Annotated in this window: 439 protein-coding genes, 17 tRNA genes and 4 pseudogenes (1 of these 460 running past the window's edge); 167 read left to right on the plus strand and 293 right to left on the minus strand. The window is 59.3% G+C overall.

What is annotated here, in order from left to right; genetic code table 11:
• Positions 1-171 precede the first annotated feature (171 nt).
• A pseudogene (locus tag FHT92_RS00005) lies at positions 172-312 on the plus strand (helix-turn-helix domain-containing protein); the annotation flags it as partial.
• 124 nt (positions 313-436) lie between these two features.
• The gene (locus tag FHT92_RS00010) at positions 437-2,047 is read left to right on the plus strand and encodes a winged helix-turn-helix domain-containing protein (RefSeq protein ID WP_183821758.1); all 1,611 of its coding nucleotides are present in this window, start codon (positions 437-439) and stop codon (positions 2,045-2,047) included.
• Here FHT92_RS00010 and FHT92_RS00015 read toward each other — a convergent pair.
• Positions 2,044-2,298, minus strand: a complete 255-nt coding sequence (locus FHT92_RS00015) for a hypothetical protein (protein ID WP_183821760.1) — start codon at positions 2,296-2,298, stop codon at positions 2,044-2,046. The two genes, FHT92_RS00010 and FHT92_RS00015, sit on opposite strands and share 4 nt — an antisense overlap.
• Positions 2,299-3,066: 768 nt before the next feature.
• Between FHT92_RS00015 and FHT92_RS00020 the strand changes: the two genes are divergently transcribed.
• The 7 genes and pseudogenes from FHT92_RS00020 (at position 3,067) to FHT92_RS00050 (ending at position 12,896) form a co-directional block, all read left to right on the plus strand.
• The gene (locus tag FHT92_RS00020; RefSeq protein WP_246735105.1) at positions 3,067-5,847 is read left to right on the plus strand and encodes a M16 family metallopeptidase; all 2,781 of its coding nucleotides are present in this window, start codon (positions 3,067-3,069) and stop codon (positions 5,845-5,847) included.
• A 166-nt stretch (positions 5,848-6,013) separates the two neighbouring features.
• Complete coding sequence (gene fdhA, locus FHT92_RS00025; RefSeq protein ID WP_183747216.1) at positions 6,014-7,204, plus strand: formaldehyde dehydrogenase, glutathione-independent; 1,191 nt, start codon at positions 6,014-6,016, stop codon at positions 7,202-7,204.
• 497 nt (positions 7,205-7,701) lie between these two features.
• A complete protein-coding gene (locus FHT92_RS00030) occupies positions 7,702-10,050 on the plus strand; it encodes a calcium-binding protein (protein ID WP_183821764.1) in 2,349 nt (782 codons plus the stop codon).
• Between the two features lie 125 nt (positions 10,051-10,175).
• Positions 10,176-10,465 (plus strand): annotated as a pseudogene (locus tag FHT92_RS00035) (hypothetical protein); the annotation flags it as partial.
• Between the two features lie 60 nt (positions 10,466-10,525).
• The gene (locus tag FHT92_RS00040; RefSeq protein WP_183747607.1) at positions 10,526-11,032 is read left to right on the plus strand and encodes a winged helix-turn-helix transcriptional regulator; all 507 of its coding nucleotides are present in this window, start codon (positions 10,526-10,528) and stop codon (positions 11,030-11,032) included.
• A gap of 95 nt (positions 11,033-11,127) precedes the next feature.
• The gene (fabF, locus tag FHT92_RS00045) at positions 11,128-12,393 is read left to right on the plus strand and encodes a beta-ketoacyl-ACP synthase II (RefSeq protein WP_183821766.1); all 1,266 of its coding nucleotides are present in this window, start codon (positions 11,128-11,130) and stop codon (positions 12,391-12,393) included.
• A 74-nt stretch (positions 12,394-12,467) separates the two neighbouring features.
• Positions 12,468-12,896, plus strand: a complete 429-nt coding sequence (locus tag FHT92_RS00050) for a DUF4864 domain-containing protein (protein ID WP_183821768.1) — start codon at positions 12,468-12,470, stop codon at positions 12,894-12,896.
• Here the strand turns inward: FHT92_RS00050 and tgt are convergent, their stop codons facing one another.
• From tgt to coaD, 5 genes are all read right to left on the minus strand, one after another.
• On the minus strand, positions 12,897-14,030 hold the full coding sequence (gene tgt / locus FHT92_RS00055) for a tRNA guanosine(34) transglycosylase Tgt (RefSeq protein ID WP_183821770.1): 1,134 nt from the start codon (positions 14,028-14,030) through the stop codon (positions 12,897-12,899).
• A complete protein-coding gene (gene queA, locus FHT92_RS00060; RefSeq protein ID WP_183821772.1) occupies positions 14,027-15,112 on the minus strand; it encodes a tRNA preQ1(34) S-adenosylmethionine ribosyltransferase-isomerase QueA in 1,086 nt (361 codons plus the stop codon). The genes tgt and queA overlap by 4 nt, the downstream gene beginning before the upstream one ends.
• 72 nt (positions 15,113-15,184) lie before the next feature.
• Complete coding sequence (locus FHT92_RS00065) at positions 15,185-15,694, minus strand: peptidylprolyl isomerase (RefSeq protein ID WP_037106039.1); 510 nt, start codon at positions 15,692-15,694, stop codon at positions 15,185-15,187.
• 25 nt (positions 15,695-15,719) lie between these two features.
• Positions 15,720-16,292, minus strand: a complete 573-nt coding sequence (locus FHT92_RS00070) for a peptidylprolyl isomerase (protein ID WP_183747237.1) — start codon at positions 16,290-16,292, stop codon at positions 15,720-15,722.
• 26 nt (positions 16,293-16,318) lie between these two features.
• A complete protein-coding gene (gene coaD / locus FHT92_RS00075; RefSeq protein ID WP_183821774.1) occupies positions 16,319-16,813 on the minus strand; it encodes a pantetheine-phosphate adenylyltransferase in 495 nt (164 codons plus the stop codon).
• Positions 16,814-16,904: 91 nt separating this feature from the next.
• Here coaD and FHT92_RS00080 point away from each other — a divergent pair, with 91 nt between their 5' ends.
• The 3 genes from FHT92_RS00080 (at position 16,905) to FHT92_RS29585 (ending at position 17,659) form a co-directional block, all read left to right on the plus strand.
• Entirely contained in the window at positions 16,905-17,180 is a 276-nt protein-coding gene (locus FHT92_RS00080) for a hypothetical protein (protein ID WP_183821776.1), read from the plus strand.
• A 97-nt stretch (positions 17,181-17,277) separates the two neighbouring features.
• Complete coding sequence (locus FHT92_RS00085) at positions 17,278-17,487, plus strand: hypothetical protein (protein ID WP_183747620.1); 210 nt, start codon at positions 17,278-17,280, stop codon at positions 17,485-17,487.
• Positions 17,488-17,524: 37 nt separating this feature from the next.
• Positions 17,525-17,659 (plus strand): hypothetical protein, encoded by a 135-nt coding sequence (locus FHT92_RS29585; protein ID WP_281413008.1) that lies wholly within the window; start codon positions 17,525-17,527, stop codon positions 17,657-17,659.
• A gap of 58 nt (positions 17,660-17,717) precedes the next feature.
• On the opposite strand, the gene FHT92_RS00090 is transcribed toward FHT92_RS29585, so the two are convergent.
• From FHT92_RS00090 to gyrA, 5 genes are all read right to left on the minus strand, one after another.
• Positions 17,718-18,011 carry a hypothetical protein gene (locus FHT92_RS00090; RefSeq protein WP_246735107.1) on the minus strand — a complete coding sequence of 98 codons (294 nt, stop codon included), beginning with the start codon at positions 18,009-18,011 and terminating at the stop codon, positions 17,718-17,720.
• 32 nt (positions 18,012-18,043) lie between these two features.
• Entirely contained in the window at positions 18,044-19,117 is a 1,074-nt protein-coding gene (locus FHT92_RS00095; protein ID WP_183821780.1) for a hypothetical protein, read from the minus strand.
• Positions 19,117-19,524, minus strand: coding sequence for a hypothetical protein (locus FHT92_RS00100; RefSeq protein ID WP_183821782.1), 408 nt, complete (start codon positions 19,522-19,524; stop codon positions 19,117-19,119). Before FHT92_RS00100 ends, FHT92_RS00095 begins: the two co-directional genes overlap by 1 nt.
• A 10-nt stretch (positions 19,525-19,534) precedes the next feature.
• Positions 19,535-21,028, minus strand: a complete 1,494-nt coding sequence (locus tag FHT92_RS00105) for an FAD-binding oxidoreductase (RefSeq protein ID WP_183821784.1) — start codon at positions 21,026-21,028, stop codon at positions 19,535-19,537.
• A gap of 95 nt (positions 21,029-21,123) precedes the next feature.
• Entirely contained in the window at positions 21,124-23,922 is a 2,799-nt protein-coding gene (gene gyrA, locus FHT92_RS00110; RefSeq protein WP_183821786.1) for a DNA gyrase subunit A, read from the minus strand.
• Positions 23,923-24,147: 225 nt separating this feature from the next.
• On the opposite strand from gyrA, the gene FHT92_RS00115 reads away from it, so the two are divergent.
• Complete coding sequence (locus FHT92_RS00115; RefSeq protein WP_183821788.1) at positions 24,148-24,795, plus strand: MarC family protein; 648 nt, start codon at positions 24,148-24,150, stop codon at positions 24,793-24,795.
• A 103-nt stretch (positions 24,796-24,898) separates the two neighbouring features.
• Here FHT92_RS00115 and FHT92_RS00120 read toward each other — a convergent pair whose 3' ends face one another.
• A complete protein-coding gene (locus FHT92_RS00120) occupies positions 24,899-25,429 on the minus strand; it encodes a single-stranded DNA-binding protein (RefSeq protein WP_183821790.1) in 531 nt (176 codons plus the stop codon).
• A gap of 254 nt (positions 25,430-25,683) precedes the next feature.
• On the opposite strand from FHT92_RS00120, the gene uvrA reads away from it, so the two are divergent.
• The 3 genes and pseudogenes from uvrA (at position 25,684) to FHT92_RS00135 (ending at position 29,912) form a co-directional block, all read left to right on the plus strand.
• Positions 25,684-28,608: an excinuclease ABC subunit UvrA gene (gene uvrA, locus FHT92_RS00125; protein WP_183821792.1), complete on the plus strand. Its 2,925-nt coding sequence runs from the start codon at positions 25,684-25,686 to the stop codon at positions 28,606-28,608.
• Positions 28,605-29,083 (plus strand): annotated as a pseudogene (locus tag FHT92_RS00130) (N-acetyltransferase family protein). The gene uvrA and the pseudogene FHT92_RS00130 overlap by 4 nt, the downstream one beginning before the upstream one ends.
• A 22-nt stretch (positions 29,084-29,105) precedes the next feature.
• Entirely contained in the window at positions 29,106-29,912 is an 807-nt protein-coding gene (locus FHT92_RS00135) for a DUF72 domain-containing protein (RefSeq protein WP_183747268.1), read from the plus strand.
• 4 nt (positions 29,913-29,916) lie between these two features.
• Here the strand turns inward: FHT92_RS00135 and FHT92_RS00140 are convergent, their stop codons facing one another.
• Positions 29,917-31,389, minus strand: coding sequence for an NAD(P)H-hydrate dehydratase (locus tag FHT92_RS00140; RefSeq protein ID WP_183821794.1), 1,473 nt, complete (start codon positions 31,387-31,389; stop codon positions 29,917-29,919).
• 345 nt (positions 31,390-31,734) lie between these two features.
• Here FHT92_RS00140 and FHT92_RS00145 point away from each other — a divergent pair, with 345 nt between their 5' ends.
• The 3 genes from FHT92_RS00145 (at position 31,735) to hspQ (ending at position 34,047) form a co-directional block, all read left to right on the plus strand.
• Positions 31,735-32,073 (plus strand): P-II family nitrogen regulator, encoded by a 339-nt coding sequence (locus tag FHT92_RS00145; protein WP_003539626.1) that lies wholly within the window; start codon positions 31,735-31,737, stop codon positions 32,071-32,073.
• Between the two features lie 79 nt (positions 32,074-32,152).
• Complete coding sequence (glnA, locus tag FHT92_RS00150) at positions 32,153-33,562, plus strand: type I glutamate--ammonia ligase (RefSeq protein ID WP_183747274.1); 1,410 nt, start codon at positions 32,153-32,155, stop codon at positions 33,560-33,562.
• A 155-nt stretch (positions 33,563-33,717) separates the two neighbouring features.
• Positions 33,718-34,047: a heat shock protein HspQ gene (gene hspQ, locus FHT92_RS00155; protein ID WP_183747279.1), complete on the plus strand. Its 330-nt coding sequence runs from the start codon at positions 33,718-33,720 to the stop codon at positions 34,045-34,047.
• A 109-nt stretch (positions 34,048-34,156) separates the two neighbouring features.
• Here hspQ and FHT92_RS00160 read toward each other — a convergent pair whose 3' ends face one another.
• Complete coding sequence (locus FHT92_RS00160; protein WP_183747281.1) at positions 34,157-34,828, minus strand: invasion associated locus B family protein; 672 nt, start codon at positions 34,826-34,828, stop codon at positions 34,157-34,159.
• Between the two features lie 284 nt (positions 34,829-35,112).
• Between FHT92_RS00160 and FHT92_RS00165 the strand changes: the two genes are divergently transcribed.
• Together FHT92_RS00165 and FHT92_RS00170 are read left to right on the plus strand one after the other, a co-directional pair.
• Positions 35,113-36,915 (plus strand): extracellular solute-binding protein, encoded by a 1,803-nt coding sequence (locus FHT92_RS00165; RefSeq protein ID WP_183747284.1) that lies wholly within the window; start codon positions 35,113-35,115, stop codon positions 36,913-36,915.
• A 125-nt stretch (positions 36,916-37,040) separates the two neighbouring features.
• Positions 37,041-37,712 (plus strand): DsbA family oxidoreductase, encoded by a 672-nt coding sequence (locus FHT92_RS00170; protein ID WP_183747287.1) that lies wholly within the window; start codon positions 37,041-37,043, stop codon positions 37,710-37,712.
• A gap of 65 nt (positions 37,713-37,777) precedes the next feature.
• Here the strand turns inward: FHT92_RS00170 and mfd are convergent, their stop codons facing one another.
• Both mfd and FHT92_RS00180 read right to left on the minus strand, forming a co-directional pair.
• Positions 37,778-41,284, minus strand: a complete 3,507-nt coding sequence (mfd, locus tag FHT92_RS00175; protein ID WP_183821797.1) for a transcription-repair coupling factor — start codon at positions 41,282-41,284, stop codon at positions 37,778-37,780.
• Positions 41,281-41,583 carry a succinate dehydrogenase assembly factor 2 gene (locus tag FHT92_RS00180; protein ID WP_112547208.1) on the minus strand — a complete coding sequence of 101 codons (303 nt, stop codon included), beginning with the start codon at positions 41,581-41,583 and terminating at the stop codon, positions 41,281-41,283. The genes mfd and FHT92_RS00180 overlap by 4 nt, the downstream gene beginning before the upstream one ends.
• Before the next feature lie 95 nt (positions 41,584-41,678).
• Between FHT92_RS00180 and recG the strand changes: the two genes are divergently transcribed.
• Complete coding sequence (gene recG, locus FHT92_RS00185; protein ID WP_183821799.1) at positions 41,679-43,784, plus strand: ATP-dependent DNA helicase RecG; 2,106 nt, start codon at positions 41,679-41,681, stop codon at positions 43,782-43,784.
• On the opposite strand, the gene FHT92_RS00190 is transcribed toward recG, so the two are convergent.
• The 14 genes from FHT92_RS00190 to pcsA form a co-directional block, all read right to left on the minus strand.
• Positions 43,781-44,467 carry a DUF502 domain-containing protein gene (locus FHT92_RS00190; RefSeq protein WP_183821801.1) on the minus strand — a complete coding sequence of 229 codons (687 nt, stop codon included), beginning with the start codon at positions 44,465-44,467 and terminating at the stop codon, positions 43,781-43,783. The two genes, recG and FHT92_RS00190, sit on opposite strands and share 4 nt — an antisense overlap.
• Before the next feature lie 124 nt (positions 44,468-44,591).
• The gene (glmS, locus tag FHT92_RS00195; RefSeq protein ID WP_183821803.1) at positions 44,592-46,418 is read right to left on the minus strand and encodes a glutamine--fructose-6-phosphate transaminase (isomerizing); all 1,827 of its coding nucleotides are present in this window, start codon (positions 46,416-46,418) and stop codon (positions 44,592-44,594) included.
• Positions 46,419-46,526: 108 nt separating this feature from the next.
• A complete protein-coding gene (gene glmU, locus FHT92_RS00200) occupies positions 46,527-47,888 on the minus strand; it encodes a bifunctional UDP-N-acetylglucosamine diphosphorylase/glucosamine-1-phosphate N-acetyltransferase GlmU (RefSeq protein ID WP_183821804.1) in 1,362 nt (453 codons plus the stop codon).
• A gap of 63 nt (positions 47,889-47,951) precedes the next feature.
• Positions 47,952-48,725 carry a FadR/GntR family transcriptional regulator gene (locus FHT92_RS00205; RefSeq protein ID WP_183821806.1) on the minus strand — a complete coding sequence of 258 codons (774 nt, stop codon included), beginning with the start codon at positions 48,723-48,725 and terminating at the stop codon, positions 47,952-47,954.
• 13 nt (positions 48,726-48,738) lie between these two features.
• Positions 48,739-49,707, minus strand: coding sequence for a galactofuranose ABC transporter, permease protein YjfF (gene yjfF / locus FHT92_RS00210; protein ID WP_183747311.1), 969 nt, complete (start codon positions 49,705-49,707; stop codon positions 48,739-48,741).
• Entirely contained in the window at positions 49,704-50,714 is a 1,011-nt protein-coding gene (locus FHT92_RS00215) for an ABC transporter permease (protein WP_183747314.1), read from the minus strand. Before FHT92_RS00215 ends, yjfF begins: the two co-directional genes overlap by 4 nt.
• Entirely contained in the window at positions 50,711-52,234 is a 1,524-nt protein-coding gene (ytfR, locus tag FHT92_RS00220; protein ID WP_183821808.1) for a galactofuranose ABC transporter, ATP-binding protein YtfR, read from the minus strand. Before ytfR ends, FHT92_RS00215 begins: the two co-directional genes overlap by 4 nt.
• 120 nt (positions 52,235-52,354) lie before the next feature.
• Positions 52,355-53,317, minus strand: coding sequence for a galactofuranose ABC transporter, galactofuranose-binding protein YtfQ (gene ytfQ, locus FHT92_RS00225; RefSeq protein WP_183747320.1), 963 nt, complete (start codon positions 53,315-53,317; stop codon positions 52,355-52,357).
• Between the two features lie 148 nt (positions 53,318-53,465).
• Complete coding sequence (locus tag FHT92_RS00230) at positions 53,466-54,542, minus strand: BMP family ABC transporter substrate-binding protein (RefSeq protein WP_183747323.1); 1,077 nt, start codon at positions 54,540-54,542, stop codon at positions 53,466-53,468.
• Positions 54,543-54,596: 54 nt separating this feature from the next.
• Entirely contained in the window at positions 54,597-55,517 is a 921-nt protein-coding gene (locus tag FHT92_RS00235) for an ABC transporter permease (protein ID WP_183821810.1), read from the minus strand.
• Positions 55,514-56,599, minus strand: a complete 1,086-nt coding sequence (locus FHT92_RS00240) for an ABC transporter permease (RefSeq protein WP_183821812.1) — start codon at positions 56,597-56,599, stop codon at positions 55,514-55,516. The genes FHT92_RS00235 and FHT92_RS00240 overlap by 4 nt, the downstream gene beginning before the upstream one ends.
• Positions 56,589-58,157: an ABC transporter ATP-binding protein gene (locus FHT92_RS00245; protein WP_183821814.1), complete on the minus strand. Its 1,569-nt coding sequence runs from the start codon at positions 58,155-58,157 to the stop codon at positions 56,589-56,591. The genes FHT92_RS00240 and FHT92_RS00245 overlap by 11 nt, the downstream gene beginning before the upstream one ends.
• A 39-nt stretch (positions 58,158-58,196) precedes the next feature.
• Positions 58,197-59,177, minus strand: a complete 981-nt coding sequence (locus FHT92_RS00250) for a quinone oxidoreductase family protein (RefSeq protein WP_183821816.1) — start codon at positions 59,175-59,177, stop codon at positions 58,197-58,199.
• An 11-nt stretch (positions 59,178-59,188) separates the two neighbouring features.
• Positions 59,189-59,914 carry a phosphatidylcholine synthase gene (pcsA, locus tag FHT92_RS00255; protein ID WP_183821818.1) on the minus strand — a complete coding sequence of 242 codons (726 nt, stop codon included), beginning with the start codon at positions 59,912-59,914 and terminating at the stop codon, positions 59,189-59,191.
• Positions 59,915-60,160: 246 nt separating this feature from the next.
• Here pcsA and FHT92_RS00260 point away from each other — a divergent pair, with 246 nt between their 5' ends.
• A complete protein-coding gene (locus FHT92_RS00260; RefSeq protein ID WP_183821820.1) occupies positions 60,161-60,973 on the plus strand; it encodes a ferredoxin--NADP reductase in 813 nt (270 codons plus the stop codon).
• A 48-nt stretch (positions 60,974-61,021) separates the two neighbouring features.
• Here the strand turns inward: FHT92_RS00260 and FHT92_RS00265 are convergent, their stop codons facing one another.
• From FHT92_RS00265 to FHT92_RS00280, 4 genes are all read right to left on the minus strand, one after another.
• Positions 61,022-61,636, minus strand: coding sequence for a GntR family transcriptional regulator (locus FHT92_RS00265; protein ID WP_183747345.1), 615 nt, complete (start codon positions 61,634-61,636; stop codon positions 61,022-61,024).
• A 102-nt stretch (positions 61,637-61,738) separates the two neighbouring features.
• On the minus strand, positions 61,739-62,941 hold the full coding sequence (locus tag FHT92_RS00270; RefSeq protein ID WP_183821822.1) for an ABC transporter permease: 1,203 nt from the start codon (positions 62,939-62,941) through the stop codon (positions 61,739-61,741).
• Complete coding sequence (locus FHT92_RS00275) at positions 62,931-63,647, minus strand: ABC transporter ATP-binding protein (protein WP_183821834.1); 717 nt, start codon at positions 63,645-63,647, stop codon at positions 62,931-62,933. The genes FHT92_RS00270 and FHT92_RS00275 overlap by 11 nt, the downstream gene beginning before the upstream one ends.
• A gap of 12 nt (positions 63,648-63,659) precedes the next feature.
• A complete protein-coding gene (locus FHT92_RS00280; protein ID WP_183821836.1) occupies positions 63,660-64,955 on the minus strand; it encodes an efflux RND transporter periplasmic adaptor subunit in 1,296 nt (431 codons plus the stop codon).
• 562 nt (positions 64,956-65,517) lie between these two features.
• On the opposite strand from FHT92_RS00280, the gene FHT92_RS00285 reads away from it, so the two are divergent.
• Positions 65,518-65,593 (plus strand) — tRNA-Lys (locus tag FHT92_RS00285).
• Between the two features lie 45 nt (positions 65,594-65,638).
• On the plus strand, positions 65,639-65,908 hold the full coding sequence (locus FHT92_RS00290) for a hypothetical protein (protein ID WP_183821838.1): 270 nt from the start codon (positions 65,639-65,641) through the stop codon (positions 65,906-65,908).
• Positions 65,909-65,949: 41 nt separating this feature from the next.
• Here FHT92_RS00290 and FHT92_RS29140 read toward each other — a convergent pair whose 3' ends face one another.
• On the minus strand, positions 65,950-66,129 hold the full coding sequence (locus tag FHT92_RS29140; protein WP_246715354.1) for a hypothetical protein: 180 nt from the start codon (positions 66,127-66,129) through the stop codon (positions 65,950-65,952).
• A 465-nt stretch (positions 66,130-66,594) separates the two neighbouring features.
• On the opposite strand from FHT92_RS29140, the gene FHT92_RS00295 reads away from it, so the two are divergent.
• Positions 66,595-67,344: a cytochrome c biogenesis CcdA family protein gene (locus tag FHT92_RS00295; protein WP_183821840.1), complete on the plus strand. Its 750-nt coding sequence runs from the start codon at positions 66,595-66,597 to the stop codon at positions 67,342-67,344.
• A gap of 30 nt (positions 67,345-67,374) precedes the next feature.
• Here the strand turns inward: FHT92_RS00295 and FHT92_RS00300 are convergent, their stop codons facing one another.
• From FHT92_RS00300 to cysG, 5 genes are read right to left on the minus strand one after another with little or no spacing between them, the layout of a single operon-like run.
• Positions 67,375-68,586, minus strand: a complete 1,212-nt coding sequence (locus FHT92_RS00300) for a UbiH/UbiF family hydroxylase (protein ID WP_183821842.1) — start codon at positions 68,584-68,586, stop codon at positions 67,375-67,377.
• 40 nt (positions 68,587-68,626) lie between these two features.
• Positions 68,627-69,139, minus strand: coding sequence for a DUF934 domain-containing protein (locus tag FHT92_RS00305; protein WP_183747362.1), 513 nt, complete (start codon positions 69,137-69,139; stop codon positions 68,627-68,629).
• Between the two features lie 10 nt (positions 69,140-69,149).
• The gene (locus FHT92_RS00310) at positions 69,150-70,820 is read right to left on the minus strand and encodes a nitrite/sulfite reductase (protein WP_183821844.1); all 1,671 of its coding nucleotides are present in this window, start codon (positions 70,818-70,820) and stop codon (positions 69,150-69,152) included.
• An 8-nt stretch (positions 70,821-70,828) separates the two neighbouring features.
• The gene (locus FHT92_RS00315) at positions 70,829-71,143 is read right to left on the minus strand and encodes a DUF2849 domain-containing protein (RefSeq protein WP_183821846.1); all 315 of its coding nucleotides are present in this window, start codon (positions 71,141-71,143) and stop codon (positions 70,829-70,831) included.
• Between the two features lies 1 nt (position 71,144).
• Positions 71,145-72,581, minus strand: coding sequence for a siroheme synthase CysG (cysG, locus tag FHT92_RS00320; RefSeq protein WP_183821848.1), 1,437 nt, complete (start codon positions 72,579-72,581; stop codon positions 71,145-71,147).
• A 280-nt stretch (positions 72,582-72,861) separates the two neighbouring features.
• On the opposite strand from cysG, the gene FHT92_RS00325 reads away from it, so the two are divergent.
• Together FHT92_RS00325 and mazG are read left to right on the plus strand one after the other, a co-directional pair.
• On the plus strand, positions 72,862-73,449 hold the full coding sequence (locus FHT92_RS00325) for a nucleoside deaminase (RefSeq protein ID WP_183747374.1): 588 nt from the start codon (positions 72,862-72,864) through the stop codon (positions 73,447-73,449).
• 6 nt (positions 73,450-73,455) lie between these two features.
• Positions 73,456-74,292 carry a nucleoside triphosphate pyrophosphohydrolase gene (gene mazG, locus FHT92_RS00330; RefSeq protein WP_183821850.1) on the plus strand — a complete coding sequence of 279 codons (837 nt, stop codon included), beginning with the start codon at positions 73,456-73,458 and terminating at the stop codon, positions 74,290-74,292.
• Positions 74,293-74,312: 20 nt separating this feature from the next.
• Here mazG and hflX read toward each other — a convergent pair whose 3' ends face one another.
• The 8 genes from hflX to dusB all read right to left on the minus strand — a co-directional run bounded on the left by hflX (position 74,313) and on the right by dusB (position 84,416).
• Positions 74,313-75,638: a GTPase HflX gene (gene hflX, locus FHT92_RS00335; protein WP_183821852.1), complete on the minus strand. Its 1,326-nt coding sequence runs from the start codon at positions 75,636-75,638 to the stop codon at positions 74,313-74,315.
• A gap of 78 nt (positions 75,639-75,716) precedes the next feature.
• Entirely contained in the window at positions 75,717-75,959 is a 243-nt protein-coding gene (hfq, locus tag FHT92_RS00340; RefSeq protein ID WP_003539403.1) for an RNA chaperone Hfq, read from the minus strand.
• A 110-nt stretch (positions 75,960-76,069) separates the two neighbouring features.
• Positions 76,070-76,933 (minus strand): D-amino-acid transaminase, encoded by an 864-nt coding sequence (locus tag FHT92_RS00345; protein ID WP_183821854.1) that lies wholly within the window; start codon positions 76,931-76,933, stop codon positions 76,070-76,072.
• A 61-nt stretch (positions 76,934-76,994) separates the two neighbouring features.
• Positions 76,995-78,359, minus strand: coding sequence for a sigma-54 dependent transcriptional regulator (locus FHT92_RS00350; protein ID WP_183747387.1), 1,365 nt, complete (start codon positions 78,357-78,359; stop codon positions 76,995-76,997).
• On the minus strand, positions 78,349-80,616 hold the full coding sequence (locus FHT92_RS00355) for a sensor histidine kinase NtrY-like (RefSeq protein ID WP_183821856.1): 2,268 nt from the start codon (positions 80,614-80,616) through the stop codon (positions 78,349-78,351). Before FHT92_RS00355 ends, FHT92_RS00350 begins: the two co-directional genes overlap by 11 nt.
• 181 nt (positions 80,617-80,797) lie before the next feature.
• Entirely contained in the window at positions 80,798-82,249 is a 1,452-nt protein-coding gene (gene ntrC, locus FHT92_RS00360) for a nitrogen regulation protein NR(I) (protein WP_183821858.1), read from the minus strand.
• On the minus strand, positions 82,246-83,400 hold the full coding sequence (locus FHT92_RS00365; protein ID WP_183821860.1) for a two-component system sensor histidine kinase NtrB: 1,155 nt from the start codon (positions 83,398-83,400) through the stop codon (positions 82,246-82,248). The genes ntrC and FHT92_RS00365 overlap by 4 nt, the downstream gene beginning before the upstream one ends.
• Positions 83,397-84,416 (minus strand): tRNA dihydrouridine synthase DusB, encoded by a 1,020-nt coding sequence (gene dusB, locus FHT92_RS00370; RefSeq protein ID WP_183821862.1) that lies wholly within the window; start codon positions 84,414-84,416, stop codon positions 83,397-83,399. The genes FHT92_RS00365 and dusB overlap by 4 nt, the downstream gene beginning before the upstream one ends.
• Positions 84,417-84,557: 141 nt before the next feature.
• Here dusB and FHT92_RS00375 point away from each other — a divergent pair, with 141 nt between their 5' ends.
• From FHT92_RS00375 to FHT92_RS00385, 3 genes are all read left to right on the plus strand, one after another.
• Complete coding sequence (locus FHT92_RS00375; RefSeq protein ID WP_183821864.1) at positions 84,558-85,778, plus strand: bifunctional 2-C-methyl-D-erythritol 4-phosphate cytidylyltransferase/2-C-methyl-D-erythritol 2,4-cyclodiphosphate synthase; 1,221 nt, start codon at positions 84,558-84,560, stop codon at positions 85,776-85,778.
• A complete protein-coding gene (locus FHT92_RS00380; RefSeq protein WP_183821866.1) occupies positions 85,775-86,269 on the plus strand; it encodes a CinA family protein in 495 nt (164 codons plus the stop codon). The genes FHT92_RS00375 and FHT92_RS00380 overlap by 4 nt, the downstream gene beginning before the upstream one ends.
• A 79-nt stretch (positions 86,270-86,348) precedes the next feature.
• Entirely contained in the window at positions 86,349-86,654 is a 306-nt protein-coding gene (locus FHT92_RS00385) for a hypothetical protein (RefSeq protein ID WP_183821868.1), read from the plus strand.
• A 3-nt stretch (positions 86,655-86,657) separates the two neighbouring features.
• On the opposite strand, the gene FHT92_RS00390 is transcribed toward FHT92_RS00385, so the two are convergent.
• From FHT92_RS00390 to FHT92_RS00460, 15 genes are all read right to left on the minus strand, one after another.
• Positions 86,658-87,104, minus strand: coding sequence for a type II toxin-antitoxin system RatA family toxin (locus FHT92_RS00390; RefSeq protein WP_183821870.1), 447 nt, complete (start codon positions 87,102-87,104; stop codon positions 86,658-86,660).
• Between the two features lie 9 nt (positions 87,105-87,113).
• Positions 87,114-87,701, minus strand: coding sequence for an AAA family ATPase (locus tag FHT92_RS00395; protein WP_183821872.1), 588 nt, complete (start codon positions 87,699-87,701; stop codon positions 87,114-87,116).
• Positions 87,702-87,852: 151 nt separating this feature from the next.
• Positions 87,853-88,824, minus strand: coding sequence for a lipoyl synthase (lipA, locus tag FHT92_RS00400; RefSeq protein WP_183821874.1), 972 nt, complete (start codon positions 88,822-88,824; stop codon positions 87,853-87,855).
• A gap of 104 nt (positions 88,825-88,928) precedes the next feature.
• On the minus strand, positions 88,929-89,177 hold the full coding sequence (locus FHT92_RS00405; RefSeq protein ID WP_183747421.1) for a GlsB/YeaQ/YmgE family stress response membrane protein: 249 nt from the start codon (positions 89,175-89,177) through the stop codon (positions 88,929-88,931).
• 12 nt (positions 89,178-89,189) lie between these two features.
• Positions 89,190-89,444, minus strand: a complete 255-nt coding sequence (locus FHT92_RS00410) for a GlsB/YeaQ/YmgE family stress response membrane protein (protein WP_007822459.1) — start codon at positions 89,442-89,444, stop codon at positions 89,190-89,192.
• Positions 89,445-89,544: 100 nt separating this feature from the next.
• The gene (gene lpdA / locus FHT92_RS00415; protein ID WP_183821876.1) at positions 89,545-90,990 is read right to left on the minus strand and encodes a dihydrolipoyl dehydrogenase; all 1,446 of its coding nucleotides are present in this window, start codon (positions 90,988-90,990) and stop codon (positions 89,545-89,547) included.
• Positions 90,991-91,006: 16 nt separating this feature from the next.
• Complete coding sequence (locus tag FHT92_RS00420; protein ID WP_183821878.1) at positions 91,007-91,585, minus strand: GNAT family N-acetyltransferase; 579 nt, start codon at positions 91,583-91,585, stop codon at positions 91,007-91,009.
• 2 nt (positions 91,586-91,587) lie between these two features.
• Positions 91,588-92,229, minus strand: coding sequence for an SGNH/GDSL hydrolase family protein (locus FHT92_RS00425; protein WP_183747429.1), 642 nt, complete (start codon positions 92,227-92,229; stop codon positions 91,588-91,590).
• Between the two features lie 21 nt (positions 92,230-92,250).
• Positions 92,251-93,606: a pyruvate dehydrogenase complex dihydrolipoamide acetyltransferase gene (locus FHT92_RS00430; RefSeq protein WP_183747433.1), complete on the minus strand. Its 1,356-nt coding sequence runs from the start codon at positions 93,604-93,606 to the stop codon at positions 92,251-92,253.
• Positions 93,607-93,621: 15 nt separating this feature from the next.
• The gene (locus FHT92_RS00435) at positions 93,622-95,019 is read right to left on the minus strand and encodes a pyruvate dehydrogenase complex E1 component subunit beta (protein WP_183821880.1); all 1,398 of its coding nucleotides are present in this window, start codon (positions 95,017-95,019) and stop codon (positions 93,622-93,624) included.
• Positions 95,020-95,034: 15 nt separating this feature from the next.
• Positions 95,035-96,081: a pyruvate dehydrogenase (acetyl-transferring) E1 component subunit alpha gene (pdhA, locus tag FHT92_RS00440; protein WP_183821882.1), complete on the minus strand. Its 1,047-nt coding sequence runs from the start codon at positions 96,079-96,081 to the stop codon at positions 95,035-95,037.
• 146 nt (positions 96,082-96,227) lie between these two features.
• The gene (locus FHT92_RS00445; protein WP_112547821.1) at positions 96,228-96,548 is read right to left on the minus strand and encodes an FtsB family cell division protein; all 321 of its coding nucleotides are present in this window, start codon (positions 96,546-96,548) and stop codon (positions 96,228-96,230) included.
• 145 nt (positions 96,549-96,693) lie between these two features.
• Entirely contained in the window at positions 96,694-97,968 is a 1,275-nt protein-coding gene (gene eno, locus FHT92_RS00450; protein WP_183747445.1) for a phosphopyruvate hydratase, read from the minus strand.
• A 141-nt stretch (positions 97,969-98,109) separates the two neighbouring features.
• Positions 98,110-98,955: a 3-deoxy-8-phosphooctulonate synthase gene (kdsA, locus tag FHT92_RS00455; protein WP_183821884.1), complete on the minus strand. Its 846-nt coding sequence runs from the start codon at positions 98,953-98,955 to the stop codon at positions 98,110-98,112.
• Positions 98,952-99,839: a VOC family protein gene (locus FHT92_RS00460; protein ID WP_183821885.1), complete on the minus strand. Its 888-nt coding sequence runs from the start codon at positions 99,837-99,839 to the stop codon at positions 98,952-98,954. The genes kdsA and FHT92_RS00460 overlap by 4 nt, the downstream gene beginning before the upstream one ends.
• 195 nt (positions 99,840-100,034) lie before the next feature.
• Here FHT92_RS00460 and lexA point away from each other — a divergent pair, with 195 nt between their 5' ends.
• Positions 100,035-100,760, plus strand: a complete 726-nt coding sequence (lexA, locus tag FHT92_RS00465; protein WP_183747453.1) for a transcriptional repressor LexA — start codon at positions 100,035-100,037, stop codon at positions 100,758-100,760.
• Here the strand turns inward: lexA and FHT92_RS00470 are convergent.
• On the minus strand, positions 100,741-103,170 hold the full coding sequence (locus FHT92_RS00470; RefSeq protein ID WP_409527126.1) for a ComEC/Rec2 family competence protein: 2,430 nt from the start codon (positions 103,168-103,170) through the stop codon (positions 100,741-100,743). The genes lexA and FHT92_RS00470 overlap by 20 nt on opposite strands.
• 288 nt (positions 103,171-103,458) lie before the next feature.
• On the opposite strand from FHT92_RS00470, the gene gltA reads away from it, so the two are divergent.
• The gene (gltA, locus tag FHT92_RS00475; RefSeq protein WP_183821889.1) at positions 103,459-104,748 is read left to right on the plus strand and encodes a citrate synthase; all 1,290 of its coding nucleotides are present in this window, start codon (positions 103,459-103,461) and stop codon (positions 104,746-104,748) included.
• A 30-nt stretch (positions 104,749-104,778) separates the two neighbouring features.
• Here gltA and lpxB read toward each other — a convergent pair whose 3' ends face one another.
• From lpxB to FHT92_RS00565, 18 genes are all read right to left on the minus strand, one after another.
• On the minus strand, positions 104,779-105,948 hold the full coding sequence (gene lpxB / locus FHT92_RS00480; RefSeq protein WP_183821891.1) for a lipid-A-disaccharide synthase: 1,170 nt from the start codon (positions 105,946-105,948) through the stop codon (positions 104,779-104,781).
• Positions 105,945-106,826: an LpxI family protein gene (locus tag FHT92_RS00485; RefSeq protein ID WP_183821893.1), complete on the minus strand. Its 882-nt coding sequence runs from the start codon at positions 106,824-106,826 to the stop codon at positions 105,945-105,947. Before FHT92_RS00485 ends, lpxB begins: the two co-directional genes overlap by 4 nt.
• Positions 106,827-106,829: 3 nt before the next feature.
• Complete coding sequence (gene lpxA, locus FHT92_RS00490; protein ID WP_183747465.1) at positions 106,830-107,648, minus strand: acyl-ACP--UDP-N-acetylglucosamine O-acyltransferase; 819 nt, start codon at positions 107,646-107,648, stop codon at positions 106,830-106,832.
• Positions 107,645-108,112, minus strand: a complete 468-nt coding sequence (gene fabZ / locus FHT92_RS00495; protein WP_183821896.1) for a 3-hydroxyacyl-ACP dehydratase FabZ — start codon at positions 108,110-108,112, stop codon at positions 107,645-107,647. The genes lpxA and fabZ overlap by 4 nt, the downstream gene beginning before the upstream one ends.
• A complete protein-coding gene (lpxD, locus tag FHT92_RS00500) occupies positions 108,105-109,166 on the minus strand; it encodes a UDP-3-O-(3-hydroxymyristoyl)glucosamine N-acyltransferase (RefSeq protein ID WP_183747471.1) in 1,062 nt (353 codons plus the stop codon). Before lpxD ends, fabZ begins: the two co-directional genes overlap by 8 nt.
• A 50-nt stretch (positions 109,167-109,216) precedes the next feature.
• Positions 109,217-111,547 carry an outer membrane protein assembly factor BamA gene (gene bamA, locus FHT92_RS00505; protein WP_183747614.1) on the minus strand — a complete coding sequence of 777 codons (2,331 nt, stop codon included), beginning with the start codon at positions 111,545-111,547 and terminating at the stop codon, positions 109,217-109,219.
• Positions 111,548-111,746: 199 nt separating this feature from the next.
• The gene (gene rseP, locus FHT92_RS00510) at positions 111,747-112,880 is read right to left on the minus strand and encodes an RIP metalloprotease RseP (protein WP_183821898.1); all 1,134 of its coding nucleotides are present in this window, start codon (positions 112,878-112,880) and stop codon (positions 111,747-111,749) included.
• A 29-nt stretch (positions 112,881-112,909) separates the two neighbouring features.
• Positions 112,910-113,740 carry a phosphatidate cytidylyltransferase gene (locus FHT92_RS00515; protein WP_183821899.1) on the minus strand — a complete coding sequence of 277 codons (831 nt, stop codon included), beginning with the start codon at positions 113,738-113,740 and terminating at the stop codon, positions 112,910-112,912.
• Complete coding sequence (locus FHT92_RS00520) at positions 113,740-114,483, minus strand: isoprenyl transferase (protein WP_183821900.1); 744 nt, start codon at positions 114,481-114,483, stop codon at positions 113,740-113,742. The genes FHT92_RS00515 and FHT92_RS00520 overlap by 1 nt, the downstream gene beginning before the upstream one ends.
• A gap of 37 nt (positions 114,484-114,520) precedes the next feature.
• A complete protein-coding gene (gene frr, locus FHT92_RS00525) occupies positions 114,521-115,081 on the minus strand; it encodes a ribosome recycling factor (protein WP_113322813.1) in 561 nt (186 codons plus the stop codon).
• Between the two features lie 51 nt (positions 115,082-115,132).
• A complete protein-coding gene (gene pyrH, locus FHT92_RS00530) occupies positions 115,133-115,855 on the minus strand; it encodes a UMP kinase (protein ID WP_183747484.1) in 723 nt (240 codons plus the stop codon).
• Positions 115,856-115,950: 95 nt separating this feature from the next.
• Positions 115,951-116,877: a translation elongation factor Ts gene (tsf, locus tag FHT92_RS00535; protein ID WP_183747487.1), complete on the minus strand. Its 927-nt coding sequence runs from the start codon at positions 116,875-116,877 to the stop codon at positions 115,951-115,953.
• A 239-nt stretch (positions 116,878-117,116) separates the two neighbouring features.
• On the minus strand, positions 117,117-117,884 hold the full coding sequence (gene rpsB, locus FHT92_RS00540) for a 30S ribosomal protein S2 (RefSeq protein WP_183747491.1): 768 nt from the start codon (positions 117,882-117,884) through the stop codon (positions 117,117-117,119).
• Positions 117,885-118,106: 222 nt separating this feature from the next.
• On the minus strand, positions 118,107-119,210 hold the full coding sequence (locus tag FHT92_RS00545; protein WP_183821901.1) for a substrate-binding domain-containing protein: 1,104 nt from the start codon (positions 119,208-119,210) through the stop codon (positions 118,107-118,109).
• Entirely contained in the window at positions 119,210-119,827 is a 618-nt protein-coding gene (locus FHT92_RS00550) for a 5-bromo-4-chloroindolyl phosphate hydrolysis family protein (RefSeq protein ID WP_183821902.1), read from the minus strand. The genes FHT92_RS00545 and FHT92_RS00550 overlap by 1 nt, the downstream gene beginning before the upstream one ends.
• 7 nt (positions 119,828-119,834) lie before the next feature.
• Positions 119,835-121,406 carry a substrate-binding domain-containing protein gene (locus FHT92_RS00555; protein ID WP_183823791.1) on the minus strand — a complete coding sequence of 524 codons (1,572 nt, stop codon included), beginning with the start codon at positions 121,404-121,406 and terminating at the stop codon, positions 119,835-119,837.
• Positions 121,407-121,417: 11 nt separating this feature from the next.
• Complete coding sequence (locus FHT92_RS00560) at positions 121,418-122,494, minus strand: toxic anion resistance protein (protein ID WP_183747500.1); 1,077 nt, start codon at positions 122,492-122,494, stop codon at positions 121,418-121,420.
• Between the two features lie 183 nt (positions 122,495-122,677).
• Positions 122,678-123,517 (minus strand): cell envelope integrity EipB family protein, encoded by an 840-nt coding sequence (locus FHT92_RS00565; RefSeq protein WP_183821903.1) that lies wholly within the window; start codon positions 123,515-123,517, stop codon positions 122,678-122,680.
• A 150-nt stretch (positions 123,518-123,667) separates the two neighbouring features.
• On the opposite strand from FHT92_RS00565, the gene FHT92_RS00570 reads away from it, so the two are divergent.
• The 4 genes from FHT92_RS00570 (at position 123,668) to FHT92_RS00585 (ending at position 126,612) form a co-directional block, all read left to right on the plus strand.
• Complete coding sequence (locus FHT92_RS00570; protein WP_183747506.1) at positions 123,668-124,135, plus strand: RidA family protein; 468 nt, start codon at positions 123,668-123,670, stop codon at positions 124,133-124,135.
• Positions 124,132-124,851, plus strand: coding sequence for a glycerophosphodiester phosphodiesterase (locus FHT92_RS00575; RefSeq protein WP_183821904.1), 720 nt, complete (start codon positions 124,132-124,134; stop codon positions 124,849-124,851). The genes FHT92_RS00570 and FHT92_RS00575 overlap by 4 nt, the downstream gene beginning before the upstream one ends.
• Before the next feature lie 78 nt (positions 124,852-124,929).
• On the plus strand, positions 124,930-126,132 hold the full coding sequence (locus tag FHT92_RS00580) for a GNAT family N-acetyltransferase (RefSeq protein WP_183821905.1): 1,203 nt from the start codon (positions 124,930-124,932) through the stop codon (positions 126,130-126,132).
• Positions 126,133-126,183: 51 nt separating this feature from the next.
• Positions 126,184-126,612: an HIT family protein gene (locus FHT92_RS00585; RefSeq protein WP_183747515.1), complete on the plus strand. Its 429-nt coding sequence runs from the start codon at positions 126,184-126,186 to the stop codon at positions 126,610-126,612.
• Positions 126,613-126,688: 76 nt separating this feature from the next.
• On the opposite strand, the gene clpA is transcribed toward FHT92_RS00585, so the two are convergent.
• From clpA to FHT92_RS00615, 6 genes are all read right to left on the minus strand, one after another.
• Positions 126,689-129,178: an ATP-dependent Clp protease ATP-binding subunit ClpA gene (gene clpA / locus FHT92_RS00590; RefSeq protein ID WP_183821907.1), complete on the minus strand. Its 2,490-nt coding sequence runs from the start codon at positions 129,176-129,178 to the stop codon at positions 126,689-126,691.
• A 10-nt stretch (positions 129,179-129,188) separates the two neighbouring features.
• Complete coding sequence (gene clpS / locus FHT92_RS00595; RefSeq protein ID WP_183747520.1) at positions 129,189-129,542, minus strand: ATP-dependent Clp protease adapter ClpS; 354 nt, start codon at positions 129,540-129,542, stop codon at positions 129,189-129,191.
• A gap of 263 nt (positions 129,543-129,805) precedes the next feature.
• Positions 129,806-130,174 (minus strand): phasin family protein, encoded by a 369-nt coding sequence (locus FHT92_RS00600; protein ID WP_183747522.1) that lies wholly within the window; start codon positions 130,172-130,174, stop codon positions 129,806-129,808.
• 283 nt (positions 130,175-130,457) lie between these two features.
• Entirely contained in the window at positions 130,458-130,661 is a 204-nt protein-coding gene (locus FHT92_RS29145) for a DUF3126 family protein (RefSeq protein WP_007827403.1), read from the minus strand.
• A 137-nt stretch (positions 130,662-130,798) separates the two neighbouring features.
• Positions 130,799-131,632: a serine O-acetyltransferase gene (cysE, locus tag FHT92_RS00610; RefSeq protein ID WP_183747524.1), complete on the minus strand. Its 834-nt coding sequence runs from the start codon at positions 131,630-131,632 to the stop codon at positions 130,799-130,801.
• 131 nt (positions 131,633-131,763) lie between these two features.
• On the minus strand, positions 131,764-132,549 hold the full coding sequence (locus tag FHT92_RS00615; protein ID WP_183821909.1) for an alpha/beta fold hydrolase: 786 nt from the start codon (positions 132,547-132,549) through the stop codon (positions 131,764-131,766).
• A 147-nt stretch (positions 132,550-132,696) separates the two neighbouring features.
• Between FHT92_RS00615 and FHT92_RS00620 the strand changes: the two genes are divergently transcribed.
• Both FHT92_RS00620 and FHT92_RS00625 read left to right on the plus strand, forming a co-directional pair.
• Entirely contained in the window at positions 132,697-132,942 is a 246-nt protein-coding gene (locus tag FHT92_RS00620; protein ID WP_183747528.1) for a zinc-finger domain-containing protein, read from the plus strand.
• Between the two features lie 27 nt (positions 132,943-132,969).
• Entirely contained in the window at positions 132,970-134,118 is a 1,149-nt protein-coding gene (locus FHT92_RS00625; protein WP_183747530.1) for an FAD-dependent monooxygenase, read from the plus strand.
• On the opposite strand, the gene FHT92_RS00630 is transcribed toward FHT92_RS00625, so the two are convergent.
• Positions 134,119-135,309 (minus strand): cystathionine beta-lyase, encoded by a 1,191-nt coding sequence (locus tag FHT92_RS00630; protein ID WP_183747533.1) that lies wholly within the window; start codon positions 135,307-135,309, stop codon positions 134,119-134,121. It lies immediately after the preceding gene.
• Between the two features lie 379 nt (positions 135,310-135,688).
• Between FHT92_RS00630 and FHT92_RS00635 the strand changes: the two genes are divergently transcribed.
• From FHT92_RS00635 to FHT92_RS00650, 4 genes are all read left to right on the plus strand, one after another.
• Positions 135,689-136,714 (plus strand): amino acid ABC transporter substrate-binding protein, encoded by a 1,026-nt coding sequence (locus FHT92_RS00635; protein ID WP_183821911.1) that lies wholly within the window; start codon positions 135,689-135,691, stop codon positions 136,712-136,714.
• Positions 136,715-136,809: 95 nt separating this feature from the next.
• Positions 136,810-138,012 carry an amino acid ABC transporter permease gene (locus FHT92_RS00640; protein ID WP_183821913.1) on the plus strand — a complete coding sequence of 401 codons (1,203 nt, stop codon included), beginning with the start codon at positions 136,810-136,812 and terminating at the stop codon, positions 138,010-138,012.
• 1 nt (position 138,013) lies between these two features.
• On the plus strand, positions 138,014-139,159 hold the full coding sequence (locus FHT92_RS00645) for an amino acid ABC transporter permease (RefSeq protein ID WP_183821915.1): 1,146 nt from the start codon (positions 138,014-138,016) through the stop codon (positions 139,157-139,159).
• 15 nt (positions 139,160-139,174) lie between these two features.
• Positions 139,175-139,948: an amino acid ABC transporter ATP-binding protein gene (locus FHT92_RS00650; RefSeq protein WP_183747545.1), complete on the plus strand. Its 774-nt coding sequence runs from the start codon at positions 139,175-139,177 to the stop codon at positions 139,946-139,948.
• 261 nt (positions 139,949-140,209) lie between these two features.
• Here the strand turns inward: FHT92_RS00650 and FHT92_RS00655 are convergent, their stop codons facing one another.
• Positions 140,210-140,383, minus strand: coding sequence for a hypothetical protein (locus FHT92_RS00655; protein ID WP_183747547.1), 174 nt, complete (start codon positions 140,381-140,383; stop codon positions 140,210-140,212).
• 188 nt (positions 140,384-140,571) lie between these two features.
• Between FHT92_RS00655 and FHT92_RS00660 the strand changes: the two genes are divergently transcribed.
• The gene (locus FHT92_RS00660; RefSeq protein ID WP_183747549.1) at positions 140,572-141,096 is read left to right on the plus strand and encodes a DUF992 domain-containing protein; all 525 of its coding nucleotides are present in this window, start codon (positions 140,572-140,574) and stop codon (positions 141,094-141,096) included.
• A gap of 595 nt (positions 141,097-141,691) precedes the next feature.
• Complete coding sequence (locus FHT92_RS00665) at positions 141,692-142,996, plus strand: DUF5623 domain-containing protein (RefSeq protein ID WP_183821917.1); 1,305 nt, start codon at positions 141,692-141,694, stop codon at positions 142,994-142,996.
• Positions 142,997-143,106: 110 nt separating this feature from the next.
• Here FHT92_RS00665 and FHT92_RS00670 read toward each other — a convergent pair.
• The 5 genes from FHT92_RS00670 to FHT92_RS00690 form a co-directional block, all read right to left on the minus strand.
• Positions 143,107-143,183: transfer RNA gene (locus FHT92_RS00670), tRNA-Arg, on the minus strand.
• A 56-nt stretch (positions 143,184-143,239) separates the two neighbouring features.
• On the minus strand, positions 143,240-143,545 hold the full coding sequence (locus FHT92_RS00675; protein ID WP_183747555.1) for an ETC complex I subunit: 306 nt from the start codon (positions 143,543-143,545) through the stop codon (positions 143,240-143,242).
• Between the two features lie 629 nt (positions 143,546-144,174).
• Positions 144,175-144,251, minus strand: a tRNA-Pro gene (locus FHT92_RS00680).
• A gap of 83 nt (positions 144,252-144,334) precedes the next feature.
• Positions 144,335-144,823: a DUF192 domain-containing protein gene (locus FHT92_RS00685; protein WP_183821919.1), complete on the minus strand. Its 489-nt coding sequence runs from the start codon at positions 144,821-144,823 to the stop codon at positions 144,335-144,337.
• Positions 144,823-145,401 carry a cold-shock protein gene (locus FHT92_RS00690; protein ID WP_112545721.1) on the minus strand — a complete coding sequence of 193 codons (579 nt, stop codon included), beginning with the start codon at positions 145,399-145,401 and terminating at the stop codon, positions 144,823-144,825. The genes FHT92_RS00685 and FHT92_RS00690 overlap by 1 nt, the downstream gene beginning before the upstream one ends.
• A gap of 194 nt (positions 145,402-145,595) precedes the next feature.
• Between FHT92_RS00690 and gloA the strand changes: the two genes are divergently transcribed.
• The 5 genes from gloA to FHT92_RS00715 all read left to right on the plus strand — a co-directional run bounded on the left by gloA (position 145,596) and on the right by FHT92_RS00715 (position 147,952).
• Positions 145,596-146,036 carry a lactoylglutathione lyase gene (gloA, locus tag FHT92_RS00695; protein WP_112545722.1) on the plus strand — a complete coding sequence of 147 codons (441 nt, stop codon included), beginning with the start codon at positions 145,596-145,598 and terminating at the stop codon, positions 146,034-146,036.
• A gap of 96 nt (positions 146,037-146,132) precedes the next feature.
• Entirely contained in the window at positions 146,133-147,227 is a 1,095-nt protein-coding gene (locus FHT92_RS00700) for a D-Ala-D-Ala carboxypeptidase family metallohydrolase (protein WP_183821921.1), read from the plus strand.
• A gap of 195 nt (positions 147,228-147,422) precedes the next feature.
• A tRNA-Glu gene (locus FHT92_RS00705) sits at positions 147,423-147,497 on the plus strand.
• 74 nt (positions 147,498-147,571) lie between these two features.
• A tRNA-Glu gene (locus FHT92_RS00710) sits at positions 147,572-147,646 on the plus strand.
• A 231-nt stretch (positions 147,647-147,877) separates the two neighbouring features.
• Positions 147,878-147,952: transfer RNA gene (locus FHT92_RS00715), tRNA-Glu, on the plus strand.
• Between the two features lie 174 nt (positions 147,953-148,126).
• Here the strand turns inward: FHT92_RS00715 and recJ are convergent.
• The 4 genes from recJ to FHT92_RS00735 form a co-directional block, all read right to left on the minus strand.
• On the minus strand, positions 148,127-149,929 hold the full coding sequence (gene recJ / locus FHT92_RS00720) for a single-stranded-DNA-specific exonuclease RecJ (RefSeq protein WP_183821922.1): 1,803 nt from the start codon (positions 149,927-149,929) through the stop codon (positions 148,127-148,129).
• A 432-nt stretch (positions 149,930-150,361) separates the two neighbouring features.
• A complete protein-coding gene (locus tag FHT92_RS00725; RefSeq protein ID WP_183821924.1) occupies positions 150,362-151,687 on the minus strand; it encodes a homoserine dehydrogenase in 1,326 nt (441 codons plus the stop codon).
• A gap of 64 nt (positions 151,688-151,751) precedes the next feature.
• Positions 151,752-152,969, minus strand: coding sequence for an LL-diaminopimelate aminotransferase (locus FHT92_RS00730; RefSeq protein WP_183821926.1), 1,218 nt, complete (start codon positions 152,967-152,969; stop codon positions 151,752-151,754).
• 224 nt (positions 152,970-153,193) lie between these two features.
• Entirely contained in the window at positions 153,194-153,610 is a 417-nt protein-coding gene (locus FHT92_RS00735; protein ID WP_183821928.1) for a hypothetical protein, read from the minus strand.
• A gap of 148 nt (positions 153,611-153,758) precedes the next feature.
• Between FHT92_RS00735 and phaC the strand changes: the two genes are divergently transcribed.
• Both phaC and FHT92_RS00745 read left to right on the plus strand, forming a co-directional pair.
• On the plus strand, positions 153,759-155,591 hold the full coding sequence (gene phaC, locus FHT92_RS00740; RefSeq protein WP_183821930.1) for a class I poly(R)-hydroxyalkanoic acid synthase: 1,833 nt from the start codon (positions 153,759-153,761) through the stop codon (positions 155,589-155,591).
• 292 nt (positions 155,592-155,883) lie between these two features.
• Positions 155,884-157,230, plus strand: a complete 1,347-nt coding sequence (locus FHT92_RS00745; RefSeq protein WP_183821932.1) for a DUF2778 domain-containing protein — start codon at positions 155,884-155,886, stop codon at positions 157,228-157,230.
• Here the strand turns inward: FHT92_RS00745 and FHT92_RS00750 are convergent.
• Positions 157,227-158,078 carry a LysR family transcriptional regulator gene (locus FHT92_RS00750; protein ID WP_183821934.1) on the minus strand — a complete coding sequence of 284 codons (852 nt, stop codon included), beginning with the start codon at positions 158,076-158,078 and terminating at the stop codon, positions 157,227-157,229. The genes FHT92_RS00745 and FHT92_RS00750 overlap by 4 nt on opposite strands.
• An 87-nt stretch (positions 158,079-158,165) precedes the next feature.
• Here FHT92_RS00750 and FHT92_RS00755 point away from each other — a divergent pair, with 87 nt between their 5' ends.
• Both FHT92_RS00755 and FHT92_RS00760 read left to right on the plus strand, forming a co-directional pair.
• Positions 158,166-158,867, plus strand: coding sequence for a haloacid dehalogenase type II (locus FHT92_RS00755; protein ID WP_183821936.1), 702 nt, complete (start codon positions 158,166-158,168; stop codon positions 158,865-158,867).
• A gap of 22 nt (positions 158,868-158,889) precedes the next feature.
• Positions 158,890-159,681: an aldolase gene (locus FHT92_RS00760; protein WP_183821938.1), complete on the plus strand. Its 792-nt coding sequence runs from the start codon at positions 158,890-158,892 to the stop codon at positions 159,679-159,681.
• Positions 159,682-159,688: 7 nt separating this feature from the next.
• Here FHT92_RS00760 and FHT92_RS00765 read toward each other — a convergent pair whose 3' ends face one another.
• The gene (locus FHT92_RS00765; protein ID WP_183821940.1) at positions 159,689-160,846 is read right to left on the minus strand and encodes a pyridoxal phosphate-dependent aminotransferase; all 1,158 of its coding nucleotides are present in this window, start codon (positions 160,844-160,846) and stop codon (positions 159,689-159,691) included.
• A 207-nt stretch (positions 160,847-161,053) separates the two neighbouring features.
• Between FHT92_RS00765 and FHT92_RS00770 the strand changes: the two genes are divergently transcribed.
• From FHT92_RS00770 to FHT92_RS00795, 6 genes are all read left to right on the plus strand, one after another.
• On the plus strand, positions 161,054-161,812 hold the full coding sequence (locus tag FHT92_RS00770) for a DsbA family protein (protein ID WP_183743542.1): 759 nt from the start codon (positions 161,054-161,056) through the stop codon (positions 161,810-161,812).
• A gap of 244 nt (positions 161,813-162,056) precedes the next feature.
• Complete coding sequence (aroQ, locus tag FHT92_RS00775) at positions 162,057-162,494, plus strand: type II 3-dehydroquinate dehydratase (RefSeq protein ID WP_183821942.1); 438 nt, start codon at positions 162,057-162,059, stop codon at positions 162,492-162,494.
• Between the two features lie 21 nt (positions 162,495-162,515).
• Positions 162,516-162,998: an acetyl-CoA carboxylase biotin carboxyl carrier protein gene (accB, locus tag FHT92_RS00780; protein ID WP_183821945.1), complete on the plus strand. Its 483-nt coding sequence runs from the start codon at positions 162,516-162,518 to the stop codon at positions 162,996-162,998.
• A gap of 10 nt (positions 162,999-163,008) precedes the next feature.
• Complete coding sequence (gene accC, locus FHT92_RS00785; protein WP_183821947.1) at positions 163,009-164,361, plus strand: acetyl-CoA carboxylase biotin carboxylase subunit; 1,353 nt, start codon at positions 163,009-163,011, stop codon at positions 164,359-164,361.
• Positions 164,362-164,367: 6 nt separating this feature from the next.
• Complete coding sequence (aat, locus tag FHT92_RS00790) at positions 164,368-164,985, plus strand: leucyl/phenylalanyl-tRNA--protein transferase (RefSeq protein WP_183821949.1); 618 nt, start codon at positions 164,368-164,370, stop codon at positions 164,983-164,985.
• Between the two features lie 74 nt (positions 164,986-165,059).
• Positions 165,060-165,989, plus strand: a complete 930-nt coding sequence (locus tag FHT92_RS00795) for a DUF2167 domain-containing protein (protein WP_183743551.1) — start codon at positions 165,060-165,062, stop codon at positions 165,987-165,989.
• Positions 165,990-166,111: 122 nt separating this feature from the next.
• On the opposite strand, the gene FHT92_RS00800 is transcribed toward FHT92_RS00795, so the two are convergent.
• The 6 genes from FHT92_RS00800 to FHT92_RS00825 all read right to left on the minus strand — a co-directional run bounded on the left by FHT92_RS00800 (position 166,112) and on the right by FHT92_RS00825 (position 170,301).
• On the minus strand, positions 166,112-166,552 hold the full coding sequence (locus FHT92_RS00800) for a DUF2155 domain-containing protein (protein WP_037106339.1): 441 nt from the start codon (positions 166,550-166,552) through the stop codon (positions 166,112-166,114).
• A 117-nt stretch (positions 166,553-166,669) separates the two neighbouring features.
• Positions 166,670-167,065 carry an NADH:ubiquinone oxidoreductase subunit NDUFA12 gene (locus tag FHT92_RS00805; protein WP_007825221.1) on the minus strand — a complete coding sequence of 132 codons (396 nt, stop codon included), beginning with the start codon at positions 167,063-167,065 and terminating at the stop codon, positions 166,670-166,672.
• Positions 167,066-167,167: 102 nt separating this feature from the next.
• Entirely contained in the window at positions 167,168-167,635 is a 468-nt protein-coding gene (locus FHT92_RS00810) for a GNAT family N-acetyltransferase (protein WP_183745317.1), read from the minus strand.
• A gap of 1 nt (position 167,636) precedes the next feature.
• Complete coding sequence (locus FHT92_RS00815; RefSeq protein ID WP_183821951.1) at positions 167,637-168,143, minus strand: GNAT family N-acetyltransferase; 507 nt, start codon at positions 168,141-168,143, stop codon at positions 167,637-167,639.
• 65 nt (positions 168,144-168,208) lie between these two features.
• Positions 168,209-169,714, minus strand: a complete 1,506-nt coding sequence (gene gatB, locus FHT92_RS00820; protein WP_183821953.1) for an Asp-tRNA(Asn)/Glu-tRNA(Gln) amidotransferase subunit GatB — start codon at positions 169,712-169,714, stop codon at positions 168,209-168,211.
• A 77-nt stretch (positions 169,715-169,791) separates the two neighbouring features.
• Positions 169,792-170,301, minus strand: coding sequence for a GNAT family N-acetyltransferase (locus FHT92_RS00825; RefSeq protein WP_183821955.1), 510 nt, complete (start codon positions 170,299-170,301; stop codon positions 169,792-169,794).
• A 321-nt stretch (positions 170,302-170,622) separates the two neighbouring features.
• Here FHT92_RS00825 and FHT92_RS00830 point away from each other — a divergent pair, with 321 nt between their 5' ends.
• Positions 170,623-170,880: a YjhX family toxin gene (locus FHT92_RS00830; RefSeq protein ID WP_183821957.1), complete on the plus strand. Its 258-nt coding sequence runs from the start codon at positions 170,623-170,625 to the stop codon at positions 170,878-170,880.
• Between the two features lie 52 nt (positions 170,881-170,932).
• Here the strand turns inward: FHT92_RS00830 and FHT92_RS00835 are convergent, their stop codons facing one another.
• The 5 genes from FHT92_RS00835 to FHT92_RS00855 all read right to left on the minus strand — a co-directional run bounded on the left by FHT92_RS00835 (position 170,933) and on the right by FHT92_RS00855 (position 174,377).
• Entirely contained in the window at positions 170,933-171,208 is a 276-nt protein-coding gene (locus tag FHT92_RS00835; RefSeq protein ID WP_183821959.1) for a hypothetical protein, read from the minus strand.
• Positions 171,209-171,231: 23 nt separating this feature from the next.
• Positions 171,232-171,729, minus strand: coding sequence for a GNAT family N-acetyltransferase (locus FHT92_RS00840; protein WP_183821961.1), 498 nt, complete (start codon positions 171,727-171,729; stop codon positions 171,232-171,234).
• Positions 171,720-173,201, minus strand: coding sequence for an Asp-tRNA(Asn)/Glu-tRNA(Gln) amidotransferase subunit GatA (gatA, locus tag FHT92_RS00845; RefSeq protein ID WP_183821963.1), 1,482 nt, complete (start codon positions 173,199-173,201; stop codon positions 171,720-171,722). Before gatA ends, FHT92_RS00840 begins: the two co-directional genes overlap by 10 nt.
• A 58-nt stretch (positions 173,202-173,259) precedes the next feature.
• Positions 173,260-173,547, minus strand: coding sequence for an Asp-tRNA(Asn)/Glu-tRNA(Gln) amidotransferase subunit GatC (gene gatC / locus FHT92_RS00850; RefSeq protein ID WP_183821965.1), 288 nt, complete (start codon positions 173,545-173,547; stop codon positions 173,260-173,262).
• Positions 173,548-173,672: 125 nt separating this feature from the next.
• On the minus strand, positions 173,673-174,377 hold the full coding sequence (locus FHT92_RS00855) for a metal-dependent hydrolase (RefSeq protein ID WP_183743573.1): 705 nt from the start codon (positions 174,375-174,377) through the stop codon (positions 173,673-173,675).
• 177 nt (positions 174,378-174,554) lie between these two features.
• On the opposite strand from FHT92_RS00855, the gene ruvX reads away from it, so the two are divergent.
• Positions 174,555-175,046 carry a Holliday junction resolvase RuvX gene (gene ruvX, locus FHT92_RS00860; RefSeq protein WP_183743575.1) on the plus strand — a complete coding sequence of 164 codons (492 nt, stop codon included), beginning with the start codon at positions 174,555-174,557 and terminating at the stop codon, positions 175,044-175,046.
• Here ruvX and FHT92_RS00865 read toward each other — a convergent pair.
• The 3 genes from FHT92_RS00865 to FHT92_RS00875 all read right to left on the minus strand — a co-directional run bounded on the left by FHT92_RS00865 (position 174,986) and on the right by FHT92_RS00875 (position 176,265).
• Positions 174,986-175,315 (minus strand): DUF6105 family protein, encoded by a 330-nt coding sequence (locus FHT92_RS00865; protein ID WP_183821967.1) that lies wholly within the window; start codon positions 175,313-175,315, stop codon positions 174,986-174,988. The genes ruvX and FHT92_RS00865 overlap by 61 nt on opposite strands.
• The gene (locus tag FHT92_RS00870; protein WP_183743579.1) at positions 175,312-175,485 is read right to left on the minus strand and encodes a hypothetical protein; all 174 of its coding nucleotides are present in this window, start codon (positions 175,483-175,485) and stop codon (positions 175,312-175,314) included. Before FHT92_RS00870 ends, FHT92_RS00865 begins: the two co-directional genes overlap by 4 nt.
• 120 nt (positions 175,486-175,605) lie before the next feature.
• Entirely contained in the window at positions 175,606-176,265 is a 660-nt protein-coding gene (locus FHT92_RS00875; protein WP_183821969.1) for a TetR/AcrR family transcriptional regulator, read from the minus strand.
• Between the two features lie 247 nt (positions 176,266-176,512).
• On the opposite strand from FHT92_RS00875, the gene map reads away from it, so the two are divergent.
• The 5 genes from map (at position 176,513) to FHT92_RS00900 (ending at position 182,426) form a co-directional block, all read left to right on the plus strand.
• Positions 176,513-177,349, plus strand: a complete 837-nt coding sequence (gene map / locus FHT92_RS00880) for a type I methionyl aminopeptidase (protein ID WP_183743583.1) — start codon at positions 176,513-176,515, stop codon at positions 177,347-177,349.
• A gap of 8 nt (positions 177,350-177,357) precedes the next feature.
• Positions 177,358-178,173 carry a RadC family protein gene (gene radC, locus FHT92_RS00885; protein ID WP_183821970.1) on the plus strand — a complete coding sequence of 272 codons (816 nt, stop codon included), beginning with the start codon at positions 177,358-177,360 and terminating at the stop codon, positions 178,171-178,173.
• A 72-nt stretch (positions 178,174-178,245) separates the two neighbouring features.
• A complete protein-coding gene (locus FHT92_RS00890; protein WP_183743587.1) occupies positions 178,246-178,836 on the plus strand; it encodes a dual specificity protein phosphatase family protein in 591 nt (196 codons plus the stop codon).
• A gap of 97 nt (positions 178,837-178,933) precedes the next feature.
• A complete protein-coding gene (gene sthA / locus FHT92_RS00895; protein ID WP_183743589.1) occupies positions 178,934-180,340 on the plus strand; it encodes a Si-specific NAD(P)(+) transhydrogenase in 1,407 nt (468 codons plus the stop codon).
• 406 nt (positions 180,341-180,746) lie between these two features.
• A complete protein-coding gene (locus tag FHT92_RS00900) occupies positions 180,747-182,426 on the plus strand; it encodes a B12-binding domain-containing radical SAM protein (RefSeq protein ID WP_409527139.1) in 1,680 nt (559 codons plus the stop codon).
• A gap of 92 nt (positions 182,427-182,518) precedes the next feature.
• Here FHT92_RS00900 and tig read toward each other — a convergent pair whose 3' ends face one another.
• From tig to FHT92_RS00920, 4 genes are all read right to left on the minus strand, one after another.
• Positions 182,519-184,012: a trigger factor gene (gene tig, locus FHT92_RS00905; RefSeq protein ID WP_183821974.1), complete on the minus strand. Its 1,494-nt coding sequence runs from the start codon at positions 184,010-184,012 to the stop codon at positions 182,519-182,521.
• 184 nt (positions 184,013-184,196) lie between these two features.
• Positions 184,197-184,281, minus strand: a tRNA-Leu gene (locus tag FHT92_RS00910).
• A 154-nt stretch (positions 184,282-184,435) separates the two neighbouring features.
• Positions 184,436-185,026: a GDYXXLXY domain-containing protein gene (locus FHT92_RS00915; protein ID WP_183821976.1), complete on the minus strand. Its 591-nt coding sequence runs from the start codon at positions 185,024-185,026 to the stop codon at positions 184,436-184,438.
• The gene (locus FHT92_RS00920; protein ID WP_183821978.1) at positions 185,023-186,141 is read right to left on the minus strand and encodes a DUF2157 domain-containing protein; all 1,119 of its coding nucleotides are present in this window, start codon (positions 186,139-186,141) and stop codon (positions 185,023-185,025) included. The genes FHT92_RS00915 and FHT92_RS00920 overlap by 4 nt, the downstream gene beginning before the upstream one ends.
• Positions 186,142-186,991: 850 nt before the next feature.
• Between FHT92_RS00920 and FHT92_RS00925 the strand changes: the two genes are divergently transcribed.
• The 5 genes from FHT92_RS00925 to trmFO all read left to right on the plus strand — a co-directional run bounded on the left by FHT92_RS00925 (position 186,992) and on the right by trmFO (position 189,766).
• Positions 186,992-187,138: a DUF1127 domain-containing protein gene (locus FHT92_RS00925; protein WP_183821980.1), complete on the plus strand. Its 147-nt coding sequence runs from the start codon at positions 186,992-186,994 to the stop codon at positions 187,136-187,138.
• A 291-nt stretch (positions 187,139-187,429) separates the two neighbouring features.
• On the plus strand, positions 187,430-187,573 hold the full coding sequence (locus tag FHT92_RS00930; protein WP_112545790.1) for a DUF1127 domain-containing protein: 144 nt from the start codon (positions 187,430-187,432) through the stop codon (positions 187,571-187,573).
• Positions 187,574-187,697: 124 nt separating this feature from the next.
• Complete coding sequence (locus FHT92_RS00935; RefSeq protein WP_183743600.1) at positions 187,698-187,937, plus strand: hypothetical protein; 240 nt, start codon at positions 187,698-187,700, stop codon at positions 187,935-187,937.
• A gap of 4 nt (positions 187,938-187,941) precedes the next feature.
• Positions 187,942-188,256 (plus strand): hypothetical protein, encoded by a 315-nt coding sequence (locus tag FHT92_RS00940; RefSeq protein ID WP_183823869.1) that lies wholly within the window; start codon positions 187,942-187,944, stop codon positions 188,254-188,256.
• 76 nt (positions 188,257-188,332) lie between these two features.
• Positions 188,333-189,766 carry a methylenetetrahydrofolate--tRNA-(uracil(54)-C(5))-methyltransferase (FADH(2)-oxidizing) TrmFO gene (gene trmFO, locus FHT92_RS00945; protein ID WP_183821982.1) on the plus strand — a complete coding sequence of 478 codons (1,434 nt, stop codon included), beginning with the start codon at positions 188,333-188,335 and terminating at the stop codon, positions 189,764-189,766.
• Positions 189,767-189,768: 2 nt separating this feature from the next.
• Here the strand turns inward: trmFO and FHT92_RS00950 are convergent, their stop codons facing one another.
• The 5 genes from FHT92_RS00950 to yajC all read right to left on the minus strand — a co-directional run bounded on the left by FHT92_RS00950 (position 189,769) and on the right by yajC (position 194,457).
• A complete protein-coding gene (locus FHT92_RS00950; protein ID WP_183821984.1) occupies positions 189,769-190,236 on the minus strand; it encodes a hypothetical protein in 468 nt (155 codons plus the stop codon).
• Between the two features lie 68 nt (positions 190,237-190,304).
• Positions 190,305-191,159 (minus strand): phytoene/squalene synthase family protein, encoded by an 855-nt coding sequence (locus FHT92_RS00955; protein WP_409527140.1) that lies wholly within the window; start codon positions 191,157-191,159, stop codon positions 190,305-190,307.
• Positions 191,156-191,542, minus strand: a complete 387-nt coding sequence (locus FHT92_RS00960; RefSeq protein WP_183743608.1) for an Mth938-like domain-containing protein — start codon at positions 191,540-191,542, stop codon at positions 191,156-191,158. Before FHT92_RS00960 ends, FHT92_RS00955 begins: the two co-directional genes overlap by 4 nt.
• A 4-nt stretch (positions 191,543-191,546) precedes the next feature.
• Complete coding sequence (secDF, locus tag FHT92_RS00965; protein ID WP_183821986.1) at positions 191,547-194,066, minus strand: protein translocase subunit SecDF; 2,520 nt, start codon at positions 194,064-194,066, stop codon at positions 191,547-191,549.
• A gap of 43 nt (positions 194,067-194,109) precedes the next feature.
• Positions 194,110-194,457 carry a preprotein translocase subunit YajC gene (gene yajC, locus FHT92_RS00970; protein ID WP_007813582.1) on the minus strand — a complete coding sequence of 116 codons (348 nt, stop codon included), beginning with the start codon at positions 194,455-194,457 and terminating at the stop codon, positions 194,110-194,112.
• Between the two features lie 208 nt (positions 194,458-194,665).
• Here yajC and FHT92_RS00975 point away from each other — a divergent pair, with 208 nt between their 5' ends.
• The gene (locus FHT92_RS00975) at positions 194,666-195,538 is read left to right on the plus strand and encodes an ATP-binding protein (protein WP_183821987.1); all 873 of its coding nucleotides are present in this window, start codon (positions 194,666-194,668) and stop codon (positions 195,536-195,538) included.
• Positions 195,539-195,669: 131 nt separating this feature from the next.
• Here the strand turns inward: FHT92_RS00975 and FHT92_RS00980 are convergent, their stop codons facing one another.
• The 13 genes from FHT92_RS00980 to FHT92_RS01040 form a co-directional block, all read right to left on the minus strand.
• Positions 195,670-197,283, minus strand: coding sequence for a M23 family metallopeptidase (locus FHT92_RS00980; protein WP_183821989.1), 1,614 nt, complete (start codon positions 197,281-197,283; stop codon positions 195,670-195,672).
• Positions 197,284-197,547: 264 nt separating this feature from the next.
• Entirely contained in the window at positions 197,548-198,201 is a 654-nt protein-coding gene (locus FHT92_RS00985; protein ID WP_183821991.1) for a protein-L-isoaspartate(D-aspartate) O-methyltransferase, read from the minus strand.
• Positions 198,198-198,971, minus strand: coding sequence for a 5'/3'-nucleotidase SurE (gene surE / locus FHT92_RS00990; protein ID WP_183821993.1), 774 nt, complete (start codon positions 198,969-198,971; stop codon positions 198,198-198,200). The genes FHT92_RS00985 and surE overlap by 4 nt, the downstream gene beginning before the upstream one ends.
• 4 nt (positions 198,972-198,975) lie before the next feature.
• Positions 198,976-200,259: a serine--tRNA ligase gene (gene serS / locus FHT92_RS00995; protein WP_183821995.1), complete on the minus strand. Its 1,284-nt coding sequence runs from the start codon at positions 200,257-200,259 to the stop codon at positions 198,976-198,978.
• Between the two features lie 94 nt (positions 200,260-200,353).
• Entirely contained in the window at positions 200,354-201,181 is an 828-nt protein-coding gene (gene tatC, locus FHT92_RS01000) for a twin-arginine translocase subunit TatC (RefSeq protein ID WP_183821997.1), read from the minus strand.
• Complete coding sequence (gene tatB / locus FHT92_RS01005; RefSeq protein ID WP_183743624.1) at positions 201,178-201,819, minus strand: Sec-independent protein translocase protein TatB; 642 nt, start codon at positions 201,817-201,819, stop codon at positions 201,178-201,180. The genes tatC and tatB overlap by 4 nt, the downstream gene beginning before the upstream one ends.
• A gap of 51 nt (positions 201,820-201,870) precedes the next feature.
• Positions 201,871-202,062: a twin-arginine translocase TatA/TatE family subunit gene (locus tag FHT92_RS01010; protein ID WP_183743626.1), complete on the minus strand. Its 192-nt coding sequence runs from the start codon at positions 202,060-202,062 to the stop codon at positions 201,871-201,873.
• 182 nt (positions 202,063-202,244) lie between these two features.
• Positions 202,245-202,967 (minus strand): SMC-Scp complex subunit ScpB, encoded by a 723-nt coding sequence (gene scpB, locus FHT92_RS01015; protein WP_183743627.1) that lies wholly within the window; start codon positions 202,965-202,967, stop codon positions 202,245-202,247.
• Positions 202,964-203,824 (minus strand): segregation and condensation protein A, encoded by an 861-nt coding sequence (locus tag FHT92_RS01020; protein WP_183743629.1) that lies wholly within the window; start codon positions 203,822-203,824, stop codon positions 202,964-202,966. The genes scpB and FHT92_RS01020 overlap by 4 nt, the downstream gene beginning before the upstream one ends.
• Positions 203,825-203,849: 25 nt before the next feature.
• The gene (gene nagZ / locus FHT92_RS01025; RefSeq protein WP_183821999.1) at positions 203,850-204,863 is read right to left on the minus strand and encodes a beta-N-acetylhexosaminidase; all 1,014 of its coding nucleotides are present in this window, start codon (positions 204,861-204,863) and stop codon (positions 203,850-203,852) included.
• A gap of 108 nt (positions 204,864-204,971) precedes the next feature.
• Complete coding sequence (locus FHT92_RS01030) at positions 204,972-208,256, minus strand: SPOR domain-containing protein (protein ID WP_183822001.1); 3,285 nt, start codon at positions 208,254-208,256, stop codon at positions 204,972-204,974.
• 61 nt (positions 208,257-208,317) lie between these two features.
• Positions 208,318-210,075, minus strand: coding sequence for an arginine--tRNA ligase (argS, locus tag FHT92_RS01035; protein WP_183822003.1), 1,758 nt, complete (start codon positions 210,073-210,075; stop codon positions 208,318-208,320).
• Positions 210,076-210,137: 62 nt separating this feature from the next.
• Positions 210,138-211,355 (minus strand): deoxyguanosinetriphosphate triphosphohydrolase, encoded by a 1,218-nt coding sequence (locus FHT92_RS01040; protein ID WP_183822005.1) that lies wholly within the window; start codon positions 211,353-211,355, stop codon positions 210,138-210,140.
• A gap of 220 nt (positions 211,356-211,575) precedes the next feature.
• Between FHT92_RS01040 and erpA the strand changes: the two genes are divergently transcribed.
• Both erpA and xth read left to right on the plus strand, forming a co-directional pair.
• Positions 211,576-211,908 carry an iron-sulfur cluster insertion protein ErpA gene (gene erpA / locus FHT92_RS01045; RefSeq protein WP_183822007.1) on the plus strand — a complete coding sequence of 111 codons (333 nt, stop codon included), beginning with the start codon at positions 211,576-211,578 and terminating at the stop codon, positions 211,906-211,908.
• A 120-nt stretch (positions 211,909-212,028) separates the two neighbouring features.
• Positions 212,029-212,820 (plus strand): exodeoxyribonuclease III, encoded by a 792-nt coding sequence (gene xth / locus FHT92_RS01050; RefSeq protein WP_183822009.1) that lies wholly within the window; start codon positions 212,029-212,031, stop codon positions 212,818-212,820.
• Positions 212,821-212,895: 75 nt separating this feature from the next.
• Here the strand turns inward: xth and exoR are convergent, their stop codons facing one another.
• From exoR to FHT92_RS01075, 5 genes are all read right to left on the minus strand, one after another.
• Complete coding sequence (gene exoR, locus FHT92_RS01055; protein WP_183743641.1) at positions 212,896-213,699, minus strand: exopolysaccharide production regulator ExoR; 804 nt, start codon at positions 213,697-213,699, stop codon at positions 212,896-212,898.
• Between the two features lie 713 nt (positions 213,700-214,412).
• The gene (locus tag FHT92_RS01060; RefSeq protein ID WP_183822011.1) at positions 214,413-215,693 is read right to left on the minus strand and encodes an OmpP1/FadL family transporter; all 1,281 of its coding nucleotides are present in this window, start codon (positions 215,691-215,693) and stop codon (positions 214,413-214,415) included.
• Positions 215,694-216,083: 390 nt separating this feature from the next.
• A complete protein-coding gene (locus tag FHT92_RS01065) occupies positions 216,084-218,927 on the minus strand; it encodes a valine--tRNA ligase (protein WP_183822013.1) in 2,844 nt (947 codons plus the stop codon).
• Positions 218,928-219,044: 117 nt separating this feature from the next.
• Entirely contained in the window at positions 219,045-219,908 is an 864-nt protein-coding gene (locus tag FHT92_RS01070; protein WP_183822015.1) for a DUF2497 domain-containing protein, read from the minus strand.
• Between the two features lie 230 nt (positions 219,909-220,138).
• Complete coding sequence (locus tag FHT92_RS01075) at positions 220,139-220,804, minus strand: protein-L-isoaspartate O-methyltransferase family protein (protein WP_183822017.1); 666 nt, start codon at positions 220,802-220,804, stop codon at positions 220,139-220,141.
• A gap of 542 nt (positions 220,805-221,346) precedes the next feature.
• Here FHT92_RS01075 and FHT92_RS01080 point away from each other — a divergent pair.
• Positions 221,347-221,565: a hypothetical protein gene (locus tag FHT92_RS01080; RefSeq protein ID WP_312858749.1), complete on the plus strand. Its 219-nt coding sequence runs from the start codon at positions 221,347-221,349 to the stop codon at positions 221,563-221,565.
• Between the two features lie 66 nt (positions 221,566-221,631).
• On the opposite strand, the gene FHT92_RS01085 is transcribed toward FHT92_RS01080, so the two are convergent.
• Positions 221,632-221,705, minus strand: a tRNA-Cys gene (locus FHT92_RS01085).
• Positions 221,706-222,171: 466 nt separating this feature from the next.
• Here FHT92_RS01085 and FHT92_RS01090 point away from each other — a divergent pair.
• Entirely contained in the window at positions 222,172-222,561 is a 390-nt protein-coding gene (locus FHT92_RS01090) for a KTSC domain-containing protein (protein ID WP_183822021.1), read from the plus strand.
• Between the two features lie 299 nt (positions 222,562-222,860).
• On the opposite strand, the gene FHT92_RS29150 is transcribed toward FHT92_RS01090, so the two are convergent.
• Both FHT92_RS29150 and FHT92_RS01095 read right to left on the minus strand, forming a co-directional pair.
• Positions 222,861-223,088 carry a hypothetical protein gene (locus tag FHT92_RS29150; protein WP_246735110.1) on the minus strand — a complete coding sequence of 76 codons (228 nt, stop codon included), beginning with the start codon at positions 223,086-223,088 and terminating at the stop codon, positions 222,861-222,863.
• Between the two features lie 561 nt (positions 223,089-223,649).
• Positions 223,650-223,724: transfer RNA gene (locus tag FHT92_RS01095), tRNA-Asn, on the minus strand.
• A gap of 118 nt (positions 223,725-223,842) precedes the next feature.
• Here FHT92_RS01095 and FHT92_RS29155 point away from each other — a divergent pair.
• A complete protein-coding gene (locus FHT92_RS29155) occupies positions 223,843-224,136 on the plus strand; it encodes a hypothetical protein (RefSeq protein WP_246735111.1) in 294 nt (97 codons plus the stop codon).
• A gap of 81 nt (positions 224,137-224,217) precedes the next feature.
• Here the strand turns inward: FHT92_RS29155 and FHT92_RS01105 are convergent, their stop codons facing one another.
• Positions 224,218-224,877, minus strand: coding sequence for a peroxiredoxin (locus FHT92_RS01105; RefSeq protein ID WP_183822025.1), 660 nt, complete (start codon positions 224,875-224,877; stop codon positions 224,218-224,220).
• A 277-nt stretch (positions 224,878-225,154) separates the two neighbouring features.
• Here FHT92_RS01105 and FHT92_RS01110 point away from each other — a divergent pair, with 277 nt between their 5' ends.
• Entirely contained in the window at positions 225,155-225,952 is a 798-nt protein-coding gene (locus FHT92_RS01110; RefSeq protein WP_183822027.1) for a creatininase family protein, read from the plus strand.
• Here the strand turns inward: FHT92_RS01110 and FHT92_RS01115 are convergent, their stop codons facing one another.
• Positions 225,953-226,903: a LysR family transcriptional regulator gene (locus FHT92_RS01115; RefSeq protein ID WP_183822029.1), complete on the minus strand. Its 951-nt coding sequence runs from the start codon at positions 226,901-226,903 to the stop codon at positions 225,953-225,955.
• 183 nt (positions 226,904-227,086) lie between these two features.
• Between FHT92_RS01115 and FHT92_RS01120 the strand changes: the two genes are divergently transcribed.
• The 6 genes from FHT92_RS01120 (at position 227,087) to FHT92_RS01145 (ending at position 233,150) form a co-directional block, all read left to right on the plus strand.
• On the plus strand, positions 227,087-228,103 hold the full coding sequence (locus tag FHT92_RS01120; protein WP_183822031.1) for an ABC transporter substrate-binding protein: 1,017 nt from the start codon (positions 227,087-227,089) through the stop codon (positions 228,101-228,103).
• A gap of 66 nt (positions 228,104-228,169) precedes the next feature.
• Positions 228,170-228,994 (plus strand): ABC transporter ATP-binding protein, encoded by an 825-nt coding sequence (locus FHT92_RS01125; RefSeq protein WP_183822033.1) that lies wholly within the window; start codon positions 228,170-228,172, stop codon positions 228,992-228,994.
• Complete coding sequence (locus tag FHT92_RS01130) at positions 228,994-229,848, plus strand: ABC transporter permease (RefSeq protein ID WP_183822035.1); 855 nt, start codon at positions 228,994-228,996, stop codon at positions 229,846-229,848. Before FHT92_RS01125 ends, FHT92_RS01130 begins: the two co-directional genes overlap by 1 nt.
• Positions 229,848-231,161: a cytosine deaminase gene (locus FHT92_RS01135; protein WP_183822037.1), complete on the plus strand. Its 1,314-nt coding sequence runs from the start codon at positions 229,848-229,850 to the stop codon at positions 231,159-231,161. Before FHT92_RS01130 ends, FHT92_RS01135 begins: the two co-directional genes overlap by 1 nt.
• A 1-nt stretch (position 231,162) precedes the next feature.
• Positions 231,163-232,572: an FAD-binding oxidoreductase gene (locus FHT92_RS01140; protein WP_183822039.1), complete on the plus strand. Its 1,410-nt coding sequence runs from the start codon at positions 231,163-231,165 to the stop codon at positions 232,570-232,572.
• Positions 232,569-233,150, plus strand: a complete 582-nt coding sequence (locus FHT92_RS01145) for an NAD(P)H-dependent oxidoreductase (protein ID WP_183822041.1) — start codon at positions 232,569-232,571, stop codon at positions 233,148-233,150. Before FHT92_RS01140 ends, FHT92_RS01145 begins: the two co-directional genes overlap by 4 nt.
• 154 nt (positions 233,151-233,304) lie before the next feature.
• Here FHT92_RS01145 and FHT92_RS01150 read toward each other — a convergent pair whose 3' ends face one another.
• The 3 genes from FHT92_RS01150 to FHT92_RS01160 all read right to left on the minus strand — a co-directional run bounded on the left by FHT92_RS01150 (position 233,305) and on the right by FHT92_RS01160 (position 235,007).
• On the minus strand, positions 233,305-233,694 hold the full coding sequence (locus FHT92_RS01150) for a RidA family protein (RefSeq protein ID WP_183822043.1): 390 nt from the start codon (positions 233,692-233,694) through the stop codon (positions 233,305-233,307).
• Positions 233,695-233,769: 75 nt separating this feature from the next.
• Positions 233,770-234,333 carry a methylated-DNA--[protein]-cysteine S-methyltransferase gene (locus tag FHT92_RS01155; RefSeq protein ID WP_183822045.1) on the minus strand — a complete coding sequence of 188 codons (564 nt, stop codon included), beginning with the start codon at positions 234,331-234,333 and terminating at the stop codon, positions 233,770-233,772.
• 86 nt (positions 234,334-234,419) lie between these two features.
• Positions 234,420-235,007, minus strand: a complete 588-nt coding sequence (locus FHT92_RS01160) for an alpha/beta hydrolase (RefSeq protein WP_183822047.1) — start codon at positions 235,005-235,007, stop codon at positions 234,420-234,422.
• Between the two features lie 296 nt (positions 235,008-235,303).
• Between FHT92_RS01160 and FHT92_RS01165 the strand changes: the two genes are divergently transcribed.
• On the plus strand, positions 235,304-235,627 hold the full coding sequence (locus FHT92_RS01165; RefSeq protein ID WP_183743674.1) for a hypothetical protein: 324 nt from the start codon (positions 235,304-235,306) through the stop codon (positions 235,625-235,627).
• Between the two features lie 207 nt (positions 235,628-235,834).
• Here the strand turns inward: FHT92_RS01165 and FHT92_RS01170 are convergent, their stop codons facing one another.
• On the minus strand, positions 235,835-236,665 hold the full coding sequence (locus tag FHT92_RS01170; protein ID WP_183743675.1) for an SDR family NAD(P)-dependent oxidoreductase: 831 nt from the start codon (positions 236,663-236,665) through the stop codon (positions 235,835-235,837).
• Between the two features lie 360 nt (positions 236,666-237,025).
• On the opposite strand from FHT92_RS01170, the gene FHT92_RS01175 reads away from it, so the two are divergent.
• The 5 genes from FHT92_RS01175 (at position 237,026) to FHT92_RS01195 (ending at position 240,867) form a co-directional block, all read left to right on the plus strand.
• Positions 237,026-238,066 (plus strand): cysteine synthase A, encoded by a 1,041-nt coding sequence (locus tag FHT92_RS01175; RefSeq protein ID WP_183822049.1) that lies wholly within the window; start codon positions 237,026-237,028, stop codon positions 238,064-238,066.
• Positions 238,067-238,071: 5 nt separating this feature from the next.
• Complete coding sequence (locus FHT92_RS01180; RefSeq protein WP_183823793.1) at positions 238,072-238,809, plus strand: alanyl-tRNA editing protein; 738 nt, start codon at positions 238,072-238,074, stop codon at positions 238,807-238,809.
• 17 nt (positions 238,810-238,826) lie between these two features.
• Positions 238,827-239,696 carry a 3-mercaptopyruvate sulfurtransferase gene (gene sseA, locus FHT92_RS01185; RefSeq protein ID WP_183822051.1) on the plus strand — a complete coding sequence of 290 codons (870 nt, stop codon included), beginning with the start codon at positions 238,827-238,829 and terminating at the stop codon, positions 239,694-239,696.
• A gap of 5 nt (positions 239,697-239,701) precedes the next feature.
• Positions 239,702-240,262 (plus strand): GNAT family N-acetyltransferase, encoded by a 561-nt coding sequence (locus FHT92_RS01190; RefSeq protein WP_183822053.1) that lies wholly within the window; start codon positions 239,702-239,704, stop codon positions 240,260-240,262.
• A 98-nt stretch (positions 240,263-240,360) separates the two neighbouring features.
• Positions 240,361-240,867 carry a DUF1203 domain-containing protein gene (locus tag FHT92_RS01195; RefSeq protein WP_183822055.1) on the plus strand — a complete coding sequence of 169 codons (507 nt, stop codon included), beginning with the start codon at positions 240,361-240,363 and terminating at the stop codon, positions 240,865-240,867.
• Between the two features lie 16 nt (positions 240,868-240,883).
• Here FHT92_RS01195 and ald read toward each other — a convergent pair whose 3' ends face one another.
• On the minus strand, positions 240,884-242,002 hold the full coding sequence (ald, locus tag FHT92_RS01200; RefSeq protein WP_183822057.1) for an alanine dehydrogenase: 1,119 nt from the start codon (positions 242,000-242,002) through the stop codon (positions 240,884-240,886).
• A 157-nt stretch (positions 242,003-242,159) separates the two neighbouring features.
• Between ald and FHT92_RS01205 the strand changes: the two genes are divergently transcribed.
• From FHT92_RS01205 to FHT92_RS01220, 4 genes and pseudogenes are all read left to right on the plus strand, one after another.
• Positions 242,160-242,621, plus strand: a complete 462-nt coding sequence (locus FHT92_RS01205; protein ID WP_007813006.1) for an Lrp/AsnC family transcriptional regulator — start codon at positions 242,160-242,162, stop codon at positions 242,619-242,621.
• 70 nt (positions 242,622-242,691) lie between these two features.
• Positions 242,692-243,573 carry a DMT family transporter gene (locus FHT92_RS01210; protein ID WP_183743688.1) on the plus strand — a complete coding sequence of 294 codons (882 nt, stop codon included), beginning with the start codon at positions 242,692-242,694 and terminating at the stop codon, positions 243,571-243,573.
• An 86-nt stretch (positions 243,574-243,659) separates the two neighbouring features.
• Positions 243,660-243,974, plus strand: a pseudogene (locus tag FHT92_RS01215) (PilZ domain-containing protein); the annotation flags it as partial.
• A gap of 143 nt (positions 243,975-244,117) precedes the next feature.
• Positions 244,118-246,106: a bifunctional 2',3'-cyclic-nucleotide 2'-phosphodiesterase/3'-nucleotidase gene (locus FHT92_RS01220; protein ID WP_183822059.1), complete on the plus strand. Its 1,989-nt coding sequence runs from the start codon at positions 244,118-244,120 to the stop codon at positions 246,104-246,106.
• Between the two features lie 41 nt (positions 246,107-246,147).
• Here FHT92_RS01220 and FHT92_RS01225 read toward each other — a convergent pair whose 3' ends face one another.
• Positions 246,148-246,705 carry a DUF2087 domain-containing protein gene (locus FHT92_RS01225; protein ID WP_183822061.1) on the minus strand — a complete coding sequence of 186 codons (558 nt, stop codon included), beginning with the start codon at positions 246,703-246,705 and terminating at the stop codon, positions 246,148-246,150.
• Between the two features lie 187 nt (positions 246,706-246,892).
• Complete coding sequence (locus FHT92_RS01230; RefSeq protein WP_183822063.1) at positions 246,893-247,861, minus strand: LysR family transcriptional regulator; 969 nt, start codon at positions 247,859-247,861, stop codon at positions 246,893-246,895.
• 139 nt (positions 247,862-248,000) lie between these two features.
• Here FHT92_RS01230 and FHT92_RS01235 point away from each other — a divergent pair, with 139 nt between their 5' ends.
• Positions 248,001-248,615: an FMN-dependent NADH-azoreductase gene (locus FHT92_RS01235; RefSeq protein ID WP_183743696.1), complete on the plus strand. Its 615-nt coding sequence runs from the start codon at positions 248,001-248,003 to the stop codon at positions 248,613-248,615.
• Positions 248,616-248,664: 49 nt separating this feature from the next.
• Here FHT92_RS01235 and FHT92_RS01240 read toward each other — a convergent pair whose 3' ends face one another.
• Positions 248,665-249,243 (minus strand): TetR/AcrR family transcriptional regulator, encoded by a 579-nt coding sequence (locus tag FHT92_RS01240; RefSeq protein WP_183822066.1) that lies wholly within the window; start codon positions 249,241-249,243, stop codon positions 248,665-248,667.
• A 107-nt stretch (positions 249,244-249,350) separates the two neighbouring features.
• Here FHT92_RS01240 and FHT92_RS01245 point away from each other — a divergent pair, with 107 nt between their 5' ends.
• On the plus strand, positions 249,351-250,127 hold the full coding sequence (locus FHT92_RS01245; RefSeq protein ID WP_183743700.1) for an SDR family oxidoreductase: 777 nt from the start codon (positions 249,351-249,353) through the stop codon (positions 250,125-250,127).
• An 18-nt stretch (positions 250,128-250,145) separates the two neighbouring features.
• Here FHT92_RS01245 and FHT92_RS01250 read toward each other — a convergent pair whose 3' ends face one another.
• The 3 genes from FHT92_RS01250 to ilvA form a co-directional block, all read right to left on the minus strand.
• Positions 250,146-251,417: a diguanylate cyclase gene (locus tag FHT92_RS01250; protein ID WP_183822068.1), complete on the minus strand. Its 1,272-nt coding sequence runs from the start codon at positions 251,415-251,417 to the stop codon at positions 250,146-250,148.
• Positions 251,418-251,640: 223 nt separating this feature from the next.
• The gene (locus FHT92_RS01255; RefSeq protein ID WP_183743704.1) at positions 251,641-251,970 is read right to left on the minus strand and encodes an HlyU family transcriptional regulator; all 330 of its coding nucleotides are present in this window, start codon (positions 251,968-251,970) and stop codon (positions 251,641-251,643) included.
• A gap of 36 nt (positions 251,971-252,006) precedes the next feature.
• Positions 252,007-253,257, minus strand: a complete 1,251-nt coding sequence (gene ilvA, locus FHT92_RS01260; RefSeq protein WP_183822070.1) for a threonine ammonia-lyase — start codon at positions 253,255-253,257, stop codon at positions 252,007-252,009.
• A 195-nt stretch (positions 253,258-253,452) separates the two neighbouring features.
• Between ilvA and FHT92_RS01265 the strand changes: the two genes are divergently transcribed.
• Positions 253,453-253,815, plus strand: a complete 363-nt coding sequence (locus FHT92_RS01265; RefSeq protein WP_183743708.1) for a VanZ family protein — start codon at positions 253,453-253,455, stop codon at positions 253,813-253,815.
• Between the two features lie 31 nt (positions 253,816-253,846).
• Here the strand turns inward: FHT92_RS01265 and FHT92_RS29590 are convergent, their stop codons facing one another.
• The 4 genes from FHT92_RS29590 to wrbA form a co-directional block, all read right to left on the minus strand.
• The gene (locus FHT92_RS29590; protein WP_281412846.1) at positions 253,847-253,978 is read right to left on the minus strand and encodes a hypothetical protein; all 132 of its coding nucleotides are present in this window, start codon (positions 253,976-253,978) and stop codon (positions 253,847-253,849) included.
• Between the two features lie 298 nt (positions 253,979-254,276).
• Complete coding sequence (locus tag FHT92_RS01270) at positions 254,277-256,061, minus strand: adenylate/guanylate cyclase domain-containing protein (protein ID WP_183822071.1); 1,785 nt, start codon at positions 256,059-256,061, stop codon at positions 254,277-254,279.
• Between the two features lie 354 nt (positions 256,062-256,415).
• A tRNA-Leu gene (locus FHT92_RS01275) sits at positions 256,416-256,501 on the minus strand.
• 148 nt (positions 256,502-256,649) lie between these two features.
• On the minus strand, positions 256,650-257,246 hold the full coding sequence (wrbA, locus tag FHT92_RS01280) for an NAD(P)H:quinone oxidoreductase type IV (protein ID WP_183743712.1): 597 nt from the start codon (positions 257,244-257,246) through the stop codon (positions 256,650-256,652).
• A 221-nt stretch (positions 257,247-257,467) separates the two neighbouring features.
• On the opposite strand from wrbA, the gene FHT92_RS01285 reads away from it, so the two are divergent.
• From FHT92_RS01285 to FHT92_RS01305, 5 genes are all read left to right on the plus strand, one after another.
• The gene (locus tag FHT92_RS01285) at positions 257,468-258,244 is read left to right on the plus strand and encodes a competence/damage-inducible protein A (protein WP_183822073.1); all 777 of its coding nucleotides are present in this window, start codon (positions 257,468-257,470) and stop codon (positions 258,242-258,244) included.
• Between the two features lie 99 nt (positions 258,245-258,343).
• Positions 258,344-259,186 carry a universal stress protein gene (locus FHT92_RS01290; RefSeq protein WP_183822076.1) on the plus strand — a complete coding sequence of 281 codons (843 nt, stop codon included), beginning with the start codon at positions 258,344-258,346 and terminating at the stop codon, positions 259,184-259,186.
• Between the two features lie 168 nt (positions 259,187-259,354).
• Positions 259,355-259,852: a xanthine phosphoribosyltransferase gene (gpt, locus tag FHT92_RS01295; RefSeq protein ID WP_183743719.1), complete on the plus strand. Its 498-nt coding sequence runs from the start codon at positions 259,355-259,357 to the stop codon at positions 259,850-259,852.
• 195 nt (positions 259,853-260,047) lie between these two features.
• Complete coding sequence (locus FHT92_RS01300; RefSeq protein ID WP_183743721.1) at positions 260,048-260,638, plus strand: hypothetical protein; 591 nt, start codon at positions 260,048-260,050, stop codon at positions 260,636-260,638.
• Between the two features lie 582 nt (positions 260,639-261,220).
• Positions 261,221-265,033, plus strand: a complete 3,813-nt coding sequence (locus FHT92_RS01305; protein WP_183822078.1) for a vitamin B12-dependent ribonucleotide reductase — start codon at positions 261,221-261,223, stop codon at positions 265,031-265,033.
• Positions 265,034-265,329: 296 nt separating this feature from the next.
• Here the strand turns inward: FHT92_RS01305 and FHT92_RS01310 are convergent, their stop codons facing one another.
• From FHT92_RS01310 to FHT92_RS29160, 3 genes are all read right to left on the minus strand, one after another.
• Positions 265,330-266,055 (minus strand): DUF2270 domain-containing protein, encoded by a 726-nt coding sequence (locus FHT92_RS01310; RefSeq protein ID WP_183822080.1) that lies wholly within the window; start codon positions 266,053-266,055, stop codon positions 265,330-265,332.
• 247 nt (positions 266,056-266,302) lie between these two features.
• Positions 266,303-267,292: a potassium channel beta subunit family protein gene (locus FHT92_RS01315; RefSeq protein ID WP_183822082.1), complete on the minus strand. Its 990-nt coding sequence runs from the start codon at positions 267,290-267,292 to the stop codon at positions 266,303-266,305.
• Between the two features lie 230 nt (positions 267,293-267,522).
• Complete coding sequence (locus FHT92_RS29160; RefSeq protein WP_246715297.1) at positions 267,523-267,714, minus strand: hypothetical protein; 192 nt, start codon at positions 267,712-267,714, stop codon at positions 267,523-267,525.
• 266 nt (positions 267,715-267,980) lie between these two features.
• On the opposite strand from FHT92_RS29160, the gene FHT92_RS01320 reads away from it, so the two are divergent.
• Positions 267,981-268,349 carry a hypothetical protein gene (locus FHT92_RS01320; RefSeq protein ID WP_183822084.1) on the plus strand — a complete coding sequence of 123 codons (369 nt, stop codon included), beginning with the start codon at positions 267,981-267,983 and terminating at the stop codon, positions 268,347-268,349.
• A gap of 4 nt (positions 268,350-268,353) precedes the next feature.
• Here FHT92_RS01320 and FHT92_RS01325 read toward each other — a convergent pair whose 3' ends face one another.
• Together FHT92_RS01325 and FHT92_RS01330 are read right to left on the minus strand one after the other, a co-directional pair.
• Complete coding sequence (locus tag FHT92_RS01325; protein WP_183822087.1) at positions 268,354-270,042, minus strand: dihydroxyacetone kinase family protein; 1,689 nt, start codon at positions 270,040-270,042, stop codon at positions 268,354-268,356.
• A gap of 136 nt (positions 270,043-270,178) precedes the next feature.
• Positions 270,179-270,667, minus strand: coding sequence for a GAF domain-containing protein (locus tag FHT92_RS01330; protein ID WP_183822089.1), 489 nt, complete (start codon positions 270,665-270,667; stop codon positions 270,179-270,181).
• 117 nt (positions 270,668-270,784) lie between these two features.
• Between FHT92_RS01330 and FHT92_RS01335 the strand changes: the two genes are divergently transcribed.
• Both FHT92_RS01335 and FHT92_RS01340 read left to right on the plus strand, forming a co-directional pair.
• The gene (locus tag FHT92_RS01335; RefSeq protein ID WP_183743732.1) at positions 270,785-271,204 is read left to right on the plus strand and encodes an NUDIX hydrolase; all 420 of its coding nucleotides are present in this window, start codon (positions 270,785-270,787) and stop codon (positions 271,202-271,204) included.
• A gap of 97 nt (positions 271,205-271,301) precedes the next feature.
• A complete protein-coding gene (locus tag FHT92_RS01340; protein WP_183822091.1) occupies positions 271,302-271,907 on the plus strand; it encodes a carboxymuconolactone decarboxylase family protein in 606 nt (201 codons plus the stop codon).
• Between the two features lie 30 nt (positions 271,908-271,937).
• On the opposite strand, the gene FHT92_RS01345 is transcribed toward FHT92_RS01340, so the two are convergent.
• Positions 271,938-272,867 carry an alpha/beta hydrolase gene (locus FHT92_RS01345; protein ID WP_183823795.1) on the minus strand — a complete coding sequence of 310 codons (930 nt, stop codon included), beginning with the start codon at positions 272,865-272,867 and terminating at the stop codon, positions 271,938-271,940.
• 272 nt (positions 272,868-273,139) lie between these two features.
• On the opposite strand from FHT92_RS01345, the gene FHT92_RS01350 reads away from it, so the two are divergent.
• Positions 273,140-273,562: a lipocalin-like domain-containing protein gene (locus FHT92_RS01350; RefSeq protein WP_246735114.1), complete on the plus strand. Its 423-nt coding sequence runs from the start codon at positions 273,140-273,142 to the stop codon at positions 273,560-273,562.
• Positions 273,563-273,565: 3 nt separating this feature from the next.
• Here the strand turns inward: FHT92_RS01350 and FHT92_RS01355 are convergent, their stop codons facing one another.
• A complete protein-coding gene (locus tag FHT92_RS01355) occupies positions 273,566-274,453 on the minus strand; it encodes a LysR family transcriptional regulator (RefSeq protein WP_183822093.1) in 888 nt (295 codons plus the stop codon).
• 124 nt (positions 274,454-274,577) lie between these two features.
• Between FHT92_RS01355 and FHT92_RS01360 the strand changes: the two genes are divergently transcribed.
• The 4 genes from FHT92_RS01360 (at position 274,578) to FHT92_RS01375 (ending at position 277,291) form a co-directional block, all read left to right on the plus strand.
• Positions 274,578-275,417, plus strand: a complete 840-nt coding sequence (locus tag FHT92_RS01360) for an oxidoreductase (protein ID WP_183822095.1) — start codon at positions 274,578-274,580, stop codon at positions 275,415-275,417.
• Between the two features lie 157 nt (positions 275,418-275,574).
• Complete coding sequence (locus tag FHT92_RS01365) at positions 275,575-276,579, plus strand: ketopantoate reductase family protein (RefSeq protein ID WP_183743740.1); 1,005 nt, start codon at positions 275,575-275,577, stop codon at positions 276,577-276,579.
• Positions 276,580-276,693: 114 nt separating this feature from the next.
• Positions 276,694-276,864, plus strand: a complete 171-nt coding sequence (locus FHT92_RS01370) for a hypothetical protein (protein ID WP_183822098.1) — start codon at positions 276,694-276,696, stop codon at positions 276,862-276,864.
• 124 nt (positions 276,865-276,988) lie between these two features.
• Positions 276,989-277,291 carry a DUF1883 domain-containing protein gene (locus tag FHT92_RS01375; RefSeq protein WP_037106598.1) on the plus strand — a complete coding sequence of 101 codons (303 nt, stop codon included), beginning with the start codon at positions 276,989-276,991 and terminating at the stop codon, positions 277,289-277,291.
• An 18-nt stretch (positions 277,292-277,309) separates the two neighbouring features.
• On the opposite strand, the gene FHT92_RS01380 is transcribed toward FHT92_RS01375, so the two are convergent.
• Positions 277,310-278,626: a replication-associated recombination protein A gene (locus tag FHT92_RS01380; RefSeq protein ID WP_183822099.1), complete on the minus strand. Its 1,317-nt coding sequence runs from the start codon at positions 278,624-278,626 to the stop codon at positions 277,310-277,312.
• Entirely contained in the window at positions 278,623-280,023 is a 1,401-nt protein-coding gene (locus tag FHT92_RS01385; protein ID WP_183822101.1) for a DegQ family serine endoprotease, read from the minus strand. The genes FHT92_RS01380 and FHT92_RS01385 overlap by 4 nt, the downstream gene beginning before the upstream one ends.
• 277 nt (positions 280,024-280,300) lie before the next feature.
• On the opposite strand from FHT92_RS01385, the gene FHT92_RS01390 reads away from it, so the two are divergent.
• Entirely contained in the window at positions 280,301-280,651 is a 351-nt protein-coding gene (locus tag FHT92_RS01390; protein ID WP_183743749.1) for a lysozyme inhibitor LprI family protein, read from the plus strand.
• 6 nt (positions 280,652-280,657) lie between these two features.
• On the opposite strand, the gene FHT92_RS01395 is transcribed toward FHT92_RS01390, so the two are convergent.
• Entirely contained in the window at positions 280,658-281,116 is a 459-nt protein-coding gene (locus FHT92_RS01395) for a MarR family winged helix-turn-helix transcriptional regulator (protein ID WP_183822103.1), read from the minus strand.
• Between the two features lie 75 nt (positions 281,117-281,191).
• On the opposite strand from FHT92_RS01395, the gene FHT92_RS01400 reads away from it, so the two are divergent.
• Complete coding sequence (locus tag FHT92_RS01400; protein WP_018115500.1) at positions 281,192-281,596, plus strand: GFA family protein; 405 nt, start codon at positions 281,192-281,194, stop codon at positions 281,594-281,596.
• Positions 281,597-281,654: 58 nt separating this feature from the next.
• Here the strand turns inward: FHT92_RS01400 and ilvD are convergent, their stop codons facing one another.
• Entirely contained in the window at positions 281,655-283,493 is a 1,839-nt protein-coding gene (gene ilvD / locus FHT92_RS01405; protein WP_183743752.1) for a dihydroxy-acid dehydratase, read from the minus strand.
• Positions 283,494-283,813: 320 nt separating this feature from the next.
• On the opposite strand from ilvD, the gene msrP reads away from it, so the two are divergent.
• Positions 283,814-284,761: a protein-methionine-sulfoxide reductase catalytic subunit MsrP gene (msrP, locus tag FHT92_RS01410; protein WP_183822105.1), complete on the plus strand. Its 948-nt coding sequence runs from the start codon at positions 283,814-283,816 to the stop codon at positions 284,759-284,761.
• A complete protein-coding gene (msrQ, locus tag FHT92_RS01415) occupies positions 284,761-285,423 on the plus strand; it encodes a protein-methionine-sulfoxide reductase heme-binding subunit MsrQ (protein ID WP_183822107.1) in 663 nt (220 codons plus the stop codon). The genes msrP and msrQ overlap by 1 nt, the downstream gene beginning before the upstream one ends.
• Positions 285,424-285,430: 7 nt before the next feature.
• Here the strand turns inward: msrQ and FHT92_RS01420 are convergent, their stop codons facing one another.
• Positions 285,431-285,856 (minus strand): DUF2809 domain-containing protein, encoded by a 426-nt coding sequence (locus FHT92_RS01420; RefSeq protein ID WP_409527141.1) that lies wholly within the window; start codon positions 285,854-285,856, stop codon positions 285,431-285,433.
• A gap of 135 nt (positions 285,857-285,991) precedes the next feature.
• Between FHT92_RS01420 and FHT92_RS01425 the strand changes: the two genes are divergently transcribed.
• On the plus strand, positions 285,992-286,861 hold the full coding sequence (locus tag FHT92_RS01425) for a DUF817 domain-containing protein (RefSeq protein ID WP_183822109.1): 870 nt from the start codon (positions 285,992-285,994) through the stop codon (positions 286,859-286,861).
• A gap of 104 nt (positions 286,862-286,965) precedes the next feature.
• On the opposite strand, the gene rplQ is transcribed toward FHT92_RS01425, so the two are convergent.
• The 31 genes from rplQ to rpsL form a co-directional block, all read right to left on the minus strand.
• On the minus strand, positions 286,966-287,388 hold the full coding sequence (gene rplQ / locus FHT92_RS01430) for a 50S ribosomal protein L17 (RefSeq protein ID WP_112572283.1): 423 nt from the start codon (positions 287,386-287,388) through the stop codon (positions 286,966-286,968).
• A gap of 125 nt (positions 287,389-287,513) precedes the next feature.
• Positions 287,514-288,524 carry a DNA-directed RNA polymerase subunit alpha gene (locus FHT92_RS01435; protein ID WP_183743760.1) on the minus strand — a complete coding sequence of 337 codons (1,011 nt, stop codon included), beginning with the start codon at positions 288,522-288,524 and terminating at the stop codon, positions 287,514-287,516.
• 97 nt (positions 288,525-288,621) lie between these two features.
• Positions 288,622-289,011, minus strand: coding sequence for a 30S ribosomal protein S11 (gene rpsK, locus FHT92_RS01440; RefSeq protein WP_003547577.1), 390 nt, complete (start codon positions 289,009-289,011; stop codon positions 288,622-288,624).
• Between the two features lie 133 nt (positions 289,012-289,144).
• Positions 289,145-289,513 (minus strand): 30S ribosomal protein S13, encoded by a 369-nt coding sequence (rpsM, locus tag FHT92_RS01445; protein WP_183743762.1) that lies wholly within the window; start codon positions 289,511-289,513, stop codon positions 289,145-289,147.
• A 218-nt stretch (positions 289,514-289,731) separates the two neighbouring features.
• Positions 289,732-290,382 carry an adenylate kinase gene (locus FHT92_RS01450; protein WP_183743764.1) on the minus strand — a complete coding sequence of 217 codons (651 nt, stop codon included), beginning with the start codon at positions 290,380-290,382 and terminating at the stop codon, positions 289,732-289,734.
• On the minus strand, positions 290,379-291,719 hold the full coding sequence (gene secY / locus FHT92_RS01455; protein ID WP_183743766.1) for a preprotein translocase subunit SecY: 1,341 nt from the start codon (positions 291,717-291,719) through the stop codon (positions 290,379-290,381). The genes FHT92_RS01450 and secY overlap by 4 nt, the downstream gene beginning before the upstream one ends.
• Before the next feature lie 235 nt (positions 291,720-291,954).
• On the minus strand, positions 291,955-292,428 hold the full coding sequence (gene rplO, locus FHT92_RS01460) for a 50S ribosomal protein L15 (RefSeq protein ID WP_183743768.1): 474 nt from the start codon (positions 292,426-292,428) through the stop codon (positions 291,955-291,957).
• Between the two features lie 16 nt (positions 292,429-292,444).
• A complete protein-coding gene (rpmD, locus tag FHT92_RS01465) occupies positions 292,445-292,654 on the minus strand; it encodes a 50S ribosomal protein L30 (RefSeq protein WP_007812887.1) in 210 nt (69 codons plus the stop codon).
• A 13-nt stretch (positions 292,655-292,667) separates the two neighbouring features.
• Positions 292,668-293,237: a 30S ribosomal protein S5 gene (rpsE, locus tag FHT92_RS01470; RefSeq protein ID WP_112572295.1), complete on the minus strand. Its 570-nt coding sequence runs from the start codon at positions 293,235-293,237 to the stop codon at positions 292,668-292,670.
• Positions 293,238-293,367: 130 nt separating this feature from the next.
• Positions 293,368-293,730 (minus strand): 50S ribosomal protein L18, encoded by a 363-nt coding sequence (rplR, locus tag FHT92_RS01475; protein ID WP_097593488.1) that lies wholly within the window; start codon positions 293,728-293,730, stop codon positions 293,368-293,370.
• 12 nt (positions 293,731-293,742) lie between these two features.
• Positions 293,743-294,276 carry a 50S ribosomal protein L6 gene (gene rplF / locus FHT92_RS01480; protein WP_018115513.1) on the minus strand — a complete coding sequence of 178 codons (534 nt, stop codon included), beginning with the start codon at positions 294,274-294,276 and terminating at the stop codon, positions 293,743-293,745.
• A gap of 41 nt (positions 294,277-294,317) precedes the next feature.
• Positions 294,318-294,716 carry a 30S ribosomal protein S8 gene (rpsH, locus tag FHT92_RS01485; RefSeq protein WP_112572299.1) on the minus strand — a complete coding sequence of 133 codons (399 nt, stop codon included), beginning with the start codon at positions 294,714-294,716 and terminating at the stop codon, positions 294,318-294,320.
• Between the two features lie 12 nt (positions 294,717-294,728).
• Positions 294,729-295,034: a 30S ribosomal protein S14 gene (gene rpsN, locus FHT92_RS01490; protein ID WP_018115514.1), complete on the minus strand. Its 306-nt coding sequence runs from the start codon at positions 295,032-295,034 to the stop codon at positions 294,729-294,731.
• Positions 295,035-295,066: 32 nt separating this feature from the next.
• Positions 295,067-295,624: a 50S ribosomal protein L5 gene (gene rplE / locus FHT92_RS01495; RefSeq protein WP_007812878.1), complete on the minus strand. Its 558-nt coding sequence runs from the start codon at positions 295,622-295,624 to the stop codon at positions 295,067-295,069.
• Positions 295,617-295,925 (minus strand): 50S ribosomal protein L24, encoded by a 309-nt coding sequence (gene rplX, locus FHT92_RS01500; RefSeq protein ID WP_183743772.1) that lies wholly within the window; start codon positions 295,923-295,925, stop codon positions 295,617-295,619. The genes rplE and rplX overlap by 8 nt, the downstream gene beginning before the upstream one ends.
• A 12-nt stretch (positions 295,926-295,937) precedes the next feature.
• The gene (gene rplN, locus FHT92_RS01505; RefSeq protein WP_003573790.1) at positions 295,938-296,306 is read right to left on the minus strand and encodes a 50S ribosomal protein L14; all 369 of its coding nucleotides are present in this window, start codon (positions 296,304-296,306) and stop codon (positions 295,938-295,940) included.
• Between the two features lie 262 nt (positions 296,307-296,568).
• Positions 296,569-296,808 carry a 30S ribosomal protein S17 gene (gene rpsQ / locus FHT92_RS01510; RefSeq protein WP_018115517.1) on the minus strand — a complete coding sequence of 80 codons (240 nt, stop codon included), beginning with the start codon at positions 296,806-296,808 and terminating at the stop codon, positions 296,569-296,571.
• A gap of 12 nt (positions 296,809-296,820) precedes the next feature.
• On the minus strand, positions 296,821-297,021 hold the full coding sequence (gene rpmC / locus FHT92_RS01515) for a 50S ribosomal protein L29 (RefSeq protein WP_018115518.1): 201 nt from the start codon (positions 297,019-297,021) through the stop codon (positions 296,821-296,823).
• A 12-nt stretch (positions 297,022-297,033) separates the two neighbouring features.
• A complete protein-coding gene (gene rplP / locus FHT92_RS01520) occupies positions 297,034-297,447 on the minus strand; it encodes a 50S ribosomal protein L16 (protein ID WP_003573792.1) in 414 nt (137 codons plus the stop codon).
• Between the two features lie 38 nt (positions 297,448-297,485).
• Positions 297,486-298,220: a 30S ribosomal protein S3 gene (gene rpsC / locus FHT92_RS01525; protein WP_112572305.1), complete on the minus strand. Its 735-nt coding sequence runs from the start codon at positions 298,218-298,220 to the stop codon at positions 297,486-297,488.
• Positions 298,220-298,609, minus strand: coding sequence for a 50S ribosomal protein L22 (gene rplV / locus FHT92_RS01530; protein ID WP_007812866.1), 390 nt, complete (start codon positions 298,607-298,609; stop codon positions 298,220-298,222). Before rplV ends, rpsC begins: the two co-directional genes overlap by 1 nt.
• 2 nt (positions 298,610-298,611) lie before the next feature.
• Positions 298,612-298,890 (minus strand): 30S ribosomal protein S19, encoded by a 279-nt coding sequence (gene rpsS / locus FHT92_RS01535; RefSeq protein ID WP_007531666.1) that lies wholly within the window; start codon positions 298,888-298,890, stop codon positions 298,612-298,614.
• A gap of 15 nt (positions 298,891-298,905) precedes the next feature.
• Positions 298,906-299,742: a 50S ribosomal protein L2 gene (gene rplB / locus FHT92_RS01540; protein WP_183743774.1), complete on the minus strand. Its 837-nt coding sequence runs from the start codon at positions 299,740-299,742 to the stop codon at positions 298,906-298,908.
• A gap of 11 nt (positions 299,743-299,753) precedes the next feature.
• Entirely contained in the window at positions 299,754-300,047 is a 294-nt protein-coding gene (locus FHT92_RS01545; RefSeq protein ID WP_007812862.1) for a 50S ribosomal protein L23, read from the minus strand.
• Complete coding sequence (rplD, locus tag FHT92_RS01550) at positions 300,044-300,664, minus strand: 50S ribosomal protein L4 (protein WP_007812861.1); 621 nt, start codon at positions 300,662-300,664, stop codon at positions 300,044-300,046. The genes FHT92_RS01545 and rplD overlap by 4 nt, the downstream gene beginning before the upstream one ends.
• Before the next feature lie 13 nt (positions 300,665-300,677).
• On the minus strand, positions 300,678-301,319 hold the full coding sequence (rplC, locus tag FHT92_RS01555) for a 50S ribosomal protein L3 (protein ID WP_183743776.1): 642 nt from the start codon (positions 301,317-301,319) through the stop codon (positions 300,678-300,680).
• Positions 301,320-301,352: 33 nt separating this feature from the next.
• Positions 301,353-301,661, minus strand: a complete 309-nt coding sequence (gene rpsJ, locus FHT92_RS01560) for a 30S ribosomal protein S10 (RefSeq protein ID WP_003547547.1) — start codon at positions 301,659-301,661, stop codon at positions 301,353-301,355.
• A 308-nt stretch (positions 301,662-301,969) separates the two neighbouring features.
• Positions 301,970-303,145 (minus strand): elongation factor Tu, encoded by a 1,176-nt coding sequence (gene tuf / locus FHT92_RS01565; protein WP_183743778.1) that lies wholly within the window; start codon positions 303,143-303,145, stop codon positions 301,970-301,972.
• Between the two features lie 66 nt (positions 303,146-303,211).
• A complete protein-coding gene (fusA, locus tag FHT92_RS01570) occupies positions 303,212-305,311 on the minus strand; it encodes an elongation factor G (protein WP_183743780.1) in 2,100 nt (699 codons plus the stop codon).
• Positions 305,312-305,340: 29 nt separating this feature from the next.
• Positions 305,341-305,811 carry a 30S ribosomal protein S7 gene (rpsG, locus tag FHT92_RS01575; RefSeq protein ID WP_112571934.1) on the minus strand — a complete coding sequence of 157 codons (471 nt, stop codon included), beginning with the start codon at positions 305,809-305,811 and terminating at the stop codon, positions 305,341-305,343.
• Between the two features lie 105 nt (positions 305,812-305,916).
• Entirely contained in the window at positions 305,917-306,288 is a 372-nt protein-coding gene (rpsL, locus tag FHT92_RS01580) for a 30S ribosomal protein S12 (RefSeq protein WP_003547537.1), read from the minus strand.
• Positions 306,289-306,783: 495 nt separating this feature from the next.
• Between rpsL and FHT92_RS01585 the strand changes: the two genes are divergently transcribed.
• Positions 306,784-307,077, plus strand: a complete 294-nt coding sequence (locus tag FHT92_RS01585; protein ID WP_112547859.1) for a transcriptional regulator — start codon at positions 306,784-306,786, stop codon at positions 307,075-307,077.
• Between the two features lie 200 nt (positions 307,078-307,277).
• On the opposite strand, the gene rpoC is transcribed toward FHT92_RS01585, so the two are convergent.
• From rpoC to tuf (FHT92_RS01640), 12 genes are all read right to left on the minus strand, one after another.
• Entirely contained in the window at positions 307,278-311,489 is a 4,212-nt protein-coding gene (rpoC, locus tag FHT92_RS01590) for a DNA-directed RNA polymerase subunit beta' (protein WP_183743782.1), read from the minus strand.
• A gap of 188 nt (positions 311,490-311,677) precedes the next feature.
• Positions 311,678-315,820: a DNA-directed RNA polymerase subunit beta gene (gene rpoB, locus FHT92_RS01595; protein ID WP_183822111.1), complete on the minus strand. Its 4,143-nt coding sequence runs from the start codon at positions 315,818-315,820 to the stop codon at positions 311,678-311,680.
• Positions 315,821-316,079: 259 nt separating this feature from the next.
• Positions 316,080-316,463 carry a 50S ribosomal protein L7/L12 gene (rplL, locus tag FHT92_RS01600; protein WP_004669074.1) on the minus strand — a complete coding sequence of 128 codons (384 nt, stop codon included), beginning with the start codon at positions 316,461-316,463 and terminating at the stop codon, positions 316,080-316,082.
• Between the two features lie 56 nt (positions 316,464-316,519).
• The gene (rplJ, locus tag FHT92_RS01605; protein WP_183730074.1) at positions 316,520-317,038 is read right to left on the minus strand and encodes a 50S ribosomal protein L10; all 519 of its coding nucleotides are present in this window, start codon (positions 317,036-317,038) and stop codon (positions 316,520-316,522) included.
• A gap of 329 nt (positions 317,039-317,367) precedes the next feature.
• Positions 317,368-318,069: a 50S ribosomal protein L1 gene (rplA, locus tag FHT92_RS01610; RefSeq protein WP_183743786.1), complete on the minus strand. Its 702-nt coding sequence runs from the start codon at positions 318,067-318,069 to the stop codon at positions 317,368-317,370.
• Between the two features lie 4 nt (positions 318,070-318,073).
• The gene (gene rplK / locus FHT92_RS01615) at positions 318,074-318,505 is read right to left on the minus strand and encodes a 50S ribosomal protein L11 (protein WP_037110089.1); all 432 of its coding nucleotides are present in this window, start codon (positions 318,503-318,505) and stop codon (positions 318,074-318,076) included.
• A gap of 175 nt (positions 318,506-318,680) precedes the next feature.
• The gene (gene nusG / locus FHT92_RS01620) at positions 318,681-319,211 is read right to left on the minus strand and encodes a transcription termination/antitermination protein NusG (protein WP_007817111.1); all 531 of its coding nucleotides are present in this window, start codon (positions 319,209-319,211) and stop codon (positions 318,681-318,683) included.
• Between the two features lie 17 nt (positions 319,212-319,228).
• The gene (gene secE, locus FHT92_RS01625) at positions 319,229-319,429 is read right to left on the minus strand and encodes a preprotein translocase subunit SecE (protein ID WP_183743788.1); all 201 of its coding nucleotides are present in this window, start codon (positions 319,427-319,429) and stop codon (positions 319,229-319,231) included.
• A 189-nt stretch (positions 319,430-319,618) separates the two neighbouring features.
• A tRNA-Trp gene (locus FHT92_RS01630) sits at positions 319,619-319,694 on the minus strand.
• A gap of 215 nt (positions 319,695-319,909) precedes the next feature.
• Positions 319,910-320,803: an NAD(P)-dependent oxidoreductase gene (locus FHT92_RS01635; RefSeq protein ID WP_183743790.1), complete on the minus strand. Its 894-nt coding sequence runs from the start codon at positions 320,801-320,803 to the stop codon at positions 319,910-319,912.
• A 172-nt stretch (positions 320,804-320,975) separates the two neighbouring features.
• Positions 320,976-321,110 (minus strand): hypothetical protein, encoded by a 135-nt coding sequence (locus FHT92_RS29595; protein WP_281412848.1) that lies wholly within the window; start codon positions 321,108-321,110, stop codon positions 320,976-320,978.
• A 204-nt stretch (positions 321,111-321,314) separates the two neighbouring features.
• On the minus strand, positions 321,315-322,490 hold the full coding sequence (gene tuf, locus FHT92_RS01640) for an elongation factor Tu (protein WP_183743778.1): 1,176 nt from the start codon (positions 322,488-322,490) through the stop codon (positions 321,315-321,317).
• Between the two features lie 385 nt (positions 322,491-322,875).
• On the opposite strand from tuf (FHT92_RS01640), the gene FHT92_RS01645 reads away from it, so the two are divergent.
• Positions 322,876-323,073 (plus strand): hypothetical protein, encoded by a 198-nt coding sequence (locus tag FHT92_RS01645; RefSeq protein ID WP_183822113.1) that lies wholly within the window; start codon positions 322,876-322,878, stop codon positions 323,071-323,073.
• Positions 323,074-323,106: 33 nt separating this feature from the next.
• Here the strand turns inward: FHT92_RS01645 and FHT92_RS01650 are convergent.
• Positions 323,107-323,180 (minus strand) — tRNA-Gly (locus tag FHT92_RS01650).
• A 25-nt stretch (positions 323,181-323,205) separates the two neighbouring features.
• Positions 323,206-323,290, minus strand: a tRNA-Tyr gene (locus tag FHT92_RS01655).
• A 203-nt stretch (positions 323,291-323,493) separates the two neighbouring features.
• Between FHT92_RS01655 and rlmB the strand changes: the two genes are divergently transcribed.
• Positions 323,494-324,384: a 23S rRNA (guanosine(2251)-2'-O)-methyltransferase RlmB gene (gene rlmB, locus FHT92_RS01660; protein WP_183743794.1), complete on the plus strand. Its 891-nt coding sequence runs from the start codon at positions 323,494-323,496 to the stop codon at positions 324,382-324,384.
• 171 nt (positions 324,385-324,555) lie between these two features.
• Positions 324,556-324,714 (plus strand): hypothetical protein, encoded by a 159-nt coding sequence (locus FHT92_RS01665; RefSeq protein WP_183743796.1) that lies wholly within the window; start codon positions 324,556-324,558, stop codon positions 324,712-324,714.
• A gap of 46 nt (positions 324,715-324,760) precedes the next feature.
• On the opposite strand, the gene FHT92_RS01670 is transcribed toward FHT92_RS01665, so the two are convergent.
• The 4 genes from FHT92_RS01670 to FHT92_RS01685 form a co-directional block, all read right to left on the minus strand.
• Positions 324,761-325,357, minus strand: a complete 597-nt coding sequence (locus tag FHT92_RS01670; protein ID WP_183822115.1) for a TetR/AcrR family transcriptional regulator — start codon at positions 325,355-325,357, stop codon at positions 324,761-324,763.
• An 11-nt stretch (positions 325,358-325,368) separates the two neighbouring features.
• Positions 325,369-325,875 carry a DinB family protein gene (locus FHT92_RS01675; RefSeq protein WP_183822117.1) on the minus strand — a complete coding sequence of 169 codons (507 nt, stop codon included), beginning with the start codon at positions 325,873-325,875 and terminating at the stop codon, positions 325,369-325,371.
• A gap of 160 nt (positions 325,876-326,035) precedes the next feature.
• The gene (locus tag FHT92_RS01680; RefSeq protein WP_183822119.1) at positions 326,036-326,368 is read right to left on the minus strand and encodes a hypothetical protein; all 333 of its coding nucleotides are present in this window, start codon (positions 326,366-326,368) and stop codon (positions 326,036-326,038) included.
• A 107-nt stretch (positions 326,369-326,475) separates the two neighbouring features.
• Positions 326,476-326,551, minus strand: a tRNA-Thr gene (locus FHT92_RS01685).
• 262 nt (positions 326,552-326,813) lie between these two features.
• Between FHT92_RS01685 and FHT92_RS01690 the strand changes: the two genes are divergently transcribed.
• The 3 genes from FHT92_RS01690 to FHT92_RS01700 are packed head-to-tail and all read left to right on the plus strand — an operon-like array spanning position 326,814 to position 329,173.
• Complete coding sequence (locus FHT92_RS01690) at positions 326,814-327,587, plus strand: NAD kinase (RefSeq protein WP_183743805.1); 774 nt, start codon at positions 326,814-326,816, stop codon at positions 327,585-327,587.
• 4 nt (positions 327,588-327,591) lie between these two features.
• Positions 327,592-328,122: a hypothetical protein gene (locus FHT92_RS01695; protein WP_183822121.1), complete on the plus strand. Its 531-nt coding sequence runs from the start codon at positions 327,592-327,594 to the stop codon at positions 328,120-328,122.
• A 31-nt stretch (positions 328,123-328,153) separates the two neighbouring features.
• Positions 328,154-329,173, plus strand: a complete 1,020-nt coding sequence (locus FHT92_RS01700) for an alpha/beta hydrolase family protein (RefSeq protein WP_183822123.1) — start codon at positions 328,154-328,156, stop codon at positions 329,171-329,173.
• 52 nt (positions 329,174-329,225) lie between these two features.
• Here the strand turns inward: FHT92_RS01700 and prfB are convergent.
• The 3 genes from prfB to FHT92_RS01715 form a co-directional block, all read right to left on the minus strand.
• Positions 329,226-330,357 (minus strand): peptide chain release factor 2 gene (gene prfB / locus FHT92_RS01705; protein WP_183743811.1). Its coding sequence is split into 2 segments (ribosomal slippage): positions 329,226-330,287 and positions 330,289-330,357, totalling 1,131 coding nucleotides; the frame shifts between segments, so codons are not numbered across the junction.
• 120 nt (positions 330,358-330,477) lie between these two features.
• Positions 330,478-332,937, minus strand: a complete 2,460-nt coding sequence (locus FHT92_RS01710; RefSeq protein ID WP_183743813.1) for a penicillin-binding protein 1A — start codon at positions 332,935-332,937, stop codon at positions 330,478-330,480.
• A gap of 268 nt (positions 332,938-333,205) precedes the next feature.
• The gene (locus tag FHT92_RS01715; RefSeq protein WP_409527127.1) at positions 333,206-334,330 is read right to left on the minus strand and encodes an N-acetylmuramoyl-L-alanine amidase; all 1,125 of its coding nucleotides are present in this window, start codon (positions 334,328-334,330) and stop codon (positions 333,206-333,208) included.
• Positions 334,331-335,084: 754 nt separating this feature from the next.
• On the opposite strand from FHT92_RS01715, the gene FHT92_RS01720 reads away from it, so the two are divergent.
• Positions 335,085-337,937, plus strand: a complete 2,853-nt coding sequence (locus FHT92_RS01720; RefSeq protein WP_183822127.1) for a ribonuclease E/G — start codon at positions 335,085-335,087, stop codon at positions 337,935-337,937.
• Positions 337,938-338,192: 255 nt separating this feature from the next.
• Here the strand turns inward: FHT92_RS01720 and FHT92_RS29165 are convergent, their stop codons facing one another.
• Together FHT92_RS29165 and FHT92_RS01730 are read right to left on the minus strand one after the other, a co-directional pair.
• Positions 338,193-338,405, minus strand: coding sequence for a hypothetical protein (locus tag FHT92_RS29165; protein ID WP_246735116.1), 213 nt, complete (start codon positions 338,403-338,405; stop codon positions 338,193-338,195).
• A gap of 242 nt (positions 338,406-338,647) precedes the next feature.
• Entirely contained in the window at positions 338,648-340,306 is a 1,659-nt protein-coding gene (locus FHT92_RS01730) for an acyl-CoA dehydrogenase family protein (protein ID WP_183743819.1), read from the minus strand.
• A gap of 281 nt (positions 340,307-340,587) precedes the next feature.
• Between FHT92_RS01730 and FHT92_RS01735 the strand changes: the two genes are divergently transcribed.
• The 4 genes from FHT92_RS01735 to dprA are packed head-to-tail and all read left to right on the plus strand — an operon-like array spanning position 340,588 to position 344,655.
• Positions 340,588-341,544, plus strand: coding sequence for an aspartate carbamoyltransferase catalytic subunit (locus FHT92_RS01735; protein ID WP_183743821.1), 957 nt, complete (start codon positions 340,588-340,590; stop codon positions 341,542-341,544).
• Positions 341,541-342,833, plus strand: coding sequence for a dihydroorotase (locus FHT92_RS01740; protein ID WP_183743823.1), 1,293 nt, complete (start codon positions 341,541-341,543; stop codon positions 342,831-342,833). The genes FHT92_RS01735 and FHT92_RS01740 overlap by 4 nt, the downstream gene beginning before the upstream one ends.
• Positions 342,834-342,886: 53 nt before the next feature.
• The gene (gene plsY, locus FHT92_RS01745; protein ID WP_183822129.1) at positions 342,887-343,507 is read left to right on the plus strand and encodes a glycerol-3-phosphate 1-O-acyltransferase PlsY; all 621 of its coding nucleotides are present in this window, start codon (positions 342,887-342,889) and stop codon (positions 343,505-343,507) included.
• Entirely contained in the window at positions 343,507-344,655 is a 1,149-nt protein-coding gene (gene dprA, locus FHT92_RS01750; RefSeq protein ID WP_183822131.1) for a DNA-processing protein DprA, read from the plus strand. Before plsY ends, dprA begins: the two co-directional genes overlap by 1 nt.
• On the opposite strand, the gene FHT92_RS01755 is transcribed toward dprA, so the two are convergent.
• Positions 344,635-344,841, minus strand: coding sequence for a hypothetical protein (locus FHT92_RS01755; protein ID WP_183822134.1), 207 nt, complete (start codon positions 344,839-344,841; stop codon positions 344,635-344,637). The two genes, dprA and FHT92_RS01755, sit on opposite strands and share 21 nt — an antisense overlap.
• A 257-nt stretch (positions 344,842-345,098) precedes the next feature.
• Here FHT92_RS01755 and topA point away from each other — a divergent pair, with 257 nt between their 5' ends.
• From topA to rpmG, 5 genes are all read left to right on the plus strand, one after another.
• Positions 345,099-347,774, plus strand: coding sequence for a type I DNA topoisomerase (topA, locus tag FHT92_RS01760; protein WP_183822136.1), 2,676 nt, complete (start codon positions 345,099-345,101; stop codon positions 347,772-347,774).
• 2 nt (positions 347,775-347,776) lie between these two features.
• Positions 347,777-350,146, plus strand: a complete 2,370-nt coding sequence (gene rnr, locus FHT92_RS01765; protein ID WP_183822138.1) for a ribonuclease R — start codon at positions 347,777-347,779, stop codon at positions 350,144-350,146.
• Positions 350,147-350,166: 20 nt separating this feature from the next.
• The gene (locus tag FHT92_RS01770) at positions 350,167-350,619 is read left to right on the plus strand and encodes a DUF983 domain-containing protein (RefSeq protein WP_183822140.1); all 453 of its coding nucleotides are present in this window, start codon (positions 350,167-350,169) and stop codon (positions 350,617-350,619) included.
• Positions 350,620-350,869: 250 nt separating this feature from the next.
• Positions 350,870-352,054, plus strand: coding sequence for an MFS transporter (locus FHT92_RS01775; protein ID WP_183743837.1), 1,185 nt, complete (start codon positions 350,870-350,872; stop codon positions 352,052-352,054).
• A gap of 93 nt (positions 352,055-352,147) precedes the next feature.
• Positions 352,148-352,315: a 50S ribosomal protein L33 gene (gene rpmG, locus FHT92_RS01780; protein WP_003587245.1), complete on the plus strand. Its 168-nt coding sequence runs from the start codon at positions 352,148-352,150 to the stop codon at positions 352,313-352,315.
• Between the two features lie 756 nt (positions 352,316-353,071).
• On the opposite strand, the gene FHT92_RS01785 is transcribed toward rpmG, so the two are convergent.
• Both FHT92_RS01785 and FHT92_RS01790 read right to left on the minus strand, forming a co-directional pair.
• Complete coding sequence (locus FHT92_RS01785; RefSeq protein ID WP_183822141.1) at positions 353,072-354,445, minus strand: PleD family two-component system response regulator; 1,374 nt, start codon at positions 354,443-354,445, stop codon at positions 353,072-353,074.
• A 17-nt stretch (positions 354,446-354,462) separates the two neighbouring features.
• Positions 354,463-354,834 (minus strand): response regulator, encoded by a 372-nt coding sequence (locus tag FHT92_RS01790; protein ID WP_003547430.1) that lies wholly within the window; start codon positions 354,832-354,834, stop codon positions 354,463-354,465.
• A gap of 132 nt (positions 354,835-354,966) precedes the next feature.
• Here FHT92_RS01790 and FHT92_RS01795 point away from each other — a divergent pair, with 132 nt between their 5' ends.
• Together FHT92_RS01795 and FHT92_RS01800 are read left to right on the plus strand one after the other, a co-directional pair.
• A complete protein-coding gene (locus FHT92_RS01795) occupies positions 354,967-355,281 on the plus strand; it encodes a DUF3572 domain-containing protein (protein WP_183743842.1) in 315 nt (104 codons plus the stop codon).
• Entirely contained in the window at positions 355,281-355,955 is a 675-nt protein-coding gene (locus FHT92_RS01800; protein ID WP_183745329.1) for a hypothetical protein, read from the plus strand. Before FHT92_RS01795 ends, FHT92_RS01800 begins: the two co-directional genes overlap by 1 nt.
• On the opposite strand, the gene FHT92_RS01805 is transcribed toward FHT92_RS01800, so the two are convergent.
• On the minus strand, positions 355,930-356,517 hold the full coding sequence (locus tag FHT92_RS01805; protein WP_183822143.1) for a GNAT family N-acetyltransferase: 588 nt from the start codon (positions 356,515-356,517) through the stop codon (positions 355,930-355,932). The genes FHT92_RS01800 and FHT92_RS01805 overlap by 26 nt on opposite strands.
• Positions 356,518-356,593: 76 nt before the next feature.
• On the opposite strand from FHT92_RS01805, the gene FHT92_RS01810 reads away from it, so the two are divergent.
• Positions 356,594-357,883: a DNA polymerase IV gene (locus FHT92_RS01810; protein WP_183743846.1), complete on the plus strand. Its 1,290-nt coding sequence runs from the start codon at positions 356,594-356,596 to the stop codon at positions 357,881-357,883.
• 193 nt (positions 357,884-358,076) lie between these two features.
• On the opposite strand, the gene FHT92_RS01815 is transcribed toward FHT92_RS01810, so the two are convergent.
• Positions 358,077-359,807, minus strand: coding sequence for a GNAT family N-acetyltransferase (locus FHT92_RS01815; RefSeq protein WP_183822145.1), 1,731 nt, complete (start codon positions 359,805-359,807; stop codon positions 358,077-358,079).
• Between the two features lie 152 nt (positions 359,808-359,959).
• On the opposite strand from FHT92_RS01815, the gene FHT92_RS01820 reads away from it, so the two are divergent.
• Complete coding sequence (locus FHT92_RS01820) at positions 359,960-361,210, plus strand: L,D-transpeptidase family protein (RefSeq protein WP_183743850.1); 1,251 nt, start codon at positions 359,960-359,962, stop codon at positions 361,208-361,210.
• Positions 361,211-361,213: 3 nt separating this feature from the next.
• Here FHT92_RS01820 and FHT92_RS29805 read toward each other — a convergent pair whose 3' ends face one another.
• The 3 genes from FHT92_RS29805 to dnaE form a co-directional block, all read right to left on the minus strand.
• A complete protein-coding gene (locus tag FHT92_RS29805) occupies positions 361,214-361,405 on the minus strand; it encodes a winged helix-turn-helix transcriptional regulator (protein WP_409527128.1) in 192 nt (63 codons plus the stop codon).
• A complete protein-coding gene (locus FHT92_RS29810; RefSeq protein WP_409527129.1) occupies positions 361,350-361,556 on the minus strand; it encodes a winged helix-turn-helix transcriptional regulator in 207 nt (68 codons plus the stop codon). Before FHT92_RS29810 ends, FHT92_RS29805 begins: the two co-directional genes overlap by 56 nt.
• 161 nt (positions 361,557-361,717) lie before the next feature.
• Positions 361,718-365,203: a DNA polymerase III subunit alpha gene (gene dnaE, locus FHT92_RS01830; protein WP_183822147.1), complete on the minus strand. Its 3,486-nt coding sequence runs from the start codon at positions 365,201-365,203 to the stop codon at positions 361,718-361,720.
• Between the two features lie 312 nt (positions 365,204-365,515).
• Here dnaE and FHT92_RS01835 point away from each other — a divergent pair, with 312 nt between their 5' ends.
• Positions 365,516-365,977: a DUF5680 domain-containing protein gene (locus FHT92_RS01835; RefSeq protein WP_183822149.1), complete on the plus strand. Its 462-nt coding sequence runs from the start codon at positions 365,516-365,518 to the stop codon at positions 365,975-365,977.
• 3 nt (positions 365,978-365,980) lie between these two features.
• On the opposite strand, the gene FHT92_RS01840 is transcribed toward FHT92_RS01835, so the two are convergent.
• From FHT92_RS01840 to FHT92_RS01965, 26 genes are all read right to left on the minus strand, one after another.
• Entirely contained in the window at positions 365,981-366,664 is a 684-nt protein-coding gene (locus FHT92_RS01840; RefSeq protein WP_183730168.1) for an ABC transporter ATP-binding protein, read from the minus strand.
• A gap of 54 nt (positions 366,665-366,718) precedes the next feature.
• Positions 366,719-368,023, minus strand: coding sequence for a lipoprotein-releasing ABC transporter permease subunit (locus FHT92_RS01845; RefSeq protein WP_183743856.1), 1,305 nt, complete (start codon positions 368,021-368,023; stop codon positions 366,719-366,721).
• Between the two features lie 17 nt (positions 368,024-368,040).
• Complete coding sequence (gene proS / locus FHT92_RS01850) at positions 368,041-369,363, minus strand: proline--tRNA ligase (protein WP_183822151.1); 1,323 nt, start codon at positions 369,361-369,363, stop codon at positions 368,041-368,043.
• Positions 369,364-369,950: 587 nt separating this feature from the next.
• A complete protein-coding gene (locus FHT92_RS01855) occupies positions 369,951-370,226 on the minus strand; it encodes a DUF1467 family protein (protein WP_183743859.1) in 276 nt (91 codons plus the stop codon).
• A gap of 110 nt (positions 370,227-370,336) precedes the next feature.
• Positions 370,337-370,741, minus strand: a complete 405-nt coding sequence (mce, locus tag FHT92_RS01860; RefSeq protein WP_183822152.1) for a methylmalonyl-CoA epimerase — start codon at positions 370,739-370,741, stop codon at positions 370,337-370,339.
• Positions 370,742-370,744: 3 nt separating this feature from the next.
• The gene (locus FHT92_RS01865; RefSeq protein ID WP_183822154.1) at positions 370,745-372,415 is read right to left on the minus strand and encodes a ribonuclease J; all 1,671 of its coding nucleotides are present in this window, start codon (positions 372,413-372,415) and stop codon (positions 370,745-370,747) included.
• Positions 372,416-372,432: 17 nt separating this feature from the next.
• Positions 372,433-373,197, minus strand: coding sequence for a biotin--[acetyl-CoA-carboxylase] ligase (locus FHT92_RS01870; RefSeq protein WP_183822156.1), 765 nt, complete (start codon positions 373,195-373,197; stop codon positions 372,433-372,435).
• Positions 373,197-374,642, minus strand: a complete 1,446-nt coding sequence (gene nuoN / locus FHT92_RS01875; RefSeq protein ID WP_183822158.1) for an NADH-quinone oxidoreductase subunit NuoN — start codon at positions 374,640-374,642, stop codon at positions 373,197-373,199. The genes FHT92_RS01870 and nuoN overlap by 1 nt, the downstream gene beginning before the upstream one ends.
• Before the next feature lie 14 nt (positions 374,643-374,656).
• Positions 374,657-376,168 carry an NADH-quinone oxidoreductase subunit M gene (locus tag FHT92_RS01880; protein ID WP_183743869.1) on the minus strand — a complete coding sequence of 504 codons (1,512 nt, stop codon included), beginning with the start codon at positions 376,166-376,168 and terminating at the stop codon, positions 374,657-374,659.
• Positions 376,168-378,165, minus strand: a complete 1,998-nt coding sequence (gene nuoL / locus FHT92_RS01885; RefSeq protein WP_183743870.1) for an NADH-quinone oxidoreductase subunit L — start codon at positions 378,163-378,165, stop codon at positions 376,168-376,170. Before nuoL ends, FHT92_RS01880 begins: the two co-directional genes overlap by 1 nt.
• Before the next feature lie 7 nt (positions 378,166-378,172).
• Complete coding sequence (gene nuoK, locus FHT92_RS01890) at positions 378,173-378,481, minus strand: NADH-quinone oxidoreductase subunit NuoK (protein ID WP_007823900.1); 309 nt, start codon at positions 378,479-378,481, stop codon at positions 378,173-378,175.
• Between the two features lie 25 nt (positions 378,482-378,506).
• Entirely contained in the window at positions 378,507-379,124 is a 618-nt protein-coding gene (locus tag FHT92_RS01895) for an NADH-quinone oxidoreductase subunit J (RefSeq protein ID WP_183743872.1), read from the minus strand.
• Between the two features lie 142 nt (positions 379,125-379,266).
• A complete protein-coding gene (gene nuoI / locus FHT92_RS01900; protein ID WP_183743874.1) occupies positions 379,267-379,758 on the minus strand; it encodes an NADH-quinone oxidoreductase subunit NuoI in 492 nt (163 codons plus the stop codon).
• A 37-nt stretch (positions 379,759-379,795) separates the two neighbouring features.
• On the minus strand, positions 379,796-380,842 hold the full coding sequence (gene nuoH, locus FHT92_RS01905; RefSeq protein ID WP_183743876.1) for an NADH-quinone oxidoreductase subunit NuoH: 1,047 nt from the start codon (positions 380,840-380,842) through the stop codon (positions 379,796-379,798).
• A gap of 12 nt (positions 380,843-380,854) precedes the next feature.
• A complete protein-coding gene (gene nuoG / locus FHT92_RS01910; protein ID WP_183822160.1) occupies positions 380,855-382,936 on the minus strand; it encodes an NADH-quinone oxidoreductase subunit NuoG in 2,082 nt (693 codons plus the stop codon).
• Positions 382,937-383,159: 223 nt separating this feature from the next.
• Positions 383,160-383,816: a 5' DNA nuclease gene (locus FHT92_RS01915; RefSeq protein WP_183822162.1), complete on the minus strand. Its 657-nt coding sequence runs from the start codon at positions 383,814-383,816 to the stop codon at positions 383,160-383,162.
• A gap of 4 nt (positions 383,817-383,820) precedes the next feature.
• Positions 383,821-385,125, minus strand: coding sequence for an NADH-quinone oxidoreductase subunit NuoF (gene nuoF / locus FHT92_RS01920; protein ID WP_183743882.1), 1,305 nt, complete (start codon positions 385,123-385,125; stop codon positions 383,821-383,823).
• A 12-nt stretch (positions 385,126-385,137) separates the two neighbouring features.
• A complete protein-coding gene (locus FHT92_RS01925; protein ID WP_183743884.1) occupies positions 385,138-386,283 on the minus strand; it encodes an NADH-quinone oxidoreductase subunit E in 1,146 nt (381 codons plus the stop codon).
• Positions 386,284-386,299: 16 nt separating this feature from the next.
• On the minus strand, positions 386,300-386,572 hold the full coding sequence (locus FHT92_RS01930; RefSeq protein WP_183743886.1) for a hypothetical protein: 273 nt from the start codon (positions 386,570-386,572) through the stop codon (positions 386,300-386,302).
• Positions 386,572-387,762, minus strand: coding sequence for an NADH-quinone oxidoreductase subunit D (locus tag FHT92_RS01935; RefSeq protein WP_183822164.1), 1,191 nt, complete (start codon positions 387,760-387,762; stop codon positions 386,572-386,574). The genes FHT92_RS01930 and FHT92_RS01935 overlap by 1 nt, the downstream gene beginning before the upstream one ends.
• Positions 387,763-387,829: 67 nt before the next feature.
• Positions 387,830-388,432, minus strand: coding sequence for an NADH-quinone oxidoreductase subunit C (locus FHT92_RS01940; protein WP_183822166.1), 603 nt, complete (start codon positions 388,430-388,432; stop codon positions 387,830-387,832).
• An 18-nt stretch (positions 388,433-388,450) separates the two neighbouring features.
• Positions 388,451-389,035 carry a NuoB/complex I 20 kDa subunit family protein gene (locus FHT92_RS01945; RefSeq protein WP_112544560.1) on the minus strand — a complete coding sequence of 195 codons (585 nt, stop codon included), beginning with the start codon at positions 389,033-389,035 and terminating at the stop codon, positions 388,451-388,453.
• Positions 389,026-389,391 carry an NADH-quinone oxidoreductase subunit A gene (locus FHT92_RS01950; RefSeq protein ID WP_097611397.1) on the minus strand — a complete coding sequence of 122 codons (366 nt, stop codon included), beginning with the start codon at positions 389,389-389,391 and terminating at the stop codon, positions 389,026-389,028. The genes FHT92_RS01945 and FHT92_RS01950 overlap by 10 nt, the downstream gene beginning before the upstream one ends.
• A gap of 248 nt (positions 389,392-389,639) precedes the next feature.
• Positions 389,640-389,716, minus strand: a tRNA-Asp gene (locus tag FHT92_RS01955).
• A 72-nt stretch (positions 389,717-389,788) separates the two neighbouring features.
• A tRNA-Asp gene (locus FHT92_RS01960) sits at positions 389,789-389,865 on the minus strand.
• Positions 389,866-390,194: 329 nt separating this feature from the next.
• Entirely contained in the window at positions 390,195-390,596 is a 402-nt protein-coding gene (locus FHT92_RS01965; protein WP_183822168.1) for a cupin domain-containing protein, read from the minus strand.
• A 149-nt stretch (positions 390,597-390,745) separates the two neighbouring features.
• Between FHT92_RS01965 and FHT92_RS01970 the strand changes: the two genes are divergently transcribed.
• Complete coding sequence (locus tag FHT92_RS01970) at positions 390,746-391,732, plus strand: aldo/keto reductase (RefSeq protein ID WP_183822170.1); 987 nt, start codon at positions 390,746-390,748, stop codon at positions 391,730-391,732.
• Between the two features lie 67 nt (positions 391,733-391,799).
• On the opposite strand, the gene FHT92_RS01975 is transcribed toward FHT92_RS01970, so the two are convergent.
• The 5 genes from FHT92_RS01975 to clpP form a co-directional block, all read right to left on the minus strand.
• Positions 391,800-394,001 carry an esterase-like activity of phytase family protein gene (locus FHT92_RS01975; RefSeq protein ID WP_210278329.1) on the minus strand — a complete coding sequence of 734 codons (2,202 nt, stop codon included), beginning with the start codon at positions 393,999-394,001 and terminating at the stop codon, positions 391,800-391,802.
• 315 nt (positions 394,002-394,316) lie between these two features.
• Positions 394,317-394,592 (minus strand): HU family DNA-binding protein, encoded by a 276-nt coding sequence (locus FHT92_RS01980; protein WP_183743901.1) that lies wholly within the window; start codon positions 394,590-394,592, stop codon positions 394,317-394,319.
• A gap of 207 nt (positions 394,593-394,799) precedes the next feature.
• Positions 394,800-397,217, minus strand: coding sequence for an endopeptidase La (lon, locus tag FHT92_RS01985; protein ID WP_183743903.1), 2,418 nt, complete (start codon positions 397,215-397,217; stop codon positions 394,800-394,802).
• Positions 397,218-397,618: 401 nt separating this feature from the next.
• Positions 397,619-398,896, minus strand: a complete 1,278-nt coding sequence (clpX, locus tag FHT92_RS01990) for an ATP-dependent Clp protease ATP-binding subunit ClpX (RefSeq protein WP_183743905.1) — start codon at positions 398,894-398,896, stop codon at positions 397,619-397,621.
• Positions 398,897-399,200: 304 nt separating this feature from the next.
• On the minus strand, positions 399,201-399,830 hold the full coding sequence (gene clpP, locus FHT92_RS01995; protein WP_183743907.1) for an ATP-dependent Clp endopeptidase proteolytic subunit ClpP: 630 nt from the start codon (positions 399,828-399,830) through the stop codon (positions 399,201-399,203).
• 381 nt (positions 399,831-400,211) lie between these two features.
• On the opposite strand from clpP, the gene FHT92_RS02000 reads away from it, so the two are divergent.
• Both FHT92_RS02000 and FHT92_RS02005 read left to right on the plus strand, forming a co-directional pair.
• Positions 400,212-401,465 carry a GGDEF domain-containing protein gene (locus FHT92_RS02000; protein ID WP_183822172.1) on the plus strand — a complete coding sequence of 418 codons (1,254 nt, stop codon included), beginning with the start codon at positions 400,212-400,214 and terminating at the stop codon, positions 401,463-401,465.
• 45 nt (positions 401,466-401,510) lie between these two features.
• Positions 401,511-402,755, plus strand: a complete 1,245-nt coding sequence (locus tag FHT92_RS02005) for a cytochrome P450 (protein ID WP_183822174.1) — start codon at positions 401,511-401,513, stop codon at positions 402,753-402,755.
• Positions 402,756-402,818: 63 nt separating this feature from the next.
• On the opposite strand, the gene FHT92_RS02010 is transcribed toward FHT92_RS02005, so the two are convergent.
• The 4 genes from FHT92_RS02010 to FHT92_RS02025 form a co-directional block, all read right to left on the minus strand.
• Positions 402,819-404,945 (minus strand): bifunctional diguanylate cyclase/phosphodiesterase, encoded by a 2,127-nt coding sequence (locus tag FHT92_RS02010; protein ID WP_183822176.1) that lies wholly within the window; start codon positions 404,943-404,945, stop codon positions 402,819-402,821.
• 149 nt (positions 404,946-405,094) lie between these two features.
• The gene (locus FHT92_RS02015) at positions 405,095-405,439 is read right to left on the minus strand and encodes a cupin domain-containing protein (protein ID WP_183743915.1); all 345 of its coding nucleotides are present in this window, start codon (positions 405,437-405,439) and stop codon (positions 405,095-405,097) included.
• A gap of 1,030 nt (positions 405,440-406,469) precedes the next feature.
• Positions 406,470-407,753, minus strand: coding sequence for an O-acetylhomoserine aminocarboxypropyltransferase (locus tag FHT92_RS02020; RefSeq protein WP_183822178.1), 1,284 nt, complete (start codon positions 407,751-407,753; stop codon positions 406,470-406,472).
• Positions 407,754-407,870: 117 nt separating this feature from the next.
• Entirely contained in the window at positions 407,871-408,299 is a 429-nt protein-coding gene (locus FHT92_RS02025) for a CoA-binding protein (RefSeq protein ID WP_183822179.1), read from the minus strand.
• 119 nt (positions 408,300-408,418) lie between these two features.
• On the opposite strand from FHT92_RS02025, the gene FHT92_RS02030 reads away from it, so the two are divergent.
• Together FHT92_RS02030 and FHT92_RS02035 are read left to right on the plus strand one after the other, a co-directional pair.
• Complete coding sequence (locus tag FHT92_RS02030; RefSeq protein ID WP_183743921.1) at positions 408,419-408,742, plus strand: hypothetical protein; 324 nt, start codon at positions 408,419-408,421, stop codon at positions 408,740-408,742.
• 481 nt (positions 408,743-409,223) lie between these two features.
• Complete coding sequence (locus FHT92_RS02035) at positions 409,224-410,060, plus strand: EamA family transporter (RefSeq protein WP_183822181.1); 837 nt, start codon at positions 409,224-409,226, stop codon at positions 410,058-410,060.
• On the opposite strand, the gene FHT92_RS02040 is transcribed toward FHT92_RS02035, so the two are convergent.
• The gene (locus tag FHT92_RS02040) at positions 410,061-410,894 is read right to left on the minus strand and encodes an enoyl-CoA hydratase (RefSeq protein ID WP_183822183.1); all 834 of its coding nucleotides are present in this window, start codon (positions 410,892-410,894) and stop codon (positions 410,061-410,063) included.
• A gap of 346 nt (positions 410,895-411,240) precedes the next feature.
• Between FHT92_RS02040 and rplM the strand changes: the two genes are divergently transcribed.
• Entirely contained in the window at positions 411,241-411,705 is a 465-nt protein-coding gene (rplM, locus tag FHT92_RS02045) for a 50S ribosomal protein L13 (RefSeq protein ID WP_113427559.1), read from the plus strand.
• A 3-nt stretch (positions 411,706-411,708) separates the two neighbouring features.
• Positions 411,709-412,182 (plus strand): 30S ribosomal protein S9, encoded by a 474-nt coding sequence (gene rpsI, locus FHT92_RS02050; RefSeq protein ID WP_007819867.1) that lies wholly within the window; start codon positions 411,709-411,711, stop codon positions 412,180-412,182.
• Positions 412,183-412,235: 53 nt separating this feature from the next.
• Here the strand turns inward: rpsI and FHT92_RS02055 are convergent, their stop codons facing one another.
• A complete protein-coding gene (locus tag FHT92_RS02055; protein WP_183822186.1) occupies positions 412,236-412,613 on the minus strand; it encodes a VOC family protein in 378 nt (125 codons plus the stop codon).
• Positions 412,614-412,892: 279 nt separating this feature from the next.
• Here FHT92_RS02055 and cml point away from each other — a divergent pair, with 279 nt between their 5' ends.
• The 8 genes from cml (at position 412,893) to ubiA (ending at position 420,896) form a co-directional block, all read left to right on the plus strand.
• Positions 412,893-414,080: a CmlA/FloR family chloramphenicol efflux MFS transporter gene (gene cml, locus FHT92_RS02060; protein WP_210278330.1), complete on the plus strand. Its 1,188-nt coding sequence runs from the start codon at positions 412,893-412,895 to the stop codon at positions 414,078-414,080.
• Between the two features lie 105 nt (positions 414,081-414,185).
• Complete coding sequence (locus FHT92_RS02065) at positions 414,186-414,554, plus strand: antibiotic biosynthesis monooxygenase (RefSeq protein ID WP_183822188.1); 369 nt, start codon at positions 414,186-414,188, stop codon at positions 414,552-414,554.
• Positions 414,544-415,497, plus strand: a complete 954-nt coding sequence (gene speB, locus FHT92_RS02070) for an agmatinase (protein WP_183822189.1) — start codon at positions 414,544-414,546, stop codon at positions 415,495-415,497. Before FHT92_RS02065 ends, speB begins: the two co-directional genes overlap by 11 nt.
• Before the next feature lie 80 nt (positions 415,498-415,577).
• Entirely contained in the window at positions 415,578-416,501 is a 924-nt protein-coding gene (gene argC, locus FHT92_RS02075) for an N-acetyl-gamma-glutamyl-phosphate reductase (RefSeq protein WP_183822191.1), read from the plus strand.
• A 118-nt stretch (positions 416,502-416,619) separates the two neighbouring features.
• Complete coding sequence (locus FHT92_RS02080) at positions 416,620-417,384, plus strand: hypothetical protein (RefSeq protein ID WP_183743941.1); 765 nt, start codon at positions 416,620-416,622, stop codon at positions 417,382-417,384.
• Positions 417,385-417,602: 218 nt separating this feature from the next.
• Entirely contained in the window at positions 417,603-419,423 is a 1,821-nt protein-coding gene (locus tag FHT92_RS02085) for an ABC transporter ATP-binding protein (protein WP_183822193.1), read from the plus strand.
• 98 nt (positions 419,424-419,521) lie between these two features.
• Positions 419,522-419,875, plus strand: coding sequence for a VOC family protein (locus tag FHT92_RS02090; RefSeq protein WP_183822195.1), 354 nt, complete (start codon positions 419,522-419,524; stop codon positions 419,873-419,875).
• Positions 419,876-419,981: 106 nt separating this feature from the next.
• Positions 419,982-420,896: a 4-hydroxybenzoate octaprenyltransferase gene (gene ubiA, locus FHT92_RS02095; protein ID WP_183822197.1), complete on the plus strand. Its 915-nt coding sequence runs from the start codon at positions 419,982-419,984 to the stop codon at positions 420,894-420,896.
• 313 nt (positions 420,897-421,209) lie between these two features.
• Here ubiA and FHT92_RS02100 read toward each other — a convergent pair whose 3' ends face one another.
• Positions 421,210-422,313 (minus strand): COX15/CtaA family protein, encoded by a 1,104-nt coding sequence (locus FHT92_RS02100; RefSeq protein ID WP_183822199.1) that lies wholly within the window; start codon positions 422,311-422,313, stop codon positions 421,210-421,212.
• Positions 422,314-422,428: 115 nt separating this feature from the next.
• On the opposite strand from FHT92_RS02100, the gene FHT92_RS02105 reads away from it, so the two are divergent.
• Positions 422,429-422,638 (plus strand): DUF2842 domain-containing protein, encoded by a 210-nt coding sequence (locus tag FHT92_RS02105; RefSeq protein ID WP_029616260.1) that lies wholly within the window; start codon positions 422,429-422,431, stop codon positions 422,636-422,638.
• Positions 422,639-422,760: 122 nt separating this feature from the next.
• Complete coding sequence (locus tag FHT92_RS02110) at positions 422,761-423,996, plus strand: GNAT family N-acetyltransferase (protein WP_183822201.1); 1,236 nt, start codon at positions 422,761-422,763, stop codon at positions 423,994-423,996.
• A 65-nt stretch (positions 423,997-424,061) separates the two neighbouring features.
• Here the strand turns inward: FHT92_RS02110 and FHT92_RS02115 are convergent, their stop codons facing one another.
• On the minus strand, positions 424,062-426,227 hold the full coding sequence (locus FHT92_RS02115; RefSeq protein ID WP_183822203.1) for a GumC family protein: 2,166 nt from the start codon (positions 426,225-426,227) through the stop codon (positions 424,062-424,064).
• 187 nt (positions 426,228-426,414) lie between these two features.
• Between FHT92_RS02115 and FHT92_RS02120 the strand changes: the two genes are divergently transcribed.
• Genes FHT92_RS02120 through FHT92_RS02140 form a run of 5 tightly spaced genes read left to right on the plus strand, consistent with a single transcriptional unit; the run spans position 426,415 to position 431,342 of the window.
• Positions 426,415-426,990, plus strand: a complete 576-nt coding sequence (locus FHT92_RS02120) for a polysaccharide biosynthesis/export family protein (RefSeq protein WP_183743967.1) — start codon at positions 426,415-426,417, stop codon at positions 426,988-426,990.
• Positions 426,991-426,993: 3 nt separating this feature from the next.
• The gene (locus tag FHT92_RS02125; protein WP_183822205.1) at positions 426,994-428,163 is read left to right on the plus strand and encodes a glycosyltransferase; all 1,170 of its coding nucleotides are present in this window, start codon (positions 426,994-426,996) and stop codon (positions 428,161-428,163) included.
• Between the two features lie 55 nt (positions 428,164-428,218).
• Positions 428,219-429,781, plus strand: coding sequence for an undecaprenyl-phosphate glucose phosphotransferase (locus tag FHT92_RS02130; RefSeq protein WP_183743981.1), 1,563 nt, complete (start codon positions 428,219-428,221; stop codon positions 429,779-429,781).
• Positions 429,778-431,052: an O-antigen ligase gene (locus FHT92_RS02135; protein WP_183822207.1), complete on the plus strand. Its 1,275-nt coding sequence runs from the start codon at positions 429,778-429,780 to the stop codon at positions 431,050-431,052. The genes FHT92_RS02130 and FHT92_RS02135 overlap by 4 nt, the downstream gene beginning before the upstream one ends.
• Entirely contained in the window at positions 431,049-431,342 is a 294-nt protein-coding gene (locus FHT92_RS02140) for a multiprotein-bridging factor 1 family protein (RefSeq protein WP_183743988.1), read from the plus strand. Before FHT92_RS02135 ends, FHT92_RS02140 begins: the two co-directional genes overlap by 4 nt.
• 167 nt (positions 431,343-431,509) lie before the next feature.
• On the opposite strand, the gene FHT92_RS02145 is transcribed toward FHT92_RS02140, so the two are convergent.
• The gene (locus FHT92_RS02145; protein ID WP_183822209.1) at positions 431,510-431,722 is read right to left on the minus strand and encodes a hypothetical protein; all 213 of its coding nucleotides are present in this window, start codon (positions 431,720-431,722) and stop codon (positions 431,510-431,512) included.
• Positions 431,723-431,905: 183 nt separating this feature from the next.
• On the opposite strand from FHT92_RS02145, the gene FHT92_RS02150 reads away from it, so the two are divergent.
• Positions 431,906-432,139, plus strand: coding sequence for a DUF982 domain-containing protein (locus tag FHT92_RS02150; RefSeq protein ID WP_183743994.1), 234 nt, complete (start codon positions 431,906-431,908; stop codon positions 432,137-432,139).
• Between the two features lie 15 nt (positions 432,140-432,154).
• On the opposite strand, the gene FHT92_RS02155 is transcribed toward FHT92_RS02150, so the two are convergent.
• On the minus strand, positions 432,155-432,388 hold the full coding sequence (locus tag FHT92_RS02155) for a hypothetical protein (protein ID WP_183743997.1): 234 nt from the start codon (positions 432,386-432,388) through the stop codon (positions 432,155-432,157).
• 509 nt (positions 432,389-432,897) lie between these two features.
• Between FHT92_RS02155 and FHT92_RS02160 the strand changes: the two genes are divergently transcribed.
• Positions 432,898-432,974 (plus strand) — tRNA-Pro (locus FHT92_RS02160).
• Positions 432,975-433,118: 144 nt separating this feature from the next.
• On the opposite strand, the gene FHT92_RS02165 is transcribed toward FHT92_RS02160, so the two are convergent.
• The 3 genes from FHT92_RS02165 to FHT92_RS02175 form a co-directional block, all read right to left on the minus strand.
• On the minus strand, positions 433,119-433,436 hold the full coding sequence (locus tag FHT92_RS02165; protein WP_183743999.1) for a hypothetical protein: 318 nt from the start codon (positions 433,434-433,436) through the stop codon (positions 433,119-433,121).
• Between the two features lie 179 nt (positions 433,437-433,615).
• Positions 433,616-433,831: a hypothetical protein gene (locus tag FHT92_RS02170; RefSeq protein WP_223216504.1), complete on the minus strand. Its 216-nt coding sequence runs from the start codon at positions 433,829-433,831 to the stop codon at positions 433,616-433,618.
• A gap of 97 nt (positions 433,832-433,928) precedes the next feature.
• Entirely contained in the window at positions 433,929-434,393 is a 465-nt protein-coding gene (locus FHT92_RS02175) for a YbhB/YbcL family Raf kinase inhibitor-like protein (RefSeq protein WP_183822211.1), read from the minus strand.
• A 408-nt stretch (positions 434,394-434,801) separates the two neighbouring features.
• Between FHT92_RS02175 and FHT92_RS02180 the strand changes: the two genes are divergently transcribed.
• Positions 434,802-436,775: a protein-L-isoaspartate(D-aspartate) O-methyltransferase gene (locus FHT92_RS02180; protein WP_183822213.1), complete on the plus strand. Its 1,974-nt coding sequence runs from the start codon at positions 434,802-434,804 to the stop codon at positions 436,773-436,775.
• Positions 436,776-436,839: 64 nt separating this feature from the next.
• Here the strand turns inward: FHT92_RS02180 and FHT92_RS02185 are convergent, their stop codons facing one another.
• Positions 436,840-437,106 (minus strand): hypothetical protein, encoded by a 267-nt coding sequence (locus tag FHT92_RS02185; RefSeq protein ID WP_183744011.1) that lies wholly within the window; start codon positions 437,104-437,106, stop codon positions 436,840-436,842.
• 22 nt (positions 437,107-437,128) lie between these two features.
• On the opposite strand from FHT92_RS02185, the gene FHT92_RS02190 reads away from it, so the two are divergent.
• Together FHT92_RS02190 and FHT92_RS02195 are read left to right on the plus strand one after the other, a co-directional pair.
• The gene (locus tag FHT92_RS02190; protein WP_183744014.1) at positions 437,129-437,440 is read left to right on the plus strand and encodes a hypothetical protein; all 312 of its coding nucleotides are present in this window, start codon (positions 437,129-437,131) and stop codon (positions 437,438-437,440) included.
• A 206-nt stretch (positions 437,441-437,646) separates the two neighbouring features.
• Positions 437,647-438,279 carry an outer membrane protein gene (locus FHT92_RS02195; RefSeq protein ID WP_183822215.1) on the plus strand — a complete coding sequence of 211 codons (633 nt, stop codon included), beginning with the start codon at positions 437,647-437,649 and terminating at the stop codon, positions 438,277-438,279.
• 35 nt (positions 438,280-438,314) lie between these two features.
• On the opposite strand, the gene FHT92_RS02200 is transcribed toward FHT92_RS02195, so the two are convergent.
• The 6 genes from FHT92_RS02200 to bcsN all read right to left on the minus strand — a co-directional run bounded on the left by FHT92_RS02200 (position 438,315) and on the right by bcsN (position 448,312).
• Positions 438,315-438,983, minus strand: a complete 669-nt coding sequence (locus FHT92_RS02200; RefSeq protein WP_183822217.1) for an HAD-IA family hydrolase — start codon at positions 438,981-438,983, stop codon at positions 438,315-438,317.
• 101 nt (positions 438,984-439,084) lie between these two features.
• On the minus strand, positions 439,085-441,556 hold the full coding sequence (locus FHT92_RS02205; protein ID WP_183822219.1) for a cellulose synthase: 2,472 nt from the start codon (positions 441,554-441,556) through the stop codon (positions 439,085-439,087).
• On the minus strand, positions 441,553-442,599 hold the full coding sequence (locus tag FHT92_RS02210) for a glycosyl hydrolase family 8 (RefSeq protein WP_183822221.1): 1,047 nt from the start codon (positions 442,597-442,599) through the stop codon (positions 441,553-441,555). The genes FHT92_RS02205 and FHT92_RS02210 overlap by 4 nt, the downstream gene beginning before the upstream one ends.
• Positions 442,596-445,082, minus strand: a complete 2,487-nt coding sequence (locus FHT92_RS02215; RefSeq protein WP_183822223.1) for a cellulose biosynthesis cyclic di-GMP-binding regulatory protein BcsB — start codon at positions 445,080-445,082, stop codon at positions 442,596-442,598. The genes FHT92_RS02210 and FHT92_RS02215 overlap by 4 nt, the downstream gene beginning before the upstream one ends.
• Positions 445,079-447,277 (minus strand): UDP-forming cellulose synthase catalytic subunit, encoded by a 2,199-nt coding sequence (gene bcsA, locus FHT92_RS02220; RefSeq protein WP_183744029.1) that lies wholly within the window; start codon positions 447,275-447,277, stop codon positions 445,079-445,081. Before bcsA ends, FHT92_RS02215 begins: the two co-directional genes overlap by 4 nt.
• Positions 447,278-447,331: 54 nt before the next feature.
• On the minus strand, positions 447,332-448,312 hold the full coding sequence (gene bcsN, locus FHT92_RS02225; RefSeq protein ID WP_183744032.1) for a cellulose biosynthesis protein BcsN: 981 nt from the start codon (positions 448,310-448,312) through the stop codon (positions 447,332-447,334).
• Between the two features lie 415 nt (positions 448,313-448,727).
• Between bcsN and FHT92_RS02230 the strand changes: the two genes are divergently transcribed.
• Positions 448,728-449,048: a DUF1236 domain-containing protein gene (locus FHT92_RS02230; protein ID WP_183744035.1), complete on the plus strand. Its 321-nt coding sequence runs from the start codon at positions 448,728-448,730 to the stop codon at positions 449,046-449,048.
• Positions 449,049-449,081: 33 nt separating this feature from the next.
• Here FHT92_RS02230 and FHT92_RS02235 read toward each other — a convergent pair whose 3' ends face one another.
• Positions 449,082-450,719, minus strand: coding sequence for a response regulator (locus FHT92_RS02235; RefSeq protein WP_183822225.1), 1,638 nt, complete (start codon positions 450,717-450,719; stop codon positions 449,082-449,084).
• A 191-nt stretch (positions 450,720-450,910) separates the two neighbouring features.
• Between FHT92_RS02235 and FHT92_RS02240 the strand changes: the two genes are divergently transcribed.
• Positions 450,911-451,252 (plus strand): response regulator, encoded by a 342-nt coding sequence (locus tag FHT92_RS02240; protein ID WP_183744040.1) that lies wholly within the window; start codon positions 450,911-450,913, stop codon positions 451,250-451,252.
• 96 nt (positions 451,253-451,348) lie between these two features.
• Here the strand turns inward: FHT92_RS02240 and FHT92_RS02245 are convergent, their stop codons facing one another.
• The 5 genes from FHT92_RS02245 to FHT92_RS02265 form a co-directional block, all read right to left on the minus strand.
• Positions 451,349-451,891 carry a MerR family transcriptional regulator gene (locus FHT92_RS02245; protein ID WP_183744043.1) on the minus strand — a complete coding sequence of 181 codons (543 nt, stop codon included), beginning with the start codon at positions 451,889-451,891 and terminating at the stop codon, positions 451,349-451,351.
• Between the two features lie 150 nt (positions 451,892-452,041).
• Positions 452,042-452,380: an integration host factor subunit alpha gene (locus tag FHT92_RS02250; RefSeq protein WP_112566104.1), complete on the minus strand. Its 339-nt coding sequence runs from the start codon at positions 452,378-452,380 to the stop codon at positions 452,042-452,044.
• 105 nt (positions 452,381-452,485) lie between these two features.
• Positions 452,486-453,457: a beta-ketoacyl-ACP synthase III gene (locus FHT92_RS02255; protein ID WP_183822227.1), complete on the minus strand. Its 972-nt coding sequence runs from the start codon at positions 453,455-453,457 to the stop codon at positions 452,486-452,488.
• A gap of 20 nt (positions 453,458-453,477) precedes the next feature.
• Positions 453,478-454,524: a phosphate acyltransferase PlsX gene (gene plsX / locus FHT92_RS02260; RefSeq protein WP_183744049.1), complete on the minus strand. Its 1,047-nt coding sequence runs from the start codon at positions 454,522-454,524 to the stop codon at positions 453,478-453,480.
• 101 nt (positions 454,525-454,625) lie between these two features.
• On the minus strand, positions 454,626-455,153 hold the 3' portion of the coding sequence (locus FHT92_RS02265) for a YceD family protein (protein WP_183822229.1). 27 nt of this gene lie beyond the right edge of the window; 528 of the gene's 555 nt are visible here — the last part of the coding sequence; its start codon lies beyond the right edge, outside the window; it ends in the stop codon at positions 454,626-454,628.

Raw genomic sequence — 455,153 nt, forward strand, 5'->3', positions numbered from 1 at the left:
GGTCGGATCGGGGGCTGCCGTCAGCGCCAGCGGAGATGCTGAGTGTCGCATTTCTAACTGGCTGGCGACGTCGCGCATCTAACCAGCTTTGACAATTCTTGTAGCAGGTACATTCTATTTCCAAGTGCGACATGCCAATGATTTCCATGGCTTCACTTTGGAAATTTTGGCATGTCCCGCTGCTATTCGCAATTGACCCTGGCCGATCGTCGTCGCCTTCATCACCTGGTCGAGCGCAAGGTTCCGATCAATGAGATGGCCCGCCAGCTCGGTCGTCACCGCTCGACCATCTACGCTGAGATCAGGCGATCGCTTCTGTCAAACGACGTATGTTGTTTCGCGCAAACTCGTCTTATAGGCTTGCAGAATATTTTCGGTGTAAAGCCGCTCAATCGCCCGATTTGCGGTGATCGCTGGTCAGGCGGTTGGAATTGACATGATTTCGTTTGCGGATACAGGCAAGGCAAAAACTCTCCATTTTGGGGATCTGACAATCGACGAAGCTTGCATGTTTGCCCATCGCAACGGGCAGACTATCCAATTCACCAGAAACGAGCGCGCCCTGCTGCTCGCTTTCACCAGCAGTCCGCAACGTCTTATGACTCGCAGCCGTCTGCTAGATGAGATCGCTCAGCCGGGCTCCGATTCCTCCGATCGCAATATCGATTTTCTGGTCAACAGGTTGCGGCTGAAGCTGGGTGATAATGCAAAATCACCCATCTATATCGCCACCCAATATGGCGAGGGTTACGTCTGGATCGCGACGCCATCTCGCCGGGGTCCGATCGATGCATTCCTGGTCATCGGCCCAAGCTTCGAGCTTCAGAATCATCCGCTCCGTCAACAAGGCCTGTCCTTGATGGACAAACTTAGCGACATGATTGCTGCAGGTATCGGCATCGGCCGCAGGGTCATTGTTGCCGACAGAAATCTTCTCTCTGCCTATGACAAGTCGCGCTATTTCCTGCAGGTGAGTTTTCACGCCGACACTGGCCGCCTCAATTGTGCGGCCACTCTGCGGGAAATGCCGTCAAAGCGGATCGTGAAAGCGTTTCGTCTGCATCTCGATGTCACAGATAATATCTCATTCGCAAACGAGGCGACGCGCGTATCTCAAGGCGTTGTCGATACTTTGCAACAAGCCCTCGAAGAGGCCTCCAACGGGCTCGGCATACCCTTGGATGAAACGCCTGAAGCCCGGCTCCGAAGGGCCTCAAACCTGCTTTCGACCTCGAATCCGAAGTGGCTGGCAAGCGGCGAGCAAATTGCTAAAGGCCGCTCGCAGGACCCCTTCGATGCCGACGCCGCGATTCAATGGGGCTTGCATCTCTTTGCGCGCCTTGTCCTGACCAGTCCGTTCGATGACGGCATGAGCCTGGAGGAACGCGATCGCATAGAGAGCGAGATCGAAGCGACCGTCCTGGACTGCCTGCCCGAAATCGAGGACAAACCGCTGCTGATGCTGGGCGCCGCCAAGCTTCTCTACTTCATCAACCGGGGCCATCTTGACCTCGCCGAGGAAATTGTCGAGAGCGCCCTCACCCGCACCCAAGACTCCACTGCCGGTCTGCCCATTCTCGGACAGCTGCGATATGCCCGCGGGCGTTTTGATGAAGCTGTCGGAATCTTCGATCAAGGCATTAGAGTGGCCGAACCGGGTTCCGAATTTCACCGCCACATGAGGGTCCTGAAGTGTATCGCAATGCTGGCTGCAGGCCACAGTGCGTCTTCGGCAGCACGGGCCACCGACATGGCTGACCTCGGCTTGGATTGCCCGCCTCAGATTCGCCTGATGATCGGCTGGATGGTCGCGGCGCCCGATCAAAGATTGTCGGATGCCTTGGAACACGCACTTGCGGCACTTGGTCCCGATCACGCTGCCGGCGCGATCGAGTATCTCTACTTTACCTCTGCGCGCCACGTAGCTCTGGAACAGGGTCGTGCAAACGTCATGCGCAACATGATCGCGCATGTGTCACGATTGTACGGGAAACAAATCATTCCTGATTTTGTGCTTCGCAGCATCGGTTCCGTCGCGGCCGTCTAGGCCACCAGCGGCCAATCAGAATATCTGTAGAAGCGCTCGAGAGGCAGCCGCGCCAGCCGCTCGTTCGGATCAATTACGACGCCGGTTTTTTCAATTCTCAAATATTGCACAAACAATTGCCTGATAGCCACGACGGCTGTTGCCGGCCCGAACATCACGTCCTGACTGAGGACGGAAATCACGGACAACTGGTTGAAATTCCCAAGCGCGATGCGTCGAGCAAAACGCGCATTAAACTTTTTGAGGACCATGCGAACATGCCAATTCAAGCCAGGCGTATCCGATACACCATCACACTTTCGGCAGTGCTCCTAAGTGCCGCCAGCGTCCTTCAGGGATGCATTTTGAGCGGGCAAGAACAACAGCGGGTGCAGGAGGAGAGGGACGGAGGAAAGAAATTAATGCAGGACGCACTGAAGGGAGGTTTTGCGCCAAGCGAAGGTGGGTCGGGTCAGACCACCCGGACCACTCCCCCTACTCCGACGACACCGACCACGCCCACCACCCCAGCTGCTCCGAGTGGCTCGCCCAGCACCGGTACCGGCGGGGTTCCACTCTGAAGGCCGCAGCCAAGCTCAAGGTTGTCTGATAATCAGCGGGACGCGGCCCGATCTCCATCTACGCGCCCCGCCGTGTAGCGCCAGAGGGTCGCCCCTCGTCGCCCATCACCGTCCTCGGCCCGGCGGACATGCCAGCCGTCCACGGCGAAGCTACCAATCGACGCCTTCGTTGAACGAAACGCGGCCCGATCGCCGCATCTTCCAGTCGACGTCTCGCCTCTGACAGCCTGACGACATCGTAGCTTTCATCAGCTTTAACAAGTAGCCGGTCCGACGCGCCGCCTGGGACGATTTAGGAAAAGCATCCGTCCCGAAAATAGGCGTTGATGTGAGATGCAACCTAATTGATAGTCTGGCCAACATCACACCGTGCCAACCAGCTAAAGAGAATGCTTTAAACCTGTGAGATTTCAAAGTTTTTTGCGATTCCTGTTGGCGATCGCGCTTGCTGCAACATTTATGTCGGGATTGCCGGCTCGTGCTGAAAGCCCATCCACACCCTGGCCGCAGACGCTCAGCGACCTGCCGGCCGAACCTGGCATCCACTTCGGTACGCTCGAAAACGGCATGCGGTTTGCGATCATGCGCAACGCCACGCCGCCGGGACAGGCGGCGATCCGTTTCCGGATCGGCGCCGGGTCGCTCGACGAGCGGGATGATCAGCAAGGGCTGGCGCATTTCCTCGAACATATGGCCTTCAAGGGCTCGACGCATGTTGCCGGTGACGAGATGATCCGCATCCTGCAGCGCAAGGGCCTGGCCTTCGGGCCGGACACCAATGCCAACACGTCCTATGATGAGACCGTCTACGCACTCGATCTTCCCGAGGTCGATGCGGACACGCTTTCGACCGGCCTGATGCTGATGCGCGAGACGGCGAGCGAGCTGACATTGGATGCCGGCGCCTTCGCCCGTGAGCGTGGCGTCATCCTGTCGGAAGAGCGACTGCGCGACACGCCGCAATATCGCGCCGCTATCGGCGTCACGAACTCCCTGCTTGCTGGCCAGCGCGTGACGATGCGCGCGCCGATCGGCAAGATCGACATTATCAGCAATGCGCCTGTCGATCTGTTGCGTGATTTCTACCATGCGAACTATCGGCCCGATCGCGCCACGCTCATCGTGGTCGGCGATGTCGATCCCACTGCCATGGAACTGGAAATCAGGCAGCGCTTCGGCGATTGGAAGGCCGCTACCCCTGCCCCGCACAGGCCCGATCTAGGCACGCTGAAGCCGAAAGGCGAAAGCGCCGAGGTCATCACCGTTCCAGGCGGCACAACAAATGTCCAGATCGCCTGGACGCGACCCTATGATGCTTCGCCTGACACTTTTGGCAAGCGGCGCCAGCAGCTGGTTGAAGATCTCGGTCTCCTGGTACTCAAACGTCGGCTGGGCGCCATGGCCAGCAGAGCCGATGCACCTTTCATCAGCGCCTCCGTCGGTTCTCAGGATCTGTTCGACTCCGCCCATATCGTTGTCGTCATGGCGAATTCCGAGACAGACAAATGGCAGCAGGCGCTCGTGGCCATCGATCAGGAACAGCGTCGTTTCCAACAATTCGGCGCCGAGCAGACCGAGCTTGATCGCGAAATCGTCGAATATCGCTCTCTCCTTGAAGCCGCCGCCGCCGGTGCTGCGACACGCACGAGCACCGACATCGCTTCCATGCTGGCGAGCAGCGTGGATGACAATCAGGTCTTCACCTCCCCCGCGGAAAATCTTTCGATGTTCGAGACGATCACCAAGGGGCTGACAGCGGCCGAGGTCAACGAGGTTGTCGCAGGTGTCTTTTCCGGGAACGGCCCGCAGCTCGTCCTGCAGACCGCTCAAGCGCCAAAGGGCGGCGCCAGCGGCATCAGACAGGCATATGACGCCTCCCGTGCCGTTCCAGTCACCGCGCCGTCCGCTGCGGCAGCGGTCGTCTGGCCCTATACCCATTTCGGTGAACCTGGCGCTGTCGTCGAACGTCGCGTCGTCGAGGATCTCGGCCTGACTATGGTGCGCTTTGCCAACGGCGTGCGGCTGACCATCAAGCCGACCAAGCTACGCGCCAACGAAGTGCTGGTGCGCGAGGATATTGGTCGCGGCCGGCTGGGATTGCCAAATGACCATCCCCTTGCGATCTGGACATCGCCGGCCGTCGTCCTGTCGGGCACCAAGGCTATGGATTACCCGGATTTACAGAAAGCGCTGGCCGCCAAAATCGCCGGCATCGATTTCTCGGTAGATGACAGCTCCTTCCAGTTCACCGGCCAGACACAGACGGGGGATCTTGCGACGCAATTGCAGATCATGGCAGCTTACACTTCCGATCCCACCTACCGACCGGAAGTTTTCAAGCGAGTCCGACAAGCCTACTTGAACAACCTTGATCAATATGAGGCGACGCCAGGGGCCGTCATCGGCCGCGATTTCGCAGGCCTCGTGCATTCCGGCGACCCGCGCTGGACGTTCCCGGACAAGGCGCAATTGTCCGCCACGAAACTGGAAGATTTCGAAGCGCTGTTCCGGCCGCAAATTTCCGCAGGCCCCATCGATGTCACCATTGTCGGCGACATAACGGCGGACGAGGCAATCCGCCTGACGGCTGAAACCTTCGGGGCTTTGCCGGCTCGCCCGGACGCGACAATAGACAATGTTGCAAACGATGTGCGTTTCCCTGCCCCCACCGAAAAACCCGTCATGCGGACCCATAACGGCCGGGACGATAACGCCGCGGCGATTGTCGCCGCCCCCGTTGGCGATATGCTCTCGGATATTCAGCGGGGCTTTACCGCCAACGTCGCCGGCCAAATCTTCGAAAACAGGCTGATCGACCAGTTCCGCATTGCCGAAGGCGCGACCTATAGTCCACAGGGCGCAATGGACCTGTCGTGGGACATTCCTGGCTATGGCTACGCCTATCTCTATGTCGAGACGACGCCGGACAAGGTCGAGAATTTCTATGCGCTCGTGGACAAGATCGCTGATGATCTCAGGTCAAACGATGTCTCGCCGGACGAACTGGTCAGGGCCCGGGCTCCGATCATCGAAACATTGAAGCATCAGCAGCAGAGTAACGAATATTGGGTGCAGTATCTGAACGGCGCTCAAACCGACCCTCGCCGTTTGGAACGGATACGCGACAATCTCAGCGGCTACGACAAAGTCACCGTCGATGATATCCGCCGATTTGCTATGACCTACTTCCAGCCGGATAAATTCTGGAAATTCGAGGTGCTGCCGGCCGCGGTACGATAGCCACTGCGAGCTTTGAAGGCGGCGGCATGGTCCGGTTTTGCTGGTTTCCGCCTGCAGGGCGTCGCTTTCGGGACGGCGCTCGGATCTTTCTGGTCTACTCTATGACAAGCAATCGCTGCGGGAGGAGCTGTAGCGCGTTGCCTTGATTTCAACGGAGGAGACGGAAATGAGCAAGAACCGTGGCGTCGTCTATTTGCGGCCCGGAAAAGTGGAAGTCCGCGACATCGACGATCCGAAACTCGAGGCGCCGGATGGCCGTCGCATCGAACATGGCGTTATCCTGAAAGTCATCTCCACCAATATCTGCGGCTCAGACCAGCACATGGTGCGCGGCCGCACTACGGCGATGCCGGGCCTCGTGTTGGGACACGAGATTACCGGTGAAATCATTGAAAAAGGCATTGATGTGGAAATGCTCGATGTCGGAGACATCGTGTCCGTGCCCTTCAATGTGGCCTGCGGGCGCTGCCGCTGCTGCAAATCACAGGACACCGGCGTCTGCCTGACGGTCAATCCGTCACGTGCCGGCGGCGCCTACGGCTATGTCGACATGGGCGGCTGGATCGGTGGCCAGGCTCGTTATGTCACGGTCCCCTACGCCGATTTCAACCTCTTGAAAATCCCCGATCGCGACAAGGCGATGGCCAAGATCCGTGATCTCACCATGCTCTCCGATATCCTGCCGACTGGTTTCCACGGCGCGGTCAGAGCCGGCGTCGGCGTCGGCTCTACCGTGTACGTCGCAGGTGCAGGCCCGGTCGGTCTTGCAGCGGCGGCATCCGCCCGCATCCTCGGCGCGGCCGTCGTGATGATTGGCGATTTCAACAAGGACCGCCTCGCCCATGCCAGCCGTGTCGGTTTCGAAGCCATCGATCTGTCGAAGAGCGACCGGCTCGGAGATATGATCGCGCAGGTGGTCGGCACCAATGAAGTGGACAGCGCCATCGATGCCGTCGGCTTCGAAGCGCGTGGACATTCCGGCGGTGAACAGCCGGCGATCGTGCTGAACCAGATGATGGAGATCACCCGCGCCGCCGGCTCCATCGGCATTCCCGGCCTCTACGTCACGGAAGATCCAGGTGCAGTGGACAATGCGGCCAAGCATGGCAGCCTCTCGCTTCGTTTCGGCCTTGGCTGGGCGAAGGCGCAGTCGTTCCATACCGGCCAGACACCGGTGCTCAAATATAACCGCCAGCTCATGCAGGCGATCTTGCATGACCGGCTTCCGATCGCCGACATCGTCAATGCGAAGGTGATTTCGCTTGAGGATGCCGCCCAGGGCTATGAGAGCTTTGACCAGGGTGCGGCGACGAAATTCGTCCTCGATCCGCATGGCACAATCGCCAAGGCGGCCTGATCGATACGATGTGCCGGGGCGGAAACGTCCCGGCATTTCCTATCGGGGTTGGCCACCCCTCCCCCCATACTGAGTTTTCGAGGCTCGCCGCTTCTGGCTCATACGCGCGGTGCTCTGCGCCGCTGCCGGCCCGTCAAGACATCCCCCGCAAATCGATGCGACTTTGCCTGCATTTGCGACGTCATCCTATAATTGGTGGCGCCAAAGCGGACGTCGATCTTCTCTCTGAGCGCGAACCAGTCGCTATAGCGTGTCCGTCAGCGACCACGCGTTCTCGCTTTATTAGCGAGGTCTCCCCGATCCTTCCACTGTCAGCGTGCGACGTCCGTACAATATCGGGTTAATGCCAAAGCATCAGCCGCAATTATCTGTGGAACAATACAATATAGTTAACGCAATCATAACTTTGGCGGATTCTACTGTGAAGCAGGGCTGCGTTTGATGGAATCACTATACGTTGGAAGTAATCTTTTCTACTTCCAAGGGAGGATTGTGAAATGACCCAAGCCACTCGAATTACAGATGTTATCGATTCATTCGGAATCGATACACATATCGACTATACCGATGGAAAATATTCGAATATCGCGGAAGTTGTGAAAGCCCTGGATTATCTTGGCCTCGACACAGTTCGCGACCACGCCCCCACTCCCGCCTCCGACCCTTATGGCCAAGGCCATCTTGGGGATGCGGCAGATGCGGGCGTCAAGTTCGTTTTCGTCTCCGGGCGGGACGATACTCCCGCCACTGTGGTCCAGCGACTGCACGCCTTTGTGGAAGCGCATCCCGGCGCAGTCGTCGGCATTGAAGGCCCGAACGAGGTCAACAACTGGCCGGTGTCCTATAAGGGGCTTTCGGGAGAGGCTGCGGCGCTCGCCTATCAAAAGGACCTGTTCAACGCGGTGAATGCCGATCCGCTGTTGAAGGACATTCCGGTTCTCGGCTTCACCGGTTACACGGTTGCCTCTTCCAACGATTACACGACGATCCACACCTATGCGAAAGAGGGCGACCAGCCCTTCTCCTGGCTCTCGCGTGAATCCGGCGACCAGATGCGGGCCGATCCCGGCAAGCCGCTCACCATCACCGAGATCGGCTATCACACGTCGCTCACCGCCGATACCAACGGCGGGTGGGAGGGCGTCGACGAGACGACGCAGGCAAAACTGCTTCTCAATACACTGATGGACGGCGCTTTTCTCGGATCGGAGGGGACCTTCATCTATCAGCTTCTCGATGCCTATTCCGATCCGGGAGGCGCCGACCAGGAAAAGCATTTCGGGCTGTTTCGGCTGGATTACACCCCGAAGCCGGCGGCAACGGCGATCCACAATCTGACAGACATTCTCGAAGATGACGGCGCGACGCAGGCGACGTTCAATCCGGGGACGCTCAACTACACCATCAACGGGCTACCTTCCACCGCGCGCAGTTATCTGACGGAGAAATCCGACGGAAGCTACCAGATCATTATCTGGAACGAACCCGATATCTGGAACCAGACGACCGACAAAGCGATCCAGGCGACGACGGCCAGCGTCAACGTGAATCTGGGCGGAGCTTTCGGGACGGTGCAGGTCTACGATCCGTTGACGGGCAACGTGCCGATCAAAAGCTTCAGCAACATCTCCTCCCTCAACGTGGATGTGGTCGATCACCCCATCATCATCAACATCGCTGCTCCATCTGCCGCCCTGCAGGAGCCCGGCCACATCTATGGCGGCGGCGGAGACGACACATTCACAGTCACTTCCCCGACCGACATCGTCGATGAAAGCCGCGGCGGTGGAACAGACATCGTCATGTCGTCGATCAGCTTCAGTCTGGCGGATACCGCACATGCGGTCGGCGCCATCGAGAACCTGACGCTGACCGGTAACGCCAACATAAACGCTACCGGCAATGAACTCGGCAATGTTCTCGTCGGCAATAACGGGGACAACGTGCTGGATGGCGGGGCAGGCGCAGACCGGATGACGGGCGGCCGCGGCAACGATACCTACATCGTCGACAACTCCAACGATGTCGTTATCGAGGCTGGCGCGTCCGGCAATGATACCATCAAGTCAACGGTCTCCGTCAGCCTGGCGGATAAGGATCATGTGACCGGCAACGTCGAAAATCTGACCCTCCTCGGGTCGGCAAACATCGATGCGACCGGTACGGTCATGAACAACATCCTTACCGGCAATTCCGGCAACAATATTTTCGACGGCGGCAGAGGCGAAGACCGGATGATTGGCGGCCTCGGCAACGACACCTACAAGGTGGATTCGGCAGGCGACATCGTCGATGAAACAGGCGGCAACGGCAATGATACCGTTAATGCATCCATATCCTACAATCTGGCGAACACGCTTGGTACGGTCGAAAATCTGACGCTTATCGGCACGGGATACATCAACGCCACGGGCGATGGCGGAAACAATGTACTGACCGGCAATGTTGGAGCCAACGTGCTTTCAGGCGGCGCCGGAAACGACCAGCTCATCGGCGGCAATGGCAACGACGTTCTGAACGGCGGAGCTGGAGCCGATCATTTCATCTTCGATCTCAAGCCAAATGCCTACAAAAACATCGACAAGATCGAGGACTTTTCGACAAGCGCCGGCGATAAAATCGTGCTTGACCACGAGGTCTTTGCGGCGATCGATCCCGAGAATTTTTCCGCCGAAAACTTCGTGCCCGGCACCAAGGCCCTGGATGCGAACGATCGTCTGATCTACGATCAATCGACCGGGAACCTCTTCTACGACGCCGATGGAAACGGGCGCGGAGCGGCCGTGCAAGTTGCGACATTTTCCAACCTGGCGCCGCTCCATCATGATGACTTCCTGTTCCTTTGAGAGCAGGCTGGCTATTCAAGCGGCGAACCTGCGTGGGCTCCTTTCCGGAGCCCCTTTTTTTCCTTCTCGCACGCAGATACCGCACCACATTGTCGGTGCGCCCCATCAGACAAGCGCAGAAATCATTGCGCTGTGTCGCCTATATCGTTCACCTCATTGCCGCCTTCCTGACCAACGGCCTGCCACATTTCGTCAACGGCGTCAGCGGCAGGCCCTTTCGAGCGTCTTTCGTTCGGCTGCAGGGTGCTAAGCTCAGTTCACCGGTTACCAATGTCCTCTGGGGCTGGTTCAATTTCCTCGTGGCCTTCCTTCTCTTCGCCAATGTCGGGCCGCTCTATATCGGAACCCCGTCGACGCGATTTTCGTTGCGGCGGGCGCTCTTCTAACCGGTGTGGTGCGGCGCAGATCTTCGGGCGAGACAACGCCTGAACTAGTGACTTGCATGATGCAAGTAACTTCTGTAGTGACTTTCATCATGCAACGAACAAGCTTCGCCAATTTCAAATGCCCGGCCGCCCGCGCGCTCGACAGCGTCGGCGACTGGTGGAGCATGATGATCCTACGCGATGCCTTTCACGGACTGACGCGCTTCGACCAATTCCAGAAAAGCCTTGGCGTGGCGCCCAACATCCTGACGCGGCGGCTCGCGCATCTGGTCGATGAAGGACTGTTCGAAAAGCGCCTCTACAACGAGCGCCCTGCCCGCTACGAATATGTGCTGACGGACAAGGGGCGCGATTTCTTCCCCGTCCTGATGGCCCTGTTTTCCTGGGGACGCCGGCACGTTCCGCAAGAGGATCTTGCGTTCCTGCTCGGCAATGCCGCTTCCGGCGAGGAACGGCAACCCGTGCTGGTGGATGCAGCCAGCGGCGAAGAATTGAAACCCGAAAACACCTGTCTGCTGCCGGGACCGGCTGCTGACGAAGGCGACCGCGAACGGATCGCCCGCATGCGCGCCTACTATCTCGGCATCGACGCGTAGAGCATTTCCAATGCTCTATCTCTTTGTTTTTACGCAGTTCCGAACGCAAACCAGCTCCGCAGTCTTGCTGGAATTGCTTTAGAAAGGAAAAATCCATGGAACGCATTGTTGTCACCGGCATGGGACTTGTTTCGCCGCTTGGCGTTGGCGTCGAGACCGCATGGAACCGGCTCGTCGCTGGCGGTTCGGGCCTGCGCGTTCTCTCCGAAGATATGGTCGGCGATCTCGCCGCCAAGGTCGGTGGGGTCGTTCCCTCCATCAATGAGGATGCCGAAGCCGGTTTCGATCCCGACCGCGCCGTGCCGCCCAAAGACCAGAAGAAGATGGATCGCTTCATCCAGTTCGCTATGATGGCGTCAGACGAAGCGGTGCGCCAAGCCGGCTGGATGCCGGAGAGCGTGGATGCGCGCGAGCGGACGGCGACGATCATCGCCTCCGGCGTCGGCGGCTTTCCGGCGATTGCGGATGCGGTGCGCACGGCTGAGACGCGCGGCGTGAGGCGGCTCTCGCCCTTCACTGTGCCTTCCTTCCTCGTCAATCTCGCGGCCGGTCAGGTGAGTATCCGCTACGGTTTCAAAGGCCCGCTCGGGGCGCCGGTAACGGCCTGCGCGGCAAGCGTTCAAGCCATCGGCGACGCGGCGCGGCTGATCCGCTCCGGTGAAGCTGACGTCGCTATCTGCGGCGGCGCCGAAGCCTGCATCGACAAGGTGAGCCTCGGCGGCTTTGCGGCAGCTCGCGCACTCTCAAGCGGCTTCAATGACCGGCCCGAACTGGCCTCGCGTCCCTTCGACACGGCGCGCGACGGTTTCGTGATGGGCGAAGGGGCCGGCATTCTTGTCATCGAAACACTTGAGCATGCGCTGGTGCGCGGCGCGACACCTCTTGCCGAACTCGTCGGCTACGGCACGGCCGCCGACGCCTACCATATGACGGCTGGACCAGAAGACGGCGACGGTGCACGCCGGGCGATGGAAGCGGCATTACGGCAGGCCGGTATCCCGGCCTCGGAGGTCAAGCATCTCAATGCGCATGCGACCTCGACACCGGTTGGTGACAAGGGCGAGATCGCTGCAATCGGAACAGTCTTTGGCCGCGATGGCAGCGTTGCCGTCAGCGCAACCAAATCGGCGACGGGTCATCTTCTGGGTGCTGCAGGCGGGCTCGAAGCGATCTTCACGATTCTCGCACTGCGCGACCAGATCGCTCCGCCGACGCGCAATCTGGAAACGGCCGATCCGGCGGCCGAAGGCATCGATCTCGTGGGCAAGGTGGCGCGCAAGGTAGGGATGGAATATGCGATCACCAACGGCTTCGGTTTCGGCGGCGTCAATGCCAGCGCCCTCTTCCGCCGCTGGTCCTGAGTCCTGGTTTATCGGGCTCTTTCCTTGCGCGCAAAATAGCCTACACTTCTGCTGACATAGCCGGAGATGATCCTATGCGCGCCTTCTTCGCAGTGCTGGTTCTGTGTGCTGTATCCATGATGTCAGGCATGGCCGCCCGCGCCGAAGATCCCGTGCAGGCAACACAGACGATGATCGAGGAGCAGATCAGGGCATTCCTCAAGGACGATGCGGATACCGCCTATTCGTTTGCTGCGCCTGGCATTAAGGCCATGTATCCAGACAAAAACGTCTTCTTCGCGATGGTGAAGAAAAGCTACGAGCCGGTCTATCACCCCGGCAACTATGCCTTCGGTCGCAGCAGATCGATCGACGACGGAGCAATGATCTATCAGGAGGTGCTGATCTCAGGTCGGGACGGCAAGGACTGGACGGCGATCTATCAGGTCGCTCGTCAGCCTGATGGTAGCTTCAAGATCAACGGCGTGCAGATCGTGCCAAACGCCGACAGCAAGGGCATTTGATCAGACGGGCTCGAGATCACCCCTCGCCCATTCCTCGATCGTCTCGGCCATGAAATCGGCGAAGCGACCTTCGGCAATCGCCTTGCGGATGCCCTGCATCAGTTCCTGATAGTAGTTCAGATTATGCCAGGAGAGCAGCATGCCGCCGAGTGCCTCGTTGGCGCGGACGAGGTGATGGAGATAAGCGCGCGAATAATCGCGTGTCGCCGGGCAGTTCGACTGTTCGTCGAGCGGGCGCATGTCTTCTGCGTGGCGGGCGTTGCGGATATTGACCTTGCCGCGGCGGGTGAAGGCCAGACCATGGCGGCCCGAGCGGGTTGGCATTACGCAGTCGAACATATCGATGCCGCGGGCGACGGATTTCAGAATATCATCAGGCGTGCCGACGCCCATCAGGTAGCGCGGCTTCTCGCCGGGCAAGACCGGTAGCGTCGTTTCCAGCATCTTCAGCATCACGTCCTGCGGCTCGCCGACCGCAAGGCCACCGACGGCGTAGCCCTTCAGATCGAGCTTTGCCAGTTCCTCGGCAGAGCGGACACGCAGGGCCGGCACGTCGCCACCCTGGACGATACCGAACATCGCCTTGCCAGGCTGGTTGCCGAAAGCGACCTTGCACCGCTCGGCCCAGCGCAACGAGAGCTCCATGGCGCGCTCGATTTCCTTGGGCTCGGCCGGCAATGCCACGCATTCATCGAGCTGCATCTGGATATCGGAGCCGAGCAGCCCCTGGATTTCGATGGAGCGCTCCGGTGACATATGGTGCAGGCTGCCGTCGACATGCGACTTGAAGGTGACGCCCTGCTCATCGAGCTTGCGCAGGCCGGACAGAGACATGACCTGAAAGCCACCGGAATCCGTCAGGATCGGATGCTCCCAGCGGATGAGCTTGTGCAGGCCGCCGAGGCGGGCGACACGCTCCGCCGTCGGGCGCAGCATCAGGTGGTAGGTATTGCCGAGGATGATGTCGGCACCCGTCTCGCGCACCTGGTCGAGATACATGGCCTTGACCGTGCCGACCGTACCGACCGGCATGAAGGCCGGTGTGCGGATCGTGCCGCGCGGCATGGAAACTTCACCGAGGCGCGCGCCGCCATCGGTCTTCTTGAGGGTGAACTGGAAGTTCTCAGTCGTCATCGATCTTTCCGGAAAAGAAGGCTCGCGTCGCCGTAGGAATAGAAGCGGTAGCCTGTCGAAATGGCATGCGTATAGGCCGCGTGCATGGTCTCGAAACCGGCAAAGGCCGAGACCAGCATGAAGAGTGTAGAGCGCGGCAGGTGGAAATTGGTCATCAGTATATCGACCGCCTTGAAGCGGTAACCAGGCGTGATGAAGATGCCTGTCGCGCCCGCCCAGGGTCTGATCTCGCCGCTCTCTTCGGCGGCGCTCTCGATCAGCCGGAGCGAGGTCGTGCCGACGCAGACGATGCGTCCGCCCCTTGCCTTGACGGCATTCAGCTTCGCAGCGATCTCGGCGCTGACATAGCCGCTTTCGAGATGCATCTTGTGGTCGTCGGTATCGTCGGCCTTGACCGGCAGGAAGGTGCCGGCGCCAACGTGAAGCGTCACGAAATGCCGTTCGATGCCAGCCTTGTCGAGCGCCTCGAACAGATCAGGTGTGAAATGCAGGCCGGCGGTCGGGGCGGCGACAGCTCCTTCCTCCCGCGCATAGATCGTCTGGTAGTCGGCACGGTCGCGCTCATCCTCCGGCCGCTTGGCGGCGATATAGGGCGGCAGCGGAATATGGCCGACGCTGGCAATCGCCTCGTCCAATGCGGGTCCGGAGAGACCGAAGGCAAGCGTTACCTCACCCGCCTCACCCTTTTCTTCGACGGTCGCATCGAGTGAGCCGATCATGCAGCTTTCGCCGCCATGGCCGAAGGCGATACGGTCGCCCTCCTTGATGCGTTTTCCGGGCTTGGCGAAGGCCTTCCATTTGTTGGCGCCGATCCGCATGTGGAGTGTGGCCGAAACCTGCTGGCCGCCGGCGCCCTCGCGATGGCGAATGCCTTCGAGTTGGGCCGGAATGACCTTGGTATCGTTGAAGACCAGCGCATCGCCTGCCTGCAGGAAAGAGGGCAGATCCGAGACGCGGTGATCGGAAAGCACTGTCCGCGCATTCGGATCGACGACGAGCAGCCGCGCGCTGTCGCGCGGCTCGGCGGGCCGCAGCGCAATGCGTTCATCCGGCAGGTCGAAATCGAAGAGGTCTACGCGCATCGAGGCACTTTCAGGCAAAGCGAAACCCGCCCCGCGCTCGCGCGCAAGGGCGGGTTCCAGCAGAAATCACAATCAGACGTCGGCGGCAACCCGCATGGAGACGATCGAATCCGGATCGGAAACGGGTTCGCCCTTCTTGATCTTGTCAATATTGTCCATGCCTTCGATGACCTGGCCCCAGACGGAATACTGCTTGTTCAGCCACGGAGCATCGGTGAAGCAGATGAAGAACTGGGAGTTGGCCGAGTTGGGGCTCTGCGAACGAGCCATCGAGCAGGTGCCGCGGACATGCGGCGTTGCAGAGAATTCAGCCTTTAGATCATCCTTCGAAGAGCCGCCCATGCCGGCGCGACCTGGGTTGAAGTTCTCTCCGCCCTTCTTGCCGAACTGCACGTCACCCGTCTGCGCCATGAAATCGGCGATGACGCGGTGGAAAACGACACCGTCATAAGCCTTCTCGCGGGCGAGTTCCTTGATGCGCTTGACATGCTCGGGGGCCACCTGCGGCAGAAGCTGGATGACAACCTTGCCCTTGGTGGTTTCCAGAATGATGGTGTTTTCCGGATCCTTGATCTCGGCCATTGTCGTTCTCCTTGTTATCTTGAACTTACTTCTTGCCCAGCGTGACCTTGATCATGCGATCGGGATTGCTGACTTCGCCGTTCTGGCCTTCGCCCTTCTTGATTTTGTCGACGTTTTCCATGCCGGAGACAACCTTGCCGACAACCGTGTACTGGCCGTTCAGGAAGGAGCCGTCAGCGAACATGATGAAGAACTGCGAGTTGGCGGAATTCGGATCCTGGGCGCGCGCCATGCCGACCGTGCCACGGACGAAGGGTGTCTTGGAAAATTCTGCCGGAAGGTCAGGCAGATCGGAGCCGCCGGTGCCAGCCTGGCTCGCATCGAAGTTCTTTTCCATGTTGCCGTATTTCACGTCGCCGGTCTGGGCCATAAAGCCGGGGATGACACGGTGGAAGGCGACATTATCGTATTCACCCTTCTTCACCAGCGCTTCGATCTGCGCAACGTGCTTTGGCGCGACGTCAGGCAGGAGCTGGATCACGACCGGGCCGCTCTTCAGCTGAATGGTGACGTAGTGATCGGCAGCCTGCGCAAAGGCGTCCCCCGCGAAAGAAGCGAAATACAGCACGCCGGCAAATGCAAGATAGAAGAGTTTCATGTGGGCTCCATTGAGGCGGTTTCCGCCTAGTCTTTGCGCTTGGATTTCAGGGCTTTCAACACGGCCGCCGGTACGAAGGCGCTGACATCTCCGCCCATGGCCGCGATCTGGCGCACCAATGTGGCGGTAATGGGCCGCGAGGCTGTGCCTGCCGGCAAAAAGATGGTCTGGATATCGGGCGCCATCTGCCGATTCATCCCAGCCATCTGCATTTCATAATCGAGATCGGTGCCGTCACGCAGGCCGCGGATAAGCAGGCTTGCGCCATGCGCGCGCGCAGCATCGACGACGAGATTGTCGAAGGAGACGACATCGATAAGCGCGCTCTTTTCCGGCAGCACTTCGGCGAGCGACGCGCGGATCAGTTCGGCCTTTTCGTTGAAGGAAAAGAGCGCTGTCTTACCGGGGTGGATACCGATTGCGACAATCACCTTTTCGGCGACGTTGAGCGCCTGCACCAGCACGTCAACGTGTCCGTTGGTGATCGGGTCGAAGGACCCCGGATAGAAAGCTGTGGTCATTTGGTCCGGCCGTTCGTTTGACGCCTTTTGTCATGGAAGCCGTTTTCCCGCAAGTCAATTAGCCATGCCGTCAGAGACGGCTGAACGATGAATGAACGGCACGTTCAAGGCCCGCTCAGACGCGATCTGCTTTACTCAGATCATCGACACAGAAGCTACCGGTCCCGGTAGCGTCATCCCCGGAAAGACCCTGATCATGCTGATCATCCTCATTGCAATAGCCGTTATTTTTTCGGTATTTGCAGAGCTTTTCTATGGTTACTTCGCAGATCGGCATCAGCTTGGCTGGGTGCGCCCGGAAGTCAATGAACATGCAGCCATCATGCGCCAGCTTGGACGCATGCGTTCTAATCGATTTGAATTCTGAACGGCAGATGAACACGACATTCAAGGTCGCTTCAGAACACCATTGGTAAACCCCCGTCAACATCCGGCGGGAACCTTTTAAAGACGGATGCGTTCACATGATCGACACATACGAGAAGCGGCAACGCGGCAGGAAGGGAATTAAGATGCCTGGCAAGATCACCATGATCAACATGCTCTGGATGGTAATGATTACGGGCATGCTGACTGCCACAATCGCTCTCTATGACAACCAGAAGGTTGATGCTTCCAAAGTCTATGGCCCGTTCGCTTCGGCACGCACCGTAAGCGTACTCGGTCAGTACTAAGGGGCGTTAACGCAACTCCCTATAGAAAGGAACGGCCATGTTCACGATCCTGACAGTTCTCACAGCACTCATCAGTATCATGTTCATAGTGTCCGTTACTTCGACGATTTCCGCGCTACGCCGTGAAAGCGAGGAAGTGAAATCGCTCAACAAGAAGCATAGCGCTTTCTAAAGCCGCTCCTGCAGCGCAAAGCATGAATGCAAGCCGGATGTTCTGCATCCGGCTTTTCTCATCGCGAAGATGCAGGCCGTAGCGCCAGACAGCCGCTCTTACGCAGCGGCAGAACAAGAAGCGCCCCCTTGCCATAGAGCGCACGCACATAGTCGCTGCGTTCGCTTGTGACGACGGCAAAGCTCCTGCCCCACCGCAGGATGGAGGCACCTTCGGGCAATGAGCCGGGTTCAATGCTGCCGGCGGGAAAGACCATGGCAGCTGGCGCCTCGCCCGTTGCCGCAAAGACCACAGCAAACAGCACGAAGACTGCAGCGACGACCGCAATCGAAGTGCCTGTCCTGCGTGCCAAGCGTGTGATCAAAGAGCGACCTGTCCGATGGTTCAGAAATCGAATATATGCTCGAGGCCGGGATCGGCAATCGGCCGGTCTTTGAGCAGCGGCGCCAGATCAGCTATCCTGACTGACAGAAGCAGGCGGTCGCTGTCAAAACCGGTGCGAGGCAGGCGGGCGATCACCTCGCCGGCCAGATTGCCTTGCTCCATCCCTGAAGGCATGGTTAGCGACACCATGATTTCGTCGTTGCCGGCAATCTCGCGGATTGTGCCGCCGGCCTTCGCGATCTCCGCAAGGATACGTGTGAAGCGGTCGTAGCGCGGCGTTTCGATCAGTACACCATCAGCACTTTCCGAAATGACCGATACATCGGGAATTGTCGAAAGCGTGTTCGCCGGCAGCCCTGATACGACCGATCGGATCGTTAGCTTCGCCTCGCCCGTTGCCGCAACAGCGCTGGCAATCATGCCGGCATAGCCAATTTTGGCACGCCACTCGCCGCCGAGTGCCAGACGGCGCTCCCAGCCACGCAGCGGCTCTTCCACAGGTGCGGCCCAAAGCCTGTCGATCCAGGGTTGAAAGGGATATTTGTACCATGGGGTCTGACGCAGGAAGGCGGCATAATCGATTGCCATCTCGCGGGCAACGATATCCTGCGGCGTCTTTTCGCTGCCGCGCCAGAGCGCAAAAAGCCGGCCGACCGTTTCCTCATAGGTCGCCTTCAGGCCCATTTCGAGGGTGAAGCTGACACCGATGGTGGCGATCATCATTCGCGTCTCGCTGTCAGCGCCGCCGTGGCGATCGGCAATACGGGTCAGCGCACAGTCTGCGACCCAGAAATCCCTCACGCTGGAGACATAGCCGAAGCCATGTTCGTCGCCCGTCTTCAGGGTTTCGGCGAGGCCGTCATAGGCATAGACGATATGCCACTCCGGATAGGTGAGATAGGTATTGGCCTCCTGCCGGTGGGATTCGGGATCCGATATCAGCGGCTTATAGCTGTCAGGCTCAGGGTCGGCATGGCAGAAGGTTTCGACATAGGCAACGGGGCTGAGCAGCAGCAGGACGGCGACGACGAGAACCGCGAGGAGCCAGCCGATGATCTTCAGAAGGCGCCGCATCACGGGGCCTCCCGGCGGAAGATATAGCTGGATGCGAGCCCCACACCGCCAAGAAAGAGATGCGGCAGGTTGGCGAGGACCTTGAACGTAAAGGGAAGATCCTGAATGCCGTAGTTGACGATGCCGAGATCAAGATAGCCCGACCCGGTGACCAGTCCAAGCAGGCCATCGCTAAAATAGAGCAGGCCGAAATAGAAAAGGAAGGCTCGGGATGCACGGGCAGACAGGAAGGCTGCGATGCCGGCCCAGGCGGCCGAGGCCAGATGCAGGCTGTCGTCATAGATATCGAGCGCGAAAATCCCGAAAGCGCGCCCCTCCGCATCCGTCAGTCCCGGAATGTAATTCAACGCTGCTGCAAAGAGCAGAGCCGCCGTATAAAGCGCGGCAATCAGCCGAAGCCTGGACATCATGATCTCCCTAGAGGCTTCCGAGATAGCGATCCCAGAAATGATTGCGGAAGGTAAGGCCGGGATCTAGGCGGCGCTTGGCCGCTGCAAATTCTCCGGCACGGGGATAGGCGCGGGTAAACTGATCCAATCGGGCATGCGGCCGATACGGCAGATAGTAGCTGCCGCCGATTGAGAGCACGCGCTCGATCAGCGCTTCCGTCATGCGCTGCATGTCGGCCTCGCCTCTGACAGTCTTTTCCTGCGAGAAGAGCATGACCGCGGCAATGCGGGGTTCCGTGGCGTAAGCCAGCACACTGTCGCGATCGGTATCGACATAGCGCAGCGTGATGTTCAGGAGCTGCTGATAGGAGGCCGGAATGATATCCTGGCAGGCTGCGACGAAATCAGCGAAGCGAGACGGCGAGACGAAATATTCGTGCAGGATATCCGTGCGGGACGGATCGCGGTCGTCGAGCGTGACGACAGGTTCGTTCATCAGGCTGTTGCGCGTCGCCTGCTCCGCAAGCGATGGGTTAATGACAGCCTCGGTCCACCAGCGAAGATGTTTGGCCGTATCCGAACCGAGCTGCGCCCGGAAGATTTCGCGGGATATGTGGCTGATAAAACCGGAGCCGGAGGCCGGAGGTATCTTCGTCTGGTCCGAAGCGGCGCGATAGGTGATCAGCAGCGCCTCTTCAAAAAAACGATCGACCGAAATATCCATACGGCCATAGGCCATGTTGATCGCGCTATCGCTCGCCAGAACTTCGGCAAAGCGCCATCCGAGATCCTCACCCGCCAAATGCTCGAAGGTAGGCTGCAGAAGCACGTTCGGCACCATGTCGAGCTCAAGTTCGGTGATGATACCAAAAAGGCCGTATCCGCCCATGGCATGGTTGAAGAGCTCCGCGTTTTCCGTGCGTGAGCAGGTCAGCAGATTGCCGTCCACCGTCATCAACCTGATAGAACGGACGGTACTGCCGCAGGCGCTGAAAGGAACCGGCCAGCCGTGCGCATTGACCGAAAAGGTACTGGCGACGCCGAAATCATTGTTGGACTGCATGACGGCGGGCGAAAAGCCGATGGTATCGAGCTTGGAAATGATCGTCGACCAGCGCGTACCGGCGGCGACGCGGTAGGTCTTGGCGGCCGTATCCGCCTCCAGCCAATCCTGATCTAGCGTTAGCGCCGTACCGTTTTCGGCAAGGCTCTGGCCACCCATCGAATGGCGTGCGGCGCTGGCGATGAAGGGCCGGTTTGCCTTGACCGCATCGGCCAGTGCTGCGCGTAACTGCCCGATCATGGCATCCTGCGGCGGCTCCTTGACGGTCAGATGGGCCACGACCCGGGTCGGCGTCAGCTCTCCCGCGTCATTGAGAACGATCGTGCCGTCTTCAACGGGAAGCTCTGTCGGAAAGGCTGGTCCGGGATCACTTTGCGGCTGAAGCAAAAAACGCCCTGCCGCCACACCGGCTGCGGCCGAAATACCGGCCAGCACCCCTCGCCTTGTCCACCTGCCCACAACATTCCCCCTCCGGATGAATCGGCAAGCTCTTCATAGCGCAATAAAAAACCAGGCGGCAGAGGCCGCCCGGTCTGCAATGAGAAAGTGGTGAATTATTCAGCCGATGGGGTTTCGTCAGCTTCGCCCACTGCAGGAACTTCGCCTTCGGAAACCACGGCTTCTTCACCGTTCTCTGCCGCCTCTTCTTCCGGCTCGCTGATGCGCTCGACCGATACGACCTTCTCATCCTTGGCAGTGGAGAAGATTGTCACGCCCTTGGTCGCGCGGCTGGCGATACGGATGCCGCCGACCGGAACGCGGATCAGCTGACCGCCATCCGAAACAAGCATGATCTGATCGCCATCGTCGATCGGGAAGGCGGCGACCAGTTCGCCGATTTCGCCTGTCTTCGACGTATCGGTGGCGCGGATACCCTTACCGCCGCGACCGGAGATGCGGAAATCGTAGGAAGACGAGCGCTTGCCGAAGCCCTTTTCAGAAACCGTCAGCACGAATTGCTCGCGTGCCTTCAGCTCTTCATAACGCTCGTCGGAGAGCTGTCCCTCTTCGGTGACTTCTTCACCGACCAGAGCGATATCCTCTTCGTCCACGCCCGTCGCACGACGTTCGGCGGCGGAGCGCTTGAGATAAGCAGCGCGCTCCCACGGCTCGGCATCGACATGACCGACAATCGTCATCGAAATGATGCGGTCACCATCTCCGAGATTGATGCCGCGCACGCCGATGGAATTGCGGCCGGCGAAGACGCGGACATCATCGACCGGGAAGCGGATGCACTGGCCGAGCGCCGTCGTCAGCAGAACGTCGTCCCGATCCGTGCAGGTCTCGACGGAGAGGATTTCATCGCCCTCCTCGTCCAGCTTCATGGCGATCTTGCCGTTGCGGTTCACCTGGACGAAATCCGACAGCTTGTTGCGGCGGACCGTGCCACGCGTGGTCGAGAACATGACGTCGAGATTATCCCAGCTGTCCTCATCCTCAGGCAACGGCAGGATGGTGGTGATGCGTTCACCTGACGCCAGCGGCAGCATGTTAATCAGCGCCTTGCCGCGCGAGGTTGGGGTGCCGATCGGCAAGCGCCAGACCTTTTCCTTGTAAACGATGCCGCGCGAGGAGAAGAACAGAACCGGTGTGTGGGTATTTACCACGAATAGCCGGCTAACAAAATCCTCGTCACGAGTGGTCATACCCGAACGGCCCTTGCCGCCGCGGCGCTGCGCACGATAGGTCGTCAGCGGCACACGCTTGATGTAGCCGAGATGGGAGACGGTCACGACCATATCTTCGCGGGCGATGAGGTCCTCATCGTCCATTTCGAGACCGCCATCGACAATCTCGGTGCGGCGCGGCGTGCCGAACTCGTCGCGGATTGCAGCGAGCTCGTCTTTGACGATCGTCTGGATACGGACACGCGACGACAGGATATCAAGATAATCCTTGATTTCCTCGCCTATCTTATTGAGTTCATCGCCAATTTCGTCACGGCCGAGAGCCGTCAGACGAGCAAGACGCAGCTCGAGGATGGCGCGGGCCTGCTCTTCGGAGAGGTTATAGGTCAGGTCTTCGTTGATGCGATGGCGGGGATCATCGATGAGACGGATCAGGCTTTCGACATCTTCCGCCGGCCAGCGGCGGGTCATCAGTTCTTCGCGGGCCGACTGCGGGTCCGGCGCCTGGCGGATGACGCGAATGACTTCGTCGATGTTGGCAACGGCAATCGCCAGACCGACCAAGACGTGGGCGCGTTCGCGCGCCTTGCGGAGCAGAAATTTCGTTCTCCGGCTAACGACTTCCTCGCGGAAGGAGACGAAGGCGCGAAGCATGTCGAGCAGCGTCAGCTGTTCCGGCTTGCCGCCGTTCAGCGCCACCATATTGCAGCCGAAGGAGGTCTGCAGCGGTGTGTAACGATAAAGCTGGTTCAGGATGACGTCGGCATTGGCGTCGCGCTTCAATTCGACGACAACGCGATAGCCCTGGCGGTCGGATTCATCGCGCAGGTCGGAGATGCCTTCGATGCGCTTCTCGCGCACCAGTTCGGCCATCTTCTCGATCATCGTCGCCTTGTTCACCTGATAGGGGATCTCGGTGATGATGATCTGCTCGCGGTCGCCGCGCATCGGCTCGATGGTGGCAACGCCGCGCATGACGACGGAACCGCGGCCGGTTTCGTAGGCCGAGCGGATCCCGGAGCGGCCGAGAATCTTGGCTCCGGTCGGGAAGTCGGGGCCAGGAATGATCTGCATCAGTTCCGGCAATTCAATCGCGGGATCGTTGATCAGCGCAATACAGCCGTCGATGACCTCAGAAAGGTTATGCGGCGGAATGTTGGTCGCCATGCCGACGGCGATGCCGCCCGCGCCATTGACCAGCAGGTTCGGGAACTTGGCGGGAACAACGACGGGTTCAGACAGCGTGCCGTCATAGTTGTCGCGGAAGTCGACAGTTTCCTTGTCGAGGTCATCGAGCAGCGAATGGGCGGCCTTCTGCAGGCGGCATTCGGTGTAACGTTCTGCCGCCGGCGGGTCACCGTCGACAGAACCGAAATTGCCCTGGCCGTCGATGAGCGGCAGACGGAGCGACCAATCCTGCGCCATGCGGGCGAGCGCATCGTAAATCGCGGCGTTGCCGTGCGGATGGTATTTACCCATCACATCCCCGGTAACGCGGGCGCATTTGACGTATTTCTTGTTCCAGTCGATGCCGAGCTCGGACATGCCGTAAAGGATGCGCCGATGCACGGGCTTCAGGCCATCGCGCACGTCGGGCAGCGCACGCGACACGATCACGCTCATGGCGTAATCGAGATAGGACCGCTGCATTTCCTCCATAATGGAGATGGGCTCGATGCCTGGCGGGAGCTTCCCGCCGCCGGGGGGTGTTTGCTCAGTCAAAACGGTTCACGTTCTCTTCTAGAATCACTCGAAGATTTATAGCGGAAAGCCTGTTCCCACGCCAATTTGGCCAAGGGTTTTGAACAGGCTTTTGCGGTCGAAAGAGGGCAAACCACGGTATTTGCCCGTAGTAGGAAGACAATCAGCAATCATGCATTTGCCAAATCGGAATCGGTACAGCACAATCATGAAAAACAAGCATCTATATGGGGTTTTGGAGAAGCGATGGCAAGCGCCGACCAACTGATCAACGCGTTCACGACGCTGCTCGTCACCATCGATCCGCCAGGGCTTGCCCCGCTCTTTCTCGGCCTCACTGTGGGTATGAGCCGCCCGGAGCGAAAGCAGGTGGCGCTGCGCGGCATCACGATCGCCTTCATCATCCTTGCCGTTTTCGCGCTGTTCGGCTCCGGCGTGCTCGGCGTTCTCGGCATTTCCATCGGCGCATTCCGGCTGGCGGGCGGACTGCTGCTTTTTTGGATAGCCTTCGAAATGGTCTTCGAGCGTCGGCAGGACCGCAAGGAAAAGACCACGGAAGTGGCGATCATCAAGGATCATATCGAGAATATCGCCGTCTTCCCGCTTGCCCTGCCGCTGATCGCCGGACCGGGGGCCATTTCGGCGACGATCCTGCTCGGAGGCACCCTGCCCTCCACCGTCGAGCGTGCGCAGCTAATCGGCGTCATTGCCGGCTGCCTGCTGATCACGCTGGTGGCGCTATTCCTCGCCGACCGGCTTGACCGCTTCCTCGGCGTCACCGGCCGCGCGATCCTGACCCGTCTTCTCGGCGTCATCCTGGCGGCTCTTGCCGCCCAGTTCGTCGTGGACGGTGCGAAATCCGCCCTCAACCTGATCAGCGCGACGCCGACCTGAAAACGGCGCTTACACATCGGCCCGAAAATCGGAATCGATTTTCGGGCCGATGTGTGGATTCAAAAAGTTAGAGCGCGATCCTCAAATCTTCGGTTAGGATCGATCAAAACGGGATGTCGTCGTCGAGGTCGCGCGAGAAGTTGCCGCCACCGCTGTTGTTGCTGCCGCCACGGGCGCTGCTGCGGCCACCCCCCGACGACGGACCCGCGCCGTAGTCGTCGCCCCCGAAATCATCGCCGCCGCGACCGCCGCCGAAGCCGGAGCTCGCGCCGCCGCCTTCGCCACGACCGTCGAGCATCGTCAGCGTCGAATTGAAGCCCTGCAGCACGATTTCCGTCGAGTAGCGGTCGTTGCCGTTCTGATCCTGCCATTTGCGGGTCTGCAGAGCGCCCTCGATATAGAGCTTGGCGCCCTTCTTCACATATTGTTCGACGACCTTGCAGAGGCCTTCGTTGAAGACGACGACGGTGTGCCATTCAGTCTTCTCGCGGCGCTCGCCGGAGTTGCGGTCGCGCCAGGTTTCTGAGGTCGCGATGCGGAGATTGGCGATCGGCCGGCCATCCTGCGTGCGCCGGATTTCGGGGTCGGCACCCACGTTTCCGATAAGAATTACCTTGTTCACACTGCCAGCCATATCGCTCACCTTACTGCCGCCCTGACCGGCGGCGTTCAAAAATCATCGGCGCACCTTAAACCATAGAGGACAAGCGATGCGCATCCAGGCCCTCTTAATCCACAAGGAATTTTGTTCTTTATTTGTTCTAATTATTCGCTATGATCCTGTCAACAGAATCGAAAACCTTTGTTGTTCCGGACATTCAGCCTCGACTCGCCCGCTGGCATCACTAAATAAGGGCTGTGATCCCCAAACCACTTGAAGCAGAGACGATGAGCGAACTGAAGACGATCTCCATCCGTGGCGCGCGCGAGCATAATCTGAAGGGCATCGACCTCGATCTGCCGCGCAACAAGCTGATCGTCATGACCGGCCTTTCCGGCTCCGGCAAATCCTCGCTCGCCTTCGATACGATCTATGCCGAGGGCCAGCGCCGCTATGTCGAAAGCCTTTCCGCTTACGCGCGACAGTTCCTGGAAATGATGCAGAAGCCTGATGTCGATCAGATCGACGGCCTGTCGCCGGCAATCTCGATCGAGCAGAAGACGACCTCGCGCAATCCGCGCTCGACCGTCGGCACCGTCACCGAAATCTACGACTATATGCGCCTGTTGTTTGCACGTGTCGGCGTTCCCTATTCGCCGGTCACCGGCCTACCGATCGAGAGCCAGACAGTGAGTCAGATGGTGGACCGTGTGCTCGCCTTCGAGGAAGGTACACGTCTTTATATATTGGCGCCGATGATCCGGGGCCGTAAGGGCGAGTACAAGAAGGAACTGGCGGAGCTCATGAAAAAGGGCTTCCAGCGCGTCAAGGTTGACGGGCAGTTCTACGAGATCGCCGATGCGCCAACGCTCGACAAGAAATACAAACACGATATCGATGTCGTCATCGACCGTATCGTCGTGCGGCCCGACATGGCTTCGCGCCTGGCCGACAGTTTCGAAACGGCGCTGAAGCTTGCCGACGGCCTCGCCGTTGCCGAATTCGCCGACAAGCCGCTGCCGCCTGAGGAAACCTCGGCCGGTGGCTCGGCCAACAAGTCGCTCAATGAAACGCATGAGCGCGTGCTGTTTTCGGAAAAGTTTGCCTGCCCGGTCTCCGGCTTCACCATTCCGGAAATTGAACCACGGCTCTTCTCTTTCAACAATCCTTTCGGCGCGTGTCCGACCTGCGACGGTCTCGGTTCACAGCAGAAGATCGACCCGGATCTGATCGTGCCCGAGCCGGAGCGTACACTGCGCGACGGTGCGATCGCGCCCTGGGCCAAGTCCACTTCGCCCTATTACAACCAGACGCTGGAAGCGCTCGGCAAGCATTTCGGCTTCAAGCTCGGCAGCCGCTGGAACGACCTTCCCGAAAAAGCCAAGGATGTCATCCTGAACGGCACCGAGGAGAGGATCGAATTCCACTATGCCGATGGCGCGCGTTCCTACACCACCTCGAAGAATTTCGAAGGCATCGTACCCAATCTCGAGCGGCGCTGGAAAGAAACGGATTCGGCCTGGGCGCGCGAGGATATCGAGCGCTTTATGTCGGCAGCACCCTGCCCGTCCTGCAACGGCTTTCGCCTGAAGCCGGAAGCGCTGGCGGTCAAGATCAACAGGCTGCATATCGGCGAAGTCACGCAAATGTCGATCCGCATCGCCCGCGACTGGTTCGAGGAACTGCCGGCGACATTCAACGCCAAGCAGAACGAGATTGCCGTGCGCATTCTCAAGGAAATCCGCGACCGATTGCGTTTCCTCAATGATGTGGGTCTCGAATATCTCAGCCTGTCGCGCAATTCCGGCACGCTGTCGGGCGGCGAGAGCCAGCGTATCCGACTTGCCTCGCAAATCGGATCGGGCCTGACCGGGGTTCTCTACGTGCTCGACGAACCGTCGATCGGCCTGCATCAGCGCGACAACGCCCGCCTGCTCGACACGCTGAAGCACCTTCGCGACATCGGCAACACAGTCATCGTGGTCGAGCATGACGAAGATGCGATCCTGACGGCAGATGACGTGGTCGATATCGGCCCGGCGGCGGGCGTCCATGGCGGCCAGGTGGTGGCGCATGGCACGCCGCAGGAGATCATAGCCAATCCGAAATCGCTGACCGGCAAATATCTGTCGGGCGAACTTGGCGTGGCCCTGCCTGACGAACGGCGCAAGCCGAAGAAGGGCAAGGAGATCAAGGTTATTGGTGCACGCGGCAACAATCTGAAGAACGTCACAGCGGCGATCCCGCTCGGGGTCTTCACGGCGGTGACAGGCGTGTCAGGTGGTGGCAAGTCCACCTTCCTTATCGAGACGCTCTACAAGTCGGCGGCACGACGCGTCATGGGCGCACGCGAAATCCCTGCCGATCACGACCGCATCGATGGTTTCGAGCATATCGACAAGGTGATCGACATCGACCAGTCGCCGATCGGCCGCACACCGCGTTCGAACCCGGCCACTTATACAGGCGCCTTCACTCCGATCCGGGACTGGTTTGCCGGCCTGCCGGAGGCAAAGGCACGCGGCTATCAGCCGGGCCGCTTCTCTTTCAACGTCAAGGGCGGCCGGTGCGAGGCCTGCCAGGGCGATGGCGTTATCAAGATCGAGATGCACTTCCTGCCTGACGTCTATGTCACCTGCGACGTCTGTCACGGCAAACGTTATAACCGCGAAACGCTTGATGTCACCTTCAAGGGCAAGTCGATCTCCGACGTGCTGGACATGACGGTGGAAGAAGGCGTCGAGTTCTTCGCAGCGGTTCCGGCCGTACGCGACAAGCTGCAGTCTCTGTTCGATGTCGGTCTTGGCTATATCAAGGTCGGCCAGCAGGCCAATACGCTTTCGGGTGGCGAGGCGCAGCGCGTCAAGCTCGCCAAGGAACTATCGAAGCGCTCGACGGGCCGCACGCTCTATATCCTCGACGAGCCGACGACCGGCCTGCATTTCCATGACGTCTCCAAGCTTCTGGAAATGCTGCACGAACTGGTCAATCAGGGCAATTCGGTTGTTGTCATCGAGCACAATCTCGAAGTCATCAAGACGGCCGACTGGATCCTCGATTTCGGACCTGAAGGTGGCGACGGCGGCGGCGAGATCGTGGCCGTCGGCACGCCGGAGACCATCGTCCAGGAGAAGCGTTCCTATACCGGTCAGTTCTTGAAGGAATTGCTGGAGCGGCGGCCGGTCAAGAAGGCGGTCGTAGCAGCGGAATGACGATGCGGCTCGCCACGATTGCGGAACTGCCTGCGGTCATGACGCTGACATCGGCTGCCTATCAGCCCTATACCGATCTTTTCGGCTATCCGCCGATCCCGGTGACGGAAAATTACGAGCCGCGGATCGAGCGCGGCGAAGTCTGCTACGGGAGGCTGATGGTACCGTGGCGGGGCTCGCGGTCGTCGAGCGCCATGCCAACCACGTGATGCTTTTCAGCATTGTGGTATCGCCAGACTTCCAGGGAGCGGGACATGGCGTGGCCATGCTGCGCTGGCTGGAGGACAAGGCGCGGGAGTGGGGAAAGCCAGAGATGCGGCTCTATACCAATGCGCGGATGGAGCGAAACATCGCGCTTTATTCCGCCTTCGGTTTTCAGGAAACGGGTCGCCGGCCCAATCCCTATCGGCCAGGATGGACCATCGTCGACATGACAAAGAAGGTCGATGGGGCAAAGAAGGTTGGCGCGATCTGAGGGATCGCAAGAGGAGGAGCAGATGAGCAAATCGGGCACGATCCGCGTAGGTATCGGCGGCTGGACATTCGAGCCGTGGCGCGGCCATTTCTTTCCCGCCGATCTCAAGCAGAAAGACGAGCTGAACTATGCCAGCCGCCAGCTGAAGGTCATCGAAGTCAACGGCACCTACTACAGCACGCAGAAGCCAGCGGTCTTTGCCAAATGGGCCGCTGATGTGCCCGATGGCTTCGTTTTTTCGCTAAAGGCAACGCGTTACACGACGAACCGCCGTGTGCTTGCAGAGGCATGGGAATCGATGGAGAAATTCCTTTCATCCGGCATCAGCGAACTTGGCGATCATCTCGGCCCTCTGCTCTGGCAGTTTGCGCCGACGAAAAGGTTCGAACCCGATGATTTCGAGGCGTTCCTGAAGCTGCTGCCGGAGAAGCAGGACGGACTGAAGCTGCGCCATGTCGTGGAAGTCAGGCACGATTCCTTCAAGGTGCCGGAATTCGTCGCACTGCTTGAGAAATATGGTGTGGCGCCTGTCTGCGCAGAGCATTTCGACTATCCGATGATTGCCGATGTGACGGCGGATTTCGTCTATACGCGGCTTCAGAAGGGATCGGATGACATTCCGACCTGCTATCCGGAACCGGAGTTGAAGGACTGGGCCAAACGACTTGAGACCTGGGCCGAAGGAAAAGTGCCTGACGACCTGCCGTTGATCGACAAGGACAGGAAGGTCAAGGTCGAGCCGCGCGACGTCTTTGCTTTCATGATCCATGAGGGCAAAGTTAATGCGCCGCATGGGGCGATCGCCCTGCAGAAGCGGATCGACAAATAATCGCTCAGTAGGGCAGTACGTGCGCGGCGAGATCTTCGGCCGTCAACCCTTTCCCGGCGCGGTGGCCTGCCTCTCCATGCAGCCAGACAGCAACAGCTGCTGCCTCGAATGCCGGCAGGCCCTGAGCGAGCAAGCCGCCGATAATGCCTGCCAGCACATCGCCGGAACCGGCGGTCGCGAGCCAGACCGGTGCGTTGGTGTTGATCAGCGCCCGTCCGTCCGGAGAGGCGATGACGGTATCGGCACCCTTGTAGATGATGATTGCATTAGAGCGGCCGGCGGCGGCCAGTGCCTTGTCCACCTTTCCTGCCCTCTTATCTGCGGCGATATCAGGAAAGAGGCGCGCAAACTCGCCATCATGTGGCGTTAGAACGAGGCGCGGCTCTCCCCTGAACAGATCGAACAGCGCTTGCGGGTCATCCTTGAACGAGCTGATGCCGTCGGCATCGAGAACGAGATGACGGTCGCGCAGTAGGGATACGAATTTGCGGGCCTTCTTTCCGATGCCGAAGCCAGGGCCGAGAACGAAGGTCTGAAGACGTGCATCTTCAAGCCAGCCCTTCAATGCCGCCGCGTCGTCAATCGCGTGCAGCATAATGGCGGTCAGATGGGCGCTGTTGGCGGAAAGTGCTTCGCTCGGCGCGGCGATGGTGACAAGCCCGGCCCCGGCCTTCAGCCCCGCCATGGCCGACATGCGGGCGGCGCCTGTCTTGCTCGCATCACCTGAAAATACAACAAGGTGGCCACGCTTATATTTGTGTGTCTCCATCTGCTCGGTCGGAATGACAGCACGCCACGCGGCAGGTGTGTTCTCATCGACACGACCATCCGTCTGCGCGCTGATGATTCGGCTCGGAATACCGATATCGAAGACCTCAAGGCTGCCGCAAAGCTCCCTGCCCGGCATCAGCAGATGGCCGGGCTTGCGGGTCATGAAGGTCACGGTATGCGCCGCGCGGAAGGCGGCTCCGAGTACTGCGCCAGTGCGGCCGTCGAGGCCGGATGGCAGATCGACGGCGATGACCGCAATGCGCGCCTTCTCCACCTTTTGGATCAGTTCGGCCACGTCCGACGGGACAGAGCGCGTAAGGCCCGCACCAAAGAGACCGTCGATGACGATATCGCCCTGCTGCGGATCATAGTTGCCTATATCCAATCCCTTCAGTGCACAGGCTGCCCTCGCCCGTGCGGCGTCTCCCTTCAGCTTCTCCGGATCACCAAGATGAAAGATCTCCACGTTTGCGCCGCTCTCCTGCAGGAGCCGGGCAACCACATAGCCGTCGCCGCCATTGTTGCCCGGACCGCAGAGGACGGCAAAGCGTACAGCGCCCGGATAAAGCCGCAGCGCAGTGGCGGCGACCGCAGCACCTGCCTTCTCCATCAGGCCGTAAGAGTCGATTCCGGATTCAGCAGCAGCCCTATCGGCCGCGGCCATTTCTGCGGGTGTCAGGAGGAGATCGGAAAGGCGTTGGCTCATGGACCTATTCAATTCAAAAAACGCCTAAAAAACAACCGTATGATCAAGAAAACCAGAGGTCATATTTTATGCATCTGATTAATTTTTCATCGAATCGCAAGACGCCCGGGGAAGTCGAAATTGGAATGTCTTTTTTCAGATTTTGTGCCATTTTCGATAAAAACACGACCCTCTTCACCTTTTTTTTCATCAAAGCGACATGGAAACGCGGGCAAACAGCGCTGCGCGGATAAAATTCCGTGATTTTTTGCGTGGGACGGATTTCAAACTGGCACGATATCTGCATCATATCCGGCGAGCGGGAAAATTCCTGCTGTAACGGGAGAAGCGGAGAGACATTTTCTCATGAAAAAGATCGAAGCGATCATTAAGCCTTTCAAGCTGGACGAGGTGAAGGAAGCCCTTCAGGAAGTCGGTCTGCAGGGTATCACTGTCACGGAAGCGAAGGGCTTCGGTCGCCAGAAGGGCCATACCGAACTCTACCGCGGTGCTGAATATGTCGTCGATTTCCTGCCGAAGGTGAAGGTCGAGGTCGTGCTCGCAGATGAAAACGCGGAGGCCGTCATCGACGCGATCCGCAAGGCCGCGCAGACGGGGCGCATCGGCGACGGAAAGATTTTCGTTTCCAATGTCGAAGAGGTCATCCGCATCCGCACCGGTGAAACCGGTATCGATGCCATCTGACCGGCTTTGCCTTTCGGCGAAGCTCACTCATCCTCATCGTACATAACCTAACGTCATCACAAAATAGAGGAAGCATCTTATGGCGAGTGCAAGCGAAATCCTGAAGCAGATCAAGGAAAACGACGTCAAGTTCGTCGATCTGCGCTTCACCGACCCCAAGGGCAAGCTGCAGCACGTAACGATGGACGTAACCTGCGTCGATGAAGACATGTTCGCCGACGGCGTCATGTTCGACGGTTCCTCGATCGGCGGCTGGAAGGCGATCAACGAGTCAGACATGGTGCTGATGCCCGACACCGAAACGGTGCACATGGACCCGTTCTTCGCTCAGTCGACCATGGTCATCGTCTGCGACATCCTCGATCCGGTTTCCGGTGAAGCTTATAACCGCGATCCGCGCGGCACCGCCAAGAAGGCCGAAGCCTATCTGAAGGCATCCGGCATCGGCGACACGATCTTCGTCGGCCCGGAAGCCGAATTCTTCGTCTTCGATGACGTCAAGTACAAGGCCGATCCGTATAATACCGGCTTTAAGCTCGACTCCACAGAGCTGCCATCGAACGACGACACGGATTACGAGACCGGCAACCTCGGCCACCGTCCGCGCGTCAAAGGCGGCTATTTCCCGGTTCCGCCCGTCGACAGCGCCCAGGACATGCGTTCGGAAATGTTGACGGTTCTCTCCGAAATGGGCGTCGTCGTCGAAAAGCACCACCACGAAGTGGCTGCCGCCCAGCACGAACTCGGCATCAAGTTCGACACGCTCGTTCGCAACGCCGACAAGATGCAGATCTACAAATATGTCGTTCATCAGGTCGCCAATGCCTACGGCAAGACCGCAACCTTCATGCCGAAGCCCATCTTCGGCGACAACGGCTCGGGCATGCACGTGCATCAGTCGATCTGGAAGGGCGGCAAGCCGACGTTCGCCGGCGACGAATATGCAGGCCTTTCCGAAACCTGCCTCTACTATATCGGCGGGATCATCAAGCATGCCAAGGCCATCAACGCCTTCACCAACCCGTCGACGAACTCCTACAAGCGTCTTGTCCCGGGTTATGAAGCGCCGGTACTGCTGGCCTATTCCGCCCGCAACCGCTCGGCCTCCTGCCGCATTCCGTTCGGCTCCAATCCGAAGGCAAAGCGCGTCGAAGTCCGCTTCCCGGATCCGACCGCAAACCCCTACCTCGCCTTTGCCGCCATGCTGATGGCCGGCCTCGACGGCATCAAGAACAAGATCCATCCCGGCAAAGCCATGGACAAGGACCTCTACGACCTGCCGCCGAAGGAACTGAAGAAGATCCCGACCGTCTGCGGTTCGCTCCGCGAAGCGCTCGAAAGCCTCGACAAGGACCGCAAGTTCCTGACGGCGGGCGGCGTCTTCGATGACGATCAGATCGATGCGTTCATCGAACTGAAGATGGCCGAAGTGATGCGCTTCGAAATGACGCCGCATCCGGTCGAATACGACATGTACTACTCGGCATAAGACAAGAGTTGAAAGCCCTGGTTCGCCGGGGCTTTTTTCGATCCTGAGGCCATAAGGGCCAATGGGCAGAGATGACAGTCATGTGACGAAATCCCGCAAAAATCTTGATTTGCGGGGGACCGATCACCAAATTGGGTGAGAAAGGAAGTCGTACCATGAAAGAAAGAGTTGCAAAGTTCAGTATAGGCGAAGTGGTCCGGCACAAGGTTTTTCCGTTTCGCGGAGTCATCTTCGACGTTGATCCGGAGTTCGCGAATACGGAAGAATGGTGGAATTCCATTCCCGCGGAAGTCCGCCCCAGCAAAGACCAGCCGTTTTACCATCTGCTTGCCGAAAATGACGATAGCGAGTATGTCGCCTACGTCTCCGAGCAGAACCTGATAAGCGACGAAAGCGATATGCCGCTTCGCAATCCGCAGGTCGAGCAGATCTTCGACCGCAGCCCGACAGGCCAGTTCAAACCCAAGATGAGCTTCGCCCATTAAGTCGGATCACATAACCCGCATGGCAAGGCCCCGCATGTCGGGGCCTTTCTTTTAGCGACAAAAAACCCGGCCTGAAGCCGGGTCTTCCGTCAATTCATGAAAGTCCCGATTACTGGGCCTTTGCTGCCTTCTGGGCGTCTTCCAGCTTCTTGCGGGCTTCTTCGGCCTTCTTCTGCATGCTGTCCTGCAGGCTGCGCTGGCTTTCGGCGAGCTTCGATTCGGAAACCGGTTCGCCGTCATAAGCGCCGGTGAAGCCTTCGAGCGAAACCTTGATCGGGTTGGCAGCACGGCGGAAGTTGATCGAGGTGAAGACCACGTCGCTGCCCTTCTTGAGGCTTGCGATCATGGCGTCGGTCAGCGGAATTTCCGCCGTGCACTTGTCCGGCAGGCAGACGGCGTAATCGAGCTTCTGGCCCTTGCCGCCATCGATCTGCATGCTGATGCCCGGAGGAATCAGGCGTGCGGCCGGAACCGAAACCTGAAGGATCTTGCGGTTGATCTTGCCGGAAACCGAGATGAGGCCAACAGCCGTCACCAGTTGGCCGCCATTGGCGAGAACCAGGTTCTGAACAACGCAGATGTCGTTGTCTTCCTGCTTGCTGCAGGTCTTGTACCAGCCGAGGCGCGGTGCGCCGGCGGCCTGTGCGGGAGCGTCGGCCGACGCTGCCGGAGCCTGGGCGGCTGCGTCCTGTGCGAAGGACGAGACCGGAGCCGAAGCACCGAAGACCACTGCCATAACGGACAGCGCTGCCCGCATTTTCTTTTCAGACTTGAACATCATAACGAATTCCGTCTCCTGATATCCGTTGCGGGGCTACGTTCGGCCGCCCCAACCACCGGGTCGTTCGGCACTCCACCTCTTAAAAAATTAAGGCAAATGCATGACCCCAAAACTTCGGGTCACGTGTTACATCGCGCTGTTGAAGATATCCAGCATTTCTTTGGCAATTTCTCCGGCATTTTGGCACATAGGTAAAGAAAACGGCGGGTCCGGTTGGAATTGGACGCTCGCATGTTACCCTGCCGCCGAATCGTGCCCGTCGCCACGCATCGAGGAATTTCAGAATGCTTCGGATCGCCCTTCTCGCCGCTTTCACGCTGATCAGTGGCGCCGCCGCTGCTGAGCCCGTACATGGTATTGCCATGCACGGTGCGCCGGCGCTGCCTGCCGATTACAAGCACTTCCCTTACGTTAATCCCGACGTGAAGAAGGGCGGAAAAATCACCTATGGCGTGGTCGGCACTTTCGACAGCCTGAACCCTTTTATCCTGAAAAGCATGCGTACAACGGCGCGCGGCATGTGGGATCCGCAATTCGGCAACCTCGTCTACGAATCCATGCTGCAGCGTTCGAGCGACGAGCCTTTCACGCTCTACGGCCTGCTGGCGGAAACGGTGGAATGGGATGAAGACCGTACCTTCATCCAGTTCAACCTCAACCCGAAAGCCAAATGGTCGGACGGGCAGCCGGTTACGCCCGAAGATGTGATCTTTTCCTTCGAGCTGCTGCGCGACAAGGGACGCGTGCCCTTCTCCAGCCGCCTCAATCTCGTTTCGAAGATGGAGAAGGTCGGCGACCACAGCGTACGCTTCACCTTCAACGACAAGGCAGATCGCGAGACGCCGATGATCTTCGGCCTGTTTCCGATCCTGCCGAAACATGCGATCGACCTCGATAGTTTCGACCGCAGCACGCTCACGCCGCCCATCGGCTCCGGCCCCTACAAGATCAAGAGCCTGAAGCCGGGCGAGAGCATCACCTACGAGCGCGACCCGAACTATTGGGGCAAGGATATTCCGGCCAAGGTCGGCATGGACAATTACGACCAGCTTACCGTGCAGTATTTCCTGCAGGACACGACGCTTTTCGAGGCCTTCAAGAAAGGCGACGTTGATATCTATCTGGAAGGCAATCCGGGGCATTGGGCGAACGCGTATGATTTTCCGGCGGCAATGTCGGGCATGGTCGTGAAGGATGTGTTCAAGCCGAAACTGCCGAGCGGCATGCTCGGGTTCGTCTTCAATACGCGGCGGCCGATCTTTAGCGATATCAAGGTGCGCGAAGGTTTGTCGCTGGTCTTCGATTTCGAATGGGCCAACAAGAACCTCTACTCCGGTGCTTACAAGCGCACGCAAAGCTTCTGGCAGAATTCCGATCTCTCGAGCTTTGGCGTACCGGCGGATGCGCGTGAGCTGGCGCTGCTCGGGCCGATCAAGGACCAGATCGACCCCGCGATCCTTGATGGCAGCTATAAGCTGCCTGTGACCGACGGTTCTGGACGCGACCGCAAGGTGCTGAAGCAGGCTGTCGACCTCCTGAAACAGGGGGGCTACACAATCCAGGGTGGCAAGATGGCGGATGCGAGCGGGAAGCAGCTTGCCTTCGAGATCATGACGCAAAATCCCGATCAGGAAAAACTCGCCGTCGCCTATCAGCGTTCGCTACAGACGATCGGCGTCGCGGCATCGATCCGCACCGTCGACGATTCGCAATATCAGAGCCGGACGAACAGTTTCGACTACGACATGATCATGAAGGCCTATACTTCATCGCTGTCGCCCGGGAACGAGCAGCTGGGCCGCTGGTCGTCGGCCGCACGCACGCGCGAGGGTACGGACAGCTTTGCCGGGGCCAACGACCCCAATCTTGATACGCTGATCGATCATCTGCTGCGGGCGCGCTCGACAGAGGATTTCACGGCTGCCGTGCGCTCCTATGATCGGCTGCTGATTTCCAGTCACTATGTGTTACCCCTATACCACATCGATCAGCAGTGGGTTGCACGCAACAAGCGCATCGGTCATCCGGATGCTGTGCCGCTCTATGGCTATCAGTTGCAGACATGGTGGGATACGAGCGCGCAATAATCACATCATCAGGCGCGTTATTCTATTTCCTTTCTCTTGCCTCGACCTTCCTCTAAAGATCGTCGAAAACATCTTCTGTGCGATCGAGCCAACCGTCACTGAGGGATGGCAGAATAGGAATTACAATGGAACGCATCACCATCGACGTTGTCTCTGATGTCGTCTGTCCCTGGTGCTATCTCGGCAAGGCGCGGCTGGAGCTGGCGATCGCTGAGGTGCAGGATGAAATCGGCGTCGATATCAACTGGCGCCCCTATCGCCTCAACCCGGATTATCCGCCCGAAGGCGTCGACCAGAAAAAGATGCTGGAGCAGAAACTCGGTGGCGCCGAACGTGTGGCTGAGGCGCACAAGATGCTGACTGGCTATGGCCGCGACGTCGGCATCAAGTTCAATTTCGATGCCATCAAGATCGGACCGAACACGCTGGATGCGCACCGCCTGATCCACTGGGCTGGTGTCGAGGACCGGCAGAAGCAGGAGGCCGTCGTCTCGGCGCTGTTCAAGGCCAATTTCGAAGAAGGCCGCAACGTCGGCGATCACGACGTGTTGCTCGATATTGCCGACAAGGCCGGCCTGCAGCGTCCTGTCATTGCCGCGCTGCTCGCTTCGGACGCCGACAGCAGCGTCATTCTCTCGGAAATCGACGCAGCGCAGCGCATGGGCGTCAACGGCGTGCCGTTCTTCATTTTCGATCAGCAATATGCCGTCAGCGGCGCGCAAACACCGGATGTGCTGGCAAGCGCCCTCAGGGAAATTGCCGCAGCAAAGGCCGAAGCACGCGCCGGGATGAATTGACAAGCGTCAGCATCTGCAAACTGAAAAACGCAGTCGAGGGCAGTTCGATTTTCGCCGGGCTGCCCTTAGCTTTTCGCGAGCTCCGCAAGCTGCGTCATGATCACGGCTGCACCCTGCAGACGCTTTTCCGGCGTCGGCAGATCGCGGGTCAGGAACAGGCTGTGGTCGGAGCGGATTTTGGCCATCGCGCCCTGCTTGCCGATATAACCGACGAGATTGGCCGGGTTCGGGAATTCCTTGTTGCGGAACTGCACGACGACACCCTTCGGTCCTGCATCGAGCTTTTCGACATTGGCCGTGCGGCAGAGCGACTTGATGTAGACGATCTTCAGCAGGTGCTGGACTTCGACCGGCATCGGGCCGAAGCGGTCGATCATCTCCGCACCGAAGCCGTCGATCTCCTTGAGATCGGTGAGTTCGCCGAGGCGACGGTAGAGTGCCATGCGCAGGTGCAGGTCGGGCACATAACCTTCCGGGATCATCACGGTCGTGCCGACGGATATCTGCGGCGACCAACCGCTATCCTTAATCTCGTCGACACCCTTCACCTCGGCGACCGCCTCCTCCAGCATCTGCTGGTAAAGCTCGAAGCCGACTTCCTTGATATGGCCGGACTGCTCCTCGCCGAGCAGGTTGCCGGCACCACGGATATCCAGATCGTGGCTTGCCAGCTGGAATCCGGCGCCGAGCGTATCCAGCGACTGCAGCACCTTGAGGCGGCGCTCGGCAGTTGCGGTCAGCACCTTGTTGACCGGCAGCGTGAATAGCGCGAAGGCGCGCACCTTCGAACGGCCGACACGACCGCGCAGCTGGTAGAGCTGGGCGAGGCCGAACATATCTGCGCGGTGCACGATCAGCGTGTTGGCTGTCGGCACGTCGAGGCCGGATTCGACGATGGTGGTGGAGAGCAGCACATCGTAGCGGCCTTCGTAGAAGGCATTCATGATGTCTTCCAGCTCGCCGGCTGGCATCTGGCCGTGGGCGACGGCAACCTTCAACTCCGGCACGTCGGACTGCAGGAAGGCGTGAACGTCTTCGAGATCGGCAAGGCGCGGACAGACATAGAAGCTCTGGCCGCCGCGATAGTGCTCGCGCATCAGCGTCTCGCGGATGACGAGGCTGTCGAAGGGCGAAATGAAGGTGCGCACCGCCATGCGGTCGACTGGCGGCGTGGTGATGAGCGAGAGTTCGCGCACCCCGGTCATGGCAAGCTGCAGGGTGCGCGGGATCGGCGTTGCCGAAAGCGTCAGCACATGCACGTCGCTCTTCAATTCCTTCAGGCGCTCCTTGTGCTTGACGCCGAAATGCTGCTCCTCGTCGATGATCAGCAGGCCGAGATTGGCGAAGCTGATGCCGGCGCCGAGCAGCGCATGGGTGCCGACAACGATGTCAGTCTTGCCGTCGGCCACTTCCTTCTTGGTGAGCGCCAGCTCCTTGGAGCCGACGAGGCGCGAGGCCTGCTGGATTCGGATTGGCAAACCTCGGAAGCGCTCGGAGAAAGTCTTGAAATGTTGGCGGGAGAGCAGCGTCGTCGGCACGACGACGGCGACCTGCACACCATTCATGGCCGCAACGAAGGCGGCTCGCAGTGCCACTTCCGTCTTGCCGAAGCCGACGTCGCCACAGACGAGGCGGTCCATCGGCCGGCCGGCACCGAGATCTCCGCGCACGGCCTCGATGGCGTTTTCCTGATCTTCCGTTTCGTCGTAGGGGAAACGGGCAGCGAACTCATCATAGAGCCCTTCCGGCGTCGTCAGGACGGGCGCGTGGCGCGTCAGGCGCTCGGCCGCGATGCGGATCAGTGCATCGGCCATATCCAGCAGGCGCTTCTTGAGCTTGGCCTTGCGCATCTGCCATGCGCCGCCGCCGAGCTTGTCGAGTTGCACTTCCGTGCCCTCGCCGCCGAAGCGTGACAGGAGATCGATGTTTTCGACCGGCAGGAAGAGCTTTGCCTCATCGGCATATTGCAGTTCGAGACAGGCATGCGGCGCACCGGCTGCCTCGATGGTGCGCAGGCCGACGAAACGGCCGATACCGTGTTCGGCATGGACGACGATAGATCCCTCGTCCAGACCAGCGACTTCCGAGATGAAATCGGCGGCGCGCTTACGGCGACGCGAGCGGCGCACCATGCGGTCGCCGAGAATATCCTGTTCGCCGATGACGATGAGATCGCCGGTCTCGAAGCCAGATTCGAGGCTGAGCACGGCCGCGGCCGCCTCACCCTTCGAAAGACCGGAGACATCCTTCAGCGCCGTAATCTGCTTGACGCGTTCGAGGCCGTGTTCGTTCAGCACCTGCAGCAAACGCTCGAGCGACCCTTCGGTCCAGGCGGTGATGATGATCTTCGCACCGCCGGCGCGCTTGTCTGCGATGTGCTTGACGACGACGTCGAAGACATTGACGCGCTCGGCATCACCGCCGCCTTCGGCATTTGATCGCGCCCAGCGCTGCCCCTGGCGCGCATCGAGATTGACGACGCGGCGCGCCTCGCCTTCGTGCTCGTTGAAAGGCGACATGCGGATCGCGTTGATCGCATCGAGCGTGCGCGCAAAGGTCTTGCTGTCGAGATAGAGCTGACCGGGCGAGACCGGCTTGTAGGGCGTGCCCTGCGCCATCTGGCCCTTGCCCTGCTGGCCGGAATTCAGACGCGCGTCGTAATAGTCGTAGACGAGCTTGGAGCGTTCTTCAGCCGCCTCACGCACGGTGTGATCGGTGACGATGCGGAAGCCGGAGAGGTAATCGAACACCGTATCCAGCTTCTCGTAGAATAACGGGAGCCAGTGCTCCATGCCGGGATAGCGGCGACCTTCCGATACGGCGAGGTAAAGCGCATCGTCACGCGTGGCGGCGCCAAAGGTGGAGAGGTAGTTCTTGCGGAAACGGCTGATCGTATCCGGCGTCAGCGTCACTTCGCTCATCGGATTGAGATCGAGGGAACGCACCTGGCCGATCGTGCGCTGGCTGGCCGGATCGAAGCTGCGGATGCTCTCCAGTGTGTCGCCGAAGAAATCCAGGCGAACCGGTTCTTCCGAACCGGGCACGAAGACATCGAGGATGCCGCCGCGCACCGCATATTCTCCGACCTCGCGCACGGTCGCCACACGCTCGAAGCCGTTGCGCTCCAGCCGTCCGGCAATATCGTCCATCCGGACCTGATTGCCGGGACGCGCGGAAAAGGTCAGGCTTTCGATGATATCCTGCGGCGCCACCTTCTGCAGCATGGCATTGGCTGTCACCAGCACGATTGCCGCATGCGGCTTTTTGCGATGGGCGATCAGACCCGAGAGCGCGGCGAGCCGCCGCGCCGAAGTATCGGCGCTCGGCGAAACGCGGTCATAGGGAAGACAGTCCCAGGCGGGCAGCGTCAGGACCGGAATATCAGGGGCAACGAAGCCCAGCATCTGCTCCAGATCGGCCATGCGTTGACCATCCGACAGCACATAGGCGACCGGCTCGCCATTGCGGGCGAGCTCGGCTAGCAGCAGCGGCTCCATGCCTGCAGGCACATTGCCGATCGTCAGCGGCTCGGCGGCGGCTGCGAGCTTCTTGGCATCAAAACCAGGGATCATTCCGGCGTCCTGGGGGTCTCGAAGTCGGGTTTGTAGGCGGCAATGCGGGCAAACATGGGCGTCTGTAAATGCTCGGGCGTCGGCCAGGTTCCCATGATCCAGCGCACCAGGTCATTATCCTCTTCCGCCATGATCGTCTCGAATTCATCGAGCTCGACTTCGCTCATCGTGGGAAGTTCATTTTCAGCAAACTGGCCGAAGACAAGGTCCATCTCTCTGATGCCGCGATGCCAACAGCGGAAAAGAATCCGGCGGCGTCGCGGGTCAAGACCGGCGCTCGTGAGCGTTACACCTGTCATGGCATTCACCTTCTTTGTTGATGCGCCTCTATAGACTCTCAAAAGCGGCTTGTCAGCCTTGCCAAGGCCCTATTGTTCATCGCATTTTGGCGCCTATGCGCCCCGCCATTCTCGATCCGCTATTTTCCCCCGTTTCGGGCCTTCCGGGCGTCGGCCCAAAGATCTCGGAGCTCTTCGTCAAGCTGCTCGGACGTGAGACGCCAGAAGATTGCCGCGTCATCGATCTCCTGTTCCATGCGCCCTCCTCGCTGATCGACCGGCGCAACCAGCCGGGGATCGCCCGTGCGCCGCAAGGCGCCATCGTGACGATTACAGCGCGCGTGGACCGGCATCAGGCACCGCCGCGCGGAAATCGCAACGTTCCCTACCGGGTCTTCCTGCATGACGAGACGGGTGAGCTGACCCTCGTCTTCTTCCGCGGACAGGCAGCATGGCTGGAAAAACAGTTGCCGATCGATGAGGAAGTGACCGTCAGCGGCAAGGTCGACTGGTTCAATGGCCGCGCCTCAATGGTCCATCCGGATTATATCGTCAAGGCGAGCGAGGGCGAGAACCTGCCGCTGGTGGAGCCGATCTATCCGCTGACGGCAGGGCTTTCGCCGAAGACGCTGCGCAAGATCATCGAGGCTGCGCTGCCGCGCATGCCGGAGCTGCCGGAATGGATCGACCTTTCACTGGTGCAGAAACAGGGCCTGCCGTCGATCCGCGACAGCTTCCACATGCTGCACGAGCCGCGGGATACGTCTGACATAGATCCGCAGACCGCGGCCCGCCGCAGGCTCGCCTATGACGAATTTCTGGCGGGTCAGCTGTCGCTTTCGCTGGTGCGCCAGCGGCTGCGCAAGGTGGCCGGGCAACCCGTACATTCCACTGGAGAAGTCAGCGGCAAGATATTGCGAAGCCTTCCTTTTTCACCGACTCGCAGCCAGACTGAGGCTGTTGCCGACGTCCTGAAGGATATGGCTGGCGACGAGCGCATGCTGCGACTGCTGCAGGGCGATGTCGGCTCGGGCAAGACGCTCGTCGCGCTGCTGTCGATGGCCGCCGTCATCGAGAGTGGCGGACAGGCGGTGCTGATGGCGCCGACGGAAATTCTTGCCCGCCAGCATCATGCAACGATCTCAAAATTCGCTGATGCCGCGGGCCTTGGCGTCGAGGTGCTGACGGGCCGCACCAAAGGCCGCGAGCGGGAAGATATTCTCGAACGTATCGCGTCGGGCGACGCGCAAATCATCATCGGTACCCACGCTCTCTTCCAGGATAGTGTCAACTATAAGAACCTGATGCTGGCCGTTGTCGACGAGCAGCATCGTTTCGGCGTACACCAGCGCCTGCGGCTGACAGCAAAGGGCATCTCACCGCATATGCTGGTCATGACGGCAACGCCGATCCCGCGCACGCTGGTGCTGGCAGCCTTCGGCGATATGGATGTCTCGAAGCTGACCGAAAAACCCGCCGGACGAAAGCCGATCACCACCATCACCATTCCGACCGAGCGGACCGGGGAGATCGTCGGCCGGCTGAAAAGTGCGCTCTCGGAAGGCAAGAAGGCCTACTGGATCTGCCCGCTGGTCGAAGAATCCGAAGAAGTCGATCTGATGTCGGTGGAAGAGCGACATGCGACGCTCGTCTCGGCGCTCGGCCCCGGCATCGGTCTTATTCACGGACGGATGAGCGGGCCGGAAAAGGATGCGGTGATGCTCGCCTTCAAGAACGGCGAATTGCGGCTGCTGGTAGCGACGACCGTCGTGGAAGTCGGAGTCGACGTGCCTGACGCGACGATCATGGTGATCGAACATGCCGAGCGTTTCGGGTTGGCGCAACTACACCAGCTTCGCGGGCGTGTCGGACGTGGCGACGAGGCCTCGACCTGTATCCTACTCTACAAGGGACCGCTCGGCGAGACGGGTCATGCCCGGCTGTCAATCATGCGCGAGACGGAAGACGGTTTCCGGATCGCGGAAGAGGATCTGAAGTTGCGCGGCGAGGGCGAACTTCTGGGCACGCGGCAATCGGGCACGCCGGGTTTCCGTATCGCAAGCCTCGAGGCGCATGCCGATCTCTTGGAAATCGCTCGCAGGGACGCGGCCTATCTAATCGAGCGCGATCCGGAACTGACGAGCGAGCGCGGCGAGGCAGTGCGCACCCTGCTCTATCTCTTCCGTCGAGACGAAGCGATCCGGTTCCTCAGAGCCGGTTAATCGACTTTGGATATGGCCTTCGGTTTGGGGCGCACAACCGGCAAATGTTCCGGGGCGACGAGGCCGCCTGAGATCAGGAATTTGGCGGCATCTTCCGGGTTCATGTCGAGCATGACGATCTTCTCGCGCGGAACGAAGATGAGAAAGCCCGCCGTCGGCACCGGCGTCGGCGGCAGGAAAACGGCAACCATATCCTGCCCCATCGCATTGAATTTCGAAGCGACCTCACCCTTGGCATCGGTAGCGATGAAGACGAGCGCCCAAAGACCCGGCCCCGGATATTCGATGAGGCCGACCTTCTTGAAGGAATTCGACTGTTCCTTCAGCACCGTTTCGAAGATCTGCTTCACGCTTCTATAAATGGTGCGCACCAGCGGCATGCGCTGAACGATAGATTCGCCGAAGCGGACGATGCTTTGACCGATGAGGTTCTTGCCGAGGAAGCCAACGATTGTGATGATAATCACCGCGGTCAACAGACCGAAGCCGGGAATGGCGAAATTTATGTAGCTTTCCGGATTCCAGCGCGCCGGGATATAGGGCCGCACCCAGCTGTCCGACCAGTGGATGAACGTCCAGGTCAGCCAGATGGTGATCGCGATCGGCGCGCAGATGATAAGGCCGGCGAGAAAATTATTCCTCAGCCGCATTGCGACCGGCACACGGGGAGCCTTCTCGGTCATCTTTTCTGATGAACTCCGTTTCAGTCTTTAGACAGGCCGGTTCACCCAGCCCTCCCCCTGTGTCCGCAGGCACAAAACTGCCAGAATTCGGCTTATCATACAATATATTTCAGCCCGTCGGGACTTACTCCACAGTTACCGATTTTGCGAGATTGCGCGGCTGGTCGACGTCCGTGCCCATGAAGACCGCCGTATGGTAGGCGAGCAGTTGGATCGGTAGCGAAAAGACCATCGGCGAGATGATTTCATCGACATTCGGAAGCGTGATCGTCGCCATCGTCGGCAGTTTCGAAGCAGCCGCACCGTTCTCATCGGTGATGAAGATGATCCGGCCGCCGCGGGCTGCGACTTCCTGCATATTAGAGACGGTCTTTTCGAAGAAACGGTCATAGGGTGCGATGACGATAACGGGCATGTTTTCGTCGATCAACGCGATCGGCCCATGCTTCAGCTCGCCGGCGGCATAACCTTCCGCATGGATGTAGGAGATTTCCTTGAGCTTCAGTGCACCTTCCATGGCGAGCGGGAAGCTGGTGCCGCGGCCGAGATAGAGCACGTCCTTGCACTTGGAGAGTTCGCGGGACAAGCCTTCCATCTGCGGCTGGATGAGATTGAGCACGCGGCTCATGATGCGTGGCATTTCCGCCAGATGGCGCACCAACTCCTTCTCGTCGTCGGCGCTGATCGTACCGCGAGCACGACCGGCACCGATCGCCAGCGAAGCAAGAACGGCAAGCTGGCAGGTAAAAGCCTTGGTGGAGGCGACGCCGATTTCCGGGCCGGCCATGATCGGGAAAACGGCATCGGATTCGCGGGCAATGGTCGATTCCCGCACGTTGACGACCGCGCCGATCTTCAGGCCATTTTCCTTACAATAGCGCAGCGAGGCCAGCGTATCGGCGGTTTCTCCCGACTGAGAGATGAAGAGAGCTGCCTGTGAGGGCTGCAGCGGCATTTCGCGGTAACGGAATTCCGAGGCGACATCGATTTCGACCGGCAGGCGCGCATAGCGCTCGAACCAGTACTTGCCGATCAAGCCGGCGAGATAAGCGGTGCCGCAAGCCGAGATCGCAAGGCCGGTCGCCGCCTTGAAATCGATGGCGGATGCATTCGGGCTGATCGTGTTGGCCGCGAAATCCACGTAATGGCTGAGCGCGTGGGAGATGACTTCCGGTTGCTCGTAGATTTCCTTTTCCATGAAGTGACGGTGATTGCCCTTGTCGACCACATAGGCCGTCGCCTGGGAAATCTGCCGCGGACGCTTAACCACCTTGCCGGAAAAATCGAGCACGGTCGCGCCTTCGCGGGTGATTATGGCCCAATCGCCGTCGACGAGATAGGTGATCTCGTTCGTGAAGGGCGACAGCGCGATGGCATCAGATCCCAGGAACATCTCGCCCCTGCCATAACCAATGGCAAGCGGCGGGCCGGAGCGGGCGGCCATGATCGTGTCGGGGTCGCTCTTCAGCATGACGGCGAGCGCATAGGCGCCGGTGACGCGGTTCAGCATCTTCAGCATCGCCTCGCGCGGCGACAGGCCTTCGCGCAGATATTTCGCCATGAGGTGGGCGACAACTTCCGTATCGGTCTGGCTTTGAAAGGCAGCGCCTTCGTGGCTCAGTTCATCGCGCAGTTCGGAGAAATTTTCGATGATGCCGTTATGGACGACGGCGACGCCTTCGACGAAATGCGGATGGGCGTTGGTCTCGTTCGGCACGCCATGGGTTGCCCACCGCGTGTGGGCAATGCCGGTCGTTCCCCGAAGCGGCTCGCTGTCGAGGCGCTTCTCCAGATTGAAGAGCTTGCCCTCGGCACGGCGGCGATCCATGATGCCCTCATGGATCGTGGCGACGCCGGCGGAATCGTAACCGCGATACTCCAGCCGCTTCAGCGCATCGACAAGACGGCCCGCAACCGGCGCATTTCCGACGATCCCCACAATTCCGCACATGCAAACATCCCCTAAGGCATCAATATCGACGCCAGTCCTAGCGATTCCCGCTTATTTCTCAATTGGTACGGCGGTCACTTTCGATTTCCGCGCGTTACGGAAGAAGGCTCAGCCCTTGGCTTTCTTCGCCGCCTTGACGGCAAGCGCCCGCTCATGCAGCAGCTTTGCCCGCTCAGGCTTTATCTCCTGTCTGGCACGGCCAAAGGCAAGCGCTTCTGCGGGCACATCGGCCGTGATGACGCTGCCCGAAGCGATATAGGCGCTGTCGCCGATCGTCAGGGGTGCAACCAGCGAGGAGTTCGAACCGATGAAGGCATCCTTGCCTATGACCGTCTCGAACTTGTTCACCCCGTCATAATTGCAGGTGATAGTGCCCGCGCCGATATTGGTGCCCGAGCCGATGACGGCATCGCCGATATAGGTCAGATGGTTGACCTTGGCGCCTTCGCCGATTTTCCCGTTCTTGACCTCACAGAAATTGCCGACCTTGGAGCCGAGGGCGAGATCCGCACCCGGCCGCAGGCGCGCAAAAGGACCGACGGTCGCGCCTTCGCTCACATGTGCGCCTTCGATATGCGAGAAGGCATGGATGACAGCACCACTGTCGATGACGGCTCCGGGGCCGAAGACGACGTTCGGCTCGATCAGCGCATCCTGGCCGATGACGGTGTCATAGGAGAGGAAGACCGTTTCCGGGGCGATCATCGTCACGCCGGAAAGCATCAGCTCCTGGCGGCGGCGTTCCTGCCAGAGGCGCTCGATGACGGCAAGTTCGGCACGGTTGTTGCAGCCGGTCATCTCGACCTCAGGCGCATCGACGGCAGTCACGCGGCCGCCGAGTGAGCGGGCGATCTCAACGAGATCGGTCAGATAATATTCGCCCTTGGCATTGCCGTTACCGATACGTGACAGTAGGTCGAGCGCCTTGCGTCCGTTGATGGCCATCAGGCCGCTGTTGCACCAGGTGACGGTGCGCTCGGCATCCGTCGCATCCTTCTCCTCGCGGATGGCCATCAGCTCACCATCCTTGACGAGCAGGCGGCCATAGCCGGTCGGGCGGTCAGTGTGGAAACCGATGACGACGATGTCGCTGCCCTCGGCCAGCGCCTTACGGGCTTCAAGCAACGGGCCGGCCGTCTGCAGCGGCACATCGCCATAAGTGACGAGGATATCGTCATAGCCCTCGGCAATCGCCTCACGGGCGGCGAGAACGGCGTGGCCGGTGCCGAGGCGCTGTTCCTGCAGATAAGATCTGATCTTCACGCCGCCGATATCGCCAGCCTTCGCCACTTTCTCGGCATCGCGACCGACGACAAGGGCGACGGAGGAAATGTCGGTTGCGGCCACTGCACCGACGACATGAGCGATCATCGGCCGGCCAGCGACCTCATGCAGCACCTTCGACTTTGCGGACTTCATTCGCGTGCTGTCGCCGGCGGCGAGAATGACGGCAAGGCAGGTGCGTTCCATGGCAGACTCCGAGAATCCATTGCAAATCGGCTGTTCTGCCGCTCATAGCAGCAAGGTGAGGCTTCAAAAAGTCGAAATCGGCAAGGAAATGGTGGTTTCGGCGAGCGCGGAGAAGGCTTCGTGAACGTGTTCTCTGCCGTCGACGATGACATCTTCCATTGCCTTGCGCGCCGCTGCGCTATTGCCCGCGGCGATGGCATCGACGATGCGCATGTGCGTTTCGGCTATGTTGGCAAAACCGTTCTGCGAGGGGGGCGTACTCATGCGAAACATGCCGACGAGTGCCGCTTCGATGAGCCCGCCGAGCGTGCGCATGAAGGGGTTGTGAGATGCCTCCGAAACGGCGAGATGGAACCGCAGATCGGCAAGTGCCAGGCTGTCGGCGGTATGGTCGCTGGCGGCCATGTCGAGCGCCAGGCCACGCAACAATTCGATCTCCTCCGGGCTCGCGCGTTCCGCCACGAGGCCTGCGGCAAAAGGTTCGAAAGCTAGCCGGATATCGTAAAGCTGCAGGAGAAACTCTTCACTGACACCGTTGGCGAAATGCCAGGAGATGATCTCGGTGTCGAACATGTTCCAGAAATTCTTTTCCGTCACACGCGTGCCGACACGCGCCTTTGCAACGACCATGCCTTTGGCGGCGAGCGTCTTCATCGTTTCACGCAGTACCGTGCGCGATACTTTGAAGCGCTGCGCCAATTCTCCGTCTCCGGGCAGGATCGTACCGACGGGATAGGTGCCGGAAACGATTGCCCGGCCGAGCTCATCGACGACATGCGCGTGACTTGTTTGGGTTCTTCGCCCTGCCTTACCGGTTTCAAGCGTTTTGTTGCGCAATCCGTCGCTCCTCCTACCCATATCTCCTGTTCAGACTGGAAAGGAAAAGGATGGCTTTCTGCATTACCATGAATGCAAAAAGCAGCAGGCCAATCAGGATTTTCGTCCACCAGCTCGACAGCGTACCGTCGAAGGTAATGTAAGTCTGAATGAGCCCCTGGATCAGCAGACCGATGAAGGTCCCTGCCACGAATCCCGCTCCTCCTGTCAGCAGTGTCCCTCCGATGACGACTGCCGCGATGGCGTCCAGTTCGACGCCCACCGCTGCTAGAGAATATCCGGCAGATGTGTACAGGGAAAAAACGATTCCGGATAGGCCAGCCAGGAAACCCGACAGCGCGTAGATCTGGATCGTCGTGCGCGCCACGGGAACGCCCATCAATTGTGCCGTCTGCACGCCACCGCCCAGCGCATAGACATTGGTTCCAAATCGGGTGCGATGGGCGATGAAGATGCCGGCGGCGAAAACGATCAGCATGATGGCGCCGATCAGCGTCAGGCGCCCGCCGCCCGGCAGACGATAGTAGAGGCTGGTCAGCGTCGAATAATATTCATGATTGATCGGAATGCTGTCGATCGACAGAACGTAGGCCATGCCGCGAGCAAGGAACATCCCGGCAAGTGTCACGATGAAGGGCGGCATCTGCAGGAAATGGATGATCACGCCCATGACCGCGCCGAAGGCCGTAGTGATGATGAGCACGATCGCGAAAGCAGCCAGCGGGTGAATGCTGGTGTTCTGCAGGATAACGGCCAGAAAAACACCGGTAAAGGCGATGATGGACCCGATCGACAGATCGATGCCGCCGGAGATAATGACGAAGGTCATACCGACGGCAGCAATGCCGAGGAACGCGTTGTCGGTTAGCAGGTTGCCGATGACACGGGTCGACAAGATGTTCGGATATTGCAGCGTGCAGACCGCATAAGCGAGCACGAAGATGACAACCGTCGCAAGGAGCGGCAAGTATTTGGAATTCATTTGCGCCCCCCTGCGTTCGTCTGGCGTGTCAGGAAGCTGGTCAGCGATTGCATGGCTGGCGACTGGATCACCAGAATGACGAGGATAATGACGGCTTTGATGATGAGGTTGAACTCCGGCGGAAAGCCGGACAGCAGGATGCCTGTATTGACCGCCTGGATGATCATCGCACCGATCAGTGACCCGATAATACTGAATCGGCCGCCGAGCAGCGAATTGCCGCCGACGACCACGGCCAGGATGGCGTCAAGCTCCAGCCATAGTCCGGCATTGTTGGCATCTGCCCCCTTGATGTCGGCGGCGACGATGATGCCGGCGATGGAAGCGCAGAGGCCGCTCAGCATATAGACCGCCATCAGCAGCACCGGCGTCTGTACGCCAGACAGTGTGCTGGCCCGCCTGTTGATGCCAACAGCCTCAATCAGCATGCCGAGCGCTGTGCGGCGGACCAGCAGGATGACCAGCAAGCCGACGATCAGCCAGATGACGACTGGCATGGGCAGGAAGGCGAAGGAGCCGCTGCCGAGAAAGATCAGCCCGTCATTGTTGAAGGTCATAATGACCCCTTCGGTGATGAGCTGCGCGATCCCGCGACCGGCGACCATCAGAACGAGGGTCGCGATGATCGGCTGGATATTGAGGACGGCCACGAGGAAGCCGTTCCAGAAGCCACAGAGCAGACCGATGACAACGGTGAGCGCCAGCGTATAGGCAAGCGAATTGCCTTCGACGATCGACGAGGCTGCGACGGCGCCGCAAATCGCAATGACCGCACCGACCGAAAGGTCGATGCCCTTGGTGGCGATCACGAGCGTCATGCCGATGGCGAGCAACGCCACGGGCGCGCCACGATTGAGCACGTCGATGAGGCTCCCATAGAGCCGGCCATTTTGAACAATCATATCAAGAAATTGCGGGAAGAAGCTGAAATTCAAAAGAAGAACAACCAAAAGCGCAATCAATTGCGGCGCAAGACGAAAGCCCAGCGCCTTCAGCGAGGCAGTCATGCATCCTCCGTTCGTTTGTCGCCCGCAGCGATGGCGTCGACGATGCCGGCAGCGGTTATGCGCTCACCGGTCAATTCAGCGATATGTTCGCGGTCGCGCAGCACGATGACGCGAGAACTGTAGGCAACCAGCTCCTCCAGTTCCGAAGAAATGACGATCAGCGACATGCCCCTGGCGCACAGTTGCTCGATCAGCTTGATGATCTCGGCATGGGCACCGACATCGATGCCGCGGGTCGGTTCGTCCAGGATCAGGAAATCGGGATTGGTGGCGAGCCAGCGAGCAAGGATCGCCTTTTGCTGATTGCCGCCCGACAGAAGCCGAATAGGCTTTTCACGGTCGGTCGTGCGGATATCGAGCGCCTTGATGTATTCGTCGGCGATCGCATTCTGTTCGGCGCGCGAAAGCGGCCGCGCCCAGCCTCGGCGCGCCTGCAAGGCAAGCGCTATGTTTTCGCGGATCGACAGGTCGCCGATGATGCCATCCGTCTTGCGATCTTCCGGGCAGAAGCCGAAGCCCCTGGCGATTGCGGCACGTGGGCTCGACAGCGTCACCGGCGCGCCATCGATCCTGGCGACGCCGCTGTCGGCGCTTTCGATGCCGAACATGAGTTCTGCTGTTTCCGTGCGCCCGGAGCCGAGAAGTCCGGCAATGCCGACAACTTCGCCGACGCGGACTTCGAGATCGAAGGGTTTCACCTTGCCGCGTTTTCCAAAGCCCTCGAAAGCATATTTGACCTCGCCGGCGGCAATCATGCGTTCCTTGGCGGCATGTTCCGTCTGGGCGAGTTCGCGCCCGAGCATCATGGCGATCAGGTTCTGCCGCGACAGTTCGGCTGCCTCGTGCGTACCCACAAGCCGGCCGTTGCGCAGCACGGTGATGCGGTCACTGACGGCATAGACCTGTTCGAGAAAATGAGTAATGAAGACAATACCCAATCCGCGCTTCTTCAAGTCATTTATGATGCGGAAAAGCATCTCGACTTCATGGGTATCGAGGCTGGCGGTGGGCTCGTCGAGAATGAGCACCTTGCCCGACAGATCGACGGCGCGAGCGATCGCGACGATCTGCTGGACGGCGACCGAGAAGCGGTCGAGCTGTGCGGTTACATCAATGTCGAGGCCGTAGCCTGCCAGAAGCTCACGGGCATTCCGGTTCATGGTACGGGCATCGATCATACCGAACCGCTTCGGCTGGCGTCCGAGGAAGAGGTTTTCCGCGACACTGAGATTGGAGAGGAGGTTGACCTCCTGGTAGACGGTGCCGATGCCGAGCTTCTGGGCGGCCAGCGTATCGGCCGGATCAATCTCGTGATCTTCCAGTGTCAGGCTTCCGCCGTCGCGACGATAGGCGCCGGTAATGCATTTGATGAGCGTCGACTTGCCGGCGCCGTTTTCGCCGAGCAACGCGTGAACCTCGCCGCGGCGCAGCGTGAAATCCACCTTATCCAGGGCGATAGCGCCGGGGAAGAATTTCGCTATGGCCGAGGCTGCGAGAATATTCTCGAAATTGTGAACCATGAGGGCTGCTGTTTCCTGATATTGCGCCTTACGCCTGTGCCAAAACCAGGCATGACGCCCGGTCCGACACTGGCAGTTCCGCACCAGTCCAAGATGGACCGGTGCGGTTCCAGGTTCAAATCAGTAGCCCTGACCCTTCTTCTCTTCGTAGACCTTCATCGGGTCGTCAGCCGGCGTATAGAGCTTGGACTCGGTCTGGATCCACTTCGGCGGAGCCTTCTTGTCTTTCAGGTAGGCATCGAGCGCATCGAAGGCCGGACCTGCCATGTTCGGCGTCAGCTCGACCGTGGCGTTGGATTCGCCTTCAGACATGGCCTTGAAGATATCGGGCACGGCGTCGATGGAGACGACGAGGATATCCTTGCCCGGCTTCAGGCCGGCTTCCTTGATGGCCTGGATGGCGCCGACGGCCATGTCGTCGTTATGGGCGTAGAGCGCGCAGATATTCTTGCCGCCATTCTCGGCCTTCAGGAAGCTTTCCATGACTTCCTTGCCCTTGGTGCGGGTGAAGTCACCGGTCTGGCTGCGAACGATCTTGAGGTTGTCGTGGCCGGCAAGAGCCTCTTCGAAACCCTTCTTGCGGGCGATGGCCGGCGACGAACCGGTCGTGCCCTGCAGCTCGACGACATTGCACTTCTTGTCGCCGACGGTCTTGACCAGGAAGTCGCCTGCGACCTTGCCTTCATGGACCAGGTCGGAGGTAACCGCCGTCAGATAGAGATCGTCAGGAGCCTTGATGGTACGGTCGAGAAGGATGACCGGAATCTTGGCTTCCTTAGCTTCCTTCAGAACGTCGTCCCAGCCGGTTTCGACAACAGGAGCAATGAGAATGGCATCGACGCCCTGAGCAATGAAGGAGCGCAAAGCCTTGATCTGGTTTTCCTGCTTCTGCTGCGCATCGGCAAACTTCAGATCGATGCCGCGCTTCTTGGCCTGTTCCTTGGTCACTGTCGTTTCAGCCGCGCGCCAGCCCGATTCCGAACCGATCTGCGAGAAGCCGACAGTCAAGCCGGCGGCCGAAGCCGAACCGAACATGCAGGCAGCCAGAATCGTGGCACTCAAAAGTGCAGTCTTCAATTTCATGATTTCCTCTCCCAATGCCGCTCCTTCGCGGCGCAGGGTCAAAAAATCATATAGTATTACTTTTGTAAATGCGCATTTTGGTATGCACCGCAGCAAAAAAGGCGCTCTTTTCAGAACGCCTTTTCGCAACTGCGAGTTACAAATCTGCTTATTGTGCCGGTAGCTTGTCATCCACGCCTTCGACGTAGAAGTTCATGCCGAGCAACGTGCCGTCATCGGCCTTTTCGCCGGCCTTCAGCCAAGGCGTGCCGTCCTGCTTGTTGATCGGACCGGTGAACGGATGCAGTTCGCCGGACTTGATCTTGGCTTCGGTTTCCTCAGCCATTTTCTTCACGTCGTCAGGCATATTCGTGTAGGGCGCCATCTTGAGGATGCCGTCCTTCAGGCCGTCCCAGCTCTGCTCGGACTTCCAGGTGCCGTCGAGAAGGGCATGCACGCGCTTGGAGTAGTAGTTGCCCCAGGTATCGACGATCGCCGTCAGCTGAGCCTTCGGACCGGCTGCGATCATGTCGGATGCCTGACCAAACGCGTGGATGCCGCGTTCTTCGGCAACCTGCATCGGCGCGGTGGTGTCGGTGTGCTGGGTCAGCACGTCGACGCCCTGGTCGATCATGGCCTTGGCAGCGTCTGCTTCCTTGCCCGGGTCGAACCAGGTGTTGACCCAGATAACCTTGAGCTTGAAGCTCGGATCGATTGACTTTGCACCCTGCTCGAAGGAGTTGATGCCCATGACCACTTCCGGGATCGGGAAGGAGGCGATGTAGGCAGCGCCGTGATTCTTCGAGGTCTTGGCGGCGATCTGGCCGAGGATGTAACGGCCTTCATAGAAGCGGGAATTGTAGGTCGCGAGGTTCGGGCCGGACTTGTAGCCGGTTCCGTGCTCGAACTTGACCTTCGGGAACTTGGCGGCAACCTTGACTGTCGCGTCCATGAAGCCGAAGGACGTCGTGAAAATCAGCTGGCAGCCGGAGCGGGCAAGGCGCTCGATGGCGCGCTCGGCATCCGGGCCTTCCGGCACGTTTTCGAGATAGGGTGTTTCAATCTTGTCGCCGAACTCGGCCTGCACCTGCTGGCGGCCGACATCGTGCGCTTGCGAATAACCGCCGTCGTTGTGGGCGCCGACATAGACGAAGCAGACCTTCGTCTTGTCCGCTGCCGCGGCGGCGGAGGATATGCCGATCACGGCTGCGGCCGATGCGGCAAGTGTGAGTGCGAACTTCTTCATAGTGACCCCTGTTGGTTTGAAGTTATTCCGAAAACCCGTCTCGATGTTCTTGTTCTATCGCTCCGGTACGAAGGCTTTTCCAAGCGACGCGGGCGTATTGATCAACGTCGTGCGTCGATTATGAGAAATGATGATGAGAACCACAATAGTCGCGACATAGGGCAGCATCGAGAGGAACTGCGCGGGGATGCCGAGACCAAAGGCCTGCGCATGAAGCTGCAGGATCGTGACCGCTCCGAAGAGATAACCACCGGCAAAGACCCGCCACGGGCGCCAGGAGGCGAAGACCACTAACGCAAGCGTGATCCAGCCGCGTCCCGCCGACATGTTCTCCACCCATTGCGGTGTATAGACCAGCGAAAGCTGCGCGCCGGCAAGACCCGCGCAGGCACCGCCGAACATCACCGCCAGATAGCGCGTTCGGATGACATGAATGCCGAGTGCGTGGGCAGAACCGTGGCTGTCGCCGATCGCCCTGAGTTTCAGGCCGGAGCGGCTTCTGAACAGGAACCAGCTCACTCCAAGGAGCAAGGCGATCGATAGGTAGAAGATCAGGTCCTGCTTGAAGAGAACCGGACCGATAAAGGGAATATCGGACAGGAGCGGGATGACGATCTCTTTCAGTTGAATGCCGGGGACGCTGACATAGGGTTCGCCGAGCTGGCCGGAGACACCAAGGCCGAGAAGGGTCAGCGCCAGGCCGGTCGCCACCTGGTTTGCCACCAGCGTCAGTGTCAGGAAGGCGAAGAGCAGTGAAAAAAGCGCGCCGGCGGCAATGCCGCAGATGATGCCGATATAAGGTGAGCCCGAGATCTGCGCGCCGGCAAAGGCGGCGACAGCACCCATGATCATCATGCCCTCGACGCCGAGATTGAGGACGCCCGAGCGCTCTGTCACGAGTTCGCCGAGCGCTGCGATGACGAGCGGCGTGGAGGCGGTGATGACAGTCAGAAGAATGGCTTCGAAGATGCTCATGCCACGCTGCCCCTCACCCGCGACCAGACGATGCGGATTTTGTAATAGATCAGCGTATCGCAGGAGAGCACGAAGAAAAGGATGAGCCCCTGGAAGACGCGGGTGACCTTGTCCGAAACACCGATCGAAAGCTGCGCCGCCTCACCGCCCAGATAGGTCAGCGCCAGCACCAGACCAGAAGCAATGATACCGAGCGGATTGAGACGACCGAGGAAGGCGACGATGATGGCGGTGAAGCCGTAGCCAGGCGAAATCGCCGGCTGCAGGTGGCCGATCGAGCCCGAAACCTCGCAAATACCGGCAAGGCCCGCCAGCGCGCCGGAAAAGAGGAAACTGAACCAGATCATCTTCTTCGACGAGAAGCCTGCGAAGCGCCCTGCCCGTTCCGACTGGCCGAGCACGACGACTTCGAAGCCCTTCAGAGTGAAGCGCATCATGAACCAGACGAGAACAGCTGCGACGATCGCGAAAATGAAGGCCCAATGGGCGCGGCCGGACTCCTCCCAGATTGCCGGCACGATCGCCTCCGGCGCAAAGTCCCGCGAGACCGGGAAGTTGAAGCCCTTCGGATCACGCCATGCGCCGCGGATCAGCCAGTCGAGAAAGAGCTGGGCAATATAGACCAGCATCAGCGATGTCAGGATCTCATTGGTGTTGAAATGCGCCTTCAGCAACGCCGGAATGGCGGCAAACAGCGCGCCGCCGAGTGCACCCAGAATCAGCATCAGCGGCAGCACGAGCGGGGAATGCCAGTCGTAGAAGATGACCGGGATATAGGAGCCGGTGATCGCGCCGATGGTGAACTGACCTTCGGCGCCGATATTCCAGTTGTTGGAGCGATAGCAGACGGCGAGACCGACGGCGATCAGGATCAGCGGTGCTGCCTTGACCGCCAATTCGTGCAGCGACCAGACTTCCAGAAGCGGCTCGAGAAAGAAGGCATCCAGTGCCTCGACCGGATCCTTGCCTAGCATTGCGAACATGATCGCGCCTGCGATCAGCGTCAGGACGAGAGCGAGGAGCGGTGAAACGAAGGCGTAGAGCTTCGAGACCTGCGGGCGCTTTTCAAGCTCAATGCGCATCAGCGGCCTCCGCGGCATGCTTGCCTTCATGCAGTCCGCCCATCAGCAGGCCAATCTTCTCGCGCGTGAGTTCACCTGCCGCATAGGGCTTTGAAAGGCGTCCTTCGGAAATGACAGCAATATCTGTCGCCACCTCGAAGATTTCGTCGAGATCCTGGCTGATGAGGACGACGGCGGAGCCCGCTTTTGCCAGATCCACAAGCGCTTGGCGGATGCGGCTTGCAGCACCGGCATCAACACCCCAAGTCGGCTGATTTACGACAAGAACGGCCGGCTGGCGATCAAGCTCTCGGCCGACGATGAATTTCTGCAGATTGCCGCCTGAGAGCGAACCCGCGGCGGGATCATCGCCACTCTTGCGCACGTCCATCGCCTCTGAGATGCGCCGTGCAGCGGATTTCACCGCGCCCTGCCTGATGATGCCGAGAACGCCGAGAAAGGCCTTGCGGTCCGACTGGCTGCGCGCCAGCACGAGATTGTCGGAAAGTTTCATGGTGGAAATGGCCGCATGACCATGCCGCTCCTCCGGCACGAAGCCGGCACCAAGCAGGCGGCGGGCCGTGATTCCCTGCGTTCCGACAGGCTTCTTGCGGATCACGATCGCTTCGGCCGACGACACCGGATATTCGCCCGACAGCGCATCGAAGAGTTCACTCTGGCCATTACCCGCAACACCGGCAATGGCAAGGATTTCTCCGGAGCGCACGCTCATCGAAACATCGCGCAGCGGCATGGCAAAGGGCGTCCCTGCAGCAACGGAGAGGTTCGAAACGGCGAGTTGCACGTCGCCCTTATCGCTACGCTCGGGATGGGTGACTGCCGCCACCTCACTGCCGACCATCATGCGGGCGAGAGAGGCGGGGGTTTCCTGCTTCGGATCGCAGGCGCCGGTCACACGGCCGTGGCGGAGCACGGTGGCGCGATCGCAAATGCGCTGCACCTCTTCCAGGCGGTGGCTGATATAGAGGACGGAGCGCCCCTCGGCACGCAGCTTGAAGAGGGTTTCGAAGAGCTTGTCGGCCTCCTGCGGCGTCAGCACCGATGTCGGTTCGTCGAGGATGATGAGCTTCGGGTTCTGCAAGAGCGCGCGGACGATCTCGATGCGCTGGCGCTCGCCAACCGAGAGATCGGCGACATGCGCATGCGGATCGAGCGGCAGACCATAGGCCGCAGACAGTGCCCTCGCCTCCTCGGCGATCCTGCCGGTCGGAATCCTGTCATCAAGCGAAAGCGCGATATTTTCGGCAACAGTCAGTGCCTCAAACAGCGAAAAATGCTGAAAGACCATGCCGATGCCGAGCCTGCGGGCCTCGCCCGGCGAGCTGATCGTGACTGGCCTGCCTTCCCAGAGGATATGGCCGCCCGTCGGCTCCAGAACGCCAAACAGCATCTTGACCAGCGTGGATTTGCCTGCGCCATTTTCGCCGAGGAGCGCATGAATTTCGCCCGGCGCTATATCGAGATCGATTTCATTGCAGGCGGCAAAGCTACCGAAGAATTTCGTCAGCTTCTGCACCGATAACAACGCGCCGGAAGCCGGCACATTCAATGGCGACACGTTCCCCTCATTTCTTCTGCCGACCGGTCCTTTTGGATCTCATGGAATCAGCAGCGTCGTTCCGGTTGTTTTTCTTGTTTCCAGATCCGCGTGCGCCCGCCCAACCTCACGCAGCGGATAGGTTTGGTTGATATTGATACGCACTTTGTTGCTCTGCACAACATCAAATAGATTGTTTGCACAATCGGTCAGTTCCTGACGCGAGGCAATATAAGTGAAGAGCGTCGGGCGCGTGGCATAGAGAGAGCCCCTCTGAGCGAGGTGCGCCATCGTGAAATTCTCGATCGCGCCCGAAGATTGACCAAAGGACGCGAAGAGGCCGCGTGGCTTCAGGCAATCCAGCGATTGTGGGAAAGTGTCTCGGCCGATCGAGTCATAAACCACGTCGACGCCCTTGCCCCCGGTGATCTCCCGCACGCGCTCGGCGAAATTCTCAGTTTTGTAATTGATGACATGGTCATAGCCATGATCGAGCGCCAGTTGGACCTTGTCGGCCGAACCCGCCGTGCCGATGACGGTTGCGCCGAGCGCCTTTGCCCACTGGCCGGCGATGAGACCGACGCCGCCGGCTGCGGCATGGAACAGCAATACTGTCTCAGGGCCGACCTTGAAGGTGCGGTTCAGCAGATACTCGGCCGTCATGCCCTTCAGGGTCATGGCGGCTGCGGTTTCCAGGCTGACGCTGTCGGGCACCTTCACCAGATGTTTCGTCTCGATATTGCGCTCCACGCTATAGGCGCCATCGGCACTGGCATAGGCGACACGGTCGCCCACGGCAAAATCGGTCACACCGGGACCAATTGACGTGACGACACCGGCGCCTTCCTTGCCGGTCACGAAAGGCAGATGCGGGGCCTTGTAGGTACCGTCACGGAAATAGACGTCGATGAAGTTCAGCCCGACCGCTTGTTGGCGGATCTGCACCTGACCCGCTGATGGCGGCGGCAGATCGATATCGACATATTCGAAAACCTCGGGACCACCGTTTCTGGAGAAAGAAACCGCCTTCGTCTTTGTCATCTCAGTCTACCTCATTTACGTCCAAGCGCCGGGAAGAATTGGAGCACCGCACCGATGACGTAAAGGTAGATGCCGCTCACGATGAAGAGAACGACGGCCCATTGCGGCATGTCGAAATGCATCAACAGCGAATAGGCACCAAGTGCTGACCACAGCAGAAAGATACCGAGATTCAGCGGGCGCAGGCGCTGGACCCGCACGGGATGCAGGAAGTTGATCGGCAAAAAGGTCAGGATCACGGAGACGGTGACGACGATAAAGGCCGTCATCTCGCTCGCATGCATGACGAAGAGCGTGAAGACCACCATGTTCCAGACGACGGGGAAACCGGAAAAGAAATACTCCTCCGTCTTCATGCCCATATCGGCATAGTAGATGGCGCTCGACACGACGATCATGCCGGCGGCGGCGAAGGACCAGGGTTCGCCGATCATACCGCTCTGATAGAGAGCAAAGGCCGGGAGCAGCACATAGGTCACGTAATCGATGATGTTGTCGAGCGTATCGCCAGACCAGTTGGGCAGCACTTCCTTGACGCGCACCTTGCGGGCAATCGGCCCATCGATACCGTCGACCAGAAGTGCCAGGCCCAGCCACCAGAACATGTCGATGAAGCGGTGCTCGGCGGCGGCTACCACGCCGAGAAACGCGAGAAAGGAACCGGATGCCGTCAGAATATGGACGGAAAATGCGCGCATTTCCGCGTATGGAACGCGCTTGTAATTGAAAATCTTCATGTTCCCCCGTGCTACCTGTCGCGCCCGCGTCGCGGCGGGCGTCGTTTTTTGCCTAATATGCATCCTTTGAATAGCTTAGCCAGCGCAAAAGCGACAGTTCGCCACAGGCCAGTGAATCCTGACCGTGACATGCATATTTCGCTCCCCAGGCATGCGATGGAATGGATTGCCTTTAATTTAGCGGGGTTTTGTAATATCTGCCTCGCATGCCCTGATTATCCTGCGAACGACGAGCCCGATATCGAAATGAACGCACCCGCAAAGACCGAAGAATTCGCATCCGCCATTCCCGCCGGCGTTTACGCCGAGACGGTGCTGAGCGTGACGCATTACACTGACCGGCTCTTCCGTTTCACGATGACCCGGCCAGATGGCTTCCGTTTCCGTTCGGGCGAGTTTGCGATGATCGGCCTCATGGTTGAAGGCAAGCCGGTCTTCCGCGCCTATTCGATCGCAAGCCCGGCCTGGGCTGAAGAACTGGAATTCTTCTCCATCAAGGTCCCGAATGGCCCGCTGACCTCGCACCTACAGCTCATCAAGCCGGGCGACCAGGTGCTGATGCGCAAGAAGCCGACAGGCACGCTTGTTCTCGATGCGCTGACGCCCGGCAAGCGTCTCTACATGTTCTCGACCGGCACCGGCATCGCGCCCTTCGCGAGCCTGATCCGCGATCCGGAGACCTACGAGAAGTTCGATGAGGTCATCCTCACCCATACGACACGCGAGATATCTGAGCTGAAATACGGCTTCGATCTCATCCACGAGATCCAGAACGACGAACTCCTCCAGGAAGTCGTCGGCGACAAGCTGCGCCACTATGCGACGGTCACCCGCGAAGATTTCGAATATCGCGGCCGTATCACCGACCTGATTTCCTCGGGCAAGCTCTTCACCGATCTCGGCGTGCCGCCGATCGATCCGGCTGTCGACCGCGGCATGATCTGCGGTTCTTCCGCCATGCTGAAGGACACCAAGGAGCTTCTGGAAAAGGCCGGCCTCAACGAGGGCGCCAACAGCAAGCCCGCTGAATTCGTGATTGAGCGCGCCTTCGTCGGCTGAGGCTGTAAACCCGATCCACAGGCAACGGCTCCGGAAACGGGGCCGTTTCTATTTTTGGCTCAGATAATCGATGAGGTCGGCCATGGCCTCGCGCGCCTGCTCGGCCTCGCCCTGATGAATGGCTTTAATGACAGTAACATGCAGGGAGATGGAGCGATCCATCCGTTCCGGATTGGCGGTCGAATACCAAAGACGGCGGGAATGGGTCTGGACCGGCCCCAATGCAGCGATCATGAAGCTGTTCGGACAAGCGTCCTCCAGGATCTCGTCAAAGGCCTTGTCGGCGGCGAAGAAGCCCGCGAGATCGCCGCGGACAGCGCATTCCTCCATCGCGCGCGCGCAGGCGGCAAGCCGTCCCCTCTGCTCCTCGTTGGCCGTATCTGCCACCAGAGCCGCAGCAATCGGCTCCAACTTGCGGCGCACCTGCATGACATTGGCGTGGTCTTCAGCGTGAATTTCTGCGATCTGCAGACCGACACGCGGCCTGACCAGGATTAGCCCCTGCCAAGCAAGTTTCTGGATTGCCTCCCGCACCGGCGTGCGGCCGTGGCCAGCAAGATCGATAAGCTGCTTTTCCGTTACCAACGCGCCCGGCGCCAAAGCCAGGGTCACGATGGCGTGCTCTAGTGCCAGATAGGCGAGATGGCTTAGCGATTCCTGCATGCGGGCGAATCCGAGGCTGATATATCAATACTGGCACGGTTGAATGCCGAAGACAAGTTATCCTGATATATCAAAGCCATGCCGCGCACGAGCGCATTTTCCCTACTCGTGGCGCAACGCCTCGATGGGATTGAGCTGTGCCGCCCGTCTGGCCGGAAAGAAGCCGAAGATCATGCCGATCGCCGCTGAGAAGATGAAGGCGATGAAGATGATGAGCGGACTGACCACGAAAGGTACATTGAGGAAGTTGACCGTACCGTAGGCCAGCGTCAGGCCGAGCATGATGCCGGCTATGCCGCCGAAGAGCGACAGGGCGACGGCCTCGACCAGGAATTGCGTCAACACCTGATTTTCAAGTGCGCCGATCGCAAGACGGATACCGATCTCGCGCGTGCGCTCCGTCACCGATACCAGCATGATGTTCATGATGCCAATGCCGCCGACGAGCAGGCTGACGGCAGCGACCGCTCCAAGCAGGCCAGTCAGCAGCGTGGTCGTGCCGGTCATGGCCTCGGCGATCTGCGTCATGTCATTGACGTTGAAATCGTCCTGGCGACCGGGGATGATCTTACGGCGTTCACGCAGCAGGTTCTCGACATCGGCCTGTACCTTTGAGGTCGAGACGCCGTCTCGCGCCGAGATGAGGATCGTCGGCACATTGGAGGTGCCGCTGATGCGGCGCTGGAAGACCTTGACCGGCATGATGACGGCATCGTCCTGGTCGTTGCCCATGCCGGACTGGCCGCGCTTTGCCAGGACGCCGATAACCGGACAGGAAACCTTGCCGACACGGATCACCTGCCCGGTCGGATCCGCAGCCCCGAAGAGCTGCTCGCGCACGGTCTCGCCGATGATGCAGCGCGACTGGCCACGCTCTTCTGCCTGCGTGAAATTGCGGCCAAGCGCCAGATCCCAGTCCTGGGCGATGAAATAGTCGTTGGTCGTGCCATAGACCGTGGTTGAATGGTTCTGGCCGCCGAAAATTACGGTTGCCGTCGACTGGTTGGAGGGCGCAACCGCCCGGAGACCGGGAACCTGATCGCGAATCGCCTCGACATCCTTCAGCGTGAAGCGCCGTGCCTCGGAACTGGCGCGGCCGGGACCGAATTGGCCGGGGCGCACGAAGAGCATGTTGGTGCCGAGACGTGACAGCTCCGTCGAAACCTGCGCCGTCGTGCCGTTGCCGATCGTGACGAGCGCGATGACCGCGGCAACGCCGATGACGACACCGAGTACGGTCAGGAAGGAGCGCAGCAGATTGCGGCTGATCGCGCGCAGAGCGAGCTTCAGCGTTTCAAAGAACATGTTCCGCCCTCCGCTGATGCTCTACTTCGGTTTCCAGCTTGCCGTCCACGAAACGCAGCAGGCGACCTGCATAGGCAGCAATATCAGGCTCATGCGTGACCATGACGATGGTAATGCCCTGTTCGCGGTTCAGCCGCGTCATCAGGTCCATGATCTCGATGCTGGTCTTGGTATCGAGGTTGCCGGTCGGCTCGTCGGCGAGCAGCAAGGCCGGTTCGGTGACGATGGCGCGGGCGATTGCCACACGCTGCTGCTGGCCGCCTGAGAGTTCCTGCGTCTTGTGATGTTCCCTGCCCGACAGGCCGACGAGGCCGAGCGCCTCCCTCGCCCGCTTGCGCCGCTCGCCGACCGCCAGGCCGCGATAGATCAGCGGCAGTTCGACATTCTCCACGGCAGAGGTACGCGACAGCAGATTGAAGCCCTGGAAGACGAAACCCAGCATATGCCGGCGCAGCAGCGTCAGCTGGCCGCGATCAAAGCCACTGGTCGAAATACCCTGGAAAACATAGTCGCCTGAGGTTGGCACATCGAGGCAGCCGAGTATGTTCATGGCCGTCGACTTGCCGGAACCGGACGGCCCCATGATCGCGACAAATTCATGCGTGCGGATCGAAAGATCCACGTGGTCGAGCGCGCGGATTGCCGCAGCACCCTCGCCGTAGATCTTCGAAACCTGCCTGAATTCCAGAAGCGGCGGGCGTTCCATCATCGGCTCCCGTCAATTGGTGCGCGTCGCAGCATCGGTGATAACAGCATCCTTTTCAGTAAGCTCGCCCGAGGTGACCTGGGTGAACTGGCCATCCGAGGAGCCGATCTGGATCACGACGGGTGCAGGGTGGCCGTTGCGCAGCACCCAGACCCGGCGCTGCGTGCCGGTCAGTTTGGCATCACCGCCACCACCGCTGCGGAACGGACGCGGCGGGCGCAACAGGCTGAAGATACTACGGCCGCGGCCTTCCGCCTGCGGCGGAGCGTAACGCAGGGCCGCATTTGGCACCATCAACGTATCTTTGACGGCTTCAACGGTGATATCGGCGGTCGCCGTCATGCCGGGGCGCAGCAGCAGGTCCGCATTGTTGACCGAGAGAACCGCCTTATAGGTGACGACATTGTTGACGACTTCGGAGGCAAAGCGGATCTGCTCGATCACGGCAGGGAAGGCGCGGCCTGGATAAGCGTCGACCGTGAAGGTCGCCTTCTGGCCGACCGCGATCTGGCCGACATCGGCTTCATCGACATCTACCTGAAGCTCCATCTTCTTGAGATCGCCGGCGATGGTGAACAGCACCGGCGCCGAAAGCGAGGCAGCAACGGTCGCACCCGGATCGACCGAGCGGGTCAGAATTACGCCATCGATCGGCGAAACGATCTTCGCCTTGCCGAGATTGACTTCGGCAAGCTGCAAGTCTGCCTCTGAGGCCAGGACTTCCGCCTCGTTGATATCCTTCGCGGCGACTGCCGAGTCATATTTGTAGGTTGCGTCGTCAAGGCTCTGCTGGGTGGAGACGTTACTTTTCACGAGGCTCTTCAGGCGGTCGAGCGAGGTCGCAGCCGATTCCAAATCAGCGTTCGCCTTGACCACATTGGCCTTTGCCGAGTTGAGCTTGGCACGCGAACTCTTCACATCGGCTTCCAGCTTGTTAGTATCGAGGACAGCCAGAACATCGCCTGCCCTGACGGTGCTGTTATAGTCGACATTGACGTCGCGCATCGTGCCCGACAATTCGCTCGATATATCAACCTGTTCGGTCGGCTGGACGGAGCCCGTGGCGGTGACGAGCACTGTGAGGTCGCCGCGCTTGACCGGCTGGGTCGTGTAGGTGACCTCGGCCTGGCCTCGGCCGATGGAGAAATAGGCAGCGGCGGCGGCCGCGAGGATCAAGAGCACCAAAACGATGAGGCGTCCGCGCCAGCGACGCCCCCTGCTCTGCCGGCTGGCGACCAGCACGGCAGCCAGGTCGGCATTTGCGCCTGTTACGGAACCGGTCTCTTTGCCAGCCTCCAAATTGTCCATCAAATCCTCGATATATGCTTCGCCGTATCAGCCCTGCGTGACGAGATAATCATGCCGAAGATGAACCCAACATTACCGATGCCCTGACGATGGCACGGAAATGCGGCCGAAAAACATGAAATATTCGCAATGAAACAGCTGGATAGCGCGGTCGGTGCGGGGTGTTCGGCAAGAAAACCCCACGGTCGAAGCAAATATTCAGGGTTGTATCGCGGGCATTTCGGTGCCGCCTCTGAAGCGGTCGGCGGCTCGGGAAAGGCGGCGGCATCGTTTAGCTCACAGTTAGCGCAAGGTCGCGCTGGCGACGGGTGCCAACAGCGTGGTGATGACGACGCGACCATAGCCATTAAGGCCACAGCAGGCGGCAACCACCTCACGCCGAAGAGCGGAACGCCGTTGGCCATGTTGACGGCAAGCTGCCGGCGGAAACGCGATGTCGGATGGCGGGCAACAAGAAATTCGCCCGATACAATCGATAAGAAGTTTTTTTGGTTGACCGCGATAGGTCGCCTGCATATGTTCCGCGCACTTCCAGCCGGGGTGCTTCGCGCTCGCGGAAAGGGAGAGCGTAGCTCAGCCGGTAGAGCAACTGACTTTTAATCAGTAGGTCTCGGGTTCGAACCCCGACGCTCTCACCATAATCTTTTTCTAGCTGTACGGCGCGTGACGGTGCTGGAGGTCGGATGCCGAAAACACCTAAAGAACCGAAGCTTGAGCACTCTGATTTTTCCGGCGAATTCGAAGACAGCGGAGTAACCGTGCTCGTCGATATATTTCGGCCGGCCGACACCAATGGCGATTGGACCCTCGAGGTCATCTCACAGACCGAAGTCGTAACCGTCTGGGAAGACAAATTCGCCACAGATCTGGAAGCTTGGGAAGAATTCCTGGCCACCGCTGAACGCGATGGCGTGCAAAGCTTTCTCGATGAGGATGAGCCGCAACTGCATTGACGGGTTACCGCCAGGCAGGTTGATGTCTCGACCTTCTCGCTTCAATAGCTGCAGGAGCGGCCATCATTCGGTCTGAAGCCGTCTCGGCAGGCACGGTTCATCGAATCTCCCGGCACGTAACCCGAGGCGGAGCCATACGAATTCGGGGGAGTCGCACATGCCGTCAGCACGGAAATGCCAATCAGTGCTCCGACTGCCACGAGTGCCCGAAATCTGCTCATCAATATTCTCCTCACGGATTCTCTCGCGGCAATTTATCACGCGGTCACCACAACGGAATGAGATTTTAGCGGAAAAGGCTTGCAGCCATTTCCGCAGCGCTGACCGCTAACGCATCGTGCGCAACATATAGATCCCATTCCACCGCCAGCAAGCCGGAGAGCACGCGGGAGGTCCGGCGTCGGCCTCGTACTTCGCCGACCGGACCTCCCGGCATTTGCAGTGGGGTGCCTGCAAATGCCGGGCAATACCACCGGTTAAGCCCGAGTCGATCCATTCACAGAACCAACGATGGTATACGCGCGGTTAATATCCACATCCGCTGTCTCATGTTGGGATGGAGAAAATCATGCCGGGGCCTGCGGCAATTTGGAGATCCGGGCGGCTGCGTCAGCGCAAAAAGGTGATTGGCAACCACCCCGTTGCGGCGTTAGGAACATCGCTCCGATTGGTGCCGGAGAGAATGCGTGTCGATTGCCGATATTTCCCTTTGGAGTGCGCTGCTGGCCGGGGCGCTTTCGTTCCTGTCGCCCTGCGTACTTCCGCTCGTCCCGCCCTATCTCTGTTATATGGCAGGCATTTCCGTCGAGCAGTTTCGCGGCGGCGGAACGGTGGCCGCAGCACCGGATGTGCGGCGCGGCGTGCTTTTCTCGGCGCTTTTTTTCACGCTCGGCTTTGCGACCGTCTTCGTGTCGCTCGGCGCCGGTGCCTCGACGATCGGCATGCTGCTGCGCCAGCATCTCGATCTTCTCGCCAAGATCGGCGGCCTGATCATCATCATCATGGGGCTGAATTTCCTCGGGCTTTTTCGCATTGGCGTCCTGGCACGCGAAGCTCGCTTCCAGGGCAACGGCAAGCCGGCGACGCTGACGGGCGCTTACGTCATGGGGCTGGCCTTCGCATTCGGCTGGACGCCCTGCATCGGGCCGGTGCTCGGAGCAATCCTCGGCGTTGCCGCATCGCGTGAAACGGTGGGCTCCGGTGCCGGGCTGCTCGCTGTCTATTCGCTGGGGCTTGCCGTGCCCTTCTGGATTGCCGCCGGCTTTTCGGGGAGCTTCATGCGCTTCCTGTCGCGGTTTCGCAGGCACCTCGGGACGGTGGAGAAGATCATGGGCGTCTTTCTCGTGCTGACAGGCCTTGCCTTCCTGCTCGGTTGGGTCAGCAATGTCGCAATCTGGTTCCAGCAGACCTTCCCAATCCTCATGCAAATCGGCTGAGCGCCAGGCTCAGCCGATATATTGCGATAATCAGGCTTTCTTCCGCTTCAGCCGCTCCTTGATCGCGCCAGGAATATCGCGGAGGCCGCGCCCCGGTTCGATGCCTTCGCGCATGACGATATTGCGCAGCGGTGGAATGGCGGAGAGGACATGCAGGCCTGCGGCGCGCAGAACCTGTACTGGCAAGAAATCGGAGAGCAGCGAACGGTTCAAAAGATCCACGCTTGCCGTGCGCGTCATGATATCGGCGCGGCGCTTGCGGTCGAAGCTTGTGCCGGCATCAGCGGCGACAGGCAATTCCGCGCGCGCGCAGAGAAGATCGGTCAGCGCCATGATATCGCGAAGGCTGAGATTGAGGCCCTGAGCTCCGATTGGCGGGAATACGTGTGCGGCCTCGCCGATCAGTGCGATCCGGCCCTTGCCAAAGCGATGCGCCATCATGCCAGACAACGGCCAGATCTGCACACCCTCCTCCACACTGACCTTACCAAGCAGGGATTGCATTCGCTCTTCGACGACATTGCTGAGCTCGGCAAGCGACAGTTCGACACGAGCTGCGGCGTCCGAGGGATTCTGCACCCAGACGAGGCTTGAACGATTGCCGGGCAGCGGTACCTGCGTAAAGGGGCCGTGCTCCGTGTGGAACTCCGTGGAAATGTTCTGGTGCGGCAGCGTATGCGCAAAATTCAGCACCATGGCCGATTGCGGGTAGGACCAGGTGCGCACGTCGATGCCTGCGGTCTCCCGCAGCTTCGATTTGCGGCCATCAGCACCAATGGCGAAATCGACGGTGATCTCTTCGCCGCCTGCAAGCGTGATCGTTACAGATTCCGAAGCGATCCCGATCGTTTCAGCCATGTCGGTGAAACGGGTGATATTGCCCTCAGCGGCTACGGCGGCTTCGAGCACATCCATCAATGCTCTGTTCGGAAAATTATAGCCGAAGGCGTCCAGCCCAACTTCGGCGGATCGGAAGGTCGTCGTCGGCGCACGCAGCAGACGGCTGGTGCCGTCGATGATGCGCATGCTGGTGAGCGGGGCAGCGGCCGGACGGAGCCTTTCCCAGAGTGTCAGCCGATCCAGGAAACGAATCGATTGGTCCATCAGGGCCGTGGTGCGGCGATCTTCCTTGGGGGATGGAGGGGCGACCAGCGCCACGTTGCGACCGCCGCGTGCCAAGGCGACTGCGGCGATCATGCCGGCGAGACCGCCGCCGATCACCGCCACTTCGAATTTGCTCATGCTATCGTTCCGTCATCAAAAAGACGGCAACCCGGCGGCCTCAGGCGGCCGGCTTTGCCTGACGGCGCCAACTATAGCCCTTGCCGGCTTCGGCGTCACGCACCGCCGGCTGATAATGATGCGGAATGGACGGCAGGCGCTTTTCCGACAGACGGCGGATCGCCGTCTCGTTGGTGACGGCGAAACTGTCGATGCCGACACGCAGCATCAGCGGCACCTGGTCGATCAATACGTCGCCGACGGCACGCAGCTCGTTGGTGTAACCAAGGCGCTGACGCAGCAGCGACGCATGGCTGAAAGCACGGCCATCATTGAAGGCCGGGAACGCAACCGCCACGATCTCCAGGCGATAGAGATAGGGTTCGAGTTTCAGGACATCGTCGGCGGGCTTGATCAAGACGCCGAAGCCGACATCGTTGCTCTCATCGGCCTTGGCGATCAATTCGTCGAGTGTCAGAAGCGGCTTCTGATCCCCCGTCGCCTTCACCTCGTCGGTCTCGATCATCCAGGGATCGTTTTCGACAAAACCGGTTTCTCTCCAGATCTTCGTCATCATCCCCTCCTTATGCCGCTTCCGCAGCCGATCCGTAGAGCGCATCCTTGAAGGGCTGCGGGCCAACACGGCGATAAGTGGCAAGAAATATCTCTGATGGATCGAGGCGCAGGCCCAGATAGGTATCGACGATCGTCTCGATCGCATCCGTCACCTTGTCCGGCTCGAAGCCGCGGCCGATGATTTCGCCGATCGAGGTATGTTCGTCACCGGAACCGCCGAGCGTGATTTGATAGAGTTCAGCGCCCTTCTTTTCGACGCCCAGAAGGCCGATATGGCCGACATGGTGATGGCCGCAGGCATTGATGCAGCCGGAAATCTTGATCTTCAGTTCGCCTATTTCTGCTTGGCGAACTGGATCGCCGAAACGACGCGAGATTTCCTGCGCGACCGGAATGGAGCGCGCATTGGCAAGCGCGCAATAGTCCAGCCCGGGACAGGCGATGATATCGGTGATGAGACCGGCATTGGCTTCGGCGAGATCGATGGCAACCAGGCCGCGGTAGACGGCCTCGAGATCGGCGAGCGCCACATGCGGCAGGATCAGGTTCTGCTCATGGCTGACGCGAATCTCGTCGAAAGCATATTCCTCCGCAAGATCGGCGATCGCATCCATCTGCGAATCGGACGCATCGCCCGGGATACCGCCGATCGGCTTCAATGAGATCGTCACCATACCGTAGTCGGGGTTCTTATGCGGCTGCACGTTCTGCTGGACCCAGCGCGCGAAAGCCGGATCGGCCTTCTTCCAGCGAGCCAGATTTTCCCAACCTTCGGCACGCTCCGGCAGAACCGGCGGCGCGAAATATGCTGCAATCGCCTGCACGTCCTGTTCGGGCAGCTTCAGCTCCGAATCCTTAAGCTGTGCGAACTCAGCCTCGACCTGGCGGGTGAGTTCTTCGGCCCCGGTTTCGTGGACGAGAATCTTGATGCGGGCCTTGTACTTGTTGTCGCGGCGGCCATGCAGATTGTACACGCGCACGATGGCGGTCGTGTAGGAGAGCAGGTCCTCTTCGGGCAGGAAGTCCCGGATCAGTTTGGCGATCATCGGCGTGCGGCCCTGACCACCGCCGACATAGACGGCAAAGCCGATCTCACCCTTGTCGTTCTTCTTCAGATGCAGACCGATATCGTGAACCTGAATGGCGGCGCGGTCGCGCTCGGCACCGGTCACGGCAATCTTGAACTTGCGCGGCAGGAACGAAAATTCCGGGTGAACGGAAGACCATTGACGCAGAATTTCGGCGTAAGGGCGCGGATCGGCAACCTCGTCGGCGGCGGCGCCGGCGAAGTGATCGGCTGTCACGTTTCTGATGCAGTTGCCCGAGGTCTGGAGGGCGTGCATCTCGACGGTCGCAAGGTCGGCAAGCGCATCGGGTATCTCAGATAGCTTCGGCCAGTTGAATTGCAGGTTCTGGCGCGTGGTGAAGTGGCCATAGCCGCGGTCATACGTGCGGGCGATATGAGCGAGCATGCGCACCTGGCGCGAGCTCAGCGTGCCATAGGGAATAGCAATGCGCAGCATGTAAGCATGAAGCTGCAGATAGACGCCGTTCATCAGGCGCAGCGGCTTGAATGCGTCCTCGGCCAGCTCGCCGGAAAGGCGGCGTTGGACCTGGTCGCGAAACTGCTCGACGCGCTCGGCGACAAAGGCGTGGTCAAATTCGTCGTAACGGTACATCGTCTTCCTCAGACTGCAATGAATTCGGGATCAGCCGGCTTGTAGCCCGGCGCATATTCCATGGTCGGCCCCTGGGCGCGAATGCGCTCGCGCAGACGCAGCGGCCAGAGTTGGCCATTGGTTTCCTGAACCTCGACAACGGCGACGTCGACGACCAGGTTGTCAGCATAGGATTTCTTGCCGATCTCCTCGAGTGCCGCGACGGCTTCGGCATGGCGAGCGACGAGCGCTTCCTGCAACGAGGTCACCCACTCGCCATTGGCGTTCAGCCAGACGGCAACGCCGTCCGTCAGGCGGTTAGCGGTTAGAACCTTGTCAACCATGTCAGCTCCTTGCAAGTTCATCGCACCGGATGCGCTCACGCACCAACGGTTCGGACAGTTCGAAGTTGGCGCCTGCGACCGCATCGCCGATAATGACCATGACCGGCCCGGTCAACTCGTCACGATGCTGCAGGTCGGGAAGATCACGTAAGGTTCCGTGCAGCAGGCGACGATCTGCGCGGCTGGCATTCTCGACGACGGCAACGGTGGTTTCGGCGGGAATGCCGGCCTGCATCAGCCGCTCGGCGACAGAAGCCGCGACCGTGCGGCCCATATAGACGGCGATGGTGGCACCGGACACGGCTAGGCTCGCCCAATCCGGCAAAACGTCTCCGGTCAGATCATGTCCGGTCGTGAAGACCAGCGACGAGGCGACGCCGCGCAAAGTCAGCGGCAGTTCGAAATCAGCAGCCGCGGCAAAGGCCGAAGTGATGCCGGGGACGATCTCATAGGAGATACCGGCGGCGCGTAGCGCTGCCATTTCTTCCCCTGCCCGCCCATAGACCAGCGGATCGCCGCTCTTCAGGCGCACCACGCGTTTTCCTTGGCGGCCTAGATCAACCAAGAGATCATTGATCTCCTCCTGGGACTTCGAATGGCAGCCCTTGCGCTTGCCGACCGAAAGACGCTCGGCATCGCGGCGGCCCATATCGACGATCGCCTGCGGCACTAGCGCATCATACACAATGACATCGGCTTCCATCATCACGCGTTGGGCGCGCAAGGTCAGAAGATCCTCAGCGCCGGGGCCGGCACCGACAAGCCAGACATGGCCTTCAACGCGATCCAGCGAGCGCAGGAGGCCATTGGCAGAACGGCGGGCCTGCGGAAGATTGCCGTTGGCAACGGCATCAGCGACCGGGCCGGAGAAGAAACGTCGCCAGAAGATGCGGCGGGAAATACCGCGGGGAACGAGGTGCTCAACGGCCTCGCGATAGCTGGTCGCCAGCGCCGCCAAGCGGCCGAGCGAGGGCGACAGGAGCTGATCGATCTGGGCGCGGATCATCTGTGCGAGCACCGGCCCTGCGCCTTCGGTGCCGATCGCCACGGCAACAGGCGCACGATTGACGAGAGCAGGCGTGAAGAAATCGCAATAATCGGGCTGATCGACGGCGTTGGCCGGAATCTTAGCCGCACGGGCGGCATCGACGATACGGCGATCCCGCTCTGCATCACCGGTTGCCGCAAACACAAGGACAGCGCCCTCGACCTGTTCAGGCGCAAAGGCTTCGCGGACAGTGTCGATGCGGTTGGCAATCAGAAAAGCGTGGTAATCGGCTTCCGGGCGATCGGCATGCGCAATGACGCGCACCTGCGTGTTCAACAACAGGCGAACCTTGGCGAAGGCTTCATCGCCATTGCCGAAAACGGCCGCAGTCCGACCTTCCACCCGAAAGAAGGCGGGAAATATCGAAAGCTGTTCAGTCCTGGGAGGCATTCTCAATCCACTTCGAAGTCGCTCGAATATGCATTCTCCGGACAGCCGAATGAAGAAACAGAATTCCAAAGGCCGGCTAGCGGCGTATTCTTTTACCCGGTAGATCAATGATTTGAGAAAACTCACCCGTGCGGCGCGAAAAGCACATATCTTGGGCGCCGGTTTTCTGGCGGAAGCTGGAAACGAGGCCCATAAAGCCTGTGGCAAAGTGCCAAGCATCGGACTTATGCATTCCGCTTCATTCCGTAGGGCGCTAGGATAGGCAAAACGGGAGAATTTCATGCCGGAAAAGACAATCGCTAACCGCCTTCTGCAGGTCATGGAAGACAATATCCTGCCGATAACGGAAGTCGGCGTCGCCTCCGGCAACAAGGTGTTCGGCGCGGCTATCCTGCGTAAATCCGATCTTGCGCTCATCGTCGCCGAAACCAACAACGAACTCGAAAACCCGCTCTGGCACGGCGAAGTTCACACGCTTAAACGCTTCTACGAACTCACCGATAAGCCGGCGACGAAAGACCTGATCTTTCTCTCCACGCATGAACCCTGCACCATGTGCATGTCGGCGATCACCTGGGCCGGCTTCGACAATTTCTACTATTTCTTCAACCATGAAGATTCCCGCGACAGATTTGCCATCCCGCATGATCTGAAAATCCTGAAGGAAGTCTTCGGGCTCGAGCCAGGCGGTTACAGGCGGCAGAACGCCTTCTGGAAGAGCTTTGCGATCGCCGATCTCGTCGAGACCGAGGATGCTGCGCTGAAGGCCGAACTCAAGGCGCAGACAGCGCGGATCAAATCGCGCTACGCCGCCCTCTCCGACGCCTATCAGGCGACCAAGAGCACCAACGACATTCCGCTGAGCTGAGAGACCATGGAACCTTCGAAAGACATTTCGCGCCTCATCGAGATCATGGCTGCGCTTCGCGATCCCGAGACCGGCTGCCCGTGGGACATCGAGCAGAATTTCGCGACCATCAAGCCTTATACTATCGAGGAAGCCTACGAGGTTGCCGACGCGATCGAGCGCGAGGATATGGACGATCTCTGCGACGAACTCGGCGACCTGCTGCTGCAGGTGGTCTTTCATGCACGCATGGCCGAAGAAGCCGGGGAGTTCTCGTTCGGCGATGTGGTGGAAGCCATTACCCGCAAGATGATCCGCCGCCACCCACATGTCTTTGCCCGTTCGGATGCGGATACGCCCGATGCCGTGAAGAAGCAGTGGGACGAGATCAAGCAGGCGGAAAAGCGCGAGCGCACGGAGCGCCGGGCGCGGCGCGGTATTACTGAAGATTTCAAGGCGGGCTTCCTCGGCTCGGTGCAACGCAGTTTTCCGGCGCTGACGGAAGCGTTGAAGCTCCAGGAACGCGCCGCCAAGGTCGGATTCGACTGGTCGGCACCCGAACCGATTCTCGACAAGATCGAGGAGGAGATCGACGAGCTGCGTGTTGCGCTTCGTGGGGGCGATAAATCAAAGGTCAGCGACGAACTCGGCGACCTGATCTTCGCCGTCGTTAACATCGGCCGGCATGTAAAGGCCGATCCGGAACAGGCACTGCGCGGAACAAATACAAAGTTCCGACGTCGATTCAATCACATAGAACAGGTTCTTGATGTGGAAGGCGAGAGTCTGGAGGCGGCCAGCCTAGAGCGGATGGAAGAGATCTGGCAGGCAGCCAAGGCAATCGAGCGGGCTGGGGCGGAGTGAAGCACCGAACCTTCGGCGCTTTACCGGTCCCAGTCTTCCTTTGCGGGCTTCGGACCATTGCCGACGCGACGTTCAAGCTCCGCAGCTTCCGTCTCGGACAGCCGCAGTTCCAGCGTTACCGAGCCGTCTTCGTTATTCTCGCGGCTGTCGACGACGGCATGGTCGTAGAGCCAGGGCAATAACGCCAGCTTGTCAACGGGCAGTGTGATGGTCGTTTCCGTCATGACGCCGGACAAACGGCGGCTGATTTCCTCCATCAGCGTGTCCACGCCCTCGCCGCTGATGGCGGAAACGGCAATGACATTCTTCATGCCGGAGGACTTCTGCACCATGGCGTCATGGGCTTCGGGCTCGAGCCGGTCGATCTTGTTCCACACTTCGAGAATGCGGCGCTCGCCTTCGGCCTCGTCGATGCCGAGATCGTTGAGAATACGCAGCACGTCGGCGCTCTGGGCCTGATTGTCCACATCGGACATATCGCGCACATGCAGGACAAGATCGGCTTCCAGTACCTCTTCCAAGGTCGCGCGGAAGGCGGCGACCAGATGGGTCGGCAGATCGGAGATGAAGCCGACGGTATCGGACAGGATGACAGTGCGGCCATGTGGCAGCTTCATGCGGCGCAGTGTCGGGTCGAGCGTGGCGAAGAGCATGTCTTCAGCGAGAACCCCTGCCCCGGTGATGCGGTTGAACAGCGTCGACTTGCCGGCGTTGGTGTAACCGACGAGCGCCACGATCGGATGCGGCACCTTCCGGCGCTTGGCGCGGTGCAGCTGGCGGGTGCGCACCACCTGCTCCAACTCGCGTTCGAGCTTGATGATGCGATCCTGCAGCAGACGCCGGTCGGCTTCGATCTGGGTTTCACCCGGACCGCCCATGAACCCGCCACCGCCGCGCTGGCGTTCAAGGTGGGTCCAGCTTCGGACCAGCCGGCCCTTCTGGTAGTTCAGATGAGCAAGATCGACCTGCAGCGTGCCTTCCTTGGTGGAAGCGCGGCGGCCGAAAATTTCGAGGATCAGGCCCGTCCGGTCGATGACCTTGGCGTTCCATTCCTTTTCGAGATTACGCTGCTGAACCGGCGTTAGCGGGTGATCGACAATGACCAGCCCTGAATCACGCTCATCGAGTTGGCTCTTGATCTCTTCGATCTTGCCCGTGCCGAGCAGCGTTGCCGGGCGCGGATCGTTGACAGAGACGATGGAAGCGTTGACGACATCGAGATCGATCGCCTGAGCCAAACCGGTCGCTTCGTCGAGACGGCTTTCGGGCGTGCGGGTCGAAGCCGACTCGGTCTGTCCGCCGCGCGAGCGCGACTTCAGCACTGGCACGACGACGGTCGCGCGCATGTCATCCCTGTGCTTATCTGCCTCAGGGATGATGGAATCGTTCTTTGTATCGCGTGTCGAAATAACGGCTGGCCTTGGTTACGAAGCTGCTTCTTCGCTCTCGAACATCTGCATTGGCTGACCAGGCATGATGGTCGAGATCGCATGCTTATACACGAGCTGCGAATGGCCGTCACGGCGAAGCAAAACACAGAAATTGTCGAAAGACGTGACAACACCCGTGAGCTTTACGCCGTTAATCAGAAAGATTGTCAGGGAAATCTTTTGCTTGCGTACAGTATTGAGAAATAAGTCCTGCAGATTCTGAGAACGTTCCGCCATCGCGCCGCTTCTTTCTTTATTGCCGGCCTGATCAAGCCGGTAGAATATCAATCAACCTCACCAGCAAGGCAGGTGGCACCCTCATTCCACCTGTCCAGCAAATCTTGGTATCAAATCGTAATCTTTTCCGCAACGTCGAAAAAGGCTTCCCGAATATTCTGCGAGAGGCTTCCGGGATGACCATTCGCAATCGCCTGTCCATCAATGGAAACCACTGGAAAACAAATGCTTGTGGCTGCGGTAATGAAGACCTCCCGAGCTGCCATCATCTCCGAAACGGAGAACTTTCGTTCGACGATTTCAACCCCCAATTTGGCTGCAACATCGATGAGAGTCGTACGCGTGATACCCCGCAGGATGCCATGGTCGGCAGGCCGCGTTACCACCGTACCGTCGGCATCGACGATCCAGACATTGGTTGCAGCCCCTTCCTTCACCATGCCCTCGGCATCGATATAGATCGCTTCCTGGGCACCTGCTTCCTTGGCCTGCTGGCGCGCAAGGGCGTTCGACAATAGCCCGACCGACTTGATGTCGACTCGGTCCCAGCGGTTGTCCGGAACGGTGATCGCCTTGATGCCAGTGGCATTCTTCCTGGCGATGATGGATGGATCCGTGCTCTTGGCCGTCACTACGACGGACGGCGGCGTGCCTTCAACAGGGAAGACATGGTCGCGGCGTGCGACGCCGCGCGTCACCTGCAGATAGAACAGGCCGTTGCGGACGTGGTTGCGGCGCAGTGTTTCCCGAATCACTTGCGTCAGTGCTGCCCGGCTCATCGGCCAGGCAATGCGCAACTCGCCGAGGGAGCGATCGAGACGGTTCAGATGTCGAGTCAAGTCGACGATCATGCCGTGGCGGACCTCGCAGACTTCATAGACCCCATCAGCAAACTGATAGCCGCGATCCTCTACATGCACCATGGCGTTGGAGTGCGGCACATAACGTCCATTCACATAGGCAATTCTTGGCATTGAAACCCTGCTTCAGGCAAAAGGAAAGTATCGGCGCGACCCAAGCCGCGCCGCAGAAGCATCAGACGCCAAGCGACTTCAGCTTGCGATGCAGCGCCGAGCGTTCCATGCCGACGAATTCCGCCGTACGGGAAATGTTGCCACCGAAGCGATTGATCTGAGCAATCAGATAATCCTTTTCGAACATCTCGCGGGCTTCGCGTAGCGGCAAGGTCATGATGTGGTAGTCGTTCTTGGCTGAAACCTTCGGCAGCATGTCACCGAGATCGGTCGGGAGCATGTCCGCGGTGATCGGCGCATCGGGACCATCGGTGCGGGCAAGGATCATCAGCCGCTCGATATTGTTGCGGAGCTGGCGGATATTGCCGGGCCAGTCATGGGCCTGCAGCACGGCCATAGCGTCATCGCCGATGCGGCGGGGACGGATGCCCGCCTGTTCGGAAATCTGGCGCATGAGCTGATCGACCAGGAACGGAATATCCTCCCGACGCTCGGAAAGCTGCGGCACACGCACCGGCACGACAGCCAGGCGATGATAGAGATCCTCGCGGAACCAGCCCTCCGCGATGCGGCTTTCCAGATTGTAGGCGGTCGAGGAGATGATGCGCACATCGACCTTGACGCGTTTGGAGCCGCCGACGCGTTCGAACTGCTGGTCGACCAGCACGCGCAGGATCTTGTTCTGCGTCTCGCGCGGCATTTCTCCGACTTCATCGAGATAGAGGATGCCGCGATGGGCTTCTTCGAGCGCGCCGATCTTGCGCGCCTGCCCCGGTGCACCCTCGGTGCCGAACAGCGCCACTTCCATGCGGTCGGGCGTGATGTTGGCCGCGTTCAGCGCGACGAAGGGACCGTTGGCGCGCGTCGACTTCTTGTGGATCATGCGCGCCACAAGTTCCTTGCCGGAGCCGGATGCACCGAAAATCATGATGCGGCTATTGGTGGGGGCGACCTTTTCGATCGTCTGGCGCAACTGCGAGACGGCGACCGAGGTGCCGATCAGCTCCAGCGCATCGCCGGCGCGGCGCTTCAGCTCGATGTTTTCACGCTTCAGCTTGGAATTTTCCAATGCCCTCTCGGCGATCAGGATCAGGCGGTCGGCCTTGAACGGCTTTTCGATAAAGTCGAAGGCGCCGCGCTTGATGGCGGAGACAGCCGTCTCGATATTGCCGTGGCCTGATATCATCACCACGGGAAGCTCGGGATGGCGCGTCCTGATTTCGTCCAGCAGCGTGAGGCCGTCGAGCTTGCTGCCCTGCATCCAGATATCGAGAAAGACAAGGCGCGGCACACGGTCGGAAATTGCCGCCAGCGCGCTGTCGCTGTCATGCGCCATACGCGTCTCGTGACCCTCATCGGACAGGATACCGGCAACGATCTCGCGAATGTCATGTTCATCGTCGACGACGAGAATATCAGAGGCCATAAACGCTTTCCTTGTCACTGGCTGCCGAGGCTGTGGCCACGTCGCGGCGTGGCAGATGCACGCGGATCATGGCTCCTCTTCCCTGGTCAAAATCTGCGGGTGCATCATGCAGTTCGAGCTGCCCGCCATGTTCCTCGATGATCTTCTTGACGATGGCGAGGCCAAGGCCGGTGCCTTTCTCACGCATCGTCATATAGGGTTCCAGAATGCTGTGGCGGTTCTCTACAGGCAGGCCGCGGCCATTATCGATAATATCGACAGTGAAGCGGTCGCGCGCTTCGTCCAGAGAGGCGCGGACGAGGATCTTGCGCGATTCGCGTTCCTCGCTCGGCACGGCTTCGATTGCTTCCACGGCGTTCTTGATGAGATTGCCGAAGGCTTGACCCAGCATGCGGCTGTCGAAGGCGCCTTCCAGCCGTTCCTCGCCAAGCTCCTGCAGGAAGGAGATGTGATTGTTGCCCATCTCGCGCAGAAAGATCGCATCGTGAAGGATGGCACGCAGGTCGCTCAGCTCCTTCGTCGGCTTCGGCATGCGGGCAAAGGCCGAGAATTCGTCGACCATGCGGCCGATATCGCCAACCTGGCGGATGATCGTGTCTGTACACTGGTCGAAGACGGCGCGGTCGTTTTCGTCAATCTGCTTACCGTAGCGGCGGCGGATACGTTCGGCCGAGAGCTGGATCGGCGTCAGCGGATTTTTGATCTCGTGAGCGATGCGGCGCGCAACATCGCCCCAGGCGGTAGAGCGCTGGGCAATCACGAGATCCGTGATGTCATCGAGCGTAATGACGTAGGATTCGCTGAGATCTCGCACTTCTTCGCGGGTCACCTGGACGCTGAGCGTGCGCACCGTGCCGCCGCGCACCAGCGCGATCTGCTTGCGGAAATCGCCACGGTAACGTGCGGCGGCCTCCGTCAGCACCTGATCCACTTCGGGCGCGACTTCCGACAATTGCTTGCCGAGCAATTCATCGGCCCGCAACGCCATTAGGGTCTCGGCAGAACTGTTGACGATGGTAATGCGCCGGTCCTGCTCGACGCCGATGACGGCAGCCGTCACACCCGAGAGCACGGCCTCGATGAAGCGGCGGCGATCATCTACCTCGTCCTTCGCCTCCAGGATCTCGTCACGCTGTGTGCGGATTTCCGAGATCATCTTGTTGAAGGTGCGCGACAGGCTGGCAACGTCGCCATCGACCGCATGAACCGGTACGACGATATCCATGTTGCCGGATGCGACGCTATCGGCAGCGGTAATCAGCAGGCGGATCGGCCGCACGATGCGATCGGCCACCGCAATCGCAGTCCAGATCGCCGCCAGCAGCACGATCAGCGCGAAGCCGATATAGAGAACCGCAAAGGCGATCTGCAGCGAGACGCGGCCGGCTTCCATCGAACGATATTCGGTGGCGTTCTCCTCCATCATGCGCATAGCATTCATGACCTTGGGGTCGACGGCGCGCACCGTATAGAGGAAGGTTCCGGGGATAGACTCGAGTCTGATAATGGCGCCGACAAGGTTGGTCACACCGGGCGGGATCAGCGTCGGCTGGCCGGCAGCAGCCTTTTCCAGCGCATCCTGGGGGATGGCTGGCAACGGCTTTTCCGTAGCGATGTCGGCCTGGACGATAACTGAGCCGTCACGCTCGACAAGGAAGGCGCCGAGAAGACCGCGGCCCCTTGCCTGGCGGGTCATCAATTCCCCGAAGCCGGTCTTGTCCAGGCTGTAAAGCGCGCGATTGCGCTCAAGGTCGTTTGCCATCGACACCGTCTGGCCCTGCAGATAGCTGGCGTTTTCCAGCATGTAAGCTTGGCCGATATTGCGGGAGGAGCTGACGATCGCCTGAGTCCTAAGCGCAAACCAGCGGTCGAGGCCGGCATTCAGCGTGATACTGGCAAAGATCGCAACAAGGATCGCCGGCGTGATCGCGACAATCGAGAAGAGCACCACGATACGGATATGCAGGCGGGCAGCCGCGCGTCCGCGCGTGCGGGCCTTGAAAAGCCGCGCAAATTCACGACCGATCAGCGCGATCAGGCCAAGGACGAAAAAGGAATTGATGACGACCGAGCCGATAACGACGTGCGAGGTCGGGGCAATCGGCGTTACGCCGAGCAGCACGAAGAGTGTGACGGTTGCGCACACCAAGGCGCCGCCGGCAAGCACCAGACCGGGTACGGCAAACAGGGCACGACGATCGGTCACCGTTGTCACCGACTCGTTCGCCGTTCCCGGCGATACCCCTTCTTCGTCCATTCAGCCTCTCTTCGAACAGCAGTGCCGTCGCGCCCAACGAGAAGCCCGACCAACGCCGGTTTGCGAAAACCGGCGTTCAAACGGCTCGATCGTGGGCGAATGTCCAACCCTATGCGTGACCTTTAAGCAACGCATTGTGGCGAAAATGCAACGCACTTTGCCACAATGTCAAGGTCGAAGGTCAGGCGGTACGGGAGCTTCTGTAGACGGAAACGCCGAGTTCGCGGATCTTTTTGCGCAGCGTATTGCGGTTCAGGCCCAGCAAATCGGCGGCTTTGATCTGGTTGCCGCGGGTGGCCGTTAATGCCGCAAGTATTAACGGATATTCCATCTCGGTTAATATGCGATCGTAAAGGCCCGGCGGCGGCAGGTTTTCGCCGAAACTGGCGAAATAGGTACGCATGTTCTCTTCGACCGCCTGGGCAATCGTCATCGTGCCGCTGCGGATCGGGCCCTTGTCGATCGGGCTATCGGGGACATCAGAGCGAAGCTCGGCGTCGATGATTTCGCGGGTGATGACATCCTGTGGATAAAGAGCCATCAGGCGGCGGATAAGGTTCTCCAGTTCGCGCACGTTGCCGGGCCAGGCATAGGCCTTCATCAGCTCCAGCGCCTCCTGATCGAAACGTTTGGAGCCGAGGCCCTCCTTTTCGGCCTGCTGGACGAAATGGCGGACGAGGTCCGGGATATCTTCCGCACGATCGCGCAGCGGCGGCAGGCGCAGCGGCACGACATTGAGTCGGTAATAGAGGTCTTCGCGGAACAGGCCCTGATTGATTGCCTGCTTCAGATCCTTGTTGGTTGCCGCCACGATCCGCACGTCGGTGCGGATCGGCGTGCGGCCGCCGACGGTCGTATATTCGCCCTGCTGCAGCACGCGCAGAAGACGCGTCTGGGCATCCATCGGCATATCGCCGATTTCATCGAGGAACAGCGTGCCGCCTTCAGCCTGTTCGAAACGACCGGTGGAGCGGGTCTGCGCACCGGTGAAGGCGCCCTTCTCGTGGCCGAAGAGTTCAGATTCAATGAGGTCGCGCGGGATGGCGGCCATGTTGATGGCGACGAAGGGGCCGTTGCGGCGCTTGCCGTAATCGTGCAGCGCACGCGCCACAAGCTCCTTGCCAGTACCGGACTCGCCGGTGATCATCAGCGTCAGGTCCGTCAGCATGAGACGGGCGAGAACGCGGTAGATTTCCTGCATCGCCGCCGAGCGGCCGACAAGCGGCATGCCGTCCTGCGTGTCGTCATCAAGCTTGGCCGGTTTTCTCTTCGGTTCGGCGAGCGCCCGGCCGATGATACCGATCAGCTCCGTGAGGTCGAAGGGCTTGGGCAGGTAATCATAGGCGCCCTTTTCCGACGCCTTGATCGCCGTCATGAAGGTGTTCTGCGCGCTCATGACGAGAACGGGCAGGTCCGGCCGCGCCTTCTTGATGCGGGGCAGAAGGTCGAAGGCGTTCTCATCCGGCATGACGACGTCGGTCACGACGAGATCGCCCTCGCCGGCCGAAACCCAGCGCCACAGCGTCGCGGCATTGGAAGTGATGCGCACATCATAACCGGCGCGGCTCAGGGCCTGATTGAGCACCGTGCGGATGGCCGCATCGTCATCTGCAACGAGGATCGTGGCTGTCATCTATTGGGTCCTGTCGAGCTTGCAATACCGGCGTCATCAAGCGAGGCATCCTTGGAGGCCGGCATGAGGACGCGAAAAATCGTGCGGTTGTTCTGGCTGTCACATTCGATGATGCCGCCGTGATCGCCGATGATCTTGGCAACGAGGGCGAGACCGAGACCGCTGCCATTGGTCTTGGTGGTGATGAAGGGGTCGAAAAGATGCGGCAGCAGGTCCGTCGGCACGCCGGGACCGTTGTCGATGACGCAGAATTCCAGCGGCAGCGAGATTTTCTCACGCGTGCCGGCGACCGAAAGACGGATGCCGGGACGATAGGCCGTCGTCAGGATGATCTCACCATCCGGCCGGTCACCAACGGCTTCGGCAGCGTTCTTCACCAGATTGAGGAAAACCTGCACGAGCTGGTCGCGATTGGCGTAGACGGCCGGTAGCGACGGGTCGTAATTCTCGGTGACGCGGATATTGCGGGCGAAGCCTGCCTTGGCAACGGCCTTCACGTGATCGAGCACCGAATGGATATTGACCGGCACACGGTCGACTGGGCGCTCGTCGGAAAAGACTTCCATGCGATCGACCAGCGAGACGATGCGATCCGTCTCGTCGCAGATCAGCCGCGTCAGGGCGCGGTCGTCGTCGATGACGGACTGTTCGAGAAGCTGGGCGGCGCCCCGGATACCGGAAAGCGGGTTCTTGATCTCATGCGCGAGCATGGAAGCGAGACCCGTGACCGAGCGGGCGGCTGCGCGATGCGTCAGCTGCCGGTCGATCTTGTCTGCCATCGACCGTTCCTGGAAGACGACGACGACCGAGCCCGGCTCGGCGATGACAGGCGCGACATAGAGATCGACGAGCTTGTCCTGGCCGAGGCGCGGTGAGCTCAGATCGACGCGGTATTCGTTGACGGGTGCCTTGCGTTCGCGCACCTGATCGATCAGCGCGAGAAGCGGGCTGCCGAAGGGGATGAAGGTCGAGATGCGGTAGCGGGAGAGATGCGCAGCGCTGGCGCCGAAGAAGGCTTCGGCTTCCCAGTTCGCAAAGGCGATGAAACCGCCCTCATCCACCATGACGACGGGATTCTGGATGGCGTTCAGCACCGCCATTGCCATCGTGTTGACTGCGTTCTCGGAAGAAGCTGTGCCGTCCGTGCTCATGCAGCCTCCCGCCGCTCTACCGCACCTGCCGCTATCGCATCGCTGAAGCGAGCAATCACATCAATAGGATCGCGCGATGTCATGATCGCAGCCTTTTGCTCGCCCGGAAGATCCGGCGCGAAACGCTCCAGATACCAGCCGAGATGTTTGCGGGCGTGCCTGACGGCAACAGCCTCGCCATAGAATTCCAGCATCATGCGATAGTGCTCGACGGCAATGGCAGCGATCTCCTCGCGCTCGGGTTCACGGGCACCTGCCAGCACACCGGCATGCCACGGCCTGCCCTGGCTGCCGCGGCCGATCATGACAGCATCGGCGCCCGATCGGCGCAGGATCTCCTGCGCATCCTCAGCCGTCTCAACATCGCCATTGGCGATCAGCGGCACGGAAATGACATCGCGTACGAGGCGAATGGCATCCCAATCCGCCCTGCCCGTATAAAACTGCATGCGGGTGCGGCCATGGATGGTGATGAGTTTGACACCCGCCTCTTCGGCCCGCATGGCTATATGGGGCGCGTTAATGGAATTTTCGTCCCAGCCGAGACGCATCTTCAGCGTCACGGGGATATCGACAGCCTTGACGGTAGCCTCGACAAGCTCGAGCGCATGATCCGGGTCGCGCATCAGTGCCGAACCGGAATAGCCACCGATGACCTTTTTGGCCGGGCAGCCCATATTGATGTCGATGATATCGGCGCCATGATCGGCCGCGATCTTGGCGGCTTCGGCCATCCAATATGCCTCGCGACCGGCGAGCTGCACCATGTGAGGACGAAAGCCGGCAGCCCGCAGGCGCGACCAGGATTCGACAGTGTCATTCACCAGTTCCCGGCTTGCCACCATTTCGGTCACGACGAGGCCTGCGCCATGGCGCCAGGCAAGCTGACGGAACGGCATGTCCGTGACACCCGACATAGGCGCAAGCACAACGCGGTTCCGCACGGACACGGGTCCGATTCGAAAAGGCGTTGCGAGATCTTTGGAAATCAAATGACTATCTTTCAGGCACACCATGTAGCTGCATTATTTTTAGCCATAGTTCTACGGCTTGCCAAGAGGGTCGAGCCCGAATTGATATTTTTTGGGCAAATGCTGGAAAAGGTCCGAGCAAGACGATAGAGCAACTGACATCTATTCCGCATATTTCAGGGATTTATGCTGCAAATGCATAGTAAGCAACCGATATCGGCTGGAATTGTCGTCGTTGCGGCGGGCCGCGGTGAACGCGCCGGATCGCACGAGGAAGGCCCCAAGCAGTACCGGATGATAGGCGGCAAGCCGGTTATCGTCCACACGCTTGAAAATTTCATGACATGGGAAGCGGCAACGCACATCGTCGTCGTCATTCACCCGGATGACGAAGCACTCTTCGCAAGAGCGTCCCGGCACATCATCTCCGCCACACCGATTGACACGGTTCACGGCGGCGCGACCCGGCAGCAATCGGTGCTGGCCGGTCTTCGGCACCTCAGGGATAAGGGCGTCAGCCATGTGCTAATCCATGACGCGGTGCGGCCCTTCTTCGATCACCAGCTTCTCGACCGGATCGCGGATAGGCTTTCGGCCGGCGCGACGGCAGTGCTGCCTGCCGTGCCGATCGCCGATACGCTGAAGCGAGCCGGCAGCGACGGAACCGTAGCCAAGACTATTCCGCGCGACCAGCTCTATGCGGCGCAGACACCGCAATCCTTCGATTTTGCCGCCATTCTTGAAGCGCATGAGAAGGCGGCGGCGAGTGGCAGGACGGATTTCACAGACGATGCCTCGATTGCCGAGTGGCTCGGTATTCCTGTAACTATCGTCGAGGGTGCACCGGCCAACGTCAAGCTGACAGTCAGAAGCGATATAACCATGGCCGACGACAAGCTCTCAAACGCTCGTATCCCGGATGTGCGCACCGGCAACGGCTATGACGTGCATCAGCTTGAGCCCGGCGACGGCGTTACGCTCTGCGGCGTCTTCATTCCGCACGACCAGAAGCTCAAGGGCCATTCGGATGCGGATGTGGCGCTGCATGCGCTGACGGACGCGCTGCTTGCCACCTGCGGCGCCGGAGATATCGGCGATCATTTCCCGCCATCCGATCCGCAATGGAAGGGGGCGGCCTCCCGTATCTTTATCGAACATGCCGCAAAAATCGTGCGCGATCATGGCGGCACCATCACCAATGCGGACGTCTCGTTGATTGCGGAAGCGCCAAGGGTCGGGCCGCATCGCGAAGCCATGCGCGCCAATCTTTCGGAATTCCTCGGCATCGACATCGAGCGCTGCTCGGTGAAAGCCACCACCAACGAGAAGATCGGTTTCGTCGGCCGTCGCGAGGGAATTGCCGCGATCGCAACGGCAACCGTCGTCTATGGAGGCAACAAGCGATGAGCCTGTTTCCCGCAGATATCACTTCGGTGGCGGAAAACATCATCCACAATTTCACGGCTGCGGGCCTGATGGTGTCGACGGCAGAGTCCTGCACCGGCGGACTGATTGCCGGCGCGCTCACGGAGATTTCAGGATCGTCCGCTGTCGTCGACCGTGGCTTCGTGACCTATACCAACACCGCCAAGATGCAGATGCTCGGCGTGCAGGAAGAGACGCTCATCCGTTTCGGCGCGGTTTCAGAGGAGACGGCCCGGCAGATGGTGCATGGCGCCCTCTTCCGCTCACGCGCCCATCTGGCGGTCGCTGTGACGGGTATTGCGGGTCCCGGCGGCGGATCGCCGGAAAAGCCGGTCGGGCTAGTGCATCTTGCGGCGAAATCGCGTTCGGGTAAGCTTGTCCATCGTAAGATGCTCTACGGAGACATTGGCCGCACGGACGTCCGGATCGAAACGATCCGCACGGCACTTCAAATGCTTATCGAAATTGTGTGATTTTGAGTGACGGAACAAAAGGCGGAAATTTCAGTTTCTGCCGCGTCCAGGCAAGAGCCGGTTTTGAGGAACCAGTCAAATGAGATATTTCGCATGCATCGGTGTCGTCTTGAGCCTCGCCTGCGTTTCTGCGGCTGAAGCACCATCCAACTATCAGGTTTATGGCGGCGTGCGGGTGGATTCCGATCCGGTTCTGCTGCGCAAATATGATCATGCGCTCGGTCGCTGCGAGCCGGAAGCGCTGGGCTATCGCGGATCGCCTGATACCACCAGCCTGCTCTACAACGCGGCACTCAGAGGCTGCCTCTATCGCTACAGCTTCACCGATCGCGGTGCGTACGCCTATCCCGCGACACAGATCTTCGACCATTTCTTCGATCGCTGACTATCAGCCGTAGATCGTTGCCGCCCGTTTTTCGAAGGCTTCCGTGAACATGCGGAAAGCCCTGTCGAACATTGATCCCATGAGCGCGCCGAGAATGCGGCTCTTGAACTCATAGTCGATGAAGAAATCGACTGTGCAGCCGTGGCCTTCTGCCTCAACGAACCGCCAGCGATTGTCGAGGTAGCGGAACGGGCCGTCGATATATTTGACATCGATGACGCGCTCGGCCCTGTTGAGCAGAACCTGGGTGGTGAAGGTTTCGCGGATTGCCTTGTAGCCGACCGTCATGTCGGCGATCAGCAACTCCTTGCCGTCGCGCTCCTTGCGGTTCTTCACCGACAGGGCTTCGCAGAGCGGCAGGAATTGCGGATACCGCTCGACATCTGCGACGAGGTCGAACATCTGGTCGGGCGTGTGCGGGACGGAGCGATGCGTTTCGAATTGCGGCATGAAGCGCAGTTAAGCTGGCACACGGAGAAGATCAAGAAGCGCGCGCATCTGGCGGCGGGATTTCACCTGCAAAACCGGTACATGCGGCCCATGGGCGGCGATCGCGGCTTTGACTCTCGGCGTAAATTTTTCTTCGAAAGTCCAGATGAACTCCAGAAACTGCCAATCGACCTTTTCGATGCAACCGGGCGCCATTTCCGGACGCGTGCGGCCGAGATGCTTCAACCAGCGCGTCATCACACCCCAGACGCAGAGCAGGCGCGGCATGCGCACCCAGATGACGATATCGGTGCGCGGCAGGCGGATATCGAAAGTGGAGGTATTGGTGCCGTCCATGATCCAGCGCTCGCCGGCGATCCTTTCGACGATCCGCTCGCGCTGCTCTTCCTTGCTGCGCTCGACCCAGCCGGGCAGCCAAAGAATATCGCGGTCGATCGAGAGATAGGTCAGTTCGAACCGGCGCGCCAGCTTCTGCGCAAGCGTCGACTTGCCGCCGCCCGAGCAGCCGATGACCATGATGCGCCTTGCGTCACGGATCCGGCCGGCAGCAAAGACGTCATCGACATAGTTGATCGTTTGGTCGGCCTGCCCTTGCATACTTCCAGTCCTCCTAGCCGTTTGCCGACGGCAACCGGGAAAGCGGCGTGCTGGCTAGCTGCTTCACATGACCCGAAGATGACAACGAAGCGCACAAAGAAAGACCGCGGCAAAAAATCGCCGCGGTCCCATCAAACCAAGAGGTAAGGTCTTATTCCGCAGCCAGCAGCAGCTTCTTCTCGCGTGCCGCCCTCAGGCGGGCGAAGTCGTCGCCGGCATGGTGCGAGGAGCGCGTCAACGGGCTGGAAGCGACCATCAGGAAGCCCTTGGTGTAGGCGACCGTCTCGTAGGACTTGAACTCTTCCGGCGTGACGAAGCTTTCGACCTTGTGGTGCTTGCGGGTCGGCTGCAGGTACTGGCCGATCGTCAGGAAATCGACATCGGCGGTGCGCAGGTCATCCATGAGCTGAAGAACTTCGTTCCGTTCTTCACCGAGGCCGACCATGATGCCCGACTTGGTGAACATGGTGGGGTCGAGTTCCTTCACGCGCTGCAGCAGGCGGATGGAATGGAAATAGCGTGCGCCAGGACGAACCGTCAGGTAGTTGCCGGCGACCGTTTCCATATTGTGGTTGAAGACATCGGGCTTGGCGGCGACAACGCGTTCCAAAGCGCCGGGCTTCTTCAGGAAGTCGGGCGTCAGGATTTCGATCGTCGTCAGCGGCGATGCGGCACGGATTGCCCAGATCACCTTTTCGAAATGCTCGGCGCCGCCGTCTTCCAGATCGTCACGATCGACAGAGGTGATGACGACGTGGCTGAGGCCCATCTGCTTGACGGCCTTTGCGACGTTTTCGGGCTCTGCCATGTCGAGCGCGTTCGGCTTGCCGGTCGCGACGTTGCAGAAGGCGCAAGCGCGCGTACAGATCTCGCCCATGATCATGAAGGTGGCATGCTTCTTGTCCCAGCACTCGCCGATATTCGGGCAGCCCGCTTCTTCGCAGACGGTGACGAGCTTGTGCTCCTTCACGATCGAACGGGTTTCGGCGTATCCTTTCGAGGTCGGCGCCTTCACACGAATCCAGTCCGGCTTGCGCAGGACTTCCGTATCCGGGCGATGCGCCTTTTCCGGATGCCGCACGCGCTTTGCGTCTGAATTGATCGTGTCGAGAATGGTGACCATGTCAGTTCAACTTTCCGCCGCCCCATGCGGCTCGGATTGTCATATTGCGCATCGTTCGTTTATTCAAATCTTTCGATCTGAAAAGATGCGCCCTGTCTTCGCACTTATCTTCGAACCAGCCGCGCGAAGAATATCAGTAGGCAGGCGCCGACGAAGCCCGTCACGAAATAGCCGAATCTTCCGCCAGCAACCTCGATATGGAACTGCGCCAGGATGGCGGTGGCCACGACCGAGCCGACAATGCCGAGCACGATGTTCAGCAATATGCCGTAACGCGCTTCCATCAGCTTGCCCGCAAGCCAGCCTGCAAGTCCGCCGATGATGATTGCCGAAATCCAGCCGACGCCTTCCATCTATCCCTTGCCCTATGCTATCGCCCTTGCAATCAGCACCACGACAATGGCGCCGACTGTTGCGTGGATGATCTGAACCACCAATGCATTTTCAATGCCCAGCGAGATCCCCAGCGCATTGAACAGAAACCCGCCCACGAACGCGCCGATGATGCCGCTCAGGAGGCATCGTATCAACCCACCTCCGCCGACGACCAGGCTTGCGAGAAAGCCCGCGACCAGGCCGATCAGCAGAAAGATGAGAAGCGACTGCGTGCCCATAGACATGATGATTTCCTTTCGTTTTTTCCAGCCTATCCGGGGATGGATTTTCCATCCTGTGGATGGCTTTTTGCCACCACGGGATAAAGAGCGGCCAAGGAAATTATCAAGCGTTCAGAACGCGGCTGTAAGCATCGAGCACGCTTTCCTTCATCGTCTCCGAAATGGTCGGATGCGGGAAGATTGTGTGCATCAGTTCTTCTTCGGTCGTTTCCAGGTTCATGGCGACAACGAAGCCCTGAATGAGTTCGGTGACTTCGGCGCCGACCATGTGGGCGCCAAGCAATTCGCCGGTCTTCTTGTCGAAGATGGTCTTGACCAGACCCTGGTCCTCGCCGAGCGCGACAGCCTTGCCGTTGGCGCTGAAGGGAAAGCGGCCGACGCGGATATCGCGACCCAGTTCCTTGGCCTTGGCTTCGGTCAGGCCGACGGAGGCGACCTGCGGGTTGCAATAGGTGCAGCCGGGGATCTTCTGCCTGTCCATCGGATGAACATTCGGCAAGCCCGCGATCTTTTCGACGCAGATGACGCCCTCATGCTCGGCCTTGTGGGCGAGAAGCGGCGCGCCGGCGACATCACCGATTGCGTAAATGCCAGGCACGTTGGTCTTGCCGTAGCCGTCGATGGCGATGAAGCCGCGATCGGTCTTCACGCCGACGGCCTCAAGGCCGATGCCTTCGATATTGGCCTGCACGCCGACGGCCGAGATCATGCGGTCAGCGGTGATGGTCTCGGTCGTGCCATCCTTCTTCTCGATGGTGGCGGTGATCGAGTTGGCGCCCTTCTCCACCTTGGCGACCTTGGCCTCCAGGTGGATCTTCATGCCCTGGCGTTCGAACTGCTTCTTGGCGAGCGCGGAGATTTCCGCATCCTCGACAGGCATGACCTGGCTCATGATTTCGACGACAGTGACGTCGACGCCCATGGTACGATAGAAGCTTGCGAATTCGATGCCGATAGCGCCCGAGCCCATGACGAGCAGGGACTTCGGCAGTTCGTCGGCCTTCATCGCTTCGAAATAGGTCCAGATCAGCGTGCCGTCCGGCTCGATGCCCGGCAGGGCGCGCGGACGGGCGCCGGTCGCAACGATGATGTGCTTGGCGGTGTAAGTACCCTCGCCCAGCGCATTCTTCGGCACCGGCCCCATCGGCTCCATCGGTTTCTTCGTCGTCTTTGAAACGACAATCTCGCCGGGTTTGGTGATCTTGGCTTCGCCCCAGATAACATCGACCTTGTTCTTCTTGAACAGGAAACCGACGCCGTTGTTCATGCGATGTGCGATGCCGCGTGAACGGGTGACGATCGCCTTTATGTCGGGCTTGATCGTGCCTTCCAGCACGAGGCCGTAGTCCTTGCCATGCTGGGCGGTATGAAGGACGTCTGCCGAGCGCAGCAGCGCCTTGGTTGGGATGCAGCCCCAGTTTGAGCAGATGCCAGCGAGATGTTCGCGCTCGACGCAGGCGACCTTGAGGCCGAGCTGCGCTGCGCGGATGGCGGCGATATAACCGCCGGGACCGGAGCCGATGACGATGACGTCGTAGGATTGAGCCATTGCTTTCCTGCCTTTGTTACGCTCCCGCGCGGGTCATCAAAACCCATGCGTGCTTCTTGCTGTTGTCGAAGAGCGGCACGGCATCCATGCGCGCCGCTTCCGAAAATCCGTTTCTTCCGTAAAGCGACAGTGCCGCTTCGTTACCATCCGACGTGATCAGGCTAACCGGCAATCCATCCGCCTTTTCTATCTGGTCTTCGAGCAGCCTTTTGCCGATACCGATGCCGCGCATATGGCGATAGACCGCGAGGCTGCCGATAAACCAGTTCCCGATCACCGATCTCTGCATCGCCAGCATCGGCTCTATGGCCGGATGCCGCGCTTCGAGATCGCGTATGCCTTCATCCACTTCATAGCCGATCGCCATTCCAGCGATCTCGTCATAGGCCTCGCCGATGACGGCATTCTTCCAGCCGCCGAGCGCCTCGTCGCCCATCTTCAGCCGGCCTCGCTCCAGCGGCGTGTCGCTCATGCCGCTTGCAACATCGGCAAACCAGAGCCACGAAGCAAAGCCGTGCGACGCGATATCCGCCAGAATCGCCAGTTCCGAAGCATCCCTACGAGAGGCTTTCCGGAGGGCAAGGAAGGCGGCCACCTTCAAAGGCCCAGCATCATCCGCACGATCGGCTCAAGACCACGCCCGAGCGCACGCGTATTCTCCGCATCAAGGTGAATGCCGTCGAGCGGCGTGGTCCTTGCGACGGAATTGCCGTCGAAGAAGCCACAGCCGAGTTCATCGGCAAGGTCACGGTAAAGCGTGGGAAGCTTTGCCGATTCCTCGATTCCGCCGGGGAAAGATGCTGCGAAGGGCACATTGCCCGTCTCGCAGATCGCCGGCGGCGCCACGATCAGGATATCCGGTCCATCGAATTCGAAGGGCCAGGCATGATTGCGGATCAGCCGCACCAGACGGCCGATACCCTGACATGCGGCAAAAGCCGAGCCTGCGACAACCGGCTTCATGTCGTTGGTGCCAAGCAGCAGAATGACGAGATCGAGCGGCGCATGCGTCTGCAGGATGGTCGGCAGAATGCGTGCGCCATTGCGATCGCAATCGGCAAGATGGTCGTCAAAGGCGGTGGTGCGGCCGTTCAGGCCTTCCGCGATGACGCGAGCCTCGCTTCCGAGCGTTGCCTGAAGCACGCTCGGCCAGCGGTTCTCGTAGGCATGACGGCCGATCGTGTCGGCGTCATACCCCCAGGTCAGCGAGTCACCATAGCAAAGAACAGTCTTCGTCATGTCCGCCCTCCCGCGTCCTGCTTAGACCAGCATGCCCATCGGATTTTCGATGTAGCCCTTGAAGGCCTGCAGCAGCTCGGCACCGAGAGCGCCGTCAACGCAACGATGATCGGTCGACAGCGTCACGGTCATGACCGTCGCAATCGCCATTTCGCCGTTCTTGACGATGACGCGCTGCTCACCCGCGCCGACTGCGAGGATCGTCGCATGCGGCGGATTGATGACGGCTGCGAAATTCTTCACGCCCATCATGCCCATATTGGAGACCGACGTCGTGCCGCCCTGATATTCCTCGGGCTTCAGCTTGCGGTCCTTCGCACGCTTGCCGAGATCACGCATCTCGTTTGAGATGACGGAGAGCGTCTTCTCCTCGGCCTTGCGGACGATCGGAGTGATCAAGCCGCCGGGGATGGAGACGGCCACGCCGACATCGGCGTGCTTGTGCTTGACCATGGCGCTTTCAGTCCACGAGACGTTGGCGTCAGGCACATCGCGCAAGGCCAAAGCCATGGCCTTGATGACCATGTCGTTGACAGAGAGCTTGTATGCCGGAGCGCCGTCCTTGCGGGGAGCGGCATCGTTCAGCTGGGCACGCAGCGCCATCAGCGCGTCGAGTTCACAATCGACCGAAACGTAGAAATGCGGAACGGTCTGCTTGGATTCGACAAGGCGGCGGGCGATCGTCTTGCGCATGCCGTCATGCGGCACGAGCTCGTAGGAGCCCTGCTCGAAGAGCTTGAGCACGGCTTCGTCCGAAGCGCCCTTCGGAGCGGCAGCGGCTGGGGCCGGTGCAGCAGCCTGCGGGGCAGCCGCAGCAGCAGCCGGGGCAGCTTTGGCGCCACCACCTGCTGCGACAGCCTCGATATCGCTCTTGACGACGCGGCCATGCGGGCCGGTGCCGGCAACGGCGGAAATATCGATACCGGCTTCCTTGGCAAGGCGGCGGGCAAGCGGAGAGGAGAACGTGCGCGCGCCGTTCGCAGAGACTGCAGCCGGCGCAGGAACAGCGGCCGGAGCCGACGGTGCCGGAGCAGGTGCGACCTCAGCCTTTGTTTCGGCCTGAGCCGGAGCAGGGGCAGCCTTCGGTGCCGGAGCGGCAGAGCCGGCGCCGCTTGCAGCAGCGGCGACATCTTCGCCATCGGCGGCGAGAACGGCGATCAGGGCATTGACCTTCACGCCTTCGGTACCGGCCGGAACGACGATCTTGGCAACAGTGCCTTCGTCGACAGCTTCGACTTCCATCGTCGCCTTGTCGGTTTCAATCTCGGCGATCACATCGCCGGACTTGACCTTATCGCCTTCCTTGACCAGCCACTTGGCCAGATTGCCTTCTTCCATGGTCGGAGAGAGGGCGGGCATCGTGATATTGATCGGCATGGAAAGGCCCTCCCCTTATTTGTAGCAAACGGCTTTCACCGCATCGACCACTTCGCCGACATTCGGAAGCGCGAGCTTCTCGAGATTGGCGGCGTAAGGCATCGGAACGTCCTTGCCTGCAATCGTCAGGATCGGCGCATCGAGGTAGTCGAAGGCCTGCTGCATGACGCGGGTGGCGACTTCGGTGCCGACGGAATTCTGCGGATAGCCTTCCTCGACGGTGACCAGGCGGCCGGTTTTCTTGACCGATTCGATCACGGTCGGAAGATCCATCGGACGAAGCGTGCGCAGATCGATCAGTTCGACATCGATGCCGAGCTTTTCAAGCTCGGCGACTGCCTTCGTCGCATAGGTCATGCCGATGCCGAAGGAGACGACGGTGGCATCCTTGCCCGGACGATGGATGCGGGCCTTGCCTATCGGCAGAACGAAATTATCAAGCTTCGGCACATCGAAATGCTGGCCGTAGAGAATTTCGTTTTCGAGGAAGACGACCGGGTTCGGATCCCGGATCGCAGCCTTCAGCAGACCCTTGGCGTCGGATGCCGTGTAGGGCATGACGACCTTCAGACCTGGGATCGCGCTGTACCAGGCCGCGTAGTCCTGGCTGTGCTGGGCGCCGACGCGGGCAGCAGCGCCATTCGGGCCGCGGAAGACGATCGGAGCGCCCATCTGGCCGCCAGACATGTAGAGCGTCTTCGCAGCGGAGTTGATGATCTGGTCGATCGCCTGCATGGCGAAGTTGAAGGTCATGAACTCGACGATCGGCTTCAGGCCGGCCATGGCAGCACCGACGCCGACGCCGGCAAAACCGTGTTCGGTGATCGGCGTGTCGATAACGCGGCGAGCGCCGAACTCCTGCAGAAGACCCTGGGTCACCTTGTAGGCGCCCTGATATTCGGCGACCTCTTCGCCCATGACGAAGACGTTGTCATCGGCGCGCATTTCTTCAGCCATGGCATCGCGAAGCGCTTCACGCACCGTCATCGACACCATCTCGGTACCATTAGGGATTTCCGGATCATTCGGCACGAAAGTCTTGGGTTCGGCCGGAACTGGAGCGGCAGCCGAACCAGTATTCGTCGGCTTCTCTTCCTGCGCGACCTGCGGGGCGGCAACTGGAGCCGGCTGAGCGGCAGCCGGGGCGGCAGAAATCGCGTCGGCGGATTCGCCGTCCTGCAGCAGGATAGCGATCTTGGCATTCACCTTGACACCTTCGGTGCCGGCCGGAACCAGCAGCTTGCCGATGACGCCTTCATCGACGGCTTCGACTTCCATCGTCGCCTTGTCGGTTTCAATTTCGGCAATCACGTCACCGGACGTGACCTTGTCGCCTTCATTCTTGAGCCACTTGGACAGCGTGCCTTCTTCCATCGTCGGAGAAAGGGCGGGCATGATGATATCGATAGGCATGGGTTCCCTCCCCGATTAGAGCAGAATGTCGGTATAGAGCTCGGATACATCCGGCTCCGGATCGGCTTGGGCGAAATCGGCGCTGTCGGCGACGATGTCGCGGACTTCCTTGTCGATCGCCTTCAGATCCTCTTCGGTCGCCCAGCCCTTTTCCATCACGCGCAGGCGCACCTGCTCGATCGGGTCCTGCTCGGAGCGCATCTTCTGCACTTCTTCCTTGGTGCGGTACTTTGCCGGGTCTGACATGGAGTGACCACGATAACGATAAGTCAGCATTTCCAGAATGATTGGCCCCTTGCCGGAGCGGCAATGTTCGAGCGCCTCGTCGGCAGCCGCCTTGACGGCGCGCACATCCATGCCGTCGACCTGGACACCGGGAATGCCGAAACCGGAACCGCGCAGCGAATAATTCGACTGCGCCGTGGCGCGGGCCGTCGAGGTGCCCATGGCGTAGCGGTTGTTTTCGACGATGTAGATGATCGGCAGTTTCCAGAGTGCTGCCATGTTGAAGCTTTCGTAGACCTGGCCCTGGTTGGCCGCACCGTCACCGAAATAGGCGACAGCAACCGAGTCGTTGCCGCGATACTTGTTGGCGAAGGCGAGACCGGTGCCGAGCGACACCTGCGCACCGACGATGCCGTGGCCGCCGTAGAAATGCTTCTCCTTGGAGAACATGTGCATGGAGCCGCCCTTGCCGCGCGAATAACCGCTGCGGCGGCCGGTCAGTTCGGCCATGACGCCGCGGGCTTCCATGCCGGTGGCCAGCATATGACCGTGGTCGCGATAGGCGGTGATGACCTGATCGCCTTCCTTCTGCGCCATCTGCATGCCGACGACGACAGCTTCCTGGCCGATATAAAGGTGACAGAAACCACCGATGAAACCCATGCCGTATAACTGGCCTGCCTTCTCCTCGAAACGGCGGATGAGCAGCATCTCGCGATAAGCCTTCAGCTCTTCCTCGCGATCGAAATCGGCGATGGGACCGCCATTCGATGCCTTGGCTGCAGATTTCGCACTGGTTTTGCGGCTGGAAACGGTCGCGGTTTTGCGCAACGCCATTCAACCCTCCCTATGGGTTTATCGGTTCTCAGGTGGCGCGTACCATAGGGAAGAAAAATGACCACAGCAATGCCATATTTGCATGGCTCATATTCGACATTAAATTATTGATAAACAATGGGAATTTTAAATTAACCTAAATTCGGTTAATTTCGGTAATGGTTGTAAATCACAATCTCGTCCGCGCGCGACATGTTGAGCTGATATCGCGCTTTTTCGTCGAGCATGTCCTTGTCCAGCGAGCCGTCACTGAGAAGCGCCACCTGCGCTTCCAAATGCTCGCGCTTGGCCTTGAGCACCGCCAATTCCTTTTCGCGCGCGACACGCTGGCGTTCGAATGCCTCCGTCGCACGCAGACCATAGTCACCATGAATGCAATGATAACCGAAATAGGAGAGAAAGGCGACCGTCATGGCCGGAATGACGAAGCGACCGGTTTTTCTCTTCTTATGATGCTTTGTCCACATACACTCATGCTCTGACGCATTACCAATCATTTCAACTTAACGCGCAGAGTTTAACCGTTCGTTGACTCTGAGCGTTTCCGGAAAAGACTCAATAAAAAACCCGCGCCGGAGCGCGGGTTCCAAATGCCTGATTTCCAAGATCGTACTAGCCGCGGATGATGGAGCGGCCGGCATACTGAGCCTGGGGGCCGAGACCTTCTTCTATGCGGATCAGCTGGTTGTACTTAGCAAGGCGATCCGAGCGCGACAGCGAGCCGGTCTTGATCTGGCCGCAGTTGGTGGCAACCGCGAGATCGGCGATCGTGGAGTCTTCCGTTTCGCCCGAACGGTGCGACATGACGGCAGTGTAGGCTGCCTTGTGCGCGGTGTTGACGGCGTCGAGGGTTTCCGTCAGCGAGCCGATCTGATTGACCTTGACGAGGATCGAATTGGCAACGCCCATGCGGATACCGTCGCGCAGACGAGCCGAGTTAGTAACGAAAAGGTCATCGCCGACGAGCTGGCACTTCTTACCGACAAGATCGGTCAGCGTCTTCCAACCTTCCCAATCGTCTTCCGCCATGCCGTCTTCGACGGAAATGATCGGGTACTTGCCGACGAGTTCGGCGAGGTATTCGGCCATTGCACCCGGTTCGAGCGTGCGACCTTCGCCTTCCATTACATACTTGCCGTCCTTGAAGAATTCCGTAGAGGCGCAATCGAGACCGAGATAGATGTCCTCACCCGGCTTGTAGCCGGCCTTCTCAACCGATTTCATGATGAAGTCGAGGGCTTCCGGAGCGCTCTTCAGGCCCGGCGCGAAACCGCCTTCGTCGCCGACGTTGGTGTTGTGTCCCTGGGCAGCGAGTTCCTTACGCAGCGTATGGAACACTTCCGAACCCATGCGGACGGCTTCACGGATCGAATCTGCACCAACCGGCAGGATCATGAATTCCTGGAAATCGATCGGGTTATCGGCGTGGGCGCCGCCGTTGATAATGTTCATCATCGGAACCGGCAGCAGACTTGCGGAAGCGCCGCCGACGTATCGGTAAAGCGGCAGGCCGGAGGCCTGCGCGGCGGCCTTGGCAACGGCGAGCGAAACGCCGAGGATGGCATTGGCGCCGAGGCGCGACTTGTTCGGCGTGCCATCAAGCTCGATCATGATCTTGTCGATCTGGATCTGATTTTCAGCGTCGATGCCGCCGATCGCGTCGAAGATCTCGGTATTTGCGGCTTCGACAGCCTTTTCGACACCCTTGCCGAGATAGCGCTTGCCGCCGTCGCGCAGTTCGACGGCTTCATGCGCGCCAGTCGAAGCTCCCGAGGGAACAGCCGCACGGCCCATGCTGCCGTCTTCGAGATAGACATCGACTTCGACGGTGGGGTTGCCACGGCTATCGAGAATCTCGCGGGCGATGATATCGGTAATTGCAGTCATGATTTTTTCCTGCTCGGTGGATGGATAAATCGTTTGAAACCGTCTTAATCAAAGGTGCGCAAATTACAATGGCACTTTGCGGCGCCTCCGAAGTGCATGTCCCATCGTCGCTATAGCACGATCATGTCAGGCTGTTGACTGTCAGCCCTTGGCGACCGCGTCGAAGGCGAGAAGCTTTTCCAAAAGCCGTGGCATCTCCTTGAGATAGACCATGTTCGGGCCATCGGAAGGAGCGTTGTCCGGATCCTCATGGGTTTCGATGAAAATACCCGCGACACCGGCGGCGACTGCCGCGCGCGCCAGCGTTTCGACGAATTCGCGCTGGCCACCGGAGGAATCGCCCTGCCCACCCGGCTGAGCAACGGAATGGGTGGCATCAAAGATCACAGGAGCGCCCATCCCCGCCATGATCGGCAGGGAGCGCATATCGGACACCAGAGTATTGTAGCCGAAGGAAACGCCTCGCTCGCAGAGCAATACATTCGGATTGCCGCTAGCATTCAGCTTGCCCAGCACGTTCTTCATGTCCCAGGGGGCGAGGAACTGGCCCTTCTTGACATTGACGGCACGACCCGTCTTGGCCGCGGCAACCAGAAGATCCGTCTGGCGGCAGAGGAAGGCTGGAATCTGTAGTACATCGACGGTTTCGGCGACAACAGCGCATTGTTCTGCCGTGTGAACGTCCGTCAGGACGGGAAAGCCGAACTCCTTCTTGAGATCGGCAAAAACTTCCATTGCCTTTTCCAAGCCGATACCGCGCTTGGCGGAAATAGAGGTACGGTTCGCCTTGTCATAGGAGGTCTTGTAGACGAGGCCGATGTCGAGCTTGGCGCACAACTCCTTCAGCGTGCCACCAACCATGAAAGCATGCTCGCGGCTTTCCATCTGGCACGGGCCTGCGATGAGCGAAAGCTTGGCGGAATTGGAAAACAGAACCTGGCCAGCGCCTTCGCCGATCCGGACCTCTGCATTGGTAGTGGAGCTCATGATGTTTCCTCGAAGGCGAAGAGCACGCCCTGTCCGGGCGTGGGCTTCACCAGAATACGGTTGCCCTTGCGTGTATAGGTCACCCCGTTAGCAGCCAAATGCGCTTCTGTCACGGCCAGATCGCCGACGGCAAAGAGGACGGCCCGGCCGCGCAGGCCGCGATCGGTATCCGGTATCACCAGATCGTAGTAGGCCTCCAGCCCCTCAGGGGTCATCAGGCTGATTTTCGCTTTTCCGGTAGGGACGTCCAGCCCGAAACTCGTTTCCTCCGCAGAGGCAGCTTTTGCGGCCGTGCGAACGAACTCGCTGAAGGCTGCCGGCTCCTGCGCGGTGAGAACAATCTCGGCAATGTTTGTCACGCCGTTGGCATGAGTCTCCAGCGCGCTGCGGTCGGCAGGAAGCGGGTTGACGCGCTCGACAGCGAAGAGAAAGAAATCCGGCGCCCGGAGATCGCCGGCAAAAGCGAGCCGAAAGCCGGCAACGCTTTCGGTACCATCAGGCATTTTCACAGGACGTTCGAACTGCAGCACAGAACCTGCACTTATGCCGTCCCTCGCGAACCGAGCATGTTCATGCCTCGCATCCGCTGTCGCGAAGGCGATGGCGGACAGTCCCTCGCCGCCGCAGCGGAAGCGGAAAGCCTGGTTGCGGGCAGTAAAAACATTCCCCTCACGCGCCGTCTCCTCGCTTTCCTCCACACTCGCCACACCCAACGGCTCGATATAGGTTTTATCGGCGAAGAAAACGCAGGCATTTTCCGTGCCAAAGGGATGTCGGGCATCGGGCGCGACGGTAAAGCCAAGCTTGCCCAGCCTTTCGCGCGCAAGATCAATATCGGTAACCGGCAAAACGAGATGATCGATCGGAAGCGTTTCTTGGCTCATCAGTTCCCTCCAGCAACTACAAGGAGATGTGCTTCAGCAAGCGCCATGAGACAAGGCCGGGAAGGCTTGGGGGCCAAGAAAAATAAAATTCTCGACAGAATGAACAGAAGTTTTACGAAAATTTAGCTACTTGCAGAACACATATGGAACATATAGTGTCCGTTCTGGATTTGTTTCAAGATGGGGTTAGACGCCATGCTTACGCGCAAACAACAGGAACTCCTTCTTTTCATTCACGAAAGGATGAAGGAGTCAGGCGTTCCGCCGTCTTTCGACGAAATGAAGGACGCTCTGGATCTGGCCTCAAAATCCGGTATCCATCGGCTGATCACGGCGCTCGAGGAACGCGGTTTCATTCGCCGGCTTCCGAACCGGGCTCGTGCGCTCGAAGTCATCAAATTGCCGGAAGCCTATAACCCAAGCCTGCAGCAGCGGCGCGGCTTTTCGCCGAGCGTCATCGAGGGCAGTCTTGGCAAACCCCAGCCGGTGGCACCTCCTGCCTCGGCAAAGCCCGCACCCGCGGCCGATAACAGCAATGCGGTCTCCGTTCCCGTCATGGGCCGCATCGCTGCCGGTGTTCCGATCTCGGCAATCCAGAACAATACGCATGACATCACCGTTCCCGCCGATATGCTGGGTTCAGGCGAGCATTATGCCCTCGAAGTTCGCGGCGACTCGATGATCGAAGCCGGGATTTTCGATGGCGACACGGTTATTATCCGCAATGGCAGCACCGCCAATCCGGGCGATATCGTCGTCGCGCTGGTCGATGACGAGGAAGCCACGCTCAAGCGCTTCCGCCGCAAGGGCGCATCGATTGCGCTCGAGGCAGCAAACCCTGCTTACGAGACCCGCATTTTTCCACCGGACCGTGTCAAGGTCCAGGGCAAGCTCGTCGGCCTCATTCGCCGCTATCACTGACCGGCGACAGGCTGGCGTCTGCGAATGTGTTGCTGCGCCAGTCATAGGCGCGGTGGCGCATCCAAGGGCGCCGCAATGTGTCGAATGCGATTGCGACCTCCGCTCCTTTATCGGTGAATCGAAGTTCAACAGAACCCGTCTTGCGCAGCGTTTCGCCGGTAAAGAGCAGCGCGCCGGAACGGCAACGGTCGAAGCGCAATCGAACAGCGGTCACGACAATATCAGCCGTATCACAGGCGGGCCCGAGATAGGCAGCATTGTCGATGACGGTCAGTTTCTTTCCATTGCCGAGCAAGGCGGTGCACCAGGCGCTCTTCAGGCAGGAGAAGCGTGAAGGGCGACCGGTGGCAACTGACTGTTTCATCGCCTCTCTCGCTTCATCCTGTTGTTCTGGCGAGAGCTGCAGCCTTTTGCCGTCTGGCGCAGTGGGTGGCGCCTTGGCAACTTGGAGCATAACCGGCTTCTGATGCTCTTCGATCGCAAGTGCCCTCTGCCATTGTTCGAAGATGAAGGCGGGCGGCTTTTCACGGTTCGAAGCCATCGCCTGTCCGTCGATTATAGCGACTAGGCCGCCATCTTCGGAAATGGCGATGTCGGGCATCGCTTGTGACGGAAGCAGCACTACAGCAAGCGTTGAGACCGCCACAATTGCGGTTCCCATGTGCTGCAGACGGGTTCTGAGCAGGGTCAGCAGCAGAAAGCCGAAGACGGCTGCCGGGAAGTACCAACCGGGCAAGCGGCCCACATCAATATTGCCACCCCAGCCCGATACCGTCGTTGCGATTTTTATCACCAGATCAAGCCCGAAGCCTGCAACCTGCCATACCGGACCATCAAGGCCAAAAGGCATCAGCAGCATCGCCAGCATCCCGGCCGGCATGACGATGAAGGAAATAACCGGCATAGCCGCGAGATTTGCCGGCAGGCCATAGGCAGTCAGGCGGTGGAAATGCTCGATCGAAAACAGTGCCGTCGAGAAACCACCGATCAACGACGTCAGGAAGACGCCCCCGAAGAATCCGCCGACGACGAAGAAGGGTTTCATGATCGGCAGCTTGGCAAAGGCATTCTCCCGCATCGGGCGCCCCTTCCAGAGATCGTAGCCGGCAACCAGGGCAAGCGTCGCGGCGAAAGACATCTGGAAGCTTGGTCCGAGCACTTCCGATGGCGAGACGGCGAGGATCACGAGAGCGGAAAGCGCCACGTTTCTGAGACTGATCGACGGACGGTCGAAGAAGACGGCTACCAGCATGATCGCCATCATGATGAAGGCGCGTTCGGCGGAGACGGCAAAACCCGAGATCAGATAGTAGGCCGTCACCGCAGCGAGCGCGCCGGCCGCCGCGATCTTCTTGGTCGGCCATGCCTGGGCAATGCCGGGAAACAGGCTGAGAATGACGCGGAGGCCGACAAAGAAGATGCCGGCGGAGAGCGCCATGTTGAGACCGGAGATCGCGATGATATGCGCAAGGCCGGATTGCCGCAGCGCTTCCGTCGTTTCATCCGAGATCGCCCGTCTCTCGTCGGTGACAAGTGAAGCGGCAAAGGCCCCGGTGTCGCCAGGCAGCGTAGAGCGAATCCGATCGCCGATGCCGGTTCTCAGGCTGTAGAGCCGTTCCAGAACGATCCCGGCGACCGAACCCGCTTGCTCCGGCTGTTCCGCAACCTTCTTCGGCGCGCCATAGAAGAAGCCGTTCGCACCAATGCCATCGAAATAGGCGCTGAAGGCGAAATCGTTGAGATGTGGGAGCGCCGGTCCGGCCGGAGGCGTGATGCGCGCCCTGCCCTCGATAACGTCGCCGAGTTCGAACGGCTGGGTGGCGCCGCGGACCAGCACGGAGATGCGTTCGGGCGGACGCTTGAGCTCGGGAGCATCCGTACCGGTGACGTCGAGAATATAACGCCAGCGCCCTTGGCCGTAGCCTTCTCGGCGTTCGACCCGGCCGGTTACCGTTGTCGTTACGGCTGAATCGAGGATCAGGGTCTTTGCCCGCCATGTTTCGATCTGCGCCGAGAGCATTCCGCCGACAAAGAGAAGCAGTGCGAGGAGCGTCGCCCGCAATTTGGTGCGGGCATGGCCGCAAAGCGCAACAGCGAGAACAAGCGCAAGCAGGCAGAGACCGAGGGAGACGGCCGGAAAATCCGAAGCTGCCAGAAACCAGGTCGCGGCACCCGCACCAAGGAAGACCGGCGAGATGAGGATGAGGCGACCGTGATCGGTCTCTTCGGCGGCCATCCGCATGGACGACCCGACGTATCGTTTCGCAACAGTCGCCAATCTCGATCGAAATGGGATCGCAACCTGCGTCCGAGCCGATTGCGTCACAATGGCGCGCGGAGCAATGCCTGCAAAATCCATTTTCTCACCAATGGATTGCGTCTGTCGTTCTCTTGTCTCTAACCCCGTCATATTCGCCTGGAGCTGCCCTTAATCCCAGCAGAATGCAACCTGAGATCAAAACGAGCAAACAATAATCGATTGAAATAAGAGGAAAATTCACAGGAACGAAAATCCAGTCAAATCATGGTGTTCTGATATGCATTTAGCTGATCGCTGCAGTGCCTAAAAGATAATGCCGCGATGCACAAAATGGCATCACGGTAACTTGGCATTAGCTTCCCGATCATATAGCTATCGCTGAGGACGCTTAACTCTTATGGCGCTTTTGCGGCGCCACCGCCACTCCGGAGGATCAGCATGACGGATCAAAGCGCTACAATCAAAATCGGTGAAAAATCAGTCGACCTGCCCGTGCGAAAAGGCACGGTTGGACCTGATGTCATCGATATCGGTGCACTCTACAAGAACACGGCTTCCTTCACCTACGATCCCGGGTTTACGTCGACCGCATCCTGTGAATCGAAGATCACCTATATCGACGGTGACGAGGGTGTGCTGCTGCATCGCGGCTATCCGATCGAGCAACTGGCCGAGCACGGCGACTTCCTCGAAGCCTGCTACCTGCTGCTTTACGGCGAACTGCCGACCGCAGCTCAGAAGAAGGACTTCGACTATCGCGTCACGCACCACACGATGGTGCACGAGCAGATGAGCCGCTTCTTCACCGGTTTCCGTCGCGACGCCCACCCGATGGCCGTCATGTGCGGCTGCGTTGGCGCGCTTTCGGCCTTCTATCACGACTCCACCGACATCACTGATCCGCATCAGCGCATGGTTGCCAGCCTGCGCATGATCGCCAAGATGCCGACGCTTGCCGCCATGGCCTATAAGTACCATATCGGCCAGCCCTTCGTTTACCCGAAGAACGACCTGGATTACGCATCCAACTTCCTGCGCATGTGCTTTGCCGTTCCCTGCGAGGAATATGTCGTCAATCCGGTGCTCGCACGCGCAATGGATCGCATTTTCATCCTGCATGCCGATCACGAGCAGAACGCCTCGACTTCGACGGTCCGTCTCGCCGGTTCGTCGGGTGCAAATCCGTTCGCCTGCATTGCCGCCGGCATCGCCTGCCTCTGGGGTCCCGCTCATGGCGGCGCCAATGAAGCAGCCCTCAACATGCTGACGGAAATCGGCACTGTCGATCGCATTCCGGAATATATCGCTCGCGCCAAGGACAAGAATGACCCGTTCCGCCTGATGGGCTTCGGTCATCGCGTCTACAAGAACTACGATCCGCGTGCCAAGATCATGCAGAAGACCACGCATGAAGTTCTGGGCGAACTCGGCATCAAGGACGATCCGCTTCTCGAAGTCGCCATGGAGCTGGAGCGCATCGCACTGACTGACTCCTACTTCATCGAGAAGAAGCTCTATCCGAACATCGACTTCTACTCCGGCATCACGCTGAAGGCCCTGGGCTTCCCCACGACCATGTTCACCGTGCTCTTCGCTCTGGCCCGCACCGTCGGCTGGATCGCGCAGTGGAACGAAATGATCGAAGATCCTGAACAGCGGATCGGCCGTCCGCGCCAGCTCTACATCGGCGAGCCAAAGCGCGATTACGTACCGGTCTCCAAACGCTAACCGCTGACTTCAAGACAAAAGAAAACCCGGTCAGAAACGGCCGGGTTTTTTGTTGGCGAGAACGTCGAGCAGGATCTGCGCCGCGTATTCCCCGGGCGGCTTCTCGGTCTGCATACGCTGCCAGATGAGATCATAGCCTTCCTTCATCGCCTTGAGCTGGTAGGTCTCGGCAGAGAGCCTTTCCATCCAGCGCGCGAGGCTTGCGCCGCGAACGATGTCATTCAGATATTCCGGTACGACCGCGTAGTCGGCAATCAGGTTGGGCAACGCGCCAGTCCAGGTCTTGATGCCCGAGGTCAACATGCGCATGATCCAATCGACCTTGTAGGCAGAGACGACGGGAACATTCGCAAGCGCCAGTTCCAGGATCACGGTTCCTGACGCCGCCATTGCAGCATCGGCTTCGGCGAAAGCTCTCCACTTCGCCTCAGCGCCGACGACTATCTCCGGTTTGACCGTCCACCCGGCCGTTATTTCGCGCACGAGCGCTTCCTTATGCGACACGGTCGGCAGGATGAAGCGCTTTGCGCTGTTGCGCGCGACGAGTTCACTCGTTGCGACCCCGAAATAGGGCAGGAGTTTTTTGATTTCGGACGATCGGGAACCGGGAAGAAGCAGAATGGGGCCGTTGCCCGGCTGTCTGCCGGCGCGAAGGCGCCGCGTTTCGAGCAGCGCAGGATCTGCGACCAGCCGATGACCGACGTAGGTTGTCTGCGGCCCGTTGAGGCGCTGCATCGCCTCCGGTTCGAACGGGAGCACAGCCAGCACATGATCGACATAGGCGAGCATGCGCTGAGCGCGATACTCCTTCCAGGCCCAGACACTCGGACAGACATAGTCGACAACAGGCAGGTCAGGCAAGGCCGTGCGCACGCGCTTGGCGACACGATGGGTGAAATCCGGGCTGTCGATGATGAGCAGGATATCGGGCTTTGCCGCGATGATCGCCGCCGTCGCCTGTCGGATAAGGGACCAGAGCTTCGGCAGTTTCCCCAGCACCTGCGTGATGCCCATGATGGAAAGTTCGGAAAAATCAAAGAGCGATTTCAGCCCCTCGGCCTGCAACCCCTCACCGCCGACGCCAACAAGTTCGATCGGTCCGGAATGGATTTTCCTAAGCTCGGCAATGAGATCAGCGCCCAAAAGATCGCCGGAGACTTCGCCGGCTATGACGGCAATCTTCAGCGGACCTTCACTCATTGAAGCCCCCATCCCGGCAAGCCCTTGTCAATACCACAGACAAAAAGACCATTCTCATCCGCGACCTTGATCAGCGTGTCGCGATCAAGCACAAGCGACCGGCCGGCTTCGATGGCGACGCCGGCAAGACCAGCGGCCTTAGCGTTGAGAATCGTGGAGACGCCGATCGCCGGCAAGTCGGCGCGGATATCCTGCTGCGGCTTGCAAAGCTTGACCAGCACGCCGCGGCGGCGCTGCGAAATACGGCCCGCGGCTCTCAGAACCGTGACACGTTCGAGCATACCATCCGTGCCTTCCACGCCTTCCACGGCGACGACACGTCCACCGATCGAGACGGCGCCCTGGCCGATATCCAGGCCACCCAGCACCCCGGCCGCCTCGGCTGCGCGCTCGATATCACGGTGGTCCTCTTTGTTGGGCGAAACAGCGCCGAGGGGACCCGCGGTCGTCAGCAGATCGGGCGCAATCTCATGGGCGCCGACGACGCGTAGCCCCCTACCCTCTATCAGCTTGATGACCATCTGCAGCACGGTATCGTCACCGCCGGACAGAAGAGTACGGATGGCGGCGGGAACCTTGGTCAGGATACGCAGCGTTGGCCGAACTTCGCGCCAGTCCGGCCGTCGACGGACACTGCCCGACATGACAACGCGGCCGATGCCGTATCTCTTGAAAAGCCGATCGAGCGAAGCGAAATCGCCAATGCCGATCATTGCATGATCGAAGCCGTCCCAGCGACGGTCGCTTTCATCCTTCAGGATAACGATGACAGGGTCTTCGCCGGCCAAACGCGCAGCCTCGGCAACATAGGACGGCAGAAGGCCGCCGCCAGCTATAATCGCCAGCCGGCCTTCAGCGGTTTCGGCAGCGGAAGCCACAGATCAGCCCTTCTGCCCCCGGCTTGGCGAAGACAATGCGCGGTCACTTTCAGCTGCGATGAAATCGAGGATCTCGATTACTTGTTCGCAATCGCTATATACGTCGCGAATCTTGGCAGCATTCTCGCGAATCGAACCGGCGCCCTCGAAGATCGCCTTATAAGCGCGGCGAACCGTATGGATGACCGCGCGATCAACGCCGGCGCGAGTCATGCCTACGACGTTGAGACCGCTCAGGACGCCCGGATTGCCGTTCAGCATGCCGTAGGGGATGACATCGTAGCTGACGGCGGAAAGACCGCCGACGAAGGCGTATTTGCCAACGCGGGTGAACTGGTGCACGGCTGCGCCGCCGCTGATGATCGCGTGATCGCCTATGGATACATGGCCAGCCAGCATGACGTTATTTGACATAATGACATTGTTGCCCACGCGGCAATCATGGGCGACATGCGAATAGGCGAGGAAAAGGCTGTTGTCACCGATAACAGTCGAACCGCCATGTTCGACGGTTCCGGTGTTCATCGTGACGCCTTCTCTAATCGTGCAATTGCGCCCGATGATCAGCGTCGTGTCCACAGCACTATGGCGAGCGCTCTGAGAATCGCCGCCAATGACGGCAGAAGGAAATATGCGCGTACCGGCGCCGACAGTTGTGCGACCTAGCACAACGACGTGGCTGATCAGTTCGACATTATCGTGGAGCGTTACATTGGAGCCGACGTGACAGAACGGGCCGACTACCACGCCTTCACCAACCACGGCACCGTCCTCGACCACGGCCATAGGGTGGATTCTGGCGCTTGCGGCGATCATGCTCATGCGTTGTCCTTGCGTACGATCATCGCGCCGATATCGGCCTCGGCGACGAGCGCGCCATCGACCTTTGCGTCGCAATGGAATTTCCAGATATTGCCGCGCTGCTTGATTTTCTGCACGTGATATTCAACGCGGTCGCCTGGGACGACGGGCTTGCGGAAGCGGGCATTGTCGATCGTCATGAAGTAAACGAGGTTGCCGGTCTGGCCTTCCTTCTTGGCGCAGATAGCGCCTGCAGTCTGAGCCATGCCTTCGACAAGCAGCACACCCGGCATGATCGGCGCTTCAGGGAAATGGCCGGTAAAATGCGGTTCATTGACGGTCACGTTCTTGATGCCGACAGCGGCGTTATCACCATCGATATCGACGATCTTGTCGACCATCAGAAAGGGATAACGATGCGGCAGGAGCTTCATGATCTCCAGGATATCAGCCGAAGAAAGCGTGCTGGCTGCTTCCTCAATCATTCTTGTCTCCCTTTTTTCCGCGCGCTCCGGATTTTGCCATGAGCTGGGCTACATCTTTCAGATATTCATTTAGAGGACGTGCAGGTATTCCGCCATAGCGACCGCCCGCAGCAAGATCGGTCATAACCCCGCTTTTTGCGGCGATCTGTACGCCATCACCTATGGTGATATGTCCCTTGAGACCGACCTGTCCACCTATCTGCACGCCATCGCCGACGATTGTGCTGCCGGCAAGACCGACCTGTGAAACGATGGCACAATGGCGCCCGATGCGGACGTTGTGGCCGACTTGAACCTGGTTGTCGATCTTGGTTCCCTCGCCGATGACCGTATCGTCCATGGCGCCGCGATCGATCGTCGTATTGGCGCCGATCTCGACATTGTCCTGGATAATTACCCGGCCGATCTGCACGATCTTGATCATGCCACGTGGGCCTGGTGCATAACCGAATCCATCCTGACCGATACGGACGCCGTTGTGGATGATGACGCCATTGCCGATCAGCGCGCAAAGAATGCTCACCCCCGTTGCGATCGAACCGTTGCGGCCGATCTTGACGTTGGGACCGATGATCGACTGGGCGCCGATGCGTGTGCCTTCGCCGATCTCTGCGCCGGGACCGATGATCGCCATCGGCTCGACGATCACGCCCTTCTCCAGGCGCGCGGTCGGATCGACGATAGCGCTCGGCGCGATCTCGGTCTCGCCGGACGAAAACGTCACCGGCTTCAGAGCAGCGGGATAGAGATACCCACCCGCCATCGCAAAGGCGGCATGCGGATTGGAAGAGATCACCACGGGAATATGCGGCGGCACCAGCTCGGCAAGCGCCTTGTCGCAGATCACGGCCGAAGCCTCGCAGCTCAGCAGTTCATCGCGATTGCGGCGAGAGAGGATATAACAGATATCCCCTTCCCGCGCCCTGGCTATCGGAGAGACCGAGCGGATGATGACATCGGCATGTGCGGAATTGCCAAGCTCTGCCCCAAGAAATTGCGCCAGCTCTACAAGCTTCACGCCTTCATGGGGCAGAAAAAAACTATTTTGCTCCATCGGCAAAACTCCAGAACGGAATTGAAATTTACAGTTCCGGACTGCCGATATCAGAATTGGTTGTTAATGCCAAACTTGAAGCGCTGGGTCTTGTCGAAGTCTTCCTTCAGGACCGGGATCGCATAATCGACGCGAAGCGCGCCGAAGGGCGACTGCCAGATCAGACCGAGACCAACCGAAGCACGCAGGGAGGAACCGTCACCTTCTTCGGTGTCTGCCCCAAGAAGCTCGACATCGTTGCCGAACAGCGTGCCGGCATCCGCAAAGACTGCGCCGCGCAGGTTGAAGTCACGCGGGAAGCCCGGCATCGGGAACGTCGCTTCGGCGGAAGCGGTGAAGTAAGTCGTACCACCAAGCGGATCGTCCGGGTTGGTGATGCGCGGGCCGATACCCTTGTTCTCGAAGCCGCGAATATCGGAATTGGTCAGCGTGAACTGATCGAAGACGTTCAGGTGATCGCCGAAGCCGACAACATAACCTGCCGATGCCGAGAGCGAGCCGATGATGTCGGCGTCGTCAGCGAGCAGATGGTAGTAACGGGCCTTACCATAGATCTTGTAGTACTGAGAATCGCCGCCGAGGCCAGCAATTTCCTGCGTCGCAGTGGCGTAGATACCTTCACGCGGCAGGACAGTGTCATCCAGCGTATTGTAGGTCAGCGTCTGGGAGACGGAAGAGCGCGTCCACGGGCTTTCATCGACCAGGTTCGCATAGGTCGCAGACAGATCGGCCGTATTGCCGTCGTACTTCATCTGCTTGTAGTTGTAGCGGAACGTCGTCGCCAGATCTTCCGTGATCGGCGCCGTTACGCGCAGGACCACGCTGGTTTCTTCGTAGTCGTAGTTGTCGTTGCTCGATGTCTCGCTGTGATTGACGTCGAAACCGGCGGCAAGACGATAGCCGAGGAAGTAGGGTTCGGTGAAGTTAAGACCGTAAGCGCGCGAGCCTTCCTGGCCGCCACCGGCCGAAATGCGGATATACTGGCCGCGGCCGAGGAAGTTCTTTTCTTCGATCGAAGCCTCAAGCAACAGGCCGTCGCCGCCAGCCGCATAACCGGCGCCGATACCGAACGAACCGGTCGACTGATCTTGCACGTCAACAACGATGACCACGCGATCGGGCGAACTGCCCGGCTGGGTCGAAATGTTAACCGCGGAGAAATAGCCGAGCGCTTCAAGACGACGCTTTGCGCGAGTGATCATCTGCTGATTGAAGGCATCGCCTTCGCTGAGATCGAACTCGCGGCGGATAACGTAATCGCGCGTGCGGCTGTTGCCGCGGATTTCGATACGCTCGACATAGGCACGCTCGCCCTGGTCGACGAGGTATTCGACGCCGATTGTATTGTTGTTCAGGTCGCGGTTGCCGCGCGGCGTGACCCGCGCGAAAGGATAACCAGCCGAAGCAACCTGATCAGAAATCGCCTCGATGGACTTCTGGACTTCCTTGGCGCTGTAGACCTGGCCTTCGTGGGTCCTGACGAGAGACTGGAGCTGTTGCGCATCGACGCCTTCAACAGTCGACTGGACGCTGACCGGGCCGAAATCATAACGCGGACCTTCTTCGATGTTGAATGTCAGCGTGTACTTGTTCGTCGCCTCGTCGAAAGCGGCATCGGAAGAAACGATGCGCATGTCGGCGTAACCGCGGTTGTAATAGAACTGGCGCAGTGCGTCTTCATCAGCGTGCAGCTTGTCTTCGTTGTAGACGTCCTTGCGGGTCAGGAACGAAAGAAAGTTCGAACGCTTTGTCTGAATGACCGCGGCGAGACGGCCGGCGCTGTAGGCTTGATTGCCGACGAAATTGATAGCGGCGATCTTGGTGCGGTCGCCTTCATTGATGACGAAAGCGAGGTTGACGCGGCCCTCACCGAGCGGCACGACCTGCGTCGTCACCTCGACTTCGCTGCGGCCGGTCGCGGCATAGGCTTCCTTGATCGCCGCGATGTCGGCCTGGATCTGCGCATCGCTATAGGGACCTGCGGCATGCGTCTTGACGACGGCTGCCAGCTTGTCATCCTTGACTTTGCGGTTGCCGTTGAAGACCACCTGGTTGACGAGCTGCGCTTCCTGAACGTTGACGACGAGGGTGCTGCCGGAAACCGAAATCTTGACATCGGAGAAGTAACCGGTGCCGTAAAGCTGCTTTACGGAGTCATCGATGTCGGTGTTGGAGAAGCTCTTGCCGGGGGCAATGGTGAGGTTCGACCGGACGGCCTCAGCACCGACGCGGCTTGCACCGCGCACGTCGATCCGCTGAATGACGGCAGCTTCCGCAGCCGTAGCCGAAACGAAAGTCAAAGCACCTGCGCCAGAAGCAACAACACCAGCAGACAGCGCAATCGCCGATACTGCGTTCAAAAATCTTGAACCAGCCTTCATTTCACCCATTACCTTTTTTCCCTCGTCTCCGGCCCCGGGAAAGCCCCGATTCCGGCCACGTGTGTCGTTTTACCCGCTTTTGACATACAAGCAAGGGAGCTCGTTAATTTCTGTTTACTTCATTTCGAAGCGTGACCCATTCGCCACTACAGCTTTGAAACATCGTAAATAAACAGTAATTTTCCCTCATTCATACGCGCTAGCCGATGAGCGCGCTAATGTCATTCCAGGTAGCAAAAACCATTAATGTAAGCACCATGGCCAGACCAATGCGAAACGCAATTTCCTGAGCCGAAGAACCCAGCGGCCTTCCCCTAACCGCTTCCACCGCATAGAACATCAGGTGGCCGCCATCAAGTACCGGAACCGGCATCAAATTCAGCAATCCAATCGAAACTGACAAAACCGCAGCGAGCTGCAGCAACGCACCCATTCCAAGCGTAGCCATCTGGCCCGAAGCTTGCGCCACGCGGATCGGACCGCCCAATTGGTCGGGTTTCATCGATCCATCGAGCAGGTTGCCGATGTATTTGAAGGTGCCGGTGACGATATGCCAGGTCTGGATCACACCTTCACGCAGCGCTTCCAGCGGCGTGAAAGTCTGAAGACGGAAGTGGCCGACCTCTTCATTCGTGACGATCCCGATCAGCCCGACCTCGATCTTGTTGCCGAACTGGTCCGTGATGTCGGTGCGCTGAGGCACCATCGGCAGGTCCATCTTTTCGCCGTTACGCTCGACGGTCACGACAATGTTCTGGTTTGGACGAATGCTGACATAGCGGCGCACGTCGTCGAAGGTCTGGACCTTGGTGCCGTCGATAGAGAAGAGCAGATCGCCCGGCAGTACACCGGCTGCTGCGGCGGCACTGTCCGGTTTCACCTCCGCAACGACGGGATCGGACACCGTGCGGCCATAGATCGCGAAAAGAAGTGTGAAGATGGCAATGGCCAGGATGAAATTGGCGATCGGGCCGGCTGCGACGGTTGCGGCACGCTTCCACAGCTTTGCGCCAGCGAAGGAACGTTCGCGCTCTTCGTCCGTCATCGCGGCGAGCCGGTCAGCATCCGGCTTGCTGGACGCATCCTCATCGCCGAAAAATCGCACATAGCCGCCGAGCGGGATCGCCGATATCTTCCAGCGCGTTCCGTGGCGATCGGTAAAGCCAGCAATCTCCGGGCCGAAGCCGACGGAAAAGGCAAGGATGCGGATTCCGCTCCAGCGCCCGACCAGATAATGGCCCATCTCATGCACGAAGACGAGCAGCGACAGCACGATGACGAAGGGGACGATATAGCCCGTCAAAAAACCGAATATGCCGGTCACCGCTTCCATGAGTTCCTTCTTCTATCTGGCCGCAACGATCAAAGGCCGAGCAATGCCGCACCAAGCGACGTCGTTCCGCCGCCCTTTATCAGCGAAAAAAGGCCAGCAAGCAAGAACGCTGAAAAACAGGCGAAAATCAGTCCGTCGACTCGGTCCATGACCCCACCATGTCCCGGAATGAGACGGCTGGAGTCCTTCACGCCGAATTTTCGCTTGATGAAGCTTTCGAAAAGATCGCCCGACTGGCTGAAAACGGACAGGACGAGCGCGATCACCGCAGCGCGGTCCTGGGCTTCCGGAATAAGAAAGTGGACAATGACGGCTCCGGCAATCACGGCCGAAATGGCGCCGCCGACAGCTCCCGACCAGGTTTTGCCGGGCGATATGCGCGGAGCAAGCTTTGGACCACCAATCGCACGCCCCACGAAATAGGCGAGAATATCGGTCGCCCAGACCACGGCGAAGATGAAGAGCATCGCATAGAGGCCGAATGTTTCATCGCCGCGGATTGCAGCAAGCGCCAATCCAGTACCGCCGGCATATAAAAGCCCCGGCGCAAACCAGCGGCTGGCCCGGTGCAGAAAGATCATGGCGATGCCGAGAGCGGTCAAGACGATCAGCATTCCGAGCGCGTAGTCGAACGCGCCTGCCAACACGAGCAGGGCAACCAGAACCTCCCCCACCCAGCCGAGCACATTCGTGACCGTGTCGCGTGCGATACCCGTGATCGTCGACCATTCGTAATAGATGAGAAGCGCGATAGCTGCCGCCAAAATGCGGAAGATAAAGCCGCCATACCAGGTGGCGGCAAGAACGATGATCGCGAGAATCAGGCCTGAAACGATGCGGAGCTTCAGTTCCTGCTTCATCAGGTGTTCACTGCTGCGGCCTGCGCGGAAAGACCGCCGAAGCGGCGATCGCGCGAGGCAAATTTTTCAAGTGCCGAAAGGAAAAGCTCACGGCTGAAATCCGGCCAGTATTCAGGCAGGAAGACGAATTCCGAATAGGCAGCCTGCCATAGCAGGAAGTTGGACAGCCGCTCTTCGCCGCTGGTACGGATGATGAGATCAGGGTCGGGGATGCCGGCGGTATCGAGCCGGGCGTCGATCAACGCGGGCGTGATATCCTTCGCTCTGAGGCGCCCCTCCTCCACGTCCTTGGCAAGACTCATCATGGCGCGTGCAATCTCATCGCGAGAGCCGTAGTTGAAGGCAATGACGAGTGTCAGTGCCGTATTGGCCCTCGTCGTCTCCTCGGCTTCCAGCAGAAGTTTGAGGATATCGCTGCGCAGGTTGACGCGGTCGCCGATCACCCTGATGCGCACATTCTGCCGGTGAAGCTCGGCCAGATCGCTGCGAATGAAAGCCTTCAGCAGGCCAAGTAGATCACTGACCTCGGCCTCCGGACGGCGCCAGTTCTCCGAGGAAAAGGCGAAGAGCGTCAGGTATTTGATGCCAAGATCGCCGGCAGTACGCACGGTCTGGCGAACGGTCTCGACCGCCCTGCGGTGTCCCATCGTCCGCGGCAGGCCGCGCTGCTTTGCCCACCGGCCGTTGCCATCCATAATGATCGCAACATGTTCTGGCGCAGTCAAAAATGAGGTTTCCAACATTTTCCGTCCGGTCTTTCTTGGCGAGGACGCAAGTATACTAGACTTGCATGATTTCCTTTTCTTTCTCGCCAAGCAAGCGGTCGATTTCCAAAATCGTCTCATCCGTCATTTTCTGAACGCGCTCCGACTGTGCCCGGCTTTCGTCCTGGCCGATTACGCCATCCTTTTCGGCTTTCTTAAGGCCGTCCATGCCGTCGCGGCGAACATGGCGAATCGCAACCTTGCTCTTTTCGGCATAGTCGTGGGCGACCTTGACGAGAGATTTGCGGCGCTCTTCGTTGAGTTCCGGCAACGGGATGCGGAGGTTCTGGCCGTCGACGATCGGATTGAGGCCGAGATTCGATTCGCGAATGGAACGATCTACGGCACCGACCATGCTCTTGTCCCAGACGGATACCGTCAGCATGCGCGGCTCCGGCACGGTGATGTTGGCAACCTGGTTCAGCGGCATGCGCGAACCATAGGCTTCTACCGTCACCGGATCGAGAATGTTGGCCGAAGCGCGGCCCGTACGCAGCGATGCAATGTCGCTCTTGAACGCGGAAATGGCACCATCCATGCGGCGCTTCAATTCCTTGATGTCGATACCTTCACTCATGTCTATGCTCCCGTCTCAGAAGATTTGCGCCGGCAACGGCGCAGCTCCCTATCAGTTGTCGGATACGATGGTCTTGAGACCACCACCCGTCAAGATTTCAGCGAAACGTCCCTTCTCGTGAATCGAGAAAACGACGATCGGAATGGAATTCTCGCGCGCGAGTGCAACAGCGGCCACATCCATGACCGCAAGGCCCCGGTCGAGAACCTCCTTGTGCGTCAGATGGTCGAAACGCGTCGCTTCCGGATCCTTCTTCGGATCGGCGGTGTAAATACCGTCGACCTGCGTGCCCTTGAAGATTGCCTCGGCGCCCATTTCAGCGGCGCGCAGTGCTGCAGCAGAATCAGTGGTGAAGAAAGGATTGCCCGTGCCGCCGGCGAAAATCACCACCCTGCCTAGCGACAGGTGATACAACGTGGCGCGCTGCGAGAAGCTTTCGCAGATTTCCGGCATGGAGATTGCCGACAGAACCACAGTGTCGATGTTCAGCTTGCGCAGCGAGGTTGCGAGCGCCAGCGCGTTGATGACCGTGCCGAGCATGCCCATGTGGTCGCCGGTAACGCGGTCGCCGCCTTTGGACGCAACCGCCACGCCGCGGAAGATGTTACCGCCGCCGATGACGACGCCGACTTCAACGCCCATCTGCCGTGCATCGGCAATGTCGGACGCGATGCGGTCTGCCACCGCAACGTCGATCCCGAAGCCCTGGGCACCCATCATGGCTTCCCCGGAAGCCTTGAGTAGAACACGTTTGTAGATTGGTTCCGACGTCATGTTGGCTCCTCGTATATTGCCGCAATTGCCCGATACACGAAGGGCACCGCGTTGTCACGCGATGCCCTTCGGTTTTCCCAAATATGGCTGAAAGATCAGCCCTTGGCGACAGCAGCAACTTCGGCTGCGAAGTCGGTCTCTTCCTTCTCGACGCCTTCGCCGAGGAGCAGACGGGCCATGCCCACGACTTCGATCGCAGCGCCGGCTTCTTTTTCGGCTGCCTTGACCGCAGCACCGACCGTCAGGTCCGGATTGATGACGAAAGACTGCGAGAGAAGGGCGACTTCTTCGAAGAATTTGCGCATGCGGCCTTCGACCATCTTTTCGATGATGGCTTCCGGCTTGCCGGATTCGCGGGACTGCTCGATGAAGACGTTGCGTTCGCGTTCGGCGACTGCGGCATCGACTTCTTCGGCACGGATCGCCAGCGGATTGGTCGCAGCAATGTGCATGGCAACCTGGCGGCCAATCGAAGACAGAACGGCCTTGTCGCCGACCGACTTCAGCGCGACGAGAACGCCGAGCTTGCCGATGCCGTCGCCGGCAGCGTTGTGGATGTAGGTCGCGACGACGCCGTGCTCGACTTCCAGCTTGGCTGCACGACGAAGCGTCATGTTTTCGCCGATGGTCGCGATCGCTTCCTTGACGGTGTCGGCAACCGGCTTGCCGGATGCCGGATAGGTCGCAGCCGAAATGGCTTCGACGGTGCCGTCGGTGGAGAGCGCAACTTCGGCGATGCCGCGTGCGAGATCCTGGAAGGCATCGTTACGTGCAACGAAGTCGGTTTCGGAATTGAGCTCGATGACGACAGCCTTGTGACCGGCGCCGGCGATAGCGACCAGGCCTTCAGCAGCGGCGCGGCCGGACTTCTTGTCGGCCTTGGAGATGCCCTTGGCGCGCAGCCAGTCGATCGCGGCTTCGATATCGCCGTTGGTCTCGGTCAGCGCCTTCTTGCAGTCCATCATCCCTGCGCCGGACTTTTCGCGCAGTTCCTTCACCAGTGCAGCCGTAATCTCGGTCATAAGCTTCCTCTTGTCGGTTTATACGGTGGCCCGCGGAACGCGGCGCGGCACCGGATTGAGGCACGAAATGTACCTGTATGTATGACAGCGTTATGAAGACGCGTCATAACAGAATTCATGGAGGCACAAGCTGTGACAGCTTCCGCCTGAAACAGGCAAGGCCGCCGAACTTCTGAGAGTCGCGAGCGGCCTTTCCCAATCTTTGCAAGCTTCGGCGGAGTCGTATTCCGCCTGCTTTATCAGGCTTCGGCTGCCTCATCGAGCGCCGGCTCGAACGGAACTTCCGTCGATGCGCCGAGGTCGCGGCCAGATCCGCTCTGCTGACGGGCGATACCATCGATCGCAGCGCGGGCGATCAGATCGCAGTAGAGAGCGATGGCGCGCGAGGCGTCGTCGTTGCCCGGGATCGGATAGTCGATCAGGTCCGGATCGCAGTTCGAGTCGATGATGGCGACGACCGGGATGCCGAGGCGCTTGGCTTCGTCGATCGCGATCTTTTCCTTGTTGGTGTCGATGATGAACATCAGGTCCGGCGTGCCGCCCATGTCCTTGATACCGCCGAGGGCCTTATCGAGCTTTTCGCGCTCGCGCTCGAGGTTCAGGCGCTCCTTCTTAGAGTAGCCGGACTGCTCGGAAGACAGAATTTCGTCGAGCTTGCGCAGGCGCTGGATCGAGTTGGAGATCGTCTTCCAGTTCGTCATCATGCCGCCGAGCCAACGCGAGTTGACGTAGTACTGGGCAGAACGCTTGGCCGAGTCAGCGATCAGCTCGGAAGCCTGACGCTTCGTGCCGACGAAGAGAACGCGGCCGCCACGAGCAACGGTGTCGGACACGACCTGCAGGGCGCGCGACAGCATCGGAACGGTCTGAGCCAGGTCGATGATATGGATGTTGTTACGATCGCCGAAAATGTAGGGCTTCATCTTCGGGTTCCAGCGGTGCGTCTGGTGACCGAAGTGGACGCCTGCTTCGAGCAGCTGGCGCATAGAAAAATCAGGCAATGCCATGCCTTGTTACTCCTTTTCCGGTTGAACCTCCGCAAGGCGAACAGCATCCTCTTCGAAGATGCCACCGGGCGGAAAAGCCGGATTTCTCCCCGACGATCCCATGCCTTACGTGTGGAATGGGCGTGGCCTTACATTCGATTTGCCGCAAAAGCAAGGCTCGTGCCAAAAAAACTGCCGAGAACGGACGAATGAGCGCGCCGCCGATACATACGCATCGCCGGCTCAGCTTGCCAGCATGTTCAGCAGCGAGAGCATGACGCCAGCATCCGGGATCGGCAACACGGCATCGATCTCCGCCGGCAGCAGACCGACGATCGGACTTTTGGTATCGCCGGTTGCGGTGCCGAGCGGCCCGCGAAAACCGTGTTTGGCCCAGGCCAGCTCCTGCAACTTTGCGCTCGTCAGCACCTCGATCAGACGTTCGGCCGTTTCATCCACCACAATCAACGGATGGGCCGAATAGACGGTCGGGCGGGGATAGAGGACGACGGGCTTGGCGCCCTGCCCCGACTTGATGCGGCTCCATCGTTCGGCATCGGCAAGCGCCCATTCGACGAGTTGATTCTCGTAACCGACAATCATCGGTTCGCCGCCGAGACCACCTGCCAGATACTGATCGAACAACTTGCCTGACGATGGCGACTTGAAACCCATATTGCGGAAGATCGATTGCACCTTGCCGCCATATTGGGCGAGATCATCTGATGTCGCGACATTGCCGCTGAAGAGGCTGAGCGCCAGGCCCGAGAACATGAAGCCCGAATTCGAGCGGTTCGGATCGGTCGAGACGATGCGCGCCCGGCCGTAGAGCGCATTGACGCCGAGCTTCGACCAGTCCGTCCCAGCAAGGATGGCGTCGAGCAAGGCCTTCAGGTCGAGGTGGTGATGGCCGTCTATTACTGTCACGAGGCCCGATTTGAACAGCCCGTCCGCAACCGGCTGCCAAGTGTAGACGACAACAGGCGTGTTGAGCATGACCCTGTCATCGCGGATCTTCACGCCGCTTTGACGGGCGATATCCACCATAATGGAGGAGGACGGCCAGAGGAATTGCGGGTTCTGCGAGAGCAGGGTCTGCTCGCGCACCATCTCAACCGAGCCGGCGACGCGACTGTCGATCGAGAGGCCATAGCGCTTGATGGCGTCGACGACATCAGGATCTGCGAGGAAAGCCTCTTTCTCGCCGCCGATGAAGCCGAACAGGTTTGTGCGCGTACCCAGCAGGCCCCGCAGTTCCGGCCGGTCGCGGACGGCGAAATAGCCGCCGGTGCCGGCAATGCCGGTGGCGAGAAGTCCAACTCCAAAGGCGCGGCGGGAAAGGGCCATCAGCGTCCAATATCCTCTTTGAGAGATGCCTGGATTAGGCGCAGGTCGGTATCAAGCGTGCCGAGTTCAGCATCGACAAGGCTGTCGGCATAGTGAACGAAGGCATCCTCGAGCTTCACCAGTACGGCGCGGACATCCTCCAACTGCTTGACGTCAGGCGCGCGTTTCGCCTCGATTACCGCAAAGCCCTCGGCGACTTCGGCCGCACGCGGCAGATAATAACTGAGAAAGCGGCGTACAGAGTTGGCACTTTCCGGCCTCGCCTCCACCTTGCGGAAGACATCGGCGGCGATTTCCGCCAGGTGGCGGACGCGCGCTGCCATCTGTTTGTCAGCGATATCGTCCGCGGTCGTTTCCAGCCTTTGTGCGGCGGGCACAGCCCCTTCCAGCAATTCTCTCGCAAAGGCAACGCGACCGCGGCCGATTACCTTGATATCGAGACCTTCGAAAAACCTGCGTGGCGCCAGCAAGAAAACCAGGCCCGCAAAAACCACGAGGCCGATGACGGCGGCAATCCAGAACGGCATGCCGGCAGCAAAGGCCAGGACGGGGACGAGAACGGCTGTCACCACTCCCGCCACGATCCAGTTGCCGTCATTGCCGAGCCAGTTACCCATGCCGGTCCTAGTTATAACCGCGGGCGGTGCGGAACGCTGCCGCAAGGTCCGAGCGACCGTCGAAGACGCGTGCCGCCGTCGCCGCCGCCAGACTGTCCAGCTGGGTCTTGTCGGCATCGCCGAAGGTAATGCCGAAGATCGGCACGCGTGGCTCCATAGTGTTCCAATCGCTCATGAAGGCCGCACTTTGGTCATCGGATCTGCCGTCGGTCATGATGATGATCGCCGGCAGATAATTGGACAGATCAGCCGTTTTCGCCATTTGCTGGAGCGCCCTTTCGGCGCAGGCATACATATTGGTGCCGCCGCCGGCATGCTGGCCGGCAACTGCGTTGAGAAGCCCCTGCTGTTCCATCGTGTCGCCCGAGGCCGAAAAGATATCGCGGACATTGGCATCGAAGGGAATGACGAAGATGCGGTCGGCCGGCGACCATTGCACCAGCACCTTACTTGCCTCCTCGGGCGTGAAGAGGAAGCGCATCGCCTGCTGCAGACTGTTCTCGCCATCCCCCTGCATGGAGCCCGAGAAATCGAGGCAGAGTGCCGTCAGTGACGGTTTGCGCAGTGCCGCCTGATAAAGCGTGAGTGCCTGGCGTATCACTGTCGGTTCCGGCATGCGGATCGCGGTCACCAGTTTGGCCGGGTCGAAATTCCAGCTCGGCTCAGGCTCGGCGGAAACACTGCCGAGCGGCAGGCGGCGACCGGTTTCGGCGATCTTCTTCTGAACATCGGGCGAGCGCAGATAGGCGAGCAGGTCCTTGAAGAAGGTCTGGATCTCGGGGCCGCGGCCATGATCGATGAAACCGATCGGCGAATCCGCCATCGCCACGCCATCGGCTGGATAGATGGCGTAGAGCGGCTCCTTGCCCATGCCGGCGAGCTTGTCGTTGGTTTCCTTGATCACCGCCTCATAATTCCACATGGCATCGTAGATCGTGCCTTTGTCAGCGGAATCCGTATAGAGATCGGCGAGCCAGCCCGAAGAGCCGGAGGAGCGCGCAACACCGGCAAGCAGGCTTCGAACGGTGTCCTGAACCGCCTTGATGTCGAGATCGCCGGGCTCGATCACCGGCTTGTTTCCGAGCGCACTGGAGAGCATGGCGAGATAGGCGCTGGCGCCGGAGTTCGATTGGGTGGCCGATGTCATCAGGAACTTCAGCGAACCGCTGTTCACCGCTGCCAGGATATCCTTCATGAAGACATCCTTGTCGATCCAGCCGAGCTGTTCGGCCTTCGACTTGCGCACCCCGAGGATGACGGGCGTCTGCGCCACCGAGGTGAGGTCCTTGACCCTGCGTTTGGTATCGAACATGTCGACCCAGACGCTGGAAGCAGGCCAGACGGCGTCCTGTTCCACGCCCTGATCGCTTTGCAGTGCAAGCCCGATGTCGAGCGTGCCTTCATATTTGAAAGAGCAGGTCGCGTGCTTCTCCTTGCAGAATTCCTCGACAATCGGCTGGAGGACGGTATTTTCCGAGCCGGAAACGATCGAGAAATTCGGGCCGCTGCTGAAAGCGTCGCAGCCTGCCAACGTCGCGAGACCAGATAGCGCCAATGCGCCGAAGAACGAGCGGATCATGGTTCTGCCGGTCACGCCTGCGTCATCGCCTTCTTGAGGTCGATCGTCAGCTGCTCCATCTGTTGCTCGGCCTGGGCACGTTTCTTGCGGCCCTCCTCCTGCACGCGCAGCACGCCGGTGACGGTGTCGATCAAATCCTGATTGGCCTTGGCAAGCGTCTCCATATCGACGATGCCGCGCTGCGACTGTTGCTCGATGGCGATTGCCTGATCCTTCATCATTTCAGAAGCCTGGCGGATCATGTCATTGGTGGCGTCCGTCACGGTCTTCTGCAGGTCGAGGGCCGATTTCTGCTGCGTGAGCCCCAGAAGGATGACCATCTTCTGCTTCCAGGCTGGAACCGTCAGTGCCGAGGTCGCCTGCAGGTTCTCGATCAGCGTCTCATCGCCGGACTGGACGATGCGGATCTGCGGAAGCTGCTGGATGCCGAGCTGGCGGGCCTGCTGCAGATAGAAGATGCGCTTCTCCAGCCGGTCGAGCGCCTGGAGGCTATCCTGATAGGTCTGCGCTTCGAGCATGCCACCGCCAGGGCCTGACGTTGCGGCGTCAGCGGCGCTCTTCAGCCTCGGCAATTCGACCGAGCGGAAATGTTCGACAAAATTCTTGCCGGCCTGCACGTAGGCATCGAGCCGCATGATCGACTGTTTCGTTTCCTCATGCAGGTCGTCGAGGAGGGCGATGTCGCGGCGCAGCATATCCTTGTGGCGGTCGAGCTCCAGGCCGATCCGATCGATCTGGCCGGCGACATCCTCGAACTCCTCCTTGAAACGCTCCAGTCGCGCCTTGGCAGAGAGGAACATGCGGCTAAGGAAACCCTTCTCCTTCAGAGAGGCGGGATCGAGGCTCTTCGATTTCAGGATGATGTCGGTCAGGAGCTTGCCGACCTCACCGAGATCCTTGTTGCGGACCTCGCGCAGGATCTTGTCGGCATAGTCGCTGACGGCCTGTTGTGCACGGTCACCGTAAACGGAGATCCCGGCGCGGTCCGTGAGATTGATGGTGTCGGTGATACGGGCGACTTCCGAGGGATCGGCAGCAATTGCCGGCAGGGAAGCATTCTGGACAGTCGCGAGATCGGTATCGGCCATTCGGGTCGTCTTTCTCGGCTTGTGGTGCCATTATCCGGGCAAATGGGCCTTTCACTAAGCAGGACCGGAAAAGGCAGATTTCCACAAAGACCGGCCCGCGAAGACTCATCTGCGGGACGACAGTTTAGCTGAACTAGAAATACTGTTTTATGACAGGTGCTTAAGCTTGTCGCAGAAGCCGCCTTACTGGCAGGTCGGCGCGGGCTTTTTGTCGAGGAGCTCAAGTTTCGAGAGCTTGCCGGTCAGGACAAAATCGCCGTAGTCCATCGTCAGATCCCGCGTAATGCCATTCTCATAGAGCTTGAACGACATGCGGTAGACGGGCAGCGTATCCGATTTGGCATTCTCGTTGAAATAGGAGATCGTCACCGGCCAGAATGCCGTCTTGGAGAACTGGCCAGCATTGCCGGCATCGGCCTCATCCGTAACCGGGGTTTCCTGCTTGCCGACAATGGTCGTGGTGACCAGGGATTTGTCGCCATCGTCGGAGCCGTCAAAAACGCGGGCCTCGAAGAAGCGCTTGCCGTTCTTCGCATTTTGGATGACGTCGAGCATGTGCTCGGTCGGGAATCGGCTTTCGGCGAGCTGCAGCTCGCGGCTTGCCGGCTGCGTGAGGTCGACTTTTACACCTTCTGGCTTGTCCTCAGCCGCACCGTTGACTTCCTTGTCGAGTTGGTCGTCGGTGAAGGACTTGGTGTCGAACGTGAACTTGCCGTCCTTCAGGCTTTCGAAGGTCTTCGTCTGCTGGTCGCTGACGCGCACGTTGTCGCCGGTATCGATCTGGGTGACGAAGCGAAAATTCGTGGTGAATCCCTCGCAGTAATTGCCGTCGAATTCATAGACCATGCGGCCATACATGGAAGAGATGCCGGAGCGTTCGGAAGCGTCCTTCAGTTCCAGATCGTAAACGGCGCGGTGCGCGACGAGCCCGGTTGCGATCGCAGCGCTCGCCGCCGGCGCAGCCGCCGAAGCACTGGCGGAGACGCTTGCGAGGACAAGAGCGGCAAGTGACGATCGGAACATTCATTAACTCCTGTTGGACTCGTCCGCGATGTTATAAGAACCGTTTCGGCCAAATCGAGGCGGCCAAGTCGAGGCTCGAAACTGTCACATTAAAGATTCTAGTCTTGATGCATAATTTTTGAAGCATTGACAACAAAAGCGGAGACGAAAATGTCCGATCAAATCGCAACGCGTCTGTCGGAAATGGGAATAACCCTGCCCGAAGCTGCCGCACCTGCCGCCAATTATGTCCCCTACGTCATCAGCGGCAATCTACTCACTATCTCCGGCCAGCTGCCGCTCGAAGGCGGCAAGGTCGCCGTCTCCGGCCATCTCGGCAAGACTGTCGATGTTGCCGCCGGCCAGCGCGCGGCAGAGCTTTGCGCCATCAACATTCTCTCGCAAGCAAAGGCAGCGCTTGGCGATCTCAGCCGCATCCGCCGCGTCATCAAGCTCAACGGCTTCGTTGCCTCCGCGCCTGATTTTGTCGAGCAGCACCTCGTCATCAATGGCGCCTCGAACCTGATCGCCGGCGTGCTCGGCGAAGCCGGCAAACATGCCCGCGCTGCCGTCGGCATGGCAGCACTGCCGCTCAATGCTGCAGTCGAAATCGATGCTATCATGGAAATTGCAGAATGACGAATGCCGCTTGGATCAAAGAGCTGCCGGTTGCCCACCGCGGCTACCATGACCTCAACAATGCCATTTGGGAAAACACGCTCTCGGCATTTTCGCGTGCCGTCGAAGCAGGCTTTGCCATCGAATGCGACCTCCATTACGCCTCCGATGGCGTGCCGGTCATCTTCCATGATGAAGATCTGGAACGTCTCTGCAACCTGAAGGGCGACGTGCGTGAACGGACCTCCAAGGAGCTGGGGCTGATCGCCGTCGGCGGCACCAAGGATAAAGTGCCGACGCTGAAGCAGCTTCTCGACCTCGTGCAGGGCAAGGTGCCGCTGGTGCTGGAACTCAAGGGCCGTGAGGCCGACGACGAAGGCTTTGCCGAAAGCGTTCTCGAAGTCCTCGAGGGCTATGAAGGCAAGATCGCGCTGATGAGCTTCGACCATTGGCTGCTGAAGGACCTGAAGGACTTTGGCGCCCCCTTCCCGGTCGGACTGACGGCCAACGGCAATACGGCCGAAGAATATGCCACCCATGAGAAGGCGATGGAGCTCGGCCTCGATTTCATCTCCTATCATCATGCGGACCTGCCGAACTCTTTCATCTCCCACCAGCGTGATAAGGGCATTCCTGTCATAACCTGGACAGTTCGGGACGAAGATGCCCGCAAGCGCACCTTCGAGAATGCCGACCAAATGACTTTCGAGGGCTTCGATCCGCGCGCGGCGGTTTGACGCTCGCTTTTTCGACAAGATCGTGCGCAGACTGGGAGGGAGCCCGCTCCCTCCTCCCAACGGCTTCGCATTTGCTTCATGACAGACGAATCGTCAGACGAACTTTCCATTCGCATCGAGCGATCATTCACCGCGATTTCCCCCGAGCGCTGGTCAAGGCTTTCGGGAGCGTCGAAGGCGTGCGACACCATTGCCTACAATCCCTTCGTCTCGCATGCCTTCCTCTCGTCGCTGGAAGAATCCGGCTCGGCCACCGCCCAGACCGGCTGGCTCGGCCATCACATGCTTCTGGAGACGGCCAAGGGTGAACTGGTCGGCGCCCTGCCCGGTTATCTGAAAAACCACAGCCAGGGCGAATATGTGTTCGATCATGGCTGGGCCGATGCCTTCGAACGGGCCGGCGGCAGCTATTATCCGAAGCTGCAGTGCTCCATCCCTTTCACGCCCGCGACCGGCCCGCGCCTGCTCGTGGCCGAAGGATTTGCAAGACCGCCAATTCAGAATGCCATGGCCGAAAGCCTCAAAGAGGTCGTCCGCCGCCTCGATATTTCCTCGGCTCATATCACCTTCGTGCCAGAGGACGAGATGCCGATCTTCGAGACCGACGGCTACCTGCACCGCACCGACAAACAGTTCCATTTCATCAATGATGGCTATGCCAATCACGACGCATTCCTGGAAACGCTCGCCTCCCGCAAGCGCAAGGCGCTGCGCAAGGAGCGTCGGACGGCGGTTGAGAACGGCATTACCATCGACTGGCTAACCGGAAAGGACCTGACCGAAAAAATCTGGGACCAGTTCTTTACCTTCTACATGGATACCGGAGGCCGCAAATGGGGCCGTCCCTATCTGACGCGCAAATTCTATTCGCTGATCGGCGAGCGCATGGCCGACGACATTCTGCTGGTCATGGCAAAACGTGACGGCCGTTATATAGCAGGTGCCATCAATTTCATCGGCGGTGATACGCTCTACGGACGGCACTGGGGCTGCATCGAGGAGCACCCCTTCCTGCATTTCGAGGTCTGCTACCATCAGGCCATCGATTTTGCGTTGGAAAAGGGCCTTAAGAAGGTGGAGGCTGGCGCCCAGGGCGAACATAAGCTTGCCCGCGGCTACCTGCCGGTGACAACCCACTCCGCCCACTATATCGCCCACGCGGGATTGCGGCGCGCGGTTGCCGACTATCTCGAGCGCGAGCGGGAGGATGTCGAATATATGAATGAGATGCTTGCCGAACACACTCCCTTCCGCAAAGGCGAACGGCTGCAGGAGGATTGACGCGCTTGGCTCCGCCGCGCTACGCGATGGGAAACACGAGGAGATTTCGCCATGACTAGCGCTGCCTATGACGACAACAATATCTTCGCCAAGATCCTGCGCGGCGAGATCCCGTCGCATCGCGTCTACGAGGACGACAAGACCGTTGTTTTCATGGATGTGATGCCGCAAGCGCCGGGCCATGTTCTGGTCCTGCCGAAGGCACCTTCGCGTAATATCTTCGATGCCGACCCCGCTTCCCTCTCGCATACGATCACGGTCGTCCAGAAAATCGCGAATGCGGTGAAGGAAGCCTTCGACGCTGACGGCGTGTTCATCGCCCAATTCAACGAGCCGGCAGCAGGTCAGACCGTCTTCCACCTGCATTTCCATGTAATCCCGCGGCATGAGGGCGTGGCGCTGAAGCCGCATTCCGGCAAGATGGAGGACGGTGCGGTCCTCGCAGCCAACGCGGAGAAGATCAAGGCGGAACTTGCGTAACTACCCAAAACCCTGACATATACCGCAAGCAAAAAGGCCGCTTCGCAGCGGCCTTTTCACGTATTTCACCCGAAGGTTATTTCTTCCGAGGAACTTTCGGAACGGTCGAGCCCTTCTTGGGGGCGTCACGGACCTCAGGCTCGGGCTGTGGCACGGTCTTGGCCTTCGTCTTCTTGACCGGCTTGGTCTTCAGCTCGCCATCTTCCTCACCAACCGCTTCCGGATGAACCAGTTCGGCTTCCGGCTTCGGCTTGATGGGCGCCGTTTCCGGAATGGCTTCGAGAATGAGGCCTGGCTTGCCGTCTTCCTTCGGGCCGACGGTAACGTTGACGACGCCGCCCTTCTTCAGCTTGCCGAAGAGGATTTCGTTCGCCAACGGCTTCTTGATGTTTTCCTGGATCACGCGGGACAGCGGGCGGGCGCCCATCTTCTCGTCGTAACCCTTTTCTGACAGCCAGGCGATCGCATCCTCGTGCAGGTCGAAGGTGACGTTGCGTTCGGACAGCTGAGCTTCCAGCTGCATGATGAACTTCTGCACGACCTTGTGAATGACGGCCGTCGGCAGCGCCGCGAACGGGATGATCGCGTCGAGACGGTTGCGGAATTCCGGCGTGAACAGGCGGGTCAGAGCCTCTTCGTCTTCGCCGGTGCGCTTGGACGAACCGAAGCCGATCGCGGCCTTGGCCATTTCTGAAGCGCCCGCGTTGGTCGTCATGATCAGGATGACATTGCGGAAGTCGATCTTCTTGCCGTTATGGTCGGTCAGCGTACCATGATCCATGACCTGCAGCAGGATATTATAGATATCCGGATGCGCCTTCTCGATTTCGTCGAGCAGAACCACGCAATGCGGATGCTGGTCGACGCCATCGGTCAGAAGGCCGCCCTGGTCGAAGCCGACATAGCCGGGAGGTGCGCCGAGCAGACGGGAAACCGTATGCCGCTCCATGTATTCCGACATGTCGAAGCGCAGAATCTCGACACCCAGCGAGGCGGCAAGCTGCTTGGCGACCTCCGTCTTGCCGACGCCGGTGGGGCCAGAGAAGACATAGGCGCCGATCGGCTTGTTCGGTTCGCGCAGACCAGCACGGGCCAGCTTGATCGAGGTGGACAGGGCTTCGATTGCTACATCCTGGCCGTAGACCACCGAGCGCAGCTCTTTCTCGAGGTTGGCAAGAACGGCTTCGTCGTCCTTCGAAACGGTCTTTGCCGGGATGCGAGCCATCGTCGCTATCGTCGCTTCGATCTCCTTTTCGGTGATCAGCTTACGGCGCCTGGACGGCGGCAGCAGCATCTGGGCCGCACCGGTCTCATCGATGACGTCGATCGCCTTATCGGGCAGCTTGCGGTCCGAGATGTAACGGGCCGAGAGCTCGACGGCGGTCTTGATCGCCTCGTTCGAGTAACGCAGGTGGTGGTATTCTTCGAAATAGGGCTTCAGGCCCTTCATGATCTCAATCGCATCATCGATCGACGGCTCGTTGACGTCGATCTTCTGGAAGCGGCGGACCAGAGCCCGATCCTTCTCGAAGAACTGGCGGTATTCCTTGTAGGTGGTCGAACCGATGCAGCGGATCGCGCCTGACGACAGGGCCGGCTTCAAGAGGTTCGAGGCATCCATGGCACCGCCTGACGTTGCGCCAGCACCGATGACGGTGTGGATTTCGTCGATGAAGAGCACGGCGCCCGGATATTCTTCCAGTTCCTTGACGACCTGCTTCAGGCGCTCTTCGAAGTCACCGCGATACCGCGTGCCGGCCAGCAGCGTGCCCATGTCGAGCGAAAAGATCGTGGCGTCTGCCAGAGCTTCCGGAACCTTACCCTCGACGATGCGCTTAGCGAGGCCTTCAGCAATAGCGGTCTTGCCGACGCCGGGATCACCGACATAGAGCGGATTGTTCTTGGAACGGCGGCACAGGATCTGAATGGTGCGATTCACCTCCGCGTGACGGCCGATCAGCGGATCAATCTTGCCGCCCTTGGCCTTCTCGTTGAGGTTGACGCAGTAAGCCTTCAGCGCATCCTGCTGCTTCTTAGGCCCGCCCTCTTCCTCGCTGCCACGTGCGGTAGGCTTGGCTTCAGACTCCTCTTCCGCACCGCGCGGCGGACGGCTTTCGGAGGCGCCAGGGCGCTTGCCGATGCCGTGAGAGATGTAGTTGACGGCGTCGTAGCGGGTCATTTCCTGCTCCTGCAGGAAATAGGCTGCATGGCTTTCGCGTTCAGCGAAGATCGCGACGAGCACATTAGCGCCGGTCACTTCCTCCCGGCCCGAAGACTGGACATGGATCACCGCACGCTGGATGACGCGCTGGAAGCCGGAAGTCGGCTTGGAATCTTCGTCATAACCGGTGACCAGGTTGGAGAGTTCGTTATCGACATATTCCAAGAGCGTTTTACGGAGGGCGTCGAGGTCCACATTGCAAGCACCCATGACCGAAGCCGCATCGGCATCGTCGATCAGGGCGAGCAGCAGATGCTCGAGCGTCGCATATTCATGGTGCCGCTCGTTGGCAAAGGTCAGTGCCTGATGGAGCGCCTTCTCAAGACTAGGCGAAAATGTTGGCACGTTCAGTTCCTCACTTCTTTTCCATGACGCATTGCAACGGATGCTGATGCTGCCTGGCAAAATCCATCACCTGGCTCACCTTGGTCTCCGCTACCTCGTATGTGAATATTCCGCATTCGCCGACGCCGTGGTTATGGACATGCAGCATGATACGGGTGGCACTTTCCCGGTCCTTCTGAAAAAAACGCTCCAGGATGTGGATGACGAATTCCATTGGCGTGTAGTCGTCATTCAAAAGCAGTACGCGATAGAGATTGGGCTTCTTGGTCTTCGGCTTGGTGCGTGTGATGACCGAGGTTCCGCGATTTCCGTTGTCCCCGTTCCTTTCGCCGTCGTTCTGCATCCGGATCGGTTTAGCGATCATTTTCAATCATTCCTCAATCAATCCGGCAGGCAGCATGGGAGGGGTGCTTTCCCGTCGAATATCTGAAACACTAAGGTAGTTCATAATAGAGCGATTTTAAGCCCCTTGTTTCCGACTGCAATCACAATTCCGCAGGACTTGACGCAAAGGCCAAAAAAGTCTGCGTAAAAACCAGGGCGTGCTTCGGGAAATAAAAAAGACCGGCCGCAAATGCGGTGCCGGTCTTTGATTTTCAATAGGCGGCGCTCAACGCACCGTCAAATTTATGCAGCTGCCGGAGAGACCGGAGCGGTTTTCACCACCTTGGCGGCTGCGGCAGCCGTCGGCGCTTCGTAAGGCTTATAGGCTTTTTTGGCGAGGTCGGCATACATTTCACCGAGTTTGGTCGCCTCAGCAACAAAAGCCTCATAAGAAGACTTCGCATAATTGGTCTGCAATTCGAAGGCCGCTTCGAAGCTCTTTACGCCCGACAGCGTCTCGAAATGAGTGACCGCATCCTGGAAGGACTTCTTGGAATATTCGGCCGCCTCGGAGGCGATTGCCTGAAAACCCTGGGCTGCATCGGAATAGCTTCTGAGCATCGAATCCACGGCTTCCTTGCTCTTGCGGTTTGCATCGTCGAAATTGAACATGACCATCCTCCAGTTGGCTATGAAAGAGAGATTAGCTGCAATGCACAAAGAGTCAAGTAGTCTTGTGCATCGCAAAACATCCAGTGGTTGCGTCCACTGGTTGCGCTAAGCACCGGATTTTTGGGCACGTTCGTCTTTTATTGATTTTGCTAAAATATATCAGGCCCCTGCAACCGCAGGGTTATAAGAAATTTTCGCGAACCGGCGTATTTGGCAATAGCCGCCAACAAAAAAGCCATGCATCGGCTGGCGATGCACGGCTTTTGATCGATGTGACGGCCGATCAGAGATCGACGTCGAGAATCGCCATCGAGAAATTGTAGGAACGGTCGCCGTCCTCGTCATCAATGTAGATGACACCCAGAAATTCTTCGCCGATGTAAACTTCCGCGGAGTCGTTCTTGCGCGGGCGCGCCTTCACCACGATCTGCGGGTTCAGCGTGCGTTTGAAATAGGCGTCGAGCTTCTTGATTTCTTCAGGCTTCACTCTTTCAACTCCGTAAGCGATCTCGGTTGGCCGCTTCTTGCACAGGTAAAGCGGCGCTGTAAAGGTCGCGAGATCGTGTTAACAATGACCATCCCTGCCGGGATCTAGGCGCTTTTCCGCATTTTTCCAATGAGAGCTCAGATATCGGCGCCGATGACCTGATCCATAATGCGTGCCGGCTCGGAGCAGCCGGCTTCACCGACGACCTTGGCGGGCACGCCAGCCACCGTCGTCTTCGGCGGTACCGGCTTCAGCACGACGGAGCCGGCGGCAACGCGCGAACAGAAGCCGATCTCGATATTGCCTAGGATTTTGGCACCTGCACCGATCAGCACACCCGTGCCGATCTTCGGGTGACGGTCGGCGCCTTCTTTGCCTGTGCCGCCGAGGGTGACGCCATGCAGGATGGAAACGTTGTCGCCGATGACGGCCGTTTCACCGACCACGAGGCCGGTCGCGTGGTCGAGGAAGATGCCCTTACCGATGCGGGCGGCCGGGTTGATATCCGTCTGGAAGACGCTGGACGAGCGGCTCTGCAAATAAAGCGCGAAGTCGCGCCGTCCGCGGTTCAGCAGCCAATGCGCCAGCCGGTGCGTCTGCAGCGCGTGGAAGCCTTTGAAGTAGAGAACAGCTTCCATGAAGCGCAGGCAAGCGGGATCGCGATCATAGACTGCTTGGATATCCACGCGCAGGATCGCGCCCCATTCCGGCCAGTCGTCGAGCATCTCCTCGAAGGTCTGGCGCAGCAGGTTCGCCTGCATGTCCGGATGGTCGAGGCGCTCGCAGATGCGATGGATGACGCATTCTTCGAGCGAGCGATGGTTGATCACCGTCGAATAGAGGAAGGCTGCCAGCACCGGATCGCTTTCCGCAGCGAGGCGCGCTTCTTCTCGCAGACTGTCCCAGATAGGGTCCATCACCTTCAGAGGATTGGCTGAGTCCAGCGTGCGGATATCCATCTTAGCGACCATTTCGGTCTCCTCATTTCCCGTTGGAATGCGATTATATAGAGGAAAACGCCGACAACATAAATGGGTGCGTGCGGCGCACCGAGTCGGCGCGTTTTTCTTGGAAATCGCGCCGATGTCACCTGTCGGCGACATCAGTCGGCGGCGACCTTTTCGTAGAATTCCACGACGGCCTTTTTAAACACCCGGTCACCTACGGCGAGCATGTGGTCGCGGCCGGGGATATCCAGCGCTTTGGCGTCAGGCATCAGCGCCGCAAGCTCTTGGGGAGAACCGGCAATGTCGTCTTTCGTTCCAACCCCGATCAGGGTTGGCGCATCGATTTTGCCCATATCGGCGCGGGCAACGAGATCGCGCGAGCCCTTGATGCAGGCGGCGAGCGCCTCGCGGTCACTCTTCGTCTGCTCGGCAAAGGCGCGAAACATCTGGCCGCGCGGATGAGTGACATCGGCCAGCGACGGCGCTAGCAGAGCATCGGCGATCGGATCCCAATCCCCCACCCCATCGGTCATGCCGATACCGAGGCCGCCGAGCACCAGCGAGCGGACGCGGTGCGGATGGGCAAGTGCCGCAAAGACGGAAATGCGAGCGCCCATGGAATATCCCATTAAATTGGCTTCGGGGATACCGAGATGATCAAGCAACGCAATCGCATCGCCCGCCATGAACCACGGCCTGTAAGCTTCGGCATCGCGTGGCTTGTCGCTCGCGCCATGGCCCCTGTTGTCAATGGCAATGACACGGTAGCCGGCGTCACCCAGCGTCTTCAGCCAGCCGGGATGAACCCAATTGACGTTGGCTGACGAGGCGAAACCATGAATTAGCAGCACCGGCGGGCCGGAGGGATCACCCTCATCGAAGAAAGCGAGTTTCAATCCTTCATGCGTGAAGCTTGAAAATGCAGGTGTATTCAGGTTCATCGAGCCGCCCTTGTTTTGGCGCGACCATAGTCGAGCGACCCCGAAGCGTGAAGCCAAAAACTCGCAAGGGAGCCATGCTTTGGCACTACACTTTTCTTTCGAAGGCCTATAAGGTCCGCGCAGAATTCAAAGCATTCGGAGACAGACATGGCCGGCCATAGCATTCCCCACTTCCAGAACGACGGCGGTCACCGCGTTATCGAAGTCGGCGTCAAGGAATTCATGTGCACCGGCGCCTCGGTTCCCTTCGATCATCCACATATCTTCATCGACATGGGCGACGATAACGAGAAGGTCTGCTCCTACTGCTCGACGCTCTATCGCTACAACGCGTCGCTGAAGTCCAACCAAACCAATCCGCCCGGCTGCGTCTTCCACATCAAGGCGGCGTAATTTCCCTCTTCTTAGATCGGATATCCTATGCCGGTCGAACATGCCGCCATTATCGGCGCCGGAATTGCGGGCCTGACGGCCGCGCTGGCGCTTGCAGGGCGCGGTATCAGTTCGGATATTTTCGAACAGGCGCCGGAGCTTGCCGAAGTTGGCGCCGGCTTGCAGATTTCGCCCAACGCATCGCGTGTGCTTGCCGAGCTCGGCGTGCTCGACAGGCTGACCAGCCTCTGGCTCGAACCGCAATCCATCAGGCTGATCTCAGGCAGTTCGTTGCGCGAGCTTGCAGCAGTTCCAGCCGGGAGTTTTGCCAGGTACCGCTGGGGAGCACCCTACGGCGTCCTGCATCGCAAGACGCTCCAGAAAACTCTGCTGGATGCGGTCATCACTAATCCGCTCTGTGCATTGCATCTCGGGATCAGGCTCGAATCGGATCTGCCGCAGGGCCGTCGTCCGGCCGACGTCGTGATCGGCGCCGATGGCGTCTGGTCCAAACTCAGGCAAGCAATACCAGGCGCCCCTGCCCCGCAATTCTCGGGAAATGTCGCCTTCCGTTTTACCATCGCAGAAAGAGAGGCTCCGGGCTTTCTCGACCGCAGCAGCGTCTCGGCCCTGCTCGGCTCCTCGGCGCATATGGTCTGCTATCCGCTGAAGGAGACCGGCGGCTTCAATATGGTGGCGATTACCGCCGGCAATGTTGCGCCGCAGGCCTGGCAGGGCAAGCCGACACAGGCTCAGCAAGAGCTTCTGCAGTCACGCTTCCGCCGCTGGCACCCTGCTATTGCCGGCTTGCTCGGACAGCACAGCGACATCACCTTCTGGCCGCTTTTTGAGGCAACGCCTGGCAAATGGCAGGACGGCAACAAGACCGTACTGATCGGCGATGCGGCACATGCCATGATGCCCTTTGCCGCCCAGGGGGCCGCGATGGCGATCGAGGACGCGTTCGAGCTGGCGGCGTTTCTTGCCACCCGCCCGGTGTCCGAAGCTATCTCGCTCTTCGAACGGCATCGAACGCCGCGTATCGCCAGACTCCGCCAGCGCGGAGCCTTCAACCGCTTTGCCTATCACGCAAGCGGTCCGATCCGTCTGGGCCGGGATATCGTGCTGTCACTCAAACCGCCGCAAAGCCTCGCAGCCGACCTCGACTGGATCTACGGCTACCACCCAGTTGGCTGATCAGACAGCGTTTGCCGCGGCAAAGCCGCGCTCAATATCCGCCTTCAAGTCAACGATATCTTCGAGACCGATCTGCAGGCGAATGACCGGGCCTTCAGCCGGCGCCTTGGCGATCTTGCGGTCAGACAGGTTGACCAGCACGGCAAGGCTTTCATAGCCACCCCAGGAATAGCCGAGGCCAAAATAGGAGAGCGCATCGAGGAAAGCATGCGCCTTCGGCTTCACCTTCTGCGGATCATCGGCCTTCAGCACGAAGGAGAAGATGCCGCTGGCGCCCTTGAAATCACGCTTCCAGATATGGTGCGACGGGAAGCTCGGCAGGGCCGGATGAAGGACGCGGGCAACCTCTTCGCGGCTTTCGAGCCACGTGGCTATCGCCAGCGCGCTTTCGTAGTGGCGCTCCAGCCGGATACCCATGGTGCGGAGGCCGCGCAGGATCTGGTAGGAGTCGTCAGGCGCGCCGCAAAGGCCGAGCGTGCCATGCGTCTCGATCAGCCTCGGCCAGTGCTCGGCATTGGCGGAAATGGTTCCCATCAGAATGTCGGAATGCCCCGATGGATATTTGGTCGAAGCATGGATGGACACGTCGACGCCAAAGTCCAGCGGCCGGAAATAAAGAGGTGTAGCCCAGGTGTTATCCATCAATACGACGGCACCGTGCCTGTGCGCCACGGCCGCGATGGCCGGGACATCCTGCATCTCGAAGGTGTTGGAGCCAGGGGCTTCAGTCAGCACAAGCGTGGTGTTCGGCTTGAAGAGTGTCTCGATGGCCGCTTCGATCGCCGGATCGAAGTAGTCGACTTCGATACCCATACGCTTCAGGATCGTGTCACAGAAATGGCGCGTCGGACCGTAGACGGAATCAACGATCAGAACGTGATCGCCCGCTGCCACATAGGCGAGGATCGCGACGGTGACGGCGGCAAGGCCGGAAGGTACCAGCACGGTGCCGGCCGAGCCTTCAAGCGCGTTGATCGCTTCGGCGAGCGCATCGGTCGTCGGCGTGCCGCGAGTGCCGTAAGTGTATTTCTTGTCGCGCGTCTCCATGGACTTGGCATCGGGAAAGAGAACAGTGGACGCACGCACGACAGGCGGGTTGACGAAGCCGTGATAATCGCTGGGATCGTAGCCGATATGGGAAAGACGGGTGTTGATGCCGGCGCCCGGCAGGAGACTGTCTAGATCTTTCATTTGGAAAATGGCCTTCTGGCGAGGGTATGCAAAGCCGGAACTCTTGAACTCCGCCGCTCTCAGCGTCAACCCCTTCAACGTGGCGTCATCGTCATGTCTCGCGCAGCCACCGGCGTTTGACGTCGTGATTTAGCGCTATTTTTTCCCACCTTGGCGCTCAATTTCTAGTCAGATGCCCATGCGTACAGCGCAATCTACCAAAATGCTGAAATTTGCCGCAATTATTGACCGCGACACTTGACCATGGTGACATTTACGACTGTGATAGACCAACCCGCGCCGGGAGGGTTGCGGGAAACGGGGAGGCAAACGGGCAATTTCAATCCGGCCGCTCCCCGACAAGGATAAAGATAAGACAACGGAAAAAAGGTTGGGAAAAATGAAGTACAAGCTCCTGTCCGCGGCTGTCGGCGCAGCAGTTTTCGCTCTTGGCGCTTCGGCCGCTTCGGCCACAACTCTCGGAGACGTAAAAGCAAAAGGTTTTGTCCAGTGCGGCGTCAATACCGGCCTTGCCGGCTTTGCTGCCCCTGACGCGTCCGGCAACTGGTCGGGCTTCGATGTCGATTTCTGCCGCGCGGTTTCCGCTGCGGTGTTCGGCGATCCCAACAAGGTGAAGTTCACCCCTCTCAGCGCCGCCAATCGCTTCCCCGCCCTGCAGTCCGGTGAAATCGATGTTCTGGCCCGCAACACGACCTGGTCAATCAACCGCGATACGGCTCTCGGCCTGAACTTCCGCTACGTCAATTATTATGACGGCCAGGGCTTCATGGTTCGCAAGAGTCTGAACGTCAAATCGGCGCTCGAGCTTTCCGGCGCATCGGTTTGCGTTCAGTCAGGCACCACGACGGAGCTCAACCTCGCAGACTACTTCAAGGCCAACAACCTGCAGTACAATCCAGTGGTCTTCGAGAAGCTTGACGAAGTCAACGCCGCCTACGACTCTGGCCGTTGCGACGTTTATACGACAGACCAGTCGGGCCTCTATTCGCTGCGTCTGACGCTGAAGAACCCCGACGAGCACATGATCCTGCCGGAAATCATCTCCAAGGAGCCGCTCGCCCCGGCTGTCCGCCAGGGTGACGACCAGTGGTTCGATATCGTCAGCTGGGTCGGCTACGCGATGATCAATGCCGAAGAATTCGGCATCACGCAGGCCAATGTCGACGAGATGAAGAACTCGCCTAACCCGGATATCAAGCGCTTCCTCGGCGTTGAAGCCGACACGAAGATCGGTACCGACCTCGGCCTGACCAACGACTGGGCCTACAACATCGTCAAGAACGTCGGCAACTATGGCGAAGTGTTCGAAAAGAACATCGGCCAGGGTAGCCAGCTGAAGATCGCGCGCGGCCTGAACGCTCTCTGGAACAAGGGCGGCATCCAGTACGCTCCGCCGGTTCGCTGATCAGACATGAAAAGCCGGAAAGGCGGATAACCGCCTTTCCTCCTCCTATAAAAAAGCTCCGAAAAGGAGCGCATAACGTGGGGAATTGGCCAGGTATGACGCATCAGGTTGCGGGTTCGACACCTATAGCCAGGAGCGGCTGGAGCTTCCAGTCTGCCCTTTACGACCCGAAAATTCGGGGCATTTTTTTCCAAGCCCTTACCATTGTCTTGCTGGTCGCGCTGATCTGGTCGATTGCTCACAATACGGCAGTCAATCTGGCGCGCGCCAACATTGCATCGGGTTTCGGCTTTCTGCACGGCCGCGCCGGCTTCGAAGTCGGCCAGTCGCTAATCCAGTATTCGAGTGATTCGACCTATGGCCGTGCGCTACTCGTCGGCCTTCTGAACACGATCCTGATCGCTGTTACCGGCATCGTCACCGCGACGATCATCGGCTTCATCATCGGTATTGGGCGCCTGTCGCGGAACTGGCTTATTGCGAAGCTCTGCACGGTCTATGTAGAAGTCTTCCGCAACATTCCGCCGTTGCTCGTGATCTTCTTCTGGTATTCGGGCGTTCTGGCTATTCTGCCCAATGCCCGTGAGTCACTGCATCTGCCACTCGGATCGTATCTGAACAATCGTGGCCTCGCCTTCCCCAAGCCGATCTTCGGCGACAGTTTCTGGCTGGTCGGTATTGCTTTCGTGGTCGCGATCATCGCCACTGTCGTCACTGCCCGGTGGGCGCATCGGCGGCAGGCGGCGACAGGTCAGCCGTTCCATACGATTTGGGTTTCGATAGGTCTCATCATCGGCCTGCCGCTCATTGCCTTCTTCGTCGTAGGTGCACCGCTTACCTTCGACTTCCCGGTTGCCGGCAAGTTCAATTTGACCGGCGGCTCGGTGGTCGGCCCGGAATTCATGTCGCTTTTCCTGGCGCTTTCCTTCTATACGGCTGCATTTATCGCAGAAATCGTGCGCTCCGGCATCCGCGGTGTGCCGAAAGGGCAGACAGAGGCCGCAGCAGCACTCGGCCTGCATCCCTCGGCGATCACACGGCTGGTCGTCATTCCACAGGCTTTTCGCATCATCATTCCGCCGCTGAGCAGCCAATATCTGAACCTCACCAAGAACTCGTCGCTGGCGATCGCCATCGGCTTCGCCGATCTCGTCGCCGTCGGCAGCACGACACTCAACCAGACCGGTCAGTCCGTCGAGGTGATCCTGATCTGGATGGTCATCTACCTCGCCATCAGCATCGTGACCTCCCTGCTAATGAACTGGTTCAACGCCAAGATGGCCCTGGTGGAGAGATAAGATGAGCGATAGTTTCGTCAGGACCGCTATGCTGGCGCAGGAACCGCCACCGCCGGGAGAAAAGGGCGCTGCCGCCTGGATACGCCGCAACCTGCTTGCGACGCCCAAGGATATTGTCCTCACCCTACTGGCAGTGGCCTTCCTCGCCTGGGCTCTGCCGCATGCCATCAACTGGCTGTTCGTGCAGGCGGTCTGGACCGGCCCGGACCGCACCTTCTGCGCCACAACGGTTCAAGGCGGCATCCAGCCTGACGGCTGGAGCGGCGCCTGCTGGGCCTTCGTCAACGCCAAGTTCGACCAGATCATCTATGGGGGTTACCCTATCGACGAGCGGTGGCGGCCGACGCTGGTCGGCATTCTCTTCGTACTCTTCCTGGTACCGATGCTCATCCCTTCGGTGCCGCGCAAAGGCCTGAATGCGATCCTGCTCTTCATCGTGTTACCGATCGTCTCCTTCTTTCTGCTCTACGGCGGCTTCGGGCTCGAAATCGTCGAGACTCCCCGCTGGGGCGGACTGATGGTGACGTTGGTGCTGTCCTTCGTCGGCATCGCGGCCTCTTTCCCGCTCGGCATTCTCCTGGCACTCGGCAGACGCTCGCATATGCCGGTCATCCGCATGGTGAGTGTCATCTTCATCGAGGTCGTACGTGGAGTGCCGCTGATCACGGTGCTCTTCATGGCCAGCGTCGTGCTGCCGCTCTTCCTGCCGGCAGGCTGGACCGTCGATAAACTGCTGCGCGCGATCGTGGGTGTATCGATATTTGCCTCCGCCTATATGGCTGAAGTCATCCGAGGCGGCCTGCAAGCAATTCCGAAAGGTCAGTTCGAAGGCGCCGATTCGCTCGGCCTCGGCTACTGGCAGAAGATGCGGCTGATCATCTTGCCGCAGGCGATCAAGCTGGTCATCCCCGGCATCGTCAACACCTTCATCGGCATGTTCAAGGATACCTCGCTGGTGTCGATCATCAGCATGTACGACCTGCTCGGCATCGTTCGCTTTCTCTTCATCGATCCGAACTGGGCAACGGCGGTAACGCCGTTAACCGGGCTGATTTTCGCCGGCTTCGTCTTCTGGCTTTTCTGCTTCGGCATGTCACGTTATTCAGCGTTCATGGAACGCCATCTCGACACCGGCCACAAACGATAAAAAGAGGAACATACAATGGCAGAAGCCCTTAATAAGAAACTGACCGTGTCGGCGACCGACGTTGCCGTCGAGATCGTCAACATGAACAAGTGGTACGGTGACTTCCACGTTCTTCGCGACATCAACTTGAAGGTCATGCGCGGCGAACGCATCGTCATCGCCGGCCCATCGGGCTCCGGCAAGTCGACGATGATCCGCTGCATCAACCGTCTGGAAGAACACCAGAAGGGCCAGATCATCGTTGACGGCACGGAACTGACCAACGATCTCAAGAAAATCGATGAAGTGCGCCGCGAAGTCGGCATGGTATTCCAGCACTTCAACCTCTTCCCGCATCTGACGATCCTGGAAAACTGCACGCTGGCGCCGATCTGGGTGCGCAAGATGCCGAAAAAGCAGGCCGAAGAAGTGGCCATGCACTTCCTGAAGCGCGTCAAGATCCCCGAACAGGCCAACAAATATCCGGGGCAGCTATCGGGCGGCCAGCAGCAGCGTGTGGCGATTGCCCGCTCGCTCTGCATGAACCCGAAGATCATGCTGTTCGACGAGCCGACCTCGGCGCTCGATCCGGAAATGATCAAGGAAGTGCTGGATACGATGGTGGGCCTTGCAGAAGAAGGCATGACCATGCTCTGCGTCACCCACGAAATGGGCTTTGCCCGCCAGGTCGCTAACCGCGTTATCTTCATGGACCAGGGCCAGATCGTCGAACAGAATTCGCCGGCCGAGTTCTTCGACAATCCCCAGCACGAGCGCACCAAGCTGTTCCTCAGCCAGATCCTGCACTGATCAGGCAGATATAATATTCAAAAACCGCCGGCTGACTGCCGGCGGTTTTTTCCTGCGTCTAGCGGGGAGCCGTAGAGCGCAGCAATTCTCACAGCCCCGCGAGGCTAGAACGTCACCGCTGGGGATAGATACCGGCAGCGAATAAGCATCTTCTTCCGCTCATTGACGACATTTTCCGGCATCGCTGGACCACCACTGCGGGCGTGGGGCGGCTGGACGCTGCCCCACCAGCCGCAAATGCCCGTTGCAATCGTTCTCGCATCAATTACTGCCGTCGTTCGGGCGAGACTTTCGCGCCTCGGTCGTGCTGGAAGAGGCTGTTTTGCCATCCGGTTGCTGGCCGAAATAGGTTCCGCCGAGATGTCCGCCGGCGCTGGTGTTTTCTACCTGCCGCTCTGTTTTCTTGCGAATGTCGTCTGCATTAGTCTTGCTCATTTTGATCTCCATTGTCTGAAAAACGGACATCTGGACAACCGATGCAGGCCGATAGGGTTCCACAAAAGATAACCGCGGCAGCTTGGCGCAGGCCTCTCTGGGAACCAAAATGACGGCAAAGACTTTCCTGCCTTGGTTATGACAAAGCCGACGTTATATCCTTCCAGCGATATTCACAGGAGACGAAAATGAAAAAGATACTCGCGACCACAATCGCCGCAGCCTCGTTGCTCCAGACCTTTGCCATGAGCGCCAGCGCGGCAGACCTGGTACGGACGGAGCCGCCGGTCGCTCCTGATGTAAGCGGGGGCGTGAAGATCGGTTATCTCGATTGCGAAATCGGCGGCGGCGTCGGCTATGTGCTCGGTTCTTCCAAGCAGATCGATTGCGTCTTCCAGCCTACGAGCCGGGGCGAATCGCCTGAACATTACAGCGGTGCTTTGCGCAAGTTCGGCGTGGATCTCGGTTTCACCACGCGTGGTCGCCTGCTTTGGGCAGTCTTCGCGCCGACAGCCGGTTATCATCGCGGTTCGTTGGCTGGCCTCTACCAGGGCGCGACCGCTGAAGCAACGCTCGTCGGCGGCCTCGGCACCAACGTGCTATTCGGCGGCACGTCCGGCTCGATCCATCTGCAGACGATCAGCGTGACCGGTCAGCTCGGCCTCAACGTTGCCGCAACGGGCACGTCCATGACGCTGACACCCGAAGGCTAAGTCGGCAAAATCGGAGAAATTGGGCTGGCCGCGCATTCAATGCCGGCCGGCCCTTATTCTGTTACTGAAATCATCGTCCACGGCGAGCAGAAGTCCGCGGTTCAGTTCAGGAAAACCCAAATCTTTGAATACAATTGCACCCCGACGTATACGTTCGGAGTCAAATCCTGTGTATCCGGTTAGATTCTTCAAATTCGGTTGCCTAAAATGAGTCGGCTCTTGGCGTGACAGTCGAAGCCTCCGGACGCAAGAGCTGATAGTCATTTGCGCTCTGTATGCGAGAGTTATGGTAGGAATGTCGGCTCCCGCCACCGTAACCACCACCCTACCGAAATCGTCCCTCGCGAAATCTCGCAACCGCCCTGTTCCAAGGGATTGATACAGAAAGGCTTGAGCTTTGCCACCTGTATCGATCTTGAAACCGATTGGAATCGAACCTATCTTTTTCTCGCTCCCGGCAGGAGCACGCCGCCCGTCAGTTGCGAAGCTGTTGACAGCACTGCCTTGGTGAAAAGTCGAACCCGTTCATGTTCTTGATCGGGCTCAAGAAGTGGTTGACGGGTGACGCTTCAAAAAGAGTCCGGGAGAAAAGAACATGTCCATCAACGACATCAGGCCTACTACAATCGAGGGCATCAAGCGCCTTGCGAAAAGCATCTCCAAGCAGGACGACGTTGCCCATTCAGTGGGTCTTGATCGCGCATCGGTTCGAGCCGGTTTCTCAAACTACACCAACGCTCTGCGGGCGCTAAAAGCCTCAACGATCGTTCCGTCGTCGTCCATTTTCTCCACGTTCATCAGCGTTCATTGGCGGAACTCGAAGACAAAGGCGAGTGGCACCGAGATCATCGAGGTTTCGCTGCCGAAGCCCCTCGACGAGATCATCGCAGCTCGCCAATACAAGCAGGCTCGCGGACTAGGATACTTTAATCGGTTGGCGTCCGACCTGATCCACTGCCAGAGGAATATAGAAAGTGCGGATTCAGCTCTTACCCTCGCGTGTAAAGCGGCGCGTACATTGCAGTTCATGGCTTCTACCGGACTTAGGCCGTCCTCAAAAAGCATGCCCATCAGGGGTGATTTTGGACGCAACCTCCCCGGAAGAGATCATGGCAGCAGCTGGTACGATCCTATCGAAAAGCGTTACCTCTTCGTCGACGAACCCTACGCGGCAGCGGTAAAGGATCGGCAGCAGGAGCGCAGTGCATGGTCTCTCCGCAATCGCTGGGAAATTGCCAAGCCGCTCTGGGCTGGCATGTACTATCCGGAAGGCGGCAGTGAGCTTTATCTGATTTCGGATGGGCAGCAAGGCGTGCCACTGGGACCTGTCCTTTTGGCGCTGTCACGCATGCCCGCCCCTGTTGTACCCGAAAATTGCAAACGGGTGACCATGACTGATGGCGAGTTGTTTCGGTCCCCCGGAGAGCTACGCGACGCAGAAGAAAAAGCTCAGAAGGCGAAACAGAAGCGCGGTCCCCGGACGACGGGCAATACTGTGCCGTACCGGATGGTGATGGCCTCTGGCCGGCGGCCGAAAGCAAAAATGGCTATCGCCACGCATCAGCGTGTCGGCCAATTGTTGAAGGATGTTATAAGTGCGACCCGGCAACGAGCCGGGATCGTCAACAGGCTCGCCTCCGTTCGTTCGGAACTGGATGATTGGGTCCAGCTTGAGTATGACGGTAACGCTCTGCCGGACGATGTATTCTTCGAACTCTACTATCATGAGCGCAACATTGTGCCCGATGATGAGGATGGTATCGCCGGCCGCAGCCTTCACATCGAACGCTTGCAGGAAGCGATGGCGCTGATCGCCTCCTCTTATCCCGATTGCAAGCCAGTTCGCGGGCTGCTTCGAAAGCTCAATCTTGCGCTTCAGTCTCTGACGAGTTGGAAGTGAACTTCAGCGCGCCTCGGGGCATGACCTTGAGGCGCGCTCGGCACCAGATTGCCACCCATGTCTTAGGTACGTTCTGTTACCTATGTCTTCGGTATGGACAAAGATAAAGATGGCGACCCCTGCAGGACTCGAACCTGCGACCTGCTGCTTAGAAGGCAGCTGCTCTATCCAGTTGAGCTAAGGGGCCGTTTCCATGTCGCGATCTCGCGGCATCAGGCATTTCCGTATCGAGCCGAAGACGGATCAGTGCGTCCAGGGCTGGGTACGGGTATAGCGGAAATTGTCCGGGTAAGCGACAACCTGGCGTGCAGGTTCCTTGGGCGCGATCACGCGGTATTCGATGCCGTTGCGCTTGGCATAGGCTTCGGCAAGTTCCTGAGTTTCGAAGGTCAGCTTCAGCTGCTGGCGCATATCGCCTGAAGACGTGTAGCCCATGATCGGATCGATCTTGCGCGGCTGCTCCTGATCGAACTCAAGCACCCAGAGATGAGTCTTGGCCTTGCCGGACTGCATTGCGGTCTTGGCCGGACGATAGATCTTAGCAGACATGACTGCGGCGCCTCCGATATGCGGGCAACGCCCGCCTTTCATAACCCAGCCTGGGATCAGGCTTGCTTCCACACCGAACATTGCAGGAAGAAGTGAATTTTGCTTATCCGCGAATCCCCGTTTTTTCAAGGGAAAAGCGCCGCTGCCACAGTATCGGTGGATCGATGAAACCGATTGTCGAACAGGGCGTTTATTGCACAGAGCGCTTAAAGCGCACCTCGTAGCCGGGCGTGGATAAGCGGGCAATCCTGCCACACAATCCGAAATGTTTCGGATTGTTGCATGTTTTGATCGCTTTCTAATTGTTATGACCGGCATAGGCGACTACGATGTCTACTAACCGTTGTGATACGGGTGAGAGCTATGAGAACCTCTGCAGAATTCCATGCCATCATGATTGGAGCAAGCATCACTGCGTTTTTCTATGCAGTGATCAGCTATGCCCAGTATGTCGGCCTGCTTGCTCAGGGCTGAATCACAGACGCTTGAACAGGCGTGCTTTGCGACGTAAATAGCACGTCACCATCTTCTTGAGCGAGAAACGTCCCGAGCAAAATCGCCGCTATAGCGACAGAGCATGGATAAGCGGCGAAGCCCATCTCGAATTGCGGAAAATATTAGGAGAATAATGGTCGGAGTGGAGAGATTCGAACTCCCGACCCTCTGGTCCCAAACCAGATGCGCTACCAGACTGCGCTACACTCCGAGCCTTTGATGGGAGCGGGAATACACGCTTCCCCCTGCCCTAGCAACCCCATAAATCTGCCTGCCCCGGCAGTTTTCACAGGCTTACTTCGCCTTTTTCGTTGTCGTGGCGCTGACGATGCGATCACCGGGGCGGATATTGAGCTTGTGGGCTGTGCCGGCATTCACCTCGAGCACATAGCGAACGTCACCCATCGAATCGATGATATCGCGGGAATAGGGTGTCGCGTCTTCCTTGATATGGGTGATCACGCCCCTGTCGTCCGCAAAGAGCATGTCGAGAGGCAGGACGGTATTTTCCATCCACATGGTTACACGCCGCGATACGCCGAAATCAAAGATCATGCCGGCGTCTTCAGCCATTGCCTTGCGGAACATCAGACCGTAGGCGCGCTGGTCGCCGGTGGCAGCGATCTCTACGGTGAAGTGCAGCATTTTGCCGGCAGCCGTCTGGATGATCAACGGTTCTCTATCGAAGTGCATGTCCTCCTGCGCGAATGCCGGCAGGGCGGCCATGAAAAAAAGCGCCATAAAGGCGCTTCTCAACATCTCAGAAGAAAACAGGCTGCGCATCAGTGAGACCGGCCAACCGGACTCGGAACGTCAGGATGGATTTCGGCAGCCATCAGGCCCTTCTCGCCGTCGCCAAAGCGCACCAGCACCACCTGTCCGGGACGCAGTTCGGTGAGGCCGAAGCGCCTTAGCGTTTCCATATGCACGAAGATATCTTCCGTGCCCTCACCGCGGGTCAGGAAGCCGAAGCCCTTGGTACGGTTGAACCACTTTACCAGCGCGCGCTCGAGGCCACTCGTTGCCGTGACCTGCACATGGGTGCGAACCGGCGGCAGCTGCGAGGGATGGACCGCAGTCGACTGGTCCATGGAAAGGATCTTGAAAGCCTGGTAGCCACGCTCGCGGCGCTGAATGAGCGCGACGATGCGGGTGCCTTCAAGGATGGTCTGGTAGCCGTCGCGGCGCAGGCAGGTTACGTGCAGCAGTACATCCTGCATGCCATTGTCGGGTACGATAAAGCCAAAGCCCTTGGCCACGTCGAACCATTTCACCACGCCGGTGATTTCAACGAGGTCAACCGGTTCCGCCGACAACTCTTCAATGTCGGTGAAGCCATTCGATGAAATCCTGTCAGCCATGTCGCCAGCCCCTCAATACGCGTCACACTGTTACGGTTAACTGATTCTTGAAATCAAGATTAACATCTTGGTAACGGATAAGCGCAAGTCCTAGTTTTCGGTTATTCCCAACTGTACATTTTATCGAGATGACTTGCCCGAAGCTGGTGTCTGTTACTCCAGATGGGCTAGCCTAAATAGAGAGAGGAAACACAATGCGTTATCTCCACACCATGGTTCGCGTCAAAGACCTCGACGCTTCCCTCCATTTTTACACCACACTCTTCGGACTCGAGGAAATCCGCCGCCATGAGAACGAGAAGGGCCGCTTCACGCTCGTTTTCCTGGCCGCTCGCGATGATCTCGACCGCGCCCGCAGCGAAAAAGCCCCTTGTCTGGAGCTTACTTATAACTGGGACACGGAGGATTATACTGGAGGACGCAATTTCGGTCACCTCGCCTATGAGGTGGATGACATCTACGCGATCTGCCAGAAATTGATGGACAACGGCATTACGATTAATCGCCCGCCGCGCGACGGCAATATGGCCTTCGTTCGCTCGCCCGACGGCATCTCGATAGAGATCCTGCAAAAGGGCGAAAAACTGGCTCCGGCCGAACCCTGGTTATCCATGGGCAATACCGGCGCCTGGTAAGCCAAGCTGCAGGCAAGCTTCACGAGGCACTCTCCGGTTCCATCTTAACGGAAGCGCGCTTTCGGGCGCCTTCCGCATTCACCGGAGAATTCTTGGTTGACCAGAAATAACAAGCGGATTGCTCCTTCGCGCCGACGGGCTGTCGGTGCTTTGCTGATCGCCAGCTCCATCCTGGCGCTTTCCGGCTGCGTCTCCGACAAGAAGGCGCTTGATTCGGCCGCCGTCGCCACACCGGCCGCGGAGGGACAGCCGGCGCCGAGGCTTGCAGCGGCAATGCCCGCCGCATCGTCCACTGCTTCGAAACAGCTCTATCGCGATCCATTGCTGACCAATGTCTCCGGCGTCGATCCGCAGGTTGCGGCTCAGGATCCGAATGCGGCAACGGGTCCGACCGTCGGTCCTGCCATGCAACAGCAGCAGCCGGCCAATATCGGCGGTCTCGTCATGCAGTCGACGCGAATCAATGCGCAGGCGATGAGCATCTTTTCCGATCATCAGCCGCTGCCGCAGAACAACTCGACCTCAACGGTCATTCAGCCGCAGGGCGTAAACGCCTACGCACCTGAGAACGCCGGCCCAAGGTCGAGCGTGTTCAGCGCCCCGCCCGAGCCCCAGCAAGGCGGGATGCTGCCGCAGCAATCATCGCAGAATACCAGCACGAAGCTTGCACCTGATCAGACCGCCTCGCTTGTCGGCGGAAATATTCCGGGATCGACGATGAACGCGCTCTACAGTGCGCCGAAGCAGAACCTGCTCAGCAGCCTCTCCGGGCTTATTCAGAAGGCATCGCTGCCCGGCATGACGCGCATCGCGCCAAATGGCCTGCATGTGCAGAACGACAGCGTCCAGGTCGGCTGCTTCAAGCCGGACCTCATGCGGGTCATCAAGACAGTCGAAACTCATTTCGGCAAGCCAGTTGTCGTCACGTCAGGCTACCGCGATCCGCAGCACAACCGTGAAGTCGGAGGTGCAGAGGAATCGATGCACAAGAGCTGCGAAGCAGCCGATATCCAGATCAATGGTGTCAGCAAATGGGATATCGCCGAATATATCCGATCGCTCCCGAACCGCGGCGGCGTCGGCACCTATTGCCACACGGATTCGGTCCATCTGGACACGGGCAATGCTCGCGACTGGAATTGGGGCTGTGGCCGCAAGAACGCGCCGGTTGCTTCGGCAAGGGCGATCTGACCTTCACTCCTCTGAAAGCATAACGTAGGGGAAATGGCCGGCAGGGGATTTTCGTCCGCCGCTGCAGCTCTTTGATTCCGCTGCAATAATCTTCATTTTCCACAAGCGGAAATGGCCTGTCATTTTTTTGAAAAATTTCGAATTTGCCGCTTGCGGGATCGGAAGTGCCTGACTATAAGGGCGCCACCACAGCACGCGCCCTTCGTCTATCGGTTAGGACGACAGATTTTCATTCTGTAAAGAGGGGTTCGACTCCCCTAGGGCGTGCCACTTCTTCTTCCAAGTCGATACTATACTTACCGCTTGCGGAGCGCGTTGCGCTTTCCTATTTGAGTTGCAGGCCTGCGCCCTTCGTCTATCGGTTAGGACGACAGATTCTCATTCTGTAAAGAGGGGTTCGACTCCCCTAGGGCGTACCAAAAAGAGCCGTCGACGGAAGTTTCACAAAGAACGAAATCGTCCCTGCACCTGGTGACCGACGGCTGCAGGCCAACAATTCAGGCAGTGATAGATCCGGCGAAGACAATCATTCCCCTCCCTTCTCCACTTTTCCACAAGCCCAGCAAAAATCTGCATAATCCGGCGAAAAATTCTCATTTTGCCGCTTGCGGTACAGAAAGGTGCTGACTATAAGGGCGCCACCACAGCACGCGCCCTTCGTCTATCGGTTAGGACGACAGATTTTCATTCTGTAAAGAGGGGTTCGACTCCCCTAGGGCGTGCCACTTTCCTCAATTATTTCCTTTTATTTTTATAGAGTTATTTCGGCACGCTCGCTGCCGCGATGGGCGGATTGAGGGTGGCATGCTGCTTGTTATGCCCGTCACTCTTCCTCGCGGAAAGCAACCCTTTTCCGGCCGCAGCCGACCCGCCCTCTTGGCCGATTGCCTTTCGGCCGGTCACTTGGCCGGCGCACCATCACTGATGCGCAGCTGGATTCTGCGCGAGCCCTGATAATGTTCGGCACCGAGAGAGCCTGCGACATGCAGGTTGGCGCCGCGAGAGTTGAGAAGCAGATTGCCGAGGGGCGTTTCCGCAGCCCTGAAGGCGATGCCGTCGAGGCGAGCACCGTCCATGGCTTCCAGCGTCACCTTCACATGCCGCTCGCCGACTAGGCGGGAATCGCGCACACGATGCGCCGGCACGGCAAAAATTGGTTGCGAATGTCCAGAGCCATAAGGGCCTGCCGTTTCCAGACGGTCGATGAGCTCGATCGTTGCACCACTTGCAGCGATGGCGCCATCGATCTTCAGCGTTTCATTGGCGGCCAGGGCCGACACCGTCTTCTGTGCCTTCTCTGTAAAGAAGGCTCTCAGGAGGCCAAGCTTGCCGCGCTCAACGGTAAGACCGGCCGCCATGGCGTGACCACCGCCCTTGACGAGCAGTCCCTCATCGACCGCAGCACGAACCATCCTGCCCATGTCGAACCCGCTGATCGAACGGCCAGAGCCCGTACCTTTGCCTGATGGATCGAATGCGATGGCGAAGGCGGGTCGCTTGAACCTCTCCTTCAGGCGCGCGGCAATGAGGCCGACAATACCGGGGTGCCATTTCTCATGCGCGGTGACGATGACGGAAGCTCCCTCGCCGTCTCCATACTCGGCCATCGCTTCGGCCTCGGCCTCCTGCAGCATGACCGCTTCCATGGCTTGTCGTTCGCGGTTGAGCTCATCCAGCCGCTGGGCGATGGCTTCCGCTTCCATGGCATCGTCGAGCGTCAGCAGGCGGCTTCCCAGCGCTGCATCGCCGATTCGCCCGCCCGCATTGATGCGCGGCCCGATCAGGAAGCCAAAATGATAGGGCGTAACAGGCCCAGCCAAGCCCGCCTTGCGGAATAGTGCCGCAAGACCGGCATTGCTCTGGTGGCGCGCGGCGACCAACCCCTTGACGACATAAGCGCGGTTGAGGCCCTTGAGGGGCACGACATCGCAGACGGTCGCGAGTGCCACGATATCCAGCCATTGCAGGAGATCGATCGCGAGAATGCGCTTGTCTCCGGACTCACGCAGCAGGCGCAGCGTTGCCACCAGCACCATGAAGACGACGCCGGCCGCGCAAAGATGCCCTAGCCCGGAAAGATCGTCTTCGCGATTTGGATTGACGAGGGAGTGGCAGGGCGGCAGCTCGTGTGTCACCTGGTGATGATCTATGACAACGACATCGATGTTACGGTTCGCGGCAGCCGCCAGCGCCTCATGACTGGTGGAACCGCAGTCGACCGTGACGATCAGGCTAGCACCGTTGTCGATCAACTGATTGATGGCCGTCGGGTTGGGGCCGTAACCTTCGAAGATGCGATCAGGAATGTAGATATGCGCCTTGACGCCGAAATGGGTCAGGAAGCGATACATGAGCGCGGAGGACGCAGCGCCGTCGACATCGTAATCACCGAAGATCGCCACGGGCTCACTACTTTGGATCGCAGCGGCAAGACGCTTGGCTGCCTTCTCGCAGTCCGTCAGCTTGTAAGGGTCGGGCATGAGGCTGCGGATGGTGGGATCGAGAAATTCGAGGGCCTCGTCCACGGTCACGCCACGGCCGGCAAGCACACGTGCGATCAGATCCGGCAGGCCGTGCATCTGCGACATGGCGAGCGCGCGGTTCTGCCCCGCCTGATCGAGACGTGAAACCCAGCGATTGTCGAGAACCGATTTTTCGACGCCCAGGAAGGCACGCGGTACCGGATCGACCTGATCTGCCATGCCAAACTCCGCTTTCATCATCTGCCCTTTTTACAGATGCAGGGAAGATAGCAAAGCGGTGATTTCAAGCCTGTGGATTACCAGAAAATTGCCCGGATAACCAGGCCGATAGCAAGCAACTGGACGAAGAGGATCGAAAGCAGGATCAGGAACGTGGCCCAATTCCGCCCTCGCGGCCCCTCGCATTCAAGGGCCGCTGCCGGCTTCGTCGGATCATATCTCTGTAATTCCCCCCGAGGACTCTCAAGCTCGGTGTGAGCATGATCATCCGTATGCTCAATATTCCTCAACCCACGACTCCAACAGTTCAGGGATCGATTATATCGACATCTGCATATCTGTTAATATAGACTTTGGTGAAATGCTGTAATTGCCACAGAAAATCCGTCCGAGCGGCCCGGACGGCTCAGTCGTTCCAATTGGCACAAAGTGTCAGGATTCTTCCTTGGGACGTTCGATGCGGATCACCTGTGGTTCGCCGACGAGATAGCCCTCTTCCTTGATCGCCGCGACCGCCTTGCGCACCGAATCCTCCATCGTTGCATGGGTGACGAGGATGATCGTCTGATGATGCGAGGGCGCCAGATGCTGCTTGGAACGCTGGACGATCGATTCCAGCGAAATCTGGTTTTCTGCCATGCGGGTGGCGACGCTCGCAAAAACGCCGGTGCGGTCGAGAACGGTCAGGCGGATGAAATAACCACCCTCGTGGCTCTGGATCTGCGCCTTGCGGTAAGTCTCCAGCGACTTGGCGGGATGGCCGAGAACGGGAACGCGCTGGGCGCCCGGCTGACTTTTGGCGATGTCGGCGATATCGCCGAGCACAGAAGAGGCCGTGGCACTGCCGCCGGCACCTGGGCCGACCATCAGCAGTTCGCCGAGAATATCGGATTCGATTGCGACCGCGTTGGTGACACCATCGACCTGGGCGATGACTGAATCGACTGGCACCATGGTCGGATGCACCCGCTGTTCGATGCCGGTGTCCGTGCGCTGGGCGACGCCAAGCAGCTTGATGCGGTAGCCGAGATCGGCTGCGGCGCGGATATCCTCGATCGAGATATTGGTGATGCCTTCGAGATAGATGTCGTCAGCAGCGATCCTGTTGCCGAAGGCAAGCGTCGTCAGGATCGAGAGCTTGTGAGCGGTGTCGTTGCCTTCGATGTCAAAGGCCGGATCGGCCTCGGCATAACCGAGGCGCTGGGCTTCCTTCAGGCAATCGGCAAAGGACAGGCCCTCTTTCTCCATCTTTGTGAGGATGTAGTTGCAGGTGCCGTTCATGATGCCGTAGATGCGCGAGATCGTGTTGCCCGTCAGCGATTCACGCAGCGCCTTGATGACAGGGATGCCGCCGGCAACGGCCGCTTCGAAATTCAAGAGCGAGCCCTTTTCTTCCGAGATCGTCGCGAGCTCCACGCCGTGATAGGCAAGCAGCGCCTTGTTGGCAGTCACCACATGGAGACCACGAGCGAGAGCCGTACGAACAGCGATGTTAGCAACACCTTCTGCACCACCGATCAGCTCGACGAAAACATCGATGTCGGCCTTTTCAGCCAGTTCTTCCGGGCGCTCGTACCAGGTGATGCCGGTCAGATCGATGCCACGGTCTTTCGCGCGGTCGCGAGCGGAAACTGCCGTAATCGCAATCGGGCGGCCGCAGGTGACTGCAAGTTCGTTGCTCTTCTGCTTGATGATGCGAACAAGCGAGGCGCCAACGGTGCCCAAGCCCGCAATGCCGATTTTAAGGGCATCTGCCATGGATCGATCCTGAAATGTCTGGTGAGAGACAGCCGCAATTTTGCGGCTGTCTTCGAGGTTGGAATTAACGGTGGGCGTTGAGCGAGATGACGTTATGCATCGTCTCGTCGGCCGTCGACATGAACTTCTTGATATTGCGCGCAGCCTGGCGAATTCGATGCTCGTTCTCGACGAGGGCCAGACGCACGTAGTCGTCGCCCATCTCACCGAAGCCGATGCCCGGGGCAACGGCGACGTCGGCCTTCTCCACCAGGAGCTTGGAGAATTCCAGCGAGCCAAGATGCCGGAACTTTTCCGGGATCCTTGCCCAGGCAAACATGGTGGCGGCCGGCGGCGGCACTTCGAAACCGGCCTTGCCGAAGCTTTCGACCATGACATCGCGGCGACGCTTGTAAACGTTGCGGACTTCCGCGATGTCGGAACCGTCGCCGTTCAGCGCATGGGTCGCCGCAACCTGGATCGGCGTGAAAGCGCCGTAATCCAGATAGGACTTCACCCGCGTCAGCGCCGCGATCAGTCGTTCGTTGCCGACGGCAAAGCCCATGCGCCAGCCGGGCATGGAGAAGGTCTTGGACATGGAGGTGAATTCAACCGTCACATCCATAGCGCCCGGAACCTGCAGAACCGACGGTGGGGGCTCGCCATCGAAGTAGATTTCCGAATACGCGAGGTCCGAGAGCACGATGATGTCGTGCTTCTTCGCGAAGGCGACGACATCCTTGTAGAAGTCAAGACTGGCAACAAAAGCCGTCGGGTTCGACGGATAGTTCAGGATCAGGGCCAGCGGCTTCGGGATCGAGTGGCGGACGGCGCGTTCGAGCGGCGGAAAGAAGCTTTCATCCGGCTCGACCGACATGGAACGGATCACCCCGCCTGCCATCAGGAAGCCGAAAGCATGGATCGGGTAGGTCGGGTTCGGGCAGAGAATGACGTCGCCCGGGGCGGTGATGGCCTGCGCCATATTGGCGAAGCCTTCCTTGGAGCCGAGGGTGGCGACCACCTGCGTGTCCGGGTTCAGCTTCACGCCGAATCGGCGTGCATAGTAGGCAGCCTGGGCGCGGCGCAGACCGGGAATGCCCTTGGAGGACGAATAGCGGTGGGTGCGCGGGTCCTGAACGACTTCGCAGAGCTTGTCGACGATCGCCTGGGGGGTCGGAAGGTCAGGGTTTCCCATGCCGAGATCGATGATGTCAGCCCCGCCCGCTCGCGCGCTCGCTTTCAAACGGTTGACCTGTTCGAAAACGTAAGGCGGCAAACGCCGGACTTTGTGAAACTCTTCCATCTCTTTCCCCATGGAAATGCGGCCAACTTGACCGCTGTCGAAGCTCGTTCCGTCTCCCGGCATCTGCGATACGAGCTTCAGACTCGCAGCGCCGTATTCCTCTTCAGCTTAACTGCGCGGCAAATCTTTGACGGAGAAGCCGCGCACGACGCGCATTATCGGGAAAATTGCATCTTCCGATCCATCCGGAAGGCCTTGCGTCCAAATCGCCCTAAAGGCAAGGCTTATTTGGTGATTTCGGAGAGGGTTTCGGCGCCGTGCCGGGCCGCCAGTTCCCGCATCTCGGTTACGCGGCGCTGATACTCGGCTTCCGAGATCGCACCCGACTGGCGCTTGGCGCTGAGGGCCGTCAGCTGATGCTGAAGCTCGGCCGCCTGTTCGTCGCTCATCTGCACGTTGGCGGCCGTCAGTGGCGCACCGAACGACGGGTAGCCGTCCCGGCTTTTGGTCAGGCCGCCTTCAACGGGTTCGCCCTTGGAGGCCGGCATCACGACAGCCGTCGGCGCTGCCATGCGCTGGGCGAAGGCCTTCTTCTCCTCGGCTGTCTTGTTGCATCCGGCAAGCGCAAAGGCCATGGCCGCCGCGCAGATTGCTGCGGTGCGGGTGAAGGTCGCGATATGCCCAATGCCTGTCGTCGTCATGCCTAATGATCCAATCCTGCCTGCTTCGACTGTTAAATTCGTCGCAGCGACAAAGCAATAGCATGAGAGCGGGCGGGCGGAACTTGTTTTCTTCGATACAGCAGATGTACAACGAACAAACAGTGGATGCTGCCGCCGGAGGAAGTGCGTGACCGACAGCAAGCGGGAGAATGGTGCCAAGGTGGATTTCGACGCCAAGGATCTCGATCCCTATCTCCTGAAGGATCCCGAGGCCATGGCGATGAACCTCGCCCGTGCGCTCGAAAATCTCGGCAAGGCAGCTTCGGCATGGCTTGGCCCGCGCGAGCGCGGCGAAATCTCCGACACAGTTGCCGAACCCGTCACCGATATAGTGAAGACGCTCTCCAAGGTGACAGAATACTGGATTTCAGATCCGCGCCGAACCTTCGAAGCGCAAACGCAGCTGATGGGCTCGTTCTTCGGCATCTGGATGAACTCCATGCAGAGGATGCAGGGCAGCCCGGTGGCAGCGGAACCGGTCGCTCGCGTCGATAAACGTTTCGCCGACGAAGACTGGCAGAAGAATCCCTTCTTCGAATTTTTAAAGCAGGTCTATTTCGTGACTGCCGACTGGGCCGAAAAGCTGGTGGCCGAGACTGAAGGACTCGACGAGCACACGAAACACAAAGCCGGCTTTTATGTGAAGCAGATCACCGCGGCACTCTCACCCACCAATTTCGCGCTCACCAATCCGCAGGTCTATCGGGAAACGATTGCGACCAGTGGCGAAAACCTCGTGCGCGGCATGAAGATGCTGGCCGAGGATATCATTGCCGGTCGCGGCGAACTGCGGCTTCGCCAGACCGACATGACCAAATTCGCCGTCGGCCGCGACATGGCGCTGACGCCCGGCAAGGTGATCGCCCAGAACGAGATCTGCCAGATCATCCAGTACGAGCCTTCGACGGAAACCGTGCTCAAACGGCCGCTGCTGATTTGCCCGCCATGGATCAACAAATTCTACATCCTCGATCTCAACCCGCAGAAATCGTTCATCAAATGGTGCGTAGACCAGGGACATACCGTCTTCGTCATCTCCTGGGTCAATCCGGATAGCCGCCATGCGCTGAAAGATTGGACGGCTTACGCAAGGGAAGGCATCGATTATGCACTGGAAACGGTCGAGAAGGCGACCGGAGAGAAGGAAGTCAACGCCATCGGCTATTGCGTCGGCGGCACGCTCCTTGCTGCTACGCTGGCGCTGCACGCCAAGGAGAAGAACAAACGCATCAAGAGCGCGACGCTTTTCACCACGCAGGTCGATTTCACCCATGCCGGCGACCTGAAGGTCTTCGTCGACGAGGAGCAGTTGCAGGCGCTGGAAGCGCATATGCAGGAGCTCGGCTATCTCGACGGTTCACGCATGTCGACGGCCTTCAACATGCTCAGGGCAAGCGAACTCATCTGGCCCTACTTCGTCAACAACTACCTGAAGGGCCAGGAGCCCCTGCCCTTCGACCTCTTGTTCTGGAATGCCGATTCGACTCGCATGGCTGCTGCCAATCATGCCTTCTACCTGCGCAACTGCTATCTCAGGAATGCGCTGACCAAGGATGAGATGGTCCTCGACGGCAAGACCTTGTCGCTGAAGGACATCAAGATTCCCATCTACAATCTCGCGACCCGCGAGGATCATATCGCGCCAGCGAATTCCGTCTTCCTCGGCAGCCAGTTCTTCGGCGGCAAGGTGAAGTTCGTCGTCGCGGGTTCCGGCCATATTGCCGGCGTCGTCAACCCGCCGGACAAGCATAAGTACCAGTTCTGGACCGGCGGACCGGCCAAGGGCGACTATGATGCATGGCTCGCCAAGGCAAAGGAAACGAGGGGTTCCTGGTGGCCGCACTGGCATGCATGGATCGAGTCGCAGGCCGGCGAGCGTGTGGCTGCCCGCAAGGTGGGCGGAGCAGCACTCAATGCGATCGAGGAAGCTCCGGGCAGCTATGTGATGGCGCGCAGCTGATGGCAGAAAATTTTCTGGCCATCGGAGCAACAATCACCGAGTGACGACACGCGATGGAGAGCAAGCCTTTGAAAAATAGGTTTCTCTAAAATATTACGTATCTTTTCGCGACAATCGAAACAGAGTGCTTCGCCTGTAAACCAATTGGAAACCATAGTTCGTCATCATTAAGAAACGGTCGCATGTCGCGGATAGGCCAAAATTCGGCCTTTTTGGGCAGTTAGCGCCTCCGGCAAAGATCAGTCAGTCAGGCTGCCGGCCTGCGTAGCGCGTTTTGGAAGACGAGTTGAGTATGGCGTTTGCGGTAGGGACGTTCAATGACGTCGCCCCTTTTGGCGGATCCCCTGTTCGTTCAGGCAGGTCTCGCGGTTTACTCACCGGCATCGCAATCGCCGGACTTTTGACCTCCACATGGCTTATCGGCACTGTTGCAACAATGCAATCCGTGCCGATGCCGTTCTCTTCGCAGAAGGAGATTTCCCCGGCTGCTGTCGCGTCAAGGGCGACACCTGCTGCCGTTATGCATGAGCGGCTCATCCGCGTGAACAAGGCGTCACGCCTTGTTGCATTCGATGCCAAGCCGGTAGTGCCTTTGACGGCACAGCTGATCCAGTCATATGCGGAAAGCACATCTGCTGCCTCGAATGCAAAGCTGGCTCTCTCCAAGACCAATCGCCTCGCCGTTGCAGTCGCGCAACTTCAGCCGGTCGCCCTCTCCGACAATCCGCGCTTCAGCAAGGAAGATACCATCAAGACCTCTGGGCCGGCCGTCGATACCGCTGCCGCCGCGCCCGCCGAAGATGACGCCGACCGGATCATCATTCCGTCGAAGGAAGCAATCGCCGAGGCTGAAATGCCGGCTATGCTCGCGCTTGCCGAAGCCGGGCCGCGCGTAACGCCCGTTCCGATCGAGCCACTGCCGACCAACCGCGCTGCCGCTCCTGCCGCCGATAGCCGGGCAGAGATCGAAGTCGCCGAAGCGGAGGATGGCGCGCCGCCCTTCGATCTGGTTCTTGCGCCCAACGAGGACTCCGTACCGCTGCCGATGGCGCGGCCCGACGGCCTCGTCGGCAAGCCGGCGCCGGCCACCAAGGGATCGCAGCGAACTGCCGAGCCTGTGCTTGCCTATGCCAAGCCGAATTCACCGATCGAAGATAACGACGACGATGCGGTGCCGCGCTACGACAAACCGGTCTTTACACCGCGCCTGCGCGCCGGTGTCGCGATCTACGATATCGAAAACGCGACGGTTTACCTGCCGAACGGCGAGCGGCTGGAGGCTCATTCCGGTCTCGGAAAGATGCGCGACAACCCGCGTTACATTGATCAGAAGATGCGCGGACCGACGCCGCCGCACACCTATAACCTGACGATGCGCGAAGCCCTGTTCCATGGCGTGGCGGCCATTCGCCTGACGCCGATACAAGGTTCCGACGCGATCTTCAACCGGGTCGGTCTGCTGGCGCATACCTACATGCTTGGCAAGAACGGCGATTCCAACGGCTGCATTTCCTTCAAGGATTACAAGCGCTTCCTCGCCGCCTACAAACGCGGTGAAATCCGCCAGCTCGTCGTCGTGCCGCGGATGAGCAACAAGCCGACCTCGACGCTCGCTTCGCTGTTCTCCTCACGGACCTAAAGATTCGCCACGAGGAAATCGGCGAGCGAGTGGCTTTCCGCCGACAGGCGCAACCGTCCTTTGACGAGGGCGAGTTCCGATGCCGGCTGCGGATCGAAGCCGTCGACACTTCCAAGCTTCCTGTGCTCCGGCAGAACCGCGTCCGACGGCAGCAGGCTGATGCCGAGGCCGCATGCGACTGCCGCCTGTACGCCCATCAAGCCCTGGCTCGTATAGGCTATGCGCCAGCGCCGTCCGCTGCGCTCGATGAAGCGGATCGCCCTTTCACGGTAGATACACCCAATCGGAAAGACGGCGAGCGGCACCGTTTCGTCCCTCGCCGAAGGCCTCATGCTCTCCACCCAGACCAATTCTTCTTTCCAACTTGCCAGAGAGGCACCGTCTCCGGGTTCGCGCTTGATCAGCGCAAGATCGATCTCGCCGACTTCCAGAAGGCGACGAAGCTCGACGCTCCAGCCGCTCACCGTATCGAGCCTTATATGCGGAGAGGCGGCGGAAAAACCCGACAGGAGATCAATCAGTCTGCGGCCGGCAAAATCCTCGGGCACACCGAGCCTGACGGTCTTGGGAGCAGCAGGCTGGCGCATCACATCCATTGCCTCTTCTGCTGTCGCCAGGAGACGCCGCGCATAACTCAGGAGTACCTCGCCCTCCTCCGTCGTCTGGATGCCACCTGTCGACTTGTCGCGCAGAAGCAGGGTGTGGCCGATGTTGGCCTCGAGCTTCTTGATCTGCTGGCTAACGGTGGACTGGGTAAGGTGAACACGCTCAGCCGCCCGCGTGAAGCCGCCGGCATCGACGACCGCTGCGAAGGTCCGGAGGAGATCGAGGTCGAAGGCGAGGCTCATTCGATTTTCCACTATCTGTAATTATCACATTTAATTTCTCAATGGCGGTGTTCTTTGTCAACATGAGGCAAATCATGGAGATGAGAGATGACCCTTTCCGGAAACCAACCAACCTGGCTGACCTTCGATTGCTACGGGACGCTGATCCAATGGGATGAGGGCCTGCTTGCCGCCATGGATGCGATATTGTCGGCCAAGGGCAAAGATATCGACCAGACGAGCTTCATTGCCGTCTATGACCGCCATGAGCACGAACTGGAACAGCAGAAGCCGTACCGATCTTTCAAACAGGTCACGGCTCTCGCATTGCAATTGGCGATGCAGGAGTTCGGCCTGCCATTTGACATTGCCGATGCCGATCTGCTGACCTCGTCGATCGGCCGGATGCCGCCCTTCCCCGAAGTGGTCGAGACGCTCGGCAAGCTGAAGGCTGCCGGTTTCCGGCTCGCCATCATCTCCAATACGGACGACGCGATCATCGCGGGCAATGTCGCGCAGCTCGGCGGTTTCGTCGACCGGGTTATTACCGCGGAACAGGCGGAAGCCTATAAGCCGTCGCCGGAGATCTTCCGGCACGCCTGGAAAAGACTCGGCATCGGGAGGGATGATCTCCTGCATATCTGCGCCAGCCCGCATCTTGACCTTGCCGCCGCACGCGAACTCGGTTTTCGTACGATCTGGGTCGATCGCGGCACGGGAAGGACACCGCTCAGCGACTACCGCCCCGACGAGACCGTGCCGACGCTCGACAAGGTGTCCGCTCTTTTTGCCGCAAACGGCTGGATGTAATTGACGCGATTGGAGACGAAAAATGGCTCATGAACTGAACCTGGCGAAGGGACAGTCGGCGATACTGCGCAACCTGCCCCTCGATACGGACGAGATCTGGCAGGCGCGTGTCGATCTAGCGGCGTGCCTCAGGATGGCTGCACGGCTCGGGCTCGAGGAGGGCATCTGCAACCATTTCTCGGCAGTCGTGCCCGGCCATCCCGATCTCTTTCTCGTCAACAGGCTTGGCTGGGCCTTCCAGGAAGCGACCGCCTCCTCACTACTGATCTGCGATTTTGAAGGCAATGTCGTTGCCGGCGACGGCGTGCCCGAGGCAACCGCCTTCTTCATCCATGCCCGGCTGCACAAGATGTCGGCGCGCGTCGGCGCGGCCTTCCACACGCATATGCCGAATGCGACGGCGCTCAGCATGGTCGAAGGCGATCCCTTCATCTGGGCCGGACAGACCGCACTGAAATTCTATGGCCGCGTCGCCGTCGACGAGAACTATAACGGACTGGCCCTCGATGAACGGGAGGGCGACCGGATCGCCGCCGTACTCGGCAATAAGGATATCCTGTTCATGAAGAACCATGGCGTCATGGTTTGTGCGCCAAACATCGCCGAAGCCTGGGACGATCTCTACTATCTGGAACGTGCGGCAGAGGTTCAGCTCAAGGCGATGAGTACCGGGCGTTCGCTGATCCCGGTTCCCACAGATATCGCTGAACAGGCGGCAAAGCAGATGCGCGAAGGCGATCCGGAAAGTGCGCGCCTGCATCTCGAAAGCGTCAAGCGCGTTCTCGACCGGCAGGTGCCGGAATACCGAACGTAAGCCTCGCTTATTTCAGCCACATACCGATGCGCTCTGCCGCCTCGGCGATCTCGGCCTCGGAACCGGCATAGGACATGCGCAAGGTGCGCGGTCCTTCCACCGGATCGAAATCAAGGCCAGGTGTGGCGGCGACATTAATCTCCGCCAGCATGCGCCGCGCGAAGTCCATGCTGTCATTGGTGAAGCGCGACACATCGACATAGGCGTAGAAGGCGCCGTCCATCGGCGACGCCGGCGCAAGCCCGATCTTCGGCAGCCGGTCGAGCAGCAATTCGCGATTGGCGGCATAGCTTGCCTTGACGCGATCCAGCTCCTCGCTGGCGCCGAGCGCTGCGGTGGCGGCGATCTGCGAAAGTTCCGGCGGCGAGATGTAGAGGCTCTGGGCGACGCGTTCGATCGGGCGCACCAGCCGGTCCGGCAGTACCATCCAGCCAATGCGCCAGCCGGTCATGCAATAATATTTGGAGAAGGAATTGATGACGATTGCTTCGCCCTTCAGCTCCAGTGCAGTCGTCTCTTCGCCTGCGAAGGTGAGGCCGTGATAAATCTCGTCGGAGATGAAGGCGATGTCATTGGCATCGCAATAAGCGGCAAGCGCCTTCAGGCCTTCGCGGCCGGTGACTGTGCCAGTTGGATTAGCAGGACTTGCCAGCAGCACGCCCTTCAGCTTCACGCCCTTTTCCTGCTGGATCGCTTCGAGGCTTTCGGGCGTCAGCGTGAAATGCGTGTCCGCCGTGACAGGCACTTCGACCACATGGAGGCCAAGAGCACCAAGGATGTTGCGGTAGGCCGGGTAGCCTGGCCGGGCGATGGCGACCGCGTCGCCGGCATCAAAAAGTGACAGGAAAGCGAGATTGAAGGCGGCCGATGAGCCTGTCGTGACGGCGATGCGGGCTGGATCGATCTCGAGGCCATGGCGATCGCGATAATGCCAGGCGAGCGCATGTTTCAGCCGTGCTGTGCCAAGCGCGTCCGTATAGCCGATGCGTCCTTCGGCGAGCGCCGTGCGGGCTGCGTCAAGGGCTGCCCGGGGTGCGGGATGCGAGGGCTGGCCGACAGCCATGGAAATCACGGGATGACCGCCTGCACGTCTCTTCGTCGCTTCGGCCAGAACATCCATGGCGTGGAATGGTTCGACTTCGCTGCGTTTCGATATGGAAAACACCATCACTTCCTGCCTGGCTTCACATAAAGGCCAGACAATTGCCGCAATAATCGGCTCATCACAATCCCGCGAGGGCTTGGATCGGAGGAAAATTCCTGTTTGATGGCGGCCCGACGCGCCGTAATTTGATGCGGACGCATCCAAGCCCATTAACCCGGCGATGATATTTTTCGCTTCGAAAATCCATCAGCCGACGACGAGGATACCATGGCCTTCTTCTCCAAAACGCTCACCGCGCTGGCGCTTGCAGCCTCTATCGCACTTCCGGCTCAGGCATTTGCATTCGATGACCAGCAGAAGAAGGAACTGGGTGAATTCATCAAGCAGTATCTGATCGAGAATCCGGAGATCATGCTCGAGGTGCAGGACGCGCTGCAAAAAAAGCAGCAGATGGCCCAGCAGGTGAAGGCCACCATGGCGATCGAGAACAATACGGACGGGATCTTCGATTCAAAAAATGACGTGACGCTCGGCAACCCGAAAGGCGATGTCACCGTCGTTGAGTTCTTCGACTATAATTGCACTTACTGCCGCCACGCCCTGCCCGACATGCAGGCGCTCCTGAAGAAGGACAAGAATGTCCGCTTTGTGCTGAAGGAGTTTCCGATTCTCGGGCCGGATTCGGTCGCGGCACATCGCGTGGCGGATGCCTTCCGCCGGCTTGCGCCGGAAAAGTACGGCGATTTCCACGTGGCGCTGCTCGGCAGCGACGGCCGCGCTTCCGAGGACACCGCAATCCAGGTCGCCTCTTCCCTCGGCGTCGGTGAAGACAAGATCCGCGCCGAGATGAAAAAGAGCCCGAACGATGACATCGTGCAGGCGACCTATCAGCTCGCCGCCAATCTCGGCATCAGCGGTACCCCATCTTATGTTATCGGAAACGAAATGGTGCCCGGCGCCGTCGGCATCGACGATCTCGAAGCCAAGGTAAAGAACATGCGGGCCTGCGGCAAGACGAGCTGCTGAGCCTGCGCCCATCAAATCGCCTAAATCGAAGCGTTTCAGCCATGTGGACAAACATGGCGCGACGTTCCCTGCCGATTCTGTAAGGGCTTTCAATAAGCCCGCGTGGAGTCTATAGGTGGCGCTCGCGCATTCCCGTGCCCTTGCTGCCAACAGCTGGGCATCTGACGCGATGAATACATTGAACCGCGTAGCGGTCGCTTGATTCCAAGAGAATCAAGAGCCACTGCGCCAGACGGAACATTCGATGACGCAAACGATCTTTGTCCTGAACGGGCCAAACCTGAATATGCTGGGCAAGCGAGAACCTGGCATCTATGGCGGCAAGACGCTCAAGGACATTGAGGCGGACTGCAAGGTTGCGGGCCGCGAACTCGGTTTCGACATCGACTTCCGCCAAAGCAATCACGAAGGCACGCTGGTGGACTGGTTTCACGAGGCGGACGAAAAGGCCGCCGGCGTTGCCATCAATGCAGGCGCCTATACGCATACGTCGGTCGCGCTGCACGATGCGATCCGTGCCATTTCCATTCCCGTCATCGAGCTCCACATATCCAACGTGCATGCACGGGAAGAATTCCGCCACAAGTCGATGATCGCACCCGCATGCAAGGGCGTGATCTGCGGCTTCGGGCCTCACAGCTACATCCTGGCGCTGCACGCGCTGAAGAACATCACGGCATAAGAAGAAGACAGGGCAACACTCATGGCTGACAAGAAATCCGGTATCGATCAGGCACTGATCCGCGATCTCGCCAATATCCTCAAGGACACGGATCTGACCGAGATCGAAGTCGAACAGGAAGATCTGCGGATCCGCGTTTCGCGCGCAGGCACGACCCAGTATATCCAGGCGCCGATCGCCGCCCCTGCCTATGCGGCACCTGCCGCTGCCGCCGCAGCAGCCCCCGTCGCGGCAGCAGCTGCCCCGGCTGCCGTTGCAGGCCGCAACCCAGCAAATACGGTCAACGCGCCGATGGTCGGCACGGCCTACATGGCGCCGGCTCCGGGCGCGCGCGCCTTCATCGAAATCGGTACGACGGTCAAGGAAGGCCAGACGCTCCTCATCATCGAAGCGATGAAGACGATGAACCAGATTCCTTCGCCGAAGTCCGGCAAGGTCACGGAAATCCTTGTCGAAGACGGTTCGCCCGTCGAATACGGTCAGGCGCTCGTCGTCATCGAATAAGGCGTTGCCAATGATCTCCAAGATCCTCATAGCCAATCGCGGCGAGATTGCCCTTCGCGTGCTGCGCGCCTGCAAGGAACTCGGCATCGCAAGCGTTGCCGTGCATTCGACGGCGGATGCCGACGCCATGCATGTGCGCCTCGCTGATGAGAGTGTGTGCATCGGCCCGCCGCCGTCGCGCGAAAGCTATCTTAACATCCACCAGATCGTCGCTGCCTGCGAGATCACAGGGGCTGATGCCGTGCATCCGGGCTATGGCTTCCTGTCGGAAAACGCCAAGTTCGCCGATATTCTCGAAGCGCACGGCATTACCTTCATCGGCCCGACGGCGGAACATATCCGCATCATGGGCGACAAGATCACCGCCAAGACGACGGCGCAGGAACTTGGCATTCCCGTCGTTCCCGGCTCCGACGGCGAAGTGAAGACCGAAGAGGATGCGCTGAAGACGGCTGCCTATATCGGGTATCCGGTGCTGATCAAGGCAACGGCCGGCGGCGGCGGACGCGGCATGAAGGTCGCCAAGACCGAGGCCGACCTGATCGAAGCCTGGTCGACGGCCCGCACCGAGGCCGCCGCCGCCTTCGGCAACGACGCCGTCTACATGGAAAAATACCTCGAAAAGCCGCGCCACATCGAAATACAGGTCTTCGGTGATGGCGAGGGGAACGCGATCCATCTCGGCGAACGCGACTGCTCGCTTCAGCGTCGCCACCAGAAGGTCTGGGAAGAAGCCAATTCTCCGGCGCTCAACGTCGAACAGCGCATGAAGATCGGCCAGATCTGCGCCGACGCGATGAAGAAGCTGAAATATCGCGGCGCCGGAACGATTGAGTTCCTCTACGAAAATGGCGAGTTCTATTTCATCGAAATGAATACTCGCCTGCAGGTGGAGCATCCGGTCACCGAAGCCATCACCGGCATAGACCTCGTGCACGAACAGATCCGCGTTGCCTCCGGCGGCGGTCTGTCGGTCACGCAGGATGAAGTGCACTTCCAGGGTCATGCCATCGAATGCCGCATCAATGCCGAGGACGCACGCACCTTCGTGCCGTCACCCGGCACGATCACGCATTTCCATGCACCGGGCGGTCTTGGCGTACGCATCGATTCCGGCGCCTATCAGGGCTACAGGATCCCGCCTTATTACGACAGCCTCATCGGCAAGCTGATTGTCCATGGCCGTACGCGCGTCGAATGCATGATGCGCCTGCGCCGTGCGCTCGATGAATTTGTCGTTGACGGCATCAAGACAACGCTGCCACTGTTCCAGGATCTCGTTTCCAACCAGGATATCGCCAACGGCGACTATGATATCCATTGGCTGGAAAAGTATCTCGCCAACAGCAAGCCGGCAGCATAGGACAGAATGGCAGGAGCGCGCAGGAAATCACCAGGTATTACCCCGGAGATCCTCCTGCGCGCCTATTCAATCGGTCTCTTCCCCATGGCCGAATCCGCCGACGATCCGGAAATCTTCTGGGTCGAACCCGATGTCCGCGGCGTACTGCCGCTCGACGATCGTTTCCACGTTTCCAAAAGTCTTCGAAAGACGATTCGGCAAAAGCCCTTCGAGATCCGCTTCAACAGCGCCTTCGATGCCGTCATGACCGCTTGCGCGCAGGAGACGGCCGATCGTCCCAGTACCTGGATCAACGAGACGATCCGAACGCTCTACTCAGCCCTGCACCGCATGGGCCATGCCCACTCTGTCGAGGCCTGGGATGGCGATGAACTCGTTGGCGGCCTCTATGGTGTTTCTCTCGGCTCCGCCTTCTTTGGAGAAAGTATGTTCTCGCGCCGCACCGACGCTTCGAAAATCTGTCTCGTCCATCTCGTCGAGCACCTGAGGCGGCAGCACTTCACCCTGCTCGACACGCAATTCACGACAGAGCATCTCAAAACATTCGGGGCGCTCGACGTGCCGAAAGCGGACTACGCGCTGATGCTCGCCGCGGCGATGGAATCGCCGCACCTAAAGTTTTAAGGTTGGATTCTTCATCCTTGCGTTGATTTTCTGGCCGCCCTGATTAAGGTCAGAACGCAACGGAGGGTGAAATCTTGAATCGATATTTTATGGCAGCGATCCTGCTCGCCATGGCTGCCGGAGCAGCCGATGCCCGCCCCTATCAGGACATGTTTCCGAACAGAACGGATTTCTCAGATCAAGAGAAACCGCTTCTGGAGAAGCTCGACTTCCAACAGGGAGCGATCAAGCTGCCGGCTGCGAAGGCGACGCTGAACGTACCGGATGGGTTCTATTATCTCAGCCCTGAAGATACGAAGACCGTGCTCGTCGATATCTGGGGAAACCCGCCGGGGTCGGCGGCTGATGCGCTGGGTATGCTATTTCCTGCGCAATATTCGCCGACTGATGTCGGATCATGGGGTTCGGTCGTCGAATTCAGCGCGGATGGATATGTATCGGATGCCGACGCAGCGACGATCGACTACGATGAATTGCTGCAGAACATCAAGGAGTCGATTGCGGAAAGCAATACCGAACGACAGAAGCAGGGCTTTCCGACGGTGACACTCGTCGGCTGGGCTTCTGCCCCGCATTACGACCAATCCGCACACGCCCTGCACTGGGCACGCGATTTGGTGTTCAACGAGAATGGAAACACGCAGCATACACTGAACTATTCCGTGCGCACGCTGGGCCGTGAGGGAGTATTTCAGTTCGACTTCGTTGCCGGTCTCGAACAGTTGAAGGAAATCGAGACCGCCGTCCCGACCGTGACCAAGCTCGTCCAGTTCGACAAGGGAATGGCCTATAGCGATCACGTGGATGGCGACAAGATCGCTGCCTACGGGATGGCAGGCATGATCGCTGCAGGCGCTGGCGCAAAGGTTGCCGCGAAGATCGGGCTGCTAGCAATCGCCGCTGCCTTCCTCAAGAAGGCCTGGATCCTCGTCTTTGTGGTATTTGGCGGGGCGGTCGGCTTCGTGAAGAAGCTTTTCACCGGCAACAAAACGCCCAACGCATAGCGACCAGCATCAGCAGGCGTGTCGCATCGAACGGATTTTATGCGGCACGCACACGGCGCCGCCATCACCTTGCTATAGATAGTTATTAGCAGCTAAAAGCCCGGTCGATCGGGCGCGTATCATTACTTGGCGCCGGCGCTGTCCGGAGGCGGGACGTCTGAGTTCTGCTTGCAGTCCTTCAGCCAGACGTCATAGATTGGATGCTCGACGGCGTTGAGGCCGGGACTGTCGGCGAACATCCAGCCAGTGAAGATGCGGCGGATCTTGCGGTCCAGCGTGATCTCGTCGACTTCGACGAAACCATCGATCTTCTGGGCTTCTGACTGGTCGCGCGAATAGCAGGCCTTCGGCGTCACCTGCAGGGCGCCGAACTGGACCGTTTCGTTGACATACACGTCGAAAGTGGTGATGCGGCCGGTGATCTTGTCGAGGCCAGAGAAGACGGCGACCGGATTGTCAATGCGGGCAGCCTGTGCCTGATTGGAAAGAAGCCCGGCGGACAGCGCCAATAGCGATACAGCTCCCGCAGCCGGCAGGACCGTGTTTCGCAGGGAAAGCTTCATATCTACCCGTCTCCAGCACATATCAGGTTCATGGCCACAGCAATTGCGGCCAACCTGCGGGTAAAGGTCAATTGTGGCCAAAGCGCGGGGCAGGACCCGCCGTCAGATGCTCGACTCTCAGTTGCCCGGCGTCCATGCGTCGTAGTCGCCGGTCACGCGGGGACGTTCGCCGGCAGCCGAGAGCGAACCCGGCGGACGGTAGGCCTGCGGCGAGCCCGTGGGGTTGGCGCGGTGCGGCTTCTGCCATTCCTTGGCGACGTAGTTTTCCTTGGATGGCGGAACGTCGGTCCGGTGGTGCATCCACCCGTGCCAGCCTGGAGGAATGGCGGATGCTTCGGCGTAACCCTTGTAGATCACCCAGCGCTTCGGCAGGCCGTAGGAGGAAAGACCGCCTTCGTAATAGACATTGCCCAACTCGTCTTCACCAACACGCTTGAAGCCGCGAAGGGCGAACAGCGTGCCGAAAGTGTAATTGTTCCACCAGGTGAAGGTGTGCAACAGGAACTTGATCATGTCTTTTCCTCGTGTCCGCAGGACGCGGACGAAAGCAGATAGGCTTTTTCGCTTATGCCGCCGCCAAGCCGAATTGTCCAGTGATTCCCGCCGAAACTGCGGTCATTTGAGCGCCATCTTGAAACCGAGATGCGACGGCTTGAAACCCAGTCTTTCATAAAAACGATGGGCATCCTTGCGTGCCGCATTCGATGTCAGTTGGACGAGCCGTACGCCGCGACCTTTCGCCTCGGCGATGGCAAATTCGATCATCCGCGCGCCGATGCCCTGCCCGCGCATATCGGCACGCGTCTGCACCGCCTCGATGATCATGGCGGATGAGCCGCGTGCATTGAGCGAGGTGGTGATCATCGTCTGGAAGGTGCCGACTACGTCACCGTCCCGCTCTGCAACGTGAAGCGTCTGGTTGGAAGACGCCGTGATCGTCGCGAAAGCGCCGGCATAATCCAGATAGGCCTCGGGATCGGTGGTATCACCATGACCGCCGAGAGGATCGGCGGCAAACATCGCAATCAAGGCGGGCAGATCGCTTTCACGCGCTTCACGAATGATGATGTCACCAGATCGCATATCAGTGGAACTCAAGCGCCTTTTCGAAGACCAGCGTTGGAATGCCGGACTGGTCGGGGCTATTGTTCTCGTTACGGCCGGCCTCAACGAAATCAAGTCGTTCATAAAAATGGACAGCTTCTTGGTTCTGAACCTCGACTTCCAGCCGCATGATTTCCGCGTCCGGGAAGCAGGTTTCGAGTTCGGCGAATATATCGCGGCCGATGCCCTGGCGTTGCAGATCTGGTTTCACGTAGAGAAGATGCAGCGTGACGGTCTTTGTCATCTCGGATGACATCGCCGCGTAACCGACGCCACCGATATCCCGGCCGTCATCGGCGACCAGGAATTCGGCATTTTTCTTCGCCAGGCGCGCCTTCAGCGCAGCCGGCGAAAAGAGATGGGCAACGAGTTCGTTGACCTTTGCAACGCCGTGGCTCGCGTCATAGGCCGCGTGGAAGCTCTCGACCAGCAACGCACGGACCTTCTCAAGATCGCGCTCGCTGGCCGTACGGACGAAATAAACCAAGACCTTCTCCTCGCGGCATCGGTATTCCGAAAACCGCTTCACACCCCTCGGCCAAGGCCGTTGGCTTATTCTTCCACAATACCGAGTTTGGCCTTGACGAGAGCCTGCACGGCCTGCGGGTTGGCCTTTCCGCCGGTCGCCTTCATCACCTGACCGACGAACCAGCCTGCAAGCGTCGGCTTTGCCTTGACCTTGGCAACCTGATCCGGGTTGGCGGCGATGATTTCATCGACGGCCTTTTCGATTGCGCCGGTATCCGTCACCTGCTTCAGGCCGCGGCTTTCGACGATCTCGGCGGGGTCGCCGCCTTCGTTGAGGATGATTTCGAAAACATCCTTGGCGATCTTGCCGGAAATGGTCTCTGCCTTGATGAGGTCGATGATGCCGCCGAGCTGCGCCGGAGAGACCGGCGTTTCCTCGATATCCTTGCCGGTGCGGTTCAAGGCACCGAGCAAGTCGTTGATGACCCAGTTGGCGGCAGCCTTGCCGTCACGGCCTTCGGCAACGGCTTCAAAGTAATCTGCAATCGCCTTTTCGGAAACGAGGACCGAGGCGTCGTAGATCGACAGGCCGAGTTCGCGCACGAAGCGCTCCTTCTTGTCGTCCGGCAGCTCCGGCAGGTGATCAGCCAGCTCCTTGACGAAAGCATCGTCAAATTCCAGCGGCAGCAGATCCGGATCGGGGAAATAGCGATAGTCATGCGCGTCTTCCTTGGTGCGCATTGACCGCGTCTCGCCCTTGTTCGGATCGAACAGACGGGTTTCCTGATCGATGGTGCCACCATCCTCCAGGATACCGATCTGGCGGCGAGCTTCGTATTCGATCGCCTGACCGATGAAGCGGATGGAGTTGACATTCTTGATTTCGCAGCGCGTGCCGAAGGGCTCTCCCGGGCGGCGCACGGAGACGTTGACGTCGGCGCGCATGGAGCCTTCGTCCATGTTGCCGTCGCAAGTGCCGAGGTAGCGCACGATCGAGCGCAGCTTCGTCATGTAGGCCTTGGCCTCATCGGAGGTGCGCATATCCGGCTTGGAGACGATTTCCATCAGCGCCACGCCGGAACGGTTCAGGTCCACATAGGACATGGTCGGATGCTGGTCGTGCATCGACTTGCCGGCGTCCTGTTCCAGGTGCAGGCGCTCGATGCCGATCTCGATATCCTCGAACTGGCCCTGACGGTCCGGGCCGAGGGAGATGACAATCTTGCCTTCGCCGACGATCGGATCCTTGTACTGCGAGATCTGATAGCCCTGCGGAAGGTCCGGATAGAAATAGTTCTTGCGATCGAAGACCGAGCGCTTGTTGATCGCGGCCTTCAGGCCGAGGCCGGTGCGTACCGCCTGCTTGACGCATTCCTCGTTGATGACGGGCAGCATGCCGGGCATGGCCGCATCGACGAGCGAGACGTTCGAATTCTGCGGCTTGCCGAATTCCGTCGAGGCGCCGGAGAAAAGCTTGGAATTGGAAAGCACCTGGGCATGGACTTCCAAGCCGATGATGACTTCCCAATCGCCGGTGGCGCCGGGGATATAACGTTTCGGATCAGGCGTGCGAACGTCGACAATGGTCATGAGATGCTCTTCGAAGGCTGTTCTTTTCAACAGGTGAGGTAAAGGAAATGGCCTGCCGGTGCAAGGCTTTCGGCAGCCTAGAAACCCGGGCCGTAGCCTTCCGGCTCTTGCGGGCCAAGATGCTTGCTGAGACCGACTGATGGCACGTCGCGGTCTAGCTTCGGATTATAGGCGACCGAAAGCCAATGGATCGCGTAGCCGTGCTTCTGGAAAAAGGAGATCGCCTCTGTATTTCCAGAATGGGTCTGCATCGCAGCCTGCTCAAAACCCTGCTCAAAGATATCGGCCTCGATACGCTCCAGCAGTGCAGTACCAAGCCCCTGACGGTTGAAACTCGGATCGATCCAGAAGTCGGAAATGGTCTCGTCCAGCCCTTCGCGCGCGGCCCAGCCGGCGACCTGCCCGTTCTGTTCGACGACCGTGATTGTGAGCCAGTTATCATCCACGAACGTTCGGAAGGCGGTGCGGGCTCCATCCGTCATGGCGTCCGATTCGCCGATCAATGCCATCGCTCTTTGCCAGGCTCGCAAGCCGATTTCGCTCAAGAGTTGCGTGTCGCCTTCGCGGGCATTGCGAATGTGGATCAATGGCACCTCCGCGTTACTACAGAGAGTAGACCATTGAGTCGGGGAATTTTCCAGCCCCTGCAATGAGATGAAGAAGCGAAAGCAATATTATGGGCGGCTTTTTTGTTCCGCTGCGCCTGCTTGACCGGATTGTGGTTGCTGATAAAAAGCCCGTCAGAGGTGTTTTATGTCTAACCTGCCTGAGACCCGGTAAAGGCCCTGCCCGCAAGCACAGCTTCGCGCGCATGGGCCCGAAAAACGAAGCCGCGGCGTATCGGCTAAGCCCGATCGCCAAATCGTTTTCGTGCGCCTTCATGAAGGCGCGTTTCCGGATCAACAGCAATGGACATTTCGCGCGCAGAACAGCGCATCCTGCACCTTATGGCCCAGGGCGGCCGTATCGAAATTACCCGCGATGACAATAAAAAGATCGAAACGGTGAGTTGTTTCACCCGCGACGGCTGGGTCTATCCCGGCTTCGGCATGGAGCTTTTCCGCAAGCTGAAACGGCTGAAGGCAATCAAATCTTCCGCCGGTCAGCCCTATCGGATCACCGAAAGAGGACTGCAGCTCGTCAGGTCGCAGCTCGATAATAGATAGGTCTGACAAGCGCCTGGCCGTGCGGCGACGTCGTCGTGCGGCCAGGAGAATTTCAGAGCTTTTCAGAAAGCTCTGTGCGCATCGCCGTCCACTCCTCGGCAATCGTGCCTTCTCCCATCGTCTTGCCTGCACGGCGATACCAGTAGCCTGCGTTCCAATCATCGCCTTCGACGCGATGGCAAAGGGCATGGCCCCAGTCGAAAACCTGTTCGCCCTCGTGGTTCTGGCAGATTTCGTGAACCGCCTCCCACTCTGCGCCCAATTTAAAGCCATTGGCAGCGAGGCGATCAAAGGCCTCGATCAACCGCCCAAGATCATTGCCTGCCATAACTCCTCCTCCGGCTCAGGCCGTCAATCGGCCAGCCTTTTCTCCAGATGTACCTTTTCGAGAGGAACGCCCATGCTCTTGGAAAATTCGATGCCGTGCCAGATGACCTTGAAACCGCAGCGCTCGTAAAGACGGATTGCACCGCTGTTCTTCGCATGCGTGTCGAGCCGCGCCGTTTCCAAGCCCTCGCCTTTCATCAGCTCGCAGAGATGATGCAGCAGCGCTTTGCCGATGCCTTTGCCCTGATGATCGGGATGCACCCAAAGGTCTGAAGTATAGTTTGGCGTATTCTCCCGTGCGCCCCAGCCGACGATTCCTCCATCAAGCTCAGCAACGAAGATCTCGCCCGTCGTCTCATCCGGAAAAATCGCAAATTCCTGCTTCACCCGGTCGACGACAGCAGGATCCCGATAGCTGGCTTCAAAGGCGTTGCTTGCCGCCCATGCGGCGAAACCAACAACGCCGACCATTTTGTGGTCGGCGTCTGCAATCTTTCGTATCGTTAGATCGGTTACCACCACTTGGCCGGCGTAAACTTGCCGGCTGCCTGTTCGATGACATGGGCGGTCTTGAAGAGGGTTTCCTCGTCGAAGGCCTTGCCGATGAGCTGCAGGCCAAGCGGCAGGCCCTTATGGTCGAGACCGGCGGGAACGGCGATGCCCGGCAGGCCGGCCATGTTGACCGTGACTGTGAAAATGTCGTTGAGGTACATCTTGACCGGATCGGCGGCGAGGTTCTCGTCGGCAACGCCGAAGGCAGACGATGGAGTGGCTGGCGTCAGGATAGCGTCGACGCCGGCATCGAAAGCGAGTTCGAAGTCGCGCTTGATGAGCGTGCGAACCTTCTGGGCGCGCAGATAGTAGGCATCGTAGTAACCGGCCGACAGCACGTAAGTGCCGATCATGATGCGGCGCTTGACCTCCTGGCCGAAGCCGGCGGCACGCGTTTTCTCGTACATGTCGACGATATCCTTGCCGTCGACACGCAGGCCGTAGCGCACGCCATCGTAACGGGCGAGATTCGAAGAGGCTTCAGCGGGTGCAACGATGTAATAGGCCGGCAGGGCGTATTTGGTATGGGGCAGCGAGATGTTGACGATCTCGGCACCGGCATCCTTCAGCCAGGCGATGCCCTGCTGCCAGATGGATTCGATCTCGTCAGGCATGCCATCGACGCGATATTCGTTCGGAATGCCGATCTTCATGCCCTTCAGCGACTGACCGATGGCAGCTTCGTAATCCGGGACCGGCAGGTCGACGGAAGTGGTGTCCTTGGCGTCGACGCTCGCCATGGACTTCAGCAAGATCGCGGCATCGCGCACGTCGCGGGCGATCGGGCCGGCCTGATCGAGAGAAGATGCGAAGGCGACCGTTCCCCAGCGTGAGCAGCGCCCATAGGTCGGCTTGATGCCGACCGTGCCGGTGAAGGCAGCCGGCTGGCGGATGGAACCGCCTGTGTCGGTTGCAGTAGCACCTGCGCAGAGATGGGCGGCAACGGCTGCAGCCGAGCCACCGGAAGAGCCGCCCGGAACGAGCTGCTGGTTAGAGCCTGCGGCACGCCAGGGGTTGATGACCGCACCATAGTGCGAGGTCTCATTGGAAGAGCCCATCGCGAACTCATCCATGTTCAGCTTGCCGAGCATGACGGCGCCGTCGTCCCAGAGGTTCTGGGTGACCGTCGATTCATACCGCGGCTCGAAACCGTCGAGAATGTGGCTGCAAGCCTGGGTATGCACGCCAACCGTGGCGAACAGATCCTTGATGCCGAGCGGGATGCCTTCGAGATCGCCTGCCTTGCCGGCAGCGATACGCTCGTCGGAATTCTTCGCCATGAGGCGGGCGAGATCAGGCGTGACCTTGATATAAGCGTTGAGATGGCCATTGGCCGCATCGATCGCCGAGATGTAAGACTCGGTCAGCTCGGTCGCGGTGATTTCCTTGGCGCGCAGCTTCTGGCGGGCTTCGGCAATGGTCAGGCTGGTGAGTTCGCTCATCGTGTTTTCGCTTCAGGTCTGAAAATGGCAACAAGGTCGGAAAGAGGCGGGCAAAGCCTTATTCGACGACTTTCGGCACCAGGAAGAAATTGTGGTCGGTGATCGGCGCATTGGCAACGACATCGGCGGCCTTGTTGCCGTCATTGACGACATCGGCGCGCTTCTTCATGTCCATCGGCGTCACGGATGTCATGGCCTCGACGCCACTAACGTCAACTTCGGAAAGCTGTTCGACGAAGCCGAGGATACCATTCAATTCGCCGACCATGCGATTTGCCTCTTCTTCCGAAACGGCAATACGGGCAAGGCGCGCTACGCGCTTAACGGTGGCGAGATCGACGGACATGGCATTCTCCGGATAGGAATTTTCCTATCGCTATAAAGACCATGTCCGTCCTGTGCAACGGGTTTGCCTTTTCGGCAATGCAGAATTCCTGCCCTCAAATCCACCGAGATTTGCAGGCAAACGCATCAGAGAGACAGGCTTTCGCCGGGCTTCGGCGCCTTTACTTGGCTCTTCGAGCCTTCCATGCCGGCGATGAATTTTTCCGGCGTCTGGTCGATGATCGGGAAGGTGCCGTAGTGGCAGGGAATGGCCGTCTTGAAGTTGAAGTAGCGCTGGCAGGCAAGAGCCGCCACCGCGCCGCCCATGGTGAAGCGGTCGCCGATCGGCACGATACCGATATCGGGCTGATGCAATTCGTTGATAAGCGCCATATCGGAGAAGATATCGGTGTCGCCCATATGGAAGAGGCTCGGCTCGTCGTCGAAATGCAGCATCAGGCCGTTCGCATTGCCGAGCGAGTGGGAAACCCCGTCTTCCGTCGTCTGAGCGGAGGAATGCAGCGCATTGGTGAAGGTCGCGGTGAAGCTGCCGAGCGCGACCGTGCCGCCGGTATTGCCCATTTCCAGCTTTTCGACGCCCTTCGTGCTAAGCCAGGAGGCAAGATCGGCATTGGCGAGAACGACGGCACCGGTTTCCTTTGCGATCGCTACGGTATCGCCGACATGGTCGCCATGGCCGTGGGTTAGCAGGATATGGGTGATGCCGTTGGTCACTTCCTTTATGCCCTGGCCGGCGAAAGACGAGTTATAGGTCAGGAAAGGGTCGATCAGGATTTTGGCGGCTTTCGTTTCGATACGGAAAGCAGAATGGCCGAGCCAGGTGATCTTCATGAAAAGTCTCCTTAATTACGTGATGCAAAAGGCGATTTCGGGGGCCAGAAAGGCTTAGGACAATTCTGGCCGGAAACCGTTTCGCACTTTTCCTGGAATTGCTCTAAGGACATAGCCGATATGGCCGCAAAGAAAAGCGGCGGGAACTTCAATTTCTTTTGACAGGATGACACGGCAATGACGGTGCTGACGATCGAGGAACTAGCCGAAACGCTCGGTCCCGGACAGGCAATCGCAGGCCTCGATCTCGGCACCAAGACGATCGGCCTTGCCATGTCCGATCTCGGACGCCGCTTTGCGACGCCACGCCCGGTGCTCAAGCGCGAGAAATTCACCATCGATGCCGAGACGCTGCTGGGTTTCGCCGCAAAAGAGAAGGTTGCGGCCTTCGTTATCGGCCTGCCGATGAATATGGACGGATCGGTCGGTCCGCGCGTGCAGGCGACACGGGCTTTCGTGCGCAACATGGAGCAGAAGACTGCCATTCCCTTCGTTTATTGGGATGAGCGGCTATCGACGGTGGCTGCCGAACGCGCCTTACTGGAAATGGACGTGTCGCGGGCAAAACGTGCCGAGCGGATCGATTCGGCTGCGGCGAGCTTTATCCTTCAAGGAGCGCTCGACAGACTTTCTTTGCTGGCGAGATCGGCGGACGACACGGAGGCATGACGCGCCCTCCACCAGGCCGCGATCTGGCGGCGTTTGCGGAGGCCCATAATGGCGAAGACGACGAGACTATCGACGGCTATCGCGCGGGCGACGAGCGGCGGGATTTCCTGCGGCGGCAGGCCGAGGGCCTTGCCATAGATCTCGAAAGTCAGGTCATGGACCTGCCGCGTCAGCATGAAGATGCCGAAGTTCAGGTCGTAATAGGAAAGCCAGTACCATCCCGCTAGGAAGACGATAGGACCGGCCCAGAAGATCAGAAACCACTTCATGCGGCCTCTCCTTCGTGCTTGCGCAGGACCGGCATATCAAGGGAAGCGAGCCAGACCGACGATGCCATGATGCAGAGTACGAGCGTGGGCACGGCGATATCCAGCGCCAGCACGGCGAAAAACATCATCGCCGCGACAAGCAACGCGGTTCTGGCGATTTTGGTTTCCATGGCCGAACTCGGGTCCACACTCGTTACATTTCTAATGTGGATCACACTGGCGGGTTAACCAGCGTCACGCAACGTAAACCAACTGTTAAGGTTAACTGCCGAGTAGAGGCTGTGGATTGTTTAGCCGTAGACACCGCGCACCAGCCGCTTTAGCGCGGTGGCAGCCTTCTCCCAGTCCTTGCCGTTCTTCAAAAGCAGCCCTGCGCACTGCCCACCAGCCGCGGCAGCAAGCACGAGATGCTGAATGGAGGCAAAGATGAGCGCATTGACGGCGGCAACATCGACGCCCTTCGGCGGCGTCAGCGAACCGCGCATGCGATCGAGCCACTGGCCAAGCGCCTTCGAGCGCGCTTCCGAAAGGCGCTTCACCTGCTCGGTATTTTCGGACACCTCCCAGGCGACGATGCGGCGCATCAAGGGATCCTCGCGCAGTGCCTCAAGAAAAAGCAAGGACAAGCGCTCCATCAGGTCGCCGTAGGTCAGCAAGAACATGCCGCCAGTATCTTCGGGGATGCGGTCCTTGACCCAGTTGCCGAGATCGGCACCGATCGCCTCGACAAGACCGTCGAGACCGCCATAATACCGGTAGATGAGTTGCTTGTCGCAGCCGGCGCGGCGCGCGACAGCGTTGATGCCGAAATTCTGGAAACCCTCTTCCGCCAGCAGGTTCTTGGCGGCTTTCAGGATAGTGCGTTCCGTAGCGCCTCTGTCGCGGATACGCTTTTCAGGCTCAGCGGCACCCGTCTGTTCGAGCACGGCCACGGCAGTTTCATTCAGCATTTGGTCAACCCCGGTCTGTCACCAATCGGTGAGTAACAGTGGAATTTTCCATCTACAATCCTATCTAATTGAGAAGACTGTGGATATTGATGGTCCGCAGCTCTGCTGACGCTGGTGGGCGGCCCAGCGGCTTTTTTCACCCGGTACAACGCGCCCGAGAAATCTTTCCCATGCGGTTGATCGCGATGGACGAAGCCGGCATTGCTGCATTATGAAAAGAGACGACAATTTCTGCTAAGGCCTTGCAATGGTGAATTATATCGAAGCCTCCTCCGCGCCGCCGAAAAATACCGGCGCCATCAGGCTTTATGGCCCTGAAGCATTCGAGGGAATGCGCAACGCGTGCCAGCTGACCGCGCGCTGCCTCGATGCGCTTGCCGATATCGTCAAGCCGGGTCTCGCCACCAATGAAATCGACCGCTTCGTTTTCGAGTTCGGCATGGATAACGGCGCCTATCCGGCGACGCTGAACTATCGCGGCTATACGAAGTCCACCTGCACTTCGATCAATCATGTAGTCTGTCACGGTATTCCCGATGACAAGCCGCTGCGCGAAGGCGATATCGTCAATATCGACGTGACCTTCGTCGTCGACGGCTGGCATGGGGATTCGAGCCGCATGTACCCGGTAGGCCAGATCAAGCGCGCCGCCGAACGCCTGCTGGAAGTGACCTATGAATCGCTGATGCGCGGCATTGCCGCCGTTCATCCCGGCGCACGCACCGGCGCGATCGGCGAAGCGATCCAGACCTATGCCGAAGCCGAGCGTTGCTCCGTCGTGCGCGATTTCTGCGGCCACGGTGTCGGCCGTCTCTTCCACGATTCGCCGAACATCCTGCATTACGGCCGCGCCAATGAAGGACCGGAATTGCGCGAGGGCATGATCTTCACCATCGAACCGATGATCAATCTCGGACGCCCGCACGTGAAGGTGCTGGCGGACGGCTGGACTGCCGTGACGCGCGATCGTTCGCTGTCGGCGCAGTACGAACATACGGTCGGCGTGACCGCCAATGGCTGCGAAATCTTCACGCTGTCGCCTGCCGGCCTCGACCGGCCGGGCCTGCCGCCGCTGAACGGGTGACATCATCCATGGCGAAAGGTCCCGTTCCGCAGGCCAGCAATGACGAATTGCCTTTCGACATGGACGAAGATGTCGCAGTCGATGAGCGGGCGTTTTTCGCGCAGCCGGCAAAGGCGGCTGCTTCTACCAAAAAGGCCGCCCTGCCCGCCAAGGAAGAACATTATCACGGCCATCGCGAAAGGCTGCGCAGCCGTTTTCGAGAGCACGGCGATACGGCGCTCGTCGATTATGAAATCCTCGAACTCCTGCTTTTTCGGCTGATCCCACGCCGCGATACGAAACCGATCGCCAAGGCATTGATCGACCGCTTCGGGTCGCTTGCGGGCGTCTTCGGCGCACCGGCAGCACTGCTGCAGGAGGTCAAAGGCGTCGGAGAAGCGGTGGCGCTAGATCTGAAGCTGATATCCGCCATTAGCCATCGCGCACTGAAGAGCGAGCTCAAGGGCAAGCAGGTGCTTTCCTCGTGGTCGTCAGTCATTCAGTATTGCCATGCTGCCATGGCACATGAGGCGCGCGAGCAGTTCCGCATTCTCTTCCTCGACAAGCGCAATGCACTGATTGCCGACGAGGTGCAGGGGCGTGGGACTGTGGACCACACACCAGTCTATCCGCGTGAGGTGGTGAGGCGGGCGCTCGAGCTTTCGGCAACGGCGCTTATTCTCGTCCACAATCATCCCTCGGGCGACCCGACACCATCGCGTGCCGATATCGACATGACGAAGATGATCATCGATGCTGCAAAACCGCTCGGTATTGCCATCCACGATCACATCATCATCGGCAAAGACGGACAAGCAAGCCTCAAAGGGCTGCGCTTGATATAAGACCTCGGCTAAGGCATGAAAAAGCCATTATGGCGTTCTCCAAGCTGAATGACTGACAACAGGATGGGAAATATGGGCATTTCTCCTAGTCGTTTATACGCGCCGCCGAGCCTTCGATCGCTGATACGCCTGACGCTTCTGCTGCTCGTCGTGACCGGTGTCTATCTCGGCTACCTGCAGCTTTCGACGAATGTGCATGCGGTCGTCGATGGTCAGGTCTATCGCTCTGCCCAGCCCTCCCCCGCAAAGCTTGGCGAACTCGTCAAGGAGTACGGCATCAAATCCGTACTGAACCTGCGCGGCGACAGCAGCGGCGAGGCCTGGTACGATAACGAGGTCGCCGCAGCAAAGGGACTGAATGTCCAGCATATCGACTTCCGCATGTCGGCGACGAAGGAACTTTCCATCGAAGAAGGACGCCAGTTGATGGCGATCATGGCCGCCGCACCCAAGCCGATGCTCATTCACTGCAAGGCCGGCGCCGACCGGACGGGATTGGCTTCAGCCATCTACGTCGCCGGCGTTGCCAAGGAAGGAGAGATGGCGGCGGAATCGCAGATATCACTGACATACGGCCATCTGTCGCTTTTCTTCATCGGCGCCTATGCGATGGATCGCACATTCGAGCGGCTTGAGCCGATGTTCGGCTTTTTGAATTCCTAAACGGTATTGAAATACAAACTGTAACATTGACCGGCTACCGGTGAACGCGCGACATTTCGCGTCGCAATATGATTCCAATTCCAGTTTGGGGCTAAAGATGTTCCAGTACGATCTCGTGGTAGTGGGCAGCGGTCCGGCAGGGCGCCGCGGCGCAATCCAGGCTGCAAAACTCGGCAAGAAAGTGCTGGTCATCGAGCAGGGAAAACGTGTCGGCGGCGTGTCCGTCCATACCGGTACTATCCCTTCCAAGACGTTGCGCGAAACCGCACTCAACCTTTCCGGCTGGCGTGAACGCGGCTTTTACGGCCGCAGCTACCGCGTCAAGCAGGAGATCAGCGCTGAAGATCTGCGCCGCCGCCTGCTAATCACGCTCAATCATGAAGTGGAAGTGCTCGAACATCAGTTCGCCCGCAACCGCGTCCAACATATCCGCGGCAAGGCCAGCTTCGTCGACGCCAATACCCTGCAGGTCATCAAGGACGATGGCGACACGATGATGGTGACCGGCGCCAGTATTCTTCTTGCGGTCGGCACCAAGCCGTTTCGGCCTGATTACATGCCCTTCGACAACAAGACCGTGCTCGACAGTGACGAGCTGCTCGATATCGAGGAACTGCCACGCAGCATGGTCGTCATCGGCGCCGGCGTCATCGGCATCGAATATGCAACGATCTTTTCGGCGCTGGATACCGCCGTGACCGTCATCGATCCAAAGTCGACCATGCTCGACTTCATCGACAAGGAGATCATTGAGGATTTCACTTACCAGCTGCGCGACCGCAATATGAAACTGCTGCTCGGCACTAAGGCCGAGAAGGTCGAGCGGCTCGATGCGGGCAAGGTGCAACTGACCCTCGACAGCGGTCGGCATCTCGTGACCGACATGGTGCTTTTCGCTGCCGGGCGTATGGGCGCCACCGACACACTCAACCTGGAGGCCATCGGTCTCGAGGCGGACAGCCGCGGGCGCCTGAAGGTCAATCCCGAGACGTTCCAGACGTCCGTGCCCAATATTTATGCCGCCGGCGATGTTGTCGGCTTTCCGAGTCTTGCCTCGACCTCGATGGAACAGGGCCGTATTGCTGCGCGCGTCGCAATCGGTGCGGTCGCCAAGGAGCCGCAGAAATATTTTCCCTATGGCATCTATGCCGTGCCGGAAATCTCCACCTGTGGTCTGACCGAAGAGGAAATGAAGGAGCGTGGCATTCCCTATGAGTGCGGTATTGCCCGTTTCCGGGAGACATCGCGCGGCCACATCATGGGTCTCGATACCGGCCTGCTGAAGCTGATCTTCTCGTTAAAGACACGCCGTCTGCTCGGCGTGCACATCGTCGGTGAAGGTGCTACCGAACTCGTGCATATCGGTCAGGCCGTGCTGAACCTGAAGGGCACTGTGGAATATTTTGTCGAGAATACCTTCAACTACCCGACGCTTGCCGAAGCCTACAAGATCGCCGGTCTCGATGCGTGGAACCGCATGGGCGACATAAAATCCGAACTATGAGAAAGCGAGGGAACGTCCTCGCCGTTTCAACAGCACTTAAGCCACGATCCCTAAATCTCATGGCATGGTAGGCGCCTCATTATACCCTATTGATGGCTACTCTCGTTCTGTGCCAACTGACTATATCCCATGCCAAAAGATATTGGTAAGGTCAGCCTGTTCGCGCCTTGCATTGTTCTATTGCGTTCTGCTTATCGCCTTCCCAAATACGAGGCACGGCTTTCGACAGCCTGAAACCACGTCTTAGACCGGCCTGCGGCGCCACCAAATCCAGCTGCGCAGCCCCCAACGAGAGATAGATATTTTGCCCGATAATTCAGAGGCTGCTCGCAGACGGTTTCAGCTTATCCTGATAAAGCCGTCGCACTATGACGATGACGGCTACGTGATCCGATGGTGGCGGGCAATGATCCCCTCCAACTCGCTGGCGGCGATCTATGGGATTGCCGGTGAATGTGCGGAGCGGCAGGTACTTGGGGCCGACACCGCCATCGATATCACCGTCATCGATGAGACCAATACGCGGATCGATTTTGCGGCGCTGATTTCCCAGTTCAAACGTAACAATAATTTCGGGATGGTCGCGCTTATCGGCGTGCAATCCAATCAGTACCCCCGCGCACTCGATATTGCCCGCCCCTTCCGCGATGCCGGACTGCCGGTCTCGATGGGCGGCTTTCATATCTCGGGCTGCCTGTCGATGCTCGACGGCGACGCGATCGGCCTCGAGGAATGTCGCAAGATGGGTGTTTCGATGTTTGCAGGCGAGGCCGAAGGGCGGCTGGAGATGGTGCTGCGCGACGCAGCCGCCGGCGAGCTGAAGCCGCTCTACAATTTCATGAACGACCTTCCAGGCATCGGTGGCACGCCGGTGCCTTTTCTGCCGAAAGACAATATTCAGCGCACGCTTGGCCTCAGCACCAGTTTCGATGCGGGCCGCGGCTGCCCATATCAATGTTCCTTCTGCACGATCATCAACGTGCAGGGCCGCAAATCCCGCTTCCGCTCGGCGGACGATGTCGAGAAGCTGGTGCGTATGAACTGGGCGCAGGGCATCCATAAATTCTTCATCACCGATGACAATTTCGCCCGCAACAAGGATTGGGAAGCGATCTTCGACCGGCTGATCGAGCTCAGGGAAAAGGACGGCATTCCGCTCGGCCTGATGATCCAGGTGGATACGCTCTGCCACAAGATCCCGAACTTCATCGAAAAATCGAAACGCGCCGGCGTCACCCGTGTCTTCATCGGCCTTGAAAACGTCAATCCGGACAATCTGACCGCCGCCAAGAAAAACCAGAACAAGATCACCGAATATCGCAAGATGCTGCTGGCCTGGAAGGCACAGGGCATCATGACGCTTGCCGGCTATATTCTGGGCTTCCCGGCCGACACGCCCGACTCGATCCGCCGCGACATCAAGATCATTCAGGAAGAGTTGCCGCTCGACGTCATCGAATTCTTCGTTCTGACACCGCTGCCAGGCTCAGAGGACCATCAGGTTCTCTGGAAGAAGGGCGTCGAGATGGATGCCGATCTCAACATCTACGATGTCGAGCACGTCTGCACAGCCCATCCAAAGATGAGCAAGAAGGAGTGGGAAGATATCTATCAAGAGGCCTGGTCGCTCTACTACTCGCCTGAGCATATGAAGACCCTGCTGCGCCGTGGCGCGGCAACCGGCATCAAGCTCTCCAGCCTTGTCAAGGTGCTGGTCTCGTTTGCGACCACCGTGCCACTCGAAAACGTTCATCCCCTGCAGAGCGGCCTTTTGCGCCTGAAACATCCTTCGGAGCGCCGTCCGAGCCTTAAGCGCGAGCACCCGCTGCTCTTCTGGCCACGCTTCGCCTTCGATACCGCCCGCAAACATCTCTCGCTTGCCGGCACGATCATCAAGCTCAGTGTTTCGGCTTTCCTGATTGCACGCCAGGCCGATGCGAAGAGCTATATGGACAAGGCATTGACGCCGGTTGCCGATGATGACGAAGACGTTCTCGATCTTTTCACCAAGACTGCTGGTGGTACTGCCGCCGTCAGCCACATCAAAAAGGTCGCGGAACTGACCCACGCCCGAAAGGGCGTCTGACAGCCGAACGCAAGATCCGCCGATTTCGAAGGTTCAACAAAAAAGCCCTGCCGCAAGCGGCAGGGCTTTTGATTTCACTGCGGAAAAGCCGATTATTCGGCGCTATCCTCGGAAGTCTTCTTCTTCGGTGCAGCCTTTTTCTTCGGTGCAGCTTCTTCGCCTTCAGCAGCGTCTGCAGAAGCTTCAGCCTTGGCGGCAGCCTTCTTCTTCGGCGCAGCCTTCTTGGTTTCGGCCTTTTCAGAAGCTTCGCCTTCTTCGTCGGCAAGCAGCTCTTCCTTGGTCACCTTCTTGTCGGTGACGGCGATTTCGGTCAGCAGATGGTCGATGACCTTTTCTTCGAAGATCGGAGCGCGGATCGAAGCGGCGGCACCCGGCTGGCTGCGGAAGAACTCGAGAATCTGCTTTTCCTGGCCCGGATACTGGCGCAGCTGTTCGTAGATTGCGCGCTGCATTTCGTCTTCACTGACTTCGACGCCGGCCTTTTCGCCGATTTCGGAGAGAACGAGGCCGAGGCGGACGCGGCGCTCGGCGAGCTTCTGGTATTCTTCGCGTGCCTGTTCTTCGGTCGTGTCTTCGTCTTCGAAGGTCTTGCCGGACTGGGCGAGGTCGTTGCTGACCTGGTTCCAGATACCGTTATATTCGGCTTCGACGAGCTTGGACGGGGTTTCGAACTTGTACATCTCGTCGAGCTGGTCGAGGATCTGGCGCTTCAGCTTCTGGCGCGTCAGCGAACCGTACTGGGATTCGATCTGGCCGCGGACGATTTCCTTCAGACGATCGGCAGATTCGAGGCCGAGCTTCTTGGCAAGTTCGTCGTTGATCTCGACATCAGCCGGAGCAGCGACTTCCTTGACGGTAACGTCGAAGGTGGCTTCCTTGCCAGCGAGGTTCTTTGCCGGATAGTCGGCCGGGAAAGTCACGGTGATGGTCTTCTCGTCGCCAGCCTTGACACCGACGAGCTGGTCTTCGAAGCCCGGGATGAAACGGCCGGAACCGAGAACCAGTTCAGCATCCTGATCGGTGCCGCCGTCGAAGGCAACACCGTCGACCTTGCCGACATAGTCCATCTTGACGCGGTCGCCGTTGGCAGCCTTGCCCTTCTTTTCGGCATAGTCGCGGGCGCTTTCAGCGACCTTGAGAACCTGCTCGTTGACTTCATCGTCCGAGATATCGACAACTTCGCGCGTGACCTTGATGCCCTTGTTGGACTTCAGTTCGATCGGCGGAAGAACTTCATAGGACAGGGTGAATTCGAAGTCCTGCTGGGCAGCGAGGATCTTTTCCGCCTCGTCCTTGTCTTCCGTCATGTTGATTTCCGGCTGGGTAGCCGACTTTTCGCCACGGCTGGACAGGATCTGGGTCGGCTGGTCGCGAACGATCTCGTTGACGAGATCGGCCATGATGGACTTGCCATAGACCTTCTTAAGGTGAGCGGGCGGAACCTTGCCCGGACGGAAACCGTTGATGCGAACCTTGTCCTTTACGTCGGCAAGGCGCTCGTTCAGCCTGCTTTCCATGTCCTTGGCCGGGATAACGACCTTGATTTCGCGCTTCAGCCCTTCAGCGAGCGTTTCGATAACCTGCATGTCTTCCTACCTTCATTTCCGTGGCGCCGTGCCCAGACGCCGTTCGTTTCTGTGAGCACGACGCCGGCCAACTGCCGTGCGTGGCTTTTCTCAATTCCTGTTCGTTCCGCCCGAAGCAGAACAGCACTCGCTTTTGGGGTATCCGGACAACGAAGTTCCAGTCCTCCCGCCCTGCAAGGCAGCTTGGTGCGGGTAGAGAGACTTGAACTCCCACGCCTTGCGGCACCAGAACCTAAATCTGGCGTGTCTACCAATTTCACCATACCCGCGTTCACGAAACCGCATGCATATGCCTGCGCATGAGGCCTTCCGGAGCGCGGCGTCTCTATATCACCCGATTTAGAACAGGCAAAGGAAAAATGAACGGCAAATGACAGGGATTTGCGGGCAAAAGCGTACCGTTCCCGTCAGCCACCCCGACTCTCAATAGAGAGGCTCTTCATAGGCCGGCTTGCCGTCCACAACGAGGCTGCGGATCTGTGCGGCACCCGACGATGAAACGCTGGCAGCAATCGATACGACGCCCTCGTTACGGGCCTCCTCCAGCGGCTTTCCTTCGCCTTCCGGCACGTAATAGCGCTCTATCCCGTATTCGACCCGGATGGTTTCACCATCGTTGGGACCATAGCTATAGAAAGGCAGGCTGCGCAGGACGACTGTATCCAACGCAGCCGGCAGTTCCCTAAAGGACGATTCGACAATGCCCCAGAACCCATCCGGCTGACGCTTGAGGCGCACCCACAGGGTCTGTTCGCCGGCTTCTGCCGGAATGCCGCCGGTAACCGTCGAGACCGGGATCGACGATATATCGTAGTTCAGTACGACGTAGTCGCCACGCAGGAAATCGCGCGGATCAACCGGAGCCGTCTTCAGCAATATTTCGGTGCCGCTTGCCAGGATGGAAGCGCGGCTCTGGATGATGTAACCGAGGATCAGTGTCTGCAGGCCAGCGACGAGGAGCGCGGCAACAATATAGAAGCGACCAGTTAACGGTCTTGCGACGGCGAGCCTCATGCTCGTTCCTCCTTCGCTTCGGCTATTCCCGGTCCGGCCGCGAAGCGTCTTTCGAGACGGATGACGACCCAGGCAACGGCTGCGACCACCAGGCCCGAGAACAGGAAGAGGCTCGACGTGCCCAAGATCGTGCCGACCGTCACCGAGGCCAGATAGAGCATCTCGGCGGCGAAGGCGCCATAGGCCAGATAACGTACCGCTCCATTGTCCCGGCCATGCAGCGCGATCGCCGCAACGGCGGCAGCCAGCGTCAGCAGGCCAATCACCACCATACGTCCGCCTTCATCCATTTCGATATGGAGCAGGAACAATCCCATGAGGGCGACGAGGAAACTATAGAAGGCCGGAGCCGCACCCGCGGTTCTGACGAGCGTAGAAATCGGACGGATGGGCAAGGCTGTCAGCAGGAAAGCCACCATGCCGAGAACGGCGAAGGCGATCGCCACGGATATCTCCTCAGTCAGCACATAGAGCCAAGCGAGCCAGCCGACCACCAGCAGATAGGCGAGATGACGCGCCCGCTCGGCGCCGGTAAAGCGCACGAGCCCTATGACGACAGCCGCCATGACAAGCGGCGCATAGGGGCCGGAGCCGAACCAGCGCGTATCGAAATTCTCGAGGTAGACGGCAAAGGAGGCCCAGGAGAGGAAGCCTGCGACAACGGTCACTGCAGCCGAGCGGAAAAGGATTGCTGAAACGGTTGCGACGGCAAACCAGAGATACATGACCGTCTGTTCGTCGCCCGAGAGGTGATACATCTGGCCGATGAGCGAGATGGCACCGCCGAAGCTCAACGCACCGATGATGAGCAGACCGCCGGCTGTGGCGACCGCACCACGCATAAGAAGAAGTGCAGCGCCGATGTGAACCGCCCAGATGAGCGCCAGCATCAGGCCGACGCGAACGAGGCGGGGCATATACTCCCAGTTCGAAGCGACGAGAAGCAGAAAGGCTGCCCCGAGCAGCACGGCCGCCAATCCCATCAGCACGCGGCCGACGCTGAAACTGGCCGGACGCGTGTCGTATTCGGCAAGCAGCGTCTTTGCCGTCACTTCCTCAAGAAGTCCCTTCTCCACCCAGAGCGAGAGATCCCGCCTCAATCTGCCGCGATACATGCCCCACCCCGTATTAATCCGCCATTTTTGGCTTCTGCATTTATAGCGCAAGATCGGCGTGCGGAAATGCCGACATTTGAAATACGCAAATTCCTCATTGGACTTAATTGGGTCAACCATTAACCAAGCGCTAACCTCATCATTGCTAATATAACCATGACGCCCAAGGCATGCATTTACCGCATAGCCACCATGATTATATTGCACTGCAAAACAATCAAAAGTCATACTATTTACCTGCATATCGAAGCGCGGGGATGGCGCCCCGGCCCGGTTTTCTGGATGCCCGCGGACATATGTCCGTGACGAGATTCGCAGATGCGCACTCCTCCTCCCAGCGCCCTGCGATAGGCTGGCAACACTCCTCCTCCCAGTTGCCAGTCACCATCATGACGCCCACCGGACCCTCCCCCGGTGGGCGTTTTTCTTAACAGGTGATTAAACGATTAGCATCCTACCTTTTCGGGCTTTCGCCTGAATCAGGGTAAAGCAATCGTTAAGCCGCGTCGGGCAGTCAGCAGAGCGCTTCAGCGCGCGGAGGCCCGTCATTTTCCCGGAGATGCATTCGGAAATGCGGCTACAAAAAAGACCGCTCGCGGGCGCGGCTGCGGGCCGGATATCCCTTCTGAGAAAACGGCAGCCTAGGAAAAAATCACTCAGCCTGTTTCATTGATCAAAAAATGATCAAAGCGGGTAAACCACAATCGAAGCCTTGCGAATCACGCATAGGTGATTTGAAATCTTGGCTCTTTTAGTTCTTTGCAGCGCAACATACATTCTGCTCATCAAATAGAGGTCAGCGCCGAAGACGGGCTGCTGGCAGGATCAAGCCCTCGGAAAGGGGATTAACATGAACTTCTCTCGCTCTTTCAATAACTGGCGCAAGTATCGTCAGACCGTTACCGAACTCGGCCGCATGACCAACCGCGAATTACATGACCTCGGCATCGACCGTTCGGACATCCAGCGCGTTGCTCGCGAAGCTGCCGCCCGCTAAGTACAGGTAATCGCTGCTCCTCCCAAGCAGATTGCCTTCCCAAAACGCCTGCTGCCTCCGCAGCGGGCGTTTTCTTTTGCCTGCCGGTCAGATCGCCGTAAAGTTACGGAAGTGTTAATTCCCGGCCCGCTCAAAAATCGCGCTCTGCATAATTAGCGGGCACCAGAGTGCACAATTGCATAGCAGACGCCCTTTATTTGCACTGCACAATAGCGAAGACCTCGATTATATAAATGTCAACCGCAGAGACAGCGATCCCGCTGCCTGCATAAGACATCTGAGGAAGAGACCATGAACCCGATCCGCATTGCAAAGAGCTGGATTAGCTACCGCCGTACGCTCAACGAACTTGGCAACCTGTCCAACCAGACGCTCGCCGATATCGGCGTCAGCCGCTACGACATCCGCGGCATTGCGTCCCGCTCGTTCCGCTAATAGTAAGCGGACCATTCTCCAAAACGGCGCCATCAGGCGCCGTTTTCGTTTTTGAGCTTTACTCGTTGTTTATCGGAACCCGACAGCCTTCCGTCAGTTCTCCTTCACGAAAGGAGACCACCCCATGTCAAACCAACTCAATGCCGGGTTTACCGGACAGCCGGTGAACAAGCCCGAAGGCATCAGAAAGACTGCGTCGAACACCGCCTCTGCGGTCAAACGCGAGGTGCAGGCCGTCGCAACGGGTGCGGCCGATCATCCCCATACCGCCAGCTCTGTCGTTGTCGGCATTGGCGTTCTCGCTTTCAGCATCGGCTATCTGCTGGGCCGCCAGTCCGTCGAGACGAACCGTTTCTGGAGGTAACATCATGGCGAGAACCATTTTCGAAAAAGCAACTGACGATGCACGGGCGGAAGATAGTCCGGCTGCCGATGCGCGTCGGCGCGAAATTGTGGACGAAACCTCACGGGCGCTGAATGCCCGACGTAAGGACGCTCCGTCCACAAAAGGTGAAATAGACACGTTCAACGAACATACGGAAGAAACGACTCCCGACGATCTTCCGAACCTTGCTGCACAACGCGAAGCAGCACGCGAACATCGGGATGCCTACATTGTCGATGCCGATCTCGAAGATGTCGACCAGCGCGAAGCATCGCCCGGAACGCGAGAGCAGAGCTGATCACGTTGCGGCGCCAGCAGGCGCCGTTTTTGATTCTATTGTTGGATCGCATGTGCTGGCGTGATATCAGCCGCTAATGACCGATAATTCCTCCTACTCCCCTATTCATGTCATCGGCGGCGGACTCGCCGGCTCCGAAGCTGCGTGGCAAATCGCCAATGCCGGCGTTCCCGTAATCTTGCATGAAATGCGCGGCGTGCGCGGTACGGATGCGCACAAGACCGATGGCCTTGCCGAGCTCGTCTGCTCCAACTCCTTTCGCTCGGATGATGCTACCAGCAATGCCGTGGGCGTCATCCATGCGGAAATGCGCATGGCTGGCTCATTGATCATGGCGTCGGCCGACAAACATCAGGTGCCGGCAGGCGGCGCACTGGCCGTCGACCGCGATGGCTTTTCTGATGCCGTGACCGAGGCGATCCACGAGCATCCGCTGATCACGGTCGTGCGCGAGGAGATTTCCGGCCTGCCGCCGAAGGACTGGGATTTGGCCATTATCGCCACCGGTCCCCTGACCGCGCCGTCGCTGGCAGGCGCCATCCAGGCGGAAACGGGTGAGGATTCTCTTGCCTTTTTCGATGCCATCGCGCCGATCGTTTATCGTGACAGCATCGACATGGACATCTGCTGGTATCAGTCCCGCTACGACAAGGTCGGTCCCGGTGGCACGGGCAAGGACTATATCAACTGCCCGATGACGGAAGAGCAATACAATGCCTTCGTTGACGCGCTGATCGCCGGCGATACAGTCGGTTTCAAGGAGTGGGAAGGCACGCCCTATTTCGACGGGTGCCTGCCAATCGAAGTGATGGCCGAGCGCGGGCGCGAGACGCTGCGCCACGGTCCGATGAAGCCGATGGGCCTCACCAACGCGCATAACCCGACCGTGAAAGCCTATGCCGTCGTGCAGCTTCGCCAGGACAATGCGCTCGGCACCCTCTACAACATGGTCGGCTTCCAGACGAAGCTCAAATATGGCGCCCAGGCCGATATCTTCCGCATGATCCCAGGGCTTGAGAATGCCGAATTTGCCAGGCTCGGCGGTCTGCACCGCAACACCTACATAAATTCGCCCACCCTGCTCGATCCGTCGCTAACTTTGAAATCGCGGCCGGGCCTGCGCTTTGCCGGCCAGATCACCGGCTGCGAAGGTTATGTCGAAAGCGCAAGCGTGGGTCTGCTGGCCGGCCGCTTTGCCGCCGCGGAACGCAAGGGAGAACCAGTTTCGCTTCCCCCCGCAACAACGGCGCTCGGATCGCTTCTTGGCCATATCACCGGCGGCCATCTGGTCACTGACGAGGAGCCGGGTAAACGCTCCTTCCAGCCAATGAATATCAATTTCGGGTTGTTTCCGGAGCTTCAGCCAGGCTCCATCGTCAAGCCTGAAGGCGTCAAGCGCTTTCGGGGCAAGGATAAGACGATCATGAAGCGTCAGCTGATCGCCAAGCGGGCGCTTTCAGATTGCGCCGCCTGGCTCGGGCAGGATGTCGAACGCGCCGAAAGCGCCTGAGTTTAATGGCCGTTCACCGCCGAGGTATTCGGCACAGGCAGTTCCTTGTCCTGCTCGGCAACATAGTTGCCGAGCAGCCAGAGCGAGACTTCTGACGCTTCCTTGGCAGAAGCGAACTCGTAGGTGCCGTTGTGATGGGGGGCGTTGGCAAATTCGATGCTCAGCCCCTTGCCCGTTTCAGACGCCAGAACGCGCACCGTGCCCGGCTCGATCAGATGGCAAGCGAAATGGCGCGACATGTTACGCATGAAGCCCGCCTTGTTGTCATGCAGACGCACGAAGACAGCCTTGCCATCGACTGTCGCCTGAAGCTGACGGATCGCCTCATTGGGGAATGCGCGGCCGAATTCGATGATGGCAAGGCCCGTGTCGTGCAGGCCATCTTCCTTGTTCTGAGCAGCCATGCGCGTCGCCACATAGGCGATGAAGATGACGATGGCGAAAAGAACGCACCAGACGATAATGCCCATGCGGATTCTCCGTTTAGAATGGGTTATGCCTGACATAACGCGCGAGACTTGCGCGAGTTTGACCGTCGTCAGATTTTCTTGCGCATACCGGCAAAAGCCATGCGCATCTGACGGCGCCATTGCGGCTCCTGCAGCGATACTTCCAGAACGGCTGCACCGCGCTTCTGCGCCTTCACCAGCACCGGTTCCGCGAGCGCAACCGGCAGGAAGGCGGGCAGCACCGATGGCGGCAGCGCAGACGCTCTCGCCTTGGCAAGGTGATCGCGACCGAGCCCGGCGAAAGCTTCGATGGCCGCAGAGATGCGCGGCCTATCCGCGCCAGCCAGGAAGCTTTCCCGGTCAAGGCCTGTCGCCGAGAGAATTTCGAGCGGGATATAGACCTGTCCGCGACGTTGATGGAGCGGCATCAGCAGTAACATCCCAGATATAGCCTGCGCCACGCCGGCATGACCGGCGGCATCCGCGGATTTCATCGCCTCTTGCGGGGAAAGGATGAGGCCGGCAAGCTGGATGAGTGCAGAGGCTGTTTCGCCCGCATAGCCTTCCAGCGCGGTTCGGCTTTCCATCGGGTCGTCGTAGAGATCGAAGATCCGCGCCTCGATCATGTTGACGAGCGTCTGGCGTGGAAGCCGATGCGTCTCGACCGCCGAAAGAAGGGCTGCCGCGAGTGGATTGGCATCAGTCGAGCCGTGCGCATTGCCTTCCAGGAGGTCGCGCCAGTACTGCATACGAATTTCGCCGGGCAACGGTTCGTGAACGAGATCGCGGATGCGGGCAAGCTCGGCATTGAAGGCATAAAGGGCGGCGAGCGCACCACGCTTGTCATCAGGTGATAGCAGGCAGGCGAGGTAGCGATCGCGATCGGTGTCGCGCAGCATTGCCAGGCTGATGTCCTGGTTCGTCGTTGGATCGGCCATAATCAGACCGCGATCAGGGCGGCGGCGACGGCACGCTGTTCGGAGAGCATGATGTTGAAGGTGCGCACGGCGGCACCCGTGCTCATTGGATCGGAGGAGATACCGCGCGCTTTGAGGGCGGCACGCAATTCTGCAGGGAGGCGGCGAAGTTCCGTGCCTGTGCCAACGAGCAGGACTTCGATATCGGCGGCTTCTTCGAGCACACGGCGAAAATTTTCCACCGACAACGGCTTCGTCATGTCCATCTCCCAGCCGTGGATGCCCGAGGGCAGGCAGAGGATGGAGCCGCGATGCGACATATCCGCAAACCGGAATCCTCCATTGCCATAGGTGTCTATGGGGGCGCGGCCCGGGAAATGGGCGTCGCGGATTTCAATGCCTTTTGCCATGTATCTACACCACCGGCTTGCCGGATTTCATGCTGATGTCGCCCTCGTCCTTGCCATCGGTCTCGCGGCGCAGCCGGAAAATGATGAGAACAGGCGCTGCTATATAGATGGAGGAGAATGTCCCAAGCGCAACGCCGAAGAGCATGGTGAAAGTAAAGGAGCGGATGACGGCGCCGCCGAAGATGTAAAGCGCAAGCAGCGCAAGCAAGGTCGTGGCGGCCGTCAGGATGGTACGCGAGAGCGTCTGGTTGATCGCTGCATCGATCAGGATCGGCAGCGGCATTTTCCTGTAGCGTTTCAGGTTTTCGCGCATGCGGTCATAGACGACGACGGTATCGTTCAGCGAATAGCCGACGGCGGTCAAAAGGGCCGCGACGCTCGTCAGATTGAATTCCATACCGGTCAGCACGAAGAGACCGAGCATGATGATGACGTCGTGCAATGTCGCGACGATCGCACCGACCGCAAACTGCCATTCGAAGCGTATCCAGATATAGACCAGGATGGCGAACAGGGAGGCAAGGATACCGACCGTTGCCAGCATCGTCAGCTCGCTGGAGACAGCTGCTCCGACGACCTCGACGCGGCGGAAATCGTAGTCCTCGGCCAGTTCGCCGCGAATGAATGTTGCGACCGACTGCTCGGCATTTTCGCCGCCGTCCTGCGAGCCGACACGGATCAGGGCGTTGGCGGCATCGCCGATGCGATCGACACGCACCGGCCCGAGGTTCAGTTCGTTGAGACGGGCGCTCAGATCGGCAATATCGGCATTGCCCTGCTTCGCCTTGACCTCGATCAGCGAGCCGCCGGTAAAGTCGATGCCGAGCTGCAGACCGACCGTTGCGAAGGCGAGCATCGCGGCGATGCAAAGTGCTGCCGACGCCGTGAAGACGTAGCGGCGGATGCCCATGAAACGGATATTGGTGTGCTCGAACAGCCCGGTCAGCGCGCTCTTCGGCAGGTGGCGCGGATGTCGTCTTGCAAGCCAGGCAGTCACCAGCCCGCGCGTCAGCGTAAAAGCCGTCAGAATGGTCGTGAGGATGCCAACAGCCAAAGTCACGGCAAAGCCGCGAATGGATTCACTGCCGACGAAAAACAGAATGACGGCAGCAATGAAGATGGTAACGTTAGCATCGACGATGGTGGCGAAGGCACGCGAGAAGCCGCGCTCCACCGCCTGGGCGAAGGTGGTATGCGGCACCCTCTCCTCTTCGCGGATGCGCTCATAGATCAGCACATTGGAATCCACGGCCATGCCGACGATCAGCACGAGGCCGGCAATGCCTGGGAGCGTCAGGGTCGCACCGGCAACGCTTAGGAATGCAACAATCAGCACCAGATTGAAGCCCAGCGAGACGACGGCGATAATGCCGAGCATGCGATAGAGCGCGGTCATCAGCGCCGCGACCAGCACGACCGCGACAATGCCGGCGACAAGACCGGAGAAGACGGATTCGGAGCCGAAGACCGGGCTGACAGTTCGCTCTTCCACCGATGTGAGTGTTGCAGGCAGCGCGCCGGCCCGTAGCATGACGGCCAGATCCTGAACGCCTTCTTCGGAGAAATTGGCTGATATCTCGCCGCTGCCGTCCGATATCGGCGCTTCGATGACCGGATCAGCCATGACCTGATCATCAAAGACGATGGCAAGGTGTTTTCCGACATTGGCGCTCGTCGCCTGCGCCAGACGCTTCGCCGCCTCGGCATTCAACCGATAGACAATGGCGCTGTCCTGCGTTTGCGGATCGGTCTTGGTATCGACTTCGGCAAAATCGGCGCCTGTCGCAATTACAGTGCGATCAACGAGATAGGGAACCGGCGGATCATCCAGCGAATAAAGCACCTGCGATGTCGCGGGCCAGCGGCCCGCAAGCGCCTGCTGGCCGGTCATGCTTTCGTCAATGAGGTGTAAGGAGAGTGCGGCGGGTTCGTTCAGCAGGTTCTTCAGCCGTTCGGCGTCGACGGAGCCCAGCACCTGCACGGCAATCCGATCGTTGCCGTCAGGACGAACGGTGAAATTCTCTTTGCCGAAACCAGCGATACGGCGGGCTACAATATCGAGCGAGCGGGTCTGCGCAGCAACCGTGTCCGCATCGATCGCCTTGTCGGAGATCTGCAGCGTCAGCTGGCCGTCGTTGCTCTGCTGCAGCGAGATATGGGTTGATGTCAGCGATTTCAGGAGATCGACTGCGGTCTGCAGCTGGGCCATGTCGGTGACCTTGACCGTCACCGTCTGCGCGGTTCCGGCGAGCCCCGTATAACGGATGCCGGCTCCACGAAGCTTTTCACGAACGCTGGCAACCGTTGCTTCCAGCCGGTCCCGGATAATGTCGGAGCGTTCGAGGCGGAGTACGATATGAGAGCCGCCCTGAAGATCGAGACCGAGGGTGACGCGGTCCTGCCGGATCCAACTGGGCAGGGAGGAAAGCTGCGCCTGGCTCAGGAGATTGAGCGCAGCGATGACGATAGCGGCAATCGCAACCAACCAGATCAGAAGTGTTTTCAAGCGGGAAAAATGGTGCATTCTCTCGACTATCTTCCGATCCGGCGGGTGTTGCTATCGCATATTACGCAGCGTCGGCCTTAACCGGCTCGCCCTTCACGCGGACTTCGGAAATGCCGGTGCGGACGATGCGCACGCGCACGCCTTCGGCGATTTCGACTTCGACTTCCTTCTCGTCGACTACCTTCGTGACTTTGCCGACGAGGCCGCCGCCGGTCACGATCTGATCGCCGCGACGGATCGCCTTCAGGGTTTCCTCACGCTTCTTGGCTTGCGCGCGCTGCGGGCGGATGAGCAGGAAATACCAGACCACCATCAGCGGCACGAACAGGATGATCATTTCGAGGCCTGAGCCGCCGAAAGCGCTCGTGGCGTCGGTTGCGCTCTGGGCAAATGCCGGGGTGATAAACATGCTAAGCTCCTCAGGCTGTGGGCGGCGGAACCCCGCCTCTCTTTTCAAGTCGCCGGACTATAGTTGCAGCCTTGATGAATGCAACAAAAACAGCCGGAAAGCGTACCGATTCCGCTGCCTCATAACCTTTCCGCTGTGGAAAGGCCATGGTAGCCCGGCATCAAAAGCGAAAGCGGATGATCGCTGCAATCTATGAAGGAGGCACCCGATGGCCGAAGAAATCAATAGCGTTCTGCTGCAGGAGCTGAAGAGGCTTGCAGATGCAGTCGAACGACTGGCCGGCGCCCCACCTGCTGCCAATGATTGGAACGCCGCCGACTGTTTCGTCTGGTCCCCTGCCCGCCAGTATCTGCAGCCCGTCAAGCGCCCCAATCGCGTGGCGCTGAAGCTCATCCGCGGCGTCGATCATGTGCGCGACATCCTGCACGAAAACACCGTACGTTTTGCCGAGGGCTATGCGGCCAACAACGTGCTGCTCTGGGGCGCGCGTGGCATGGGCAAGTCGTCGCTGGTCAAGGCCGTGCATGAAGATGTGCGCCGCGAGAGCGCCGTATCGCTGAAGCTGGTCGAAGTGCATCGAGAAGACATTGCCAGCCTACCAACGCTACTCGACCTCCTCAAGGACACGCCGCACCGTGTCATCGTCTTCTGTGACGACCTCTCGTTCGACCACGACGACACCGCGTATAAGTCGCTCAAGGCGGCGCTCGATGGTGGCGTAGAAGGGCGTCCGGATAATGTGCTGTTCTATGCCACGTCCAACCGGCGCCACCTGCTGCCGCGCCACATGATGGAAAACGAACAGTCGACCGCGATCAATCCGTCGGAAGCCGTCGAGGAGAAGGTCTCACTCTCCGACCGCTTCGGCCTGTGGCTCGGCTTCCACAAATGCAGCCAGGAAGACTACCTGACGATGATCGATGGCTACGCCGATCATTTCAAGCTCGGTCTCGACCGTGAGAAGATGCATGCCGAGGCGCTGGAATGGGCAACGACCCGCGGCGCCCGCTCCGGCCGCGTCGCCTGGCAATATATCCAGGATCTGGCCGGCCGAATGCGCATCCATCTCGACCACGCTTAAGCACTTCCGGCGCGCGCCGTTATCGAAACCCGCTGCAGAGTTTGCGCCACACGCTTTAAACGACAAAAGCCCGACTGCTGGCCGGGCTTTTGCACTTTCCTGAAACGCTCTACCTGCTCAGGAAATGTCCTCTATTCAAGGAATGTCATCGGGTTGACCGGGGACGCATCCTTGCGAACCTCGAAGTGCACCTGCGGCTGCTTGACGTTGCCGCTCATGCCCGACATGGCGACCGTCTGGCCACGCTGGATCTTCTGGCCGCGGGTGACGCTCAGCGTGTCGGCGTTGCCGTAGACGGTGACGGTCCCGTCGTCGTGACGAACAAGTACCGTGTTGCCGAGTTCCTTCAGGCCATTACCGGCATAGATGACCACGCCGTTTTCAGCAGCCTTGATCGCCGTGCCCTGCGGAACCGAGATATCGATGCCATCATTGCGGCTGCCGTTGACGTTGGCGCCATAAGCAGCGATCACCTGGCCGCGAACCGGCCAGCGATATTTGCCGATGCCGGTTGCTTCCGGAGCGGCAGCGCTGACATCGGACTTCTTCTCGACATCATCGACCGTCTGTGTCGCGGCAGGAGCCTTGTAAGGCGCCGGCTGCGCGGAGGCAGTCTGCACCGGGGCGGCGGCCGGCTGAGCGGGCTTGACCTGCTCGACCTTCTGCGCCGGGATGGAGGCCGTCTTGATCGTGTCGGCGGAAACTCCGCCGTTCGGGATCTTCAGTTCCTGGCCAATGCGGATCGAGCTTGCCGACAGATTGTTGGCTGCCTTGATATCGTCGATGTTGGCGCCCGTCGCCTTGGCGATCTTGGCAAGCGAGTCTCCCTGCTTGACTGTATAGGTGCCCGCAGCGCCATTCGGATTCTTGCCGCCTGCCGGAGGCGCCTTGCCTGTCGGGTCTGCGTTAGCGACGGTCTTGTCGCGAGCCGAATTGGCACCGGGAATGACAGCAACCTTCTGCTCCTGGCCCTTCGTCGGCTGCGGCAGGTTGCCGGGCTTGGAAAGATCAGCGGACTGGGCTGCGGCCTTGGCGGCATTGTTGCCGCCGTTAAAGGTCGGGATGAGGATCGCTTGGCCGGGTTGCGCCGCGGAAGCCGTCTTCAGATTGTTGACGCGCAGGATTTCCTTTTCCGGAACGCCATAGCGGCGGGAAAGGACAGCGATGTTTTCACCCGGACGCAGCGTGACCGACGGCGCATTGGTCCCCGACCAGCCCGAAACCTTCGGCGTCGTGCCCGTCGTCAGCGTATCGGGAGCAACTCTCGGCGCATTCACGCCTGCCGGAGCGATGCGATCGGGTTTCGGAGCAGCCGGAAACGGCTGGGCAAGAGCGACGTCTCTTTCCCGCTGACGGGGAGAAACGGACCCTGCGCTCGGCGGCGCGAGTTCGGTGCGCTGAACGGAAACCGGTGCGGATGCCATCCGTGCGGGGGAGCCCGAGGAGGCGACCGGATCATAGCTCGGGCGGCCCGGATAGGGCTGGTTCATCGCCCCATTCTGAGCGTAGGACGGCTGCATGGCCGAACCACCGAGATCGGCACGCGGCACCGGGTCGCCCTGCGGCCCGTTGAAACTCCTGCGCGGGATCGAATTTGTCGTCATCTGATCCTGCCCGGAAGAGGAAAACAGACTGCCGAAACGTGTTACATCTGAGCTGCAGCCCGTTGCTGCACTCGCCAGCAAGGCGACGACCAGAAGATTGCCGGCCGATTTCCCGAACTTCGGCGAAAGACTGAAACGCATGACTCGACCCACTTAGAACGCAACCATTTGTGAATCTATTAAAGCGCGTTAGTGTTACCATGCGGTTAAGGCGCTGGAATCAGTGCTATATTTTTGAGAACTTGATAACCATAAGTTTGCGGGCGAAAAATCATTGCCCGCCGGGCTTCGCGGGCGGTCGGTCTAACGCGTGTCGCGACCTTCAAATTCGCTTGCCACGCTTCAGATCTTTGTTTCACGCATGTCGTTATCGCAAAACCGCTGCACACTTTTGCGCGACATGCTTTAAAGCTGTGAAGCAAGCCGTGGAACAATCGGCAGATAGGGAGCGTCGAAAAGCTCTTCCCGCTCGAAACGGCTGCCCGTTTTCGTCAGCCGCACCATGCGGCATTCATTCTCGGAGATCATCAGCGGCGCAATCATGGAACCGCCGGACACCAACTGATCGGCATAGAAGCGCGGCATGGAATTGAAGGCAGCAGTGACCAGGATGCGGTCGAAAGTGCCCTCGCCCTGCATGCCGTTGCTGCCGTCGGCCTGACGGATGATGACATTGCGCAGACTGAGCGTTTCCATGCGGCGCTGGGCCGAAAGCGTCAGCGTCTTGTAGCGATCGACCGTCAGGACGCGTTCTGCAATGCGGCCGATGACCGCCGCGGTGAAACCGCTGCCTGTACCAATTTCGAGCACGCGCTGACCGGGGCGGACCTTAAGATGATGCAAAAGGCGGACGACGAAATCGACGCCCTCCAGAAAGGAGCCGCATTCGATCGGGATCGTGCGGCTGGAATAGGCGTTCTCGGTAAATTGCGGTGGTACGAAAAGCGAGCGCGGCGTCTGCTCGACCGCCGTCAGCAGATCGATGTCGGAAATGCCTTCCGCGCGCAATCTCAAGACCAGCGCTGCGAAGCCTTCCTTCTCGGCCAGTTTTGCCGTCAACCCTTTGCTCCGTGTCCGAGGGCCCGCGCCACGCGGTCCGTCACGGAATAATCGGTCAGATCAAGTTTCAAAGGTGTTACTGAAATCCTATTATGCTTGAGAGCGTGAATATCGCTTCCCTCCGTAAAGGCGCCGGCGCGTTCGCCGAATTTCAGCCAGTAATAGGGAAAGCCGCGACCATCCGTGCGCGCATCGACCTGCAGGTTGAAGGCAAGCTTGCCTTGCGCGGTCACGTCAACGCCCTCGACTTCATCCGGACGACAGTTCGGGAAATTGAGGTTCAGGAAGGTGCCCTCGGGCAGATCGACCGTCATCAGCTTTTCGAGCAGCGCCGGAGCATGCGCTTCGCACACCTCCCAAGGCAGGATGCGGGCACCGTCATCATAGATATAGGCCTGGCTAAGCGCGAAGGAGCGCACGCCCTGCATCGTTCCTTCGATGGCGCCGGCAATCGTGCCGGAATAGGTCACGTCGTCGGCGACGTTGGAGCCGGAGTTAACGCCGGACAAGACGAGGTCCGGCTTGATATCCAGCACCTGCTTGATGCCCATGATGACGCAATCGGTCGGCGTGCCGCGCAGCGCATAGTGCTTGTCGGAAATCTTCCGGAGCCTTAGCGGCTCCGAAAGGCTAAGCGAATGGGCGAGGCCGCTCTGGTCGGTTTCGGGCGCGACGATCCAGACATCGTCGGAAAGCGCCCTCGCGATCCGTTCCAGCGCACCCAAGCCTTCGGCATGAATACCGTCGTCATTCGTCAGCAGGATGCGCATTGTTTCAAGCTGCCCGTTCGATCTTCGTCAGACCGCCCATATAGGGCAGCAAAGCGTCCGGAATCGTGACGGAACCATCCTCGTTCAGATAATTTTCCAAGACCGCGATCAGGCAACGACCGACAGCGGTCCCGGAGCCGTTCAGCGTGTGAACGAACTTCGCCGCCTTGTCGTCCTTGCCGCGATAACGGGCGTTCATGCGGCGTGCCTGGAAATCGCCGCAGACCGAGCAGGACGAGATCTCGCGAAAGGCGTTCTGTCCCGGCAGCCAGACTTCGAGATCATAGGTCTTGCGCGAACCGAAGCCCATGTCGCCGGTGCAGAGCGTCATAGTGCGGAAATGCAGGCCGAGACGCTTCAGTACTTCCTCTGCGCAAGCCGTCATGCGCTCGTGTTCGGCAATCGAGCTTTCTGAATCGGTGATCGAGACCAGCTCGCACTTCCAGAACTGATGCTGGCGCAGCATGCCGCGGGTATCGCGACCGGCAGAGCCAGCCTCCGAACGGAAGGACGGAGTGAGAGCGGTGAATCGCAGCGGTAGTTTCTCCTGATCGAGGATCTCCTCGCGCACCAGATTGGTCAGTGTCACTTCTGCCGTCGGGATCAGATAACGGCCGTCCGTCGTCTTGAAGAGGTCCTCTTCGAACTTCGGCAGGCTGCCGGTGCCGAACACCGCCTCGCTCCGCACCATCAACGGCGAAGACACTTCGGTATAGCCGTGCTCGGTCGTGTGAAGATCGATCATGAACTGACCGAGCGCACGTTCAAGCTTTGCCAATTGGCTGGTCAGGACCGTGAAGCGCGAGCCAGAGAGCTTGGCGGCCCGCTCGAAATCCATGTAGCCAAGGGCTTCGCCGATTTCGAAATGCTCCTTCGGTGTATGGTTCCAGCGCGGCTTTTCGCCAATGATGCGGGTCACGACATTATCGTGCTCGTCCTTGCCGACTGGTACTTCATCAAGCGGCACATTTGGAATGCGCGACAGCTGGTCGTTGAGTTCCGCGGAAAGCGCGCGCTCTTCCTCTTCGGCAGCGGGCAGCGTCTCCTTGATCTCGGCGACCTCCGCCTTCAGCTTGTCGGCAAGCTCGGTGTTCTTCTGCCCCATGGCGGCGCCGATCTCCTTGGAGGCGGCGTTGCGGCGGGAGAGCAGGTCCTGCGCCTTCTGCACGGCGGAGCGGCGCTTTTCGTCAAGGGCGATGAGAGATTGCGACAGAGGCTCCGCACCGCGCTTGGCAAGGGCAGCATCGAGAGCCTCGGGATTCTCACGGATCCATTTGATATCGAGCATCGTCGTTCCAGATCGTTTCAACATAAATGAACCGGTCGAGGGAAACCCCGACCGGATGGGAAACGGCAGAACTCAGTGAAATGTCCTGATGCGCTCAGACGCTGTCCGTCTTGGCGACGTCAGAGGATTCGCTGGCCTCTTCAAGCGCCTGTTTGGAACGCTGACGCTCCACGAGTCGTGCCGCGTAGATGGAAATCTCGTAGAGAAGGATCGTCGGCAGCGCAAGACCGATCTGGGACATGGGATCGGGCGGCGTCAGCACCGCAGCGACCACGAAGGCAAGCACGATCGCGAACTTGCGCTTTTCGGCGAGCCATTGCGATGTCAGAAGGCCGACGCGGGCCAGAAGCGTGGTGATGACCGGCAGCTGGAAGACAAGACCGAAGGAGAAGACGAGCGTCATGATGAGGCTCAGATATTCCGAAACCTTCGGCAGGAGCGAGATCGCGACTTCGTCATGGCCCGGCGCCTGCTGCATCGACAGGAAGAACCACATGACCATCGGCGTGAAAAAGAAATAGACCAGCGCGCCGCCCATGAGGAACAGGATGGGCGATGCGATCAGGAACGGCAGGAAAGCCTGTCGTTCGTTCTTGTAGAGGCCAGGAGCGACGAACTTGTAGATCTGTGCTGCGATGATCGGGAAGGCGATCACAAGCCCGCCGAACATGGCGACCTTGACCTGCGTGAAGAAGAACTCCTGCGGCGCCGTATAGATCAGCTGCGCTTTCTCGACATCGAGATTGGCCCAGCTGACGGCAAGCTTGTAGGGGTAGACGAGGTAATTGAAGATGTGCTTGGCGAAGATGAAGCACACGATGAAGGCGATGAAGAAGGCAGCGATCGACCAGATCAGCCGCGTGCGCAGCTCCATCAGGTGCTCGATCAAGGGCTGCGGCTTGTCTTGTATATCACCGCTCATGCCTCGTCCTTCTTCTTTTTAGCGGCCGGCTTTGCAACAGTGGTCGGCTTCTTTGTTGCAGCAGCGCGCTTCGGCTTCTCGACCGGTGATGCGACCAACGCGACCGCGTCAGCTTTGGCTGCAGCCTTCACACGCGGCTTACGCACCGCCTTCGGCTTTTCGGCCACGGCGACCGGAGCAACGGGGGCGGCAGCGACCGGCTGCGGCGCAGGAACGACCGGCGGCGTTTCCGGCAGGCTCATGGACGGCGCCGGCACGGAAACTTCCGCAGGCGGCACTTCCGTCGCAGTCTCGGCGCCATGCTCTAGCGGGCGCTGCTCTGCCGGCTTCTCGACCTTGGTCGAATTCTGCAGGTCGGCCTTGATCTCGTTGCCCATCTGGCGCAGCGGGTTCATCGCCTCGCGCAGGCTATTGACCGGGTTGAGCTTCTGAGCGTCGCTGATCGTGCTCCGCACGTCATCAAGTTCGGCTTCGCGCAGCGCTTCGTCGAACTGGGCACGAAACTCGCCCGCGACCTTGCGGGCACGTGCCGTCATCTTGCCGAAAGCGCGCAGCATCGGCGGCAAATCCTTGGGACCGACAACCACGATCAGAACGACCGCGATAACCAAGAGTTCGGTCCAGCCAATATCGAACATGCAAGGCTCCTGAACGGGCGGCGCGGGGGCTGCGCCCTTTCCCGTACGTAATTACTTCGTTTCGTCGGCCTTGTGATCGACGGTCTTTGCGGTTTCCGGCGCGTCTTCGTCCGTCATGCCCTTCTTGAAGCTCTTGATGCCTTTGGCAACGTCGCCCATCAGTTCGGGGATCTTGCCGCGGCCGAACAACAAAAGCACGATGGCCAGAACGATAAGCCAGTGCCACATGCTAAAAGAACCCATTACCATACTCCCTGTTGCGGTGTTCCCTCGATGTAAGAATTTCCGATCTGGTTTCCAACATCAATCCTTCTGGATTGAGCTTAATGTCACGGTATCGGCCTTTGTGACAAGCCATTCATCTATCGAAAAGTCGTGATTGACATTGTTTTGCGCGGGCGTGGCAAAAGCAAGACCAGCCGTCGCTATTCCTCAGAAGCGCCGCCGGGCGCCAGCAGCCCGAGTTCCTCGAGATCCATCTGAGTGATCGGATCCTCGTCCTCGGTCAGTTCGTCGTTCATGAGGGGCGAAGGAATGTTGAAATTGGCGGGGATGCGACCAGAGAGAAGGCCGGCACCCTTCAGCTCTTCGAGACCCGGCAGGTCGCGCAGTTCCTCGAGGCCGAAATGGTCGAGAAAATCTCGCGTCGTGCCGAGCGTCACCGGCCGGCCCGGCGTGCGGCGGCGGCCACGGAACCGCACCCAGCCCGCTTCCATCAGCACGTCGAGCGTGCCGCGCGAGGTCTGTACGCCCCTGATATCCTCGATCTCGGCGCGCGTCACCGGCTGGTGATAAGCGATGATCGCCAGCACTTCCAGCGCTGCGCGGGAGAGCTTGCGGACCTCATTCTCATCGCGACGGATGAAGAAGGAGAGGTCAGCGGCAGTGCGGAAGGCCCAGGCATCATCGACCTGCACGAGATTGACGCCCCGCGGCGCGTAGTGGTCCTTCAGGCGCAGCATGATCTCGCGCGCATTAAAGCCCTTCGGCAGACGCTCGGTGATGAAGCCTTCGGATACCGGCTGGGCGGAGGCGAAGACCAGCGCTTCGGCTATACGCTCCGCTTCGATCTCCGCCTGCAGATTGCGGAAAGCGTCTTTGCCTTCCCCATCTTCACCTTCAAAGTCCTCGTCCTGCGCGCCGATCAATCCGACTGCTCCTGTTCGACCACCTGCAGGGTGGCATGTTTCGGGCCGCGGCGCATATAGATCGGCTGGAAGGCGCCATCCTGGCGGATTTCCAGCTTGCCCTCGCGCACCAGCTCCAGCGAGGCGGCGAAGGCGCTGGCGACAGCGGTAACACGCTCGGCAGGGCTTGCGAGGTAACGCAGCAGATATTGCTCGAGCGCCGTCCAGTCGACGATATCGCCGATCATCTGGGTCAGCAGTTCGCGGGCATCAGTCAGCGACCAGACGTTGCGGCGCTCGATCGTCACCTGTGTGATCGCGTGACGCTGCCGCAACGACGCATAAGCGCTCAGCAGATCGTAGAGATTGGCATCATAATCGGACTGATGGCGAGCGGGAATATGCTCTGGCGCGCCGCGGGCGAAGATATCCCGGCCGAGCCGGTTGCGATTGACGAGACCGTCGGCCACCTGGCGCATCGCTTCCAATCGCTTGAGACGGAAGGCGAGCGTTGCAGCCATCTCCTCACCCGAGGGGCCGTCGTCCTTGACCTGCTGCGGGATCAGCAGCCGCGACTTCAGGTAAGCGAGCCAGGCCGCCATGACGAGATAATCGGCAGCCAGCTCGATACGAATACGGCGCGCGGTTTCGATGAACTGCAGATATTGTTCCGCAAGGGCGAGAACGGAAATCCGCGACAGATCGACCTTCTGGTTGCGGGCCAGGTAAAGCAGCAGGTCGAGCGGGCCTTCGAAGCCCGCGACATCGATCACAAGGGCCGGCTCATGCGTAGCGCGCTCAGCGCCATTCTCCTGCCACAGCTTGTCCATCGGCGTCGATGCCACCTGGGACCGCTCTGTACCCTTGATCGTGTTCACCCTACCCTGCCTTTCCGGTCGTCCCTCATGCTATTGCGAAGATGGCGTCGAATTCCGCCCTTATCACCGCCTCTTCCGCAGAATCCGGCGTGGGGAAGCCATCCTCGACGGCCTTCGCCCGTCCACGCGCAGGGCCTGTCAGCGGCGGTACATTTGCCACGACCTGACGCATCTCGTCCATATGACCGTTGCAGTGCAGCACGATATCGCAGCCGCCTGCAATGATATTCGCCGCTCGTTCACCGATCGTGCCGGCGAGCGCGTTCATCGAGGTATCGTCCGACAGCAACAGTCCCTTGAAGCCGATCTCTGTGCGGATCACCTCATCGATCACCTTGCGGGAGGTGGTCGCCGGATTATCGGGGTCGATGGCCGTGAAGACGACATGGCAGGTCATTGCCATCAACTCGTCCTTCATGGCGATGAAGGGCGGGAAGTCGTGCGCTTCCAGCTCCTCGCGCGACACCGTTACAACGGGCAGCTCCAGATGTGAATCCGCAAAACCGCGCCCATGCCCCGGCATGTGCTTCATGACGGGCAGCAGGCCGCCCGCTTTCAGCCCTTCGGCAGCAGCCCGGCCCATTTCCGTAACAGTGACGGGATCGCCGCCATAGGCCCTGTTGCCGATGACATTGCTGCTGCCTTCGACCGGCACGTCCAGCACCGGCAGGCAATCGACATTGATGCCGAACCTCTGGAGATCGAAGGCGTGCAGGCGCGACATCAGCCAAGCGGCGCGCAGCCCAAGCGCTCGATCGCGGCGATAAAGGTCGCCAAGCGCCTGCCCCGGCGGATAGTGCTGCAGGATTGGCGGGCGGATGCGCTGAACGCGACCGCCTTCCTGGTCGATCAGCACGGGCGCATGCCAGCCGACGCAGTCGCGCAGCTCGGCAATGAGATCGCTGATCTGCTGGGCTTCGGAAATGTTACGTCCGAAGAGGATGAAGCCCCACGGTCGTTCTGCCCTATAGAAGGCCTTCTCTTCGTCGGTCAGCTTGAGGCCGCTGCAGCCAAGGATCGTTGCTTTTGATTCGGTCATGCTCGAATCATAAGGACCGCCACGCGAATTGCGAGCAAGGTCAAGCGCCATCCCACAAAAAAGAACGGCGGGACAAGCCCGCCGTTGCGATAAAGAAAGCCAGAAAGCTTACTTGGAGATCAGGCAGCTTCCGCCGGCGGAGCGATACTGCTCGCAAAGGACGGCAGCTTCATCCTTGGAGCCGGCCGGGATGCGAACGCGGTAGAAGGTACCCTTTCCGGCAATATCAGCCTTGCGAATTTCGTAGGCGCGGCCACCGAGCACGCCGGCGAACTTCTTCGACAGGCTGGCGTAGGACTTCTTTGCCTCATCCTCAGACGGCAGCGATGCAATCTGGATACCGTAGCCACCGCTGGCGGCAGCCGGAGCCTGCTGTGCCGGCGGGGCAGCGGCTGCTGCAGATGCCGAAGCGGCCTGCGTCGGCTTCTGCTGAGCCGTTGGGCGGACATTGCCGTTTTCGGTTACCGTGCCGACGACATTGACCGGCTGTTCGACCGGCCGGGCCGTCGGGACGGGTGCCGTATCCGTCGTCGCAGCCGATGCTGCATCGGTGACCGATGTCGTCTTGACCGCGCGAACCGGCGGGTCGACCTTATCGGCGTTGGCGGCGCTTACCTCAGCCACTTTCGCCGTCTGAGAGGGCTGGGCTGCAGGCGCTGCTCCGACGGGCGGAAGAGCGGCGGACGCAACCTGATTGCCGTTCTGATTCCCGGTGCTAGCCGGGAAGCTCGCGGCGGACGGTGTCGCGGCCGGCTGGGCTGCAGGCGTTGCCGATGCAACTTCTTTTGCCGGCGCGGACTGCTCGGCAGGTGCCGGCTCTTCGCGGGCAACGAGCGTGCCGTCCGGCTTGACGATCATCGTGCGGACCTTGCGTGGCGAGACGGAAGGCGTTGCATCATCATTGGCCGTGGAGGCATCCGCAGTCGCGTTGTGGTCCGGCAGCAGCCGCGGATCCTGCGTCTCGCCGACGGCAGTCGGCAGCACCGAATCGCCGTTGCCTTCATCGTCATCAGGCGAGACTTCAGGCGTCAGCGTACGCTGAACGACATCGACCGGCTGTTCGTCGGAGGAGACCAGAGCCTTCTGTTTCGGCTCTTCGGCAGCGCCCGCGACACGATCATAGACGGCCTTGTCCTGGTTTGGCACGGTCTTGCCACCCGGATTTTCGGGAGCGACCTTTACCGGATCCTTATCGGCAGTGATGACGCGCGGTTCGCCGGAACCGGCGATGCCGAGGCCGGAACCGTTGGACACCCAACTGTAGACGCCATATGCGCCCCCAGCAAAAACGACCAGCATGGCGGCTGCAGCCAGCAGGCGGCGCATGGAGCGGGCGCGGTTGAAATCCGCGGTCTGGCTTGCGGATTCGATATGGACTTCGGAAACGTTCTCGCGGCGTTCGACCGGCTCGCGCACGCTGCGGCGGAAGTCCTCTTCCAGCGCGCGTTCGAAATCATCAAGACCGTCAACAAAGGCGGTGCTTGCCGGCCTGGCCGCAGTGGCGGCCGTTGCAGCAGCAGTCGGAGGCGCCCAGGCAGGGGCGATCGGCGCCTTTTCGTGGCGTTTGGCGGGCTCGAAGAAGCTTGCGATCTCGGCATCGAGATCGAAATCGAAGTCGGCGGTCTTGGCGATCGGTTCCGGATGCTCGACAGGCGGCAGCGTCGGAACATGCATGTCCTCAACCGTCTCGGGACGATCTTCCGGATCGGAGATCATCGAGGGATCGAAGGGCAGATCCTCGGTGGATTCACTTGCCGGCACCGGCTTGGCGTAGCTCACGGGTGCTGGCTGCGGCTCCGGCACGAAAACCGGCGCGGCTTGTGGCTGCGAACGTGGCGTAGGCTGAGCTGCGACCAAGGGCGCTGCACGCACGGGCTCGGGTTTGGGCTGCGGAGCCGGCGGCTCGGAGAAATCGAGATCGGCGAGTTCCAGCTCGATGCCGGCGAGATCCAGCTCGAAATCGTGGCCGGCAAAGGGATCTTCGGCTTCCATTTCCGGCTGACGTACGACCGGCGCGGGCGCGATAGGCTGCGAGACCGGCTCTGCTGGCTCCCGAACCGCCGGCTTCGGCGCTTCGGGCTGGCGAAGAACGGGAGTCGCACGGCTCATCGGCACGGGCGCGATCACCGTCGGCTGCGCAGGTGCGCGAGCAACGGGCGCTTCGAAGACAGGAGCCTCAAAGACGGGAACCTCGAAAACAGGCGCGGCAGTTGCCTCTACCGGCTGCGGCGCCACAACAAGTTCGGGTGTCGCGCGCTGGGGCACCGGATAACGGGAGACATCCGCCAAGAGATCGTCGAGATCGAAGGTACCCGAATCGGAGGCTGGCTTCGGCAGCGCTTCCGTCAGGCCAGCATCGGCGTGAACGTCGCCTTCGGCTGTAGCGGCAATCAGATCGAACCCGGCATTGTCGGGTTCGCCAGGCTCTTCGAAGGCAGCGACATCTTCGGCCGTTGCGACAGGCTGGTCAGGAAGGGCGACTTCCTCGTGGCGATCGATCTCGGCCGGAAAACCAAAGGATGCCGCAACCGGCTCGAAATCCGCGGCTTCACCCCCCGCGACCGGTAGAGTCTCGTCGGCTACCTTAGGCGCACCCACTTCGGATTCGACCGTCAATTCCGGCTCGGCCGCAAATTCAGGTTCGACAGCGAGGGCATCAACCGAAGCCTGAGCCGGCTCAAGAACGGGTGAATCGACGATAGGAGCCTCGACGACGGGCTCGGAAAGAACCGGCTCTTCGCGACGCGGTGCGTGAAAATTAGCGAGTGGCAGACGAATGCTGGCAGCCGACCACTGCGGCGCCTTCGCCGGTGGCTGAACGGCCGGAGCGACGGAGCTGCCGATCGAAAGCTCAAGCTCTTCGATCAGATCGCGGGCGCCACCATAGGCCGTGAAGGTAACAGGAGGTTCTTCGGGAACAGCGACCGGCTTCGACGGAGTGGGAGCCCAATCGGTGGCGACAGGCGCTTCCCATTCGGCTGCGACGGGTTCAGGCGCAGCTACTTCGGGCGCTGCGGAAGCTTCCTCAAAAAATTCCGGCTCGACGACAGGTGCCTCGAAATCGGACACAACCGATGGGACAAGTTCTTCGCCGATGGAGGGCACGTCCTCGTGGACAGGCTCGACATAGTCGTAGGTTTCGACTTCCTGAGCGATTGGCTCGGCCGGATGATCGAGAGCAGCCAAAGGACGCGGCGCGTCATAGCGCTCGAACTCACGGAGAAGCTCGTCCTCGAGATTGAGAGCCGGCTCCTGCCGTGCGGGTTCGCTTACGGTATTGGCCGCGACGCGAGGTTCAAAGCCAACAATACGAGCGAGTTCTGCCAACGGATCGTCGTCGGCAAACATATCGTCTTTACCACGCGTGTCATACGCAAGTCGTTTATCAGCCATGCCCATCCCACTCAGAAACGCAAACACTCAAATGCCAGCGCATTGTGGGGAAATGGTGACGTTATCGCATTTCGTCCGGTGCGGCAGTGCCTGTAATGGCAAGTCCCGACTTCAAAACCGACGCGACGGCGTACACCAGCCCAAGTCTGGCAATACTTGATTCTCGGTTCTTATCGTTAACAAATCGTAATTCCGTCTGATCTTTACCTTTGTTCCAGTGGGCGTGGAAGGCGCTGGCAAGATCATAGAGGTAAAAAGCGATGCGATGCGGCTCCTGAGACTGGGCTGCACTTTCGACGATACGCGGGAATTCTGCAGCCTTGGCAATCAGCTGCAATTCGGCGGAATCCGTAATGCCTGCAACGGATTGCGCCAAAAGCTCGGGCGTCGGGGCGAGATCGGCGAAGGCTTCCTTCGCCTGCCGGAAGACGGACATGCAGCGGGCATGCGCATACTGCACGTAAAAGACCGGATTATCTTTGGATTGTTCCGTTACTTTGGCAAAATCGAAGTCCAACGGCTCCGAGTTCTTGCGGTAAAGCATCATGAAGCGGACCGAATCACGCCCGACTTCGTCGACGACATCGCGCAATGTGACAAAATCGCCCGAACGCTTCGACATCTTAACCGGCTCACCATCGCGGTAGAGCTTGACGAGCTGGCAGAGCAACACCGTCAGCTTCGCCTTACCGTCGGAGACGCCACGTGCAACTGCCTCGAGGCGCTTGACGTAGCCGCCGTGGTCGGCGCCGAGCACATAGATCATTTCGTTGAAGCCACGGTCGAACTTGTTCTTGAAGTAGGCGACGTCCGCAGCGAAATAGGTATAGGAGCCGTCCGACTTGATGAGCGCACGGTCGATATCATCACCGACCTCGGTCGAGCGGAAGAGAGTCTGTTCGCGGTCTTCCCAATCCTCAGGCAACTGGCCCTTCGGCGGCGGCAGCGTGCCCTTGTAGACATAGCCTTTGAAGGTCAGGTCGTTGATGGCGGTGCGGATCGCGGCCGCACCATTGGCATGCAGCGTACGCTCCGAGAAGAAGATGTCGTGATGGACGTTGAGGGCGGCCAGATCCTCGCGGATCATCACCATCATCATTTCGATGGCGCGATCCTTGACGATCGGCATCCACTGCTCTTCCGGCATGTTGTGCAGGCGCACGCCATATTCGGCAGCGAGCGATTCTCCGACCGGAACGAGATAGTCGCCGGGATAGAGACCGGATGGAATCTCGCCGATCTTCTCACCGAGCGCCTCGCGGTAACGCAGGAAGACGGAGCGCGCGAGCACATCGATCTGCGAGCCAGCGTCGTTGATGTAATATTCCTTGACGACATCGTAACCGGCAAAGGCGAGCAGGTTTGCCAGCGCATCGCCGACGACAGCGCCGCGGCAATGGCCGACATGCATGGGGCCGGTCGGATTTGCCGAGACATATTCGACGTTGACCTTCTTGCCCTGCCCCAGTGCCGAGCGGCCGTAGCCGGTGCCCGATTGGATCATCGAGGCAAGCAGGCGCTGCCAGTAGCCGACGGAGAGCCGGATATTGATGAAACCCGGGCCGGCGACCGAAACCTCGGCGACGTCGGTGTCTTCCTGCAGCTTGGCAATGATGATTTCGGCAAGCGCACGCGGATTGGTGCCGAGCGGCTTGGCAAGCACCATGGCAGCGTTGGTCGCCACATCGCCATGGCTCGCATCACGCGGCGGCTCTACGGCAATGCGACCGAAATCGAGCTCGGATCGCTTTTCCTTGACCAGATCGAGCTGTTCAAGGGCGTTTTTAATCCTGGCTTCGAAATCGGTAAAAAGGTTCATCGCACTCTTCCATGCACAGGCTGTGCCAACAGGTTTGCCGGCGGCTGCCGGGCGCCCGCTGCCTATCGCAAATCCGGAGTGTGGTCAAACAATCGCCTGTGGGCACTGATGGCATAGGTATCTGTCATGCCGGCCAGATAGTCCCCAACATGGCGGGCTTTCGGCGCGTCGGAAAGACCGGCGATATGGTCGATCCAATAATGGCTCTGCATCTCCTTGGGATTGGCCATATAGGCACCGAAGAGATCCTTGACGATCTGAGCGGCACCGGCACGGATGCGCATGATATCGGCATTCCGGTAGATGCGCTTGAAGAGCATCGCCTTGATCTGCCTGTCGGTCTCGGCCATCTCGTCCGAAAAAGTTGCCATTACGTGATCCGCATTGCGGATATCGTCGGCGCTTTGCGGGTTCAGCTCTGCCAGGCGCTTCTGCGCTACGCCGATAACATCCTCCACCATGCGCGTGATCTGACGGCGCATGATTTCATGCGTGAAGCGGCTCGGCTCCAGATGCGGATAGCGCTCCCTCACCTCAGCCATCAGCCTGGCAAGGAACGGGATTTCCTCCAGCATCTCGAAATTGAGATAGCCCGAGCGCAGCCCGTCATCGATATCATGCGTATTGTAGGCAATATCGTCGGCGATCGCTGCAACCTGGGCTTCAAGGCTCGCGTAGGTCGCCAATTCCAGGTCGTGCAGTTCGCAATAGTCGAGTATCGGCTGCGGCACCGGCCCTCGCGTGCCGACACCATCGGCCGTCAGCAGCGGACCGTTGTGCTTGACGAGACCCTCCAGGCTTTCCCATGTCAGGTTGATGCCGTCGAAATCGGCATAGCGTCGCTCGAGTTTCGTCACGATGCGCAAAGACTGGGCATTGTGATCGAAGCCGCCATAGGGCAGCAATTCCTCGTGCAGCGCATCTTCTCCGGTATGACCGAAGGGCGTGTGGCCGAAGTCATGGACGAGCGCCACGCCCTCCGCGAGATCCTCGTCGACCTTGAGAGCGCGGGCAAGCGCTCGGGCGATCTGAGCCACCTCGATCGTATGCGTGAGGCGTGTTCGGTAGTGATCGCCATCCTGGGCGATGAAGACCTGCGTCTTGTGCTTCAGGCGGCGGAAGGCCGTCGTATGGACGATGCGATCACGGTCACGCTGGAAATCGGACCGTGTCGGGCTGCCGCTCTCCGGATAGAGACGCCCGCGCGAATTCCATGGATCTGCCGCATAGACCGCCCGTTCGCCATAACCGAAACCCAATGCATGCCTGTCGAAGCTCATTCTTCACCGTCACTAACGCGTTGCGACCTTGCCCATTGACGCCGCTTTCCGCTCTTCATACCTATAGCTTACAGAAACGGCAAAGAGGCGCTTTGTCGACCGCTTCGCCAGATCCTGTCCTTTATGGAAGGATCATGATAAGTTTCTTTGATATCATGCGTTTGAATATCAAACGTCCAAATTAGATTCTCTCCGGATCTTGACCCCGGCAGGAGGAAAAATGACTGAAGCGAATGTAACCCTTTCCGACGCCGCGGCAAAGCGTATCGCCGCTATCGTCGGCAGCGATCCCGGCAAGAGCGCGCTGCGCGTCTCCGTCGAAGGTGGTGGCTGCTCCGGCTTTTCCTACAAATTCGACCTTGTGGATGGCCCAGCCGACGACGATATCGTCGTGGAGAAGAATGATGCCAAGGTACTGATCGACAGTCTATCGCTGGTCTATATGGCGGGTTCCGAGATCGATTTCGTTGACAACCTGCTCGGCCAGTCCTTCCAGATCAACAATCCGAATGCAGTGGCAAGCTGCGGCTGCGGCACCAGCTTCGCGATCTGATCCAAGAACTATTTTCCATTGATAACCGGCCGAAGATTTTCTTCCGGCCGGTTTCTTGTCTTGTCCGCAAACGCCGGAGCACGATAGAAGAGCGCTCAGGACAGAGAGCAGGATAAAGCCATGAAGATCGCGACATGGAACATCAATGGCGTCAAGGCGCGTATCGACAATCTCACGCAATGGCTGAAGGATTCCAGTCCTGATATCGTCTGCCTGCAGGAAATCAAGACGATCGACGAAGGCTTCCCGCGGCTGGAAATCGAGGCGCTCGGCTACCATGTGGAAACGCATGGTCAGAAGGGCTTCAACGGCGTTGCCATTCTCTCCAAGGATTCGCCTTCCGAAGTCAATCGCGGCCTGCCGGGTGATCCGCTCGATGAGCAGGCACGATTCCTCGAAGCCGTCTTCTCCCTGCCTGGCAACAAGGTGGCGCGCGTTTGCTGCCTCTACCTGCCGAACGGCAACCCGCCGGAAACGGAAAAATACCCCTACAAGCTCGCCTGGATGGAGCGCCTGCGCAAATTCGCGGCCGAGCGCCTCGAATACGAGGAAATTTTCATTCTGGCCGGCGATTACAATGTCATCCCCGAGCCGCATGATTGCTTCGACCCGAAGGTCTGGGAAAGCGATGCACTCTTTCTGCCGCAGACACGCGAAGCCTTCCGCCGGCTGAAAAATCTCGGTCTCGTTGATGCGGTGCGTTCTGCAACCGATGCGACAGCACTCTATTCCTTCTGGGATTATCAGGCCGGCGCCTGGCCGAAGAACAACGGCATCCGTATCGACCATTTGATGCTGTCGCCGGAAGCAGCCGACTGCATGACGTCAACAGCCATCGAAAAGCATGTGCGTGCCTGGGAAAAGCCCTCCGATCACGTGCCCGTCGTTGCTTACTTCGATTTCGCTGCCTGAGATTTAAAGCATTTTCGTTTTACGCGATTCCGGACGCAAAATCGCTGCGCACTTTTGCCGGAATTGCTCGAAAGCTTAGTTGTCCGAGCCGCTCGCAATCGTATGCGATAGGGATATGGCCGTACGCCGATCGGTTTCACTAGCGACCGAGAATGCATCCTCCTGAAGCGATTGCATCCAACTGCAATCCTTCGGCTTACAGCGGTCGAGAGCGGCCGTCATAAGCGCCAAACCGCGGGCAGACTGGCCTTCATCGAAGAGGATGTTGCCGAAGACGGCCATGGCACCGGGATGGCCGCTCTTGCGGGCCTGATTGAGCCATTTCTTGGCCTGGTTGATATTGGCGCTTCCGCCCTCACCCGCGAGCATCATCTGCGCAAGCTGGAACTGAGCCTCGGGAACACCGAAGGTGGAAGCGACCTGGAAATAGAGCTGCCGGGCCTGGTTGAGATCGATCTTCACCGGGCTGCCAGAAATGCCGTGCCTGTAATAATTGGCAAGCGACAGCAGCGCATTGATGAAGAAGCCGGTATCCTCCGAGCCGGGCTCTACGCCCTGCTGTGCAATCTCGCTGTAGATCTTGAAGGCTTCGAAATCATCCTGCGCCACGCCATCGCCATCGGCATACATGTTGGCGAGCGCCCAGCGAGAACCGGTATGTCCCTTCTCAGCGGCGTATTTATAGGCTTCTACCGCCTCTTCCTTCTGACCGTTTTTGTAAGCTTTGAAACCAAACTTGAAGAGATCGAAGGGTCCTGATTCCTTCGTCACGCCCGTCTTGATGTCGAATGCCAGGACCGGACAGGCCAAGGCCAGGGAAACGGCCATCGACATGCTGAGCAGCATGAATTTGAACAATCTGAACTCGGACGTTACCATCTTTACCGGTTTCTTTCGTTCATCCCAGACGCCTGGCGGCGGCTTTCTTCGCCGTTCTGCCCGCGTGGATGCATTCCTTCCAGGCGAGCGATCCCGCGGCGGGCTCCAAGGCCCCTTTATCCGCGTCGCTTCCAGCCCCATGCCCCTCTGTCAAAACCAGCACATCCTTGTGAACCATCCGGCTTCCGGCACGGCTCGCATGTGATGCCTGCGGTATTTCCTTTGCGATCCAGGACCCTGCCCGTCCGCCTCTGTGGTCTTCGTAAACAGCAAATGTGACCAAACCGGTATCGCTACCGTGCCCAGAGAACGAAGCTTCATGCCGGGGGAATGAAAATGATCGGAACGAGCAAATCTGCAACACTATCGAAAGGGGGGATTTTCGGCCGGAAATGCCTTTGGCGAAAAGCAAAACGGCCGTTACCGCTGGCTTCTCGCCGCTGCTATCGCGATGTCTGGCGTTACCCGAAAAAATTCGACCCATGCTACTGCTTACGCACACCTACGCTTGTCATCTCCTCGCCCGCTAATAGCGCTGCGCCCTCTTTGTGGCGGGAAATGGACAAATTCGCCCCGCCGACATCATACGCGAACGGTCGTAAAAAAGTGTTGCTGAATCGTCACAAAACGAGACGAGAAGACGGGATGATTAATGACGGCAAATGAAGAAGAGCCCGGCACCGCCAGGCTCCTCAATTCTTCAAATCAGGGAATTAAAACTTGACCTTTAGGCTGGTCGATAGTGCGGCAACCAAGTCGTTGCCAAAGGAATAGGAGACATCATCTCCAAACGTGACGCCGTTCTGAGTGACGACGCCCGATGAACCGCTCGTTAGAATACCAACGGCACCAGCAACGCGCCACTCGATATGCTCGGTAGGCGTGAATGCAGCGCCGACACCGACTGTCCAGCTATCGGTCTGAGCGCCATAGCCCTGGCTGGTGCCACGGTCCCAGGTCAGGCTGACCGCGCCTGCCCATTGGTCGTTGAACTTGTGACCCACACCGCCCGTTATGGTCCAGCCGTCGCGATAGAGAAGATCGAGCGAGGTCAGTTCCGTCGCGCCGCCGGAGGTGCAGGCAACCACGCCCTTTGTCGATGTCGGGCAGAAAGGTACGGACTGCAGCACACTCCAGTTCGTCCATTTAACCGAACCGAAGGCCAGCCAATCCGGGGCGATACCGCTCTGCAGCTTAAGCTCCAGCGAATCCGGGGCTTCGGCGGAACCGAAGACGGGCGTGACCCTTCCATAGGGAGCGCCATTCAGCGGCGCAATGGGTCCAGTAACCTGAGTGAGATCCACCGTACCCGTCAGGTTGTCGTACTTTACGCGGCTATTGTAGACGAGGCTCGCGCGCATTGCATATTCCGGGATCTCATAGGCCAGACCGGCGCGCCAACCCCAGCCATTGTCTTCGAGATCGAGGCGGCCGATGCCATTGCCCGTACCGAAGGCAATCGGGGCCGTCGAAACCAGACGCTCCTTGAAACCTTCGACTTCCTGATAGAACGCGCCGCCGATGAAGCGAAGCTGTCCCGGACCGACATCGAAGCGATAGGAGCAGGTGCCGCCATAATTACGGGTCTTGATCTCCGTCTCGATGTTGTTGTTGGCACCGGCCCAGTCCAAGCCGGGATTGGAATGGCCGCCGAACGGCTCCGAATAGTCGACAAGGCAGTCAATCGCATCGGCAAAGCCAGCCTTAAAGCCAAAATAAGGGATTGTATAATTGGTAGTCTCGTCGGCGGTGCTCGAACGGTTGTTCAGGTTGCCGCCACCGGTCAATGCCGAGGGTTGCGTGTCACGAGCGTCCTTAAGCTTGCGCTGCGGTGACACGTAAAGGATGCCCGACTGAAACGAGAAGGACGACGTATCGAACAACTGATCGATATTGTAGCCGCCACGCTCCAGACCACCTGCAAAGGACGGTGAAGCCAGTGCCGAAAATACGATGAGCGATGTTACGCTCCTGGAAAACATACGCGCTGCCATTGTGTCTCCCCCACTCAAGCAATTGATGTAATCACACTGTGCTAGTGAACTTAACAAATCGCAACGAGGCGCTCCGCTGCTACGCGAAGTTGCGTTATGACTAATTTACGTAACTGATTGACGGGCACGTCAAAAAATCAGATATATAAAATTCTATTCTTCTATCTGTCAGTTTTTAGGGTTCTATTAGATATTCATTCCACCAAGCGCGGTGGCTGTAACAAACTGACAACAGTGCTGGTTTTCGCGCGCAATATCCCTCAAACGGGTTATATCCACAGGCAGAATCGGCAAAAGCGCCCAATTCCTTACGAATCGTCAGGCTCTTTAACGCAAGAGGCGCGCTCCAATGGAACGCGCCTTGAGAAAAATTATACTCGTTAGCCGCGATTATCCCGCTTCGCTAACTCGCGCGAGAGCAGTCTTCAGGCTTTCGAGCTGGCTCGTCAGTTCTGCATGACGTTCGCGTTCGGCCTCCACCACTTCCGGGTTGGCATTGGCGACGAACTTCTCATTCGAGAGCTTGCCATCAATGCGCGCGACTTCGCTCTCGGCCTTCGCAATCGCCTTTTCGAGGCGGTTCTTTTCCGCCGAAAGATCGATCAGATTGCCGAGCGGCAGGCAGGCGGTCGCTTCTGCGACGATGATCTGAGCGGCACCCTTCGGTGCAGATTCCGCCAGCGAAATACCCTCGACACGCGCCAGGCGCTTGATGGCCGCGTCATGACGGAACAGCCGTTCACGCGTCAGGCTGTTGGCCCCGACGACGACGAGTGGGGCTGTGGCCGATGGCGGCACGTTCATTTCCGAGCGCACCGAGCGGATGCCGGAAACAAGGTCGATCAGCCAGTTGATCTCATCGGCCGCTGCATTGTCGACATAAGACGGCGACGGCCATTCGGCGTGGCAGAGCAATCCGTCACGTTCCTGGCCCTCACCCGCCGTATGTGCCCACAGTTCTTCGGTCATGAAGGGCATGAAGGGATGCAGCAGCTTGTAGATCTCTTCCAGAACATAAGCGCTGCAGGCTTGAGCTTCGGCTTTCGCGCCCTCGTCTTCACCGCCGAAGACCGGCTTCAGAAGTTCGAGATACCAATCGCAGAACTGGTTCCAGACGAAGCGATAGAGCGCGCCGGCGGCATCGTTGAAACGGTAAGCTTCAAGAGCTTCCGTAACGTCACGTTCCGCACGGGCAAGCTCCGTCAGGATCCAGCGGTTGACGGTGAGTTCAGCCGCTTCCGGTACGAAATGCGGATCGCTCTTGGCGCCGTTCATTTCGGCAAAGCGCGTGGCGTTCCAGAGCTTGGTGCCGAAATTGCGGTAACCGGCGATGCGGGCCGGGTCGAGTTTCACGTCACGGCCCTGTGCAGCCATGATCGCCAGCGTGAAACGCAGCGCATCTGCACCATATTCGTCGATCAGTTCGAGCGGGTCGATGACGTTGCCTTTGGACTTCGACATCTTCTGCCCGTTCTTGTCGCGGACCAGGGCGTGAATATAGACGGTATGGAACGGCTCAACCGGGTTATCGTCCTCGTCCTTCATGAAATGCAGGCCCATCTGCATCATGCGGACAACCCAGAACGGTATGATATCGAAACCGGTGACAAGAACACTGGTCGGATAATAACGCTCCAGCTCGGGCGTCTTGTCCGGCCAGCCAAGCGTCGAGAACGGCCAGAGTGCCGAGGAGAACCATGTGTCGAGCACGTCTTCGTCACGCGTCAAAATCTCGCCCGGCCTGAAATTCTCAAGCAGGTCCTCGACATAGGCCTTCATCGGCCCTTCATGCGACAAATAGTGCTGGATGGCGGCCTGCAGCGCCTCTTCTTCGGTCTTTTCGACGAAAACCTGACCATCCGGGCCGTACCAGGCCGGAATCTGGTGCCCCCACCACAGCTGACGGGAGATGCACCACGGCTGGATATTCTCCATCCACTGGAAATAGGTGTTTTCCCAGTTCTTCGGCACGAACTTTGTCCGGCCTTCGCGAACGGAGGCAATGGCAGGCTTGGCAAGGGTTTTGTTATCGACCCACCATTGCTCGGTCAGACGCGGCTCGATCGGCACGCCACCGCGGTCGCCGTGCGGAACCATGTGCTTATGCGGCTCGATCTTGTCGAGCAGGCCGGCCTCTTCGAAGATCTCGACGATGATCTTGCGCGCATAGAAACGATCCTGACCTTCGAGGCGATCCCAGGCGCCGTGCAGGGCGGCCGGATGATCAAGCCCTTCGAGGAAATCCTCGTTGTCCTTGATCGTGATCGTGCCGTCGATGTTCATGATGTTGATCGCACGCAGGCCAGCCCGCTTGCCGACTTCAAAGTCGTTGAAATCGTGTGCGGGTGTGATCTTGACCGCGCCCGTTCCGGCTGTCGGATCGGCATAGTCGTCGGCCACGATCGGAATGCGACGGCCAACGATCGGCAGGATGACGTGTTTGCCGACGATCGACTTGTAGCGCTCGTCCTTGGGATTGACCGCAACGCCGGTATCGCCAAGCATCGTCTCCGGCCGCGTCGTCGCAACCACGAGGTAGTCGCGCGTTTCGAATTCGGTGGGCTTGCCCTCCTCATCAAAAGCGATTGGGTACTGATAGGTGACGCCGTCTTCCAGCGGATAGCGCAGATGCCACAGATTGCCTTTGAGCTCGATCTGCTCGACTTCCATGTCGGAAATCGCCGTCAGCAATTTCGGATCCCAGTTGACGAGGCGCTTATCCTTGTAAATCAGGCCTTCCTTGTAGAGCGTGACGAAGACTTCGAGAACAGCCTGCGACAGGCCCTCGTCCATGGTGAAGCGCTCACGCGACCAGTCGCAGGAAGCGCCGAGGCGCTTCAGCTGATTAAAGATCAGGCCACCCGATTCACTCTTCCATTCCCAGACCTTTTCGATGAAGGCATCGCGGCCCATCTCGCGGCGGCCGGGAAGCTGCTGCTCCATCAGCTTGCGCTCGACAACCATCTGCGTGGCGATACCGGCATGGTCCATGCCCGGCTGCCAAAGCACATCCTTACCGCGCATGCGCTCGAACCGCACCATGACGTCCTGCAGCGTATTGTTCAGCGCATGGCCCATGTGCAGCGAGCCGGTAACGTTCGGCGGCGGGATGACGATGGTGAAGCTCTCCGCACCCGGCTTTGCGTTGGCGCCGGCGCGGAAGGCATCCGCCTCATCCCATTTCGCGGCGATTTTCGGTTCTACGGCGGCGGAATCGTAGGTCTTTTCGAGCATTTTCTGACCAATTCGAGGTTCGAGGATGGGCGTTTTGTAAATAGGATGGCTACGGCCAAGTCAATAAAAAAGCCGCCCCGGAGACCGGAGCGGCTATTGTCTGGAAAAGCGGTCCGATCAGCGGCGAGGGCCGCGCGCCACGCGTTCGATTTCTTCGCGCACGAGACGTTCGACGAGCGTCGGCAGGTTATCATCCAGCCACTCGCGCAGCATCGGCCGTAGCATGTCTTCGGCGATCTCATCCAGCGAGCGGCGCTCGGCGGCGCCATCGATGGCAGCGGCAAGCTCTTCGAAGGAACGGGCAACCTGCAGGCCCGTGTTCTGCGACAGAAGTGACGGCTGACCGTCTTCCGCTACGCGCTCGGACGCAACTTCGGCCGGCTGGAAGGCTAGCGGCTCGACGCGCTGCTCCACAGCGGGAAACACGGGCGCCTCTTCGTCGAGCGCAGGCTGCGGGACATCGGGCAGGCGCTGCTCGGCAAAGACCGGCGCAGGTTCGGGTGCATAATCGGCAACGCGGGGAGCCGGAGCCGGCTCGATCGGGCGCGGAGCAGCAGCTGCGCGCGGCGCGTCATAAGCTTGCTGCGACTGCAGTTCACGGAATTGTTGGGGCATATCACGGAGCGTTTGAGCGGGCTGAACAACGCTACGCTCGGAAGCGGCACGGACGCGGGCTGCGACATCGGCAAGCGACATGGCGCGGGCTGGCATTTCCGGTTCAGACGCCGTGCCGGCAGAATTTGCAGCGACGAAACGCGGATCGGGACGCAGCGCAGCCGGCTCGGGGAACTCGACACCGGCATAGGTATCGTCGACCGTCAGATGAATTTCGGAGTCGTTTTCTTCTTCCGCCCCGTAAACGGGAGGAAGCGAGGTGGAAATCGCCTTTCCGGCGCCTGGCTCATTGCTTTCTATAATCTGTCGAATGGAGGCCAGGATCTCTTCCATGGACGGTTCACGCACTACACCTGGCTGAGCCATATCTATCCCCGTTATCCCTTAACAACGACCGGATGGCGTGGAGCATGCACCCGAATCACCATGACCTTAGAATACCCCAAAGGGGAAAAAAATCAGCGCGAATCAAACAAATGCAGCCATGCACAGTTTTGTTACCCAAGTGTAAGCGAAGTCTGTGAAGGCTTTTAAGACAGCCGAAAACTAAAACGGGCGCCCATGGCGCCCGCTCAAAAAACAGCACTGAAACCGCCTTAGAACACGAATTCGCGAGCCTTGGCGAAACCAGGCAGAGGCTTGACCGAAGCATTGAAGAAGACGTTTTCGGAAACAGCGCCGCGCTCGCTGACGAAGACCTTCGCGCGGGCAGCATTGCCATAACCCTGAACGGCAACGAGACGACCGCCATCCCGCAGCTGGACGAGAAGTGCCGCAGGAACCTCTTCCACCGAACCGTTGATGAAGATCAGATCATAGGGAGCGCCGGCGGCATTGCCCTTCTCAAGCGGGCCGGTCGCCACCTGCACATTTGCGTACCCGGCGAGATTTGCCTTGGCTTCTGCAGCAAGGGTTTCGTCCGATTCGAGCGCCACGACGGAGCCGCCAATCAGCGATAGCAGCGCGGAGGCATACCCCGTGCCGGCGCCGACTTCGAGAACGGCATCATCCTTGGTGACTGCAGCAAGCTGCAGCAACTTGGCGAGCGGCGACGCTTCCATGAGGAAACGGGCCGGATTGCCAGCGGTTGCCGGAGCAATTTCGATATCACTGTCGATATAAGCCAGAACCTTCGCCCTCTCCGGCACGAATACTTCGCGCGGGACGGTGAGGAAGGCCGTCAGCACGGAATGCGAGGTAACGTCCGTGGTGCGGATCTGGTTGTCGACCATCTTTGCGCGTGCTGCTTCGAAATCCATCATATCCTCTCGCCGATGAAAGCGGTTCTGTCTTCCGTCTCTTAATCTCCGGCACGGATGCTTTCAAGGCTTGCCGGAGACCCGTTTGAAGAATCCCGGAAACCCCTCCCCGCATGCAACAGGTGAAAACGATAGCTGCAACTTCCGCGTGGAGCGAATTGCGATTTCGTGATACTGTGCCAACCGGAGGAAATGAGGAGGAGCAGGCCATGTCTGCCATTCTGGAATATTTTACGCTGTTCGACTTTTTCATCGGCGCAGCACTCGTCGGCATATTCTGCTGCGGGCTGCTGGACCGCGAAACGAACTGAACAGATCGTACTCTCCCAGTAAAAGTTTTCTGGCGACTTACTCGGCGCGCCGGAGAAATAGATTTCCGCGTCCAGTTGGATCAAGCCGGTACAGTCGATTGCGCCATTAACTCTATATCAACCATACTGTGCACCAGCCGCGGCTTCCGCTAGTTTGGCCGCATGCAAACATTCGCCATCCAATCGCCAGACATAGAAACGCTTCATTACAATCCGGAAGCGCGGTTACTGCTTGTGAAATTCAAGAACGGCACCATCTGCAATTTCACACGCATCTCGGCGCAGGCGCTGCAGCGGCTGCTCGGCGCCGATGCGAGGATAGAGAACGAAATGGCTGTTGATGGTGTCGACTATCTGGCGGGGCTGCGCAACGGCGGATTGCGGGCGCTTTATTCCCTGACCGGCATCAAGCCGGCGCAGTTCGATTTCAGCTCGGTTTCCCGCATCTGGTGATGCGACACGCGGAATCGATGCCGCTCATTTATGAGGCGGATCGGATTTCCATGTCGGTGAGAAATTTGGAGGCCTCGCCCGGAATTGAACCGGGGTACAAGGATTTGCAGTCCTCTGCGTCACCACTCCGCCACGAGGCCTCACGGGCTGTCATGCTAGCCGTGGCGAGCGTTTAGAATGATCGTAAGGAAATCGCAAGAGGGCTTTCCAAAAACATTTCCTGCAATTTCAAACTCTGGCCACATCTGGTTCGTACAGAACAAGCGTCGATCCGGCTGCGGAAGGCGGCGAGACATCCGCCCTCGCGCCTGAAGATAAAAAGCTCGCTCCGCTAAGAAAGCGAGCCCTACTTGAATAACAATTAGGCTAACAGCTGCCCAAGCGGGCCTCCACGCGCTCCAAATCGCGCAATAGGGGAACTCAGCCGGCCTTTAGCCTGTCACCTATACTTATCCGATAGGACTCATCTATAACGGCGGCGGCTCCTCGACTTTTATTATATTAGATAATACGGAAATTAGACGAGAATAATATTAAAAAAATCTTAACTTGACTTCCAGCGTCGGCGTTCCATCCTCTGTCCGGGAGGGAGAGATAGGAGCAGAAATGAATTGGGTGCCTTTGAATTCGAAGCAGATCCGCGCTGTATCCTACGATCCGGAGACCCAGGTTCTTCATGCCAAATTCGCCGGCGGTCGTGCAGTCCGGCATGCCGGGGTACTGCCGCATATTTACGACAACCTCATCGAAACCAGCGATCCGGAATTTTACTATAAATATTATCTGGAGCCTTCACGTATCCAGGCCGGCTGGTGGCAGAAAGCCAGCTTCAGCTCTCATACGGTGAAGCTGCTGATATTTTTCATCGGCGCACTCGTGATTACGGCAACGGCCCTTGAGGAAAATGGCGAGCTGCCAATTCACCTGTCGGAAATCGCCAAGTCGGGAACGATTGCTCCAGCCTCTGGCGAAAAGCCTGCCGTTTCGCCTCAATAGAGGTGCTACGCTAGCGTACCAAGCGTAATTGCGAAGAAGACGGCAAAAAATCCGAGTTTATAACTTCGCCTGAGTTAGCCGAACCGGGCGCATATCGTGTTAGCCCGCTGATCTCGTCCAGCTTCGCGTCTATAGCGCGCTTGCCCTCTTTCTGGTTCGGGAATGGCCTGCGGCATCTTGTGGGTGGCGGCCCACATTGAGAACGTCGATTTGGCAATGCCAGTATGGTGGTGTGCGGTTTGGTAGGCCGCAGTTGGAAGCTATTAAGACAAGTTGGTACGGTCAACTGCTGTTCAGCGTCATAAATATGCACCAAAAGCCAAGAGAAGTACGCCTACCGCGATAATGGTAAGAGCTTGCCAGTTTTGGCATACTCCGAGAAACCTGATGCCTTGGTGCCGTGGTTCCAGCGTGCTGCCGCCTTGGGGCATTTGATGCGGATCACTCGATCTTCGACGAAGCGCTGATGAGAAGAAAAAAAGCAGTCCGCCAATTATAAGAGCGGCACCCATCAAGATAGCCCACATCGTAGCCTCCGCTAGAGACGAGTGTCTGACGTAACCAGCTTCGGACTTATTAGTTCCGCCTTAGCTGAGGGCAGGTGTCGCGACTAATGCTGATAGCGCAGCTTCACTACGCCATCACCGCGCGTCTTCAAAGAATTCGACGCCGGCCGATTCCAGTGCGGATCGAATGGCGGCGAGCGTGCGTTGCGGATGAAGGAGGCGAGCAGAACCTACGGCAGATCCATCGACTTGCCCCGCCTCGGTGCCCGGCTTCCTCAAGTGCGAAAGAGGCGTGAGAACATGTCCGCCGACTATTTCGGGAAAGTGCCATGAATTGGAATTGCATCCTGCCGCGTAGACACGGCAGGCCAGTGGGCAGCGCGTAGACCGTTGCCCGCGGCCGGTGCGCGTTGCTTCACAACGGCGCACGCCGGGCGCGTCCATCGAGCTATCTACTCGGGGGCAAATCGTTTCGCCAGTATGGTTATTCACCGGAGTCGAACCGCAGAAAACGCGTTTCAAAAGTGGAGAAGAAAGCGCCTGCTTCGGAATTCTCAACGAAAACAGGCGCTTCTCTAAAACTGGCTCCCCGGGCCGGATTCGAACCGGCGACCTGTCGATTAACAGTCGAATGCTCTACCGCTGAGCTACCAGGGATCACCGCTTGGCCGCGGCGTGAGCGGGGTAATACAAATGCTTTCCCGATTTGCCAAGCGGTTTTTTCAAAAAAATGAAATCAGCTTGTATTTGCGTCGCTTGCGCCCATCTCTTGTGGATGACTGAAAAGAAAAATAGACCGAATAAGGCCGGAGAAAAGCGTTTCGGTATTGATCACAAAGACGGCAAGCTGGTTCTTGGCTCGTTGCGGATCCCAATGCCGCGCTCTCGCATCGCAAGAATGACAACCGGCGCATTGCTTATCTTCGGTGGCATTCTCGGCTTTCTGCCAATTCTCGGCTTCTGGATGCTGCCGCTCGGCTTCCTTGTCCTTTCTCACGATCTTCCGGTCGCGCGCAGATGGCGCCGCCGCGTTGCAGTTTGGTGGCATCGCCGAAAGCGACCTGCGTAAATTCGACGTGTTCAGCAAGCTAGAAAAGAAAGACGCCCCCGAGACCGGAGCGTCTTTTGAAACGATCACCAAGCCGGCAGATCAGGCAGACGGCTGCTTGGTCTTTCTCAGATAAGGCAGAACCGTGTCGAAGGAGCCGAAGCGGGCGATCGCGTCTTCATTGGAGACGGCCGCGGTGATGATGACGTCGTCGCCCTGGTTCCAGTTGGCCGGCGTCGCGACCTGGTGCTTGGCGGTGAGCTGGATGGAATCGATGGCGCGCAGGATCTCGTTGAAATTGCGGCCCGTCGTCATCGGGTAGGTGAGGATCAGCTTGATCTTCTTGTCCGGGCCGATGACGAAGACCGAGCGCACGGTGGCGTTGTCTGCGGGCGTGCGGCCTTCGGAACTTTCACCGGCAGCGGCCGGCAGCATGTCATACAGCTTGGCGACTTTGAGGTCCTTGTCGCCGATCAGCGGATATTCGACGTCAAAGCCGGTTGCCGTCTTGATGTCGTTCTTCCACTTGCCGTGGCTTTCGACCGGATCGACGGAAATGCCGATGATCTTGACGCCGCGCTTCTTGAACTCCCCTTCGAGGCCAGCCATGGTGCCGAGCTCGGTCGTGCAGACCGGTGTGAAATTCTTCGGATGGGAGAAGAGAACCGCCCAGCCGTTGCCGATCCAGTCATGGAACTGAACCGGCCCCTGGGTGGTGTCGGCGGTGAAATCGGGAGCAATATCGTTGATACGTAGACTCATGGTCGGCCCTCCAATTGCGGATCGTTAAATCTGGACACTCGCAGGCGTTTCTGCGTGCTGATGACTATCTACAGACCTGAGCCAAGCGCGGTCAAACCAAAGCCTTCCCCGAAAGAGGCAACGGCGGAATATTTATTTCCAGTGCGCAAAGATGGCCTGACATCGGACTAAGATATTATGCGCGCAAAAAGGCAGCGGCACGCGCGCAAATCGATGCTTTTCGCATGTCGCGTTATTCCCTACTCACTATCGAAGAATGACAAAGAGGGAAGCAGCAATGGCAACACCATTCTACTGGAATGAACTGAACACTTATGATTTTGCCGCTCTCTCTGCCGACACGACCATTGCTATCCTGCCGATCGCTTCGACAGAGCAACACGGACCGCATCTGCCCATAGCAACCGATGTGGCGATCGCCAACGGCATGCTGGCGGAACTGCGCCGGCAACGGCCCGACGACCTCGATATCCTCGTCCTGCCGACCCAGGAAATCGGCAAGGCGAATGAGCACGTCTACGGTCCAGGCACGCTTTCCCTCGGCGCCGAGCTGCTGATCCTCGTCTGGACGGCGATCGGCGCGAAGGTGGCGGAGGCTGGTGTGCGCAAGCTCGTTATCGTCAATTCGCATGGCGGCAATGTCGATATCATGAGCATCGTCGCCCGCGAGCTGCGCGTGCGTTACCAGATGGCCGTGATTTCCACCCAATGGGGACGGTTCGGCAATCCTGACGGTATGATCAGCGAGCACGAGACACGTTACGGCATTCATGGCGGCGAGGTGGAGACATCGCTGATGCTGCATTTCCGGCCGGAACTGGTGCGGATGGAGAAGGCTGAGAATTTCGTTTCGAAGGCCGAATGGATGCGCGAGCAATCGCAGTATATCCAGCCGCTGCCACCGCATTCGCTGGCCTGGATCGCCCACGATCTCAATCCGAACGGCGTTGTCGGCGACGCCTCAAAGGGTACGGCCGAAAAGGGCGAGGCAATCTGCCGCCATCAGGTGAAGGGTTTTATCGAGCTACTTCATGACCTGAAGCGCTATCCGCTCTCCAATCTTTATTCGCAATAGTCAGGCGACGACAGGCCGCTCAAGCGGGATGTGTCCCTTGGCTTGCAGTTCCTGCACGAGGCCGGCAAGCTCGGCTAGCAAGTATTCGACGAAGAGGCTGGTGGCTGAATCGAGCGGCGCACGGGCGCGGGCGAAGAGTTTCATCGGCTGATGGCGGCTGTGCGGCTCGGCAATCGGGCGAAAAACCAGCTCGCCCTGGCGGCATTCGGTGATGACATCGAGCGGGTTCAGCATCGAGAGCCCTGCCCCGCATTTGACCAGTTTCTTCAGCATTTCCGAAGCGTTTGTCTCCAGGACCGGCTCGACAGGAATATCGAGCCTCGCCATTGCGAGGTTGATGACCTCACGCAGGCTGGTACCTTGCTGCGCAAGCACCAGCCGCTCCTGTACGACATCGGCCAGGCTGATCGGTCCGGGTCCGATCAGGGGATGGCCAGGCGGCAGGATGACGCCGATCGGTATATCGAAATTGCCGAGTGTGCGGATGCCGGGCGTGGCTGGGATATTGAAGCCGAGGCCGATATCCACCTCACCTGACAGCACCGGATTGACCGTCATCGTGCCGGCATCGTTGCGCAGGTGGATGAAAACGCGTGGATGCTCCGACTGGAAGCGAGCGATGATTTCCGGCAACGGCCCAGCGGCGAGGCCGACCGTCGTTACCAGCCGCACCTTGCCGGCCTGCTGCATTTTCAGGCTCCTGATGCGCCCCTCCAACCGGTCGTAATTCTTCAGAACCTCGCGAATATGCTCGATGCAGAGTTCGCCCGCGGCCGTCAGACGGAGGCCGCGCGGCAGGCGCTCGAAGAGCGGTGCGCCCATTTCCTCTTCGAGTGCCAGTATCTGCCGGTTGATCGCCGAAGAAGCGACGTTGAGACGCGCGGCAGCCTTCCGGATCGAGCCGGTGCGGGCGATCTCGTTGATGTACAGAAGCTTTCTGGAGTGCAGCATCGAGACCTCATTGCATCGTTTTTAAGCACAGCGCCCAAATTAGGCACATACATCAGGTGAGATGCCAAAAAGGCATCATTGCGCACGAATTTTGATGCTTTTCAAAGAGCGAAGCAATCGCTCAAATGAAGAAAATCGGAGGCCGAAAACGAGCTTCCAAGGCACCAGAAGGGGAACGCCGTCATGCCCAACAGATTGAAAAAATTAGTACTTTCTGCAGTTCTGGGGCTTGGCAGCATGCTTGCCGCCACTGCGCCCGGCTATGCGCTCGACAAGGTCAGCTACGGCACCAACTGGCTCGCACAGGCCGAGCATGGCGGCTTCTATCAGGCGGTCGCCGACGGAACCTATGCAAAATATGGCCTTGACGTTTCCATCGTGCAAGGCGGGCCGAATGCCGCCAACAACGCGCTGCTGATCTCCGGCAAGATCGATTTCTATATGGGCGGACCGCAGGGCGAGATCTCCGCCGTCGAGCAGGGTATCCCACTCGTCGATGTCGCCGCGATCTTTCAGAAAGACCCGCAGATCCTGATCGCTCATCCTGACGTCGGCGTCGACAAGTTCGGGGATCTTGCGAAGCTGAAGACCCTTTTCCTCAGCAAGGATGGCTACCTCACCTATTTCGAGTGGATGAAGGCAAATTTTCCAGGCTTCAAGGACGAGCAGTACAAGCCCTACAATTTCAATCCGGGCCCGTTTCTTGCCGACAAACAATCCGCCCAGCAGGGCTACCTGACTTCGGAACCTTACGAGATCCAGAAGCAGACCGGCTGGGAGCCGAAGGTCTTCCTGCTCGCCGACAACGGCTATTCGCCCTATTCGACGATGATCACCACGACCCAGCAGATGATCGATGCCAAGCCTGACGTCGTGCAGCGTTTCGTCGATGCCTCGATCGAGGGATGGTACAACTATCTCTACGGCGACAACAGCAAGGCCAATGCGCTGATCAAGAGGGACAATCCGGAAATGACGGATGGCCAGATCGCTTATTCGATCGCCAAGATGAAGGAATACGGCATCATCGAATCCGGTGACGGCCTGGACAAGGGCATCGGCTGCATTACCGACGCTCACTACAAGAAGTTCTTCGATGAGATGGTGGCGATCAAGGTCTTCAAGCCTGAAACCGACTACACCAAGGCCTTTACGACGAAGTTCGTCTGCAAGGGTACCGGCATGTCTCTGAAGAAATAAGCCTCCCAGGCAGACCCGCCGCCTTTCGGCGGCGGGCCGCATCCCCTTCGATAAAAGAGCGAGAGAATGTCCCTAGCCGAAACCAAGGCGGCACCTTCGAAGGAAACACGCAAGCGGCCGCTGGTCGTCATGCAGTCGGTCTCGAAGGTCTTTTCCAGCGGCACGGTCGCGCTGTCGGGCATGTCGCTGACGGTCGAAAGCGGCGAATTCATCAGCCTTCTCGGCCCCTCCGGCTGCGGTAAATCAACGGCGTTACGCATCATCGCCGGTCTTGGCGACGCCACGTCGGGCAAGATCGACTGGCCGAGTTCGCGCATCAATTCGAAGGGCCTGCCGGAAGGCGATATCGGCTTCGTCTTCCAGGAGCCGACGCTGATGCCCTGGAAGACGGTTTTCGGCAATGTCTACCTGCCGCTGAAGCTGCGCGGCGTGTCCCAGGCGGAAGCAAGCAGTCGGATCACGGAAGCGCTCGCAACCGTCGGGCTGCAGGACTTCGCCAATGCCTATCCGCGTGAGCTCTCGGGCGGCATGAAGATGCGTGTGTCGATCGCCCGCGCCTTGGTGACCAAACCGAAACTGCTGCTGATGGATGAGCCCTTTGCAGCGCTCGACGAAATCACGCGCCAGAAGCTCAATGACGACGTCCTGCGGCTGTGGAAAGCGACGGGCATTACGGTGATCTTCGTGACGCACTCCGTCTTCGAGTCCGCCTATCTTTCCAACCGCATCGTGGTGATGAAGGCGCGGCCGGGCCGCGTCCATGCGGACTTTCCGCTGACGACCAGCCTGGAGCGGGATTCGCATTACCGAACTTCGGAAGAATACCGGCAAGCCTGTGAAACAACGTCACGTTCGCTGATCGAGGCCATTGGCGGGGCGGAGGAACACTGATGAGCGTCGACAGTATCGAAGCGACCGAAGTTGCGCCCCTGCCCCTTCCCAATCCGGTCAATGCCAACAGGCGCGATCTGGCGCTACGCATTGTCGTGCCCTTCCTGGTCATCGGTGTGCTCATCGTCATCTGGGAGCTCTACGTCGTGCTCTCGGGCGTTCCGCCTTATATCCTGCCCGGTCCCGGCGCTGTCGCGGCGGCCTTCATCAATGACTGGGGCACACTTGCCCCTGCCCTGTGGGTAACCACGCAGATCACCTTCATATCGCTAGTCCTGGCGCTGATCGGCGGCGTGGGATTTGCGATCTTCCTGGTGCAATCGCGCTGGATCGAGATCGCCTTCTATCCGCTTGCTGTCATCCTGCAGGTGACACCGATCGTGGCCATCTCGCCGCTGATCCTGATCTATGCGCCATCCACGCAGGTGGCGCTCTTGATCTGCGCCTTCCTCGTCGCCTTCTTTCCGATCCTGTCGAACATGGTGCAGGGCCTGAAGAGCGTCGATCATAACCTCATCAACCTCTTCGAACTATACGGCGCCTCGCGCTGGCAGACGCTGATCTACCTGAAGATCCCGGCCGCCCAGCCTTATTTCATGACAGGGCTTCGCATCGGCGGCGGCCTTGCGCTGATTGCCGCCGTGGTTGCCGAATTCGCCGCAGGTTCGGCGGGTGCCGGTTCCGGCCTCGCGTTCCGTCTGCTGGAATCGCAATATCGCATGAACATTCCCCGCCTTTTTGCCGCGCTCTTCATGCTCTCGATGCTCGGCGTCGCGATCTTCGCCATTACCTCCTTCATTTCATGGCTCAGCCTGCATCGCTGGCATGAGAGCAGCCTGAAGCGGGAAAATTGATGACCTATTCCTTCATGTCTCCCCCGAATGCGGGCCGTTTCGTGCTTGCCAATGCGACGCTTCCGGCTGCCGCCACCGCCAGCTACGTGGCTGCGGCAACAGAAGGGCTCGTCAAAGCCGATATCGTGATTGCCGACGGTCTGATCGCGGCAATCCTGCCGCCGGGTACGGCGCCGGCGGAATTCGCCAAGTCCGATATGAAAGATGGCATGGTCTGGCCCTGCTTTGCCGACATCCATACGCATCTGGACAAGGGGCACATCTGGCCGCGCAAGCGCAATCCGAACGGAACTTTTATGGGTGCGCTGGAGGCCGTCGGCAGGGACCGCGAGGCAAACTGGTCGGCTGCAGATGTGCGCAAGCGCATGGAATTTTCGCTGCGCTCAGCCTATGCGCATGGCACCGGCCTCATCCGCACACACCTGGATTCGCTTGCGCCCCAGCATCGCATTTCCTTCGAGGTCTTTGCTGAAATACGCGAGGAATGGAAGGACAAGATCGCCCTGCAGGCGGTCGCTCTTTTCCCGCTCGACAATATGGCGGACGATGCTTTCTTTGCCGATCTCGTCGGCGTCGTGAAGGACAAGGGCGGTCTGCTCGGCGGCGTCACCAAGATGGGACCTTCGCTCGACTGGCAGCTCGATACGCTTTTGCGAGCGGCAGCGGAGAACGGTCTCGATATCGATCTGCATGTCGATGAGACGGATGATCCGGGCGCGGAGACATTGAAGGCGATCGCAGAAGCCGCTTTACGCAACCGGTTCGAAGGCAAGGTAACGGCGGGTCATTGCTGCTCGCTCGCTCGGCAGGATGATGACACGGCGCAGCGGACAGTGGAGCTGGTTTACAAGGCTGGAATTTCAATCATCTCCCTTCCGATGTGCAACATGTACCTGCAGGATCGTTATCCCGATCGTACGCCACGCTGGCGTGGCGTGACCCTGTTCAAGGAGCTGGCGGCTGCCGGTGTCGAGACGGCTGTCTCCTCCGACAATACACGCGATCCCTTCTACGCCTATGGCGATCTCGATCCGGTCGAAGTGTTTCGTGAGGCAGTGCGCATCCTGCATCTCGATCATCCGCTCGACACCGCGGCACGCGTCGTCACGACGTCACCGGCCAAGATTGCCGGCAGGCCGCAGATGAGCCGCATTGCCGTCGGCAGCCCCGCCGATCTCGTGCTCTTCAGCGCAAGGCGCTGGAGCGAATTCCTTTCCCGTCCGCAGTCTGACCGCGTCGTGCTTCGCCGCGGCAAGGTGATCGACCGCAGCCTGCCGGATTACCGTGAACTCGATAGCGTCGTTGGAGCCTGACATGGCCGATTATCAGAAGATCAAAAAAGAACTCGAAGGCATCGCGATCGAGGACAATCCGGCGCTCGTTCGCCAGAAGAGCCGGGACTTCTATTGGTATTCGCCGATCCTGAAGGCGCAGCTCGATAATGTGACGGCCGATATCGTCGTCACGCCGAAGAATGAAGCTGAAGTCATCCAGACGCTGAAGGTCGCTTTCGGCCATGGCGTGCCCGTCACCCCGCGCGGTGCCGGCACCGGCAATTACGGCCAGGCCATGCCTCTGTCAGGCGGCATCGTGCTCAATCTGGCGGCCATGGACAAGATCAAGGAAATCCATCCGGGCCGTGTCATCTGCGAACCCGGCATCGTGATCGCCCAGCTCGACAAGCAGACCAAGGCGCATTCCGGCCAGGAACTGCGCTTCCATCCCTCGACCGCCCAAACTGCGACTGTCGGCGGTTTTATCGCGGGCGGTTCCGGCGGTGTCGGTTCGATCACCTGGGGAGGACTGCGCGACCTCGGCAATATCCTGCGCCTGCGTGTCGTGACCATGGAGGCGGAGCCGCGCGTGCTCGACCTGACCGGCTGGGATCTGCAGAAGGTCAGCCATGCCTACGGCACCAACGGCATCATCACGGAAATCGAGATGCCGCTCGCACCCGCTTATGACTGGGTGGATGTGCTGGTCGGCTACGATGACTTCATGGATGCGGTGCGCTTTTCCGATGCGCTGGCGAAGTGCAATGGCATTCTCGTCAAGGAAATCGCCCCGATCGCCGCACCCATCCCGCGTGAATATTTCACCCGTCACAAGCCCTATATCCGCCAGGGCCAGTCGATCGTCGTGCTGATGATCGCGCCGCATTCCATGGATGCTTTCCTTGCCTTCACGACGGCGCAGAAAGGCGAGATCATGTTCCGCTCCGACAAGGTCGAGAGCATGCGCGGCATTCCGCATGCCTACGAGCTTGCGTGGAACCATACGACGCTGCGGGCGCTCAAGGTCGATCCGAATTTCACCTATCTTCAGGTGCAGTATCCTGGGCCGGACCATGTCGCCAAGGTGAAGAAGATGGTGGAGATTTTCGGGGACGAGGTGCCGGGTCATCTCGAATTCATCAAGTTCGACGGACAGATCCAGTGCTCGGGCCTGCCGCTGGTACGCTATACGACAGAGGAGCGGCTGGAAGAGATCATCAAGATCCATCAGGATCATGGCTGCCCGATCTTCAACCCGCACCGCTATACGCTCGAAGAGGGCGGCATGAAGCGTACCGACAAGGTGCAGCTCGCCTTCAAACATGAGACCGACCCGAAGGGGCTGCTCAATCCTGGCAAGATGATCGCCTGGGAGAATCCCAATTTCGATTTCGATGCCGGCAAGAACTACCTTTTCCCGGGCCTTGCCGCCGTCATGGAGGCGTCATGAGGGTTCTCGTCCTCCACTCGCACCCGGTCGAGGAAAGCTATGGCAAAGCGCTCTATAGGCAGACCGTGGAGAGCCTCGCCAAGGCTGGGCACGAGGTGGATGCGTGCGATCTCTATGCGGAGAATTTCGACCCCGTCCTGTCGAAACATGACCGGCTCGTCTACCATGACTATCCTGGCAATACCTCGCTGGTGAAACCCTATGTCGACAGGCTGAAGCGGGCCGAGGCCCTGGTCATCTGCACACCGGTCTGGAATTTCGGCTTCCCGGCGATCCTGAAAGGTTATTTCGACCGGGTCTGGCTTCCCGGCGTTTCCTTCGCGCTCGTGAACGGCAAGGTCGAATCCCGCCTGCGCCATATCAGGAAGCTCGGTGCAGTGCTGACCTATGGCGCGACACCTTTCCGCGCCTTCGTTGCCGGCAATCCGCCGAAGAAAATCGTCAAACGGGTTCTGCGGGCGCAGATCGACCCGTTCAAGCCGGTTACCTTTCTCGCCCATTACGACATGAACAACTGCACCCCGGAGACACGGGCAGCGTTCCTGGCGAAAGTGAAGGACGCGATGGAGCGATTCTAAGGGCGGCTTGCATCGGTACACTTAAGGGGCGCACCCGCATGGTCGTCGATCTCTTCGACGCCGATACTGGCCAGCATGCGCGCACCGCCCAATACGTTGCCGCCACGCCGTTAAGCCGCCCCGTCGTCATCGCCGCGGAGCTTGCGATCAAATCTCAGAAAACCTTCGCCGCCGTTACTTCCACTTCCACCAGGAATTCCGGCCGGGTAAAGCCGTTGATGATAATGAGCGTCGAAACGGGTTTCGGATCGAGCGTGAAGCGGTCGCGCACCGCCATATAGGCGGGGAAATCCTCCCGCTTCGTCACGAAGCCGGAAATGCGGATGGCATCGGCAAAGCTCATCTCGGCTTCGGCGAGGATCGCCTTGATCGCTTCGAAGCAGAGCTCGGCCTGGGCCGTCACATCCTCGGGGACCTTTTCATCGAGGCCGATGCCGAGCTGACCTGACGTGACTAGCAGGGACGCACCCGGCGGCACGAGAAGGCCGTGATTGTAATTTCCGAAGGGGCGGCGGACGGATGGCGGGTTGAAAATCTTCTTCATGAAAAACCTCGCTACAGACAGAGATTTATAGCGAGGGTTTTAGGCACATTCCAACCACTTGCTCGCGATTCGTCCTCAAAAATCGAGAGACTGCTGGGCAGGTGGCGGCGGGCCGACATGAACGCCCTCGAGTTCCAGCATGCGAAGCTTGGAGGTCGAACCGCCGGGCGCCGAAAAGCCGCCGATCTTTCCACCTGCCGCCAGCACGCGATGGCAGGGAATGATGAGCGCGACGGGGTTTTTCGCCATGGCCTGGCCGACGTCGCGCGCTGCCTCCGGCCCTGCGCCAAGCTCCTTCGCCAGCGTGCCGTAGGTCGTCGTGCGACCCCAACTGACGCGGCGCGCGGCAGCATAGATATCGCGGAAGAACGCATCCTGGCCATCAAGGTCAACGGCGATGCTGGAGAAGTCGACTTCCTCCCCGTCGAAATAGCGCTTCACCGCAGCGACGGCGTCCATAATCTGCGGCGTCGGCTTGCCCGGTTCGGCAGCCGGCAAACGGCGCAGCAACAAGCGTTCTGTCGAATCGGCGCTCTTCGTCGGTAACTGGAACCGCGTCACGCCGGCATCGCTCCAGGCAATGCCGCAAAAACCGCCGGCGGTTTCGAAGATCAGGTATTGATGCACTTTCTGAGCCATCGTGAAGCCTCGCATTCCGTTGGCTATTAGAATCGTACCGCGGAAGCTTAAGTTCAACCCGTTTCTTGCGCATGCCCGATAAAGCGTCACGCCGATGCGGTGGTCGCGGCAAGCGTGGATATTTGCGGTCTCTTTGCCTTCGCCTTGCCTTTGACCACATCAAACAGCGCATAGCCGCCGGTCCAACGGCCGAAACCGCTGGCGATATTGATATGGCCCGCGAGGCCTATGTTGCGAACCTCGGTTTTCCAGAGACGAGTGTAGAAGCTCAAACGGTCGAGCGACATATATTTGTCGTCGAGGCTGCCGACGGTGAGGCTCGGAAAGGGAAGCGGGTTTGTCGGCATGGGGCCGAAAGCGAGCGAACCGGGATGCAGCCTTTCCGTGGCCGGCAAATCGCAAGGGGCGATCAGAAGCGCTCCCTTGACCCGCCGGGCCATTGGCCGGTCAGCGAGCCTCGCCGTCAGAATGCAGCCGTGGCTATGGGCAACGATATAGGCTTCCCCCGCCTCCAGCAGCGCCTGTTCCAGCCGCTCCATCCAGCGGTCCAGACGAGCGTGGTTCCAGTCGTCCTGGCAGACCATCTGACTCTGTGGCACATCATCAAGCCAATAGTGCTGCCAATGCCCCTCGTCGGAACCGAACAGACCCGGCACGATCAGGATTTTTGTCATTGCTATCTCCTGGCGTGTGCGCAGCAAACTGGTGCGACGCATCTTCGTCAGAATTATCCATAAAATTTATGGACTAAAGAAACGAAGCTCCAAAACTTCCTAGAAAGCAGGAAAAATCCATCGCCGGCATCAGAAACTGCTGCTCAGGGATAGTGGGGAGCTGGCAGGATATGCGTAACCGTGCGTGATTGTCTCAACCACCCCGCTTAAATTCTGAAGCCTAATTTGGAACCAGGAGTTTTCTCGGGGGTTAGGAAAGGGTCACCGAAGATGAAAATCGAAGGAGGATAGCTCCCATGCGTAAATCCCTTATCGCCGCTTCGTTGCTTGCCATCGGCATGGCTTCGTCGGCATTTGCTCAGTCCAATCCCGATAGCATCGGCCCCACCAATGGCGGCTCTACGGACCCGGGCTCGGGTAACTATTCGTCAGACTATACGAATGACGATAATGGCATTCATCCGGTTCCCGTTGGCCCGGTAGATCCGATGACGACGCAGAGCATCGGCGGTCAGGCCATCGATTGCCCCGGAATGCCGCAGCAGAACACGGGTGTTGATACACGCGGCGGCCAAAGCGGCGCTTCGATCAGCGAAGCCTGCCGGGAATACGACAACTGACCGGCAAAGATGATTGAGAGAGGCCGGCTCGACCGGCCTTTTTCATGTGTATTTTATGAAACCGATGATTGCCCCGTACCTGCATAACAGACCCTCAGGCAAGACAATGGGCAGCCATTGGCAGGGTAACTCTATCTGTTCTATTACGAGGCAGGCTTCCGCGCCTACAACATCGATGTGCGGCAGGTGGTCTTTTCGCACCGCTGACTACTCGGCCGGATGCGGTGTCGCCGATCGGTGACTGTCATCAACGGGCCGCTCACGCCAACCGGTGACGCGGTTCACGAGCGCGAAATAGAGACCGTAGGGCAAGATCCGGAGGAACTTCAGCATATAGGTGAAGCGCTTCGGGAAGGTAATCTCGAAAGCCTGCGACTTGAGGCCCGCCGCAATACGCTCTGCCGCCGCCTCGGGCGAAACCAGTGCCTGCACGGGAAAAGTATCTTTGCGTGCCGGCGTATCGACGAAGCCCGGATTGATGAGCTGGATGCGGATGCCAATCTTGTCGAGATCGAATTTCAGGCTTTCGGCCATGTTGATCAGGGCAGCCTTGGTCGCGCCGTAAGCGGCGCTGGTCGGCAATCCCGTGTAGCCCGTCACTGAGGAAACGACGGCAATCTGCCCCTGCCCCTTCGCCTTCATGTGGCGGATCGCCGGCAGCAGGCAGTTGACGACGCCTGACAGGTTGACGGCAAAAGTCTTCTCGAAATCGGCCCGGTTCAAATCCTCGCCGTGGACGGGCTGATAGACGCTTGCACACAGGATCGCCATGGCGAGCGCACCATGCTCATATTCGATCGAGGCCATGATATGTTCCATGTCTTCGGCATCGGTCACATCGCCATCGAGCACGATAATGCTGCCAGACAATCCAGCCGCCTCGACCTGCAATTCCACCAGCTTATCGTGATTGCGGGCAGTGACGGCGACCTTGTATCCCTCGCCTGCGAGTTTCAGCGCAAGCGCCCGGCCTGTTCCGGAACTCGCACCGGAAATCCAGACAACACCATGTTCCGGGCGGGCAATGAAATTACGCATGACACTTCCTCCGGTCTGCCGATTTAATGCGAATGCAGGCCCGGAAGCTCCTCGTCTCTCCCGGGATAATGGCTCTATCACAGCATTGTGGCTGCTTTCAGCCGATGAGGTTACCCACGACCTGCCCGGAAGGAGCCGGTCAGCGCGATAGGCCCGCCCGAAGCAGCATAGGCGATGCAGGATATCCGCCACCGCTTTGAAGCATGGAAGGCGCCGGCGCCACCGCAACTGAGCGAAACGCCGGAAACGGAAGACTAATTTTGTCGTCGGCTTAAAAGGCATGGAATAGGATTTCTTGCCAATGCCGCCTTGTGAAGGGAAAAGACCGTTCCTAAACTATGCTGAAACGAGGCAGATTCCATGACCTTCCACCCCTCCGTCATCGAGGCTATCGGCCACACGCCCCTCATCAAGCTCAAGGGTGTTTCCGAGGCGACCGGCTGCACCATTCTCGGCAAGGCCGAATTCCTCAATCCCGGGCAATCGGTGAAGGACCGAGCGGCGCTCTACATCATCCGCGATGCCGAGAAGAAGGGGCTGCTGAAGCCCGGCGGCGTCATTGTCGAGGGCACGGCGGGTAATACCGGCATTGGCCTGACGCTCGTCGCCAAGGCGCTCGGTTACCGCACCGTCATCGTCATTCCGGAAACGCAGAGCCAGGAAAAGAAGGATGCGCTGCGCCTGCTCGGCGCCGAGCTCGTCGAAGTTCCGGCCGTCCCATACAAGAACCCAAACAATTATGTGAAGGTTTCCGGCCGCCTTGCCGAGCAGCTTGCCAAGAGCGAGCCGAACGGGGCGATCTGGGCGAACCAGTTCGACAATGTCGCGAACCGCCAGGCGCATATCGAAACGACCGCGCCCGAGATCTGGAAGGATACCGACGGCAAGATCGACGGCTTCATCTGCTCGGTCGGCTCCGGCGGCACGCTTGCTGGCGTTGCGGCAGGTCTCCGAGGCTTCAACAAGGACATCAAGATTGGCATAGCCGACCCTGAAGGTGCCGCACTCTACGAATTCTACGCGAACGGCACGTTGAAGTCCGAGGGCTCATCGATCACGGAAGGTATCGGCCAGGGGCGCATTACTGCCAATCTCGAAGGCTTCACGCCTGATTTCTCTTATTACATCACCGATGTCGAGGCGCTTCCCTACCTCTTCGATCTGGTCGAGCATGAGGGACTTTGCTTGGGCGGCTCCACGGCAATCAATATTGCCGGTGCGGTTCGCCTCGCCAGGAATCTCGGCCCTGGCCACACGGTCGTGACAATCCTCTGCGACTATGGCAACCGCTATCAGTCCAAACTCTTCAACCCGGATTTCCTGTCATCCAAGGGCCTTCCCATTCCCGCCTGGATGGTTGGCTCGACGGATATCAAAATACCCTACGAACCCGCAGCGTGAAAACAATGCCAGTCAATGCCCTCTACCGTGACGATTTCTATCTTTCTACATGCGAAGCAGTCGTCACGGCCGTTCATGAAGACGGGGGCATTGAACTGGACCAAACCTGCTTCTACGCGACATCAGGCGGGCAACCGGGCGACACCGGCTTCTTCGAACGTATCGATGGCTCCAGGATAGAACTTGGCCAGGCAAAGCATGGCGCCACCAAGGACATTGTCATTCATGTGCCGCTGGAAGGCCAGCCGCGACCGGAGACCGGCGAAAAGCTGGTGTTGCACATCGACTGGCCGCGCCGCTACAGGTTGATGCGCATGCATACAGCTTGCCATCTCCTCTCCGTCGTCTGCTCCTATCCGATCACCGGCGCTGCCGTTGGCGAGGATGAAAGCCGCGTCGATTTCGACATGACTGACACGATTGACAAGGACGAAGTGACGGCGAAGTTGATGGACCTCGTCAACCAGAACCATCCGGTCTATGTTCAGTGGATTACGGATGAGGAGCTTGCTGCCAATCCCGGCATCGTCAAATCGAAAAACGTGCGCCCGCCTATCGGCCTCGGCCGTGTCAGCCTCGTCTGCATCGGTGAGAATTCTGCTGTCGACAGTCAGCCCTGCGGCGGCACGCATGTTTCGGAAACACAGGAAGTCGGCCAGATTCACATTGCCAAGATCGAGAAGAAAGGCAAAGAAAACCGGCGCTTCCGTATTCGCTTCGGCACACCCGGCGAACAAGCGTGATATCTGGGGAGATCATTATGAGCGAGACCAAGAGCCGTTTCGTCGTCGCGGCCGACTGGCTGCAAGCTGAACTCGGCAAGCCCGATCTGCGCGTGCTCGACGCATCCTTCTATCTTCCGGCCCAGAAGCGTGACGCCGATGCGGAATATGCCGCCGGCCATATTCCGGGCGCCATCCGTTTCGATCAAGACAAGATCGCCGACCACTCGACGAACCTGCCGCACACGATCCCCTCGCCCGATTATTTCGCCGCGGAAGTCGGCAAGCTCGGTATCGGCGAGAACGACCGGATCGTGGTCTATGACGGTATCGGCATGTTCGCCTCGCCGCGCGTCTGGTGGCTGTTCCGGGTGATGGGCGCCAAGAACGTCTTCGTGCTCGATGGCGGGTTGGACGGCTGGAAGGCTGAGGGACGGCCGCTCGAAACGGAAGTGCCGCACTATGCTCCAGCCGCCTTCAAGACGAATTATGATGCGAGCCGCGTCGTCCATCTCGAGCAAATGCGCGATATCGTTTCCAGCCCTGCGCTGCAGATCGCCGATGCTCGCAGCGCGGGCCGTTTCGCAGCAACCGAGCCAGAACCGCGTGCCGGCATGCGCTCCGGCCATATGCCCGGCGCCCGCAGTCTGCCATCAGGCGTCTTTGCCAATCAAGGCCGCTTCAAATCGCTGCCGGAACTGAAACAGACGATCGAGGATGCAGGTATCGACCTCTCCAAGCCAGTCGTCACCTCCTGTGGATCGGGCATTACCGCTGCCATCATCACGCTGGCGCTGGAATCGCTAGGGCATACCGACAACAAGCTCTATGACGGCTCCTGGAGCGAATGGGGCAGCCGCGAGGATACGCCCGTCGTCACCGGCCCGCCGGAACCAGTCAAAGCTTGATGCCCATGGGAAAGACGCCCGCCTCGCTCAAGGCCCATATCACGCGGCTTGAAATGGTTGCGCCGCCGAAGGCAAGCCTGCCAGTGCCCGTCAATATCCAGACGGCAATCATGCGCGCGCCTGGTATTCCCTTGGCCTTCTATCGCTATCTCTACCGTCAGGTCGGCGCGCGCTGGCAGTGGGTCGATCGGTTGAGGATGAGTGACGAGGAGCTTACGGCAGCGCTGCATGACAAGCGCAACAATATCAGCGTACTCTACGTCAACGGTGCGCCGGCCGGCTTCTACGAATATCTTTGCCAGGACGAAGATACGATCGAGCTTTCCCATTTCGGGCTCATCGAGCACGCGCTCGGGCTTGGCATCGGCAAATGGTTCCTGCTTCAGGCTCTCTACGCTATCTGGACGCTGAACCCGAAGAAGGTCACGACGACGACCAATAATCTCGACCATCCGCGGGCATTACAGCTCTATCAGATGTTCGGCTTCTCACCCGTCTCTACCGGAACCGGGATCGTTCGTCCGCTGAGCGACAAGGAATTGCTGGAGCTAGCCAGAAGAGGCTGATCGCGCTGGTCCCGAGCTCCGTCGGTTCAGGCAAGAATCGGGTGGTTTAGACGGCTTGAAGCGCAGACACTATGGCAAAGCTCACGAGGAGATTTGCCATGAACAGCATTCAATTTTCCGCCATGCCCTCAGCAGAAGCGGAAGCACTCTGGAATGGCGGACGCGACGCCTATGATCGTTTGCCGGAAACGCTTGTTTCCGATGGCGAGGGTTATCCCTGCCGGCATTGCCTGAGGAATATCGACAACGGCGAAGAGCTTTTCGTCTTCGCCTATCGGCCTTTTCCGGAGCTGCAGCCTTATGCGGAAACCGGCCCGATCTTTCTGCACAAACAGCCCTGCCAACGCTATTCCGCTGACGAAATCCTACCCCCCGTCCTGACCACGAGCCGCGACTTCATTGTGCGAGGTTATAGTGAGAACGACAGGATTGTTTATGGCACTGGCGCGGTGACGGCGATCAACAAGATTCCGGCCTATGCGGAGGAACTGCTCGCTCGGTCCGATATCGCTTATGTGCATGTGCGCTCGGCGCGTAACAATTGCTACCAGTGTCGGATCGACAAAGTAAAAGCGCCGGCCCTCGCGGACGGCGCCTTCATCTGACCTTGAGTCAGCTGGTTTACGCTACGTTCAACGCACTTTCCGGCGCCACAGCTTCATACCCAAGCGCGTCAGCGACCGGCTTGTTGGTGATGCGACCCCTGTGGACGTTGAGGCCGTTGCGCAGGTGCTTGTCTTCGGCAATGGCGCGCAAGCCTCGATCGGCAAGCCCCAGACCATGGACGAGCGTTGCGTTGTTCAGCGCGTGAGCTGACGTGACGGGAACGGCGCCCGGCATGTTGGCGACGCAATAATGCACGACGCCGTCGACGACATAGGTCGGCTCGGAATGGGTCGTTGCATGCGAGGTCTCGAAGCAGCCGCCCTGGTCGATCGCGACGTCGACGATCACGGAGCCCTTCTTCATGCCAGAGAGCATTTCGCGGGTGACGAGCTTCGGTGCGGCAGCACCCGGAATCAGCACCGCGCCGATGACGAGATCGGCAGAGAAGACTTCTTCCTCCAGTGCCTGAATGCTGGAATAGCGCGTGTGGATACGGCCGTTAAAAATGTCGTCGAGCTGGCGCAGGCGCGGCAGCGACTTGTCGAGGATGCTGACATCGGCGCCGAGACCGGCAGCCATCTTGGCCGCGTGCAGGCCGACTACGCCGCCGCCGATGATCGCGACCTTTGCCGGGAGAACGCCGGGCACGCCACCGAGCAGGATGCCGAGGCCGCCATTGGCCTTCTGCAACGCGGTTGCGCCGGCCTGGATCGACAGACGGCCGGCGACTTCGGACATCGGTGCAAGGAGCGGCAGGCCGCCGCGATCGTCCGTTACCGTCTCATAGGCGATCGCCGTAACGCCGGAGGCGAGCAGACCCTTGGTCTGTTCCGGATCGGGCGCAAGATGCAGATAGGTGTAAAGGAGCTGACCGTCGCGAAGCTGCGCCCATTCCGGGGGCTGCGGCTCCTTGACCTTGACGATCATGTCGCACTTTTCGAAAATATCCTTGGCAGAGGCGGCGATCTTCGCGCCAGCAGCCACGTAGGCGGCATCATCGGCACCAATGCCGGCGCCCGCCTTTGTTTCCACCCAGACTTCATGGCCGCGGGCGACATATTCTCTGACCGAAGCCGGCGTCAAACCGACGCGATATTCATGGTTCTTGATTTCCTTCGGGCAACCGACACGCATTCGCGTTCCTCTCATTTTATGTCCGCATTCCGCGGAGCGTTTTCTCGCCCCAAATCCAACCACCAAGGCCGCGAAATGTCCTTGCAAAGAGGATTTGCGTTTCAGCAAAGTTCCGGCGATTATTGCGCTAACCGTCCATTTTTCGAATGTTCTTCGAATGTCTGACCTCGATAGTATCGATCTTGCGATTCTGAGGGCGCTGCAAATTAACGCCCGCATCACCAATGCAGAGCTCGCCGACAAGGTGGGACTATCGCCTTCTGCCTGTTCGCGACGGCTCGATATTCTCGAAAAGAGCGGTGTCATCGGCGGCTATCATGCGCGGCTTTCGCACAAGGCGCTCGATTACAAGATGATCGCGATCGTGCACATCTCGCTGTCCGGCCAGTTCGCCAAGACGCTGTCGGAATTCGAGGCGGCAGTGAAACGTTGCCCGAACGTGCTCGTCTGCTACCTGATGTCCGGTGAGTACGACTATATCCTGCGGGTCGCCGCCCGAGATCTGGAAGATTATGAGCGCATCCACCGCGACTGGCTTTCGGCGCTGCCGCATGTGGTGAAGATCAACTCGAGCTTTGCGCTGCGCGAAATTATCGACAGGCCGAATGTCGGCCTCTGAGCCCTTGCAAAGCCCTTGGAAACCTGCCCTAGCTTGGCGCAGCGGGTATCTCCCGCTTTAACGGCTAGACATGAAATCCAAAACCCACGGCTATATCTTCCTGCTCCTGGCACTGACGATCTTTTCGTTGCAGGACGCGATCTCAAAACATCTTGGTTCAGCCTATTCGCCTATCTTCGTGACGATGGTGCGCTATTGGGCCTTCGGCCTGTTCACCGTCGTTCTGGCCGCGAAAATGCGCGGTGGCATCGCCGCCACCGCCCGCACGAAACATCCTTTTCTGCAGATCTCACGCGGTGTTCTGCTTGCGGCGCAAGTGGTGCTGGCAATCACCTGTTTTGCGCTGATCGGGCTGGCGCATTCGCAGGCAATCTTTGCCGCCACCCCCATCATCGTCGCATTGCTTGCCATTCCACTGCTTGGCGAAAGGGTTGGCTGGCGCCGCTGGACGGCAATCGGTGTCGGACTTTGCGGCGTCTTGCTGATCCTCAAGCCGGAGGGCGGGTTCTTCGACGTGAACCTGCTTCTTGCCGTCGTCTCCTGCATCAACTTCGCGCTTTACGTGATCGCCACCCGCTACGTGAGCCGGCAGGATTCGGCGATGACGAGTTTTTTCTATACGGGGGTCGTCGGGGCTCTCGTCATGACGCTTGCAGGCCCTTTTTACTGGACGCCGGTTCAGGGCTGGGACTGGATGTGGATGCTGGCCGTCTGCCTGACCGGCACCTCGAGCCACTATTTCCTGATCCGCGCCTATGACAGTCTCGATGCCGCCGCTGTGCAGCCGCTCACCTATATCCAACTCGTCTACGCTTCGATCCTCGGGGTGCTGATCTACGGGGAGACGCTGACGCTGAACATGATCGCCGGTTCGATCATCGTAGTTGCGGCGGGCATCTTTACCGTTTGGCGCGAACATGTTGTGGCGCGGAGGGCCGTCGTCCCGAATTGAGACTTTCGCGCTAATTTTAAATAAGCGCCTAAAGGCATTTCAATCTTCGCTGCATATGCTCCTCCCGAATTCGTCACGGGGTAAGCATGATACGCAATCTCAAGATCACGGCCCGCAAGGCCGACCGCAGGAGTTGCCGCGTTTTTGGCAAGATCCGTTATCTGAACAACCAGGTAGATGCCCGCATCCTTGATATTTCCGCTACGGGTGCTGCACTCGAAGTCAAGGCGCCGCTTTATGCGGCTTCGGGCAGCAAGGTTCGCATCGAAGCTGAAAATCTCGGCCTACTCGAAGGCGTCATCCGTTGGACACATAATGGTCGCGTCGGCATCCAGTTCGACGCCAATTCCAATGCACGCGCGCTCATTGCCTCCTATTTCCGCTTCTTCCATCGCGAAGTGCCACGCGTTCGGTAAAGCTCTCCAGCATGGTGCCGCTTTGGCGGCATCGTCTTTGCCATTCTGTCATTTTCGCGATGTACTCCTTTGCCAATCATCCTAAGTTCATCGAACCGTTGATGCATGATGTCAAAAGGAGTGTTTCCATGCCTTCCATTTTCGATGTGCCTGCAATGAGCCGTCGTTCCCTGCTCGGCGGTCTTGCCGCCACTTCCGCTCTGGTGCTGCTGCACCCATTCAGTGCGCGAGCTGCGGCCAACCAGGCGCATCTGCGGCTGATGGAAACGACCGACATTCATGTCAACGTCTTCCCCTACGACTATTATGCCGACAAACCGAACGACACGATGGGCCTGTCGCGCACCGCAACGATCATCGACACGATCCGCGCGGAAGCCGTCAACTCGCTGCTGATCGATAATGGCGACGTGCTGCAGGGCAATCCCATGGGCGATTACGTGGCCTATCAGCATGGGATGAAGGATGGCGACGTGCATCCGGTCATCAAGGCGATGAACACGCTCGGCTATACGGTCGGCACGCTCGGGAACCACGAATTCAACTACGGCCTGGACTTCATGTTCAAGGTGCTGAACGGCGCGAACTTCCCGTTCGTCTGCGCCAACCTGACCAAGGGCCAGCTCGCCTCCGATCCGAAGCAGGATGATCTGTTCTTCAAGCCCTACATCATCGTCGAAAAGCGGATCAAGGACGGCGCCGGCAATGAAAGCCCTGTTAAAATCGGCTTCATTGGTTTCGTGCCGCCGCAGATCATGCTGTGGGACATCAAGAACCTCGAAGGCAAGGCGCAGACGCGCGATATCGTTCAGGCCGCCAAGGCCTGGGTGCCGGTCATGAAGGAAGCCGGCGCCGATATTGTCATTGCGCTTTCCCACTCCGGCATCGATGGCTCAGGCCCGTCTGAGAAAATGGAAAACGCCTCGCTCCATCTGGCAGCCGTCGAGGGTATCGACGCGATCTTCACCGGTCACCAGCATCTGGTCTTCCCCGGCCCGAAAACCTGGGATGGGATTGCCAATGCCGATCCGGTCAAGGGCACGCTGCACGGTAAGCCCGCCGTCATGGCCGGCTTCTGGGGTTCGCATCTCGGTCTGATCGACCTGCTGCTGGAGAAGGACGGCAACAGCTGGAAAATCGTCGCCTTCACCTCCGAAGCACGGCCGATCTACCATCGGGACGACAAGAAGAAGGTGGTTGCCGACGTCCCTGACAAGAAGGAAGTGGTCGAGGCCGCCAAGGCAGAGCATGAGGCAACGCTTGCTTATGTCCGCACGCCTGTCGGCAAGACCTCCGCGCCGCTCTATTCCTACTTTGCGCTGGTCGCCGACGATCCCTCCGTACAGATCGTTTCGCAGGCTCAGACCTGGTATATCAAGCAGATGCTCGCCGATACGCAGTTCAAGGATTTGCCGGTTCTCTCCGCTGCAGCCCCCTTCAAGGCCGGCGGCCGCGGCGGTGCGGACTATTATACGGATGTTCCGGCCGGCGATATCGCCATCAAGAATGTCGCCGACCTCTACCTTTATCCGAATACGGTTCAGGCCGTCGCCATCACCGGTGCGCAGGTGAAGAACTGGCTGGAAATGTCCGCCGGCATGTTCAATCACATCGAGCCCGGCGCGAAGGACGCAGTCCTTCTCAACAACGACTTCCCGTCCTACAATTTCGATGTCATCGATGGCGTGACCTATCAGATCGACTTGTCGCAGCCGCCGAAATATGATTCGTCGGGCAAGGCCGTCAATCCGGACTCCAACCGAATCCAGAACTTGGCCTTCGAGGGCAAACCGATCGATCCGGCGCAGAAGTTCGTTGTCGTTTCCAACAATTATCGTGCTGGCGGCGGTGGCAGTTTCCCTGACATCGCCTCCGACAAGGTGATCTTCCAGGCGCCAGATACCAACCGCGATGTCATCGTCCGCTATATCCATGATCAGGGCACGATCAACCCGTCCGCCGACGGCAACTGGACCTTCAAGCCCCTGCCCGGCACGACCGTCGTGTTCGAAAGCGGCCCGAAAGCCAAACAGTACCTTGCCGACGTCAAGAGCGTGAAGATCGAGGATGCCGGCGAAGGTGCCGAGGGCTTCGCGAAGTTCAGGCTGGTTCTCTAAAACCGCAGGGGCGCGGTTCCTTCAACCGCGCCCTTTTTTGCTCACGCAATTTCTGCCTCGGCTTCGATGCGACGAAGAAGCAGCCCGAGTTCACCCGGCGGCTTCTTTTCGATCCGGCGATATTGCCTGCCATCGCGGGTGCGGTGGACAAGCCCGAAGTCGAAAAGCTCGCGGCGCAGCAGTGCGGCATCGCCGAAGAGATGCAGGCGACTTATCAAGTCGCTGATTTCACGCTCAGTCAGTTCCGCATCCGCTGGTATTTTCGACCACAAGAACCATAGGCAAAGCTCCTGCAGCCCCCTTCTGCCCGGCCAGCGGATCAGTCGACCGTTGCCGTCGAAATGGCGCGATGCCTTCTGCACACGCTCTTCGTCCGGCAAAGGCTGGGTATCCAGCTTCAGGCTCCAGTCCTTCAGGACTTCTGCGGAGTGCGCCACGCTGCGGAAATGCTGGTAGTTGCGATAACCCGCCGCGCGGGTCAGCAGATTGAGCATCTCGACATGGCTCGGCTTGTCAGCGAGCGCTTCGATCTGCTTGCGGAGAGATTTGGCAAAAGCCGAAAGATCGGCGATTTCCATTGGAAAGATAGATCTGGTCACGTCTTATCCTCAACGCGCCGTTCCCTGAAAAAGGTGTCGGTGGTCGCCGGCTTTCGACTTCGGCACAGGACAAGTGCTGATGATCTTCTGGAGCAGGTTTAGCTTCCCTTGCGGGACGGCGACGCCTCGGTGAACTGCAGACCGTGGCGCCGTTATAGCAAAGGCCGGAAACCCGTCAAGCTTGTGGCTACTCTGCAGCCTCCGGCATCGCATGCAGTTCGTCGATGCCGAGCATACTGACCATTTCTCCGTGGCTCGGGCACATGGCGAGCCGCCTGCGAAAAGCCTCGACCAGCCACCTGCCGGCGGGGCCCGGCGGGCTGGCGGCCTTGTGCATAGCGTAGACCGGATACTCGCCCTGCTCGTAGGCCTCCAGCTTGATGGCGACAAGATTGCCCTTCATGATGTCGTTACCAACCAGAGAGACCGGCAAGCCACCCCAACCGAGACCACCCTTGATGAGCTGGTGCTTGGTCGCAATGTCGCTGACGCGCCATGTCCTATAGGACAGAACATTGAAATCCCGCCCCTTGGTAAGCCCGGAGGCATCGGAGACCACGAGCTGGATCTCTTCGCGCACATCGGCCAGCGTCAAGGGCCTTTCGATACGCGCCAGCGGATGATCCGGCGCGACGACAGGAACCATGAAAGAATAGCCGATCTTTTCGGCTATCAGTGAATCTTCCTGCCTGACAAGCGCGCCGCCGACGCCGATATCAGCCTTGTCGTTCATCACCATGTCCATGACCATGCCGAGCTCACCGACGTTGAGGTTCAGCGCAACACCGGTGAATTTTTCGCGAAATTCGCGTAGCACCATCATGACGGCATCAGCAGGCACCATGACGCTGATCGCCAGAGAAAGCTCGGCCTCCAGCCCCTGCTTAATGCTTTTCACGCGGGCGCGCATCACCTCGAGGTCGGCCAGCATGCGACGGGCATCTTCCAGCATCGCCTTGCCGGCATCCGTCAGCTTCGGCTGGCGGGCGCCTGAACGCTCGAAGAGCGGTATTTCAAGCTGGGCTTCCAGATTGGCGATCGTGTAGCTGATGACCGACTGTGCCCGGTTCAGCACGCGCGAAGCGGCCGAGAAGCTGCCGGTTTCGGCGACCGTCAGGAAAACCTGCAATTGATCCAGAGTCGGGTTGGGAAGCATCTTCCATCCAATCCATCGATAATTTTGATCGACATTATCCCAGTTTTTTCGATATTAGACCAGCCTTATTTCTCTCTCGAACACAGCGATTTGCCGCTCCCAATCGGTCGCTGAAACCAATTCGAGAGGAAATTCAACCATGTCTTCCATTCTTCTTCTGACGTCCAGCCCGCGTTCCGAGTCGCTTTCCACGTCGATCGCTGTCGAGCTTGCCGACAAGCTCAAGGCTCAGGCCCCGGGTAGCGTCGTCGTTCGCCGCGACCTTGCCGCAAATCCGCTTCCGCACATCGACGATCTATTTACGGCCGCTATTCGCAAGCCGCCGGAAGCCCGTACCGCCCAGGAAGCTGCTGCCGTCAAGACTTCCGACGAACTGGTCAATGAACTGCTCGCAGCCGACAGCATCGTCATCGGCACCGGCCTCATCAACTTCAATATCTATTCTTCGCTGAAGACCTGGATCGATAACGTGGCCCGCGCCGGCCTCACCTTCAAGTATACCGAAAGCGGCCCGGTCGGCCTCGCCACCGGCAAGAAGGTCTATGTCGTCCTTGCTTCGGGCGGCGTCTATTCCCAGGGTCCGGCCGCCGGCATGAACCATGCCGTGCCTTACCTGAAATCGGTTCTCGGCTTCCTCGGCATAACCGATATTGAAACCATCTATGTCGAAGGCCTCGCCTTTGGCCCGGAAGCTGCCGAAAAGGCCATCGGCGCTGCCAAGTCGCGCGTCGAAGAGCTTGCTCTTGCTGCCTAAGCTTTAAACTCAGAAAAGTTCTACTCGGGGTCGGCGCAAGCCGGCCCTTTCATTTTGCAGAAAAATCATTGACGAAGGAGCGGGCCGTTTCCAAAATTTCGTCGGAGAGTTTTTCATCGTCCGCGATGCGCGCAAGGCCGAGCGCGCCAGTCATCAGGCACGAGACGATGATTGCCTTGCGGCGCGCCTCAGCCTCGTCGGCGGCGCTCATACAGTCTGTCATGTTTCCGAGATTCGTCTTCAGCTGCTCGGTCGCAAGCGACCGGCATTTCTCGCCGCTGCGGGCAAGATCGGCGGTCAGCGCAGCAAAAGGGCAGCCGCCGCTTACGTCATCGCGATGGGCCTCGCTCAGGTAATTGGCGGAATATTCCGCGATCGGAATATCTGCCGGCGCCCTGCCCTCTGACCGCACTTTCGCTTCCCAGGACCCGAAAGCCAGCTTCATGGCTTCCGCCACCATCTCATCGCGTGATGCAAAATGCTTGTAGAAGCCGCCGACCGTGAGCCCGGCCTCCTTCATCAGGTCGGCGACGCCGATCCCCTCGAGTCCCTTTTCCCGCAGACGCCGAGAGGCGATCTCAACGATCCTGTCGTGCGTTTTCTGCTTTTCCAGCTGCGAATGACCCATTGAAAATCTCTCGACATACGGACTTGACTTATCTGGATTACGATAGTAATCCTTGTAGATATCGATTATAATCCAGATCGAGACATTTTCCAATAGGAGCCATTCCCATGCGTCTCAAGAACAAGGTCGCACTCATTACCGGCGGCAACAGCGGCATCGGGCTTGCCACCGCCAAGGTCTTCGTTGCCGAAGGCGCGAAGGTCATCATTACCGGCCGTAACCCGGAAACGCTCGCAGCGGCCAAGAAAGCGCTTGGCGGCGATGTGCTGGCGCTGAAGATCGACCTCACCGATGTTGCGGCCGCGGAGAAGGTCTTCGCCGAAGCTGCTTCCGATGTCGGCAAATTCGATATCGTCTTTGCCAATGCCGGCATCGGCGGCGCAACGCCGCTCGGCCAGACCTCGCTGGAACAGTTCGAGAAGATCATCAGCACCAACCTGACCTCGGTCTTCTTCACGGTTCAGTCCGCACTGCCGCATCTGAATGATGGCGCCTCGGTCATTCTCAATGGTTCCGTTCACGCCGTTCTCGGTGCGCCGGGCTGGTCTGCCTACGCCGCCACGAAGGGTGCTGTACGCTCCATGACCCGCAACCTCGCCTCTGAACTTGCACCGCGCGGCATCCGCGTCAACCAGGTAACGCCTGGCGGTACGCGCACGCCGATCTGGTCGCCCTACGCGCAGACGGAGGATGCAATGACGGCACTCGAAGAAAAGCTCGGGAATATGAGCGCGCTCGGCCGCATGAGCGAGGCAGACGAGATCGCAAAGGCTGCGCTTTATCTCGCCTCGGATGATTCCAGCAATGTCACGGGGATTGAGATCACTGTCGATGGCGGCATGACGAGCGCTCCCTCCGGCGCCAAGATCTTCCGAACCGCCTGAGCGAGACGGATTTGCGCTCTAGCTGATCTTGACCACTCCGGAGCGGCCGACGACACAATTGCGGCCGCTCTTCTTTGCATCGTAAAGGCGGCTATCTGCCGCAGACAGCACGGTCGTGAAGCTGATGCCATCTTCGTCGGCGGTCGCAACCCCTATGCTCACCGATACCGACGCCTCATCCGGCGTCTTCACACTGGTCTCGATCGTCCAGCGCAGGCGCTCCGCCAACAGCAAGCCTTCCTCATGGCCTGTGCCGGGGCAGACGGCGACGAACTCTTCACCGCCGAAGCGGAAGATGCGATCGCTGGAGCGGAGCGTCGTTCCGAGCCTCGAAGCAATGGCCTTCAGAACCTCATCGCCCTGAAGATGGCCGAAGCCGTCATTGACGTCCTTGAAATGGTCGGCATCGATGATGAGAACGGTCGCATACTGGCCCTGCCGAAGCGCCTCGCGTACCATCAGCGGCGCCTCCAGCTCCATGCGGCTGCGGTCATAGACGCCGGTCAAGATGTCGCGGCCGGTGCGCTCCAGAAGATCGTTGTAGCGCTCGCGAAATGTTAGATCGCCGAAGAGGTCGCTGATCGAGCGGGCCGAGGCGGCAACGCCGTCCCGGCGGACATAGTATTCGTAGACGGCAAACATCAGGGAATAGAGGCAGACAGCCAGCATTTTGGCTTCCCATCCCGCCCAGAAGGCAGCCGTCGGAACGCCCACGAAATAATGAAGACCGCTGAAGAAACAGATCTGGTCAAAGGTCAAAAGCACGAGCCCGGAGATCATGAAGCGCAGCACCACGCGCCGGCGCATGAAATCGCCAAGTTTCTCGTAAAGCAGGATGATTCCGAGCGAGTCGAGATAGAGGATTGCCGTGCCCCAGACCATCAGCCAGCCCATCTCCTTGAGGAAGTCAACGTCAGCGGGATGACCGGGCGACAGCTCCAGCGGCTGATGAAGCTGCAGCACCCAGGCAATGGCGACGGTCAGAAGATTGCCGAGAAACAGACCATAGATCGGCTGGCGAACGGTCGCCGCGTCCTCCTGCAGGTAGAGCATAAGGATCATCATCAGCTTGCCGGAAAAGAATACTGAAGAACCCGGCGAGACGTTCCCAAACGGCAGGGAAACATAGAAAACTGCTGCGAGATACGTCTCCATGAAATGCATGACGCCGAGCGCCGTCAGGAAGACGCCCAATCCGAGGCGATGGCGAAAATGCAGGAGGCTGACCATCAGCACGAAATAGCCGATGGCTTCGAAGATGAAGAGCGCGGAGTTGAAAAGCTCCATCACAGTCCTCCACCCACAACAGGAGTGCAAGCCGCAGCCGCCGCGGCGGATCTTCTGTTCAATCGTCCGGAAAGCTCAAACACAAGCGGTGCCCTGCAAAACCTGCAGGCGCCACCTTCACCATAATCCTTTAAGATTAGGTGAGCAAAGCAGCAGTTTCCGTCACGGAAATGCTGTCATAGTTTTGAAAAACAACGGGAAATGTCAGTTCGGACTAAGCTTGCCGTTAGACCTGACGAAGCTTCTCGCCATCGCTGAAAAGCGAAGGCCCGTGCTGATCGATAATCTGTTGCGCCTTGCGCACCGTGCATTCAATCGCATCATCCGACGAGGAAAAGAGATCAGCGCGGATGAACTTGCGGACGAGAACGTCCTCACCGACCTTCTTTTCGATGCGGCCGGCCAGACGATATTGGCCACCTTCCTTCTGCGGCTCGGCATAGATGGTGCAATCGCCATAGAGCTGAGGCTCACCCGAAGGACCCGCAGCTGCCTCGCTCGAGGATTTGCCACCGCCGGAGAAGACCGAAAGAATGTTTGAAAGGAACGAAGCCATAATCCGCCTTTAGCACGCAGTGCAGTTGACGCAAAGTCAAATGATCAGGTTTGCGAGGATCTCGTTTTCGGTAATATCCTCAAAGCCCATGCCCGCGCTTTCGAAATTGGCAACCAGCGTTACGAAATTCTCCGGGGCCGTCGTCTCGATACCGATCAGGATCGAACCGAAATTGCGCGCCGATTTCTTGAGGTATTCGAAGCGGGCGATATCATCATGCGGCCCGAGAAGATTGAGGAAATCGCGCAGTGCGCCGGGGCGCTGGGCAAGGCGCAGGATGAAATATTTCTTCAGGCCGGCATAGCGCATCGCCCTTTCCTTGACATCGGGCAGCCGCTCGAAATCGAAATTGCCACCGGAGACGACGGCGACGATCGTCTTGCCCTTGATGGCCTCGCGATCCATGGCGGCGATCGCCGTCAGCGACAGGGCGCCAGCCGGCTCCAGCACGACACCTTCGACGTTCAGCATCTCCTGGATGGTAACGCAGATGGCGTTTTCCGGCATCAGCCTGACCTGTTCGACCGAAAAGTCCTTCAGGGCCGCGAAATTCAGGTCACCGATGCGGGCGACGGCCGCGCCGTCGACGAAATTGTCGACCTTGGGAAGCGTCACCACCTGCCCGGCTTCGAGGCTGCGGCGCAAGCTCGGGGCGCCGGCAGGTTCGGTAAAGATAAAATCGGATTTCGCAACGATGCCGTCGAGATAACCGGTGATGCCGGCGGCAAGGCCACCGCCGCCGACCGGCAGGACGACCATGTCGGGCACCGTGCCTTCGGGAAGCTGCTGCATGATTTCTGCAGCAACGGTCGCCTGGCCCTCGATGATATCGACATGATCGAAAGGCGGCACCATGACGCCGCCGATCGCTTCGACGTGATCGCGGGCCGCCTGATAGCACTGGTCGAAGAAATCCCCGATGAGCTCGATGGTGATGAAGCCGGCGCCGAACATGCGGGTCTTGTCGATCTTCTGCTGCGGCGTGGTGACCGGCATGAAAACGACGCCCGGCACGCCGAAGTGGCGGCAGACGAAGGCGAAGCCCTGCGCGTGATTGCCGGCAGAAGCACAAACGAAAGTCTTGCCGCCCGCACCTTCGGCAATCGCCTTGCGGAAGAAATTGAACGCGCCGCGGATCTTGTAGGAGCGAACAGGCGAAAGATCCTCGCGCTTCAGCCAGATATCCGCGCCATAGCGGGCGGAGAGGTGGTCATTGAGCTGCAGCGGCGTAGCAGGGAAAAGGCTGCGCATTGCCTCTTCTGCGCCTTCGACATCGTGTCTTGTCACGGGCGTTCGTCCATTTTCAAAAATCCAGACGTCGCTATGACACAGGCAACCGACAGAAAGAAGCCCGTTTGCGCCATTTGCGGTTCGCTTGATGAAAGGCTTCCTTAAGCGCGTCTTCTAATTGCGCCCAATATCCGGGTCAGGTGGACGGCTTTTAACTTGATGTCGCGCAGCAATTACTAATATGACAGCAAGATGACACCCAAGATCACAAAGCTGCTGGCATGGCTTCTTTTCGCCTTCATCCTATTCGTCACAGTTTCGCCGATCGAATTGCGACCCCACACGATCGAAACACCTGACATCGACCGTGCCGCGGCTTACCTGACAGCAGGGCTGACTTTTGCTCTCGCCTATCCGAAACAATGGAAGGCGGTTGCCGTGCTGCTGATCTTCGGTGCGTTCGCGATCGAATATCTGCAGTACCTGTCGCCGACGCGGCATGCGCGCCTTCACGATGCAGGCATCAAGGCAGCAGGCGCAGCACTCGGCCTAATCGTCGGCTGGGTCTTCAACAAATGGCGTGAAACGAAAACCGGGGCGAACGCCCCCGCGTAATTTGCCGGGACGCTGACACGCGTCCGGCACGTCAAAGCCCGCGCAGTTGCAATGTCCAAAAGAACAGCGGCACCACCGCCATCGTCGTTCCCAACAATAGAAAGGCGCTCATCTTGAAGAGCCTGATGCGCCGCGTTCTTGCTCCATCCCAGTCGTAAACCATCGTCTTACTCCCACTAAGACAACACTTACTCAACCGCACAGTGCCCACATTTTTTGCACCGTTAAGGCCATAGACAAGCGCTGCCTATGGTTTATTCACATTATACAAGCATATTCGAACGGATTTATAAAGGTAACGCGAGCGACGGGATCGAGCCCGTATAGGCTAAGGCCGATGGGTGTGCGTTGACGGAATCCGCTGCTTAATTACCGGAGTCAGCGCTCAGCATAAAGCTGCTGGCGCGTTTCGACGGCGCCGCCCTCAGTCGAGGATAACCCACTGTCGAGAGATCTGGAATTCAGCCAAGGTTCTTGCGTTTTTCTACGTCGCTGGCCGTTGAGACGAACTCGCCGGCACCGGCCTTGATCAGCCCGTCGCGGATATGCTGCGTATCGGATTCTTGGGTGTAGTGCAGCGTAGCGAGGAACGGCTCGATGCCGAATTCGGGCGCAAGCGCGTTGACCTGCCTCATATGTGCGGATGCCGCAATATCATCGCCGAGCCATCCATAGCAGGCCGCGACGAAAGCGTGCTGGACGTGGTCCATGGCGGAAAGATGCATGAAGGCCTCGATCGCCTCGCCATATTGCCGGGCGGTGAAATGGGCCTTTCCCAGGTGACTCCAAAAACGTGCCGGATGATGCGGGTTGAGCCGCATGGCCTTGCGGATCCACTCGACTCCTTCTTCCGGCCGGCCGAGCCAAGTCAGCAACTCGCCCTGCTGAACCACCACCAGGTCGTAATTGGGGTTGAGCGAGAGGGCGCGCTCCTGATGATAGCGTGCTGTCGTCAGCTGGTTGTTGTTGACATTGACCGCGGCGAGAATGCGATGCACGTCGGCGTCGTTATCGTCGAGCGCAAGCGCCCGCTCCAACTCGGAATTGACCTGCGCCCAAGCGGCATCCTTGTCACTGCACCAGCCGTTCACCCAGGCCTGCCCGAGGATGCAAGCGCGCCAGGCATGGGCATGCGCATAGCCTGGGTCGAGTTCGATGGCCCTGTCGATCAACGCCTGGGCTTGCGCATTGTCCGAGGGGCTGCTTCTGTGGTGCAGCACCTTGGCCGCGAGCGCGCATTCGTAGGCGGCCATGTTTGCCGGCTTCGTGCGGGCGAGTTGGTCTCGCTGGGCCGCCTCGACGCGCCCGGGAAGCGTGGCGGCGATCGCGGCCGTCACCTCGTCCTGGATGGCAAATATGTCGTCGAGTTTGCGGTCGTATTTGTCCGCCCAGACATGGGCATCGTTGACCGCGTCGATCAACTGGACCGTGACGCGCACCCTGTCGCCGATTTTCCGGACGCTGCCTTCGACCAGGTACTGGGCGCCGAGCTTCTCGGCCACCTCGCGCACATTGACGGGCTGGTTCTTATAGACGAAGCTGGAGTTGCGCGAGATGACGAACAGCTCGTGACGGCGCGACAACTCGGTGAGGATATCCTCGGTCAGACCGTCTGCGAAGAACTCCTGCTCGGGATCGCCGCTCATGTTGTTGAAGGGCAGAACGACGATCGTGGGTTTGGAAGCGGACCGCTTGGCGTCCGCGGCATCCGCTGTGGGCGCCAGGACGGCGGCGTCGACACCGACCCGGTAAAGGTGAACCGGACGGCTGATATTCTTTAGTGCCTTCTCGCCAAGGTCCTCGATGGCCACTTCTAGCCGGTCGGCAATCTGCGTCGCCACCGCGGCCGTGATGCAGATGCCTCCGACATCGGCTAGTTGTTCGACGCGCGCGGCAATGTTCACACCATCGCCGAAAATGTCATCGTCGTCGAAAATGATATCGCCGACATTGATGCCGATCCGGAATTCGATCCGTCGATCCTGCGGCACGTCGGAATTGCGCCGCTTCATGCGCTGCTGGATTTCCATGGCGCATCTCACAGCGTCGGTCACGCTTTGGAATTCGACCAGCATGCCGTCGCCCGTCGTCTTGATGATGCGGCCCTCGTTCTTGGCGATGGCAGGGTCGATCAACTCTATCCGATGCGTTCTGAGGCGGGCGAGCGTGCCTGCTTCGTCCGCCTCCATCAGCCGGCTATAACCTGCCATGTCGGCCGCCAGGACTGCTGCTAGTCTTTGTTTCATCGATTTGCCAACAACGGATTCGCGATGGCCAGACCGGAATTGGCGGCCTCTGCCCATTCTACCGCAGGCCGTTGCGAACGCCTATCTAAATTAGCGCCCACTGATAATGCGAGGCAGGCAAAGCAGCCAGCGCTTCGACATCCGTGAACATAGATGAGGCCCATACTTTCTTTGCAAAATCGACCATATCTGCAAGTCGACAAGCAGTCCGAGAGTTTGCTGGAAATCCATCCAACAACGTTATGGCCTGTTTGGCCCAGTCTCCGCGTCCGCGCCGCGGCTGCCCCTCCCCCAGGAAATGTCGGGATTTCTGTTCGAGGGAGGATAAGCTGCTTTTCAAACGATAATTCAATGTGGTGCGAGCGACGGGGATCGAACCCGTACAGCCTAAGGCCGAGGGATTTTAAGTCCCTTGCGTCTACCAATTTCGCCACGCTCGCGCGCCGTCCAGATCAACGACTTAGGCGGATTCGTCAAGTTTTGTTTGCAGGACAACCCCCACGTTTTGCGAAACCTGCCGATAACTTTGTGCCAAAAATAAAACGGCGGCCCAAGGGACCGCCGTCTCAAAACTGATTTTGGCGAAGCTCAAGCCAGTTTCGCAGCAATCTTGGCGACGTGCGCGCCCTGGTACTTGGCGGCTTCGAGTTCGATTGCCGAGGGCTGGCGGGAGCCGTCGCCGTTGGTGATGGTGGATGCGCCGTATGGCGAGCCGCCCTTTACTTCTTCCGTGCCCATCTGACCCTGGAAGGCATAAGGAAGGCCGACGTAGGCCATGCCCTGATGGAGGAAGGTCGGGACGAAGCCGAGGATCGTCGATTCCTGGCCACCATGCTGGGTCGCGGACGAGGTGAACATCGAGCCGACCTTGCCGACAAGCTTGCCGGTGAACCACAGGCCGCCCGTCTGGTCCCAGAAGTTGCGCATCTGCGATGCCACCGTGCCGAAGCGCGTGCCGGCACCGACGATGATCGCATCGTAATCGGCCAGTTCGTCGACTGTGGCGATCGGGGCTGCCTGATCGAGCTTGTAGTGGGAAGCCTTGGCGACTTCTTCGGAAACCAGTTCCGGAACGCGCTTGACGACGACGTCAGCGCCGGCGGACTTCGCGCCTTCGGCTACGGCATAAGCCATGGTTTCGATGTGGCCATAAGCCGAATAGTAGAGGACGAGAATCTTCGCCATAGTTATCTCCAACGAGGACTGGTTGAATTTCGTGACCGCGACCGTTCTACCAGCGCATCCGGTTCAACATAGTCCTGCGCGCAAGAACTCACTGTTCACCGCCTGTAGACGAGATTTCACTTGCCGTTTCGTTTCGACACTTGAGCCGCGTCGCTTTGCCGTTTGCAAAGCGGCCAAACGACGCTACCTATTTCCAAGCTTCACCCCACGGAAATATCCCTATGAGCAATGAGACTGTCGTTACCGCCGCCATGCTAGCCATCGGCGACGAGCTTCTTTCCGGCCGGACCAAGGACAAGAATATCGGCCACCTCGCCGACATGCTGACCATTTCGGGGATCGACCTGAAAGAGGTTCGGATCGTCGCCGACGAGGAAGATGCGATCGTCGAAGCGTTGAATGCGCTTCGCGGCAAATACGACTACGTCTTCACGTCGGGCGGCATCGGGCCGACGCATGACGATATCACCGCGGATGCCGTAGCGAAGGCCTTTGGCGTTCCCTGCGAGCATGACGCTGCGGCGATGGTGCTGCTTGCCGAGATGTACAAGCGCCGGGAGATGGAATTCACCGAGGCTCGCCAGCGTATGGCCCGCATGCCGCGCGGGGCTGCCCATATCGCCAATCCGGTGTCGACCGCGCCCGGCTTCATCATCGGCAACGTCTATGTGATGGCAGGTGTTCCGCAGGTCTTCCAGGCCATGGTCGACAATGTGCTGCCGACGCTGAGGACCGGCACGCCCGTCCTCTCGCTCGCTATCGCCTGCCCCTATGGCGAAGGCGAGATCGGCACGCCGCTGACGGCGATCCAGAAGGCCCATCCGGAAACCAGCATCGGTTCCTATCCGCGTTATGTGGGGCACAAATTTTCAACCGAGATCGTGGTGCGCGGCCGCTCGCAGGACGTGATCGAGGCTGCAGGTGCGCAGGTGCAAGCCATGATCGAGGACATCAGACGCGGGAAGGATCTTGCCGAAAACCATTCCGCGGAAGCGTGAGGACGGGATACGGTCTTGACCGTGGTCAAGGAACTGCACCGCATTCCGGCGCATTCCTTTCCTGGCGGACCATCATTTCAGCCGCAAAGGAGAATTGATATGTCTTATAAAACCATTCTCGCCATTCTGGATACAACAGACAATAGCGCCGCCGTCGCCGATTTCGCCTTTGCCATTGCCGCAGAAAGCGGCGCCCATGTGATCGGCCTGCACGCCGAAACGATCGCCGCCGTGCCGCTGGTCGCGCCGATGGAAATTCCCGATCCGGTCGCCGTGCAGGCGCTTCAGGACATGGCCCATTCAGAGACCATCGAGGTCGAGCGGATTTTCCGTGCCCGTGCGGAGGCGGCCGGCGCTTCCTTTGAATGGCGTGCCTTTGCGACGTCGACGGGATACGGCTCAGCGCCGCTGATCGAAAGCGCGCGCAGCGCCGACCTGCTGATCGCCTCGCAAGCAGATCCCGCAAGACCCTCCGACAGTCACGTGGATGTCGATGAATTCCTGTTCGAAAGCGGTCGCCCGGTACTGATGATCCCCTACATCATCCGCCAGCCGAAGCCGATCAAGCGCGTGCTGATTGCCTGGAACGGTTCAAAGGAAGCAACGCGCGCCACATTCGATGCGCTGCCGATCCTGAAGGCTGCCGAAGCCGTGGAAATCTTCTCCGTCGATCCGGCAGAAACCGCAACCCAATCGGCGACGACTGCAGGCGCCGAGATCGCTGCAACGCTTGCCCGCCACGGCGTGAATGTGACGCTTGCCACGGCCGAAAGCGGTGACAAGAACGCGTCGCACATTATCGAGAACCGGCTTTCGGACGATAGCATCGACCTTCTGGTCATGGGTGCCTACACACATTCCTGGCTCTGGCAGGCGATATTCGGTGGGACGACGAAGACGCTTCTGCAGTCCATGACCGCGCTGACATTGCTCTCGCGTTGAGGCTGCTCTTGCCTTTTGCCTCCAAATCCCGCTAATTGCGGCGACCGATGATATCAGGCTTCGGCATCCATCGCGCAGTTCCGGCTGCGCGATTTGCGTTTTGCCAGCCGATGTCCGCCCGGTCGCCGGCCAACGGCGTGTCGTTTCTTCATGCCGCGGAGCAGCCCGATGTCCCTTCCCGATAAAGCCTTTCCCGTTTCCTGGGATCAGTTCCACCGCGATGCGCGAGCGCTTGCCTGGCGGCTCGCCGGTCTCGGCCAGGAGTTCAAGGCGATCGTCTGTATCACTCGTGGCGGCCTCGTTCCGGCGGCAATCATTTCGCGCGAGTTGAACATCCGTCTCATCGAAACCGTCTGCATCGCCTCCTATCACGATTACGTCAACCAAGGCGACATGGTACTGCTGAAGGGCATAGCACCCGAGCTCGCAGAAAACGACGGTGAAGGCGTGCTCGTCGTCGACGACCTCACTGATACCGGAAAGACCGCGGCCCAGGTGCGCGGCATGCTGCCAAAGGCGCATTTCGCCTGCGTCTACGCCAAACCGAAGGGCGTACCAACGGTCGATACCTTCGTCACCGAAGTCAGCCAGGACACCTGGATCTACTTCCCCTGGGACATGGGCTTCACCTATCAGGAACCGATCGCCAAAGGTCCACGCGACTAGGCATAATTTGGACGCGCATTCGAAAGAGCAATTTCCAATTTACAATTCGAAATTGTTCCAAATTTCGTCTTCCCGACAGCTATTTTCTGCCCCCAGCCGGTAACATCCATTTTATTTTATTAGCATAAGGTCAAGCAACTACCGGCCGCAGAAAGATCGGGCATCAAAATGCGGCTGAGTGGGTTGGGGAAGCTGATGGCACGCTTGGGCAGATTTCAAATGGCAACCGCCTCCGGGTTGGTCGGCTGCCTGTTTCTTTATACTCCTGCGGGGGCTGAGCCGGCTTATGTCGGCATCGTACGCGAATATGTCGAAAAACTCGTCCGGCCGACGGTCGAAATGCCGCTCGTCGTGAAAGCGATCGAAGAGCAGAATAGCAAATTCGGCGATGTCAGCGAAATGGATATGCGGGTGCTGGACGAGACCTACCGGGCGGAGGTCGCGCGGGGCGACCTGCAGATGGTCAAGGCACTGATGGCGAAGTCCGTCTCGCAATACCTCAAGTCGAAGCAGGACGATTCGCAGGGAACGATCCTCGAATTCTTCGTCACCGACTGCCACGGGCTCAATGTCGGCCAGAGCGGCATCACCACGGATTATTGGCAGGGTGACGAGGACAAGTTTTTGAAAACCTTCTCGCTCGCTTCGCAGGATATCTATATTGGCCGGGCGGAACGCGATGAATCAACGCAGCTTCTGGAGACTCAGGCAAGCTTCGTCGTCACCGACGAGAAGGGCATTCCGATCGGCACCGCAACCGTCACGATCGCCATCGACGCCCTCTAAACCGGGCTGACCTCCGTTGCCGAATCGGCATGCGCATTTACGCCGCAAAAGCCATCCTAACTTTTGCCTTAGTCGATTTTTCTAACAATTCGCCCGTTCCTTCACTAAATCGTCCTCGCAAGCCTTTGTATTTTCAGGTTTACCAGGATTTTCCCCAGTCTCCACAAGGACATCCACAAGATGTTGTGGTTAGCAAACGGTTACGTTCCACCCCTTGACGGAATCAGCTGTTTCAAACTTAATGTGTCAGATGTTGCGGCGGCGACTGAACCGGAAGTAACGAGCCCGGTTCTCCCAGGAAAATTGAACGCAAAGTCAGGGTGTTGTGCCGTCAAAGGCGGTAACGCCCGAGGAGAGTTTTGCGCCTTTTTCCAGCCTCAAAAAACGACATCGGGGACTGGTAAAAATAAGCTGTTAACACTATATTTAGCGTTTGCAGCCAGCCTCACCACAAGATACAGGAAAATCATCTCCGAATGACAATCCTGTCACAAGACGGAACGAGCACCGGCTGCACGACGGGACACCGTGTAGCCCGACGGGAATTTTGCGCCCTTTGGGTGCCAACAAGAGGTTAAGGACATGCGCATCGAACGTCGGTTTACGAAGGCTGGTCAAGGCGCCTATGCGGATATCGAATTCCGCAAGGCGACGAGCGAGATCAAGAACCCTGATGGCTCCATCGTCTTCCGCCTCGAAAACATCGACGTCCCCGCGCAGTTCTCGCAGGTCGCCACCGACGTTCTGGCCCAGAAATATTTCCGCAAGGCCGGCGTTCCTGCCCGCCTGAAGAAGGTCGAAGAGAACGATGTCCCCTCCTTCCTCTGGCGCTCCGTTGCCGACGACGCAGCGCTGAAGACCCTGCCGAAGGACGAACAGACCGGCTCTGAAATCGATGCGCGCCAAGTCTTCGACCGTCTCGCCGGCACCTGGACCTATTGGGGCTGGAAGGGCGGTTACTTTTCTTCGGAAGAAGATGCAGCCGCCTTCAAGGACGAGCTTGCCTATATGCTCGCCACGCAGCGCGTCGCCCCGAACTCCCCGCAGTGGTTCAACACCGGCCTGCACTGGGCCTATGGCATCGACGGTCCGGGCCAGGGCCACTTCTATGTCGATCCCTTCACCGGCAAGATCACCAAGTCCAAATCGGCCTACGAACATCCGCAGCCGCATGCCTGCTTCATTCAGTCCGTTGAGGACGACCTCGTCAACGAAGGCGGCATCATGGACCTCTGGGTGCGGGAAGCGCGCCTCTTCAAATATGGCTCCGGTACCGGCTCCAACTTCTCCATGCTGCGCGGCGAAGGCGAGAAGCTCTCCGGCGGCGGCCGGTCTTCCGGCCTGATGAGCTTCCTGAAGATCGGCGACCGCGCTGCCGGGGCCATCAAGTCTGGCGGGACGACGCGGCGTGCGGCCAAGATGGTGGTCGTCGACATCGACCATCCCGATATCGAGGAATATATCAACTGGAAGGTCAAGGAAGAGCAGAAGGTTGCCGCTCTCGTGACCGGCTCTAAGGTCGTCGCTCAGCATTTGAAGGCGATCATGAAGGCCTGCGTCAATTGCGAAGGCGACAATGGCGATTGCTTCGATCCGGCCAAGAACCCGGCGCTGAAGCGCGAAATCCGCGCTGCCAAGAAGGACCAGGTTCCGGAAAACTATGTCCAGCGCGTAATCCAGTTTGCCCGCCAGGGCTACAAGGACATGGAGTTCAAGACCTACGACACGGACTGGGATTCGGAAGCCTATCTCACCGTCTCGGGCCAGAACTCCAACAACTCCGTCTCGATCAAGGACGACTTCCTGCGCGCCGTCGAGGAAGATGGCGACTGGAACCTGACCGCCCGCAAGGACGGCCGGGTCATGAAGACGCTGAAGGCCCGCGACCTCTGGGAAACGATCTCCTATGCCGCCTGGGCATCGGCCGATCCGGGCATCCACTTCAACACGACGATGAACGACTGGCACACCTCGCCGGCCGGCGGCCCGATCCGCGGCTCGAACCCGTGCTCGGAATACATGTTCCTCGACGACACGGCCTGCAATCTTGCTTCGCTGAACCTTCTGCAGTTCAAGGACAAGGCCACCAAGCGCATCAATATCGGCGACTACGAACATGCCGTTCGCCTGTGGACCGTCGTGCTCGAAATCTCGGTCATGATGGCGCAGTTCCCTTCCAAGCGCATCGCGGAACTCTCCTATGAATACCGCACGCTCGGCCTCGGCTACGCCAATATCGGCGGCCTGCTGATGTCGACGGGCATCCCCTATGACAGCGCCGAAGGCCGCGCCATTGCAGGCTCGCTGACGGCAATCATGACCGGTATCTGCTACGCAACTTCGGCCGAAATGGCTGCCGAACTCGGTCCGTTCCCGAACTACGAGCCGAACCGCGAACACATGCTACGCGTCATCCGCAACCACCGCCGCGCCGCTCACGGCGAGAATGCCGGCTACGAGGCTCTCTCGGTCAACCCGGTCGCGCTGATCCATCAGGAAAACCCGGACCAGGATCTTGCCGCCCATGCAATGGCTGCCTGGGACAAGGCGCTCGAACTCGGCGAAAAGCATGGCTACCGCAACGCGCAGGTCTCGGTCATCGCACCGACCGGCACGATCGGCCTCGTCATGGATTGCGACACGACCGGCATCGAGCCTGACTTCGCACTCGTGAAGTTCAAGAAGCTTGCCGGCGGCGGCTATTTCAAGATCATCAACCGCGCCGTTCCGGATGCGCTGCGCACGCTCGGCTATTCCGAAAGTCAGATCGCCGAGATCGAAGCTTATGCTGTCGGCCACGGCACCCTCAACCAGGCACCGACCATCAACCCCTCGACACTGAAGGCCAAGGGGTTCACCGACGAGAAGGTGGAAGCCGTCAATGCGGCTCTGAAGAGCGCCTTCGACATCAAGTTCGTCTTCAACCAGTGGACGCTCGGCGCCGACTTCCTGAAGACCACCCTGAAGGTCTCCGACGAACAGCTCAGCGACATGAGCTTCAGTCTGCTGGAGCATATCGGCTTCTCGAAGAAGGACATCGAGGCTGCCAATATCCACGTCTGCGGTGCGATGACGCTGGAAGGCGCGCCCTTCCTCAAGAAGGAACACCTGCCGGTCTTCGATTGCGCCAATCCGTGCGGCAAGATCGGCAAGCGCTACCTTTCAGTCGAAAGCCATATCCGCATGATGGCGGCAGCCCAGCCCTTCATCTCGGGTGCGATCTCGAAGACGATCAACATGCCGAACGAAGCGACCGTCGAAGATTGCAAAAACGCCTATATGCTCTCCTGGAAGCTCGGCCTGAAGGCGAATGCCCTCTACCGTGACGGCTCTAAGCTGTCGCAGCCGCTCAACGCTTCGCTGATCGAGGACGAGAGCGACGAGGATGCGCTTGAGGATCTGATCCAGCAGCCGCTCGCTGCCCAAGCCGTGACGGTCACCGAAAAGATCATCGAGAAGGTGATCGAGCGTGTGTCCCGCGAACGCGAGAAGCTGCCGAACCGCCGCCAGGGCTACACCCAGAAGGCTGCCGTCGGCGGTCACAAGGTTTATCTCCGCACCGGCGAATTCGGCGATGGCCGCCTCGGCGAAATCTTCATCGACATGCACAAGGAAGGGGCTGCCTTCCGCGCGATGATGAACAACTTCGCCATCGCCATCTCGCTCGGCCTGCAATACGGCGTGCCGCTGGAAGAATATGTGGAGGCCTTCACCTTCACCAAGTTCGAACCGGCCGGCATCGTCATCGGTAACGACGCGATCAAGAATGCCACGTCGATCCTCGACTACGTGTTCCGCGAACTTGCCGTTTCCTACCTCGGCCGTCACGATCTTGCCCATGTCGATACGTCGGACTTCTCCAACACCGCGCTTGGGAAGGGCATCCAGGAAGGCAAGACCAACCTACTCTCCACCGGCTGGACCCGCGGCTACAAGCCGACGCTCGTTTCCGGCACCGGCGGCGAACGCCAGACCGGCGAGCCCAAGGGAGCGGCAACGGCAGCCCCTGCCCGCGCCTCTTCGACCGGCTCGGTGACCTCATTTGCGGGTGCCGCCGCCCGCAAGCTGGAGCCGACAGTCGCTATCTCCACCTCCGAAATCGTCGCCTTCAAGCGTGACTATGAAGAGCGTGCCAAGGAATTGGCAGAAGAGATCGCCGAAGAAGTGCTCGAAGAAGCCGGCAGCGACGCAACCGCTCTCTTCTCCGACAAGGCCGCAGCCGACGCTGCAACCGCCAAGACGGAAGCCAAGAAGATGGAAGCCGAACGCCGCGCCCGCTCGATCATGCAGGGTTATACTGGCAACATGTGCTCCGAGTGCCAGAACTTCACGATGGTGCGCAACGGCACCTGCGAGAAGTGCGACACGTGTGGTGCGACGAGCGGCTGCAGCTGATTTTTTGGAAAATCTTGGCCGCCGTCACTCGTTTGAAGCGCGGCCGTTGAAGTGAGCTAGAAATTGAAGTGGCCGGACCGGATTGGTCCGGCCATTTTCATATCGGTGTCGCGCCCAATCATGCGGGCGATGGTTTTCCTTGAATAATCCGGAGAAATCATCTTCGCGCAAAGCAGACCGCGCCCGATGGATGTGCAATGCGCAAACGGATGATGCCCACAGGCTAGAGTCCGGCGACCGAATGGCGGGCAGTGAAGGGAGAATTCATCCTGCACTGGTCCGGCACTGCCAAACGATCAGACATGCGCTTCGCCATGGGGAAAATCACCGTCGTCCAACTTGCGGCGTAGGGTGCCGTAGAGAATGAGGGCATAGAAGACAACCACGGTCGTGATCACCGGCCAGCCGGGAATCGGTCCGAGTGCCGCGTTGTCGACAATATAGCTCCACGAATGTGCCAGCTCTTGCGGCGCACCTTCCGCTTGCAGCTTTGGCGTCGAGATCTTCAAGATCCATGCCATCAGCAGAATCGCATACATCCAGCAATAATTCCGCCGCAGCCGCCGCTGCATAGCCTCGAAATAGCCGAGGAGAAGCCGCGGTGCACGCAGGCTCTTGGCAATCGATAGAGCCCAATCGGGATTGAGCTCGGCTTCGGGCATCAAAATCTGCGCAAAGTAGCTGCGCTCCAGTTGCCGCACCCGCGCCCGATAAACATCGAAGAAGCGATAACGTCGCGCCTCGATCATCAGCAGCAATGTGATCAGCAACATGCCGAACAACAACACGCCATGATGGGACGTTGGCGTCGACAAGGACACGGAAAGCAGCGCCGCCACGACGGTGATCGCCCAGTTCGACGTCCGGTCGATGCGGTCCCGCCAACTGGTCATCCGTGCGAGCTCGCCGCGGTAATAATGGTTCAGCGTGTTGGTGATTTCCCCCGTCGTCGTGGGGAGCGGCGGCCGTTTAGGCGCCGTGGCGCTATCCAGAAGATGGGATGTCGTGAGCTCGGTGGCCATCGTTGTTTCCTCCTCGCATTTGCTCTTTCTCGCAACGGTCTTACGGCCCGCCGCTGCTGCGAAGGAACATTTTGCTCCTTCAACCCAGCCATCGCAAAAGCTATTCAAGGTTTAACAAGCAGCGCGGTCATCGAAGTGAGCTAGAAATAGAAATGGCCGGACCCGAAAGGTTCGGCCATTTTCATATCGGAATATTGATAGAAGCAATGAGGCTTGGGCCGGATAGGCTCCATCTGGTCCAGGAGGATCAGAAACGCCGCGGCGCTTCCGGCTTGTTGCCGACGATGCTGTCGATCCGCTCCATTACGTCAGCCGTCACCTTGCTCTTGTGCGAGAGAGCCGCGAGATTGTCCTGCAGCTGGCTTGCGCGCGATGCGCCGAGGATGACGGTCGAGACGTTCTTGTTGGCGAGGCACCAGAGAAGCGCGAGATGGGTTATCGAGAGGCCGATCTCGTCAGAGAGCTTTGCAAGCTGGCGAACCTGTTCGAGCTGGGTGCGGCCGGCGTCGGTGGACCATTTTTCCTTCAGCCATTCATAGCCGGGCAGGTTCATGCGGCTGTCGGCGGGTATGCCGTCATTGTATTTGCCGGTCAGGACGCCCGAGGCAAGCGGCGACCAAATCGTGGTACCGAGGCCGATGAGGTCGTAGAGCGGCAGGTAGTCGGCTTCGACCTTCTGGCGTTCGAAGATGTTGTATTGCGGCTGTTCCATGGTCGGTGGCGTGATGCGGAGATCGCGGGCGACGGCATAGGCTTCCGTCAATTGCTGCGCGGACCATTCCGACGTTCCCCAATAGAGCACCTTGCCCTGGGCAACGAGATCGTGCATTGCGCGGACCGTTTCCTCGATCGGCGTATCGATATCCGGACGGTGGCAGAAGTATAGGTCGAGATAGTCGACTTGGAGCCGCTTGAGCGCTGCGTGGCAGGCATCCGTCACATGCTTGCGCGACAGGCCGCGCTGTGTCGGCTTCTGGCCGCCCCAAAATACTTTGCTGGAAACGACATAGCTGTCGCGGCTCCAGGCAAGCGACTTCAGCGCCTCGCCCATGACGATTTCGGATTTGCCGCTTTCGTATCCTTCCGCATTATCGAAGAAGTTTATCCCATTGTCATAGGCGAGCTTCATGAGGTCGACGGCATCGCCGCCATTGACCTGCTTCCCGAACGTGACCCACGATCCGAAGGAGAACTCGCTCACCTTCAGACCCGACTTCCCCAGACGACGATATTCCATCATGCAGCTCCCATAGGTTATAAAAAATGTGCCGACCCCTAACAGGATCGGTTTTTCGCGGTCGAGCGATTAGCGATTTCGCTCAATCTAGGCATCGGCGACAATTTGCTAGGCTTCGCTTTCACCGGGAGCTACGTCCTTCATCACCTTGCCGGTCGTGAGCCGCTTTCAAATCCCGCATGAATGTTCGGCTTTTTTGCGTTTGTGCGGCTCAACCTCCCCAGCCTCTGCTAGTAACTGCAAGGGCGATCGTTGCCAAATCCGCCGAGGCACGCCGGTCGGAGCCCAAAGTCAGCGCTTTCGGCTCCATACCCTATCGAACCGGTTTGTATCGAACTATCCGAGCTGGTCGTGCAGGACGAAGCGATGATTGCCATGATGACAGCTGAGCCAATGATCAGCAGTTTTCGAAATTGAGACATTTGATCTACCCCCATACCGACAATCGGCGACACCAGAAAGCAGCGCATATCAGCGTCGGCTAGGAAATAGGCCGGACCAGAGTTCCGAGAACTGCGCTGTCGATCAAGATTTCGTCATTTGCGCAATCTGCTGAGATCGGCCGCTCAGCCTTGAGCTTCTGGCGACTGCAGGGAGGCGGCTGGCGTTTTTTGCAGCATCCAATACAACTTACGAAAAGTCAGCTCCTGAAACTCAATTGCGACCATCGATTTTCGCCGGGACTTTCATGCAAATTTTCAACGCATTGCGTACCCGCCGCCCGGACTGTGCTGCAGTCATCGGCTTGGTATTCGGCCCTGACGTCGTGATGGCCTATCTTGGCCGCGGCCTGACGGCGACCGCCTATTTCATCGCCGGCGCGTCGGTGTCCGCAGCACTGATCTGGCTGTTTATCAGGCTTTCAGTTCCAGGCGCCTACGCGTCTCTGGTCGTGCTTGCATGGCATTCGTTCGGCGCGGTCCTCGGCTATCGTGTCGCCGAGGCGCTTCCAAGCAGTACCGTATTTCCGTGGTATTCGCGCTGGTACAACATCATCCTGCTGTTTTCGGCCGCAATTTTTCCTCTGGCGATGCTTGCCGGACGTTTCGCCTTCTAGCGCATCAAACCGCTGCGATCGCCTTAAGCCAAACCGTAACCGCCACGGCCCCACCATCCGGATGGCCGATGGCGCGGTCGCCGAGATAGCTGGCGCGACCCAGTCTCGGGCGCATCGCCTTCGTGGCTTCCGCTCCCACAATTCCGGCAGTAATGGCCTCCTGCCATGCCTCGCGGGTTGGATTACCCTGGGCGAGGCTGGTGACGAAGGCATCTGCGGCCGGACGAAGAGCGTCGATCATCGTCCGGTCACCGGCCTTTGCGCCGCCGAGATCGGAGACGGCCTGGACGGCGGCGGAGAAGGCTCCGGCCATCTCGGCTGATGTCGGGGTCTCTATGCCTGCGAGCTGGCGTGAAGCGCGCAGCAGGGCAGTGGCATAGAACGGTCCGGAGCTGCCGGCGATGGCACGTCTGAGAGCATCGCCCATCGCCATCAGTCCGCTTGCGACATCCGCAAAGGCGGCGTCGGGAAGTGCCAGCACGGCTTCGGCACCGCGCTTCATGCTGGCGCCGAGATCGCCATCGCCGGTGATGCTGTCTAGTTCGGTCAGGTGGGCTTCTGCAGCGATCAATGCGATTGCTACAGCCTGCGCCGTCTTCTGAAGTCGCTCGCCGGAGGGGCTAATCGTTCGGGATTCGATTGGGCCTTCTGCTGATCCGAAGGATGGGAGCACGCGGCTGCGGTTGACCGCCCCGCCCCGTGGCCATGCATCCGCAGAGGTCGGTGCGTCGATCAGCTCGAGAGACCTGATATCGACATGCAGAATGGAGAGCGAGAAACCCGGCATATCCAGGGCTGACAGGAGGGTGCCGGCCCAAGCCCTTTCGACCGAGACACCTTTGCTTTCGAGTGCAGCGAGTGCGGAACGGGCGACGATCGACAGTTCCATCGGCGGGGTTGCGCCGAGACCATTCACCAACAGGACGACGCGATCGCCGCTCTTGAGCCTTCCGTCGGCCTCGATCGTTTCCAGGACGAGTGAGACGAGCTGGTCGACCGGTGCGATCGGAATGCGGCGAACGCCCTGTTCGCCATGGATGCCGAGACCGACCTCGATCTCCTGTTCACCGAGAGAGAAACCGGGTTTGCCGACTGCCGGCAGGGTGCAAGGCCCAAGCGAAATGCCCATGGATGAAAGCTGTTCGGATGCTGACCGGGCCACACGGGCGACTTCCTGCAACGGCAGGCCTTGCTCGGCGGCAGCACCGGCAAGCTTGTGGATCAGAACCGTTCCGGCTATGCCGCGGCGGCGATCGGCAGGAACGGTCTCCCGGAGCGCAACGTCGTCGGCGACAACGATGATCTCGACGGGAATTCCTTCCGCACGCGCCAGCTCCGCCGCAAGGCCGAAATTCAGACGATCGCCCGTATAGTTTTTGACAATGAGCAGCGCACCGGCCGGGCCGCTTGCGGCCCTGATGCCGGCAAGAACGGCGTCGGTGCTCGGCGAGGTGAAGACATCGCCTGCAACGGCCGCCGTCAGCATGCCCCTGCCGACATAGCCGGCATGTGCAGGCTCGTGACCGCTGCCGCCGCCGGAGAGAACGGCGACTTTACGCTTGGCAGGTTCGGGAAGATCGGACTGGATGACGACGTTTTCGTCGGCCAGCAATATGGTTGCCGGGCTGAGTGCAACGACCCCTTCCAGCATTTCCCGTACGACGATGGAAGGATCGTTGATCAGCTTTTTCACGGTTCTCTCCCAACAACCAGCCTAGCTTTAACGCAAGCGTCGTTCGATCAGTGACCTAGCACGATTTGCCCGAAGGTGAATACAGGATCAAATGCGAGCGGAAGTTCAGCGACGGATCGTCGCCAAGCCAGTCGACTCAGAAGCGGGTTGCCGCAGCAAAAATCTCCGCCAGGCGCTCGATGCCTGCCTGGTCATCGGCATCGAAACGGGCGGGAAGCGGGCTGTCGAGGTCGATGACGCCGACGATCTCGTTCCCGCTTCTGATGGGAACAACGAGCTCGGAGCGGGATGCGTCATCGCAGGCGATATGGCCGGGAAACGCATGGACATCTTCCACGAGAATGGAGGCGCGCTCCTTGATCGCGGTGCCGCAAACACCCCGGCCGACGGGGATGCGCACACAGGCCGGCTTGCCCTGGAACGGGCCGAGCACGAGCTCCTCGCCCTTGAGCAGGTAGAAGCCTGCCCAATTCAGATCGGGCATCATATGGTACATCAGAGCGGACATGTTGGCGGCGTTGGCGATCAAATCCGGTTCGCCTGCGAGCATGCCCTGCAGCTGCTGGGCAAGCTCTCGATAGAACTCAGCCTTGTTGGCGGCTTCGATCGATGACGCCTGGAACATTGTCACATCCACTTCCTGTTTCCGAGCCGTTGATATAGGTGGTGAAGCGGGTTTCGACAAATTGCCGATCCGACTACGGCAGTTGAATTGCTTCAGCGAATCCGGTCAGATTTGTGCATGATGAAAACGATCAGAATATCGGCCGCCCTCCTGTTGCGGGGCGACGGCCACACGCTTCTGGTGCGCAAGCACGGCACTACGGCCTTCATGCAGCCGGGCGGCAAGATCGAGCCGGGAGAGACGCCCGAGCAAGCCTTGATGCGGGAACTCTCTGAAGAAATCAGCGTCGTCGCGACGGCTGTCGAACTCGAATTCCTGGGGCAATTTCAGGCGCCGGCGGCCAATGAGCCGGATCATCTCGTTGTCGCCGAGGTCTTCCTGCTGCACGTGACGGATGCCGAGATCAAAGCAACGGCGGAGATCGAGGAGGTCCGCTGGATATCGCCGTCTGAACCAGGCGAGATCATCATGGCGCCGCTGACGGAACGCCATATCCTGCCGTTCTACCGCCAGCGGCAGAGCCGGGTGGGCGGCTGAAGCATCAGGCACCCGTTTTGTGGAAAGCGATCGGCGAGCAGATTGATGTCGCCGGATGCCGCTCTATTCTCCCAGAGGATCAAGGGAGGATCGTGCCATGGCTTTCATTCGTACCCCAGATGCTTCCGCCAGCGAGAAGACGGCTTCGATGTACGCCTCGGCCGAAGCGAGCTACGGCTATCTGCCGAATATGTACCGGGCCTTCGGCCACCGGCCCGAGGTGATGGAGCACTGGGGGACGCTGCTTGCCAGCATTCGCGGCCATATGAGCCAGCGGCGTTATGAATTGGTAACGCTGGCGGCGGCCAGGGAGCTCAAGTCTTCCTATTGCATGCTGGCCCATGGTTCCGTGCTGCTGCGCGACGGCTTCACCAATGACAGTCTTTCGGCCGTCGCCGACGGCAACGAAAAAGCGCCCATCGATGCCACCGAGCGGGCGATCATGGATTTTGCCGCCAAGGTGGCGCGTGACGCGACCTCGGTGACGCAGCAGGACATTGACGGCTTGAAGCGGCATGGGCTTGATGACGCGGAAATCTTCGATGTCACCGCAGCAGCGGCCGCGCGTTGTTTCTTCTCCAAGATGCTGGATGCGCTCGGCGCGGCCCCCGATCACGCTTATGCCGAACGGCTCGATCCCAAGCTTCGTCAGAATCTCGCCATCGGCCGACCGATCGAAGGGCTGAATTCGAACCACTCGTAGAAGCTCAGATCGCTCGGTTCTCGATTGACCTTACTGTGCCGGCGGGTCTGCAAAATGGGTAATCGCGAATTCGGCGATCCTCTGGCCGGCCTTGTCGGCATCATCGAGCACAGATGGGAAAAGCTGCCAGTGATGCGGCATTCCCGGCCAGACCTCGGCCGTCACGTCGACGCCGGCCTTTTGCGCCTTGTCGGCAAGCCGCAGCGTGTCGTCGAGCAGCAGTTCACCGGAACCGACCTGCAGCAGCAAGGGCGGAAAACCGGCGAGGTTGGCGTAAAGCGGAGAAATGTCGGGATCAGTCGGGGAATTGTTGCCGAGATAGGCCTTGCGCAGCGCATCCAGCGCATCCTTGTCCAGCACCGGATCGTTGGTGGCGTTCGCTGTGACCGATGCACCTGAGGCAGACAGATCGGTGATGGGGCTGAGCGCCACGACGGCAGCGGGCAGCGGCTGGCGGGAACGCATCTGCCGCAGCACGGCCTCGAGCGCGAGATTGCCGCCGGCGCCATCGCCCACCACCACGATATTTCCGTTGCTGTAGCCGCTGTCGAGCAGATAGCGATAGGCGGTCAGCGCGTCATTGACTTGTGCCGGATAGCCATATTCCGGCGCCAGCCGGTAATCGATGAGCAGCACATCGCTTGACGCGGCCTTGGCAAGCGAGCCGGCAAGCAGGCTGTGGCTACGGATGGAGCCACCGTAGAAGCCGCCGCCATGGATGAAAAGGATAACACGCCGTCCGATTGGATGATGAAGGCGCGCCGGCCAGATAAGTTCGGCATCAACCCCATCGGCATCGACATGCCGGATCTGGATGCGTGTCGGCTCCGGCAGCGATTCCATGAAAACGCGGAAAGCAGTACGGCGGTCGCGCAGACTTACGGCGCCCTTGAAATGTTCCTGCCAGCGAGAAAGCAGTTTTTCGACCTGCTCATGCGAGGCAGGCGTCTGCGCCGGCATGTCCCGTGCCGGCTTTTCCTGCGCGGCCGCTGGAAAGGCAATTAGAACTGCAGCCGCAAAGGCCGACAGCATTGTCCGACGACATTCCACTTTCCACCAATTGCCAGCGGAAAAAACCGGCTTTCTCATTCGCCCCTCCGGCGCTGCTCTTCCTTCGTGCGGCGCATCTTCACCACTTCGCCACCGAGAGTCAAAAGGGAGTTTTGAGTGATCGCATAGGTTCGTAGTCCGTATTTTTAGCTGTGCTAAAATACGTCGAGGAGGGGAAGATCTTGGACAGAGCCGCCCTGCTCGGGACGTGGCGCATGATCTCGTGGACGCGAACCGTCGTTGCGACGGGAGAAGTCAGCGACGCCATGGGTGCCGATCCCATTGGATATATCGCCTATCATGCCGATGGCCGGATGATGGCCTTCGTTACCAACCGACGCAGGCCGAGACCCAACGGCAAAGCCCCCAACGACAATGAAAAGGCCGCACTTTTCGATACGATGCTGGCTTATACGGCTGCCTATACTCTGGAGGGCGACAAAGTGATCCATCATGTCGAGGCCGCGTGGAATCCGACATGGGAACGCCCCCTGATCCGCCCGCTGCATATGGAGGGCGACATACTCGTCATCAGCGATGCACCCGGCACCGATCCCGTCACGGGAGAGGATGTCATCTATAGGCTGGAGTTTCGCAAGCTCTGAGGCTCAATCGCCTCTGATGGCTTCGATTACCGTCCGGAAGCCTGCCGAAATATGTCGCCGGCTGGGATAGTAGAGATAAAGCGGCTCCTCCGGCTGGCACCATTCGTCCAGTATCTGGACAAGCTGGCCGCTTGCGATCAGCGGGGCCACCCTGCCCTCCCAGACATAGGCGAGCGCCACACCGCTCAAGGCAGCCGCCGTCATCAATTCGTGGTCGTCGAGCGAGAGCGGACCGGTCGGGTGAAACGTGATGGCCTGCCCGTCCCTTTTAAAGTCCCAAGGGTAACGCGCGCCCGAGGGGAACATGTTCTGAATGCAGATATGGCGCTTCAGATCATGTGGGGTCTCGGGCTTCTGCCGTGTTTCGAAATAGGCGGGGGAGCCGACGACGACGAGGCGCATGCGCGGCTTGATGCGTACGGCGATCATGCCCTCCGTAACACGCTCGCCGAAGCGAATGCCGGCATCGAAGCCTTCCTCGACAATATCCACCAGCCGGTCAGTCGCCGCGATCTCGAGCTGCAGATTGGGATTCTTCATCAGGAGCGGCCCGATGACCTGGCCGACGACGAAGGGAGCAATGGAATTGCCGACATTGATACGAACGCGACCGAAAGGGGTATCGCGGAAACGGTTCAGCGCATCGAGCGCGGAATTGATCTCGCCGAAGGCCGGATCGAGATGGGAGCGAAGCAGTTCGCCGGCCTCCGTCAGCGAGACGCTGCGGGTCGTGCGGTTCAGCAACCGGATGCCGATGCGGTCCTCCAGGTTGAGGACAGCGTGGCTGATCGCAGAGGCGGTGACACCCCTCTCCTCTCCCGCCTTGCGGAAACTCTTGTGCCTGGCGACAGCGGCAAAGGCAGCCATTTCAGAGAGTTCGGTCGCTCGCATTAATGAACCTCATTCATCATAATCTATCAAATAACAAATCTTATACATGAGCCGGATTTGCGTCAAATTCCTCTCCGTCAGCAGCGCACTGCTGAAACAAACAGTCTCAAGGAAAGGAATTGTCATGAAAGTCTGGTTTATCACGGGTGCATCGCGTGGCTTTGGCGCGCTGATGACCAAGGACGCTCTTGCTGCCGGCGACGCTGTCGTTGCCACCGCCCGCAACCCTGGGAACATCACCGAACAGTTCGGCGATCATCCGAACCTGCTTGCCGTCGCTCTCGACGTCACCAATGAAGGTCAGGCAAAAGAGGCCGCCGCTGCCGCCGTTGCCCGCTTCGGCCGCATCGACATCCTCGCCAACAATGCCGGCTACGGCCTGCTCGGCGCCGTCGAGGAAGCAACGGCAGAGGAGATCGAGAAGATCTATGCCACCAACGTCTTCGGCCTCCTGAAGGTCACTCGCGCCGTGCTGCCCTATATGCGCCGCCAGCGCTCGGGCCATATCCTGAACTTCTCGTCGATCGGCGGCTATTACGGCTTTCCTGGCTGGGGCGTGTACGGCTCGACGAAGTTCGCCGTCGAAGGCCTGTCGGAATCGCTGGCGACCGAAGTCGAACCGTTCGGCATCAAGGTCACGATCATCGAGCCCGGCTTCTTCCGCACGGATTTCCTGCATGACAACTCGCTGGCGATCAGCCCGGCTTCCATCCCCGATTATGTTGGCACGCCGGCCGGCAACATGCGCGACTTTGCGGCGAGCGCCAACCACGCTCAACCGGGCGACCCGGCCAAGCTAACCGCCGGCATTATCGAAATGGTGAACGCAGCCAACCCGCCGCTGCGCATGCCTTTCGGCAGTGATACGGTCGCCAAGATTGAAGACGAACATGCCAACGTGGAGAAGGAACTGGCTCAGTGGCGTCAGCTCGCGGTCTCCACGGACTTCGAATGGACGGCCTAAGACGGTCTGACCTTTCACGACGACAACAACAAGCGCGCCGACTGCGCGCTTGTTTTCATTTCCACGTGAAGAGCGTTCGAAAAGTCGAGATTTTCATTCGTCCTGCCACTTCGATGGCCTATGTCTACCGCGTCATTAGCAATAGAAAGAGACAGGAATGGCGAGCACATCGATCTGTATTTACGGAGCAGGCGCTCTTGGAGGCGCGATTGCCGTCAAGCTTGCAAGCCGGCTCGGCGACAATGGCACCGTCTCCGTCGTCGCCCGTGGCGCGCACCTGGAAGCGATCCAGAAGAACGGCCTTTCCCTGCATGAAGCCGATGCGGACAAACCGATCAATGTGCGGATCACGGCAACCGACGATCCGACCACGCTGCCACCGCAGGATCTCATCATCACCGGCCTCAAGGGCCACCAGCTCGGACCGGCAGCTGAGGGCATGGCCACGCTCCTGAAGGGTAATACACGCGTTGTCATGGTGCTGAACGGAATTCCCTGGTGGTACTTTCATCGCGATACGCAAAGCGGCCATGCCGAGCTGCAGTTCGATGAACTGGATCCCGGCGGGAAACTGTGGCGCCTGATCGGCCCGGAACGGGTGATCGGCTGCGTGGCGATGCAAGGGGCGGAAGTCGTCAATCCAGGCGAAATCCGCCTTTCCAACAAAGGCCGCTTCGTGCTCGGCGAACCTTCCGGCGAGATGTCGACCGATCTCGAATCCATTGCCGGCCTTTTTGCCGAGGCCGACCTCAATGTCTCCACCACGCCGCGCATTCGCGACGAGATCTGGAACAAACTGACGGGTAATGCGGCCTTCAACCCGATCAGCGCGCTGACACGGGCCTTAATGACCGACATCATGGCCGATCCCGCGCTTTTTGACATGGTTGGGAAGATCATGAACGAAGTGCGCGCGGTCGGCAGTGCGCTTGGCGCAAACTTCGGTATCACCATCGAGGAGAGACTGCAGCAATCGCGTCACATCGGCCCGGTGCGCACTTCGATGCTGCAGGATCTGCTCGCCGGCAAGGCGCTGGAAATCGTGCCGCTCGTCGGTATGGTCGTGGCACTCGGGCGCACTGCCAACGTGCCGACACCTATCTCTGAAGTCGTACTGGCGCTGGTGACGCAGCTCGATAAGGAAAACCAGCGCGGCGGCTGACGTCGCATCTTTATGTGATTCCTATATCTTCGATTTCCACTCCGAATGGATTTCCTATCGGAGGCGGCAGTAGCCTTTGCCACAACAGCAAAGGTTACCGCCATGCGAGATGTCATGTCCCCTCAATATCTGCCGCTTCGCCCGCATCGCATCACACGCGGCAATCGGCAGATGCGCGAGAAGCGCACGGCGCAGACGCTGATGATCTTCGGCATCGTGCTCGCCGCAGCGGGCGTAGTGCTCGATTTTGCACCTCTTACGCGCGGTGCCGGCAATATCCACTAAATACTGCGCCGTTCCTGCCATTTTGAAACAGCAGGAACGGCCCCAGGCCCCGGATTTCCAACTTTTCCTTAACTGCCACCCTGATAGAGTCCCGCATGCAGAGACTATTTGTGCCGCGAGACCAATGCCGAAACCGAACTTCCGCTTCACCCATTACGATATCAAGGAACAGCGCGCCGGAACGATCGTCGAGGTGTCGCTGAGCGCTGTGAATAATGTGCGGCTGATGACGGCTCCGAACTTCCAGCGGTTCACGGAAGTGCTCGATTTCAAGTATATCGGCGGTGTTGCGCGTAAGTCTCCGGTCAGGCTCGCCATTCCCGAGAGCGGCCACTGGCATATCGTCGTCGATATGGAAGGCCATCACGGACTGGCGGATTCTTCCGTCAAGCTGATCACCGCTCCGGCCGCACAGAAGCGCGCCTGAGATCAGCGCTGCCCGATTTCAGCGAGGATTGCGCTCCTTGCGAAGTTTTGCCCACCAATCCAGCCGTTTGCGAATCTCGCGTTCGAAACCGCGTTCCGGTGGATCGTAAAAGGTCTGGCGACCCATCTTTTCGGGAAAATAATCCTGGCCCGAGAAGGCATCCGGCTCGTCGTGGTCGTAGCGGTAGCCTTCGCCATATCCCTCGCCCTTCATCAGCTTCGTAGGCGCGTTGAGGATATGCTTCGGCGGCAGGAGCGAGCCGTTCCGCTTGGCGGCAATCGTCGCTGCCTTGAAGGCGGTATAAACGGCATTGGATTTCGGGGCGGTCGCGAGATAGACGCAGGCCTCCGCGAGCGCCAGTTCGCCTTCTGGCGAACCGAGATAATCATAGGCATCCTTGGCAGCGTTGCAGATCACCAGCGCCTGCGGATCGGCAAGCCCGATATCCTCCACTGCCATGCGCACCAGTCGCCGGCCGAGATAGAGCGGATCCTCGCCGGCATCGAACATACGGGCAAGGTAATAGAGGGCGGCATCGGGATCGGAGCCGCGGACCGACTTGTGAAGCGCCGAGATCAGATTGTAGTGACCGTCCTGCGCCTTGTCGTAAACAGGCGCCCGGCGTTGGACGATGCGCGTCAGACCCTCGGTATCGAATGTTTCGCCCTCGCGGGCGGCGCGCCAGACTTCTTCAGCCAGCGTCAGCACCGCTCGGCCGTCGCCATCCGCCATACGGATCAGGCTGGCGCGCGCATCCTCGGTCAGCGGCAGCGGTCTGCTCTCGACCGTCACGGCGCGTTTCAGCAGCTCCTCGAGGCTGTCTTCATCATGCGACTTGAAGGTCAGCACGCGGGCGCGCGACAGAAGAGCGGCATTGAGCTCGAAGGACGGGTTTTCCGTCGTGGCGCCAACGAGGATGACGGTGCCATCCTCCATGACCGGCAGGAAACTGTCCTGCTGGGCGCGGTTGAAGCGATGGATTTCGTCGACGAAAAGGAGCGTCTGGCGACCGTCCATGCGCCGCATACGCGCGGCTTCAAAAACCTTCTTCAGATCGGCGACACCGGAGAAAATTGCCGAGATCTGTTCGAAGGCCAGGCCCGCCTCGCCGGACAGCAACCTCGCGACCGTCGTCTTGCCCGTACCGGGCGGCCCCCAGAAGATCATGGAGCCGAGAGAGCCGCTCTCGATCATGCGGCGCAGAACGCCATCCTCACCGGTCAGATGTTCCTGACCGGTGACTTCGCCAAGCGTCTTCGGCCGCAGACGATCGGCAAGCGGCCGCCGGCTGGCGACCTCTTCCGGAACACGCGGCGCGAAGAGGTCGTCACTCATCGGAAGAACTGCCTGATGCGCTGACCATCGCGTTCGATCTCGACCCGCCAGAGGCTGGGATCGGAATCGGCGATCTCCTGCAGGTCACGGCTGGTTTTCACTTCGGACCCGTTGATGGCGACGATTATGTCTTTCGGCTCGAAACCGAGCCGGGCAGCAGGAGAATCCGCGGCAACGTCGGAAATGACAACGCCCGTCGAATCAAGCGGCATCCGGAGCTCGTCAGCCACACGCGGCGAAAGGTTTTCCACGACCGCGCCGGTAAAGGGCGTACGCCCGCCGATGGTACGCTGGTCGCGCGGCTGGGTTTCCGGTGCGCGAGCAAGGGCGAGCGTTACCTGCTGCGCGCGCCCATTCTCCATGACCGTCAGATTGACGGATTTGCCCAGGCCGGCCGTTGTCAGGCGGTAGAGAAGCGCATCCGGATGTTCCACGGAGATACCATCGACGGCGGTGATGACCTCGCCCACCTTGAGGCCGGCCTTGGCAGCCGGGCTATCCGCGGTGACCTTGGCGATCAGCGCGCCGCGCGCCTTATCAAGGCCAAGAGCGTCGGCAACCTCCGACGTCACCGGATCGAAGCTTGCGCCGATATAAGGACGCTCAAAGGATTTGACGCCGGAATCGGCCGAGGCGAGGAAGACCTTGACTAGGTTGGCGGGAATGGCAAAGCCGATACCATTCGAACCGCCGCCCCGCGAGAAGATCGCCGTGTTGATGCCGATCAGCTCGCCTTTCATGTTCATTAGCGCGCCGCCGGAATTGCCGGGATTGATCGAAGCATCCGTCTGGATGAAGAAGCCGAACTCGTTCTTGACCACCTGATTGCGGGCAAGCGCTGACACAATCCCGCTGGTGACGGTCTGGCCGACACCGAAGGGATTGCCGATCGCCAGTACGAGGTCGCCGACTTCCACGGCATCGGAATTGCCGATCGGCAGCGCCGGAAAATCAGCCTTGCTGTCGATCTTCAACACCGCGAGATCGACGCGGTCGTCCCGCAGAATGACCTTGCAGGGAAATTCTCGACCGTCCGACAGTGCGACCTTGATATCGTCGGCGCCATCGATGACGTGGTTGTTGGTGACAACAGTACCGTTCGCCTCGACGATGACGCCGGAGCCGAGCGAAGATTGCTTTTCGGAACGGTTCGGCATCTGCTGACCGAAGAACTGCTCGAAGAAGGGATCGCCGGCAAAGGGCGACTGCCGCTGAATGGTCTTTTCAGCATAGACATTCACGACGGCGCCCGAGGTTTGCTTGACCAGGGGCGCGAAGGAAAGCTGCATCTGCATCTGGCTTTCCGGCACTGTCTTCGTCTGCGCCTGCGCGTAGGCGGGCAGCAGGAGCGTTAGTGCAAGAAGCGAAACGGAGGCGTGCTTGAACAGGCCTTGCATGGGAATCCTTTTGAAATGCTCTCACGAAAAATGTTGTAGCGCCCGACGCTAGAAAGGAAAGAGGGCGGAAGCATGGAAGATTGGGGCATCACGGATTTGGGAATTTGAATCAGCAAAATCAAGCAGGTTACTGATATCTAAGCTCAAATGCATGACGCAGTCACCGAGCAGGGACATTGGCTTGAAAGCGGCCGATGGGTTTGATCCTTGCCGTGAAACGGAGTTGCATCATCTTTGCCGTGAGGCCGAAAAGAGTGCCCTCACAATTGGAGAGATTATGAAGACCACCATCCCATCCGCCGTCATCTGCGCCACACTCCTCGCTCTTGCACCGGAAGGCGCACGGGCGGCAAGCTTCAACTGCGATGCGAAGGAGCTACAGCCGGATGAGAAGGTGATCTGCGAGGACCGGTCGCTCAATGATGCAGATGTGAAGATGGTGACGACTTTTGAGCTGCTGTCGGGTCTGCTGGCCATGGGCGCGCGCGGTACGCTGCAGGATGAGCAGACCGCATGGCTGAAGAAGCGGCAGGCCTGTGGCGCGGATGCCGCCTGCATTGGTGCTGCCTATCAGGATCGGATGAAGCAGCTCGGCGAGACCTACAAGAACATCAATCGTCCGCTCTGAGGATGTTCAGCCCTGATCTCTTCCGCTCTGGAAATCGGCGATCATCTCGTTGATGAGGCCGGCTGCTTGGTGAAGCCGGTCCTCGCCGTAGATGGCCCCATGTGCGTTTGCCCACACCGTCTGCCGCGCGGCGATATCAGCAAGAGCGCTCTTGCCCGCCTCCGTCAGTTCCATGAGCTTGGCGCGCTGGTGGACGGGATTGGCGCGGTAGACAATCAGCCCCTCGCCTTCCAGGAGATCGGCGATACGCTGCACACCCTGACGTGCGAGGCCAAGCGCACGCGCAGCATCGGCAACCGACATGGGCGCATGGTCGGCCGCGGCGAGCACCTGCCAGCGCGCGCTGGTCTGCCCTGCGGGCCTGGCAAGCGCATCGCCTTCCGTCTGCAGGTGGGCCGAGAGCCGGATCACGGCGATGGAAAGAGCGGCAAAGGCATCGCCTTCAGGCGTTCGTTTCTTGATCATATTGACAACATGCTGTCATTCATCGATAATGACAATATGTTGTCACATCACATAACAATACGCAAGGAGGAGCACATGAAGAAGACCTATCACGGAAGCTGCCACTGCGGCCGAATCCGCTATGAAGCCGATATCGACATTCAGGCAGGAACTGGAAAGTGCAATTGCTCGATCTGCTGGAAGCTCCGCTACTGGGGCACGAACATCAAGCCAGAGGATTTCCGCCTGTTGTGCGAGGAGACAGGCATCAGCGACTATCAGTTCGGAACCTTCTCGGGCCACCATCGCTTCTGCGCCAATTGCGGGGTACCTGCATATGGCGACGGTTACATCGAGGCAATGGGCGGCGCCTATGTCTCGATCAATCTCGCCTGCCTTGACGATCTTGATCCCGCCGAGCTTGTGGAGGCGCCGGTGCAATATTTCGACGGCAGGAACAACAGCTGGTGGACCGTACCGGCCGAAACGAGGCATCTCTGAAAATGAAAGAGCAGCCGACAGTTAATCAGCTGCTCCAACCAATCTGCGAAAAACCGGCTTATCGCGCGTTCAAATCGCGTACCGCGCCGCGATCGGCGCTGGTTGCGAAGGCTGCATAGGCCTTGAGCGCAGTAGAGACGTTGCGCTTGCGCGGCTCGGCCGGATGCCAGCCCTTCTGATCCTGCTCGGCGCGGCGGGCAGCAAGCTCCGCGTCGCTGACACGCAGACTGATCTTACGGTTCGGGATATCGATATCGATCATGTCACCCTGACGCACGAGGCCGATCGTGCCACCGTTTGCAGCTTCCGGCGAGGCATGGCCAATCGAGAGACCGGAGGTGCCGCCCGAGAAGCGGCCGTCGGTGATCAGCGCGCAAGCCTTGCCGAGGCCCTTCGACTTCAGATAGCTCGTCGGATAGAGCATTTCCTGCATGCCCGGGCCGCCCTTCGGACCTTCGTAGCGGATGACGACGACATCGCCGGCGACGACCTCATTGCCGAGGATGCCCTTGACGGCCGCGTCCTGGCTTTCGAAGACCTTGGCCGGGCCGGAGAACTTCAGGATCGATTCATCGACGCCGGCCGTCTTCACGATGCAGCCGTCAACCGCCAGATTGCCCTTGAGAACTGCCAAGCCACCATCCTTGGAGAAAGGATGCTCAACCGAACGAATGACGCCGCCGACGCGGTCGGTATCGAGCTCGTCCCAGCGGGCTTCCTGACTGAAGGCGACCTGGGTCGGGATGCCGCCGGGAGCCGCACGATAGAACTTGCGGACTGTTTCGCTGTTGGTGCGGGTGATGTCCCAGCGATCGATGGCGTCACCCAGCGTTTCGGCGTGAACGGTCGGGCAGTCGCGGTTGAGAAGGCCACCCTTATCGAGCTCACCGAGGATCGACATGATGCCGCCGGCGCGATGAACATCTTCCATGTGAACATCGGACTTGGCCGGCGCAACCTTGGAAAGGCAGGGAACACGGCGCGACAGCGCGTCGATGTCGGCCATGGTGAAATCTACCTCACCTTCATGCGCAGCCGCCAGGATGTGCAGAACGGTGTTGGTGGAGCCGCCCATGGCGATATCGAGCGCCATGGCATTCTCAAAAGCCTGCTTGGAGGCAATCACGCGCGGCAGGGTCGTCTCATCCTCCTGCTCGTAATAACGACGAGCGAGATCGACGATCAGGTGGCCGGCCTCGACGAAGAGGCGCTTGCGATCGGCGTGCGTTGCAAGCGTCGAGCCGTTGCCGGGCAGCGACAGGCCGAGGGCTTCGGTCAGGCAGTTCATGGAATTTGCGGTAAACATGCCGGAGCATGAACCGCAGGTCGGACAGGCCGAACGTTCGATGACCTTGACGTCTTCATCGGAAATCTTGTCGTCGGCGGCAGCAACCATGGCATCGACGAGATCGAGCGCATGCGTCTTGCCATGCAGGACGACCTTGCCGGCCTCCATCGGGCCGCCGGAGACGAAGACCGTGGGTATGTTGAGGCGGAGCGACGCCATCAGCATACCGGGGGTGATCTTGTCGCAGTTGGAGATGCAGACCATCGCGTCGGCACAATGGGCGTTGACCATGTATTCGACGCTGTCGGCGATCAGCTCACGCGAGGGCAGCGAATAGAGCATGCCGTCATGGCCCATGGCGATGCCGTCATCGACGGCAATTGTGTTAAACTCCTTGGCAACACCGCCGGCCGCTTCGATCTCACGGGCGACGAGCTGGCCGAGATCCTTGAGGTGCACGTGGCCGGGCACGAACTGGGTGAAGGAGTTGACCACGGCGATGATCGGCTTGCCGAAATCCGAATCCTTCATGCCCGTAGCGCGCCAAAGGCCGCGCGCGCCCGCCATGTTGCGGCCGTGGGTCGTGGTTCTGGAACGGTAAGCTGGCATCGGTGTCTTCCTCAAATATCCAGGAATTCTCTGGCGATGCGGGGCGGCAAGGGATTTGCGAAGGCCAGGCAGTCGCTGCTTTTTGGAATTGTCCTAATCCAATCGGCCTGAGCTGTCACTACCGGGAACGCCTAAAGCGGTACGGGCGGCACCATCAGGCATATACGGATGCCAGGACGCTTTTGTTACAGTCTATTCCATCACGGACGAACACAAAAAATTGGCTTTTCGTCCCTAAGATTCAAGGCATACACACAGATCAGAAACGCGCTATCTGCGTCTGAAGATTCACGGGTCGCCCCGCCCAGGAGGAATTCGATATGCCAGCCTATCGTCCGCCCAAAATCCCGTCCTCGGAGATCACGCCTCGCGAGGTTTACCTGAAGCGCCGGGAATTTCTCGGCGCTGCGACGTTCGGCGCGATGGCGCTCTACGGCGCCGGCAAGGCGAGTGCGGCAGCGCTTACGACCGTCAAGAGCAAGTACACGGTCGATGACAAGCTGACGCCGATCAAGGACGTCACCACCTACAACAACTTCTACGAATTCGGCCTCGACAAGGGTGATCCCGCAGCACTTTCCGGCAAGTTCAAGCCGCTGCCGTGGACTATCAAAGTCGACGGCATGGTCAACAAGGCCGGCACCTTCGATATCGAGGCGCTGATGAAGGAGTTCCCGATCGAGGAGCGCGTCTATCGCATGCGCTGCGTGGAAGCCTGGTCGATGGTCATTCCGTGGAACGGCTTTCCGCTCGCCTCGCTTCTCGACAAGGTGGAGCCGCAGGGCAGCGCCAAATATGTCGCCTTCGAGACTGTCGTGCGCCCCGAGGAGATGCCCGGCCAGGCCGGCCTCTTCCAGTCGCTGAACTGGCCCTATGTCGAGGGCCTGCGCATGGACGAAGCACGCCACCCCCTGACGCTGCTCGCCGTCGGGCTCTATGGTGAAACGCTGCCGAACCAGAATGGCGCGCCGGTGCGCCTCGTCGTACCGTGGAAGTATGGTTTCAAGGGCATCAAGTCGATCGTGCGCATCACGCTCACCGATCAGCAGCCGAAGAACACCTGGCAGGTCACCAACCCGCAGGAATACGGCTTCTATGCCAACGTCAATCCTGCGGTCGACCATCCGCGCTGGAGCCAGGCGACCGAGCGGCGCATCGGCGAAAGCGGCTTTTTCGGTGCAAGTCGCCACCCGACCCTGCCCTTCAACGGCTATGCAGATGAAGTTGCCAGCCTCTACGGCGGCATGGATTTGAGGGTGAATTTCTGATGACGGGGTTTTCGCTCGCCATTCCGAAACGCTGGCTGCCGGCGTCCGTCTGGCTGCTCTATGTCGTCGGGCTCGTGCCCGCCGCCTGGTATTTCTATCTCGGCGCGACGGATCAACTCGGTGCCGATCCAGTAAAGACATTCGAGCTTTTTCTCGGCATTTGGACGATCCGTTTCCTGATCCTCACGCTTGCCGTCACCCCTGTCCGCGATCTCCTCGGCTGGAATTATCTCCGTTATCGCCGTGCGCTCGGCCTTCTGACCTTCTACTACGCACTGATGCATTTCACCGTCTACATGATACTCGATCAGGCGCTGGATATCGCAGCTGTCATCGACGACGTCGTGAAGCGCCCCTTCATTATGTTCGGCATGGGGGCACTGGCGATGCTGGTGCCGCTCGCCATCACCTCCAACAATTTCTCGATCCGCAGGCTCGGCAAGAACTGGATCTGGCTGCATCGCCTCATCTACATCATCGCCGCCTCAGCCGCGCTACACTTCGCACTGTCCACGAAGATCCTCGGCCTCGAACAGTATATCTATGTCGGGTTGATCGTCACGCTGATCCTCTATCGCTCCTACAAACCGATCGGGCGGAGCCGGAAGAAGAGGCCAGGACAAGCTCGCGGCGGCCGTGCCGTGGCTTCATCGGCTTCGTAAAGCCGCGTTAAGGCTTCGAGGGCGATAATAGCCTGCACGCCGGGTCAAGCGCACAGGCGGCCGCTATTCCGAAAGCGTATGCGACAATATTCCAGAGCGAGAATATCCGTCCCAACAGCAAGGCGCCGGCGGTCGTCAATCTGAAGGCATCGAGCCAGGGGGTGTGGTAGAGCCGGAAGAGCTCAACGCATATGGCGATAGCGAACGCGATGATGGCAATTCCTGCAGGCCGAATTCTCGCGCTGAGGCCTCCAACAGCAAATGCCAGCAGGAAATACAGCATCGACCCCCAAAGCAGCGAACCACCATATTTGACGACGACGAAGGGCAGATCGATGGAGTAGCCGAAGCGCCTGAGTGTCAAACCGGAAACGATAGTGAGCAGGAAAGCTGTGAAGCGCTGGATCTGGATGTGTTCAGTAATTCTGTGCAAATTCAAAAGGCCACCACAATCCTAACCGATTTCAGCTGCCTAATTTCCAAACGTCAAGATATCAAGCTGTTACTGTCATCTTATAACTTGAGCTGATACCTCGCCCTGCCTCTAACAAAGATCGCTCACCATCATATGCCAAAAGTCGCCGCACTTCCGGAAATGCTGCCTCTCTTGGATAGGCATTTGATCGACCGGCCGACCGATCTGCAACGCAGAGGTTTCGAGCGCTTCGTTATCGAATTCCTCTATTTCGGTCTTAAAGAAGCTCGGGCCTGCCTCTTTGCGGGCCTGTTTTTTCTAGCGATATTCCTGGTCCCGCGTGCGGGCATTGTCGGTGTCCCGCGTTATGATCTGCTGCTGATCATAGCCCTTACTATTCAGGTCTGGATGATCTGGGCAAAGCTCGAAACCCTGGATGAATTGAAGGCGATTTCGATCTTCCATCTGGTCGGATTTGCACTGGAGGTCTTCAAGACCTCGGGCAACATCCAGTCATGGAGCTATCCGGATTTCGCCTACACGAAACTGTTCGGCGTCCCGCTCTTCTCCGGTTTCATGTACGCAGCCGTCGGCAGCTACATCATCCAAGCATGGCGTCTGTTTGATCTGCGGGTGAAACATCATCCGCCTTATTGGATGGCCGGTCTTATGGCATTGGCGATTTACGCCAATTTCTTCACCCACCATTATATAGGCGATTACCGCTGGTACATTGCCGCCTGTACACTCGGCCTCTACGCACGCGCAACCATCATCTTCAGGCCCTATGATCAGGACCGGAAGATGCCCTTGCTCGCCGCCTTCGTCCTGATCGGCTTCTTCATCTGGCTTGCGGAGAACATCAGCACATTCTTCGGCGTATGGCGATATCCCAATCAACTCGGAGCATGGTCAACCGTCCATATCGGCAAGTGGAGTTCATGGTGTCTGCTGGTGATTATGACCTTTACGATCGTCGCCAATCTCAAGCACATCAAACGGAGCATTCACGTGCCTGATTGAACGATCGGCGATGAACGCTGATCCCGTGCCTGTTCACCGGAACATTACAAACGAAAAAGCCGGGCGCAAGACCCGGCTTTTCTGCTTTTCGAAACCGGAAAATCTTATGCAGCGACAGACTGCTCTTCAGCAGCGACGCGGGCCTTGTCGGCTGCGCCCTTCGCATAGGTGTCACGATCAACGAACTCGATGACCGCGAGAGCGGCGTTGTCGCCCTGGCGGAAGCCGGCCTTCATGATACGCAGGTAGCCGCCGTTGCGGGTGGCGTAACGCGAAGCGATCGTGTCGAAGAGCTTCGAAACGACAGCGGCGTCCTTGATCTGCGAGATCGCCTGACGACGAGCGTGCAGGTCACCACGCTTGCCGAGGGTGACGAGTTTCTCCACGATCGGACGGATTTCCTTGGCCTTCGGCAGCGTCGTGACGATCTGCTCATGGGTGATGAGCGAAGCAGCCATGTTGGCAAACATCGCCTTGCGATGGCTTGCGGTTCTGTTCAGCTTGCGGCCGGCTTTTGCGTGGCGCATTGCTATTCTCCTTTAATGCAGTGCCCTTACTTTGCTACCGGGCCTGCCGTTTCCTGGCACATGCAGGCGATAGGCCTGCTGTTTGACGGGGAAAGGCAGCCGTGAAGAGCCTGCCTTTTTGGTTCTTAATATTGGTCTTCGTAGCGCTTCGCGAGATCTTCGATGTTCTCGGGCGGCCATGCCGGCACTTCCATGCCGAGGTGCAGGCCCATGGAAGCGAGAACTTCCTTGATTTCGTTCAGCGACTTGCGACCAAAGTTCGGGGTCCGGAGCATTTCTGCTTCGGTCTTCTGAATGAGGTCGCCGATGTAGACGATATTGTCGTTCTTCAGGCAGTTTGCCGAACGAACGGACAATTCGAGCTCGTCCACCTTCTTGAGGAGAGCCGGGTTGAAAGCGAGTTCGGTGACTGCTTCCTCTTCGGTTTCCTTCTGCGGTTCGTCGAAGTTGACGAAGACGCCAAGCTGGTCCTGCAGGATGCGTGCCGCGAAAGCGACGGCATCTTCGCCGGAAATAGAGCCATCGGTTTCAATGGACATGGTCAGCTTGTCGTAGTCGAGAACCTGTCCTTCGCGGGTATTTTCAACCTTGTAGGACACTTTCTTGACCGGCGAATAGAGGCTGTCCACCGGGATGAGGCCGATCGGAGCATCTTCCGCGCGATTGCGATCGGCCGGAACGTAGCCCTTGCCGTTGTTGACGGTGAACTCCATGCGGATCTCGGCACCCTCGTCAAGCGTGCAGATGACATGCTCGGGGTTGAGGATTTCGATATCGCCGACCGTCTGGATGTCGCCAGCCGTTACAACACCCGGACCCTGCTTGCGCACGACCATGCGCTTGGCATCGTCGCCATCCATCTTGATGGCGATTTCCTTGATGTTGAGCACGATGTCCGTAACGTCCTCGCGAACGCCCGGGATCGAGGAAAATTCATGCAGCACGCCGTCGATCTGCACGGCCGTAACAGCGGCACCGCGCAGAGAGGAGAGCAGCACGCGGCGCAGCGCGTTGCCGAGAGTGAGGCCGAAACCGCGCTCAAGTGGCTCTGCAACGAGAGTCGCCTTGGTGCGCGAGCTCGAAGAGAACTCCACCTTGTTCGGCTTGATCAATTCCTGCCAGTTCTTCTGAATCATAATTTTGCCTTCCGTTCGTTGCCACCATCCAATCGTGGCAACCGAGCTTGAAAACCACCGGGAGCGCCGAGGCGCTCACCAGTGACGATAGCGATGATCAGACGCGGCGCTTCTTGCGCGGACGGCAGCCATTGTGCGGGATCGGGGTCACGTCGCGGATGGACGTGATCATGAAACCGGCAGCCTGGAGCGCGCGCAGAGCCGATTCACGGCCGGAACCCGGGCCGCAGACTTCGACTTCCAGCGACTTCATGCCATGTTCCTGAGCCTTCTTGGCGCAGTCTTCGGCAGCGATCTGGGCAGCGAACGGGGTCGACTTGCGCGAGCCCTTGAAGCCCTTGGCGCCAGCAGACGACCAGGCAATCGCATTGCCCTGCGCGTCGGTGATGGTGATCATCGTGTTGTTGAAGGTCGAGTTGACGTGAGCGACACCCGACGAGATATTCTTACGCTCGCGACGGCGAACGCGGACGGCTTCCTTAGCCATGGTATTCCTTTCGTTGATCTCTTCACCGCCGTAATCCCAGCGGCTACACCGGAGCGGCGCCTATATGACTCCGCTCCAAACTCAAAAGAGGCCGGCGCAGACCGCCAGCCTCCTCACTCCGGTCTCCCGGAAATTACTTCTTCTTACCAGCGATCGCCTTTGCGGGACCCTTGCGGGTACGGGCATTGGTGTGCGTGCGCTGACCACGGACCGGAAGGCCACGACGGTGACGCAGGCCGCGGTAGCAGCCGAGGTCCATCAGACGCTTGATGTTCATCGCGGTTTCGCGACGAAGATCACCTTCGACCTGATAGTCACGGTCGATGGTTTCGCGGATCTGAAGGATCTCAGCATCCGTCAGCTGATGAACGCGGCGATCAGCCGGAATACCGACCTTCTCGACGATTTCCTGCGCGAATTTCGATCCAATCCCGTGAATGTAGGTCAGCGCGATGACGACGCGCTTTGCAGTCGGGATGTTGACGCCAGCGATACGTGCCACGCCTATTCTCCTTGCATTCCAGTTGCCATCCGGCAATAGAGCTTCGTTATGCAGCCAGAGGCCGCTCGATTAATTCGGGTTCGTAACATCACAAAACGATCGAACCCGGACTTCCTTCGGGAAATCCGCGCCGATCGCAGGGAATGTCGCGAGTTGGCGCGGTTTAGCGGAATCAGTGCAAAAAAGCAACCGCTCCCGCCAAGTTTATTTTCAAAGCTTTAAAGCTCGGAAAGAATGCGTTCGATCTCGGTCGTAACCTGATCGATTTCGGCCATACCATCCACGGACTTCAGTTTGCCCTTGGCATAATAATAGCCGATCAGCGGTGAGGTTTCCTTGTAGTAGACCTCGAGACGCTTTGTCATGGTCTCGGCATTATCGTCGGGACGACGCTTGAAGTGGGTCGAACCGCACTTATCACAGACGCCTTCCTTGGCCGGGATCTTGTCCGAGTCGTGATAGACGGTGCCGCACTCGGCGCAGGAGTAACGACCTGCCACGCGGCGGACCAGCTCTTTGTCGTCGACACGGAATTCGATGACAACAGAGAGATCGAGACCCTTGGCCTTCAGCATCGCCTCCGTTGCATCTGCCTGCACGAGCGTGCGCGGGAAGCCGTCGAGGATGAAACCGTTGGCGCAATCGGGCTGATCGATTCGTTCGGAGACGATGGCATTGACAATCTCGTCCGAGACCAGGTTTCCGGCGTCCATGACAGCCTTGGCCCGCTTGCCGACTTCAGTACCGGCCTGAACGGCGGCGCGCAGCATATCACCCGTGGAAAGCTGCGGAATGCCGTGCTTTTCCACGATCCGCTGGGCCTGGGTCCCCTTACCCGCGCCCGGCGGCCCCAAAAGTATAAGTCTCATCGCCCCCTCTTTCCTCCACGCAGCTTCGATTTCTTGATCAGGCCTTCGTACTGCTGTGCGATCAGGTGGCCCTGGATCTGTGCCACCGTATCAAGAGTTACGCTAACCACGATCAAAAGCGAAGTCCCACCAAGGGATAATGGGATGCCGGTTTGCGACACCAGAATCTCCGGCAGAATGCAGACGAAGACGAGATAGATAGCGCCGATCACTGTGATACGGGTCAGCACATAGTCGATATATTCAGCGGTACGGTCGCCCGGACGAATGCCGGGGATGAAGCCGCCGTGCTTCTTCAGATTGTCGGCAGTGTCCTTCGGATTGAAGACGATGGCCGTATAGAAGAAGGCGAAGAAAGCAATCAGAGCTGCATAAAGCACCATGTAGAGCGGCTGGCCATGGCCGAGCGCTGCAACGATGGAGGTCGCCCAGGCGGGCATCGCCGTCGTGCTGGCAAAGCCTGCGAGCGTCGCCGGCAGAAGCAGCAGCGACGATGCAAAGATAGCCGGGATGACGCCCGAGGTGTTCAGCTTCAGTGGCAGGTGCGAGGTATCGCCCTGGAACATGCGGTTGCCGACCTGGCGCTTCGGATACTGGATGAGCAGACGGCGCTGTGCACGTTCAACGAAGACGATGACGGCAATGACGGCGATTGCGACGACGATGACGGCCAGGATGAGCGTCGTCGACAGCGCGCCAGTACGGCCGAGTTCCAGAGTACCGGCAAGAGCGGTCGGAAGACCGGCGGCAATGCCTGCGAAGATGATTAGCGAAATGCCGTTGCCGATGCCGCGCGAGGTGATCTGCTCACCGAGCCACATCAGGAACATGGTACCGCCGAGTAGCGTCAGAACGGTCGAAATCTTGAAGAACCAGCCCGGATCGACGACAAGGCCATTGCCGCTCTCGAGACCGACGGCAATGCCGTAAGCCTGGAGCGCGCCGAGGATGACCGTGCCGTAACGGGTGTACTGGTTGATGATCTTGCGGCCCTGCTCACCTTCCTTCTTCAGGTTTTCGAGCGCCGGAACGACTGAGGTCATAAGCTGCACGATGATCGAAGCGGAGATGTAGGGCATGATGCCGAGGGCGAAGATCGCCATGCGCTGTACAGCGCCGCCCGAGAACATGTTGAAGAGGCCGAGAATGCCTCCTGCCTGGCCCTGGAAGGCCTGGGCGTATGCCTGCGGATTGAGGCCCGGAAGCGGAATATGGGTACCCAGCCGGTAGACAAGGAGAGCTGCCAGTGTGAACCACAGGCGCTTCTTAAGATCCTCGGCTTTGGCGAAGGTCGAAAAATTGAGGTTTGAAGCCAGTTGTTCCGCTGCAGAAGCCATGCGTTTCTCCGCGCTACCAATTCCGGGCGCTCTCGAGTCGGCCGGCACCGGAATCAGTATGAATTTCTTTTAAAAACCGGGCTTCGGACGGATCGCTGGCGCAACCCTATGCCTCACCCTCGTTTTCAGTCTTACTGTCTCGACGCGGATGCGTCCAAGCAGGTTTTTGTGAGGCTCACATATGGGAGCAAAATCGCCCGGTGTGAAGCACCCCGGGCGATATATCATGAGTTTATTATTCTGCCGCTGCGGCAGAAAGAAGCGTTACCTTGCCGCCGGCCTTTTCGATCTTCTCGATGGCTGACTTGGAAGCGCCTGCAACTTCGAGCGTGAGCTTGGCCTTGAGCTCGCCATCGGCGAGAACGCGAACGCCATCCTTGGCGCGGCGGATGACGCCAGCGGCCTTCAGAGCAGCTGCATCAACGGTTGACTTCGCGTCGAGCTTGCCGGCATCGACGGCAGCCTGGATGCGTGCCAGCGATACGACGACGTAGTCGGCCGCGAAGATGTTGGTGAAGCCGCGCTTCGGCAGGCGACGGTAGATGGGCATCTGACCGCCTTCGAAGCCGTTGATGGCGACGCCCGAACGGGACTTCTGACCCTTTACACCGCGACCACCGGTCTTGCCGGAGCCCGAGCCGATACCGCGGCCGAGGCGCTTGCGGCTGTGGGTAGAGCCTTCGTTGTCTTTGATTTCATTGAGTTTCATGAGCGTTACTCCGGGCTCACTTCTCGTCGACGACGCGAACGAGATGCTGGACTGCACGGATCATGCCACGAACGGCCGGAGTATCTTCCAGCGTGCGGCGACGGTGCATTTTATTCAGTCCGAGACCGATCAGCGTGCGCTGCTGGACGTCCGGACGGCGAATCGGGCTGCCGATCTGTTCGATCGTAACAGTCTTCGCTTCAGCCTTCTTGGTAGCCTTGGCCATTGGTCAGCTCCTCTTATTCTTCAGAGGCGTTGCCAGAAGCGGCACGGCGAGCCTGGAGCGTAGCATACTTAATGCCGCGCTGGGCTGCGATGTCCTTCGGGTGAACCTGGTGCTTCAGAGCGTCGAAGGTAGCGCGAACCATGTTGTAGGGGTTCGACGAACCAGTCGACTTGGCGACGACGTCGTGGACGCCGAGCGTTTCGAAAACGGCGCGCATCGGACCACCGGCGATGATACCGGTACCGACCTTGGCCGAACGCAGCAGAACCTTGCCGGCGCCATGACGGCCATGAACGTCATGATGCAGCGTACGGCCGTCACGCAGCGGTACGAAAATCATGTCGCGCTTTGCGCTTTCGGTTGCCTTGCGGATAGCTTCCGGCACTTCGCGCGCCTTGCCATGACCGAAACCTACACGACCCTTCTGGTCGCCAACGACGACGAGAGCGGCGAAGCCGAAGCGACGGCCACCCTTAACAACCTTAGCGACGCGGTTGATCGCGACCAGCTTGTCGACGAATTCGCTATCGCGCTCTTCGCGGCTCTGGCGGTCTTCCCGCTGCGGCCTTCTTTCCTGTGCCATTGTCCTCTTCCTTTTTCTTTTCCGGGTGCAATCGGCAAACAAAATGAGGACCGCACCAGCTTCCCAAAGGGAACGATTTGCGGTCCAGTGACATCCGGCCGAAGACCAGAAAGGCTTCGGCCGGAAACTATTAGAAGGTCAGACCGCCTTCGCGGGCTGCATCTGCCAGGGCCTTGATACGGCCGTGATAGATGAAGGCGCCACGGTCGAATACGACCTCGGTAACGCCTGCCTTCGATGCGCGCTCTGCAACGAGCTTGCCAACGAGGGCAGCTGCTGCTGTGTCGGCACCGGTCTTCAGAGAACCGCGCAGATCCTTGTCGAGGGTCGATGCAGCGGCAAGCGTCTTGCCGGCAACATCGTCGATGATCTGTGCGTAGATGTTCTTCGACGAGCGATGAACCGACAGGCGCGGACGGCCATTGGCCACCGACTTGAGATGACGGCGCACGCGGTTGGCACGACGTGCAAGTGCTTCTTTCCTGCTAGCCATTTCGCGTGATCCTTACTTCTTCTTGCCTTCTTTGCGGACAATCCGCTCTTCGGCATACTTGACGCCCTTGCCCTTGTAGGGCTCCGGACCGCGGTATTCGCGGATCTCGGCGGCGACCTGACCGACCTGCTGCTTGTTGATGCCGGTGACGACGATTTCCGTCGGCTTCGGCACAGCGATCGTGATGCCCTGCGGCGGTTCATAGACCACGTCGTGGCTGAAACCGAGAGCCAGCTGCAGGTTCTTGCCCTGCAGCGAAGCGCGGTAACCAACGCCGTTGATTTCAAGCTTGCGCTCGAAGCCGTCCTTGACGCCCTTGAAGATGTTTTCGATCATCGTGCGGGACATGCCCCACTTCGAACGAGCTTCCTTCGTCTGGCTGATCGGCGCTACGACGACCGCATTGTTTTCGAGCTTCACGCTGATTTCGTCGTTTGCGACGAAAAACAACTCGCCCTTCGGGCCCTTAGCAGTAACCTTCTGGCCATCGACCGTAGCCGTGATCCCAGCAGGCACCTGAACGGGCTTCTTACCGATACGAGACATGTTTCAATCCTGTCTGTTCGCTATGGAGACCCTGCGCAGTCTTAGAAGACCGAGCAGAGAACCTCGCCACCAACGTTCTGTTCGCGAGCCTGGTGATCGGCCATCACGCCCTTCGGGGTCGAAAGGATGGTGATGCCGAGGCCGTTCGCGACCTGCGGAATGGACTTGACCGAGACATAAACCCGGCGGCCCGGCTTGGACACACGGCCGATCTCGCGGATCACCGATGCGCCTTCATAGTACTTGAGTTCGATATTGAGCTCGGACTTGCCGTTGCCGAAATCGACGACGGAATAGCCACGGATGTAACCTTCAGCCTGGAGCACATCGAGAACACGCGCACGGAGCTTGGAAGCAGGCGTCGAAACCGACGACTTGCGACGCGAAGCGCCGTTGCGGATACGGGTGAGCATATCGCCCAACGGATCAGTCATTGTCATCTAACCTGCTCCTTACCAGCTCGACTTGACGATGCCCGGCACCTTGCCGAGATTGCCCAGTTCGCGCAGCGCGATACGCGACATACGCAGTTTACGGTAGTAAGCGCGCGGACGACCGGACACTTCGCAACGGTTGCGAATGCGGGTCTTCGATCCGTCGCGCGGCAGGGATGCCAGCTTGATCGAGGCCTTGAACCGCTCTTCGATCGGAAGAGCCTGGTTCATGATGATCGCCTTCAGAGCTGCGCGCTTGGCAGCCTGGTTTGCGACCGTATTACGGCGGCGCTTGTTCTTTTCAACTGCGCTTGTCTTCGCCATGTCAGGTTCCTTTTCTACGCTCGTCGTTACGGTTACTGACGGAACGGGAAGCTGAACTCCGTGAGGAGCGCGCGAGCTTCGTCGTCGGTCGTTGCCGTCGTGCAAACGATGATGTCCATGCCCCACATCTGATCAACCTTGTCGTAGTTGATTTCTGGGAACACAATGTGCTCCTTGATGCCCATGGCGAAGTTGCCACGGCCGTCAAAGCTCTTCGGGTTCAGGCCGCGGAAGTCGCGAACGCGCGGAAGCGCGATGTTGACCAGGCGATCCAGGAACTCGTACATGCGGGCGCCGCGCAGGGTGACCTTCGCGCCGATCGGCATGTTTTCGCGGACCTTGAAGCCAGCGATAGAGTTACGTGCGCGGGTGATGACCGGCTTCTGGCCAGCGATGGCAGCCAGGTCGGCAGCAGCAACGGTCGGCTTCTTAGAATCAGCCGTCGCTTCGCCCACACCCATGTTGATAACGATCTTGTCGAGCTTCGGGATCATCATCTCGTTGGCGTAGGAGAACTTCTCCTGCATCGCCTTACGGATCCGCTCGACATATTCCTTCTTGAGCCGCGGCTCGTACTTTGCCTCAGCCATCGATCACTTCTCCCGAACGCTTAGCCACGCGGACCTTCTTGCCGTCAACAACCTTGAAGCCAACGCGGGTCGGCTTGCCGTCCTTGTCGACGATGGCGACGTTGGACAGATGGACCGAAGCTTCCTTCGAAATGATGCCGGCTTCCTGCGTCTGCGTCTGGCGCTGATGGCGCTTTACAACGTTTACGCCGCGCACCACGGCGCGATCTTCCTTCGGCAGGACCTGGAGGACTTCGCCAGTGCGGCCCTTGTCCTTACCAGCGAGCATGACGACCTTGTCGCCCTTACGAATCTTCTGCATCGTTCTCGCTCCTTACAGTACTTCGGGAGCCAGCGAGATGATCTTCATGTGGTTCTTTGCGCGAAGTTCGCGCGGAACCGGTCCGAAGATACGGGTGCCGATCGGCTCTTTCTTGTTGTCGATGAGGACTGCTGCGTTGGTATCGAAGCGGATGACAGAGCCATCCGGACGACGGATGTCTTTGGCGGTACGAACGACAACCGCCTTCATCACGTCACCCTTCTTTACACGGCCGCGCGGAATAGCTTCCTTGATCGAAACGACGATGACGTCGCCGATCGAGGCATACTTGCGCTTCGAGCCGCCCAGCACCTTGATGCACATGACACGACGTGCGCCGGAATTATCCGCGACGTCGAGGTTTGTTTGCATCTGAATCATATCAGGTCGCCTTCTTGTTCTTACCGGAATGGTTGGGCAAAGCCCCCTCTTCCGGCTTATGAAAATTGTCTACCGGCCGCTCGTCACAAGGACAGCGAAAACGCGGCAATAGCTTGAATAGCGCGGGGGTAGATCGTTGCCAGGGTGGTTTCCCAGATGGGACCTTCCGTGCGCTTAAAGCAAAAGAACGCCCGGCATTCGAGCGTTCCGACGCTGCTTCATACAGAAATTTCCGCGAGACGCAAGGCCTCGCGCAAAATTCTTACTTGGCTTGGGCGGCAACGACCGTCCAGCGCTTGTCCTTGGAGATCGGTGCGCACTCCTCGATGGAGACGATATCACCGATCTTGTACTGATTGTTTTCGTCGTGGGCCTTGTACTTCTTGGAACGACGAACGGTCTTCTGGAGCAGCGGGTGAGCGAAACGACGCTCAACGCGAACTACGACAGTCTTCTCGTTCTTGTCGCCAACGACGACGCCCTGCAAAATGCGCTTCGGCATGTTCTTCTTCCTTTACGCCTTTGCTTCCGCCGCCTTCTGGCGGGCAATGGTTTTCACGCGGGCGATATCCTTGCGGACTTCGTTGATGCGCGAGGTCTTTTCAAGCTGGTTCGTCGCCTTCTGGAAGCGCAGATTGAACTGCTCCTTCTTCAGGTCGGCGAGCTTGTCCTTGAGCTGGTCGGCCGTGAGGCCGCGTACTTCTTCGGCTTTCATCGTGCCTTCTCCTTACTCTGCGATGCGCTGTACAAAGCGCGTCTTGACCGAGAGCTTGGCCGAGCCGAGACGAAGCGCTTCACGCGCGATTTCCTCGGAGACACCATCGATCTCGAACATCATACGACCAGGCTTGACCTTGCATGCCCAGTATTCCACGGAACCCTTACCCTTACCCATACGGACTTCGGTAGGCTTTGCGGTTACCGGAACGTCCGGGAACACGCGGATCCAAACACGGCCGGCGCGCTTCATGTAACGCGTGATCGCGCGGCGGGCCGCTTCAATCTCGCGAGCATTAACGCGGTTGGGCTCCTGAGCCTTCAGGCCGAATTCACCGAAGGCAAGGTCGGAACCGCCCTTGGCAACGCCCTTGATGCGGCCCTTGAACTGCTTGCGGTACTTAGTACGCTTTGGCTGCAACATTTTCTTACTTCTCCGAGCTTATCTTTCGCCAGCGCTAATTACGCGTTGTCGCGTTCGCGGCGACGATCGCCACGGTCGCGTTCGCGGCTTGCCGGGCCCTGTGCGTCGCCTTCCAGCGCGCGGCGTTCGGAAGCCATCGGATCGTGCTCAAGGATTTCGCCCTTGAAGATCCAGACCTTGATGCCGCAGATACCGAATGCGGTTTCGGCTTCAGCCGTACCGTAGTCGATGTCAGCGCGCAGGGTATGCAGCGGAACGCGGCCTTCGCGGTACCATTCCGTACGAGCGATTTCCGCACCGCCGAGACGGCCGGCGCAGGTGATCTTGATGCCTTCGGCGCCAAGACGCATCGCGGACTGAACGGCGCGCTTCATGGCGCGACGGAAAGCCACGCGGCGCTCGAGCTGCTGGGCGATCGACTGAGCAACGAGCGTTGCGTCGATTTCCGGCTTGCGCACTTCAACGATGTTGAGGTGCGTTTCGGAGTTCGTCATGTCCGACAGCTTCTTGCGGAGCTTGTCGATGTCGGCGCCCTTGCGGCCGATGATCAGGCCCGGGCGGGCCGAGTGGATCGTGACGCGGCACTTCTTGTGCGGACGCTCGATGACCACCTTGGAGATACCGGCCTGCTTCAGTTCGCTCATGACGAACTTACGCATCTTCAGGTCTTCGTGCAGGAGCTGGCCATACTCGGCATTGTCCGCAAACCAGCGGCTATCCCAGGTACGGTTGATGCCAAGACGGAAACCAATCGGATTGATTTTCTGACCCATTATGCGGCCTCCTCTTGTGCCTGCACTTCACGAACGACGATCGTCAGGTGAGCGAACGGACGTTCGATCCGCGATGCGCGGCCACGGCCGCGAGCGTGGAAGCGCTTCATGACGATCGACTTGCCGACATAGGCCTCGGCGACGACGAGAGCGTCGACGTCGAGGTCATGATTGTTCTCAGCGTTGGCGATCGCAGATTCGAGCGTCTTCTTGACGGCGCCAGCGATACGCTTGCGGGAGAATTCCAGCTCAGCGAGTGCACGCTCGACCTTCTTGCCGCGGATAGCCGCGGCAACCAGGTTGAGCTTCTGTGGGCTGACGCGGAGCGTACGGGCGACTGCTTGCGCCTCGTTGTCCTTCAGCCGGCGTTCGGCTTTAGCCTTACCCATCGTTACTTCCTCTTTGCCTTCTTGTCCGCGCCGTGACCGTAATAGGTACGCGTCGGAGAGAATTCACCGAATTTGTGACCGACCATGTCTTCATTGACACTGACCGGAACATGCTTGCTGCCGTTGTAGACGCCGAAGGTGAGACCAACGAACTGCGGCAGGATCGTGGAGCGACGGCTCCAGATCTTGATTACTTCTGCACGTCCGCCTTCACGAACCTTCTCAGCCTTCTTGAGAAGATAGCCGTCAACAAACGGACCTTTCCATACTGAACGAGCCATTGAGGACTTCCTCTCTTACTTCTTACGCTGATGACGCGAGCGCATGATCATCTTGTCGGTCGACTTGTTCGACCGGGTGCGCTTGCCCTTGGTCGGCTTGCCCCACGGCGAAACCGGATGACGGCCGCCCGAGGTTCGGCCTTCACCACCGCCATGCGGATGGTCGACCGGGTTCATGACGACGCCGCGGTTATGCGGACGCTTGCCGCGCCAAACAGTACGACCGGCCTTGCCGTCGTTGATGTTGGCATGGTCAGGGTTCGACACCGCACCGATCGAAGCAAGGCAGGTGCCGTGCACGAGGCGCTGTTCGCCCGAGTTCAGGCGAAGGATCGCCATGCCCTGGTCACGGCCGACGAGCTGCGCGTAGGAACCGGCAGAGCGGGCAATCTGGCCGCCCTTGCCCGGCTTCATTTCCACGTTGTGGATGATGGAGCCGACCGGGATGTACTGCAGCGGCATCGTATTGCCGGGCTTGACGTCGACAGCCTTGTCGGAAGCGATGACCTTGTCGCCGGCAGCAAGACGCTGCGGAGCGAGGATGTAGGCCTGTTCGCCGTCGGAGTAGCGGACGAGCGCGATGTAAGCCGTGCGGTTCGGATCGTATTCGATACGCTCAACCGTGCCTTCAACGTCGAATTTGCGACGCTTGAAGTCGATGATGCGATAGGTACGCTTGTGACCGCCGCCGATGAAGCGGGCCGTGATGCGGCCGAGGTTGTTACGACCGCCGCTCTTGGTCAGACCTTCCGTCAGCGCCTTGACCGGCTTGCCCTTGTAGAGGCCCGAACGGTCGACGATGACCAGCTGGCGCTGGCTCGGGGTCGTCGGATTGAAAGTTTTCAATGCCATCTTTTTATTCCTCAGAGACCGGTGGAGACGTCGATCGTCTGGCCTTCAGCCAACGTCACGACAGCCTTCTTCACGTCCTGCTGCTTGCCGACAAAACCGCGGAAACGACGGGTCTTGCCCTTGCGCAGCAGAGTGTTGACAGCCGTAACCTTGACGCCGAAGAGCGCCTCGACCGCAGCCTTGATTTCCGGCTTCGTCGCCTTCTTGGCGACATTGAAAACAACCTGGTTGTTTTCCGATACCAGCGTGGACTTTTCGGTGATCGCAGGAGAAACGATCACATCGTAGTGGCGGAGATCGGTCACTTGAATCGCTCCTCTAGCGCTTCAACGGCAGCCTTGGAAAGCACGAGCTTGCCGCGGCGGACGATGTCGTAAACGTTGATGCCCTGGATCGGCAGAACATCGATGTTGGGGATGTTCTGGGCAGCGAGCTTGAAGTTACCGTCGAGCTCGGCGCCGCCGATGAAGAGGGCGTTGGTGAGGCCCAGCGTTGCGAATACGCCGGCCAGAGCCTTGGTCTTTGCTTCGTTGGCGACCAGATCATCGATGATGATCAGTTCGTCTGCCTTGATCTTAGCGGACAGCGCATGACGCAGGCCAAGTGCACGAACCTTCTTGGGAAGGTCATGTTCGTGGCTGCGAGCAACCGGGCCGTGAGCCTTACCACCGCCGCGGAACTGCGGAGCACGAGCCGAATGGTGACGAGCGCGGCCCGTACCCTTCTGCTTGTACATCTTGGCGCCGGTGCGCCAGACGTCGGCGCGGCCCTTTGCCTGGTGCGTGCCCTGCTGCTTCTTGGCAAGCTGCCAGCGGATAACGCGGGCGAGAATATCTTCACGGGGCTCAAGGCCGAAAATCGCTTCCGAAAGGGAAACCTTCCCAGCGTCTTTTCCCTCGAGGGTCTTGACGTTCAATTCCATTGGTCTGGCTCCCTTACTTCGCGGCCGACTTGACGGCGTCGCGCACGATGATCCAGGCACCCTTGGAACCGGGTACTGCACCCTTAATCAGGATCAGACCGCGATCTTCATCGGTCGAAACCACTTCAAGGTTCTGCGTCGTCACGCGCGTCTGGCCCATGTGACCAGCCATCTTCTTATTCTTGAAAACCTTGCCCGGATCCTGGCGCGAACCCGTCGAACCATGCGAACGGTGCGAAACGGACACACCGTGCGTGGCGCGAAGACCGCCGAAACCATGGCGCTTCATAGCGCCGGCAAAACCCTTACCGATCGTCGTGCCGGTGACATCGACGAGCTGGCCCGCAGCAAAGTGGCCGGCCTTGAGTTCGGTACCAACATCAAGCAGATGGTCCTCCGAAACGCGGAATTCCTGAAGCTTGGCCTTGGGCTCAACATTAGCGACGGCAAAGTTGCCGCGCATGGCCTTAGACGTGTTCTTTACCTTGGCCTGGCCAGCACCGAGCTGAAGCGCGGTATAGCCATTCTTTTCTACGGTGCGCTGGGCCACAACCTGGCAGCCATCCAAACGCAGTACCGTTACAGGGACATGCTCGCCGGCGTCGTTGTAGACGCGGGTCATTCCCACCTTCTGTGCAATCACACCTGAACGCATCGGTTCAATCCTTCCAACTCAGCTCGAGCAAGCTCAGAGCTTGATCTCAACATCGACACCGGCGGCGAGATCGAGCTTCATCAGCGCGTCTACCGTCTGCGGGGTCGGGTCTACGATGTCGAGCAGGCGCTTATGCGTGCGCATCTCGAACTGTTCGCGGCTCTTCTTGTCGATGTGCGGGGACCGGTTAACCGTAAACTTCTCGATGCGGGTCGGAAGCGGAACGGGGCCCCGGACGCTTGCACCGGTGCGCTTCGCCGTCGACACGATCTCGCGCGTGGAAGCATCGAGAATCCGGTGATCGAACGCCTTCAGGCGAATGCGGATATTTTGGCCGTTCATTCGACGTTATCCTTGTGTTTGTTTTCCGCATGTCTTTGGACAAGACACGGGTTTTTCTTTCTTCCTAAGGCGGACCACCGGTTTCAAAGATCGAGAGCGACGCCGCATGCGGCATCCCTATCCATTCTTCAGGGCCTTTTAGCCCACCTTATTGTTTGTTTTAGTCGCCGCTTCGTTATCCAAAGCGGTACGCAAATCGCGCTCGCGCGCCATTTGCAACATTTCTGTGTAATAAGCAAGCGGCTTGCGCCGCTTGCATCATAATAATGTCATCGAATCGGCCACCCCGCCGGGGGCAGCCGAATGAATTACTCGATGATGGAAGCGACGATGCCTGCACCGACGGTGCGGCCGCCTTCGCGGATCGCGAAGCGAAGCTTTTCTTCCATCGCGATCGGAACGATCAGCTCGACGTCAACCGTGACGTTGTCGCCAGGCATGACCATTTCCGTGCCTTCCGGAAGCGTCACGATGCCGGTCACGTCCGTCGTGCGGAAGTAGAACTGCGGACGGTAGTTCGTGAAGAACGGCGTATGACGGCCGCCTTCTTCCTTCGTCAGGATGTAGGCTTCGGCCTTGAACTTCTTGTGCGGCTTGACAGAGCCCGGCTTGCAGAGAATCTGGCCACGCTCGACGCCGTCACGGTTCACGCCGCGAACCAGAGCGCCGATGTTGTCGCCAGCCTGGCCCTGGTCGAGCAGCTTGCGGAACATTTCAACGCCGGTCACCGTCGTCTTCGAGGTCGGACGGATGCCGACGATCTCGACTTCTTCGCCAACCTTGACGATACCGCGCTCGACGCGGCCGGTCACAACCGTACCGCGGCCCGAGATCGAGAACACGTCTTCGATCGGCATCAGGAACGGCTGGTCGATCGGACGCTCAGGCGTCGGGATGTAGGCGTCGACCTGAGCCATCAGCTCGCGGATCGCGTCTTCACCGATCTTCTTGTCAGAATCTTCAAGCGCAGCAAGCGCCGAACCCTTGACGACCGGGATGTCGTCGCCCGGGAAGTCGTAGGACGACAGAAGTTCGCGCACTTCCAGTTCGACAAGCTCGAGAAGCTCGGCGTCGTCAACCTGGTCGACCTTGTTCAGGAACACGACGATCGCCGGAACGCCAACCTGGCGGGCGAGCAGGATGTGCTCGCGCGTCTGCGGCATCGGGCCGTCAGCGGCAGAGCAGACCAGGATCGCGCCGTCCATCTGCGCGGCACCGGTGATCATGTTCTTGACATAGTCGGCGTGGCCGGGGCAGTCGACGTGCGCATAGTGGCGGTTCGGCGTCTCATACTCGACGTGAGCCGTCGAAATGGTGATGCCGCGCGCCTTTTCTTCCGGTGCAGCGTCGATCTGGTCATACGCCTTGAACTCACCGAAGTACTTCGTGATCGCTGCCGTCAGAGACGTCTTGCCATGGTCAACGTGGCCGATCGTGCCAATGTTGACGTGCGGCTTGTTGCGCTCAAACTTACTCTTTGCCATTTTCGGCTCTCCATTCTTTGGCCCTGAGGGGCGCTAATTCTTGTTATCGGACAATTGGTATTCCGGTCACTTCTGACCGGAATACTTTGCCTGGATTTCGGTTGCGACGTTCGACGGGACCGGCGCGTAATGATCGAAAGTCATCGTGTACTGAGCACGGCCCTGCGACATGGAGCGCAGGTTGTCGACGTACTTGAACATGTTGGCCAGCGGTACATTGGCGTTGATGACAACGGCCACACCGCGGCTTTCCTGACCCTGGATCTGACCACGGCGGGAGTTGAGGTCGCCGATAACGTCGCCGACGTAATCTTCCGGGGTAACGACTTCGACCTTCATCATCGGCTCGAGGAGCTGAGCTCCAGCCTTCTTTGCCGCTTCACGGAAGCAAGCGCGGGAAGCAATTTCGAATGCCAGGACCGAGGAGTCGACGTCGTGGAAGGCACCGTCGATGAGCGTCGCCTTGACGCCCAGCATCGGGAAGCCAGCCAGCGGACCGGAAGACAAAACGCTTTCAATACCCTTCTGAACGCCCGGGATGTATTCCTTCGGAACAGCACCGCCGACGATCTTGGATTCGAACTTGAAGTCGTCGCCATCCGGATTCGGTTCGAAGACGATCTTGACGCGCGCGAACTGGCCGGTACCGCCGGACTGCTTCTTGTGCGTGTAGTCTTCTTCGTGCTGGCGCGTAATGGTTTCGCGGTAAGCAACCTGCGGCGCGCCGACGTTTGCTTCAACCTTAAACTCACGGCGCATACGGTCGACAATGATGTCGAGATGCAGTTCGCCCATGCCGGCAATGATCGTCTGACCGGATTCCTGGTCCGTCTTCACGCGGAAGGACGGATCTTCTGCTGCCAGGCGGTTGAGCGCGAGGCCCATCTTTTCCTGGTCGCCCTTGGACTTCGGCTCGATAGCGATCTGGATGACCGGCTCCGGGAACTCCATGCGCTCGAGGATAACCGGCTTCAACGGATCGCAGAGCGTGTCACCCGTGGTGGTTTCCTTGAGACCTGCGAGAGCAACGATGTCACCGGCAAAGGCTTCTTCGATGTCTTCACGCGAGTTGGAGTGCATCTGCAGCATGCGGCCGACGCGCTCGCGCTTGTCCTTGACCGTGTTCATGACCGACGAGCCCTTTTCGAGCTTACCAGAGTAGATGCGGGCGAAGGTGAGCGAACCGACGAAGGGGTCGTTCATGATCTTGAATGCGAGCATGGAAAGCGGCTCGGCATCGTCTGCATGACGCTCGATTTCGGCCTCGGTCTTGAAGTCGATACCCTTGATCGCGGGAATGTCGAGCGGCGACGGCAGGTAATCGACAACAGCGTCGAGCAGCGGCTGAACGCCCTTGTTCTTGAATGCAGTGCCGCAGAACATCGGGTGGAACTTGACGTCGATCGTGCCGCGACGAACGAGTTCGCGGATCTTGTCGTTGTCAGGCATGTTGCCTTCGAGATAGGCTTCCATCGCGGCTTCATCAATCTCGACAACGGTCTCGATCAGCTTTTCGCGATATTCTTCAGCCTTGGCCTTCATGTCTTCCGGGATCTCGACGACGTCCCACTGGGCGCCGAGCGATTCGTCGCGCCAGATGAGAGCGTTCATCTCGACCAGGTCGATAACGCCCTTGAAGTCGCTTTCAGCGCCGATCGGCAGCTGCATGACGACAGCGATCGCACCCAGACGGGTCTTGATCATCTCGACCGAGCGATAGAAGTCCGCGCCGGTCTTGTCCATCTTGTTGCAGAAGATCATACGCGGAACATGATACTTCTCAGCCTGACGCCAGACGGTTTCGGTCTGCGGCTCAACACCAGCGTTGGCATCGAGCAGCGCGATGGCGCCGTCGAGAACGCGCAGCGAACGCTCGACTTCGATGGTGAAGTCGACGTGGCCGGGGGTGTCGATGATGTTGAAGCGGCGCATCTTGCCGTCACGGCCCTTCCAGAAGGTCGTGGTAGCAGCGGACGTGATCGTAATGCCGCGCTCCTGCTCCTGCTCCATCCAGTCCATCGTGGCTGCGCCATCGTGGACTTCACCGATCTTGTGCGACTTGCCGGTGTAGTAAAGAATACGCTCGGTGGTCGTGGTCTTGCCGGCGTCGATGTGCGCCATGATACCGAAATTGCGGTAGTCTTCGATCTTATATTCGCGAGCCATAATGGACTGCCTTTCGATATCGTTCGGGATTACCAGCGATAGTGCGAGAACGCGCGGTTGGCGTCAGCCATCTTGTGCGTGTCTTCGCGCTTCTTGACCGCGGAACCGCGGTTGTTGGAGGCATCGAGAAGTTCGCCCGAAAGACGATCGATCATGGTGGTCTCGTTGCGCTTGCGAGCAGCAGCGATCAGCCAGCGGATGGCGAGAGCCTGGCGGCGCTCCGGACGAACATCGACCGGAACCTGGTAGGTCGCACCACCGACGCGGCGCGAGCGGACTTCGACGTGCGGAGCAATGTTGTCGAGCGCGGAATGGAAGACCGTCAGCGGCTCCTGCTTCGACTTGTTCTGCACGGAGTCAAATGCGCCGTATACGATGCTTTCAGCGACGGACTTCTTGCCGTCCAGCATGATGGCATTCATGAACTTCGTAACTACGAGGTCACCGAACTTCGGGTCCGGATTGATCTCGCGCTTTTCTGCTTTATGACGTCGGGACATACTTCTCGTCTCTTTAACTGTTAAGGCGCTTCACCACGCGGAGGACCTCGCGCAGCGCCGGAAACTCACTTTCAAGCGTTCCGGGCGGTATCGCCCGGGGCGAAATTACTTCGGACGCTTCGCACCGTACTTGGAACGGCGCTGCTTGCGGTTCTTGACACCCTGGGTATCGAGAACGCCGCGGATAATGTGGTAACGGACACCCGGAAGGTCCTTGACGCGGCCGCCACGGATCATGACGACAGAGTGTTCCTGAAGGTTGTGACCTTCGCCGGGAATGTAACCAATGACTTCGAAGCCGTTGGTGAGGCGGATCTTTGCGACCTTACGCAGAGCCGAGTTCGGCTTCTTCGGCGTCGTGGTGTAGACGCGGGTGCAAACGCCGCGCTTCTGCGGGTTCTCCTGAAGAGCGGGAACCTTATTACGCTTTACGTTCGCCTGGCGAGGCTTGCGGATCAGCTGGTTTACGGTAGGCATTCAACCATCCCTTACGTTTGTCTCAGTACCCTTGCGGGCTCGAACTTCGCCGTTTCCGGCATTGCCACACATATTTCCCTCAATGCGCAAAATATGGCCCGATCCGCTTCCGCAGATGGACCACATAGAGCAGAGGACGCAAAAGAGATGCGTCATGCGTGCAGCATCATGACTTCAACGTGCGTATAGAACCTTGTTTGAGGCGATCTTCAGGGCGCGTCGCCCCAAACAGCCAAACCTCACATGGGATCTGATGGCGGGCGTACTACTGGTTTCCACCCTGTTCGTCAAGGCCGGTTAAGAAATAATCTCCGTCCCAACAACTTGAAAAGCCCTGTGCGCGCGCTGTTTACAGGCTCTTTAGGGCGATTAACGATACCCGGCAAGATAAACTTGGGCATCGCAGCAAAAACAGATAGGAATCGGTATTGCGGACATCAAGCCCTGATATGGGGTCTGCATATTGCGATTCTCATATAGCCGAAGGACAAAGGGATGATCGGGACACCGGACAACGACAACAATTTCGACGGACCGATGATCTTCATCATCATCGGCAAAGGCTACGAATCCGATACGAGCGAGGGCGTGGATCTGCATGTCATGCTGAAAGCCGCCGATGACGACAGCGCCGTACGCGAAGCCCTGAACGCACTTGCCGAAGAAGGCTTCATCGAGGCCGACCTCGACCAGATCGGCATGTTGACCGAAGTGCCCTCCGAAGAGCCGCATGCCTCTGCCTATCAAGGTGCGCTGGATGGCGAGGTTTCGATCATCCGCTTCAGCTGAGCCTATATACGAGAAATGGAGCCTGCACGCTGGTGGAGGCTTCGTCTTTCCCGCCGACACCCTTTCCGTTTTTGGCCGGCATTCAAACCGTCGTCGTCGCCATACTCCTCAACGGACCCTATATTTCTGACGATCTTGATAAGCAAAGCCGCCCGGATTTCTCCGGGCGGCTTTGAATGTCAAAGATGCATAACTGCCGATTACTCGGCAGCCGGAGCGCTTTCGTTCGCCAGGTCCTGTAGCATCGGCGTTGCGGCCCCTGCCCCGGAGCCCTTGCGGCGCTCTTCCAGGATCAGGTCGTCGCGAGCCGTCGCGATGCGGCGGATCTGGGTCATGGTGCCACCGGTACCGGCCGGGATCAGGCGGCCGACGATGACGTTTTCCTTCAGACCCTGCAGGCCGTCGGTCTTGCCGGCGATAGCAGCTTCCGTCAGCACCTTGGTCGTTTCCTGGAAGGAAGCGGCCGAGATGAAGGACGGAGTCTGCAGCGATGCCTTGGTGATACCGAGCAGAACCGGTTCGCCGCTGGCAGGCTTCTTGCCTTCCTCGATGAGCTGGTCGTTGACGTCCTCGAGCTCGATACGGTCGACGTTGTCGCCGACGATATAGGTCGAGTCGCCTGCATCGGTGATTTCCACCTTCTGCAGCATCTGGCGGACAATCACTTCGATGTGCTTGTCGTTGATGACAACGCCCTGCAGACGATAGACTTCCTGGATTTCGTTGACGAGGTAGGAAGCCAAGGCTTCCACGCCTTTGATCGCCAGAATGTCGTGCGGAGCCGGGTTACCGTCGAGGATGTAGTCACCCTTTTCGATATAGTCGCCTTCCTGAAGGTGGAAGGGCTTGCCCTTCGGGATCAGGTATTCGACAGGCTCGACACCGTCTTCCGCCGGCTCGATGATGACGCGACGCTTGTTCTTGTAGTCGCGGCCGAGGCGGATCGTACCATCGATCTCAGCGATGATGGCGTGGTCCTTCGGACGACGAGCTTCGAACAGTTCTGCGACGCGCGGCAGACCGCCGGTGATGTCCTTGGTCTTGGCGCTTTCCAGCGGCGAACGGGCAAGAACGTCACCCTGCGAGACCTTCTGGCCCGGCTCGACGGACAGGATCGCATCGACCGAGAGCAGGAAGCGAGCTTCGCCACCGCGCGACAGCTTCGCGACATTGCCGCTTGCGTCCTTGATAACGATGGCCGGCTTCAGGTCCGAACCGCGCGGGGTCGAACGCCAATCGATAACCTGACGCTTAGTGATACCCGTGGATTCGTCGGTCGCTTCCAGAACCGAGAGACCGTCGACGACATCTTCGAACTGAACGGTACCGGCCACTTCCGTCATCATCGGACGGGTGTAGGGGTCCCACTCTGCCAGACGCTGACCGCGCTTGACCTTGTCGCCTTCATCGACATGCAGCTTCGAACCGTAGGCGACACGCTGCGAGGAGCGCTCCACGCCACGCTCGTCCAGGATCTGGACGGTCATGTTACGGCCCATCGCAACAAGGTTGCCTTCCGAGTTGCGCAGCACGTTGCGGTTCTTGATCTGCACCGTACCTTCGTACGAGGCTTCCAGGAACGACTGGTCGACCACGGTTGCCGTACCACCAAGATGGAACGTACGCATGGTGAGCTGCGTGCCCGGTTCACCGATCGACTGAGCGGCAATGACGCCGACGGCTTCGCCCATGTTAACCGGCGTACCGCGAGCAAGGTCACGGCCATAGCAGACCGAGCAGACGCCCGTCTGGATTTCGCAGGTCAATGCCGAGCGAATGCGGATCGACTGGATGCCAGCCTTTTCGATTTCCGCGACATCGGGCTCGAGGATCATCTTGCCTGCATCGACGATACGCTCGCCGGTGACCGGATGATCAATGTTGTCGAGAGCCGTACGGCCGAGGATGCGGGCGCCGAGCGAAGCAACGACCTGACCGGCATCAACGATGGCGGTCATGGTAAGGCCGGTTTCGGTGCCGCAATCAACGTGCGTCACGATGCAATCCTGCGCGACGTCGACGAGACGGCGGGTCAGGTAACCGGAGTTTGCGGTCTTCAAGGCGGTGTCTGCCAGACCCTTACGGGCGCCGTGCGTCGAGTTGAAGTACTCGTTGACGGTCAGGCCTTCCTTGAAGTTCGAGATGATCGGCGTCTCGATGATTTCACCCGACGGCTTGGCCATAAGGCCGCGCATGCCGCCCAGCTGGCGCATCTGGTTTGGAGAACCACGAGCACCCGAGTGGGACATCATGTAGATCGAGTTCATCGGCTTCTGACGACCAGTAGCCGGATCGAACTCGACAGCCTTAATGCGGGCCATCATCTCTTCGGCGACCTTTTCGGTTGCCTTGCCCCAGGCGTCGACAACCTTGTTGTACTTTTCGCCCTGCGTGATGAGACCGTCGTTGTACTGCTGCTCGTATTCCTTCACCAGATTTTCGGTGTCGTTGACGATCTTGGCCTTGGTGTCCGGAATGACCATGTCGTCCTTGCCGAACGAAATGCCGGCGCGGCAGGCATGGCTGAAGCCAAGCTGCATGATGCGGTCACAGAAAATGACCGTGTCCTTCTGGCCGCAATGACGGTAGACCGCGTCGATCATCCTGGAGATGTTCTTCTTGGTCATTTCCTGGTTGCAGATATCGAAGGTCACCTTGCCGTTCTTCGGCAGGAGTTCGCCGATAAGCAGGCGGCCCGGCGTCGTTTCATAGATCTTCGAGTAGGGCTTGCCATCCTCGCCGATCGACTTGAAGCGACCGCGGATCTTGGTGTGCAGCGTCACGACCTTGGTTTCGAGGGCGTGGTGCAGCTCGCCGAGATCGGAGAAGGCCATGCCTTCGCCCGGCTCGTTCTGGTTCATGATCGACAGGTAATACAGGCCGAGAACCATGTCCTGCGACGGAACGATGATCGGTGCACCGTTTGCCGGATGCAGGATGTTGTTCGTCGACATCATCAGAACGCGGGCTTCGAGCTGGGCTTCGAGCGACAGCGGCACGTGAACGGCCATTTGGTCACCGTCGAAGTCGGCGTTGAAGGCCGTGCAGACGAGCGGGTGCAGCTGGATGGCCTTGCCTTCGACCAGGGTAGGTTCGAAGGCCTGGATGCCCAGGCGGTGCAGCGTCGGTGCACGGTTCAGGAGAACCGGATGCTCGCGGATAACCTCATCAAGGATATCCCAGACTTCCGGCTTTTCCTTCTCAACCAGCTTCTTGGCCTGCTTGACGGTCGAGGAATACCCCTTGGCGTCGAGACGGGCGTAAATGAACGGCTTGAAGAGCTCGAGCGCCATCTTCTTCGGAAGGCCGCACTGGTGCAGCTTCAGTTCCGGACCGGTCACGATGACCGAACGGCCGGAATAGTCGACGCGCTTGCCGAGCAGGTTCTGACGGAAGCGGCCCTGCTTGCCCTTGAGCATGTCGGACAGCGACTTCAGCGGACGCTTGTTGGCGCCGGTGATGACGCGGCCACGGCGGCCGTTATCGAAGAGCGCGTCGACAGATTCCTGCAGCATGCGCTTTTCGTTGCGGATGATGATGCCCGGAGCGCGCAGTTCGATCAGGCGCTTCAGGCGGTTGTTACGGTTGATGACGCGACGGTAGAGATCGTTCAGATCCGACGTTGCGAAACGGCCGCCATCGAGCGGAACCAGCGGGCGCAGGTCCGGCGGGATCACCGGGACGACCTTCATGATCATCCATTCCGGACGGTTGCCGGATTCCATGAAGTTCTCGACGATCTTCAGGCGCTTCATCAGCTTCTTCTGCTTGAGATCCGACGTGGTGTCGGCAAGCTCCGAGCGCAGATCGCCAGCGATCTTTTCGAGGTTCATCGATGCCAGCATCTCATAGATGGCTTCTGCACCGATCATGGCCGTGAACTGGTCTTCGCCATATTCGTCGACGGCGAGCATGTATTCTTCTTCCGTCAGGAGCTGGTGCTCCTTGAGCGCGGTCAGGCCCGGCTCGGTGACGATGTAGTTTTCGAAGTAGAGGACGCGCTCGACATCCTTCAGCGTCATGTCGAGCAGCGTGGAAATGCGGCTCGGCAGCGACTTCAGGAACCAGATGTGGGCAACAGGAGCTGCGAGCTCGATATGGCCCATGCGCTCACGGCGAACGCGCGACAGCGTGACTTCGACGCCGCACTTTTCGCAGATGATGCCCTTGTACTTCATGCGCTTGTACTTGCCGCACAGGCACTCGTAGTCCTTGATCGGCCCGAAGATGCGCGCGCAGAAGAGACCGTCGCGTTCCGGCTTGAACGTGCGGTAATTGATGGTTTCCGGCTTCTTGATCTCACCGTAGGACCAGGAAAGAATCTTCTCCGGAGAAGCGATCGAAATCCGGATGGAATCGAAGTTCTGTGCAGGCACCTGCGGATTGAAAAGATTCATGACCTCTTGGTTCATGCCTGTCTCCTTCATGGGCGAAAGCGCCCTTAGCTTGCGAGGTTGGCGGCGAATTCCCGGGAGCCGCACCAGCGCTTAAACGACAATAACCGCAGAATGCGGCGAAAGCGTCCCTGCCCGGCCAACACGTTTTGGGGCCACGGCGGGAACGGTGTGCGCCCTATTAAGGCGCACACCCTATCAAGTGGTTACTCGGCGGCATCCGGCAGCTGGCTTGCAGCCTGCAGGTCCTCAACCTTGGAATTTTCGAGCTCCACCGAGAGACCCAGCGAGCGCATTTCCTTGACGAGAACGTTGAAGCTTTCCGGAATACCAGCCTCGAAGGTATCGTCGCCACGGACGATCGCTTCGTAGACCTTGGTACGGCCGGCAACGTCGTCCGACTTCACCGTCAGCATTTCCTGCAGCGTATAAGCTGCACCGTAAGCTTCGAGGGCCCAGACTTCCATTTCGCCGAAGCGCTGGCCGCCAAACTGCGCCTTACCGCCCAGCGGCTGCTGGGTGACGAGCGAGTACGGACCGATCGAACGAGCATGGATCTTGTCGTCGACCAGGTGGTTGAGCTTCAGCATATAGATGTAGCCAACCGTGACCTGGCGGTCGAACTGCTCGCCGGTGCGGCCGTCGTACAGCGTCGACTGACCCGTGTCTTTGAGACCTGCCAGACGCAGCATCTCATTGACGTTCTCTTCGTTCGCACCGTCGAAGACCGGGGTTGCGATGGACACGCCACGCTTCCACTGGTCGGCCAGACGCAGAACCGATTCATCGTCGAAATCCTTGACCTGCTCGGCCTTCGGACCGTCACCGACAACGTCACCGATCGTCTTGCGGAGCGGCTCAATGTTGCCGCCGGCCTTGTAGGCCTCCAGCATCTCGCCGATCTGACGACCCATGCCGGCGCAAGCCCAACCAAGGTGCGTCTCGAGAATCTGGCCGACGTTCATGCGCGAGGGCACGCCGAGCGGATTCAGAACGACGTCGACATGCGTGCCGTCTTCGAGGAACGGCATGTCTTCGACAGGCACGATGCGCGAAACGACACCCTTGTTGCCGTGACGGCCAGCCATCTTGTCGCCCGGCTGGATCTTGCGCTTAACAGCGACGAAGACCTTGACCATCTTCATGACGCCCGGAGGCATTTCGTCGCCGCGCTGGACCTTTTCGACCTTGTCCATGAAGCGCTGTTCGAGGCGCGACTTGGATTCGTCGTACTGGCCGCGGAGTGCTTCCAGCTCGCTCTGGACCTTTTCGTCTTCGACAGCGAACATCCACCACTGCGAGCGAGGATACTCGGAGATGACGGCGTTCGACAGCTCGGTGCCCTTCTTGAAGCCCTTGGGACCAGCAATGGAGGATTGGCCACGCAGCATGTCGATCAGACGGCCGTAGACGTTACGGTCGAGGATCGCCTGCTCGTCGTCGCGGTCCTTTGCCAGACGCTCGATCTCTTCGCGCTCGATTGCCATTGCGCGTTCGTCTTTTTCAACGCCGTGGCGATTGAAGACGCGCACTTCGACGATCGTGCCGTAGGTGCCGGGCGGCATGCGCATGGACGTGTCGCGCACGTCGGATGCCTTTTCACCGAAGATGGCGCGCAGGAGCTTTTCCTCCGGCGTCATCGGGCTTTCGCCCTTCGGCGTGATCTTGCCGACCAGGATATCACCCGGCTGAACTTCGGCACCGATATAGACGATACCGGCTTCGTCGAGGTTCTTCAGCGCTTCTTCCGAAACGTTCGGGATATCGCGCGTGATTTCTTCCGGACCAAGCTTGGTGTCACGCGCCATCACTTCGAATTCTTCGATGTGGATGGAGGTGAACACGTCGTCGGCAACGATACGCTCGGAGAGCAGGATCGAGTCTTCGTAGTTGTAGCCGTTCCAGGGCATGAACGCGACGAGCGCGTTGCGGCCGAGAGCCAGATCACCCAGATCCGTGGACGGGCCATCGGCGAGAATGTCGCCGCGGTTGACCACGTCACCGACTGTAACCAGCGGACGCTGGTTGACGCAGGTGTTCTGGTTCGAACGCTGGAACTTCTGCAGGCGGTAGATATCGACGCCGGACTTGCCGGCTTCGAGGTCTTCCGTGGCGCGGATAACGATACGCGTCGCGTCCACCTGGTCGACCACGCCGCCGCGGCGTGCGCCGATGGCAGCACCGGAGTCGCGGGCGACGACCGGTTCCATGCCTGTGCCGACAAACGGCGCTTCAGCGCGCAGGAGCGGAACCGCCTGACGCTGCATGTTCGAGCCCATGAGAGCGCGGTTGGCGTCGTCGTTTTCCAGGAACGGGATGAGAGCGGCTGCAACCGAAACGACCTGCTTCGGCGAAACGTCCATCAGGTTCATGCTGTCGCGCGGGGCGAGCATAACTTCGCCGGCGTGACGGCAGACGACGAATTCATCGACGAAGGAACCGTCCGACGTCAGTTCGGCGTTGGCCTGGGCAACGTAGTACTTCGCCTCTTCCATGGCGGAGAGGTAAAGCACGTCATTGGTCACCTTGCCATCGACGATGCGGCGGTACGGGCTTTCGATGAAGCCGTACTTGTTGACGCGTGCGAAGGTTGCCAGCGAGTTGATGAGACCGATGTTCGGGCCTTCCGGCGTTTCGATCGGGCAAATACGGCCGTAGTGCGTCGGATGAACGTCGCGGACTTCGAAGCCGGCGCGCTCGCGGGTCAGACCACCCGGGCCAAGAGCCGAGAGACGGCGCTTGTGGGTGATTTCCGAAAGCGGGTTGACCTGGTCCATGAACTGCGAGAGCTGCGAGGAACCGAAGAATTCGCGGACGGCTGCGGCAGCCGGCTTGGCGTTGATCAGGTCCTGCGGCATGACCGTGTCGATTTCGATCGAGGACATACGTTCCTTGATCGCGCGCTCCATGCGAAGCAGGCCGAGACGGTACTGGTTCTCCATCAGCTCGCCGACCGAGCGGACGCGGCGGTTGCCGAGGTTATCGATGTCGTCGATCTCGCCCTTGCCGTCACGCAGTTCGACAAGCATCTTGACCACGGCCAGGATGTCGTCCTTGCGCAGAATGCGGACAGTATCTTCGACGCTCAAGTCGAGGCGCATGTTCATCTTCACGCGGCCAACGGCGGAGAGGTCGTAACGCTCCGCATCGAAGAACAGCGAGTTGAACATGGCTTCGGCCGATTCCATGGTCGGCGGTTCACCCGGACGCATGACGCGGTAGATGTCGAACAGAGCGTCCTGACGGTTCTCGTTCTTGTCCGCGGTCAGCGTATTCCGGATGTAGGCGCCGACATTGATGTGGTCGATGCCGAGAACCGGAATCTCGTCGAAATGGTTGGCGAGGATGACGCCGAGCGTCTTCTCGTCGATTTCGTCGCCGGCTTCGAGATAGATCTCACCCGTCGAGTAGTTGACGATGTCTTCGGCAAGATAGTTACCGTACAGATCGTCGTCAGTCGCCTTCAGAGCCTTCAGGCCCTTGTCGGAGAGCTGGCGGAGCAGACGCGGGGTCAGCTTCTTGCCAGCTTCGACGACGACTTCGCCGGTATCGGCGTCGACCATCTCGGTGATCGCCTTTGCACCCTTCAGCGTTTCCGGCTTGAAGGGAATGCGCCAGCCTTCGCCGTCGCGCTTGTAGAGCGACTTCGTGTAGAAAGTGTCGAGAATTTCCTCGCCGTCCATGCCGAGGGCCATCAGTAGCGACGTCACCGGAATCTTGCGGCGACGGTCGATACGGGCATAGACGATGTCCTTGGCGTCGAATTCGATATCGAGCCAGGAACCGCGATACGGGATCACGCGGGCAGCAAAGAGCAGCTTGCCGGAAGAATGGCTCTTGCCCTTGTCGTGGTCGAAGAAGACGCCCGGCGAGCGGTGCATCTGGGACACGATCACGCGTTCGGTGCCGTTCACGATGAACGTACCGTTGTTCGTCATGAGCGGCATGTCGCCCATGTAGACGGACTGCTCCTTGATGTCCTTGATCGACTTCGCGCCCGTATCCTCATCGATGTCGAACACGATAAGACGGAGAGTAACCTTCAGCGGCGCAGCATAGGTCAGGTCGCGCTGGCGGCATTCGTCGACGTCGAACTTCGGCGGCTCGAATTCATAGGACACGAACTCCAGCATGGAAGCGCCGGAGAAATCGGTGATCGGGAAAACGGACTTGAAGACAGCCTGGAGGCCTTCGTCGGGACGACCGCCTTTGGGCTCTTCAACCATCAGAAACTGGTCGTAGGACGCCTTCTGAACCTCGATGAGGTTCGGCATTTCTGCGACTTCGGGGATTTTACCAAAAAACTTGCGTACGCGCCTGCGACCATTGAACGAAAGGGTCTGAGCCATCGTCGCTCCTTCAAAAATTGCATCCGGGCCTGCAACGGACGGGAACCGATGGCCAGTCGATCCCGTCAACCAATGAGTAGTTCAACCTCGTCCCACCTCCCGAAACAGCCAGGCCGGATTGCCTTGGCGCCTCGGTTCGAGACCATGCTCTTGAAGAACCCATTACCCAAAAGCCGTTTTCACGCGGCTTTTGGGTAATTCGTTCATAAAAACGGCAAATGGGAGACGGCAAGCACCGCCTCCCAAAAGCAGTTCAAGATTACTTGACGTCAGCCTTTGCGCCAGCGTCTTCAAGCTTCTTCTTGATGTCAGCAGCTTCAGCCTTGGAAACGCCTTCCTTGACAGCCTTCGGAGCGCCTTCGACGAGGTCCTTGGCTTCCTTGAGGCCGAGGCCGGTGATGGCGCGGACTTCCTTGATGACGTTGATCTTGTTGGCGCCGGCATCCGTGAGGATGACGTCGAACTCAGTCTTTTCTTCTTCAGCCGGAGCAGCTGCACCGCCTGCACCACCAGCAACGGCAGCAACAGCTACCGGAGCAGCGGCGGAAACGCCCCACTTTTCTTCGAGCAGCTTGGAAAGCTCAGCGGCTTCCAGGACGGTCAGCGAGGAGAGGTCTTCAACGATCTTTGCGAGATCAGCCATTTTCTAGTTCCTTTTGTTCGGTTCGAACTGTTGAGTATGTACAGCGAAAAACCGCCTTAAGCGGCTTCGTCCTTCTTGGCGTAGGCCGAGAACACGCGAGCAAGCTGACTTGCCGGTGCTGCAACAACGCCTGCAATGCGGGTAGCCGGAGTCTGGATCATGCCCAGCAGCTTCGCACGCAGTTCGTCCAGCGAAGGCAGGGTCGCAAGCGACTTGACACCTTCGGCGTTCAGCGTTGTCGTGCCCATGGCGCCGCCGAGAACCACGATCTTGTCGTTGGTCTTGGCGAAATCCATGACGACCTTCGGAGCGGTGATCGGATCATTGCTGTAAGCAATGAGGGTCTGACCCTTGAAGAGATTGGAAATCCCTTCCGCTTCCGTACCCTGAAGGGCAATTTTGGCCAGGCGGTTCTTCGCGACTTTGACGGTGCCGCCAGCAGCGCGCATCTTCGAACGAAAATCGTTCATCTGTGCGACTGTAGCACCAGCATAGTGGGCCACGACAACCGAGCCCGATGCCTTGAAGACATCGTTCAGTTCCGTGACGAATTCGCGCTTTTCCGCTCTTTCCACTGCCTATCTCCAGTTGGCGGGACCGCTTGAACGGACCCACCGGGTTGCCTTTGCCTCCCGGGATCAAAAGAGATCCCAAGCGACGCTTGAGGATCCTGTCCCCTCGCGCTCCGCGCCATTTAAGGCAAGGAAGGCACAAGGCATCCAAGGCTCGAACCGATTTCCTAGAAGCAGAACTTCATGCAATTCGGGTCTTACCCGTCTCATGCAGGCAACAGTGATTAAGGGAAAACCACCTGCAATCTCGGACAGGATTCCGGATTTCTCCGGAATATCCCGGCCCCTTGCGAGGCCGGAATTCTTGCTATCGGACCAGAGCCCGATGAAACTTAAGCAGCCGGGGCTGCGGTGACCGAGGCCACTTCGATCTTGACGCCCGGACCCATGGTCGAGGAGAGCGCTACGCGCTTGACGTAGTTGCCCTTGGCGCCAGCCGGCTTTGCCTTGATGACGGCGTCAGCGAAGGCGCGGATGTTTTCTTCCAGAGCCTTGGCATCGAAAGATGCCTTGCCGATGCCGGCGTGAACGATACCAGCCTTTTCGACGCGGAACTCGACAGCGCCGCCCTTGGAAGCCTTGACGGCACCAGCGACATCCATCGTAACCGTGCCGACCTTCGGGTTCGGCATCATGCCACGCGGGCCGAGAACCTTACCGAGGCGGCCGACGAGCGGCATCATGTCCGGGGTTGCGATGCAACGATCGAAATCGATCTTGCCGCCCTGGACGATTTCAACAAGCTCTTCTGCGCCAACGACGTCTGCGCCGGCGGCCTTGGCTTCGTCAGCCTTGACGCCACGGGCGAAAACAGCAACGCGAACCGTACGGCCGGTGCCATTCGGCAGGTTGACGACGCCGCGGACCATCTGGTCTGCGTGACGCGGGTCAACGCCGAGGTTCATCGAAATCTCAACGGTTTCGTCGAACTTGGCGACGGCACGTTCCTTGACCATGCCGATGGCGGTCGTCAGAGCGTAGAGCTTGGTCGGATCAACACCTTCGTTGATCTTCTGAGTGCGCTTGCCTGCCATGGTCTTAACCCACCACTTCCAGGCCCATGGCGCGGGCAGAGCCCTCGATCATCGCCATTGCACCTTCGATATCTGCTGCGTTCAGGTCCTTCATCTTGGCTTCGGCGATCGTCTTGATCTGAGCCTTGGTGAGCGAACCAGCCTTTGCGCCCTTGCCCGGGGTCTTGGAACCGGACTGGATCTTGGCTTCCTTCTTCAGGAAGTAGCTGACCGGCGGCTGCTTCATGACGAAGGTGAAGGACTTGTCCTGGTAATAGGTGATGACGACCGGGATCGGCATACCCTTTTCCATTTCCTGCGTAGCCGCATTGAACGACTTGCAGAATTCCATGATGTTAATACCACGCTGACCAAGCGCCGGGCCGATTGGCGGGGACGGGTTTGCCGATCCTGCCTTGACCTGCAGCTTGAGCTGGCCTGCAACTTTCTTAGCCATATCTCTCTGCCTTTCACTGATGGCCGGTCACCCGGCCCTGATGCCGGATCGCTCCGGCGGCTGCGGTTGCGTGGTTCGGATTCTTGAGGCCCGGCTAAGACCCCTCACCTTCCACGCGATGCGGCATTTGCCGCGCGAGGATCAGCCACAAACGACTGAGCCTCGATCTCAAAAATCAGACCTTCTCGACCTGAGCGTATTCCAGCTCGACCGGGGTCGCGCGACCGAAGATCGACACTTCCACCTTCAGGCGCGAACGCTCTTCGTCCACATCCTGAACCGTACCGTTGAACGAGGCGAACGGACCATCGGAAACACGAACCTGCTCGCCGATTTCGAAGGTAACAGAAGCCTTCGGCCGCTCGACACCTTCCTGAACCTGACCGAGGATGCGCTCGGCCTCAGAATCCGGAATCGGAACCGGCTTATTGTCCGAACCAAGGAAGCCCGTGACCTTCGGCGTATTCTTGATCAGGTGATAGGCCTCGTCCGTCAGGTTGGCACGAACCATGACATAGCCCGGGAAGAACTTGCGCTCGGAATCGACCTTGCGGCCGCGACGCACTTCCACCACCTTTTCGGTCGGCACGAGGATCTTCTCGAACAGATGCTCAAGCCCCTTCTGGCGAGCCTTGTTCTCGATGTCCTCAGCCACCTTCTTTTCAAAATTGGAATATGCGTGGACGATGTACCAACGTGCCGCCATTTTCATCTCCACCCGTATCAGTTGCCGGCATTGAGCACGAAGCTCAGCACCCAGCCAATGAGCTGGTCAGCGGCAAAGAAAAACAACGCGGCAAAAACAACCATAAACAGCACCATGACCGTCGAGATCATCGTCTCACGGCGCGACGGCCAGGTAACTTTAGACGTCTCCGTGCGAACCTGCTGCAGAAACGAAAACGGATTGGATTTGGATGCCATCGACTGCCCACGCAATTACGGCGCGTAAAGCTGAAACTATCAGCCCCACGCACCGCGTGTCTGTTGAACCCTAAATAAACATCGATTTCCGAATACACAAGAGGCAAAGCGATGTTTAACGAAATTTGTCGCCATGTGTTCAATCCTCGCCGAAAGCTGCGATACAGCGCGCTGTCCGTTCAAGGAAAATGGCAGGGGCAGAGGGGCTCGAACCCCCGACCTGCGGTTTTGGAGACCGCCGCTCTACCAGCTGAGCTATACCCCTTTACACTTTGCATTCAGCCTGTTGACCTTGCGGTCTTGAGCCGGGTGAAAAGCATGGCGCTCCCTTTAAGACGGCGGCTCGGGATATGCAAGAGCGATTTTCGATTTTCAGACCATTCCTCCGCAGGCAACCGGGAGAAGTGGTCGACAGCATCGCATCTGACGGCCGGACACGAAATTGAATGCGCCCGACCGCAAGATTTTCCAACCGGAATCTCAGACTTTCACGTATTTGCGCCAGTCGTGTTCTTCCTTGAAGCCGAGTACCTCGCGAATCTTCCGGTTGGAAAGCAGGCCCTCATATTCGCCGATCTCACGGGTGAACGGCACATTCGGGTAGAATCGCTTGGCGAGTTCTCGCGACGGCGTATTGGCCGAAACGGTGTCATTGGCAGCATTGAAGACCTGAAAACCCAACCCGTCCTTCTCAATGCAGCGGTGGACGATCTGGCCGAGATCGCGCGCGTCGATATAACTCCAGGCGATGCGCTTGCGCATTTCCGGATTGGCGAAATAGGTCGGAAACTTCTCGTATTCATGCGGCTCAATGACGTTGCCGATGCGCAATGCGTAAATATCGAAACCGGACCGCTCAGCAAAAGCCCGGGCCGTCTTCTCGTTCAGGACCTTGGAGAGGCCGTAGGAATCCATCGGATTGACATCGTAGTCCTCATCCAGCGGGAACTGGTGAAAATCGCGATGGCCTTCGGCGAAGCAGACGCCATAGGTCGTTTCGCTCGACGCGACGATGATCTTCCTGACGCCGAGCTTCACCGCCGCCTCGATGACATTGTAGGTGCCCATCGTGTTGATGCGGAAGGTCTCGTTATCAGGCTTGATCAGGATACGTGGCACTGCAGCGAAATGCACGACGGCGTCGAAAGGCTGCACGCCTTTGCCTGCATCCAGATCCGGAAAGTCCCGATGCATGGAGAGCGCATTGAACATCTGGCCGCTGTCGGTGATATCCGCAATCAGATTGGTGACACCAGGACTTTCGAGGGGCACGAGGTCGACATTATGGACCTCATAGCCAGCGTTGACGAGCCATGGCACAGCATGGCGTCCCGCTTTGCCCGACCCGCCGGTGAAGAGAATGCGCTTTTTCATGGAAAATCCTCCGCGTCATGAAATCGGAGGCATAGATAAACTCTTCCGCGCGAAGAGCAAGCGAGCGTCTCGTCAGCAGGTTCAAACCTACTCCGGCCAGGGGCTTCCAACTGGAAGCGCCTGCCCTGCCATTTTCAATCACCGCCGAACGCTCCGGCGGCTTGTTACGCAATTATTTGACGACGCTTAGTTCGTCGATCTGCACGCCAGCTGCCTGAACAACTTCTTGCGGAATTGCAGCGATGAAAAACATCGTGAAAACATACATCGCGAAAATCGTCGCAACGAATGTAGCCTTGTGAATCATCCTACTCTCCTTTCTACAGAGGAGAGTCTGAACCAAAAAGTCCGGATCGCAAAACGCTTTCTGAACGTGAGATGAATAAAATACTGAATGAGCCAATCTTAACGATATTTTTACAACATCTCATGAACGGCCGGAAGGCTATTAAAAACGAAAAAACCCCGCCGTTTCCAGCGGGGTCCTTCCTAAAATCGGGGATAAATCCGATTACTCGATGATGGAAGCGACGATGCCTGCACCGACGGTGCGGCCGCCTTCGCGGATCGCGAAGCGAAGCTTTTCTTCCATTGCGATCGGAACGATCAGCTCGACGTCAACCGTGACGTTGTCGCCAGGCATGACCATTTCCGTGCCTTCCGGAAGCGTCACGATGCCGGTCACGTCCGTCGTGCGGAAGTAGAACTGCGGACGGTAGTTCGTGAAGAACGGCGTATGACGGCCGCCTTCTTCCTTCGTCAGGATGTAGGCTTCGGCCTTGAACTTCTTGTGCGGCTTGACAGAGCCCGGCTTGCAGAGAATCTGGCCACGCTCGACGCCGTCACGGTTCACGCCGCGAACCAGAGCGCCGATGTTGTCGCCAGCCTGGCCCTGGTCGAGCAGCTTGCGGAACATTTCAACGCCGGTCACCGTCGTCTTCGAGGTCGGACGGATGCCGACGATCTCGACTTCTTCGCCAACCTTGACGATACCGCGCTCGACGCGGCCGGTCACAACCGTACCGCGGCCCGAGATCGAGAACACGTCTTCGATCGGCATCAGGAACGGCTGGTCGATCGGACGCTCAGGCGTCGGGATGTAGGCGTCGACCTGAGCCATCAGCTCGCGGATCGCGTCTTCACCGATCTTCTTGTCAGAATCTTCAAGCGCAGCAAGCGCCGAACCCTTGACGACCGGGATGTCGTCGCCCGGGAAGTCGTAGGACGACAGAAGTTCGCGCACTTCCAGTTCGACAAGCTCGAGAAGCTCGGCGTCGTCAACCTGGTCGACCTTGTTCAGGAACACGACGATCGCCGGAACGCCAACCTGGCGGGCGAGCAGGATGTGCTCGCGCGTCTGCGGCATCGGGCCGTCAGCGGCAGAGCAGACCAGGATCGCGCCGTCCATCTGCGCGGCACCGGTGATCATGTTCTTGACATAGTCGGCGTGGCCGGGGCAGTCGACGTGCGCATAGTGGCGGTTCGGCGTCTCATACTCGACGTGAGCCGTCGAAATGGTGATGCCGCGCGCCTTTTCTTCCGGTGCAGCGTCGATCTGGTCATACGCCTTGAACTCACCGAAGTACTTCGTGATCGCTGCCGTCAGAGACGTCTTGCCATGGTCAACGTGGCCGATCGTGCCAATGTTGACGTGCGGCTTGTTGCGCTCAAACTTACTCTTTGCCATTTGAATGCTTCCTGTGGACGTAAATGGGTGACCCCGGCGAACCGGTTTAGTGCCGCCGTTTAAGGCTTTCGGCGAAATTGCGCAAGACCTAATTGCAGACGCCATTCTTGGCGTGTCACGACATATGGTGGAGGATTCGCCACTCGCAAGGTGATTCGCTCTTTCCCTCCCCAAAACATTTGAAATCTAAGTCAAAATCGGAAGAGGGCCGGCAATTGTCAAACGGCGAACCGGTGGCGGCAGCAATTTTTGCGGTTATCCGCAGATCGCCGCATCATGGTATCGGCGCAAAACCTTCCGATCGGATTACATTACATTTTACTAATTGATTTCACGGATGAGGAAAGTTTGCATGATAGATATCTAATATAGGGAGGAACACTCGATGCAATCAGATTACAACAACTACTATTCGGTTTTTGCAGAAGACCACCGCACATTCGGCTATCGCAGCGATGATGAGGCGGATGAGAGCGCCGGCAAGATCAAAGGCAGATCTTCGCTGTTCATCGCAGGCATAGCCGTCGGTGTGCTCGGCTATTGGCTGATCGGCAATATCATGAGCTTCGTTTCCGTGCTCTGAAACTGCCGTATATTGTCGATGGCGAAAGAGAGATGGAGCGGGTAGCGGGAATCGAACCCGCGTATTCAGCTTGGAAGGCTGCTGCTCTACCATTGAGCTATACCCGCGGGATTGGTCCGATCCAATGACGAATGGTGGAGAGAGTTGGATTTGAACCAACGTAGGCTGAGCCAACGGATTTACAGTCCGTCCCCTTTAACCACTCGGGCATCTCTCCAGTTTTCGTCCGGATCGTAAAGACCAAGTTCGTCAGACTTTGAAGCGTTGTCGCCCCGTCGTCTGCGCCGCGTATATGACCGGACGATTTCAGTCTGTCAACACGATGACAATGGAAAAGACAGGAAAAATTTCATCGCCTGTTGAAAGCCGGCACATGAAAGAAAGCCTATGCGGCAACTGGCGCCATCGTTATAAAGCCGCATGAGCAAAGATAAGAAATCCGGCGGCACGCCCGTTACCGACAAGTCCGCAAAGGACACGCATTACGCAACGTTGAGACGCGCGCACCGCGACGCCAAGCGCGAACGCGGTGAAATCCCGACACCCGCGCCACAGAAACGCAAGCGTGGCGGAGACGACTGGAAGCCGCCGGCACTCGCCCCCGACCAGGTTTTCCTCTACGGCCTTCATACCGTTCGTGCCGCGCTTGAAAACCCTGAACGCAAAAACATCAGACTATCGGTGACGCAGAACGCGCTTGCACGATTGGAGATCGATGCTGATACGATCGGCATTCCCGTCGACATGGTTTCGCCGCAGGATATCGACAAGGTGCTCGGCCCCGAAGCGATCCATCAGGGCGTGATGCTGGAAACGCGGCCCCTGCCCGTCCGGCGGCTGGAAGCACTGAAGGACAGTCCCTTGCTTCTCGTGCTCGATCAGGTCACCGATCCGCACAATGTCGGCGCCATCATGCGCTCGGCTGTCGCCTTCAATGCAGGCGCCGTCATCACCACGCAGAGACACAGCCCGACCGAATCGGGCGTACTCGCTAAATCGGCTTCCGGCGCGTTGGAACTCATACCTTACATACAGATCACAAATCTCTCGGATGCGCTCGGCGAATTGCACAGGCTCGGCTTCTTCACAATCGGACTCGATTCGGAAGGACCGGCAGCGCTCGAAGGCACATTCTCGGGCAGCAGAATTGCTCTGGTGCTCGGCTCTGAAGGCAAAGGCCTGCGGCAGAAGACGCGCGAGACCGTCAGTGCGCTCGCTCGGCTCGATATGCCCGGCGCCATCAAGTCGTTGAACGTATCGAATGCAGCGGCGATTGCCCTTTATGCGGCAAGGCTGCACCTGAAGGCATAGGCCATAGTCGGCAGATTACTCTTGATATGTCGTGTGGAACAGAAGGATGATCGCAATCGCGGTTGAACACCTTCTCCCATGGCCCATATTCCGCCATGGAAAGAGCTTGGCGGTCACTATCGTCGGCAACGCATCCATCCCTGGGGCGGCGACAAAAAGGAAATCCGCATTATGGCATTTCGACCGCTGATCTTCGGCGTTCTCTTTATCGCGGTCCTCGTCATGATCATTTTGAGCATCACTTGGGTGGACAAGTCTCACCCGATCCGCCAGCCGGATCCCCTGGCACCGTCGACGACGCCATCCAATCCACCTCCATCCGTGCAATAGCCGACCGAGCTTGACCGAACCCGCACGGAAGTGAGTGCAAATCGCTTCACCGGACGAGGCGCAGAACACTTTCTTCGATATTGCGAAGCAGTTCTGTTCGCTTGGCACTATCGTCGCCGATAGCATTCCGATTTACGACACCGTGCAGAGCGTTGAACAGGAATATGGCGGTGAATGCGGGCTCCTGCAGTGACCAGGCTCGCTCACGGCTTCCTGCTGCAAGCAATTGCTGGAGATTATCGATCAGGATGTTGTTCGTCAGCCCCTCGCGGCTGGGAGGCGGAGCAGCAGCAAAGACGAGATTGTGCAAGCGCGCTGCGTTCAGATAACCCATGGCGCAGGCTTTTGCCCAAGCCGTCAACTTGCCGTTCCAGTCATCAGTTTGCTGTTTACCTAGTTCTTCCACGATGCCGTTCAGAAGCTTCTGAACGAAGCGGGTCCGCAATGCTTCGATGACATCCGCTTTCGAAGAGAAGTGAAGGTAAAAGGCTCCCTTTGAGACGCCAGCACCTTGGGTGATCTCCTCGATCGTCGTATGGTCAACCCCTTTCTCGAGAAAGAGGCGTTCGGCCACGAGCATGAGATCTTCCCGCCTTTCCTCGGCTGGTTTGGTCCTTGGCCTGCCGGGCGTGCGTGATGTCATCGGAAAGTCCGTCAATGCCAACGACGTCGAGGTTCGGCCCGGTGCAGGTAGCCTGCGAATACGTCGCGCATAGCAGTGTTTTCAATGTCAGGCAAAAGACGACCGACTTCGCCACGGTGATAACCGCTGTGGGTAATGACATGGGCCAGCATTTCCTCCGGCGACATGCGGCCCTGCCCGCCATCGGTGAACGTGAAGTCGATCGTCTCTTCGAGTTCCTCGGGCGTTACCTGCACCATATAGTCCAGATACCACCTGTCGGTTTTCCTGATCGCGGAAGCGAGATCGCCAAAAGCTGGCGGCTCGCTCGTCCAACTCTCCGTATAGCCATGTGGCTTCTTCTGCAGGTTGGCGGCGAAGATCCGGTCGACGAGTTGAGCGTGATTGAGAACACGAAAAGCGGACTGGAGGTCTTCCAATGGGTCGTTTTCGGGAAAAGCAGCAAGCGCGGCCAGAAGCTCCTCGTCGACGCTGGCCTTATATTGAAAGAGAGAGGTCAGGAGTGTTTTTGCAGACATGTCGAACTCCATCGCGGCAATTGACGATGTATATCTTAATTTATTGACTGATAGTCAGTCAATAAAAGTGAATGCCGATCAAATAAAGATCCCGCCGCAAACTCGAAGGTTGCGACGGGTTTTTATTAGGAGTTGGAAAATAGCTTGCCCCGGTCAGGGATCAGCTCCGGTAGAGCCAATAGGGTCCGTCATGGTGGCGACGCCAATAATGGCGCTCGCGCCAACGCTCTTCCCGCCACGGGCTCCAGCGGCGTTCATAGCCCCAGGCCGGACGCCAGTAGCGACGTTCGCGCCACTCGCGACGCTCGCGCCAGTCACGGCGATCACCCCAATCGCGGTCGCCCCAATCCCGATCACCACCGCGGACCTGGATCACATCGCTCTGCTGCGAGGCTGCCGGACGGTCGAGAGGGATGGCCGCAGCCGGAGCAACGGCGGAAAACAAAGTACCGGCCGAAAGGGCGGCTGCTAGGAGAAGGCTGGAGATCCTCATGGCTCATTTCCTCGTTTCTGATGAAGCGAGGATGACCTGGTGCTCCTGAATCGCCGCTGAAGCGACCCTTCAGTCTCTGTTCATCTGATGGAACTACTGAGAAAATCTGGTGCCCCCGGCAGGGTTCGAACCCGCGACCCCCTGATTACAAATCAGGTGCTCTACCAACTGAGCTACAAGGGCAATGGCTGCGAAGTAGCAGATTCTGATCTTTTGTAAAGAAAATTTGCCTTTTCCGGCAGCCCGGGGAAGCTATCCACAGCGGGTTGTCGATCAACGCCGTGGTTGGGAAAGCCCGCTGGACTCCATGTGGACGTGTTCATTATCGAAATCACCGGCCGATCTGTCTGGGCGATAAGACCATCGAACTTGACCCGCAATGCAAAACGTCTTGTCGTACGAGCCCTTTATCCTTTAGCTAGAGCAGCATAACAAAGGGCATTGTATGGGCCGTTCATTTCAGACGCTTTCTTTCATCGCCTCGCCGACCACGGAAGCACTCGCCGCGCGAGACGAATTGATTCGCCTTTACGGCGACGTGCCCGCAAACCAGGCCGATGTCATCGTCGCACTCGGCGGCGACGGCTTCATGCTTCAGACACTGCACAGCACGATGAACAGCGGCAAGCTCGTCTACGGCATGAATTGCGGCTCGGTCGGCTTTCTGATGAACGATTACAAGACCACAGACCTGCATGACCGCATCTGCGCCGCTGTCGAGAATGCCTTTCATCCGCTGAAAATGACAACATCCAATGCCGACGGCAGCAAGTCGTCCGCGCTTGCAATCAACGAAGTCTATCTTTTCCGCCAGTCCTATCAGGCAGCCAAACTCAGGGTGGAGATCGACGGCCACGTACGGCTGGAGGAACTGATCTGCGACGGCCTCATGGTGGCAACGCCTGCAGGCTCGACCGCCTACAATCTTTCGGCCCACGGTCCGATCCTGCCGCTTGACGCCCCCCTGCTCGCCATGACGCCGGTCAGCGCCTTCCGCCCCCGGCGCTGGCGCGGAGCGCTGCTTCCCAACCGGGTCACGGTGGACATCCATATATTGGAAGCAGAGAAACGGCCGGTGAATGCGGTCGCCGACAATACGGAGATCAAATCGATACTGCATGTCCGCATCGCCCAGTCCGAGGACATGACCGCACGCATCCTTTCCGATCCTGACCGCTCCTGGTCAGACAGGATTCTGGCAGAACAATTCGAGGATTGAAATGATGGCGATGCGGCAAGCATTTATGACGGCCCTCCTTATTTCGGGGTTGGCGATCACCGCCGAAGCCCAGACCGTGCATGAGGATATTCTGCCGGCTTCGATCCTCTTCGCGACCAGCACCGGCTATTGGGAAGACGATGGCAATTCGCTGCCGGTCGAGCGTGCCCCGACAACCACGCAGAGCGTCGGCACCCCAAACGTAAGCAAGGAGAATGCCAAGCAAGAGCAGCGGCACGGCTATTACAAGCTTTTCGCTGTCCGCCAGCCGGACAAGACCTCCAAGGTCTTTCTGCAGCAGATCGCGCAGAGTGATGCCGGTCCTGCCATCATCTCGACGGTCGAACTCCAGGAAATCAGCGATCTCAAACCCTATGTCACCGACATCAGACCCGAAAATTCGAGCGGACTCATCAAGGAACCGGGCCTTTTTGCCACGGTCTATCTGAAGCCCGATCCAGCTGCCGAACCCGATGGTTGGACAGTGCTGATCGACGAATTCGGGGACATTACCGTGGAGAAGGCGACCAACTGAGCGTCGCAGGTCCATTCATTGGGGCTAAGCCATGAAACTCGGCTTTCGCGAAGGCGTTCTCCACGACGAGACACGGCCGGACTGGAACGAGACCGGCCCAAGACCTGTCCGCTGGTCCGTCTGGTATCCGGCAGCCGAGGGATCGATCGAAACCGAAATCCCGGGACGAAGCTGGTTCCGAAGGCCCGCGGTCGCCCGCGATGCGCCCGTTCAGCCGGCGACGAAGCTCTACTCGCTGGTCCTGCTGTCGCACGGCACCGGCGGCTCAGCTGCAGGGCTGGAATGGCTCGCCCGCCGCCTGGTCGATCGTGGATTTATCGCGCTCGGCGTCGACCACCACGGCAATACCGGCGGCGAAGCCTATCGCGCCGAGGGCTTTGCCTGCCTTTGGGAGCGCGCGCCCGATCTCAGCCTCATGCTCGATCGCCAAAAAGACTGGCAAGGTGATCTTGCCGGGCATATCGATACCAGGAGCGTATTCGCCGCCGGCTTTTCAGCAGGAGCCTATACGGTGATGCTGCTTCTCGGCGCGGTCGCGCAATTCTCGCAGTTCGAACAATCCAGATTGAAGCCTGGGGGGCCGCGCGGCCCGAGGGAATTTCCTGACCTCGCCGATCATATTCCGTCGCTGCTTCGCACGAGCACGGCATTTCGCGATTCATGGTCACGGATGTCGCAATCCTATCGTGACGACAGGATCAAGGCGGCGCTGGTCTGCGCGCCGGGAAGATCGGTGCGTGGTTTCAGCGAAGAGAGCCTGAGAGCCATCGATAAGCCTGCGCTCATCCTAGTTGGCGACGCCGACGACACGGCCCCGGTCGAAGAGTGTTCAAAATGGCTGCATGCGCGGCTTGATCGAAGCACCTTTAAGATACTCCAGGGCGGTCTTGGGCATTATATCTTCCTGCCCGAGGGCACGGCATTGGGGCTTTCCTTCGCAGAGCAGCTCTTCACCGACGCTGCAGGCGTAGACCGTGCTGATGTCCACCAGGAGATCGCCGAACTATCGGATGTGTTCTTTCGCGGAATAGACGCTCCGGTGGACACCTAAAAAAGAAAAGCCCCGTTTCCGGGGCTTTCTATCTCAGGTCCGCCTTTACCGCTCAGTCGACGTCATCGACGACAGCGTCGGCCGCACCGCTGATGCGGTGAGCAAGTGCTGCTTCCATGAACTCGTTCAGGTCGCCGTCGAGCACTTCGTCAGGAGCCGTGCTCGCAACTCCGGTTCGCAGGTCCTTGACGAGCTGGTAGGGTTGCAGAACGTAGGAGCGGATCTGGTGTCCCCAGCCGATATCCGTCTTGGAAGCGGCTTCGGCGTTGGCGGCATCCTCGCGCTTCTTCAGCTCCGCTTCGTACATGCGGGCGCGCAGCATGTCCCAAGCCTTGGCGCGGTTCTTGTGCTGCGAACGCTCCTGTTGGCACTGCACGACGATTCCGGTCGGGATATGCGTAATGCGCACGGCCGAGTCCGTTGTATTGACGTGTTGGCCGCCGGCACCCGACGAACGGTAGGTGTCGATACGGCAGTCGCTTTCGTTGATTTCGATCTGGATCGAGTCATCAACGACAGGATAGACCCAAATCGACGAGAAGGACGTGTGGCGGCGCGCATTACTGTCGTAGGGCGAGATACGCACCAAGCGGTGCACGCCCGATTCGGTCTTCAGCCAGCCATAGGCGTTGTGGCCCTTGACCAGCAGCGTTGCGGACTTGATGCCGGCTTCTTCGCCGTCATGGACTTCCAGAAGCTCGACCTTGAAGCGCTGGCGCTCGGCCCAGCGAGTGTACATGCGCAGAAGCATGTTCGCCCAGTCCTGGCTTTCCGTGCCGCCTGCGCCGGAATGGACTTCCAGATAGGTATCGTTGCCATCGGCCTCGCCTGATAGCATGGCTTCGACCTGTCGACGGGCTGCCTCGGCCTGCAGGCTTTTCAGCGCGGCCTCAGCTTCCTTGACGATGCTTTCGTCGCCTTCTTCTTCCCCGAGATCGATGAGTTCGACATTGTCGGAAAGCTGCTGTTCCAGCGCCTTGACGCCATTGATGCCGTCATCAAGCTGCTGGCGCTCGCGCATCAGCTTCTGGGCTTCCTGCGCATCGTTCCAGAGGTTGGGGTCCTCTGCCTTGTTGTTCAACCAGTCCAGTCGTCTTACCGCCTGGTCCCAGTCAAAGATGCCTCCTCAGCAGGGTGATAGCCTGCTTGGTTTCATCGACTACGTTCTGGATTTCCGCTCGCATTTTCCTGCTTCTTTGCTTCGGTATTCTGTGAGTGCCGGGGTATTCTGCAAGGCTCGTGACATAGAGACGCCCGCCGCGGATGTAAAGAGCCGCGGCGGGCGCAGAGGAAATCGGTCTCGATCAGAACAACCCGGGCGTGTTGGTCTGGACCGCCTGGTTTGCCTGTGGCGACGTGCGCAGGATTTCTTCCGGCGCCATCGTGCCGTCCATGCCGATGACAGAGAAGCTGTCAGCCGGCCCGGTGCCTGGCTTGAAGGCTTCGATGATGGTGCCCGGCTCGCCATCGACAGCAGCCATGCCGGTCTTGCGGTTGATCGCGATCATGTTCATGCCGGCCGGGACCACGAATTTGGATTCCGGCATGTCCTTGACGGCGGCCTGCATGAATTCATTGAAGATCGGCGCGGAGAGAACGCCACCCGTGCCGCCGCGGCCGAGCGGGGCCGGCGTATCGAAGCCCAAGTAGAGGCCTGCAACCAGATCCGGCGTGAAGCCGACGAACCAGGCGTCCTTCTCATCGTTGGTCGTACCGGTCTTGCCGGCAACATCGCGGCCAGAGAGATCGACCTTACCGGCAGCCGTACCGCGCTGGATGACGCCCTGCATCATAGAGGTGATCTGGTAGGAGGTCATCGGATCGAGAACCTGTTCGCGGTTATCGACGATGTTGGGCTCTTCCTGGTTCTGCCAGTCGCCGGCGTTGCAGCCTTCGCAGAGACGCTCTTCATGCCTGAAGATTGTCTTGCCGTAACGGTCCTGGATACGGTCGATCAGCGTCGGCTTGATCTGCTTGCCGCCATTGGCGATGACCGAGTAAGCCGAAACCATACGCAGCACCGTTGTTTCGCCCGAGCCGAGCGACATGGCGAGCAGCGGCGGCATCTTGTCATAAATGCCGAAGCGTTCGGCATATTCGGCAACGATATTCATGCCGAGGTCATTGGCGAGGCGCACCGTCATCAGGTTGCGCGAATTTTCGATACCGGAGCGCAGCGTCGAGGGGCCGCCGACTTCGCCGCCGTAGTTTTCCGGCTTCCAGACCTGACCGCCCGAAACGATCTCGATCGGCGCGTCCATGATGACCGAGGCCGGCGTATAGCCGTTGTCCATCGCGGCGGCGTAAACGAAGGGCTTGAAGGAGGAGCCCGGCTGGCGCATCGCCTGCGTGGCGCGGTTGAATTCCGACTGGGCATAGGAGAAGCCCCCGACCATAGCGAGAACGCGGCCGGTCTTCGGGTCCATGGCGACGAGACCACCCTGTACCTTCGGCGGCTGGCGCAGACGATAGGAGGTCGAATTGTCGCCGCCGAGGCGCTCGACGTAGACGACATCTCCGGCCGAGACGGCGCCGACCGGTGACTTCGTCGTTTTGCGGTCGCCGGCGGCGGAGCGGAATGCCCACTGCATATCCTTGGCTGCAATCGAACCACGCTCACGTTCGGCTGCGACTTTGCCGCCTCCATCCTTGGGTGGCTGAAGGCCGATATCGACGCTGTCATTGGAAACGGCGAGCACGACCGCCAGTCGCCATTCCGGCACGTCCGAGAGAGCGGGTACTTCGGCGAGCGCCGGACCCCAGTCGCCAGACGTGCTGATCTGCTTAATAGGTCCGTGGAAACCACGGCGCTCGTCGTAATTGATCAGGCCATCCTGCAGCGCCTTGCGCGCAAAGAGCTGCATCTGCGGATCGAGCGAGGTGCGCACCGAAAGGCCGCCTTCATAAAGTGACTTCTCACCATACTGATCAATCAGCTGGCGACGGACAGCCTCGGCGAAATAATCAGACGCGAAAAGAGACGGTCCGCTGGTGCGGGCGGTGACGCCGAGCGGCTGCTTTTTGGCATCCTCGCCGTCGCTCTGGCTCACATAACCGTTCTCGACCATGCGGTCGATAACCCAATTGCGGCGCTCGAGCGCAGCCTCCGGATGACGGAAGGGATGGTAGTTGGCCGGGCCTTTCGGCAGCGATGCGAGATAGGCGGATTCGGCGACCGTCAGCTCGGTGACCGACTTGTTGAAATAAGTGAGCGAGGCACTGCCGATACCGTAGGAGTTCAGGCCGAAAAAGATCTCATTGAGGTAAAGCTCGAGGATCTTGTCCTTGCTGTAGGCCTGCTCGATACGGAAGGACAGGATTGCTTCCTTGATCTTGCGGTCAATCGTCTGGTCGGAGGTCAGAAGAAAATTCTTCGCCACCTGCTGGGTAATCGTCGATGCACCGACCGGCCGGCGTCCGGAGCCGAAATTCTGAAGATTGACGAGAATGGCGCGGCCAAGACCAGTCAGATCGACGCCGGGATGGTTGTAGAAATTCTTGTCTTCGGCCGAAAGGAAGGCAGCCTTCACGCGGTCCGGGATGGCCTGGATCGGCAGGAAGAGGCGCTTTTCCTTGGCGTATTCGGCCATGAGCGCACCGTTACCGGCGTGAACGCGGGTGGTAACCGGCGGCGCATAGCTGTTAAGCACCGCATAGTCAGGAAGATCCTTCGCGACATTAGCAAGATAGACGGCAATAACAGCCGCAGCGCCCAGGAACAGGACGCAGGCTATCCCGAAGAAATATCCAAGAAGTCTAACCATATTTTTTCAGCTACCGGTATTTCTAATCATTAGATCGGCGCAGCCGCACAATCGCACAGATCATGTCTCTTTGCACGCTGCGCGGCTTACTCCATGCGCGTGGGCGCTACAAGCCGATTTCGTCTCACTTACGCGAAACTTATTGAGCGGAGTAACGGCGCGAATGTGAGGAAAATAGGGCCTGGTCTGCTACTTTCCCCTCCCTTTCGGCAAGGACGCGGGTTTCGGCCGAGGTGTCACTTCCGGGCAACGCCCTGGAGACGCAGAGCTAGCCGCCGTTCGCCATCACACTCGCGCGATAACGCTTCACCGCATCGGTCAAGAGATCAGCCATCTTCAACCGCCAAGCATCATCAAGCAGACGCTTTTCGTCCTCGACATTGGAGAGGAACCCGAGTTCGAGCAGGATCGACGGAACGTCCGGCGCCTGCAATACGCGAAAACCGGCGTGGCGATGCGGATTATTGATCGTGCCGATCTGATCTTTGAAGGATGCGAGTACGCTTTCGGCAAGCGAGATGGAGAACGCCTGCGTCTCACGCCGTGTCAGGTCGAGAAGGATATCCGCGACTTCAGGCGGCTCGGTTACCGTCTCCTTGCCGGCAATCTGGTCCGAAAGGTTCTCGCGTTCTGCGAGATCGGCGGCGAGCTTGTCCGAGGCCTTGTCGGAAATCGTATAGACCGTTGCGCCGCGAATATCTTTCTGCTTCAGCGTATCTGCGTGCAGGGAAATCAAGAGCCCAGCATGGTTCTGCCGGGCGATCAGCACACGCTGCGACAGCGACAGGAATTCGTCATCGTCGCGCGTCAGGAAGGCCTTGATGCCCGGCTCCTTGTTCAAGCGATCGGCCAGCGCCTTGGCGAAGGCGAGCGTCACCAGCTTTTCCTCGGTCTTAGTATCGACGCCGATGGCCCCCGTGTCGATACCACCGTGGCCGGCATCGACGGCAATGACGAAATCCCCGGGTGCTGCCTTTTCCGGCTGGGGAATGGCGCTCGTCGTCTCAGCCGCACCGGACTGGTCGTTCCAGGACTGGGTCTTCACCAATTCGGCGAACTTCTGCTTGTCGATCATCTCGGCATCGAGCACCAGCCGGTGGCCATTGCCGCTCTCATCCGTCTGCACCTTGGCAAGGGCGAGCTGGACAGGGCGCGCCGCCATCAACACGATGCGGGCGCTTCCTTCGTCCATGGCGCCATAACGGATGTCCTTGAAGAGGCCGCGCGCCTCCAGGTCTTTGGCGGGAAAGCCGAAAGCAGTTGCGGGCAGGTCGACAACGATGCGCTCGGGATTGGCGATGTAGTGGACGGAAAAACGAGGCTCACGATCGAAATCGATGACGATGCGGGTTCTCGCTTCATCGCCGACTATACGCGCTCCGTAAGCCAGCAAGGAATTCTTTGTACCGGCTGCGCTGCCGGGAACCGCGCAAAGCGATGCAAAGGCGAAAAGCCACCCCGCAAACCCCAGTTTTCGCCCTGCTGACAACTCCGCCGCGATTCGAAACCTCTTAAACAATAGCCCGCCACACCCTATTTATTCCTGCGATGGACCTTACATCGTCCCTGCGAACGCCCGCTAGAGGCGAGCGAGCACACCGACCCGCGAATCGGGTTCGCTTATCCCCGATAAGTGTATGGGATTCGAAATCCATCAATATTATGGCACATTTGGCTTTTCCCTTGCTATTGTGACAGAGAAAACATACAACGAATTTTAGGGTAAAGTGTTGACGGGATAGAGTCGCCGCGAGGCAGCCAGCCGACCCCGGACCTGGCGCTACAACCGGTAATCGTCCGCCGTCTAATGCATTTTTACCCGAGAACTGGATCCTGATTTTCCGGCCTCATGCTGGGATTTCATCGGTGGATCAGCCACCACGCTCTCAGGGAGCAAACTCATCGGACCCGAAACGGGTCTTCGTCATTGTCGATCACGCTTGGTTGTTGATGGTTTCGCAGCAGGTTTTATCTGAAGTGTACAGGCCCCGGAACAAAACGGTTCCGGCTGCGGTCTGGCTGCTGCCCTCTCCCTCGCACCAATCGCGACTTTCATTATCCGGCGCGGCCACGGCGGACCGCATTCTTCCTGTGTCAATAGCAGTCGGGAATGCGCTCTCGCGGCCTCGCCGAGGAGCTCAGCTTACATGGCAGACAAAATGCTTATCGATGCGTCTCACGAGGAAGAGACGCGCGTCGTTGTCGTTCGCGGAAATCGCATAGAAGAATTTGACTTCGAATCGCAGCACAAGAAGCAGATTCGCGGCAACATCTATCTTGCCAAAGTAACGAGGGTCGAGCCCTCGCTGCAGGCCGCTTTCGTCGATTATGGCGGCAACCGGCACGGCTTCCTTGCCTTTGCCGAAATCCATCCCGATTATTACCAGATCCCGCTTGCCGATCGTCAGGCCCTGCTTCGCGCCGAAGCCGAGGAGCATCGCCGCGACGAGGATGTCGAGCATGTCGAGACCGCTCCGGTCGTCGATCTCTCGACACAGGAACAGCCCGACATCGGCATCGTTCCGGTCGAACAGCCCGCGGCAGCTGCTGCGGAAGATGTAGCAGCACACACCGAAGAGGCTGCGCCCGTCGCTGAAGAAGCCCCGGCCAAGAAGCCTCGCGCCCGCCGCAGCCGCAAGAAGGCAGCCGAGCCGGTTGCTGAAGAAGCGTCGGCGCCGGAAGCATCGGTTGCCGACAACGATGACGAAGGTTCGACCGGCGGCGAGATGGCCGCGATGGTCGAGACGGACACCATCTCCGAGGATGTCGACGTTTCCAAGCGCCGTCAGGATGACGACGACGATGACGACGACCATGGCGAAGAAGAAGTCATCGAATCGGTCGGCGCCGAAGACGCGATGGAAGAGGTTCCGGACCGCGTGCAGCGCAAGCCGCGCAAGCAGTACCGCATCCAGGAGGTCATCAAGCGCCGCCAGATCCTGCTGGTGCAGGTCGCCAAGGAAGAACGCGGCAACAAGGGCGCTGCCCTCACCACCTATCTTTCGCTCGCAGGCCGCTATTCGGTTCTGATGCCGAACACGGCGCGCGGCGGCGGCATTTCCCGCAAGATCACCAACCCCCAGGACCGCAAGCGGCTGAAGGAAATCGCCCGCATGCTCGAGGTGCCGCAGGGCATGGGCGTGATCCTGCGCACGGCCGGTGCGAACCGCACCAAGGTCGAGGTCAAGCGCGACTTCGAATATCTGATGCGCCTGTGGGAGAACGTCCGCACGCTGACGCTCGCTTCGACGGCTCCCTGCCTCGTCTACGAGGAAGGCTCTCTCATCAAGCGTTCGATCCGCGACCTTTATAACAAGGATATCGGAGAGATCATCGTCTCCGGCGAAGAAGGCTATCGTGAAGCGAAAGACTTCATGAAGATGCTGATGCCAAGCCATGCCAAGGTGGTTCAGCCCTACCGCGACATCCATCCGATCTTCTCTCGCTCCGGCATCGAGGCGCAGCTCGATCGCATGCTGCAGCCGCAGGTAACGCTGAAGTCCGGCGGCTATCTGATCATGAACCAGACGGAGGCGCTGGTTTCGATCGACGTCAACTCCGGCCGCTCGACCCGCGAGCACTCGATCGAGGACACGGCTCTCCAGACTAACCTCGAGGCTGCAGACGAAGTCGCCCGTCAGCTCCGCCTGCGTGACCTTGCCGGGCTTATCGTCATCGACTTCATCGACATGGAAGAAAAGCGCAACAACCGCGCTGTCGAGAAGAAGCTGAAGGAATGCCTGAAGAACGACCGCGCCCGCATCCAGGTCGGCCGTATCTCACATTTCGGCCTTCTGGAAATGTCGCGCCAGCGCATCCGCGCTTCCGTTCTCGAATCGACGACGCAGGTCTGCTCGCATTGCGGCGGCACCGGCCATGTCCGTTCTCAGTCCTCGGTCGCTCTGCATGTGCTGCGCGGCATCGAGGAATATCTGCTCAAGAACACGACGCACAATATCACCGTGCGCACGACGCCCGATATCGCGCTCTATCTGCTCAACCATAAGCGTCAGACGATCGTCGATTATGAAGCCCGCTTCGGTGTGGCGATCATCATCGATGCGGACGGCTCGGTGGGTGCTCAGCACTTCGCGATCGATCGCGGCGAGCCGGTCGAAAACCCGGTCAAGATCGAAAGCCTCTTCAACTTCGCCGCCATCCCCGACGACGATGATGACGATGTCGTCATCGAACATGACGAGGAGGAGGACGAAGAGCTGGAAGAAAAGCCCGCTGCCGCGGAACGTCCGGCCGCCCGCGCAGAGGGCGAAGGCGAAGGTGGTCGCAAGCGCAAGCGCCGCCGCCGCCGCCGTGGCCGCAACGGCAATGCTGAGCAGCAGGTTGCCGCCGACGCAGTCTCCGGCGAGGCTGACGATGGCGATGAGGGCGAGGACGAAGGCAGCGAAGGCGACAACGATACCGCCGAGGCACCGGCCGAAGCCCGCGCCGACAGCGAAGACTCCCAGCGCCGCAAGCGCCGCCGTCGCGGCAAACGTGGCGGTCGCCGCAACCGTGGTGATGAAGGCGCTGAGACCAGTGCAGCTGCGGAAGACGGTGAGGCGGATGAAGGCGATGATAGCGCCGACGGTGAAGCGCCCGAAACGGAAGCAGACGTGATCGAAGTCACCGCGGCGGAAACCGTCGAGAGCCAGTCTGCGATGGCTGCGATCGAAGGCAGCGAAAGCGTAGCCGAGGAGGTCAAGCCGGCCCGCGGCCGTGGTCGTCGCAAGGCCACAGCACCCTCGCCCGTCGAAGAGCCCGTGATTGAAATGCCGGTCACTGAGGCGCTTGTCGTCGATGCAGAGCCGGAAGCGGTGGAAGGTTCTGCGGATCTCGCGACGCCGACACAGGAAGAGGCAAAGCCTGTTCGCGCCAACCGCGGCTCCAATATCTCATCCTCCGAACCGACGGTCACCTCCACCCGCACCGAGGGCGCGGAAGCCGAGGGCGAAGCCAAGCCGAAGAAGGCTGGCTGGTGGCAGCGCCGTGGCTTCTTCTGAAAGCTGATTTTCGGCGATAAATGACATGATCCGGCTGCGGCAACGCGGCCGGATTTTTTTGTGCCGTCGAATGAGGAATGCTCAGCCTGTGGCAAACAGGGCTAGATTAGAGTGTGCGGCCGAACCAGACGGAGGCTTCTGCTTCCGGGACGAGAGGCGGGAGCAGACGCTCGAAACCACGGGAGGACCAGAAGCGCGACCACCCTCGTTGTCGGCATTGACGCCGCGCGCACCTGCCTGACGCGCTTCAGATATTCAATGCTCCAGAAGACGGCTTCCAACACCCTGACCCTGCAGGCGTGGCATCAGGTTCATGCGGATATGGGCCGGATAGAACTCGACGATCTTCCCACATGGTGTGCGGATGATTGATCGCAAAGCTGCGGCGCTCGTCGGCCGTCCATCCAGAGGGATCGCCAGCCGGATCGGCATATTGATCGCGTCGCGCTGGCCACCATTCGCGTTCAAGTCGAGCTTCGAATGTGGCTGTATCGTAAGCGCCGACGATGTAGCCGGCGATGCCCAGCTTATCCTCTGCAACGATCGTCATTTCTGGGGTTGAGCACGACATAGGGGCGCGGAATAGATATGGCCGACAAGGCGGCTATCGCCATAGAGGCGGCTCGCATCCCGACCGCCAGCGCCGGTCGCAAGCGAAATGCCGTAGATCTGATCGAGGTCGTCCCGCCGTGCGTTCCGAAACACCTGCATTAGGCAGCTGGCGGGTAAAGCAGGTCGACGATATAGCTCGCGTCGAAGCGGGAATCGAGCATGCCGTAGGTCGAACGCCAGCCGCCCGCAAGACGGGTCTCGATGAAGGCGTCGGCAATGCGCCCTGCCCCAAGCCGGTAAAGCTCGGCAGCACCGGCAACGAGCGCCAGCTGCTCAACGAGCAGGCGGGCAGCGCCCTCGTCCTGTTCGCAGAGCGCGATCGCGGCGCGCAGCACGTCGATCGTCTTCTTGCCGGCCGGCCCGAGATCGCGCGCAAAACCTGCAAACACGGTCTCGAACAAATCCTTGCCACGGTTCAGCACACGCAGCACATCGAGCGCCATGACGTTGCCAGAACCTTCCCAGATCGCATTGACGGGCGCCTCGCGATAATGGCGGGCGATCGGACGTTCTTCGATGTAACCGCTACCCCCGATGCACTCCATCGCCTCATAGATCAGCGACGGGGCGATCTTGCAGCACCAATATTTGGCGACCGGCGTCATCACGCGGGCATAGGCGGCATCTTCAGCGTTGCCACGGGCCTTGTCGAAGGCATCTGCCAAGCGGAAGGAGAGAGCCGTGGCGGCTGCCACATCGAGCGCCATATCTGCAAGCACCCGGGTCATGATCGGCTGGTTGACCAGCATCTTGCCGAAAACGCTGCGGCCGCGGGTGTGATGCACGGCTTCGGCGAGCGATGCGCGCATGATACCCGAGGAGGCGAGCGCGCAATCGAGCCGCGTCAGCGTCACCATATCGAGGATGGTGCGGATGCCGGCGTCGGGACCGCCGAGCAGGAAACCGAACGTATCGGTGAATTCCACTTCGGACGAAGCATTCGAGCGGTTGCCGACCTTGTCCTTCAGGCGCTGGAACTGCAGGCCATTGGCAGAACCATCCTCAAGCAGGCGCGGCACCAGGAAGCAGCCCATGCCCTCCTTGGTCTGTGCCAACATGATGAAGGCGTCGCTCATGGGCGCGGACATGAACCACTTGTGGCCGGACAGCCGGTAAATGCCTTCGCTGACTTTTTCCGCCACGGTCTTGTTGGCGCGGACATCCGTGCCGCCCTGCTTTTCCGTCATGCCCATACCGATCGTCACGGCCGATTTCTGCATGGCCGGGCGGTTGGACGAGTCATATTTGCGTGACAGGATCTTCGGCGCCCAGTCCTTCTGAACGGCCGGTGAAGCCGAGAGCGCGGCAACAGATGCGCTTGTCATCGTCAACGGGCAAAGATGGCCGGATTCGAGTTGCGCCGTCAGATAGAAGCGGGCGGCGCGAATATGGTGGGCCTGGTCCTTGGCCTCCGTATCCGCCTGCGGATCCCAGACGGAAGAATGCAGGCCGGACGCCATGGAACGGCGCATCAGCGCATGCCAGGCGGGATGGAATTCGACGATATCAAGACGTTCGCCGCGCGGGCCATGGGTGCGCAGCTGCGGCGTCCCCTGGTTTGCCATGCGCGCCAGTTCCTGCGCTTCCGGCGAGGTGACGAAGCGGCCCATGTTTTCAAGGTCTTCACGGATAGTGCGCGGCAGCGTTGCGGTCAGATCGACGATCAGCGGATCGGATCGATAGGCATTGATTCCCGACCAGAGGCTCGGCTGGTTGAGTTCGGCGAGTTTGTCTTCAGTCCGGTTTGCGGAGGTCATCGTTCGCTTCTATTTCATGAGCCCGGCAAGGGAAACCGGAAGTTAGTGATTCGCAGATTTCTGCTCTACAGCGCCGCGCGTCTTTCAGACGTGCAAAAGACGCTGTAGCACTTTTAATTGCTGCATAATTTTATCCTTAAATCGATTCCGATTTAATGAATCATGCAGTAGCGGGATTCGACGGAAAATGCATGGGGAACATAGAATTTGCGTGCAGCACAAGCTTGCCCCTTCCCCCCGCACTCTTTATAGACCCCGCGAAGACAATAAGAGGCAGGGTCATGGTCTTTTTCCCCCACCGCCACCTCATTGGCATCAAGGGCCTCACCGAGCAGGATATTACCTATCTTCTCGACAAGGCCGACGAAGCCGTCAAGATCAGCCGGCAGAGAGAGAAGAAGACGTCGACCCTTCGGGGGCTGACGCAGATCAACCTTTTCTTCGAAGCATCGACACGAACGCAAGCCTCCTTCGAACTCGCCGGCAAGCGCCTCGGCGCAGACGTGATGAACATGTCGGTCGGCAACTCCTCGGTAAAGAAGGGCGAGACGCTGATCGACACAGCGATGACGCTGAACGCGATGCGACCGGACGTTCTGATCATCCGCCACTCCAGCGCCGGTGCCGCCGCACTTCTCGCCCAGAAGGTCTCCTGCTCCGTCGTCAATGCCGGCGACGGCCAGCATGAACATCCCACGCAAGCGCTGCTCGACGCGTTGACGATCCGCCGCGCCAAGGGCCGGCTCTCACGGATCGTCGTGGCGATCTGCGGCGACGTCCTGCATTCGCGTGTGGCGCGCTCGAACATCCTGCTTCTGAACGCCATGGGCGCAAGGGTGCGCGTTGTCGCTCCTGCCACGCTGCTGCCGGCCGGTATTGCCGAGATGGGCGTCGAGGTCTTCCATTCGATGAAGGAAGGGCTGAAGGACGCCGATGTGGTCATGATGCTACGGCTGCAGCGCGAGCGCATGTCCGGCGCCTTCGTGCCATCGGTGCGCGAATATTATCATTTCTACGGCCTCGACGCGGAAACGCTGAAGGCAGCGAAGGAAGATGCGCTCGTCATGCATCCGGGACCGATGAACCGCGGCGTGGAGATCGCCTCCGAGGTCGCCGACGGCCCGCAGAGCGTGATTGCCGAACAGGTGGAAATGGGGGTCGCCGTACGCATGGCCGTCATGGAGGCACTGCTCGTCTCCCAGAACCAGGGTCCCCGCACCGATGGAGTGGGCGCATGAGCAATCTCGTCCTCAAGAACGTCCGTATCATCGATCCTTCCCGCAATGTCGATGAGATCGGCACTGTTATTGTCAAGGACGGCCTCATCGTCGCGGCCGGCAAGGATGCACAGAACCAGGGCGCGCCCGAAGGTGCTACCGTGCGCGATTGCACCGGCCTCGTCGCAACGCCTGGCCTAGTGGATGCGCGCGTCCATATCGGCGAACCGGGCGGCGAGTATCGCGAGACCATCGCTTCGGCAAGCCGGGCTGCGGCAGCGGGCGGTGTGACCTCCATCATCATGATGCCGGATACGCATCCCGTCATCGACGACATCGCGCTCGTCGAGTTCGTCAAGAAGACGGCACGGGATACGGCCGTCATCAACGTCTATCCGGCAGCAGCAATCACCAAGGGGCTCGCCGGTGAGGAGATGACGGAAATCGGCCTCTTGATGCAGGCAGGCGCGGTTGCCTTCACTGACGCGCATTCCAGTATCTCCGATACGCAAGTGCTGCGCCGAGTGATGACCTATGCACGCGAATTCGGCGCCGTCATTTCCTGTGCCACGCGTGACAAATATCTTGGCGCCAATGGCGTCATGCATGAAGGACTGCTTGCAAGCTGGCTCGGCCTGTCCGGCATTCCCAAGGAAGCGGAGCTGATCCCGCTCGAACGCGACCTGCGCATCGCGCAGCTGACGCGCGGCAATTACCACGCGGCGATGATCTCAGTGCCGGAATCGGTCGAGGCGATCGAGCTTGCCCGCTCGCGCGGCGTGAGGGTCACCTGTGGCGTCTCGATCAACAATCTGGCGCTCAACGAGAACGATATCGGCGAATACCGCACTTTCTTCAAACTCTATCCGCCATTGCGCTCAGAAGACGACCGGGTTGCAATGGTGGATGCGCTGGCAAAAGGCGCGATCGATATCATCGTCTCCTCGCATGATCCGCAGGATGTCGATACGAAGCGCCTGCCCTTCGCCGAGGCCGAAGATGGTGCCGTCGGACTGGAGACGATGCTTGCGGCAGCGCTACGGCTTTATCACAGCGAGCAGGTCAGCCTGATGCGGCTCATAGATGCCATGTCCACGCGGCCGGCGCAGATCTTCGGCCTCGATGCCGGCACGTTGAAGCCCGGCGCCAAGGCCGATATCGCGCTGATCGATCTCGAAGAACCTTGGCTTGTCTCCAAGGACATGCTTCTCTCCCGCTCGAAGAACACGCCGTTCGAGGATGCGCGCTTCAGCGGGCGGGCCGTTGCGACCTATGTCGGGGGCAGGCTGGTTCACGCATTGCAGGACTGAGGACTGCCCTGCCCTTCCGGGCATTCTCTCGGCAAAAGACTTGGGGAACAAAAATGATATCTGATCTTGTCACCTGGCAGATTACCCTGCCTCTGGCGCTTGCCGCCGTCGTTGTCGGCTACGTGCTCGGCTCGATCCCATTCGGTCTCATCCTCACGCGCGCCGCCGGTCTCGGCGACGTGCGCAGCATCGGCTCCGGCAATATCGGCGCGACCAACGTTCTGCGTACCGGTAACAAGAAGCTTGCCGCCGCAACACTGCTGCTCGATGCGCTGAAAGCTGCCGCGGCCGCCTGGATCATGGCTTATTTCGCGGGCGAGGAAGCAGGCATTATTGCCGGTTTCTTCGCCTTCATCGGCCACCTCTTCCCGGTTTGGATCGGTTTCAAGGGCGGCAAGGGTGTTGCCACCTATATCGGCACGCTGCTCGGCGTCGCGCCGCTCATGGTGCTGCTCTTTGCGGTCGTCTGGCTGGGGACGGCCTTTATCAGCCGCTACTCCTCACTTTCTGCTCTGATTGCGATGCTTGTCATTCCGGTTGCATTGTGGATATTGGGCGACGAAAAGGTTGCGGCGACCATGGCGATCATGACCGTCATCTCGTACTGGAAGCACAAGGCCAATATCACTCGCCTGATAAGCGGGACGGAAAGCAAGATCGGGGCTAAGGGGTGATGGACGCGCTCAGCGCAAGGCCAAAAGGAACTGCGCTGACGGAGAGGCAGAGGATCGCCTGGCTGAGGCTGATCCGCTCCGACAATGTCGGCCCCGCGACCTTCCGCGATCTCATCAACCATTTCGGCTCGGCGGAGGCAGCACTCTCCATGCTGCCGGAATTATCGGCACGCGGCGGCGCCACCCGTTCGATCCGCATCGCCACCGAAGCCGAAGCGTACCGCGAACTCGAGGCGGCGCAGCGCTTCGGCGCCCGCTTCGTCGGCATCGGCGAGCCTGATTATCCGCAGGCGCTCCGCCAGATCGACGGCGCGCCGCCGTTGCTCGCGGTCAAAGGCGATCTTTCCGTGCTAAACAAGCCAGCGGTCGGCATCGTAGGCTCGCGCAATGCATCTGTCAGCGGCGCGAAATTCGCGGCGATGATTGCCCGAGACTGCGGCCGGGTCGGCTATGCCATCGTCTCCGGCCTTGCCCGTGGTATCGACACGGCCGCCCATCGAGCGAGCCTCGATACCGGCACGATTGCCGCAATGGCCGGAGGGCTGAACCAGCCCTACCCGCCTGAAAATGTCGGGCTGTTAGAGGAGATATGGAATGGCAATGGGCTCGCCGTCAGCGAGATGCCTTTCGGCTGGGAGCCGCGTGCACGTGATTTTCCCCGTCGCAACCGGTTGATTGCGGGCATCTCGCTCGGCGTCGCGGTCGTGGAGGCAGCAGTTCGTTCCGGTTCGCTTATCACGGCTCGGATGGCTGGCGAATTCGGTCGGCTTGTTTTTGCCGTGCCAGGTTCGCCGCTCGATCCGCGCTGCCACGGCACGAACGGCCTTCTGAAGGACGGGGCGATGATCGTCACTTCGCCTGAGGATGTCGTGGAAGCGCTGGCGCCGCTCTCCCGACCGGATCTCTTCTCGCTGCCATCAGTCGAGGAACCGAAACGCGAAGGCGGCAGGCTGACGCCTCCGCCCGACGAAACGGACCGCACGCTCGTCATCCACGCACTCGGTCCGACGCCGGTGGAGATCGACGACATCATCCGTCATACCGGGCTCTCAGCGTCTGCCGTCTATCTCGTTCTTCTGGAGCTGGATATGGCCGGGCGGCTTCATCGCCATGCCGGCGGGCTGGTTTCAATTTCCATGACCGACTGAGCCGCCGTCGATGCGTGACTGCAGGTCTCCGGCTTCGACATAGGCCATTTCGATGAGATAACAGAGCATCTCCGCATTTTCGCGCTCGGCCACCTTCTGCAACTCTTGGAGCATCTGGCGAATGAAGGTAATGTTTTCAAGCGATGCGGAACGAGCAGTGTCTTTTCCTGCAACCTTAGGCGCCATAATCGTCTCTCTGAGAACGGAGAGGGCTGCCTTGCTAAGAGCCCGAACCACACTTCAAAAACGATAGCTCAATCATCCTGAATTGCAATATTATATAAATCTCGCAATGGTTGCAGCTCCCGACAAAGCGGTAAAAATGAAGCAAACCTCTTGACCGGAGCGAATTCCCTGTCCATGTCGGAGGGCCGGTATTCATGTTGCATTGCGTGTTACGCCTGCTTCTTCGCCGGGATCGGCATCTTTTTTAGAGAATCATCATGAATGTTGTAGTGGTGGAATCGCCTGCCAAGGCCAAGACGATCAATAAGTATCTGGGTCCGGGATACAAAGTGCTCGCCTCCTTCGGCCATGTGCGCGATCTGCCTGCCAAGGATGGCTCCGTTCTTCCGGATCAGGATTTCGAAATGCTGTGGGAGGTGGATGGCGCCTCTTCCAAGCGAATGAAGGATATTGCCGACGCGGTGAAATCCTCCGATGCCCTGTTTCTTGCGACCGACCCTGATCGCGAAGGTGAAGCGATCTCCTGGCATGTGCTCGATCTTCTTAACAAGAAGCGGGTCATCAACGGCAAGCCGGTCAAGCGCGTCGTCTTCAACGCCATTACCAAGAAGGCCGTGCTCGACGCGATGGCCGATCCGCGCGATATCGATGTCCCGTTGGTTGACGCCTATCTGGCACGCCGCGCCCTCGACTATCTCGTCGGTTTCAATCTGTCGCCAGTTCTCTGGCGCAAGCTGCCCGGCGCGCGTTCGGCCGGCCGCGTGCAATCAGTTGCGCTGCGCCTCGTCTGCGACCGTGAATCCGAGATCGAACGTTTCATCTCCGAGGAATACTGGAATCTTTCGGCGCTCTTGAAGACACCGCGCGGAGACGAGTTCGAAGCAAGGCTTGTTGCCGCCAATGGCAAGCGGCTGCAGCCGCGATCGATCGGCAACGCCGAGGAAGCCGTGAGGCTGAAGGCGCTGCTGGAAGGAGCAAGCTATGTCGTCGAAAGCGTCGAGGCAAAGCCCGTCAAGCGCAATCCGGCCCCGCCGTTTACGACTTCAACTTTGCAGCAGGCGGCCTCCTCCAAGCTTGGCTTCTCGGCATCACGCACCATGCAGATTGCACAGAAGCTTTACGAGGGTGTGGATATCGGCGGCGAGACCGTCGGTCTGATCACCTATATGCGTACGGACGGCGTCCAGATGGCGCCTGAAGCGATCGATGCGGCACGACGCGCCATCGGCGAGCAATTCGGTGACCGCTACCTGCCGGAAAAGGCGCGCTTCTACTCCACCAAGGCGAAAAACGCTCAGGAGGCACACGAAGCAATCCGCCCGACCGACTTCAACCGTTCGCCGGACCGCGTCCGCAAGTTTCTCGATGCCGACCAGATCCGCCTCTATGACCTGATCTGGAAGCGCGGCATTGCCAGCCAGATGGCGTCGGCTGAAATCGAACGCACCACGGCGGAAATCATCGCTGACAACAACGGCCAGAAGGCCGGCCTGCGTGCCGTCGGGTCCGTTATCCGCTTTGACGGCTTCATCGCCGCCTATACCGACCAGAAGGAAGATGGCGAGCAGAGCGACGACGCTGACGACGAGGATGGCCGCCTGCCGGAGATCAATGCGCGCGAGAATCTTGCCAAGCAGAAAATCAATTCCACGCAGCACTTTACCGAACCGCCGCCGCGTTACTCAGAAGCCTCGCTCATCAAGAAGATGGAAGAGCTTGGCATTGGCCGTCCGTCCACTTATGCCGCGACGCTGGCGACGCTGCGCGACCGCGACTATGTGACGATCGACAAGCGCAAGCTCATTCCGCAGGCGAAGGGGCGTCTCGTTACCGCCTTCCTCGAAAGCTTCTTCACCAAGTATGTCGAATATGATTTTACGGCCGATCTCGAAGAGAAGCTCGACCGGATTTCGGCCGGCGAACTGAACTGGAAGCAGGTACTTCGCGATTTCTGGAAGGATTTCTTCTCGCAGATCGAGGACACCAAGGAACTGCGCGTCACCAACGTTCTGGATTCGCTCAACGAGGCGCTGGCTCCGCTCGTCTTCCCCAAACGCGAAGACGGCAGTGATCCGCGCATCTGCCAGGTCTGCGGCACCGGCAACCTATCGCTGAAGCTCGGCAAATACGGCGCCTTCGTTGGCTGCTCGAATTATCCGGAATGCAACTATACCCGCCAGCTTTCCTCCGAAAACGGCGGCGAGGCCGAAGGTGCTGCGCTGAACGAGCCGAAGAGCCTCGGCACCGACCCGACCACCGGCGAGGAACTGACGCTTCGTTCGGGCCGTTTCGGGCCTTATATCCAGCGTGGCGATGGCAAGGATGCAAAGCGCTCCTCGCTGCCGAAGGGCTGGAAGCCCGAGGATATCGACTACGAGAAGGCGATGGCGCTGATCTCGCTGCCGCGCGATATCGGCAAACATCCGGAATCCGGCAAGATGATCTCTTCCGGGCTCGGTCGCTACGGACCGTTCCTGCTGCATGACGGTACCTACGCCAATCTGGAAAGCATCGAGGACGTCTTCTCGGTCGGCCTCAACCGCGCCGTGACGCTGATAGCTGAAAAGCAGGCCAAGGCGCCGGGCGCAGGTCGCGGCACGCCGGCAGCCCTGAAGGAACTGGGCGATCATCCTGATGGCGGTCCGATCACCGTCCGCGACGGACGCTACGGCCCCTATGTCAACTGGGGCAAGGTCAATGCGACGCTGCCGAAGGGCAAGGATCCGCAGGCCATCACCGTCGAAGAGGCGCTGGCGCTGATTGCGGAAAAGGCCGGCAAGGCTCCGGCCGGCAAGACCAAGGCCAAGACAGCTGCGAAGGCTAAGCCAGCCGCGAAGCCGAAGGCCGCGGCGGCCGAAGCAAAGACGACGAAGACCGCTGCAAAGCCCAAGGCAACCAAGGCAAAAGCGCCGGCGAAAACGAAAAAGAGCTGAGAGTGGCTAGAGAACCGCGCGAAACTACGAGAGCCATGGGCAAGCGCCCGGGAAAATTCGGACGCGCGAGCAGGGAGCCTGCGCCTGAGCCACTGAACATCGTGCACGGCATTCTGCCGCCGCGAGACGTCATCCTGCGCTTCATCGCCGAACATCCGCAGAAAGCCTCCAAGCGCGAGCTCGCCAAGGCCTTCGGGCTGAAGGGCGAAAGCCGCGTCGAGCTCAAGCACCTGCTGCAAGAGCTGGAGCAGGAAGGCATGCTGCAGAAGACCCGCAAGTCGTTGATCCGGCCCGGTGCGCTGCCGCCCGTCACCGTGCTCGACATCACTACGCGCGATAAGGATGGCGAGTTGATCGGCCGCCCGGCCGAATGGCCGGAGGATCAGGGCGTGGCCCCTGCCGTTTCCATTCGCCAGCAATCGCCGGCGGGCCGTCAGGGCAAGGGCAAGTCGCCGGTTGCGGGCATGGGTGACCGTATCCTTGCCAAGATATTCCCGGCAGCCGACCGCGGCGGGCCGGCCTATACCGCCCGCATCATCAAGGTGATCGACAAGCGTCGGGGTGCCACCATGGGTGTCTTCAAGGACGCGCCGGGTGGTGCCGGACGCCTGCTACCGATCGACCGGCGCGGCGAGGAAATGCTGATCGACCCCGATTATAAGGGCGATGCCAAGGACGGCGATCTCGTCGAAGTGGAAATTGCGCGTCTTGGCCGTTTCGGCCTAGCTCGTGCCAAAGTGCTTTCGGTCATCGGCTCCGTCGGTTCGGAAAAGGCGATCTCGATGATTGCCATTCATGCGCATGGCATTCCGCATGTCTTCCCGCCGGCGGCCGTCGCAGAGGCGGATGACGCCAAGCCTGCCACCATGTCCTATCGAGAAGACTGGCGTGACCTGCCGCTGATCACCATCGACCCGGCCGATGCCAAGGACCATGACGACGCCGTCTATGCCGAGGATGATCCGTCTGAGGACAATGCGGGCGGCGTCATCGTCACCGTCGCAATTGCCGACGTCTCCTGGTATGTGCGACCGAACTCGCCGCTCGACAGGGAAGCGTTGAAGCGGGGCAACTCCGTCTATTTTCCGGATCGCGTCGTACCGATGCTGCCGGAACGCATCTCCAACGATCTCTGTTCGCTGAAGGAAGGCGTGGACCGCCCTGCCCTTGCCGTGCGCATGGTCTTCTCGAAGGACGGCCGCAAGATTGGCCACACCTTCCACCGCATCATGATGAAGAGCACTGCCAAGCTGTCCTACCAGCAGGCGCAGGCGGCGATCGACGGCAAACCCGACGACAAGACCGGGCCGATGCTGGAGCCGATCCTCAAGCCACTCTGGCACGCCTACGAGACGATGAAGCGCGGCCGCGACCGGCGCCAGCCGCTCGAGCTCGACATGCCCGAGCGCAAGATCCTGCTGAAGCCCGACGGCACCGTCGACCGGGTCTTCGTGCCGCCGCGGCTCGATGCGCATAAACTGATCGAAGAAATGATGATCCAGGCGAACGTCTGCGCTGCCGAGACATTGGAAAAAAAGCGCCAGCCGCTGATCTACCGTATCCACGATACGCCGACGCTTGCCAAGCAGGAGGTGCTGCGCGAGTTCCTCGCTACACTCGGCATCTCGCTTGCCAAGGGCGGCAACATGCGAGCCAACAGCTTCAACGGCATCCTCGCCAAGGCGGACAACACGCCGCACCAGACGATGGTCAACGAGATGGTACTGCGCTCGCAGAGCCAAGCGATCTACAGTCCTGAAAATATCGGCCATTTCGGACTGAACCTGATGAAGTATGCGCATTTTACCTCGCCGATCCGGCGTTATGCCGACCTTATCGTGCATCGTGCGCTGGTCGGTTCACTCGGCTTCGGCGAAGGCGGCATCACGCCGGACGAAGAAGCGACGCTTGACGACATCGCCGCCGAAATCTCTACTTTCGAGCGCCGAGCGATGGCTGCAGAACGCGAGACGGTCGATCGCCTCATCGCTCATCACCTTGCCGGGCGTGTCGGCCAGGAATTTGAGGGGCGCGTTTCAGGCGTTACCAAGTCCGGCCTGTTTATCCTGCTGCCGGACTATGGTGCAGACGGCTTCATCCCCATATCTACGCTCGGCACCGACTATTTCATCTATGACGAGGCGCATCAGGCACTGACTCGCGAAAAGACCGGTCTCGGTTATCGTCTCGGCGATGATGTAACGGTGCGGCTGGCCGAGGCGATCCCGCTTGCGGGCGCCTTGCGCTTCGAGATGCTGAGCGAGGGACGCAAGATGCCGACGGCAGTGCGTTCCTTCCACAAGGCGGGACGGCGTGACGCAAGCCGCGCTCGCAAGAAGGTAGGAACAAGGCCGCCGCGCGGGCGACGCTAGTTCCGAGAAGGGAAAGACTGATGAGCACATCGACAAGCGAGGTCGTCCGCTACGGGGATACGTCCGACGTCGAGCGCCCGCTCGGACGCTCCATCATGCGCGGCATGTTGAACCGCTGTCCGGCCTGCGGAAGCGGCAAGCTGTTTCGCGCATTCCTCAAGCCGGTCGACCATTGCGCCGCTTGCGGCGAGGCAATGTATCACCAGCGTGCCGACGATCTGCCGCCCTATCTCGTCATCCTCGTACTCGGCCACGTTGTGATCGGCGGCTTCATGCTGACTGATATGGTCTTCGTGTTGCCGGTCTGGGTGCATCTTGCCATCTGGGCACCGATCACCGTCATCACGGCGCTCGTCTCGATCCAGCCTATCAAAGGCGGCGTCATAGGCTTGCAGTGGGCGTTGAAGATGCATGGTTTCGGCGGCCATGATGATGAGCCCGACGACTACGACACACCCGGCCGCCAAGCTTGAACACCTTCACCTTCCAGACATATTTCGCGTGTAGTGGCAGCGGCCAAAGCGTCAGGGCTTGTAGCCGACTGTCGCAGAGGAAAGATACGCTCATCATTTCTTGTATGGGGAAAGCTTAGACTCAAGAAATCGCCGGCGGATGCCAGAACTATTGTGAAACCCTGCCCGTCACTTGGATTTGGCATGCCTATGTCTTTCTATGTGGCATCAGACGGACGATTCGTCCGCATACTTCTCTAAGGATGGATAAATGTCTCAGCCGAGGAACGGCACACCGGGCGATGTCGAGGAAATCCATTGGCCTTCTCTGGTGGCAGCCGTCTCGTCCATCTCCGCCGTTGGCATTGCGATCGGCCTGGGACTTCCTCTGCTCAGCATTATTCTCGAAAAGCGCGGCATTTCCTCCACCCTTATCGGCCTCAACACCGCGATGGCCGGTATCGCTGCGATGGTAGCGGCGCCGATCACCACCAAGCTTGCCCACAAATACGGTGTAGCGCCGACAATGATGTGGGCGGTGCTGATCTCGGCCCTCAGCGCACTCGGATTTTACTATGCGCAGGACTTCTGGATGTGGTTCCCGCTGCGCTTCGCCTTCCACGGCGCGACGACCACGCTCTTCATCCTCTCCGAATTCTGGATCAACGCCGCTTCACCGCCATCAAAGCGCGGATTCGTGCTCGGCATCTATGCCACGGTCTTGTCCATCGGTTTTGCGGCAGGACCGCTGATCTTCTCATTGCTCGGCAGTGACGGCGTCCTTCCCTTTCTGGTCGGTGCCGGCGCGATCCTGCTTGCCGCAATCCCGATCTTCATCGCCCGCTATGAGAGCCCCGTTCTGGACGAGAAGCCGGAACTGCACTTCATGCGCTACGTCTTCCTGGTGCCAACCGCAACGGCAGCCGTCTTCATCTTCGGCGCGGTCGAGGCCGGCGGCCTCTCGCTCTTTCCGATCTTTGCGGTGCGCGCGCATTTCACCGAATCGCAAGCCGCTCTGCTCCTCACCATGATGGGTGTCGGCAATGTCATCTTCCAGATCCCGCTTGGTCTGCTTTCTGACCGCATCAAGGACAAGCGTCCCCTGCTGGCGCTGATGGCCCTGACCGGTTTCGTCGGCACGATGATGCTGCCGATCCTCGTCAACAACTGGCTTCTCATGGCCGGCATCCTGCTTTTCTGGGGCGGCTGCGTCTCGGGCCTCTACACTGTTGGACTCAGCCATCTCGGCTCGCGGCTGACCGGTTCGGACCTTGCGGCCGCCAATGCGGCCTTCGTTTTCTGTTATGCCGTCGGCACGGTTGCAGGTCCCCAGGTGATCGGTGCGGCCATAGACCTTGCCGGAAACAACGGTTTTGCCTATGCAATTGCCGGTTTCTTCGGGCTTTATGCCTTGCTCGCCGGCATAAGACTGCTTTTCCTGGGAAAGCGGGCTTGACTTTTCGGGCGAGATTCGTAGTTTCGCGCCAGAATTTGCCGTGGAGCCTATCCGGCTTTCCACGGCTTTCATTTTCTTAAAGGCAGGACGACCATGGCCAAGGCTACCACCATCAAGATCAAGCTTCTGTCGACGGCCGACACCGGTTTCTTCTACGTCACGACGAAGAACAGCCGTACGATGACGGACAAGATGACGAAGACCAAGTACGACCCGATTGCCAAGAAGCATGTCGAGTTCAAGGAAACCAAGATCAAGTAATTACTTGATCTCACGGCTCTTTCAAAAAGCGCGCGCCTCCGGTAGCGCGCTTTTTGTTTGCACTGGACCTGCTGATGACAATGTTGGCGCAAACAAAGAAAAACGCCGCCCTTCCATCTTCGGGAAGCGACGGCGTTTTTACGAAAAGGGGGTCGGCCAGCATGCAAAACGGCACGAGGAACCGTTTAAGATTGCGTACCAGCCGACCGACCCCACGACCCAGGAGATGCGGCGGACCTGAGCATCATGGGGTATCGACAGCCCCTCCACGGGAGCGTTTTCTGTTCTAAGCCGATAATTTGCGCAAAAATGAAAGAAAATCAACAAATTCTTAATGGTAAAATTTCCGAGCATGATTCTATGGTTAAAAGTCCAGTTTTGGCACGTGTAAAGACGCAGCCAAACTTCTTTTACCAAAAGGACAATATTTGATATCAGCAAGAATTTCAGAAATATATTACAATAATACCTCAAATCCTCCCCTTACGTAATGCCTCGGCGTTACGTTTTGCGAAATACGATTTACACGGACCCAACAATCAGGATACGACTATAGTCCGCTCTTCTTTTCGCGTTCGCCACCTCTAGCTTACGGGAACAGGCGATACGTGTTATCCAAAGAAACACGCTTTAAAGTCCATTTTTCGGCTATCGGGTTGAAAAACCGGCGCCTTCGTTGCAGCCAACAAAATTAAATATTCGTAAGGTTCACCTATCCAGTGGATAACTGACAGCGCATTATGGAACGCTGTATCGTCAGGCAGCCGAGGCCACGACGCGGTTACGGCCGGTGTTCTTCGCCTCATAAAGCGCAAGGTCTGCCTGCTTCATGAGCTGGTCGGGCGTTATGACTGAAGCGATGCGCGAGGATATGCCGAAAGAGGCGGTAATATTCAGCGTTTCGCCCGATGACTTCAGCAAGAACGGCGTGCTTTCAATGGCCGCGCGCAGGCGCTCGGCAACGGCCGCGGCGATTTCCGGCGAGGTGTCCGGCATGACGACCACGAACTCCTCCCCACCGTAGCGGCAAGCAAGATCAGCGCCACGGACGGTTGAGCGCACGCGGTTTGCGAATTCCTTCAGCACCTGATCGCCGCCGTCATGGCCGTAGGTGTCGTTGACCTGCTTGAAGCGGTCGATATCGGTGATCAGCACGGAGAGCGGCCGGCCCCGCGCCATCGACCGGTTGAAGAGCACGTTGAGATGGTTGTCGAGATAACGGCGATTATTGAGACCGGTCAGCGGATCGGTGACGGCGAGTTCGATCGTCTGCTTGACGCTGGCGCGCAGGCGGTCGTTGTAGCGCTTGCGGCGGATCTGCGTCAGGCTGCGGGCGACCAGCTCGTTCGGATCGACAGGGCGCACGATATAGTCATTGACGCCTAGATCGAGCGCGCGGATGACCATCTCGTCGGCGCCCTGCTCGGTGACGATCAGGATCGGGAGGAAACGGGTCCGTTCCAGCGAGCGGAACTGCGAACAAAGTCTGAGCGGATCGTATTCATCAAAATTGGCGTTGACGATGACGAGTTCGAAGGCGTTCTCCGCGGCTTCGAAAAGAGCTGCCTGCGGATCGGAGATGGCGACCACGTCTGCCACGGGCTTCAGCGTCTTGATGATGCGTTCCTGCGAGTTGGCGCGGCTGTCGACCAGCAGCACCTGTCCCGCCTCGTCGACGCGTCCATCGCCGGTGCGCATCAACTCGTCCAAGCCCATCGTATGGGCGCTCTCGGCGCGCACGCGCAGTTCGTCACTCAGCGTCTTGAGGCGCAGCAGGCTTTTTACGCGGGAGATGAGCTGCAGGTCGTTGACGGGCTTCGTTAGAAAGTCATCGGCGCCGGCCTTCAGGCCTCGCACGCGGTCAGCCGACTGATCGAGCGCCGTGACCATGATGACAGGAATATGGGCGGTCTTCGGATTGGCCTTCAGCCGCTCGCAGACTTCGAAACCGTCAATGCCGGGCATCATGATGTCGAGCAGGATGAGATCGACCTGGTTCCGGTCGCAGATCGCCAGCGCCTCGTAGCCGTCGGCCGCGGTCAGCACGTCGAAATATTCGGCCAGCAGCCGCGCTTCGAGCAGCTTCACATTTGCCGGAATATCATCAACAACCAGTATTCGCGCAGTCATGAATCTTTTCCGATTCCTCAGGCGTCGCCCAAATAAGTCTTTATCGTCTCAATGAATTTCGGAACGGAGATCGGCTTCGAGACATAGGCCTCGCAACCGCCCTGTCTGATCCGCTCCTCGTCGCCCTTCATGGCAAAGGCCGTGACGGCGATGACCGGGATCACATGCAGTTCATCATCTTCCTTCAGCCATTTGGTGACTTCGAGGCCGGAAACTTCCGGAAGCTGAATATCCATAAGAATAAGATCAGGACGATGTTTGCGCGCAAGATCAAGCGCTTCCATGCCGTTGCGGGTCTGGATCGTGGTATAGCCTGAGGCCTCGATGAGGTCGCGAAAGAGCTTCATGTTGAGCTCGTTATCTTCTACAATCATCACCTGTTTGGGCATGATCAGCTGTCCCTACGTCCGCTCTTGAAGCCAAATGTCCATGATAAAGACATTAGCTGACAAATGGCTCCATGAAACCGATAGTGCAAGCTACCGGTATTTGGTTGAAGAAAAGGTAACTCGACCACCGCAATGCAAAGCAATTTCAAGACTTCGAAACAACTTGCGGCGACAGCAGATCCGCAAGAAACGGCCATCGCCGTCCTCGGCTGGCTTGCGAACGACCCGGATCTCTTCGGTCGCTTCCTGGCATTGACCGGGGTGGAACCGCAGCAAGTGCGCAATGCCATCAATGACCCCGGCTTTCTCGCCGGTATGCTGGATTTCCTGATGAACCATGAGCCGACGGCGATCGCTTTCTGTGAAGCGACGAACACGACGCCGGAAGCGCTGACCGCGGCATGGCGCCACTTCTCGCCGCCAGGCCTCGACTCCGGAGAATACTGATCGCGAGCGCCGAATTCGACATTTCGCATATCCGCCTTGGCGACAGGCCGCTCATCGTCTGCGATGTCGATGATGTGGTGCTGCAATTCATCGATCCTTTTCAGTTGTATCTCAAAGGTCTCGGTCACGAATTTCTGCCGCGCTCCTTCCGCCTTCATGGCAACATCGTCTCGCTGGCAGACGGGCTTGCGCTTGAGGATCAGCATGTCAGCCGGCTGATCCTAGAATTCTTCGAGGCCCAGGAGAGCTGGCAAAGGCCTATCGATCCCGTCGTTTCGACGCTCGAACGCTTGTCTGATGATGCCGACGTCCTGTTCCTCACCGCGATGCCGCCGCGTTTTTCCGCCCATCGTCGCCGCCTTCTCGACAGCGCCGGCCTCACCTTTCCGTTGCTCGCCAGCGAACAGCCGAAGGGACCGATCGTGCAGGCGCTGCATGGCAGTCGCGATCTTCCGGTCATCTTTATCGATGATATGGCGCGCAACCTGCATTCCGTAAGAGAACATGTGGCAGATTGCCTGCTCATCCATCTCATGCCTGACACACCCGTTCACCGCTTCGCGCCAGCCGCCGCCGAGGATATCGCGCGGGCAAGAGACTGGTCTCATGCCGCCGAACTCATCGACCAACATCTTGCGGCACACGCGATCAGGCGTGCAAATCCAGCCGCATGAGCGGCCGGCCATCCTTACGCCGCGCGATCGTCTCGAAACCGGCCTTATCGAAAATCGCCGTCGAGCCGATGCAAAGCGTGACGGATTTCGACTGCTTCACATGGTCGATAGGACAGGCTTCCAGCAGCCGCGCGCCCTGGCCGCGGGCATAGTCGATGGCGCCAGCAAGCAATCTGTGGCTCAAGCCTTTTCCGCGCAGCTTCGGCAACAGGAAGAAGCAACTGACTGCCCAGATCGCGGGATCATGAGCGTCACCCTCCTCGAGTGGCCGCGAGACCGTTCGCGGCGAATTTAACTGCGGCACGTCGTGGCGCGGCCCCACTTGAACCCAGGCCACAGGCTCACCCTCGGTATAACAGAGAATGCCCGGCGGCGGTCCCGCCGTAATGCGGTCCTGCATATGGGCCTTACGCTGAGAAGGCTCCATCTTTGTGCGGACGGCATGGGGAAGACGCAGCGCCACGCACCAGCAATGATAGAAGGCGCCCTGCGGGCCGAACAGCTTTTCAAAATCGCCCCAGCGCTCGGACGTGACAGGTTCGAAAAGAAGATCGATATCCACGGCCAAGCTCTCCTCCCTCTCTTGAGACTCGAAAGCTTAGGGCGTAATGTCGCAGTGTTCAACCTTTGTTCTCACCATGACGCCCGCATCTGACAAGACACCCGGCTTCTGTCGCGACTGCCTTGCCGAGCAGAGAGGAGACGCGCGCCGCTGCCATGCCTGCGGCAGCCCGCGTCTGGTGCGCCACAAAGAACTCTATGATCTGACACTCGCGCATATCGATTGTGACGCTTTTTATGCCGCCGTGGAGAAACGCGACAATCCGGAGCTTGCCGACAAGCCTGTGATCATCGGCGGCGGCAAGCGTGGCGTCGTCTCAACTGCCTGTTATATCGCCCGCATCCACGGCGTCCGCTCGGCCATGCCGATGTTCAAGGCGCTGGAAGCTTGCCCGCAGGCGGTCGTTATCCGCCCGGACATGGAGAAATATGTCAAGGTCGGGCGGCAGGTCCGCGCGCTGATGCAGGAGCTGACGCCGCTTGTGCAGCCGCTCTCCATCGACGAGGCCTTCCTGGAACTCGGCGGCACTGAACGGCTGCATCACGATCCGCCGTCCCGCACACTGGCGAAGTTCGCCCGCCGCGTCGAGAAGGAAATCGGCATTACCGTCTCGGTCGGTCTTTCCTATTGCAAATTCCTGGCGAAGGTCGCCTCCGATCTGCAAAAGCCGCGTGGTTTTTCCGTCATTGGGCAAGAAGAAGCAGTCGGGTTTCTGGCCCCTCGCGCGGTGACGACCATCTGGGGCGTCGGCAAGGCCCTTGCCGCAACGCTTGAGGCAGACGGCATCCACACGATCGGCCAGCTGCAGCAAATGGAGGAGAACGACCTGATGCGCCGTTACGGCAGCATCGGCCAGCGGCTTTCCCGCCTGTCACGCGGCATCGACGACCGGGAGGTGCATATCAACGATGCCGCCAAGAGCGTTTCGGCCGAAACTACCTTTTTCGATGATATTTCGCGTCACGACGATCTGGTGCCGATCCTGCGCAATCTCTCGGAAAAGGTCGCCTGGCGGCTGAAGAAGAGCGGCATTGCCGGCCAGACGGTCGTGCTGAAGATGAAGACGGCCGATTTCAAATCGCGCACCCGCAACCGGCGCCTTGAAGATCCGACACAACTGGCCGACAAGATCTTCCGCACTGGGCTCGATCTTCTGGGGAAGGAAACGGACGGCACGAAATTCCGGCTGATCGGCATCGGTGTCACCGATCTCGGAGACGCCCGCCGCGCCGACCCGCCCGATCTCATCGACCAGCAATCCGGCCGGCGCGCGGCGGCAGAAGCCGCCATGGACAAGTTGCGCGACAAGTTCGGCAAAGGCACGGTCGAAACCGGCTATACTTTTGGCGGCAAAGGGAACCGCTAACGCATGTCGCGCAAAAGTGTGCAGCGGTTTTGCGATAAAGACATGCGAAAAATAAAGACCTAAAGCGTGGCAAGCGAATCTGAAAGATCGCGACACGCTTTAGCGCATGGCATCGGCCCGAAAATCAGAATCGATTTTCGGAAAGGCTGATGTGTAGATTCAAAGAGTTAGAGCGTCCTTTGTGCGTCCGAATTTAGGCCGGCACCGTGGACACTTCCTGCAGCGCCGCTTCCCTGTTCTTCGCAGCCTGCGCATAACCGGGTTCGATCGCGATGGCACGATCATAGCTTTCCAGCGCCCCATCGTGGCGCCCCAATCGCCGTAAGACATTGCCGCGATTGTTGAGGGCGATGGCGTGGCGGGCATCGAGTGCGATTGCCCGATCGTAGCTTGCGAGTGCCTGATCAAAATTCGAAAGCCGCGCCTGGATATTGCCGCGATTGCAATAGGCCGAGGCAGATGTCGGTTTCGCCTCGATCGCCTTGTCGACGCAGACTGCTGCACCATGCAGATCGCCCTTCTGCAAGAGCAGCAATGCCAGATGCTGCAGAGCATCGAAATGATCCGGCATGACTGAGATCACGTCGCGATAGCCAGCTTCCGCTGCAGCAAGATCGCCAGCCCGATGACGTTCGGCGGCGGCATTGAAATGGATTTCGGGATCACCGGTCAGCCTTGGCCGCTGCGCCGCCTCGATTTTCGCCAGCAATGAGGTGGCTTGTGCATGTTTCTCGTCGACGGCCAGGATCTGCCGACAGCAGAGTTCGGCGGCGGTCGGGTTTCCATTCCTGAAGAAATGTACCCCCTGATGCATGGCGATGCCAAGCGAGCGCGGATCGAGACGGTCGCCTATATTGCGGCCTGACAGCGTGGAGATCTGCAGCTTCTCGACGAGATGATGCTCCGACCCGAGTAGATCCTTATAGCTGTAATTGCCGGTGCCCATGTCGTAGATGCGGTAGCCATTCTCGATCGCCCAGCGCAGATTGTAGCAATGGAGCATGAAGCCGGGGCTGATCGAGCGGCGGAAGGTCAGGTCCCGGCTTCCGAGGAAGCACATCATCGACTTGCGGTGGGGATCCAGGAAGATGATGAAGGTACCAACCGGCTTGTCCTGATGCCAGAGGATCGGCATGAAGACCGTGCCGTGCTCGATGCAGGCCGGCAGCATATGACGGCTGCTGTCGAGAATGAACTTTCCGTAGCGCGGTTGGCGCTCGCCCCATTGCAGGTTCCACATCTCATAGAAGAGCGCGAGGTCACGCTCCATCGTCTCGGCGCTGGCGTGGGTGATGCACAGTTCGTTCTGCGGGGCGACGAGATCGCGCAGCGCTTTTCGCGCATTGCGGCGGGTCTGCGGACCGAGACGCTCATCGAGGAAGGTCTCGAAATCATCGCTGAGCGGCACATAGACATAGACGTCGTGGTCGATATTTTCACCGATCGAGGTGATATGCGCCCGGCGAGCGACCTTCCTTCTTGAAAATTCGGAAGCCGGAAAAGCTTCAAGAAGCGCTCTCAGCCTCTCCTCTGACATATAGACATCGTCAAGGTCGAGATGTTTCCAGTTGAAGGTCTGCAAGCAATCGGCAAAGGCGCTGAGCGCCGCTTCGGCGTCCTCGGGACGTGTCAGGAGGCCGTTGTAGCCGGCATAGGGTGTGCCGCCGAGCCGCAGGATATTGACGAGGCCCTGCCCTTCCTCGAATTCGATATGCAGCTGGATGGGCAGGAAAGCGACGTATCGCTCATCCTCCTCCTGCCGCTTGACTGCGAGAACGAACCACGAGGCGCGTCGCTCCAGCCACTTGGCGATCCAGTGCCAGGAGAGGAAGTAGTTCCCCTCCGGATCGGCAGCGTATACCTCGTTCCAATTATCTTTCAGGGCATGCAGATCATCGAACGCAGAAACAATATCGACATGCATTCCAAGTCTCCCCCAAGACTTCCGGTATTTTAGATTTGCATAAAATTGAATATCCCACAATCTCGTGATCGAAGCGCCGCCGTGTATTCAAGCCTTCGTTAAACTTCGCGTGCTTAACTCGCGTCGTTTTTGTGCATGTGGTGTATTGCGTCATGTCTGTGCGTGTAAGCGTCCTTATCGGGTTGCTGTCGGCAACCGCTCTTGTCCATCCGGCTTTTGCAGCAGACGCGCGCACGCTGCAGATTTTCGTGTCGAAGGATAAGCAGTCGCTGGCCGTCTATGACGGTGCGGAGGTCGTGGCGACCTCCAAGATCTCGAGCGGCAAGGACGGGCACACGACGCCGAGCGGCATCTTCTCCGTCATCGAAAAGCAGAAGTACCACGAATCCAACATTTATTCGAACGCGCCGATGCCCTTCATGCAGCGGCTGACATGGTCCGGCATCGCGCTGCACGAGTCTAATTCCGTGCCGCGCTATCCGGCCTCGCATGGCTGCGTGCGCATGCCGGGCGAATTTGCGAAATCGCTCTACAAGATGACTGAGATGGGCGTGCCCGTCATCATTACCGACAGTGAGCTGACACCAGAGCCGATTGAGCATCCGACCTTGTTCCGCCCCGACCGGCCCGAACCGGCGCCACTGCTATCGGACGTGGAACTGCGGCCTGCCATCAGTGACGCGAAGACGCAGGTGCAGGTCGCCATGAACGAGACGACGGCTGCCCTGCCGATGCCGCAGTTCCAGCTGCAGGCGCCCGCTTCGGATACCGCGCCGATCAGCATGCTGATGACGCGCCGGACGCTGCGTGAAAACGTCATCGATATCCAAACCCTGCTGAACCAGCTCGGCTTTGCCGCGGGCGCACCTGACGGGCTGGCCGGCCCTGCAACCGTTCAGGCCATCAATGCTTTCAAGGCACTGCGGCCAAAGGAATTTGCCCGCGACAAAGGTCTGATCACGGATACTCTCCTTAGGGAAGTTTACGCAGCGGCAGGCAAAGGCGAACCTCCGAATGGGGTCATCATGGTGCGGAAGGATTTCAAGCCGCTCTTCGAGGCCCCCATTGGCATCGCCGATCCAGGCCTTGCTCTCGGCACGCACTTTTTCTCGCTGCATTCAGTCGATGAGGCGGCCGGCACGGCGGATTGGCTGGGCGTAACGCTGGAAAACAACCTGTCCCGCGAGACGGTGAGGCGGCTCGGCATTGTCAATCAGGAAAGCTCCATCATCAGCGGCCGTCCAATCGCCAGAGCGCTCAGCCGCATCTCGATGTCTGAAGAAATCCGTCGCCGGATCGACGCACTGATCTCGCCCGGCTCGACTCTGACAATATCAGATACAGGGGTCGGCTCCGAAACCGGTGACGGCACGGAATTCATCACCATCACGCGCGAGAGCTAAGGCTTACCAAAGCTTCTCACCGGCGCGCTCGTCGTAGCTTCGGCGGGCAGCGATGATCTTCGCCTGGTTCGTCTCTGTCCAGACCACGAGCGCCTTGATCGTGTCATGCAGCGTGCAGCCGAGCTCGGTCAGAGCGTAATCAACCCTTGGCGGAACAATAGGATAGACTGTCCGCTCGATCAGCCCCGGCTTCATGCTCGAGCTGGCGCAATGTCGTCGTCAGCATGCGCTGGCTGATGCCATCGATGCTCTTGCGCAATTCGGTGAAACGCAGGGTGCGTTTTTCGAGCAGGGCAATGACCAGCAGCGACCATTTGTCGGCAATGCGATCGAGGATCTGGCGCACCTCGCACTCCTCCCGCGAATCCCACTGGTGGATATCGTAATCGCGATCGGTGCTGCAGCAGTCACTTGGGCTTCGGCAGAAGCCGCTGCGCGGATGCTTCCCGCCGCCTGCAGGCCGGCTGAAAAACAGCCGACCGGCGCACTGCCGGTCGCTCTTTTCGTTCAGACGAGTTCGACGTCGACGACACCAGGAGCGGCCCGCAAGGCGGCGGCGATCTCCGGCGTGATGCGGTATTTGTCCTGCAGCACGACTTCAACCTCGCGCTTGCCCTCCTCCTTGATCACGATGAAGGAGACCAAGCCATCGCCCTTGGCGTTCAGGTGCGCGGCAACGGCACGCAGCGGGCCGGAGTCGCGCACATAGACACGCAGCGCCTTCTGCATCTGCAGCGATTTTTCCTCCAGCGACTGGATGGTCTGCAGACGCAGGCTGACGCCTTCCGGTCGCTCTTCGCCGATCGCGGTGATAACGAAGGATTTTCCGGGCTCCAGTATGTCACGATACTGGTTCAGCATTTCGGAGAAGAGCACGGCTTCGTACTGGCCGGAGGAATCCGAGAAGACGATGATGCCCATCTTGTTACCGGTGCGTGTCTTGCGCTCCTGCTTCGAAATGACGGTGCCCGCCAGTCGCCCGTTCGCAGCACCCTGCTTCACCGCCGTCGAGAAATCCGCGAAAGTCTGCACGCGCATCTTCTGCAGGATGTTGTTGTAGCTGTCGAGCGGATGGGCGGTCAGGTAGAAGCCCAACACCTGGAATTCCTTGAGCAGCCGCTCGGAGGCAAGCCAGGGCGAGAACGGCGGCAGGGCGATCTTTTCCGGGCCAGAGGAAAGCGCTCCGCCGAAAATATCCGACTGGCCGCTGAGCTTGTTTTCCTGGGCGCGCTGCGCATAGCCGAGCACGCGGTCGAGACCTGCCGAAAGCTGGGCGCGATCCAGGTTGAAGCAATCGAAGGCCCCGGCATAGATCAGGCTTTCCAACACGCGGCGGTTCACCTGGCGCGGATCGATGCGCAGGCAGAAATCCTCAATGCTGGCAAAGGGCTTGTCGCCGCGCATTTCGACGATGTGGTCAACCGCGGATTCGCCAACGCCCTTGAGAGCTGCAAGCGCATAATAGATGCGGTTATCGCCGGTCTCGAAATGCCGGAACGAGGTCTGGACGGAAGGCGCAATGACCTCGATACCGAGGCGCTTAGCATCCTGGCGGAAGTCGTTGACCTTTTCGGTGTTCGACATGTCGAGCGTCATCGAAGCGGCCAGGAACTCGACCGGATAGTGCGCCTTCATATAGGCCGTCTGGTAGGAGACGATGGCGTAGGCGGCCGCGTGCGACTTGTTGAAGCCGTAGTTTGCGAACTTCGCGAGCAGTTCAAAGATATTGTCGGCCTGCGGCTTCGACACGCCGTTCTTGACCGCACCGACGACGAAACGTTCGCGCTGCTGGTCCATTTCGGCCTTGATCTTCTTGCCCATGGCGCGGCGCAGAAGATCGGCTTCGCCAAGCGAGTAGCCCGACAGGACCTGGGCGATCTGCATCACCTGTTCCTGGTAGACGATAACGCCCTGCGTTTCCTTGAGCAGATGATCGATCATCGGGTGGATCGATTCGAGTTCCTCGTCGCCATGCTTGCGGGCGTTGTAGGTCGGGATGTTTTCCATCGGACCCGGACGATAAAGCGCGACCAGCGCGATAATGTCTTCGATGCAGTCCGGCTTCATGCCGATCAGCGCCTTGCGCATGCCCGCACTTTCCACCTGGAACACGCCGACCGTTTCACCGCGCGACAGCATCTCATAGGTCTTCTTGTCGTCGAGCGGGATCTTGGCGAGATCCACCTCGATGCCGCGCTTCTTGCAGAAATCGACGGCGACCTTGAGCACAGTCAGCGTCTTCAGGCCGAGGAAGTCGAACTTCACGAGACCGGCCTGTTCAACCCACTTCATGTTGAACTGAGTGACCGGCATGTCGGAACGCGGATCGCGATACATCGGCACGAGCTTCGACAGCGGGCGGTCGCCGATCACGATACCGGCGGCGTGAGTCGAAGCGTGGCGGTAGAGGCCTTCGATCTTCTGGGCGATATCCAGAAGGCGGGCGACGACCGGCTCCTTGGCCGCCTCTTCCTGGAGCTTCGGCTCTTCCTCGATCGCCTTGGAAAGCGGCGTCGGGTTTGCCGGGTTATTCGGCACCAGTTTGCAGATCTTGTCGACCTGACCGTAGGGCATTTCCAGGACGCGGCCGACGTCGCGCAGTGCGGCGCGCGCCTGGAGCGAACCGAAAGTAATGATCTGCGCCACCTGCTCGCGCCCATATTTACGCTGCACGTAACGGATCACCTCTTCACGGCGGTCCTGGCAGAAGTCGATATCGAAGTCCGGCATCGAGACGCGTTCCGGATTGAGGAAGCGTTCGAAGAGCAGCGAAAAACGCAGCGGATCGACATCAGTGATGGTCAATGCATAGGCGACCAGCGAACCCGCACCCGAACCGCGGCCAGGACCGACGGGAATGTCATTCTGCTTGGCCCACTTGATGAAGTCCGCAACGATCAGGAAGTAGCCGGGGAACTTCATGCGCTCGATGACGCTGAGCTCGAATTCCAGCCGCTCGCGGTAATCCTTCTCCTCGTAACCTGCCGACATGCCGAGCGTGGCCAAACGCATATCGAGCCCCTCCTGTGCCTGGCGGCGGAGTTCGAGCGCCTCGGCGCGTTCGGCCTCTTCAGGATCGTCCGTGGCGCCAGTGAAGCGCGGCAGGATCGGCTTGCGGGTCTTCAGAACGAAGGAGCAGCGCCGGGCGATCTCGACGGTGTTTTCCAATGCCTCCGGGAGATCGGCGAAGAGCTTTTCCATTTCGGCGCGGCTCTTCAGGTAGTGATCCGGAGATAGACGGAATCGGCTGTCGTCGGAAACAATGGCGTTGTGAGCGACCGCCATCAGCGCGTCGTGGGCATCATAATCGTCACGCGTCGGGAAGAAGGCTTCATTGGTCGCGACCAGCGGCAGGTCGTGCTTATAGGCGAGGCCGACAATCTTCTGTTCGTGGCGCTTGTCGTAGGTGCCGTGCCGCTGCAGTTCCACATAGAGCCGATCGCCGAAGATGCGCTTCAGCGTCAGGAGCCGGGTCTCCGCATGCGCGGCATGACCGTCCTTGAGCGGCATGTCGATCGGCCCGGTCGAGGCACCCGTCAACGCTATCAGGCCTTCCGTGCCGATCTCATCCAGCCACGAGGCGCGGATGTGAATTGTCGAGTTGCCCTCGCCGCCGAGATAGGCGCGGCTGACAAGATCGACCAGCCGCTCATAGCCTGCGTCGGTCGCGGACAGAAGTACGATGGAAGGTAGCTTGACCAGCGCCTGCTGACCTCCCCGCTTTTCGGTTTCGAGGCCGTCTTCCATATCGATCGATACCTGGCAGCCGATGATTGGCTGGAGCCCGTCATCCATCGCTTTCTGGGAAAACTCCAGGGCGACGAAGAGATTGTTGGTATCGGTGATGGCAATGGCTGGCTGATTGTCGCTCGCTGCCTTGTAGAGGATCTTTTTGAGAGGCAATGCGCCTTCAAGCAGGGAATAGGCGGAATGAACCCTCAGATGCACGAAGCCTGGCTTTCCGCCGATCGCACCCTGTTCCGCATCCGCCATGACGTGCCCTTCCAACTGCATCAATGAAGAATGCGCATTGTCGGCATCGAAGGCGATTCTGTCCAGAAAAAGTCCTACTTCGGGACCGCATGGCTGCCATGCGATCCCCTGAATTCTTACATTGCCATCACGATCAGCGAGAAGCTGGCAACGAACATTGCGATGGAGGTGAATGCTGCGATATCACGGATCATGTCAGTCATCTGGCTCTCCTTTGCTCTTATGTTTTTAGTTTGTTCGATGTATGTTCCGTTGTCAACAGGATTCCACCCCGCTTCTGCGGGACATGGTTAACATCGGAGCAGAGGGACTATGAACGTTCTGGAACTCAACAGCTTCATTGTCGAAGCCAAATCGCGGACATATGTTGCCGGCGCCAAGGCCCAGCCTTCCTATCGGATCGGCGCCCATGACCTTAGCTACAAGCGCGGCATCTGGCGCTATCTGGACAGCTATTTCGGCGGTACGGATTTTGCCGGTCAGGAAGTCGTGTGGCTGGAGGAAAAACCGGTCTGGGTGATGAACTATTTCGGGCGGATCATCGAGCCCGATATCATCGACGGAACTGTCGCCGGCGCGATCATTAGCGCCGCGCTGTCACAGCTCTACAAGCAGGGCCGCTTCCTCGGCGGCATGGTCTTCGATCATTCGCTGGGGCGCTATGTCGATGCGAGCGAAGGCGACTGCACGCATTTCCGTGGCCACGAATTCATCCTTGTCGATGGTCAAAAGGCCTATGAGCTCGATTATCGCGGCGGGCTGATTATCCCCTGATGATCAGAAATCCACGACCTTGCCGTCGGAGATCGTGACGCGCCGGTCCATGCGCCGGGCAAGCTCGTGGTTGTGTGTGGCGATCAGCGCGGCAAGGCCGGACTGACGCACCAGAGCCTCCAGAGCGTCGAAGACATAGCTCGCGGTTTCCGGGTCGAGATTGCCGGTCGGCTCGTCCGCCAGAAGCAGGCTCGGCGCATTGGCAACGGCGCGCGCAATGGCCACGCGCTGCTGCTCACCGCCGGAAAGCTCGCCTGGGCGATGCGTACCGCGGTGGCCGATGCGCATATAATCCAGAAGCATCTTTGCCCGCTCGCTCGCTTCCTTCCATGAGAGGCCGGCGATGAGCTGCGGCATCATGATGTTCTCCTGCGCCGAGAATTCCGGCAGCAGGTGATGGAACTGATAAACAAAGCCGATCTCGCCGCGGCGGATGGCAGTGCGCTTGTCATCGGAGAGGCCATCACAGGGGCGGCCGTTGACCGTGACTTCTCCGCCATCAGGATGCTCCAGCAGGCCCGCCACATGCAAAAGCGTCGACTTGCCCGTCCCTGACGGTGCAACCAGCGCCACCATCTCACCGCTCGTCAGCGAGAAATCCGCGCCCTTGAGGATGGTCAGCAGCGTTTCGCCCTGTCCGTAATGGCGCTCGACGCCCGAAAGCTTGAGAACGACGTTGCGTTTCATGAATGCGGCATTCCTTGGATTTGGCCTTGGATCATGCATGACCTTGGTCCCGGCCTATTCGTAACGGAGGGCCTGGACGGGGTCGAGGCGGGAGGCGCGCCAGGCGGGGAAGATCGTCGCGATGAAAGAGAGCGTCAGCGCCATGATGACGACAGAAACTGTTTCGCTCACATCCATTTCCGCCGGCAACTGGCTCAGGAAATAGAGCTGCGGATCGAAAAGCACTGTGCCCGATACCCAGGAGAAGAACTGGCGGATGGATTCGATGTTGATGCAGACGAACACGCCGAGCAGCACGCCGGCGATCGTGCCGACGATGCCGATCGCAGCCCCCGTCATAAAGAAGATGCGCATGATGGCGCCGGAGCTTGCGCCCATGGTACGCAGGATCGCGATATCGCTGCCCTTGTCTTTCACCAGCATGATGAGACCGGAGATGATGTTAAGCGCAGCGACGAGCACGATCAGCGTCAGGATCATGAACATCACATTGCGCTCGACCTGCAGGGCGGAGAAGAAGGTCTGGTTGCGCTGGCGCCAGTCGGTGATGGCGATCTGCCGGCCGGCCGCCTCCTCCACCTTGGGCCTCAGATTGTCGATATCATCAGGGTTGTTGACGAAGAGTTCGATCGACTGCACCAGCCCGTCGGCATTGAAATAAAGCTGCGATTCCTCGAGTGGCATATAGATGATCGAGGCATCGTATTCCGACATGCCGATCTCGAAGAGGCCGGAAATTTTGTAGGACTTGATACGCGGATTGACACCCATCGGCGTTACGTCACCCTCCGGTGATGTCAGCGTAATCAGGTCGCCCGCCCGCAGTCCCAGCTGATCGGCCATGCGGCTTCCGACCAGAACGCCGTCGCCCGCGGCAAAACCCACCATATCGCCGGACTTGATGTTATCGGAAACCGTCTTGAGCTTGGTCAGGTCTTCGGCCCGAGTGCCGCGCACGAGCGCGCCAGTGCTGCCGCCCGTCTGCGAAGAGGCCAGCACCTGGCCCTCCACCAATGGCAGCGCCATCTTGATACCGGGCACCGCCTCGAATTTCTTCACGAGGTCCGCATAGTCGGTGAAGGGACCATCGACTGGCTGGATGATCATGTGGCCGTTGATGCCGAGGATGCGGGAGACGAGTTCCGTGCGGAACCCGTTCATCACGGCCATGACTATGATCAGCGTTGCAACACCCAGCATGATGCCGACGAAGGAGAAGCCGGCAATGACCGATATAAAAGCCTCCTTGCGGCGGGCGCGCAGATAACGCCACGCCACCAGACGTTCGAAGGTGGAGAATGGCTTGCCAGCCGGACCCAAGCCGGATTTGGAACTCCGGTCCACTGCTGCCTCTGCCATTTCGCCTCCGTCCTACTTTAAGCCACAAACCTGTTGATCGCCGCCTCGATGGTCATCGTTTCGCGGGCGCCAGTCTTGCGGTTCTTTACTTCCACTTCGCCGTTTGCGACCGCGCGCGGACCGGCGATGATCTGGTACGGCACGCCGATCAGATCGGCGGTCGCAAACTTGGTGCCGGCACGATCGTCCGTGTCGTCATAGAGCACGTCCTTGCCCGCCTTTGTCAGCGCTGCGTAGATCAGTTCGCAGGTGCCGTCACAGGCCTCGTCGCCCGCCTTCATGTTGATGACCACGACATCGAAGGGCGCGACCGACTCCGGCCAGATGATTCCGTTCTCATCATGCGATGCTTCGATGATGGCGGGAACAAGGCGTGTCGGGCCAATACCGTAGGAACCCATGTGAACGAAGTGTTCCTTACCGTCAGGACCCTGCACCTTTGCACCCATCGGCTCGGAATACTTCGTACCGAAGTAGAAAATATGGCCGACCTCGATACCGCGTGCAGAAAGACGCTCGCCTTCCGGAATGGCCTTGAAGGCCGCCTCGTCGTGCATTTCCGAGGTCGCGGCATAAAGCGACGTCCACTTGTCGAAAACTCCCTTCAGGCCTTCGACGCTGTCGAAATCGGTGCTTTCGGCGGGAATGTCGAAATTGACGAAATCCTTGTGGCAGAAGACTTCGGACTCGCCGGTATCAGCCAGAATGATGAATTCATGGCTGAGATTGCCGCCGATCGGGCCGGTATCGGCGCGCATCGGAATGGCGCGCAGGCCGAGGCGATCGAAGGTGCGCAGATAGGCAGCGAACATCTTGTTGTAGGAATGTTCAGCACCTTCGCGTGTCAGGTCGAAGGAATAGGCGTCCTTCATCATGAATTCGCGCGAGCGCATCGTCCCGAAGCGCGGACGGATCTCGTCACGGAACTTCAGCTGGATGTGATAGAGATTGAGGGGCAAGTCCTTGTAGGACTTGACCGAAGACCGGAAAATATCCGTGACCATTTCTTCGTTCGTCGGGCCGTAGAGCATCGGACGGTCCTGGCGGTCCTTGATGCGCAGCATCTCCTTGCCATAGGCGTCGTAACGGCCACTCTCCTGCCAGAGCTCGGCCGACTGCAACGTCGGCATCGAAAGCTCTATGGCGCCTGCACGGTTCTGCTCCTCACGGATGATGTTGTTGACCTTGTCCAGCACCTTCTTGCCGAGCGGCAGCCATGAATAGATACCCTGCGACTGCTGGCGGATCATGCCGGCGCGCAGCATCAGCCGATGGGAGACGATTTCCGCCTCCTTGGGATTTTCCTTAAGGATGGGTACGAAGAAGCGGGACAGACGCATGGCGGATTCCGGTATAGTTGAGACGCCGCTTACCCAAGCGGAATCGACGGTATTTATTAAAGATGGGAGCGTTCATAGCCGCTTCGCGGCAGGAAAGAAACCCGCGACCAGCGCAAGCTAACTCCCGCAGACGCATGTTAGCACCTACAAATTGAGCTGGCGCGAAAAAACGCGTATTTATAAGGGCTTGAAGGTAAATCTTGTCAACAGAAAAATTTTGCGTGACTGTAGCAAAAATGCAAAAAAAGCTGATGACAAAGCACATTCTTTGAGCTAGCTTTAGCCCACAAAACAGGCAGGAAGGTTAAATTCTTGCCGTACTCGCGGTCAAGTCTTGGGAGGATCAGATCTTAGGCGCGCTTGTCGCTGCCCCGGTAACGGTTAAGGATCACGCGATACTTAAAACAAGGCTTTTAGCCTTGTTTTTTTTTGCTTTTTCGGTTCCCAACAGACCCGAAAACCAGTCTCATCTTTCGTTAGGTAAATCTGCTTTCCGTTACGCAAGGTCATTGCCTCATTTGCATGACATGCGTGTGACAGTTTCGCGGTACCTTTACATCTGCTCAAAGATTGAGCAAAAGTCATTTCTAATAGAAGCTAGGCCCTATTTGCGGAAGTGCATCGAAGCCGAAACCGAAATAGGTCGAGCAGATGTACCAGATACCGTAGATGGCGCCGGAGATGAACGTCGTCAGCGAGAAGACGAAAAGCGGGCGGAAACGGGTCGGCGCGCTCGGCACGGTCCCCAGCACAACATCATTATCCTCCGCCTGCGTACGAAGACCGATCGGCAGGACAGCGAAAAGCGTGATCCACCAGATGATAAAATAGACTGCGAATCCTTGGAGGAAGGCCTGAAACATCGTGGTCTCGTCGGTATGGCGCCTTGGCGCTTCGTTTCGCGTGCTTATAAGCGGGAATGACCGCCAATTCAAAGGCTACGGATAATTTAGGTCACTCTGCCGCAGTGCGATCAGGCCTGTTCCAGCTCAATGAGCGTTCCGAAGAAGTCCTTCGGGTGGAGAAAGAGCACCGGCTTGCCGTGAGCGCCGATCTTCGGCTCACCATTGCCAAGCACCCTCGCCCCTGATGCCGTCAACCTGTCGCGCGCGACCAGAATATCGTCGACCTCGTAGCAGATATGATGCATGCCGCCGGACGGGTTCTTCTCGAGGAAGGCCGCAATCGGCGAGGCTTCACCGAGCGGCTCCAGCAGTTCCACCTTGGTATTCGGCAGTTCCACGAAGACGACCGTCACGCCATGCTCCGGCAAAGCTTGCGGCTCGGAGACCGCGGCGCCCAGCGTGTCGCGATAGCTTACAGCCGCAGCAGTCAGATCAGGCACGGCGATGGCGATATGGTTCACCCGGCTAAGCATCACTCAGACCCTGGTGATGAAAACGGTGACGACCGGCTTCTTGCTCCACGCGTTGTTGGCGGCGGAGCGAACGGCGCGGCGCAGGGCCTCCTGTACCATGTCGATATCCTTGCGGCGGGCGCGTGGAATGCTCTCGAACGCGCCAATCGCGGCATCGAACAGCATATCCTCCATATCCTCGCCTTCGTCATCATAGGCCGGCAGGCCGATCGCCACGAGATCGGGCTCCCCTATGATGTCGTAGCGGTTATCCAGCACAATGCTGACGGCGACATGACCGACATAAGCGAGCTTCTTGCGCTCGCCGATGCCCATTTCGTCAAAGTCACCGATCAGTGACCCGTCCTTGTAGATGCGACCGTGCGGCGCTTCATCGATCACCTCGACCGGTCCCGGCGCCAGCCTCAGCACATCCCCGTTGCGCACGCGCGGTACGGTCGGAATACCCGATTGTTCGGCAAGCTCCTTGTGCGCCGTCAGGTGCGTTGCCTCGCCATGCACCGGCACGACGACCTTCGGCCGCGTCCACTCGTACATCTTCTGCAGTTCGTTGCGACGCGGATGGCCGGAGACATGCACCAGCGCCTCCGTGTCGGTAATGATATGAACCCCCTGCTCGACGAGGCCATTCTTGATGTCCTGAATCGCCTTCTCGTTACCGGGGATGGCACGCGAGGAGAAGACTACGATATCGCCGGCGGCAAAGGCTACGTTGCGCATCTCATCGCGGGAAAGCTTGGCAAGGGCAGCGCGCGGCTCGCCCTGGCTGCCGGTGAGAATGACGACGACTTTGTCACGCGGGATGAAACCATAATCCTCTTCGGAGATGAACGGCTTTATGCCTTCCATCAGGCCGATATCCTGAGCGACGTCACATACCCGCTTGAGCGAGCTTCCCAGCAGCAGCACTTCGCGACCCGCAGCTTCGGCGGCTTCGGCGACAGTGCGGATACGGCCGACATTGGAGGAGAAGGTGGTGATCGCCACGCGACCTTCGGCATCTTCGATAATCTTGCGCAGGCTCTCCGAGACATCCTTTTCCGAGGGCGACACGCCGTCGCGCAGCGCATTAGTGGAATCGCAGAGAAGCGCCAGCACGCCTTCATCACCGAGCTGACGGAAACGGGTCTCGTCCGTCAGCGGCCCGAGCGACGGCTCGTGATCGATCTTCCAGTCGCCGGTGTGGATGACATTGCCGAGCGGTGTGCGGATCATCAGCGACATCGGCTCGGGGATAGAATGGTTGACGGCAACGCCCTCAATGCTGAAGGGCCCGGCATTGATCCTATCACCGGCTTTGAAAATGGTCACCGGCACTTCACCGATCGCATCCTTCTCGAAATTGCGCTTGGCTTCCAGGAGCCCAGCCGTGAAAGGTGAGGCGTAGACCGGCACATTGAGGCCCGGCCAGAGGTCGGCGAGCGCGCCGTAATGGTCCTCATGAGCGTGAGTGATGATGATCGCCTTGAGGTTCTTGCGCTCATTGGCAAGGAAACGGATGTCGGGCAGGACGAGATCCACACCCGGCAGATCCGGCCCCGGAAAGGTGACGCCGCAATCTACCATGATCCACTGGCGATGATCCGCCGGGCCGTAGCCGTACAGCGCGAGATTCATACCAATCTCGCCGACGCCGCCCAGGGGCAGAAATACCAGTTCGTCCTGTTTCGCCATAACGTTTGTTTTTTCCACTATCCAAAGAATACATCGCCGGCTGCAATCGGCATTATCCTGCCTTCGCCGGTATCGAGCATCAACAGGCCATTATCATCTATTCCGGCGAAAAACCCGGAAATCGACCTGTCGGGCAAATTCACGGTTATCTTTTCGCCAATGCCACAGGCAACCGCACGCCACCGCGCCGTGATCTCGCTAATCCCCAGCCCTTCATCCCAGATATTCAGCGCCTCGGTCATGGAGGCGAAGAGATGAGCGAAGAGTTCTTCGGGTGAAGCCGCACTTCCCTGATCGCGCAGGCAGGTGACGGGATAGATCGGGTTATCGGGCATGACGGCTACGTTGATGCCGATGCCAATCACGACAGCGTGGCGCCCGTCAACCAGCCGCTCACCTTCTACCAAGATGCCGCAGGTCTTCTTGCGTCCAATCAGGATATCGTTCGGCCACTTCACCTCTACGGGCTGGGCGCCGGGCGGCAGAACGCTGCGAACTGCCTGATGAACCGCGACGGCGATTGCCAGCGGCAGGGAGGCGAGGCGCTCCATCGGTGCGGGGTCGATGAGCAGAAGGGAGGCGTAGAGATTGCCGCGCTCGGAAACCCAGGGACGGCCCCGGCGGCCCCGGCCGCCGGTTTGTCGTTCGGCGGTCACCCAGAGCAGACCGCCGTCCCCTGCCCGAGCCCGGGCAAGGCATTCCGTATTTGTTGAGGACGTTTCCGACAAGGCCTCGTGCCTGACATCGCCGAGCGATATCCGGCGCCGCTTGTCGGAAGCCATCAGAAGAGCGTCGCCGCAGCAAGCTCGGCCGCGCCGCCGATCGGACCACCGATGAGAACATAGGCCGCAACGAAGAGACCGGAAAGACCGAAGACGAGACGCAGCGAACCGGAGACTCGGGCAAATTCGCCGGACGCCTCATCGAACCACATCAGCTTGATGACGCGCAGGTAGTAGTAAGCACCGACGACCGATGCCAGAACACCGATGACGGCAAGCGCATAGAGCTTGGCCTCGATGGCGGCAACGAAGACGAAGTACTTCGCGAAGAAGCCGGCGAGCGGCGGGATACCGGCAAGCGAGAACATCAGTGCGGTCAGCACGACAGCCATAAAGGGGTTCGTCGTCGACAGGCCGGCAAGATCGCTGACATTCTCGACAACCGTACCATCCTTGCGGCGCATCGACATGATGATGGCGAAGGAGCCGAGGGTCATGACCATGTAGATCGCCATGTAAAGCATGACGCCGGCAACGCCCGTCTGGTTTCCGGCGGCGAGACCGACCAGCGCGTAACCCATGTGACCTATCGAGGAATAGGCCATCAGTCGTTTGATGTTCTTCTGGCCGATGGCCGCAAATGAACCGAGCAGCATGGAAGCGATCGAAATGAAGACGATGACCTGCTGCCAATCTGATAGCACCGGCTGGAAGGCGGTGATGACGATACGGGTCATCATCGCCATGGCGGCAACCTTCGGCGCGCTCGCGAGGAAGGCAGTGACCGGGGTCGGTGCGCCTTCATAAACGTCCGGCGTCCACATGTGGAACGGAACGGCCGAGATCTTGAAGGCAATGCCGGCGAGGATGAAGACGAGGCCGAAGATCAGGCCGAGCGAACGTGCTCCTTCGACCGTGAGCGCCTGCGCAACCTCGGCGAAATGCGTGTGCCCGGTGAAGCCGTATACCAGCGACATGCCATAGAGCAGCATGCCCGAGGAAAGCGCGCCAAGGACGAAATACTTCAGGCCGGCTTCGGTCGACTTCAGGCTATTGCGGTTGATCGCAGCGATGACGTAGATCGCCAGAGACTGCAGTTCAAGGCCGAGATAGAGCGCGATCAGGTCGTTGGCCGAGATCATCAGCATGATGCCGAGCGTACACAGCACCAGAAGAATCGGGAACTCGAACTTGTCGAGCTGATTTTCCCGAGCATGACCCATCGACATGAACAGCGCGACGAGGGAGCCGATCAGTGCCAGCACCTTCATGAAGCGTGCAAAGCCATCGGCGAGATAGACGCCGCCATAAGCAAGGCCGTCGCCGGGAACGAAGATCAGCCACAGGCCGGAGATGGCAATCACGATCATCGCCAGCGCGCTGACGAGCGGACCGGACCGCTCGCCCGAGAAAACGCCGATCATGAGCAGCAGAAGTGCACCGATCGCGAGGATGATTTCCGGCGCGGACAGGTACAGGCTCAGGGAGATTGTTTCAGCGGTCATGTCCTAAAGTCCCGTCATTTCATCGACAGCGCAACATTCTGCGCTGCCTGCACTGCGGCCGAATAGCTGTTGATCAGATGGTCTACCGAAGCTGCGGTCGCATCGAAGACCGGAGCCGGATAGACGCCGAAGAAGATGGTGAGCGCGATCAGCGGATAAAGGATGATCTGTTCTCGAGGCGAAAGGTCGAGCAGAGCCTTCAGCTTCTCCTTCTCCAGTGCGCCAAAGATCACCCGGCGATAGAGCCAGAGCGCGTAGGCGGCCGAGAGGATGACGCCGGTGGCGGCAAAAAGCGCAACCCAGGTGTTGGCGCGGAAGACGCCGATCAGCGTCAGGAATTCGCCGATGAAGCCCGAAGTGCCGGGCAGACCGACATTCGCCATGGTGAAGACCATGAAGGCGACCGCGTATTTCGGCATGTTGTTGACCAGGCCGCCATAGGCAGCGATCTCGCGCGTATGGGTGCGGTCATAGACGACGCCGACGCAGAGGAAGAGCGCGCCCGAGACGATGCCGTGCGACAGCATCTGGAAGATCGAACCCTGCAGACCCTGAGCGTTGGCAGCGAAAATGCCCATCGTCACGTAGCCCATATGAGCCACCGAGGAATAGGCGATCAGCTTCTTGATGTCGTCCTGCATCATCGCGACCAGCGAGGTGTAGATGATAGCGATAACGGACATCGCGAAGACGAGCGGCGCGAAATAGTCCGACGCGACGGGGAACATGCCGATCGAGAAGCGGATCAGGCCGTAACCGCCGAGCTTCAGGAGCACGCCTGCCAGGATGACGGAACCAGCGGTCGGCGCCTGGACGTGCGCGTCAGGGAGCCAGGTGTGGACCGGCCACATCGGCATCTTCACCGCGAAGGAGGCGAAGAAGGCAAGCCACAGCCAGGTCTGCATTGCCGGCGGGAACTTGTAGTCCAGAAGCTGGGCGATATCGGTCGTGCCCGACTGCCAGTACATGGCCATGATGGCGAGCAGCATCAGCACCGAGCCGAGCAGCGTATAGAGGAAGAACTTGTAGCTCGCATAAACGCGGTTCGCACCGCCCCAGACGCCGATGATCAGGAACATCGGAATGAGGCCGCCTTCGAAGAAGACGTAGAAGAGAACGATATCAAGCGAGACGAAGACACCGACCATCATCACTTCGAGGATGAGGAAGGCGATCATGTATTCCTTCAGGCGCTTCTCGATCGAGAGCCAGCTTGCGAGCACGCAGAAGGGCATCAGGAAGGTCGAGAGGATAATGAACAGCATGGAGATGCCGTCCACACCGACATGGTAACCGATGCCGGTGCCGAGCCAGCTATGCTGCTCGATCATCTGGAAGCCCGGATTGGCGTTGTCGAAGCCGATCCAGATGAAGAGCGAGAGAATGAAAGTGAAGACCGTGGTGATCAAGGAGATCCACAGCACGTTCTTGCGGCCATTCTCGGTTTCGCCGTTCATCAGCAACAGAAGCACCACGCCGACGAGCGGCAGGAAGGTGACCGTTGAAAGAATAGGCCAATCGGTCATCAGAAGGAACTCCCGAGCATCATCCAGGTAACGAGCGCCGCAACGCCGATCAGCATCGCGAAGGCATAGTGATAGAGGTAACCGGTCTGCAGGCGTACGACACGGTCGGTGACGTTGACGACGCGGGCGGCAATGCCGTTCGGACCGTAGGTATCGATGACGCCGACATCACCCTTCTTCCACAGGAAGTTGCCGAGCGCCTTGGCGCTGCGGACAAAGAGGAAATCGTAGAGTTCGTCGAAGTACCACTTGTTGAGCAGGAACTGGTAGAGCACACGGTGCTGCTGGGCGAGCTTGCGCGGCGTCGAGGGCGACCTGATGTACATGTACCAGGCGGTGACGAAGCCAAGCAGCATGGCAATGAAGGGGCTAAGGCCAACCCAGGCCGGGACGTGATGGAACTCTTCCACCAGCTCGTTTTCGGCACCGGTGAAGAGCGCCCCCTTCCAGAACTCGGCATATTCCTCGCCGTAGAAGCGGCCTTCGAAGAGCACGCCCGCCAAGACCGCACCGATCGCAAGGATGTAGAGCGGCACCAGCATGACCTGCGGCGATTCATGGACATGATGCATGACCTCATGCGAAGCGCGCGGCTTGCCGTAGAAGGTCATGAAGATCAGACGCCAGGAATAGAAGCTCGTGAAGAGAGCGGCAATGACCAGCAATGTGAAGGCGAAACCTGCAACCGGCGAATGCGCTGCATAGGCAGCCTCGATGATGACATCCTTCGAGAAGAAGCCTGCGAAGCCGACCGGGGTGAAGGGGATGCCGACACCGGTGATCGCCAGCGTGCCGATGATCATCATCCAGAACGTCATCTTGATATGCGGACGCAGGCCACCCATGTAGCGCATGTCCTGCTCGCCATCGACGGCGTGGATGACCGAGCCGGCGCATAGGAAGAGCAGTGCCTTGAAGAAGGCGTGCGTGAAGAGGTGGAAGATTGCCGCGCCGTAAGCACCGACGCCAAGAGCAACGAACATGTAGCCGAGCTGCGAGCAGGTCGAGTAGGCGATGACGCGCTTAATGTCGTTCTGCACGAGGCCGACGGTCGCCGCGAAGAAAGCGGTGATCGCACCGATCACTGTCACGACGACGAGCGCATCATGCGAGAGTTCGAAGATCGGCGACATGCGGGCGACGAGGAAGACGCCGGCGGTCACCATGGTTGCGGCATGGATGAGTGCGGACACCGGGGTTGGGCCTTCCATGGCGTCCGGCAGCCAGGTGTGCAGCAGGAACTGCGCCGACTTACCCATTGCGCCCATGAAGAGCAGCAGGCAGGCACCGGTCAGTGCGTGCGCCTTGTCGAGATGCATGCCGAAAAGGTTCAGGATCACTTCACCGGCTTCACCGCCGCCTTCCGCCGGAGCGAAGGTCGAAGCATTGGCGAAGATCGTGTCGAAATTGATCGAGCCGAACAGCACGAAGACGGTGGCAATGCCGAGCACGAAGCCGAAGTCGCCGACGCGGTTGACGATGAAGGCCTTTATCGCAGCCGCCGAGGCCGAGGGCTTTTTGTACCAGAAACCGATCAGCAGATACGAGGCCAGACCTACGCCTTCCCAGCCGAAGAACATCTGGGCGAGGTTGTCGGAGGTCACCAGCATCAGCATGGCGAAGGTGAAGAGCGACAGATAGGCGAAGAAGCGCGGCCGGTGCGGATCGGTGTGCATGTAACCAATCGAATAGACGTGCACCAGCGTCGAGACCGTATTGACGACGATCAGCATGACCGAGGTCAGTGTATCGACACGCAGCGACCAGGAGACATCGATACCACCAGATTGGATCCAGCGGAGAACCTCGACCTTGATCGCACCTTCCGGATGGCCGAGCGCAACCGTGAAGAAGACGACCCAGGACAGGATGGCGGCGATGATCATCAGGCCGCTGGTGACATATTCCGACGCCTTGGCGCCGATCGCGCGGCCGAAGAGGCCCGCGATGATCGCGCCGATCAGGGGAAGGAAGACGATAGCCTTATAGAGGAACATGAGCCGCTCAGCCCTTCATCATATTGACGTCTTCGACCGCGATCGAACCGCGGTTGCGGTAGAAGACAACGAGAATTGCAAGACCGATCGCCGCTTCAGCAGCAGCAACAGTCAGAATGAACAGTGCGAACACCTGGCCGACGATGTCGTTAAGAAACGACGAGAAGGCGACCATGTTGATGTTGACCGACAGCAGGATCAGTTCGACCGACATCAGGATGACGATGATGTTCTTCCGGTTCAGGAAGATCCCGAAGATGCCGATCGTGAAGAGGATGGCGCTGACCGTGAGATAATGGGAAAGTCCGATGACCATGTTCTTTGTTCCTTGACCTCTCGGTTCAGCTCACGCCCTGACCCGGCTTGACCTTGACCACCTCTACGGCGGTCGCGGGCGTGCGGGCAACCTGGCGGGAAATATTCTGCCGCTTGATGTTGGTGCGATGCTTCAGCGTCAGCACGATCGCGCCGATCATGGCGACCAGCAGGATCAGACCAGCGATCTGGAAGAAGTAGACGTAATTCGTGTAGAGCACGTCGCCGAGCGCGGCCGTATTGGTGCGTTCGGTGAGCGCCGGGATCGGCATGGCGACCGTCTTGGCAATCTCGGGCGAGATCGCGCTGCCGCCGATGACGACGATCAGTTCGGCTGCGAGGATGAGACCGATGAGCGCGCCGATCGGCGCATATTCGAGAACACCGGCGCGAAGCTCGGTGAAGTCGATGTCGAGCATCATCACCACGAAGAGGAAGAGAACAGCGACCGCGCCCACATAGACGACAAGCAGGATCATCGCCAGGAATTCGGCACCCAGCAGCAGGAAGAGACCCGCCGCATTGAAGAACACCAGGATCAGGAACAGAACCGAGTGAACCGGGTTCTTCGCCCAGATGACCATGAACGCCGACGCTATCGCGACAAAGGCGAAAAGATAGAAAAATAGAGCCTGCAGACCCATGTTGGTGCCTTTTTCATCTTCCCCCGGGCAGCCGGGAGTTTCCCTGCCCGATAGGACTTCGCGCAGCTTCCGCCGACAAAGCCCCGGTGCATGTTAACCGCAGTGGACGAGAGCGCCCGATCAGCGGCATTTCAAATTTCAATCAACGATACGGCGCATCCATCGCCATGTTGCGGGCGATTTCACGCTCCCACCGGTCACCGTTGTCGAGCAGCCTCTGCTTGTCGAAGTAGAGCTCTTCGCGGGTCTCGGTGGCGAATTCGAAATTCGGGCCTTCGACGATCGCATCGACCGGGCAAGCTTCCTGGCAGAAGCCGCAATAGATGCATTTCACCATATCGATGTCGTAACGCACCGTGCGGCGCGTGCCGTCATTGCGGCGCGGGCCGGCTTCGATGGTGATCGCCTGAGCGGGACAGATCGCTTCGCACAGCTTGCAGGCGATGCAGCGCTCTTCGCCGTTGGGATAACGGCGCAGCGCATGTTCGCCACGAAAGCGCGGGCTGACCGGACCCTTTTCGAAGGGATAGTTGATCGTCGCCTTCTGTTTGAAGAAATAGCGCATCGACAGGAAGAAGGCGCCGACGAATTCCTTGAGGAAAAGCGAGTTGATGGAGGCGGACAGGCTTCCCATCTTCAATCTCCAATTTTGCCGGAAACGAGGTTGGACATCAGCCGGCCCATCCCGTCAGTTTCAGCACGAATGCAACGATGACGACCATGGCGAGCGACAGCGGAAGGAAAACCTTCCAGCCGAGGCGCATGAGCTGGTCGTAGCGGTAACGGGGCACAAAAGCCTTGACCATGGCGAACATGAAGAACACCAGGCACGCCTTCAGCATGAACCAGATGATGCCCGGTACCCAGTTAATGAGCCAGAAATCAACCGGCGGCAGCCAGCCTCCCAGGAAGAGGATCGTCGTCAGCGAGCACATCAGGACGACGGCCGCATATTCGCCGAGCATGAACATCATGTACGGAGCAGAACCGTATTCGACCATGAAACCGGCGACGAGTTCGGATTCTGCTTCCGGAAGGTCGAAGGGCGGGCGGTTGGTCTCGGCGAGCGCCGAGATGAAGAAGACGACGAACATCGGGAACAGTGACAGCCAATGCCAGTCGAGGAACGAGTTCGGCAGTCCGAGCATGGTGCCAAGGCCCGTATGCTGCGCATTGACGATATCGGTCAGGTTCAGCGAACCGACGCAGAGAAGGACGGTGACGATAACGAAGCCGATCGAAACCTCATAGGACACCATCTGCGCTGCCGAGCGCAGCGCGCCGAGAAATGGATACTTCGAGTTCGAAGCCCACCCACCCATGATGATGCCGTAGACCTCGAGCGATGAGATCGCGAAGATATACAGAATGCCGACATTGATGTTCGCGATCACCCAGCCGTCGGCCAGCGGCACAACCGCCCAGGTCGACAGCGCAAGAAGCACGGTGACGAGCGGAGCAAGCAGGAAGACCGCCTTGTTGGCGCCAGCGGGGATGACCGGCTCTTTGAAGACGAACTTCAGAAGGTCTGCGAAGGACTGGAACAGGCCGAAGGGGCCGACGACGTTCGGACCGCGACGGAGCTGAACGGCAGCCCAGATCTTGCGGTCGGCAAGCAGGACGTAAGCGATGAAGACCAGCAGGCAGACGAGCAGCAGCAGCGACTGACCGATCATGATGATCGCCGGCCAGACATAGGTCGAGAAGAAAGAATCCATGAGTTCCTGCCCTTACTCTGCCGCGACTTTGAAATTGTTGCGGGCCAATGCCGAGCACTCGGCCATGACAGCCGAGGCGCGCGCTATCGGGTTCGTCAAATAGAAGTCTTTGACCGGCGACGCAAACCCGGATTTGTTCATCTTACCGGCTTTTTTCGCCAGTGCGGCAATTTGGGCGCTGTCACCTTCGGCGATCTCGTCGATGTCAGCAAAATGCGGGAATGCTGCGTAGAGCTTGCCGCGCAATTCACCAAGCGAATCAAAAGGAAGCTTCTTGCCCAGCACGTCGGACAGGGCGCGGATGATCGCCCAGTCTTCGCGGGCATCGCCCGGTGCGAAACCGGCGCGGTTGCCCATCTGGACGCGGCCTTCGGTGTTGACCCAGGTGCCGGACTTTTCCGTGTAAGCGGCGGCCGGCAGGATGACATCGGCGCCATGCGCACCATTGTCGCCATGCGAGCCGATATAGACCGTGAACTTCGCCGTCTTTGCCGAGACATCAAACTCATCGGCGCCGAGCAGGAAGAGCACGTCCATGGTCTTCAGCATCTCAGCGGCATTGACGCCCTTAGCGCCCGGCACGAAGCCGAGGTCTAGGCCGCCGACCCGCGATGCGGCGGTGTGCAGCACCGCAAAGCCGTTCCAGCCTTCCGCGATTGCGCCGACATTGACGGCGAGTTTGGCGGCGGTTGCCAGAACGCCTGCGCCATCCGTGCGGGTGAGAGCGCCCTGACCGATGACGATCATCGGCTTGGAAGCCTTGGCGAGCACTTCGGCGAAGGCGTGGCCGCCGTCGAGAATGTCCTTCAGCGTATCGGGGCCTGCGCCGAGGTAATCATACTTGTAACGCATCTCGCCGCGCTCGCCGATCACACCGATCGGGAAGCCGCCGCGACGGTAACGCTTGCGGATGCGGGCGTTGAGGATGGCCGCTTCGAAGCGCGGGTTGGCGCCGATGATAAGCAGCGCATCAGCCTGTTCGATGCCCGCGATGGTCGGATTGAAGAGGTAGCTTGCGCGACCGAGCGACGGATCAAGTGCCGCCCCATCCTGGCGACAGTCGAGGTTCTCGGAACCGAGCGACTTGACCAGTTCGGAAAGGGCATACATTTCTTCGACCGAAGCGAGGTCGCCGGCAATCGCGCCGATCTTATCGCCAGAGGTTGCCGAAACGGCAGCCTTGATGGCGCCGAAGGCTTCGCTCCAGCTCGCCGGCTGCAGGCGACCGCCCTTGCGGACGTAAGGCCGGTCGAGGCGCTGCGTCTTCAGGCCGTCCCAGACGTGGCGGGTCTTGTCCGAAATCCACTCTTCGTTCACGGCCTCGTTGACGCGCGGCAGGATGCGCATGACTTCGCGGCCCCGCGTATCGACGCGGATTGCAGAGCCGACGGCGTCCATGACGTCGATCGATTCCGTCTTGTTCAGTTCCCACGGGCGGGCCGTGAAGGCGAAGGGCTTCGAAGTCAGTGCGCCGACCGGGCAGAGGTCAACGACGTTGCCCTGCAGCTCGGAGGTCATGGCCTGCTCGAGATAGGTGGTGATTTCGGCGTCTTCGCCGCGGCCGATCAGGCCGAGCTCGGAAATGCCTGCCACTTCCGTCGTGAAACGGACGCAACGCGTGCAGTGAATGCAGCGGTTCATAACCGTCTTGACGAGCGGCCCAATATACTTGTCTTCGACGGCGCGCTTGTCTTCCTGATAGCGCGAGGTGTCGATACCGAAGGCCATGGCCTGGTCCTGCAGATCGCATTCGCCGCCCTGGTCGCATATCGGGCAATCGAGCGGATGGTTGATCAGCAGGAATTCCATCACGCCTTCGCGGGCCTTCTTGACCATCGGCGTGTTGGTGAAGACTTCAGGCAGTTCGCCGTTCGGACCGCCTCGAATATCGCGCACGCCCATGGCGCAGGAAGCCTGCGGCTTCGGCGGACCGCCCTTGACCTCGACGAGGCACATACGGCAATTGCCGGCAACCGACAGACGCTCATGGAAGCAGAAGCGCGGAACTTCAGCACCGGCCTCTTCGCACGCCTGAATCAGCGTGTAATGATCCGGAACTTCGATCTCGTTACCGTCAATCTTCAGTTTTGCCATCGTCACTCAGTCCTGTTTCCCATTCGCCGGGCACCGGCAAACAAACCTATTTTTGCAACATCCATATTGCCAAGACAGACCTTTCGTCCGTCCTGGCGCCGGAATTGCCCAAATTCTCTTTCGCTGGTTCCGAGACCCGAAACCCGCCATCGGCACCACGATCCGGAGCCCCCTGCCCCGTCGCTCGGATGCCATTCCTCCGACCATCGCCTGTGGCCGGAAACTACTTCTTCCTGCGACCCCGTGTCGCCAGCACCTTCGCCTGGCCAACCCAGTCATCGCGCAGGATGCGACCGTCGAAACCGAGTTCGGCGTCCAGGCTCACAACGTCGCCGTCGCTCCATGCCGCAATATCGGCAAAAGTGCGGATGCCTCTTTTGTTCAGCACCTGCTCCAGCTTCGGACCGATGCCGGCGATCAGCTTCAGGTCGTCAGCCTTCCTGGACCTTGTGCCGGGCTTCGCCTTGGCAACCGTAGGCTTCGCGGCTTCCGCTGCCGGGGCCTTGCTGGAAACCACCGTCAGCTTCGGCTTTGCCGCCTTACGAACCGGCGCAACCGTTTCAGCCGGGCGAATATTTTCCGGACGGATATCCATCTCGGGTGTTTCTTCGTCAGGCGGCGTTTCATCGAGCGCTGCGGCCGCCATGTTCGCCGTCTCGAACGCGCCCTGCAGCGCGCCGAAGAAAACGCCGGCCATCTGCGTGGAAATGCCAAAACCGATCGCTGTGGCTGCGGCAAATGCCGCAGCTGGATGCGCCATCAGCGGATGAACGGGCATCGCGCGCGCATTTTCCAGCATGCCGGCAGCAAGACGGCCGAAGTCAGCCGCGAAATCGGATGCCCCTTCTCCCACCTTGCTGTCGGGTGCCTTGATCGTCATGTACTTACTCGGCCGCCTCCAGAACCGCACCGTGATCGAGCGCATTGGCCGTATACTGGTCGATGCGGGCTTCGATCTCTGGACGGAAGTTACGGATCAGACCCTGCACCGGCCATGCGGCGGCGTCGCCGAGCGCACAGATGGTGTGGCCTTCTATCTGCTTGGTGACCTGGAACAGCATGTCGATTTCGCGCTTCTGGGCGTTGCCGCGCGCCATGCGCTCCATCACGCGCCACATCCAGCCCGTGCCTTCGCGGCACGGCGTGCACTGGCCGCAGCTCTCATGCTTGAAGAAGGCGGAGATACGGGCGATGGCCTTGATGACGTCGGTGGACTTGTCCATGACGATCGAGGCGGCCGTACCGAAGGAGGAACCGACAGCGCGCAGACCGTCGAAGTCCATCGGGCAGTCGATGATGTCCTTGGCCGGAACGATCGGGCACGATGCACCGCCCGGAATGACGGCAAGCAGATTGTCCCAGCCCCCACGAATGCCGCCGGCGTGCTTGTCCACCAGTTCGCGGAAGGTGATGCCCATGCTCTCTTCAACGGTGCACGGCTTGTTGACGTGACCGGAGAGCATGAAGAGCTTGGTTCCAACGTTGTTCGGACGGCCGATGGACGAGAACCAGCCCGCACCACGGCGCAGGATGGTTGGGGCGACGGCGATCGATTCAACATTGTTGACCGTCGTCGGGCAGCCGTAGAGACCCATATTGGCCGGGAACGGCGGCTTCAGGCGCGGCTGGCCCTTCTTGCCTTCAAGGCTTTCGAGCAGCGCGGTTTCTTCGCCGCAGATATAAGCACCGGCGCCATGATGGACATAGATGTCCATGTCCCAACCGAGCTTGTTGTTCTTGCCGAGAAGGCCGGCATCGTAGCATTCGTCGATTGCGGCCTGCAGGGCTTCGCGCTCACGGATATATTCGCCGCGCACATAGATATAGGCGGCGTTGGCGCCCATGGCGAAGCTTGCGACCACACAGCCTTCGATCAGCGTATGCGGATCGTTGCGCATGATGTCGCGGTCCTTGCAGGTGCCGGGCTCGGATTCGTCGGCGTTGACGACGAGGTAATGCGGACGGCCGTCGCTCTGCTTGGGCATGAACGACCATTTGAGGCCTGTCGGGAAGCCTGCGCCGCCACGACCGCGAAGGCCGGAAGCCTTCATCTCGTCGACGATCCAGTCACGGCCCTTTTCGAGGATCTGCTTGGTGCCGTCCCAGTGGCCGCGGCTCATCGCCCCCTTCAGGGATTTGTCCTTGAGGCCGTAGATGTTGGTAAAGATGCGGTCCTTATCTTCTAACATGCTTCACACCTCTTACCGCGGCTTCTTGCCGAAGACCTTGATATATTCCGCTTCGCCGCCCTTGGCGAGCGCCTTGGCCTGCTTGACCCAGTCGTCGCGCTCGATGCGGCCGCGGAAATTCAGGAAACCATCGACCCATTCGCGTTCGGCCTTCTTCCAGCCCGCGATCTGCGAGAAGGTGAAGATACCGATTTCATTCAACGTTGCTTCGATCTTCGGACCGACGCCGGAAATCATCTTGAGATCATCGGGAGCGGCGGGCTTCTCGATGCCGGCCGGACGATTCTTGTCGGTCAGCGCGGGCTTGGCAGCAACCTCAGGGGCAGCCTTCGGCGCCGGCTCGGAAGCGGCGGTGCCAGAGAGCGGCTGAACTTCGGCAGCCTTCGCATTCTTCGCCGATGCTTTGGGAGACGTTGCCGGCGTCTTCAGCGACGCATTGGTCTCGGCGTCGGTGCTCTTCGGACGTGCCGCCTCGGAAGGCGGAACCGGCGCGCCGTCTGCCGGTGCAGTCGCTGGAGCCTTGTCAACCCAGGTGCGGCTAACGGCAACATCGCCCAGCAGGGTCGTCGGGCCACCTTCGGGCGAGGACAGGTGACGGTCGATCTGCGGGCCAACCTTGACGCTCGCCCCATTGCCGGCCGCGAACGTATCGATGATCTCTTCCAGGCGCTCCGGCGTCAGGTCCTCGTAGGTATCCTTGCCGATCATCACCATCGGAGCGTTGACGCAAGCCCCGAGACATTCGACCTCTTCCCAGGAGAGCGTGCCCTCGGCGTTGCGCTCGAACGGGTGCTGATGGATCTTGCTGCGGCAGACGCCCATCAACTTTTCCGAGCCACGCAGCATGCAGGGCGTCGTGCCGCAGACCTGCACGTGAGCGCGGGTACCGACGGGATGAAGCTGGAACTGGGTGTAGAAGGTCGCGACCTCGAGAACGCGGATATAGGCCATGTCCAGCATGTCGGCAATCTTTTCGATCGCCGGGCGGGTGACCCAACCATCCTGCTCTTGCGCACGCATCAACAGCGGAATGACCGCGGACTGCTGACGGCCTGCGGGATATTTCTGAATCGTCTTTTCCGCCCAGACCGCATTTTCATCGCTGAAAGCGAATGCGGCCGGCTGGAATTGATCTTCGGCTAATCGACGAACGGACATTCTTCCTCACGCCTTGTCAGTTTAGCGTTCCACACCGCGAAGCAGTCAGAGACTGCATTTCACAGGCATAGGCCGACTGGTCTTTTTGCATAAATACCACGAACTTGCCGCCATTCGGCACGGCGGCCTTGATTTGATAGCCCATGGACAAAAGCTCACCCATGGACGATTGCTCTGCCGGCGGCTGCGCCTCTTCATGGCCCAGCGGTGTGCCGAGCTTTCCGGCATCCTGTGCAAAGGCAGCGGAGGCCGAAAGAAGAAAGGCTGTCGCGAGCGGCAGAGCCTGCATTAGCGGTCCACCTCACCGAAGACGATGTCGAGCGAGCCGAGAACGGCCGCGACGTCGGCAAGCTGGTGACCACGGCACATGAAGTCCATCGCCTGCAGATGCGCATAACCCGGAGCGCGGATCTTGCAGCGATAGGGCTTATTGGTGCCGTCGGAGACGAGATAGACGCCAAATTCGCCCTTCGGCGCTTCGACAGCAGCGTAAACCTCACCGGCCGGAACGTGATAGCCTTCGGTATAGAGCTTGAAGTGGTGGATCAGCGCTTCCATCGAACGCTTCATCTCGCCGCGCTTCGGCGGAACGACCTTGCCATCGATCGAGGAGAATGGTCCCGCCTTGGCATCACCGAGCAGGCGATTGACGCACTGCTTCATGATCTTCACCGATTCGCGCATCTCGATCATGCGGATCAGGTAACGATCGTAGTTGTCGCCGTTCTTGCCGACCGGAATGTCGAACTCAAGATCCGAATAGCATTCATAAGGCTGCGCGCGACGCAGGTCCCAGGCAGCACCCGAACCGCGCACCATGACGCCCGAGAAGCCCCAGGCCCAGCAATCTTCCAGAGAGACAACGCCGATATCAACGTTGCGCTGCTTGAAGATGCGGTTGCCGGTCAGAAGATCGTCGATATCGTCGAGCTTGCCCGGAAATTCGTCGCACCACTTGCCGATATCCTGCACGACCTGTTCCGGCAGGTCCTGGTGAACGCCACCCGGACGGAAATAAGCGGCATGCATACGGGAGCCGCTGGCGCGCTCATAGAACACCATCAGCTTTTCGCGCTCTTCGAAACCCCAGAGCGGCGGCGTCAGCGCGCCGACGTCCATGGCCTGCGTCGTGACGTTCAAAAGATGCGACAGGATACGGCCGATTTCCGAGTAGAGGACGCGGATCAGCTGGCCGCGAATCGGGATCTCAATGCCGAGCAGCCTTTCCACAGCCAGAGCATAGGCATGCTCCTGGTTCATCGGCGCCACGTAGTCGAGGCGATCGAAGTAGGGAACAGCCTGCAGGTAGGTCTTGGTTTCGATCAGCTTTTCGGTGCCGCGGTGCAGCAGGCCGATATGCGGATCGACGCGTTCCACGATTTCGCCGTCAAGCTCAAGGACAAGACGCAGAACGCCGTGCGCTGCCGGATGCTGCGGCCCGAAATTGATGTTGAAGTTACGGACGTTATGTTCGGTCATGGCGATGGGCTCGCTTTTTCAGGTAGTCAGTGAACAACGGGCTCTCGGCCCGCCACACGCCTCAAACTTACTGTTTCGCCTTTTCGTCGCCGGGCAGCACGTATTCCGTGCCTTCCCAAGGGGACAAGAAATCGAAATTACGGAATTCCTGCTTCAGTTCCACCGGCTCGTAAACGACGCGCTTTGCCGCATCGTCGTAGCGAACTTCGACGAAACCGGTCGTCGGGAAATCCTTGCGCAGCGGATGACCTTCGAAACCGTAATCGGTCAGGATACGGCGCAGGTCCGGGTGGCCGGTGAAGAGCACGCCGTACATGTCCCAGGTCTCGCGCTCGAACCAGTCGGCGCCCGGATAGACGGCGCAGGCGGATGGAACCGGCGTATCTTCGTCTGTCGCCACCTTCACGCGGATGCGCAGGTTCTGCTTCGGAGACAGGAGATGATAGACGACGTCGAAGCGCAGTTCGCGCTGCGGCCAGTCCACACCACAGATGTCCGTCAGGTTGACGAAGCCGCACTTGGCGTCGTCGCGCAGGAAGGTCAGCAGCGGGATCAGATTGTCGCCGGTCGTCGTCAGCGTCAGCTCGCCATATTTGAGCTGCGAGGCGGCAATCAGGTTGCCGCGCGCTTGCGAAAGGTACGACGAAAGCTCAGTGAGGGCTTCGCTCATAATTTTCTGTCCTTGCCCTTAGCGTTCGATCGTGCCGGTGCGGCGGATCTTCTTCTGCAGCAGCAGCACGCCGTAAAGCAATGCTTCCGCCGTGGGGGGACAGCCCGGCACGTAGATGTCGATCGGTACGACGCGATCACAGCCGCGAACGACCGAATAGGAATAGTGATAGTAGCCGCCGCCGTTGGCGCAGGAGCCCATCGAGATGACGTAACGCGGCTCAGGCATCTGGTCATAGACCTTGCGAAGCGCAGGCGCCATCTTGTTGGTCAGCGTGCCGGCAACGATCATGACGTCCGACTGGCGCGGCGAAGCACGCGGCGCAAAGCCGAAGCGTTCGACGTCGTAACGCGGCATGGAGAGCTGCATCATCTCGACGGCGCAGCAGGCGAGACCGAAGGTCATCCACATCAGCGAGCCGGTACGAGCCCAGTTGATCAGCTCGTCGGTCGACGTGACGAGGAAACCCTTGTCGGCGAGCTCATTGTTGATCTCGCCGAAAAACGCGTCGTTGCTGCCGATCGGCTTGCCGGTCGAGGGATCGATGATCCCCTTCGGCTGCGGCGCTACGAGCGTCTGATTGCCAGCGGGGGCTACTCCCATTCCAGGGCTCCCTTCTTCCATTCATAGATAAAGCCAATGGTCAGCACGAAGAGGAAGACCATCATGGACCAGAAGCCGAACCAGCCGATGGCGCCGAAGGAAACGGCCCATGGGAAGAGGAAGGCGACTTCAAGATCGAAGATGATGAAGAGAATCGACACGAGGTAGAAGCGGATGTCGAACTTCATACGAGCGTCATCGAATGCGTTGAAGCCGCATTCGTAGGCCGAAAGCTTTTCCGAATCGGGCGCCTTGAATGCAACGGCAAACGGCGCAATGAGCAGCGCCAGGCCAATAACGAGCGCGATACCGATGAAAATAGCGATCGGAATATAGGAACTGAGCAGTTCAGTCATCATGTTCATCCCTGCTTGCGGGCGGCGCCGGGCGGCGCAACTGGGCAAATGCCCGGCAAGCGAACGTGCGTTGCAACAAGCCGTGGTTAGCGCAGCCGGAGCCCCGGCGCAAGACTTTTACAGAAGCTATTCGAACAGCGTCAGACGGACGTTATCAAGCAGATGCAACGATGTCGCGACAAATCCGCAAATGTCGCGGAAGGCCGCATGGCTGACCCTCGGAAACTGCATGGCTTTTTGAAGAAAAATGGCGCGAGTGACGGGGCTCGAACCCGCGACCTCCGGCGTGACAGGCCGGCACTCTAACCGACTGAGCTACACCCGCGCATTGGACCTTTCGGACCGTGAGGATATCACGAAACCGGACAGATGGCGTCAATTTGACGCCCGCTTGAAATGGCGCGAGTGACGGGGCTCGAACCCGCGACCTCCGGCGTGACAGGCCGGCACTCTAACCGACTGAGCTACACCCGCATTCTTTCAAGCAATCCGGTGCTGAGCACCTCATCCGAACGAGCTGGCCGCTTGGATGAGCGGCTAACTAAGGGGTTCGCCTTTTAGTGTCAAGCAGGTTTGGAGACAAAACCATGACAGTCCTGAAATTGTTTCGGAAGGCCTTCCCGATCCTCCCGACAAATCGGCGATTCTGCTTTGCCTGCGGACCTGAGATCCACTGCGTCAGGTTTTTCCACAAGCAGCCCGCACGAAGGCGGCGGGATGCCTGAAACGCCCGCGACAGAGTTTCGCAACGGAAGCCCGAATCGCCTGCGCCCTCTCAGAGCCTGAAGTCCGTTGCTGCCGCCTCAGGCGTTGCCGGCATATTGCTCGTCGCTGACCTGCTCCAGCCAGTCCGCCACGCTACCGTCCAATGCTTCCTGGATGGCGATGTGGCTCATGGCGGTCTCAGGGCTCGCCCCGTGCCAGTGCTTCTCGCCCGGTGGGAACCAGACGACATCACCCGGGCGGATTTCCCTGATTTCGCCGCCCCATGTCTGAGCGAAGCCTCTGCCTGAGGTAACGATCAGCGTCTGCCCCAGGGGATGCGTATGCCAGGCGGTTCGCGCGCCCGGCTCGAAGGTTACGTGAGCGGCCCGCACACGCGCAGGCTCCGGCGCCTCGACGAGCGGATCGAGACGAACGGAGCCGGTGAAATAATCGGCCTGGCCCCTCGTGGAAGGGCGCGAGCCTGCAGTCTTGATATCCATGATCTTTCCTGTTCTTCCGTCGGCTGCGGTTGAAGCGTCACTGACAAGGATATTTGATCGCAGCAGACGATCCAAGCGCCATCGGCGATTGTCGCCCTACCCGGCGCCTGCTACTTCGAGAACCTTTCATCACCATCGGAGGAATTTCCATGAAACATCATGCTTTTGGCCGCCTGCCCTTTACCGTCACCAATATCGGCTTCGGCGCCTGGCAGATCGGCGGCTCCTGGGGCGATGTCAGCGAAGCGGACGGCCGCGCTGCCTTGAATGCCGCACTCGACGCCGGCATGACCTTCATCGATACCGCCGACGTTTATGGTGACGGCCGCTCCGAAAAGATCATTGCCGATGTGCTGAAGGCGTGTGGCGACGAGCGCCCGATGGTCGCGACCAAGGCCGGCCGCCGTCTGAACCCGCATGTCACTGAAGGCTACACCAAGGCCAATCTGGAAGGCTTCATCGACCGCAGCCTCAAGAACCTGCAGGTGGACAGCCTCGACCTCGTACAGCTTCACTGCCCGCCGACGGAGGTGCTCTATCGACCGGAAGTCTTTGGAGGCCTGGACGAGTTGCAGAAGGCCGGCAAGATCAAGGGCTATGGCGTCAGCGTCGAGAAGGTCGAGGAAGCTCTGAAAGCGATCGAATATCCCGGTGTCGTCAGCATCCAGATCATCTACAACATCTTCCGCCAGCGTCCCGATCATCTGTTTTTCAGTGAAGCCCGCCGCAAGAACGTGGCGATCATCGCTCGCGTGCCGCTTGCCAGCGGCCTCCTCTCCGGCAAGATCACCGGCGACACGACGTTCGCAAGCGATGACCATCGCAATTTCAACCGCAACGGCGAGGCCTTCGATGTCGGCGAGACCTTCGCAGGCGTGCCCTTCGAGGTCGGCCTGCAGGCCGTCGAGGAAGTGCGCAAGCTCGTTCCAGCCGGCGCCAGCATGGCAGCCTTTGCGCTTCGCTGGATCCTGATGGCGGAAGCAGTCACGGTCGTCATCCCCGGCGCACGCAATGCCGAGCAGGCCAAGGCGAATGCAGCCGCCGCCGATCTTGCGCCGCTCCCTGCCGACGTCATGGCCGCAACGCGTGAAATCTACGGGCGACTGATTGCGCCGCATGTGCATCAACGCTGGTAGGCTCTGAGAAGAATCAATGGAAAGGCCGGGCGAGAGTCCGGCCTTTCCATTTCATGGGAACGCGAACTCAGTTCGTGGCGGTCAGGTTGACCGGGAAGAACAGGGTTTCGCCCGAAGAGTCGCTCACACCGTCATTGTCGGTCACGGCATAGGCCTTGCCCGATGCGTCGAAGGCAAAACCTTCCAGCTTGTCGAGAATGTAGCCGTTGGTGGCCGACTTCAGATCGCCGATGAAATCATGGGCTTCCGTCTTCTTGACGACGGGCAGATCGGCCCCGAGCTTGCCCGGCTTCAGGTCGGAGATTGCAACCTTGTAGAGCTTCTTCAGCTTGGCTGCATCGCCGACGAGATTGTCGCGTTCGATTATGTAGACGCTGTCGCCCTGAGCGGTGATTTCGGATAGACCGACCCAGCCGCTCTCGGTCTTGTCGAGCGGGTAGCGCACGCCGCCCCATTCCTTCTTCTTCGGATTATAGGAGACGAGCTTCACGAAGCCTTTCTCATCGTCGTTCCACTCGCGCTGAACGGCCATCCACAGCGTTGCATCATCGCCGGTGCCGACGATCGTGATACCTTCGAAGCCGAAGCGGATTTCGTTGGCGAGCAGTTCCTTCGGCAGGGCGATCTCGGTCTTGATGTCGCCCTTTGCGGTGACGTTGTAGAGAGCATGCGGCACCAAGCGCTCGGTATACCCCTCCGAGGCCAGCCAGAAGGAGCCGTCGGCAGCAACAGCGACGCCTTCGATGTCGAGCTTCTGAGCCGGAGCACCGTCACGCTTGACGACGAGCGCATCGGTGATGACGGCCGGCTTCCTGGTGGCGTCGATCGTGTAGACCGTCGGCTGTGAGGCGAGGAAGCTGTCGCTGACGGCATAGAGCATGCCCGGCTTGCCCGGAACGGCGGCGAGACCAGAAAGAGCTGCAAAGCCGATGGGGTTGCCGTCCTTCTCGGCGGAAACGATCTGCGGATAGGCCTTCTCGCCTTCGCCGCGTTCATAGATCATGACGTGCGAACGCGCGCCGCCGTCCTTGCCAAGGTCGAGTTCGTTGGCGGTGGCAAGCAGGTTACGCTGCGGAATGGCGACCGCGCCTTCCGGAGAAATGCCCGAGGGCAGGATCTGCAGCAGCTCCGGCTCGGCGCCGGTGTCCTTGTACACGCCAACGACGGAAGCGCGTTCAGCAAGCAGGAAGAACAAGTCCTCGTTCCCGAATTTCGCGGCTTCCAGCCCTTCCGGCTCGACGCCCTTCGACGAGGAGCGGCTTTCCGGATAGTGGCCGAGCGCGGCGACGGCCCGCTCGAAGGAGCTGCCGGATTCGAACAGGACCTTGCCGGTCTTGTCGAAGATGGTGAAGCCGCGCGAGCCGCCTTCATAGTCGCCTTCGTTGGCGACAACGAGCCGGTTGTCGTCCAGCCACTTGACGGCATCAGGCTCGCGCAGGACGCCCTTCTTCTCGCTGGTGAACTTCAGGGCGCCGTCACGCTTGGTGTCGATGCCCGTGAGATCGACGCTGCCGGCAGAGAAATGCGTCTTCACCGTGCCGGTCGCGCCGTCGAGAATGATGATCTCGTTGTTTTCCTGCAGCGTGAGCGCAATTTCGTTCTGGCTGTTGAAGGAAACGAATTCCGGTTCCGGATCGTCAGGAGCAACGCCGGCAAGGCCGGTCAGGGCGATATGCTTGATGGTGCCGCAATCGACGCTGCCATCGGTCTTGAGTTGGAAGACGACGAGGTCGCCTGCCGGCATCTGCGGTAGTTTGCCGTCATTGACCTCTTCGTCACGCTCGTTTTCGATCGCGATCGCGCCGAGCGTCCTGTCCTTGTTGAGGGCGATCGAATCGGGCTGGCCGCCGAGATCGCAGGTCGCGTCGATCTTCTTGGTAGCGATATCGACGATCGCCAGACGGCCCGACGGTTTCTGCTTGCTTTCGCCGGTATTGACGGCGACGAGCGCCTTGCCGGCCGCTGTCGTCACCGAGGTCGGCTCGCCGTCCATCATCAGCGCGCCGCCGGCCTTGGGCGCCTTGGCATCGGTAATGTCGATGAAGCCGATCGCGCCGAGCGGGCTGTCGCTATAGATCAGCGTGTTGCCATCCTGCGAAGCGGTGATGATTTCGGCCGAGGTAGCCGAAAGCTTGTCCTTATCGGCCGGCAGGTTGGTCGCGACCGGGAAAGAGGCGATGCGGTTGAAAACCGGCTCAGCCACTGCCGGGAAGGCAACGGATGCGAAAAGCACGGCAGCAAGCGCCGCCTTGTGCGCAGACAATGTCATTGAAAATCCCCCAATATCGAACAATCGAACAGAGGTTTTCTGCGGGACTGCCATGACAGACACATGACAACCTGCGACATTTTGTACGGTTTGCGTCAGGCCGCCTGCCATTCGCGATGCATCTCGCTGCGCTCGCAGGCTCGAGCCGAAGCCCTTACCGCTGGTGGGGCTTTTGCCCCGGCTCGAAAGCATCACCGTCGTAAGACGAAGCGCGGCATACGGCAAGCGCTGAAAGCAAAAAGGGGTCCGGCATTACCGAACCCCCTCAAAATCCTGCGCGGCCGTTCTCGTTTACGGCCGGCGGACAATCTCGTATCAGCCGTTGACGGCGTCCTTCAGGCCCTTGCCGGGCGTGAACTTCGGCACGTTGCGTGCCGGGATGTCGACTTCGGCGCCGGTCGACGGGTTGCGACCCTTCGTGGCAGCGCGATGAGAAACCGTGAAGCTGCCGAAGCCTGCGAGGCGAACATCGCCCTTGCCCTTCAGTTCGGTCTGCACAACGTCAAAAACGGCATCGACGGCAGATGCTGCGTCAGACTTCGTCAGTCCAGCCTTTTCGGCTACTGCGGACACGAGTTCATTCTTGTTCATGTTTCCACCCCTTTCTAAATGGTTTGAAACAACTCAATCTGGAAGCTAGGCGCAGAAATCGCTTTCATCAGGCCCGCCGAGAACCCAAAAACCCTGCAAATCAAGGAAAAGCAAGCGCCTACATGACGTTTTCACAAAAAAGGCCGGCGTTTCCGCCGGCCTTTTTCACGATTTGCAACAATTGGGCGTAAATGTGGCCGCCAAGTCTCAATGAGCTATGGCAACGCCTGCGTCATCTAGCCCTTCGACGGTCGCGATGACCGGCGTTTCAACCGTGCCATCCCATTCGATCGGCTCGGGACGACGGACAAGCGCGTGCTTGATCACTTCGCCCATACGTGAGACCGGAATGATCTCCATGTTGTTCTTTACGTTGTCAGGAATCTCGGCCAGATCCTTGGCGTTCTCTTCCGGAATCAGCACCTTCTTGATACCGCCGCGCAGTGCGGCAAGCAGCTTTTCCTTCAGGCCACCGATCGGCAGGACACGGCCGCGCAGGGTGATTTCACCCGTCATTGCCACATCCTTGCTGACCGGAATGCCGGTCATGATCGAGACAATCGCGGTTGCCATCGCGACACCGGCAGACGGACCATCCTTCGGCGTCGCGCCTTCCGGCACGTGCACGTGAATGTCGCTCTTGTCGAAGCGCGGCGGCTCGATACCGAAATCGACGGCACGCGAGCGGACATAGGAGGCCGCCGCAGAGATCGATTCCTTCATCACTTCCTTCAGGTTGCCGGTGACGGTCATGCGGCCCTTGCCGGGCATCATGACGCCTTCGATCGTCAGCAGCTCGCCGCCGACTTCCGTCCAGGCAAGACCCGTGACCACGCCGACCTGATCCTCGCGCTCGGCTTCGCCGTGGCGGAAGCGCGGAACGCCAAGATAATCGTCGATGTTCTCTGCCGTAACGTGAACCGACTTCGTCTTGCCCTTGATGATCTCGGTGACCGCCTTGCGGGCAAGCTTCATCAATTCGCGTTCGAAGTTACGGACACCGGCTTCGCGGGTGTACTGCTGGCTGATTGCCATCAGGGCGTCGTCGCTGACCGAGAATTCACTCGGCTGCAGCGCATGTTCCTTGATGGCCTTCGGCAGCAGGTGCCGCTTGGCGATTTCGCGCTTCTCGTCTTCGGTGTAGCCGGCGATACGGATGACCTCCATGCGGTCCATCAGCGGAGCCGGAATGTTCAGCGTATTCGCCGTGGTGATGAACATCACGTCCGACAGATCGTATTCGACTTCCAGGTAGTGGTCCATGAAGGTCGAGTTCTGGGCCGGATCAAGCACCTCGAGTAGAGCCGAAGACGGATCGCCGCGGTAGTCCTGGCCGAGCTTGTCGATTTCGTCGAGCAGGAAGAGCGGGTTGGACTTCTTCGCTTTCTTCATCGACTGGATGACCTTGCCGGGCATCGAACCGATATAGGTGCGGCGGTGACCGCGGATTTCGGCCTCGTCACGAACGCCACCGAGAGCCATACGGACATATTCACGGCCGGTGGCCTTGGCGATCGACTGGGCGAGCGAGGTCTTGCCGACGCCCGGAGGGCCGACGAGGCACAGGATCGGACCCTTGATCTTGGTGGCGCGGGCCTGGACCGCCAGATACTCGACGATGCGCTCCTTGACCTTTTCAAGACCGAAGTGATCGGCTTCGAGGATCTTCTCGGCATTGTTGAGATCGGCCTTGATCTTCGACTTCTTGCCCCAGGGGATACCGAGCAGCCAGTCCAGATAATTGCGCACGACGGTGGCTTCAGCCGACATCGGGCTCATCTGGCGTAGCTTCTTCAGCTCCGCGTCGGCCTTTTCACGGGCCTCCTTGGAGAGCTTCGTCTTGGCGATGCGCTCTTCCAGTTCGCTCATCTCGTCGCGGCCTTCCTCGCCGTCGCCGAGCTCCTTCTGGATCGCCTTCATCTGTTCATTCAGGTAGTATTCGCGCTGGGTCTTCTCCATCTGGCGCTTGACGCGCGAGCGGATGCGCTTTTCGACCTGCAGGACCGAGATCTCGCCTTCCATGAAGCCGAGCGCCTTTTCGAGGCGAGCCTTGACGCTGGTGGTTTCCAGCATCTCCTGCTTCTCGGTGATCTTGATAGAGAGATGCGAGGCGACCGTATCGGCGAGCTTGGAATAGTCGTCGATCTGGCTGGCCGCACCGACAACCTCGGGCGAAATCTTCTTGTTGAGCTTCACGTAGCTCTCGAATTCCGACACGACCGAACGCGACAGAGCTTCCAGTTCGACCGGATCGTCATGCGGCTCTTCGAGCACGTGACCGAGAGCTTCGTAGAAATCTTCGCGGCTCGTATAGGTATCGATTTCGGCGCGGGCGCGTCCTTCGACCAGAACCTTCACGGTGCCGTCAGGCAGCTTCAAAAGCTGGAGGACGTTCGCGACCGTACCGACGCGGTGGATCGCAGACGGGTCCGGATCGTCGTCGCTGGCGTTGATCTGGGTGACCAGCATGATCTGCTTGTCGGAACCCATGACCTCTTCGAGCGCACGGATCGACTTTTCCCGCCCGACGAACAGCGGCACGATCATATGGGGGAACACCACGATGTCGCGCAGGGGGAGAACAGGATAAGCGGTGCTGCTCGCTACAGACGTTTTCTTCGTCATTTTTATTCCTTTCCATCGTCCCGTTACCGGGCTCTCTGGCGCGGCCGCTTGGGATCCGGCCGGCACTCTCACTTGTTGCTACAAGTGGAGGTTCTGACTACGCTTTTCAAGCCACGTTAACGCCCGCGTTCCACGGTTGTGACAGCTTTATTACATGGAACGCCAACACAATGAAGCGCCTATCTGGAGCGACGCTTACCATTTCCGAACCGCCTAAAATAGCAACGCCAGCAACAGGCTACGGAATCACAGCATCATTGCCAAGGGTCATCGTTTGCGCAATATCGGCCAAGGCTGTTTTCAACCTTGCCCGCAACTATTATCAGCGCCCGGCACCCGTTTTCAAATAGAAAGGGGCCCGCACAAGGCAAGCCCCTTGAAATAACGGTTCCCAACGCAAGTCAGGCCGAGACGTTTGCCTTCTCGTCCTGGCGGTCCGCATAGATATACAGCGGACGGGCCGAGCCCCGTGCGACCTCTTCCGAGATGACGACTTCGCGCACGCCTTCCAGCGCCGGCAGTTCGAACATCGTGTCGAGCAGGATCTTTTCCATGATCGAGCGGAGGCCTCGGGCGCCGGTCTTGCGGATGATCGCCTTGCGGGCGATTTCGCGCAGCGCGTCCTCGTGGAAGCTCAATTCCACGTCTTCCATCTCGAACAGGCGCTGGTACTGCTTGATCAGCGCGTTCTTCGGCTCGGACAGGATCTGGATCAGTGCGTCCTCATCAAGGTCCTCAAGCGTCGCCAGAACCGGCAGACGGCCGATAAATTCCGGGATGAGGCCGAACTTGACCAGATCTTCGGGCTCAAGTTCGCGCAGCACTTCGCCGACGCGGCGGTCGTCCGGCGCCTTGACGGTCGCGCCAAAGCCGATCGAGGTCTTTTCGCCGCGAGCGGAGATGATCTTGTCGAGGCCTGCAAAGGCGCCACCGCAGATGAACAGGATATTCGTCGTGTCGACCTGCAGGAATTCCTGCTGCGGGTGCTTGCGGCCGCCTTGCGGTGGAACCGAGGCAACCGTGCCTTCCATGATCTTCAGAAGCGCCTGCTGCACGCCCTCGCCCGATACGTCGCGAGTGATGGACGGGTTGTCGGACTTGCGGGAAATCTTGTCGACTTCGTCGATGTAGACGATGCCGCGCTGGGCGCGCTCGACATTGTAGTCCGCAGCCTGCAGAAGCTTCAGGATGATGTTTTCGACGTCTTCACCGACATAGCCGGCTTCCGTCAGCGTGGTCGCGTCGGCCATCGTGAAGGGAACGTCAATGATGCGGGCCAGCGTCTGGGCAAGATAGGTCTTGCCGCAACCGGTCGGGCCGACCAGCATGATGTTCGACTTCGCCAGTTCCACATCGCCGTTCTTGGAGGCGTGCGCGAGGCGCTTGTAGTGGTTGTGAACGGCAACCGACAGGATCTTCTTCGCCTGACGCTGGCCGATGACATATTCGTCGAGAACCTTGATGATGTCCTGGGGCGTGGGAACGCCGTCACGGGACTTGACCATCGAGGACTTGTTCTCCTCGCGGATGATGTCCATGCACAATTCGACGCATTCATCGCAGATGAACACGGTCGGTCCGGCAATAAGCTTCCGGACTTCATGCTGGCTCTTTCCGCAGAAAGAACAATAGAGGGTGTTCTTGCTGTCGCCGCCGTTGCTGCCGCTGACCTTGCTCATATCACTTTCCTTCCAGCACGCCGCATTTCCAACACGAAATCGCGGTCCACTCAATCAGCTCCCTGACGGCGCCCCTACCCGGAGCTTCTGCCGACAAAGGCTTCAGGGGGTACGAACCGGGCCGAATCAATCATGTCCGGGTGCCGGCGGCAACGAATTCCCCTTCGAATGCCGAATGCTATGTCATAAAAATTCAACATAGCATTAATAGCTACTATTAGCGTCTCCGCCGCCAGTTGAAACCCCTTGTTCAATCACAAATGGGATAGAACTGTGGCAGCGAAAACACCATCCCTATTAATTACTAGGCCTGATCGCCTTCGATTTCCACGCGCGATGTCAGAACCTTGTCGATGACGCCCCAGGTCTGGGCCTCGTCCGCATCCATGAAATGGTCGCGATCGAGGGTCTTTTCGACTTCCTCATAGGTACGGCCCGTGTGCTTCACGTAGACTTCGTTGAGGCGACGCTTCATCTTCAAGATGTCACGGGCGTGACGCTCGATGTCCGATGCCTGGCCCTGGAAACCGCCCGAGGGCTGATGGACCATGATGCGGGAGTTCGGCGTGGCGAAACGCATGTCCTTATGACCAGCAGCCAGAAGGAGCGACCCCATGGAAGCAGCCTGACCGATGCATAGCGTCGAGACGGCCGGCTTGATGAACTGCATGGTATCATAAATCGCCATACCGGCAGTGACGACGCCACCCGGCGAATTGATATAGAGCGCGATTTCCTTCTTGGGGTTTTCGGCCTCGAGGAAGAGAAGCTGGGCGCAGACGAGTGTCGCCATATGGTCCTCGACAGGACCCGTCAGGAAGATGATGCGTTCCTTGAGCAGGCGAGAATAGATGTCGTAGGAGCGTTCACCGCGGTTGGTCTGTTCCACAACCATCGGCACGAGGGCCATAGCGGTATCGACTGGGTTTCTCATGTGCGTCCTTTTAACGTCTTTCCGGCGAATGCCGGGAATCAAAGAAAAATGCCTTGTTCCTACATAGAGTGTCCCCGCCCCCCTCTTCAAGACACGCATAAGGATAACGTTAAGAAGCAGGCGCGGCATATGGCTTTGGCATTTCCCTATCCCGTCTGTTCCAAACGCCTGTTAACGGCGAGGCCAGACCTTTCCGTCCCACAGCTTTTGTCGGTGACAGGATGAAGAAAGGCTTACCACATTCGACAGATCTTACGAACATTTACCGGGCGGAAAGCTTACCGGCAGATAACGCCGAAATTCTCGGCCCAAGGTTCGCGCCATTAATCAAACAGCGAGCTTCTTCGGCCAGAATGCGCCAACGCTCAAGGGGTTGCTGCCGTGTTCAATGTCGCTACAGGTCTGTCCATCTGGTGCTCTGAGGCCCTTACGCTGGCGCTGGTTTTGTTCGTGGCCTGGCGCCACAACCAGAAAAGCGCCGCCTACCTTTTTTGGGGACTAGGCTTCCTGTTCAGCGGCATCGGCTTTGCACTGGTCGCCGCCCGCGGCGAAATTCCCAACCTGCTTTCCATCGAAATCGGCAATGCCATCGCCTTGCTCGGACAGAGCGCCTGGGTTGCCGGCTTCCTTGCCCTCGACCGCAAGAAAATGGAATGGTGGGCGCTGCTGCCGCCGGTAATCTGGCTCGCGGGCGTCTTCCTGCCTTGGATCAACGAAGATTATTCCAACCGGGTCATTCTTTACAATCTCGCTTCGGCGACCGGCGCCACTGCGCTCGGCATGGCGGTTGCCGCGGGCGATATCCGCCGTGAACGCACGCGCGTCTTCCTGATGGCCGTCTTCGTGCTGCAGGCCTTCCTCTGCTTCGGCGTGGCCATCACAATGGCGCTGATCCTGCCTTCGGATGCTCAGGCAACGAATTTCAGCGGCGCGGCCGCCATGGCGAGCGCCTTCCTGCTCACCATCGCCTTCGCGCTTACCTGCCGCCTCATCATGGAACGGTCGGAACGCCATCTGCGCGTGCTGACACTGACAGATACGCTGACCGGCGTGCTGAACCGCCGCGGCCTGCTCGGCTATTTCGATAAAATCCAGGAAAAGGCACATAACGAGCAGCATCAGGTCGCTGTCATCCTTTTCGACCTCGATCATTTCAAGCGCGTCAACGACCGCTTCGGCCATCAATCCGGCGATGCCGTCCTGACCGCCTTTGCCCGCCTTGCCCGTCAGTATATCCCCAACAACATTTTCGGCCGCATGGGCGGCGAGGAATTCGCGGCCTTCGTGACCGTCCGCGACCAAACGGAAGCGGAAGCACTGGCGGAATCGATCCGCGCCGAATTCTGCCGCCTGCCAGTCAGCACGGGCGAGGCACTGATCCCCGCCACCGTCAGCGTTGGCATCGCGCTTTCCTCGGCGATCGACGCCAATATCGACCGGTTGGTCTCGGCTGCCGACCGGGCGCTCTATTCGGCCAAAGCTGCCGGCCGCAACTGCACGGTCGTCTTTGGCGAGGAAGAAGCAGCGGCACCCGCGCCCACCGAGCCCAACTCCAATGCCGGCGAGCTCGTGCCGACCGTCGACGATCAGGTGGAAGCATTGCGCCGCATGGGCGAGCTCTCCCGCGCAAGTTAAGCGTCCGTCTTTTCGAGGCGTGGCAAATCCGCTAAGCCTCTGGCCATGATGATACCGCCCTTCCTCAAGATCGATCCAGCCACCCGCCATGTGTCGCTCGATGGCAACGACCCTGCCTTCTACGGCAATCCAAACGCGGTCTATGCCGCGCTCCATGCCCATTGCCCCACCTTCTATTGGGAGGAGCAGAAGCAGTGGTTCGTGACCAACTACGATCATGTGAACGGGCTGCTGCGTGACCGCCGCTTCGGCCGGCAGATCCTGCATATTGCCAGCCGCGAGGAGCTCGGCCTCCCCGAGCCGGAGCCGCACATCGCCGCCTTCGATCTCGCCGAGCGCTATTCGCTGCTGGAGCTCGAGCCGCCAGAACACACGCGACTGCGCACGCTCGTCAACCGCGCCTTCGTCTCGCGCCATGTCGAGAGGATGAAGCCGAAAATCGAAGAGCTCGCCCACAGACTGATCGACGGCTTCGCCGACAGAGGCGAGGTCGAGCTGCTCTCGGCCTTTGCCGATGTCATCCCCGTGACAATGATCGCCCGCATGATCGGCATCCCCGAAGAAATGGGGCCGCAGCTCCTCAAGTGGTCGCATGCCTATGTGCGCATGTATATGTTCGGGCGCACCCGCGCGGACGAAGATGCTGCGGAACAGGCGGCACGAGAATTTTCCGACTATGTGAAGACAGTCATTTCCGAGCGCCGGGCCGAGCCGCGTGACGACCTGCTGACGCATATGATCCATACCGAGCACAAGGGCCAGTACCTAACGGAAGACGAGCTCGTTTCGACGACCATCGTGCTGCTCAATGCCGGCCACGAAGCGACGGTCCACCAGATCGGCAATTCGGTGCGCATCATCCTGGACAGCGGCTACGACCCGGCAGAGCTTTTCCGCGACGAGGCCGCCACCGAACGCACCGTCGAGGAGTCGCTGCGCATCTGCGCGCCCGTCCATATCTTCCAGCGCTGGGCGCTCGAACACGCAGAGATCGATGGGGTGGAGTTCAAGCGTGGCGACAAGGTGAGCATGATCCTGGCCGCCGCCAATCTCGATCCGGCCAAGTTCCGCGACCCCCTTACCTTCAAGCCCGACCGCAACGAGGCGGCCAACCTCTCTTTCGGCGCCGGCATCCACTTTTGCATCGGCGCGCCGCTGGCGCGGCTGGAGCTCAACGTCGTGCTGCCGATCCTGTTCGAGCGGCTGCCGGGGCTCAAGCTTATGAGGACACCCGTCGTCAAGGATGTCTATCATTTCCACGGCCTCGATCGCCTGGATCTCGTCTGGTAGGCCACCACACTGCTCAAAGACAGGACGACCGCCACAGAGCGTGCAGTCGCAATCCGTGCGGCATCACGCGGCTTGCTCTTGAAGCTTGCTGGATATGTCGACTGCCGACATTGGTTTTCCGATGAGATAACCTTGCAGCTGATCGCAGCCGGCCTCTCGCAGGATCGCCGCCTGGCGCGTATTCTCAATGCCTTCAGCGGTAACGGGAATTTGCAGAGCGGTCGCCAGAGAGATGGTTGCTCTGAGGACATCGGCACCATTCGAGGCTTGATCGAGAGCAGACACGAGCGAGCGGTCTATCTTCATTCGATCGAACCCGAACTGCCGCAATGCACCAATGCTCGCATAGCCGCAGCCAAAGTCATCGAGGGCGAATTTTATACCCACCTGTTTGAGATGATCTATCGAGCGGCGGGCCTGTTCCGGATTTGTCATGAGAACGCCTTCGGTGATCTCCAGTGTCAGGCGCTTCGGATCGAAATCGAGTTCCTGCAGTAGCGAAATCACTACGGCGGCGAATTCCGGATTGCAGAGTTGGACCGGCGAAACATTCACCGACAATGCCAGACCGGGCCAGTTCCTGGCATGCTCGATCGATGTTTTCAGCATATGAACGCCGAGCGCATCAATGAGGCCGCACCTTTCGGCAAGCGGGATGAAAATCTCCGGGCTGATGTTTCCTGTTGGAGCTCGCCAACGTGCAAGTGCTTCAAGACCAGTGACAGCACCTGTCGTGGCAGAGACAAGAGGCTGGAAAAAGGCTTCGATCGCACCATTGCTGATGGCGCTCTTCAACAGAGCTTCCATTTCGGCGACTCTCAGGCGTTCCCGATCCAGCTCCGGATCGTATTCGACCGCTCGGCCTCTGCCGTTGGCCTTGGCGCGGTAGAGTGCCATGTCTGCCCTGCGGAGAAGCTCCAAAGACGGTATGTCTCCCTCACGTCCCGCCGCCCCAATGCTTGCCCCGACTTCGATCGTTCGACCATCGATCTTGAAGGGTTCGGCAAACAGCGCCAGAATAGTGTCTTGTATTTCTGCACGCGTGGCGGTTCCAATCTGCACCAGCGCGAACTCGTCGCCTCCCAGCCGGGCCGCCGCAACGACTTCCGGGTGGCAGGCGATCAGGGCGTTCGATACGATCCGGATCAGATCATCCCCTACGGCGTGCCCCCAGGCGTCGTTGACGGCCTTGAACCCATCGAGATCGACCAGATAGAGCCGGGGCGACGAAAAATCAGCGCCGTCCAACTCTTCCAGCAGTGCGAGAAGCCCATGCCTGTTCAACAGGCCACTCAGGCTATCGTGGTTTGCTTCGAAAATCGCTGCCTGCGCCAGCTGACGCAGGCGCCGGGCCTCGAATGCGCCCACCAGCAGTACGCCCCCAAGGAACATCACAAGGATGATGACGGCAGCAGCAACGTAAGGATAGACCTGGTCAAACACGGCTTTTCCGGGCGCTTTGCTGGGCCAGACAAGATGGCCGATGATGCCCCCTTTGATGTCCGTGATCGGGGTGCTCAGCAGGCCCGGCTCGGGCGCGGCCGCAAGGCGCAACCCTTCGAGTTCGTGCTCGTTCGAAAGAGTATTGAGAACTTCCGACGTGAGCTCCTTGTAGAGGCTCAGCACATTCAGCTTCGGAAGCTCGCCTTCGGCGGTGAAAGGCTGGATTGCCTGCGACACGATCAGCGCGATGCCTTTTTCCGTCTTTATGAAATTGACGACCGGCGCCTGTCCGGAGTCGGCAGCTTTGTCGATTTGCCGGTAAAAGGCGGCGCCGAAAAAAACACCCGGTTGGAAGGGTTTGCCTTTGGCATATGCGGAGACGATCGACGAGCGGTCGGGGGCAATCACGACCGCTCCGTCATAGAGCGGATAATCCGCGCTGGTTTTACCCCAATTCTCGTAGGCCCAATCCGCGGCATCAGCGGATGACATCGCTTTATAGGCATCGTCCCAAACGGCATTATCCGTGGTTGTCGCGCTTAAGCGGCCGACAAAGGCTGCAATTGCCGCACGGGCGGCGCGCGTGGCCCTGGCATCATCGATCTCGTTTGCAGATCGGGTCATCTTGACCACGACATGAGCCATGAGGCCTGTCAGCACGAGAGCGACGACAAGGAAGCAAACGGTTGTCGCAATGATGGAAGATGTTTGGGTGCGAACGTGCCTACCCGCAAGGTTCGACGACATGCCAATCCCGAAAAGATGAATTGCAAGGCCATGTCTATGGTGACGGCAGAAGACATCATGTCCGCAATGCGCTGCAGATAAGGGTCTATCATTTGATGATGTAGGCATCCTTAATTAGGATAGTCAAAAACACCCTATCCGGCCGATATTCAAATTTTGATCACGTAATCCTTGCGAGTCGTTTCAACGACTTCCCAGGTTCCCCTGAAGCCTGGTCTGAGGATCATCCGGTCGCCTGCCCTTAGATGCACCGGCTCACCGCCATCCTCGGTCACGATCGAATGGCCGGAAAGCAGGCTGAAATATTCCCATTCCTCGTAGACGATGCGCCACTTGCCAGGCGTCGCCTCCCAGATGCCGGCATAGAGGCCGCCCTCGGCCTCCTCCAGATTCCAGGTGCGGAATTGCGGATTGCCGGAAATGATGCGCTCGGCGTCGGGAGCACCGACTTCCGGTTCGACGTCGTCAATATCGAAGGGGATCGCGTTTGCCATGGTCACCCTTTTCCTCAGTATCCTTCGCGGCAAAGATTAAGCACAAAAAGAGCGACATCGGCAGAGTCAAAAACTAGCCGACCATCGTGACAATCAAAAATTCCTAAACAGGCGTGTGCCGGGCGGGTCGGCTTCGTACCTTCGTCGCAGCGAAGACAGAGACAGCCATTTCAACGTCGCGATGCAGGCTAGATGCGTATTAGCACAAATTGATATATGTCCGAGAGCGTTGCCCTATGTGAAGATGCCTCCCTTCACACTACAAGGGAGGCATCTATGAAGCCTTTTTGTGCCGCATTGACGATTTACCTTGTGTTCGGCATGTCGGCAAGTCGCTACATCTCCCTTCCAGGTTATGCGTTCAGGACAGACCCGACTTGCCACCGCACCGTCTCTAAACTCCAGTTCGACAGGAAATGCGATTGGCCAAGGGTCGGGATAAAGGACTTTTCGCCGCCGAACCAGTTTGGCTTCAGGCTCTAAATGGCCCAGTCAAGCAAAGTCTATCGCCGTCTTGCGATAGTTCTGGTCCACCTGCAGCGACGATCAGAGCCAGGTTCGGATTGAGGCGGTCGAATTCAATTATCAAATAGCGGAAAAACTGTTCAATGGGTCACCCAGGAAGCTTTCATGCTAGATTGGCGTTCCAGAAATCCACCATCTCGAGCGAAACAGCCATGGCAGCAGGAAACAAATCGTCCGAGGCGAGAGCCTCACAGAAACGTCGTCATAAATTCAATCCCAAGCGGGACCCGAAGCCACAGGTCCTCGCCCAGGCTAATCGCACGGTCTTACGGATTGCTTCCGCGGTGATAGTTGCTTTTCTCGTCGTCGTCGCCATTCAGGCACTGTGGTAGCCGCCTGTTGTGAAAAAAAGCCCACAGGGCCGGCAATCTCGAGTTTTTCTTGTCCACTATTTTCGTCGATCGCATGAAAGCTGCGCCCGAGTCTATTCCACTCGGACGCTGATCCCATGGGCCTATCCCGACAAACCAGCCTGCGAAAATACAAGCGATGCTGCGAGGGACGCTTAGATCTTCGATAGCGACTGCTCGAGATCGGCAATGATGTCTTTCACATCCTCGATGCCGACAGAAAGGCGCACCACGTCCGGCCCGGCGCCTGCGGAGATCTTCTGCTCATCCGTCAACTGTCGGTGCGTGGTGGAGGCCGGATGGATCACCAGGGAGCGCGTATCGCCGATATTGGCGAGATGTGAGAAGAGTTCCAGGCCCTCGACCAGCGCCTTGCCGGCCTCATAGCCGCCCTTGACACCGAAGGTGAAGACCGAGCCTGCACCCTTCGGTGAGTAGCGCTGCTGCAGGGCGTGGTTCGGGTCGTCTTCCAAGCCGGCATAATTCACCCAGGCGATCTTGGAATGGGCCTTCAGCCATTTGGCGACATCAATCGCATTGTCGCTGTGGCGCTGCATGCGCAGCGGCAGCGTCTCGATGCCGGTCAGGATCAGGAAGGAATTGAAGGGCGAGATCGCGGGGCCGAGGTCACGCAGGCCGAGCACACGGCAAGCGATCGCGAAGGCGAAATTGCCGAAGGTCTGGTGCAGGACGATGCCGTTATATTCCGGCCGCGGGCTGGAAAGCATCGGATAGTTACCGGTCTTCGACCAGTCGAAGGTGCCGCCATCGACGATGATGCCGCCCATGGAATTGCCGTGGCCGCCGAGGAACTTGGTCAGCGAATGCACGACAATATCCGCACCGTGCTCGATTGGCCGGATGAGATACGGCGTCGCCATGGTGTTGTCGACGATCAGCGGCAGGTCGTGACGATGGGCGATTTCGGCGATCGCGGCGATATCGACGAATGTGCCGCCTGGATTGGCAAGGCTCTCAATGAAGATCGCCCGGGTCTTGTCGTCGATCCTGCTCTCGAAATCACCGGGATTATCAGGGTCAGCCCAGCGCACCTGCCAGCCGAAATTCTCGAAGGCGTGGCCGAACTGGTTGATCGAGCCACCATAGAGACGGCGAGCGGCGACGAAATTCTCGCCCGGGCGCATCAGCGTATGGAAGACGATCATCTGCGCCGCATGGCCGGAGGCGACCGCGAGCGCTGCCGTGCCGCCTTCAAGGGCTGCGACGCGCTCTTCCAGAACCGCCTGCGTCGGGTTCATGATACGGGTGTAGATATTGCCGAATTGCTGCAGGCCGAAGAGGGCTGCGGCATGGTCGGAATCGTTAAAGACGAAGGCCGTTGTCTGGTAGATCGGTGTTATCCGCGCGCCGGTCGCCGGATCGGGCTGCGCACCCGCATGGATCGCCAGCGTATTGAATCCCGGATCGTTTTTGGCCATTTCGTCCTCCCGTGCAATTGTTGACGGGCGCGATCATAGCCACTCGACTGCGAAAGTTAACCGCGATCTTTTTCAACCGCAGCACGTTCCGAGGAAAATCCGTCCTACCTGATGGCGTCAGCCGAAAAGGCGCGGATACTCGATTGCCGGACAGCGGTTCATGACGACCTTGATACCGCCGGCTTCGGCCTTGGCGGCGGCCGCATCATCGCTCACGCCAAGCTGGGCCCACACGACCTGCGGGCGGGGATCGAGTGCAAGTGCTTCGTCCACCACGCCATCAAGGTATTCGGATGCGCGGAAGACATCGACCATGTCGACGGGTTCGGGAATGTCGGCAAGACGGGCATAAACGGTCTGCCCGTGGATCTGCTTGCCCGCCTGCCCCGGATTGACGGGAATGACCTTGTAGCCGCGCGACAGGAGATAACCCATGACACCATTGCTCGGCCGGGCCGGATTGGGCGAAGCCCCCGTTAGCGCGATGGTTTTCACGAATTTCAAAATGCCGGAGAGATAGTCGTCAGAGTAGACATAATGGTTCATGTCAGGGGTCTCCAGTCTGGTGTCACCTGGGGCGGATTTCAGAGTCGGGGTTCATTGAAACCGTTGGTCTGTTTGAGCGTATATATAGGTGCCGGAAAATATCAGGGAGAAATCGTGCCATGAAAAAAATCGCCCTTGCTCTCGCGCTCGTGCTGACCGCCTCGCCGGCGCTTGCGATCTCGCGCTACAATCCGCTTGCCATGAGCTGCCAGAGCGTGCGGGCGGCGATCCACAATGAAGGCGCCGTCATCTTTCGCTACACCTCACCGCGCGGCCTTCCTCTCTACGACCGCTATGTCCGCAACAGCAACTATTGCGACGCGACCGATTATGCGGAATGGACGAGCATTCCCTCCAAGGACAATCCCAGGTGCCGGGTGCTGAACTGCCAGAATATAGACAACCTGGACGGGATGCTACTCATTCCACACTATAGTCTCTAACTCGGCATTCATTCGGAACTGTGAATATTATTGGTTCTTTCGCACCTGCGAGACGACCTGGGCGTCAATCTGAGGCTACAAATCGTAGTCGCAACATCCTTTGGTTGCTAATTTATAATCATTTCAAAGTTATAGAATAATGTCTATATTTCAGCATCATAGGATTGTCGACACCCTCCTTCCAAAGAAGGATTTCACCTTTCATACATAATCTGATCACGATATGTTCACGTGTCCATTAGAAGCATCTCATAGTTGAGTCGGATGACGGTAATTGAACGCATTTCGAGCGCACGTAAAAATTGCTTCAGTGTTGGGCAATTGTTCATCTGAACAATCCATGCTATTGAAAACTGGACCGCGCGGAATACACCCTTCAACTTAAATAACGCAAATCCAGGTTGTTATTTCAGGGCAGGTCCAAGCGGGAAAGCTGTGGTGTTTCCCTGTATTTTGTTGCACTGCGCCCGGACCGTCCACCTTGCCCCTCGACGTTATTCTTCTCGTCCTTTTCGGTGCTCTTCTGCATGCGACATGGAATGCCATCGTCAAAGCCGGCAAGGACAAGTCGCTCGACGCGGCACTGATCTCTGCAGGCGGCGCGGTCGCCTCGCTGCCTTTCCTACCTTTGCTTCCACTGCCGCAGCCGCAGGCCTGGCCCTTCATTGGCGCTTCCGCAATCCTGCAATTTGCCTATTTCCAGCTGGTTGCCGCCGCCTATAGAGCCGGCGATATCGGCTTGGTCTATCCGTTGATGCGCGGCGGCGCACCCCTGCTCATCGTCGCCACCAGCGGCTTCATCCTGAGAGAGCAACTGACGGGTGGAGCGCTTGCCGGAACCTTGACGATCTGCATCGGCATCTTCACGCTCGCCTTCGAAGCGCGCCACGGCAGCCGCCATGCGATCATGCTGGCGCTCATCAACGCCTGCGTCATCGCCACCTATACCTATGTGGACGGCATCGGCGCCCGGCTTTCCGGCAACGCGGTCTCCTATACGCTGTGGATGTCGCTTCTGCCGCCGGTCCTGCTCTTTACCTGGGCGCTGTCGCAGCGCGGTCTGGTGACTGTCGCCACTCACATCAGGCGCAACTGGTGGCGCGGATTGATTGGTGGCGCGGGCTCGATCGCTTCTTACGGGCTGGCGCTCTGGGCCATGACAAAGGCGCCGGTCGCAACAGTGGCGGCGCTGCGGGAAACCGCCATCCTGTTTGCACTCGTCATCTCGGTCACGGTCCTGAAGGAAAAGGCCAGCGTCTGGCGTTACCTCGCCGGCATCGTCATCGCGCTTGGCGGGCTGATCCTGAAGCTTGCTTGATCACTCGCCCTTCCATTCGGGCGTGCGCTTTGCGAGAAAGGCGCCGATGCCCTCTTGCGCATCGCCGGTCAGCATGCTGTCGACCATCACGCTTGCGGCATAGTCATAGGCCTCAGCTATGGGCATTTCGAGCTGCGTATAAAAGGATTCCTTGCCGATCCTCAGGGCCTCCGGCGATTTTGAGGCAATGACGGAAGCGTATTTGCTGACCACCTGGGTCAGGTACTGCCTCGGCACGATACGGTTGACCAGACCGAAATCCTTTGCTGTTGAGGCATCGATCGTCTCGCCGGTCAGCAACATCTCCATCGCCTGCTTGCGGTGGGCGGCGCGCGAAACGGCGACAGCCGGCGTCGAGCAGAAAAGCCCGATATTGACGCCTGGCGTGCAGAAGGTGGACGTATCTGTACAGATCGCAAGATCGCAGCTTGCGACGAGCTGGCAGCCTGCTGCCGTCGCGAGCCCGTCGATCTCGGCGATGACCGGCTTCGGCAAACGACTGATCTCGAGCATCAGATCCGCGGCCAGCGCAAAGGTTTCTTCGAAGAAGGCGACGCCGTCGTCCTCGTCGGCGCGGTGCGAAGTCAATTCCTTCAGGTCATGACCGGCGGAAAAGACATTGCCGGTCGAGGCGATGACGACGATGCGTACGTCCTGGTCATCTGCAGCACCCTGCAACTCGCCCATCAACGTTTCCATGACTGATATAGAGAGAGCATTGGCCGGTGGATTGTTGAGCGTCAGGCGCAATATGCCGCCGGAAAGCTGGCGAAGCACGAGGGCGCCCTCGCCCGAATTGTTGTTGTCCTTGCGGAAGGATACGATCTCGGCCATGGCATGTTCCTGTGCTGTCTGCATCCGTCCTTGTGCCACAAGGGTGGGGCGATTTCGAGCCGAATACGACAATACATGGTTTCTCGGATGCGAAACTTCCTGTTTCTGGACGCAATAAAGTGAGGTATCTCTATACCCCATATTTAACGTATTGTTTTTCCTAAGCTATTTTTCCGGAAGCCAGAATGGCTTGTATTGACCGGCTAATCGATTGCCGCTATAAGCCGCGCCGGAAATGCAGCCTCTCGGGGCTGTTTTCTTTTTGGGCGTCTTTACAGTCATCCAACCAAGCAACAAGAAACGCCCCTCGCCCTCGGGCATGGGGATCCAAAAGAGAGTAACTACTATGGCAACCTTCTCCCAGAAGCCTGCAGAGGTGGAGAAGAAGTGGGTCGTCATCGACGCCGAAGGGCTGGTCGTTGGCCGTCTCGCTTCCGTTATCGCTATGCGTCTGCGTGGCAAGCACAAGGCAACTTTCACGCCTCACGTTGACGACGGCGACAATGTTATCGTCATCAACGCTGAAAAGGTCGTTTTCACCGGCAAGAAGTATTCCGACAAGGTTTACTACTGGCATACCGGTTATGCCGGCGGCATCAAGGAGCGTACCGCTCGCCAGATCATCGAAGGCCGCTTCCCGGAGCGCGTTCTCGAGAAGGCTGTTGAGCGCATGGTTCCGCGCGGCCCGCTCGGTCGTCGCCAGATGAAGAACCTGCGCGTTTACGCCGGCCCGAACCATCCCCACGAAGCACAGCAGCCGACCGTCCTCGACGTCGCAACGCTGAACAAGAAGAACGTAAGGAGCGCCTGATAAATGGCTGACCTCTCCTCCCTGAAGGATCTCGGCACGTCGTCTGAAGTAGCAGCTGCTGCTCCGGCTCACGTCCGCAAGGTCGACTCGCTTGGCCGCTCCTACGCAACCGGCAAGCGCAAGAACGCCGTTGCCCGCGTCTGGGTCAAGCCGGGCTCCGGCAAGATCATCGTCAACGGCAAGGAATTCGCAGAGTACTTCGCTCGTCCGGTTCTGCAGATGATCCTGCGCCAGCCGATCGTAGCTGCTGCCCGTGACGGCCAGTTCGACATCGTCGCAACCGTTGCCGGCGGCGGCCTCTCCGGCCAAGCCGGTGCCGTTCGCCACGGTCTGTCCAAGGCCCTCACCTACTTCGAACCGGGCCTGCGCTCGGTCCTGAAGAAGGGTGGCTTCCTGACCCGCGACAGCCGCGTCGTTGAACGTAAGAAGTACGGTAAGGCCAAGGCCCGTCGTTCGTTCCAGTTCTCGAAGCGTTAATCGCTTTCGGACATGCTTTCATGGAAAGGCCGGGGTTTCGCCCGGCCTTTTCTTTATTCCGGCTTGTTGAAGAAGGCTTCCAGCCGATATCCATCAGGATCGATGATGAAGGCGGCATAATAGAACTGGCTATAGTCCAGGCGGATACCCGGTGGGCCATTGTCCTCGCCACCATTTGCAAGTGCTGCGGCATAGAAGGCGTTGACGGCCTCCTCACTCGTGGCGACGAAGCAGAAATGCAGCCCCGAGCCGCGATCGGCCGGCACTGGGCGCTCCACTTCACTCACCCAGAAGGCAGGCCTCTCGGTGCCGTATCCCATCGTTCCGTCGAAATTCGACAGCCGTTCATAGCCGAGCGCCGCCAGTGCCGCATCGTAGAACTGGCGCGATCTATCGAGGCTTTTTACCCCGATTGAAATGTGGTCGAACATTGCCCGTGGCTCCTTCTGGTTTAGTCGGCGTAGCTTCTTGGAAGCAGTTTGCGAAGTCAACGCGCCACACTCACCTATTGTCGCCGGTACCGCTGGCTGCTAAAGCCACATCGGGCTTCAAACCGGACAAGACAGGACCTGACATGGGAGCCACCCCGTCCGCAGACAGATAGGCCGCAGCAACCTTTTGATGTTGTTGCGGCATCTGTCCGACCGATCCAGACTGCGATGAGAAGGCAGATCGCCGCCGGATGAACTCATTCGAGCGGATGAATAGCTATGCCTTCCCAAAACAGGAACTGGACTTGCTCCCTGCCGGCAGCACTGCTGCTTCTGGCACCCTTCGATATCCTGGCCTCGCTTGCCATGGACATCTATCTTCCTGTCGTCCCGACCATGCCTGAAGCACTCGGCACATCGGCGACAGTCGTTCAACTGACGCTCAGCCTCTACATGCTGATTCTCGGCGCCGGACAGATGCTCTTCGGCCCCCTATCGGACCGGATCGGCCGCCGTCCGGTGCTGCTTGGCGGCGCACTACTGTTTGCAGCCTCTTCGCTGCTGCTTGCAGGCACTTCATCAGCCGCATTGTTCGTCATGCTGCGTCTGCTTCAGGCGGCCGGCGCGTCAGCGGCACTCGTGGCGACCTTCGCAACCGTGCGCGATGTCTACGCAGCGAGGCCGGAAGGCGCCGTCATCTACAGCCTGCTTGGCGCGATCCTCTCCTTCGTGCCGGCGCTCGGACCGATCGCCGGCGCCGTGATTGCCGATCATGCCGGGTGGCGCGCCATCTTCCTGCTGCTCGGCGGACTGATGCTTGCGGCCATCTTCAATGCCCTGAAGGGTTGGCACGAAACGATGCCTGCGGCATCAGTCGCGGCAACGATCAGCATCCGTTCAATCCTGACGAATGCGCATTTCTGGACCTACACGACGGGCTTCAGCGCAGCGATGGGCGCCTTCTTCGTGTTCTTTTCCACTGCACCTCGCGTGCTGATCGACCATGCCGGCTTTTCCGGTCTCGCATTCAGCCTTTCCTTCGCCACGGCGGCAGCGGTGATGATCCTATCCGCACGCTTTGCCGGCCGCTTCGTCGCGCGATGGGGAATGGCCGGCAGCCTTGCCCACGGTATGGGCCTGCTTCTTGTCGGCGCGTTGCTCCTCGGCCTCGGCGAGGTGCTGCTTGCCCCCTCGTTCGCCAGCTTCGTCCTGCCGATGTGGGTGATCGCCGTCGGCATCGTGCTGACGACTGCAGTCACGGCAAACGGGGCGCTGGCGGCCTTTGGCCAAACAGCCGGAACGGCAGTCGCACTCTACTTCTGTGTCGAGAGCCTGATCGTCGGCTGCATCGGCACGCTCTTCGTGCTGCTGTTGGATGGGAATACCGCATGGCCACTCGCCGGCTATTGCACGGTAATGGGTATTATCACCCTGTTTGTTCTATGGCGCATCCGCGCTCGCGGCTGATGCCAAAAGGCGGCGGAGAAGATCCGCTGCCCGGCTTGAAATGTGATTCCTTGAAATCTGCAGGAAGCTTGCCTACCCCTTCCTGCAGAGACAAGGAATCCGACTATGCCCTCTGCCAAACCCTCACCTTTCGCCGCCACTCCCGAGCCACCCTATTACGTCGTGACCTTCTCGTCCGTTCGTACCGAGGGCGATAATGGCTATGGCGCAATGGCAGACCGGATGGCCGAGCTCGCGCTGCAGCAGCCGGGCTGTCTGGGGGCCGAAAGCGCGCGGGATGCCGATGGCTTCGGCATCACCAATTCCTACTGGGCTGACGAGGAAAGCCTGAAGGCCTGGAAGCAGGTCGCGAGCCACCTCGCCGCCCAGCGCCTCGGTCGTGAGCGCTGGTACAAGCAATATAAGGTTCGCATTGCGCGGGTAGAACGCGCTTACGAATTTATCGCAGAGGAAGGAGCCTCCCATGGCGAATAAGACGATCGACCATGCCTTCACGGCGCAGAGCCTGACATCGGCCGCTTCCGATCCGACCTTTGCCGGCGCGCTTTCCTTCATGCGCCGTCGCTTCACCAAGGATGTGGCAGGGGCCGATGCCGTCGTCTGGGGCATTCCCTTCGATGCCGCAACCTCCAACCGGCCGGGCACGCGTTTCGGGCCGCAGGCGATCCGCCGGGCGTCGGCGATCTTCGACAACGATCCGCAATATCCGTTTCAGCGCGATCTCTTCGCCGAAATGGCCGTCATCGACTACGGCGACTGCCTGCTCGACTACGGCAATCATCAGGATACGCCTGCAGCCATAGAGCGGCAGGCGAGCGCCATTCTCGACAGCGGCGCCTTCCTGCTCACCCTCGGCGGCGATCATTACGTCACCTGGCCGCTGCTGAAGGCGCATGTCGATCGCCACGGCCCGCTGGCGCTCGTGCAGTTCGACGCGCATCAGGACACGTGGCTGGACGACGAGCGCCGTATCGACCACGGCTCCTTCGTCGCCCGTGCGGCCCGCGCCGGCCTCATCGATCCTGACCGCTCGATCCAGATCGGCATTCGTACGCATGCGCCAGAAGATTTCGGCATCCACCTGGTTTACGGCCATCAAGTTGAAGAGATGAGCGCATCGGATATCGCGTCGATGATCATCTCGCACACGAAGGGTTCGCCCGCCTATCTAACCTTCGATATCGACTGCCTGGACCCGGCCTTTGCGCCCGGCACCGGCACGCCTGTTGCCGGCGGCCCGTCCAGCGCGAAGATCCTCTCCGTGCTGCAGCGGCTGAAACAGCTCGATATCCGCGGCGCCGACGTCGTCGAAGTCTCTCCGCCCTATGACCATGCCGATATCACCGCCATTGCAGGGGCGACGGTCGCAATGTATATGCTGGGCCTCCACGCCGAACGGCGCGCGACGGTGGGATAACCGCTGTTATCAAATTGATTCAACTTCATGGCAAATTGATTCCGGAAACAATCCGAACCCACTGAAAGTGCAGGATAATCATGGCAGCAAAGATCTTCATCGATGGCGAGGCTGGAACGACGGGTCTGCAGATCCGCGAGCGTCTGGCGGAGCGCCGCGATCTTGAGCTGCTGTCGATCCCGACCGAAAGCCGCAAGGACAAGGCGGTGCGTGCTGCCTTGCTCAACGAGGCCGATATTGCCATCCTCTGCCTGCCTGACGACGCCGCCAAGGAAAGCGTCAGCCTGATCGAGAACGACCGGACGAAGGTGATCGACGCTTCGACCGCGCATCGCGTCGCCGAAGGCTGGGCCTATGGCTTCCCGGAAATGAGCAAGGAGCAGGCTGCTATCATCGCCTCGGCCAAGCGTGTCGCCAATCCCGGCTGCTGGCCGCAGGGTCCGATCGCCACGCTGCGCCCGCTGATCGAAGCCGGCCTCATACCGGCCGATTTTCCGGTCACGGTCAACGGCATTTCCGGTTATACTGGCGGCGGCCGTACGATGATCGAGGATTACGTCGCCAAGGGCGAGGATGCGCCCGAATACATGCCCTATGGCCTGAGCTTCAAGCACAAGCACCTTCCCGAACTGCAACGCTATGCCAAGCTCGGACGCGTACCGTTCTTTCAGCCGGTCGTCGGCAATTTCGCGCAGGGCATGGTGGTCACCGTTCCGCTGCAGCTGTCGCATCTGCCCAAAGTGCCGAAAGGTGCTGACCTGCATGCCGCTATCGCCGACTATTATGCCGGCATCAAGGGTTTCGTGGAGGTCGCCCCCTTGGAGGCGTCGGAGCGCACGCCGGAACTCAACCCGGAAATCTACAACAATACCAATCGCATGCGCCTGCACGTTTTTGCCAATGACGACATCGCGCAGGCGCTGCTTGTCGCCGTCTACGACAATCTCGGCAAGGGCGCCTCGGGTGCCGCTGTGCAGAACATGGATTTGATGCTGGGCGTGTAACGCCCGGCAATTGCCTGATGTCTTGCGGCATGCCTGTCTTCAACAGTGTTCTTCGCTAACCCCGATACGATTGCCCGCCTGTTGTGAAAGCCGTACACTCCCTTCCGAGGGGAGACAAATGGCGTCGGTTCTGATCGGCATTGCCATTATTGGAGGCACGACCGCAACAGTGCTTGCGGCCTATTACTTCATGTATCTGCTCATGGGCGGTGACCCGGGCGGGCGCGACAGGGAGCTGGCGAGTTCAGTCATTACCCGCATCGCCAGCCTGCATGCCCTCATTCTTGCCCTCGTTTTCGCGCAGGAGATGATCGAATACCAGGCGCTGCGGACGGAAAGCGCAGTGGAAAGCAATGCGGTCGGCGATGTCTTCTATGATGCCGAGCGCTATGGGCCGGAAGCGCAGGCGCCAATCCAGAAGGCGCTGAAAGACTATGTCCGCATCGTCATCGAGCAGGAATGGAACGAGCTCGGGCGCACCGGCGAGCTCTCTTCGGCGGCCTGGGATCAATGGAACATCGCTTATCTGAAAATTCTCGAACTGGCTCCCGTCAACGCCAAGCAGGAGAGTCTGCGCAGCCACATGCTCGAGGAAATCCATATGATCTCGGAATCCCGTGACCGGCGGGAAAACAGCGGCACCGACTCTATCAGCCTGATCTTCTGGTTTGCCGCGGTTTCGGGTGTGATCTTCACCGCCATCGGCTACTACCCTTACGCACCCGACAGCCGAAACCTGCTGCTGCTATCGATCTTCGGCATCTTTACCGGCATCATCCTCTTCTTCATTTACGCCTTCTCCAATCCCTACAGCCCGCCCGCCACGTTGTTTCCGACGGCTTTCGAGCGCTTGCAGGAGGAAATCAGCGGGCCGGATCCGTAAGGGGAATGCTCCGAAGACCAGACCTGAGCCTATCGCCATCATACGTCATAGCAAAAGACTATCGCCTTTCGCGGCGTTTTGCGGTAAAAGCGGCATGCTACCAGCAAGGCCGTGCTGCTTGAAAGGCACAGCCCCTGTTCCACGCCGATGGGAGGCACTGATGAAAACGATCCTGAGCAACCAGAAAAACAAGATCAACACTCAGGATATTCGTGTTCATGTCCAGTTTGCTTTCACGCGCGAGGAAAAACCCGCCGCATCTTAACCGTAGCACCCCAACAGCATCGCAATCCTACAAAAGGCGCCAATTGCGCCTGCGCAAATTCTTGTCCTATTTCCGGCCGCATCTCCCGCTGCTTATGGCCGATATTGCCTGCGCCATCGTCGTCGCCGCCGCCGCGGTAGCCTTGCCTCTCTGCGCCAACATCATCATAAGTCATCTCATAGCGCTCACCGATACGGCTTCGGCTTATTGGCAGATCCTCGGCATGGGCGGCGTCATGCTAGCCATCGTGGCGATCGAGACCGCGGCCATCTTCTTCGTCGATTATCGCGGCCACATGATGGGCGCGCATATCGAGGCGCATATCCGACAGGAACTGTTCGATCATTGCCAGAAGCTCTCCTTCGGCTTCTACGACCGGCACCGCACCGGCCAGTTGATGAGCCGTATCGTCGGCGATTCCTTCTGGCTCGGCGAACTTTTCCACCATGGGCCGGAAGACCTGCTGATCGCCGTTCTCAAATATAGCGGGGCGATGGCAGTCCTGTTCTTCATCGATCCGCAGCTTGCCCTTCTGATCCTCCTGCTAACACCTTTTGCCGTGGCTTATGCGCTGCATTTCAACCGGCGCATGAGTCGCGCCCTCGAAGCGAGCAAACAGGAGATCGCTGCCGTCAACGAAAGGGTCGAGGATGCTTTGGCCGGCATCCGTGTCGTCCAGTCGTTCGCCAACGAGGATCTGGAGCGGAAGCGCTTTGCTGTCCTGAACAGGCGTTTCCTTCGGAGCCGCGCTGATGGCTACCGCAGCGAAGCCTGGTTCTCCGCCGGCGCCGAGACTTTCGCCCAGATCATCACGCTTCTGGTCGTCATCCTCGGCGGGTTGCGTATCCTTGCTGCGGAGCTCACCATTGCCGATCTCCTGACCTTCCTGCTCTGCGTCGGGGTCCTCGTCGATCCAGTCAAGCGTATGGCCAATCTCGCCCGGCTTTGGCAGGAAGGCTATACGGGTTTCGTGCGGGCGATGGAGATCCTGGAAATCGATCCTGACGTGGTGGATCGTCCCTCGGCCCGGCTAATGAGTAACCCGAAAGGAGAGATCCGGCTTTCGAACGTCGATTTCAGTTATGAGGACGGGGCGGAGGTGCTCAGCAATCTGTCGCTGACGATCCGGCCTGGTGAATTCGTCGCGCTCGTCGGCCCGTCCGGTGTGGGCAAAAGCACGCTCTGCGCGCTGCTTCCCCGCTTCTATGACGTCACCGGCGGTTCGATCGAAATCGATGGCACCGATATCCGCGACGTGACGCTCGCCTCGCTGCGCCGGCACCTCGGCGTGGTGCAGCAGGATGTCTATCTCTTCGCCGGGACCGTGGCGGACAACCTGCGCTACGGCCGACCGGATGCGACAGACGAAGAGGTGGAAGCCGCCGCCCGCGCAGCCCATGCCCATGATTTCATCATGGCATTGCCGCAGGGCTACCAGACCGATATCGGCCAACGCGGCGTAAAGCTGTCGGGCGGGCAGCGCCAGCGGCTGACGATCGCTCGCGCCTTCCTCAAGAACCCTGCCATCCTCATCTTCGATGAGGCGACGAGCGCGCTCGACAATGAAAGCGAGCGCGCCGTGCAGCAGGCATTCCTGACGCTTGCCAAGGGGCGAACGACACTCGTCATCGCGCATCGCCTTTCAACGATCCGACACGCCGACCGTATTCTGGTGCTTACTGGCGACGGTATCGTCGAAGAAGGCAATCATGACAAGCTGATGGAGAGTGGCGGTATCTATGCCAGCCTCTATGGACTGCAGGCGAGCATCTGAGGTCAGATGAACTACGACATGCGGAACAGTTCCCCAGACAGGGCCTGAACTGTTCCGCAGATCGACCAAGTCTTATTCTTTTCCAGGGAGGAACATCCATGACAGTATTGCGCATCGTCCCGAATATCGCCGCCGCTTCCATTGAAGAGGTGCGCAACTTCTATGCCGAGCTGTTCGATCTCGACATCGTAATGGATCATGGCTGGATCGTCACTCTTGCATCCGACAGGCGAGCAATCGCCCAGATCGGAATCGCGACGGAGGGCGGATCGGGAACCGCAGTGCCCCACATTTCGATCGAGGTCGACGATGTGGACGAGGTCCATCAGCGCGCTATGACGGGCGGACACCAGATCGTCTACGGGCCGGCCGACGAGCCCTGGGGGGTGCGACGCTTCTTTATTCGCGACCCCACCGGCAAGCTGCTGAACATCCTCTCTCACGCAGGCTAATCGGCTCCGTCAGCCGCAGGGACGACCATTGCAGCGGCTGCGAAAACCTCTACTCTGCGAAATAATTGCTTTCATTGAAAATTTTCGAAAACAAGCGGATCACGCCATGAGCACATTAGACCGCCCGGATTTGAGCGATATTCATCAGGGTGACTGGGTGGACCGGCTGTTGCCGGGCCCATGGCGACCTTATACGAGGCTCGCGCGGCTCGATCGTCCGGTCGGAATATGGCTGACGCAGTTTCCATGCTGGGCGGCGCTGTTTCAGGCCGCACATGGCCTGCCCGATATCCGGCAGCTCGCCGTCTTCACGCTCGGCGCCCTGCTGATGCGAAGCGCCGGCTCCACGATCAACGATATCGCCGACCGGAAATTTGACGGCCATGTCGAGCGAACCCGTTTTCGGCCTCTGGCGAGCGGCCAGATCGGCGTGGGTCAGGCAATGACCTTTTTGGCCATCGAGCTCACCCTGGCGGCGTCTCTTCTCTTGTTTCTGACACCCTATACGCGGCTGGTTGCCCTATTCGTTCTGCCGCTTGTCTTCGTCTACCCGCTCTGCAAGCGCTTCACTCATTGGCCGCAAGCAGTGCTTGGCGCAGCGTTCAACTGGGGCATGCTCATGGCCTGGGCCGAAATTGGCGGCCACATTCCTGCCGGAGCCGTGCTTATGTGGGCTGGAGCTATCGCGTGGCAGATTGGCTACGATACAGTCTATGCCTATGTCGACGTGAAAGACGACAGAAGCCTTGGCCTGAAATCGACCGCGATCCTGTTCGGCCGGCATGGGAAGCTCATGATTGGCCTGTTCTACGCTTTGACGATCGCCGCATGGTCGCTCGGAGGCTGGCTGTCGGGCATGTCCCTGCCCTATGCGTTCGGAATGCTAGTCATCGTCGCGCACCTTATCTGGCAGACCTGGCGGATAGACCTTGCACGACCGGAAGTGAATTACCGCCTGTTCCTGGCAAACATCCTGACCGGGCTATTGCTGGCAGCCTCGGCCTTTGCCGGAACCTGGTGAGCCATATTGGCTCAATAAGAGCAGGGCCGATTATCACTGGGACGGAAACCACCGGCGCAAGCCGGGTTCAGGGAGGTATCCTCACCATAGTCGTAGCTCCCCGTTGATGTGCAGCCCGAAGCGATCGCGGAAAGCGTGATCAGAGCGCCGGCCATCACGAATGCGCGAAATCCTTTCATGTGAACATCCCCCTTCATAGGATCGCCCGCCACGCTGGCAATCTAGCATGTCACGGCAAATCCATGCGAGGGCTTATCGCATTGATCCCATTCACTCTTCCGCGAGTCGGGGTAGAAGGACGCCGCTGCCCTACTCAATCGCGCTCGGCGATAATAGTGGCACGGGGATATTCGCCGTAATAGCCGCGCCAGTTGGCGACGGCGAAACCGAACACCACCAACGCACCTGCCTGATGCAGCAGGCCCCAGTGCAGCGGCACCTCGAGCAGGAGCGTGGTGATGCCAATTGCCGCCTGGATCGTGACGAGCGCGAAGAGCACCACGGCCCGGCGTGCATGAGTGGTCGAAGATGCGGCGCGCAGTGCGATTACCATGTTCATGAGCGCCAGTGCAAAGAGCGTGTAGGCGCCGAGGCGATGGATGAACTGCACCGTCTTCGGGTTTTCGAAGAGATTGATCCAGAAGGGCTGTTGAATGAAGAGATCGCCGGGCACGACGGCGCCGTCCATCAGCGGCCAGGTATTGTAGGTGAAGCCGGCATCGAGGCCGGCGACCAGTGCGCCGAGGTAGATCTGGAAGAGCGAGAAGATGGCGATCGCCGCCGCCCAGCGGTGGGAATTCTTTGTCGGGGCCAGATCGCCGGAATGCGGTGAGAGCCCGCGCATGATCCACATGCAGGAGGCGAAGATCAGGCAGGCCATGACGAGATGGGTGGCAAGCCGGTACTGGCTGACATCCGTGCGCATAGAAAGGCCGGAGGAGACCATCCACCAGCCGATGAAGCCCTGCAGGCCGCCGAGCGCCAGGATGCCTGTAAGCGGCCAGCGCAGGCGTTTCTCGATCCTGCCCGTCACCCAGAAAAAGATGAGCGGCAGCGCGAAGATCACGCCGATGCCGCGTGCGATCAGCCGGTGCGCCCACTCCCACCAAAAGATGTTCTTGAATTGATCGACCGTCATGTCGCTGTTCAGCTGCTGGAACTCGGGAATGCGCTGGTAGAGCTTGAATTCCTCTTGCCATTCGGCAGCATTCAGCGGCGGGATGACGCCATGGATCGGCTTCCATTCGGTGATGGATAGGCCGGAATTGGTGAGCCGCGTAGCACCCCCCACAAGCACCAGACAGAAGAGCGCCAAGAGCACGAAGCCCAGCCAGATGCGAACGGCGCGGCGATTGTTGTCCTGCCTGCGCACTTCAGTGCGGATCGCCTGCTCCGGGCTGAGGTTCGCGACGGCCATGATCTCTCCTTTTATCCGGCAGTTGATTTGCCCCACCGGCTGATGCAAAACAACCCCCGAACCTTTGCGGCATGCCGTCGCGCCGGTTCAATCCCATTCGTTCGAAAGCTATACGATGCCCATCCGCCTTCGCAAATTCATTGGCACGATCCTGATCATCATCCTCGTGCTTTTCTATGCGATTGTGGCGAATACCATCGCAGTCGCTACACTCGGCAACGCGCCTTGGTGGGGGCATCTGCTTTACTTCGCACTGACCGGCCTGCTCTGGGTGCTGCCGGCCATGGTCATCATCAAGTGGATGGCAGGTCCTAAGCAGCAATAGTCGATTAACGGCAGAATAACCCTGATCTGCGGAAAACCCCAACCGCCGGCTGCAGTTAAACCAATTATATGTCTTTGGCGCTCTAGCTTCCCCTTCAGAAACTTCCTGACTGGAGAAGCTCCGTGCAGACGCAGAGGCACGATATTCCTGAGCAATCGTTCAACGCTGCAGCGCAAGCCGAAGCCGACATTTCGCGGCTGCGACAGCTGAGCGTGAAACTCGCCATGGCCGAACTCGAGATCGAGCTTTTCGATGCGATGGAGCCTCTCGAGGCAGAATGGCGCATGCTGGAACGCGACAATATTTCCTCGTTGCATCAGAGCTACGACTGGTGCACGGCCTGGGTGACAGCCTTCCGCCGGCCGCTCGCCATCCTGCGCGGCAGGTGCGGAACTCATACCGCCTTCATCCTGCCGGTAGAGATCGTAAGGTTCCACGGCATGCGGATCGCCAAATTCATCGGCGCCGATCATAGCAACATCAACACCGGCCTCGTCTCTGACGCCTTTGCCGAAGACAGCGGCTCGCTGGACGGGCACCAGCTTGCCGCTCGTCTTCGTACCGCACTCGCCGGCAAGGCCGACCTGCTTCTTTTACAGAATATTCCACTGGAATGGCGTAGCCGCCGCAACATCCTTGCCGGCCTGCCGACGGTGCAGAACCAGAACCACGCCTATCAGCTGCCGCTCCTCGATACGTTCGACAAGACGCTGCAACAGTTGAACGCCAAGAGCCGGCGCAAGAAATTCCGCGCGCAGAGCCGGCGGCTGGAGACGATCGGCGGCTTCGACTATATCGTGCCGGAAGCGTCTTCGGAGCAACACGAACTGCTCGACACGTTCTTCCGCCTGAAAAGCGCCCGCTTCGCCTCACTCGGTCTGCCCGACGTCTTTGCTGACACGCAAACCAAGGCCTTCCTGCACGGCCTGGTCGACAAGCGAAATGGTGATTATTTCGGCCTGCAGATGCGCGCCCTGCGCCTGAAGGGCGATTATGAGGGACGCATTGCCGCGCTGTCGGGAATTTCCCGCAAGGGCGATCATGTCATCTGCCAGTTCGGCGCGATCGACGAGGATCTGGCTGTCGATATGAGCCCCGGCGAATTCCTCTTCTGGCAAATGATATCGAGCCTGCACGGCAAGGGAGTGGCACTCTTCGATTTCGGCCTCGGCGATCAGACCTACAAGCGCTCCTGGGCACCGGTCGAAACCGACCATCACGATGTGGTTCTGCCGATCTCCGGCATCGGCATCTCAGCCGGCACGCTGCACCGGGCGATCACCCGTGGCAAGGCCTTCATCAAGGCCCGCCCCGGTCTTTACAAATTCGCCCAGAACATCCGGGCGAAGGTCGGGTAAGCATGTCACGCAAAAGTGTGCAGCGGTTTTGCGACAATGACATGCGTAAAACAAAGATTTAAAGATCAGGCGGCGTGACGTGCGGGGCTGCGCATGACAGCCTCCTCGCCGCCCGACATCAGGACGACGCGTTCGTAGCCGGCGCTCTGGAAATCCTGCATCAGACCAACGAAAGCAGCCTCATCGATTTCGGGGAGCGACAGGACGATCTCGATTTCCTTGCTGCGCGTCAGCCGCGAAACCCCGGCGACATCGGCCGCACCGCATTCGACAATGACAATATCATAGGCCGAAGTCAGCGCATCGAGCAGCAGCGAAAGCCTGTCGACGCCCCGCATGGCGCGGCGCACATCGCTCACACCTTGCGGGATCACATGCGCATCGGACATCCGGTCGCCATGGATCGTCTCGCCGAAGGCTGCCTCGCCGCAGAGAAGATCGGTAACGCCCAGCGCTTCGGGATTCTCCGCCATCAGTTCGCTCGGATAACCGCTGCCGGTCATGTCGATCAGGATCACGCGGCGTCCGGTATCGGCGAGCACACGCGCCAGGGCAACGGTTGCGGCCGAGCCGTTGTCACCACTTGGAGATATGGAGACGGCAAGCGGGGCGCGGCAGTCGGTCAGATAGCTCGCGACGGACGAAACGGAGAATTCGTTGTCGTCGGCAGGCGCTTCCTCTGCCCGCTCGACCTTCGACTCCTCCTCATCATCCACGACGGCGGTCAGCATGCTCGGCTTGGCGAGTTTCGAAGCGGGAGCGGGCGCTGCTTCGCCCTGCCCTTCCTCCTCGACCATCTCCTCTATATTCGTGGCCTCGACATTGGTGGCCCCGACAGGGCGCAGCGCACGACCGCTGAAGAGTTCGGAGAGCATGATGACGATCGCGCTCAGGACGAGCGTCGCGACGGCAGCGACCACGACGATCGGCACGACTTTCGGGAAATAAGGATCGACCTGCTCGATCGCCTTCGAAACAATGCGCGCGTCCGCCGGGCTGGAATTGCGATCGGCACGGGAAGCAGCTTCGCGGTAACGAACGAGATAGGTTTCGAGCAGCTGGCGCTGGGCATTCGCCTCACGCTCCAGTGCATTGAGACCCACTGCGTCCTCGCCCGCCCTGGCGCTGTTGGCTTGCAGCGTATCGGATTGCTGCTCCAGTTCCTTGGCGCGCAGATCGGCGACCTTCGTTTCGTTCTCGATGCTGGCGAGGATCTTCTGCGTTTCCTGCCGGATCTGCGTGCGGATGTCGGCAAGCTGGGCACGCAGGCTCTTCAGCCGCGGATGATTGTTGAGCAGGCTCGTCTGCAGGTCCGATATCTGCGACTGCAGGCCGGATTCGGTTGCCTTCAGCCGCTGGATCGACTGCGACGACATAATATCACCAAGCGTATCGGAGGCTTCGCCTGAAGACAGCGCATTGCGCACGGCCTGCGCCCTCGCCTCGGCATTCGCCCTGTCGGTGCGCACGCGGGTCAGCTCGACGGAGATGTCGTTGAGTTGTTGGGCGGTAAAGGTCGTGGTGCCGTTGGTCTGTAGCAGGCCGTGGGTGGTGCGGTAATCGGCGACCTTCTTCTCGGCCTCGCTCACCTTCTGGCGCAGGCTGTCGATCTCCGGCTCGAGCCAGCGGGTGGCCTCCGTGTTGGAAGCGAGCTTGGCGCCGCTCTGGATTGTCAGATAGACCTGCGCCATGGCGTTCGGAATGCTTGCCGCAAGCTTCGGGTCCTTGGAGGTGAAGGTGATGCCGATGACGCGCGAGCCTGGCACCTGATAGACTTGCAGGCGCTGCGTAAAGGCGTCGATGACACGCTCTTCCGGCGGATTTTCCAGCGGGTTTTTCTTCAGGTGCAGCGCCACGAGAATATCGCCGAGCGCGGAGCCGTTTGCCGCGGCATCGAATTCCGGCAGATTATAGAGCTTCAGATTGTTGATGACCTGCTTGATGAGGTCCGCCGACTGCAGAATCTGCACCTGGCTCGAGATATTCAACTCGTCGAGCAGTGGTCCGGCACTGGCGTCGTTCGTTTGTGTACTGGCGAATGCGGGAGCGCGCGGCTCGATGAGGAGGCGCGTCTCGCTGCGATATTGCGGCGAAACTATCTTGGCGCCGGCAAAAGCGACAGCCGCACCCAATGCGGTGATCGTCAATATTCTCAGTCGGCGGGCCCAGACCGCGCGCGCAAGCTGGCCGAGGTCGATGTCCACATCCTGATCACTCGCTACGCGGGACATACTTGTTACTCCAATACGAACTGCCGCAAGCGTAAACGACCATGGTAACTCAACGGTTAATGGCAATTCCCTCGCAAACGAGGTGCATTTGACAAAAGGATTTGCGGAAATCGGCTGATTTTTACCGGGCATTAACCCTAATAGATCGATAACGGCTCGACCGAATTATCTTCCTGTGAGCAAGCGGATGCCCTTCGTCCAGCCCAAGACCTTAATGGCTATGAGCCTCGCCGCCATGATGGCTGCATTGGGCGGCTGCACCACCTATCGGCCAGCACCGAAGGCCTTCAACCAGGCGACGATCCAGCCCTATTCGCTCGATAGTGGCGACCGCCTGCGCATCACCGTCTTCGACCAGCCGACGCTGACCAATACCTACACGGTGGATCAGGCGGGCTATATCGCATTCCCCCTTATCGGCCAGGTCCCTGCCCGCGGCCGCACCTTGCAGCAGCTTTCCGGCCAGATCGCGCAGAAGCTGCAGCAAGGGTATCTTCGGGATCCCGATGTCACGATCGATGTCGACCGCTATCGCTCCGTCTACATCATGGGCGAGGTCGGCCAGCCCGGCCAATATGCCTATGTCCCCGGCATGACCGTGCAGAACGCCATCGCAGTTGCCGGCGGCTTCACCAGCCGCGCCAACCAGAGCATGGTCGACGTCACGCGCAAGATCAACGGACAGGTGCTGACCGGCCGCGTCAATATTTCCGGCCCGATCATCGCCGGTGACACGATCTATGTTCGTGAACGGCTCTTCTAGCCGATGGCAGAGCAGAGGCCCCTCCGCATTCTTCACTGCTTCCGGTCGCCGGTCGGCGGAATTTTCCGCCATGTTCGCGACCTGGTGGAGGAGCACAGCCGGGCGGGCCACGAAATCGGCATCATCTGCGACAGCTCGACCGGCGGCGAATATGAAGATCGTCTCTTCGACGATATCCGTCCTTTTCTTTCACTCGGACTGACGCGCATTCCGATTCGGCGCTCCATCAGTCCGGCTGATGCCAAAGTACTCTGGAATACATTCAAGGAAATCAGGAGCTTGCGGCCGGATGTGCTGCATGGGCACGGCGCCAAGGGCGGTGTGCTTGCGCGGCTTGCCGGCTCAGCCCTGCGGGTCAACAGGTATCGCGTAGCCCGCCTCTATACCGCCCATGGCGGAAGCCTGCATTATTCCCGCGCCTCCATGCTCGGCCAGTTCGTGCTGCGCATGGAGCGGCTGCAGGAATATTTTACCGATGCGCTGGTCTTCATCTGTGAATACGAGCGACAAACCTATGCGACCAAGGTGGGCCGGCCCCGGGTCACGAACCGGCTGATCTATAACGGCATCGGGGCGCGGGATTTTTCCGATATTCCGACCCGCTCCGATGCCGTGCATTTCATCTATGTCGGCATGCTGCGCGACCTGAAGGGTCCCGATATCTTCATCGATGCGTTCGCCAAGACCGAGCGCCTGCTCGGTCGCCCACTTTCGGCGCTGATGATCGGCGACGGCCCGGACCGCGACCGTTATCGCGAGATGATGGTGGAGCGCGGCCTCGGCAAGCGCATCGGCATGCTGCCGGCCATGCGCGTGAAGGATGCTTTCTCCATGGCGCAGCACCTCGTCGTTCCATCCCGCGCCGAAGCCATGCCCTATATCGTTCTGGAAGGGCTCGGCGCCGGAAAGACCGTCATCGCCTCGCGCGTCGGCGGCATTCCGGAGGTGCTCGGGGCGGATAGTCGCGCACTGGTGACACCGGGAGATTCCGATGATCTGGCGCGGGTGATGGCGGAAGCGCTTACGGTGCCCGGCTGGCACGACAAGGTCATGCCCTCTCCTGATGCGGTCAAATCGATCTTTTCCGCGTCGGTCATGGCAGGCGAAGTGCTGAAACTCTATGGCGAACTCGTTAATCCCGCTGCGGCACAGGCGATCCCGGCCGCCTCGTAAATGTTTCTTAGGGGCTTTCTGTTATCCCGCTCACATCAACGAGCGATGAAGCCCCATGAACAAGCTGGAAAAGAGCGGACAGTTCGACGTGGAAGCCCTGCGCAAGCAGGTCTCTGATACAGAGACGCGCAGCGGTGCCTCCACGCATGCAGCCGGCGAGACGCCTGGTATCAATCCCTATGCCCGCCAGATCGCCGAGCAGTTTCGTGACGGAACCTATTCGCCTGTCATCATCATCGGCCAGTTGCGGTTGCTGGAATTCCTGACACAGCTCGTCATCGGCCTTGCCGCCTTCTATTTCGCACCTGGCGACGGCAGCGACAGCATCCTGATGCGGGCCGTCATGGCGGCGATCGTTTCGGCATTGACCGTGGTAGCGCTTCAGCTTGCAGATACCTATTCCATTCCGGCTCTCAGAGCCCGCGTGCGGTATCTGCCGCGTGCCTTCGCAGCATTCGCCATCGTCTTCGTGCTGACAACAGGTGCTTTCTCGCTCCTGCGCGGTGTCAGCGCCGCGACTGCGCAATCCTACGCCATCTGGTTTGTTGCAGGCGCGCTCTTCCTCGTAATCGACCGCTTCCTCGTGGCGCAGGGCGTTCGCCGCTGGGCGCGCAACGGCATCATGGAGCGCCGCGCCGTCATTGTCGGCGGCGGCGAGCCGGCCAAGGAACTGATCCGTATGCTGGAGCAGCAGGCGGATAACGACATCCGCATCTGCGGTATCTTCGACGACCGCGGCGAAAAGCGCTCGCCGATCATGGTCGCCGGCTATCCGAAGCTCGGCACGGTCAGCGAACTCGTGGAATTCGTTCGCATAACCCGGATCGACATGCTGATCATCGCGCTGCCGCTGTCTGCCGAGGCGCGTATCTTCGGACTTTTGAAAAAACTCTGGGTCCTACCGGTCGACATTCGCCTCGCCGCACATGCCAATCGACTGCGTTTCCGCCCGCGCGCCTATTCTCATGTCGGCGCGGTGCCGATGCTCGACATCTTCAAGAAGCCAATCCGCGACTGGGATTCCGTCGCCAAACGCGCTTTCGATATCTTCTTCACCATCGTCGCGCTCTGCTTGCTCTGGCCCATCATGGTGGCGACAGCGATTGCAGTGAAGGCGACTTCGGAAGGACCTGTTTTCTTCATGCAGAAGCGCCATGGCTTCAACAATGAAGTCATCAATGTCTTCAAGTTCCGCTCAATGTACGCCAACATGGGCGATCCGACGGCAAAGGCCGCCGTCACCAAGGGCGATCCACGCGTCACCCGTGTCGGCCGCTTCATCCGTAAGACCTCGATCGACGAACTGCCGCAGCTTTTCAACGTACTGAAAGGCGAACTTTCGCTGGTAGGCCCGCGTCCACACGCCGTGCTTGCCCAGGCGCACGACCGCGCTTTCGCCGATATCGTCGATGGCTATTTTGCGCGCCACCGCGTCAAGCCCGGCGTTACCGGCTGGGCTCAGATCAATGGCTGGCGTGGCGAAGTGGACAATGACGACAAAATCAAGTTCCGCACGGCCTACGACCTCTATTACATCGAAAACTGGTCGCTCTGGTTCGACCTCAAGATCCTGTTCCTGACACCCGTCCGGCTGCTCAACACGGAAAACGCCTATTGAGCGCGATCGACGCCTCCCCTGCGCGCGTGGCGCAGCCGCAAAGGCTGACGCTGCGGCTCATCGGTTCGGCAGCGGTCGCCTTCGGTGTCTTTCTCTCGGGCTTCGTCATTGACGAGCCGGCGCCCTACGAGCTCTGGATGGCGGGGCTGATCGGTCTCTGGTTCATTCTCGGCCTGAAGATCTCCCGCACCACCGCTCCGCTTCTGGCGCTGCTGCTCACCTTCAATATTGGCGGCATGTTATCGCTCACCCAGATGCGGGACCTGGCGACCGGCCCGATGTATGTTGCCGTCTCCACCTTCCTTGCGCTGACCTCGATCTTCTATGCCGCGATCATCGAGGACAGCCACAAGCGGCTGCCGCTGATCTTCAATGCCTGGAGCTTTGCGGCTGTTATCACTTCTCTGCTCGGCATTCTCGGCTATTTCCACGCCTTTCCGGGGTCGCAAGTTTTCACACTTTACGACCGCGCCAAGGGCGCCTTTCAGGATCCGAACGTTTTCGGTCCCTTTCTCGTGCCGCCGGCGCTTTACCTCGTCCACAGCATTCTCGCCGGGAATCTCAGAACATCGCCGTTCAAGGCCGGAGCGCTGCTCATCCTGGCGCTCGGCATCTTCCTCTCCTTCTCGCGTGCGGCCTGGGGTCTTTTCGCCGTCACCGTGTTGATACTGATCTTCATCATGCTGCTGAAGGAGCGCAGCGGCGCCTTCCGGCTCAGAGTGCTGATCCTGTCACTTGGCGCCATCATCCTGATGGCGGCCTCGCTACTGATTGCTCTGCAGGTTCCTAAGGTCAGCGAGCTTTTCTCTGCGCGCGCGCAGCTCGTGCAGCAATATGATGGTGAGCACCTCGGCCGTTTTGACCGCCACCGCATCGGCTTCCAGATGATGATGGAACGGCCACTCGGTATCGGGCCGCTTGTCTTCGGCACTATGTTTCCGGAGGACGAGCACAATATCTGGCTGAAGTCGCTGACCACTTATGGCTGGCTGGGTTTCGTCAGCTATGTCGGCCTGCTGTGCTGGACGCTCACTCTCGGCTTCCGCAGCATATTACTCGACCGGCCATGGCAGCCTTTCCTCATGGTCGCATGGATCTCAGTTCTAGGCCACGCGGCGATCGGAAACGTCATCGACATCGACCACTGGCGCCACGTTTACCTGTTGTTCGGCATAGTCTGGGGCTGTGCCGCACTGGAAGCTCGTCATAAGCGTTCGAGCCGTTCACAAACACTTGAGAAGTTCGGCAAAGGCGCTAGATTTCCGGCATGATTACAGGAGCACAGATACGCGGCGCGCGCGCCATGATCGGCATGAGCATCGAGGACCTCGCGGCTCATGCAGGACTTTCCGTTGAAACGGTTACTGCGCTGGAAAACGGCGAATGGGCGGGCGAGACCCGCGCCATGATCGATGTGCGCAACACGCTGGAGGCCTACGGCATCATCTTCATCGCCAGTGGCAATCAGGATGAGGGCGGGCCTGGCATACGTCTGCGCACCCGCAGTTCCACCGATGACGGCATCCGGCCCGAAAACCTCAACGCAGCCAACGACGACTGACGCAACCAAGCGCCGTCGCCGCGGTCGTCGGCTTGGTGCCTACATCTATCACGAGGAGAGCAAGCCTCGGGGCATCGAGATGAACATCGGCAAGGACGATGTGTCGATCGAGCAGAACTGAGCTCAGCACCTTTTCTGCACAGCTTAAGCATTCTAACTGGGAAGCTTTAGAGATAGGTCTTGGCGAGAGTGGTCAGCTTGCCGCTATCCTTCACGCCTTGCCTGTAAAGCTGGATGAGGGCCGCGCCGATCCTATCGGCTTCCGGCGTGCGCGGAGCGATGCCGCTCTCATCGCAAACCTGAGTCAGGACCTGGGACAGCAGGTCGATATCTTCCGAAAAGAGCGGTAAATCCTGGGGATGAACTGACGATTTCAACATCGCGCCGCATTTCCCTCGAAGGGCATAACGCATCATTCTGCGTAGCCGAGGCCCTCCCTGCCAGCCTTGTCCATATTATGCGCGTGGCACAAAACTTTAGCAACTACGCAAATCAGAATCGGGAACAATCTCTTGTCTCGTGCGTCGCAGGCCGTTCGAAATTCCATCTGGAATGACAGAGCCGTGAGCGAAAAACGCTTTCCCTCGCCCGTGAGGGTCAAATCTCCAAGCAGCAGCTTCATCGTTTCAACTGCCTGGGAAGCTGTCGAATATCTTAGGCGCTGGCCGGCCAAGCGCAGACGTGAATACCAGAGTGGCTTCCAGCACTGTCTCGATGCAATGGATGGGCTGAGAAGTCCTCCCGCGGCACGGGCGTCTTTCATGACGGCTGCTAGGGCAGCCGGGCTGCTGCTATGAGGATCGACGGACTGATCAGAATTCGCCTCGGAATTTCAGCCGGCCGCTCGCCGGATAAAGCTGCGACTGGTTGAAGCCTTCGACGATTACCTTGGCGCCGATCGCGGCCACATGCTCTTCGGCAAGATCCGCCAGCGCAAGGGCAACCTCCCCTTCCGGCCAGCCGGCTTTGACGGCCTCGTCGGAAAGAGCTTTAAATGCAGCGGCAAGCGTCTGCCGGCAGTCCTGTCCGTTGTTGTCAATCGTCATGAGCCCGAACTATGCTTCTCTACGATTTCTCTTCCTTATACGCCCAGCAGCAAAATTGCGAATAAATTTTAATTTCAAGAACTCAAAACCGATGGCATCGCATACACAAGCTTTACTCACGTGTATATCTCAGGTTAATACAAATAAATCACCTCTTTTAAACAGAGGCATCTGGTGGAAATTCTATAGAAGTATTGCACTGTAAATTTACCACTTTAAAAACTACGCCTAAAAATCTATACAATCTGCGTAAATTTCCAACCTGACCTGACGCGAATTGCTCGCGAGTGGAAGGATTTCCATGCTGTTCCGGCGTAGGCAGACTATTGCCGCAGACTTTCCGACGGTCGTCAGCGGGGGTACGATAATATCAAACCGCACCAAAGGGGCAGGAAAAAGCCTCGCTGCAGACATCCTCCTGGACAAGTTCCGTTTTATGATCATGGCGACATTTTTCCCTTGCGTCCAAAAACCGAAGAGTCTAACAGAAGCAAGCCGTTTCGGCAGGTCGGGGCGTAGCGCAGCCCGGTAGCGCACTTGACTGGGGGTCAAGGGGTCGCTGGTTCAAGTCCAGTCGCCCCGACCATTTTATCCCTTGAAATCTCAGTCCAAATAACCACCGGTGGCGGCGCTTGCCGTCTAGGCATGACTGGCGAATTGAGCCCGGCTCTTCCTTGTGCCCTAGCAGCCGCGATGTTCGCCGTTCAAGCAGCGCCTAAGAGAGCGGGATTCAGTGGACGGTGTGGGGCAACCCGTCCCAGGAGGATGTCAGGTCTTCGAGTATGACGAGGAGTTTTTCGAATTCGGAAAGAACCGAATGGAATTCCTCGTTGTCCAACGAGGCGATCTGTGGAGCCTTGATCGAAAGGGATCCGATAAGTCGCTCGATCCACACGCATCGGTCTGCAGGCACATGACCGAGAATATCTTCCCGGTATTCCTGCAGGTAGTTTTGGATGCGCGCCACGAGAACACGGCGGTCGGGTGCTCCAAGCGTTGCAAGATTGCTTCGAGCCGTCTGCAGTTCAGCGATGATCGATGCCTGCATCTTTTTTCCCCTCGGTTTCTTCAGCCATCCCTGTGGCGGCCGAATACCACAGTCGCCAGGCTTTCGACACGGACCAAGGTCTGAAGTGACTGATGTGTGCAATCCGGGTCTCCGGGTACTCGGCGATCTCGGCGGAAGAACGTCCAGAGGATGCACGCGGTTGGGCATCGCGAAAGCGCCTAGTGCAGCGTACCCCAGCGCGCATCCCATTCGACGCCTTCGCACAGTTCGATGAGGATCTCGCTGGCTCCGTGCAAATGGCTGCGGGCAATCTGAAGCGCGGCTGCCGGTTCCATCTCCTCGCCCGGAAATACGCTATCGTCCTTACCCTGGCCGGTCACCTTGCGCACGAATCCGCGTATCTCGTCGCCGGAATGATAGAGCTTGACGACCATGTCGCCCTGCTTTTCCTGACCTTCTTGGAAGTGCTTATAAATAGTCAACATATCCTCCGCGCGGCTATCACCGAGCAAGATGGACCCCGGCTGCCGATTACCTTTGTTCAAAGGTGCCGGTGAGCGAGGCCTCAGCGATCATATGCTTCTGTGCCTCTCGCCACATAGCCTGGATGCCGGCCGATGCCGGCATTGACAGAGCCGGGACGTCGAGTGCCGCCAACTTGAAGTGATAGTGATGTAGGCCGTGGCCTTTGGGCGGCTGCGGGCCGTCATAGCGGCCATTGCCAAAATCATTGTCGCAGAAACGCAGCCCTCCGTTCGGTGCCGTGTCGCTGCTTTCCGGCAATGCATTGCGATCACCCGGTATATTGAAGACGCCCCAATGACTGAAGATTCCGTTTGGCGCATCCGGGTCTTCGACGATGAGAGCAAAGCTCCGTGTCGCGTCCGGCGCTCCGGCCCATTCAAGGCGCGGCGCGATGTTTTCGCCGAGCCGCGTGTACTTGCTTGGAATTGCGGAGCCGTCCGCGAAAGCGGAACTCTTGAGTGTGAATGACACGAAGACCTCCTTCTGCTGCCGGAACCGGCAATGCCTGTTCACCGGACGATAATCCGAGGATCGCTACATGCGCGTCCCAACGTGGCCTAAGCGCCAAAGTTCCCGCCTTCACCGCGTTTGCTCGACGAATAGGGAACCTTTTCCGGCAGCTGTTGTTCGAATGACGAGAAGGTTGCCTTTGCCCGCGACATCAAAGGAAAAATGCGATGCGCGCGGTCGGCATTCATCGCGTCGGCGGTCACGAAGTCCTGAAATCGAGGCGATCGACAAGAACCATATGCTCGCGGAAAGATCGTTCTTCTCGTGCTTGGGTGATCATTCGTGCCTAGATGGTCGAAGCTTCGTGTCGGATTGCAGCTGCGGCATCTGACGATCCCATGCAGACTTGCCCGGCAAGAGAGGTCTCTCATGAACCTAATCCGCAATCGCGACCGCACGGTGGAGCAGCACATTGTCCGCCGCGGCATTCAGGACAAAACCGTCGCCCGCGCAATGCGCACCGTACCGCGCGAGATGTTCGTCGATCCGGGCTTCGAAGAATTCGCCTATGAGGACGCGCCGCTTTCCATCGGCCAGGGCCAAACGATCTCTCAGCCTTTCATTGTAGCGCTGATGATCGAGAAGGCCGATCTCGATGCCGGGGACAAGGTGCTCGAAGTCGGCACCGGCTCCGGCTATGCGGCCGCAGTCGTCAGCCGCATAGCAAGACATGTCTACACGGTCGAACGCCATGGAGCGCTGGCACAGCAAGCACGCGAACGCTTTGGCCGGCTCGGTTACAGCAATATCGACGTCCGCATCGGCGACGGCAGCAAGGGGTGGGCCAAGGCCGCTCCTTTCGACGCCATCATCGTCTCGGCCGGTGCACCGGAAGTACCGCCCTCTCTGAAAGAACAGCTCGATCTTGGGGGACGATTGATCATCCCCGTCGGCCACGACGACGGACAGCGTCTCAAGCGCATCATCCGCACCGGTGCGGACGCGTTCGAAGAGGAAGATCTCGGCGGCGTATTCTTCGTTCCGTTGATCGGTGAGGATGCCTGGACCGCAACGCATCCGCTCTACACCTCTGCCGCCCAACCCGAAAGAACACCCGCGCAAATGATCTCGGACGCGGCCGAGACATTTTCGTCTGTCGACGACGAAAGCTTCACACATCTGTTCGATCGCTTTGCCGACAGCCGGATCGTTCTTCTCGGTGAATCCACCCACGGCACGGCCGAATTCTACCGCGCACGCGCCGCCATCAGCCGGTATTTGATCGAGCGCCACGGCTTCAATCTGATCGCGGTCGAAGCCGACTGGCCCGATGCAGCCGCCATCGATCGGTTGATCGCCGGCCGAAGCCTTTCGCAAGCCCACCCCTTCGAGCGTTTTCCCGTCTGGATGTGGCACAATGAGGAATTTATCGAGTTCATCCGGTGGATGCGTGCGGAAAATATCAGGCGCCAGGCCTCGCGCATGGGTCCCATCCGTTTCTACGGGCTCGACCTCTACAACATGGCAGGGTCCATTCGCATGGTGATCGATTATCTCGAGCGCGTCAGCCCTGACGCTGCCGTGGTCGCCCGCGAACGCTACGGCTGCCTCAGCCCCTGGCAAAACAACCCTGCGACCTATGGGCGCGCGATCCTCAGCGACGCCTATAAATCCTGTGAGGACGCCGTATCGCAACAATGCCAGGAGCTCTTGGCTCGATCTTTCAGCGAGAATGATGGCAGTGACGATGGCTTTCTTGACGCCACACAGTCGGCGAGGCTCCTGGCAGCGGCAGAGCGATATTATCGCATCATGTACTACGGCGGCTCGAAAGCCTGGAATCTGCGTGACAGCTATATGGCCGAAACGGTCGAACATCTCCTAGATTTCCACGGGCCGGCCGCTAAAATGATCGTATGGGCGCATAATTCCCACATCGGTGACGCACGCTTTGCCGAGATGGCCGCCGCTCGTGATGAACTCAATCTCGGCCAGCTCTGCCGACAGCGTTTCGACGGCATGACCAGCCTCATCGGCTGCGGGACGCATTCCGGCGAAGTTCTAGCGGCAAGCGACTGGGACGGGCAGGCTGAGAAGAAGAGGATCAATCCGGCTCTTGCAGAAAGTTACGAGCATCTGTGTCATCAAGCCGGAAAGAAATGGTTCCTCCTCGATTTCGAGCGCAACCAGGATCTGCATGCCCGGCTCATAGACCAACGGCTTCAACGTTTCATAGGTGTCATCTACAGGCCGGAAACCGAACGGATGAGCCACTACATGCTGACCTCCCTGCCCCAGCAATACGACGCTTTCGTGTGGTTCGACGAAACACATGCGTTGACGCCGCTCTACCAGCAGCAAGCAGCGGGAGGCGGTCAGGAAACCTTTCCTTTCGGCCTTTAAGGAGTGGTAATGGCAAGCAGATGCGAGTCACGATCGATTGCCTTGCAGAGCGTGCGACGGGTCCTCAGCGTGATTCATCCGTCCATATGCGGCGCTCGCCGCGGTAGATGTACTTGCCCGAGCCTTGGCGGGTGTTGTCGCGGTAGTAATCTCGGCGATTGCGGTTGCGGTCGTCACCGGCGCAACGCTCGGGAAAGCGGCGGCAATCCTGGTAGTTTTGCTCGCTGACACGCGGATTTCTGGGATCGACAGCCATTGCATTACCGGCGGGCATTGCTAAAGCTAAGGCAAGGACGACCCTGATCATTTCATTCTCTTCAATTGCTTGCATACCATCTGCCGGAGTTTATCACATGCTGCCCAGCCGCACACTTCTCATCGGCGTGATCGCGACGCTGGCCTCCTCGCATATGGCATTGGCAGAAAACGTCCGGTTCCGGAACGCCAAGGAAAACGAAATTCGTCAGCTTCTGAAGGGTGCCAGCGACCTGCGGAAGGCATCGAACGGCTATGAGTACCGTCAAGGCAATAAGAACGGCTACAAAATTTCTGACGGTCAGATCTGCGTTCTTTTCCCCAATAAGCAGACTGACTGCATTTCGATCAAGACGGACGGCAACGTCCTGCAGATGATCGACAACAAGGGCAATCGCATCAAGTTCTAGGCCTTGCCGGCTTCTGTCCTGCCAAGCAGATCGGATCCATCCGGTCGGGCCGTCCCCTTCCCCGGAACCTTTACCCAAAAACCGCGTTAGAAACCCATGATTTTGCGGGTGGCTTACCCGCAGCCGCGATGCGCCATGCGGTTTCTGTCCGAGGCAGTCGGATCTCAAACGAGTTTTCAGCCGGATTTTTCCGGCGGGGGGAAATCATGAAACGTCACTTCGTATCCACCGCCGTCGCCAGCTTTCTCGTCACCGGCCTCGTCGCCGGCTCGGCCATGGCGGCTGATGCCATCGATGAGATACCGGCCGCACCGGCAGCCGAGATCGCGCCGGTCTTCACGTGGACGGGTTTCTATGCCGGTCTGGGCGGCGGGCCGACCTGGGCCAATGGCGATTTCGACGTCTTTTCCGAAGACATGAATGGTGGCCTGATCACCGGCTTCGTCGGCTATAACTGGCAGCTCGACAATAATTTCGTCTTCGGCATCGAAGGCGACATTTCCTATAACTGGGACAAGTCCGATGTCGGCCCGTTTGAAGTCGGCCTCGAAACTGCCGGCTCCGTCCGCGCCCGGCTCGGCTATGCGATCGATCGCGCTCTGATCTATGGCGCGGCCGGCTGGACGGGTGCACAGGTGCATATCGACGGTCCCGCCGGCGACGACAGGGATACGCTGTCGGGCTGGACGATTGGCGCGGGAGTCGACTACGCCTTCACCAATAACGTCTTCGGCAGGCTGGAATATCGCTACAATGATTATGGCAGCGCCGATCTGCTCGGACTCGACGGCGACATCGACCAGCATGTGGTAATGATCGGCGTGGGCTATAAATTCTGAAGCCTTCTGCCTTCAAGACTATCCGGGCTGCCAGACTAAGCGGCGGACAGCGAGAGCTTGCCATCCGCCGTCACAAGCGGCTTCCAGGCGGCATAGTTGGCGATCGTGAAATGCGGCGTCTCGAAGGGCGTTGTATGGGTTTCGGTGATGACAGTGACATCGGCTCCGGCACCCTCGCCAGCGAGAATGCCCGCAACCGCATCCTCGAACACCAGGCAGCGAGCGGGATCGACGCCAAGGCGGCTTGCGCCAAGCAAATAACATTCCGGGCTCGGCTTGCCTGACGAGACTTCTTCACCGCTGACAATCATCTTAGGCATGGGAATGCGTGCGGCGGCCATGCGGCGGAGGGCCAGTTCGATCGGCGCGGAGGTGACAATCCCCCAGCGGTCCAGGGGCAGCGCATTCAGAAAGCGGATGGAACCCGGGATTTCGGCGATGCCCTCGAAATCCTCCATCTCCTCCTTCAGAAGCAGCTTTGCCTCCGCAATCGGATCGACGCCGGGAAGGCTGAGCTGGCGGATGGAGTCGGATGCACGAACGCCATGGATGGTCTTCAGAAGAACCTCAGGCTCGAAACCATGGCGAAGCGCCCATTCGCTCCAGACGCGCTCGACGACGGCGATGGAGTTCAGCACGGTGCCGTCCATATCGAAGAGGAAAGCATCGTAGGTCTTATCGAGAACGCGATGAGAAGCGGACAAAGGAAGGTTCCTTGCGAAGCAGAAAGCTGTCAGGCCTTCCGCGACTAGCCGAGCGTAGGGGCGACGTCAATCTAAAGCATGTCGCGAAGATCGCGACGCGCTTAGTCATTGACCTCGGGGTGGGTAATGTTCTTCACATCCGCGAGGCCGCGTGTGGCATCACGATTGCCGGTAGCCGCGGCAGCCTCGAAAACGCGCGTAGCGTCGCCATACATCTTCAGATTCATGTAGCTGTAGCCACGCAGCACCATGAGATCGACGCGCTCCTGCTGCAGCTGAGCGCGCTGGTCGAGATAAATGAGCGTTTCGCGATATCGGCCGCCTTCGAAGGCGGCGAGCGCTCGATCGGCAAGGATCGCCACCTGCAGTTCGGAGGCGCGGTCGCGGTTCTGCGGCGCCTTGGTAGCCGCGACCGCTGCCCTATTGGAAAGGCCGGCGCGCAGATAGGCGAGGCTCTGACCGTAGGCGGCATCCTCACGCTCCTTGCGCACAGGACTTGCGAGCGCCGCCTCGAAAGCCTTCACCGCTTCCATAGGCCTGTTGATGTCCATCAGGCACCAGCCGCGTGTCAGCGCATCGCCGGGGCTGAGGCGGGCGGGATCTATTGTGGTGGAGCAGCCGCGAATCTGGCGCGGACCGCGCTCGACCGCGACCGTCTGCATGACCCGCGCGGGCCTTCCTGGCACAACGGACTGGGCCGGCGCAATGGGCTGGGGCTGCACTTGCGACTGCTGGGATTGAAATTGCGCCGGGGACTGAGGCTCCGGCTGGAAGGCCGCGCTGCGTTCGGTCGGCGCTGACTGGACTTGCGGTGCTGCGGGCTGAACTGCCGGCTGCGACCCGGGCGCAGAGCCGGGGGCCGGCAATGGAGCGTTGGTTCGCGAGCCGGCAGACGTATCGTTCAATGTGGCAATGCGGACCGAACGACCGGCCCAGAGACGCTGGATCTCGGCAACGCCGGCACGGTCGTTCAACTGCTGGCGGGTGACGGCAAGGCCATAGGCTGAGGGTTCGTCATCCGGCTTCCAGCGCAATCCCGTCTCGAACCAGCGGGCGGCCGTTTGGAACTGGTTCAACGAACGGGCATACCAGCCGAACTGCTGGGCCGTCGGCACGTATTTCTGCTGGATGATGGTGGCGGCGATGCGGCCGAGCACCTCCTCGCTCAGATCGGCCGGCGGCTGCAAGGCCATCAGATTGGCGGTCGCGGCAAGATAGGTGGCGGTCGCTTCCTTGGAATCGTCACGCCATTTATACATGACATCCTCCGCTTCCTGCGGCGACTTGCGGGCAATCAGCGCCAGCGCCAGGCCCTGCGAGGCAACAGCGGAATCCTGTTTGGCGTGGGCGACGCGGAACCACTTCTCGGCATCCGCCTCGTTGTTGCGGCGAAGCTGATACCAGCCGAGCAGCAAGGCGTCGGAGGGCAGCCCCTGCTCTTCGGCAAGCCTCTCGACACGGGAGATATACTCGGAAGCGACATCGAGCTTGGCATCGTCGTTGCCATCGGCAACAAAGCGGCGGGCAAGATCATCGCGAAGGCTGTCGAATTCTTTGACACCGTTGGCATCTGCAGGTCTTTCGAGAGAAAGCAGCGCCTGCATCGGTCCGTAGGGCAGAAGAGCGGCAGCCTTCTGGATCGTCGCCACGCGTTCGGCCGGCTCGGTGCAGTTCTTCAGGATGTAGGTATAGGCATCCTGCCCGCGCTGCTGCCTGTTCGTCTCAATGAATGCCTCTGCGACGCGCCAGAGCACATCTATCTCAGCGCAGGTCAGCAGGCTCGGCGTCTCGGCTGCGATGTCTATGACCGTCGCATACTGCTTGAGATCGGAGGCATTGACCAGCCGAGTCCGGGACTCGGCAACGTCCAGTCGGTCGAGCAGATCGGCTGGCGGTTGCCAGTTTTCGGCCGCCTGACGGTCGGCGATCGCCTTGCGCAGTTCGGCATAACGCCCCTCCGAATAAAGCTGCCACATGTTTTCGAGTTGCCGGTCGCCGTTTTGTGGAATGGCGAGCGGATCGGCGGGCGGCACCCAATTCGGGTAGAGCGCCTGAAGGCGGGAGATTTCCGCCTGCAGACGAACCTTGTCGCCGCGGCTTGCGAAATAACGAAGGGCGCTTAGATCGACAACCGGCTGCTGGCTTGCTGCCATGCCTGCCGGGGCAGGATTGGCCGGCGCTGTGGCGGCACCGGCAGGGGCCGCGGGTGGCACGGTCAGCGGGACGACCGGAACCGGGGCCAACTGCTGAGACGGAGCGGTTTTCTCAGCTTGGCCTGTCTGGGGTTGGCTCGTCTGAGCTTGGCTTGTCTGGGGCAGATCCGTCTGGGCCGGGTTCCGGGGCTGATCGGCGGTATCATCCTGTGTCGCGGCCTGAATTCGTTCCGCCACGGTCTGCACATCGATCGACTGACTGGACGTGCTATCCGGCCCCTTGATGCGGCCCATCATCATGAGTTCGGGGGTCCTGCCACCGAAGCCGAAACGTTGCTGCAATGCCTCGCGGTCCTTCAGTCCGGCGATGAGAGTCGCCACCAGGACTGCTGCCGTGATCGCCACGAAAGAAGATTTCACAGGCACTCTGGATGCTTCTCCCCGACATAAGCCAGCCCCAGAAGCTGAAGCGTTGATGGATAATAATAGACAGGCGCAAATTGCAGCGCTTCGGCTGGAAGCTTCGTTCCGTCTAATACACAGGCCACAACGTGGTTAACAATTTCATAACCAGGGTCGGAAAGCTCCGTCTTCGACCGCCCGGTAGTCAGATCGATAGTGGCGGTTACGCCGTTTGCGGTCATGCCTTCCTTGAGACGCGTCAGCAGCGCCCTGTCGGTCACGCCGCCCCGCACCAGATAGAGCGGGATGCGGATCGCGTTGTAGCCGAACTCGGCTTCGAAACCCCGGGCCGGTTGCGGCTGACGCTTCAGACTCACCCATTCGGCGGGCAGCTTGCGCGGACCAAACTGCATGGCTTTGAGCAGCGAGTGGCCATCGTCCGTCAGTTTCTGCCACAGATCGGACGGTGCAAGTGCTGCCATGACGGGTAGCGCTTCATAGACCCAGTAGGACGGGTTGATAACGGGGCCATCGTCGCGATCCGCGCCGGAGAAGCCTTCCGTGCCGGGCATCAACAGGGTGCGGCCGCCGAAACTGGCCACAGTTTCCGAGAGTGTCGACTGCGCCATGCGGGTGGCCGCGGTGATATAGTCGGCGCGGTTCCAGGCGGATCCCGCCAGCGCAAGCGCATAGGCAATCAATATATCGCCATCAGATGCATTGTTCGTATCGGTTACATGCGGGGTGGCGGAGGGATCCCATTTCCACACGGCAAGGCCGTCATTGCGCAGCAACAGTTCGGTGCGGGTAAAATACCAGATCTGCTCAAAATCCGCCGGCCTTGCGGCGAGATAGGCAAGCAGCAGGCCGTAGCCCTGGCCCTCACTATGGCTGATATTGCCGTTGCCGTTATCGATGATGCGGCCGCTCGGATCGAGAAACTTTGCCTTATAGGCGGCCCACGCCTCGCCGCTGATCCGCGGCTGCTGGGCAGAGGCAGGCTTACCGGCAAACGAAAGCATCATCGTGCCTGCCAGCACTGCGGCGATCCAGGCCTTCATTTCGACCTGCCAAGCCTTGAGAGCATTCTGGACGTAGCCAGACCGATGAGCAGCGACAGCACGACCAAAAGGAAGGAATAGGAGAGGATATTCGTCGACAGCCAGTTGGCGGCGATCAGGCGATAGTTGGCGATCGATAAGCCGGCGGTGGGTACAAAATCGAAGCGCGTGACCGGTACACTCTCGATTTTGCCGGTACGGCTGGAATAGGTGGTGACATGACCCGCAATCTGCGGCCAGTTCGTCTGGGAGGCCAGGGAATTTAGTCCCTCGCGCAGATCCTTGGCCGAAGGCGCGGTCACGACGGTCCATGTGCCACCGCCATCCGGGCTCTTGCCCTGGGCGACCATCAGAGAGGTCACATTCGAAGGCGTGAAGACCTGCTCGGCATTGGGAACGAATTGCAGCGAGGCGCCGGTAATATCGAAGTTTCGGCGCAGCCATTCGCGGAACGCCGCGATGCGGCTTTGCAGCGCGCCCCCGCTGATGCGCGAGCGCCATTCTTCCAGTGCCTTGCCGTTGTCGATCTCTGTCGGCTGCGAATCCGTCACCGGACGCCAGGAAGCCTGGCTGGCAGTTGCGACATTGACTTGGGTGAGCGCCGTTGCCGGCATCTGCGAAATCGAGCCGATGAAAATCGCACTGCGATCGCCGATCACGCTCGGCGAGGCGACGGTATCGATTGCGATCGGATGGCCGGCCGTAATCGCTAATTGGCCAAGCAGGGTCGCGGTGGCCGAAAGTGTATCGGCATCGGTACGGTCGATGAACAGCGGTGTCGGATCTGGACTGCGTCCGTAAGGGTAGGATGTACCGGCCATGGCCGCGAGGTTTGGTCGCTGCCCGACACGGGCGAAATCGGGCATGTGAAATTCGGACGTGTCAAAAAGTGCAAAACGTGGCGCCTGCGACGCCGTTGCCCCGGGGGCGCAGGCCGCATCGTCCTCAGTCATCAGGACTGCCTCGATGGCGATCGAATTCAGGCCCGGCTTGAAGTGCCGCATGGTCACGCGGATCGGAAGCTGGCGAAAAATACCGCCATTGGTCGTGGCGATCGGCACTGTGGAGGCGATGTTGCCATTCACATAGACGTCGATGTGGCTGCCGGGAAGCACTTTGCTGGAATAGGCGGCATCGAGCAAGACTTTCGCCTCGCCATAGGCATTGGCATAGAAATCGGCCGGCACGGCGACATTGAAGCCTGTGCGAAAGCGGCGACCGGAGAAATCGACGGTGCGTATGCCGAGTTGCGAAAGCGGGATGCGCGTATCGCCAAAGAGAAGCGGCGCGTCGGGCGCCGTCCAGCGCTGCGTGGTCAGCACGTCGCGGCGTATTTCAGGGGCACGATCGGTCGGAGACACGATAGTATCGATCGCTGTCGAAACCGCCTGCCAGGACGGACCGCTGATCAAAAGGACGGGCGAACCACTGCGCGGGTCAGTGACAAAGGCGGCAAGTGGTGCGCTTTCAGCACCCTGAGGAAGGCTCGGGAAGATCGGCCGCAGCTCGGCCGCGGTACCGACGAGTACCGCCATCTTGCCGGGACCACCTGCCGGCAGGGAGCCGGTCCCGAAGGCAAAAACCTGGTTCGGCATGCCGCTCAAGAGTGACAGGCCCTGCGCCAGACGCAGAAGGGGCTTGGTGGTGCCAGGCTGTTCCATCGCCGGAACGACCAGATCGAATTCCGTCTTGCCGTTGCCGTCGACGCCGATGGCGCGGATCGCATCCGTGCCGGAAAGCTGGCCGGCATCGCGGCCGGCAAAGCTCAGATAGGTGCCGGCCGGATCGATGTTCGACCATAGCTCATAGGTGGAGTCGATGCTGCAATCAGTGCGGTGGCGCTGATTGGCTTCGAAGGTGATGAGGTTAGCACCGGGTTGCAGGAGACCCGGAGGAACGTCGAAGCTGACCCCCGACGGGCTGTCGGGTGAACCGACCTGCTGCTGGCCGATGGCACGGTTGTTGATGAACACGGTCAGCTGCGACACTTCGGGAGCGACGACAACGGCGTTCTGATAGGTGAAAGTGAACCGTGCCTTCGCCGCCGCCTGCTCCGTCGTCAGATAGATCGACCATGACCTGCGGTCATATTCACCACCGAGGCCTAGTTCGGAGAAGGGCACGATATAGCGCCTGAAATCACCGATCTGCGGAGCGACCGCGACGGAACGGGCGGCAGGCTGCGCGGCCTGCTGTGGCTGGGCCTGTGCCGGGGCAGAAGGCGTTGTCGGCGCCGGTGCAGATGTTGGAGGAATGGCGCTGACCGGCGGCGCTGCAGGCACGGGAGGCGGCATCGGCTGCGGGGCAACCGTCTGCGGCACGACGGGAACAGGAGTCGGCGCGGGCTGGACGGGCAGTCTGAGGCGCGGAGCAACCGGCGCACCCGCCGGACGTTCGCCGGACATGTCGAAAGGGCTGATCTGCGCATAAGCAAAAACGGATGTGCCGACCAGAAGAAGGGAAGCGACGAAGAGCTTTCTCATCCGGCGTTCGCCTTTGCGGCCTGCTGCTGTCGATGCGCCTCGCGCTCCGGCCGCATGCTGCGGAAGAAATAAACCAGGCCACGGCTCGTCTGATAGAGCGATAAGCCGAGGAACCAGACGGTGCCCTTGATGAGACCGGGATTGCGGCGGCGCGAAGCCTGGAACTGGCTCCACTGATCGGAATTGGCGAAGATCAGGTCGGCGATGAGACGGTGATCGAGCGCGCTTTTCGGCTGATACTGGCAGCCAACATTGGTAATATCGCCCGAAGGTTCGATGTTGCGGACGATAAGCGGCAGAGTTTCGAGATCGGCGCCGCTATAGGGCCGGAAGCGGATTTCCCCGAGCGCGCCGACTTGCACCGCATCGAAATGCTTGCTGAAGACGTGCAAACGCGCGCCGTGGACGGAGACATCCTCGATAGAGGCCGTGTACCACTGATCGCCGATGCAGAATTCGCAACGGCGGTTGACGCGCACGCGGCGGGAGGACGCCCTCTCCCCGCGCTCGGAGACGACGCCGAGCGCACAACCGGCAAGGATGAGGTTAATGACGTTCCAGCCGCCGACAACGAGGGTGACATCCGCCTTATAGGGTTCGGCATAGATCTTGTAGATGGTGATCGCGACGGCGATGATCTGCACTGCGAAGATCACAAAGAAAGGTCTGCTGATTTCCGACAGGCGGCTGACTGAAATGGATTCATCCTTGGCGGTGACCTTGAAGGTCGGCTTGCGCGGATTGAGCATGACCGAGATGACAGCCGGCAACAGGTGCACCGTCTGCACATATTCATAAAGTTCGGAAATCCAAGGCCAGCGGAACGATCCATAGAGATAGTTCTGCATCATCAGGTTCACGATCATATAGGCAAGCGTATAGGCCAGGAACTCGCCGCCGGAGGCCGTGAATATCTGCAGATCGAAAAAGAGATAGAAGAGCGGCGCGAAGAGGAAGATCGTGCGCGGGAACGGAAACAACCAGAACAGCGACGAGGACATGTAGCAGAGGCGCTGCGGCAGCGTGAGGCCGCGCTTGAGCAGCGGAAAGCGAAAGCGTAGAATCTGCATCATACCCTGCGCCCAGCGGCTGCGCTGGCCGATGAAACTTGCGAAGGTTGCAGGCTGCAGGCCCGCGATCAGCGGCTTGTCGAGATAGATGCTGTTCCAGCCGGCGCCGTGAAGGGCGAGCGCGGTCTCGCAATCCTCGGTGATGCTGACACCGCTGAAACCGTTGGTGGATTGCAGTGCGCGGCGGCTCAGCACCGCCGCCGAGCCGCAGAAGAAGGCGGCATTCCATTTGTCGAGACCGCGCTGGATGATGCCGTAGAACATTTCGTTCTCGCTCGGCATCTTGTCGAAGGTGCGCAGGTTGCGTTCCAGCGGATCCGGATTGATGAAGAAGTGCGGCGTCTGGACGAGGAAAAGCTTCGGATCGTCGTCGAAATAGCCGACCGTCTCCAGAAGGAAGTCGCGCGCCGGCGCATGGTCGGCGTCGAAAACGGCGATCAATTCGCCCCTCGAATGCTGCATGCCGTTGTTGAGATTGCCTGCCTTGGCATGTTCGTTGCGATCGCGCGTCAGGTAGTTGACATCGAGATCGACGCAGAGCTGCTTCAGCTCGGCATGGCGGGCGGCGGCGGCCTGCGCTTCGATCAGCTTGCCGGAATTGCGCTTCTGCAATGTACCGCCGTCGTCCAGCAGCCAGACGTGCAGCTTGTCGGCCGGATAATCCATCGCCTTGGCCGCGGCGAGCGTATTGGCAAGCAGGCCGGCATCTTCGTTGTAGGACGGCACGAAGACATCAACATGCGGGAAGCGCTCGAGCTTGCCGGCGCGCGAGGGGCGCGGCGGCAGCGGGGTCGCGACAATGAAGAGCGACAGCGCCAGCATCATCACGCTATACATTTCAGCGAGATAGAGCAGCAGGCCAGGAATGAAGTTTGCAAGCTGGTTAACCGGCGGCAGCGTATTGGTCGTGCGCCAGTAGACGTAGCGCAGCACGATGGACGTACCGAAGGCGAGCGCCACGAGACGCCATGTGCCCTCGCCCTTCAGCACCTTGATGAGCGCCATGATCGTGACGACGGTGATGCTGGCGATGAGTTGGGTCTGCAGATTGACGGGCAGCGTGATCAGGGCGATCACACAAAGCGACACCACAGCCCATATGAGAACACTACCAGCCTTACGCATGAACGTCCCTTCGAAATGGCTCAACCGCTGCGCATCCGTGCATTGGGATATTTGCTATTTCTGGCAGGCGGCCGTCATGGCCGCGTCCCCTATGCAATCAGGCGAAGGCACGGTCACACCGATCGGCCTTGCCGGTTGTTGGATCGGCGCTGGCGTTTCTGCCGGCGGCTCTATCGCATTCGTCTGTATGTCGTCATTCGGCAACGGCACGCGAGGGCCGACGGGCGGCTGCAGGACCGGTGCGGCATATGACGGCTGCGTCCGCACGCGGCGCACGGCCACGGTCCTCGGCTGGCGTACCGCCGGAGCGGGTTCGTAACCGATCGGCATGGTATTCGGGCGATAACCGCCCTCATCCGGATAGATCGGCGCGCCGGTCTGGCCAAGCGCTGGATTGGCCGGCGGCGGTGCGCCATAGGGGTTCCAGATATCACCGTCGAAAGTGCCGGTGACGGTGTACCCGTAGACAATACCGAGAAGCTGGCGCTCGGCGGCGCGGGCATCGCAAAGGCGCAGGCGGATCTGGATCATGCCGAAATTGCGCGCCTGCGTGTGCGCGGACTGGCTGGAGCGGATCTGCTGCCAGGCGTAAATGCAGGTATCGCCGGCGCGGCTGCGGCCCGACGCATAGCCGAAGGGACCGTAACTGTTCTGCAGGAAGGTGGCTGAGGTCGCCATTGGAACGCCGGGAACCGCGCGCGCCATCTCCCGGGCGATATCCCCTTGCCGGATCATCCTGTAGGAATCGCTGCTGGCGCCCGAATTGACGCCGGACGCGCCGAGGAACTGCGCTTTGAGGAAATTCTGGCCGGGGACCGATGAGGAGGTAAACAGCGATATCGTCTGTTCCACGCCGTTTCCGCGCTTTCGCTCAATGACGCTGACGATCGACGGACCGCCCGGAGGTGGCAGCACAAGGGCCTTTTCGGGCTCTACGCTCTCAGGTCCGGCCGGCTGGCGCACTTCACCTGTCGACGTACAGCCGGCTATCATGGCCGAAATGGCCACCACCGATATCGTCTTCGGAAAATGCATATCCTGGCCGTTGCTACCGTTTATTAATCTTTGTCTGAGGGACAAAGCGCGACGAATTTCCGAATCAACAACCCCTCATTCATTCATAGGCATAAACGATGCCTATGGTTAACAAATGGTCAATATCTCGCCCACAGTTGCACCGGGTAAAGCGAGCGCACGCTCCACCTTTGAGGGCGCAACAAAAAAATAATCGACAGCTGGCAAAGGACGCCCCGGAGGCTCTCAACCTGGCTCGACTCGTTCTTCGCCTTCATCTCAAAGATATGGGATGCGAGGCGCCGTCTCCGGGACGGCAGGGTCGAACTCAACGACCAATCAAACCGATTCCGACCGATCGCCCGCGCTTTGCCGGCGGAACCATGAAGCATGGCTGGCGTTTTCTCGGTGGCTGGGTAGGAAGAGGAGAATATCCATGCGCAAGACCATGCTGGCCACGGCCGCCCTCATGCTGACCGTCAGCTCTGCCGCCTTCGCGCAGAGCAGCGTCATCGTAACCGATCCGGCGCCCACCGCTTCGACCGTCGTGCTTCCGGGGGAAGTACGCACCTATGTGATGGAGCAGAGCGCGCCTTCCGTCGTCTATGACGGCGACATCACCGTCGGCGCAACTCTTCCCGACACCGTGGAAATCCATAGCGTTCCCAACGCGGACGGCTATGGCTATACCGTCATCAACGAGCGCCGCGTGATCGTCGAGCCACAGACACACCGCATCATTCAGGTTCTCGAATAGGCTTTCGACAGGATGATGAGGTCTTGCCAGGCCTCACGCCTGTCCCGCGGGAGGCTTGCTGTTGAGCACCTCGCGAACCTTATGAGCGAGCTGCTCCAGGCTGAAGGGTTTGGCAAGGAGCGAGACGCCGTGGTCCAGTACGCCATTGTGAACGATGGCATTGCGGGTATAGCCGGTCGTGTAGAGTATCCGTATTTCCGGCCACTTCTCCATGACGGCATCAGCAAGCTGGCGGCCGTTCATCTGCGGCATAACGATATCGGTGAAGATGAGATCCACGCGTTCTCTCTGCATAACACCCAGCGCTTCGGGACCGCCTCCGGCCTGCAGCACGCTGTAGCCGAGTTCACGCAGGCTCTCGGCCGTCATTTCCCGTACACTCTGGTCATCCTCCACCACGAGGATGGTATCATCGACGCTGCCCTGCGGGATCGGCCTCATGGACGGCTCCGTAAAACGTGCGTCGCCGGAACCGACACGGCGCGGGAGATAGATTTTGACCGTCGTTCCGCGGTCGATCTCGGAGTAGATCTTGATGTGTCCCCTGCTCTGCTTGACGTAGCCATAGACCTGGCTGAGGCCGAGGCCCGTGCCCTTGCCGGGACCTTTCGTGGTATAAAAAGGATCGAAAGCGCGTTCCAGAACCTCGGGCGACATGCCGATGCCGGTATCCGTGATGCTGATCATCACATATTGGCCGGCCTCCACTTCCTGGTGCATGCGCGCGTAACGGTCGTCCAGTTCAGTATTGGCCGTCTCGATGGTCAGATGCCCGCCATCGGGCATGGCGTCGCGCGCGTTGACAGAGAGGTTGAGGATGGCATTTTCAAGCTGGCTCAAATCGGCGAAGGTCGGCCACAGGCCGCCGGCCAGAACCGTTTCGATCCTGATCTGCTCGCCCAGCGTCCGGCGCAGCAGTTCCGACATGCCGCCGACCAGCTTGTTTGCATCTATGATTTCCGGTGACAGTGGCTGCTGGCGTGAAAAGGCGAGCAGGCGCGCAGTCAACACCGCAGCTCGCTGCGCTCCGTCCCTGGCGCTCTGGATCGAGTTCAGGAGGCGTGGATCCTCCCTGCCGTTCAGCCGCCTCTGGGCAAGGTCAAGGCTGCCGATGATGATCGCCAGCATGTTGTTGAAGTCGTGAGCGACGCCGCCAGTCAACTGGCCGATGGTTTCCATCTTCTGCAACTGGCGCACCTGGGCCTGGGCGGCGGCATGCTCTTCCATCTCCCGCTTGAGTTCGTCGGTGCGCTCAGCGACAGTCTCCTCTAGCTTCCTGTTGAAATCGTTGAGCGCTTCGCGCAGATGCGATTGCCGGCCGTGCGAGACGATGATCGCCTGCATCAGACCGACGATGATGAATGCATTGACGACGAAGGTCGAAAGGCCGATCCATTGGCCGAAGGTGACGGGCCAGAAGATGTCGTGCGGCTCGACGAAGAACTGCTGGACGACAAAGCCCGACAAGATGGCGGCGGCCGCCCCTGGCCCTGCACCGCCGATGAAGCTTGCGATCAGCACCGCGGGCAAGAAGCTCAGAAAGGGAAAGCCGGAGAGATAATCGCCGGCCGCAACACGCAGCAGGAAGGTGAGCGCAACGGCGGCGACAGCGAGCGGATAGGTCAATACCGGTCTATGACGCAGCCAGTCCGTGGCGCTCAACAAATCCATTTCCCAGCCTCTTCCCTTCCGTTACGAAAACGGCCCTCAAGCTTTTGCACATCGAAACCGACCGGGCAATATGCCGTTTTCGCATTGCGGCGGTCCAGCCTTGACGAGTAGCCGGCTCGCGACAGATAAGCCGTAATGCCGAGCAAAGAGCCTGACGCGGGTCCACGCGAGGGTAAAGGGCGGACGGAACTATGAAGGATATATTCGTCGTCGAAGACGATGCACTGATCGCCATGCTGCTCGAGGAAATGCTCGAGGATCTCGGCTACCGCGTCAGTGCCAGCGTTCCGGATCTGGAGCAGGCACTCGATGCGGCCCGGAACAAGGAGTTCGACGCGGCTATCCTCGACGTATCGTTGGCTGGAAAGAGCTCGTTGCCGGTCGCAAAGCTTCTCGAGGCGCTCGGCAAACCCTATGTCTTTGCGACGGGATATGGCAGCGCGCCGGAAGGCAGCAGTTCCAGCCAACCTGTCCTCAGAAAACCGTTCCAGCTCTCCGATCTCGAAAAAGCGCTGAAGGGCATGCAGGTCTGAGGTGAATCGCGATCTTTCAGATTCGTCCGCCGCGCTTTAAATTCTTGTCTCACGTATGTCGTTACTACAACCGCTACGCACGTTTGCGCGACGTATTTAGCGCACCTGATCGAGCAGACGCTTGCATTCCAGGAGATCGTAGAGTGCTTCCTGGAGAAGCGCTCGATCCTCTTTGCCGACACTCGACTTGCCGACGGAGATTTCCGGCTGATCGTCCTCACCGCTGACGAAATTGAAGAAGCGGCGCGTGATCGGGGGCTTGGCGCGGCCAACGATCTGGTCCTCTTCCGCCATGGCAATGCGCGGTTCACCCGCGACGGTGTCGTTCACGCTGGCCGAGAGTGCTTCGACGCTTGCAAGATCACCGTGACCGACCGCGACGACAAACTTGTTGCCGTTTGTCTTCAAGAGCTTCTGAACGCCCTTGATCGTATAACCGTGATCGTAGAGTAGATGGCGGATGCCTTTTAAAAGGTCGACATCCTCCGGCCGGTAATAACGCCGGCCCCCACCACGCTTCATCGGCTTTATCTGCGGAAAGCGGGTTTCCCAAAAACGCAGCACATGCTGCGGCAGGTCGAGATCATCAGCAACTTCGCTGATGGTGCGAAACGCATCCGGGCTCTTGTCCAACGTCATACTGCTACGCGACCTCGCGGATCGATCCAAACGGCGACTCACCATATTTCAACGGTTTGGAGCCACGAATTCAAGTCACGTCTTCGCGTTCCGCACAGCCAGAGTGGCTATGCGGCAAAAAACTTTTCCGTCCAGCGGAGAGAAAGATGATCAGGCAGCCGGATTTTGCGGCTTAGTTTTGCCCTTCCGGGCAATATGAGACTTGAGAATGCGCGTCTTGAGCACATTCGACGCTTTAAAGGTCATAACGCGGCGGGGCGAGATCGGAACTTCTTCACCGGTCTTCGGATTGCGGCCGATACGCTCGTTCTTGTCACGCACCTGGAAGGTCGCGAAGGAGGAAAGTTTGACGGTTTCGCCACGCACGATCGCATTGCAAATCTCGTCGATAACCGTTTCGACCAGTTCAGCAGATTCGGTCCGGGAGAGACCGACCTTTCGAAAAACGGATTCCGCCAGGTCTGCTCGCGTCACTGTCTTTCCGGTCATGGTTTCCCCGCCCAATAGAAATATTTTGTGAAAGTGGGCAAAGATTATTTGTCTTGTGCCTCACGGTCAAGCTCTTGTTCGCCGCCAGTTTTTTAGGATTTGTGCCTACCAGCGCAGCAAAACCGCGCCCCAGGTGAAGCCGCCACCCATGGCTTCCAGCATCACGAGGTCGCCCTTCTTGATGCGTCCGTCGCCTGCTGCCGTCGCAAGTGCCAGCGGAATGGAGGCAGCGGACGTATTGCCGTGCAGATCCACGGTGACGACCACCTTTTCCGGGGCAATGTTCAGCTTCTTGGCCGAACCGTCGATGATGCGCCGATTGGCCTGGTGAGGGACCAGCCAGTCGAGATCCTCAGAGGTCGTTCCGGTCGAATCGAAAGCGGCCTGGATGACGTCTGTAATCATGCCCACGGCATATTTGAAGACCTCGCGGCCTTCCATGCGCAGTTTGCCGACCGTACCAGTCGAGGACGGACCGCCGTCGACGTAGAGTTTTTCCTTGTGCGAGCCGTCGGAGCGCAAATGCGCGGTCAGCACGCCACGGTCTGCCGTCGTCCCCTCGCCTTCGGCCGCTTCCAGTACGACCGCGCCGGCGCCGTCGCCGAAAAGCACGCATGTGGTGCGATCATTCCAGTCGAGGATGCGGGAGAAGGTCTCGGCACCAATGACGAGCACACGCTTGGCAAGTCCGCCACGGATATAGGCGTCCGCCGTCGTCACAGCGTAGACGAAGCCGGTGCAGACGGCCTGAACGTCAAAGGCGAAGCCATGCGCCATACCGAGCAGATTCTGGATATTGACCGCCGTCGCCGGGAAGGTGTTGTCAGGCGTGGAGGTGGCACAGATGATGACGTCGATATCGTCGGGCGTCAGGCCACCATTTGCGAGCGCCGCACGCGCTGCCGCTTCGCCTAGCGACGCCGTCGTTTCGCCATCGCCGGCTATGTAGCGCTGCCGGATACCGGTACGCTGGACGATCCATTCGTCCGACGTGTCGACGACACCTTCCATTTCACGGTTGGTCATCACGCGTTTCGGCAGCGCAGCCCCGAAACCACGAACCACTGATCGGATCATATTGCTTTGAACCCCGTCGCTCACGCGGCCTCGGGCCCCAAAGGGGGCAGCCGCTTGGCATGATATTTTTTAAGATCGTTTTCTATTTTCTGGGTCAGGCCATTCTTGGACATGTCATAACCGACTTCGATGGCCGCGGCTATGCCTTCGGCATTCGCCCCGCCGTGGCTCTTGATGACGATGCCATTCAGGCCGAGGAATACGCCGCCATTGACCTTGCTCGGATCGAGCTTCTCACGCAGCATGTCGAAGGCGCTCTTGGCGAAGAGGTAGCCGATTCGGGCAAGCAGAGTGCGCGACATGGCGGCGCGCAGATAGGCCGCGATCTGCCGGGCCGTGCCTTCGGCCGCCTTCAGCGCGATATTGCCGGAAAAGCCTTCCGTCACCACCACATCGACCGTACCCTTGCCGAGATCGTCGCCTTCGACGAAGCCGGAATATTCGAGCGAATCGAGATTGGCCTCGCGCAGCAGGCGACCGGCCTCCTTGACCTCTTCCTGGCCTTTGATTTCCTCGACGCCAACGTTCAGCAGACCGACGGTCGGACGCTCCAGCTCGAAGAGCGCGCGCGCCATGGCGCCGCCCATGAGAGCAAAATCCATCAGCTGCTGCGAATCGGCGCCGATCGTGGCGCCGACATCGAGCACGATGCTTTCGCCCTTCATCGTCGGCCAGATGGCGGCGATCGCCGGGCGTTCGATATTGGCCATCGTGCGCAGACAGAACTTGGCCATTGCCATGAGCGCGCCGGTGTTGCCGGCGGAAACGGCAACATCGGCCTCGCCCGACTTCACCGCTTCGATCGTGCGCCACATGGTAGAGACATAGCGGCCGCGGCGCAGCGCCTGGCTCGGCTTCTCTTCCATGCTGACGGCAAGTTCGCAATCGTGAAAGGTCGACTTTTCCCTGAGCTTGGGAAACTTCGCCAGAACCGGGTCGCACTGTTCCTTGATGCCGTAAAAGACGAAGGAAATATCCGGGTGCCTGTCCAGCGCCTTGGCAGCACCGGGGATGACAACCTGGGGACCAAAGTCGCCACCCATGAGGTCGAGAGATATTCTGATCACGCGTCCCTGATCCTTCTCTTTCGCCTCAAGGACGAAATTTCGGCCAAAATACCGGTTTTGGCGTCGCTTACAACTGAATTGTGGCAAATGCCGGAGATGCTTCAGTCCTTTTTCCAGTCCTTGAGCACGGCGAATGCAGAGGGCTTCCGGTCATTTTCGCCCGTATCCTCGATATGGGCCGCGAACTCTGCACCTTCCTTGCGCGGATAAGGATCGATGGCAAGTGCTGCGAATTCTGCGACGATCTCGCCGGCATCGATCGTATCGCCGGTAAAGGTCTCCGGCAGGTCGGGACCATCAGGATCGAGCACCATTTCGTCGGCATCATTGGCAGGATGACGGGCGAGCTTGGAATTTTCCGGCACGAAGATCTGCTCGAATGTCTCATCGATGTCGGATTCGACCGGCTCGAGCGTGACGACACAGGCCTGGACGATCTTCGCCTGCACGCGCCCTTTGACGCGTATGCCGTCGCGCTTCCACCTGTTGATCTGCAGATCGGCATGGAGATTGCCCACCGACACGACGTTCCAGCTTTCGGCCAGCGCCTTCAGCTCTTCCTTGTCCGCGGCTACGCGCACTTCCACGGGATTGGCGGAAATATGGCCAACTTTGACGGGATAGGAAAA

The organism is Rhizobium sp. BK377, from assembly GCF_014193935.1.
In the GTDB taxonomy this organism is placed as follows: domain Bacteria; phylum Pseudomonadota; class Alphaproteobacteria; order Rhizobiales; family Rhizobiaceae; genus Rhizobium.

Bases quoted from the DNA above. Each gene is read 5' to 3' on its own strand.
- FHT92_RS00010 (WP_183821758.1), top strand. From the start codon at position 437: ATGATTTCGTTTGCGGATACAGGCAAGGCAAAAACTCTCCATTTTGGG.
- FHT92_RS00015 (WP_183821760.1), bottom strand. From the start codon at position 2,298: ATGGTCCTCAAAAAGTTTAATGCGCGTTTTGCTCGACGCATCGCGCTT.
- FHT92_RS00020 (WP_246735105.1), top strand. From the start codon at position 3,067: ATGTCGGGATTGCCGGCTCGTGCTGAAAGCCCATCCACACCCTGGCCG.
- fdhA (WP_183747216.1), top strand. From the start codon at position 6,014: ATGAGCAAGAACCGTGGCGTCGTCTATTTGCGGCCCGGAAAAGTGGAA.
- FHT92_RS00030 (WP_183821764.1), top strand. From the start codon at position 7,702: ATGACCCAAGCCACTCGAATTACAGATGTTATCGATTCATTCGGAATC.
- FHT92_RS00040 (WP_183747607.1), top strand. From the start codon at position 10,526: ATGCAACGAACAAGCTTCGCCAATTTCAAATGCCCGGCCGCCCGCGCG.
- fabF (WP_183821766.1), top strand. From the start codon at position 11,128: ATGGAACGCATTGTTGTCACCGGCATGGGACTTGTTTCGCCGCTTGGC.
- FHT92_RS00050 (WP_183821768.1), top strand. From the start codon at position 12,468: ATGCGCGCCTTCTTCGCAGTGCTGGTTCTGTGTGCTGTATCCATGATG.
- tgt (WP_183821770.1), bottom strand. From the start codon at position 14,030: ATGACGACTGAGAACTTCCAGTTCACCCTCAAGAAGACCGATGGCGGC.
- queA (WP_183821772.1), bottom strand. From the start codon at position 15,112: ATGCGCGTAGACCTCTTCGATTTCGACCTGCCGGATGAACGCATTGCG.
- FHT92_RS00065 (WP_037106039.1), bottom strand. From the start codon at position 15,694: ATGGCCGAGATCAAGGATCCGGAAAACACCATCATTCTGGAAACCACC.
- FHT92_RS00070 (WP_183747237.1), bottom strand. From the start codon at position 16,292: ATGAAACTCTTCTATCTTGCATTTGCCGGCGTGCTGTATTTCGCTTCT.
- coaD (WP_183821774.1), bottom strand. From the start codon at position 16,813: ATGACCACAGCTTTCTATCCGGGGTCCTTCGACCCGATCACCAACGGA.
- FHT92_RS00080 (WP_183821776.1), top strand. From the start codon at position 16,905: ATGAACGGCACGTTCAAGGCCCGCTCAGACGCGATCTGCTTTACTCAG.
- FHT92_RS00085 (WP_183747620.1), top strand. From the start codon at position 17,278: ATGATCGACACATACGAGAAGCGGCAACGCGGCAGGAAGGGAATTAAG.
- FHT92_RS29585 (WP_281413008.1), top strand. From the start codon at position 17,525: ATGTTCACGATCCTGACAGTTCTCACAGCACTCATCAGTATCATGTTC.
- FHT92_RS00095 (WP_183821780.1), bottom strand. From the start codon at position 19,117: ATGCGGCGCCTTCTGAAGATCATCGGCTGGCTCCTCGCGGTTCTCGTC.
- FHT92_RS00100 (WP_183821782.1), bottom strand. From the start codon at position 19,524: ATGTCCAGGCTTCGGCTGATTGCCGCGCTTTATACGGCGGCTCTGCTC.
- FHT92_RS00115 (WP_183821788.1), top strand. From the start codon at position 24,148: ATGGCAAGCGCCGACCAACTGATCAACGCGTTCACGACGCTGCTCGTC.
- FHT92_RS00120 (WP_183821790.1), bottom strand. From the start codon at position 25,429: ATGGCTGGCAGTGTGAACAAGGTAATTCTTATCGGAAACGTGGGTGCC.
- uvrA (WP_183821792.1), top strand. From the start codon at position 25,684: ATGAGCGAACTGAAGACGATCTCCATCCGTGGCGCGCGCGAGCATAAT.
- FHT92_RS00135 (WP_183747268.1), top strand. From the start codon at position 29,106: ATGAGCAAATCGGGCACGATCCGCGTAGGTATCGGCGGCTGGACATTC.
- FHT92_RS00140 (WP_183821794.1), bottom strand. From the start codon at position 31,389: ATGAGCCAACGCCTTTCCGATCTCCTCCTGACACCCGCAGAAATGGCC.
- FHT92_RS00145 (WP_003539626.1), top strand. From the start codon at position 31,735: ATGAAAAAGATCGAAGCGATCATTAAGCCTTTCAAGCTGGACGAGGTG.
- glnA (WP_183747274.1), top strand. From the start codon at position 32,153: ATGGCGAGTGCAAGCGAAATCCTGAAGCAGATCAAGGAAAACGACGTC.
- hspQ (WP_183747279.1), top strand. From the start codon at position 33,718: ATGAAAGAAAGAGTTGCAAAGTTCAGTATAGGCGAAGTGGTCCGGCAC.
- FHT92_RS00160 (WP_183747281.1), bottom strand. From the start codon at position 34,828: ATGATGTTCAAGTCTGAAAAGAAAATGCGGGCAGCGCTGTCCGTTATG.
- FHT92_RS00165 (WP_183747284.1), top strand. From the start codon at position 35,113: ATGCTTCGGATCGCCCTTCTCGCCGCTTTCACGCTGATCAGTGGCGCC.
- FHT92_RS00170 (WP_183747287.1), top strand. From the start codon at position 37,041: ATGGAACGCATCACCATCGACGTTGTCTCTGATGTCGTCTGTCCCTGG.
- mfd (WP_183821797.1), bottom strand. From the start codon at position 41,284: ATGATCCCTGGTTTTGATGCCAAGAAGCTCGCAGCCGCCGCCGAGCCG.
- FHT92_RS00180 (WP_112547208.1), bottom strand. From the start codon at position 41,583: ATGACAGGTGTAACGCTCACGAGCGCCGGTCTTGACCCGCGACGCCGC.
- recG (WP_183821799.1), top strand. From the start codon at position 41,679: ATGCGCCCCGCCATTCTCGATCCGCTATTTTCCCCCGTTTCGGGCCTT.
- FHT92_RS00190 (WP_183821801.1), bottom strand. From the start codon at position 44,467: ATGACCGAGAAGGCTCCCCGTGTGCCGGTCGCAATGCGGCTGAGGAAT.
- glmS (WP_183821803.1), bottom strand. From the start codon at position 46,418: ATGTGCGGAATTGTGGGGATCGTCGGAAATGCGCCGGTTGCGGGCCGT.
- glmU (WP_183821804.1), bottom strand. From the start codon at position 47,888: ATGGAACGCACCTGCCTTGCCGTCATTCTCGCCGCCGGCGACAGCACG.
- yjfF (WP_183747311.1), bottom strand. From the start codon at position 49,707: ATGAATTCCAAATACTTGCCGCTCCTTGCGACGGTTGTCATCTTCGTG.
- FHT92_RS00215 (WP_183747314.1), bottom strand. From the start codon at position 50,714: ATGACTGCCTCGCTGAAGGCGCTGGGCTTTCGTCTTGCGCCGCAATTG.
- ytfR (WP_183821808.1), bottom strand. From the start codon at position 52,234: ATGGTTCACAATTTCGAGAATATTCTCGCAGCCTCGGCCATAGCGAAA.
- ytfQ (WP_183747320.1), bottom strand. From the start codon at position 53,317: ATGAAATTGAAGACTGCACTTTTGAGTGCCACGATTCTGGCTGCCTGC.
- FHT92_RS00230 (WP_183747323.1), bottom strand. From the start codon at position 54,542: ATGAAGAAGTTCGCACTCACACTTGCCGCATCGGCCGCAGCCGTGATC.
- FHT92_RS00235 (WP_183821810.1), bottom strand. From the start codon at position 55,517: ATGAGCATCTTCGAAGCCATTCTTCTGACTGTCATCACCGCCTCCACG.
- FHT92_RS00240 (WP_183821812.1), bottom strand. From the start codon at position 56,599: ATGCGCATTGAGCTTGAAAAGCGCCCGCAGGTCTCGAAGCTCTACGCC.
- FHT92_RS00250 (WP_183821816.1), bottom strand. From the start codon at position 59,177: ATGACAAAGACGAAGGCGGTTTCTTTCTCCAGAAACGGTGGTCCCGAG.
- pcsA (WP_183821818.1), bottom strand. From the start codon at position 59,914: ATGAAGATTTTCAATTACAAGCGCGTTCCATACGCGGAAATGCGCGCA.
- FHT92_RS00260 (WP_183821820.1), top strand. From the start codon at position 60,161: ATGAACGCACCCGCAAAGACCGAAGAATTCGCATCCGCCATTCCCGCC.
- FHT92_RS00265 (WP_183747345.1), bottom strand. From the start codon at position 61,636: ATGCAGGAATCGCTAAGCCATCTCGCCTATCTGGCACTAGAGCACGCC.
- FHT92_RS00270 (WP_183821822.1), bottom strand. From the start codon at position 62,941: ATGTTCTTTGAAACGCTGAAGCTCGCTCTGCGCGCGATCAGCCGCAAT.
- FHT92_RS00275 (WP_183821834.1), bottom strand. From the start codon at position 63,647: ATGGAACGCCCGCCGCTTCTGGAATTCAGGCAGGTTTCGAAGATCTAC.
- FHT92_RS00280 (WP_183821836.1), bottom strand. From the start codon at position 64,955: ATGGACAATTTGGAGGCTGGCAAAGAGACCGGTTCCGTAACAGGCGCA.
- FHT92_RS00290 (WP_183821838.1), top strand. From the start codon at position 65,639: ATGCCGAAAACACCTAAAGAACCGAAGCTTGAGCACTCTGATTTTTCC.
- FHT92_RS29140 (WP_246715354.1), bottom strand. From the start codon at position 66,129: ATGAGCAGATTTCGGGCACTCGTGGCAGTCGGAGCACTGATTGGCATT.
- FHT92_RS00300 (WP_183821842.1), bottom strand. From the start codon at position 68,586: ATGAGCAAATTCGAAGTGGCGGTGATCGGCGGCGGTCTCGCCGGCATG.
- FHT92_RS00305 (WP_183747362.1), bottom strand. From the start codon at position 69,139: ATGACGAAGATCTGGAGAGAAACCGGTTTTGTCGAAAACGATCCCTGG.
- FHT92_RS00310 (WP_183821844.1), bottom strand. From the start codon at position 70,820: ATGTACCGTTACGACGAATTTGACCACGCCTTTGTCGCCGAGCGCGTC.
- FHT92_RS00315 (WP_183821846.1), bottom strand. From the start codon at position 71,143: ATGGTTGACAAGGTTCTAACCGCTAACCGCCTGACGGACGGCGTTGCC.
- cysG (WP_183821848.1), bottom strand. From the start codon at position 72,581: ATGCCTCCCAGGACTGAACAGCTTTCGATATTTCCCGCCTTCTTTCGG.
- FHT92_RS00325 (WP_183747374.1), top strand. From the start codon at position 72,862: ATGCCGGAAAAGACAATCGCTAACCGCCTTCTGCAGGTCATGGAAGAC.
- mazG (WP_183821850.1), top strand. From the start codon at position 73,456: ATGGAACCTTCGAAAGACATTTCGCGCCTCATCGAGATCATGGCTGCG.
- hflX (WP_183821852.1), bottom strand. From the start codon at position 75,638: ATGCGCGCGACCGTCGTCGTGCCAGTGCTGAAGTCGCGCTCGCGCGGC.
- hfq (WP_003539403.1), bottom strand. From the start codon at position 75,959: ATGGCGGAACGTTCTCAGAATCTGCAGGACTTATTTCTCAATACTGTA.
- FHT92_RS00345 (WP_183821854.1), bottom strand. From the start codon at position 76,933: ATGCCAAGAATTGCCTATGTGAATGGACGTTATGTGCCGCACTCCAAC.
- FHT92_RS00350 (WP_183747387.1), bottom strand. From the start codon at position 78,359: ATGGCCTCTGATATTCTCGTCGTCGACGATGAACATGACATTCGCGAG.
- FHT92_RS00355 (WP_183821856.1), bottom strand. From the start codon at position 80,616: ATGGACGAAGAAGGGGTATCGCCGGGAACGGCGAACGAGTCGGTGACA.
- ntrC (WP_183821858.1), bottom strand. From the start codon at position 82,249: ATGACAGCCACGATCCTCGTTGCAGATGACGATGCGGCCATCCGCACG.
- FHT92_RS00365 (WP_183821860.1), bottom strand. From the start codon at position 83,400: ATGAGCACGGACGGCACAGCTTCTTCCGAGAACGCAGTCAACACGATG.
- dusB (WP_183821862.1), bottom strand. From the start codon at position 84,416: ATGGTGTGCCTGAAAGATAGTCATTTGATTTCCAAAGATCTCGCAACG.
- FHT92_RS00375 (WP_183821864.1), top strand. From the start codon at position 84,558: ATGCTGCAAATGCATAGTAAGCAACCGATATCGGCTGGAATTGTCGTC.
- FHT92_RS00380 (WP_183821866.1), top strand. From the start codon at position 85,775: ATGAGCCTGTTTCCCGCAGATATCACTTCGGTGGCGGAAAACATCATC.
- FHT92_RS00385 (WP_183821868.1), top strand. From the start codon at position 86,349: ATGAGATATTTCGCATGCATCGGTGTCGTCTTGAGCCTCGCCTGCGTT.
- FHT92_RS00390 (WP_183821870.1), bottom strand. From the start codon at position 87,104: ATGCCGCAATTCGAAACGCATCGCTCCGTCCCGCACACGCCCGACCAG.
- FHT92_RS00395 (WP_183821872.1), bottom strand. From the start codon at position 87,701: ATGCAAGGGCAGGCCGACCAAACGATCAACTATGTCGATGACGTCTTT.
- lipA (WP_183821874.1), bottom strand. From the start codon at position 88,824: ATGGTCACCATTCTCGACACGATCAATTCAGACGCAAAGCGCGTGCGG.
- FHT92_RS00405 (WP_183747421.1), bottom strand. From the start codon at position 89,177: ATGGAAGGCGTCGGCTGGATTTCGGCAATCATCATCGGCGGACTTGCA.
- FHT92_RS00410 (WP_007822459.1), bottom strand. From the start codon at position 89,444: ATGTCTATGGGCACGCAGTCGCTTCTCATCTTTCTGCTGATCGGCCTG.
- lpdA (WP_183821876.1), bottom strand. From the start codon at position 90,990: ATGGCTCAATCCTACGACGTCATCGTCATCGGCTCCGGTCCCGGCGGT.
- FHT92_RS00425 (WP_183747429.1), bottom strand. From the start codon at position 92,229: ATGACGAAGACTGTTCTTTGCTATGGTGACTCGCTGACCTGGGGGTAT.
- FHT92_RS00430 (WP_183747433.1), bottom strand. From the start codon at position 93,606: ATGCCGATCAATATCACGATGCCCGCCCTCTCTCCGACCATGGAAGAA.
- FHT92_RS00435 (WP_183821880.1), bottom strand. From the start codon at position 95,019: ATGCCTATCGATATCATCATGCCCGCCCTTTCTCCGACGATGGAAGAA.
- pdhA (WP_183821882.1), bottom strand. From the start codon at position 96,081: ATGGCGTTGCGCAAAACCGCGACCGTTTCCAGCCGCAAAACCAGTGCG.
- FHT92_RS00445 (WP_112547821.1), bottom strand. From the start codon at position 96,548: ATGTGGACAAAGCATCATAAGAAGAGAAAAACCGGTCGCTTCGTCATT.
- eno (WP_183747445.1), bottom strand. From the start codon at position 97,968: ATGACTGCAATTACCGATATCATCGCCCGCGAGATTCTCGATAGCCGT.
- kdsA (WP_183821884.1), bottom strand. From the start codon at position 98,955: ATGAGCTCCACTACCAATGCAGAGGTCCGGATCGGCGAAGGCGCTGGC.
- FHT92_RS00460 (WP_183821885.1), bottom strand. From the start codon at position 99,839: ATGAGCCAAGAAACGCTTCCGATCGATCATCTCGTTTTGCCGGTTACC.
- lexA (WP_183747453.1), top strand. From the start codon at position 100,035: ATGCTTACGCGCAAACAACAGGAACTCCTTCTTTTCATTCACGAAAGG.
- FHT92_RS00470 (WP_409527126.1), bottom strand. From the start codon at position 103,170: ATGACGGGGTTAGAGACAAGAGAACGACAGACGCAATCCATTGGTGAG.
- gltA (WP_183821889.1), top strand. From the start codon at position 103,459: ATGACGGATCAAAGCGCTACAATCAAAATCGGTGAAAAATCAGTCGAC.
- lpxB (WP_183821891.1), bottom strand. From the start codon at position 105,948: ATGAGTGAAGGTCCGCTGAAGATTGCCGTCATAGCCGGCGAAGTCTCC.
- lpxA (WP_183747465.1), bottom strand. From the start codon at position 107,648: ATGAGCATGATCGCCGCAAGCGCCAGAATCCACCCTATGGCCGTGGTC.
- fabZ (WP_183821896.1), bottom strand. From the start codon at position 108,112: ATGATTGAGGAAGCAGCCAGCACGCTTTCTTCGGCTGATATCCTGGAG.
- lpxD (WP_183747471.1), bottom strand. From the start codon at position 109,166: ATGGAGCAAAATAGTTTTTTTCTGCCCCATGAAGGCGTGAAGCTTGTA.
- bamA (WP_183747614.1), bottom strand. From the start codon at position 111,547: ATGAAGGCTGGTTCAAGATTTTTGAACGCAGTATCGGCGATTGCGCTG.
- rseP (WP_183821898.1), bottom strand. From the start codon at position 112,880: ATGGAAGCGGTGACCGGCATATTCGGTTTTTTGACGGGCTATATCGTC.
- FHT92_RS00515 (WP_183821899.1), bottom strand. From the start codon at position 113,740: ATGAAGCAGGAACTGAAGCTCCGCATCGTTTCAGGCCTGATTCTCGCG.
- FHT92_RS00520 (WP_183821900.1), bottom strand. From the start codon at position 114,483: ATGTTGGAAACCTCATTTTTGACTGCGCCAGAACATGTTGCGATCATT.
- frr (WP_113322813.1), bottom strand. From the start codon at position 115,081: ATGAGTGAAGGTATCGACATCAAGGAATTGAAGCGCCGCATGGATGGT.
- pyrH (WP_183747484.1), bottom strand. From the start codon at position 115,855: ATGACGTCGGAACCAATCTACAAACGTGTTCTACTCAAGGCTTCCGGG.
- tsf (WP_183747487.1), bottom strand. From the start codon at position 116,877: ATGACCGAGATTACGGCTGCACTGGTGAAGGAACTGCGCGAAAAGTCC.
- rpsB (WP_183747491.1), bottom strand. From the start codon at position 117,884: ATGGCATTGCCTGATTTTTCTATGCGCCAGCTGCTCGAAGCAGGCGTC.
- FHT92_RS00545 (WP_183821901.1), bottom strand. From the start codon at position 119,210: ATGGCCCTTTCCCGCCGCGCCTTTGGAGTTGGACTTCTCGCCACCGGC.
- FHT92_RS00550 (WP_183821902.1), bottom strand. From the start codon at position 119,827: ATGGGTAACTGGCTCGGCAATGACGGCAACTGGATCGTGGCGGGAGTG.
- FHT92_RS00555 (WP_183823791.1), bottom strand. From the start codon at position 121,406: ATGATCCGCTCGTTCTTCGGCGCATTGGCGCTATCTGGTCTCGCGACG.
- FHT92_RS00560 (WP_183747500.1), bottom strand. From the start codon at position 122,494: ATGGCCGATACCGATCTCGCGACTGTCCAGAATGCTTCCCTGCCGGCA.
- FHT92_RS00565 (WP_183821903.1), bottom strand. From the start codon at position 123,517: ATGTTCCGATCGTCACTTGCCGCTCTTGTCCTCGCAAGCGTCTCCGCC.
- FHT92_RS00570 (WP_183747506.1), top strand. From the start codon at position 123,668: ATGTCCGATCAAATCGCAACGCGTCTGTCGGAAATGGGAATAACCCTG.
- FHT92_RS00575 (WP_183821904.1), top strand. From the start codon at position 124,132: ATGACGAATGCCGCTTGGATCAAAGAGCTGCCGGTTGCCCACCGCGGC.
- FHT92_RS00580 (WP_183821905.1), top strand. From the start codon at position 124,930: ATGACAGACGAATCGTCAGACGAACTTTCCATTCGCATCGAGCGATCA.
- FHT92_RS00585 (WP_183747515.1), top strand. From the start codon at position 126,184: ATGACTAGCGCTGCCTATGACGACAACAATATCTTCGCCAAGATCCTG.
- clpS (WP_183747520.1), bottom strand. From the start codon at position 129,542: ATGATCGCTAAACCGATCCGGATGCAGAACGACGGCGAAAGGAACGGG.
- FHT92_RS00600 (WP_183747522.1), bottom strand. From the start codon at position 130,174: ATGTTCAATTTCGACGATGCAAACCGCAAGAGCAAGGAAGCCGTGGAT.
- cysE (WP_183747524.1), bottom strand. From the start codon at position 131,632: ATGGTCGCTAAGATGGATATCCGCACGCTGGACTCAGCCAATCCTCTG.
- FHT92_RS00615 (WP_183821909.1), bottom strand. From the start codon at position 132,549: ATGAACCTGAATACACCTGCATTTTCAAGCTTCACGCATGAAGGATTG.
- FHT92_RS00620 (WP_183747528.1), top strand. From the start codon at position 132,697: ATGGCCGGCCATAGCATTCCCCACTTCCAGAACGACGGCGGTCACCGC.
- FHT92_RS00625 (WP_183747530.1), top strand. From the start codon at position 132,970: ATGCCGGTCGAACATGCCGCCATTATCGGCGCCGGAATTGCGGGCCTG.
- FHT92_RS00630 (WP_183747533.1), bottom strand. From the start codon at position 135,309: ATGAAAGATCTAGACAGTCTCCTGCCGGGCGCCGGCATCAACACCCGT.
- FHT92_RS00635 (WP_183821911.1), top strand. From the start codon at position 135,689: ATGAAGTACAAGCTCCTGTCCGCGGCTGTCGGCGCAGCAGTTTTCGCT.
- FHT92_RS00640 (WP_183821913.1), top strand. From the start codon at position 136,810: ATGACGCATCAGGTTGCGGGTTCGACACCTATAGCCAGGAGCGGCTGG.
- FHT92_RS00645 (WP_183821915.1), top strand. From the start codon at position 138,014: ATGAGCGATAGTTTCGTCAGGACCGCTATGCTGGCGCAGGAACCGCCA.
- FHT92_RS00650 (WP_183747545.1), top strand. From the start codon at position 139,175: ATGGCAGAAGCCCTTAATAAGAAACTGACCGTGTCGGCGACCGACGTT.
- FHT92_RS00655 (WP_183747547.1), bottom strand. From the start codon at position 140,383: ATGAGCAAGACTAATGCAGACGACATTCGCAAGAAAACAGAGCGGCAG.
- FHT92_RS00660 (WP_183747549.1), top strand. From the start codon at position 140,572: ATGAAAAAGATACTCGCGACCACAATCGCCGCAGCCTCGTTGCTCCAG.
- FHT92_RS00665 (WP_183821917.1), top strand. From the start codon at position 141,692: ATGTCCATCAACGACATCAGGCCTACTACAATCGAGGGCATCAAGCGC.
- FHT92_RS00675 (WP_183747555.1), bottom strand. From the start codon at position 143,545: ATGTCTGCTAAGATCTATCGTCCGGCCAAGACCGCAATGCAGTCCGGC.
- FHT92_RS00685 (WP_183821919.1), bottom strand. From the start codon at position 144,823: ATGCGCAGCCTGTTTTCTTCTGAGATGTTGAGAAGCGCCTTTATGGCG.
- FHT92_RS00690 (WP_112545721.1), bottom strand. From the start codon at position 145,401: ATGGCTGACAGGATTTCATCGAATGGCTTCACCGACATTGAAGAGTTG.
- gloA (WP_112545722.1), top strand. From the start codon at position 145,596: ATGCGTTATCTCCACACCATGGTTCGCGTCAAAGACCTCGACGCTTCC.
- recJ (WP_183821922.1), bottom strand. From the start codon at position 149,929: ATGGCAGATCAGGTCGATCCGGTACCGCGTGCCTTCCTGGGCGTCGAA.
- FHT92_RS00725 (WP_183821924.1), bottom strand. From the start codon at position 151,687: ATGGCAGATGCCCTTAAAATCGGCATTGCGGGCTTGGGCACCGTTGGC.
- FHT92_RS00730 (WP_183821926.1), bottom strand. From the start codon at position 152,969: ATGGAAGAGTTTCACAAAGTCCGGCGTTTGCCGCCTTACGTTTTCGAA.
- FHT92_RS00735 (WP_183821928.1), bottom strand. From the start codon at position 153,610: ATGACGACGACAGGCATTGGGCATATCGCGACCTTCACCCGCACCGCA.
- FHT92_RS00745 (WP_183821932.1), top strand. From the start codon at position 155,884: ATGGCGTTTGCGGTAGGGACGTTCAATGACGTCGCCCCTTTTGGCGGA.
- FHT92_RS00750 (WP_183821934.1), bottom strand. From the start codon at position 158,078: ATGAGCCTCGCCTTCGACCTCGATCTCCTCCGGACCTTCGCAGCGGTC.
- FHT92_RS00755 (WP_183821936.1), top strand. From the start codon at position 158,166: ATGACCCTTTCCGGAAACCAACCAACCTGGCTGACCTTCGATTGCTAC.
- FHT92_RS00760 (WP_183821938.1), top strand. From the start codon at position 158,890: ATGGCTCATGAACTGAACCTGGCGAAGGGACAGTCGGCGATACTGCGC.
- FHT92_RS00770 (WP_183743542.1), top strand. From the start codon at position 161,054: ATGGCCTTCTTCTCCAAAACGCTCACCGCGCTGGCGCTTGCAGCCTCT.
- aroQ (WP_183821942.1), top strand. From the start codon at position 162,057: ATGACGCAAACGATCTTTGTCCTGAACGGGCCAAACCTGAATATGCTG.
- accB (WP_183821945.1), top strand. From the start codon at position 162,516: ATGGCTGACAAGAAATCCGGTATCGATCAGGCACTGATCCGCGATCTC.
- accC (WP_183821947.1), top strand. From the start codon at position 163,009: ATGATCTCCAAGATCCTCATAGCCAATCGCGGCGAGATTGCCCTTCGC.
- aat (WP_183821949.1), top strand. From the start codon at position 164,368: ATGGCAGGAGCGCGCAGGAAATCACCAGGTATTACCCCGGAGATCCTC.
- FHT92_RS00800 (WP_037106339.1), bottom strand. From the start codon at position 166,552: ATGAAGCTTTCCCTGCGAAACACGGTCCTGCCGGCTGCGGGAGCTGTA.
- FHT92_RS00805 (WP_007825221.1), bottom strand. From the start codon at position 167,065: ATGATCAAGTTCCTGTTGCACACCTTCACCTGGTGGAACAATTACACT.
- FHT92_RS00810 (WP_183745317.1), bottom strand. From the start codon at position 167,635: ATGCGATCTGGTGACATCATCATTCGTGAAGCGCGTGAAAGCGATCTG.
- gatB (WP_183821953.1), bottom strand. From the start codon at position 169,714: ATGACCATTGTCGACGTTCGCACGCCTGATCCGAAACGTTATATCCCC.
- FHT92_RS00830 (WP_183821957.1), top strand. From the start codon at position 170,623: ATGGACATTTCGCGCGCAGAACAGCGCATCCTGCACCTTATGGCCCAG.
- FHT92_RS00835 (WP_183821959.1), bottom strand. From the start codon at position 171,208: ATGGCAGGCAATGATCTTGGGCGGTTGATCGAGGCCTTTGATCGCCTC.
- gatA (WP_183821963.1), bottom strand. From the start codon at position 173,201: ATGAGCGAACTCACCAGCCTGACCATTGCCGAAGCCCGCCAGAAGCTG.
- gatC (WP_183821965.1), bottom strand. From the start codon at position 173,547: ATGTCCGTCGATCTCGCCACCGTTAAGCGCGTAGCGCGCCTTGCCCGT.
- FHT92_RS00855 (WP_183743573.1), bottom strand. From the start codon at position 174,377: ATGAAGATCACCTGGCTCGGCCATTCTGCTTTCCGTATCGAAACGAAA.
- ruvX (WP_183743575.1), top strand. From the start codon at position 174,555: ATGACGGTGCTGACGATCGAGGAACTAGCCGAAACGCTCGGTCCCGGA.
- FHT92_RS00865 (WP_183821967.1), bottom strand. From the start codon at position 175,315: ATGAAGTGGTTTCTGATCTTCTGGGCCGGTCCTATCGTCTTCCTAGCG.
- FHT92_RS00870 (WP_183743579.1), bottom strand. From the start codon at position 175,485: ATGGAAACCAAAATCGCCAGAACCGCGTTGCTTGTCGCGGCGATGATG.
- FHT92_RS00875 (WP_183821969.1), bottom strand. From the start codon at position 176,265: ATGCTGAATGAAACTGCCGTGGCCGTGCTCGAACAGACGGGTGCCGCT.
- map (WP_183743583.1), top strand. From the start codon at position 176,513: ATGGTGAATTATATCGAAGCCTCCTCCGCGCCGCCGAAAAATACCGGC.
- radC (WP_183821970.1), top strand. From the start codon at position 177,358: ATGGCGAAAGGTCCCGTTCCGCAGGCCAGCAATGACGAATTGCCTTTC.
- FHT92_RS00890 (WP_183743587.1), top strand. From the start codon at position 178,246: ATGGGCATTTCTCCTAGTCGTTTATACGCGCCGCCGAGCCTTCGATCG.
- sthA (WP_183743589.1), top strand. From the start codon at position 178,934: ATGTTCCAGTACGATCTCGTGGTAGTGGGCAGCGGTCCGGCAGGGCGC.
- FHT92_RS00900 (WP_409527139.1), top strand. From the start codon at position 180,747: ATGATCCCCTCCAACTCGCTGGCGGCGATCTATGGGATTGCCGGTGAA.
- tig (WP_183821974.1), bottom strand. From the start codon at position 184,012: ATGCAGGTTATCGAAACGCTCGCTGAAGGGCTGAAGCGCGAAATCAAG.
- FHT92_RS00915 (WP_183821976.1), bottom strand. From the start codon at position 185,026: ATGAGGCTCGCCGTCGCAAGACCGTTAACTGGTCGCTTCTATATTGTT.
- FHT92_RS00920 (WP_183821978.1), bottom strand. From the start codon at position 186,141: ATGTATCGCGGCAGATTGAGGCGGGATCTCTCGCTCTGGGTGGAGAAG.
- FHT92_RS00925 (WP_183821980.1), top strand. From the start codon at position 186,992: ATGAACTTCTCTCGCTCTTTCAATAACTGGCGCAAGTATCGTCAGACC.
- FHT92_RS00930 (WP_112545790.1), top strand. From the start codon at position 187,430: ATGAACCCGATCCGCATTGCAAAGAGCTGGATTAGCTACCGCCGTACG.
- FHT92_RS00935 (WP_183743600.1), top strand. From the start codon at position 187,698: ATGTCAAACCAACTCAATGCCGGGTTTACCGGACAGCCGGTGAACAAG.
- FHT92_RS00940 (WP_183823869.1), top strand. From the start codon at position 187,942: ATGGCGAGAACCATTTTCGAAAAAGCAACTGACGATGCACGGGCGGAA.
- trmFO (WP_183821982.1), top strand. From the start codon at position 188,333: ATGACCGATAATTCCTCCTACTCCCCTATTCATGTCATCGGCGGCGGA.
- FHT92_RS00950 (WP_183821984.1), bottom strand. From the start codon at position 190,236: ATGGGCATTATCGTCTGGTGCGTTCTTTTCGCCATCGTCATCTTCATC.
- FHT92_RS00960 (WP_183743608.1), bottom strand. From the start codon at position 191,542: ATGGCAAAAGGCATTGAAATCCGCGACGCCCATTTCCCGGGCCGCGCC.
- secDF (WP_183821986.1), bottom strand. From the start codon at position 194,066: ATGCACCATTTTTCCCGCTTGAAAACACTTCTGATCTGGTTGGTTGCG.
- yajC (WP_007813582.1), bottom strand. From the start codon at position 194,457: ATGTTTATCACCCCGGCATTTGCCCAGAGCGCAACCGACGCCACGAGC.
- FHT92_RS00975 (WP_183821987.1), top strand. From the start codon at position 194,666: ATGGCCGAAGAAATCAATAGCGTTCTGCTGCAGGAGCTGAAGAGGCTT.
- FHT92_RS00980 (WP_183821989.1), bottom strand. From the start codon at position 197,283: ATGCGTTTCAGTCTTTCGCCGAAGTTCGGGAAATCGGCCGGCAATCTT.
- surE (WP_183821993.1), bottom strand. From the start codon at position 198,971: ATGCGCATCCTGCTGACGAATGACGACGGTATTCATGCCGAAGGCTTG.
- serS (WP_183821995.1), bottom strand. From the start codon at position 200,259: ATGCTCGATATCAAATGGATCCGTGAGAATCCCGAGGCTCTCGATGCT.
- tatC (WP_183821997.1), bottom strand. From the start codon at position 201,181: ATGAGCGGTGATATACAAGACAAGCCGCAGCCCTTGATCGAGCACCTG.
- tatB (WP_183743624.1), bottom strand. From the start codon at position 201,819: ATGTTCGATATTGGCTGGACCGAACTCTTGGTTATCGCGGTCGTTCTG.
- FHT92_RS01010 (WP_183743626.1), bottom strand. From the start codon at position 202,062: ATGGGTTCTTTTAGCATGTGGCACTGGCTTATCGTTCTGGCCATCGTG.
- nagZ (WP_183821999.1), bottom strand. From the start codon at position 204,863: ATGACCGAATCAAAAGCAACGATCCTTGGCTGCAGCGGCCTCAAGCTG.
- FHT92_RS01030 (WP_183822001.1), bottom strand. From the start codon at position 208,256: ATGGCTGATAAACGACTTGCGTATGACACGCGTGGTAAAGACGATATG.
- argS (WP_183822003.1), bottom strand. From the start codon at position 210,075: ATGAACCTTTTTACCGATTTCGAAGCCAGGATTAAAAACGCCCTTGAA.
- FHT92_RS01040 (WP_183822005.1), bottom strand. From the start codon at position 211,355: ATGAGCTTCGACAGGCATGCATTGGGTTTCGGTTATGGCGAACGGGCG.
- erpA (WP_183822007.1), top strand. From the start codon at position 211,576: ATGACTGAAGCGAATGTAACCCTTTCCGACGCCGCGGCAAAGCGTATC.
- xth (WP_183822009.1), top strand. From the start codon at position 212,029: ATGAAGATCGCGACATGGAACATCAATGGCGTCAAGGCGCGTATCGAC.
- exoR (WP_183743641.1), bottom strand. From the start codon at position 213,699: ATGGTAACGTCCGAGTTCAGATTGTTCAAATTCATGCTGCTCAGCATG.
- FHT92_RS01060 (WP_183822011.1), bottom strand. From the start codon at position 215,693: ATGGCAGCGCGTATGTTTTCCAGGAGCGTAACATCGCTCATCGTATTT.
- FHT92_RS01065 (WP_183822013.1), bottom strand. From the start codon at position 218,927: ATGCTCGAAAAGACCTACGATTCCGCCGCCGTAGAACCGAAAATCGCC.
- FHT92_RS01070 (WP_183822015.1), bottom strand. From the start codon at position 219,908: ATGGCTCAGCCAGGTGTAGTGCGTGAACCGTCCATGGAAGAGATCCTG.
- FHT92_RS01075 (WP_183822017.1), bottom strand. From the start codon at position 220,804: ATGATGGATTTCGAAGCAGCACGCGCAAAGATGGTCGACAACCAGATC.
- FHT92_RS01090 (WP_183822021.1), top strand. From the start codon at position 222,172: ATGAATTGGGTGCCTTTGAATTCGAAGCAGATCCGCGCTGTATCCTAC.
- FHT92_RS29150 (WP_246735110.1), bottom strand. From the start codon at position 223,088: ATGTGGGCTATCTTGATGGGTGCCGCTCTTATAATTGGCGGACTGCTT.
- FHT92_RS29155 (WP_246735111.1), top strand. From the start codon at position 223,843: ATGACTGAAAAGAAAAATAGACCGAATAAGGCCGGAGAAAAGCGTTTC.
- FHT92_RS01105 (WP_183822025.1), bottom strand. From the start codon at position 224,877: ATGAGTCTACGTATCAACGATATTGCTCCCGATTTCACCGCCGACACC.
- FHT92_RS01110 (WP_183822027.1), top strand. From the start codon at position 225,155: ATGGCAACACCATTCTACTGGAATGAACTGAACACTTATGATTTTGCC.
- FHT92_RS01115 (WP_183822029.1), bottom strand. From the start codon at position 226,903: ATGCTGCACTCCAGAAAGCTTCTGTACATCAACGAGATCGCCCGCACC.
- FHT92_RS01120 (WP_183822031.1), top strand. From the start codon at position 227,087: ATGCCCAACAGATTGAAAAAATTAGTACTTTCTGCAGTTCTGGGGCTT.
- FHT92_RS01125 (WP_183822033.1), top strand. From the start codon at position 228,170: ATGTCCCTAGCCGAAACCAAGGCGGCACCTTCGAAGGAAACACGCAAG.
- FHT92_RS01130 (WP_183822035.1), top strand. From the start codon at position 228,994: ATGAGCGTCGACAGTATCGAAGCGACCGAAGTTGCGCCCCTGCCCCTT.
- FHT92_RS01135 (WP_183822037.1), top strand. From the start codon at position 229,848: ATGACCTATTCCTTCATGTCTCCCCCGAATGCGGGCCGTTTCGTGCTT.
- FHT92_RS01140 (WP_183822039.1), top strand. From the start codon at position 231,163: ATGGCCGATTATCAGAAGATCAAAAAAGAACTCGAAGGCATCGCGATC.
- FHT92_RS01145 (WP_183822041.1), top strand. From the start codon at position 232,569: ATGAGGGTTCTCGTCCTCCACTCGCACCCGGTCGAGGAAAGCTATGGC.
- FHT92_RS01150 (WP_183822043.1), bottom strand. From the start codon at position 233,694: ATGAAGAAGATTTTCAACCCGCCATCCGTCCGCCGCCCCTTCGGAAAT.
- FHT92_RS01155 (WP_183822045.1), bottom strand. From the start codon at position 234,333: ATGGCTCAGAAAGTGCATCAATACCTGATCTTCGAAACCGCCGGCGGT.
- FHT92_RS01160 (WP_183822047.1), bottom strand. From the start codon at position 235,007: ATGACAAAAATCCTGATCGTGCCGGGTCTGTTCGGTTCCGACGAGGGG.
- FHT92_RS01165 (WP_183743674.1), top strand. From the start codon at position 235,304: ATGCGTAAATCCCTTATCGCCGCTTCGTTGCTTGCCATCGGCATGGCT.
- FHT92_RS01170 (WP_183743675.1), bottom strand. From the start codon at position 236,665: ATGCGTAATTTCATTGCCCGCCCGGAACATGGTGTTGTCTGGATTTCC.
- FHT92_RS01175 (WP_183822049.1), top strand. From the start codon at position 237,026: ATGACCTTCCACCCCTCCGTCATCGAGGCTATCGGCCACACGCCCCTC.
- FHT92_RS01180 (WP_183823793.1), top strand. From the start codon at position 238,072: ATGCCAGTCAATGCCCTCTACCGTGACGATTTCTATCTTTCTACATGC.
- sseA (WP_183822051.1), top strand. From the start codon at position 238,827: ATGAGCGAGACCAAGAGCCGTTTCGTCGTCGCGGCCGACTGGCTGCAA.
- FHT92_RS01190 (WP_183822053.1), top strand. From the start codon at position 239,702: ATGGGAAAGACGCCCGCCTCGCTCAAGGCCCATATCACGCGGCTTGAA.
- FHT92_RS01195 (WP_183822055.1), top strand. From the start codon at position 240,361: ATGAACAGCATTCAATTTTCCGCCATGCCCTCAGCAGAAGCGGAAGCA.
- ald (WP_183822057.1), bottom strand. From the start codon at position 242,002: ATGCGTGTCGGTTGCCCGAAGGAAATCAAGAACCATGAATATCGCGTC.
- FHT92_RS01205 (WP_007813006.1), top strand. From the start codon at position 242,160: ATGTCTGACCTCGATAGTATCGATCTTGCGATTCTGAGGGCGCTGCAA.
- FHT92_RS01210 (WP_183743688.1), top strand. From the start codon at position 242,692: ATGAAATCCAAAACCCACGGCTATATCTTCCTGCTCCTGGCACTGACG.
- FHT92_RS01220 (WP_183822059.1), top strand. From the start codon at position 244,118: ATGCCTTCCATTTTCGATGTGCCTGCAATGAGCCGTCGTTCCCTGCTC.
- FHT92_RS01230 (WP_183822063.1), bottom strand. From the start codon at position 247,861: ATGCTTCCCAACCCGACTCTGGATCAATTGCAGGTTTTCCTGACGGTC.
- FHT92_RS01235 (WP_183743696.1), top strand. From the start codon at position 248,001: ATGTCTTCCATTCTTCTTCTGACGTCCAGCCCGCGTTCCGAGTCGCTT.
- FHT92_RS01240 (WP_183822066.1), bottom strand. From the start codon at position 249,243: ATGGGTCATTCGCAGCTGGAAAAGCAGAAAACGCACGACAGGATCGTT.
- FHT92_RS01245 (WP_183743700.1), top strand. From the start codon at position 249,351: ATGCGTCTCAAGAACAAGGTCGCACTCATTACCGGCGGCAACAGCGGC.
- FHT92_RS01255 (WP_183743704.1), bottom strand. From the start codon at position 251,970: ATGGCTTCGTTCCTTTCAAACATTCTTTCGGTCTTCTCCGGCGGTGGC.
- FHT92_RS01265 (WP_183743708.1), top strand. From the start codon at position 253,453: ATGACACCCAAGATCACAAAGCTGCTGGCATGGCTTCTTTTCGCCTTC.
- FHT92_RS29590 (WP_281412846.1), bottom strand. From the start codon at position 253,978: ATGGTTTACGACTGGGATGGAGCAAGAACGCGGCGCATCAGGCTCTTC.
- FHT92_RS01270 (WP_183822071.1), bottom strand. From the start codon at position 256,061: ATGAAACAAAGACTAGCAGCAGTCCTGGCGGCCGACATGGCAGGTTAT.
- wrbA (WP_183743712.1), bottom strand. From the start codon at position 257,246: ATGGCGAAGATTCTCGTCCTCTACTATTCGGCTTATGGCCACATCGAA.
- FHT92_RS01285 (WP_183822073.1), top strand. From the start codon at position 257,468: ATGAGCAATGAGACTGTCGTTACCGCCGCCATGCTAGCCATCGGCGAC.
- FHT92_RS01290 (WP_183822076.1), top strand. From the start codon at position 258,344: ATGTCTTATAAAACCATTCTCGCCATTCTGGATACAACAGACAATAGC.
- gpt (WP_183743719.1), top strand. From the start codon at position 259,355: ATGTCCCTTCCCGATAAAGCCTTTCCCGTTTCCTGGGATCAGTTCCAC.
- FHT92_RS01300 (WP_183743721.1), top strand. From the start codon at position 260,048: ATGGCACGCTTGGGCAGATTTCAAATGGCAACCGCCTCCGGGTTGGTC.
- FHT92_RS01305 (WP_183822078.1), top strand. From the start codon at position 261,221: ATGCGCATCGAACGTCGGTTTACGAAGGCTGGTCAAGGCGCCTATGCG.
- FHT92_RS01310 (WP_183822080.1), bottom strand. From the start codon at position 266,055: ATGGCCACCGAGCTCACGACATCCCATCTTCTGGATAGCGCCACGGCG.
- FHT92_RS01315 (WP_183822082.1), bottom strand. From the start codon at position 267,292: ATGGAATATCGTCGTCTGGGGAAGTCGGGTCTGAAGGTGAGCGAGTTC.
- FHT92_RS29160 (WP_246715297.1), bottom strand. From the start codon at position 267,714: ATGTCTCAATTTCGAAAACTGCTGATCATTGGCTCAGCTGTCATCATG.
- FHT92_RS01320 (WP_183822084.1), top strand. From the start codon at position 267,981: ATGCAAATTTTCAACGCATTGCGTACCCGCCGCCCGGACTGTGCTGCA.
- FHT92_RS01330 (WP_183822089.1), bottom strand. From the start codon at position 270,667: ATGTTCCAGGCGTCATCGATCGAAGCCGCCAACAAGGCTGAGTTCTAT.
- FHT92_RS01335 (WP_183743732.1), top strand. From the start codon at position 270,785: ATGATGAAAACGATCAGAATATCGGCCGCCCTCCTGTTGCGGGGCGAC.
- FHT92_RS01340 (WP_183822091.1), top strand. From the start codon at position 271,302: ATGGCTTTCATTCGTACCCCAGATGCTTCCGCCAGCGAGAAGACGGCT.
- FHT92_RS01345 (WP_183823795.1), bottom strand. From the start codon at position 272,867: ATGCCGGCGCAGACGCCTGCCTCGCATGAGCAGGTCGAAAAACTGCTT.
- FHT92_RS01355 (WP_183822093.1), bottom strand. From the start codon at position 274,453: ATGCGAGCGACCGAACTCTCTGAAATGGCTGCCTTTGCCGCTGTCGCC.
- FHT92_RS01360 (WP_183822095.1), top strand. From the start codon at position 274,578: ATGAAAGTCTGGTTTATCACGGGTGCATCGCGTGGCTTTGGCGCGCTG.
- FHT92_RS01365 (WP_183743740.1), top strand. From the start codon at position 275,575: ATGGCGAGCACATCGATCTGTATTTACGGAGCAGGCGCTCTTGGAGGC.
- FHT92_RS01370 (WP_183822098.1), top strand. From the start codon at position 276,694: ATGTCCCCTCAATATCTGCCGCTTCGCCCGCATCGCATCACACGCGGC.
- FHT92_RS01375 (WP_037106598.1), top strand. From the start codon at position 276,989: ATGCCGAAACCGAACTTCCGCTTCACCCATTACGATATCAAGGAACAG.
- FHT92_RS01380 (WP_183822099.1), bottom strand. From the start codon at position 278,626: ATGAGTGACGACCTCTTCGCGCCGCGTGTTCCGGAAGAGGTCGCCAGC.
- FHT92_RS01385 (WP_183822101.1), bottom strand. From the start codon at position 280,023: ATGCAAGGCCTGTTCAAGCACGCCTCCGTTTCGCTTCTTGCACTAACG.
- FHT92_RS01390 (WP_183743749.1), top strand. From the start codon at position 280,301: ATGAAGACCACCATCCCATCCGCCGTCATCTGCGCCACACTCCTCGCT.
- FHT92_RS01395 (WP_183822103.1), bottom strand. From the start codon at position 281,116: ATGATCAAGAAACGAACGCCTGAAGGCGATGCCTTTGCCGCTCTTTCC.
- FHT92_RS01400 (WP_018115500.1), top strand. From the start codon at position 281,192: ATGAAGAAGACCTATCACGGAAGCTGCCACTGCGGCCGAATCCGCTAT.
- ilvD (WP_183743752.1), bottom strand. From the start codon at position 283,493: ATGCCAGCTTACCGTTCCAGAACCACGACCCACGGCCGCAACATGGCG.
- msrP (WP_183822105.1), top strand. From the start codon at position 283,814: ATGCCAGCCTATCGTCCGCCCAAAATCCCGTCCTCGGAGATCACGCCT.
- msrQ (WP_183822107.1), top strand. From the start codon at position 284,761: ATGACGGGGTTTTCGCTCGCCATTCCGAAACGCTGGCTGCCGGCGTCC.
- FHT92_RS01425 (WP_183822109.1), top strand. From the start codon at position 285,992: ATGCCAAAAGTCGCCGCACTTCCGGAAATGCTGCCTCTCTTGGATAGG.
- rplQ (WP_112572283.1), bottom strand. From the start codon at position 287,388: ATGCGCCACGCAAAAGCCGGCCGCAAGCTGAACAGAACCGCAAGCCAT.
- FHT92_RS01435 (WP_183743760.1), bottom strand. From the start codon at position 288,524: ATGATTCAGAAGAACTGGCAGGAATTGATCAAGCCGAACAAGGTGGAG.
- rpsK (WP_003547577.1), bottom strand. From the start codon at position 289,011: ATGGCTAAGGAAGCCGTCCGCGTTCGCCGTCGCGAGCGTAAGAATATC.
- FHT92_RS01450 (WP_183743764.1), bottom strand. From the start codon at position 290,382: ATGAGACTTATACTTTTGGGGCCGCCGGGCGCGGGTAAGGGGACCCAG.
- secY (WP_183743766.1), bottom strand. From the start codon at position 291,719: ATGGCTTCTGCAGCGGAACAACTGGCTTCAAACCTCAATTTTTCGACC.
- rplO (WP_183743768.1), bottom strand. From the start codon at position 292,428: ATGAAACTCAATGAAATCAAAGACAACGAAGGCTCTACCCACAGCCGC.
- rpmD (WP_007812887.1), bottom strand. From the start codon at position 292,654: ATGGCCAAGGCTACCAAGAAGGCTGAAGCGAAGACTGTTACGATCGAA.
- rpsE (WP_112572295.1), bottom strand. From the start codon at position 293,237: ATGGCACAGGAAAGAAGGCCGCAGCGGGAAGACCGCCAGAGCCGCGAA.
- rplR (WP_097593488.1), bottom strand. From the start codon at position 293,730: ATGGCTAGCAGGAAAGAAGCACTTGCACGTCGTGCCAACCGCGTGCGC.
- rplF (WP_018115513.1), bottom strand. From the start codon at position 294,276: ATGTCTCGTATCGGTAAGAAGCCCGTTCAGGTGCCTGCTGGGATCACG.
- rpsH (WP_112572299.1), bottom strand. From the start codon at position 294,716: ATGACAATGACTGATCCGTTGGGCGATATGCTCACCCGTATCCGCAAC.
- rpsN (WP_018115514.1), bottom strand. From the start codon at position 295,034: ATGGCGAAGACAAGCGCAGTTGAAAAGAACAAGCGCCGCCGTAATACG.
- rplE (WP_007812878.1), bottom strand. From the start codon at position 295,624: ATGGCTGAGGCAAAGTACGAGCCGCGGCTCAAGAAGGAATATGTCGAG.
- rplX (WP_183743772.1), bottom strand. From the start codon at position 295,925: ATGCAGAAGATTCGTAAGGGCGACAAGGTCGTCATGCTCGCTGGTAAG.
- rplN (WP_003573790.1), bottom strand. From the start codon at position 296,306: ATGATTCAGATGCAAACAAACCTCGACGTCGCGGATAATTCCGGCGCA.
- rpsQ (WP_018115517.1), bottom strand. From the start codon at position 296,808: ATGCCGAAGCGCATTTTGCAGGGCGTCGTCGTTGGCGACAAGAACGAG.
- rpmC (WP_018115518.1), bottom strand. From the start codon at position 297,021: ATGAAAGCCGAAGAAGTACGCGGCCTCACGGCCGACCAGCTCAAGGAC.
- rplP (WP_003573792.1), bottom strand. From the start codon at position 297,447: ATGTTGCAGCCAAAGCGTACTAAGTACCGCAAGCAGTTCAAGGGCCGC.
- rpsC (WP_112572305.1), bottom strand. From the start codon at position 298,220: ATGGGTCAGAAAATCAATCCGATTGGTTTCCGTCTTGGCATCAACCGT.
- rplV (WP_007812866.1), bottom strand. From the start codon at position 298,609: ATGGGTAAGGCTAAAGCCGAACGCCGGCTGAAGGACAACGAGGCGCAA.
- rpsS (WP_007531666.1), bottom strand. From the start codon at position 298,890: ATGGCTCGTTCAGTATGGAAAGGTCCGTTTGTTGACGGCTATCTTCTC.
- rplB (WP_183743774.1), bottom strand. From the start codon at position 299,742: ATGGCATTGAAAACTTTCAATCCGACGACCCCGAGCCAGCGCCAGCTG.
- rplD (WP_007812861.1), bottom strand. From the start codon at position 300,664: ATGGAATTGAACGTCAAGACCCTCGAGGGAAAAGACGCTGGGAAGGTT.
- rplC (WP_183743776.1), bottom strand. From the start codon at position 301,319: ATGCGTTCAGGTGTGATTGCACAGAAGGTGGGAATGACCCGCGTCTAC.
- rpsJ (WP_003547547.1), bottom strand. From the start codon at position 301,661: ATGAACGGCCAAAATATCCGCATTCGCCTGAAGGCGTTCGATCACCGG.
- tuf (WP_183743778.1), bottom strand. From the start codon at position 303,145: ATGGCAAAGAGTAAGTTTGAGCGCAACAAGCCGCACGTCAACATTGGC.
- fusA (WP_183743780.1), bottom strand. From the start codon at position 305,311: ATGGCTCGCGAATATAAGATCGAAGACTACCGCAATTTCGGTATCATG.
- rpsG (WP_112571934.1), bottom strand. From the start codon at position 305,811: ATGTCCCGACGTCATAAAGCAGAAAAGCGCGAGATCAATCCGGACCCG.
- rpsL (WP_003547537.1), bottom strand. From the start codon at position 306,288: ATGCCTACCGTAAACCAGCTGATCCGCAAGCCTCGCCAGGCGAACGTA.
- FHT92_RS01585 (WP_112547859.1), top strand. From the start codon at position 306,784: ATGATCGGGACACCGGACAACGACAACAATTTCGACGGACCGATGATC.
- rpoC (WP_183743782.1), bottom strand. From the start codon at position 311,489: ATGAACCAAGAGGTCATGAATCTTTTCAATCCGCAGGTGCCTGCACAG.
- rpoB (WP_183822111.1), bottom strand. From the start codon at position 315,820: ATGGCTCAGACCCTTTCGTTCAATGGTCGCAGGCGCGTACGCAAGTTT.
- rplL (WP_004669074.1), bottom strand. From the start codon at position 316,463: ATGGCTGATCTCGCAAAGATCGTTGAAGACCTCTCCTCGCTGACCGTC.
- rplA (WP_183743786.1), bottom strand. From the start codon at position 318,069: ATGGCAGGCAAGCGCACTCAGAAGATCAACGAAGGTGTTGATCCGACC.
- rplK (WP_037110089.1), bottom strand. From the start codon at position 318,505: ATGGCTAAGAAAGTTGCAGGCCAGCTCAAGCTGCAGGTCAAGGCAGGA.
- nusG (WP_007817111.1), bottom strand. From the start codon at position 319,211: ATGGCGGCACGTTGGTACATCGTCCACGCATATTCCAATTTTGAAAAG.
- secE (WP_183743788.1), bottom strand. From the start codon at position 319,429: ATGGCATCCAAATCCAATCCGTTTTCGTTTCTGCAGCAGGTTCGCACG.
- FHT92_RS01635 (WP_183743790.1), bottom strand. From the start codon at position 320,803: ATGAAAAAGCGCATTCTCTTCACCGGCGGGTCGGGCAAAGCGGGACGC.
- FHT92_RS29595 (WP_281412848.1), bottom strand. From the start codon at position 321,110: ATGATTCACAAGGCTACATTCGTTGCGACGATTTTCGCGATGTATGTT.
- tuf (WP_183743778.1), bottom strand. From the start codon at position 322,490: ATGGCAAAGAGTAAGTTTGAGCGCAACAAGCCGCACGTCAACATTGGC.
- FHT92_RS01645 (WP_183822113.1), top strand. From the start codon at position 322,876: ATGCAATCAGATTACAACAACTACTATTCGGTTTTTGCAGAAGACCAC.
- rlmB (WP_183743794.1), top strand. From the start codon at position 323,494: ATGAGCAAAGATAAGAAATCCGGCGGCACGCCCGTTACCGACAAGTCC.
- FHT92_RS01665 (WP_183743796.1), top strand. From the start codon at position 324,556: ATGGCATTTCGACCGCTGATCTTCGGCGTTCTCTTTATCGCGGTCCTC.
- FHT92_RS01670 (WP_183822115.1), bottom strand. From the start codon at position 325,357: ATGACATCACGCACGCCCGGCAGGCCAAGGACCAAACCAGCCGAGGAA.
- FHT92_RS01675 (WP_183822117.1), bottom strand. From the start codon at position 325,875: ATGTCTGCAAAAACACTCCTGACCTCTCTCTTTCAATATAAGGCCAGC.
- FHT92_RS01680 (WP_183822119.1), bottom strand. From the start codon at position 326,368: ATGAGGATCTCCAGCCTTCTCCTAGCAGCCGCCCTTTCGGCCGGTACT.
- FHT92_RS01690 (WP_183743805.1), top strand. From the start codon at position 326,814: ATGGGCCGTTCATTTCAGACGCTTTCTTTCATCGCCTCGCCGACCACG.
- FHT92_RS01695 (WP_183822121.1), top strand. From the start codon at position 327,592: ATGGCGATGCGGCAAGCATTTATGACGGCCCTCCTTATTTCGGGGTTG.
- FHT92_RS01700 (WP_183822123.1), top strand. From the start codon at position 328,154: ATGAAACTCGGCTTTCGCGAAGGCGTTCTCCACGACGAGACACGGCCG.
- FHT92_RS01710 (WP_183743813.1), bottom strand. From the start codon at position 332,937: ATGGTTAGACTTCTTGGATATTTCTTCGGGATAGCCTGCGTCCTGTTC.
- FHT92_RS01720 (WP_183822127.1), top strand. From the start codon at position 335,085: ATGGCAGACAAAATGCTTATCGATGCGTCTCACGAGGAAGAGACGCGC.
- FHT92_RS01730 (WP_183743819.1), bottom strand. From the start codon at position 340,306: ATGACCTCCGCAAACCGGACTGAAGACAAACTCGCCGAACTCAACCAG.
- FHT92_RS01735 (WP_183743821.1), top strand. From the start codon at position 340,588: ATGGTCTTTTTCCCCCACCGCCACCTCATTGGCATCAAGGGCCTCACC.
- FHT92_RS01740 (WP_183743823.1), top strand. From the start codon at position 341,541: ATGAGCAATCTCGTCCTCAAGAACGTCCGTATCATCGATCCTTCCCGC.
- plsY (WP_183822129.1), top strand. From the start codon at position 342,887: ATGATATCTGATCTTGTCACCTGGCAGATTACCCTGCCTCTGGCGCTT.
- dprA (WP_183822131.1), top strand. From the start codon at position 343,507: ATGGACGCGCTCAGCGCAAGGCCAAAAGGAACTGCGCTGACGGAGAGG.
- FHT92_RS01755 (WP_183822134.1), bottom strand. From the start codon at position 344,841: ATGGCGCCTAAGGTTGCAGGAAAAGACACTGCTCGTTCCGCATCGCTT.
- topA (WP_183822136.1), top strand. From the start codon at position 345,099: ATGAATGTTGTAGTGGTGGAATCGCCTGCCAAGGCCAAGACGATCAAT.
- FHT92_RS01770 (WP_183822140.1), top strand. From the start codon at position 350,167: ATGAGCACATCGACAAGCGAGGTCGTCCGCTACGGGGATACGTCCGAC.
- FHT92_RS01775 (WP_183743837.1), top strand. From the start codon at position 350,870: ATGTCTCAGCCGAGGAACGGCACACCGGGCGATGTCGAGGAAATCCAT.
- rpmG (WP_003587245.1), top strand. From the start codon at position 352,148: ATGGCCAAGGCTACCACCATCAAGATCAAGCTTCTGTCGACGGCCGAC.
- FHT92_RS01785 (WP_183822141.1), bottom strand. From the start codon at position 354,445: ATGACTGCGCGAATACTGGTTGTTGATGATATTCCGGCAAATGTGAAG.
- FHT92_RS01790 (WP_003547430.1), bottom strand. From the start codon at position 354,834: ATGCCCAAACAGGTGATGATTGTAGAAGATAACGAGCTCAACATGAAG.
- FHT92_RS01795 (WP_183743842.1), top strand. From the start codon at position 354,967: ATGCAAAGCAATTTCAAGACTTCGAAACAACTTGCGGCGACAGCAGAT.
- FHT92_RS01810 (WP_183743846.1), top strand. From the start codon at position 356,594: ATGACGCCCGCATCTGACAAGACACCCGGCTTCTGTCGCGACTGCCTT.
- FHT92_RS01815 (WP_183822145.1), bottom strand. From the start codon at position 359,807: ATGCATGTCGATATTGTTTCTGCGTTCGATGATCTGCATGCCCTGAAA.
- FHT92_RS01820 (WP_183743850.1), top strand. From the start codon at position 359,960: ATGTCTGTGCGTGTAAGCGTCCTTATCGGGTTGCTGTCGGCAACCGCT.
- FHT92_RS29805 (WP_409527128.1), bottom strand. From the start codon at position 361,405: ATGAAGCCGGGGCTGATCGAGCGGACAGTCTATCCTATTGTTCCGCCA.
- dnaE (WP_183822147.1), bottom strand. From the start codon at position 365,203: ATGGCGGATGCGGAACAGGGTGCGATCGGCGGAAAGCCAGGCTTCGTG.
- FHT92_RS01835 (WP_183822149.1), top strand. From the start codon at position 365,516: ATGAACGTTCTGGAACTCAACAGCTTCATTGTCGAAGCCAAATCGCGG.
- FHT92_RS01840 (WP_183730168.1), bottom strand. From the start codon at position 366,664: ATGAAACGCAACGTCGTTCTCAAGCTTTCGGGCGTCGAGCGCCATTAC.
- FHT92_RS01845 (WP_183743856.1), bottom strand. From the start codon at position 368,023: ATGGCAGAGGCAGCAGTGGACCGGAGTTCCAAATCCGGCTTGGGTCCG.
- proS (WP_183822151.1), bottom strand. From the start codon at position 369,363: ATGCGTCTGTCCCGCTTCTTCGTACCCATCCTTAAGGAAAATCCCAAG.
- FHT92_RS01855 (WP_183743859.1), bottom strand. From the start codon at position 370,226: ATGTTTCAGGCCTTCCTCCAAGGATTCGCAGTCTATTTTATCATCTGG.
- mce (WP_183822152.1), bottom strand. From the start codon at position 370,741: ATGCTTAGCCGGGTGAACCATATCGCCATCGCCGTGCCTGATCTGACT.
- FHT92_RS01865 (WP_183822154.1), bottom strand. From the start codon at position 372,415: ATGGCGAAACAGGACGAACTGGTATTTCTGCCCCTGGGCGGCGTCGGC.
- FHT92_RS01870 (WP_183822156.1), bottom strand. From the start codon at position 373,197: ATGGCTTCCGACAAGCGGCGCCGGATATCGCTCGGCGATGTCAGGCAC.
- nuoN (WP_183822158.1), bottom strand. From the start codon at position 374,642: ATGACCGCTGAAACAATCTCCCTGAGCCTGTACCTGTCCGCGCCGGAA.
- FHT92_RS01880 (WP_183743869.1), bottom strand. From the start codon at position 376,168: ATGACCGATTGGCCTATTCTTTCAACGGTCACCTTCCTGCCGCTCGTC.
- nuoL (WP_183743870.1), bottom strand. From the start codon at position 378,165: ATGTTCCTCTATAAGGCTATCGTCTTCCTTCCCCTGATCGGCGCGATC.
- nuoK (WP_007823900.1), bottom strand. From the start codon at position 378,481: ATGGTCATCGGACTTTCCCATTATCTCACGGTCAGCGCCATCCTCTTC.
- FHT92_RS01895 (WP_183743872.1), bottom strand. From the start codon at position 379,124: ATGGGTCTGCAGGCTCTATTTTTCTATCTTTTCGCCTTTGTCGCGATA.
- nuoI (WP_183743874.1), bottom strand. From the start codon at position 379,758: ATGGGAAGCCTGTCCGCCTCCATCAACTCGCTTTTCCTCAAGGAATTC.
- nuoH (WP_183743876.1), bottom strand. From the start codon at position 380,842: ATGGATTCTTTCTTCTCGACCTATGTCTGGCCGGCGATCATCATGATC.
- nuoG (WP_183822160.1), bottom strand. From the start codon at position 382,936: ATGGCAAAACTGAAGATTGACGGTAACGAGATCGAAGTTCCGGATCAT.
- FHT92_RS01915 (WP_183822162.1), bottom strand. From the start codon at position 383,816: ATGACGATCAAGGCACCCGACAGCAAGGTGGGAGAAGGGGCATCCGAT.
- nuoF (WP_183743882.1), bottom strand. From the start codon at position 385,125: ATGTTAGAAGATAAGGACCGCATCTTTACCAACATCTACGGCCTCAAG.
- FHT92_RS01925 (WP_183743884.1), bottom strand. From the start codon at position 386,283: ATGTCCGTTCGTCGATTAGCCGAAGATCAATTCCAGCCGGCCGCATTC.
- FHT92_RS01930 (WP_183743886.1), bottom strand. From the start codon at position 386,572: ATGCAGGCTCTGCCGCTCGCGACAGCCTTTCTTCTTTCGGCCTCCGCT.
- FHT92_RS01935 (WP_183822164.1), bottom strand. From the start codon at position 387,762: ATGACCGAACATAACGTCCGTAACTTCAACATCAATTTCGGGCCGCAG.
- FHT92_RS01940 (WP_183822166.1), bottom strand. From the start codon at position 388,432: ATGAGCGAAGCCCTCACTGAGCTTTCGTCGTACCTTTCGCAAGCGCGC.
- FHT92_RS01945 (WP_112544560.1), bottom strand. From the start codon at position 389,035: ATGGGAGTAGCCCCCGCTGGCAATCAGACGCTCGTAGCGCCGCAGCCG.
- FHT92_RS01950 (WP_097611397.1), bottom strand. From the start codon at position 389,391: ATGACTGAACTGCTCAGTTCCTATATTCCGATCGCTATTTTCATCGGT.
- FHT92_RS01965 (WP_183822168.1), bottom strand. From the start codon at position 390,596: ATGGATATCAAGACTGCAGGCTCGCGCCCTTCCACGAGGGGCCAGGCC.
- FHT92_RS01970 (WP_183822170.1), top strand. From the start codon at position 390,746: ATGAAACATCATGCTTTTGGCCGCCTGCCCTTTACCGTCACCAATATC.
- FHT92_RS01975 (WP_210278329.1), bottom strand. From the start codon at position 394,001: ATGACATTGTCTGCGCACAAGGCGGCGCTTGCTGCCGTGCTTTTCGCA.
- FHT92_RS01980 (WP_183743901.1), bottom strand. From the start codon at position 394,592: ATGAACAAGAATGAACTCGTGTCCGCAGTAGCCGAAAAGGCTGGACTG.
- lon (WP_183743903.1), bottom strand. From the start codon at position 397,217: ATGACGAAGAAAACGTCTGTAGCGAGCAGCACCGCTTATCCTGTTCTC.
- clpX (WP_183743905.1), bottom strand. From the start codon at position 398,896: ATGAGCAAGGTCAGCGGCAGCAACGGCGGCGACAGCAAGAACACCCTC.
- clpP (WP_183743907.1), bottom strand. From the start codon at position 399,830: ATGAGAAACCCAGTCGATACCGCTATGGCCCTCGTGCCGATGGTTGTG.
- FHT92_RS02005 (WP_183822174.1), top strand. From the start codon at position 401,511: ATGATGATACCGCCCTTCCTCAAGATCGATCCAGCCACCCGCCATGTG.
- FHT92_RS02010 (WP_183822176.1), bottom strand. From the start codon at position 404,945: ATGTCGTCGAACCTTGCGGGTAGGCACGTTCGCACCCAAACATCTTCC.
- FHT92_RS02015 (WP_183743915.1), bottom strand. From the start codon at position 405,439: ATGGCAAACGCGATCCCCTTCGATATTGACGACGTCGAACCGGAAGTC.
- FHT92_RS02020 (WP_183822178.1), bottom strand. From the start codon at position 407,753: ATGGCCAAAAACGATCCGGGATTCAATACGCTGGCGATCCATGCGGGT.
- FHT92_RS02025 (WP_183822179.1), bottom strand. From the start codon at position 408,299: ATGAACCATTATGTCTACTCTGACGACTATCTCTCCGGCATTTTGAAA.
- FHT92_RS02030 (WP_183743921.1), top strand. From the start codon at position 408,419: ATGAAAAAAATCGCCCTTGCTCTCGCGCTCGTGCTGACCGCCTCGCCG.
- FHT92_RS02040 (WP_183822183.1), bottom strand. From the start codon at position 410,894: ATGGCCGAGATCGTATCCTTCCGCAAGGACAACAACAATTCGGGCGAG.
- rplM (WP_113427559.1), top strand. From the start codon at position 411,241: ATGGCAACCTTCTCCCAGAAGCCTGCAGAGGTGGAGAAGAAGTGGGTC.
- rpsI (WP_007819867.1), top strand. From the start codon at position 411,709: ATGGCTGACCTCTCCTCCCTGAAGGATCTCGGCACGTCGTCTGAAGTA.
- FHT92_RS02055 (WP_183822186.1), bottom strand. From the start codon at position 412,613: ATGTTCGACCACATTTCAATCGGGGTAAAAAGCCTCGATAGATCGCGC.
- cml (WP_210278330.1), top strand. From the start codon at position 412,893: ATGCCTTCCCAAAACAGGAACTGGACTTGCTCCCTGCCGGCAGCACTG.
- FHT92_RS02065 (WP_183822188.1), top strand. From the start codon at position 414,186: ATGCCCTCTGCCAAACCCTCACCTTTCGCCGCCACTCCCGAGCCACCC.
- speB (WP_183822189.1), top strand. From the start codon at position 414,544: ATGGCGAATAAGACGATCGACCATGCCTTCACGGCGCAGAGCCTGACA.
- argC (WP_183822191.1), top strand. From the start codon at position 415,578: ATGGCAGCAAAGATCTTCATCGATGGCGAGGCTGGAACGACGGGTCTG.
- FHT92_RS02080 (WP_183743941.1), top strand. From the start codon at position 416,620: ATGGCGTCGGTTCTGATCGGCATTGCCATTATTGGAGGCACGACCGCA.
- FHT92_RS02085 (WP_183822193.1), top strand. From the start codon at position 417,603: ATGTCCAGTTTGCTTTCACGCGCGAGGAAAAACCCGCCGCATCTTAAC.
- FHT92_RS02090 (WP_183822195.1), top strand. From the start codon at position 419,522: ATGACAGTATTGCGCATCGTCCCGAATATCGCCGCCGCTTCCATTGAA.
- ubiA (WP_183822197.1), top strand. From the start codon at position 419,982: ATGAGCACATTAGACCGCCCGGATTTGAGCGATATTCATCAGGGTGAC.
- FHT92_RS02100 (WP_183822199.1), bottom strand. From the start codon at position 422,313: ATGGCCGTCGCGAACCTCAGCCCGGAGCAGGCGATCCGCACTGAAGTG.
- FHT92_RS02105 (WP_029616260.1), top strand. From the start codon at position 422,429: ATGCCCATCCGCCTTCGCAAATTCATTGGCACGATCCTGATCATCATC.
- FHT92_RS02115 (WP_183822203.1), bottom strand. From the start codon at position 426,227: ATGTCCCGCGTAGCGAGTGATCAGGATGTGGACATCGACCTCGGCCAG.
- FHT92_RS02120 (WP_183743967.1), top strand. From the start codon at position 426,415: ATGCCCTTCGTCCAGCCCAAGACCTTAATGGCTATGAGCCTCGCCGCC.
- FHT92_RS02125 (WP_183822205.1), top strand. From the start codon at position 426,994: ATGGCAGAGCAGAGGCCCCTCCGCATTCTTCACTGCTTCCGGTCGCCG.
- FHT92_RS02130 (WP_183743981.1), top strand. From the start codon at position 428,219: ATGAACAAGCTGGAAAAGAGCGGACAGTTCGACGTGGAAGCCCTGCGC.
- FHT92_RS02140 (WP_183743988.1), top strand. From the start codon at position 431,049: ATGATTACAGGAGCACAGATACGCGGCGCGCGCGCCATGATCGGCATG.
- FHT92_RS02145 (WP_183822209.1), bottom strand. From the start codon at position 431,722: ATGTTGAAATCGTCAGTTCATCCCCAGGATTTACCGCTCTTTTCGGAA.
- FHT92_RS02155 (WP_183743997.1), bottom strand. From the start codon at position 432,388: ATGACGATTGACAACAACGGACAGGACTGCCGGCAGACGCTTGCCGCT.
- FHT92_RS02165 (WP_183743999.1), bottom strand. From the start codon at position 433,436: ATGCAGGCATCGATCATCGCTGAACTGCAGACGGCTCGAAGCAATCTT.
- FHT92_RS02170 (WP_223216504.1), bottom strand. From the start codon at position 433,831: ATGGTCGTCAAGCTCTATCATTCCGGCGACGAGATACGCGGATTCGTG.
- FHT92_RS02180 (WP_183822213.1), top strand. From the start codon at position 434,802: ATGAACCTAATCCGCAATCGCGACCGCACGGTGGAGCAGCACATTGTC.
- FHT92_RS02185 (WP_183744011.1), bottom strand. From the start codon at position 437,106: ATGCAAGCAATTGAAGAGAATGAAATGATCAGGGTCGTCCTTGCCTTA.
- FHT92_RS02190 (WP_183744014.1), top strand. From the start codon at position 437,129: ATGCTGCCCAGCCGCACACTTCTCATCGGCGTGATCGCGACGCTGGCC.
- FHT92_RS02195 (WP_183822215.1), top strand. From the start codon at position 437,647: ATGAAACGTCACTTCGTATCCACCGCCGTCGCCAGCTTTCTCGTCACC.
- FHT92_RS02210 (WP_183822221.1), bottom strand. From the start codon at position 442,599: ATGAAGGCCTGGATCGCCGCAGTGCTGGCAGGCACGATGATGCTTTCG.
- FHT92_RS02215 (WP_183822223.1), bottom strand. From the start codon at position 445,082: ATGAGAAAGCTCTTCGTCGCTTCCCTTCTTCTGGTCGGCACATCCGTT.
- bcsA (WP_183744029.1), bottom strand. From the start codon at position 447,277: ATGCGTAAGGCTGGTAGTGTTCTCATATGGGCTGTGGTGTCGCTTTGT.
- bcsN (WP_183744032.1), bottom strand. From the start codon at position 448,312: ATGCATTTTCCGAAGACGATATCGGTGGTGGCCATTTCGGCCATGATA.
- FHT92_RS02230 (WP_183744035.1), top strand. From the start codon at position 448,728: ATGCGCAAGACCATGCTGGCCACGGCCGCCCTCATGCTGACCGTCAGC.
- FHT92_RS02235 (WP_183822225.1), bottom strand. From the start codon at position 450,719: ATGGATTTGTTGAGCGCCACGGACTGGCTGCGTCATAGACCGGTATTG.
- FHT92_RS02240 (WP_183744040.1), top strand. From the start codon at position 450,911: ATGAAGGATATATTCGTCGTCGAAGACGATGCACTGATCGCCATGCTG.
- FHT92_RS02245 (WP_183744043.1), bottom strand. From the start codon at position 451,891: ATGACGTTGGACAAGAGCCCGGATGCGTTTCGCACCATCAGCGAAGTT.
- FHT92_RS02250 (WP_112566104.1), bottom strand. From the start codon at position 452,380: ATGACCGGAAAGACAGTGACGCGAGCAGACCTGGCGGAATCCGTTTTT.
- FHT92_RS02255 (WP_183822227.1), bottom strand. From the start codon at position 453,457: ATGATCCGATCAGTGGTTCGTGGTTTCGGGGCTGCGCTGCCGAAACGC.